Below are 461,373 nucleotides of genomic sequence, written 5' to 3'. Positions count from 1 at the left end.
GCTGGAAGGTCGACGCGCAGAGCGGCAAGGGCGATGTCTCCGTGGTCCGTTCGGACAACAAGGTGACACCGGACGCGTTCAAGGGGGGTTCGCTCGACGGTGCCTGGGTGCCGGAGCCGACGGCGTCCAAGCTGGTCGCCGAGGGCGGGAAGGTGCTGCTCGACGAGTCGTCGCTGTGGCCCGGCAACCAGTTCGTGATCACGAACATCATCGTGTCCCAGCGGTTCCTCTCCAGCCACCCGGACGTGGTCGAGGCGGTGCTGCGGGGTTCGGTCAGGACCAACGCGTGGATGAACGCCCATCCGCAGGAGGCGAAGGCTTCGGCCAACGCGGCACTGAAGGAGCTGTCGGGCAAGGCTCTGCCCGCCGAGGTCATCGACCCGGCGTGGAAGTCCATCCGGTTCACGGACGACCCGCTGGCCGCCACGCTCGACGCCCAGGCGGGCCACGCCGTGAAGGCCGGTCTCCTGGAGGAGACGGACCTCACGGGCATCTACGACCTGGGGCCGCTCAACAAGATCCTCAAGGCCGCGGGCAAGCCCGGGGTCAGCGACGCCGGTCTCGGCGTCAAGTAACCCGACCGCCCATCCGTAGCAGGATTTCCCAGGATTCCCAGGAGGTGACGACCATGGCGACCACCACCCTCACCAAGGCCGAGGACCGTGCGACGGTCGAGCACGCCGCTCGTCTCTCGCACGTCTCGAAGTCCTTCGCAGGACCCACGGGTCAGCAGCTCGTCCTGGACGACATCACCCTCGATGTCGCTCCGGGCGAGTTCGTCACGCTCCTGGGAGCCTCCGGGTGCGGGAAGTCGACGCTGCTCAACCTGGTGGCCGGACTGGACCGCCCGACCTCGGGGTCCATCGAGACCCCCGGGGGGCGGCCCGCCCTGATGTTCCAGGAGCACGCCCTCTTCCCGTGGCTGACCGCGGGCAAGAACATCGAGCTCGCCCTGCGGCTGCGCGGGGTACCGAAGCAGGAACGCCGCCCCGAGGCCGAGCGGCTGCTCGAACTCGTCCGGCTGGGCGGGTCGTTCGGCAAGCGGGTGCACGAACTGTCCGGCGGTATGCGGCAGCGGGTGGCGATGGCCCGCGCGCTCGCCCAGGACAGCCGGCTCCTGCTGATGGACGAGCCGTTCGCCGCGCTCGACGCCATCACCCGCGATGTGCTGCACGACGAGCTGACCCGGATCTGGCGCGAGACGAACGCCTCGGTCCTCTTCGTCACCCACAACGTGCGGGAGGCGGTACGCCTCGCGCAGCGCGTCGTCCTGCTGTCGTCACGGCCGGGCCGGATCGCCCGGGAGTGGTCGGTCGACATCGAGCACCCGCGCCGTATCGAGGACACCGCCGTGGCGGAGCTGTCCGTCGAGATCACCGAACAACTGCGTGGGGAGATCCGCCGACATGGCCAGCACTGACACCAGGACCGACGACCTGGCCGGTCTCGAAGCCGGTCTCGACGCGCTGGACGCCGTACAGGTGCGGCGTACCCCGGTGCGCGAGATCCTGGTCGGCAAGGTCCTGCCGCCCCTGCTCGCGGTGGTCCTGGTGGTGGTGGCCTGGCAACTGCTGGTCACCGCGCAGGTCACCGAGGAGTACAAGCTGCCGCCGCCGTCCGCCGTCTGGGACAGCGCGGTCGACATGTGGCTCCAGGGGACGCTGCTGGAGGTCGTGTGGACCAGCGTCTCGCGCGGTCTGCTCGGCTTCATGATGGCCGTCGCCCTGGGCACGCCGCTCGGTCTGCTGGTCGCCCGGGTGAAGTTCGTCCGGTCCGCGATCGGCCCGATCCTGTCCGGTCTCCAGTCCCTGCCCTCGGTGGCCTGGGTGGCACCGGCCGTGATCTGGCTCGGGCTCAACGACAGGATGATGTACGCCGTCATCCTGCTGGGCGCGGTCCCCTCGATCGCCAACGGACTGGTCTCCGGCGTCGACCAGGTGCCCCCGCTCGTCATCCGCGCGGGCCGCACCCTGGGCGCGACGGGTCTGCGCGGCACCTGGCACATCGTGCTGCCGGCCGCGCTCCCCGGTTATCTGGCGGGCCTCAAGCAGGGCTGGGCCTTCTCCTGGCGCTCGCTGATGGCGGCCGAGATCATCGCCTCGTCACCGGATCTCGGGCTCGGGCTCGGGCAGTTGCTGGAGAACGGCCGCAACAACTTCGACATGCCGGGGATCTTCCTCTCGATCCTCCTCATCCTGTTCGTCGGCATCGCGATCGACCTGCTCATCTTCAGTCCGCTGGAGCGGTGGGTCCTGCGCAGCCGCGGCCTTCTGGTGAGGAGCTGAGTCCGCCATGTCCTCCCCTGTCCTGCTCGTCGTCGCCCACGGCAGCCGCGATCCGCGGCACGCGGCGACCGTGCACGCGCTCACCGGGCGGGTACGGGCGCTGCGGCCGGGAGTGCGTGTGGAGACGGGCTTCCTGGAGTTCAACGCCCCCTCCGTGCCCCGGGTGCTGGAGCGCCTGGCCATGGAGGGCGCGCGGGACGTCGTCACACTGCCCTGCTGCTCACCCGGGCCTTCCACGCCAAGAGCGACATCCCCGCGGTGCTGCGCGAGGCCCGCGCCCGGCTGCCGGGGCTGCGGGTCCGGCAGGCGGAGGTGCTGGGCCCTTCGCCGCTGCTGAACGCGGCGCTGGAAGAGCGGCTGTACGAGGCCGGGGTCTCCCCCGGCGACAAGGGCTCGACCGGGCTCGTCCTGGCATCGGCGGGCTCCACGGACCCGGAGGCGAGCGCGGTGATCGCTGAAATCGCGCGGGAGCTGCGGCACACCGGTTGGTGCGCCGTGCGGCCTGCGTTCGCCTCCGCTGTTCTTCCCGGGGGCTTTCCCCCTCCCGGGGACGCGGTGCGGGCCCTGCGTGCCGAGGGTGTACGGAGGGTGGCGGTGGCGCCGTACGTCATCGCCCCCGGACGCCTTCCGGACCGCATCCTGGCGGGCGCCGCCGAGGCGGACGTGGTGGCCGGTGTCCTCGGCGCCTCGTCCGGGCTGGCGCGGCTGCTGGTGCGGCGGTACGACGAGGCGCGCGTCGCGGAGCGGTTCGCGGCGGCCGGCTGAACGGCCGCCGTGCGGCCCGGTGCTCAGACGTCGGCGAAAGGGTCGTCGACGTACGGCGTGGCCTGGTGGAAGTAGAGGAGCCAGCCGGTCCCGGTGCGGCGCCACAGCGAACTGCGGTGGGAGTGCAGCCCTTTGGACTCGGTGTCGAAGGTGAGGTGCACGAAGTCGGTGCACAGCTGGACGCCCCGCATCCGTGACGCCGTCAGCGGGCCGGGGCTCGGGGCGTCGGGCGCGGTGAGTGCGGCGATGATCGAGTCGCGGTTCCAGAGCCGCCCGCTGGTGCCGATCTCGCGGAACTCCGGGTGCAGGAGCGAGACGAGGAGTGCGGCGGAGGCGCGTACCACGGGGTCGAGGAGGCGCAGCTCTCCGTCGATGGCCGCGGCCACGGCGGGCGACGGTTCGGTCACGTGTTCATCTCCACAGGTCGCGCGGGGGTGTTCCGGCCACGGGTGTGCGTCGTGGTCATCGGCACACCATAGGACGATCCACCCGGGCCGGGCGACCGCCGCGCCCCGTGGAAGGGGCAGGGCGGCCCTCAGGCGGGGAGTTCGGCCTCGATGAGGTCGGCCGCCCGCTCGGTGCCGCCTTCCCGCGCCATCCGCGCCCGTACGGCAGCGGCGCTGGCCGCCACCTGCGGATCGTCGACGAGTGCGAGCACGGCCTCGCGCAGTGTCGCGGGGTTCGCCTCCTTTATCGGGAGGTGCCGGGCGACGCCGAGCGACTGGAGCATGTCCGCGTTGGCGAACTGGTCGACGGCCTGCGGAACGGCGACCATCGGTGTGCCGGTGGCGAGCCCCTCCTGGCTGCCGCCCGCGCCCGCGTGGGTGATGAAGGCGTCCGCCTCCCTGAGTACGGCGAGCTGCGGCACCCAGGAGTGCACCTCCACACCGGGGGGTACGTCGCCGAGTTCGGACGGGTCGACATGGGCGCCGATCTGGAGCACGACGTGCCAGCCGGGCAGCCCGCCGAAGGCTTCGACGCAGTCGCGGTAGAAGGCGGGCTGCTTGGTGAATGAGGAGCCGAGGGAGACCAGCAGCACCTTCTCGGCGCCGGCCGGGCGCTGCCACTCCCCCTGGTCGGCCCGGTCGCCCTGGCACGCGCCCACGAAGGTGTGGACGGTGCGGTCCACCCGGTCGGCGTGCGGCTGGAGCGCCTCGGGGATGAGGACGAGCGCGCGGCGGGGCCTGGCGACGAAGTCGTCCGGCGCCACGTCGCCCAGGCCGTTCTCCGCGAGCCAGCCCGCGAAGCGCGCGTAGTAGGCCCTTCCTCGCTCGGTCTGCCTGAGCGCGGTGGCCATGGGCTCGCCGACCTCCTTCTCGTATCCGTCCCAGGGGACCAGGTTGGGCCAGAGGGAGACGGCGGGGACGCCCCAGCGGTGGGCGAGGACGCGGGCCGGGTAGGAGGTGATGTCGTGCAGGACGAGGTCCGGTTCGTCGCCTTCGAAGGCGGAGAGGAGCTGGGGCAGTGCCTGGACGGCGTCGTTCAGGAACGGTTCGACGTGGTCGATCGGTTCGGTGCCCCAGGCGTCCGGGTCGTCGTCCAGGGGCAGCACCGAGGTGTAGAGCACCGGTTCGGCTCCGGTGGCCGCGACCTTCCCGGCGAAGGCGGCGGGGATGGCGTAGCTGACGCGGTACCCACGGGCGACGAGCTCCCAGATGACTTCGAGGCTGGGGTTCACGTGCCCGTGGGCGGCGATGGAGAACATGGCGATGTGGGCGCGCGGCGATGGGGTCATGTGCTCACCCTAAGCGAGACGAGACGTCTCGTCCATCGTTTTCGGCGGACCTCTCGCGGGACCTCTCAGCGCTGGTAGCGGGCCAGGACCCGGTTCCCGTCGTCGGCCAGGCGCCTCCTCAGGCCATCGATTCCGATCGCCCCGCTGTAGAACTCCTGGAGGGCGGGGGTGGCCACCTTGTCCTTCCACTCGGGGTAGCCGCGCACCGTCTGGGCGGGTGCCGGGCGCAGTGTCCTCGCCAGTGCGGTGCCGGTCGCCCAGCCGTGCTCGTCGGTGTGCAGGGCGGGGTCGGCGAGGGCCTCGGTGCCGGTCGGGAGCATCCAGTCGCCCTTGGCCAGGCGGACCATGTTCGGCGGGCGCAGCAGGAAGTCGATGAACCGCATCGCCTCCTCCTTGTACGGGCTGTCCTCGGCGATGGAGAGCGTCTGGGGGCTCACCCCCTGGGCGAGTCCCGCGGAGCCGGCGGGGGCGGGCAGGACCGTCCACTCGAACCCTTCGGGTGCCTGCTCCACGATCTGCTGGCGGTAGGCGAAGCCCAGCGGGACCATGGCGTAGCGGCCCCCGAAGAAGCCGGGGAGGGTGTCGGAACCGCCCATGCCCAGAGCCGTTCGGGCGGCGCTGCGGTCGGTGGTGACCTGATGGCGGATGGTCGCGGGGACCACTTGGTCGCCCTCCTCGAAGCGGATGGCGACCTTGCCGTCCGCCTCCCGGTGGAAGAGCTGCCCTCCGGCGGAGAGGCCGAGGTTGAGGGTGACGGAGACCGGTTCCCTGAGCGGCCAGGCGACCCCGTACCGCCCCTTCGCCGTCAGCTCCCTGGTGACCTGGCGGAACTCCGGCCAGCTCCACGGCTCGTCGGGGGTGGGGATGCGGACCCCGGACGCCTTGAGGATTCTGCTGTTGGCGATCAGGACCCGGGGCTCCTGGAGGAACGGGACGCCGTAGACACCGCCGTCGAAGGTGGTGGTGCGCCAGGACTCTTCCGGGATGTCCGCGGTGAGCCGCTCGGGCAGGAGGCCGCGCAGGTCGGCGAGGTAGCCCCCGTACGCGAAGTCGGCGAGGTCGTCGGACGCGTCGTGGATGACGTCCGGCGCCTCGCCGCCCTCGAAGGAGGTGAGCAGCTGGTCGTGGACGTTGTCCCAGCTTCCCTGTACGTAGTCCACCTGGATGTCCGGATGGGCCGCGTTCCACTCCTGCACCAGCTGCTTGCTCGCGTCGACCGACTCCTTCTGCCAGGCAAGCGACTGGAAGCTCAGCCGGACCGCGCCGTCCTCCTCCCGGCCGTCCCGGTCGTCGGAGCAACCGCTGAGCAGCAGGGCCAGCGCGGTGACCGCCGCGGCGGCCGCCCGGGTGAGCGCGCGCATCAGCTCTTCACCGCCCCGGCCGTCATGCCGCCGGTGATCCGGCGCTGGATGACCGCGAACAGGACGAGGGAGGGGAGGGTGGCCAGGAAGGCGGCGGCGGCGAGGGGACCGAGGTCCGCCACGCCCTCCGCGCCGAGGAAGTGGGTGAGTACGACCGGCAAGGTCTGCTTCTCCGGGGTCTTGAGCAGGACGAGCGCGAAGAAGAACTCGTTCCACGCGGTGATGAACGCGAAGAGCGCCGTGGCGACGATCCCGGGCGCCAGCAGCGGGGCGGTGACCGATACCAGGGTCCGCAGCTTTCCCGCCCCGTCGACGGCGGCCGCCTCCTCCAGTTCCGGCGGCACGGCGCGTACGTACCCCGCCAGCATCCACAGGGCGAACGGCAGCGACCAGACCACGTACACCAGGATCAGCCCCCACAGCGAGTTGATCAGATGAAGGTTCTTGAGGATCAGGAAGAGCGGAATGATCACCAGGACGAACGGGAACGCCTGGCTGACGACGACCCAGCCGGTCGCGGCGCTCGCCAGCCTGCCGCGGTGGCGGGCCGTCGCATAGGCCAGGGGTGTGGCGACCAGCACCGCGATCAGGGCGGCGGCGGAGGCCGCGACCAGCGAGTTGCCCGCGGCCTGGAGCAGGGGCTGCTCGTCGAACGCCTGACGGAAGTTGTCCAGGGTAGGCCGCTCGGGAATCCAGGTGGGGTGCAGTGAGCCGAGTTCGCGGGCGGGCTTGAAGGCGGTGGAGACCAGCCAGAGGAACGGGAACGCCAGGAACACGAGGTAGCAGAGCAGTGCGGCGTACTGCCCGGCCCGGGCCGGCCTGCCGGTACGGAGGCTCACGTGTCCTCGCCTCCCCTGAGACGGCCGACGAGATAACAGGCCAGGATCACGGAGACCACCGCGACCATCACACAGCCCATCGCGGCGGCGTAGCCGAACTGGCCGTACCGGAAAGCCTCCTCGTACGCGAAGAGCATCGGCAGGCGGGTGCGGCCGCCGGGACCGCCGCTGGTCAGGACGTAGACCAGTGCGAACGAGTTGAAGTTCCAGATGAAGTTGAGCGCGGTGATGGAGAGGGCGACCGGTCTGAGGGCCGGCCAGGTCACCGTGCGGAAGCGGCGCCAGGCGCCCGCGCCGTCCAGGGCCGCCGCTTCGTGGAGCTCCTGCGGGGTGTTCTGGAGGCCGGCGAGCAGCGCGACCGTGGTCTGGGGCATGCCGGCCCAGACGCCGACGACGATGACGGCGGGCAGCGCGGTGGCGAGGCCGGTGAGCCAGTCCCGGCCGTCACCGAGTCCGAGATCGCGGAGGGTCTCGTTGAGGATGCCCGCGTCGGGGCTGTAGACGAGCCGCCACATGATGCCGACGACCACTTCGGGCATCGCCCACGGGATGATCGCCAGCGCTCGCGCCAGCCAGCGCATCCGGAGGTTCTCGTTGAGCAGCAGGGCGAGGCCGAGCGCGAGCACGAACTGCGGGACGGTGACGCCGACCGCCCAGAGCAGGCCGATGCGGAACGAGTCCCAGAACAGGGTGTCGTGCACGAGGTCCTGGAAGTTGAGCGTGCCGATCCACTGCGTGGACCTGGTGCGGCCGGACTGCGCGTCGGTGAAGGCCAGCGCGATGCCGTAGAGCAGCGGGCCGACGCTCAGGATGAGGATCGGGATCAGGGCGGGGAGCACCAGGAACCAGGCGGCTCCGTCCCGTCCGGCCCGCTGGTCGCGGCCGGGCCGTCTCCCGCGTGGTTCCTCGCGCCCGGACCGCTCCGTCGCGGTCGCCAGTGTCACGGATTCGGCCCCTTTGCTCCACTAGGTGTGATTCGTTCCGATCTGGCCGCCCAGGTGGCCTCCGCCATGGTGCTGACGGTCCGTCCGTTCGTCAAGGCGGCGTGCACCGGCTCCATCTGCGGAGATGCGAAAATCGTGAGCATGAACGAGATGCGTGCGCGCGAGGTACTGAGCGCCGCCGGACTGTCCGGCGGCGCGGAACTGCTCGCGCTGGGCGAGAACGCGGTGTTCGCCGCCGGCGACCTGGTGGTCAAGGTCGGGCGGAACGCCGCGCTCCACCCGGAGCTGCGGGAGCGGGCCGAACGCGAACTGGCCGTCGCCCAGTGGCTCGCCGCCTGTGACGTCCCCGCCGTCCGGGCCGCCGAGCCCGCGGCGCGGCTGGTCGAGGGCCACCCCGTGACGCTGTGGCACCGGCTTCCGCCCGCCGTGCGCCCCGCCGAGCCGCGGGATCTGGCGCCACTCCTCGCCCGTGTGCACGCGCTGGGCACGCCCGAGGGGCTTGTCCTGCCGCGCCGGGAGCTGCTCGGCGGTGTCGAGCGCTGGCTGACGCTGGCGGGCGACGCCGTCGACCCCGCAGACGCCGACTTCCTGCGCGACCGCCGTGACGGATTCGCGGCGGCGGCCGCCGCCCTGGTCCCGCATCTGCCCCCGGGCCCGATCCATGGCGACGCGCTGCCACGCAACGCGCACATCGGCCCGGACGGACCGGTTCTGGTCGATCTGGAGACCTTCTCCGCGGATCTGCGGGAACACGACCTGGTGGTCCTGGCCCTCTCCCGGGACCGTTACGGCCTGCCCGCCCAGGCGTACGAGGCGTTCACGTCGGCGTACGGCTGGGATGTCCGCGAGTGGGACGGCTGTACGGTCCTGCGCGGCGCCCGGGAGACGGCGAGCTGCGCCTGGGTCGCCCAGCACGCCCCGGGCCGCCCGGCGGCGCTCGCGGAGTTCCGCCGCAGAGTGGCATCGCTGCGCGACAACGACCCCACGGTCCGCTGGCACCCGTTCTAGAGGGTCACCGCGCGTCAGGGCTCCCGTCCCGTCAGGAGGCGGCGCCCGGCCGCCGGAGCGCGGGCGGTCCGGCGCTCAGCCGGCCACGGACGCGGGCTCCCGCAGCGGCCAGCGGCCGTCGATCACCGCGTCCGCCGTGCCCTTGCCGCGCAGGAACTCCTGGAAGCCGGCCGCCCACTCGGCGTACCAGCCGATCTGGCGCTCGTGCAGTTCGGCGGGGGTCAGCTCGGCCACCGAGCCGTGCCGCCCGGCTATCGCGTACGCCACGCGCACCGCGGCGAGCGCGTCCGCGCCCGCGTCATGGGCGCCGCCGTGCACCACCCCGTACTCGACGCACACGGCTTCCAGCGTGCGCTTGCCCTTGCGGTAGCGGTCGACGGCGCGGTCGATGGTGTACGGGTCGACGACCGGGCCGATGTCCGCCCCGCCGAGCCGGTCGCTCAGCGACGGCAGTCGGTGGCGCCTCAACTCGGCTGACAGCAGCGTCAGATCGAAGGCCGCGTTGTACGCGACGACCGGCACGTCACGGCGCCAGCACGCCACGAGTGTCTCGGCGACCTCGTCCGCCACCTCGCGCACGGGCCGGCCGTGGGCCGCCGCCCGCTCGCTGCTGATGCCGTGGATCGCCGAAGCCTGTGCGGGAATCAGGACCCCCGGATTCGCCAGCCAGCTCCGCCGGCGTGTTGGTTCGCCGTCCCTGCCGTCGACCTCGACGACCGCGGCCGTGACGATCCGCGCCTCCTGCGGCTCCGTACCCGTCGTCTCCAGGTCGAAGCCGACCAGTGGTTCCCTGTGCCAGCCCATCCCGTACCTCCTACGTGGTGCTCTCCCCCGGATGACGACCACCATCGCACGCGGCACTGACAACGCTCAGGGACAGTGGCCCCGAGGTCCCGGGGGGTCAGGACACCGGCCGGGAGTCCGTCCAGACCGACTCGAACTCCTCGCGGTACGTCTCGAAGAGGCCGTGCTCGCTGTCCTGGCCCGCCCTGACCACCGCCCGGCCGCCGCCCCGCAGCACGAGCACGGGGGCCTCCATGCCGCGGGCGCGCCGCAGATAGGGCTGCACGACACCGACCGCGTCGGCCCCGTCGCCGTCCACCAGATAGGCCGTGAAGCGGGGTGTCTCGTCGAAGACCTGGATCTCGAAGGCCCCGGGGTCCCGGAGCTTGGAGCGGACCCGGCGCATGTGAAGGATGTTCATCTCCACCGAACGGCTCAGCTCGCCCTTTCTGAGCCCCAGTTCCCGCTCTCTGCGCTTGACCGCGCTGCTCGCCGGATTGATGAAGAGCAGCCGCACCCGGCAGCCCGATTCGGCGAGTCGGACCAGCCGGCGGCCGGAGAAGTTCTGCACGAGCAGATTGAGCCCTATGCCGATCGCGTCGAGGCGGCGCGCTCCGCCGAACAGGTCCTCGGCGGGCAGCTGGCGCTGGAGCCGTACCCGGTCGGGGTGGACGGAGACCACGTCGGCGTACCGGTCGCCGACCAGTTCCTCGACGGCGTCCACGGGCAGCCGGTCGGCGGACGGAACGGCTGCCCCGTTGCCCAGGATCTCCAGCAGGCGCGCGGAGGCCCGTTCGGCCTGGGCGAGGACCGCCTCGTTCAGCGCGCGGTTGCGGGAGACCACGTTGCGCGCCACCTCCAGCTCGTCGAGGGCCAGCTCGACGTCCCGGCGGTCGTCGAAGTAGGGCTCGAAGCAGGGCCAGTGCTGGACCATCAGCTCACGGAGCTGGGGAAGGGTCAGGAAGCTGAGGACGTTGTCGTCCGCCGGGTCGAGCAGATAGCCCTTGCGGCGCGAGACCTCGCGTACGGCGACCGCCCGCTGCACCCATTCCTGTCCGGCGGGGCCCGCGGCGGCCACCACCCAGTCCTCGCCGTGCACGGGTTCGTAGATGGGCCGGAGCACCGCGGCGACCACGGCACGCAGTCGCTGTTCGACGAGATTCAGCCAAATGTAGGCCCGGCCGGCCCGCTGGGCACGTGTCCGCACCTCACTCCAGGCGTCCGGTCCCCACTCCAGCTCCGCGCCTATCTCCATGGGCTGCGCGAGAGAGACCGCCCCTGGCGGCGCATCGGTCGGTTCCCCCTCGTGACCTGGGCCACCTGGGGGTAGCTCGAACCCTCCCGAGCTCACCCGCGTACCGCCTTCCACTCCCCCACCAACGATCAAGGAAGGGTACTCCGCGAGGGTGAGCCGATGCAGCCCGATGCGTAGGCTGCTTTCCCAACTGCCCCGTGAATCAAGCCTGTTCCTTACGGCAAGATCGGGCGGAGTGAGCCGATTCATAATGGTTAGGCACCCGCTCCCGGGCCCCCGGCGCGCGGTCGGGCGGACGGGGCGCGCGGATTCCTCTCCGGGGCGGTACCCGAAGGGCTCGATGTTGACAGCACCGGCCGACGTGCTAGGCGCACGCCCCACTTTCGGGGAGTATCGGACCGAAAGGCCCCGCGGCACCCGGATCAGAAGTGGAAGAGTCGATCTATGCAGGTCTGGCCGGGACAGGCGTATCCCCTCGGTGCCACCTACGACGGCGCCGGTACCAACTTCGCGGTCTTCTCGGAGGCCGCGCACCGAATCGAGTTGTGCCTGCTGCACGACGACGGTTCCGAAACGGCGGTGGAACTGCGCGAGAGTGATGCCTTCGTCCGGCATGCCTACCTGCCCGGTGTGATGCCGGGCCAGCGGTACGGCTTCCGGGTGCACGGACCGTACGAGCCGCAGCAGGGGCAGCGCTGCAACTCGGCGAAGCTGCTGCTCGACCCGTACGCGCGGGCGGTCTCCGGGAAGATCGAGTGGGGCGAGGCCGTGTACGGCTACCCGTTCGGCAGCCCCGACGCCCGCAACGACCTCGACTCCGCTCCGCACACCATGAGCTCGGTCGTGGTCAATCCGTACTTCGACTGGGGCGACGACCGCCCGCCCCGGACGGACTACCACCGCACCGTGATCTACGAGGCCCATGTCAAGGGCCTCACGATGCTGCATCCGGGGCTGCCGGAGGAGCTGCGCGGCACGTACGCCGGTCTGGCCCATCCGGAGGTCATCGCCCATCTGACGGAGCTCGGCGTGACCGCGATCGAGCTGATGCCGGTGCACCAGTTCGTCCAGGACCACCGGCTCGCCGACGCGGGTCTGGCCAACTACTGGGGCTACAACACCATCGGCTTCTTCGCCCCGCACAACGCCTACGCCTCCTGGGGCGACCGCGGCGAACAGGTGCTGGAGTTCAAGCAGGCCGTCCGGGCGCTCCACAAGGCGGGCATCGAGGTGATCCTCGACGTGGTCTACAACCACACGGCGGAGGGCAACCACCTGGGGCCGACGCTCTCCTTCCGGGGGCTGGACAACGCCTCGTACTACCGGCTGGCGGAGGACCAGCAGTACTACATGGACACCACAGGGACCGGGAACTCCCTGCTCATGCGGTCGCCGCACGTCCTACAGCTGATCATGGACTCGCTGCGGTACTGGGTGACCGAGATGCACGTCGACGGCTTCCGCTTCGATCTGGCGGCGACCCTGGCACGCCAGTTCCACGAGGTGGACCGGCTGTCGTCCTTCTTCGACCTGGTCCAGCAGGACCCGGTGGTCAGCCAGGTGAAGCTGATCGCCGAGCCGTGGGACGTCGGCGAGGGCGGCTACCAGGTGGGGAACTTCCCGCCGCTGTGGACCGAGTGGAACGGCAAGTACCGCGACACGGTACGGGACCTGTGGCGGGGCGAGCCGCGGACGCTGGCGGAGTTCGCCGGGCGGCTGACGGGCTCGTCCGACCTGTACCAGGACGACGGCCGGCGGCCGCTCGCCTCGATCAACTTCTTCACCTGCCACGACGGCTTCACCCTGCACGACCTCGTCTCCTACAACGACAAGCGCAACGACGCCAACGGTGAGGGGAACCGGGACGGCGAGAGCCACAACCGGTCCTGGAACTGCGGCGCCGAGGGCGGGACCGAGGACAAGGAGGTCCTGGAGCTGCGCAACCGCCAGATGCGCAACTTCATCGCCACCCTCATGCTGTCCCAGGGTGTGCCGATGCTGAGTCACGGGGACGAGTTCGCCCGTACGCAGCACGGCAACAACAACGCCTACTGCCAGGACAACGAGCTGGCGTGGGTGCACTGGCCCGACCCGGCCGCCCGCCCGGCGGACGGCGAGGACGACGAGGACGGCGGCGCGGGCGGCCCGGACACCGGCCTGCTGGAGTTCACCCGCTCCATGGTGTGGCTGCGCCGGGACCATCCGGTGTTCAGACGCCGGCGGTTCTTCCACGGCCGGCCGGTGGAGGGCACGCACGACGAGCTGTCCGACATCGCCTGGTTCACCCCGGAGGGCCAGGAGATGGCCCAGCGGGACTGGCAGGTCGCCCATGCCAAGGCCCTGACGGTCTTCCTGAACGGGCAGGCGATCTCGGAGCCCGGTCCGCGCGGCGAACGGATCTCCGACGACTCCTTCCTGCTGATGTTCAACGCAGGCGCCGACACCCTGGAATTCGCCGTTCCGGTGGACCACGGACGGCAGTGGCAGGTCATCGTGGACACGGCCCGCCCGGACGGTGTGCCACCCGGCTCGGGTCCGAAGGTCTCGGCGGGTGAGCGGGTCACGCTGGTCGGGCGCAGTCTGACGGTGCTGAAGCGTCTGGCGTAGCACGGGCGCGAGCCCCCTCCGGCGGGTGAATCCGATGCCGCCGGAGGGGGCCTTCCGCACGGGCCGTGACACAGATGGCTCCGTAATGGGTACTTACGTGTTCATGACGCCCACCGCCACGTACCGACTCCAGCTCCAGCCGGACTTCCCCTTCTCCGCTGCCGGTAAGGCAGTGCCGTATCTCGCCGCACTCGGTGTCTCCCATCTGCACCTGTCACCCGTCCTGGAGGCCGTTCCGGGTTCCCGGCACGGCTACGACGTCGTCGACCACAGCCGCGTACGCGCGGAGCTCGGCGGCGAGGCGGGGCTGCGGCAACTGTCCGCGACCGCCAGGGAGTACGGCCTCGGACTGGTGCTGGACATCGTGCCGAACCACATGGCGGCAGCGCCCCGCCACAACCGCCAGCTGTGGGAGGTGCTGCGCGAGGGGCGGACGTCGCCGTACGCGCGATGGTTCGACATCGACTGGACGGCGGGCGGCGGCAAGGTGCTGCTGCCCGTGCTCGCGGGCCCTCTCGCCGACGAGATCGGCCACTTCGAGGTGGGCACGGAAGACGGGCCGGGCCCTGGAGAGAGGGCGGGCGCTCCGGTGCTGCGCTACGGCGAGCAGGAGTTCCCCCTGCGCGAGGGCACGGCCGGGCTGCCCCTGCCCGAACTGCTGAACGCCCAGCACTACCGGCTCGCCTGGTGGCGCCTCGCCCGTACGGAGCTGAACTACCGGCGGTTCTTCACCATCTCCGAGCTGATCGGCGTACGGGTGGAACACCCCGAGGTCTTCGCCGCCACCCACGCCAAGATCCTCGAACTCCTGAGCGACGGTGTCGTGGACGGGCTGCGTATCGACCACCCGGACGGGCTGGCGGAGCCCGCCGCCTACCTGGAGCAGCTGAGCGAGGCGTCCGGCGGCCGGTGGACGGTGGTGGAGAAGATCCTCACCGGCTCCGAGACCCTGCCCGCCGGCTGGGCGGTCGCCGGGACCACGGGATACGACGCGCTCCACCGGATCGACGGGCTCTTCACCGACCCCACGGGCTCGGCCGAGCTGCTGGGCCGCTACCGGGACTTCGCCGGTCCGCCCGAGGACCGCGGGGGCCACTGGAAGGCGACGGTGCGCCGGGCCGCGTACCGCGTGGTCAACCACGAACTGGCCGCCGAGACCCGCTGGCTGACCCGGCTCGCCGCCGAGGTGTGCGCCCAGGACCCCGCGCTGCGCGACCACGCGCCCTGGGCCCTCCAGGCGGCCGTCACCGAACTGCTCGTCCGCGTTCCCGTCTACCGCCCCTACGTCACCGCGGGCGGCCCGGTCACCGCACTCGCGGAGTCGGCCCTGCCGCCGGAGGCGGTGCGGGACGCGAAGGCGGTGTTCTCCGTGGCCGAGGAGGCCGCGGCCGTCGACGTGGTGCGGGAACTGGCGCTGGGCCGGCTCGGCGCGGGCGACGCGCAGACGGCGTTCTGCGCGCGGTTCGCGCAGACCGCGTCGGCATTGCACGCCAAGTCGGTCGAGGACACCGCGTTCTACCGCTACGTACCGCTGATCTCGGCGACCGAGGTGGGCGGGGACCCGGGCCTGCCCGCGGTGTCACCGCAGGAGTTCCACGCGTTCTGCGCGCGCCTCGCCCGTGACTGGCCCGCCACGGGCACGGTGCTGACCACGCACGACACCAAGCGGAGCGCCGACGTGCGGGCCAGGATCGCGGCGCTCTCGGAGTGTCCTGAGCAGTGGTCGTCCCTGATGGCGCAGGTGACCCGGGCCACCGCGCCGGCCGCTCCCGACCCGCAGCTGGCCTGGCAGGCGTGGCAGTCCGCGTACGGCTGCGCGGACCTCCCGGCGGAGGAGCTGGCGGCGCGGCTGGAGCCCGCGCTGCTCAAGGCCGTGCGGGAGGCGGGCCTGTTCACCAGCTGGACCGAGCCCGATCCGGCGTACGAGCGGGCGGTGGCGGACTTCGTCGCGGCGGGGCCCGGCAGCGACGCGGGCCCCGCGCGGACGCTGCTGACGCGGTTCGCGGCCTCCCTCCGCCCCCAGGTGCGGGCCAGTGTGCTGGGCGCGGCTCTGGTGCAGCTGACGATGCCGGGCGTGCCGGATCTGTACCAGGGCACGGAGCGGGAGTATCTCGCTCTCGTCGACCCGGACAACCGCAGCCCGTTCCGGGAGCCCGACGGCGAGGCCGACGAGAAGACCGCGCTCACGGTGGCGGCGCTGGGCCTGCGGCGTGAGCGGCCCGAGTTCTTCGGGGAGCGGGGGACGTACACCGCGCTGGCGGCGCACGGCCCCGCGGCGGCCCACTGCGTGGCCTTCGCCAGGTCGGGCGAGGTCGTCACCGCGGTGACCCGGCTCTCCCTGCGCCTCGCCGATGAGGGCGGCTGGCGCGGCACGGCACTGACGCTGCCCGGCGCGGGGCCGTGGCGTGATCTGCTGTCACCGGAGAGGGAGTTCACAGGTCCGGTGGTCGAGCTCGCCGAGCTGTTCGCCGAACGGCCGGTGGCACTGCTCCGCAAGGCCGTACGAGAAGGGTCCGGGGACCCCGGGTGAGGAGGCCGGTGGCGGTGGGCCTGAATCCCTCCGCCCAGCGGATGCCGGGCATGGCGTCGAGCAGGGCGTGCAGCCCTTGTTCGGCTTCCAGCCGGCCCAGGAGGACCGCCGGGCAGTGCGCGGGCCCGGTGGTGAGGTGCCCCGGGTCGGGCCTGAACGGGTCGAAGCGGTCGGGTGCGGCGAAGCGGTCGGGGTCGCGTCCCGCCGCGCCCATCAGGCAGGCGACCGCGGCCCCCGCCGGGAGTGTGCCACCGCTGACGGGCACGTCGGTGACGGTACGGCGCAGGACGATCTGCACCGGCGGATCGCGGCGCAGGGTCTCCGTCCAGGCGCCCACGATGAGGTCCGGGTCGGTGCCGAGTACCTCCAGGAGGCAGGGCTCGTCCAGGACGTTGGCGAGGAACGAGGCGAGGGCCGTCTCGCGGAGCGCGGTGTGCGCGGCGCAGGTGGTCGCCGGGGCCCGGGCCATCCTCAGGTGGAGGTCGGCGCGGGAGAGCGGGGTGAGGCCGGGGTGCGCGAGCCCGGCAGCGGTGACGGCGCCGCCGAGCGGAAGCCAGTGGCAGAACTCCGGTACGAGGTCGGCCTGCTCCCGGCCGGCTATCCGGCGCGCCAGGACGTAGGCGGTCCGTGCCAGGGCCGCGCCGCCCGGGGCCGGCTGCACCGCGGGCCGGTGGCGGGCGCCGCCGGGCAGGGGCGCGCAGTCCAGGCTGCCCCGGCAGAGCCCGAGGGGCGCGGTGCCGCCTCGGGGAGCGCCCTCGTGCGGGTAGCCCGCGAAGCGGGGGTCGGTGAGCGCGGCGGCCACGTCGGCGTACCGGCTGAGCAGCCAGGCGCCGAGGCCGGTGTCGTACGTCAGCGGGTGGTCCTCGCGGAGCCGGCGGTAGAGGCGCAGCCGGTACGGGTCCTGGTCGGCGCCCGGCGTCAGGACGCTGAGTGCCTCCGCGAGCTCACGGCTGCGGGGGCTGTCGGTGCCTGGGCTCTCGGCGGCCGGGCCGGTCTGCATCGGTCCCCCCGGGGTCGCGTCGCCGTCCGACGCGTGTGCGCCAGGCCCTCAGCCCATCACTGCCGGGGGTGCGGCGCAGTGGAGGTGCGGCTGTTCGGGTGACGGGCCGGGCCGCGCCCGGTGCTCACGGCTTCGGACGCCGGGAGCGCACCGCCGGTGTCGGGGTGGTCAAGGACGTGGGTCCGTACGGGCCGGCGGCTCCGGGAAACGCGGCGACCGCGGGCAGCAGGTCCGATCCGTCACGGGCGGGGCGGGGCTGTCAGGCCGGTGGCCTCGGTGCGGGCGCGGTGAGGCGGAAGCTCATCCGCCCGAAGCTCACCTGGTCCCCGTCGCGCACCGGCACCGAGCCGGTGACCCGCTGGCCGTTGACACAGGTGCCGTTCGTCGAACCCAGGTCGCGCAGGACCCACCGGCTGCCGTGCGCGGTGAGTTCGGCGTGCGTCCGCGAGACCGTCTCGTGGTTGAGCCGCAGCCCGTTCCCCGGGTCGCGCCCGATGAACAGGGGCCGCGGGCCGGGTGCGGGCAGCAGGAGTCTGGGCAGCCGCTCGGACGTCCACGCCCTGCGCAGCCGTACGGAGAAGGCCGATACGCCGCCGACCGCGCGGAACAGTCCGCGCGTCCAGCGGCCACCGGATTCCAGATCGTGGGTGAGTACGTCCAGTTCCTCGGCGCGCCGGGCGACGAGGGCCAGTTCCATCCGCCGCATGAACGTGTCGTGCGAGAGCTTGCCCTGCGCCGCGCCGTCTCTGAGCACACCGAGCACACGGTCGCGCTGGGCGTCGGAGAGCCGCGCGGGATACGTCTGGAACTCGGAGGAGGACGTCACATGTCTGATTGTCGGTCCGACCGGGCCGACGTGTCCAGAAGAACTCCCCCTTCTCCCTGGGGCCGTTCACGGCGGAGAAGGGAAAAACCCGTGGACGGCCCGCCCGGGACCGCGCTACGGTCAGCCGCGACGTCAGAGGCCACGGTCGAGGAAGGAGGCGAGAACAGTGCGCACCAGCGACGGCACCACCCCGCGTACCACTTCGTTCCCGCGCTCCCGTCCCGCCCGCAGGGCGGTGTCGGACCCCGTCTGACCGGGGGCGCGCTTCGTCCCAGAGGACATTTCCATGACCGGTCTGGTCATCCGCGCGCTCACTCCGAGCGACGCTTCCCTTTTCGATTCCCTGCACGATGACGGCCTCGTCGGCCGCGCGGCTTTCGGACACCGCTACGGCACGGTCGCCGAGGGCGGGGAGTACCGCCCCGAGTGGACCTGGGTCGCCCTGCGGGACGGCACCGTCGTCGCCAGGGCCGCCTGGTGGTCGGGGCCCGGCGACACCGAGCCGGTGCTCCTCAACTGGTTCGACTTCGCCGAGGGTGAGGACGCGGCGGGCACCGAACTGCTGCGCCGCTCCCCGCTGCACGCGGAGTACGAGCTGATCCTGCCGGCGGACTGGCGGGAGGTCCCCGCCGTGCGCGCGGCGGCCGAGGCCCGCATCGCCGCCGCCACCGCGGCCGGCATGGAGCCGCTCGTCGAGCGGTTCCGCTATCTCTGGACCCCGGACTGCGGGATTCCGGAGCGGCCCGGCCGGCTGACGTTCCGTCCGGAACCCGATGACGCGGTGATCCTCGACGTCCTGCGCCGCGTCCACTCCGTCACCCTGGACGCGCACGCCCGGCGCGCCATCGAAGGGCCGGGGGGACTGGAGGCGGCGGCCCAGGAGGAGCTGGACTTCTTCCACTGGTGCCCCTCGCCCCGTTCCTGGTGGCAGCTCGCGTACACGCCGGACGGCGAGGTGGCCGGCATCCACGTGCCCGCCCGCAACCCGTCGGGTCCGTGCGTCGGCTTCATCGGCGTCGTGCCCGAGGCGCGGGGCCACGGATACGGCTACGACCTGCTCGTGGAGTGCACGCACTTCCTGGCCGCCGAGGGCGCCGAGTCCATCACGGGCGCGACGGACCGGGGGAACGTGCCGATGGCCGCCGCGTTCGCGCGGGCGGGTCACCCCGTGACGCAGGAGCGCGTCCACCTGGTCTAGGGCCTCTGTCCGGACCGGGGCGGGCGCCTCCCGCCCCGGTCCGGGTGCCAGCCGCCCGGGCGACCTTCCCCGGCCGCTCGGCCCTGCCACGTATGAGGGGAAACACGGCAGGGCAATGATCAGGGGGCAGCCGGTCGACGGACGAGGAGTGGCGCATGCAGTTCGAGGTGTGGGCACCCGACGCGGAGTCGGTCGGGCTCAGGGTTGCGGACGGCACGCGGCCGATGGAGCGGGACTCGACGCGGCCGGGCTGGTGGACCACGTCGGCGGAGGCCGTCGACGGTGACCGCTACGGTTTCTCGGTGGACGGCGGACCCGTGCTCCCCGACCCGCGCTCGCGCCGCCAGCCGGACGGGCCGGACGGCCTGAGCGCCGTGTACGACCACAACACCCACGTCTGGCGCAACGAGTGGGCGGGACGGGGGCTGCCCGGCGCCGTGCTGTACGAGCTGCACGTCGGCACGTACACCGGGGCGGGCACCTTCGACGCCGCCGCCGAACGGCTCGGGCACCTCGCCGAGCTCGGCATCACCCACGTGTCGCTGATGCCCGTCTGCCCGTTCCCGGGGACCCACGGGTGGGGATACGAGGGGGTGTCGCTGTGGGCCGTGCACGAGCCGTACGGCGGCCCGGCCGGGCTGAAACGGTTCGTCGACGCGGCGCACGGCCTGGGGCTCGGCGTCGTCCTGGACGTCGTCCACAACCATCTGGGCCCCTCCGGCAACTACCTTCCCGCCTTCGGCCCCTACTTCACCGACACGCATCACACCCCGTGGGGCGCGGCCGTGAACCTGGACGCGCCGGGCTCGGACGAGGTGCGGGCGTATCTGCTGGGGAGCGCGCTCGCCTGGCTGCGCGACTACCACCTCGACGGGCTGCGGCTGGACGCCGTCCACGCCCTCGCCGACAGCCGGGCGCTCACCTTCCTGGAGGAGCTCTCCACGGCGGTCGACGCGCTCGCGGCGGACACCGGCAGGCCCCTCTCGCTCATCGCCGAGTCCGATCTCTGCGACCCGCGCACGACCACTCCGCGCGCGTCCGGGGGCTTGGGGCTGCACGCCCAGTGGAACGACGACTTCCACCACGCCCTGCACACCGCGCTCACGGGTGAGTCCCAGGGGTATTACGCGGACTTCGCCGCCGCCCCGCTCGCGGCCCTCGCCAAGACCATGACCAGTGCCTTCTTCCACGACGGTACGTACTCCAGCTTCCGCGGCCGCACCCACGGCCGCCCCGTCGACGTCACCAGGGCCGCCGCCCACCGCTTCGTCGGCTACGCGCAGACCCATGACCAGATCGGCAACCGGGCCCTCGGTGACCGGCTCGCCGCCTCCCTCTCCCCCGGCCTCCAGGCGTGCACGGGAGCCCTGGTGCTCACCGCGCCCTTCACCCCGATGCTCTTCATGGGCGAGGAGTGGGGCGCCGGTACCCCGTGGCAGTTCTTCACCGACCACACCGACCCGGAACTCGCGGAGGCCGTCCGCAACGGGCGGCGGCGTGAGTTCGGGGCGCACGGCTGGGCGGAGGAGGAGATTCCCGATCCACAGGACCCCGCCACCCGTGACCGCTCCTGTCTCGACTGGAGCGAACAGGAGCGCGCACCGCACGCCCGGGTGCACGCCTGGTACCGCGAACTGATCGCGCTGCGCCGCGCGATGCCCGACCTGCACGACCCGGACCTGGCCACCGTGCGGACCGCGTACGACGAGGCCGCCCGCTGGCTGGCCTACCGCAGGGGTGATCTGCGGATCGCGGTCAACCTCTCCGGCACGCCGGCCGCCATCCCGCTGGGCGGCGGGCGGCACCGCGGCGGCGGTGGCCGGGTGCTGGCCGCGTGGGAGCCGGTCGAGGCACCGGGGGCGGACGGGCTGCTGCACCTGCCGCCGGAGTCGTGCGTGATCCTCGCCGACGACTGACGCCCACGGGCTGCCGACGAGCCGTCAGCCGGGGCGGGCCGGGCGCTACGAGAAGGCCGCGAGGCCCGCGTCGGCGGCGGGAGCCATGCGGGCCCGGTGGTCGTCGGCGGTGAACGGCACGGGGTGGTCCGGGTCTGGACACGCGGACCTCCTGGCGGCACGACACGGCACACAGCAGCCTGCCGGTCGGAGCACGCTCGTGCGAACGGGGGCGGGACCCGGCCGGTCAGGCGGTGTCTTCGAGCCGTACGACGAGGTCGGCGCGGGCGCGGCCCCGCTCGACCAGGCGGGCGTTCGGTTCGTCGGACCGGGAGACCCAGCGCTCGGCGTCCGGGCGGGACCTGCCGAAGCGCACATGCCGACCGACGAGCCGGCGCACCCGCCGTTCGGGGTCGACGTCCAGGTACCACGTCTCGTCGAGCAGTCCGCGCACGGGCGCCCAGGGGCCCTCGTCGTGCAGCAGGTAGTTCCCCTCGGTGACGACGAGCGGGATGCCGGGCGGTACGGGCACGGAGCCGGCGACCGGTTCCTCCAGCGCCCGGTCGAAGGCGGGGGCGTAGACGGGGCCGGGCTCACCGGGGTCACGGAGCCGCCGCAGCAATGCCGCGTACCCGGCGGCGTCGAAGGTGTCGGGGGCGCCCTTGCGGCCGGCGCGGCCGAGCCGGACCAGCTCCGCCTGCGCCAGGTGGAAGCCGTCCATCGGGACGAGGACGGCGAGCCCGTCCAGCGCGTCGACGAGCCGGGCCGCCAGGGTGGACTTCCCCGCGCCCGGCGGACCCGCGATGCCGAGGAAACGGCGGTGGCCGGGGACGGCCAGGAGCCGGGCGCGGGCCGTCAGCGCTGGGAGGTCGCTCGTGTCCATGCGGGCCATTGTGGTGGGACGGGCGGCGGCAACGTTAGTGTCACGTACCACGTCAGGAACTCCGCCCCACGTCATCACGAGGCACCCCATGTCCTACCTCGCTCTGGTCACCCTCGTCGTCGCCGACTACGACGAGGCCATCGCCTTCTACCGCGACTCCCTGGGCTTCGAGCTGGTGGAGGACTCCGACCGGGGTGACGGCTCCCGCTGGGTGGTCGTGTGCCCGCGCGGCGGCGCGGCGGGGGCGGGGCTGCTGCTGGCGCGGGCGAAGGACGAGGCGCAGCGCGCGAGCGTCGGGGCGCAGACGGGCGGCCGGGTGGGCTTCTTCCTCCATACGGAGGACTTCGCGGGCGACCACGCCCGGATGCGGGCCGCCGGGGTGCGGTTCCTGGAGGAGCCGCGGCACGAGGTCTACGGTTCGGTGGCGGTCTTCGAGGATCTCTACGGCAACCGCTGGGACCTGTTGCAGCCCGCGTAGCCCGCCGGGGGCCGCGTCACGTCCAGGTGGACCGGCGATCGGGGACGGCCGAAGAGGTGTCCTCGGCCGCCGGCCGGGCCTGATCCGCTCCCGCCGCCCGCAGCGCGTCCAGGACCGGCCGGATCAACGGGTGCCCCTCCGCGCCCTGGCGGACGGCCGCGAAGACCCGGCGGGTCGGCGCGCTGCCCTCCACGGGGCGGACGACCACCCCTGCGAGTTCCACCCCCCGCAACGCGGACCTCGGCACCAGTGCCACGCCCGCGCCCGCCCCGGCCAGCGCGACCACCGCGCGGAAGTCGTCCGACGAGTGCTCCAGCCGGGGTTCGAAGCCGGCGAACTCGCAGGCGAGGACGACCACGTCGTGGCAGGGGTTTCCCGGGTACGGCCCGATCCACGGGTCCTTCGCGAGATCCGCGACCGCCACCTGGTCCTGCCCGGCCAGCCGGTGGTCCACGGGCAGTACGGCGTCGAAGGGTTCGGAGTAGAGCGGCACCCGCGTCAGCCGCTCGTCGTCCGCGCCCGGCGCGCCCCGGTACTCGACGGCGACCGCCACATCCACCTGCCGGTCCAGCACCATCGGCACGCTCGCGTCACCCTCGGCGTCCTGCACCCGGACCCGGATGCCGGGCGCGGTGAGGTTCAGCTCGGTGATGGCGGGGGCGAGGACCAGACCGATGCCGGTGGCGAACGCGGCGACCGTCACCGTACCGGCCACTCCGGCGCTGTACGCCGCGAGCTCCGCCTCGGCCCGTTCCAGCTGGGCCAGCACCACGTTGGTGTGGGTCAGCAGGATCTCCCCCGCCGCCGTGAGCCGCGCCCCGCGCGCCCCGCGTTCGACCAGCCGGTGGCCGGTCTCCTGCTCAAGGGCGGCGAGCTGCTGGGACACGGCGGAGGGGGTCAGATACAGCGCGGCGGCCGCGGCGGTCACCGTGCGGTGATCCGCCACCGCACGGAGAATTCGCAGCCGCCGGGCATCGATCATGCGCCCTATTGTCCCAGCTCCCCGCTCCGGATCGCTCCACGTCCGGCGGGACTCCGGGGCCGCCCGGCTACTGCGCCAGCGCCGCCCGCGCGTCGACGAACGCGTCCACGGCGCGGTTCACGTCGTCGGTGGAGTGCGCGGCGGACAGCTGTACGCGGATGCGCGCCGCGCCCTGCGGGACGACCGGGTACGAGAACCCGATCACGTACACACCGCGTTCGAGCAGCAGCTCCGCCATCCGGCCCGCCTTCGCCGCGTCCCCGAACATCACGGGGGCGATGGCGTGGTCACCGGGCAGGACGTCGAAGCCCTCCTCGGTCATCCGGGACCTGAAGAGCGCGGTGTTGGCGTTGAGCCGGTCGCGCAGCTCACCGGCGGACTCCAGCAGGTCGATGACCTTGAGGGAGGCGGCGGCGATGACGGGCGCCAGCGAGTTGGAGAAGAGGTACGGGCGCGAGCGCTGACGCAGCAGGGCGACGATCTCGGCGCGGGCGGCGACGTAGCCGCCGGACGCACCGCCGAGCGCCTTGCCGAGCGTGCCGGTGATGATGTCGACGCGGTCCATGACGCCGTGCAGCTCGGGGGTGCCGCGCCCACCGGCGCCGACGAAGCCCACGGCGTGCGAGTCGTCGACCATGACCATGGCGTCGTAGCGGTCGGCCAGGTCGCAGATCTCGCGCAGCGGGGCGACGTAACCGTCCATCGAGAACACACCGTCGGTGACGATGAGCCTGCGCCGGGCCCCGGACGCCTCCTTGAGCTGCTGCTCCAGGTCGGCCATGTCCCGGTTGGCGTAACGGTGGCGCTTGGCCTTGGAGAGCCGGATGCCGTCGATGATCGACGCGTGGTTGAGGGCGTCGGAGATGACCGCGTCCTCGGCGCCGAGGAGGGTCTCGAAGACACCGCCGTTGGCGTCGAAGCAGGAGGAGTAGAGGATCGTGTCCTCCTGGCCGAGGAACGACGAGAGCCGCTGCTCCAGTTCCTTGTGGACCTCCTGGGTGCCGCAGATGAAGCGGACCGAGGCCAGTCCGTAGCCCCAGCGGTCCAGTGCCTCGTGCGCGGCGGCGACGACCTCGGGGTGGTCGGCGAGGCCGAGGTAGTTGTTGGCGCAGAAGTTGAGGACCTCGCCGGGGCGTCCGCCGGAGGTGACCGCGACGGTCGCGGACTGCGGGGTGCCGATCACGCGCTCGGGCTTGTGGAGCCCGGCGGCCTTGATCTCGTCGAGGGTGGTGCGCACGTCGTCACGTACGGAGTCGAACATAAGGGTGTCTCCCGGCTCGGTAGCTGGATACGTCGGTGGCTGGACCGCGGGCGCCTGGGCGGCGGTCGGGTGGTTCAGACGGTCCAGTCCAGGATGACCTTGCCACCGAGACCACTCGCCGCGTCGTCGAACGCCGCTTCGAAGTCGCGGTAGCCGTACCGGCCGGTGATCACGGGGGCCAGGTCCAGACCGCCTTCGAGCAGTACGGACATCGCGTACCAGGTCTCGTACATCTCGCGGCCGTAGATGCCCTTGATGGTGATCATCGAGGTGACGACGCGCGACCAGTCGACGGCGAACTCCTCGGCGGGCAGTCCGAGCATCGCGATCCGGCCGCCGTGCGTCATGTTCGCGATCATGTCCCGCATCGCCTCGGGCCTGCCGGACATCTCCAGGCCGATGTCGAACCCCTCGCGGAGACCGAGGTGCTTCTGTCCGTCCGCGATGGTCTCGTCGGCGACGTTGAGCGCGAGACTCACGCCGACCTTGCGGGCCAGTTCGAGGCGGGCCTCGCTGACGTCGGTGATCATGACATGGCGGGCTCCGGCGTGGCGGGCTACGGCCGCGGCCATGATGCCGATCGGTCCCGCGCCGGTGATCAGCACGTCCTCGCCGACGAGCGGGAAGGACAGCGCGGTGTGCACGGCGTTGCCGAAGGGGTCGAAGATCGCGGCGATGTCGAGGTCCACGGGGACGCGGTGCACCCAGACGTTGGACGCCGGCAGGGCGACGTACTCGGCGAACGCGCCGTCCCGGCCGACGCCGAGTCCGAGGGTGGAGCGGCAGAGGTGGCGGCGGCCGGCCAGGCAGTTGCGGCACTTGCCGCAGACGAGGTGGCCCTCGCCGCTGACGAGGTCCCCGACCTCGATGTCGACCACGTCGGAGCCGAGCCGGGCGACCTCGCCGACGAACTCGTGGCCCAGGACGAGCGGGGTGCGCACGGCCTGCTGGGCCCAGCCGTCGTAGGCCCTGATGTGCAGGTCGGTGCCGCAGATGCCGGTGCGGAGCACCTTGATGAGGACGTCGCCCGGCCCGGTCTCCGGCTCCGGCACGTCCATCAGCCAGAGCCCCGGCTCGGCCTTCTGCTTCACGAGTGCCTTCACGGCTGCGGCTCCCTGTGCCTGGTACGGCGTCGAGTACCCCGGGCCGGGGACCGGGGGAAGGAAGCCCGCGGCCCGGGGAAGAGGTGAGGTACGGCAGGTCGCCGGTTCGCGTCGGACGTCCGGCTCCGCGCACCACTCTCTGCCGTCAGGAAGCAATCTGCCCCACCCCGCGCCGCAGGTCCATCGAGGATTTCTTAACCGCCCCCTCAGCTCCGCTTCACGCCGCCCGGGCCCGGCCGGGGCGGCCGGACGACGACGGCGCGAACAGTGCGGCGGACGCCGTTCCTCCGGTGCCGGCCGGTGGTATGAGCCCGGTAGACCGCTGCCGCCACCCGCGGCCGCCAGGACGGGGAGAAACTCCGTTGACCAAGGCATCTCTGGGCGTCGCGGCGGGCAAGGCGGCCGTCATCGCACCCTTGGCCGTGACCGCTTCGTACGTCGACGCGTGGTGCGTGCGTGCCAGCACGGGGGAGTTGGGGTGGTTCTTCGGCGTCGAGTTCTGGGTCATGGCGCTGATAGTCGCCGGGGTGTACATCCGGATATGGACCCACGACGACGAGCCCTGGGTCGGCGGGTTCGCCCTGCTGGCCCTCGTCGCCGGGCTCGTCGCCGGGCCGTTGCTCCTCTTCCACGGTGGGCTCGCCGCCCTGGCGGGCGGGCTGGGTGTGTTCGTGTTCGGGGCGCCCGCGCCCGCCGCGGCCCGGGCGTGCGGCTTCGACGTCGGTCGCCGAGAGGTGGAAGGCCGAGAGATGGAAGGCGGCTGACCGGGTCCGCCTTCCGCCCTCTCCCTACACTGGCCGACATGGCATGCCGCATCAGTGAACTGGTCCTCGACGCCGCCGACCCCGAGCGTCTCGCCGCCTTCTGGAGCGACGTCCTCGGTTACGTCGAACTCGGCCGGGAAGAGGACGGAAGCATCGAGATCGGACCGCCCGGCGTCGGCTTCGGCGGTCCGCAGCCCACCCTCGTCCTGAGCCCCAGCAGCACCCCCGGGCCGCGAAGCTCCCCCTGCACATCGATGTCAACGCCACCGACCGCGACCAGGACGCCGAGCTGGAGCGGCTGCTCGCCCTCGGTGCCAGGCCCGCCGACATCGGCCAGACCGGCGCCGAGAGCTGGCACGTGCTGTCCGACCCGGAGGGCAACGAGTTCTGCCTCCTGCGCAGGCGACTCCAGCCCACGAAGCCGTCCCCGTCCGGCACGGACGGGTGAGGCCGGTGGAGCGCCCGTGGGGTGCGGTGTCAGGGCCGCGACCCCACGGGCTGTCGGGGAGGGGAGGCCGCTAGGCGGCGGCGGTGAGTCGTGCCATGGCCGGGCGGGTCAGCGCACGGTCGTGAGGTGCGTCGTCCAGCGCGCGCTGCAGCGCCATCCCCTCGGTCAGCGCGCCGCGAGGCTCATGGCGCGCTGCTGGAGGCGGACCACGGCCTCCGGTACGACGGGAGGGCGACGTGGTCCGTCTTCTCCGTCGTCATGCGGACGATCGTACACTCTGAGGGCGTACGGTCGTACGCTCCGGCGGGAGGTCAGTACAGGAGGTCCAGTTCCGCCCGGACCGTCTTGCCCGGCCCCCTCTCCCGGTCGAGCACCTCCCAGCGGTCCGCCAGGGCGTCGACCAGGATCAGACCCCGGCCGGTCTCCGCGTCGGGCGGGGGCAGGGCCAGCGTGCCCGGGGACGGCGGACGGGTCTCGGTGCGGGTGTCGGAGACTTCGACGCGGAGCGTGCTGAGCGCCGGGCCGCGCGGGGTGAGGGTCAGGACGAGTTCGAAGTCCCGGCCGGGTACGCGGCCGTGGGTCGCGGCGTTCGCGGCCAGTTCCGCGACCAGCAGCGCGGCGGTGTCGGAGACGTCGCCGCCGTACGGGATGCCCCACCGGTCCAGTTCGAACCGCGCGAACCGCCGGGCGAGCCGGGCACCTCTCGACGTGGCACTGAAGCGCTGGGCGAACTCACGCACGGTGAGCGGACAACGGACTGCGGGGGGAGCTTCCATAGGACGAGCGTGGCGGCCCCACCCCCTCGGCCTCCAGATCCGGAGGCCGTACGCGGAACACGCGTACGGGTGCCCGGGCCCGGCCGTGGGGGTGACGGGCCGTGACCTCGGACGACAGCGGACTGTTGGCTTCCGGCGACTTCCCCGCGTCTCGAAGCCCGCGTCCCGGATCTCGCGTCTCACGTCACTCTTTGGAGGGTACGTACGGAGGCGCGCGCACCGAAGCTCAAGCCCCGGGACCCGGGCGTCGGGACGCGAGACCCGAGCCCCGAGCTTCTTCCCAACCACCGGTTGAGAAAGGCTGGTTAAGGAAAACCAACCCCCCTCCCCCGCCCGTCGCCGCGAGCAAGTACGACTAATCCGGGACGGCTTGCGGTGGACTCTCGCGCCTGCTTACGGTGCCCGAGACACAACAAACGACCCCGACGCGGTGTTCGCAGCACCAGGCCGGGGTCTCACCGCAAGATCGAAAGAAGGTCGATCCCGTGGCTACCAAGCACCTTAGCCCTGCCCTGCCCGCCCACGCATCCTCCACGTCGCACCCGATGGCCAGGCCCGGTTACGGCAAGCGGTCCACCCCCGGTCAGGCCCCGCGCCAAACGGAGGACTTCGCCCTGCTGCCGGAGCGCGAGCGATACATCGCCTTCAGCGCCGCCGAGGACAGCAAGGGCGCACCTGCCCCGCTGCCACCCGCGCCCGTCCCCACCTCCGGCGGACCCGTCGATCCGGTCGAGCCCTCGGCCCCGCAGCCGACGCCCGTGCGCGAGGACTCCCCCTCGCCCGCCTACCGTGCCCTCGCACAACTGGGCTGCTCCGACGCCCGCCTGGCCCTCTCCGCCGACGACTGCGCGGCACTGGAGAGCCTTGCCGGGGAGTGGCTGGCGCGCGGGGTGAGCGCGGAGTACCTGACGCACGCCCTGACCGCCGGGCTCCCCGCGACGGTCGACGTGCCGCGCGGCTTCGTACGCCGTCGCCTCCGCGACAAGATGCCGCCCCGCCTGCCCGCTCCGGCCGCAACTCCCGTACGCCTGACGCTGGTGGAGTGCACCACGTGCGGGGTTCCTGGCCGCCCGGAAGCACTCCCTGACGGCCTCTGCCGCGCCTGTCGCCCTACGCTCGCGACGGCCACGGAATGTGTCACTGACAGCGGTGTCGCGCATGACGTCCACGCACTCGTGGACCGGCTCCGCCACCTCGCACGTAACGCGTGACCCCCACACGCACCAGGTAAGCGACTCGTACGCTCGGTCAGCGTACGGGTACAGACAGTGGACAGTACCTCTCACGGAGCGTGACGATGGATCAGTTGGGTTGGAGCGGACGGGGACAGGCGCGAAAGGTGACCGACCATGGCGGACATCGGGGGCAGTAGGAGTGGGGTTACGAGTGGCGGGGAGCCCGAACCCTCGGAGAGTCTCAAAGCATTCGGAGAGGTCGTCAAGGCGTTCCGGAAACGGGCCGGTCTGACACAGGAGGAGTTCGCACCGCTGGTCCGCTACTCGGTGCCGACGATCGCCTCCATCGAGCAGGGTCGGCGCTTCCCTCCGGCGGACTTCGTCGAGCGTGCCGAAGTAGTGCTGGACGCGTTCGGCGCGATCCGGGGAGCGGCGCGGCATCTGTCCCGGCGGCCAGGGCTGGCCAAGTGGTTCCGCCAGTGGGCAGATCTCGAAGCGGAGGCGGTGAGCCTCTACACATACGAATGCCGGCTGGTGCCTGGGTTGTTGCAGACGGAAGCGTACGCGCGGCGGTTGTTCGAAAACCGTCTGCCTCCGCTGGGTGACGATCAGGTCGAGGACCGATTGCTGGCACGGTTGGAACGCCAGCTTCTGTTGTGGCAGCACCCGAACACCTCGTACAGCTTCATCGTGGAAGAGCACCTGTTCCGGCGCCAGATGGGCGGACCCGACGTGACCAGGGAGCTGATCGACCAAGTGCTCGACATCGCGCGACTGCGAAATGTCGAAGTCCAGGTGATGCCTGTGGTGCGTACGGGTCATGCCGGGATGGATGGCCCCATGCAGCTGTGCGAATCTCCCAACAACCGGTGGCTCGGCTACTGCGAGGCGCAGGAAAGCGGACAGCTCATCAACGACCCCAAAGTGGTCAGCATGCTCCAGATGCGGTATGCCAGGATGCGATCACAGGCTCTCTCTTTGGAGGACTCCGTGAGCCTGCTGCGGCAGATGCGAGGAGCAGTATGAGCACCACAGAACTTTCCTGGTTCAAGAGCAGCTACAGCGGGAGCTCGGGCGACTCCTGCGTAGAAGTCGCCCTCTCCTGGCACAAGTCCAGTTACAGCAGCGGCTCCGGCGATGACTGCGTAGAAGTCGCCACCTGCCCCGACACCGTCCACATCCGCGACTCCAAGGTGACCGAGGGCCCGCAACTCGCCCTCACGCCCGGTTCCTGGACCAGTTTCGTCTCGTACGCCGCTGGAGCCTGAGCTCGCACATCAGTGCGCCCCCTCTTGATAGCGTCGCCCCCACGGCTGCGGGACTTCCCCCCACCCCCAGCCGTGGGGTGGAAACGGGGACGCTCGCGGCAGGGACGAAGAGGGCGACGCATGAGCCTGGCACAGCTGCACTACACCTCCGCCGTGCCGGGCGGCGAGGCTTCGGCAGGACGGTTCACGGCGGTCGGTCCCGGGATCTCGGCGGCGCTGCTCGACGAGATCGAGCCATTGATCGGATACGAGTTTCCGGCCGACGTCCCCTTCCTGCCCACCGACGCCGAACTGTGGTCCCTGCCCCAGGCGTTCAGCTTCTCGGAGCTGTCCGACGGCAGTCGGCTGCTCTGCCGCGCGGTGCCCGTGCGCGCGGCGGGCTCCGCGCCCGTACGGTTCCACGCCCATGCGGTGCACCTGCCCGTGGACACGCGGCTGACGGGCGGCCGGTTGCCGGTGGACGCGTGGAGGTCGCCGCAGTGGGTCTCCGTGACGCCGGGCGGCGCGATACCCGATCCGCTCAGCAGTCTGCCGCCGGGGCACGGGGCGGTGCGTGCGGGACTGGGCGACTTCGCCGTCTCCCGCAGTCCGTGGCTCGCCTCCGTCTTCGCGGATCTGCGCCGGGTGAGCGAGGAGAGCCCCGTGGTGTCACCGGTGGTGCTCGTCGAGCGGCAGAGTGCGGACGTGGCGCGGTGGATCGCACTGGCCGGGGCCGCGTTGCCCCGGGAGAGTGCGGAGCGGCTGACGTTCACGACGTACACCCGCAGGCCGGGCCTCGCGCCGCACCGGGTGGTGGGTGTACTCCCGGCGGACGCGGCCGAGTTGGACGGCGGCCTGCGCGTGCACACGTGCACCGGGGCCCGCCCGCAGGCCGCTTCGGGCGACGCCTGGGCGGAGACCGCAGCGCGGATCTGGCGGAGCCGGTCGCCCGAGCTGTTCCAGGAGGCGGGCGAGCTGCCCGGGGAGCCCTTCGCCGCGGGTCCGCTGGCTGTGACGGCCCTGTGCGCGGGGATCGCGCTCGGCGCCGACGAACGGGCGGCTGCCGCCGACTGGGCCGCCGAGCGGCCGTACGCGCTGGACGCCAAGCAGACGCGGCAACTGGTCGAGGCGCTGACGTCACCCGGTGTCGACGACCGGAGCGGGCCCGAGTTCGACGCGCTGGGGCGGCTGTTCGGGGCGCTGGAGGGGCGCTCGCCCCTCACGACGACCGTGCCGCTCGCGGCGATGCTGGTCACGGAGGCGGTGCGCGGGGGGAACGGTTCGCTGGAGCTGCCCGGCCGCTCCGCGTTCGCCGGTCCGGAAGGTGAGGCGGTCGGGTCCGTGCTCGGACCGGAGATCCGGGCGGAGCTGAGTGCGCCAGCGGCCAGTGGTGACGTGGCGCGGACGGTGCAGTTGCTACGGGTGGCGCGGCTGCTGGACGTGGACTGCGCGGAGTTCCTGCCCACCGTCGTACGGCGGCTGGCCCCCGCGCTGCTCGCCGATGACGATCCGGAGTTCGGTCCCGCGCTGCTGGAGTTGCTGGGCGAGCAGTTCGACGTGCGGACCGCGCTGCTCGGCGCGCTGGACCGGATCGCGCCGGACGATCCGGGCGCGGTGGAGGAGCTGCTGGGCCGGGTGACGCTGCCGTTCACCGGGACGCAGTCGCTTCCGCATCTGCGGATGTGCGCCGAGGCGGCCGGGGCCCGGGCCACGCTGGGGGGCGACCGGGCGGCCGTGTGGCACCGGGTGCTGCGGGCGGCCGGGCTCTCACCGTTCGCGGAGCCGATGGTGCTGCGGACCGCCGCCGGGCTGGTGTGGGGGGACCGCGCTCCGACGACCGGGGAGGCGCGGCTGCTGCTCGACGCGGCCACATCGGACGCGCACCGGACGGCCGGTACGTGGGCGCGGCTCGTCGACGCGGCGCTCGCCGCGTCCGCCGACGACGCGGAGGCGGCCGTGCTCACGCACGACCTGCTGCGCGGCTTCCCGCAGGAGATCGGGGGGCGGGTGCGCGGGGCGCTGCTGCTGTTGGACTTCGCGCGCGAGGTGGGTTCGGGGGCGGCCGGCGAGGGCTGGGTGGAGCGGGCCAGGACCTTGTGCGCCCAGGCCGAGCCGGTGGAACCGGCCGTACGGGAGCGGGCGTTCAGCGCCCTGGCCCTGCGGCTGCTGGCGCAGGACCGGCCGGAGGCCGAGCTGTACGCGTTCGTGCACAGCGAGGACACCGACCTTGTCGCGGCGTACGAGCGGGCGGCCCGTACGGAGGCCGTCGCCCAGCGGCTGCGCTCCGACGCCGGGTACGCGGCCGACTGCTTCGGCGTCTGGACCGCGTACCCGCACGCGGGCCCGGTGTGGAACACCACGGCAGACGCGCTGCTCCGTGACGTACTGCGCCCCGCCGTACGTACGTTTGCGCCCGCCCGCCTCAAGGAGGTCGAGCAGGCCGTGGAGAGTGCGGGCAGCAGCGGCCGGGCCGACGCGTTCAGGGCGTGGAACCGGCCGAGCACCCTCGGGCGGCTCGGCCGCAAGCTCTCGGGGCGGGTGCGGCGGGGCTGAGCGTTGATGAGTGCGCCGCACCTCTCGGCGCGGCCGCCGCATGGGGAATCGCGGGCCGCCGGGGCAGGTACCGTGGGGAGTAGCTATCTCGTGGGCCTCCTGGCGGGCTGCGTGAAACCCAGGAGGAACACATGACGACCAACCGTGGACGCAAGGACGTGATCCGGGACCGGATGGCCGCCACCGGCGAGTCCTACAACGTCGCCGCCCGCAACCTCAAGGCGATGAAGGACATGGGCGCCACCCGGGAAGCGGTGCTCGTCCAGCGCTGGAGCCCCGCGGACTCGCCCGACGTGCCCTGCCCGTGCGGCGGGACCTGCGAGCCCGGCGAGACGTGCGAGCGCTGCCACGCCACGTACCGGCACGTGAAGCGGTACCCGGGCAGTGTCACCGACGTCGGTGTCTGGGCCGACCGCTACGAGTGCAGGGGCTGCCCGGCCTCGTACACCCTCACCGTGCGGCTGGCCGACCGCCCCTGGGGCGTCGCCGAGACCGTCATCCAGGGCGGCTCGGCGGAGCCGGTCGTCCGGGCCCGGGTCTTCCCCGGCGTCCTGCACCCGCTGCTGCGCCCCGAGACCCCCGAAGGGGACTGAACCGGGGCTCGGGGCTTCAGCAGCCGGAGCTACGACCGGCGTCCCGCTCAGCGCTCGTCGGGCGCCAGGGTCAGCGAGATCGAGTTGATGCAGTACCGCTGGTCGGTGGGGGTCGGATAGCCCTCACCCTCGAAGACGTGCCCCAGGTGCGAGCCGCAGCGGGCGCAGCGCACCTCGGTGCGGACCATGCCCATGCTGCTGTCCCGGATCAGCTCGACCGCGTCCGTGTCCTTCGGGTCGTAGAAGGACGGCCAGCCGCAGTGCGAGTCGAACTTGGTGTCGGAGCGGAACAGCTCGGCGCCGCACGCCCGGCAGGAGTAGACGCCCTCGGTCCTGGTGTCGGTGTACTCGCCCCGGAAGGCGGGTTCGGTGCCGGCCTGGCGCAGTACGGCGTACTCCGCGGGGGACAGCTCCGCCCGCCATTGCTCGTCCGGCTTCTCGATGTCGTACGCCACAGTGGCTCCCTCAGCTCGACAGGTGGTCCAGGATGCGCGGGCCGAGGTCGGTGACGTCGCCCGCTCCCATGGTGAGAACGAGGTCACCGGGCTTGGCCATTCCCGCGATGACCTCGGGGATCGCCGCCTTGTCGTGGACGGCGACGACGTCGGCTCCGGCGGCCTTCGCCGCGTCGACGATCAGGGCGCTGGTGACGCCCGGGACCGGGTCCTCGCGGGCCGGGTAGATGTCGAGGACCACGGAGGCGTCGGCGAGCGCGAGTGCCTGGCCCATCTCGGTGGCGAGCTCCTGGGTGCGGGAGAACAGGTGGGGCTGGAAGACGACGAGCAGCCGGGCTTCGGACGCGGCGCCGCGCATGGCTTCGAGGTCGGCGCTCATCTCGGTGGGGTGGTGCGCGTAGGAGTCGATGACCTGGACACCCGCCGCCTCGCCCTTGAGCTGGAGGCGCCGCTTGACCCCGGTGTACTTGCCGAGGGCCGAGGCGAGGTTGTGCGCGGGGATGCCGAGGGCCACCCCGGCGGCGAGGGCGGCCACCGCGTTGTGCGCGTAGTGGCTGCCGGGCACGGAGACGGTGAAGGTGAGGTACTTCCCGTTCAGGACGACCGTGACCTCGCTGGTCAGGCCGCGCGGGGTGACCTTGTGGACGCGCACGTCGGCGGCCGGCCCCGAGCCGTAGGTGACGACGTTCAGGCTGGAGATGTCGCGGACCCGCTGGACCAGCTCGACGGCGCCCGGCTGGTCGGCGGAGACGACCAGGGTGCCGCCGGGGACGATCTTGCCGACGAAGGTCTCGAAGGAGTCGTAGATCTCGTCCATCGAGGCGTAGTTGGCGTGGTGGTCCAGCTCGACGTTGAGGACGATCGCGACCTCGGGGTCGTACTTCTGGAAGCTGCGGTCGCTCTCGTCGGCCTCGGCGACGAAGATCTCACCTCCGCCGTGCGTGGCGTTGGTGCCGGGGCCCTCCAGGTCGCCGCCGATGGCGTACGAGGGGTCCAGGCCCAGCTCGGACAGGGCGACGGCCAGCATCGACGTGGTGGTGGTCTTGCCGTGCGTGCCGGCGACGGCGATCGCGCGCAGGCCCACCATGAGGGAGGCGAGCGCGTCGGAGCGGTGCACGACGGGAACGGACAGCTCGGCGGCGCGGACCAGCTCCGGGTTGTCGGAGCGGATGGCGCTGGAGACGACCACACAGGTGGCGTCGTCGGCCAGATGACCGGCGGCGTGCCCGATGTGCACCGTCACCCCCAGCGCCCGCAGCGCCCCGGCGGTCTCGGACTCCTTGGCGTCGCTGCCCGCGACCTTCGCGCCCCGCTGGGCGAGGATCTTCGCGATGCCCGACATTCCGGCGCCGCCGATGCCGATGAAGTGCGGTCGTTCAAGGGCGGCAGGAATTCCGGGTGCCATGCGTGTGTCTCCCAGGGTCGAGGCTAGTAACGGTCCCCCAGCCTATTCGCTGTGCGCGAAGAGCTTGAGCACCGGTACGCCGACCTTGTGACGGGCCCGGGAGGCCCAGTCGCGGTGGAAGAACTCCTCCACGTAGTGCGGGGCCGTCAGGACGATGACCTCGTCCGCGCCCGCCTCGTCGACCACGGTCTTCAGCTTGTCCAGGGGGTGCTCCTCGACGACCTGTCCGACGGCGTCCGAGCCGGCCTCGCGCAGCGCCCGGAGCGAGTACTCGAGAGCGAGTTCGGCGGGCTCACGGGCGGCCCTGCCCTCCGGCTTCCCGCCCTCGCGGACCGCCTCCTTCAGTTCGCCGATCGCCACGTCGTCGATCGCGCGCAAAAGTACGTCGGCCTGGTCGCCCCGCGGCTGCATCAGTACGACGAACGAGGTCCGCTCCTCGCCGTGGAGGGTGGTGACGAACTCCACGTCCTCCGGGGTGAGGGGCTTCTCGATCATCAAAACGCTTGTGAACACGACAGGCGCCCTTCCGCTCTCTTCATCGACCGGGGTGGTCGCTGCTGAAACCATCCTTCCCCGTACCGGCACGGGGTCTGCAGAGGTTAGTGTGCCCACCCGAAACTAATGGGAACGGGAAATTCCGTTACTTGTCGGAACGTGCGTCGGCATGCGTCCGGTCCCGGCGGTACCGGGTGAAGAGGAAGCCCTCCTCCTCCAGCACCGAGGTGAGGGCGAAGCGTTGCGGCACACTCACCGGGGGACCCACCGCGATCCGCTGCGCGTCTCCCGAGGACAGCATCGGGGAGACGGTCAGACACAGCTCGTCCAGCACGTCGGCCGCCACGAACTGGCCCAGGAGCCGCGGCCCGCCCTCCGTCAGCAGCCGGGTCAGGCCCAGGGCCGCCAGCTCGCGTACCGCCCGCCCGGGGGCGACCGCGGAGCCCTCACCGGCGATGACGACCTGGACGCCCGCGCGCCCGGCCTCGGCGACGCGGTCGGCGGGAGCGCCCGCGCCCGTCAGGACCAGGGTCGGGACGAGGGGCGAGGCGAACAGCGGGAGCGAGAAGTCCAGGTCGAGGCCGGCGCTCACCACGGCGATCGCGGGAGCGGGACCCTGCCCGGCCGCCGCGCGCCGGGCGGCGAAGGCTTCCCGCGCCCTGGCCGGGCGGTAGCCCTCGAGGCGCACGGTCTCCGCGCCGACCACCACCGCGTCGGCCAGCCCGCGCAGCGTGCCGAAGATCCGCATGTCGGCCGCGCAGGAGATGCCCTGCGAGCGGCCGTCGTGCCGGGCGGCGCCGTCCAGGGTGGACACCATGTTGGCGCGCAGCCACGGACCGTCCACCTCGGGATAGGCGTAGGCGTCGGCCAGACGGCCGAGACCCCACTCGCCACCGGCGGACCCGGCGGTCCCGGCGGTGCTCGCCGGGGCGGTTTCCCCGGCGGCCGAAGCGGTCTCGTCGGTTGTCAGGTCCGTCACAGGGAGCAGGCGTCGCATGTGATCCAGTCTGGCATGGCGCTTAAGGTGGCGAGCTGTGTCCTCATCCACCGCCGTTCCGGGGCAGAGCCCCATACCCGACGCCGCCCCGCATTCGCTCTGCGCCCGTGAGCCGCGCGTCCCCGCCGACCGCCTGGTCGCCGAGATGGAGCCGCCACCGCGCTTCGACTCGGTGCGCTTCGAGACGTACGTCCCCGACCCGAACCAGCCGAGCCAGAGCGAAGCGGTCAGGGTACTGAGCGAGTTCGCGCACGGGCTCGGCGGTGCGCACGCCGCCGGGACCGCCAGGCGCAGGTGGTTCGGCCGCAAGGCGCCCGCGGCTCCGGCCGGGCCGCGCGGGGTCTACCTCGACGGCGGTTACGGGGTCGGCAAGACCCACCTGCTGGCCTCCCTCTGGCACGCCACGCCCGCGGCCCCCTCGCTGAAGGCGTTCGGCACCTTCGTCGAGCTGACCAATCTGGTCGGCGCGCTGGGGTTCCAGCAGACCGTGCAGACGCTCAGCGGGCACCGGCTGCTCTGCATCGACGAATTCGAACTCGACGACCCGGGCGACACGGTCCTCGTCTCCTCGCTGCTCAGCAGGCTGGTGGAGGCGGGCGTCGCGCTGGCCGCCACCTCCAACACCCTGCCGGGCAAGCTCGGTGAGGGCCGTTTCGCCGCCGCCGACTTCCTCCGTGAGATCCAGGGGCTCTCCGCGCACTTCCGGCCGCTGCGGATCGACGGCGAGGACTACCGCCACCGCGGACTGCCCGAGGCGCCCGCGCCGTACTCCGAAGGGCAGGTCACCGAGGCCGCGTACGCCACGGCCGGTGCGGCGCTCGACGACTTCCCCGGTCTCCTCGACCACCTGGCGCGGGTCCACCCGAGCCGGTACGGGGCGATGACGGAGGGCATCAGCGCGGTCTGCCTCACGGGGGTGGAGCCGGTGTCCGACCAGTCGACGGCCCTGCGGCTGGTGGTGCTCGCGGACCGGCTCTACGACCGGGAGATCCCGGTGCTCGCCTCGGGGTGCCCCTTCGACAAGCTCTTCGGCGAAGAGATGCTGAACGGGGGGTACCAGAAGAAGTACTTCCGCGCCATCTCCCGGCTGACAGCACTGGCGCGTGACGCAAAGGGGCTGGTGGCGCAGTAGGTTCGGGGATGTACCGCCGTACGGGTCGCCTTCGGCAGGCCCGTACAGCCGGTATATCCGCGCACACCGTTTGAAGGGAATCCAGCATGGCTACCACGCGTCAGGCGCACACGGTCTGGGAAGGCAACCTGGTCGAGGGCGGGGGCGTCGTCACCTTCGACTCCTCCGGCATCGGCGAGTACGCGGTCTCCTGGCCGTCGCGCGCGGAGGAGGCGAACGGCAAGACCAGCCCGGAGGAGCTCATCGCCGCCGCGCACTCCAGCTGCTTCTCGATGGCGCTCTCGGCCGGACTGTCCAAGGCCGGCACCCCGCCGACCCGGCTGAACACCCAGGCCGAGGTGACCTTCCAGCCCGGCACGGGCATCACCGGAATCCACCTCACCGTCCAGGGCGAGGTCTCCGGCTTGGACGAGGCGGCGTTCGTGAAGGCCGCCGAGGACGCCAAGCTCAACTGCCCGGTCAGCCAGGCTCTGACGGGCACGACGATCACGCTCTCCGCTTCCCTGGCCTGACCCACGGGCCCCTGGGACCACCGCTGTCCCGGGCGTCGTCATGAGGCTCAGTGACCCGCATGCTTCCCGCGCGGCAACACGCGTGGTACACACATGCGGGTCACTTCACTGTCCGCCAACAGGGAGTCGCCTCATGTCCTCATCCTCATCATCAGCACGCCCCGCGACACGCCGTCAGGTTCTGGCCGGCAGCGGCGCGGCCGCCGTCTCGGTCGCCTTCGCCGGTGCCTTCTCCGAACTCTTCGCGGGCACATCCGCCGCCGTGGGCCACCGCGGTCACGGCCCCCTCGTCCCCGATCCGGACGGCCTGCTCGATCTGCCGAAAGGATTCCGCTACCGGGTGCTCTCCCGGCAGGGCGACCCACTCCGTTCGGGTGAGGGCCTCGTCCCCGGCAACCCCGACGGAATGGCCGCCTTCCGGGGCCACCGCGGGCGGGTCCACCTCGTACGCAACCACGAGAACCGGGCCTCCGCCGCGCTCGGCGTGCCCACCGTCGACGGCCTCACCTACGACCAGGCGGCCAAGGGCGGCTGTACGGCCCTTGAGCTCGACAGCCGGGGCGCGGTCCTCGGCGAACGCGTCGCCATCGCCGGTACGGCGGTGAACTGCGCGGGCGGCCCGACCCCCTGGAACACCTGGCTGACCTGCGAGGAGACCGAGGACAAGGCCGGTACGAACGGCTACACCAAGGACCACGGCTTCGTCTTCGAGGTGGACGGCGCCGATCCGCGCCGCACCGGAGCCGTACCGCTCACCGCGATGGGCCGCTTCCAGCACGAGGCCGTCGCCGTCGATCCGCGCTCGGGGACCGTGTACGAGACGGAGGACGCGTTCCAGCGGCCGTTCGGCCTCTTCTACCGCTTTCTGCCCGAGAAGCCGCTGGGCGGTCACGGCTCGCTGAGGGCCGGTGGCGCGCTGGAGGCCATGCGGGTGCCCGGTGTGCCCGACCTCTCCGCCGTCCAGGAGACCGGGGCGAGCTTCGGCGGGGTCGAGTGGGTGCCCGTCCCCGATCCGCTGGCGGCCGGAACCCCGATCAGACTCCAGGACTTCGGCCCCAAGGGCATCACGCACGCCCAGAAGCTGGAGGGCTGCTACTGGGGCGGCTCGTCGGTCTACTTCGTCTCCAGCTTCGCGCGCCGCTCGGAGGGCTCGGCGGGCGACCACTACGGACAGGTGTGGCGGTACGAGCCGGGGCGCCGGCGCCTGACGCTGGTGGTCGTCTTCGGCCCGGACACGGACATCCAGCTGCCCGGCGAGTCCCCCGACAACATCTGCCTGTCGGCCGACGGCGGGCTGATGGTGTGCGAGGACGGCAACGGGGCCCAGTACGTGCTGGGGGTGACCCGGCGGGGCGAGGTGTACACGATGGCGCGCGGCCGGCAGAACACCGGGACCCCGCAGGAGCCGGAGTGGGGCGAGTTCGCCGGAGTGACCTTCTCGCCTGACGGCCTGACGATGTATCTCAACTGCTACACGCCCGGGACGACCTTCGCCGTGACAGGGCCCTGGCGCTGACCGGCTGAACCACGGGGCCCGCCCGGCGGTGCGGGAGCGCCACCGGCGGATCACCTCGGGGTGATCGGTTACGTTCCGAGAGTGATCAATTCTGTATGGAAAATGACGGTACTGACCGTTCTGGGGGCGGTACTCGGCAGCAGCCTCTCCGGCTGCGGAGGCCAGGAGCGTTCCCGTACCGAAAACTTCCGCCCCGGGCGCTCCTCCGCCTCTCCCTCCGCTCCGGCCGGTGCGCTCGCGTCGCTCCCGGCCGGGCGGAAGCCGCCCACCATGGCGCCGGGTCCGGCGGGACTCACCCCGGTCTTCGAGCGCCGCCCCCGCACGACCGGGAAGGGCGCCGGGTCGCGCGACAAGGTGGTGGCCCTGACCTTCGACGCGGACATGACCGCGGACCAGGGGCCGCGCGCGGCCGCGGGCGAGCGTTTCGACAACCCGGAACTGATCGCCCTGCTGCGCCGGCTCAAAGTCCCCTCGACCGTCTTCATGACGGGCCGGTGGGCGCGGGAGTATCCGGCGCAGGCGCGCTCGATCGGGACGGACCCGCTGTTCGAGATCGCCAACCACTCGTACCGGCACCACGCCTTCGCCTCCCCCTGCTACGGCCTGCCGGCCGTCCGGCAGGCGGAGATGCGCGACGACGTCCGGCGGGCGTTCGCAGCGTTCCGGGAGGCGGGGGCGCGCCATGTGGTGCCGTACTTCCGCTTCCCCGGCGGCTGCTACGACGAGGCGGCGCTGCGGACGCTGGCGTCGGAGAAGGTGACGGCCGTGCAGTGGGACGTCGTCAGCGGTGACGCCTTCGCGAAGGACGCGGACGCGGTGGCCGAGCAGGTGCTCGCGGGGGTCACCCCGGGTTCGCTGGTGGTCATGCACTGCACGCGCAGCGCGGCACCGGTGACCGACGAGGCCGTGGGACGGGTGGTGCCGGAGCTGCGCGCGCGTGGCTACCGGTTCGTGAAGGTCTCCGAGCTGATGCGGGGCTGAGTCCGCGGGTCGGCGAGGGAGCGGCACGAGGGCGATCACGCTCAGCCGGAACAGGCCGTGCGCTCCGCTTCCCGCCACTCGCACACCGGACACAGGGTGACGCCCCTGGCCGACTCCGGATACCCGGTCGGCTCGCCGCACAGCACGCACCCGGCGAACGGAGGACCCGCGTCGGTGCCCGTGGCCACCGGCTCCGGCGCGGGGGTCTCGCGGCTCACCCGGCCGACGCCTTCTCGGGCTTGGCCTCGCTCGGCCGTACGATCACGAACCCCTCGCCCTGGAGCATCAGCTGGACGGCCTCGCCCGAGCCGCCGCGCACCATCGAGCCGAAGCTCTGCGAGCGGTGCAGGGAGGTCGTCAGCCGCTCGCTCCAGCCGACGACCGCGTCCGTGTCGACGTACACCGGCTGCCCGGCGGTCACGGGGATCACCAGCGGCTGGCCCTCACAGATCAGCCCGAGCTTCCCGTAACCGCTGAAGACACTGTTGAAGAGGCCGCCACCGGTCATCCCGGCCCCCTTCACGGTCTTGATCTCGTACGCCAGGGTGGCGTCGAAGCACAGGACGTTGCGGCCGTTGACGGTCAGGACGTCGCCCTGCTCCATCTCCACGATGAAGCAGTTCGCCGCCTCGTGGGCGAACCACGCCTCGCCCTGCCCGCGGACCGCCATGAGCGCCAGCCCCTCACCGGTGACCGCGCGCTTGAGCATGCCGCCGATGCCCTGGCCCTTGCGCTCGAACTGGAGACTGCCGCGGAAGGCGATCATCGAGCCCTGGCGCGCGTGCATCTCACCGTTGACCGCGTACTTGATGGACTTGCTGTTCTGGAGGGTCATTCCGGGGACGGTGGCTGCCTGGACCATGTGCTCGCTGGAAAAGAGATCGCTCTTCATGCGGAGCATCCTCACCCGGACTCCTCCCTTCCGCCAAGAAGCACGCCATCCCCGCCTGGCAGACTTGGCGGGTGAGCAGCAACGACATCCCCGCATCCGAGTCCGCCGGCGCCTCCCCCGCAGGCCCCGGCGAGGCCCCCCAGTTCGTCCTGCCGCTGGTGGCGCACATCGAGAAGACGGCGCCTCCGGCCCGTACCGACGCCCTGCGGACCGCCGCGCGTGCCGTGCTCACGATTCTCTCCGACGAGCGCTCGCTCGGTGAGGGCGAGTGGGCCCAGCCCATGCGGGACTGGCAGGACACCCGCATCCGCAAGGTGGTGCGCCGGGCACGCGGCGCCGAGTGGCGCAAGGCGTCCGCCCTGCCCGGGATCACCGTCACCGGCGACAGCGCCGAGGTGCGGGTCTTCCCGCCGGTGCCGCTGGACGGCTGGCCGAAGGAACTGGCCAGGCTCCAGGTGTCGGGCACGGATCTCGACGACCCCGAGTCCCCGGCCGCGCCCGACCCGGCCGGTCCCGTGCTGTGGCTCAACCCCGGCCTCGACATGTCGGCGGGCAAGGCCATGGCCCAGGCCGGGCACGGCGCCCAGCTCGCCTGGTGGGAGCTGTCGGACACCGAGCGCAAGGCGTGGCGTGAGACCGGATTCCCGCTCGCCGTGGCCCCCGCGGACCCGGCGCGCTGGCGGGAGCTCACCGTCAGCGGCCTGCCGGTGGTACGGGACGCCGGGTTCACCGAGATCGCCCCGGGGTCCTGCACGGTGGTCGCCGACCACCCCGCGCTGCGCCGCTGACCGGACATCCCCGCGTCCCCGCGCACACCCACGCACTTCGGGCGGCGCCCGCCGGGAACCTCAGATCGAGCTCTGAACGTCCCCCTGTTGGGATTCAGCGCTGCCCGCCGGGGCCATCACCCCCGCACGGGAACCATCTGGGGGACACACATGAGGCTGGGAATCGGGATCGGCTGGCGGCCGGAGATCGCCGACGCGGTGGCGGCGCTGCCGGGCATCGACTGGGTCGAGGCGGTCGCGGAGAACATCTGCACCGGCCATCCCCCGGAGGCGCTGACCCGGCTGCGGGAGCGCGGCGTCACCGTCGTCCCGCACGGCGTCTCCCTCGGGCTCGGCGGCGCCGAACGGCCCGACCCGGGCCGCCTCGCGGACCTGGCGGCGCGGGCCGCGCTGCTCGGCGCTCCCCTGGTGACGGAGCACATCGCGTTCGTACGCGGCGGTGGGCCGCTCACCGCGTCGCCGAGGCTCGAAGCGGGCCACCTGCTGCCCGTACCCCGCACCTGGGAGGCCCTGGACGTCCTGTGCGAGAACGTACGGATCGCCCAGGACTCGCTGCCCGTACCCCTGGCCCTGGAGAACATCGCGGCGCTGATCTCCTGGCCGGGCGAGGAGCTGACCGAGGGACAGTTCCTCGCCGAACTCGTCGCGCGCACCGGGGTCCGGCTGCTGATCGACGTCGCCAACCTGCACACCAACCACGTCAACCGCGGCGAGGACCCGGCCACGGCGCTCGACGAGCTGCCGGTCGAGGCCATCGCGTACGTCCATGTGGCGGGCGGCGTCCAGAAGGACGGGGTCTGGCACGACACGCACGCACACCCGGTGACGCGGCCGGTGCTCGACATCCTGTCCGAGCTCCGCTCCCGGGTCGACCCGCCCGGTGTCCTGCTGGAGCGTGACGACGCCTTCCCGCCCGCCGCCGGACTCGCGGGCGAACTGGACGCGATCCGCACGACCCTGGCGGCCTCGGCTGCCTCCTCCCGGGCGGGCGCGGTACGGCCAAAGGCGCAGGAGCGCCCCCGGCGGGCCGCGGCCCCGGTGGAGGGCGCGCGGGACCGTTGCGCCGTCGCGCAGACCGCCCTGCTCTCGGCGCTGGTGGCCGGCACCCCGGCGCCGGAGGGCTTCGACCACCGGCGGCTCGGGGTGCAGAGCCGGGCCCTGGCCGCCAAGCGGGCCGACGTCGTCGCGAAGGTGGCTCCGGAACTGCCGGAGATCCTCGGCGACGGCTACCGCCGCGCGTTCGTCGACTACGCGAGGACCCATCCGATGTCCGAGGGGTACCGCCGCGACGCGGTGGACTTCGCGGAGCGGCTGCTGATCGACGGGTTTCCGGCGGACCCCGTGGCCCGGCGGCGGCTGACCCGCTGGTGGCAGGGGTGCGTCGATCCGCGTCCGCCCCGCCGCTCCGTCCGCCTGGTACGCGCGGCCCGTGCCGCTCTCGTGGGGAAGTGACCCGGTGAACGCTCTCGCCATCCTGCTGAACCTCGCCGTGCTCGCCGCGTCGGTCCTCCTCGTCACCCGCGCGGTCTCCGCCCGCCGCTCGACGGCCCGGGCCGCCTCCCCGGTGCACGACCTGTACGAGGCGGCGTTCCTCAACGGCGGTCCCGCCCGGGTGGTGGACACCGCGCTGACCGCGATGCACTCGGACGGACGGCTGGCCATCGGCGGCCCCGGCATCGTCGCCGTCCTGCGGTACGAGGCCCGCGATCCGGTGGAGCGCGCCGTGCTCCAGGAGTTCGCCGCGGCCCCGAGCGGCGCCCTGCCCACGCTGCGGGCCGCCGTGATGCGCCACCCCGCCGTGCAGGAGACCGGTGACGGGCTGGCGGGACGCGGCCTGCTGGTCGCCCCCGCGACGAACCGTCCGCTGCGCGTGTGGTCGCTCGCCCAGGGTCTCGGATGCCTGGCGGCCCTGCCGGTCTGCCTGGTGCTCACCTTCGTCCAGTACGCCGCGCACGACGGCTACTCAGACACGCCGTTCCCCTTCATCGTGAAGGTGCTGCCCGTCCTGCTCGTCGGGGCCCTGACCGGCATGCTCGTGGCCTCGTCCACCCGGCGCCGGATCACGGCGGCGGGCCGGCGGGCGGCCGAGGGCTACCGGGCCGCGTACGCCCACTGGATGACCCCGGCCCAGCTGGTGGCCACGCTGGGGCTGCGGGCGCTGCCCGACCCCGGACTCCAGGCCCAGCTGTACGCCGCCGCCCGGGTCAGGACCACCGGAGGGAGCCCCGGGTTCGCCCCGTACGCGTCCGCGGACTCCTCGGCACTCCTCGTGCCGGTGGTGTGGTGCGCAGGGGCGCATCCCGGCAGCGCGAGCTGCGGGAGTTCCGGCGGGGACGGAGGCGGCGGGTCCTCCTGCGGCTCCGGCCCCGGCGGCGGCTGCGGAGGGAGCAGCGGAGGCGGGGCCGGCTGCGGAGGCGGGGCCGGCTGCGGAGGCGGCTCCAGCAGCGGGGGCGGTTCCAGCTGCGGGGCGGGGGCGGCGGTTCCAGCTGCGGCAGCAGCTCGTGAGCACAGGTCGGAACCGGCCACGCGTACCGACGGGTGGACCACACCGTATCCACATGGTGAACACGGCATGGCGCTCACATGCCCGCCTCGCATAGAAATCCGGCATGCTCTGGGTCTTGTTCCTGCTGGTCGCGTGGGCCGCGGCGGCCTTGTCGTGCATCCGCCTGTGCCTCGCGACCGCCGCGGCGGTGCCCCGGTCCACCACCGGGCCGGAATCCGCCCACCACGCACTGAACCTGTACGAGACGGCGTTCCTGGCCGGAGGCCCGCACCGGGTCGCCGACCTGGCGCTGGTCTCCATGCATCTGCGGCGCCGACTGCTGCTCGCCCACACCGGCTGGGCGACCGTCGTCGACCCGGAGGGCCGCGACGAGGTCGAACGCACCGTCATACGGGCCATCGGGCCGCAGGGCCAGTCCCGGATAGGGCCGGTAAGGGCCGCGGCGGCCGCCGCCGAGGCGGTACTCGCCCTCGCCGACCGGCTCGTCGCCGCGGGTCTTGCCGTCCCGTCCGGGACCCGTACGGACGTCGCGTCGGCGGCGCGTTCGGTCCGCGCCTGCGCGGTGCTCGTCGTGGTGCTGGCCGGGGCCGCCGTGCTCGTTCCCGGCGAGGGGACGGACGGGGCGGGACCGGTGGCGGCCTGGTTCGGGCTGCCGCTGGTGCTCACACTCGGGTGCCTGGCGGTCGCGCGCGTCGAGAGCCATCCGTACAGCCCGTGGGCCTCCCCAGCCGGGCAGCGGTGGCTGGACTCGCTGCCCGCCCCGGTGTCGGGCGCCGACCGCGACCTGCTGGCCGCGGTGGCCGTCCAGGGGGTGCGTGCCGTGCGGGACCCGGCACTGCGGGCGGCCCTGACGGGGCGTCGTCCCGGCCGGTCGGCCCATCCGGGGCATTGGTCATGACATCGCGGCACGGTGCTTTACTTCGCTGACCGCGCGCCTGACCATCACCTTCGGCTCCACGGGCCCCCCGGCCCCACCGGCTGTACGAAGGGAACGCGCGTGAGAGCAGCAGCGCTGTACGGAACCGTCCTGTGTGTGGCCCTGTCGGCCATGGCCGCTCCCCCGGCCCCCGCCACCACCCCCGACCGCACGGCGCCCATCTCCGCGGAGGCGCGCGGCACCCGGCTCGCGGCGGCCCGCGCCGCGGCCACCGGGATCTCCTTCGGGCCGTGCCCCGAGGCGGAGATGCTCCCCGACCACCTGCGCTGCGGCACCGTCGAGGTCCCTCTGGACTACGCGGCGCCGAACGGCCGGACCCTCGCCCTCACCGTCAGCCGCGCCCGTGCCACCGGGGACCCCGGCGAGCGCCAGGGCTCGTTCGTCTACAACCCGGGCGGTCCCGGCGCTTCCAGCATCACCTTCCCGCTGGTCGGTGAGTTGCCGGAGTGGAGGAAGATCGCCCGCGCCTACGACATCGTGGGCTACGCCCCACGCGGTGTCCTCCCCTCGGCCCCGCTCTCCTGCCAGGACCCCGCCGAGTTCGCGAAGGCGCCATCCGACCTGCCGGCCCACCCCTCACCGGCGTACGAGCGGCTGCGGACCGAGCGGGCGAAGGCGTACGCGGCCGGCTGCGCGCGCCACGCGGGTGCGGCTCTTCGGCACTACACCTCGCTCGACAACGCCCGGGACCTGGACGTCCTGCGGGCGGCGCTGGGTGAGCGGAAGCTGACGTTCATGGGAGCCTCGTACGGCACCTACCTCGGGGCGGTGTACGCCACGCTCTTCCCCTCGCACGTCCGGCGCATGGTCTTCGACTCGGCCGTCGATCCGGACCCGGGCCGGATCTGGTACCGCTCGGATCTCGACCGGTCGCTGGCCTTCGAGTCCCGCTGGGAGGACTTCCGCACCTGGGTCGCCGAGCACGACGCCGTGTACCGCCTGGGGGCCGACGCCGGGGCGGTGCAGCGGAGTTACGACACCGTGCGCGAGGCCGTCGCCGAGCGGCCGGCGGGCGGGAAGGCCGGGCCGGCGCAGCTGCACTCCGCGATGCTCGGCGCCGTGTACTACGACGACTACTGGGCGATGCGGGCGACGGCGCTCTCGGAGTACGCGCACGGCGATCCGAAGCCGCTGGCCGACCAGGCGGCACCCCGCGCGGCGGCGGCCCGGGACGACGAGAACGCGTACGCGGTCCACACGGCGGTGCGGTGCAACGACGCGCCCTGGCCCACGGACCGGCGGGTGTGGCACCGCGACCACACGGCGGTCGCCCGGATCGCACCGTTCGGGACCTGGGCCAACGCCTGGTCGAATCTGCCGTGCGCCCACTGGCCTGCGCCCCGGCAGAAGCCCCTCGACGTCGGTACGGAGTGGGGCGAGCTGCCGCCGGTCCTGATCCTGGCCGCCGAACGCGACGCGGTGACCCCGTACGAGGGGGCACTCGCCCTCCAGCGGCGGCTGAGCGGCGCGGCGCTCGTGACGGAGCGGGACGCCGGCTCGCACGGTGTCGGCGGCGGCGTCAACGCCTGCGTCGACCGGCATCTGGAGACGTACCTGCTGACCGGAAGAACACCGGTGCGGCGCGCGGAGTGCGCGCCGCACCGGAAGCCGAACCCGGTGTCGCTGGAACGGCGGACGTGGCGGGGAACGCCGGTGCCCACCGTCTGATCTTCCGGGTTGGGGTGGCCGGGAATCGCTGGCTATGCGAGCCCGGCCACCAGGTCTGCGACCGACTTGCGGCGGCCCGTGTAGAACGGGACCTCCTCGCGGACGTGGAGCCGCGCCTCGGAGGCGCGCAGGTGGCGCATGAGGTCGACGATGCGGTACAGCTCGTCGGCCTCGAAGGCGAGAAGCCACTCGTAGTCGCCGAGGGAGAAGGAGGCGACGGTGTTGGCGCGGACGTCCGGGTAGCCGCGGGCCATCTTGCCGTGGTCCGCGAGCATGCGGCGGCGGTCCTCGTCCGGCAGCAGGTACCAGTCGTAGGAGCGCACGAAGGGGTAGACGCTGATGTAGTCGCGCGGCGTCTCGTCGGCCAGGAAGGCCGGGACGTGCGACTTGTTGAACTCGGCGGGGCGGTGCAGCGCCATGTTCGACCAGACCGGTTCGAGAGCGCGGCCGAGCCTGGTGCGCCGGAAGAGGTTGTACGCCTTCTGGAGCTCGTCGGACGTCTCGGCGTGCCACCAGATCATGAGGTCGGCGTCGGCCCGCAGCCCGGACACGTCGTAGGTGCCGCGCACGGTGACGTCCTCCGCGCCGAGCTGGTCGAACAGCTCCTGCACCTCGTCGGCGTAGCCGGCACGGTCCAGCGGCAGCACGTCGCGCAGCCTGAAGACCGACCAGAGGGTGTAGCGGATGACCTCGTTGAGGTCCTTGGCCTTCTTGCCGGCGTTCGGGGCCTTGCTTGATGTCGCACTCTCAGCAGCACTCATACGGCTATTGTCCCGCCTCGCCCCGAGCGCCCTCGACCAGGGGTGGGGAGTCGATGATCTCCTCCGTGATCTTCCCGGCGAGCACGCCGCCGATGTCACGGGCGATCTCGTCCGCGGCACGGTGGGCGCTCGCGACGCAGGCCGGGATGCCGACACCGTCGTACACCGCTCCGCACACCCGCAGGCCCGGCAGCCTGGCGACCTCCTCGCGGATGCGGGCGACACGGGTGAGGTGGCCGACCGGATACTGCGGGAGCCCGCCGATCCAGCGGGTGACCTCGGTGTCGACGGGTGCGGCGGCGAGTCCGGTCGCGTCGGCGAGATCCCGCAGGGACACGTCGACGAGCTCGGCGTCCTCGCGGTGGAGGTGGTCCTCATCGCCGTACCTGCCTACGGAGGTGCGCAGGACGAAGAGGCCGGGCGCGGAGTCCGCCACCCAGCGCCACTTGTTGCTGGAGAAGGTGGACGCCTTGATCGTGCGCCCGTCGACCGGCGGTACGAGGAAGCCGGAGCGCCCCTGGAGTGCCTGGGTCGCCGCGATGTCGGAGCGCCGGAACGCCATGGTGACGAGGGCCATCGAGGCGTACTCGACACCGGCCAGTTCTGCGGAGGCGGCCGGGGACTCGGCGGCCAGGAGCGTCGAGGCGGACCAGGCGGGGGTGGCGAGGACGATCCCGTCGGCGGTGAGCACGCGGGTGTCGGTGCGCACGTCCCAGCCCTCGGCGGTCCGGGTCAGGCCGAGGACGGGCGTCCGGGTGAGGATCTGTGCCCCCGCGGCCCGTACGGCGTCGGCGACGGCGCCGGGCAGGCTGCCGACGCCGCCGTCGATGCCCTGGAAGACCGGACCGGGCCGTTGCCGGGCCGCGGCCCTCTCCTGGGCACGCCGTACGCCGTCCAGCAGCGAGCCGCCCTCCTTCACCACCTCGAAGAGCTGGGGTACGGCGGCCCGCATGGAGATCCGGTAGGCGTCACCCGCGTACACACCGCCGAGCAGCGGTTCCACGAGCCGGTCGACGACCTCGCGGCCGAGCCGGTCGGCCACGTACGCGCCCACGGCCACGTCGTCGCCCACGGCGGTGGGGGTCAGGTCGCGTTCCTCGGCGATCCGGGCCAGGCCCGCCGGGGAGAGGACGCCGCTGAGCGCCGCCGGGTCACCGGGGACACCCATGAGGTGGCCCTTGGGCATGGGGCGCAGGGCGTTCCTGGTCCACACCGACGCGGTGGCGGTGGCGGGCGGCTGGAGGCGGTCGCCGAGTCCGACGGCCCTGGCCAGGGCGACCGCTTCGGGGCGGCGGGCGAGCATCGACTCCGCGCCGAGGTCGACCCGTGTCCCCGCGATCTCGCCCGTCATGAGCTTGCCGCCGACCCGGTCCGTCGCCTCCAGGAGCGTGACCCGCAGCCCGGTGCCCAGCAGCCGGTGCGCGGCCGCCAGACCGGCGATGCCACCGCCGATGACGACGACATGACCCGTGCGCGTGTTCACGCGCTGATGAGAACCCTGCATGGGTCCACTCTCTCAAACCCCTGCCGAGTCCCGACCGTGACCGCATCGAAACCGCAGGCAGGCAACCCGCGCCGGGGGCCGTACGTCGAACCGCCGACATCGGCCACCACCCCGGGGGATCAGACATGGACACCCAAGCGCACCTGGAGCGACCACTCGCACCGGCCAGGCCCGTACGCCGCGGGCGGCGGACCGGGCACACCACGGCGGCCCTGGTGGCGGGGATGCTCGCCACCCTGCTGGCCCTCGGCGGCTGCGGCTCCCCGGACACCAAGGACGCCGGCACCGGGAGCGACGGGAGCAGGGCACAGGCCGACTCGAAGGCGGGGCCCGGCGCGGGGGCGGAGAAACCGGCCGGGGGGCGGTCCGCCGACGACTCCAGGGGGGCGCCCGGAGCAGGCGAGCCGAAGGCGGCCGGCACCCACGTCATCCGCACGTCCACCCTGTTCGTCGAGGTGAGGAGCGTACCGAGGGCGGTCGCGGCGGCCAGGGCCCTGGCGGAGGGCGCCGGGGGTCTGGTGGCGAACGAGAGCACGGAGCGGGTCGACGACGAGCACACGAGCTCGCACCTCGTCCTGCGCGTGCCCGAGGACCGGTACCAGGACGTCCTGCGGAGCCTCGCGGGCTCCGGGAAGCTCCTGTCGCGTACGTCGAACGCGAAGGACGTCACCGACCAGGTCGTCGACGTCGACAGCCGGATCGCCACCCAGAAGGCGAGCGTGGCCCGGGTCCGCAAGCTGATGGACCAGGCCGAGGAGCTCTCCGACGTGGTGACGCTGGAGGGGGAGCTGAGCAGTCGTCAGGGTGCCCTGGAGTCCCTCCTCGCCCAGCAGGCGGGACTGAGGGACCGCACCACGCTGGCCACGATCACACTGGATCTCATCGAGCCGGACTCCCCTGCCGCGAAGGCGGGTGACGGCGAGCCCGGCTTCATGGACGCGCTGGGCGGCGGCTGGGACGCGTTCGTGACGATGCTGCGCTGGATCGCGATGGCGCTCGGGGCGTCGGCCCCGTTTCTGGCGGCGGCGGCGATCGTCCTGCTGGTCCTGCGGCGTCTGCGCCGCCGCGGCCGTGCGGCTCCGGCCGTCCCGGCCACCCCGGCCACTCCGGCCGCAGCTCCTCAGGCGCCGTCCGGCGGCTGAGGACCGGGCGGGGCCGCAGGCCACCCACCCCGCACGACGCCGTAGCGTGGGCCACCGGCACGCACGGCGAAGGGAGCTGGCATGGCAGCGGAGCGACTGGTCGTCATCGGGGGCGACGCGGCGGGCATGTCCGCCGCGTCGCAGGCCCGCAGGTTCAGGGGACCCGACGAGCTGGACATCGTCGCCTTCGAGCGCGGCCACTTCACCTCGTACTCCGCCTGTGGCATCCCGTACTGGGTGGGCGGGGACGTCGGGCAGCGGGACGACCTCATCGCCCGTACGCCCGAGGAGCACCGGGAACGCGCGATCGACCTGCGGATGCGCACCGAGGTGACGGAGATCGACGTCGCCGGGCAGCGGGTGCGCGCGGTGGACCGGGACAGCGGCGAGGCGTCCTGGACGGGTTACGACAAGCTGGTGATCGCGACCGGCGCCCGCCCGGTGCGCCCGGAGCTGCCGGGGATGGACGCCGCCGGTGTCCACGGGGTGCAGACCCTCGGCGACGGGCAGGCGCTGCTGGACTCGCTGGACCGGGCGCCGGGCCGGCGCGCGGTCGTCGTCGGCGCGGGGTACATCGGTGTCGAGATGGCCGAGGCGATGCTCAAGCGCGGCTTCGAGGTCACGGTCCTCAACCGCGGGCCTCAGCCGATGTCGACGCTCGACCCGGACATGGGCCGCCTGGTGCACGAGGCGATGGACGGTATGGGCATCACGACGGTGAGCGGCGCCGAGGTCACCGGAGTCCGCACCGGCCCCGACGGCCGGGTCACGGCCGTCACGACGGACGGGGAGACCTATCCGGCCGATGTGGTGGTGCTCGGCATCGGCGTCACGCCGGAGACGGCGCTTGCGGGTGCGGCGGGCCTCCCGCTCGGGAGCCACGGCGGCCTGCTGACGGACCCCTCGATGCGCGTCATGGGCCACCAGAACATCTGGGCGGGCGGCGACTGCGTCGAGGTCCTGGACCTGGTCTCGGGCCGCCTGCGCCACATCGCGCTCGGCACCCACGCCAACAAGCACGGGCAGGTGATCGGGGCGAACGTGGGCGGCGGCTACGGGACGTTCCCCGGAGTCGTAGGGACGGCGGTGAGCAAGGTCTGCGATCTGGAGATCGCCAGGACGGGGCTGCGCGAGAAGGACGCCGAGGCGGTCGGGCTGCGGTTCGTCACCGCGACGGTCAAGTCCACCGGCCGGGCGGGCTACTACCCGGGGGCGCGGCCGATGACGGTGAAGATGCTCGCGGAGTACCGCACGGGCCGGCTGCTGGGCGTGCAGATCGTGGGGCGCGAGGGGGCGGCGAAGCGGGTGGACATCGCGGCGGTGGCGCTGACCGCACGGATGACCGTGGACCAGGTGACGGCGCTCGACCTCGGCTACGCCCCGCCGTTCTCACCGGTCTGGGACCCGGTCCTGGTGGCGGCCCGCAAGGTGAACGCGGCGGTACGGGAGGCCGGCTCGGCCTGACGTGCCGCCGCGTTCACCCTGCGGACGGTCAGCGCGCCGTCCGGGTGTGGACGTACTCCACGAGGCGGGTCAGCGCGTCGGGGTCGGTCGTCGGCATGACGCCGTGGCCGAGGTTGAAGATGTGGCCCTCCAGACCGGCGGCGGCGTCGAGCACCTCGCGGGTCTTGGCCTCCACGGTCCCGGTGGGGGCGAAGAGGACGGCGGGGTCGAGGTTGCCCTGGAGCGCCTTGCCGGGGCCGACCCGGCGTGCGCCCTCGTCCATCGGGACCCGCCAGTCGACGCCGACGACGTCCGCGCCGGCCTCGCCCATCAGCCCGAGGAGTTCACCGGTGCCGACACCGAAGTGGATGCGTGGGAGGCCGTACGGGGCGACGGCGTCGAAGACCTTCGCGGAGGCCGGCATGACCGAGCGCCGGTAGTCGGCGGGGGCCAGGGCCCCCACCCAGGAGTCGAAGAGCTGGACGGCGGACGCGCCGGCCTCGATCTGCACCTGCAGGAAGGCGCCGGTGATCTCCGCGAGGCGGTCGAGCAGGTCGGCCCAGAGCTCCGGGTCGCCGTACATCATCGCCTTGGTGCGCTCGTGGTTGCGGGACGGGCCGCCCTCCACCAGGTAGCTCGCGAGAGTGAACGGCGCCCCGGCGAAACCGATGAGCGGCGTGGCCCCGAGCTCCGCGGTGAGCATGCCCATGGCCTCGGTGACGTACGGGACGTCCTCGGGCGTGAGGTCGCGCAGCCGGGCCAGATCGGCGCGGGTGCGGATCGGCTCGGCGATCACCGGGCCGACGCCCGGCTTGATGTCGAGGTCGATGCCGATGGCCTTGAGCGGGACGACGATGTCGCTGAAGAAGATCGCGGCGTCGACCTTGTGGCGGCGCACGGGCTGGAGCGTGATCTCGGTGACGAGCTCCGGCATCATGCAGGAGTCGAGCATCGCGATGCCCTCGCGGACCTTCAGGTACTCGGGGAGCGAGCGCCCCGCCTGGCGCATGAACCACACCGGGGTGTGCGGTACGGGCTCGCGACGGCACGCCTTGAGGAACGCCGACTCATGGGTGGCGGATGGCTTCGTCTGCTGGCCCGGGGGGCGATCGTTGGCACTCACAACAGGAATCTTCGCACGACACCGTAAGGAGCTTGTGCCGCCCGGGTGTCCCTCCCTGCGCGAGGCTCCGGTTCCGCCTACTCTTCCCCGCATGGCTCCGGCTCAGGGACAATATTCCGATCATTCCGATGGCGCTGACAGCAAGGACAGTAAGGACAGCAGGGAGGAGGCATCCGTCCCGCCCGCGTTCCGGTCGGCGGTCGACGCGTTGCGCTCCGCGCGGCTGCGCCCAGAACTGGAGGTCGAGCCGACGAGGCCGCCTCAGCGCCTCGCTCCGCACGCGTACGCCCTGGAGGCGGCGGTCGTGGACGGCGAGGACGATCTCGCCGACGGGCGTCTCGTACTCCTGCACGACCCGTCCGGGCACGACGCCTGGCAGGGCACCTTCCGTCTGGTGACGCTCGTACGGGCGGAGCTGGAGCCGGAGATGGCGGCGGACCCGCTGCTGCCCGAGGTGTGCTGGTCCTGGCTGACGGGGGCGCTGGACGCGCGCGGACTGTCGTACGGGGAGGCGGGCGGCACGGTGACGCGCGCCGGGTCGCACTACTTCGGCGCGCTCTCCTCGCGCCGGCCCGCGACCCAGATCGAGATCAGGGCCTCGTGGACGCCCCGTGAGGGGCGCGGCGGGGTCCCGGACGCGGCGGGGCACCTGGTGGCGTGGAGTGAGCTGCTCTGCCAGGTCGCCGGTCTGCCGCCCTCGGGGATCTCCGACGCGACGGTGGTGACACTTCCTCAGCGGCGCGGACCCCAGGTTTCGTAACACTGCGTCACATTGCTCGCACATGCACCGGCTCTCTTTTCGTACAATCGATCGCGTGTCCTATTTGCCCGAATTGTTACTCACCAAATCGTGATCTTCCTCTAAAGGAGGACGGGCCTGCTGCCGAAGAGGTCAATGACCCTTCAAGCACGGTTCGCCCCGGCTTCATCCCCGAGCCGGCCCGTCCCGCCACTCCCCAGGAGGCCTGGTGTCCGTTCTCCTTGAGCAGCCCGCAAGCCTGGTCGCCTACCGCCCGAACAAGCCGACGGCCATGGTCGTCGTCGCCGACCCCCGTGTCCGTTCCACCGTCACCCGGCACCTGTGGGCACTCGGAGTTCGTGACGTCATCGAGGCGTCGTCCATCGCGGAGGCCCGTCCCCGAATCGGCAACCCGCGCGACATCTGCGTTGCCGAGGTCCACCTGCCCGATGGTTCCGGGCTGACCCTGCTGTCCGAGACCCGAGCCGCGGGCTGGCCCAACGGCCTCGCCCTCTCCGCCGCCGACGACATCGGTGCCGTGCGCAACGCCCTCGCGGGCGGCGTGAAGGGCTACGTCGTCACCGGCACCCGTACGAACATCGGCCACCCCACCCGCCCCGGCGTCGCACCGATCGGCGCCAACGCCGCCCGTATGCACCGCCGGCCTCCCGGTTCCCCGAGCCACCCGGGCGGCTACCGCGAACTGTCAGGCCGCGAGGTGGAGGTGCTCCGCCTGGTCGCCGAAGGCCAGTCCAACAAGGCCATCGGCGTCTCGATGGGCCTCTCCGCCCTGACCGTCAAGTCCCACCTCGCCCGCATCGCCCGCAAGCTCGGCACCGGAGACCGCGCAGGAATGGTCGCCGTGGCCCTGCGGACGGGCATCATCCACTGACCGCCACTCCCCCGGCCGCCACGTGCACGGATGCGGCCCCGGCTGGAATACGCGCATCGGCGCCCGTCGACGGATCATTCCGTCGACGGGCGCCGTGCATACACAGATACCCTTGACATGTGACCGACGCCCAAGAGACCGCAGAAGACACTTCACTGCGAACCACCGGGGGCGCTCCCCCGGACGACGTCGCCCCGGCGCCGATCCCCTTGCTCGAACCGCGCGAGGGCATTCCCCCGGTGGTGGCGTCCGACGACGCCCTGGCCCAGGTGGTCTCCGCCTTCGCCGCGGGCACCGGCCCCGTGGCCGTCGACGCCGAGCGCGCCTCCGGGTACCGCTACGGCCAGCGCGCCTACCTCGTACAGCTGCGTCGCGAGGGGGCGGGCAGCGCTCTGATCGACCCGGTGGGCTGCCCCGACCTGTCCGGACTCGGCGCCGCCCTGTCGGGCAGCGAGTGGATTCTGCACGCCGCGACCCAGGACCTCCCCTGCCTGCGCGAAATAGGCATGGTCCCCACCGGGCTCTTCGACACCGAGCTCGCCGGACGGCTGGCGGGCTTCCCCCGGGTCGGCCTCGGCGCGATGGTGGAGAGCGTGCTGGGTTACGCGCTGGAGAAGGGGCACTCCGCCGTCGACTGGTCCACCCGGCCGCTTCCCGACCCCTGGCTGCGCTACGCCGCCCTCGACGTCGAGCTGCTGATCGACCTGCGCGACGCCCTGGAGGAGGAGCTCGACCAGCAGGGCAAGCTGGAGTGGGCACGGGAGGAGTTCGAAGCGATCGCCTCGGCCCCGCCCGCGCCCCCGCGCAAGGACCCGTGGCGCCGTACGTCCGGCATGCACAAGGTGCGCCGCCGCCGTCAGATGGCGGTCGTCCGGGAGCTGTGGAACACCCGGGACGAGGTGGCGCAGCGCCGGGACGTCTCGCCGGGCAAGATCCTCGGTGACGGCGCGATCGTGGAGGCGGCCCTGGCGCTCCCGCTCACCGTGCAGGCCCTCACCGCCCTGCCGGGCTTCGGCCACCGGATGGGCCGCCGTCAGCTGGAGCAGTGGCAGGCGGCCGTCGACCGGGCCAGGGCGCTGCCCGAGTCCGAGCTTCCGCAGCCGGGCCAGCAGCTCGCCGGTCCGCCGCCGCCGCGCTCCTGGGCGGACAAGGACCCGGCGGCCGCCGCGCGTCTCTCGGCGGCCCGCGCCGCGGTGTCCGAGCTGGCCGAGCGGCTGAACATGCCGCAGGAGAACCTGATCACCCCGGACACCGTGCGCCGGGTCTGCTGGGAGCCGCCCCAGAACATGACGCCCTCCTCGCTGGAGGACACGCTCGCCGGTTACGGGGCGCGACACTGGCAGATCGAACAGGTTTCGCCGCTCCTGTTCCGGGCGCTGAGCACCGACACCTGACCTGCCCCCCTCGCGAACACCCACACCCCTGGCCTCCGGCCGGGGGTGTTCCGCTGGTGGGGGCGGGGCAGGGAGCGGCCGGATCGCCGTCGCGGAGGGGCGAAATCACGCCACGTTGACGAGGTCGCGGGGACGGGCCCCGCCGGGCGGGCATCATCACTGCCCGTGACCGTGGGGCGGGGTCCCGACGTGTGACGTTCGACGCTCCGGTGGTGGGGGGTGGGCAGTCTGGTTACCCGCAAGTAGCATGAGGGCGGCGGCGCACTTCCCAGCGCGCCCCGCAGCAGTGCCACCCCGCACCCTGGAGGAGAGCCACCGTGCCTCGTACCATCCGGGATGTCGTCTTCGTCGACGGCGTCCGCACCCCGTTCGGCAAAGCGGGCCCCAAGGGCATCTACCACGAGACCCGCGCCGACGATCTCGTCGTGAAGGCCATCCGGGAGCTGCTGCGACGCAACCCGGATCTGGACCCCGCCAGGATCGACGAGGTCGCCATCGCGGCGACCACGCAGATCGGTGACCAGGGCCTGACGCTCGGCCGTACCGCCGGCATCCTGGCAGGTCTGCCGCAGTCCGTCCCCGGCTACTCGATCGACCGCATGTGCGCGGGCGCGCTGACCGCCGTCACCTCGACGGCCGGCTCCATCGCCTTCGGCGCGTACGACGTCGTCGTGGCCGGCGGTGTCGAGCACATGGGCCGCCACCCGATGGGCGAGGGTGTGGACCCGAACCCGCGCTTCGTATCGGAGAAGCTGGTCGACGAGTCCGCCCTCTTCATGGGCATGACCGCGGAGAACCTGCACGACCGCTACCCCACGATCACCAAGCGGCGCGCCGACGAGTACGCGGTGCGCTCGCAGGAGAAGGCCGCCAAGGCGTACGCCGACGGCAAGATCCAGCAGGACCTGGTGCCGGTCTCCGTGCGCCGCACCAACGCCGAGGCCGGTGAGACGGGCTGGGGCCTGGTCACCGCCGACGAGCCGATGCGCCCGGGCACCACGATGGAGTCCCTGGCCGGTCTGAAGACCCCGTTCCGCGCCCACGGCCGCGTGACCGCCGGTAACGCGGCGGGGCTCAACGACGGCGCCACCGCCTCGCTGCTCGCCGCCGAGGACGTCGCCCGCGAGCTGGGCCTCCCGGTCAAGATGCGCCTCGTCTCGTACGCCTTCGCGGGCGTCGAGCCGGAGGTCATGGGCTACGGCCCGATCCCGGCGACCGAGAAGGCCCTGTCCAAGGCGGGTCTCTCCATCTCCGACATCGGTCTCTTCGAGATCAACGAGGCGTTCGCCGTGCAGGTGCTCGCCTTCCTGGAGCACTACGGCATCGCCGACGACGACGCCCGGGTGAACCAGTACGGCGGCGCCATCGCCTACGGCCACCCGCTGGCCTCCTCCGGCGTGCGTCTGATGACGCAGCTGGCCCGCCAGTTCGAGGAGCAGCCCGAGGTCCGCTACGGCCTGACGACCATGTGCGTCGGCTTCGGCATGGGCGCGACCGTCGTCTGGGAGAACCCGAACTTCAACGGAGGCAGCAAGTGAGCACCACCACTGAGCTTCTGAAGGGCGCGGCCGAGCTGTTCCCCGGCGAGGTCGTCACCCAGGCGCACGTACGCCACCTCGACCTCCCGGCCGGTGCCGGCAGGTTCGCGCTGATCACGCTCGACAACGGCCTGGACCACACCAAGCCGACCACCTTCGGACCGCAGTCGCTCGCCAACCTGGACGCGGCGATCGACCAGGTCGAGAAGGAGGCCGCCGACGGCGCGATCACCGGTATCGGCATCACCGGCAAGCCGTTCATCTTCGCGGTCGGCGCCGACCTCAAGGGCGTCGAGCTCCTGAAGGAGCGCGAGGACGCGCTGGCCATCGGCAAGGGCGGCCACGACGTCTTCCGCCGGCTCTCCGGCCTCGCGGTCCCGACGTTCGCGTACTACAACGGCGCGGCCATGGGCGGCGGTGTCGAGGTCGGTCTGCACTGCACGTACCGCACCGTCTCCCGGGCGCTCCCGCCTTCTCGCTGCCCGAGGTCTTCCTCGGCCTGGTTCCCGGCTGGGGCGGCTGCGCACTGCTCCCCAACCTGATCGGCGCCGACCGCGCCGTCACGGTGATCATCGAGAACTCGCTCAACCAGAACCGCCAGCTCAAGGGCGAGCAGGTCTTCGGGCTCGGGATCGCAGACGCGCTCTTCGACGGCGCCGACTTCCTGGAGCAGTCGCTCATCTGGACCGCCGCCGTGCTCGGCGGCACGCTCACGGTGGAGCGCCCCGACGTCGACCGCGGTGACGCCTGGGACCAGGCCGTCGCCCGGGGCCGGGCCATCGCCGACGCCAAGGTGCACGGGGCGGCCCCGGCCGCGTACCGCGCGCTGGACATCATCGCCGCGGCCAAGGACGGCGACCTCGGTGCCGGTTTCGACGCCGAGGACCAGGCCCTCGCGGACCTGATCATGGGCGGCGAGCTGCGCTCCGGCATCTACGCCTTCAACCTGGTGCAGAAGCGCGCCAAGCGCCCGGCAGGCGCCCCGGACAAGGCGCTGGCCCGTCCGGTCACCAAGGTCGGTGTGGTGGGCGCGGGCCTGATGGCCAGCCAGCTCGCCCTGCTCTTCCTGCGCCGCCTGGAGGTCCCGGTCGTCCTCACGGACATCGACCAGGCACGGGTCGACAAGGGTGTGGGCTACGTCCACGCCGAGATCGAGAAGCTGCTCGGCAAGGGCCGCGTCAACCAGGACAAGGCCAACCGCCTCAAGGGCCTGGTCTCCGGCGTGCTGGACAAGGCGGAGGGCTTCTCCGACGCCGACTTCATCATCGAGGCCGTCTTCGAGGAGATCGGCGTCAAGCAGCAGGTGTTCGCGGAGGTCGAGGCGGTCGCCCCGGCGCACGCGATCCTCGCCACCAACACCTCATCCCTCTCGGTCACCGAGATGGCGTCGAAGCTGAAGAACCCCGAGCGGGTCGTCGGCTTCCACTTCTTCAACCCGGTCGCGGTCCTGCCGCTGCTGGAGATCGTCCGCGGCGAGCGGACCGACGACGCCTCGCTGGCCACGGCCTTCGGTGTCGCACGGAAGCTGAAGAAGACCGCGGTGCTGGTGAAGGACGCCCCGGCGTTCGTCGTCAACCGCATCCTCACCCGCTTCATGGGCGAGATCCAGAACGTCATCGACGAGGGCACCCCGGTCGCCGTCGCCGAGAAGGCCGTGGAGCCCCTCGGTCTGCCGATGTCCCCGCTGGTCCTCCTGGAGCTGGTCGGCCCCGCCATCGGCCTGCACGTCTCCGAGACCCTGCACCGCGCCTTCCCGGACCGCTTCACGGTCTCGGAGAACCTGGCCGCGGTGGTCAAGGCCGGCAAGCGCGGCTTCTACGTCTACGACTCCGGCAGGCCGGAGCTGGACCCGGAGGTCGCCGCGCTCCTGAAGCAGGGCGACGTCGTCCTGAGCGAGGAGCAGGCCCGTGACCGCGTCCTGGACGCGGTGGCGCAGGAGATCGGCCTGATGCTGGACGAGGGCGTCGTCGCCGAGGCCCAGGACATCGACCTCTGCCTGATCACCGGCGCGGGCTGGCCCTTCCACCTGGGCGGCATCACCCCGTACCTGGACCGGGCGGGCATCTCGGAGCGCGTCAACGGCAGGAAGTTCCTGGCACCGGGCGTGGCGAGCGTTCCCGCCTAGTCGGGAGCGGGTACGACGACGGGCCGGCCGAGACGTCATCGGCCGGCCCGTCGTTCTGCCCTCCGGTCACCAGGTACCGGTGAACGGCCGGTGGTCGCACGCCTCGCCGCACTCCTCGCGGGAGCTGCCCGCCGCGCGGATGCCGCTGTTCTCCGGGACGCCGACGACCTTGAACCGTACGGTGGCGGGAGCGGACTCCTGAGCGCCGAACAGCGCGATGACGTCGACGGCGTGGTGTCCCGCCCGCCAGCGGTGGGCGTGGGTGTAGTGCCACTCGCCCTTCTCGTCGGCGGCGGTCGCGCCGATCAGCCGGCCGCCCTCCATCAGCACGACCTTGGTCGCGCCCTGGGCGCGTCCGGCGAAGCGCACCTTCGGCCCCGTGAACGTGTTCTCCTTCGGCGCGGTGATGACCGTGGGCGCCACCTCGGCGATCACCTGGAAGTGCTGCTCGGCCCTGGCCGAACAGCCGTCCGCCCGGAGCCCGACGCACTGGACGACGTGGTCCCCCGGAGCCCACTCGACCGCGCGGCGCCACATCCACTGACCCGTGCCGCCCACCCCGGTTCCCCCGATGTACTGCCCCTGCTCGAAGAAGAGGAGGTAGTTGGTGCCGGGCGCGGCGGTGCCCGACAACTTGGTCATGGGGCCCACCCTGGCACCCGTCACCGGGCGGGCGAAGCTCGGTGCCCCGCCGCTGGGCCTGGCGTAGTGCAGGGCGGATTCGGGTGACTGGACCGTGAACTCGTGCGAGACCGGGGGCAGCCCCTCTGGTTCCATCAGCGCCGCTATGTCCACGTCGGCCCGGCTGAGGACCGACCGCTCGACGAGGCCGGCGACGAGCAGGCGCGCGACCTCGTAGGCCCCGGGGTGGTTCAGATGGCTGGAGTCGATGTTCCCGTCCGGGTGCAGCGGGTGCTCACCCGCGTCCAGCCAGCAGAAGTACTGGCGCAGCCGGGTCGGACCGATCCTGGACCAGAGACTCATCGTGATGCCGGTGAGGTCGATCAGGGGGACGCCTCGCTCCGCGGCGACCTCCGCCATGGCGCGCGGGTACTCACCCCGGGTGTTCTTCACCTCGCCGGAAGCGGAGAAGGCGTAGCGCGCCGTGGGAGTGACCATGACCGGTACTCCGCCCTCGCTGCGGATGTAGTCCGTGAAGAGCCCGAGGAGTTCCTGGTACTCGGGCACCGGGACGTAGCGCGAGCCGTTGTGGATCATGTGGTCCACGCCGCCGAACCCGAGGAGGACGACGTCCCCCGGGTTCATCCGGTTGAGGAGCCCCGCGAACCGTTCCGTGTAGTACTTACGCGTGGTCATCGCGCTGCGGGCGTAGTTCGCGACCTCGATCGGGCCGACGAGCAGCTCCTGGATCTTCTGCCCCCAGCCGGCCATGGGGGCCTCCTCGTCCGTGCGAGGCGCCGGAACGGAATCCCCGAGGACAAATATCGTGCGGTTCATTTTATCCCCATTCAAGGAGTTCTAGCGGTCGACGACGTTCATGGCCATGGCCCCTGAGGCGGAGCAGTACGGGCGCACCCGGACGGGCCTGGCCGGGTGGACGCACACGAACTCCGAGGTCTCGTCCCCCACGACCGGCACAGCGGGGTACACGAACGTGCCCTTGACGTCGGGGAAGTCCTCCAGGAGATGGCAGACGCGGATCTTGCGCCAGCTGTCCGGGGAGGGCTGGAGCCACCAGTCCCAGTCCTCCCAGCGGTCGAGGCGATGGTCCACCACCCTGCGGAGCGGCACTTCGGCGCGGAAGGTGTTGTCCGCGAGCACCTGCACGGGCACGGTGAAGTTGGCCGGGTACGGCCCGCGCCTGCTGACCACGAAGAGCGCACCGGGCTCGATCCGGCTCGCCCCGCAGAGGACGCCGGTGAGCGTGATCCCGTGCTCGTCGACGTCGACGGCGGTCGACTCGACGTGGTCCTGCCGCAGAACCGTACGGAGCATCAGCTTTCCGTTCGGCTGGGCGTAGGGGAGGTTCCAGCCGACCGGCGCCGGCCGGGTGCCGGCGAGGACGGCCGCCCTGGCCCCGATCAGCTTCCGCGTGTCCCGGATACCGGCCTTCATGTGGACGGTGGCCGACTTGGCCGAGGTCATGGTGACCCGCCACCTGCCGTCGCCGAGGTCCATCAGGGCGGAGGGTGTCAGCGCGGCCGTGTAGCGCGTGCCGCCGTTGCCGAGCGGTCTGCGGGTGGTGCGCAGAGCCATGTCCGGCAGCCGCTTGCCGTCCGACGGGTTGTGCCGGAGGACGAACTGCCAGCGGTGCTTGCCGTCCTGCGGGCCGACGGCGGAGAACCTCAGCCAGCCCGCGTCGTCGGCCGCGACGTCGGCCGTCGCCGCCGCGATCGAGACGGGTGGCACGGTCGGCTGCGCGGTGAGGGCAGTCGTGGGCCTGGTCGGGACGCGGTAGCCGCGGTCCAGGGTGGACCGCCGGAGCGCGGCCTCCTCGAACAGCTCGACGTAACGTGCCGCGACCGCCTCGGGGTCGTAGCGCGCGGAGTTGCGCAGGGCGGCCGCGCCCATGCCGCGGCGGAGCCCGTCGTCGGCCATCAGCGTCCGCAGCCCTTGGGCGACGGCCTCCGCGTCCTCGGTCCTGACCAGCAGGCCGTCCTCCCCGTGGCGCAGGATCTCGCGCGGTCCCACGGGGCAGTCGGTGGACACGACGGGCAGTCCGCACCGCATCGCCTCCACCAGCGTCATGCCGAAGGACTCGGCGCTGGAGGTGACGGCGGCGATCGATCCCTTGGCCCATTCCGACTCGATCGGCGAGAAACCGCCCATGAGCAGGGCGCGTCCGGCCAGCCCGAGTTCGGTGGTGAGCGCCCGCAGCCTGGCGGCCTCCCCTCCGTCGCCGTAGATCCGCAGCTGCCAGTCCGGGAACTCGTCGGCGAGCATGCCGAACGCGCGGAGCAGCAGGTCGTAGCGTTTGACCTGGTGCATGCGGCCCGCGCTCACGATCACCTTGTGTGAGCCGTCCGCGGGCGCGACGACAGGACGGGGCACGCTGTTCGGAATGCCGATGACGGGGATACCCGGAACCGGGGTGTTCTCCAGGAACGAGCGGGCGTCGGCGTCCGTCACCGTCGTCACGGCGTCGAGCCGGGGGTAGAAACGGGCCATCTCGGCCCGGACGGCCGGCGGAATCGCCAGATGTGTCATGTGTTCCTGGGCGACGCGCAGGGCGGAGTCCCGGGTGTACCGCGCGACGAACAGGTTCAGGCTCGGCCTGGTGCCCACCACCACGTCGGCGGCGGTCCGGCCGAGGTCCTGGATGATCCTCGCGTCGGTGAACCTGCTGTACTGGGCGTAGAACTCCTCCTGGCGCGGGACGACCTCGCTCGGCTCGTCACTGCCCGGCGCCTTCACGTCCGCCGATCCGGAGCGCAGGTCCACCAGGGCACGGACCTTGATGCGCGGGGAGATCTCGAACTTCGTCGCGGCGCTGCGCCGGAAGACCGAGACGATCTCGACCTCGTGCCGGACCGCCAGTGCTTCGGCGAGATTGATCACCGTACGGTTGGTGCCGCCGATGCCGTAGACGTTGTTGATCAGGAACGAGACCTTCACCGGGCCTCACGTTCCTTCCGCTCGAACGGGCTCGGCACGGGGAAATAGGCTTCCAGGAAGGCGTTCAGCATGAGCGTCTGCCGGTTCACCTCGAACGTGTCGGAGACCGTGTCGTTGATGCAGAACGCCTGCCGGTCACGCCGGTTCAGCAGGATGCCCAGCCGTCTGGAGATCTCCGGCTTCGCGAGGTCGAGGTAGGCGAAGCTGATCTCCGAGGGCACGGCTCGTCCTGTGAAGTACGCGTAGTAGTGGTAGAGCGAGGACGGTATGGAGATGTCGGTCGCGCTGCGGAACCTGCTGTGCGAGGTGCTGTGGTGCGCCCCGGCGAACTCCTTCTCCATCTCGAAGAGGACACTGCGCCGCAGGGCGTACGGGGCGTGCCGGAGCTTCTGCACGAGGGCGGACCCGAAGTTGTCGAGGATGATCTTGCGGTTGTTCTTGCCCGCGGCGTCGACCGGGCGGTCCCCGACCGTGAGCCCCCATCTGGGCACCTGTGAGGGGGAGAAGAAGGTCCGGGTCATCCCGTTCGACAGGAAGAAGTCGCCGGGCGTGGTCGGACAGCCCAGGAACATGTCGTCGTTGAAGTACAGGAAGTGCTCGGACAGGCCGTCGATGTGATGCAGCTGGCTTTCGATGGCGTGGGAGTTGTACGTCGGCAGCGCGGCCGGATCCTGGAAGATCTCCGTGTGGTCGACCACGGTGAGACGGGAACTGCGCAGGCTGAGCCAGTCGGGCCGCTGCCGGTCGGTCACCAGGTAGACATGACGGACCCAGGGCGCGTTCTGCTCCAACGCCCGCAGGGAGTAGCGGAGTTCGTCCCGGCTGATGTACCGGGCGGCGTTCGCAGACTCGGTGTGGTAGCCCCCGTCGCTGAACCGGGCACGGCGCCGCTGCCACTCCGGGGCGGCCCCGTCCACCCAGGTGTAGACGACGTCGACGGGGAAACGCACGTCCTCCGGCAGCACGTCGGCACATGCCTCGACCGTGCGCACCGACTGCGTGCGGCGCGTGTGCAGGGCGGCGAACCCGGTCAGCCGGCTGACGGGGACGCTGACACGCGGTTCGTCCAGGGCGATGTCCTCGGTGACGCGGTTCGGCCTGGGCGCGACCAGCCGGCCGTCCTCGGTACGCCAGAACTCGATGTCGCAGCCGTACCGCAGGCCCAGCACGAGCGAGTTGCCGGGATCGGCCCACACCATGCCGGTGCGCAGCACGCGGGCCCGGCTCCCGGTACGCCGGGCCCGGACGGAGCCGCAGAGCGATGAGCTCCCGACGAGCCGTTCACCGGAGCAGGCGGAGACGTATACCGGCGCGGTGAGGCGGGTCGTCGCGAGGGCGGCCACGACACGTTCCCGGTCCTGCTCCGAGACGCCGAGGACGGACCTGAAGTCGGAGTTGCCCCGGACGGCGAAGTAGTCGATGCCCGCGTCGTCGAGCAGCGAGACGATCAGCTCCAGGTTCGCCTCCCGCAGGCCCAGCGGGGAGGCGGTGGCGCGCACGAGCGCGATCATCCCTCCCCGGCCCGAGAGGACCGCCAGGCTCTCCGAGGCACGGAAGAGATGGGGCCAGCGGCGTCGCGCCGTGCGCCCCCGGGCGAACCTCGCCGCCCAGGTGATGATGTGAAGGCGCCGCAGCAGCCCCTTGAGACCGGTGCGCAGGCGCATGGGAACCAGTCGGGCCACACGACGTCGCAGGGAGCGGGGAACGAAAGTGCGGTACACCCCGACGACAGCGGATGCCTCCGGATTACTTGTGCTCACGTGTACGTGCCCGGGTCCTCTGGATAGCCGTGCTCGAACGGACTCGCCACGGGGAAGTAGCGGCGCAGGAAACCGACGACCGCCCTGCTGCCGCCGTGGCTGAGCGCCTCATCGCTCCCGAGCCCGAAGAAATGGAGTTGTTGCAGGTCACGGCGTGCGAGGAGCCGATCGAGCTGCAGCGTGATGCCGGGAAGGGCCGCGTGCACGACGGCGGTCGTCTCGCCCGAGGGATCGGCGAGTCCGTGCGCGAACGCGAAGTGGTGGGCCAGCCCGTCCGCCGGGTGGGCCCCGGGGAGCCTGGGCTGCGTCTGCCCGTCGGGAGAGGGCTCCGCCGCCGCCCCGCTCTCCGCGAGCCCGCGCAGGACCGAGCGGGTGTAGGGCTGCGGCCCCGGCGCGAAGGTCTGGGTCACGGCACGGCCGGTCGCGGAGTACGCGTGCCCGGTCCAGGGCGCGAACGACTCCGCCGCCGTCCACATACCCCGCCGCGGCCGGGTCGTGCCGTTGGGCGTGAAGTAGTCGAACGGACGGGTCGGCCGCCCGAGCAGCGCACCCGGACGGAACACGAGGAAGTGTTCCGCGATGTCGGTCAGGAGGTGGAGCCGGCCGTCCGCCCCGTGCGGGGCGGAGGTCACGGCGAGCCGGCCGTCGTCGGCCCTGAGCCACTCCGGCACCGGCGCCTGAGCCACCACATGCACGACATCGACCCAGGGGGCGTACTGGTGGAGGGAGCGCAGCGACGCCCGCAGCAGCTCCTCTCCCCAGGCGCCCGGGTGCTCCCACAGGAGTACGGCGTCCACGGGGAAGGTGATCTCTTCGAGGCGGGCGATGTCGAACTGTTCCAGGGTGACCGAGGGACCCAGGTCACCGTCGATGTCGCAGTAGCCCGAGAGCCGGTCGAAACCGATCTCGATCCCCAGGGCGTCCCTGGACACGACGCGCTGTACCCGGTTGGGGCGGGGCCCCACCAGGCGATCGTGCGACAGGTCGCTGTTGACCGTCCAGAACTCGATCTCGATGCCCTGGTCCTCGCCCACCCAGAGGTTCTCGGTGGGTTCGGTGCGCAGCCAGGTGACCCGGATGGCCTTGGCCTTGGCGTAGTTCTTCCACGCCTTGACGTGGCTCCCCGGGACCAGGCGGGTGTCGTTGTCGACGGGGGCCGCCGACACGACGTATCCGGTGTGCTCCTCCAGCAACGCGCGCAGAACTCTGCGGACCTGCCCCTTGTCCTGCTGCTCCACGGCGAGGCAGATGCGGCGGTCGTCGAGCGCGGGCACCGCGAACCACGGAATGTCGGCGGCGTCCAGCGCCGAGGTCACCAGGTCGTGGTCGAGGCGACGCGCCAGATCGACGGTGAGGCCCTGGTGCACATGCCCTACCCGGCCGTCCGGTGTGCGCGCCCTTCGGTCGGACGCACTGGCGAAGTCGCCCTTGCGGACCATCCGCAGCGCGCGCCGGTGCAGGCGCGCCTCGCGGCGGTTCAGGGTGCGCACCAGGCCGCCCTTGACCTTGCGCCTGACCCCGGGCGACACGCGGTTACCGGCCACCGCACGCACCGGTCGGGGAACGATGCGCTGGTAGACCCTGGCGGCCGAACTCGAATCGGTCATGTCACGAACCCCGATTCATCGCTCGTAGGGACTGGGAACAGGGAAGTAGGCGTTGAGGAATCCGTCGAGCAGCTCCTGCTGCGCCTCGATGTCCTCCGGTGTGGAGAACGCGTCGTTCAGACAGAAGGCGTCCTGGCTCCGGCTGTCGAGGAGCCGTTGCAGCCGGTCCGCCAGATCGGGCACCGCCAGCTGGAGGTAGGTGAACGGCATGCTCGCCGGCTGGGCCCGTCCGGTCAGCGCCGCGTAGTACAGCCCGAACGAGGAGGTCGTGGACAGGTCCGTCATCGCCCGGAAGCGGCTGGCGGCCGTACGGGCCCACGCCTGCGGGAAGTCCCGTTCCGCTTCCTCCATCGCGCTGCGGCGCAGCGCGTAGGGGATGTGCTCCATGGGCTGGGTGATCACCCGGCCGAACCGCTCCCTGAGAAGCGCGCGGTTGTTCTTGCAGGCCGCGTCGACCGGGGTGTCGGTCTCCACGACCGGCCCCTGGGGTATGCGGTTGCGCGAGGGGAAGTACCGCGCCGTCCCGCTCGGGGTGAAGAAGGCGTGCGGCGCCACGGGGCGGCCGACGAACATGTCGTCGTTGAAGTAGAGGAAGTGCTCCGAGAGCCCTTCGATGTGGTGCAACTGGCTCTCGATGGAGTGCGAGTTGAACGTCGGCAGGTCCGCGGGGTTCCGGAACACCTCCCGGTGGCTCACCACCCGTATGCCTGGCACGTCCTCGCGGAGCCACGCCGGGACCTGGTCGTCGGTGACGATGTAGATGTTGCGTATCCACGGGGCGAACATGTGGAGCGAGCGGACCGAGTAGCGCAGTTCGTCACGGCTGATGAAGCGGGCGTCGCTCGCGGACTCCGCGTGGTAGACCTCACCCTTCGCCGCGGCCTTGCGCTGCTGCCAGGCGGGGTCGTTCCCGTCCACCCAGGTGTATACGGCATCGACGGGGAAGTCGATGTCCTCCACGCAACTCACCAGGAACTCGGGCCTGGTGGCGAGCGGAGGGGCGTCGTGCCGTGAGGTTCGCTCGGCGACGAAACGGCTGAACAGCCGCGGCGCTCCGAGGACGTTCCCGCCCTCGCCCGAGACCGCCCAGGTGACCCTGTTGGCCCTGGGCGCGACGAGGTGCGTGCCGTGCCAGCGCCAGAACTCCACGGCGCAGCCGTACTCGTGACCCATCAGCAGGTGTCTGCCTGGGTCCGTGCGAAACCAGCTGACCTGTACGGCGGCGGCCGTACGGACACCACGCCACGCCTTGGGATCCCGCGAGGACCGGGGACGACGGGCACGGACGCCTGCGGGTCGATCACGCTCAGGTGACCGGCGTACTGTCCCATGCCCCTGAAGAGAGCGCCCAGGACGACTTCCCGGTCCTCCTCGGCCACCGCGAGGACGGTGCCGTGGTCGGAGGCTCCGCGTACGGCGAAGAAGGAGACTCCGGCGGACCGGAGCAGATCGGCCACGGTGGAACGGTTCGCCTCCCGGGCGCCGAGAGGGGTGAGGCCCGGTTCGACGTAGACGTCGTCCGTCGCCCGGCCGGGCGTGCTCGGCTGCTGCGGGTACGAGGGCGCCGGCGCGAGGGGGGCCGGCGCGTGACCGGAGAGCGGCTCGGCGACAGGGCGCACGATCGGCCCGGGAATGATGGTCACATCCACCACACCGCACCCGGGCCGGACAAACGCCGCCGCACGCCATCACTCCTTGATCTGCCCGCGGTCGGAGACCGGCAGAGCTCTTCGCGGATCCCCCGTGGATGCCGCCGCCGCTCTGCGCTCTTCATTCACCACAAGTAGTCATTAGTGACATGAAATAGAACTTTTAACTTTCACAGAGCGATCACATCTTCATCAGTTCGAGGCTTCGTGTCAATGTACGACCCGAAAGCCTCAAGTAGCTGAAATTACCGACAGATTAGACAAATCGACCGTGCCGCCGATGACCGACAGGTCCCAGGGGAGGTCACGGAGTCAGACGCGTTCGGCGGGCGCCATGGCAAGCCCTGGTTCAGGATTCTGACGCGCGACGTACAGCGCGCCGTCCGCGCCGATCATCGCCACCACGACCCGGCCGGCACCGTCGGTCGCCAGGGCCGGAGGCAGGCCCGTCCGCACCCCGGTCGGTGACCACCACAGCCCTCCCCCTCGTTCTCGGTACCGCAGGCGGCGACCATGACGTGGCCGTCCACATCGCGATGGGCCAGGACCGTGCAGTCGTAACCGTCGAGCGGGGCACGCAGGACGGAGACCGGGCCCTCGGCCGGGGCGCCGCCGAGCGGGATCACCCAGCCCCCGAGGCGGTAGGCCACCACTCCCCCCGTGGCCGGATCGGTCCAGTAGTACGTGCACCGGTCCGGGGCGGTCTCCAGCGAGGTCACACTGGCCGGCGCCATCTGGACGGGCATGTCCTCCTCCCGCGAGAACTTCCCGTCCCGGGCCGCCTGCCGCCAGCGCATCGCACCGCCCGGGCCCTGGACGAGCAGATCGACAGCGCCGGACGCGCCCAGCGTGACGGCCATTCCCTCCTCGGCACCGCGGGCGTTCAAGTTGTGCCACGACTCCCAGGTGCCGGCCTTGTCGTCGCGCCGGAGCATCACACCCCCCGCCGCGGTCCGCACGAAGAAGTGCACAAGCCCGGACGGACTCACGGTGCCGGCAGGCGCACCCATGCCGGACGCCTGGTCCGTGTTCTTGCGCGGATTGCCCAGGGAGTGCCACCCGTTGAGAGCACGGCCACTCTGGTACTGGATGGCGTGCACCACATCGACGACGGGCGGCCCGTCCTTCTGCGGTACGGAACGCCGCCCGAGGAGATGCACATAGCCGTCCGCGCCCTGGGCGAGGGAGAGGTGCGTCAGATGAGGGACCTCGAAGAGGTCGGGCCCTGACCAGTCCGGCCCTCCCGGCCGCGTCTCCGTCCACCGGAGCACTCCGCCGGCGTGGAGCGCGTAGGCGGTGAGTCTTCCGTCCCTGCCGCGCACCAGCCACTTCCCGTCAACAGCCGCGACAGCCGCGACAGTTGTGTTCCGGTCGGCGTTCCGGTGCTCCCGCACGGCCCGCGCGGGGGTGGCCCCCGGGCAGCGCGCCCAGACTTGACCCGCATGATGTGCGTCGCCCTTCCCGTGATTCTCCGCCCGGACCCGGCACCGGCTGCTGCACTGCGTCAGGGACGCACGACGGGTGTGGCACTGGTCATCATAGAATCTCCGTTCGACCGCCACCGACTGGCCGTCCCGCGTTCGCTTTTCCGGCGTACGGGGAGAACGTCGCGCACGGCGCCTCCGCAGAGCCCGCGCAGAATTACACACAATTCGAAAATTTGTCTATACTGCTCGGCCAGCCCCCCACATGAGTGGACCGGCCCCACCCGAGTCCTTAACTCCACACCCGGCCCTCGCGGGCCACAGACCAAGGGACTCGTGCAGGATGAGCCACGACGCCGTACCCCCGGGCCCGCGCGCCTCACGCCGGGGGAAATCCGCCTCACGGGGACGCAAGAAGGACCGTAAATCCCGTCGCGGCCTCAAGATCGTTCTCGGGATCTTCCTGGTGCTCCTGCTCGCGGGCGGCACCACCGCCTACTGGATGTACAGCAGCCTCGACGGCAACATCAAGGGCGTCGACATCGACAAGGCCCTCGGCGAGGACCGCCCGGAGAAGCTTCCGACGACGGGTCAGAACCTCCTGGTCCTCGGCTCGGACTCGCGGGCAGGCGCGGCGAACAAGGAGCTCGGCGGGGGCGGCGACGCCGGCGGGGCCCGTTCCGACACCGCCATGGTGGTGCACATACCCGAGGGCCGCACGAAGGCCGTAGCCGTCTCCATCCCGCGCGACACCCTGGTGACCCGGCCGGAGTGCACCGGGTCCGACGGTTCGGCGCTGGCGCCCAAGGACCGGGTGATGTTCAACTCGGTGTACTCGCTGGCCGGTCCGGCCTGCGTGGTCAAGACCGTCGAGAAGATGTCCGGCGTCCGGATCGACCACTACCTGGAGATCAACTTCGCCGGGTTCAAGGATCTGGTCGACGCCATCGGAGGCGTCACGGTCGACGTCCCCCAGGACATCGCCGACCAGGCGTCCGGGCTGAACCTCACCGCCGGTCCGCACAAGCTCAACGGCACCGAGTCGCTCGCCTACGTCCGTACGCGGCACGGCGTCGGAGACGGCAGCGACCTCGGACGCATAGGGCTCCAGCAGCAGTTCATGATGGCGCTGCTGAGTGAGATCAAGTCGCAGGACCTGCTGGGCAGTCCGGCGACGACGTACAAGATCGCCAGTTCCGCCACCAAGTCGCTGACGACCGACGAAGGGCTCGCCTCGCTCACGTCGCTCAGTGACTTCGCGCGTTCGATGAACGGTGTCGACCCGGCCTCGATGGAGACGATCATGCTTCCGGTCGCGTACGACAAGAGCGACCCCAACCGGGTCGTGGCCGCCGAACCGCAGGCCGGCACCCTGTGGAAGGCGATCCGCGAGGACACGACGATCCCGGAGTCCGCCAAGAAGTCCCCCGCCACCGGCGGCTGACGGGCCGTGGGCGGCGGCGTCCCATGGCATTCTGCCGGGATGCCGACCGAGGACCCGGACACCGGGAACACGCTGCCACTGGTGGTCGTCGACGCCGCCAACGTCGTGGGCTCCGTACCGGACGGCTGGTGGCGGGACCGGCGGGGGGCCGCCGAGCGGCTGCGGGACTCGCTCGTCCCGTACGCCACGGACGGCCTGCCCCCGATCCGCGGCCCCGTGGAACTGGTGCTGGTCGTCGAAGGCGCCGCGCGGGGCGTCGCCCCGGTGCCCGGGGTACGGGTGGAGTCGGCGCCCGGCAGCGGTGACGACCTGATCGCCCGGCTCGTCGCGACGGAGGCGGCCCGCGATCCGGGCCGCCTCTGTGTCGTGGTCACCGCGGACCGGGGCCTGCGCCAGCGGGTCGAGGCCCACCGGGCGCGGTGCGTGGGGCCCCGTACCGTACGCCCCACGCCTCCGTCGCGGCTCAGCTGACCGGCTTGCGCTCCCCGTCCTCGTTCACCCGGCTGTGCTTCTGCCCGTACAGGAAGTAGATGGCGATCCCGATCGCCATCCAGATGCCGAACCGCACCCAGGTCTCCGCCGGCAGGTTGAGCATCAGCCAGACGGACGCCGCGACCGAGAGGATCGGGACCAGCGGGACCCACGGGGTGCGGAAGGCGCGGTGCAGATCGGGCCGGGTGCGGCGCAGGACCAGCACGCCCAGGGCGACCACGACGAACGCGAAGAGCGTGCCGATGTTCACCAGCGTCGCCAGCTCGTTGATGCTGGTGAAGCCCGCGATGACCGCGATGACCACCCCGAGCAGGATGGTCGGCCGGTACGGCGTGCCGAAGCGCGGGTGGGTCACCGAGAAGAACCGCGGGAGCAGCCCGTCCCGGCTCATCGCGAAGAACACCCGGGTCTGGCCGAGCAGCAGGATCATGCAGACCGTGGTGAGGCCGACCGCGGCGCCGAAGCTGATGACACCCGCGTAGAAGGGGTGTCCGACGGACTTGAACGCGTCGGCGAGCGGGGCGCTCACCGACAGTTCGCTGTAGTGCTGCATGCCGGTGACGACCAGGGACACGGCCACGTAGAGCACGGTGCAGATCAGGAGCGAGCCGAGGATGCCGCGCGGCATGTCCCGCTGCGGGAACCTGGTCTCCTCGGCCGCGGTGGCCACCACGTCGAAGCCGATGAAGGCGAAGAAGACGACCGACGCGGCGGTGAAGATGCCCATGACGCCGAAGTTCGTGGGCTCGTAACCGAACATCAGCTGGACCAGCGGTGCGTCCAGGCCCGCCCCCGCCGGCTGCTTCACGGCGTCGGGGACGAACGGCTTGTAGTTGTCGGCGTCGATGAAGAAGGAACCCGCGATGATCACGATGAGGACCACCGTCACCTTGATGGCGACGACGACCGCCGTGACGCGCGCCGACAGCTTCATGCCGAACACCAGGATGACCGTCAGCAGAAGCACCAGCACGAAGGCGAGGATGTCGAAGCCGAAACCGTCCGCGACATCGGGCCCCGACAGCGCCTCGGGCATCGTCCAGCCCACGTTGTCCATCAGTGAGCGGACGTAACCGGACCAGCCGACCGCCACCACCGCCGTACCCAGCGCGAACTCCAGGATCAGGTCCCAGCCGATGGTCCAGGCGACCAGTTCACCGAGCGAGGCGTACGAGAAGGTGTACGCGGACCCCGCGACCGGGACGGTCGAGGCGAACTCCGCGTAGCAGAGCGCGGCCAGCGCGCAGACGAGGCCCGCGGCGACGAAGGCGAGCGCCGTGGCGGGGCCCGCGGTCTCCTTGGCGACCTTGCCCGTGAGGACGAAGATGCCGGTGCCGATGATGACCCCGACCCCGAAGACCGTCAGGTCCAGTGCCGAGAGGGATTTCCTGAGTTTGTGCTCCGGTTCTTCCGTGTCCCTGATCGACTGTTCGACCGTTTTCGTCCGGAACAGTGTGCTCACCGGTCTGCCTCCGTCATCGTGCTTCTCGTCCGTCGCCGGGCCCTGTCGTTACCCGAATCACGGCCATGATCGAGAGGGCGCGCGGCGCGCGGGCGGTGGAGCGGGGCGATTCACCCGATGGGGCCCGGGAGAGCGAAGAGCACTGGGCCGTACGGAGTAGAGGTGAGGCCCTGACGCCTCCGGACGGCCGGAGCGCGGGACACGGACGCGCCCCCCGGTCCGGTGGGGCCGAGGGCGCGGTGGGGCGGGGCGCAGCTGCGGTCAGTCGCGTACGGGCTCCGCCGGACGCGGCTCGGCGCCCCGGCTCTCGTACCGGCCGTCGAGCCTGGCCACCAGACCGGTGACCTGGCGGGCGATGTCGGGGGCGGTCAGACCGATCTCCGCCATGACCTCCTTGCGGGAGGCGTGGTCGAGGAAGACCGGCGGGATGCCGAAGTCCCGCAGCGGTACGTCGACCTCGGCGTCGCGCAGCGCCTGGGCGATGGCGGAGCCGACACCACCGGCGCGGCTGTTGTCCTCGACGGTGACGACGACCCGGTGCCGCTCGGCGAGCGGGGCCATGGCCTCGTCGACGGGCTTGACCCAGCGCGGGTCGACCACCGTGGTGGAGATGCCCTGGGCCTCGAGCAGCGTGGCGATCTCCAGGCACATCGGGGCGAGCGCTCCGACGGAGACCAGCAGCACGTCGGGCCGCTCGGTGCCCGCCTCGCGCAGGACGTCCATCCCGCCGGCCGTGCCCACGGCCTTGACCGCAGGGCCGACCGCGCCCTTGGAGAAGCGGACCACGGTCGGCGCGTCGTCGACGGCGACGGCCTCGCGCAGCTGGGCGCGGACCTGGTCGGCGTCGCGGGGGGCGGCGATCCGCAGGGTCGGCACGCACTGGAGGATCGACATGTCCCACATGCCGTTGTGCGAGGCGCCGTCCGTACCGGTGACTCCGGCGCGGTCCAGGACGAAGGTGACCCCGCACCTGTGCAGGGCGACATCCATCAGGACCTGGTCGAAGGCGCGGTTGAGGAAGGTCGCGTAGACCGCGAAGACCGGGTGCAGTCCGCCGGTGGCGAGGCCCGCCGCGGAGACCGCGCCGTGCTGCTCGGCGATGCCGACGTCGTAGATCCGGTCCGGGAAAGCCTCCTGAAACTTGCCGAGGCCGACCGGCTGGAGCATGGCCGCGGTGATCGCGACGATGTCCTCGCGCTCCTTGCCGAGCTTGACCATCTCCTCGCCGAAGACCGAGGTCCAGTCGAGGCCGGAGGTGGAGATCGGCAGGCCGGTGTCGGGGTGGATCTTGCCGACCGCGTGGAAGCGGTCGGCCTCGTCCTCCAGTGCCGGGGTGTAGCCGCGGCCCTTCTCCGTGAGGCAGTGGACGATGACGGGGCCGCCGAAGCGCCTGGCCCGCTGGAGCGCGGACTCCAGGGCCTCGATGTCGTGTCCGTCGATCGGTCCGACGTACTTCAGCCCGAGGTCCTCGAACATGCCCTGCGGGGCGATGAAGTCCTTGAGGCCCTTCTTGGCGCCGTGCAGGGTCCCGTACAGCGGCCTCCCGACGACGGGCGTGCGCTCCAGGAGGTCCTTGCCGCGCGCCAGGAACCGCTCGTACCCGTCCGTGGTACGCAGGGTGGCGAGGTGGTTGGCGAGGCCACCGATGGTCGGGGCGTACGAGCGCTCGTTGTCGTTGACGACGATGACCAGGGGGCGGTCCTTGGCGGCGGCGATGTTGTTCAGCGCCTCCCAGGCCATCCCGCCGGTGAGGGCGCCGTCCCCGATGACCGCGACGACGTGGTCGTCCTTCTCCAGCACCTCGTTGGCCTTGGCGAGGCCGTCAGCCCAGCCGAGCACGGTCGAGGCGTGCGAGTTCTCGATGACGTCGTGCTCGGACTCGGCCCGGGAGGGGTAGCCGGAGAGGCCGCCCTTGCTCTTGAGCTTCGAGAAGTCCTGGCGGCCGGTGAGCAGCTTGTGCACATAGCTCTGGTGGCCGGTGTCGAAGAGGACCTTGTCCCGTGGCGACTCGAACACCCGGTGCAGGGCGATGGTCAGCTCGACCACACCCAGGTTGGGGCCCAGGTGTCCGCCGGTCTTGGACACCTCCTCGACGAGGAACGTACGGATCTCCCCGGCGAGCTGCTCCAGCTGCTCAAGGCTGAGCCGGTCCAGGTCGCGCGGTCCCCCGATGCGGGTCAGCAGATCCACCCGTGTCTCCTTGCGTGTGAGCTGGTCGAGCGTGCCGATCCGATGAGTCTAATGTTCCGCCCGCGCGCACCGTCAGCGGGCGGTGTGTTCCGCTTCACCCGATCGGATGGCGGGGGGTGTCGCACGCCTGTGCGCGGCGGGGGAACGCGGACACGCACGAGCCCGGCACCTGGGAGGATGCCGGGCCCGTGCGCTGCGGGGCGGTCAGGCGCGACCGGCCGACTTCTGGGTCTTGCGTGTGACGGAGTCGATGACGACCGTGATGAGGAGCACGCCGCCGGTGATCATGTAGTTGATCGGGGTGGCGATGCCCTCGAGCGACAGTCCGTACTGGATCGAGACGATGACCATCACGCCGAGCAGCGCGTTCCAGGTCCGGCCGCGCCCGCCGAAGAGGCTGGTGCCGCCGATGACGGCCGCCGCGATGACGTTCATCAGGAGGTCGCCGGTGCCGGAGCCCTGGTTGACCGCCGCGATCTTGGAGGCCCAGAACAGACCGCCGATCGCCGCGAACGTCCCCGCGATGGCGAAGACCGACACCCGGATCGCCGTGACGTTGATGCCCGCGCGGCGGGACGCCTCGACGCTGCCGCCGAGCGCGAAGATCTTCCGGCCGTACGCCGTGCGGCGCAGGACGAAGTCCGTCCCCACCAGGACCACCAGGAAGAGCACCAGCGCCAGGGGCAGGCCCCGGTACTGGTTGAACATGACCGCGGCGGCGAAGGCGAACACCGCGAGCACGGCGGTGCGCACCACGATGTCGGTGAGCGGCCGGGCCGGGATGCCCGCTGCCTCGCGGCGGCGGCTGTCCAGGAACGCGGAGAGGAAGTAGCCCACCACGGCGATGGCGGCGAGGCCGTAGGCGGCGGCGACATCGGCGAAGTAGTACGTGGTGAGGTGGCCGACGACGCCGTCGCCGTCCAGGTTGATCGTGCCGGTGTCGCCGAGCAGCTGGAGCATGAAGCCCAGCCAGAACAGCAGGCCGGCGAGGGTGACGGCGAAGGCGGGCGCTCCTATCCGGGCGAAGAAGAAGCCGTGGATAGCGCCGATGGCCGCGCCGCTGACGATCGCGATGAAGACGGCCAGCCACTCGTTCATGCCCTGCGTGACGCTGAGCACGGCCACGAGTGCGCCGGAGACGCCGCTGACCGAGCCGACCGACAGGTCGATCTCGCCGAGCAGCAGCACGAAGATGATGCCCACGGCCATCATGCCGGTGGCGACCATGGCGACGGCGATGTCGCTGAGGTTCTTCGCGGAGAGGAACTCGGAGTTCAGGCTCTGGAAGACCACGCAGATGATGAGGAGGCCGATGACCACGGGGATCGAGCCGAGGTCACCCGCGCCCATCTTCCGCTTGAACTCGGTGAGGTATCCGCGGAGGCCCTGTTCGCGCACGAGCAGCCGGGGGTCGACCGCGGTGGCCGCGCCCTTGGCGGCGTCCGGGTTCACCACGGGAGCGCCCGCGGGGGCGGCCGTCTTGTCGGTGTTCACTTCTGGACCTCCGCGTTGCGCGCCGCACGTCGGGTCACGGCGTTTTCCGTGGCGCCGGTGATGGCGGAGATGATCTCTTCCTGCGAGGTGGTCTTCACGTCGAAGACCCCGTTGTTGCGGCCCAGCCTGAGCACCGCCACCTTGTCGGCGACGGCCTTCACATCGGCCATGTTGTGGCTGATGAGGATGACCGCGTGGCCGCGCTCGCGCAGCCGCTCGACCAGGTCGAGTACCTGGGCGGTCTGCTCGACCCCGAGGGCCGCGGTGGGCTCGTCGAGGATGACGAGCTTGGGGTCGCCGAGCATCGACCGGGCGATGGCCACGGTCTGGCGCTGACCGCCGGAGAGCGAGGCGATCGGGATGCGGACGCTGGGGATGCGGATCGACAGCGTGCTGAGGAGCTCGCGGGAGCGGCGCTCCATCTCGACCTCGTTGAGGACGCCGAACTTACGGAGCTCCCGGCCGAGGTAGAGGTTGCCCACGACATCGATGTTGTCGCACAGCGCGAGGTCCTGGTAGACGGTCGCGATGCCGAGGTTCTGGGCGTCGTGCGGCTTGTTGATCTGGACGGCGTCGCCTTCCCACTCGATGACTCCGTCATCGATGGGGTGCACACCGGCAATCGTCTTGACCAGCGTTGATTTACCGGCGCCGTTGTCGCCGACGAGGGCGACCACCTCGCCGGCGTGGACCTCAAGCTGTACATCGGTGAGCGCCTGGACGGCACCGAATCGCTTGGAGACCCCTCGCAACGCCAACACGGGCGTAGCGGACACGTGAACCATCTCCTTCGCCGCCTGACCGGCGGGGATGCCGCGCCTGGGGGAGGCGCGGTGGGTCGAGCAGAAGAGAAACAAGGGGGCGCGGCGGGAGCCGCAGGGAAGGGTTCCATCCGGTGCCCCGCCCGGCAGCGGGACAGTAGGTGGGCGGGGCACCGGACAGGCTTCGTGGGGCGCGAGCCGCTGGTACGCCGGCGGGCTCGCTGCCGTTGGCCGGCCGTCGCACCGCGGGTACGCGGTGGGCGGCCGGCCGCGGGTCCGGCCGCAGCGGCCGGACCCCGGAGGGACTACTTCAGACCGAGCTTGTCGCAGGCGGCCTTGTACTTGGCCGTGCAGATCTCGTCGACCGTGTAGATGCCGTCCTTCAGGACGGTGTCCTGGATGTTGGCCTGGGTCAGCGAGACGACCGGGACCAGCACGGTGGGAACGGCCTTCTGGGTGGGGCTGTCCACCGTGGACGTGGCGATCGAGTCGAGCTTCTCGCCCTTGGCCAGCGCGACGGCCATCTCGGCGGCGGCGGCGCCCTCGGGGGCGTACGGCTTGTAGACGCTCATGAACTGCTCACCGGCGACGATGCGCTGCACACCGGCGAGTTCGGCGTCCTGACCGGTGACCGGCGGGAGCTTGGAGAGACCGGCGGCCTTGAGGGCGGTGATGATGCCGCCCGCCATGCCGTCGTTGGCGGAGTAGACGCCGTCGATCTTGTCCTTGCCGAGGGCCGTGATCGCCGCCTCCATGTTGGCGTTGGCGTTCTCCGGCTTCCACTCCTTGGTGTCGTACTCCTTGCCGAACTTGACCTTGCCTTCGAGCTCGGCCTTGGCGCCCTTCTTGAAGAGGGCGGCGTTCGGGTCGGTGATCGCGCCGTTCATCATCACGATCGTGCCGCCGTCGGCCTTGTCGCCGAGGGCCTCAAGCAGGGCCTTGCCCTGGACGTGGCCGACCTCCTCGTTGTCGAAGGAGGTGTAGGCGTCGATCGGGCCTTCGGCGAGGCGGTCGAAGGCGACGACGGGGATGCCCGCGTCCTTGGCCTTCTTCACGCCGTTGGCGATCGCCTTGGAGTCCACCGCGTCGATGATCAGCGCGTCGACCTTGTTGGTGATCATGGTCTCGACCTGCTGCGACTGCAACGTGGCGTCCTGCTTGGCGTTGGCGTAGATGACCTTCGCCTTGCCGCCGGTGAGCTCGCTGACCTTCTCTTCGATGATCGGCTTGTCGAACTTCTCGTACCGGGCGGTCTGGTTCTCGGGAAGGAGCAGTCCGATCTTCAGATCGTCGCCCTTCTTCGCCGAGGGCTCCTGGGTCTTGTCGCCGGATTCCTTGGCACTGCCGCAAGCGGCAAGCGAGACAGCCATGGCTGTGGCGGCAACGGCAACGGCGGCACGACGCATACGCGTGTTCATTCTCGAACCTCCCTGACGAGGCCGCGACGTTGCGGCCGAGGTGGCTGGAAGTCAACTCGGCCGCGAGGCCAGCGTCAAGGAGTAAATTCTTAACGAGATGACAACGGTGCCATTCGTTATCTAAGTGAAGGCAGGAGTCGCCGGGGAGAGAGTGCTCTCCAACAGGGTCGAATCGCCCATTTCGTTCAGTACGAGGGCCAGCGCGCCGAGCACTTCCGCCCGTCCGCCGAGGGCTCCCGGAAGCACCGAGAGCTGCCGCGCCGCACTGGGAATGGCGTACCTGGAGACCGAGTCGCGGATCGGCCCGAGCACCAGCTCGCCCGCCTCCGCGAGGGACCCGCCGAGCACCACCCGGCTCGGGTTCAGCAGGTTGCACAGGTTGGCGACACCGCTGCCGATGTGCCGCCCGACGTCCCCGATCACGCGGCGGCAGCCCGGATCGCCCTCACGGGCCAGCTGGACCACGCGTTCCATGGTCAGATCGGGCCCGTGGCCCGGCTGGAGCAGGGGCAGGACGTACCGCGCGGCGGCGAAGGTCTCCAGGCAGCCCCGGTTGCCGCAGCGGCAGACAGGGCCCGACTCGTCGAGCGTGATGTGCCCGATCTCGCCGGCCGTGCCGCCGGGGCCCCGGTAGATCGATCCGTCGATCACCAGGCCGGCGCCGACACCGCTCGCCACCTTGATGTACGCCAGATCCCTGACCCCGCGCCCGCTCCCCCAGACCAGCTCGCCCAGCGCCCCGAGGTTGGCGTCGTTGTCGACGTACACCGGCACCCCCAGGCGTCCGGCCAGCTCCTCGCTGGGGTTGATGCCCGTCCAGCCAGGCAGGATCGAGGTGGAGCCCAGCGTGCCGGACACGACGTCGATCGGACCCGGCACGCCGAGCCCCACGCCGATCACCTTGTCCGGGGCGATCCCGGTGGCCTCGATCAGCCGGTTCACCACCTGTTCCGCCCGGTCGAAGCCCTGCGCGGAGGAGGCGTCGACGTCCAGCGGCTCCGACTCCTCGGCCAGCACCTGGTGGGCCAGGTTGCCCACGGCCACCCGGAGATGTGTGTGACCGAAGTCCACACCGACCACGATGCCCGCGTCACCGCTGAGCGAGACGCTGCGGGCCCGGCGGCCGCCCGCGGAGGTCGGTGTGACCTCGACCGTGCCACTGTCCTTCAGCTCACGCACGATGTTGGAGACGGTGGCCGCGGAGAGGCCGGTGCCCCTGGCGATCTCCGCCTGGGTGAGCGATCCCGCCATCCGTACGGCCCGTACGACGCGCTCAAGGTTGGCCCGATGCAGAGATGTCTGCGACCCCGGAGTCTCCATCGACTCACTCACTCCTGCCGTTTTTCTCTAACATGTGAACCCTAAGCAGAGTCTCAGGGACCACCTCCCGTCAAGACCTGAGCGCGCGGGGCCTCGGTTGAGCGGGCCGCCGGCTCACGCGGAACGCCCGGCTCCGGCTGCGCGGAGCAGCTGGAGCCGGGCGTGGCGGGGGCGGAGGCGGCGTACTACTTCATCGCGCCCGCCGTCAGGCCAGCCTGCACCTGGCGCTGGAAGATGAAGTAGACGACCAGGACGGGGAGCATGGCGATCATCATGCCCGCCATCAGGGCGCCCCAGTCGTTCTCGTACCCCTGCTGGAGGGCGATCATCGCGAGGCCCTGGGTCAGCACGTAGTCCTTCTCCTCCTGGTTCAGCACCATCGGCAGCAGGTACTGGTTCCACTGCCCGAGGAAGTTGAAGATGCCGATGCTGATCAGGCCGGGCTTGGCCATCGGCAGCATGACCTGGAAGAACGTCCGGGTGTGCGAGGCCCCGTCGATCATCGCCGCCTCAGCGACCGAGGCCGGCAGGGTCCGGAAGAACGCCGTCATGAAGAAGACGGTGAACGGCAGCGAGTAGGCGATGTAGACCAGGATCATGCCCTGGTACGTGGTGAGCAGCGATCCGGTCGGGAAGTCCCGCATGACGAAGAAGAGCGGGATCACCAGCATGAAGACCGGGAAGGACATGCCGGCCACGAACAGGTAGTAGATGAAGCGGTTGCCGGGGAAGGTGAAGCGGGCCAGAACGTACGCGGCCATCGAGCCCAGGACCATCGTGCCGATGACCGATCCGCCCACGATGATGACCGTGTTGATGAAGTACTGGCCCATGTTCGCCTTGTTCCAGGCGTTGGACCAGTTCTCCCAGTGCAGGCTGGTGGGCAGGCCCCACGGGTCGGTGAGGATGCCGTTACTCGTCTTGAAGGAGCTCCACAGCACCCAGAGGAGCGGGACCCCCACCATCAGCGCCCAGACGACCAGCATGCCGTGGGAGAAGACGTTGAGTACGCCGCCGTCCTTGCCGCCCTTGCCGCCTCTGCCGCTCCCGGGGCCCTTGGGGGAGTTCGGGCTCCCGGCGCCCGGAACGACGCCCTGCTTCGGTGTCTCGTCGGTCTTGATCGTCATCCGCCCGTACCCCTAGAACTCGATCCGCTCACGCCGCGCAAAGCGCATGGTGAGCACTGCGAACGTCATGGTCACGACGAGCATCGCGACGCCCATCGCCGAGGCGTAGCCGAACTGGCTGTCGCGGAAGGCCGTCTGGTAGAGCCTCAACGGCATGACGTCCGTGGCACCGTCCGGTCCGCCCATGTTCACCGACATGATCTGGACCAGGGCGAACGCGTCGAGGGCGATGATGCCCATGTAGACCCAGCCGGTCTGGACCGTGTCCCACAGCAGCGGCAGGGTGATCCTGAAGAAGGTGTGGATGCGGTTGGCCCCGTCGAGCAGGGACGCCTCGTAGATCTCCCGGGGGATGGAGGCCATCGCCGCGGAGAAGAGCACCACGAAGAACCCCACATTGGACCAGACCATGACGGCGCTGATGCAGATGAGCGCCAGGCTCTTCTCGCCCAGCCAGGCGTTCTGCAGACTGTCGAGGCCCACCGCTCCCAGGAGGGAGTTCAGCATGCCGTCCTGGGGGTCGGGGTTGTAGATGTTGAACCAGATGACCGCGATGATCGTGATGGAGATGACCTGCGGGAAGAAGAAGACGAGCTTGTAGAGCTTCGACCCCGTGACACCGCCGACCACTTCGTTCTTCCTGCGCCGGCCGCCGACGTTGAGCATGAAGGCGAAGAAGAGCCCCATGGCGAGCGTGACGACCGGGATCGCGGCCAGCATGTAGATGTTGTGCCGCAGCGCGTTCCAGAAGTCGTCGCTGTTCCAGAGCCGCTCGAAGTTGTCGAGGCCGACGTACTTCGACGTGCCGACCAGTCCGGACCAGTCGGTCATCGAGATCTGGAAAGCCTGGATGAACGGTGAGATCACGAAGATCGCGTAGATGATCAGAGGCAGGGCCAGGAAGCCCGCTATGAATCGGTATTTGCCGTGTTGCATAGTGCTTCCCGGCCCTTCCCCTCGTCGGATCTTCTACTGCCGGGCTTCTGCTGCCGGTCTTGCGCTGCCGACTTGTGCTGCCGGCTTGTGCTGCCGGGCGCGGAATCGGAACCGCTTTCCGGTGAACCGCGAGGTCTCAGGCAGTGCGCTTGAACTTCTTGACCGAGCTGTCCCGCGCGACGTCGTCGCAGTACTTCTGGGTCTTCTTGATCCAGTCGGAAGCCTTCAGGTCGCCCGTGAGGAGCTGGCCCGTGAGACCGCCGAGCTTCTCGTCGGTCAGCGCCGGATACCACTCCTGCAGCTGGAGGCTGATGAGGTTGGGACCGGCCTCGCCGAAGACCTTGCTGGCCGAGGCGAGACCCGGGGAGAGGGTCATGCCGTCGGTCGCGCCGGTGACACAGGTCAGGGACTTCACCTTGGTGGCGAAGTTCTGCGCGTGCTTCTTGGAGAGCATGATGCGCAGCAGCTCCATGCCGCCCGCCGGGTTCTTGCCCTTGGTCGGGACGATGAACGGCTCACTGGGCTCGGCGCGCAGCGAGGCGGTGGGCATCTTGTCCCCCGCACCCCCGTCGAAGAGCGCGCCGACGGCCATGCCGAAGCCCTCGGGCGTGGTCGTGGCGGCCTCGTTCTCCACCCACGAACCGTTCGGGATGAAGGCGGCCTTGCCCTTGGTCCAGGCGGTCTGCGACTGGATGTGGGTGAGGCCCTGGCTGCCCTCCAGGAAGTACTTCTTGGCGGCGAGCTCCTCGTAGTGCTCGATGACGACCTTGACCGCGTCGTTCTTGACCCAGGCGTTCGGTTCGAGGTTGTCGATCTCGACCCAGGCCGGCATGCCGCCGATCTTGGCGATCTGCGCGAAGAGGTTGAAGTGGACGTAGTACGGGAATTTGCCCGCGTACGTCCAGGGGGCGACGCCCGCCTTCTTGATCTCGGCGCAGGTCGCGACCATCTCGTCGAGGGTCTTGGGGTAGGCCCAGCCCTTGTCCGTGAAGAGCTTCTGGGAGTACCAGGTGCCGTAGATGGTGAAGGCGTAGTACAGGACGTCGAAGACGTCGCCGTGCATGCCCTTCTCCAGCGTGCTGGGGTGGATCGTGTCGCGGATCTTCTTGGCGGGGTCGTCCATGGACGCCGCGTCGAGAAGGACTCCGAGGTCCTGGAGCTGGCCCTGGGTGGACAGCTTGTTCATGTCCAGGTGGTCGGCACCGGAGTTGTCGATGACGTCCGGCGGGTTGCCGCCGGCGAAGCGCGGGGTCAGCTTCGGGCCGACCTGCTGCGTGCCGGTGTGCTTGACCGCGGCGCCGTAGGTCGCCTTGTAGTCGGCCTCCGCGTCGATGGCGTACTGGTCGCCCAGACCGCCCTTGAAGATGAACGCCTCCAGCGGGGCGCCCTTCTTGACGCCGAGCGGGTTCTTCGCCGACTTCTCGCCCTCGGGCTTCTTGGTGCCCTTGTTGTCGGCCTCGCCGCCACCACCGGTGGCACAGGCGGAGAGGAAGCCCATCGTCGGGACGGTGATCAGGCCGAGTGCGGCCGACCGCTTGATCAGATTACGACGGCCAAGGCCCTCATTGTTCTGGGCGGAGGTGGATCCCATGCTCAAGTCCTCGCCTTCTACAGGACTCAGGCGGTGTACCGGTCACCCGTCGATATCGCCTCAGGCGAAGGGCCCCGCCACCGCGGTCAGTTGCGCTTGGGTCATACGGAGTACCGGAACTTCGTGCAGTGGGGATGCCGGAGACCGTACAGCTTCGGACGCCCCCCATGGCGTCTGGCGCGACCGTCCCCCGTGCCCCCGTACACGGCCGTGTGAAGCGGCCGAACAGGTGCCGACAGGTATAGTCCACTTGTCGCCAACTGAGCAAGATCGAGTACGGGTTTGGACGGCAGTCTTTCCCGAGTTGAGACCTCACGGATATCTTGGCTCCCCCAGGTCCGGACCAGGCCGGACACCGCCGGACTCCGTCCGGCTCCGCCACACAGCTCCGTTTTCCCCAGGACGGTCGATTACCGGCCCGTTTCTCGCGCAACACCCTTGACACCACCAGCCCCTTACCTCCCTACTGGACCCTGCGAATCATGAATGACAACGTTGTCTATCACCTTCTCCATGGGAGGAATCGCTCGGGATGCTCCGGATGACCGGGATCAGAAGAGTCCATAAGGCCGCCACGGGAGCCCACGCCAGAGCCCAGGCGGCCGCCTTGGTGGCGGCCGCTTCGCTTCTCGTCGTGACGGCCCCGTCCGCCGCCATCGCCCTCCCCGGAGCTCCGGGCCAACCCGCGGGAGGCGAGCAGGAGTTCAGCACCTCGTTCGAAGCGGACGAAAGGCAGCCGGACTGGCGCAACACCGTCGAAGAGGGACCGGACGGTACGAAGAGGTCGTCGGGCGTCGATGGCGGATTCGCCACCGGAATACCGGGCAATGTCACCGACAAGGTGACCGACCTGCGCGCCAGCGGCGAGAACACCGGCGGCGGGGAGGTCAAGGAGAACCTGGTCGACGTCGAGTCCGGCACCAAGTGGCTGGCCTTCGCACCGTCCGGCTGGGTCGAGTTCGGCCTCGCCGAACCGGTCAGGGTCCTGACGTACGCGCTGACCTCCGCCAACGACCACGCCGAGCGCGACCCCCGCGACTGGACGCTGAAGGGCTCCACGGACGGCACCACGTGGAAGGAGCTGGACACCCGCACCGGCGAGACCTTCTCCGCGCGCTTCCAGACGAAGTCGTACGACTTCACCTCCGACACGGCCTACCGCCACTTCCGTCTGGAGATCACGAAGAACAACGGAGCCTCGGACGCCCTCCAGCTCGCCGACGTCCAGTTCTCCGACGGCGACACCTCCGCGCCCGCCCCGGACGAGATGCGCAGCCAGGCCGACCGCGGCCCGTCCGGCTCCCCCACCGCGAAGTCGGGTGCGGGCTTCAGCGGCAGGAAGGCGCTGCGTTACGCCGGTACGCACAAGCCGGCCGGCCGCGCCTACTCGTACAACAAGGTCTTCGACGTCGACACGGCCGTCACGAAGGACACCGAGCTCTCCTACCTCGTCTATCCGCAGATGGGCGAGACCGACCTCGACTACCCGGCCACACACGTCGCGGTGGACCTCGCGTTCACCGACGGCACGTACCTGAGCGGACTCGGGGCGACGGACAGCCACGGCGGCGTGCTGACGCCGCGGGGCCAGGCCGACGCCAAGCGGCTGTACGTGAACCAGTGGAACAAGGTCGCCTCGCGCATCGGCTCGGTGGCGGCGGGCAAGACCGTCGACCGCGTGCTGGTGGCGTACGACTCCCCCAAGGGCCCCTCGAAGTTCCAGGGCTGGATCGACGACGTCAAGATCGCCCCGAAGGCGCCCCCGAAGCGCGAGGCGCACCTCGCCGACTACGCGCTGACCACGCGCGGCACGAACTCCAGCGGAGGTTTCTCGCGCGGCAACAACATCCCGGCGACCGCCGTGCCCCATGGCTTCAACTTCTGGACGCCGGTGACCAACGCCGGCTCCACGAGCTGGCTGTACGACTACGCCCGGGGCAACAACGAGGACAACCTGCCCGAGATCCAGGCGTTCAGTGCCAGCCACGAGCCGAGCCCGTGGATGGGCGACCGCCAGACCTTCCAGCTGATGCCGTCGGCGGCCGAGGGCACCCCGGACGCCTCGCGCTCGGCGCGCGCGCTGCCGTTCCACCATGAGAACGAGACGGCGAAGCCGCACTACTACGGCGTGACGTTCGACAGCGGCCTCAAGGCCGAGATGACGCCCACCGACCACGCGGCGCGCATGCGGTTCACCTACCCCGGTGACGACGCGAGCATGGTCTTCGACAACGTCTCCAACGCGGGCGGGCTGACCCTCGACGCGGAGTCCGGCTCCTTCACCGGCTTCTCCGACGTGAAGAGCGGCCTCTCCACCGGGGCCACCCGGCTCTTCGTGTACGGCGTCTTCGACGCGCCGGTCACCGGCAGCGGCAGGCTGAGCGGCGGCGGCGGCGCCGATGTGACCGGCTACTTCCGCTTCGACGCCGGCAAGGACCGTACGGTCGGCCTGCGCCTGGCGACCTCGCTCATCAGCGTGGACCAGGCGAAGCAGAACCTCGCCATGGAGATCCCGGAGTCGGCCTCCTTCGAGGAGACCAGGGACCGGGCGCGGAGCGCCTGGGACCGCATCCTGGGCAAGGTCGAGGTCGAGGGGGCCGACCCCGACCAGCTGACCACGCTCTACTCCAGCCTCTACCGGCTGTACCTTTACCCGAACTCGGGCTTCGAGAAGGTCGAGGGCGAGAACAGGTACGCGAGCCCCTTCTCCCCCAAGACGGGCCCCGACACCCCCACCCGTACCGGCGCGAAGATCGTCGACGGCGAGGTGTACGTCAACAACGGCTTCTGGGACACCTACCGGACGACGTGGCCCGCCTACTCCTTCCTCACCCCGAAGAAGGCCGGCGAGATGGTGGACGGTTTCGTCCAGCAGTACAAGGACGGCGGCTGGGTCTCCCGCTGGTCGTCCCCGGGTTACGCGGACCTGATGACCGGCACCAGTTCGGACGTGGCGTTCGCCGACGCGTACGTCAAGGGCGTGGAGTTCGACGCGGAGGCGGCGTACGAGGCGGCCCTGAAGAACGCCACCGTCGTCCCGCCGTCCTCCGGTGTCGGCCGCAAGGGCATGACGACCTCGCCCTTCACCGGATACGCGAACACCGCGACGCACGAGGGGCTTTCCTGGTCGCTGGAGGGTTACCTCAACGACTACGGCATCGCCCAGATGGGCAAGGCCCTCTACAAGAAGACGAAGAACGCGCGTTACCAGGAGGAGTCCGAGTACTTCCTGAACCGCGCCCGCAACTACGTCAAGCTCTTCGACGACAAGGCCGGCTTCTTCCAGGGCAAGGACGCCAAGGGTGACTGGCGGGTCCCCTCGGGCCAGTACGACCCGCGGGTCTGGGGCTACGACTACACCGAGACGAACGGCTGGGGTTACGCCTTCACCGCCCCGCAGGACAGCCGCGGCCTGGCCAACCTCTACGGCGGGCGCGACGGCCTCGCCGAGAAGCTGGACACGTACTTCGCCACCCCGGAGACCGCGGGACCGGAGTTCGTCGGTTCGTACGGGGGCGTCATCCACGAGATGACGGAGGCCCGCGACGTGCGGATGGGCATGTACGGCCACAGCAACCAGGTCGCCCACCACGCCACCTACATGTACGACGCGGCCTCGCAGCCCTGGAAGACGCAGGAGAAGGTCCGCGAGGTCCTCGGCCGCCTCTACACGGGCAGCGAGATCGGACAGGGCTACCACGGCGACGAGGACAACGGCGAGCAGTCGGCCTGGTTCCTCTTCTCCTCGCTGGGCTTCTACCCGCTGGTGATGGGCAGTGGTGAGTACGCGATCGGCTCGCCGCTCTTCACGAAGACCACGGTGCACCTGGAGAACGGCCGCGACCTCGTCGTGAAGGCTCCGAAGAACAGCGCGAAGAACATCTACGTGCAGGGCCTGAAGGTCAACGGCAAGAAGTGGAAGTCCACTTCGCTGCCGCACGACCTGCTGGCCAGGGGCGGCGTGCTGGAGTTCGACATGGGTTCCGCGCCCTCCGCGTGGGGCACCGGCAAGAAGGCGGCGCCGGTCTCGATCACCCAGGACGACGAGGTGCCGAACCCGAGGGCCGACGCGCTGAAGGGTGAGGGCGCGCTCTTCGACGACACCTCGGCCACCAAGGCCGTCGTCGGGACGGTGGAGCTGCCGGTGGCCTCTGCCACCAAGGCGCTCCAGTACACGCTGACGTCGTCAGCGGCGAAGGAGGCCCCGGCGGGCTGGGTCCTCCAGGGCTCCTCGGACGGCACGACGTGGAAGGACCTCGACAAGCGGTCCGCCCAGTCGTTCGCCTGGGACAAGCAGACCCGGGTGTTCTCGGTCGGCCGGCCGGGCTCGTACACGGCGTACCGGCTGGTCGTGGACGGCTCGGCGACGCTGGCGGAGGTGGAGCTGCTCAGCCGCCAGTAACGGGTTGAACGCTCAACTGATGTACGGGGTGCCCCTTCCGGTGAGGTCTGCCGGAAGGGGCACCCCGTCGTTTCCGGCCCGTACGGGCCGTTTCCCCTCCCGCCCTGTCGGCCGAACAGGGCACTTCTGGCCCGTTCTCGTGTCTTATCTGACTTTTGCGGCGATTCGTGGCATCTCTTAGGCGATCAGGTGATCAGTACGACAATCATCTCGGCTTGAAGGAGCCCTTCATGCGCATGTCCACTTCCTTCCGCTCCCGCCGCGTCCGCACGGGGGCCAGGGTGGCCGCCGCGGTCGCGGTCGCCGGCGCCACCCTGGCCGGCGCCCCGGCCGCCTACGCCGTTCCCGGCGACAGCGGTGACATCGACATCCGCTCGGTCCGCTGGCACTCGCCCGGTGACCGCGAAGGCGTCTCGGTCTGCAAGTTCGTACTCGTGGCGAACAACTTCGAGTCGTTGCCCTCGGTCGCCTGGACGATCACCGAGCAGCCCCCGACCGTGCCCCCGGGCAACACCCTGCTGGCCACCCTTCCGCTCATCAACGGCAGTGCGCGCAGCCAGGCGTACCTGCTCCCCGAGGGCACGTACAAACTGGAGTTCGCCGTCCCGGCGGGTCCGAAGCAGAAGAGCTTCAAGGTCGAGTGCCCCAGGCGCGGGCACGGCGGCAGCAAGCCGATCGGCACGGTCCCCGCGGGCGGCGGCGGTGTGCCGGAGATGGAGCCCGTCAGCTCGTCGGAGAGCGACTCGGACGCCGGCACCACCGCGGCACTCGCCGCCGGCGGCGTCGGCCTCGCGGGCCTGGTCATGGTCCGCCGGTCCGCCCGCCGCCGTGCCCGTGGCGAGGCGTAACGCCCGCTGCCGACGGCGACGACGAGGACCGACCCGCGCATGCCGTCTCACCATGACGCTGTGCGTGACGTTCTCACTGGTGACCGGCATCGTCTGGGTGTCCTCGGACTCCGAGGACACCCCGTCGGGCACCGCCGCCCGCGGCAGCGACGCCGCGGGCGGCGGGCGGGAGCCGTTCCGACGGGCACCGCACACGCCGGGGGAACACGTGCCGGCCTCGCACGCCCCCCTGGTGCCCTCCCGTCCTCTGAAGGTCACCATTCCCGCCATCTTCATCGAGGCACCGGTCACCGGACTCGGTCTCGACGCGAAGGGCCGGCTCAAGGCTCCGCCGTTGAGCAAGCCGAAGCTGACGGGCTGGTACGAGAGGGGGCCCTCGCCCGGTGAGGACGGCACGGCCCTGCTCGTGGGCCACCGGGACACCAGGACCGGCCCCGCCATCTTCCTCAACCTCAACGCGCTGCGCCGGGGCGACAAGGTGAACGTGGTGCGGGCGGACCGCAGGACCGCGGTGTTCACGGTCGACGCGGTGAAGACGTACACGAAGGACAAGTTCCCCGACGACAAGGTGTACGGGGAGACCGGACGGCCCGAACTCCGGCTGCTCACCTGCGGCGGGCGTTTCGACGCGAAGGCCGGCTACTCGGCGAACGTGGTGGTCTTCGCCCACCTCACCGCACTGGGGAAGGCGGCCTGAGAGCCGCGCACGGTCCGGGCCGGTACCTCGGGGACAAGGTACCGGCCACCCGCACGACCGGGCCGGGTCGCCGCTCGCTCAGACCCGCACCGCCTCGAACAGCCGCTCCGGCAACGCCATGTTGAGTGCCTTGATGACCGGCTTGCCGTGTTCCGTACCGAGCCGGGAGACCGCCCCCGTGGCCAGCTGGAACAGCTCCCCGCTCGCGGGGGTCAGCCGCAGATAGCGGGCCGTGAGCACCCGCAGGAAGTGGGAGTGCGCCACCAGGACGATGTCCGCGTCCCCGAGCCGCGACGCCTCCTCCCCCACCCGCGCCAGCACCCGGTCCGCCCGTGCGCCCACCTCCTCGGGCGTCTCGCCGGGATGCTCCGCCGGTCCGGGCGCCACACCGTCGGTCCACAGGTTCCAGTCGGGGCGCGTACGCCGGATCTCGACCGTGGTCACACCCTCGTACGCCCCGTAGTCCCACTCGTGCAGGTCAGGCGCCTCGCGGGGCGACGGCAGCCCGGCCAGCTCGGCGGTGCGGCGGGCACGGAGGTACGGGCTGGTCAGCACGGTTCCGATCCGGCTCTCCGCGAGCAGGGGGACGAGCGCCCTCGCCTGCCGCTCCCCGAGCTCGGTCAACGGCAGATCGGTGTGACTCGTGTGCTGCCCGGACCGGGACCACTCGGTCTCCCCGTGCCGGATCAGGATCAGCTCGCCCATGGTCGCTCCGCTCTCTCGTATCGGTGACGCGGTTGTCGCGGGTGCGAACGCGCGGGCCAACGATCGCACTCGCGGATGGACGTCGCCCGACCCCCCCTGCGGCACGCCCGCGCGGCGCTGGATGATCCCCCATGCCGTCGGCGGAATCCGTGCGGGGCCTCAAGCGCCAGTCACCTACCGTAGGGGTCCTGCCTGCACCTTTTCCTGGGGGACCTCATGTCCGACAACTTTCCGCCACCGCCATCGCCGCCCCACCGGCATCAGCAGCCGCCGTGGCCGGCGCCGCCCGGCTGGGATGGGGGTCCCCCGCCGCGCAAGAGCGGTGCGGGGCTGGTCGTCGCGCTCTCCGTGGGAGGCGGGGTGCTCACTCTGGCGCTCCTGGGAACGCTGCTCTACTTCGCGGGGCAGGCCGTCATGGGCTCGTCCCCGGGGCCGGGTCCGTACTCCTCGGGAGAGGCCCTGCCCGGTCAGGAGCCCGTGCCCCCTCCGTCTCCCGCACCCACCGGCACGGAGGCGGAGGAGGACGTCCGGATCTCCGCGTGCACCGTGGACTCGCTGACCGCGTGGCCGGCCGCCGGGATGGAGATAGTGAACGGCTCCGGGAGCGCGGCGGACTACGTCGTGACCGTGGAGTTCGTGGACCAGGACGGCACCCGGGTGGCGGACGGGATCGTCGGCGTGCTCGGCCTCGCACCGGGGCAGAGCGCGAAGAAGAAGGCGCAGGGTCTCGAAGTGGCCCCGGGCGACGTGAAGTGCCGGATCACCGAGGTGCTGCGGACCGCGTCGGCCGGCTGTGTCCCGTCCCGTTCGACATTCTCGCCCCGCGCCTCGGTGACCAGGGGGTAGGCAAATCACGGTGAAGACCGCAGTGCACGAAATCCCAGGAGACGTTGTCGCCCAGAGTTATGCGTGTGCAGCCGTCCCAACCTTCGTTGTCGCTCGTTTGCGAGGCTTCGCTGATCAAGGACTCGCCCGATCCTCGATCACTCCTCGGAGGTCAACCCTTGCAGTGGACCGGAGGCCAGGACTCTGGTGGCGAAGTTCGCCAACTGTGCCCGCATTTTTTCCCGCGGAATGCGCTCTTCTCCGGCCAGGTGCTCGACGAGGTCGGCTCGTGTGGCGGCGAGCAGGGCGTGGGTGGTGAAGTCGCTGTCGGTCAGGCCGGGGATCTGCTCCAGTACGGCTCGGAGCAGGCTGTGCCACCGCTCGTAGTGCTCCGCCTGGTACGGGCTGCTGCTCCCGCCTTCCTCCAAAGCCAGCGCGAGGCGCCGGTTGTCGAGTTTGAAGCACAGGATGGCATCGAGCAGGGCGGGTACGCGATCCCGCGGTGGGGTCGCCGGCCCCAGGGGTGGTGGGCCGGTCTCAACGGCCTGCCTGATCGGTTCGAGCCGTGCCTCGTACAGCGCGCGGAGCAGCCCGGCGCGATTGCCGAAGGCCCGGAAGAGCGTGCCCTTGCCGACGCCGGCCGCTGCCGCGACGTCGGTCATGGTGACGTCCTCGGGACTCTCGCGGCGAGTGAAGAGGGCGTCGGCGGCCGCGAGCACGGCCTCTCGGTTGCGGATGGCGTCCTTGCGAGACGACTGGCGTTCGGGCATGCCGCTCCTTCCATTTGCAAAACGGACCCGTGGTCCATATCGTCTAAGCGGACCTAGGGTCCGGATTCTATGACTGGAGGATACCCATGTCCGCATCGATCTCTCCGGCGGATCTATACCGCCACAGCCTGCGACTGCTGCTCGACAAGGACATTGCCGCGTGGGTTGCCCTGTGGGCCGAGGGCGGCCTCATGGAGTTCCCCTTCGCCCCGACGGCTGGCCCCGGCGTCTGGAGGGCAAGGAGGCCATCGCCGCCTACATGCGCCACTACCCCGACCACATCGACCTGCACGACTTCCCCGACCTGCGGATCCACCAGACCACCGATCCACAGATCATCGTGGTCGAGATGCGCGGCGTCGGCCGCCTGGTGGAGAGCGACGCTCCCTTCGACATGACCTACATCGCCGTTGTGACCGTTCGAGACGGGCACATCACCTCCTACCGCGACTACTGGAACCCCCTCGCCGTCCAGGAACCCGGCACCGACTTCACCGGGAGCAGCCGATGACCACCGCCGGCACCACTCTGGTCATCGGCGCCACCGGCACGACCGGAAGCCGCACCGCCGCACAGCTGACGGCCGCGGGCCACCGCGTCAAAGCCGCCAGCCGCCGGGCCACCCCGGTCGCCGGCGCCGAGCCGGTCCCCTTCGACTGGTACGACCCCGCCACCCACGCGGCCGCCCTCGATGGCGTCGACCGCGTCTACCTCATACCGCCCCTGGGCGACTCCGACCCCGCGGCGACCATGCTGCCGTTCCTCCATCAGGCCCGCACCGCCGGCGTGCACCGCGCGGTGCTGCTGAGCTCCTCGGCCATCCCCGAGGGCGGCCCGGCGGTGGGAACGGTGCACCAGGCCCTGCCCGATCTCTTCGGACAGTGGGCGGTACTGCGCCCCTCGTGGTTCATGCAGAACTTCACCGGCACGCACGCGCACGCTCGCAGCATCCGGGACGAGGGCATCATCTGGACCGCCACTGCGAGCGGTCAAGTCGGCTTCGTCGACGCCGAGGACATCGCGGCCGTCGCCGTGCGCGCTCTAACCGACGAGCTAGCCCCCAACACCGATCTCGTCCTCACCGGACCCGAGGCACTCAGCCACGACGACATCGCCGCGGTCATCACCGAGTTCACCGGTCGGCCCGTGGTCCACCGCCGCCTGTCCTACGAGCAGATGCGCGACCGCCTCACGACGCAGGTGCCGGTGGAGTTCGCCGCAATGCTGGCCGGCATGGACCGTGCCATCGCCGAAGGGGCGGAGGACTGCATCACCGACACCGTCCAGCGCCTCACCGGTCGGCCCCCGCGCACCTTCCGAGCCCTCCTTGAGAGGGAGATGCGATCCAGCGGATGATGTTCCAGGGCGATCAGCAGTTCCGTTTGAGACCCTGCGTAATCTCGGCCTGACCTGGTCGTCTGAGGAGGCTCGGACGTCGGTGAAGTCGTCGCAACCGCCTCCCAGGTCACCTACGACGGCTGGACCACGCCTACCAGCGTGTGTCGCCTGCCTCCGTGATGCCACTGCGCACCTCACGGGTGTCACTCCCGTGGAGACGTGTTGCACGGCTACTTCTACCGGGCGGCAGGTGCCCCCCGAGGGCTTGTACCTACTGGCCCCGGATTCAAGGAACCGCTGGGCCGATCATCGAGCGTACGCACAAGCGCTGTCCATGAGAGAGCCACACCCCTCAAGATCAGCAACGGATCGCCAGGTAAACCGCCCCTGAGAGCGAAAACGAAGCGGGCCAAACGACAGCGAGCGGCAAGAAGGACTGGGACACCAAGCCCTGGTGTACGAGCGAACGACAACATGCCCCGGGACGAACTGCGAACTGAACAAGCTCAGGTGGGACAGCGGCAACATTAGGAGGGACGGGACAGGCTGACCCCGCCAGGGGCGCACCGGACACACCGAAGGGCCGCACCCCTTACGACGGGGTGCGGCCCTCAGTGGTGGTGTGCGGTGCGCTCTACTTGCGGATCAGGCTGCGGAGCACGTACTGGAGGATGCCGCCGTTGCGGTAGTAGTCCGCCTCGCCGGGGGTGTCGATGCGGACGACGCCGTCGAACTCCACCCCGGTGTCGGTGGTGACCTTCACGGTGCGCGGCGTGGTGCCGTTGTTCAGCTCGGTCACGCCGGTGAAGGAGAAGGTCTCCTCGCCGGACAGACCGAGGCTGGCGGCCGTCCGGCCCTCCGGGAACTGGAGCGGCAGGACGCCCATGCCGATGAGGTTCGAGCGGTGGATGCGCTCGTAGGACTCGGCGATGACGGCCTTGACGCCCAGGAGCGCGGTGCCCTTGGCCGCCCAGTCGCGGGAGGACCCGGAGCCGTACTCCTTGCCCGCCAGGATGACGAGCGGGGTGCCCGCGGCCTGGTAGTTCTGCGAGGCGTCGTAGATGAACGACACCGGCCCGCCGTCCTGGGTGAAGTCGCGGGTGAAGCCGCCCTCGGTGCCCGGCGCGATCTGGTTGCGCAGGCGGATGTTGGCGAACGTGCCGCGGATCATGACCTCGTGGTTGCCACGGCGCGAGCCGTAGGAGTTGAAGTCACGGCGCTCGATGCCGTGCTCCGTGAGGTACTTGCCGGCCGGGGTGTCGCCCTTGATCGCACCGGCCGGGGAGATGTGGTCGGTGGTGACCGAGTCGCCCAGCTTCGCCAGGACACGGGCGCCGGTGATGTCCTCGACCGGAGTCGTCTCCATCGTCATGCCGTCGAAGTACGGGGGCTTGCGCACGTAGGTGGACTGGGAGTCCCACTCGAAGGTGTCGCCGGTCGGGATCGACAGCGCCTGCCACTGGGCGTCGCCCGCGAAGACGTCCTGGTAGGACTTGTTGAACATGTCCTCGCCGATGGAGTTGGCGACGACGTCGTTGACCTCGGCCTCGGAGGGCCAGATGTCCTTGAGGAAGACCGGGTTGCCCTCGGTGTCCTCACCGATCGCGTCCTCGGTGATGTTGACCTTCATCGAGCCGGCGATGGCGTACGCGACGACGAGCGGCGGGGACGCCAGGTAGTTCATCTTGACGTCGGGGTTGATCCGGCCCTCGAAGTTGCGGTTGCCCGAGAGCACCGAGGTGACGGCCAGGTCGGCGTCGTTGATCGCCTTCGAGATCTCCTCGTCCAGCGGGCCGGAGTTGCCGATGCAGGTGGTGCAGCCGTAACCGACGAGGTTGAAGCCGAGCTTGTCGAGGTACGGCGTGAGGCCGGCCTTGTCGAAGTAGTCGGTGACCACCTTGGAGCCGGGGGCGAGGGTGGTCTTGACCCACGGCTTGCGGGTCAGGCCCTTCTCGGACGCCTTCTTCGCGACGAGCGCGGCGGCGACCATCACGTACGGGTTCGACGTGTTGGTGCAGGAGGTGATGGCCGCGACCGTCACCGCGCCGTGGTCGAGCTCGAAGGAGGTGCCGTCGGCCAGGGTGACCCGGGTCGGCTTCGACGGGACCGCGGAGCCGGTGCCGTTCGCGTGCTGCGGGGCGCCGGCGCCGTTGTCGTCGTGGCCGTAGGCCGGGGCGTCGCTGGCCGGGAAGGACTCCGAGCTCGCCTCGTCGACCGGGGAGGCCACGCCGTGGGGCTGCTCCTGCTGCGGCACGCCGGGCTTGCGGTCGTCGCCGCCGGTCACGTCGGCCTCGACGTAGGTGAGGACGTCCTTGGCGAACTGCTCGGCGGCGTTCGCCAGGACGATGCGGTCCTGCGGGCGCTTGGGACCGGCGATGGAGGGGACGACCGTGGAGAGGTCGAGCTCCAGCCGCTCCGAGAAGTCCGGCTCGGCGGCCGGGTCCAGCCAGAGGCCCTGCTCCTTGGCGTACGCCTCGACGAGGGCGACCTGCTGTGCGTCGCGGCCGGTCAGACGGAGGTACTTCAGCGTCTCGTCGTCGATGGGGAAGATCGCGGCGGTGGAGCCGAACTCCGGCGACATGTTGCCGATGGTGGCGCGGTTCGCCAGGGAGGTGGCGGTGACGCCCTCACCGTAGAACTCGACGAACTTGCCGACGACGCCGTGCTTGCGGAGCATCTCGGTGATGGTCAGCACGAGGTCGGTGGCGGTGGTGCCGGCCGGGAGCTCGCCGGTCAGCTTGAAGCCGACGACGCGCGGGATGAGCATGGAGACCGGCTGGCCGAGCATGGCCGCCTCGGCCTCGATGCCGCCCACGCCCCAGCCCAGTACGCCGAGGCCGTTGACCATCGTGGTGTGCGAGTCGGTGCCGACGAGGGTGTCGGGGTACGCCTGGCCGCCGCGGACCATGACCGTACGGGCCAGGTGCTCGATGTTGACCTGGTGGACGATGCCGGTGCCCGGGGGACGACCTTGAACTCGTCGAAGGCGGTCTGGCCCCAGCGCAGGAACTGGTAGCGCTCCTTGTTGCGGCCGTACTCCAGCTCGACGTTCTGCGCGAACGCCTCGCTGGTGCCGAACTTGTCGGCGATGACGGAGTGGTCGATGACCAGCTCGGCCGGGGCCAGCGGGTTGATCTTCGCCGGGTCGCCGCCCAGCTCCTTCACGGCCTCGCGCATGGTCGCGAGGTCCACGACGCAGGGCACGCCCGTGAAGTCCTGCATGATCACGCGGGCCGGCGTGAACTGGATCTCCTGGCTGGGCTGAGCCTGCGAGTCCCACCCGCCCAGCGCCCGGATGTGGTCGGCGGTGATGTTCGCGCCGTCCTCGGTGCGGAGCAGATTCTCCAGCAGCACCTTCAGGCTGTAAGGGAGGCGCGCGGAGCCCTCGACCTTGTCCAGCTTGAAGATTTCGTACGACTCGTCGCCCACGCGCAGCGTGCTGCGGGCGTCGAAGCTGTTCGCCGACACGACAGTCTCCTTCTTCAATGTGCGCGTACTACCCCGCCTCGCCTCAGGGGCGCCGGCGCCGCGTGGTGGCCGCCCAGGGCCCCCGCCATCCGCTAAGGTAAGGATTGGTTAGGTAACCCTTATCAGGCGGCGGCCGCGGTACGCCTCGGCAGATATCTCGATGTCGAGATAACTCTAGTACATCGCCGCCGCGCGGTCATGCCCGGGCGCGGTTTGTGGCAGAAGCGGACACCGGGCTCACCAGCACCGCGGAACGCCGGCCGGGGACGTGGACCGGTATCAGGCCGCTCCAGACGATACGACCGGTCCGGGCGCGGCTCCCGCGCGCACGACCGATGAGTTCTGCCCCACCACGTCGTCTGCATGTCGGGAACTTCCCCCGCCTCGCCTGCGGGGAGGCCCGAGATGAGATGACGAGGAGCATGCACACCATGGACCAGGAGAACGTGAGCGCCACCCTCACCGTCGCCGTGCCCGCCGACAGGGTGTTCGCGGTACTGGCGGACCCGGCGACCCATGCCGCGATCGACGGCACCGGCTGGGTCCAGGAACCTGTCGACCGTGCGCCGCTGACCGAGGCGGGGCAGATCTTCCGGATGGACATGTACCACGCCGACCATCCGGACGGTGACTACCAGGTGGCCAACAAGGTCCAGGTGCTCGACCCGCCGCACGCCATCGGCTGGCTCACGGGGACGGAGAAGGAGGACGGCAGCCTGGAGTTCGGCGGTTGGACCTGGCGTTACGACCTCGCGCCGTCCGGTCCGTCCGGGACACACATCACGCTCACCTACGACTGGTCGGCTGTGCCGCAGTACATCCGGGAGTACCTCCAGTTCCCGCCCTTCGGGACCGGGCATCTCGCCAACTCGCTGCACCACCTGGGCGAGCTGGTCTCCGGCAGGTGAGGTCGCCGGCCGGGACGACCATCGGCAGCGAAGACCTCGGATACGGACGATGCCGGCCGGCGTCCGCCGTGTCCCTGCCATCCGTGCCGGTCCTCGCCGGTCAGTCACCGGGGTACGTGCGGCCGACTCCACTGCCGGCGGCGGACACGCGGTGTTCCGCCCCATCCGGCCGAGGCGGTCACCCGGCGGACCCGGCGGCCGGGGCCGCCGTCCCGGGGGCCCGGCCGTCAGCGTCACATACGCCTCCAGCTCCGAGGCACCCCGCAGCATCGCCCGCCCCCTGGCGGTGAGCCGGGCGCTCCAGTCGCCCAGTGCCCCCGCCAGCGGTTCCAGCCCGCCCGCCGCGCGCACCTGGCTGATCAGCGGGGCGATCTGCTCCAGCAGGTAGCCACCCCGCCTGAGCTGATGGGCGAGCCGGACATCCCGTACGTCGGCCTCGTCGTAGACCCGGTACCCGGTCCGCGGATCGCGGCGCGGGCCGACCAGCCCGGCGCGCTCCCAGGCGCGCAGCGTCGCGGGCCGGATTCCGAGCCTGCCCGCGAGCGGCCCGATGAACGTGCCGCCGCCCTGTCCCGACGTCTCCTCGGGCTCCGCTGCGGGCTCCAGGTCGCGCAGTGCGCGCTCCACGGCGTGGAGGGTCCGCCGGTCGTCGAGGAGCTGTGCGTGGCTCTCGTCGATCATGCGGTACGCGTCGTCGGCTGCGCCCTGGTTCACGGCCCGCATGATCGACGCCGCCGTCCGGTGGCCGTGGCCGGGCAGGAGGGCGAGAAACGCGCGCAGCGCCGCCGCGTGCCGCGAGGTGTAGGTGCGGTAGCCGTGGGGGGTGCGACCGGCGGGCGGAAGGATGCCGGCCTCCTCGTAATTCCTGACCGCCTGCGTGGACAGGTCGTGTTCGCGCGCCAGATCAACCGGCCGCAGGTGTTCACCCCGTTGAAGCTTTCGTCCCATGATCCGCAGGATATCCGGCAGAAGTCTCAACCGGATCTTCAACGATAGCGTTGAGGGCATGGTCACTGACATCAAGGACGCCGCCCATGCGGTCGAGGCCGCTGCCTTCCTGAGGCTCCTGCCGGCCCGCCCCCGGCTGCTCGCCCTGGGAGAGCCCACCCACGGCGAGGAGACGCTGCTGCACCTGCGCAACGAACTCTTCCGGCAGCTCGTGGAGCAGGAGGGGTACCGGACGATCGCGATCGAGAGCGACTGCCTGAGAGGACTGCTCGTCGACGACCACGTCAGCTCGGGCGCGGGCACCCTGGACGAGGTCATGGAGCTCGGCTTCAGCCACGGCTGGGGGTCCTCCCCCGCCAACCGCGAGCTCGTATGCTGGATGCGGGCCCACAACGACGGCCGGCCCGTGTCCGAGCGCGTCCGTTTCGCCGGCTTCGACGGCCCGCTGGAGATCAGCGGCGCCGCGAGCCCCCGCCAGGCTCTCACCGCACTCCACGACTACCTCGCGGCCGAGGTGGCCGCCGACCTGCTTCCCTGCACCGCGCGCTTCCTCGACCGCCTGCTCGGCGCCGACGACCGGTGGACCGACCCCGCCGCGATGAGGGACCCGGGCAGCTCCGTGGGGCGGTCGGCCGGGGCCGGGGAGCTGCGTCTGATCGCCGACGATCTGGTGGCGCTGCTCGACGAGCAGACACCGCATCTGATCGCGGCGACCTCGCGCGACGACTGGGACCGGGCGCGCCTGTACGGACGCACCGCCACCGGCCTGCTGCGCTACCACTCCTGGATGGCCGACACCTCACCGGCGCGCATGAACCGGCTGGTGAGCCTGCGGGACGGGATGATGGCCCACAATCTCCTCGACGTCGCCGCGCGGGGCCCGGCGCTCGTATACGCCCACAACTCCCATCTCCAGCGGGAGAAGAGCACGGTGCGGATGGGCGGGGTGCCGCTGGAGTGGTGGAGCGCCGGTGCGCTGGTGAGCGCCCGGCTCGGCGAGGAGTACGCCTTCGTGGCCACGGCCCTCGGCACGATCGCGCACCGGGGCGTGGACCGACCGGCGCCGGACACCGTGGAAGGGCTCCTGTACGCGCTCCCGGCGGACCGCTGCGTCATCGACGCCCGGCGGCTGGCCAGCGCCCTCGGCGACACCCGGCCCGCCCCGCGCGTCTCGCCCTGGTTCGGGTACGCCCCCTTCCACCCGGCCCATCTGGCGGAGAGCGACGGCATCGTCTTCGTCAAGGACGTCCGGCAGGGCTGACGGCGTCTGCCAGGCGCCCCCGCCCGCGGCGCGGATCGGTCAGGAATCGAGAAGCGCGGGTCGCCGGCTCTGCCTAGCATGATCGGCATGGACATCACCATTCACATGACCGTGCTTCCGCACGAGGACCCGGACGCGTCCGTGGCCTTCTACCGCGACACCCTCGGCTTCGAGGTCCGCAGCGATGTGGGCCAGGGCACGATGCGCTGGATCACGGTCGGCCCCGCCGGCCAGCCGGGCACGTCCATCCTGCTGGCGCCGCCGGCCGCCGACCCCGGGGTCACCGACGCCGAGCGACGCACCATCGCCGAGATGATGGCCAAGGGCACCTACGGCTGGATTCTGCTGGCCACCCCGGACCTCGACGAGACCTTCGAGAAGGTGCAGTCAGGCGACGCCGAGGTGGTGCAGGAGCCGACCGAGCAACCGTACGGCGTCCGCGACTGCGCCTTCCGTGATCCCGCGGGCAACCTGATCCGCATCCAGGAACTCCGCTGACCCGTCCGCCTCACGGGACGCCGGATCGGCTCAGCTCCACGGCCGAAAGGGCGCGCAGGTGGGCACGCTGCTCCGGAAGGCCGCGCTCGACGTGCCGGGCTCCTGGGCGCGAGGAAGGATGCGGAGAGGGTGGCATGTCCTCGGCCGAGGACGAGGGCCGGCCGCCCGGGAGCTCGGCGTCGGGACATCGCCCTCCTTGGCGACACCACACCCCCACCACACCCTTCATCTCATATCCGAGATAACGTTCGGGCATGGAAGACGACTACCTCGTACGCATCGGCAAGCTCATCCGTGACGCCCGGCAGCACCGGGGCTGGACACAGACGCAGCTGGCCGACGCGCTCGGCACCAGCCAGAGCGCGGTCAACCGGATCGAGCGCGGCAACCAGAACATCAGCCTTGAGATGATCGCCCGCATCGGTGAGGCCCTCGACAGCGAGATCGTGTCCCTCGGCTACGCCGGTCCCATGCACCTCCGCGTGGTGGGCGGCCGCCGGCTCTCCGGATCCATCGACGTCAAGACGAGCAAGAACGCGTGCGTCGCGCTGCTCTGCGCCACGCTCCTCAACAAGGGCCGTACGGTACTGCGCCGGGTGGCGCGCATCGAAGAGGTCTTCCGGCTGCTGGAAGTGCTGAGCTCCATCGGCGTCCGCACCCGCTGGATCAACGACGGCGTGGACCTGGAGATCATCCCGCCCGCCGAGCTGGACCTCGCCTCCATCGACGCGGACGCGGCGCGCAGGACCCGGTCCATCATCATGTTCCTCGGCCCGCTGCTGCACCGGACCGACCAGTTCACCCTCCCGTACGCGGGCGGCTGCGACCTCGGCACGCGCACCATCGAACCCCACATGATCGCGCTGCGCCGGTTCGGTCTGGAGATCGCCGCGACGGACGGGCTCTACCACGCGCAGGTCGACCACTCGGTCACGCCCGACCGCCCCATCGTCCTGACCGAACGCGGCGACACGGTGACCGAGAACGCGCTGCTGGCCGCCGCCCGGCACGACGGCACCACGATCATCCGCAACGCCTCCTCCAACTACATGGTCCAGGACCTGTGTTTCTTCCTGGAGGCGCTGGGCGTCCAGGTCGAGGGCGTCGGAACGACGACGCTGACCGTGCACGGCGTCCCCCGGATCGACGTGGACGTCGACTACTTCCCGTCCGAGGACCCGGTCGAGGCGATGAGCCTCCTGGCCGCCGCTGTGGTGACGGAGTCGGAGCTGACGATCCGCCGGGTACCGATCGAGTTCCTGGAGATCGAGCTCGCGGTGCTGGAGGAGATGGGCGTCGACTGCGCCCGTACGCCGGAGTACGCCGCCGACAACGGCCGCACCCGGCTGGTGGACCTGACCGTCCGGCCCTCCAAACTGGAGGCGCCGATCGACAAGATCCACCCGATGCCGTTCCCCGGCCTCAACATCGACAACGTGCCGTTCTTCGCCGCCATCGCGGCCTCCGCGCACGGCCAGACCCTGATCCACGACTGGGTCTACGACAACCGGGCCATCTACCTCACCGACCTCAACCGCCTCGGCGGCAGGCTCCAACTCCTGGACCCGCACCGAGTACTGGTCGAGGGCCCGACCCGCTGGCGCGCCGCCGAGATGATGTGCCCGCCCGCACTGCGCCCCGCGGTGGTGGTCCTGCTCGCGATGATGGCGGCCGAGGGCACGTCGGTCCTGCGCAACGTCTATGTGATCAACCGCGGTTACGAGGATCTGGCGGAGCGGCTGAACTCGGTGGGCGCGCAGATCGAGATCTTCCGCGACATCTGACGGGCGGGATGTCGTGCCCCTTGGCGGCAAGGGGCACGACATCCCTAAATGCCTGACGAGCTGCGGTTATACCCTTTCTCGACCTTCCATTGATCGCCGCTGCTCTTCATCACCTTGTGCAACGCGTGTGCAAGATGATCTTGGACAGGTAACGAAGCGTCAGCAATACCTGATTGCTCGTCACCCTTCACGGAGAGTGCTCACCAGAGGGGCCTCGCAATGCCCGCACCGACGCTGCCACTGGCGTTCCTTTAAGTCGGAGTTCAGTTCGCGCCGCGCACGCGCTTCAAGCGCACCACACGACTACAACTAGTTTCGGCCCGGACCTCTACACGTACCGGGTGAACATTCGCCCAGCCGCCTCGGAACCCGGGGTGATACGCCCCAAGGTCCGTGAGTTCACGAATACCGACGCTCCGATCCCGTGAACCGAAGGGTGGTGGAGCGATGACGAGCCTAACTGAAGAATGACTTGTGGCACCCAGGGCCCGACATCGGTCGAATGTCTCGCGGGCATTCGGGACGAACTCCGGACGCCGAACATAGCGCCCGCACGCATGAGGCTCAGCGGTCGCTCGAGATCGAACACCTGCCCCCAGACCCCAAGCATGTGGGTGACTTGTCGTCAAGTCGTGTTGAGGAAGTTGCCAACGTGTGGCGTGATGCCACCGTGACCCTTGAATCGTAAGTATGCCTACGCACATGATCTGTCGACTCCGAGCGACACCCATCGGAGTGACTTGCAGCCCACTCAACCTGCCTAGGAGACATTTTGAGAGCCAAGAAGGTCATAGCTTCGACCGCGCTCCTGTTCGCCGCCTTGGCGATGACGCCCAGCACGGCTAACGCCGCCCTGAGCGAATGCAACTCGAACAACATGTGCCTGTGGGGCAACAACGACTTCGCATGGCTGATCGGCGAACGCACCCACGGCCAGAGCTCGTTCGCGAACCTGAGCGGCGAGAGGAACGACGCGATGGACTCGTGGGCGAACCGCTCTGCGAGCTACGATGGCTGCATGGCTGGCAACGCCAACGGCGGCGGGGACAAGCAGGGTATGGCCAGGAACAGCACTGACAACAACGTCTCCCCCCTGAACAGCGATGAAGTGTCGTCGTTCCGAACCTCAGGCGGTTGTTGAGTTGATTAAGGCCGTAGATGCCGCGCTGATCCGGACCAGGGGGGTCTGCAAGGCTTACCGCTCCGAAGTGGAGACTGTGTGGGCCGCGCGGGATGTGGACTTCGAGGCACGGCCGGGCGAGTTCGTGTGCATTTACGGCGCCAGCGGTTCGGGTAAGTCGACCCTGCTTAATCTGCTGGCAGGTCTGGATCTCGCCGACACCGGCGAGATCCAGGTCGGCGGCGTCGAGGTGGGGGCCGCTGGTGACAAGCAGCGAGCTGAGCTCAGGCTCCACACGGTGGGCGTCGTGTTCCAGGACCACAACCTGATCCAGGAATTCACAGCGGCCGAGAACGTCTCCCTGCCCTTGGAAGCACTCGGCCTACCGACCGCACAAGCCCGCTCGGAAGCCCTGCGGCAGCTGGCACGGGTCGGCCTTCCCGGGCTGGAAGACCGGTTTCCCTCACAGCTCTCCGGCGGGCAACGCCAGCGTGTAGGTGTGGCGCGCGCCCTGACAGGACAGCGCGCGGTGCTCTTGGCGGACGAGCCGACCGGCGCCCTGGACTCCGCAGCCACCCAGGAACTGTTCACCTTGATCCGCACATTGTGCGACGAGGGCGTACTGGCCGTGATCTGCTCACACGATCCCCGCTGCCGGGACTATGCCGACACCGTCTACGAGGTCGTGGACGGCCGACTGGAGAGTCGTTCGTGAAGCCTCGATCCGCGGAGGCCCCTGCCGGGCAGCAATTGCGGTTGGCCTTCCGGCTGGCACGGCGGCTGGGACGCTCGCGCGCTCTGATCCGTTCCACCCTGACGGTGTTCGTCGGCGCGGTCTTCGTCATGGCGATGTTCATCGTGCTGAAGACGCTGTCCCTGTCTGGTGAGCAAGTCGCCGACCGGGATATGGGCCGGTTTGATGCGTCGGTGGGCTATGGCAGTGTCCAGCTCCCGCCCGGGGACGATGCATTCGTCCCCGAGCTGCGAGAGCGCCTGCAACAGGCAGGCTTCACAGACGCGTTGGTCATGCTCAGCGCCTTCGATGTTCAGCTCGACACCACGCCGGCACGCAATGTGACCATGTTCGAGGCCGACTGGAGCTCCAACCCCTACCCGCGTCGCTACGACCTTCAGTCCGGACGTTGGCCGACCGGCCCGGGCGAGGTGGTCGTCACCGAGCCCCACGACGTGCGGACCGTACCGGGCAAAGAGCTGACCGTGCTGGGAGACGTCCGCCTCAAGGTGGTCGGCACGGCCGACGACCTAAGTGCCAGCACCACGAACCTGCTGGCAGGCCCGGGCACGTGGGCAGCGTTGGACGAGAACCTGGTCAAGGGTTTCCCTATCCTGGCTACGCAGCCCCTCCTCTTGTGGTCGGGTGCCGAACCTAAAAGCGGAATCACGGCGTTCAGCGCCGCAATCAGCAACTGGGAGAAAAAGCAGAACAGGAAGTCTGAAAGTGACATCGCCGTCGCCAACACGCTCTCCTTGCGGGCCGAAGGCAGCGGGGAGGGGTTCTGGATCGAGAAGACCCCGGCCGGCTATACGGTCCCGGCGCTCCTGGTGCCGCTGGGCGCCGTACTGCTGGTCTTCGGGCTGAATGACCGGCGTTTTCGACGCACCGCGGGCTCCCTGGCCTCCCTGGGCATATCCCGCCGTACCGCAGCGGCCGGACTCACCCTCGCCACCCTGGCCTGGTCCCTTATCGCGGCGACCGCAGGAGCCGCAGCCGGTCTCGGCGTGGGCGCGGCTGCCCGCCTCCTCGTCTCCCACCTGAGAGAGCGCCCGGCCGGTCCCATCGACGGACTCGCCGACCCCGCCCTCCGCCTGCTCATCCTGATCGTGCTCACCTCCCTGGTCGCAGGGCTGGCACTGGCACGCGACGACCGCCGCCACGCCGCGGCGCCGGCCAACCGTGACAAGAGCGGCCGCTCCACTGGCGAAGTAGCCATCAGCAAAACGTCCCGTCGCATCCGGGATACCCGTCAGGTACTGGCAGTCCTCGCCTGGTGCGCCACGGCCGTCTACGCCGTCCGTGTCGACTCCCCGGCCATGGCCATGACCCTGACCGGCATCGTGACCGTCGCTGTGCTGCTGGTCATCCCCGAGGCGTTCGCGCTGACGCTGAAGTTCATCCCCGAGAAAGGTCCCCGCTCCCGGCTCGCCCGCCGACAGCTGGCCGCCGACTCCCGCCGTGCCTCGGCCTCCCTCGCTGTACTCACGGTCCTCTTCGGAGCTTCCCTGGGGTTCCTTGCCCTCCTGGATACGCTGCTGCGCACGGCGGACACGCAGAGGCACCCCGACGTGCTGTCCGGCCAGATACTGCTGGCCGACAGCACTAGTGACCGCTTCGCCCCCACGAAGTCTGTACTGCGGGCCGCCGAGGCAACTGGCCTTTTGGATGGCCACCCTCGCTTTGAGATCACACCCGCCTACACCATGGACAGCAAGTACTCCACCCGTTCGGCCACCCGACCGGGCAGCGACACCATTTTCCTCACCGTGAAATCCCCTGCCGACGCCAAGCGCCTGCTCGGGCATTCCCTGAGCCGTGATCAGCTGGCCACCCTGACCGAGGGAGGCTTGCTCATCTGGTCCGATGCCCCGGGCGCCCCGGAAGGCACCTCCGCACGTACGAGCCTCGTCGTGCGCCAGGACGACAAGACCCTTGGTCGCACTCCCGAACTCCCGATGGTTGCGGTGGACGCGGCACCGACCCGGTGGCGAGCCGGCAGCGACGGGATCATGCTCCGATCCACTGCGAGCGAGCTTCGGCTGCCCATGCCCCCTCAGGGGCCAATCATGATCACCGGCCTTGCGGACACCCAGACCGAAGCCGTTCAGCAAGCCCTCATCACCTCCGGTCACGACGGACGTGCAGCACGAATCTACGTGCCCCCCGAGCCGGCCGTCGCGCCGGCGGCGCTGCTCGCCACCGCGGTCGCGCTGGTACTCCTCGTCCTGGCCACAGTGCTGACAGCCATACGCGGCCAAATCCGCACACTGCGCGGCTACATGGCTGGCCTCACCGCCCTGGGGCTGCCCCCTGCCTGGACTCGGCGCATCCTGCTCTACCAGCAGGCAGCCCTGGTAGCGGTCAGTACCCTGCTTGGTCTTGTGATCGCCTTGCTGCCTACCGTGATCATCGCCAACCGGATCTCCGGCTTCGTCCTGAGCGTTCCCTGGGCACAGTTGGCCACCCTGCTCGCGGCCATTTACCTCGCGGCCCTCCTGGCCGCTACTCGTTCGCTCCTCCGACTCCGCTCGCAAAGAGAAGGGTGATCGCTCGCGTATTGGCGGGAGCTGCCCCAGTGACCAACGAGGGTGCGTTGGAGGCGCAAGGAACGGTGACCGCAGGTGTGACCGTTCCGCTTCTAGTGCGAGGTCTCCGGACCGGCCGGTCTGCTGTCAGTGCGAGATAGGGGGCGCGGGAGGAGGTGGGCGGCGTGGAGGTATTTCATAGCTGTGGCGGTGAAGATCCCAAAGACGCGACGAGGTGGACGGGGCCCTCCGTATCGCCGGCCTCATCCAGGTTCCGATCGGCGTGCACAGCGCGCGAGGTGACTCCGCCGGGGCGAAGCAGATGCTGAGGTAGAAGTCGGTGGTGCCTCGGGATCACGTTCGGGTGCCTGCACTACCTCGCTCGGGACTGTAAAACGATCGGTGTAACTCCTGATCAAGGAAGATGCATCGATGACCAGCGACAACGTGACCGAGGCCGAGTCCGTCAAGGCCGCTGAGCCGCAGCCGGCGAAGAAGGTGGACGACCAGCTCATCGACGAGTTGGTCGGCCGCGCTCAGGCCGAGGGCCTGCAGCTGACCGGCGAGGGTGGGCTGCTCCAGCAGCTGACCAAGCGGCTCCTGGAGTCCGCCCTGGAAGGCGAGATCACCGACCACCTCGGCTATGACAAGCACGACCCCGCCGGGAAGAACGGAGGCAACAGCCGCAACGGGACCCGGGCCAAGACCGTGCTGACGGACGTCGGCCCGGTCGAGATAGCTGTGCCCCGCGACCGCGAGGGCAGCTTTGAGCCGAAGATCGTCAAGAAGCGGCAGAAGCGCCTGACCGGCGTGGACGAGATGGTGATCTCACTGTCCGCGAAGGGCCTGACCACCGGCGAGGTCCAGGCCCATCTGGCCGAGGTCTATGGCGCCGAGGTCTCCCGTCAGACCATCTCGACGATCACCGACAAGGTCATGGACGGCATGGCCGAGTGGCAGAACCGGCCCCTGGACGCGGTCTATCCGGTGGTCTTCATCGACGCGATCCACGTGAAGATCCGGGTTCTGTCGACGATCTTGTGATCCGGACGGTTGAGCGGCGTGTTCCAACCGTTCGCAATCATGCATCGCGTGCTCTCGTGATGTGCTTTTGGAGCTGTTTCCGTACCTGTCCGCGTTGCTCATCGAGGAGGTCGAGCGACGGCCGGACAAGGTGGTGTTGAGGACGCGGGTGCGGGCGACGTGCGGGTCCTGCCGGTGCGGTCAGAGCTCTGCTCGGGTGCACGGCCGGTACGTACGCAAGCTGCGTGATGTCGCCGTAGGCGGGCTCGGCGTGGTGATCGAGTTACGCATACGCCGGTTCCGCTGCGAGAACACTGCTTGCACGGCGGTGACGTTCGCCGAGCAGATCGTGGGACTGACGACCCCGCACAGTCGGCAGACCCCGCTATTGCGCGGGGTGCTGACGCGGATCGGACTGGCTCTGGCCGGCCGGGCAGGAGCCCGCCTGGCCTCCGCGGTCGGCATCACCGTGGGCAAGGACACGCTGCTGCGGCTGGTCAGAGCCCTGCCCGAACCGGAGGTCGGCGAGGTGGAGGTCCTCGGCGTCGACGACTTCGCTTTCCGCAAGGGCCGTCACTACGGCACGGTGCTGATCGACATGGCCACCCACCGTCCACTGCATCTCTACGACGGGCGCGAAGGGGAGGAACTCGCCGCATGGCTCCGCGACCACCCCGAAGTTAAGGTGATCTGCCGGGACCGGTCCAGCGGTTACGCGGAGGGCGCACGCATCGGGGCGCCGCAGGCCGAGCAGGTCGCTGATCGCTACCATCTGTGGGCCAATCTCGGCCAGGCGGTCGAGAAGACGGTGAACGGTCATCGCTCCCGTCTGGCCGAACCGCCTTCGGAACCGGCAGACACTCCCGACGAACCGCAGGTAGTCCAGCCGCCGACAGAGCTGAAGATCGTGACTCGGCTCCGTGAACAGCATGCTGCCGCCCACGAGCTGTGGCAGCAGGGGATGTCGAAGGCGGCGATCGGCCGGAAACTCGGACTGCACCAGGCCACCGTCCGCAAACTGGTTAACGCCCCCACCGCGGACGACATCGTCGCCAAAAGCCTGCAGCGGGCGCACGTCGTCGACCCGCATGTCAGCTACCTGCACCGGCGCTGGAACGAAGGCGTCAGAAACGCCACCAAGCTCTACCGCGAGATTCAGGAACAGGGGTACCCCGGGGGCGAGTTGGCCGTCCAACGTCATCTGGGGCAGTACCGCACCGGGCGCGGACACGCACCCGGTCCGGGACCGAAGCCTCCGTCGGTCCGCGAGGTCACCTCATGGATCATGACTCACCCCGAACACCTGCGGGACGAGGACGCCGGCAAGCTGCACCGGCTGCGTGAACGCGATCCCGAGCTGGACCGGCTCACCGGGCACGTCAGGAAATTCGCCGTCATGATGACCGCACGCCACGGCGACCGCCTCGAGGGCTGGATCACCGAGGTCGAACAAGACTCCCTCGCCCCACTCGCGGGCTTCGCCCGCAACCTCCGCCGCGACTTCGACGCCGTCCGCAACGGACTGTCCCTTCCCCACAGTTCCGGCGCCGTCGAAGGCAACATCAACCGGCTGAAGATGCTGAAACGGCAGATGTTCGGCCGGGCCAGCCTCGATCTCCTTCGCAAACGCGTCCTACTCGCGCGATGAGTCCAGCCCGTCCGGATCACAAGATCGTCGACAGAACCAAGATCCGCGACGGTGCCGTCGCGAATCGGCCGATCTACATTGCCCTGGCCGTCACCGTCGAGGGCCGACGGGACATTCTGGGGCTGTGGGCCGGCGACGGCGGCGAGGGTGCCAAGCACTGGATGCATATCCTGACCGAGATCAAGAACCGCGGCGTGAACGACGTCCTCATGCTGGTCTGCGACCGGCTGAAGGGGCTTCCCGACGCGGTGGAGACCGTCTGGCCCCGCACCGTGGTGCAGACCTGCGTGGTCCACCTGCTGCGGAATTCCTTCCGCTATGCCGCCCGCCAGGACTGGGACAAGATCGCCAAGCTCCTCAAGCCCGTCTACACCGCGGCGACCGAGGAAGCCGCACTCGAGCGGTTCGCGGAGTTCGCCGACGCGTGGGGCAAGAAGTATCCGGCGATCGTCCGGCTCTGGGAGAACGCCTGGGAGGAGTTCACTCCGTTCCTCCGGTTCGACACCGAGATCCGCCGCATCGTCTGCACGACCAACGCGATCGAATCCGTCAACGCCAGAATCCGGCGGGCGGTCAAGGCCCGCGGGCACTTCCCGAACGAGCAGGCCGCGTTGAAGTGCGTCTACATGGCGATCATGTCGCTCGACCCCACGGGCAAGGGGCAGGCCCGCTGGACCATGCGCTGGAAGACAGCCTTGAACGCCTTCGACATCACCTTCGACGGCCGGCTCTCCGCAGCCCGTCAGTAACCTCAACCACCCTCGTTACACCGTTCGATTGACAGACCCAGCCTTCGCCCAGCTCAAGTCCTGGCACATCACGCGCAGAGCACGCTGCTCGCCCCGAGGCATCAGCTGCACCGTCCAAGCCATCCACACTGCTGAGCTGCGGCTACTCAGGATGAAAGAGGCTCATTGACCATTCTAACGAGTGGTTTCAGGCAGATTAACTGTTCCTTGACTTGAAGATCGATGAGAATGTATTTGACCGATCGGGTATCTACGTCAAGAGGGAATGTGGCATGGCCAATGTGGCAGACGACCTCATCAGCGAAAAGTACGGGCGGGCCTTCGACGGCCTGGACGCCAACGGCAACGGCGCTCTGGAGTGGGATGACCTCCAGGCCCTGATCGACCGTTTTCCCAGTGTGTACAACCTGAGCAAAGACGACCGCCGAGTCCGTTCGCTGCAGGCTATCTACCAGATGCAGTGGCTCGAACTGCTGCGTCACGCGGGCGTCGAGAGTGACCGCCTCAACCGCGAGCAGTACATCACGGCCTCGCGTCTGACCGCTATCGATACCAGCAGGCTCAATATCGTCGAGGGCTCCGCCCATGCGGTCTTCGACTGCATTGATGTCGACGGGGACGACGAGATCAGTAAGGACGAGTACGCCCGCTATCTCAGGGACATCTGGCAGGTGACCGACCCCGACGCCATGGAATCCTTCACGCAGCTGGACACGGACGGAGACGGGACCATCTCTCGGCAGGAGTTCATCCGGGCCATTCGCGAGTACTACCATTCCAACGACAGCCACGCCGCCGGATCCAAGCTTTTGGGGCACGTCTAGGACGTGTTGTGAAAATGCTGGTCACAGTTACTCGTTGAGAACTGTGACCAGCACGGTCGCTTTTGGAGCAGCGAGTGGCCGGTCAGTGCACCAGCAGAAGGGTGGCTCTACACCTGTCGGTCCATCCGTAGTCGCGAGGATATAGGCGAGTTCGGTGACCCGCTGAGCACCTCCAGGAGCATGGCTTCTTAGCGGCCCATGGGCCATGCGTGGGCCACCGAAGCTCCAGTGGGCGGCTGACAGAGCGACTGAAGCCGCTGTCCGCTCTGCGATCCAGCGTCTTGCAGACGCAGGACACCTCAGGGTCATCTCTTCGACCTCCACACCGACTGGTCAGTAACGGTGCCCCGCCCCCTGAGGGCCCCTCTCGCCATCGTTTTCCCGCCCCCGACCTCCTAGCGAGCTCGTGCATGGTTGGCGGTGTGCGTCGGGTCCTTGATCGTTGATCATGGTCTGTGTGGTGGGGAACCGGGCACGTGCAGCGATCATCCGAAGCCAGCGGATCACGGGCCTGACGCCCGATGTGAGTGCTGAACTCGTCGCCGAGGTTGGCCCGTTGTGGCAGGAGCGGCACCAGGCCGTCCTGACCGCGCGGCCCAGGCGGCGAGCCGTGGGCTCCGGAGCAAAGTACAAACTGGTCTTCGTCGACCGCTTGTTGGCGACTCTCGTCCACCTCCGCCACGGCGCAACCCACGATGTACTGGCCTGTTGGTTCGGCGTAGACCGCTCCACCATCACGAGCGCAATCAGTGAAGTACGCCCCCTGCTGGCCCAGCGGGGCTGCACCGTCACCACCGATATCCGACTGCGCTCGCTCGCCGAGGTCATCGAACACCTCGGAGCGAATGGCCGGACTGGGATCATTGACGGCACCGAGATCCGGGGCCGACGCCCCGCCGTCGGGCGCAAGGACCGGGAGAAGTTCATCTCCGGCAAGAACAAGCAGAACGCCGTGAAGTCCATGGTCGTCACGGACGCCGAGGGGCGGCTGCTGTTCTGCAGTCCCGCCGAGCCCGCCAGCTGCGCGGACATCACGCATGCCCGGAAGTTGGGCCTGGTCAAGCTACTGGCAGACGCGCCTGCCGTGGAGATCCTGGCCGATGCCGGCTATCAGGGACTCGGCGCCCAGACGGGCGGGCGTGTGGTGACACCGCCGCACCGCAAGTTCAAGAAGAACCCGCCCGAATGGTACGAGGAGATGCATGAACGCCAGCGCAAGGCCCACTCCTCACGCCGCATCCGCGTCGAGCACGGCATCGGGCACCTCAAGAACTGGCGGGCCCTCGCCCGCCACCACGGCCGCCGCGAGCACATGAGCGACATCATCCAAGCCGTCGCCGGACTGCCCTCCCACCAGCAGACCGCCACCGTCGCCAGCAGCCTGCGAACGTGAACACGACGGCCAGACCTCGGCCCTCGACGCGCCACCGCCAACCATGCACGAGCTCGTAAGCCGTTGTAGAGGCTGCGGACGACGGCAAGCACATCGGAGACCGTTCTGTCGAGCCGCCGTAAGCTCGTCGCGACACTGGAGTGATCACACGTTGCGATGATCATTAGATGCTGCCCGGCGTGAAGTAGATAGGAGTAGGGGGAAATGACAGCAGTGGAAAGCTGGTCTCGCGTGATGACTCTTCTTCGGGAATATGCTCCGGCTGATCATGCTGATCTGCCTGGTCCGGCTACAGAGCACATGATTTTGGCCGCCGAAGAACGGATGGGAATCTCGCTCCATCCGGATCTCAGGGACTGGCTGCTGCAGAATAATCTGGATCTTCCTGAAGAAGAAATGGACGACGATGTCGCCTGCTGCGGTTACGCCGGGTTCCCGGACGAGGGGAGCTTCTTTCTGGGCATCCGGGCGATGGAGAAGCTCTACGCGAATCACCCCTTGTCCGGTGGGGGCGAATGGCGCGAGGAGTGGATCCCGTTCCTGTCGGATCAGGACGGCTGGATGGGGCAGTTCATCGATGCGACGGACGGGCGTATCGGCAGATGGGTCGTGGGTGAGCCCACGATCACCGGAGAGTACGCGTCACTGGCCCACTACTTCGACTCCGTGGCGGAGATGCTGACGAGAGGATCGGCGCGGGGGACTATCCGGTCTGTTCCGTTGCCGAAGGGCGACTCGTCTGGTCGTGAGGCTGTGAGGTCGTGAAACACAAGTGCCCCCCGGAACCGAAGAACGGCCGGGGGGCACTTCCCATGGTCCGGTTACGGAGTGGGTGCGGTGAATCCGTCGAGGTCGACCCAGTAGCCGTCGTCCTCCATCAAGCGCTGTTCCTTGATGAAGTCACCGAACGGCCGCATCGACTGGGTGTTCTGCCAGTTCGACATCGAGGACCGGCCACACGGCTCCTTCCACGTCGGTGGCGTGGTGTTCGGCCGCAGGTGGAGCGTCATGGTGTCATCGGCGTTGCGCCTGACATACGTCTGTATGCACTCCGCGCCGCTGTAGTTGACGGGGTTGGGGCCCGCCGAGTTTCCGGCGCTCTGGAAGGAGTTGGCGAAGGCGAACTCGTCACAGCTCCTCGCGTCGGTACGCGGCTCCCCTGCGTCCAGGGACCACATGTCACTGAACAGACCGGTGCCGCTGTAGGTCTTCCATTGCCTGGCGCAGATGAGTTGACGGTTGCGATCCGACTGGATCTTGCCTGAGCCGTCGACGGACATCTTGTTGCCCAGGTAGGTGAGCGGCTTGCCGCTGCTGCGCTGGCCCCACTTGATGTTGGTCTTGCGCCACATCATGTCGATGTGTGCCGCGGCCCCGGGGAACTTCTTGGAGTTCATGACATACGTCGGCTTGTAGCCGGCGAACACACAGCCGGTACCCGCGTTGGCGACCTCGGTGTCGCAGCGGATGTCCAGCTTGGCGCTCTCGAATTCGGACGGATTCACGACCGAAGTGCTGTTGACCCTGCCGCCGAGAGACAAGTACGGGTTGATCGTGTTGGTGGTGCCGCTGGGCGTCCACTTGAACCGCGTAGTGACGGTCCGCAGGAGCGTGTCGCCCTTGGCGAAGGTCTTCGACCCGTTCCAGTCGACGCTGGTGACGTCGCAGTAACCGCGGCACTTGGCCGCGTAGTCGAAGGTGGCGGAGTTCACCGTACCGTCCATCGACTTCAGCCGGATCGTGGTGACCTGCGAGAGATCGGCACTCTTCGGGTCGAGGTAGTACGTGATGTAGAGGTCGAAAGCCGCGCTTCCGACCGGGACGGTGTTCGAGTACTCCGTCATCGCGTAGTCGCTGTGGATACAGGCGGTGGTGCGCTTGCGGCTGAGGGAGTGGTTGACCGTCGAGCATGACGCGGTGCTCGTGGCGGCCATCGCCATCGGCGCCGCCGTGGCAGTGTTTGCCGAGGAGCTGCCGGCCGCGGAGAAGAGGCTGTCGGTGATGTCCTCCTCCGGCTCGACCGGCGCCGGGTCCGGAGCGGTCGGGTTGACCGTCATATTGCCGGTCAGCTTCAGGCCGTTGTACGTGCCCGGGACGAACGCCAGCGCGTCGAAGGCGATGTCGGCACTGCCGTTGCCGCCGTTGAAGTTGTCGAGCCGCACCTCCGGGATCTGGTCACCGAACTCGTAGGCGCCCAGGTCCACCCACTTGTTGGCCTGGTTCGCCGTCTGCGATATCGACGCCTCCTCTTCCCCCTCGGGGTCTGGATCCGGTAGACGGCGTTGGTGGTCTGCGCCCCGTGGTCGGGGATGTGCGCGAAGATCTTCGCCTGACGGGTCGTGTTGGTCAGCGGAGCGTTCAGCTTCCAGGTGCCGGTGACCTTCATACGGTCCGCGATGGCCGGGTAGGACTCCGGCGAGCGGGTGTGCGCGAACCAGAAGTGGTTGCCGTAGCCCGCGCCGATTTGGTGCGTGTCGATCTTCCCCGGATACGTGGTGACAGTGGTCGGGCTGTCCGTGCCGTCGTGGGTGAGATCCATCTGGGTGTCCCACGGCACGTAACTGAGGCTGAACGTGCCGCTCGACTTCACCGCTCCGCAGCCGCGGCTGGTGTCGACTCCCGCGGGGATGGTGCCGTCGGGCAGGTCGTCGACCACCAAGGTGGGGGCGGGCAGAGACCCGGTGGAGCAGTTCGGCGGGTATGAGCCTGCGTCCGGCTGCTCGCCGTAGGACGTGGTGAAGCGGTGCACGCCGTTTCCGCACTCGGCGAGGCGTTCGCAGTCCTTCCACTGGTCCTTGGTGATCTCCTCGTGCCACCAGCAGTGCAGCCAGTGCGGGTTGGTGTCGCTGTCGCCCGAGTCGGCGGTGCAGGCGCCCATCCCCTGGTCGTTGGAGTCGTTGTCGCCGATCTTGGACGGGTCGCAGTAGTTCGACCCGTTGCAGAACAGGTCAACCGGCGGCTTGGCGTTGGATCGGTCCGTGTTGGTGGTCCACCACGCGGCGCGGTAGCCGGCCTGGAAGTTGCCGGGCGCGAACATCGCCGAGATCGGGCGGGCCGTCCAGCCGATCACCTTCTCCTGGTACGGCCAGTCCTGCGGGTGCGCGGCGTGGCTGTAGTCGTCCCCGGCCGGGTTGGTGGCGTTCTGAAGGAAGGGGACGCGGTTGGCCTTCCACAGGGGGTTGGCCGGGTTGTTGGTCCAGCCGGCGCCCCAGTGGCCCTGGGAGTCCGCGGTGTTGTAGAAGCCGGAGTTGTACGCCCACAGGGCGAAGAACCAGTTCTCGATCCACTTGGGGTGGCCGCCGTTGATCTTCATCCCGGCGTTGTAGGTCTGGTTCCACTTCTCGGACAGGATCCGCACACCGGCGGCGATGTTCGCCGTGTAGTCGAGGGCGACGGCTTCCTGCGCGAGCGTCGACAGAGCGGTCTCGCCCGGCTTGGTCTTGCCCGCCAGGCGCATACCGTCGGTGGCCTGGGTGATGCCGTAACCGCAGTCGGCGTCCGCCCAGTTGATCCGCCAGGGGTCGAGCTGCTCGCCCGAGGCGGCGTAGTCGACACCGTAGTAGTTGCCGATCAGGGTGTTGGCGGTGACACCGGGCACGGCGAAGCGGGTGGCCTGCCACATGTTGGACTCCTGCGCGGTGATGCCGAGCATCACCTGCGCGGGAATGTGCCACTTGTCGGTGACGTCCGGGTCCTCGTTGTCGAGGGTGCCGTTGGGGTCACCGGCGAGCACGGTCGGCGGGAACAGGCCCTGGGGCTGGTAGCCGCCGGTGCCGGTGTTCTTCCAGTTCGGCGACCGGTAGAAGTCCAGCTCGCCGACGACGGCCTGGTCCACGGCCCATTCGACCTGGCGTGGAGTGGGCTGGAACGCCTGCTTCTTCACGTCGTTGCGGGCCACCGAGCAGTACCGCTCCCCGGTGCCCTCGCTCGGGTTGTCGGCCTGTGCGGTGAGAGCCTGGGTACGGACGGTCTGCGTGGACAGGCCGGTTGTGCTCTTCTTGCCCATGTCCGGGCCGGAGTCGACCGGGCCGCCGGTGGGTAGAGCGGGGGACAGGGCGTACCCCTGTGCCTCGCCGCCCACACGGTGCGCGCCGGGGCGCAGGTCGAGGGTTACGGACCTGCCCGAGTCCAGCATGCGCAGGGCCGTACGGGCGGGGCGCGGCTTGGCGGCGTCCTCCGGGTTGACCAGGGTGGTCTTCCCATCGGACCAGGTGGTGGTCAGGGCCGCCTGGGCGTGGCTGGAGATCGCCGCGCCCTTGGGGAGCTTGCCCGGGTTGTGCACCCGCTTGGGCAGGGCCTTGGACGTGGCGTCACCGGTGACGAACACCTCGCCGCGTGCCGAGCGGGTCAGGTCCCAGGCGTGCAGCCCGCCGGAGGCGACGGTGGCGGGCTGGGTCTTCTTGCCCTGCCTCACCTTCGTACGGTCCAGGTGCTTGGCCCAGGCGGCCGGCTTGTCGGACGCCTTCTTGTCCAACTCGCGGTCGATGAAGGTGATACCGCCGTCGGTGTCGGCGGTGATCTGGAACGGCACCGTGGTGGTGGACGCCAGGGTCTTCTCGGCCGTGCCGTTGATCCGTACCAGCTTGTTGCCGTGGGCGGCGACGATGCCCGCGTCGGTGGGGATCGCCGAGGTGATCTGGCCGGCGAGCGTGACCGGCTTCGACTCCTTGCCGGTGGCCGCGTCGACGGTGATCAGACGGGTCTGCTGCTTGTCGTCACCGTCGTGGGTGAGCTGGGTGAACACCGCCTGATCGCCCTGGCCGCAGCCGGGCGAGAAGTAGGCGAGCGACGACTGGAACGGCAGCTTGGTGACTTCGCCCGAGGTCAGGTTGACCACCGCGGTGAAGGCACCGCGCACCATCAGCTCGGGCTTGTTGGTGAACATCCGCGGCGCGTACGAGACGGCCGCGTACTTGCCGGACTCGGTGACGCAGTGGTTGCCGATCCAGGTGTCCGAGGCGAAACCGTCCTCGAACAGACTGGCGACCGTCTGGAGTTGGTAGCCGTCCTTCTCCTTGCCCGCAAGGAGGTGGAAGCCGGTGCCGTCACCGGTCGTGGTGACCGCGGTGTCCGCGGATTTCTCGTAGCCCTTGCCGAGCAGGCCGGCACGGTCCTTCGCGGGGATCGCGGAGGGCTCCAGGGAGAGCTTCTTCTGCTGCTGGGTGGTGTCGCTCCACCCCTGCGCCGCGCCCTTGGGCGGCTTTGGTTCCTCGGCCTGCGCGGGCAGGCTCAGCGGTATCGCCAGCGCGGTGGTCACCGCAAGGGTGACCGGCACGCGCAGACGTATTCGTATTTTTCTCAACTGCGTTCCTTGTCTAGTTACTTGGTTGCCTTTGCGGCCGCAAGGACCTCGCCCATGCGCTTCTTGATGGCGGCAAGCTGGTCCTTGTTCTCCTCGATCAGCCGCTTCTGGATGGCCGACTCCTCCTTGAACCAGACCTCGATCAGACGGGTCTGCTCCTTGCAGTCGATGTCGTCCAGCGCGAGCTCGATCGCGTTCTTGGTGGTGCCGTCGCCGTCGGCGTAGCCCTGCTCCATCGCCCGGTACGGATCGGCGGCTGCGCGGCCCTTGTCCTTCATGCAGGCCGACCAGCTCTTGAGAGCCTTCTCGACCGGCTTCAGCGGCCGGGACTCGGAGAGGCTTGTCGAGGCGAGCCCGGCGACAAAGCCCGCATCCTCTTCGTTCACCTTGAGTCGCCGCTTCGACCAGCCGGCGCAGCCGCCCTCGTGCAGCTTCTTTCCGTTGTGCTCGGCGCGCGCGGGCTCCGGGACCCTGCCGAAATGGCCGTCGCTGTCCTTGGCGCCCTTGGGCGGGGCGAACTCAGGCTTCTTCCGCCCGGTAAGGACCTCCACCTCGATGCCTGAAAGCCCCTCCTCGACGGATTCGAGGCTCCGGCTCAGCTCCTTCGGCAGCCCGTACCCGTACTTCTGTGCCTGTGCGCGGTCGCTGAGGCCGTAACGCCGCTCGATCGAGACGGCGTTGCTGTGGGGCGGCGGGTTCACGCCGGGACGCGGCAGATCGACGGTCAGCCCGTACTCGGACATGCACCGCGTCTGCAGGATGCGCAGCGCGGTGTCGACGGCGACTTGATCCGAGTACGAGACCATGTAGCTTTCAAGCGGCAATTCCAGACCTTTGACCAGGCCGGAGCTGGGAATTTCCTCTGGCCACTCGATCTGGTTGACGTGCGTCTCTTCCGTAACCGCGCCGGGGAGGGCCCGGACGGCGAACATGAACTGAGGGCTATTGCTGCGAGCATGGCAGTTGAGGCAGTGAATGCTGGCTTGAGGACGTGCACGGGTTCCTTCTCTATGTGAAGTCATGAAGCGCTGGGATGCTCGTGCAGATGTGCTTGCGTACCACTGACAAATTGGCACGGAGTGACCGACCCGGTGCGATTCGGGGGCTGGGGTTCGCGGGAATTCGGTGTGCTCAGTTACCGGCGTCGAGTACTGCGCGAGTAATAGCTCCGGCACTGGTGACGTCCTGACCGTGAGCAGAAGTTTCGGACGCCACAGCGATGTCCCCGCTGAACGCCGTGAACCACCCATGAGCCGCCTGTCCGGTTCCCTGTTCAGCGAGCCCAGGCCATGGATCCGTGGTCTCCATAGCTTCCGGCCATAGCAGAGGCTCCGGTGCCCCGAGATGAGTTGTGGCTCATCATTTCGCGCAGATTTTGGGCGATTGTGGCGGACAGTGTGCGTACGGCCCGTGCCCGTTCGGCGTCCACCATGTCGGCTGCCACGAATGTCGGCTGCTTGAAAGTGCCGCTCTTTAGCGTGGCCGTGATGGAGGCGAGGTTGAGAACATTGAGACGGACTTCCCCACGGCCGACTGCTGCCGCAGCTTTGTCCGCGCCGGTGAGCTCCGGGACCGCTCCGTCGGCAGTGGTGATGCCGGTTTGCCAGTCGAGACCGAGACCGAAGACGTCCTTCGCCTCCTGCGCCAGCGCTCCTGGCGCGAGTTCCCCGGCGAGCTTCACGAATCCGGTGTCGCAGGAAGCAGCGAAGGCATCAGCGAACGTGCTGCCGGATATGCCGCTCTTCAATCTCGGGTTGGTGAACGAGGTGCCTTCCACGCTGGCCTGGCTGGGGCATGCGACGGCGACCGTCGGTGTGACTACCTTGTGTTCCAGCAGGGCGGCGGCGGTCACGATCTCAAAGACGGAGCCTAATGCTTCGACACCTTCTAGAGCAGGGTTCATCTCGCCAGTAGCTGAGGTCGCCACCGCCAGCTCTTCTCCGGTGCTGGGCCGTAACGCTGCAAACAGCACCGAAATCCGTCTTGCCGTGATCCGGTTCTTCTTCACGTTCATGACTCTCCTCAATTGCCGAACATTGAGGGGAAGACAAACAGACGCTGCGCTCTGCAGAAATCGCAATGTTGACCGCGCAGGCACCCTACTGCCTACCGTCCGGGCATGGCGAAATGAAGAATTGATCGAAGTGGTCCCGGACGAGTGCCCTGGTAGCCCGACTTCGTCACTCTCTCGCTTCAGGCCAGACAGCTTGACGCGCTGATTCAGCGTTCCCCTCCCAAGCGCGCGTCACTACACACCGAAAGGCATGGCGTGTAGTGAGAAGCACATGCGTGCCCTGCCCATCGACTCGGTCATTAGATCATCACCACTTCTCCGCGAAGCGGACATTCCATGATCTAACAGACTGTCACAAGTTAATCTCTTTCTCATTTGCAAAATAGATCTAATGATGCCCCGTATGGGTTGACGAAATGCCTGCCGGCGCGCTGACCACTGAACTGCACTGCCAGCGTGCAGAGTTGAGGCTTCAGGTGGCTGAGCGGGGTCGGCAGGACAACGATCACAAGAGACCTGCAGGGCGATGCATCACGGCAGACTGCCGAAGCTGTTCGGCGGGGTGCGGTTCTGTCCACGCCGGGCTGGTCCCGCGAAACGGGGCAAGGTGGTGTTCCTGGAAGATCGCGAAGCCGAGGAGGTCCACGGTCCGGCCAGGCGGGGCGACTCCTTCGGCAACACCAAGGTCCGCAGTCTTTACTTCCAGATCGTCACCGCCAAGCCCGCTGACCACCCAGCCGTGCAAGGGGCAGACGGTTCGTGCAAGGGCGTCCCAAGCCTGTTGCGCGGAGCCTTCATAGCAGTAAGGGCGATGGCGGTCACCGCGCGGATCGTCGCGTGGGCGGCCTGCGCGTGGAACCGAGTGCCTGCGCACCGATCTGGACGCCACCCACCAGATGCTGGTAACCCCCACCACCGTTGACGGCCGCTACATCCTGCGCGCGCTCGGCGACCCAGTCCGCCTGCGGCTGTTCTCCGCCGTCGCCTCGCACAAGGGCGGCGAGGCGTGCGTGTGCGACATCTCCGACGTCGGCGTCTCCCAGCCCACCGTCTCCCACCACCTGAAAAAGCTGAAAGAGGCCGGGCTGCTCACCTCCGAGCGGCGCGGCACCTGGGTGTACTACCGCGTCGAGTCGTCCGTGCTGGCCGCGAGGGGCAAGCTGCTGATCCTGCCTGCTGCGGCCTGACCGGACAAAGGGGAGGGAAAGCAGTGGGCAGCAGGACATCGAGCGCGACGATCGTGCCACTCGTGCCGGAGCACGCCGAGCAGGTGCTGGCGATCTACCAGAGCGGCATCGACGAGGGGAACACCACCTTCGAGACCGTCGCACCCTCCTGGGAGGCGTTCGATGAGGCGAAGCTGGCCGAACACCGCTTCGCCGCCGTCGATGAGGACGGCACGGTGCTGGGCTGGGCCGCCGCGAGCAAGGTCTCGGCCGGTGCGCCTACGCGGGCGTGGTCGAGCACTCCGTCTACGTCGACCCCGCAGCCCGGGGCCGCGGCGTCGCCTCCGCCCTGCTCGAAGCCCTGGTCGCCTCCGCCGAGCAGGCCGGGATCTGGACCATCCAGTCCGGGATCTTCCCCGAGAACACCGCCAGCCTCGCCGTTCACCAGCGTGCCGGCTTCCGCGCCATCGGCACGCGGGAGCGCATCGGACGCCATCACGGCGTCTGGCGTGACGTCGTCCTCGTCGAGCGCCGCAGCGCCGTAATCGACTGAGGGTCGGAAACTGCCGCGCCGATCGGGCGGCAGCAGGGCTTGCAATCGGTACCCAGGTACAGGTCTACCGTCGAAGATGCCCCCACCCGCACCGCGCGGGACACCGACGACGGGAGTGGTCACCTTGACGACCTGGGTACCGCAGTCCTGCACGCTGCCCACCGCGCGGCAGCCGGTTTCCGCAAGAGCCAGAACTCACGAAGTCATGCTCCCTGCAGGTTGCCGCATGATCCGCAGCTCCGTGCGCATTGCCGACGCTCGAAGCGCAGTGAATGCGCCCGTCCGAGTTTCGGTGCGCACTGTCCGCTCGACCAGCTGGGCGTCCACGACCGGCCCGTCGACATCGGACAGTACGTCAACGGTAGGGGCCGTCGCCGATGCCTGTGCCCTCACGTCTGCCGCCGGTCGGGCGGCTTTGTCGGCGGGCGGCGTCCGTCTCGTAGTGGGCATGCGAATAACTGGCATCCGCGTTCACGCCGGTGGCATGCGGGCATGTGATCTTCGAAGACAGTTGGCCCTGGTTCCGATGAGGGCGGGGCCACGGGGTGGTACGGCGGAGGGACGGGCGTAGCGCAGTGACAATCGCCGATGCGGTGTTCGCGTGGTTGGGAGCCGGAGCGCTGCTCGCGGCAGTGCTTCCCCGGGTGGTGGCCGGACGTCCGCTCTCGATGCCCCTGTTGTTCCTGGTGGCCGGCGTCGGCGTGTACCTGCTGCCTTTGCCGCTGCCTGTGATCGATCCGGTGGAAGACCGGCAGCTGACTGAGCACATCACCGAGATCGGAGTGATCATCTCGCTGATGGGCGCCGGGCTGGCGCTCAATCGACCCGTCGGCTGGCGTAGGTGGGGCACCACGTGGCGTCTGCTGGGCGTCACGATGGTGTTGACCGTCGTGGCCACCGCCCTTGTGGCGTGGTGGCTGCTGGACTGGCCGCCCGCGGCCGCTCTGCTGCTCGCGGCCGTCCTCGCTCCGACTGATCCGGTGCTCGCCTCGGAGGTGCGGGTGGGTGAGCCCACCGAAGAGGAGGACGACGAGGACGAGGTGCGCTTCGCCCTCACCAGCGAGGCGGGCCTCAACGACGGGCTTGCCTTTCCTCTGACGTATGCGGCTGTCGCGCTGGCCGCAGCCGCGGGAAGCGGCTGGTCGACAGCGTGGGTCGGCGCTTGGGCGATGGAGGACGTCGCCTTCAAGTGCATCGTGGGTGTGTTGAGCGGGGTGCTCGTCGGCCGGCTGCTGGGCTGGTTGTTCTTCCACGCCCGCTCGCCGGTGTTGCGCATGTCCGAACACCGGGATGGCTTCGTCGCGCTGGGCGCCACCTTCCTGGCCTACGGAGTGACCGAGCTGATAGGGGGCTACGGCTTCCTCGCCGTGTTCACCGCCGCATGCGCGATCCGGGCTGCCGAACGTGCCCACGGCTTCCACAACATCCTTCACGACTTCGTGGAACAGATTGAGCGCCTTTTCACCGCAGCGTTGCTGTTTCTGCTGGGCGCATTCATCGCACTGGGCGGCCTTGCCTCTCTGACCTGGCAGGGCGCTGTCACCGGGCTGGTGCTGCTGCTGGTCATCCGGCCCTTGTCCGGATGGGCCGGGCTGCTCGGCAGCCCTATGCACGCCCGGCAACGCTGGGTTGTCGCGGGGTACGGCATCCGCGGTATCGGTTCGCTGTACTACCTTGCCTACGCTCTCGGACAGCACGACTTCCCGGTGCCGGCGCGGGAACTGTGGGCGGTGGTGACGTTCACCGTACTCACCTCAGTGGTACTGCATGGCGTCACAGCAGGTCCGGTGGTCACCCGGCTCGACCGGTTGCGCACTGCCGCCACGCACCCGCGCCGCGAGGAACCCTGAGGTTGCCCTGAGGATCGCAGGCGTCAGAAGCCGGCTGACTCCCCCGTATTCACCATGAGGCCATGGACACGCCACGCAACGTCCCGGTAGTTGCACGCCACCAAAGCGGCAGCCCCGAAGAGCAGGCGCCATGCAAGCTCTGCCCACGCCCTCATCAGTTCTCCCCGACAGACAACCGGTGCCCAGTACGCAGACTCCCGGCTCCTCAGCCCGCCCGAACTCCAGCTCGGACCGCCGGACTCCCTTGGCGAGACCCCATAGGGGCACCCCTCACGCAGAACGGCGACCCTCCCATAACGCGGCCAGGCCACTCTCGTAGAACACCACAACTGGTTACGTGATGGCGGGGAGGGACTGCGTGAGTGGTCCAGTTACGTGTAGAGGGCCCGCACGAGCCAGGCGCGATCTTGGGCGCAGCGGGCGGCGCGTTCAGCGGCGTGGAGGGCGAATTCCGCGGCGCGACGTTTTCTTGCGAGCCGCTCCGCCACCCGTCGTCGAACCGGCCCTCCAGCAGGTCAAGGTTTGCCGCAGCCATGCCGTCCTCGGTCGCACGGACTCGCCCTGGCTCTTACCCGAAAGCCGGCCCGTCCGGACTCCGGGTCGGCGTGCTGCCGGGGACGGTGCGCAGGCGCACCCCCTCCCGGTCAGGCCGGGGCGGGGAAGTCCACCCGGACGACGAGGCCGCCGGCGGGGTCGGCGGTGGCGGCGGCGACCGCCCCGTGGGCCCTGGCGATGGAGTCGACGATGGACAGGCCGAGGCCGCGCCCTCTCCCGGTGCGCGGCGGCGGGGTGTGGCGCGGTGGAACGGCTCGAAGAGGCGGGCGACCTGGCCCGGCGCGACCACCGGGCCGGTGTTGGCGACCGAGAGGCTGCGGCCGTCGACGGACACGGTCACGGTGCCGCCCCGGTGGTTGTGCTGGAGGGCGTTGGCCAGGAGGTTGCGTACGAGGTGGGCGATCAGGACGGGGTCGCCCCGGAGGGAGCCGGTCTCAGGCGCCTCGGGGCTCCGCCCGGTCGCCGGTACGACGTCCATGACGAGGCCGCGCCGCTCCGCCTCGTCGGCGAGGTCTCCGCACACGGAGGCGGTGATGTCGTCCAGGCGGAGCGGGACCTCGTGCACGAGCCCCTGGCCCGAGTGGGCGAGCAGCAGACCCTCGATCAGGCGCAGAACGAGTTCCGGAACGTCACCAGCGGCAAGTGCCTGAGCGTCACCTTCGCCGGCGCCCCCCGGATGGGAGCGTGCGGTGAGGGCCTGAACTCCGTCTGGTTCTACGCCTACCGCGCCGACGTCTCGACCGGGATGCGTCTGAGGAACGCGGCGACCGGCTACTGCCTGGACGGCAGCGGCACCAGCGTGTACATGTCCGAGTGCCACGACAGCGACCCGGGCCAGGGCTGGGAGCTGCGCTGCGGTGCCATCGAGCCCGACCTGACCGGTCTGCGCCTGACGGCCTGGGACGACGGTGGAGTCAGCATTCGCTCGACGACCGGCGTCGACTCCCGCAAGCAGCGGTGGTCGTCCACCTGCGGCGGCTGAGCAGCCCTTCTCGACGGTCCGCCGGTGATGCGGGAGGCTGGTCACGTGCCGGACGGAAGTCACGGCGACACGACACGGTTCGCGGCAGCACTCCGCGGTGCTGCCGCATAACCGCATCGCGGAGCACCCGCCCGGCTGTCGCGGCAGGCGCCTCGACAGCCGGCCATATGTACCCTCATACCAGAGATGTGCTTGACACCCAAGAGTGTGAGTGATTGAGTACTCACATGAAGACGGAGCGGCGCCAACTGTCCACAGCCGAAGAACGCAGGGAGACGGTCCTGCGTACCGCCATCGGAGCCTTCGCGGCCCGGGGGTACTTCGGGACCACCACCACGGAGGTGGCGAAGGCGGCGGGCATCTCCCAGGCGTACGTCTACCGCCTCTTCCCGAACAAGGAAGTCCTGTTCACCGCGGTCGTCGAGCACTGCTTCCTCCGGGTGCGCGCCGCACTCGAAGGCGGAGCGGCGCAAGCCGCGAGCAGCGCCCCGGAGGCGGTCCTCGCTTCGATGGGCGACGCGTACGCCCACCTGATCAGCGACAACGACCTCATGCTGGTGCAGCTGCACGCCCAGGCCGCCGCGGTCTCCGAGCCCGCGGTACGGGAGGCGGTACGGGCGGGATACGCCCGCAGCGTCGAGTACGTCCGCGGCGCCTCCGGCGGCAGCGAGGAGCAGGTACAGCAGTTCTTCGCCACCGGCATGCTCTGCCACCTGCTGGTCTCCATCGACGCCGAGGCGATCCCGGCACCGTGGACCAGGACGCTGACGGCCGGGATCATGCACTACTGACCCGGTATCCACGCGGCGGCCGCAGGTCCGCGGACCCAGCGGCCGCACTTCCTCGCCCCCTCAAAGTGAGTGTTCAAACACTCTATTCATGTATCCGTCTCGATCCCCTCGTCCCGCACAGGAGAAGCTCATGAAGAACCTCATCGGACGCCCCGCCGGCACGTCAGCCGACCGCCCGGCCGCCCGCGTACCGGCCGCAGAGGCGCCGCACACGGTGACGGAAGCCGTCCTGCCCGGGATCGTGGAACCGGAGGGGATCGAGCTGCGTACCCGGCCGGCCCGGCCGCCGGGCCCCGGCCAGGTGACCCTGGCGGCGGAGGCCGCCGGCATCTCCTTCGCCGAGCAGCAGATGCGGCGCGGCAAGTACTACGACCAGCCGCCGTTCCCGTTCGTCCCCGGCTACGACCTGGTGGGGCGAGTCATCCAGGTCGGCCAGGGTGTGCGGGCCGACCTGCTGGGCCGCCGCTTCGCGGTCCTCACCAAGACCGGGGCGTGGGCCAGTCATGTGAACGCCGACGCCGAGGACCTGACGGAGGTCCCCGAGTCGGTGGACTCCGCCGACGCCGAGACGTTCGTGGTCAACGGCATCACCGCCTGGCAGATGCTCCACCGCGTCGCCGGTGTCCACGCCGGGGACACCGTTCTCGTCCTGGGCGCCAACGGCGGCGTGGGCTCCACCCTCGTCCAGCTCGCCCGCATCGCCGGCGCACAGGTGGTGGGCACCGCCTCGCCGAAGCACCACTCCGCGGTCACGGCGCTGGGAGCCACACCCCTGGACTACCGGGCCCCCGACCTCGACGGCCAACTGCGCGCCTTGGCGCCGGGAGGCTACGCGGCGGTCTTCGACCATGTGGGAGGAGACGGCATCGTCGACTCCTACCGTCTCCTCGCCCCACGGGGCACGCTCGTGTCCTACGGCACGGCCTCCACCCGCGACGACCTCGGCTCCTCCAAGGCACCGGTCCTCAAGCTCCTGGTGCGCCTGCTGTGGTGGAACGCACTGCCCAACGGCAAAAGCGCCCACTTCTACAACATCTGGGCAGGCCGCCGCAGGCTCACGCCGTTCCGCCTCAAGCTGAGCGCCGACCTCACCCAGGTCCTCGCGCTCCTCGCCGAGGGACGCCTCACCGCCCAGGTCGCCGCACGCATCCCCCTCAGCCGGGTCGGTGAGGCCGTACGGCTCGCGGAGTCCGGCACGGTGGTGGGCAAGGTCGTCCTGGTCCCCGGCCAGGACTGACCCCGGTCCCCCGCTCCCCCAGCTCCCCGGCCGGTCGGACCCGGAACCGCCGGGCCATGATGGACGCCGCCGCACACCGCACCCCACATCATCCCGGGTGTGACGCAGGTCTCGGGAACCGCCCTGTGCGGATCGACAGCTGACTGAGGTGACCGAACCTATGCGCGCGCGTATCCGGGCGGGGGATCCGCAGGCTTTCGCGGAGCTCTTCGACGAGTACGCGAAGACCATCTACAACCACGCCTACCGGCTGACCGCCGACTGGTCGGCCGCCGAGGACATCGTGTCGGCGACCTTCATGGAAGCCTGGCGCGGCCACCAGCGGCTGGACGCCGAAGGCGGCAGTGTGCGCCCGTGGCTGCTGGGCATCGCCACCAACCTGGTGCGCGCCCAGTCACGTGGCAGCCGCCGCTACAGGGCGGCCGCCACTGCCACGGCCGCCGCGGCGGGCGCGGCGGCGGTGGCCGACCACGCCGACGAGGTCGCCGGCCGATTGGACGACCGCCGACACCTCGCCGCCACCGCCCGCGCACTGGCAGGACTGCGGCGCACCGAACGGGAGGTGCTCAGCCTGTGCCTGTGGCAGGGCCTGGACTACGCCACGGCGGCGCGGCTTCTGGACGTCCCCGTGGGGACGGTCCGCTCCCGGCTCTCCCGGGCCCGCAAGAAACTGCGGAAACTCGCCGACGCACAACTGCTCGACGCTTTTCGGGAACCGCCGGCAGTGGATCGGCAGATAAGAGGGGACCGCACGATCGCGGCCCGGCCCGCACAGGAAGGAACCTGGTGAACACGCGTCCATCACGTCTCACGCCTGATGAATGGCAGGAGAGCGCAGCACTGCTCTCCCCTGCGGAAGCCGACCTCCCCGCAGGCCGCCACGCCTTCCACAGAGAAGAACTGATGACCTTCATCCAGCAGGACACCCAGACCGCCGCTGACGCCCCGACGCCCGCCCACCCGGCCCCCGCCCGGGCCCGGCGCATGTTCCTGCGCCCCCTGATCGCCCTCCCCGTCGCCGCCTGCTCGCTGGCCCTCATCGGCACGGGTCTCCTCACCCTCACCGGCAACAGCAGCAGCACCAGTGGCGGCGAGGTCGCCGGGCCGCCGCTCACCGCGACGGTCGGCACCGGCACCAGCTCGGGCGTCCCCCGGCTGCTGGACCAGATCTCCCACGCCGCCGCCGGCGGCCCCCGGGTGACACTGCGCCCCGGCCAGTACCTGTACGTGGAGAGCAAGGTCGGCAGCACGTACGAGAAGACGGTCGACGACAAGACCACCCTGGTCGGCACCGGGGTCCACCGCCGCCAGATCTGGAACTCGGCGGACGGCACCAAGGGCTGGCTGATCGACCCGGCCGTCTTCCCGGAAGGCGGCGGAACGGTCGACCGCGTCAACGAGAAGGGCGAGCCCGAACCCCCGTCCCTGAACGGGCCCTCCCACGACTACCTCGCCACTCTCCCCACCGACCCCGACGCCCTCCTGAAGAAGATCTACAAGGAGACCGAAGGGATGGGCAACAGCCCCGACCAGCAAGCCTTCACCACCATCGGTGACATGCTCGGCGAGTCCCTGCCGCCGGCCGCACTGAACACCGCCCTGTTCGAAGCGGCGGGCAAGATCCCCGGCGTCGTTCAGGTCAAGGACGCCGTGGACGCCATCGGCCGCCCCGGCGTCGCCGTCGCCCGCCTGGACGAGACCACCGGCGCCCGCACCGAATGGGTCTTCGACGCCAGGACCTACACCTACCTCGGCGAGCGCACCATCCAGGTCCGCCCCAACGGCGGCGACTCCGGCCTGATCAAGCCCGGAACCATCCTCCACACCCAGGCCATCACCGTGCGCCAGGCCGTCGACCACATGAAGGAGGTCCCCTCCTCCGACGTGTAGGACGGGTCTCCCGGGTGTCCCGCGTGCGGGTGGACCCTCGCGCGGGAAGCCCGCGGCTCCGCCCGGCAACCGCGTGGTGGACACCGGCTCAGGAGGTGCGGCCGACGGCCAGGACACACCCGATCCGGGTACACCCGTCCGGTCAATCACCTGTGAAGGTGGTTGCTCATGGTTACCGTCCCGTACGCCCCCGGCTCCGTGCCAACGTGGTGACCCATGACCAGCGGGCGGGGTGCGGCGGTGGGGCTGTGGTGACGGGGACGTCCTTCCGGCGGGCACGCACGCTGCGCCGGGCCGGACTGGCGGTGGCGTGCGGGGCGCTGGTGACGCTGGCCGTCGTGCTCGTACGCAACAGCGGCGACGAGGGCGCCGCGTCGATGTGGGTCTCGGTGGTGTCCGCCGTCCTGTCGGTGTGCGCGTTCGCCGTGGACCTCGCACGCGGTGCGGAGTCCGAGGAGCCGGGTGCGGCCGGTGCGCCGGAGGCCGGGCGCCGGCAGGCCGCCGACGCCCTCGCCGACGCGGTGGGGGTGCAGTGGTCGGCCGAGGCCCGCAGACGCCGGCTGCACGACCCGGGTCCGCTGGATGTCCGGTGGACCCGGGTGGGCCCGCCACTCGCAAACCAGGAGCCCGGCACCCCGGTACCCCCTCCCCGGGACGGCGACCAGCGGCTGATGCGTGTCGTCGAAGCCTTCCGGGCGGTGCCCTCCGGGAGGCTGGTGGTCCTGGGCGAGCCCGGAGCGGGCAAGTCCGTCGTGGCCGTGCGGTTCGTGCTCGGGGCGCTGGACGCACGGCAGGCGGGCGACCCGGTGCCGGTGCTGTTCCCGCTGGCGGGCTGGGACCCGTGCTCCTCCTCACTGCGGGGCTGGCTGGCCGACCGGCTGGCCGAGGACTACGGCTCTCTGGCAGCCCCGGTGGCAGACGGCCGCACCCTCGCGCGGGAGCTGATCGACGCCGGTCTGGTCCTGCCCGTCCTCGACGGCTTCGACGAGATCCCGCGGGCCGCGCACGAGAGCGCGGTGCGCTCCCTCAACTCCGAACTGGACGACCGCCTGCCGGCCCTGCTCACCTGCCGCACCGCCGACTGGGCGGAAGCGGTGCGGCAGGGCGGGGTACTGACCGCCGCGGACGTCGTACAGCTGCGGCCGCTGGACCTCGCCACCACCCGCGCCTACCTGACGCGCACCGCACGGCACTCCACCGCCTGGGCACCGGTCCTGGAGGCGCCCCCGGCACAGCTGGTGGAGGCGCTGCGCTCTCCGCTGATGGTGACCCTCGCTCGTACGGTCTACGAGGACCCCTCCCGTGACCCGGCCGAGCTGACCGACGCCGACCGCTTCCCCACGGCGGACCGCGTCGAGGAACACCTGCTGGACGCGTTCGTACCTACGGCGTTCGCCGGACCCGGAACGGCCTGGCACCCGCAGGCGGCTCACCGCTGGCTCAGCCGTCTCGCCCGCGACCTGCCCGACTCCGGGGCAACCCTGGCCTGGTGGGAACTGCCCGCCGCGATGCCCCGGCCCCTGCGTGTCATCGGCCCTGCCGTGGTGGCGCTCCTCGCCACGGCCGCACTGCTGGTACCTCTCGCCGTTCACGGCGGCGGAGTGATCGCCAACTGGGACAGCACCCCGTCCGCGCTGCTCAACTTCGCGGGCATCCTGACCGGCCTGTGCTTCGGCCTCGCGTACCTGCTGCCGCCGACGCCGGAGACCCCGCAGGGACCGCGGTGGCTGGCCCGGACAGCCCTGCGGACCACGGCCGCCGCGGCGGTCGCCGGAGTGGGGATCGGACTTCTGGTGCCGCCGCTCGTCAGTTCCCGGCTCGGTGCCGTCATCACCCCGCGGGCCGCCTGGTACCTCAACGGCTGCTGCTTCGGCCTGATCCTGTCCATGATGTTCGCGGTCGCCGGCCTGTCCCGTCGCCCCGCCCCGCTCAGCCTGCCGTGGGTGGGCAGCCCGAGCGGCCCCCAGGCGGTACGCGCGCTGGGCGCTCTGGTCCTCTTCGCCGGACTGGCGGTCTACGGCTACACCGGCGAGCGGGTGACGGCGGTGACCTGTGTCGTGGCCGGCCTGGTCCTGCTCCTGGCGGGCCTGGGCCGCCGCACCGACCGCCCGAACGGAAGTTACGTCGCGCCGGCCACGGCGCTGCGCGGCTTCGCCCGGGGGCTGCTGCGGGGACTGGTCGCCTGCACGCTCATCGGGGTCTGCGCCGGGGCCGTGGTCGGGGTGATCAGCGGCGCCTTCGCCGCCGTGCAGATCCACTCGGCTCCTGACTGGGCCCCCGGCAAGGAGATCGGGGACTGGCGGCTGGCGAGGACGGCGGACGGCAGGCGCTCCGTCCAGTCGACGGCGCCCCAGGAGGTCCTGCTCGTCGAACGGTCCGCGCTGGACGCGCCCTTCGCCGTGGCGAAGGGCGCGCGGATCTCCAAGGACCAGCAGACGGGAGCCTTCAAAGGGCGGGTCACCATCCACCACGCCCCGGACGGCGGCTGGGCGACGAAGTGGCAGGGCACGCCCTCCGCCTGGCGGGGCAGGCAGGTGGACGCCCACAACCTGGTCCTGGCCCTGCCCCACCAGGTCAGGCTGTGGCTGGTGCACCGCGACGTCTCATCCGTCGTCCTGGACGCAGTCGGCCCGATGGTGGCCTTCGGGGTGCTCGTCGGCGCGATCGGCGGCTGCGCGTCCGGCGTCTACCGTGCCCTGAACACCCCCTCGGACACCATCCGTGCCCTCGGTCCCCACAGCACCCTGCGCACCGACCGCACCGCCACCCTCGTCCGCAGCGCGGTCGCCGCCCTCCTGGCGGGTGCGGTCTGTCTGCTCCTGATCGCCGTGACCGGCCGGGGCAGCACCCTCGGCACCATGCACACCGAGCTCTGGGTACCCGTCGGCACGTCCGCGCTCGCCCTCAGCGCGTGGGGCCGCACCGCAACGGCCCGCGCCTGGCTGGCGCTGACGGGCCGGGCTCCCTGGCGGTTGACGACGTTCCTGGCGGACGCCCACCGCCAGGGCGTACTACGTCAGACGGGTGCCCGCTACGAGTTCCGCCACGAGCGCCTCCGGCGCCACCTGGCCGGCACCGCGCCTGCCGGCACGGGCCATCCATCCGCACTGCGCCCAGTCGCCTGCTGGACGGCCATCGCGGTCACGGCGTACGCGCTGGCTTACGCGACCGGCCGTCCACTCCTCGACGACCCGCCCTCCACGCTCCTGGACCCCTCGGAAAGCGCCCAGGTGATCACCGCTGCCGGCGCGCTGAGCACGGCGGTCGGCATGAGCGTGGCGGCCGTGGTCAAGGCGGTGGCCCTGCTGATCCACACGGGGGCCGACAGGGAACGGGCACGGACCGGGCGGCGGCCACCTCTGCCGGAGCCGGAAGGACAGCCCGCGCCGAGTGACGACCGGGTGTGAGGCGGGGACAGGCATCGGCGCCGCTGTGACGTGGAGCTCGCCGCCGGTCCGCGGCATGCGGAGTTGCGCCCGGGTTCACGCCTCATACACGAGGCGCCTGAACACTGTGTCCCGGCCCGAGCCGAACCGTGCTCGGGCCGCACGCGGGGCAATTGCTGGAGGTCATGGATGGTCAGGCGTCGTGAACTGCTCGGGATGGTCGGCGCGAGCGTCGGGGCGGGGGTGCTGGGAGCGGGCACGGCCGGGCCGGGCCACGGAACGGCCGCGGTTCCTCTCGGCGGACTCTCAAGGTCATGCAGTTCAACATCTGGCTCGGCGGCAGCCGGGTGCCCGGCGGCCGGGCAGGTATCGCCGACACCGTCGCCGCGGTACGGCCGGACGTGGTGATGCTCAGCGAGTCCAACCCCACCCGGGTGGCCGACCTGCTGGCCGATCTCGCCGCGCGCGGACTGACCTACTTCGACGACAGGAACCCGACCGATCCCGGAGTGATATCGCGCTACCCGATCATCGAGCACGCCTCCTTCCCGTCCTGGTCGAAGGCGGTCGTCTCGGTCGGCGGCACCGAGGTCGCGGCCTACTCCGGGCACCTGGAGTACCGCTACTACGCCAACTACCTGCCGCGCGGTTACGGCGGCGGCACGCCGGCGCCGCTGGAGACCTCCGAGTACGGCTGGGGGGAGATCCCGACCGGTCCGATCACCGACGTCGGCCTGATCACGCGGCTCAACGCGGCCTCGGGGCGCACCCAGGTGACGAGGACCGTGCTCGCCGACGCCGCCGAGGAGCGCGCCAAGGGGCGGCTCACACTGCTGGCCGGTGACTTCAACGAGCCCTCGCACCGGGACTGGACCCACCGGACCCGCGATCTGTTCGACCACAACGGCACCGTCGTCGAGTGGTCGACGACCAAGGCTGTCGAGGACGCCGGTTTCCGCGACAGCTACCGCGTGATCCACCCGGACCCGGTCCGCACACCGGGCTTCACCTGGCCGAGCGACAACCCGGGCGCCGACGTGGGACAGCTCACCTGGGCGCCGAAGGCCGACGAACGGGACCGGATCGACTTCGTCTTCTACCACCCGGACCGGCGGATCCGGCTGCTGGACAGCGTGATCGTCGGACCGTCCAGCACCATCGTGCGTAACGAGCGGGTGGAGGAGTCCGGCCGGGACACCTTCCGCGAGCCCACCTGGACCTGGCCGACCGACCACAAGGCGGTACTCAGCACCTTCCGGGTGACGACGCGGTGAGGGGGAGGTGGGGACGCCCCTGACCTGAACGGGTGCGCCGCCGCGCCTTCGGCGCTCACACCACCCCGCCGCGGGGCGCCGACGCCGTTTCCGGGTCCCGACATGCGAGATCATCTCGTCATCGCCCGATCGTCCCGAACCGCCGCCCACCTGCGAGGACTGTCAGCCTGGCAGGTGACTTCCCGCACCGGCCGGAGCGTCGCTGGTGGTGCTGGCGGAGCAGACTGTGTAGCGTCGGACCCAGCTGTCGTGGTTCGAAGAAACGGCCCGTGGACGCGAGTTCGCGGGCGTTCTGCTGTCAGCGTCTCTGAGAACCATGGCGATCACCTCCGGCGCCCGTACGGTGCGGGCGCCGATTTCTGTGTCTGCTTGGAGGACAAAAATGGCCAGTGGAACCGTGAAGTGGTTCAACGCGGAAAAGGGCTTCGGTTTCATCGAGCAGGACGGCGGTGGCCCGGACGTGTTCGCTCACTACTCCAACATCGCCGCCCAGGGCTTCCGCGAGCTCCAGGAAGGCCAGAAGGTGAACTTCGACGTCACCCAGGGCCAGAAGGGCCCGCAGGCGGAGAACATCACCCCCGCCTGATCGCCCGGATACCGAGCGGGTCCCGCCTTCGTAGGCGGGGCCCGCTCGCCCGTTCCTCCGCGGTCGCGGGGCCGCGCGGTCCGGGCCGCCCGTGGTGGACTTCCGCGCCCGGCGGGGCGCGCCCCGCTCAGGCAGTCGTCGAACTGCCCGGATTCGTCTCCTCGATGGCGTCCATGAGCTGTCTGCGCCTGCGGCGGGACAGTGAGTCGCCGTCGACGCTGCTCATCGCCCAGGGGACCGCGCACGGCCCCTCATGAGAGGGATCGGCACACAGCACCTCCGCCATCCGCTCCATCAGCGCTTCGTGTTCGGCCGCCGTGGCGAAGACGGCGATGCCGACATGCCGCAGCCGGGGCCGGTCGGCGGATTCGGTGGTGCTGTCGGACATGGGGCGGTCCCGTCTCTGAGTCGCGTGGCCCGCCGACCGTAACGCGCACAGCCCGTGATGATCTCCGGGCCGCCGCGGCCGGGCGCTCCCGCCGCACCACCTGACGATACGTCCGCACGCAGCCGCCCCGGCCCGTGAGCGCCGGAGACCCCGCGGGAGCGGCCGAGAAGTCCATGCCTCGGGACCGCCGCCCCGCCGCCCCGGCCATCTCACCGGCCGCCGGCCCGGACCGGCCCTGAGACGTTTCAAGCCAATCCTCCGCGCCATTCTCCCGTGCCATTCGCTCAAAAAGAATGGGTAAGTATGTTCGACGTCCACAAGATCGAATATGCGAAAGTGCAGCAGGCTACGTCCATATGGCCCGAAATGGCTCCCGTCGCGGGTCGCGACGGGTATCAAACGAGTGTGCGCCATATGGCGCCATGAGCGAGTCTCGCGTGTTTTCTGGTCGGCAGTCTGCCAAAGTGCACTTCTGATTAAGTCACTTGATCAGACTTTGGAATCGATCCGCCCACCATCATATTTTTCGACGGCCGGACTTCCCATATGACATCCCTGCCGTCGGAGCCTTTAGGGCCCGTCCTTCGGGGGGCACGTGACAAGAGAGCCATGCGTGCGGCACATGAGCCTTTCTGAGAAACGACCCGTGACCGTTCTCCATCTGGTCCAGCCGGTGGAGGGCGGCGTCGCCCGCGTCGTCACGGACCTCGTCAGGGCCCAGGCGCTGGCGGGACTGCGGCCCGTGGTGGCCTGCCCGCCCCGGAGCCGGCTGGCGGCCGACGCCGAGGCGGCGGGCGCCGAGGTGCTCGCCTGGCCGGCCGTGCGCGACCCCGGCCCCGGGCTCGCGGCGGAGGTCGCCACCGCGGCCGGGCTCGTCCGCCGGTGCGCTCCCCGGATCGTGCACGCCCACAGCGCCAAGGCCGGCCTCGCGGGCCGGCTCGCGGTGCGGGGCCGTGTCCCCACGGTCTTCCAGCCGCACGCCTGGTCCTTCGAGGCCGTGGAGGGCAGAACCGCACGCATGGCCCTGAGGTGGGAGCGCTTCGGAGCCCGTTGGAGCGACCGCATCCTCTGCGTCAGCGAGTCCGAGCGCCGTACGGGTGAGGGGGCGGGGATCTCGGCCCGCTGGTCCGTGATCCACAACGGCATCGACCTCGACCACTTCCGTCCGGGCGGCCCGGCGGAACGCGCAGCGGCCCGTGCCGCACTCCCCCTGCCCGGCGGCATCGGCGCGGATACACCGCTGGTCGTGTGCGTCGGCAGACTCAGCCGGCAGAAGGGCCAGGACGTGCTGCTAAGCGCCTGGGACCAACTGCGCGTCACGGACGCCCGGCTGGTCCTGGTGGGAGACGGTCCGTACGAGCGGCGGCTGCGCGACACGGCACCCGCCGGCGTGGTGTTCGCGGGGGCGGCCCAGGACGTCCGCCCGTGGCTGCACGCCGCTGACGTCCTCGTCCTCCCCTCCCGCTGGGAGGGAATGGCGCTGGCACCGCTCGAAGCCATGGCCTGCGGCAGACCGGTCGTGACGTCCGACGTGAACGGGGCCAGGGAGAGCCTGCCCCCCGGCCACGACGCCCACTGCCTCGTACCCCCGAGAACCCGGCAGCCCTCGCGGCCGCCCTGACCACCCTCCTGACCGACCCGGCACTGCGGGAGGAGCTGGGCCGCAGCGCCCGGACCCACACGCGGTCCGTCTTCGACGTCCAGAAGACCGCAGGAGCCGTCCACCGCGTCTACCAGGAGCTTGTCGGCTTGTCCCGGCCCACGACGAGAGAGCGCATCGACCGATGACCACGGAGAGAGCCCCCGCACCCCGCGCGGCCCAGGCAACGGCCGAACCCCCGCCGCGTCCACCATCCATCCGCCCCGGCGGGGCACCAGCCGGAGGACCCCCCGGCGCCCCGGACGCCGCTTCGGCGGATACGGGCGGCCCGGCGGGCGGCTGCTGGCCGCCGACGTGCTCGCCCTCGGTCTCACCCAGGCCGTGCTGCCCGCCACTTCCTGGCCGGCCACCGTGATCGCGGTCCAGGTGACCGTACAACTGCTGCTCCACGCCTACCGGGGGCTGTACCGGCCCGGGCTTTCCGCGTCCTGCCTCGCCGAACTCCCCGCGCTGCTCGGCCTCGCCCTCCTCCAGTGGTTCGCGACCGCGGAAGTGCTGACCGCGCTCGACGCCCGCCACTCGATCAGCTGGCCCGCGCTCGGACTAGCCGTCCTCACCCAGACCCTGCTGTGCTGCGCCGCCCGCGCCCTGGCCCACCGCTCGCGGCTCCGCTCAGCGGCCCGCGACCCCCGGTCGGCCCTGGTGATCGGGCCGGGACCGGTGGCCCACGCGGTCACGGCCGCCCTGCACGACCACCCGGAGTACGGACTCCGACCGGTCGGCCGGGTCGATCCCGGCTTCCCCACGGCCGACTCCGCGGCCGCCTCCCCGGGCGACGCCGCCCCGCTGCCCGTCCTGGCCACCCTGGAGGACGTGGGCCGCGCCGTCATCCAGAACAGCGTGCGCGACGCCCTCTTCACCACCACTCCCGGAGCCGTCCACGACGGGGAGGCGCTCTGCACACTCCTGGCCGGACACGGCTGCCGGATGTGGCTGATCAACGGCCCGGCGGCCGGGGCCTTCACCCCGCGCCGGACCGGCGCGCGCCCCGACCACCTGTGGGGCTTCGCCGCGCAGGCACTGCACAACGGTGGCGGGGGGCCGCTGTCGTACGCGGCCAAGCGGACCATGGACGCCACCCTGGCCGCACTCGGTCTCCTCGCGGCCGCACCGCTGCTCGCGGTCTGCGCCCTGGCCGTACGGCTCTCCGACGGACCGGGCGTGATCTTCCGGCAGGAGCGTGTCGGACGCCACGAACAGCCCTTCGTCCTGCTGAAGTTCCGCACGATCAGACCGGCCGACGCCCACGAGTCGGCCACCCGGTGGAACGTTTCCGCCGACCGGAACATGAGCCGGGTGGGCCGGCTGCTGCGCCGTACCTCCCTCGACGAACTGCCGCAGCTGTGGAACGTGCTGCGGGGAGACATGAGCCTGGTCGGCCCGCGCCCCGAACGCCCGTACTTCGTCGAGCAGTTCAGCCGGCTGCACGCGGGGTACGGGGCACGCCACCGTATGCCCGTCGGCATCACCGGACTCGCCCAGGTGCACGGGCTGCGCGGCGACACCTCCATCGAGGACCGGGCCCGCTTCGACAACCGCTACATCGAGACCTGGTCGCTCTGGCAGGACGTCTGCCTCCTGGCCCGCACCGCCGGTTCCCTGTTCCGCCCGGGAGGCAGCTGACCGTGTCCGCCACCCGGACCGCCGCACCCGCCGTCGCCGCCATCCCGCACCCCCGGGCCCATCCCGGCGGGCTCACCCCGCGGGCCCCGCGGTGGACACGGCACTGGCCGTTGCTGCCGCTCATCGCGTCCGTCCTGCTGCTCGCCCTTCCGGTCACGGCAGCGGGGAACGGCGACGCGCAGGTCACGCGCCCCGCCGACCTGGCGTCCGGGCTCGCGGTGGTGGTCTGCCTGGCCCGCCTGCTGTACCTCCGGCGGCAGCCGCTGACACCGGCCGCGGCGGTGGTCCTCGGGCTGCCCGCCCTGGGCTTCGCCGTGGCGACGGTCACCGCGGCGGACCCCGCCGCCGCCCTGCCGGGGTTCGTCCGCTACCTCCAGGTCTTCGTCCTCGTACCGGCCGCCGTATGCCTGCTGGTCCGGGACGCCCAGGGATTCCGGATCATCGTCGGCGCCCTCGTACTGCTGGCGCTCGTCCAGGGGGTGACGGGCATCCACCAGTACGCCACCGGCACGGGCGCCTCCTACATGGGGGAGGACATCCGGGCCGTGGGCACCTTCGGCCCCGGCGACATCATGGGCATGGCCACCGTCGTCGCCTTCGGCCTGCTCGCCACCGCCGCGTACGCGCTCCGCGCACCCGAGGGCGCTCCCCGGTGGCTGCGCCCCTGCGCGCTCGGGGCGACCGCCGTGCTGCTGGTCGCCCTCGCGCTGTCGTTCAGCCGCGGCTCGTGGATCGCGACGGCCGTCGCCGCGCTCGCCCTCATCGCGCTCACCGGTCTGCGCCAGGCCGTTCGCGCCCTGGCGGTGCTGTGCGCCACGGCGGTCGTGCTCGTCGGCGGTTTCGGCATCGGCTCCGAGACGGTCTCGCAGCGGCTCAGCAGCATCACCCAGGTGACCGCCGCCCCCGACCGGTCGGTCACCGACCGGTACACGATGTGGGCGGCGGCGCAGAGCATGTGGCGCGAGCGGCCGGCGGCGGGCGTCGGGCTCAAGGGCTTCCCCGCGCACCGCGACGGACACGCCTCGATCGCGCTCTCCGCGGGCAGCGACACCGCGGGCGCCGGTCAGGAGTTCCGCAAGCAGCCGTTGCTCTCCCCGCACAACATGTATCTGCTGGTCCTCAGCGAACAAGGGCTGATCGGGCTCACCGCACTCGTCGGCAGCTGGCTCGCGCTGCTCGTCGGCGGGGTACGCGCCGTGGTCCACGGCCGCTCCCGCCAGGGGACGGCCGTGGACTGCGGACTCGTCGCGGTGGGCCTCATGGTCTGGCAGACCGTCGACTTCCTGTACGCGGACATCGGCGGTCCCTCGACCGTGCTCACGGGCGTCGTGCTCGGTCTGGCCGCCTGGTGGGCGCTGGCCGGGCCGGAGAGGGTACGGACCGCGTGAACGACACCGGCACCGAATCGGGTACGACGGCCGGGGCGCCCCCGGAACCGGCCCCCGCTCTCCTCCCGCAACCCGCCCCTCCGGAGACGTCCGCCGCTCCGGACTCGACCGTCCCACCGGAGACACCGGCCGCGACGGAGACACCCGGGCTCGGCCGGTTCCTGGCCAGGGCCGCCGCCGTCACCGCCGGGCTGACCGTGGCCGGGGCACTCCTGGGACTCGTACGCGACCAGGCCATAGCCCACCTCTTCGGCGCCAGTGGTGCGAGCGACGCGTTCCTCATCGCCTGGACCGTGCCCGAGATGGCCGCGACGGTGCTGATCGAGGACGGCATGGCCCTGCTGCTCGTCCCGGCGTTCAGCCACGCCCTGGCCCGCAGGGCGGCGGGCGGCGGACGGAAGGAGGCCGCCTCGGCGCCCGACGCGGACGATCCGGTACGGGAGCTGATCTCGGCCACCCTGCCCCGGCTGTTCGCCCTGCTGTCCTGCGTGGCGGTGCTGCTGGCGCTCGGTGCCCCGTGGGTCGTGGGAGTCCTGGCCCCCGGGCTGAGCGATCCGGGGCTCGCCGTCGACTGCACCCGCCTGACGTCCGTCACCGTGCTCACCTTCGGCCTCACGGGCTACCTCAGCGCGGCCCTGCGCGCCCACCGCAGCTTCCTGCCGCCCGCCGGGGTCTACGTGGCGTACAACGTCGGCATCATCGGCACGACCTTCGCACTGCACTCCCTGTGGGGCGTGCGCGCGGCCGCGGCCGGTGTCGCCGTCGGCAGCGTCCTGATGATCCTCACCCAGCTCCCCACCTTCGTACGGCTGATGCCCGGACGGAGGCGCGGCGGCGGCCGGGGTCCGCGCCCGGCCTCCCGGCGGCGCTTCGCCGGGGCGGCTCCCCCGCTGCTGGGTGCCACGGTCCTCGCCCCGGTCGTCATCTTCGTGGTGAGCCGCCAGGCGCAGGTGCTCGTCGAACGGTTCCTCGCCTCCTCCCTGCCCGCCGGTGCCATCTCGCACCTGAACTACGCGCAGAAGGTCGCGCAGATGCCGATGGTGCTCTCGCTGATGATCTGCACGGTGACGTTCCCCGTCATCGCCAGGGCCATGGCGAACGGCGACCGGGAGAAGGCCCGCGACCGGGTGGAGCGCGACCTCGCGCTGGCCGGCATGGTCGTGCTCGCCGGGACCGCGATGGTGCTCGGGTACGCGCCCCAGATCGTCGAGGTCCTCTTCCAGCGCGGCGCGTTCGACGCGCTGGACACCAAGGCGACGGCCGACGCGATGCGGGTGTACGCGTTCGGGCTGCTCGGCCACTCCCTCGTGGGAGCGCTGAGCCGCCCGTACTTCGCCGCCGGACGGCCCACCTGGTTCCCGGTCTTCGCGATGGCCACCGGGCTGCTCGTCACGACCGGCGCCGGATTCGCCCTGACCCACCGCTTCGGTGTCGACGGCATCGCGGCGGCCAACGCCATCGGGATCAGCACGGCGGCGATACTCCTGCTGATGGGCCTGGGCACGCGGGTGGTCACCGTCCGGGTCCGGGCGGTCACCCTCTCGCTGGTCAGGCTGGCCGCCGCCGCCGCGGTCGCCGGGACCGCGGGGTGGCTGACGGGGCCGCTGGTCTCCGATCCCCTCCTGGCCGTGGCCGTCGGCTGCGTCCTCGTACCGGTCCTGTTCCTCCTGGCCGGGCTTCTGTTCCGGGCCCCGGAAGTCGTTCATCTGCTGACCCTCACCCGACGGAGGTTGCTCCATGGCCGCTGACCCATCGGTACTCGCCGACTCGCGCTCCGCCAGGCTCCGGCCGCCCGCGTGCGGACAGCCGTGGATCCTGACGTACCACTCCGTCTGCGAGTGGACGAGCGACCCGTACGGCATCACCGTCTCGCCCGCGCGCCTCGACCACCAGCTGGCCTGGCTGCGGCGCCACCACTACACGGGCGTGAGCGTCGCCACGCTCCTGCGCACGCCCGCCGCCGCCCGGCGCGGTCTGGTCGGCCTGACCTTCGACGACGGTTACCGCGACTTCGTCCACGAGGCGCTGCCGGCGCTGCTCCGGCACGGCTGCTCGGCGACCGTGTTCGTGCTGCCCGGCCGGCTCGGCGGCTCGAACGAATGGGACCGGCCGGGACCGGACAAGCCGCTCCTCACCGCGGAGGAGATCCGCACCGCCGCCGACGCGGGGACGGAAATCGGCTCGCACGGTCTGCGCCACCGGGACCTGACGTCGCTCACGGACGACGAACTCCGCCTGGAGACCCAGCGGAGCAGGGAGCTGCTGCGCGACCTCACGGGCGTCACCCCCGAGGGCTTCTGCTACCCGTACGGATCGGTCGACGCGCGGGTGGTGGACGCGGTGCGGGAGGCGGGGTACGGCTACGGCTGCGCCCTCACTCCCGGCCCGCCGGCCGGACCGTACACCCTGCCCCGCACCCACATCAGCCACGCCGACCGCGCGGTACGCCTTCGGGTGAAGGACCTGCGCCACCGCCTGCGGCACCGGGCGTCCGCCGCCCCGGCCCGGCTGCCCGAGTCCGCGCAGGCGACCGCGGGGTCCGGTGAGCGCCGATGAGGGCCCTGCACATCATCACCGGCCTCGGCATCGGCGGCGCCGAGCAGCAACTCCGCCTGCTCCTGCGCCACCTGCCGGTCTCCTGCGACGTCGTCACGCTCACCAACCCCGGTGCGGTGGCGGACGGCCTCAGGGCGGACGGCGTGCACGTCACGGACCTGGGGATGAAGGGCAACCGCGACCTGGCGGCGCTGCCCCGGCTGGCCCGGCTCATCCGGCGGGGCGGGTACGACCTGGTCCACACCCATCTGTACCGGGCCTGCGTCTACGGGCGGATCGCCGCCCGGCTCGCCGGGGTACGGGCCACGCTCGCGACCGAGCACTCGCTGGGCCGGGCGGAGATCGAGGGGCGTCCTCTCACCCCCTCCACCCGGGCGCTCTACCTGCGCACGGAACGGCTCGGCTCGGCCACGGTCGCCGTCTCCGCCACCGTCGCGGGGCGGCTGCGCGACTGGGGCGTGCCCGCGGCGCGCATTCACCTCGTGCCCAACGGGATCGACGCGGAGCTCTTCCGCTACGACGCCGGCCGGCGACGGGCCACCCGGGAACTGCTGGGTATCCCCGCCGACGCCTTCGTCGTGGGGGGCGTCGGCCGGCTCGTCCCGGGCAAACGCTTCGACGTCCTGGTCAGGGCCGTCGCCGCGCTGCCCGGCGCCCGTCTCCTGCTCGCCGGGGACGGGCCGGAGCGCGGCGCGCTGACCGCGCTCGCCCAGCGGCTCGGGGCCTCCGACCGCGTTCTGCTGCTCGGCGAGTGCGAGGAGGGACGGCCGGGCGCCGGACCCGGTGTTCCGGCGCTCCTCAGTGCCATGGACACCTTCGTCTCGGCATCCCGTGAGGAGTCCTTCGGACTGGCCGTCGTCGAGGCGCTGGCAGCCGGGCTGCCCGTGCTGTACGCGGCCTGCCCGGCGGTCGAGGACCTGCCTGCCGACCGGTCGGCAGGCGCGACCCGCTTCTCCGGCGACGCCGGGGAGCTGACGGCGGCCCTGCGGCCGCGGATGCGGGCGGGGCCCCACCGGACGGCGCCGCCCCCCGCCGTCGGCCACTACGACATAAGGCGCAGCAGCGAACACCTCATGGACGTCTACGAGCGCACCCTGAGCGGGCTCCGGACCTCCTGACCGCCCGTCCCCCGCGCCGATCCCCGCCACCCCCCTTCCGACAGAGAGCACCCTCATGACCGAGTCGCCCGAGCAGCGGCCGGCCGTCCCCGGACGGTTCAGCCGGCTGCCTTCCCTTCCCCCGCTGCCCCGTTGGTGGCCGGTGCCCGCCGGTGTCCTGCTCGGCGCCGTGTGCGGCCTCTCCTACGGGCTGCTCGCAGCCCCGCAGTACACCTCCACCGGTTACGCCCTGGCCGTCACCGACAAGGCCGACTCCACGGCAGCCCTGGGCTTCGCCCAGTCCTACGGCCGCCTCGCCACCAGCGACTCGACCCTGAACTACGCGCAGGGCGCCGCAGGGGAGCCGGTGGGCGAGCTCCGTGCCCAGGTGCGTTCGGAGACCTCGCCCGACTCGCCCATGATCGCGGTCACCGGTACGTCCGGTTCACCGCGCCGGGCGGCGGAGATCGCCAACGCCGTCATCGAGGCCGTCATCGTGAGCAGCGGCCACGTGGCCAAGGAGACCGGGGTCAAACTCATCAAGTTCGGCCACGCCGTCCCGCCGCAGGAGCCGGTCTCCCCGTCCGCCCCGCTGGGGACGGCCGTGGGGGCGAGTGCGGGCGGACTGCTCGGCGGGCTGGTCCTGCTGGTCGGGCCCCGGCCGGCGAGGAGGGCCCAGGAGGCCCACGTGCCGGCCCCCGGCCAGGGTGCCGGCGCGCCGGCCGAAGAGAAGGAGCTCGTGTGATGGGTGTCGCCCAGCGGGAAGGTCTGGCCGTCACGCTCTGCCGCGACCTCGGGGAGTTCGCGGGGGTGGCCGACGAGTGGGACGCGCTGCACCGGCGCTGCCGGACGGCCACCCCGTTCCAGAGCCACGCCTGGCTCCACTCGTGGTGGCTGTCGTACGGGCGCTCCGGCCGCATGCGGGTGGTGCTGGCCCGTCGCGGCGGACGGCTGATCGGCGCCGCCGCGCTGATGCTCGTCCACCGCCCGATGCCGCTGCTCGTGCCCATGGGAGGCGCGATCTCCGACTTCTTCGACGTCCTCGTCGACGAGGAGGAGTCCGAGGACGCGCTCGTGGCCCTGGAGCGCGGCCTCGACCGGGCCGCCCGGCACGCGGTGATCGACCTGCGGGAGGTGCGGCCCGACGCCTCCGCCCAGCTCCTGTACGAGAGGTGGACGGGGGCGCGCACCCGGCTCGACGACTCGACCTGCATGGAGCTGCCCGCCGAGCCGATCACCGCCCTGCTCGGGCGGCTGCCGAGTTCGAGAGCCCAGCGGGTGCGGGCCAAGCTGCGCAAGATCGACGCGCTGGCGCCGGAATGCCGTGCCGTGTCCGCGCCGGACGTGCCGGGCGCGGTGGGCCGGATACTGCGCCTGCACGAACTCCAGTGGGCGGGCCGCGGGGTCAACCCGGAGCATCTGCGGCCGCGGTTCTCCGCGCACCTGGTGCGCGCCACCCGGCGGATGGTCCGCGACGGCGACGCCGCGCTCACCGAGTTCCTGGTGGACGGCGAGGTGGTGGCGGTGAACATGTCGCTCCAGTCGGGCCGTCTCACCGGCGGCTACCTGTACGGGGCGCACCCCTCGCTCAGGGAGCGGAAGGTGGACGTCGCGACGATGCTGCTGCGCGAGGTGTCCCGGCAGGCAGCCGACACGGGGCGGGGCGTGCTGAGCCTGCTGCGCGGCTCGGAGCAGTACAAGAACCACTGGGAGCCCGTCCCCGTCGTCAACCAGCGGCTGCTCCTGGCCCGTTCCGCGCTCGATCCCCTGCTGCGGCTGCGGGTGACGCAGCTGGGTGCGCGGGAGCTGGCGGCGAGGACGGTGAGGACCCGTTTCCCGGCCGCCCGCGACTGGCGTCACCGGCTGACGGCTCTGCCTGTCATCGGACGGTGATGGTGCAGTCGAGTTACGACTTTTACGCCAGTCCGTAACCGTCTGTCGATTTCCCCGTTGTCAGGTCACACGGGGCACAACGCTCCGTGGCACACCACACCCCACAAGGAGAACTGATGTCGCGTATCTCGAAGGCAGCCGCTGTCATGGCTGGCACGGGTACCCTGCTCGCCGGCGGTGCCGGCCTGGCTGTCGCGGACGCCGGAGCCCAGGGCGTCGCCGCCAACTCCCCCGGCGTCCTCTCGGGCAACGTCCTCCAGGTGCCGGTGCACGTCCCGATCAACTTCTGCGGCAACACGGTGAACGTCATCGCCGCGCTGAACCCGGCCTTCGGCAACACCTGCGTCAACAAGGACGACGACCACCACAAGGGTGGCCACAAGGGCCAGGGCCCGGTCGGTCACGAGAACGGTGACTACGGCCACGGCCGCTGATCCACGCACCATGAAGCGGCTGGGCCTCCTCCTGCTCCGGAGGGGAGGCCCAGCCGCTTCCGCGTACCCGGAGGCGGGTCAGACGTACCGGTAGAGGCGGGTGTGGTCGAGGAGCGCGGAGGGGGCGACGCCGAAGGGCGGCATGGGCTCGTCGAGGCCGAAGACCCGCTCGCGGTCCCCGCCTGACCCCCCGGTCCTGGCGCCCGGCCGGTACCCGGACCGCGGGTGGGCCTTCTGCCAGCGCACCCAGAGCAGGTCGATGAAGGCGTGGTGGAACCAGAAGACGGGGTCGTTCGGTGAGCCGGCTCCCGACATGGAGCCCCCGACCCAGCGGTGCACCTGGTTGTGGTTGCTCACCCCGCGCGAACCCCGGATGCCCCAGCCCTCGATCCGGTTGCGGAACCCGGTCCCGCTGACGCTGTTCCAGGGCTCGGCGTCGTAGACCGGGTCCTTCAGGGCGCGCGCCACGTCGTCCTTGCCGGGCAGCGTGACGGGGGACGAGGGGCGGCCGAAGTTCCTGGTGAGGAAGGGCTGCTCGGAGACGCCGTCGTTGATGGTCCAGCCACCCGTGGCGTAGGCGAACGGCCCCGTCATGACCTGCCGGTCGCCGGGTCTGCCGTTCCCCCCGAGCAGGTCCTCCGCCCAGAGTGACGCACCCGGGGTGTTGTCGGACGTCCAGTCCCAGTAGGGGACGGACACCGCCGGGTCGACGGCCCGCAGGGCCTTCTCGAACTCCAGGAGGTACTGGCGGTGCCACGGGAAGAACGAAGGGGTCATATGGGCGGCCCTCGGCCGGTCCTCGCCGTCGGAGACGTAGAACTCCCTGTGCAGGAGGACGAAGTCGTCGTAGCGTCCTGATCGCTTCAGTTCGAGGATCGCGCCGACCAGGCGGCGCTTCTCGGTGCGCGTGAGATTCCGCTGGTTCTTACGGTCGTACACCTGTGCCGGTCCTCCCGTTTCAGGTGCCGTGCCGCGGCGGGGCCGCGGCCAGCTGTGCGGACCCGAGCTCGTCGACCGCGGCGCGAGCCGTGGCCAGCAGCGTCGGGAACGACTCGTAGTGGTTGACATCGCTGACGTAACTGCCGTCGGCGCGCCGCATGATGTGCAGCGGCCGCCCGTCCACGCGTACGTCGAGGTGCGGCACGGCGTCCGCCGCACCGGCGGCCCGGACGGCGTCGCCGCGCCCGCCCGCGGGCACCACGACCGTCACCGCGCCCCGGATCTCCCGGCCGCGGTACGTCTCGGCGAACCGCTCGGGCTCGGTGCCGCGCGCTTTCCCCGACGCCGGCACCGGTTCGTCGGGGTCTCCCGCCAGAACGGGACCGAGCGCCGCCGCCGTGCCCGCCGTCACCCCCACGGTGAAGACGGACCGCAGCACGATCCGGCGGGAGACCCCGCGCCGTGCCGCAGCCGTGCCTGTCGCGTCCCTGGTCCGGCCCATGGTGCGCTCACCTGCCTCTCGTCCGCTCCTCGGAGGTGTCGGCGTATCCGACGTCGACAACGAGACACCCGCGGAACACTTCTCGTACGAGCGGCGCGCCGATCACATCGAATGTCGGGAATCGCGTCAGCATGGCCGTCCCGGATGTGTGGAGGTTGTGCAATGGCTGTTCCCAGACAGGGAAGCAGGGACCGCGCGCTGCGGCTGGAGGACGTGGACCTCGGCGATCCGGCGTTCTGGGCGCTGCCGCGTCCCACCAGGCTGGAGGCGTTCGCGCTGCTCCGGCAGCTCGACGCGCCGGTCCGGTTCACCGCGCGGACCGGGTCGGGCGAGGCGTTCTACGCGCTGGTGAGACACGCGGACGTGAAGGCGGCGAGCCGGCGGCCGCACCACTTCGCCAGTGCCCCGGGCGTCACCACACCGCAACCGGCCGCCTGGGCCAAGGCGGTCTTCGGTACCTCCATGGTCAACCTGGACGGCGAGGAGCACGCGGTCCTGCGGCGGATCGTCTCGCGCGCCTTCACCCCGCGGCTGCTGGCCGGGGCCGAGGAGAACATCCGGGTGCTCGCGCGCCGCCTGGTGGACGAGGCGGTCGCCGAGCGCGCCGACGACCTCATGGCCTCGGCGCCGTCCCGCCTGCCGCTGGAGGTCATCTGCGACCTGATGGGCGTTCCGGAACACCACCGGCCGCTGATCGCGCGGCAGATCGAGCACGCCTCCGCGTACGTGGGAGTGCGGCGGGAGGGGCGGGACCGCCTGCGGGTGCCGGGGCGCGGTCTGCGCTCCCTGGCCCGGATGCACCTGGTGATGGTCCGGCTGGCGCGGGAGCGGCGCCTGGAACCCGGCGACGACCTCGTCTCGGCGCTGGTCCGTGCGGACGTGGACGGCCAGGCCCTGACCTCGCGCCAGCTCGGGTCGTTCTTCTCACTGCTCCTGGTGGCCGGTGTGGAGACCACGCGTAACGCGATCGCCCACGGCATGGACCTGCTGGCCAGGCACCCGGAGCAGCGGGCCCTGCTGGAGTCGGACTTCGAGAGGTACATCGACGGCGCGGTCGACGAGATCGTCCGGCACTCGACGCCCATCATCCAGTTCCGCCGGACGGTCGGGGAGCCGTGCTCGCTGGGCGGCCGGAGCTACCGACCGGGCGAGAAGGTGGTGCTGTTCTACGCGTCGGCCAACCGGGACGAGACCGTCTTCGCCGATCCCGACGCCTTCGACATCACCCGGAGCCCCAATCCCCATCTGGGGTACGGCGGGGGCGGCCCCCACCACTGCGTCGGCGCCCATCTGGCACGGCTGGAGATGAAGGCGCTCCTCGGTGAGCTGCTGAGCCGGCTCAGCACGCCGGGAACGGTCGGAGCTCCCGAGCTGGTCGACTCCAGTTTCGACAACCGGGTGCGTGCGCTTCCCTTCTCCTTCGGCCGGGCGAAGCCCGCTCCGGCACTTCCCGAATTTCACCCCAACGGCCCGGCATAAAATGCGTTTCTCCGCGAATGGCTCACGCCTGAGCGCCTTATCCACCCGATAAAGAAAATGTCTCCCTATTGTCGAACCGGCAGGAGGAAACACCGGAGCCAAGGAGGAGCCGTGCCCGCACAGCGCCGTCTCATCAACATCTGCGTCGGGACGGCTGCGCTCAGTCTCCTCGTCGCCGGTGGCATCGCCGGAATGATCTCGTCCGGCACGGACACCACCGATGGAGCCCCGCCCGCGGGTCCCCGCGCCGACGGCGCCACCACGGCGCACGGCGCCTATGTGGGGTACGGCCCCGAAGGCGTACGGCGGACGGCGGAGCTGTCACGCTGGCTGGGCGGTACGGAGCTGCGGGCCGGGCACACGTACCTGCCGGGCGACCTCTGGTCGAACATCGAGGGCAGACCGGACTTCCTGCGGGCCTGGGCGGACTGGCGGAACGCCGGGCGTGACCGGATGTTCGTGCTGAACGTGCCCATGCTGGAGCGGAACGAGGAGCGGGTCGGGGACGCCGAGGTCCGCACGCTGCTGAGGGCGGGTGCCGCCGGAGACTACGACCACCACTTCAGGACGCTGGCCGAACGGCTGGTCCGGCTGGACGTCCCGGACACGGTGATCGTGCTGGGCTGGGAGATGAACGGCATCACCTACACGCACCGCTGCGCTCCGGACCCCGAGGCGTGGAAGGCGTACTGGAACCGCATCGTCACCGCGATGCGCGCCGTCCCCGGGCAGCGGTTCCGCTTCGACTTCGCGCCCAGCCGCGGGAGGGACGCGGTCCCGTGGACGCGGTGCTACCCCGGCGACGACGTCGTGGACATCATCGGCATGGACACCTACGACCAGCCGCCCGGCCGGAGTTTCGACGAGCAGGTCAACGGCCCGTTCGGGCTGCGCAAGCACGTCGACTTCGCGGCCGAGCACGGCAAGCCGATCTCCTTCCCGGAATGGGGGCTGTTCCGCAACGGCGACAACTCCGAGTACATGCGGCGCATGCTGGAATGGATCGAGCGGCACGACCCGCTGTACCAGACGATCACGGACTACTGCCCGCACGGTGTGTGGCAGTGCTCGGAGAACCCGGACTCCTCCCGGACGTACCGGTCGATGATGAGCGGGAAGGTCGCCCCGGTCCCGGTGCCCACACCGACGGTCCCGGCCTGGCCGCCCACCCCGAAGCCGGACAAGCCCACCCCGACCGTCCCCGCCCCGGTCCCGAACTCCCGGAAGTGGTGCGTCACCGTCCCGCTCAACGACTGGGTCGGCCGCTGGCTGTCCGACCGTCAGTTCTGTGTGCGGTACTAGGGGACCCGGCGCGGACCTCGGGGTGGGCGGAGGGATTCTCAGCGTGTGACATGCTCCACCCATCCCTTCGGGGGCCGGCCGGGCGGTTTCGGTGGAGATGCGGACCATTTGGCCACCCTGAACTTCACTGGAACTCCAGCGAAATAGCACGTGTGTGGATATCGTGCACCGAGCGAGGGCGCATCCGTCAGTCCATGGGATCGGCGGATGCGCCCCGTTTGTGGGGATGCGATGTGGGCTGGGGGGTTCATGGGGCATGTCGAGATACCTGAGACGGACATATCCGGGCACGTGGAACTGGCGGGAGCGCCACGTCCGCGTACAGCGGCTGCAAGGAACCGGAACGCTTCCCTGGGACAGCCGTGGGGCACACCGGCCAGTGGGCGTGCGCACACCGGACGGCCCAGGGCGAGGAAGCGGACCGGCCGCCGGCTTCCGCTGCTCGTGCTGGCCGACGCGCTCGGACTGGGGGGTCCGGCCTGGCTCGTCCAGGAGGCCGGGAACCAGCCCGCACCGCTGATCACCGCGGGGCTGTCCGCGCTGGTGTGGGCCGTCGTACGCTCCGCGCGCGGACGGTACGCCCCGCGCCTGCCCGGCGCCGGCTGGGGCGCACTCGGCGCCGCCGGTGACTGGCTGTTGCTCGTGGGGGTGCTCGCCGTGCTGCTCACCGTGTCAGGCGGGGCCGCCGACCCGGCGATCGCGGTGGCGGGCCTGGCGCCCGGCCTCGCGGTGGCGCTCCTGGTGTCGGGGATGCGGCGGTGGCCGGCGTCCGCCCGCCGGCGGTTCACGGTGCGCCGCGTGCTCGTGGTCGGCCAGGCGGCCGGTGTCGACCGGGCGGTGAACCTGCTCAACTCGCGCACCGACCACGCCTACAAGGTGGCAGCCGCGATACCCGTCGGCACCACCCCGCTGAGCTGCGAGGCACCGGTTCCCGGCCGGCTCGCCGCCATTCCCGCGGAGGACGACCTCTCCACCGTGCTGGGCGGGGCCTTCGCACACGACGCCGATCTCGTGCTGGTGGCTCCCGGACCGGACTTCGCGGACGAGCGGCTGCGGCGGCTGTCCTGGGGGCTGCACGACAGCGGAGTGCCCCTGTGCGTGCTCTCCGAACTCTCGGAGACCGCGGCGAACCGGGTGCGGCCCTCCTCCGCAGCCGGGCTCACCCTGCTGCACATCGCGCCGCCGCTGCGCACCGGGCCGCAGCCGGTGCTCAAGACCCTGGCCGACCGGACCGGTGCCGTGTTCGGGCTGGTGTCCCTGGCCCCGCTGCTGCTGGTGATCGCGGTGGCCGTGCGGTTCACCTCACCGGGTCCGGTGTTCCACCGCCAGACCCGCCACGGCCAGCACAGCCGGCCGTTCACCATGTGGAAGTTCCGGACGATGGTGGCGGACGCCGAGGCCCGTAAGGCTCAGCTCAGTTCGGTGAACGAGGCCGAAGGCCCGATGTTCAAGATGCGCCACGATCCGCGGGTGACCCGGGTGGGCCGGGCACTGCGCCGGTCCTCCCTCGACGAGCTCCCGCAGCTGGTCAACGTGTTGCTGGGGGACATGTCGCTGGTGGGCCCGCGCCCGCCGCTGCCGGAAGAGGTGTCGCGGTACGACGAGCGCGAGCACAGGCGGCTCGCGGTCAAGCCGGGGCTGACCGGCCTGTGGCAGGTGAGCGGGCGCTCGGACCTGTCCTGGCAGGAGACCGTCTCGCTCGACCTCTGGTACGTCGACAATTGGTCGGTGTCCACGGACGTGGGCCTCCTCGCCCGTACGGTGCGGGCCGTCAGCGACGGCCGCGGGGCCTACTGACGTGGGAGGCGTACGGATGCGAGGAGACCGCGGTGGCGGCCGGCCCGCGCCCTCAGCTCTGCGGGGGCCGCTGCCCGAGCCACCAGGCGTAGGTGCGCGCGATGCCGTCGCGCAGCGGGATCTGCGGCGTGAAGCCGAGGGAGGTGAGACGGGAGACGTCCAGGAGCTTGCGCGGGGTGCCGTCGGGCTTGGACGTGTCCCAGGCGATCCGTCCCTGATACTCCGTCACCTCACGTACGGTCTCCGCGAGTTCCCTGATCGTGAGATCGTCTCCACAGCCGATGTTGACGGGATCCTCCCCGTCGTACGACTCCAGCAACCGGACGCAGGCGGTGGCGAGGTCGTCGACGTGCAGGAACTCGCGGCGGGGGCTGCCCGAACCCCAGAGGGTCACCTCGGGGGCACCGTCCTGTTTGGCCTCGTGGAACCGGCGGATCAGGGCGGGCAGGACGTGCGAGGTCTCCAGGTCGAAGTTGTCCCCTGGCCCGTAGAGATTGGTGGGCATGGCGCTGATGTACGCGGCGCCGTACTGCCGGCGATAGGAGCGGACCTGGGTGATTCCGGCGATCTTCGCCAGCGCGTACGCCTCGTTCGTCGGCTCCAGGGGGCCGGTGAGCAGGGAGTCCTCGCGGATGGGCTGCGGGGCGTGCTTGGGGTAGATGCAGGAGGAGCCGAGGAAGAGCAGCCGCTCCGTGCCGGCCGCGTGCGCCCCCGCGATCACGCTGAGCTGGATGCGCAGGTTGTCCTCCAGGAACTGCACCGGGTAGGTGCTGTTGGCCATGATCCCGCCCACCTTGGCGGCGGCCAGGATGACGACGTCCGGGCGGGTGTCGCGCAGATACGCCTCGGTCGGCGTGGCGTCGCGCAGATCGAGGAGGTCCCGGCCGCGGGTGAGCACCTCGTGGCCGTCGTCGGCGAGGCGGCGTACCAGAGCCGAGCCGACCAGACCTCGGTGGCCCGCGACGAATATGCGGGAACCGGGTCGTAGCAGGGGCGCACGGTTTCCTGGGGAGGGCCGGGAAGATCAGTCGTCATGGCCCGGATTCTGCCAGGAGCCGTGCGGGTCGGTGACCTTTACCGCAGAACACTCAAACTCCGAAATATCGGTGAACAACCGCCTCTCAGGCGGGAAGTAAGGGGGAACCATGGCGAAGACCGCGCTCATCACCGGTGTGACCGGCCAGGACGGTTCGTATCTGGCGGAGCTGCTGCTGGAGAAGGGGTACACGGTCCACGGGCTGATCCGGCGCTCGTCGAGCTTCAACACCGAGCGGATCGACCACATCTACCAGGGCCCTGAGGAGGCGGGGCGCTCCTTCGTGCTCCATCACGCCGACCTCGCGGACGGCGTCGCCCTGGTGAACCTGTTGCGCGACATAAAGCCCGACGAGGTGTACAACCTGGGGGCGCAGTCCCACGTCAGGGTCTCCTTCGACGCTCCGCTGTACACCGGTGACGTCACGGGGCTCGGTGCCGTCCGGCTCCTGGAGGCCGTGCGTGCCAGTGGCATCGACGCCCGCGTCTACCAGGCGTCCTCGTCGGAGATGTTCGGCGCCAGCCCGCCCCCGCAGAACGAGCACACGCCGTTCCACCCGCGCAGCCCGTACAGCGTCGCCAAGCTCTACGCGTACTGGGCGACGGTGAACTACCGTGAGGCGTACGGCATGTTCGCGGTCAACGGCATCCTGTTCAACCACGAGTCCCCGCGCCGCGGCGAGACCTTCGTGACCCGCAAGATCACCCGTGGGGTGGCCCGGATCAAGGCGGGGCTCCAGGACCGGCTGTACCTGGGCAACCTCGACGCCGTACGGGACTGGGGGTACGCCCCGGAGTACGTGGACGCGATGTGGCGCATGCTCCAGTGCGACGAGCCGGACGACTACGTGGTGGCCACGGGGGAGGGCGTCAGTGTCCGGCAGTTTTTGGAGTACGCCTTCGAGCACGCCGGGCTCGACTGGCGTGAGCACGTGCGCTACGACCCGAAGTACGAGCGCCCCAGTGAGGTCGACGCGCTGATAGGCGACGCGTCCAAGGCGGAGGAACTGCTCGGCTGGAAGACCCTGGTGAAGTCGCGCGAGCTGGCCCGGATCATGGTGGACGCCGACATATGCCGGCTGGACGACCAGCTCAGCGGAGCAGCCGCCCGGGTGCACCGATGAGACGGCCGGGGCGCCCGGGCCGCGGCGCTCCCGTCGCGGTGCTCCCCTCGCCTCCGGTGTGCCGTCCGTGGGCGGGGCCGCCGAGACCGCGCCGACCGCCCGTCCCCACTCGGCCGACCCCGCTCCCCCGCCGGGCGGCGGCACGCTCGACCCCGCACCGACCGAGGACGCGTACGTCCACGGTGTCGCGGCGAACGCCACGTACGACGACAGCCGGCTCGCCTCGCGCGGCGGTACTCCGCGCGCGGGGTATCCGCGCCGCACCCCGCCCGCGGCCCCGCCCGGGCAGGGCCGCACCGGCGCCGGGACCGAGCCGGCGCTCCCCCACAGCACCCGGCCGGCGCCGTCCGCGTCCGTGCCGGGGACCATCACGGACGCGACCCCGCTCTCCACCGGCTACCCGGTGGACCCGAACGCGACCGCACGAGGCGGAGCACTTGGCTCCGCTTACTCATTCGCCCTGACCAGCAGCGCACAGGACAGCCTGCGCATCCGGTCGGGCGAGGCATCATCCGCGGCCTGCCGGCCGCAGCTCGTTCTCACCTTCGGAGCTGAATGATGAACGGAAGTACGGGGCAGAAATCCGGGCAGTCAGGTGGCAGGGTGCGAGCCGCATCCGCCACGCTCTGCCTGCTGGCCGGAGCCCTGACCGCCACCGCGGCCGGAGCCGCACCGGCTGCCGCGCTGACACCCCCGGTGTCGATCACGGCGGACGACCTCACGACCTGGCAGACCAACGGAATCGTCTGGTCGATGGCCGCGACCGAAGGAATCGTGTACACGGGAGGAACCTTCTCCACCGTCCGGCCGCCGGACGCCGCGCCCGGCACGGGCGAGCAGCCCGCGGTGAACTTCGCCGCGTTCGACGCGGGGACCGGTGTGCCCACCGGGTGCGACCTGTCCTTCACCCTCTCCTCCGGGACGGCGACCGTACGGGCGCTGGCCCTCTCCCCGGACGGCGACACCCTCTACGCCGGAGGTCAGTTCGGCTCGGTCAACGGCGTCGGGGTCAGCAACATCGCGGCGATCGACACGGCGACCTGCACCCCGCGCCAGGACTTCAAGATCAGCGTCACGGCGACGGTACGGGCCCTGGCCGTCACCGCCGACACCGTCTATCTGGGCGGTGACTTCAACAACGTCGGCGGGCAGACCCGGAACAAGTTCGCCGCCGTCACCACGGGTGCGGACCTGCTCCCGTGGACGGCGAACGCGGACGAGGTGGCCAGGGCGATCGAGGTGACGCCGGACGGGCGGAAGATCCTGCTCGGCGGCGACTTCTTCACCGTCAACGGCACCGCCTCGCACGCACTGGCCGTGGTCGACGCCACCACGGGGGCGCTCACCAAGAGCTATCCCGGCTTCATCCCCGAGACGTCCACGGTGCAGGACCTCACCACGGACGCCACCGGCTTCTACACGGCCAACGAGGGCACCGGAGGCGGTGTCTTCGACGGCAGGATCGCCATCGACCTGGACGACTTCCAGCAGCGCTGGCGCGACACCTGCCTGGGTGCCACCCAGTCCGTACTGGTCCACTCCGGAGTGCTGTACAGCGGCAGCCACGTCCACGACTGCTCCAGCATGAACTCCTTCCCCGACCAGCCGCGCAAGCACCTGCTGGCCCAGTCCGTCGACGATCCCAAGCTGCTGCCGTGGTTCCCGGACACCAACGACGGCATCGGTGAGCCGGTCGGACCCCGGGTGATGACCCAGACGGACAGCGGAGGCCGTCACTACCTGTGGGTCGGTGGGGAGTTCACCACCGTCAACGGCGCGGGCCAGCAAGGGCTGACCCGGTTCGCCGACGGCCCGGACACCGGCGCCCCGTGGGTGCCCAACGTCAGCCTCTCGACGGTCACCCCCGGCCGGATCGACGTCAACTGGCAGACCAGCTTCGACACCGACGACGGTGAGCTGACCTACCGGATCTACAAGGACGGGGCCAGTACCCCGGTCCACACCACGACGGGCTTCTCCGTCTTCTGGGACCGGCCGCAACTGCGGTGGACGGACACCGACGTGGCACCGGGCGAGAGCCACTCGTACCGGATCACCGCGAGCGACGGCATCAACACCAGCGTCAAGTCCCCGGCCCAGTCCGCGACCGTCACGGCCACGGCCCAGGCGTATCCGGCGCGGGTCATCAGCGACGGGGCCTCGCTGTACTGGCGGTACGACGAGGGGTCGTCGACCTTCGCGTCGGACACCGCTGCCGGTCTGGACAACGGCTTCCTGCGCAACGGGCCCGCCTACCGGCAGACCCCGGCCGCCGTCGCGGGCGACTCGACCGCGATCGGCTTCGACGGAACCGCCGACTACGTGTACAGCAACAAGCGGCGTCCGGCGCCCGCCCGGTACTCGGTGGAGACCTGGATCAAGACCACCACCGCCCAGGGCGGCAAGATCATCGGCTTCGGGAACCGGGTGATGCAGAACAGCTCCACGTACGACAGGCATGTGTACATGCGCAACGACGGGCGGCTGGTGTTCGGCGTCTACAGCGGCGGAGCCAGGACGATCACCTCGCCCGGTGCATACAACGACGGCAACTGGCACCACGTCGTCGCCACCCAGGGCACCGGCGGCATGGCACTGTACGTGGACGGACAGCTGCGCGCGTCCAACCGGCTGTTCACGGGCAACGGCACCAACCCGGGCTACTGGCGGGTCGGCGGGGACAACCTCGGCACCTGGCCGAACCGTCCGACCAGCAACTTCTTCGCCGGGCAGGTCGACGAGACCGCGGTGTACCCGACCGCGCTGAGCGCGTCCCAGGTCAGCGCCCACCACGCCCTGAGGACGGGCTGATGAAGCACCCGTTCCTGGCCGGCGCCGCCGTCGTCGTACTGACGGCGGCGCTGGCCGCCTGCGGCTCGTCCGCCGAGGGGAACGGGCCGGAGGCCGGGGGCGCGAAAACGCCCCCGGCCTCCGGGCCCCCCGTCGCCGGACCGTCGGCCGGGGCCACCGGAGAACCCGCTCCCGGCGCCTCCGCGAGCAGAACGGGCGGCACGGGCGGCACGGATGAAACGCCCAAGGTGCCCGCCGACCGGATCACCCCGGCGACCGGTTCGTTCACGAAGAAGCAGAAGGAGTTCCTCGTCGACCGGGTGCCCGAGGGCATGGACCCCGCCGCGGTGCTCCAGACCGGGCAGGAGACCTGCGACAAGCTCCGCTACCTCGTCAAGGTCGACCGGGACACCGCGGTCGGCTCGATCGTGACCGGCGAGATCCCGGACGCCAGGCCCGCCGTCTCCCACCTCTGCACCCGGTACCAGGAACTGGTGGACGAGGCCGCACTGGGATACGGGGACGGCACGCACACCGGCGGGAAGCTGCGCCCGGGCGGCTACCGCTCGGCCGCCCCCACCAAGGACTGCACCTGGCAGATCGAGGACGGGGCGGGCAAGGTCCTGGATGCGGGCGCGTCCGGCACGGGGAAGCCGACGCGGATCACCGTGCCCCGCACGGCGCGCGCCTTCACCTCCACAGGCTGCTACGCCTGGCTGCCCGAAGGAGACAACGGATGAGCAAACTGCCGATCGCGGTCGCGATCCCCACGAAGAACGAGGGCCTCAACATCGCCGAGGCGGTGAAGTCGGTACTCGGCCACTTCGAGGCGGTCGTCGTGGTGGACTCCCACAGCACGGACGACACGGCGAAGATCGCCCAGGAGTGCGGGGCCGAGGTCGTCCCGTACACCTGGGACGGGGGCCACCCCCGCAAGAAGCAGTGGTGCCTGGACCACGTCCGCACCGACCTGGACTGGATACTCCTGCTCGACGGTGACGAACGGCTCAGCCCCGGGCTGCTCGCGGAACTGCGGGAGATCTTCGCCGACCCGGCCGCCGAGAAGCCTGCGGCGTACGACATACCGCTGGGCTACTGGTTCTCCGGGAAGCGGCTGCGGCACGGCTACACCATCCGCAAGCGGTCGCTGACGGACCGGACGCGCTGCCACTATCCGGAGGTCGGCGATCTCGACGCCCCCGGGATCGGCGAGGTGGAGGGCCACTACCAGCCGGTCGCCCCCACCAGCGGTTCGCTGGCCAACCCGATCGAGCACCAGGATCTCGACCCCGTCACCGCCTGGTTCGAGCGGCACAACCGCTACTCGGACTGGGAGGCGTGGCTGGAGCACCACCCGGACGTCAAGGAGCAGGTGCGGAAGGTGAAGTCCCGCCAGGGACAGCTCTTCCACAAGGCGCCGTTCAAGCCCCTGGTGTCCTTCGCGTACATGTACGTCTACCGGCGTGGCTTCCTCGACGGCCGGGCGGGGCTCGACTTCGCGCTGGCGATGAGTTTCTACCGGTGGCAGATCGCGCTCAAGTCCCGGGAGGGGCGGAGCGGGTGAGTCACCGGCGGCTCCGGCGGACCACGTCCTCGTAGGTCCGCCGGAGTGTCGCGGTCACGGCCTCGATGGTGAAGTGGTCGTTGACCAGGTTCCAGGCGGCCTTGCCGGCCTGGTCGTTGGCCTCGGGCTCCAGCAGTTCGAGGACGGCCCCTGCGACCTTCCCGGCGTTGGCCGCGTCCTCGCCGGGGCGGCTGTCGACGACCCGGCCGGCGCCCGCGTCGGCCACGTCGGGCGCCAGCCCGCAGGTACGGGTGATGACGACGGGTGTGCCCACGGACATCGCTTCCAGGACCGACACACCCAACGGCTCCTCGATCGAGGGGAGTACGTACACATCGGCGTCCCGTCCGGCGGCGAGCACCTCCTCGTGACCGAGGGGGCCCACATGGTCGAGCGAACCCATGACGCCCAGCCTGCGGGCCAGTGCGAGGGTCCCGGGCAGCGCACCGGTGTCCGGGCCCGCCAGGACGAAGCGCGCGTCGGGGTGGACCGCGAGGACCGCGGGCATCGCGGCGACGAAGTCCTCGGGCCGCTTGCGCTCCTGCACGCGGGCGAGGAAGAGCACGGCAGGGGGCCGTCCTGGCTCGCGGGCGGGCTTGCGCTCCTGCGGCCGGACACCGTTGACCAGCCGTACGGCACGGGTGAGCGGGACAGGGGCGGCGACGGCGTTCACGTCGAGGCGCTCCCGCTCCGTCAGGTACAGGACGGCGTCCGCCCCGCGCAGCACCTTGCGGACCCCGAGCAGGTCGGTGAGCTGGGCGACGCGCTTCTCGGTCGGGTCCACCATGCCGTGGGTCTGGACGACCAGCGGTGTACGGGTGGCCAGGGCGAGCAGGGCCGCGGGCAGGGTCACCAGGTCGCGCATGAGATGGACGTGTACGAGGTCGGCGCCCCGCATCATCCGCCGCGCGGCGCGCAGCAGCGCGCCGGAGGTGATGCCGCTGACCTCGAACATGGGAAGCAGGTGGCGGGCCTGGAACAGGTGGACGGGAACCCCCTCGACGGTTTGCGGGAGTTCGCCGTCGAAGCCGTCGCCCAGCGCCATGATCCGGGCGTCGTCGCCCTGGGCGCGCTGCACCTTGGACAGGTTGAGCGCGACTCTCGTCGGACCACCGAACGCGTGGTCCGGGGTGTGCAACGTCACGACGTGCAGGATCTTCACCAGGGTCCCCCTCAACCTCGGCCGACTGTGCACAGAGTAGTCATCACATCCCCTCAAGTGCGGTGATTCGTTAGAGTGTTCCCAGGTCGGTCCACGGAGCGGGGAGCGCATGACGTCCGTGCAGGTCGAGTCCGTCGCGAAGCCCATGTCGTGGGCGATGCTCTCGCGGGCACTCGCGGTTCCGATGATTCTGGGCCTGGTCTGCTTCCTCCCCGCGGTGATCGTCGCCCAGCCGGGCACCGGCGTCCGGGACAACGCGTTCTGGATGCAGCTCGTCCTCACCTGCTACGCGGGGGCGCGGCTCGCCACGATGATCCTGTCCACCAGGCGGCGGCTCCTCCAGGGCGTCTTCTGGATGTTCGTCTACATCGCCATGGGTGTGGCGCCGCTCGCCCAGACGGTCATCGGCCAGACACCGACCCCGATGGTGGGCCCGCGGTCCGATCTGGTGACGGCCGTCGCGATGATCCTGCTGGGCTGCGCCGCCTTCGACCTCGGGGCGCTGCTGGCCGCCCGGCGTCCGCTGCGCCGGCGTCCGGGGGCGCAGCGCGGGAGGGGCCCGGTCGCCCACCAGGGCCGGCTGACGCTGCTGGTGGTGATCGCGTTCGCGGCGGGCGGGTACTACATCCTCAAGCTGGGCGGACCGGCGATCTTCTTCAGCAGCCGCCAGGAGATCAGTGCCTCCGTGGCGGAGAGCGGAGTCGTGTCCACCGAGTCCAACGTGGGGTCGGCGTTCCTCAAGGGGTTCGGCACCGTCCCCGCGCTCATCGCGCTGCTCTTCTGCACGCGCAGGCTCGCCACCTCGCGCCGGGCCCGGCGCTCGCCCTCCACGGTGCTGGTGTGGGTGGCGCTCGCGGGCCTGAACCTGATCGTGAACAACCCGGTGTCCAACGCCCGTTACTGGTTCTTGACGGTGCTGGTCTCCCTGCTGTTCACCGCGTTCCCGAGCAGCGCGGCGATCTACCGCTCGGTCCTGGCCATGGGCGTGGTGGGCGCGCTCGTGCTGTTCCCGTACGCGGACCGGTTCCGGTACGACGACGAGGGCTACAAGCCCGTGGAGTCGGCGTCCGTCTTCGAGCCGCTGGCCACCAAGGACTACGACCAGACGGTGATGTTCGCCAACACCATCTCCTGGGTCGAGACCCGCGGGCACACCTACGGCCGCCAGCTGGCGGGCTCCGGGCTCTTCTTCGTCCCGCGCGCGGTGTGGAGCGGCAAGCCGGAGGACACGGGGGTCCGGGTCGGCCAGTGGATGGGCATGCGGATGACGAACCTCTCGGCGCCCCTGTGGACCGAGCTCTGGGTCGACTTCGGTGCGGCCGGCATGGCCGGGGGCCTCGCGCTCGTCGGTTACGGGGCCGCGCGTACGGACCGCAGGTTCGCGGTCGCTGTGACCAGGGCGGGGCCGGGACCTGGCAGTGTGCTGGCGATCGCGGCGCCCCTCATCGCGGGGTACACGTTCATCCTGCTGCGCGGTCCGCTGCTCCAGTCCGCCGGGAAGTTCGCCATCGCCGTGCTGTGCCTGCTGCTCGTCACCAGTTTCAGGAACCGGACCGGACAGCGCTCCCGCTGAGGGTCTTCCGCGCCTCGGGTCTGCCGCCGCGCAGCCGCAGGACCCGGGTCCAGGTGGCGACCGCCTTGCAGACGGACCCCAGGCACAGGCCCCAGGCGGCGCCGGTGACACCGCCGAGGGCGTAGCCGCCGGCCAGGAAGCCCACGGCGGCGAGCGAGAACACCACCTGGATGGAGAGCGTGGTGCGGGGGTCGAGCATCCGCAGGGCGAGCAGGCCGCAGGTGGCCACGGCCATCGCCGCGTACTGGCTGCCCGTCGCGGGCAGCAGGGACGCGGCCGTGGGCCAGGTGTCGCCGAGGAGTTCGCGGCCCGCCGCGTCGGGCAGCAGCGCCAGCGCGGTCGCCCACAGGGCGGCGGTGGCCGCGAGGACGGCACCGAGCCCCGCCGCGGCCCGCACCTGCCGCCGCCGGGAGCCGAGGCGTCCCAGCAGCGGGGGGCCGAAGCTGGTGGCCGAGGTGTAGAGCACGTTCAGGGGTCCGAACAGGGTGGTCGCCCCCCGCAGCGCGCCCACCACCAGGGGGTTGCCCACGGCTCCCAGACCGAGCACGGAGAGCTGGCTCGTCGCGTTGCCGACGCCGAACTCCAGGACGAACCGCCGCCCGAGGTGGCCCCGCCGGAACTGGGCGCGAAGGAGCGGGGGCGCCCCCGCGGTCCGCCGGTGCAGCAGGACGGCGGAGAGCAGCAGGGCGGGGAGGGCGGAGAGCCCCCAGACGGTGATGAGGCGCGCCGCCCCGGCGCCGTACGGCTGAGCGGCCAGGGAGCCCAGGACGCAGACCAGGCGCAGGACGTCGCCGGCGAGCGCGAGGTGGGGCAGGCGCAGGGTGGCGAAGGCGTAACGCGTGGCGTCCTGGCCGAGGACGGCCGGCAGGACGAGCCCGAGCATCATGAGGGCGCGTGCCGTGTCCCCGGGGACGAGGAGGCAGACGACGGCGAGCAGTCCGCCGAGCGCGGTGGCGGCGAGCAGGGTGAAGGCGACGGCCGACCGGCAGGCGCCCCGGGTGCCGTCGCTCTCGCCGCGCCGCAGCACCAGCGGCTGCCCGGTGTAGGCGCCGGATGCTCCGAGCAGGACGGAGAAGACCAGATAGACGGCGGAGAACCGCGCGAAGTCGGAGACGGTGGAGAGCCGGGCCGCCGCCACCAGTACCAGGATGTTGGTGAGCGCCGTGACGCCCTGGTCCGCGACCGAGCAGACGATCGCGGTGCGTGCCCTCACCGGCGGCCCGCGGAGGCGTCGAAGGCACGCAGTCCGAGCGTCTCGGTGGGGTCGCCGGTGAGCGCGAGGTCGTCGGGGTCGTGGCCGTCCGTCCGTGCGGCCGGACCGCCGCGCCGCCTGGAGGACTTCTTGCGCTCCTTGGAGCCGATGCGCCCCCGGCCGGGGTGGAGCAGGACACCGAGCACCGAGCCGCCGGACGCGCTGATGATCTCGCGTATCCGCTCGACATCGCTGCGGTGCACCTCGCGCGGATCGCAGACGATCATCACGCCCGTCACCCGGTCGACGAGGGCGACCGCGTCGGCGTAGGCCAGCACGGGCGGGGCCAGCACGATGACGACGGTGCCCGGGCGGTCGGCCTCGGCCACGATGCGGCCGACGGGGACGGAGGTCAGTGCGCGGGGCACGTTGTCGACGCGCCTGCCCGCGACGAGGGTGAAGGCGCCGGAGCCCGGCACGTCCACGTTGGAGCGGCTGCCCGAGGGCCAGGCGCCGTCCTCGTCGGCGGCCCAGCGGGGCGGCCGGGCCTCGTGCGCGGCCGAGCCCAGCTCGCGGGCGAGCGAGGGCGTACGCAGATCGGCCTCGACCAGGAGGACGTCCCGGCCCATCTCGGCGAAGGCGGCCGCCAGGTTCGCGGCGGCCCCGGCAGCGGCGGCGTTGTCGCCGCGCGGTGCGGTGACGAGCAGCCGGCGGGTCTCCGCGAACGCGGGGTCGTAGGCGAGGCGGAAGGCCACCGCCCGGTACTCCTCGGCGAGCCTGCTGCTGCCGCGCCCGATGGCGAGCAGCCCGTCCGGGGCTCCGCGCTCGCGGGGCAGGGTGCCGAGCAGCGGGGCGCCGAGGGAGCGGACGAGCTCGCGGGGGAGCGGACGGACGGGTCGAAGACGAGGCGCACCCAGGACAGCAGCAGCCCCAGGGCGAGGCCCACCACGCCGCCGAGGCCGAGCAGCATGGGCAGGCCGGCCCCGGTGGGCTCCGTAGGGGCGACGGGCTTCTGGTTGAGGTAGCCGGGTGTGGTGTCCAGGGCGCGCAGTTCGCTGATCTTGCGGCTGAGTTCGGAGATGGAGACGATGAGGTTGGCGCGGGCGCTGCTCACGTCGTCGGCTTCGCTCACGCCGGCCTGCTCCTCCAGCAGGTCCCTTTTCTCCTCCAGCGGTTCGAGCTGGGCCCGGTAGCCCTGCTCCATGTTCTCGATGCTCTCCTCGGTGCGCTGTCTGCGGTGTTCGAGGTAGGCGTCGGCGAGGGCTTCGGCGCGGGCCCTCGCCTGCTCGGGCGTCTCCCCCGTGTAGGAGAAGCGCAGGGTCAGCGTGTTGGGCGGGTTGGTGACCTGGAGGCCGGCCAGCAGGTCCCCCGCGTCGACCCGGTCGGCGTCCTTGGCGAGGGCGCGGGCCGCCAGGTCGCCCACGGTGTCGCTGACGGCGGTCTGCCGCTCGGAGCCGATGTTGATGCCCTTGTCGGCCGAGGCCCCCGTGGCGAACGGGTCGGCGGTGGCGGAGCGGACGAGCACGGTGCCGGTGGCCGTGTAGGTCGCCTCGCCGCTGAGGGCGAGGTAGCCGCCGCCGAGGAGCCCGACGAGGACACCGGCGGCGAGGAGCTCCCGGTAGCGCAGGAGCTGGCGGAACTGGTCCCTCAGCAGCGCCGGTTCGTCCTGGTCCTCCAGGGGCGGATCGGATGCGTCATCGCTGTGGACTCCCTTGAGCGTTCCCGAGGACCTCGGTGAGCAGGGCGTCGAAGCGGGCGAGTCCCGCCTCGCGGCCCAGGTGGTGGGCGACGTAGCGCGGGCCGTGGGCGCCGAGTGCCCCGGCCGCGGTGGCGTCCTCGGTGAGCTTGCGTACGGCCGCGAGGAGTGCGGCGGGGTCCTCCGGTGCGACCAGGACTCCGGCGCCGGAGCGGCGGACCTCGTCGGCGGTGCCGCCCTCGTCGGCGACGGAGGCGACCACGGGCCGCCCGGAGACGAAGTAGGAGGTGAGCTTGGAGGGCACGCTCATGTCGAGCACGGAGGCCCGCTGCGTCACCGCGAGGACGTCGGCGGCGGCCAGGACGTCCGTGAACTCGCCCGCGTCGGCGGGCGGCAGGAAGTCGATGTTGGGCAGGGTTCCCGCGAGGGCGCGGAGCGCCTCGCGCTGGTTCCCGTCGCCCATCAGGACGACACGGACGTCCGGGGCGAGCCTGGCCGTGTCGATAAGGACGTCGAGGCCCTGTTTGAGGCCCATGTTCCCGAGTGCAGCAGCACCGGGGTGCGGTCCGGCCAGCCGAGCCGGGCGCGGGTGGCGGAGCGGTCGGCGGAAGGGGGCTCGACATGCGTCCAGTTGGGGACGACGCGGATGCGGTCCGGGTCGACGCCGAGGGCGGTGACGCCTGGGACGAACGTCTCGTGGATGACGCCCACCAGGGCGGCGCCGCGCAGCGCGTACCGCTCGGCCGCCGCGGCCGCGGCAGCCGCCCTGCCGCCGCCCCGTATGCCGCTCTGGGCCGCGGCGGCGCCCATCAGGTCCTGGACGACGGGTATGTACGGGACGCGGTGGCGGCGGGCGATCCGGGCGCCTATGACGCCGCCGGCGAGGCTCGGCATCTGGGCGATCACGGCGTCGGGGCGGCCGGGCGGCGGAGCGAGGAGACCGTGGGCCAGCACCGTCGCCTCGAACGCGGCCCGGCGCAGGGCGCTCTGACGGGGCGGTACGTAGTGCCTGCGGCGGTGGACGGTGACTCCGGCGCGGGTCTCGCGGGTCCGCCAGACCCCCGGTAGCGTTCGTCGGTACGCCAGGACGGGTAGTGCGGCATGCCGGTGAGCACCTGGACCCCGGCTCCGGACGCCGCCCAGTGCTCGGCGAGCTGGGTGGCGTACGGGCCTATGCCGGTCAGCTCAGGCGCGTAGTTGGTCGAGACCACCAGCACTCTGCGGTCCTGGAACGTTCGGTGATCTTCGGCAGCGGACATCGGTTCGGTCGCCTTCCCCCGCAACAGCCACTGCTCCCCCCATGGAACAGTCCGCGTTGTCAGCTTATCCGTTCGTGGTCTGCACAAGTGTTCTTCACAGTAAGGTCGTCGGAGATCTACACCGATACCGATATTTCCGGGGGGAGACAGCGGATGGTGCACAGAGTCGGATATGCGCCGGGTGTGTACGACCTGTTCCATGTCGGACACCTGAACATCCTGCGGCACGCGCGCAGCCAGTGCGACTACCTGGTCGCCGGGGTCGTCTCCGACGAGATGGCCGCGCTCGCCAAGGGCCACACGCCGGTGATACCCCTGCCCGAGCGGCTGGAGATCGTGCGGAGCGTACGTTACGTGGACGCCGCGTTCGTCGAGACCGTGCCGGACAAGGTCGAGACCTGGCAGCAGGTCCGGTTCGACGTGATCTTCAAGGGCGACGACTGGCGCGGCACGGAGAAGGGGCTGCGCCTGGAGCGCGACTTCGCCGAAGTCGGCGTGGAGGTCGTCTACTTCCCGTACACCGTGCACACCTCCAGCACCCAGTTGCGCCGGGTGCTCGACGTGCTGGTCAGTCCGCCCGGAGCGCTCTCAGCTCCCTGAACCACTTGGCAAGGAACGCCACGAGGAAGAGGGCGTGCACGGCGGCGAGTGCGGCGTACCCGGCGAGGAAGGCCCCTGGCGCCCCGGCCAGCAGGAACACCAGGCAGAACACCCCGTAGTCCGCGGGGAGGAGCGCCACGGCCCGCAGCCGGGAGACCGGGGCGGCGGCCCCGCCCACCGGGGCCGGGCGGGCGGCGGAAGCCGCCGCCTTGCCGAGCTGCTCGCGCAGCAGCCCGGCGCAGAAGGTGAGCACCGCGACGAACTGGAAGCCCAGCGGCAGCAGCAGCCAGCCGTCCGAGGAGACTCCGGCGAAGCGGTGGAACGAGATCAGTACGGCGGTGTGGACCAGGATCATCTTCGCGCAGTCGACGACATGGTCCAGCCATTCGCCGTCGGGGCCGCCCCTGCCGGTGAGGCGGGCGAGCTGGCCGTCCGCCGAGTCGAAGGCGAAGCCGACCGCCAGCCCCGCGTAGACGGCCGCGCCGAGCGCCCACGAGGGCTCGGCGAGCGCGACCGTCAGGATCGCGGCGAGGGTGAACGCGGCGCTGACCAGGGTGACCTGGTTCGGGGAGAGCCCCGCCCGGTAGGCCCCGGCCGCGAGCAGCCGGCCCGCGGGCCGGTTCACGTGCCGCGAGTACAGCGACACGCCCTTGGCCGACTTCTGTGCGCCGCGCAACTCGCGCAGCACCGTACCTGTGCTTCCCATACGCCCCCCAGCGTCCAGCGGTGCCCGCATCATGGCACGCGGAGATCCCCTCCGTGGCCCGGTCCCCGCGTGCGGGGCCGCCGGGCCGGTGGACGGGTGCGGACCACGGCCCGGCCGCGCCTATCCGCCGGCCGCGTTCCCCACCGGCCGGTCCGCAGGCGCCGTTTCGGTCAACAAGCCGCCACACGAACGGAGTTCGGACGGCCGAACGCCCGTGGAACCGGCTCGGTACATAGTTGACGCAGGGTGTGGACCTGGCTGCGCGAAGAGGCTGACGGACGGGGTGCGGAACACCCGTACCCCACCGGGCCGTCCCGGTGCGGGCGTCCGCCGCGCCGGGGGCTCCGGCGGGCACAGCGCGCAGACCCCGCCGTCCGGTCCCGCGTCGGCGGCCAGGACACCCAGGGCCCGGTCCAGCCGGTCCACCAGCTCCTGGGCCGCGCCGAGCAGCTCCGTCAGCCACTCCTCACCCGGCACCCCCTCCCCCGCGCCCCTTCCGCGCACTCGCCCCCGGGGTCCGGGTGGCGCGGGCCGGCCAGGAAGCCGTTGCGCACGAGCACCCGGTGCACGGTCGTCCGCGAGGGCAGCCGTTCGGTGCCGAGCCTCTCCAGGGCCGCCCTGAGGCGCTGCGCGCCCCAGTCCGGATGCTGCTCGCGCAGGGAACAGATCAGGGCCTCCACCGCCGCGTCCAGGCGCGCCGGGCTGGCGTGCGGGCGCTGCGAGCGGTCGGTGAGCCCGGCGTCGCCCGCCGCCCCGTACCTCGTGCGCCAGTTGTGGAGCGTCTGCCGCGAGACGCCGTTGCGCCGGGCGACCTCGGACACCGGGTCGCCCGACAGCACCGACAGCACCGCCCGGCGCCGCTGCTCTGGACTCGCGTGACGACTCACCGATCCGCCTCCTCCGTGTGGGGTCCCGCCACCGGTTTAGACGATCACACGTTTCAACGATGTCTCCGCCCGCAGGAACGCGCGTGAAACTTGTCCAGGAACACCCTGTAAAGAATCTCGTGGACATTCTTTCCAGCCGGTCGCCGAAGGCCAGGGAAACGAATTGGACAGGAGCCGGCGCATCGTTGACACCGGTCGTGCGGATTGAGCAATATTCGAGCCGCCCGGAGCGCTCGCTCCGGACCGCTGGATGACAGCTGATCGAAGACATAGGGAGGGAAAATGGAAGACAGCAATTCATTGCACCCGGACGAGATCGAGGTCTCGCCGTCGCCGATCGCGACGCCGGACTTCGTGATCGCCGACAACGACCCCACCGACCCGGTGCTGGTCATTTCGGACAATGACCCGTCCGACCCGGTGATCTGACCCGATGGCCGTGGAACACGGCGGGTGGAAGGCTGCGCCCACGGCGCAGCCTTCGCTCGGCCTCTCCGGTCTCCTGTCCCCTTACGATACGGCCGATTTCAAGCGGGAGTTCTGGGAGAAAAAACCTCTCGTCATCCACCGCGACGACCCTGATTACTATGCGGACCCGTTGACGTTCCGCGATGTCGACCACATTCTTTCGACGTCCAGCGTGCGCTCGTCGGAACTCAAGGTAGTGGTCAACGGGCAGGAGATTCCGCTGGTGGAAATGGCGGCATCCGGACCCGGCGGGCCCAGCAACGGTCTGGAAGTCCTCTACGACCTCTACCGCAAGGGGTCGACCGTCGTCTTCAAGTTCCTGCACGAGCGTTGGGAGCCGCTTGGCCGGCTGTGCAGGCGGCTGTCCGGCGAGTTCAGCGCCGGATTCCAGGCCAACGCCTATCTGACCCCCGCCGGTGCGCAGGGGTTGTCGAGCCATTACGACACCCATGACGTCTTCGTCCTCCAGGTGTGGGGCTCCAAGCACTGGCGGCTGTACGAATCGCCGGAGGAGCTGCCGCTGCAGAACCGGCACTACCGGCGGCCCGCCGACGGGCCCGGCGCCCCCGTGCGGGAGTTCGACCTGAAGGCCGGTGACCTGATGTACATGCCGCGGGGCACCGTGCACGACGCGACCTCCAACGAGGAGGCGTCCCTGCACATCACGCTCGGGGTGCTGCCGGTCCTGTGGTCGACGGTGCTCAAGGACGCGCTGGACCGGGCCATCGAGAGCGATCCCCGCTACCGGGCCTCGCTGCCGCCCGGCTTCGCCCTCGATCCCGGGCTGCGCGGGGAGGCCGCGGCCACACTGGCCGAGCTGCTCGCCTCGGTCGCCGCCGCCGTACACCCCCGGGACCTCGTCGAACGTGCGGCGAGCCGGGCTCTCGTGGGACGCCAGCCGGTGCTCGACGGCCATCTCCTGGACCTGGAGGGGCTGCGCACCATGGGCCCTGACACCCTGGTGCGGCGCAGGGCGGAACTGCTGTGGTCCCTGTCGCACGACGGCCCGGGAGTCAGCCTGGAGTTCCACGGCAAGGTGGTGCGGCTCCCCGCCCGGATCGAGCCGGAGTTGCGCCAGCTGCTCTCCGCCGACGCACCGTTCAGCGCGCGGCAGGTGACCGGCGCCCTGGACGTGGAGGGGCGGCTCGTCCTGATCCGCAGGCTGGTGCAGGAGGGTCTGCTCACGCTCGTCTGAGGGGTGACCGCGGGTGACCGCAGCCGGCCACCCGCGGTCAGGCCCCCTCGTACCGGCCACCGAGGTGCCGGGCGAGAAACCGTTCGGCCGCCGCGTAGAACGTCAGTCGATTCCGGGGCCGTACGAAACCGTGCCCCTCGTCGGGAAAGAGCAGGTACTCATGCGGGACGGCGTTGCGCCGCAGCGCGGCCACCAGCTGCTCGGACTCCTCGCTGCGCACCCGGGGGTCCCGCGCGCCCTGACCGATCAGGAGCGGTACGCGGATGCGGTCGGCGGCGTGCAGCGGCGACCGGGACCGCAGGAACTCGCCCTCCGTCTCGGGCGAACCGACACGGCGGCGCAGCATGGCCGCCATCGGCCCCCAGGTGACGGGCACCGACTCGATGAAGGTGGTCAGCGAGGAAGGGGCCGCCACCGCGACGGCGCACCGGTAGTCGCCGGGCGTGAACGCGGCGCCGGCGAGCGCCGCGTACCCCCCGTACGAACCGCCGTACACCGCGACGCGCTCCGGATCCGTGTGACCGAGCGCGACCGTGTGCCGGACGGCGTCCTGGAGGTCGTCCTGCATCCGGCCGCCCCACTCGCGGTCGCCCGCGTTGGTGAACCGCTTGCCGTAGCCGGTGGAGCCGCGGAAGTTCACCTGGACGCAGAGATAGCCGCGGTTGGCGAGCCACTGGGACTCCGAGCGGTATCCCCACAGGTCGCGGGTCCACGGTCCGCCGTGGACGCACAGCACGGTCGGCAGCGGCCGGGCGGCGCCGGGCGGGAAGGTGAGGTAGCCGCGCACCGGCAGGCCGTCGCGGGCGCGGAACGAGAAGGGTTCCACCCGGGCCAGCCGGTGGCCCTCCAGGGCGGGGAGGTGGCTGAACAGGAAGTCGGTGCGGCCCGTCCCGCGGTCCAGGACGCGGTAGCCCGCCGGCCGGTCGTCGGCGTTGTGCTGCACCAGCCAGTGCCGGTCCGCCAGATCCCGGCCGAGCACGGTGACATCACCGGGGCCGGCGCCCCGCAGGGCCTCGAAATCGGCGGCGAGCGTCTGGTCGAGCACCTCGATGTCGTTGCGTTCCCGCCGTACGAGGACGAACTGGGCCAGCCCGGTGACGGGATGGGCCCCGACGCCTTCGACGTCGTACTCCGGGTCCTGGTAGAGGACTTCGGTGTCTCCCGTCACGGTGTCCAGCCGCAGGAGCCTCGCGGTGTCGGAGCCGAGCGAGGAGAACAGCAGGAGGTCACGGCCCCCCGTGGTGAATCCGAACGGCCGCAGCGCCGGGGCGTCCTCGGGACCCACGCGGTGCAGCGCCCGCCAGGGAGCGTCCTCTCCGGTGCGGACGAGCAGCACGGCGGAACCGTCCTCCTCCGCCCGGACGGCGCCGCGCACCCGCAGCCGGTCGTCTCCCACCCACCGGGTGAACCCCTCGTCCAGGGCGGCGAGTTCGAGCTCCCCGGTCGCGGGGTCGAGCCGGTAGGCGTCGTGCCGGGCGCGGTCGCGGAGGTTGAGGCCGACGAGGATGTGGCCGGGGCGGCGGGGGTCGACGGCGATCAGGCGGGCCTGCACCCCCTCGTACGGCGTCAGGTCGCGCACCGGTTCCCGGCCCGCGGGATCGGCGGCGTACAGATGGGTGTTCTCGTCCCCGTCGCGGTCCTGCGCGTACAGCAGGACCCGGCCGTCACCGCTCCACGCGAACGCCCGCACCCCGCGACCCGCGTCGGCCGTCACCGGCCGGAGGTCCCGCTCCCGCCAGGGCCCGGCGTGCACGTTCAGGACACCCCGGCCGTCCGGGGCGAGATAGGCGAGGAACCGTCCGCAGGGCGAGAGCGCGGGGCTCATCCGGTCCGGGTTGCCGAAGAGCACGGCGCGCGGGATGAGCGGGGGCGGAGTCATGGTCGGGCCCGTCCTGTCCTGGTCGTGGAGGCGTCGGCGGTGGTCCGGAGTACGGTGCGCGGCGCCGGAAGGGGAGGAAGCGACTGATGGAGCAGGTGGTGTTCACGGCGCGCGGCGCCGCGTCGACGGGTGGCAGCGGTCTCACCGGGCCCGTCGACTTCCCCGAGCCGGAGCCCCCGCGCTCCCCTCGCGGCGTACGGGCGCGGCTGCGCCGGGCGGGCCGTTCGGCGGCCGACACGGTGGTGGGGCTCGGCCAGGTGATCGCGCTGGTGTGGAGGGCGAGCCCGCTGCTGACCGCAGGGCTGGGGGTGGCGACCGTACTGATCGGGCTGGTGCCGGCCGCCGTGGCGATGACCGGCCGGCTGCTGGTCAACACGGTGGTCGAGGGCGCCGCCATCCACTCCGGTGACCGGCCCGACCGCATCGCCCTCGACCTTCCGCTGCCGGGAGTCACCCTGCATCTGCCGGTGCTCAGCACGGTGGGGGCGCTGGGAGTGCTGGCGGGCATCCAGTTCGCGATCTACGCCATGAGCGCGCTGGCCACGGCCGTGCGGAGCATCGCCCAGCAACTGCTCCAGGAGAAGGCGTCCCAGAGCGTGCAGCTCCAGGTCATGGAGCACGCGGGCCGGCTGCCGCTGGCGTTCTTCGAGGACTCCCGTTCGTACGACCTGCTGCGCCAGGCCCAGCAGGAGGCGTCGACCCGCCCGGTCACCATGATCGGCGGGGCCTTCCACCTGCTCCAGATGGGGGTGACGTTCCTGAGCATGGTCGGGCTGCTCATCGGACTCGGGCCCCTCGTCGCGCTCGCCGCGCTGCTCGCCCCCGTGCCCGCGTTCGTCTCCGACTCCCGGTACAGCATGCGCGGCTTCATGGTGACGCTGTGGTCCTCGCCGATCCGGCGCCGCATGGAGTACCTGTCGCGGCTGCTGTCCACCGACGCGTACGCCAAGGAGGTCAAGGTCTACGGCCTCGGGCCGTTCCTGACGGAGCGCTTCCGGCTGCTGGGCGCGACGGCGTACCGGGGGCTGCGACGGGTCGTCGTCGCCCGCTACCTCATGGGCACCGCGTGGTCGACGCTGACCACCCTCGTCGGTTCGCTGACCTTCCTGTACGTGGCGGTGCAGGCGGCCCACGGGCGGCTCAGCCTCGGCGACCTGATCCTCTACACCTCGGCCGCGACCTCGGTGCAGGCGTCGATCCAGGGAATATTCAGCGGGATCAGCAACATGTACGAGAACAACCTCTACCTGCGCAAGCTCTACGAACTCCTCGCCGTCCCGGTGCACGCGCCGGCGGCCGCCGGGCGCGCGGACCGGCCGGCGTCCCCGATGCCGTCGCCGTTGCGCGGTCATGTGGTGCTGGAGGACGTGACGTTCAGCTATCCGGGCGCCGACCGTCCCGCCCTGTCCGGCGTCAGCCTGGACCTCCCGCCCGGCACCACCCTCGCTGTCGTCGGCCGCAACGGCGCGGGCAAGTCGACGCTGATCAAGCTGTTGTGCCGGCTGTACGAGCCCGACGCGGGGCGCATCCTGCTCGACGGCACGGACATCCGGGAGCTGGACCCGGACGAGCTGCGGCGCAACGTGGCCGCCATGTTCCAGGACTTCGTCTCCTACCAGGCGAGCTTCGCGGAGAACATCGGGCTCGGTGACATGCACCGGGCCGAGGACCGCGACCGTATCGCGGAGGCGGCCCGGCGCGGCGGGGCGGCGCCGCTCGCCGAGCGGCTGCCCCAGGGATACGACACGGCGCTCGGCAAGTGGTTCGACACGGGGGTGGAACTGTCCGGCGGGGAGTGGCAGAAGGTCGCTCTCGCGCGGGCGTTCATGCGCGACGCCCCGCTGCTGGTCCTGGACGAGCCGACCTCCGCGCTCGACGCCGAGGCGGAGCACGAACTCTTCGCGCGGCTGCGGGAGCTGGCTCACGGGCGCACCACGGTGTACATCTCGCACCGCTTCTCCACCGTGCGGCACGCCGATCTGATCCTGCTGATCGAGGACGGCCGCCCGGCCGAGCAGGGAACGCACGAGGAGCTGATGCGCCTCGGCGGCTCGTACGCCCGGCTCTTCGCGCTCCAGGCGTCGGCGTACACCTCGGACGGCGGGGCCGGCGCCGGCGGGAACTGGGCGGGCGCCGCCGCTGGCAGGCCCGGCGCCACCGGAGCCGCTGCCGCCAAGGCCGCCGCCGTCGAGGCCGCGCTCGCCGCGAAGGGCCTGGGCAACGGCCTCAGGACCCCGCCTCCCGGCCGGTGAACGGCCCGGCCGCCGGTGCCCGGCCCGGCCGCCCGCGCTCACACCCGCACCGGCCGGGCGGTGGCCCGGGCCGCCGTCGCGGTCAGCCGGACACGGACCTCCAGTCCACCGCCCGGCAGCGGGGCCAGCGCGACCGTCCCGCCGTGCGCCTGCGCGATCGAGCGGACGATGGACAGGCCGAGGCCGACGCCGGAGCCCGCGCGGCTGAGCCGGCGGAACGGTTCGAGCAGCCCCGCGACCTCCTCCGGAGGGACGCGGTCACCGGTGTTGCGGACGACGAGTCCGTCCCGCGCCGAGGTGGTGAGCGAGATCGAGCCGCCCGGCACGTTGTGGCGGACGGCGTTCTGCACCAGGTTGGAGACGAGCTGGTGCAGCAGCACCGGATCACCGAACACCGGCATGGGCCGCAGATCGAGCTCCACCCGCAGCCCGGCGTCGGCGGCGGCCTGCCGCCACTGGCCGACGGCCTCCGAGGCCGCGCGCGCCACGTCGGCCGGCTCGTGCCGGTCCAGGCCCCGGTCGCTGGTGGCCAGGGTCAGCAGCCCTTCGATCAGGCGTTCGCTGCGCCGGTTGGTCTCCAGCAGCTCCTCCTGGATACGGGGCAGGTCCGCCGGTCCCGCCCGGCCGAGCCGGATCTGGATCGCCGCCCGCTGCACCGCGAGCGGGGTGCGCAGCTCGTGCGAGGCGTTGGCGACGAAGCGGCGCTGCGCCTCGAACGCCGCGTGCAGCCGGTCCATCAGCGCGTCGAAGGTGTCGGCGAGATCCTTGAGCTCGTCGTCGGGGCCCGCCAGCGAGATCCGTTCGTGGAGATTGGCGGCGGACAACCGCTGTGCGGCGGCCGTGATCGTGTGCAGGGGGCGCAGCACCCGGCCCGCGATCCACCAGCCGAGCGCCACGGAGACGAGCAGCATGGCGACCAGGGCGATCAGCGACATCAGCAGCAGTTGTTCCAGCGCGCTGTCGCGCAGCCGGGAGGCGACGGCGGCGAGCTGGCTCGGGGTGAGCCTGGTGACGGCGCCGGAGGGCAGTTCGCTCTTGGGGACGACCAGCACGGTCGTCGCCCCGATCCGCTGCCGGAACAGGACGTAGGTGAGTCCCAGCAGCAGCAGCCCGGTCACGGAGAACAAGGCGCTGTACAGAGCGGTCAGTTGGAGCCGCACGGAACGCCGGCGGCGGCGCGGGTACGCGGTGGGTTCCGGCATCGCGGGCTCCCTCAGATCCGGTAGCCGCTGCCGGGCACGGTCTCGATCACCGGAGGCTCGCCCAGTTTCGCGCGGAGTTTGCTCATCGTGATCCGTACGGCGCTGGTGAACGGGTCGGCGTTCTCGTCCCAGGCCCGTTCCAGCAGTTCCTCGGCACTGACCACCGTGCCGTCCGCCGCCAGGAGCACTTCGAGTACCGCGAACTCCTTGGGCGAGAGGCGAAGGTAGCGGCCGTCGCGGAACGCCTGCCGCCGCGGCATGTCCAGGGTGAGTCCGGCCCGTTCCAGGACGGGCGGCACCGCACGTGTGGCGCGGCGGGCGAGCGCCTGGACCCGGGCCACCAGCTCCGGGTACTCGAACGGTTTGGCCAGGTAGTCGTCGGCGCCAAGGGCGAGGCCCTCCACCAGGTCACCGGTCTGCCCGGCCGCGGTGAGCATCAGGATGCGCGTGCGGGCGGGCGAGGCGACGACCTGACGGCAGACGTCGTCCCCGTGCGTACCGGGCATGTCGCGGTCGAGTACGAGGACGTCGTAGTCGTTGACGAAGAGCCGCTCAAGGGCCGCGTCCCCGTCCAGGGCGACATCGACGGCCATCCCGTACTGCCGCAGCCCCTCCGCGACGAGCTCGGCGAGCATCGCCTCGTCCTCCGCCACCAGTACCCGCATCCGCTGTCCCCTGTCCGCCGTGTCATTGAACAACCGTGATACCCGCCCCGGTGTTTCGCCACCGTATGCACGGTCGGAGACGGTGGCGCAACCACGCCCTCGGTAGATCTGTGGACGGCACCGGCTCCCGCCGGCGCCGAGCGGAGCCCGGTCGGGGCGAGGAAGGGACGGAGCACAGTGGCAGTCACCATGCAGGGAACGGCATCGGGACGGACGGTCCGGCGGCGCGGGCGGGGCGGGGTCCGGGCCCTGGCGCTGGCGGCGGTGCTCGCGCTGGCGTCGGCGGCGTGCGGCGAGGACTCCGGCTCGTCCGGGGTGGCGAGCGCGGGCGAGGACCGGCAGGAGACGTCGTCGGCCTCCGCCACGCCCACCGGCAGCCGGCAGGACCAGCTCGTGGGGTTCGCCCGGTGCATGCGCGAGAACGGGGTGGAGATCCCTGACCCGGCCCCGGGCGAGGAGAACGTACAGCTTCCGGCCGGCACCAAGGGGGACAGCAGGACTCAGGCCGCGCTCGCCGAGTGTCAGCGGCTGCTCGGCGGCGGGGCGAAGGACACCACCGACAGCACGGCACAGGACCGGGCCGTCGAGCTGGCGGAGTGTCTGCGCGGCAAGGGACTGGACGTCGCGGACCCGGAGCCGGGGAAGCCGCTCCAGCTGAGCGGCGCCGCGGGCAACCCGGAGGCGCGCGAGGCGATCACCGCGTGCCGGACGGCTGTCGGAGCGGGCGCGGGCACGGCCTCGCCCTCGGCCGGGGGGTGAGGCATGAGCAACGAGACGGAACAGCGGCCGGGTTCGGGCGGGTTCGCGGCCGGTGCGCCGGGTACTGACGGCGACTCCTGGTCCGCGCCGCCGGCGGACGTCCGCGGCACCGCAGGCACAGAAGGCACAGAAGGCCCTGAAGGCACCGACGACGAGCGGCCTCCGCGTCGGCGGCGGCGCTCTCTCCTCCTGCTCGCGGTCGCGCTCGTCGTGCTGGCGGCGGCCGGTGCGGCCGTAGGCGTCCTGGGCGGGGACGACGGCCCCGCTGCGGGCCCCGGCGCACCCCGGACCGCGACGGCCACCGTGACCAGGACCGACCTGGTGCAGACGCAACGCGTGGACGGCACGCTCGGCTACGACGGCCGGTACACCGTCGCGGGTACCGGCCGGTCCATGGTCACCTGGCTGCCCGACGTGGGCGACACCCTGGAACGCGGTGACCGGGCGTACGCCGTGGACGGGAACCCCGTACCGCTGTTCTACGGCGGGACGCCCCTGTTCCGTGAGCTGTCACCCGGCGTCGGGGACGGCCCCGACGTACGCGTGCTCAAGCGCAACCTCAAGAAGCTCGGCCACGGTGATCAGCTCGCCGACGACTCCCACTTCTCACCGGGCACCGCCGACGCCGTACGGCGCTGGCAGGACGCGCTCGGCCGTGAGGAGACCGGCACGGTCTCACCCGGCGACGCGCTCGTCGAGCCGGGCCCCGTGCGGGTGACCGAGACCCTCGGCATCATCGGAGCCCCCGCGGAGGGCCCCCTGCTGACGCTCTCCGGCACCGAACGGATCGTCACCGTCGACATGCCGGTCGCCCAGCAGCAGCTCGCGCGCAAGGGTGCGTCCGTGCGCATCCAGCTGCCGGGCGGGGCGACGACCGACGGCAAGGTCACCCGGGTGGGCACCGTCGCCCGCGCCCCGCAGAGCGACGCCCGCGGCGAGAACACCGACACCGGTGACACCGCCACGCGGGACGCCACGGTCGCGGTGCGGGTCAGTCTGTCCAGCCCTGAGGACGTCGGCGCGCTGGACGGTGCCCCGGTCTCCGTCGACTTCACCAGTGACCGCCGCGAGGACGTGCTGGCCGTGCCGGTCCCGGCCCTGCTGGCGCTCGCCGAGGGCGGATACGCGGTCGAGACACCGGAGGGACGGCTGGTGCCCGTACGGCTGGGGGCCTTCGCGCAGGGCAAGGTCGAGGTGTCCGGCAACGGGCTCACCGAGGGCATGCGGGTGGAGGTGCCGCGCACATGAGCGAACCAGGCGACGCCCCGGTGATCCGGCTGGAGGGGGTCTCGAAGTCCTATCCGGGCGGGGTGCGGGCGCTGCGGGAGGCGAGCCTCGACGTACGGTCCGGTGAACTCATGGCCGTGGTCGGGCGTTCCGGCTCGGGGAAGTCGACCATGCTCCATCTGATGGGCACGCTGGACCGGCCGTCCAGCGGCCGGGTGCTGCTGCGCGGCCATGACGTCGCCGGGCTGAGCGACCGGCAGCTGTCGGCCGTCCGTGCGCGCTGGATCGGTTTCGTGTTCCAGCAGTTCTTCCTCTCCCCCGGCAGGTCCGCCGTCGACAACGTCGCCGAGGGGCTGCTCTACCACGGCATCACGGCCCGCCGCCGGCGCACGCTCGCGATCGCGGCCCTGCGCCGGGTGGGGCTCGGCCACCGGCTCGGGCACCAGCCGCACGAGATGTCGGGCGGCGAACGGCAGCGGACCGCGATCGCGCGGGCCGTGGCGATCCGGCCCTCGGTGATCCTGGCCGACGAGCCCACCGGGAATCTGGACTCGGCGGCGGGTGCGGGTGTGCTGAGGCTGCTGCGGGACCTGAACAGCCAGGGCACCACCATCGTCGTGATCACGCACGACTCCGCCCTCGCGGCCCAGCTTCCGCGCCGGGTCGAGCTGCTGGACGGCCGCATCCGCGAGGACTCGGCCGCGGAGTCCCCGGTACGGGAGGTGTCCCGGTGAACCGGTCCGAACTCCCCTCGGCGGCACGGCTGCTGCCCGCCGACATCGTGCGCGTGGGCCTGGTCGGTATGCGCGGCAGGCCGACCCGGGCGGTGCTGTCCGCCCTGGGGATCGCCATCGGGATCGCGGCCATGGTCGCGGTGCTCGGGATCAGCAACGCGGGCCAGGCCGATCTGATGAACCGGATCAGCCGTCTGGGCACCAATCTGCTGACCGTGTCCCCAGGCCGCGACCTGTTCGGGCAGGACGCCCAACTCCCTTTGAACGCGGTGGAGATGGTCGAGCGGATCGGGCCGGTCGAGTCCGTCACGGCGACCGGGCAGCTGTCCGGGGTCACCGTGCGCCGAACCGACCGTATCGATCCGCTGGCCGGTGGCGGCATAGGGGTGGCCGCCGCCCGTGAGGACCTGCTGACGACGGTCGGCGGCACGGTCCGCGAGGGCCGTTTCCTCAACGCGGCGACCGGGCGCTATCCGGCGGTCGTCCTCGGATCGGTGGCCGCCGAGCGACTCGGTATCGACCGGGCGGGACGCCAGGTGTACATCGGCGAGCGCTGGTTCACCGTGACCGGGCTGCTCGAACCGGTGACCCTCGCTCCGGAGATCGACCGTTCCGCGCTCGTCGGCTGGGAGGCGGCCCGCACCCTGTTCGGCTTCGACGGGCATCCGACCACGCTCTACGAACGGTCGTCCGACGAGTCCGTGGAGGACGTCCGCGCGGTCCTCGCCGCCACGGCCAATCCGCAGAGCCCGCAGGACGTACGGGTGAGCCGGCCGTCCGACGCCCTGGAGGCGCAGCTGGCCGCCAAGTCGGCGTTCACCTCACTGTTCCTGGGACTGGGCGCGGTCGCCCTGCTCGTCGGCGGGGTCGGGGTGGCGAACACCATGGTGATCTCGGTCCTGGAGCGCCGGCCTGAGATCGGTCTGCGGCGCTCGCTGGGGGCGGCGCGCGGCCAGATCCGGGTGCAGTTCCTCGCGGAGTCGGTGGCCCTGTCGGGTGCGGGCGGCGCGGCCGGGGTACTGCTGGGTGCGGTGATCACCGCGGGCTGGTCGGTGGCGCAGGACTGGCCCGTCGTCATGCCGACCGGTGTCCTGCTGGCGGGTGTCGGGGCAGCCGCCCTGATCGGCACGGTGGCGGGCCTGTACCCGGCCTCGCGGGCGGCCCGTCTCACCCCGACGGAGGCGCTGAGCTCGGTCTGACGCCGGGGGCCCGCCCGGTCAGCGCTCGTCGGTCAGCTGCTCGTCCAGCTCGTCGAAGAGCAGCCGCTCGTGGTCGATCTGGCCGGTGCGGTAGGCCGAGCGGGCCACCAGGTGGGAGGCGACCGGGCCGGTCATCATCTGGAAGAAGACGACCAGGCCGAGCGTGGCCACGTCCATCCCGCTGCGCATCCGCAGCCCGACCCCGATCAGCACGAGCAGGATGCCGAAGGTCTGGGGTTTCGTCGCCGCGTGGCTGCGCGACAGGACGTCGCGCAGCCGCAGCATGCCGATGACCCCGAGGAGCGAGGTCGCCGCGCCCAGGAAGACGAGGACGGCGCCGGCCGTGTCGGCGGTCTGGGACCAGGCGCTCACTCGGTTCCCTCCTTGGTCTCCTGGGGTGTGGGCCGGTCGCGTACGGCGATGAAGCGGGCGATGCCCACCGAGCCGGTGAAGCCGAGGAACGCCAGGACCATCATGATCGGGAAGTAGTACGGGTCCCGCGAGAAGGCCGACTTGGCGCCGAGGCCCGCGATGATCAGGGCGGCACTGACGTCCAGCGCGATGGCCCGGTCGAGCATGGAGGGACCGCGTCTGATACGGATGAGGAGGAGCAGCCCGGCGACGACGATCATCACCACGGCGGCGGTCAGCAGGACGCGGTCGACGGTCTCGGGAGTGCTCATGCCGATCCCCTCTCCGGGCCGGACCGCGGCGTGTCAGGGGGCGGCTGGCCGACGCGGGCGATCTCCTCACGGGTGCCGAAGGCCCGTACCGTCAGCTCCTCCATGCGCCATACCGAACGCCGGGCCGCGTCCAGCGCGGCGGGGCTGTCGGCGTCGAGCACGTGCATGAAGACCGTGGCCGTCGCCCTGCGCACCTCGACGACGGAGCCGCCCGGCACGTTGGACACGGCGACGGCGGTCGCGGCCAGCATCAGGTCGCTGCGGCAGCGCAGGGGGATGCCGATGACTGCGGCCTCGTGGGCCTGGCGGTCGAAGATCTGACGGGTGACCCGGATGCCCGAGGTGTACATGTCGTAGAGCAGATACGTGACGAGGCACAGGATGCCCCAGGGGTGCAGCCGCAGTCCGAGGTCGACCTTGGGCAGCGGGAAGGCCAGGCACACGGCCACGGACACGACGACTCCGGTGATGACGTTGGCCCAGGAGAGGGTGGACCACAGCAGCACCCAGATGAGGGTGAGCCAGGCGATGAGCGGCAGGTCGATCACGTGCCGCCGCTCGCCGAACTCGCAGCTGAATGGCGGCAGTTCCTTGTTCCGGTAGGACAGGGTGAGTCTGCTCTTCACCGGCCGAGCACCTCCTCGACATAGGGGGTCCGTGCCATGAGTTCGGCCGCGGCGCGGTCGCCGTACGAGGTCAGCGGTCCGGCGAGCACGGTGAACGCCAGCCCCAGGGCGACGGCCGCGGCGGTCGCGGCCGTCATCGTGCGCGGCAGCCGGGTCGTGGTGGTGACCGCGTGGCCGTGCAGGGTGGCCGCCACGACCCGGCCGGCCGGGTGGTGGCCGCGTACTCCCTCATCCCCGGTGCCCGCCACGCGGTCGGGACCGCTGTCGGGGTCGTCGTCGGACGCGTCGTAGGACTCCAGGACCGTGCCGTCCTCGGCCTGGCCCGGCGGGGCGGCCCGCCAGAACGCCAGGTTCCACACCTTCGCCATCACGTACAGCGTCAGCAGGCTGGTGAGCGCCGACCCGGCCACCAGGGCCCAGGCCAGGACACCGCCGTCGGCGACGCCCGCCCGCATGAGGCCGAGCTTCCCGACGAAGCCGGAGAGCGGCGGGATGCCGGCGAGGTTCATCGCGGGGACGAAGAAGAGGACGGCGAGCAGCGGGGCGGCCTTGGCGAGGCCGCCGACACGGGTGAGTTCGGTGGTGCCGGTGCGCCGTTCGATGAGCCCGGCGACGAGGAAGAGCGTCGTCTGCACGGTGATGTGGTGGGCGACGTAGACGATCGCGCCGCCGAACGCCTCGCGGGTGGCGAGACCGATGCCGAACACCATGTAGCCGATGTGGCTGATGAGGGTGAAGGAGAACACCCGCTTCAGGTCGGTCTGGGCGACGGCCCCCAGGATGCCGATGACCATGGAGGCGAGTGCGGCGGCCAGCAGCACACCGCCGAGGCGGTTGCCGGGGAAGAGCAGGGTCTCCGTACGCAGCATGCAGTAGACGCCGACCTTGGTGAGGAGACCGGCGAAGACCGCGGTGACGGGGGCGGGCGCGGTGGGGTAGGAGTCGGGCAGCCAGGCGGCGAGCGGGAACACGGCCGCCTTGACGGCGAAGACGGTGAGCAGCGTGACGTGGATCAGGGTCTCCACCCCGAGGGGCAGTTCACCGAGACGGCCGGCCAGCTGGGCGAAGTTGACGGTGCCCGTGGCCGCGTACGTCGTGGCGATGGCGATGAGGAACACCATCGACGAGAACAGCGAGATGATCACGTAGGTGGAGCCCGCCCGGACACGCGGCCCGGTGCCGCCCAGGGTGAGCAGGACGAAACTGGCCACGAGCATGATCTCGAAGCCGACGTAGAGGTTGACGAGGTCCCCGGCCAGGAAGGTGCAGGAGACCCCGGCGACGAGGATGAGGTAGGCGGGGTGGAAGACGGCCACCGGGGTCTCGCCGTCGCGGTCGGACATGCCCTGGCCGAGTGAGTAGACGAGCACGCAGAGCGTGACGGCCGATGAGACCGTGAGCATCAGCCCGGAGAGCCGGTCGGCGACCAGGGTGATGCCGAGCGGCGGTGCGAAGTCGCCGAGGTGGACGGAGAGCGGGCCACCGCGGTCCGCGGCGATCATCAGGGCGACCGAGAGCGCGAGCACCGCGGTGAGCACGGCGACGCTGATGAAGCGCTGGAAGCGTTTGAGGCGGGTGCCGAAGGCGAGGCTGAGGCCGGTGGCGCAGAGCGGCAGCAGCACCGGCAGGGGGACGAGCGCGTTCATCCGGTGGCTCCTCGGTCGGGTTCTTCGGGTGCGCCGCCGGCCCGGCCGTCCGCGTAGTCCTCCGGGTCGGCGCCCAGCACGTCGTGCCAGAGGTCGCCGGAGGCGTCGCGGCCGCGGGCCTGCAGGGCGCGGTCGGCGCGCAGCTTCTCGCGCAGCCGCCGGTGCTCGTCCCGGTAACGGACGCGCTCCCCGCGGGTGGGTTCGGAGCCGGTACGGAACTCCTCGCGCAGCCGGGCCTTCTGCCTCATCACCTCGGTGCGCAGGGCGATGCGCCGGTCCTCCAGGTCGTCGTGCACCTCGTCGGTGCCGGTCAGCTGGTGGCTGCGGTAGGCCATCGCCAGGAGGAACGCGGTGGTGGCGAGGGTGATGACGATGGCGGTGACCGCGATGGCCTGCGGCAGCGGGTCCGTGACGCGGTGCAGGGGTACGCCGTAGAGCAGCGGCTCCCGCCCGGCGGACCCGCCCGCGGTCAGGACGAGCAGGTTGATGCCGTTCCCGGTGATCACGGCGCCCAGCAGGACGCGGGTGAGGGGCCGGGTGAGCATCAGGATGCCGCCGACCGCGCAGAGCACCACGGCCGGGACGAGGAGCGAGAGGCTGACCGTCATCGGCCGGCACCTCCCGCCGGGCTTTCGGCCGGGGCGAGCGCGCCCGCGGCCCGTTCGATCTGCCGGTCGATCTTGGCGCCGAGCGCGCGCACGATGTCCAGGACCACTCCCAGGACCAGCAGGTACACACCGAAGTCGAACAGGACCGTGGAGCCGAGGTGGTAGTCACCGAACACGGGCAGGTGTCCCTTGTGCGTCCAGGCCAGCAGGATCGTGCCCTTCAGGAGGCCGAGCAGGGCGACGCCGGAGCAGAGGAGCAGGCCGAGGCCGGTGAAGAGGCCGGGTTGCAGGGGCGCCGCCTCGGCCAGTTCGAACCGGCCGCCCGCCAGGTAGCGGGTGATGAGGGCGGTACCGGCGACGAGCCCGGCGACGAATCCGCCGCCCGGCATGTTCTCGGCGCAGAACAGCAGGTAGACCGAGAGGATCAGGATGGGGTGGAAGAGCAGCCGCGCCATCACTTCGAGGACGACGGAGCGGTGTTCCGGCGCGAGTGTCTCGCCCGCGGCCAGCCAGCTCCGCTCGGGCGCCGCCTCGTCGCCCTGCGGCACCCCGGTCAGTCCGGACGTGGACAGCGACCAGGCGGTGGGGCCCGCCAGGTCCGCCTGGGCCATGGAGCCCTCGCTTCGGCGGTGCCGGTAGATCAGGCTGGTCACCCCGATCGCGGCGGCGGCGAGCACGGCGGACTCCCCCAACGTGTCCCAGGCCCGCAGGTCGACCAGGATGGTGGCCACCACGTCCTTGAGTTCGTGGCGGGCGGTCTCCTCGACCATCGCGGCGCCCGCGGGTTCGGCGGTGCGCGCGGCCGCCGCGACCCACACGACCACACCGACCGTCGCCGCGGCGGCCAGGGCGAGCGGGATGCGTACGGCGCGCCGCCACGTACTGACCGACTCCTCGAAGCGCACCGGCAGCCTGCGCAGGACCAGCACGAAGACGACCATCGAGACGGTCTCGACACAGAACTGGGTGAGCGCCAGGTCGGGGGCGCCCTGGACGACGAAGAGCAGCGCGGCCCCGTAGCCGGTCAGTCCCGCCAGGACCACGGCCTTCATCCGGCGGCTGACCGTCAGGCAGAACAGGGCCGCCACACACGTCAGTACCGCCACCGCCCCTGGAGGGGGGCGTCCCACAGCCGTGGCGCCGCCGCCCCGCGCCAGGGCCGGTCGGTGGCGAGGACGGCCAGTTGCGCCGTCAGCACCACCGCCAGGACCGTGGCCAGGTAGACGGAGAGCGAGCCGCGCTGGACGAAACCGGTGACCTGGAGGGCGAGGCGCTCCAGGCCGAGGAGGAGCTGGCCGAAGACGCTGTCGGCGGTGGGCCAGGCGATCCGCCGGGAGAGCCGGGTGACGGTGGAGCGCCGGGCGAAGAGCAGCGCGCCGCCCGCCCAGGCGAGGGCGGACAGCAGCAGGGCCGTGCCGAAGCCGTGCCAGAGGGCGAGGTGGTAGGGGTGCGCGGGTGCGGGGAACGTGTCGGCGTACGCGGCGAACAGGCGGTCGGTCAGGCCGACACCCGGCCCCAGCACGAGGCCCAGGGCCGCCAGGAGGGCGGGCGGCGCGAGGAAGGCGGGGCCGACCCGGTGCACGGGGGTGTCCGCGACACCGGGTTTACGGGCGAAGGCGCCCCAGACGAACCGCACGGTGTACGCGGTGGTCAGCGCCGAGCCCACGACCGTGGCGGCGAGCGCCCACCGTTCGGTGGCGGTGCCGTGCAGCAGCGCTTCGAAGGCGGCTTCCTTGGCCGCGAAGCCCAGGAGCGGGGGGATCGCCGCCATGGAGGCGGCGGCGAGCACGGCGACCGCGCAGACGTGGGGCAGCGAGCGGCCGACGCCGGAGAGCCGGCGCAGATCCCGGGTGCCCGCGGCGTGGTCGACGATGCCGGTCACGAGGAACAGGGGGGCCTTGAACAGGGCGTGGCCCAGGATCATGGCGGCGGCGGCGAGTGCCGCGTCGCGGTGACCGGCCCCGGCCAGGACGATGAGGAAGCCGAGCTGGCTGACGGTCCCGTAGGCGAGGACGAGCTTGAGGTCGTTCAGGCGCAGTGCGCGCCAGCCGCCGAGCAGCATGGTCGCGGAGCCCAGTACGAGCACGGCGGGCCGCCAGACGGGGACGTCGGCGAAGGCGGGTGCGAGCCGGGCCACCAGGTAGATCCCGGCCTTGACCATCGCGGCGGCGTGCAGATAGGCGCTGACCGGGGTGGGCGCGGCCATCGCGTTCGGCAGCCACAGGGAGAACGGCCAGATCGCTGACTTGGACAGCGCGCCGCACAGCACGAGTACCACGGCGACCGAGACCGCGGGGGTCGGCTCGGGCGGGCCGGCCACGATGGTGGAGATCCGGTAGGTGCCGGCCGCCTCGCCGATGATCAGGAAGCCGACGAGCATCGCGAGGCCGCCGAGCGTGGTCACGGTGAGGGCCTGGAGAGCGGAGCGGCGGTTGTGCTTGCGCTCGCCGCCGTAGCCGATCAGCAGGAAGGAGAAGACCGTGGTCAGCTCCCAGAACACGTAGAGCGAGATCAGGTCGTCCGCGAGGACGAGGGCGAGCATGGCGCCCGCGAAGGCCAGCAGGTTCCCGGCGAAGCCGGCCAGGCCCGGGGCGTCGTCGTCGAAGTAGGACGCGCAGTAGAGCAGGACCAGCGTGCCGATGCCGGCGGCGAGCAGGACCATGAGTTCGGCGAGCGCGTCCAGGCGCAGGGCCACCGAGACGTCGTACGCCGGGATCCACTGCCACGACCAGGTGACCGCCTCCCCGTCCGCGGCGCCCTCCCACCGGACGGCCGCCCAGGCGGTGGTCGCTGCCGGGGGCAGCGCGAGCACGAGGAAGGCCCGCCGCCCGAGCCGGCGCACCAGCAGGGACGCGCAGGCCGCCAGCACGAAGTGGCAGAGGATGAGCGCGGTCATGAAGCGGGGTCCTGAGGGGCTTCCGGGGCGAGGGGCACTGATTACAGATATATCGCGGGGCCTCGTTCACCCGTACGCCGCGCCGCGCCCGACCCGGTTCGACGTGACCGAGGACAACATCACAGGAGCTTGTGCGGACCATGTGGGCACGGCGTGTCGTACATGTGAGCCCACTTCCTTTTCTTAGTGGATTTGACCCGTCGTGAGGCTGGCCACGTGTGGGAGGCCCGGCGGCGTCCGCGCGCGATGTGGGTGCAGAACATGTCGCGGGCCGTGCTCAGGCAGGAGACCGGCCGTACTGAGGTGAGCGGGGCGCCGCGCGCGGTGCGGTGAGCGGATTGCCGAGAGCCTGCTCGGACTGCTCGGGCAGCGTGTTCCCGTGACGGGGACGGCTTGGGGGAGCCCGGCGAGGAGGACCAGGCGGCTCCCGTGACGGGGACGGCTTCGGAGAGCCCGGCGGGGGTGACGCGGTCGGCCGGGCTCGAACGGACGGCCTCTAGAGTGATCACGTGGCCGAGCTGCACACTCCCCGTTCCCTGATCGTCAGCCTCTACTGCGCGTACGGTCGCTCCCCCGGCAACGAACCCCTGCCGGTGGCCGAGCTGATCCGTCTGCTGCGCGCCGTAGGGGTCGACGCGCCTTCCGTACGCTCCTCCGTCTCCCGGCTCAAGCACCGCCAGCTGCTCGTCCCGGCCCGCACGGCGGACGGGTCGGCCGGTTACGCGCTGTCGGCCGACGCCCGCCAGCAGCTCGACGACGGTGACCGGCGCATCTACGAGCAGCCCGAGCCGCAGGCGGCGGACGGCTGGGTGCTCGCCGTCTTCTCCGTGCCGGAGGCGGAGCGCCACAAGCGGCATCTGCTGCGCTCCCGGCTGGGCCGCCTCGGCTTCGGGACGGCCGCACCCGGCGTGTGGATCGCGCCCGCCGCGCTCTACGAGGAGACCCGGCACACCCTGGACCGGCTCGAACTCGCGCCGTACGTCGATCTGTTCCGCGGCGAGCACCTCGGTTTCGCGGCGACGAGCGAGTCCGTGGCGCGCTGGTGGGATCTGGACGCCATCGCCCGTCTGCACCTGGACTTCCTGGAGCGGCAGGAGCCGGTGCTGAAGACGTGGGAGGCGCGGCCCCCACAAGCGAGCCGGACCCGGAGGCGGCCTACCGGGACTACCTCCCGGCCCTGGACTCCTGGCGGAAGCTGCCGTACGCGGACCCCGGCCTGCCGGAGGAGCTGCTGCCGAAGGACTGGCCAGGGGGCCGCTCGGCCGAGGTGTTCGGACTGCTGCACGCGATGCTGCGCGACGCCGGGGAGCGCTTCGTACGGTCCTGAACGGCGCCCGGAACCGAGGTGACTGCCGGACCGCCCGACCGGCAGGATGAGGCATGACCTGGACTCCCGCGGACGATGTCGATGTTTCTCCGGATACGACGGATGCCTGGCCGGCCTCCCGGCCCCCGGACAGCGCCCCGGTGCTGACCGTGTCGAGCGGGGAGCGCCCGGCGGAGGCGGAGCCGCGGTGGCTGATGGCGGCGAACGTGGTGCGGTGGCGGCGGTACGGGAAGGGCGGCCAGGAGCTGCGGCCGGGTACCAGGGTGTGCCGGGGCGGCTCGAAGGTGTACGTGATCGGCTACCGCCCCGGCGGCTCCGACGTGCTGACCGCCATCGGGCGGGGGCGCCATACGGGCACCTACGTCACGCTGGAGCTGGCCACGCGCCATCTGCACACCTTCCGGGCCGCGCTGGTCCGCAGCCCGGCGGTTCTGCTTCGGGACGCGGAGAACGGCTCGGGCCGGGACTGGGACGGCCCGGAGGGCACCGCGGAGCGCGCCGCACGGTTCGAGCGGCAGGCCGCCGAGGAGCGCGGCGCCCGGTGGCCCGGTGTTCCGCACCCCGCCCCGTGCCGCTGCCACGAGTGTCTGGCGCTCGGTTCGGCGTGAACCGGGTTCCGGCGCGTCCGTGCGGCCGACGGGGTGCGGCTGCCCACCCGCCCCGGCTGCCGCCGCCACGCCGTGTACGGCGGCGATAACCGGGAAGGGGCATGGACGAAGGGCCCGTATGTCGTCCGCATCGCCAGTCCTCGGTAGCCGGGGCTGAACGGCGAAAAGGATTGATCGGGAGGTGGTTGTCTTCAGGGAGCGGATTGTTGGGCCGAGCCCCCTCGGGGCGACTCCGTCCGCCTCTGCTTCATCCCCGCGATGTGACCGCCGTCAGGATGGCGCGATAGCCCAAACCCGTGAGCGTTGTGGTGAACGTCCCTTTCGTGCCGGTCCACCGCCTCTATGACTGCGCCACCCCGCTTCGTATGGTTGAACGCAGTATCGGTCGATACCAGGAAGCCCGCCCCGGAACGGATTCAGCCGTGCCCCCCGATGTCCCCATCTCCGCGTCATGGCGTATCGCACTGCCGCACTCCACGGCCGCGGTGCCCCTCGCCCGCGCGCTCATCCGTACCGCGCTCACCGACATCGACGCTCCCGCGGACAGCTACACCGCCGAGCTCCTCACCGCGGAACTGGTCGCCAACGCCGTCGAGCACACTCACGGCGACGATCCCATCGAACTGGTCGTTGAGCTCCTGTCGACCGGCTGCCAGGTCGAGGTCCACGACCGCGACCCGTCCCCGCCGGGCGACCTCTCCCGCTCCGGGCCGGGCCGCGAACCGGACCCCTGGCAGGAGCACGGCCGCGGCCTGCTGCTGATCCGCACCCTCAGCTCCGCCTGCGGTCACCGCACGACGGAGCACGGCAAGGCGGTGTGGTTCACCCTGCCCGCGATGCCCGCCCGGCCGTCCCCGCCCGCGCGGCACGCCCGCACGGCGGAGTGAGTCAGGCCGAGGGACCCGCGGTGGCCAGCGTGGCCACGAGGACGGCCTTGATGGTGTGCATGCGGTTCTCCGCCTCGTCGAACACGACCGAGCAGGGCGACTCGAAGACCTCGTCGGTCACTTCCAGCTCGGTCAGGCCGTACTCGGCGTGGATCTCCCGGCCGACCTTCGTACCGAGGTCGTGGAAGGCCGGCAGGCAGTGCAGGAACTTCACGTCGTCGTTGCCGGTGGCCCGCAGGACGTCCATGGTCACGGCGTACGGCGCGAGCGCGGTGATGCGCTCGGCCCAGACCTCCTTCGGCTCCCCCATCGAGACCCAGACGTCCGTGGCGACGAAATCGGCCCCGCCGACGCCTTCGGCGATGTCCTCGGTGAGCGTGACCTTCGCCCCGCTGACCTCGGCGAGCTTCCGGGCCTGCGCGACGACGTCCGCCGCCGGCCAGTACGCCTCGGGAGCGACGATGCGGATGTCCATGCCGAGCAGGGCGCCGGTGACGAGATACGAGTTGCCCATGTTGAAGCGGGCGTCCCCGACGTAGGCGAAGACCATCCGGTCCAGCGGCTTCGCACTGTGCTCGGTCATCGTCAGCACGTCGGCGAGCATCTGGGTGGGGTGCCACTCGTCGGTCAGCCCGTTGAAGACGGGGACGCCGCCGTACGCGGCCAGCTCCTCCACGGCCCGCTGGCTGTCACCCCGGCACTCGATGCCGTCGAACATCCGGCCCAGCACCCGGGCGGTGTCCTTCACCGACTCCTTGTGGCCCATCTGCGAGCCGGAGGGGTCGAGGTACGTCGTCGACGCCCCCTGGTCCGCGGCGGCCACCTCGAACGCGCAGCGGGTGCGCGTCGACGTCTTCTCGAAGATCAGCGCGATGTTTTTGCCGCGCAGCCGCTGGACCTCGGTCCCCGCCTTCTTGGCGGCCTTGAGCTCGGCGGCCAGGGCGATCAGGCCGTGAAACTCCTCGGCCGTGAAGTCCAGCTCCTTGAGGAAGTGGCGGCCTGCGAGGTCTGTGGCCATGTGACTGCTCCTGGTCGGACGAGGGTCGCTTGAAACGCTGACTTTGGAAGTCTATACGAATGTTCGCATCACTATACAGGGGCCTGTACACGGACCTGTGCACGGACCTGACCTGTGCCGGGACCGCTCTAGCGGCGTCGCTGTTCAGGGCCGCCTCACACGGGATCGCGGACCACCGGGCAGCTCATGCACCGGGGGCCGCCCCGTCCCCGCCCCAGCTCACTTCCCCGGATCTCTATGACCTCGATGCCCTGCTTGCGCAGATACGTGTTGGTGGTGGCGTTGCGCTCGTACGCGACGACCACCCCGGGCTCGACGGCCAGCACGTTGCAGCCGTCGTCCCACTGCTCGCGCTGCGCCGCGTGCACGTCCTGGACAGCCGTGAGCACCCGGATGGAATCAAGTCCCAGCGCGGCGGCGATGGCCCGGTGCATGTGCTCGGGGGATGGTCGGTGACCTTGAGCTCGCGGGGACCGTCGCCGGGCTCGATGGTGTACGAACGGAGCATCCCGAGCCCCGCGTACTGGGTGAACGTGTCGCCGTCGATCATCGTCATCACCGTGTCGAGGTGCATGAACGCCCGGCGCTTGGGCATGTCCAGCGCCACGATCGTCCGCGCCGAACCCGCGTCGAAGAGCCCCTGGGCCAGCATCTCCACCGCCTGCGGGGTGGTGCGCTCGCTCATCCCGATCAGCACAGCGCCCTGGCCGATGACGAGTACGTCGCCGCCCTCGATGGTCGACGGGTAGTCGTCCTGCCCCTCCGACCAGTGGTGGAACACGCCCGCCTCCGCCCCCGTGAACAACGGGTGGTGACGGTAGATCGCCTCGAAGTGGACGGTCTCGCGCTGTCTGGCCGGCCAGCGCATCGCGTTGATGGACACCCCGTCGTAGATCCAGGCGGAAGTGTCCCGGGTGAAGAGGTGATTCGGCAGCGGCGCGAGCAGGAAGTCGTCCAGATCCATCACATGGAACCGGACCGAGGTCGGCTCACTGTGCCCCTCCAGGAACTCCCGCTTCGTCATCCCGCCGACCAGTGCCCCGGCCAGCTCGGCGGTGGGCAGCTCCTCGAACGCGGCCCGCAGGTGCTCGGTGGCCAGCGGCCCGTACTCCTTCTCGTCGAAGACCCGGTCGAGCACCAGCCGTCTGGCCACCGGGACGTCCAGCGCCTCGCGGAGCAGATCGCCGAAGAAATGCACCTCCACACCCCGCTCACGCAGCACGTCGGCGAATCCGTCGTGCTCCTCCCGGGCACGGCGCACCCACAGCACGTCGTCGAAGAGCAGCGCGTCCTTGTTGCCGGGGGTGAGCCGTTTGAGCTCCAGATCGGGGCGGTGCAGGATGACGCGGCGCAACCGCCCGGCCTCGGAGTCGACGTGGAATCCCATGCCTCCATCCTCACCACGCGGAGCGCCGTTCACCCGGCGAATCGCCGCCCCGTTCCCACAGCCTGGGATCGACCGGCTCCGACTCCAGCGCCAGCACCGCGAAGACCGCCTGGGTCCGGATCGACGGGAGCTCGTACTTCTCCAGCGTCGATGCTGACGGGCGGGCCGTTCGGAAGCCGCTTGCGGACCGGGAAGGCAGCGCGATATCGATGCCACTGCGGCCGTCGCCACCCGCAGCGTCGAGGAGTCCAAGGCCGCCGTCGATCGACTTGAAGCCGCCTTGGGTGAAGTTGCTGCGCTCAAGCTGTCCGCTCGACACCGCCGCCCGCGCCGAGGGGTCAACGCGGGTTCAGCGCACGCCTGGCCGAGGTGATGACGTTGTGGGCGTCAGCTCCGTACACCGCCGACTCACGGAGGGTGCGCCATACCTTCGAGTACAGGGCGACGTTGTCGGCGTCCTCCAACCACATCTCGGCGTGCCAGTCCTCGGCAACGACGAGGCGGTCATCAAGAATCTAGAAGCCGTTGGCGGGCACGATCTTGACGCACGCCGTGAACGGGATGACGCCCAGCTCCACCGTGTCCATCCCGATCATTCCGGTAAGACGGTCGAGCTGGGCGACCAGCACGGAGGGCGGGCAGATCAGCGACCGCAACGCGGCTTCCCACGTCAGGACGTGCAGCTTATGGCCGGGCCGGTACAGCCACTCCTGCCGTTGCGCCCGGGAGCGCACGGCGGCCTCGATGTCGCCGGCTGCGCCCAGCAGCTCCGCGTACCGCTGGACGACGTGGCGGGCGTATGCAGGGGTCTGCAACAGCCCGGGGATCACTGACTCCTCCCAGATCCACATCTGCGAGGTGCGGTCGATCTCCGCACTCAACTCCTCGTGCAGCGGCTTGAAGCCGTTCGCCAGCGCCCGACGCCATGACCTGATGTGGAACTCGAACCCGGCCAGCCGGGCGGCAAGCTCGGCGTACGCGCCCGGCTGCTCGGTCGCGTCGGCCCACGCCCTCAGGTCCTCGGGAGTGGCTGTCTGCTTGCCGTTCTCCAGTTTGCTGACCTTGGAGCCCTGCCAGCCGAGCCGCTGGGCAAGCTGCTGACCGGTGAGCCGACCACCAGGGCAGGTGAACCGGAGTTCGCGCAGTCGCGCCCCCAGGGCCACCCTGGCCTGCTGGTAGTCGGTACTCACCGGTCAGGCGTCATTCGGTCGCGGCAAACTGGTCGAACGGGGTGGCGTGGTGCATCGCCGTGTCACGGACGATGGCATACCGCACGACCTCAGCCGGTTCCGTGATCAGCTCGATGTCCGTGATGTTGTCGGCGTCGTCGAAGTGCAGCAGAGCGACGATCCGTGAATCGAAGATCCAGAAGTCTTCGGCGGGCAGGCCGGCCGCGTCCTCGCGCCACAGATAGCGGATGTTCTCACCGACCGCCGCGTTGTGCCGGGCGTAGTCGAGCAAGAACCGCTGTTCGGGGGTCATCGGGCGGTCGGCGACCCGCACCCGGCCGACCACCTTACCTGCCTCGGTCTGCGCCTTGATGTTGACGAACCAGGGCTCGTCAGGGTCGCACGGCGAGGACCCGGTGGCCAGGAACGCCCGGAAGTCGGGGTCCTGTCGGTCGGACGCGTAGCCGCGCCGGGTCTCCAGCCGCCAAGCGGTGTGCTCGAAGTTCTCGAAGAGACGCCGGAAGGTGACCCGGTCGACAAGCTCCGGCACGCGCTCCATCTCCTTCGGTCCCCAGTTCACCAGCAGTTCGCGCGGAACAACCACCGCCACATCGTCCGGCCCGAAGTGCTGGAGCTGTGCGAGGTCTGCGGGATCGGTGACGGGCGCGCCTTGAACGATGATCTCACCGGTGCCCTCGTCCGTGTGCAGGGCGGGGCAACCGTCGACCTTGCTGTCTGTCCCGGTGAAGCGCAATCGACGAGCCATGACGCTCTCCCTTCCAGGAGTGTTGATCAACAGCATGGCCGGAGCTTCAGCGCAGTTCTACGGGGTCAGGCAGGGCACACGAGAAAACACCCGCAATCTTTGTGACCGGTCGAGCAAATCCGAGAAAACAGTCTGTCGCGGGCCAACTGGACAGTCCTAGCGTCGAATGCATGGCAACCAAGGAACAGCAGGACATCGACCCCTTCGTGGCGATGGAGTCCCTGCGGGCAGCGCCGGCCGGAGCGGGGATCGTCCTCCCGTTGCTGGGGGTGGACCCCGCGCCCCCTGCGCCTCGTCTCGGTGAGCTGGGGCGAGTACGCGCCGATGTGGCCACGCCCCTGGCCGAAGCGCTTCAGCGAGGGGACCGCCGGTGATGGGATTCGAGAAACCGCCGACGATGTTGAGTCACGGAAAGCTGCCTTACCCGGCGGGCACCCTGGTTGCAGACACGACCTCGGAACGCACGGGCCACCTGGTCGGCGTGATCGAAGAGCGCACCAAGGATGGCGGGCGGGTGGTCAGCTGTCAGGCGTTCATGCGACCCCAGGGTGGCGGCCTTGAGTGGGACGTACCCTTGGATCGCATCAAGCCGGTCGAAGGCCAGAGCTGACCGGACGCCGAGCCCCACCCCAACTCGCGGCATGTCAGGCTTTTTCACGCCTTGCTTACGGGGACGCGACAGCCGCCCGACACACGCCAGGCGGCGTTGGACGGTCGTTGACATACTGCGCCAGTGCCGCGTCCCTGGGACGCTCCGGGGTGCCGGTCGTACTGATAGTCAGGAACACCCGTCCGATTATGGCTCCGGGCCCCCGCTCCTACCAGGCGATTTCATCCGGCCAGCAGCCCCGCCAGCTCCCTGATCCGTGCCGGGCCGACGCGGCAGCACCCTCCGACCAGCCGGGCCCCGGCCTCCTGCCACGCCCGCACCCGGCCGGCGTCGAAGGTGTTTTCCCCCGCCCACCTCCGACGCTCGGCGTCCCATCTCTCGCCACTGTTCGGATAGACGACGACCGGCTTCCCCGTGACCGCCGCCGCCGTGCCCACCGCACGGTCCGCGTCGGCCGGATCGCAGCAGTTGACGCCGACTGCCACCACCTGCCGGTGCCCCGCGGCCACCGCGAACGCCTCCGCGAGGGGCTGCCCGGCCCTCGTCCGGTCCCCCGCCACGCTGTAGGAGAGCCACACGGGCAGCCCGTACTCCTCGGTCACCCTCAGCAGGGCCTCCGCCTCGTCCACGTCCGGCACCGTCTCCAGCGCCAGCGCGTCGGGCCGCGCCTCGGCCAGCGCCGCCACCCGGGGCCGGTGGAAGCGCTCCAGCTCCCGCACGGAGAGCCCGTACCGGCCCCGGTACTCGCTGCCGTCCGCGAGCATCGCCCCGTAGGGGCCGACCGAGGCGGCGACCCAGACCTGCCGCCCCGCCCCCGCTCCGGCCCGCCGGGCCAGCTCGACACTGCCCCCAGCAACTCGGCGGCGCGCGCCCGCCCGGTGCCGCGCCGCTCGAACCCCTCGAACGTCGCCTGGTAGCCGGCGGTGATGAGCACCTGCGCGCCCGCCCTGACGTACGCCGTGTGCGCGGCCTCGACCTGGTGGGGAGCGTCGGCCAGCAGGCGGGCCGACCAGAGTGCGCCCGAGAGGTCGCAGCCCTGCGCCTCCAGCTGGTTGGAGAGTCCGCCGTCGAGCAGGAGGGTCCCTGCGGCGAGGGCGGCGCCGAGCGTGCGGTCCGGTGGGTCCTGTGCGGGTCCCGCCGAGCCGTGCGACGACCGGTCGGGCTGCATGTGCGCTCCTCCTCGTACTGCCGGGGGCAGCCCCGGCCGGGACGGGCCGCTCCCTGCCGTCAGGCCGGGCCGGTCAGCTGTGACTGGACCTGGGACGAGATCAGTTCCAGGTGGTCGAGGTCGTCCAGGTCCAGGACCTGGAGGTAGATCCGGGACGAGCCGATCGCCCCGTACCGGCCGATCTTGTCGACCACCTCAGCGGGCGAACCCGCCAGGCCGTTCGCCTTGAGCTCCTCGACCTCCCGGCCGATGGCGGCCGCCCGCCGTGCGACCTCCGCGTCGTCCTTGCCCACGCAGACCACCAGCGCGTTGGAGTACACCAGCTCGTCCGGGCCCCGTCCGGCGGCCTTCGCCGCCTCCCTGACGCGGCCGAACTGCTTCTCGCTGTCGTCGAGGGAGGCGAACGGGATGTTGAACTCGTCCGCGTACTGCGCGGCGAGCCTCGGGGTGCGGACCGCCCCGTGCCCGCCGATCAGGACCGGCACCTTAGCCTGGGCCGGCTTGGGCAGCGCGGGCGAGTCGGTCAGCTGGTAGTACGTACCGTCGTAGCTGAACGTCCTGCCCGGCTCGGTCGCCCACAACCCGGTGACGATCGCCAGCTGCTCCTCAAGGCGGCCGAACTTCTCCTTGGGGAACGGAATGCCGTACGCCTTGTGCTCAGCCTCGAACCAGCCGGCGCCCAGGCCCAGTTCGACGCGTCCGCCCGACATCTGGTCGACCTGGGCGACCTGGATGGCCAGCACACCCGGCAGCCGGAACGTGCCCGCCGTCATCAGCGTGCCGAGCCGGATGCGTTTGGTCTCGCGCGCCAGCCCGGCCAGGGTGATCCAGGCGTCGGTCGGGCCGGGGAGTCCGTCACCCGATCCCATGCGGAGGTAGTGGTCGGACCGGTAGAAGGCGTCGAAGCCGAGGTCCTCGGCGGCCTTGGCCACGGTGAGCAGCGTGTCGTAGGTCGCCCCTTGCTGAGGCTCGGTGAAGATTCGAAGATCCATGCATCCATCCTGCACCTTCGAACACCGGCAGTCCCAGCTCCCCCGCCCCCCGCCCGGTCGGTCGCACGCACCGCCGCCCGGGGCCGCCCCGCCTCACGGTGGGCCGGTCGCCGAGCCCGCAGGGCCGTGGAGCACACCGAACGGGCCGTCGCTCTCGCGCTCCCTCTCCGCCTCGCGCTCCGCGAGCCGTCTCAGCATGCCGTGCACCCTGTCGACCGACTCGTCGGCGGCGTCTATCGCCTCGATGCACTGCCAGTAGAGGCCCTCCTCGTCGGTGTCGCAGGCGACCCCGACCAGCGCGATGCCCACCTCGCCGAGCAGGACCACCAGCGCCGTCAACGACTTCCGTACATCGGTCACTTCGGTGAGCTGCGACGCGCGCGTGGCGCCGGCGGGCACCATCGGGTGGTCGAGCGCCGAGCCGCCGCGCCCGCCGGCCTCACTGAGGCCGCGTGCCTCGCCGCGTAACTCCACGGGCCCGCTGAGGACCAGCCTGCTGCCGACCGTCCTGGCGAGCGCCTGGGCCTGCCACGCCTCCGCCATCACACCCAACGCGCCCCGGCTCTCGGCCAGAGCACGGCGTCCGGCCTCGATCAGTCGTTCCGCTTCCATGCCACTCCCCCGTCGGTACGAGAACCCGGTCTCCTCTTTCATTACCCACAGTGAGGTGAGGAGCACCGGAAGAACAGAGGAATTCGGAAATCTGTGGACACAAAATCGATTGTGGGCAAGTCGATCACTCCGAAGAGTGACGATTTTCGGGTTGCGGGGGTGCCGGGACAGGGAAGCGTGCCTCATTACGGTCGATCTTGGCCGCGAGCGCCGCCAGTGGATCGACTCCCAGGACCGCGCAGAACTGCAGCAGATACGCGAGCACGTCGGCGACCTCGTCCGCGACGCGGTGTGCCGTGTCCGGCTCCTCCATCACCCGCGCCGACTGCTGCGGCGTCAGCCACTGGAAGATCTCGACCAGTTCGGACGCCTCCACACTCAGCGCCACCGCCAGGTTCTTCGGCGTGTGGTACTGCCCCCAGTCCCGGGCGGCGGCGAACGCGGCCAGCCGCCGCTGCAGTCCTGCTACATCCAGTTCCGTCACGGCCCCAGGTCTACCACCGGACGACAGGCCGGCCGCCCCCCGGCCCCTAGGAGTGGGGCACGCCCGCCGCGGCGACTCCCTCGACCTCCATGCCGTCCGGCGCCAGCAGGAACACGTTGCGGTCGACGCGGTGCATTCCGCTGCCCAGCCCGAAGACCACGCCGCTGCTGAAGTCGAGGATGCGCTTGGCCACATCGGCCTCCGCCGCGGTCAGGTCCAGCAGGACCGGAACCTGCGCGACCAGGTACTCGGCCACCTCACGGGCGTCCGCGAAGACCTGGACCCGCAGCACGACGAGCCGCCGCTGCTCGGCGACCGGCTCGTCCGGGACCATGCGGTGGTCGACCCGCGAAGGCCACTCGTTGCGGCCGCGCAACGGCACGACCTGGGCGAGCCCTTCCCACTGTTCGTCGGTGGCGTCGTACCTGTCGTACCTGTCGTACCTGCTCACAGGGCCACCCCGTCCGTACGCCGGTCGGCTGCGCGCCGGCTGCGCTCACTGTTCATCGGGCAAGTCTCCCGCCTCTCACCCGTTCGGCGTACCACCGACACGGGCGCGGTGCCGACTCACACCGCGATGACGGTGACTCCCGCCTCGGTGAAACGGGCCGTCGCCTCCGGGGTGATGCCGGAGTCGGTCACCAGCACGTCGATCCGGCCGAGGTCGCAGACGCGGGCGAAGGCGCGCTTGCCGATCTTGGAGGAGTCCGCGGCGACGACCACGCGCTGGGCCCGTTCGGCGAGCAGCCGGTTGATGCTGGCCTCACCCTCGTGGTGGACGTACGCGCCCCGCTCGATGTCGATCGCGTTGACGCCGAGTACGGCGACGTCCAGGGTGATCTCGCTCATCACGCCGTTGGCCAGCGGTCCCGTCAGCTCGTACGACTGCGGCCTGGCCACACCGCCGGTCACCACCAGTTTGATCTGCGGCCTGATCACCAGCTCGCTCGCGATGTTGAGGGCGTTGGTCACCACGGTCAGCGTCGGCCGTCCGTCCGCCGGCGCCCCCGCTTCGGTCCCGATGTCCGGGCGCAGGGCCAGCGCCCTCGCCACCTCCGTCACAGTGGTGCCGCCGGTCAGACCCACCACCTCGCCCTCGGCCACCAGTTCGCAGACGGCGCGGCCGATGGCCTGCTTCTCAGGTGCGTGCCGTCCGGCCTTGTGGCGCAGCGCGAGTTCGTACGCCACGCCGTGGGCCACCGCGCCGCCGCGGGTGCGGGTGAGCAGGTGCTGCCCGGCGAGCTGGTCGAGGTCGCGGCGAATGGTCGCCGCGGACACGTCCAGGGCCGCGGCGGCGTCCTCGACCTCGACCCGGCCGTTCCTGCCGACCAGTTCCAGCAATGCGTCCCACCGGGCGTCCCTGGCCACGAGCGTGCTCCTCACCTGTCCTGACCGGCACCGCGTTTCCCGGGAACGCGGTCGCCGGGCGCCGGACAGCGCAAGCGTCGCACAGCCTGTCAGCGGCCCTGCACCCCTGTCCGGCATGCTTGTTTTTGCTCATTGCGAGGCTGTAACGTGCAATTTCAAGCACGCCACCCACGAACAAGGCCACTCACGACCAGATGGAGCCGACGTGTCCTTTGCAGCGAGCGAGACCGCCAGCCAGCCCGCGTGCTGGCGCCGCGCCGCGGAGCTGGCGGGTGACCTGGCGGACGAGCTGCCCGCCTCCGGCGAACGTATCGCGGTCGTCGGCTGCGGCACCTCCTTCTACATGGCGCAGTCCTACGCATCGCTCCGCGAGGACGCCGGGCAGGGCGAGTCCCACGCCTTCGCCGCCTCGGAGTTCCCCTTCGGGCGCCGTTACGACCGGGTCGTGGCCCTCACCCGCTCGGGCACGACCACCGAGGTGCTGGAAGTGCTCACCCGGCTCAGCGGCACCACCCGTACCGTCGCGATCACGGCGGACCCCGACACTGCGGTCATGACGGCCGCCGACGACGCCGTCGTACTCGGCTTCGCCGACGAACAGTCGGTCGTCCAGACCCGGTTCGCGACCACGGTGCTCACCCTGCTCCGCGCCCACCTGGGGCTCCACACGGAGCAGGCCGTACGGGACGCGGAGACGGCGCTCGCCGAGCCGTTGCCCGAAGGGCTCCTGGAGTGCTCCCAGTTCACCTTCCTCGGCCGGGGCTGGACCGTGGGCCTGGCCAACGAGGCGGCGCTCAAGATGAAGGAGGCGTCCCTGTCCTGGACGGAGTCCTACCCGGCCATGGAGTACCGCCACGGTCCTATCAGCATCTCCACCACCGGGACCGCCACCTGGATGTTCGGTACCGCGCCCGGGGGCCTGGCGCGGCAGGTGCTCGACACCGGCGCCCGCTGGATCGACGACGGCCTCGACCCGCTGGCCGACCTGGTGCGCGTACAGCGCCTGGCGGTCGCCCGCGCGCTCGCGGCCGGGCTCGACCCGGACCTCCCCCGGCACCTGACGCGCTCGGTGGTCCTGAGTCAGGGCTGATTCGGGAGAGACCGGGCGCCGGAGCGTGCGGGAGGAGCGGGGCGGGGAGACGGATCGGCCGCCCACCCACCCCGCACCGGGCCTCGGCTCAGGACTCCTCGAAGTAGGTGTCCAGCACCGCGTCGAGCCGCGCCGGCCACTCCTTCAGCTCGCTCCGCGAGGCGGCCTCGACCTCGGCGTTGAACCAGCGGCGGCTGGACACGTGGACGGTGACGGTGAACCGGCGTCCCAGGCGGGCCGTCCTGACCTCGACCGCGCCGATCTCGTCCCAGGTGAAGTCGGCCTCCTGGTCGTCAAGTCGGAAGAGAACGCCCGCGCGGTCCACCCTGATGGAACCGCGGCGGTCACTGACCTCGAACACGGGACCTTCGTCCGCGTCCGGTCCGGCTTCGGCCGCCGGTTCGGCCTCCGGTTCCACCGCCTTTGCCGCCGCCGTTGCTGCCGGGTCGGCGGCCGGTTCGGGGACGGCGTCGCCCTCGGCAAGGGAGTCGGCCGGCTCCACGTCTTCCTCCGTCCGCGCCGTGACAGGGGCCGTGAGGCCGGGGATGTACGCCGGGTCTGTGCCCGCGGCGAACTCGGGTTGCGTCTTGGAATCTATGCGCTGCTCCACGGCGGGCAGTATGGACGACGAACCTGTACGTGGCCAGCGGCGCCCGTCGGCGGGGGTGCGGACACTACAGAACTCCCCTCCTCCACTCACGGGTCAGCAGGTAGCCGAGGTACGCGCCACCGATGGCCATCGTGTAGATGCCCACGGGAAGGTTGCCGAAGAGCGGCAGCTGCTGGGCCGCCAGGTCCGCCAGTACGAGCAGAAGGGCGCCGGTCACCGCCGACAGCAGGAGGTGGGGTCCGGACACCCGGGTGACGCGCTTGGCTATCTGGGCGGCGGTCAGCGAGATGAAGGCGATGGGGCCCGCCACACTGACGGCGCCCGCGCACAGGACGATCGCCAGGACCACGGCGAGGGTCTTGGTCCGCTGCGGCTCCGAGCCGAGCCCCGCGGCGATGTCGTCACCCATCTCGCCGATGTCGAGCCGCCTGGCGATCAGCGCGCACAGCGGGGCGGCGACCAGCAGCACCAGCCAGATCGTGCCCGCGTCGTCCCAGGCCCGCGCGGAGAGGCTGCCGTTGACGTAGGCCGAGAGGACGGCCGCCCGGTCCCGTTCCATCGCGTAGACGACGTACTGCGTGACCGCCGTGCAGATCGCCGCGACGCCGATTCCCGCGACGACCAGCCGGGCGGGGTTGCGGAAGCCGGTGCCGGTGGACACGTAGACCAGCACCATGGCGAGCACCGCTCCGGCCAGGGCCCCCACGGAGACCGGAACGGTGTCCGGCAGCATGAGCGCCACGAAGGCGGCGCCCGCGCCGGCCCCGGAGCCGAGACCGATCACGTCGGGGCTGCCGAGCGGGTTGCGGGTCACGGACTGGAACAGCGCCCCCGACAGACCGAGCGCCGCTCCCGTACCGATGGCGACGACGAGCCGCGGGCCACGCAGGCGTTCCAGTACGAACGCGTCCTTGCCCTCCGCCCCGCCCGTGAGCGCCCCGGCGAGGTCGGCGAGCGGGATACCCAGCCTGCCGAGCGACAGGGTGGCGACCGCGGCGCAGGCGGTCAGGAGCAGGAGGACGACCGCCGTGACGACGGACACCCGCCGGACGGGTACAGCGACGGTGCGGCCCAGGGTGAGATAGCCCCGTGGGGAGGCGGTACGGAGGTCCGCCCGGTCCGCCGTCATGTGGTTCCCCTCATCCTGCGTACGGCAAGGAGCAGCGCGGGCGCTCCGATGAACGCGGTCACGACGCCGACCATGAGTTCCTGCGGGCGCAGGACGATCCGGCCCACGACGTCCGCGGCGAGCAGCAGAGCGGGCCCCGCGATGGCCGAGAACACGATCTGGAGCCGGAAGTCCACGCCGACCAGGGCGCGTACGACATGGGGAACGGCCAGGCCGACGAAGGCGATCGGGCCGACCGCCGCCGTCGCCGCGGCGCTCAGCAGGGTTGCCGCGAGGAGCCCGCCGGCCCGCACCCGCGCCGGGCGGGCGCCGAGCGAGACCGCCGTGGCGTCGCCGAGAGCCAGGGTGTTGAGGCTGGGGCCCAGGACCAGGGCGATGACGAAGCCCACGGCCGCGAAGGGCAGGACCGCCGTGAAGACGTCGAAGTCCCGTCCGCCGAGCGCGCCGACGACCCAGTAGCGGTAGCTGTCGAAGACCTTGGGCCGGCCCAGGGTGACGGCCTGGATGTACGCCATCAGCACGGCGGAGAGTACGGCGCCGGCCAGGACCAGGCGTACCAGTCCCGTGCCCGCTCCGGAGGCGCCTATGACGTGGACGAGCACTCCGGCGATCAGGGCGCCTGGCAGGGCCCACCACATCGTGGCGGTGGCGCCGGTGGCTCCGAGGAAGGCCGTCGCGGTGACGATGCTCGCCGAGGCGCCCGCGTTGATGCCGAGGAGTCCGGGGTCGGCGAGCGGGTTGCGGCTGACGCCCTGCATGAGGGTTCCAGCGACGGCGAGGCAGAGACCGGCCAGCACACCGAGAGCGGTGCGCGGATAGCGGCTCTCGACGATGGTGGTGATGTTGGGGCCGGCGGTGCCGGAGAGGACGTCGACGACGTCGGCGAACGAGGTCGACCTGCTGCCGTACATGACACTCGCGCACACGGCGAGCGCCAGGACGGCCACTCCGGCGATCAGGGTCAGCGCACGCCGAGCGGCGCCGGTACGCGAGGTACCCGCGCCGCTCGGCGGTGCCTGTGCGGTGGTAGTCATTCAGATGCCCGCGGAGTCCTGCCTGTCTTCGGTTCCTACTTCTGCGCGGCGGCGACGGCCTTGTCGATGATCGGGAGGTAACGGTCGATCACCCACGGGACGGTGAGCGGGTTGATGATCGAGGAGGCGGTGACGAAGGGGTTGTCGTTGCTGGCGACGACCGCGCCCTTCTTGACGGCCGGGATCGCGGCGTACAGCGGCTGCGCCTCGATCTCCTTGCGGCTCTTCTCATCCGTGTAGAACGTGAAGACGAGGTCGCTGTCCTTCAGCTTCTCGGCGTTCTCCAGGCCGATGAGCGCCGAGTCGGTGCCCTCGGTCTCCTTGAAGGTGTCCACCACCGGGTCGACGGTCAGTCCGAGGGAGGAGACCATCTTGACGCGCTGCTCCTCGGGCTTGAAGACGCCGAGGGTGCCGGGGCCGGTGTTGTAGATGTACGAGAACTTCAGGTCCTTGTAGTTCGGCCGGGTGGCCGCGGCGTCCGCGAGCTGCTTCTCGATCTTCGCCTTCAGGCCCTTGGCGTCGTCGGCCTGGCCGAGGGCCTTGCCGATGATGTCGATCTGCTGGTCCCAGTCCGTGCTCCACGCCTGGTCCGGGTAGGCCACGGTCGGGGCGATGTCCTTGAGGATGTCGTACTGCTCCTGCGTGACACCCGACCACGGGGCGAGGATGACGTCCGGTTCGAGCTCGGTGATGGCCTCGAAGTCGATGTCCTCACCGCCGGTGAACTGCTTGGGCAGCTCCCCGCCCGACTTCTTCACGGCCTCGTTGATCCACGGCAGGTAGCCGCTCTTGTCGCTGCCCCACTCGTAGCTCTCGATGCCCACGGGGTGGTGCCGAGCGCGATCGCCGTCTCGGCGGAACCCTGGCCGAGGGTGACGACCCGTTCGGGCTTCGCGTCGATCTTCGCGGTGCCCAGGGCGCTCTTGACCGAGACGGGGAAGGCACCTTCACCCTTCGCCGAGGAGTCCGCCGTCTTCTTCTCGCCGTCACTGCCGGACGAGCAGCCGCCCAGGACGAGTGCGAGAGCGGCGGCGGTGGCCGAGGCTGCGATGGTGTGACGACGCACGCGGGTGGACCCGAGCATTGGTGTTCCTCATGATTGGCGATCGGTGATGGTTAGGCAAGCCTAAGCTAATCATGATTCGCCGCGCCGGCGGGGGTCCCGTTATCGAATAGCCACCAAGCGCGGCCGGCCCGCTCCCTCGCGTCCCGTATCCGCTGGACGGCTCAGCTGCTTCACCGTCCGCCGTCCGGGGGCGCGACGTACGCCGGGACGACGGCCCGCCCGGCACGGGAGGGCTGTTGGAGCTCCGCGAGCCGCGCCCCGCGGAACGTCTGGCGGTAGACCGATGGCGGCACCCCGACGCCCGCCACCAGATGCTGCCTCAGGGAGGCGGCGGTCCCGAAGCCCGCCTCCTCGGCGACCCGGTCCACCGGCAGATCGGTCGTCTCCAGGAGCCGCCGCGCCCGCTCGACCCTCTGCTGGGCAAGCCACTGCCCCGGCGTCATCCCCACCTCGTCGCGGAAGCGGCGCGAGAACGTCCGTACGCTCATGCGCGCGTGGCCCGCCAGCTCCGCCAGCTGGAGAGGGCGGTGGAGCTCCCCCAGCGCCCACGCGCGGGCCGCCGACGTGGTGGCCGCCGCGAGAGCGGGCACCGGCCGCTCGATGAACTGGGCCTGCCCGCCGTCCCGCCAGGGGGGTACGACACACAGCCGCGCCACCCGGTTGGCGATCTCGCTGCCGTGGTCCCGGCGCACCAGGTGCATGCACAGGTCCACCCCGGCGGCGACCCCGGCCGCGGTGAGTACGTCGCCGTCGTCGACGAACAGCACGTCGGGGTCGACCCGGACCAGGGGGAACTTCCGCTGGAACCGCTCCGCCTCGTTCCAGTGGGTGGTCGCCCGGCGGCCGTCGAGCAGCCCCGCGGCGGCCAGTACGTACGAGGCGGTGCAGATCGACACGGTCCGCGCACCGGGGCGGAGCCGGCGGAGCGCGTCGGCCAGCGGGGCGGGCAGCCAGTCGCGTTCCTGCCCGGGTCCGCAGGCGAACGGCGGGATCACCAGGGTGTCCGCCGTCGCGATCACCTCGGCCCCGTGCTCGACACCCACGGTGAAGTCGGCGCTGGAACGGACCGGCCCGCCGTCCAGACCGCAGGTGAGGACCTCGTACAGCGGCCGCCCCGCCGTATCGGCCGCGGTCCCGAAGATCCGGACCGGGATGCTCAGCTCGAACGGATAGACGCCCTCAAGGGCCAGTACGACGACGCGATGCATGGCCAGATCCTTCCACATCCTGGCCATCCGGCCACTCGAAGCGGCCGGTTGACTGCCGCAGGGTTGAACCCGCAGCCACCCCCCACCCCTTCACCCGCACAGAGGAGCAGCACATGCGCGCCATCGGCCAGGACACCCTCGGCGGACCCGGGGTACTGAAGGTCGTCGAGGTGGACCGCCCGGAACCCGGCCCCTCGGAGGTCCTCGTCCGGGTCCACGCGGCCGGCGTCAATCCGACCGACTGGTGGCACCGTTCCACGGGCGGGCTGGCGGGCGCGCCCGTCAGGCTGGGCTGGGACGTCTCGGGGACGGTCGAGGCGGTCGGCCTGGGTGTGACCATGTACCGGCCGGGCGACGAGGTCTACGGGATGCCGCGCCTCCCGCTGCCCGCCGGCGCGTACGCCGAGTACCTCACCTCACCGGCCCGGCACCTCGCCCGCAAGCCCCGCACCCTCTCCCACGTGGAGGCCGCGGCCCTCCCGGTGGCCGCCCTCACCGCCCTCCAGTCCCTCGTGGACACCGCCGCCGTACGCCCCGGTCAGCGGGTGCTCGTCCACGCGGCGGCCGGCGGGGTGGGCCACCTCGCCGTCCAGATCGCCAAGTCCCTGGGCGCCCACGTCATCGGCACCACCCGCGCGGCCAAGCACGACTTCGTACGGTCGCTGGGCGCGGACGAGGTCATCGACTACACGACGGCCGACTTCGTCCCGGCGGCCCCGGACATCGACGTGGTGATCGACACGGTGGGCGGGGAGTACGGCCCCCGATCCCTGCGCACCCTGCGCCTGGGCGGCATGCTCGTCTCCCTCGCCTCGCCCGCTGAGGCCGGACTCGCCGCCGTGGCCGCCGGGTCGGGGCTGCGGGCGGGGTTCACCATCGTGGAGCCGGACCACGCCGGGCTGAAGGAGATCGCGGACCTCGTCGACGCGGGACGGCTCCGCCCCCACATCGCGGCGGTGTTCCCCCTGGCGGACGCGGCCAGGGCCCATGAGCTGGGCGAGAGGGGACGCACGACCGGCAAGCTCGTCCTCCGCGTCGTGCAGTGAGCACGGCCTGGTCAGCGGTCCGGGCGCGAAGGCCCGGGTCGGTGGTCGTCCCGGTGTCCGTCGCGCCGTCGCCCCACTTGGTAATGACATCCATTTCCAGGTAGCGTTCGGAGCCGTTCGTCCACGAGTCACGGAGGAGACGTCATGGCTGTCCCGAAGCGGAAGATGTCCCGCAGCAACACCCGCCACCGCAGGGCCCAGTGGAAGGCCACCACCCCGCAGCTGGTGCCGGTCACCGTCGACGGCTCGGTCTACCGGGTACCGCAGCGGCTGGCCAGGGCGTACGAGCGCGGGCTGCTGCGCCCGCAGGACTGACCGCGGCAGCACGGGAGAACCACCCGTCGGGCCCGGCGCGCTCCCCCGCGCCGGGCCCGTCGCCGTTCAGACGGCCGCGGCCCGCTCCGGGACCACGGCCTGCGCGAACGGGCCTCCCTGGGAAGAGAGTTGCTCCCAGGTGCCCTCCTGCACGATGCGCCCCGCGTCCAGGACCGCGATGCGGTCGGCGCGGCGGATCGTGGCCGGGCGGTGGGCGATCCAGACCGTCGTACGGGTCGGACTCGCCGCCGCCAGCGCGGCGGCGAGTCCGGCGTCCCCGGCCGTGTCGAGATGGGCGGTGGTCTCGTCGAGGACGAGGACCCTGGGCCCGGCCAGCAGCGCGCGGGCGAGCGAGATACGGGCGCGCTGGCCGCCGGAGAGTGTCGTGCCGCGTTCCGCTATGTGCAGGTCCACGCTCTCCGCGAAGCGGTCGATGCCGCAGCGGCGTACCACCTCGGCCACCTCCGCGTCACTCGCGCCGGGCGCGCCGAGGCGGAGGTTGTCCGCGAGCGAGCCGTGGAAGAGGGGCGTCTCCTGGCCGACCACGGCGACCGCTCCGCGCAGCTCCGCCTCCGCCAGGTCCCGCAGGTCCACCGGCGCGGAGCCGTCCGCGGGGAGCAGTTCGACGGAGCCGGCGACCGGGTCCCAGAAGCGGGCGAGCAGATGGGCGCAGGTGGACTTACCCGCCCCCGAGACCCCCACCAGGGCCAGCGTCTCCCCCGGCCTCACGGTCAGGTCGACGCCGTCCAGGACGCTCCGCCCGCCGTAGTCGAAGCGGACACCGCGCAGCCGCACGCCCAGGGGGCCGCCGGGAACGGGCCTCGGCGACACGGGCTCCGCGGCGCCCGCGGGAGCGGTGACGGCAGCCCCGACCCGGGCCGCGGCCGGCCGCAGCCCGCCGGCCTGGCCCAGCGAGGCCGCCGCGTCGGCGGCGGGCGCGAGGGTGCCGAGTGCCAGGGCCATCGCGGCCGGGGCCCAGGCCCCGTCGAGCCGTCCCGCCGCGACGGCCTGTGCCGCGAAGGCCACGACTCCCGTAACCGCCACGACCACCAGCGCGTCCCGGACCGCCGCCGCGGCGGCCTCCCAGGACTGCTCGGCGCGCTGCGCGTCGGCCAGTTGGCGGCCTGAGTCGGCCAGCCGCGTACGCCTGGCGCGCAGGGCGCCGAAGCCGAGCAGTTCGCGCAGGCCGTCCACGGTCTGTACGGCCTCCGCCGACAGTTCGGCAGCCGCCGCACGCGTCCGGGCGCCCCGGCGCGTGCGCCCCCGCCCCTCCAGCAGCGGGGCAAGGACGAGGAGGATCGCGACCGGGAGCACCACGATCAGCATCCGCGGCTCGACGGCCGCCAGGGTGGCGGTGCCCGCCCCGAACACCGTCGCCGACGCCATGAGCTGGGCGATCGCGTGGGCGTAGAAGAACTCCAGGGCCTCGACGTCCCCCATCGCCGTCGCGGCCAGGTCCCCGCTGCGGCGGCCGCCGATCCGGGCCGGCGCGCTGCGGGCGAGCCCGTCGAAGATCCGTACCCGCAGCACGGCCAGCACCCGGTAGGCGAGATCGTGGCTCAGGTCCATCTCCCGCCAGGTGGCGAGCGACTTGACCAGGACGAGCGCGATCAGCGCCGCCGTGGTGGCGCCGGACGGCGGGTGGCCCTCGATGACGGCGGCGCCGACCGTGTGGGCGGCCAGCGTCACCAGGGCGACGAGCGCGGCCTGGTCGGTGAGTGCGGCGGCGCAGGTGCGCGCCACCATCAGCCGGTGCGCGCCGAGCGCGGGCAGCAGGGCGCGCAGGGCGCCGCGCTCCTCGGTGTGCGGGGTCCTCATGCCGCTCGTCCCGCTTCCTTGGTCCGTCCGGCCTCGACGAGGGCCGTGTAGAGCCCGTTCTCGGCCATGAGGGTGGTGTGGTCGCCGGTGGCCCGTACCCGTCCGCCGTCCAGGACGACGATGCGGTCCGCGTGGCGTACGGCGTCCAGGCGGTGGGCGATCACGAGGCAGGTGCGTCCGCGCGCGGCCCGGGTCAGGGCCTTGGCTATGCGTGCCTCACCGCGTTCGTCCACCGCGCTCGTCGCCTCGTCCAGCACGAGGACGCGCGCGTCGGCGAGCAGGGCGCGGGCGAGGGCCAGCCGCTGGCGCTGGCCACCGGACAGGGTGGCGCCCCGTTCGCCCAGCACGGTCAGATAGCCGTCAGGCATGGCGGTGATCTCCTCGTGGATGCCGGCGGCGCGCGTGGCGGCGCGCACGTCGTCCTCGGTGGCGTCAGGGCGGGCCAGGCGGAGGTTGTCCGCGACGGTGGCGTGGAAGAAGTACGTCTCCTGCGAGACGACGGCGATGCCCCGGCGCAGGGAGTCGAGGGCGTACCCCGCCGCCGGGACCCCGTCCAGGAGCACCTGCCCCTGCCCCGGGTCGTGGTGGCGGGTCAGCAGGGCGAGCAGGGTGGACTTGCCCGCCCCCGATGGCCCCACCACGGCGGTGGTGCGTCCTGCCGGGGCCGTGAACGTCACACCGTCCAGTGCGGGCCGCGCGGCTGCCTCGTACTGGAACGTCACGCCGTCGAACGTGATCTCGGGCCCGGTGGACCAGTCCGCCCGGTGGCGGCCCTCGTCCGGTACGCCGCCCCCGGCGGTACGCAGCGCCGCGATCCCGTCGGCGGCGGAGACCCCGAGGTAGCCGGCGTGCCACTCCCTGGAGAGGTCGCGCACCGGGCGGAAGCACTCCGAGGCGAGCATCAGCAGCAGATAGGTGCCGGTGGCCGTGGTGTTCCCGGAGACGGCGGAGGCGCAGGCCACCAGTGCGGCGGCGACCGTGCCGCCCTGGATGGCCAGATCGGTGAGTCCGGTGTCGACGAGCGAGACACGCAGTTTGGCGACGGTGGCCCGGTGCAGGGCGTCCGAGCGGTGTTCGAGCCGCGCCCGGGTCCGCCCGACCGCTCCGGCCGCGCGCAGGGCGGGCATGCCCTGGAGCGCTTCGAGGTAGTCGGCGGCCAGGGTCTCGTACGACTCCCAGTGCTCGCGCCCCCGGCGTTCCAGCAGCCGGTCCCACCAGCGGGGGGCGAGCAGGGCGAGGAGCAGGGCGGGCACGAGGGCCAGGAGTGCGTGCGGGGCGAGGACCGCGACGGCGGCCAGCAGCAGCGGCGGAACGGCGCAGGTGATGAGCAGCTGGGGCAGATAGCGCGAGACGTACGCGTCCACGCCCTCGACACCGTCGACGAGCGTGGCGCGTACGGCGCCGGCGCGGGCTCCCTGGACGTGGAAGGGGCCGAGCCGTCCGAGGTGTTCGAGCAGCGCGTCGCGCAGCCCGACGCGTACCCGCGATCCGGCGCGCACAGCGGTACGCCGCTGCCACCAGCCCAGGCCCGCCCGGGCCACGACGGCCGTGAGCACCCCGGCCAGCAGGGCGGGGAGGTGGCGGGTGTCGCCGCGGGCGATGCCGGAGAGCGCCACGGCGAGGAGCACCGCCTGCGCGAGGTGCGTCAGGGCCACCGCGCCGAGCAGCGCGGTGGCGCCGAGCAGCGCGCCGCGCGCCGTGCGGGCGGCGCGTGTCAGCTCCGGGTGAAGCATCACGGCTGATCCCCTTTCCCCAAGGCGAGTCCATGGACGATCCAGTCACGGCCCGGCGGGCCGCCGAGCGCCGCTCCGAGGTCGGCGCGCTGCCAGGAACCGACCGGACGGGACATCAGATTCCGTTCCCACGCGGCCAGTTGTGCATGGCCCACGGCGTATCCGGCGCTCAGGTGATCGCGGCGGATGCGGGGCGCGTCCGCGTCCTCGGGACATCCATACGCGAGGAGCACCGCCCCCGCTTCCGCGATCCAGCCCTGACCGGCGGCCCAGGCGGCGAGCGTCGGCCGGGCCTCCCCGGACGCGAGCGTGCGGAGCACCGGGCGGTGCGGCCGGGTGGTGGCGTCGGGTCCCAGGTGCAGCAGACCGGGGTGTGACCCTCCGGTGGCGACGCACCACCGGGGACCTTCGGGCGCCGCCCCGGCCGCACGGGCGAGGACATGGGCCAGGTCGTCGGGGGACGGGGCGCCACTCAGCGGTGGCGGGGCGCTGCGCCGGGACCTCAGGACGGCGTCACGTGTACGTACGTCCCGCCTCGCCCATCGACCGGGGCCGTCGGTCGAGGCGGCTGCCTCCAAGGCCCGCCAGGTCCGTTCCAGGACGGGTGAAGCGTCCTCGGCGCCTGGTTCCGGCGGTGGGGCGGCCCCGGGCGGACAGGCGGCCCAGCGTACGAGGGCGGCCCGGGCGTCCTCGCCGTGCGGGCCGATGGCGACGGCGGCGAGGGGGTGCCGGGGTGTGGTGCCCGGCCAGGTCCGCCGCCACCGGGCCGCTTCGGGCAGGCCGGCCGCTGCCGCCAGGAGGGCGCCGTCCGTGTCCAGGCTCATCCCGCACGCGCCGGCCGCCACCAGTGCGGCTACGGCGTGACCCGCGTCCAGGAGCAGCAGGGGCAGCGCGCGGTGCCCGTAGTGCGAGACGGTGCGCCGGGCGGTCACCGTCAGGACGACGAGGGTGTTGCCCGGCGGGGTGGCAGGGGCGGGTCCCCGCCGGTGCACCTGGTGGCGTACGGCGTCGTAGGCATAGCGTCCGGGCGGGAGTCCGCCACAGGCGCCCACCAGAAGGTGGGCCTCGACGGGGTGCAGCCCGCCCGCCGAGGGGACGGCCCGCAGCCGTCCGCCGCCCGCCCCGGTGCGGCCGGCGGCCAGCGAACGGCGCAGGACCCGGTCGAGTTCGGGTGCGGTCCGCGGGGTGAGCGGCGTGGCGGGGCCGGCCCAGCGGGGGAAGGGGCCGGCCGGGGTGTCGGGGCCGGGCGGTGCGCCGGACCTGGCGCGCGCGAGGACGGCGCGCGCCGTGTCGTCCGTGGTGGGTGGTGCGGGCACGTCGCTCCCCTACATGTGTGGTGGCGGTACGAGGGTGAAGTCCTGGGGGCCGGACGGTTCCGTCCGCCGCCACGCCCGGGACAGGGCCGCCTCGCCGAAGCGCGGGCTGCCCAGGTAGGCGAACGCCGCGGGGGCGTTGGGTATGAGGCCGGAGACGAGCACACGCGCCACCCGCAGCGGCGTCTCCCTGACGTCCTCGGTGGTCAGGTCGAAGGTGATTACCCGGTGCCCGCCGTCCGCCAGCCGGGCGTCGAGGGCTCCGCGGCTGCCCGGCGCGATGTCCGCGAGGTCCACGACGCCGTGCGCCGGTTCGGTGAACCGGGTGGCCAGTGGGGTGACCCGGTCGTCGAGCCACACCTGGACGTGCGCGCCCAGATCGCGCACGGCGGCGAAGTCGGCGCCGCAGTCGTCGAGGTAGCGCCGGTCGGCCCGGTGGTCCAGATAGAGCCCGGGGGCGAACATGCCCGCGTCGATCGCCTTGAAGACCCAGCCGTCGCGTTCGACCGCCCCCTGGGTGAAGACCCAGGTGTGCACGGCTTCGAGCACGGCCTTGCGGGCCGCGTCGGCCGGGTCGTAGCGGCAGGCGAAACCGGCGGCGTAGATGCCCCGGCGCCCGTCGTGCACGAGCGCCGCCATGCAGGGGGCGAACTCCGAGGGCATCTCGACGATCCACACGTCCAAATCGCAGCCGTCCAGGTCGGCGGTGAGTCCGGGGACACTGGCCGGGTCGATGCCGCGGGCCGGCCCGTCGAGGTGCCACCACAGCTCCAGGGCGTCGCGCTCGACGATCTCCAGCATCCCGCGTTCGACGGCGTCGTCGAAACCCTGGCCGGTGGCGATACCCGCGTAGTTGAGGTGGTGCGTACGGGGCAGTGAACGCAGCTCCCCCTGGCGCCAGTTGAGGTGGGTGAGGGCGACCGGCGCCCAGCACTCCTCCCCGCCTTCGGTGCCTGCGGCCCACAGGGCGGGGGTGTCCGCGAGAAGCGGCCGGTAGGGGAAGTTCTGGCGCGCGTACTGCCAGGGCGCGTACCGGGGGAGGTCGTCCGGGCCGTACAGCCGCTTCCCCTCGTCGATGAGCTGCCGGGCCGTCGCGCGCCGGGGCGCACCGGCATGTCCCGGGGGCGGCAGCCGGTTGCCGCAGTAGCGTTCGACCGCTTCGGCGACGGCCGCGATGCGTGCTCCCCCGGGATCGCCGAAGGTCGTGCCCAGGGACACCCGGTCCGCGGGCCAGGCGCCGAATCTCCTGGCGTCGGCCACTTCGGCGGTCATGGCGGTGTAGCGGGGCGGCGCCCCCGCCGGGTGCTCGACGGGTTCCACCGCGCGGATCAGTCCGCAGACGGGGTCCACGAGGTCGTCGAGGGAGAGGGCGGCGGCCGGAACGCTGGTGCTGGTCAACGGCAGATCTCCTGGGCGGGATGGACGCGCGCGGCACGGTGCCGGGCTGCGACGGCGGGCAGGGCGAGCACGCTGTCCTCAAGCCGCACGGAACGGCGTGAGGAGCGCAGCCGGGTCGCGGTGACCGGGTCCTCCCCGGTGTGCGGATTGCGGGCGTGGGCCGGGAAGTGGTGACCGCCGACTTCGACGCGCAGCCGGGTTCCGGCGGGCAGCCGCCGGGACAGCCGGCCGAGCGGGACCGGGAAACACGCGGGCCGGCCGGCGGGATCGGTGCGGCGTACGACACCGGTCGCCAGGTGGTCGGCGACGCCGCGGGGGTCCAGGGCGACCAGGCGTACGACCCAGTCGGCCGCGGGGGTGTCCGCGACGGCGGTCAGCCGGGCCTCGGCGGTGCCCAGCAGGTCCAGCGGCCTGGGGAGCGGGGGTGTGATCAGCAGGCAGCGGTCGGGGCGGCCGGTCGCGGACACGTCCAGGCGGTCGGAGCGCATCGGCTGTCCGGGGTCGGCCTCGAAGTCCGGCCCGCCGAGCAGGCGCAGAGCGGTGGCGAAGGGGTACGCGGTGGCCTCCGGGCCGTCCGTCATGGCGGCCCACCAGTCGCTGCCGCCGAGCGCGGTGACACCGCTCCGCCCCGCCGCCAGGTCGCCCGCGAGCGCCGCCCTGGCCCACCGGACGTACAGACGACCGAGGTTGAGCCGGTGCTGCGGCCGGGCCTCCGGGCCCGGGGACGCGGTCAGCCCGTGCCCCCAGGGGCCCATCAGCAGGCGGGCGGGACCTCCCCAGGACCGCCACAGCTCCACCGTGTCCTCACGGAAGGGGTCCCGGGTGCCGCCCACGGCGAGCAGCGGGAGGGTGGCGGACGCCGCGCGGGAGAGGAGGGCGCCGTCGCGTTCCGCCGCCCACACCTCCGGCCAGGAGGGCAGCGCCCGCCCCAGCCGGGAGGGCAGCGCGGCCACGGGGAGGTGTTCGAGCAGGCGCGGGTCCCGCGCGAGTGCGTCGCCCAGGGCGGCCTCGTCCGACGTACGGCGGTCGCCGTGCGCGGCCCACCAGCCGGCCCGGGCCGACAGCCTTTCGGGGCCGCCCGGTTCACGGGCCGTCTCGGCGGTCCCGAGTGCGGGGACGGCCGCGACGACGGCGTCCGGGCGGCCGTCCGCACAGGCTCCCAGGGCGGTCGCCAGCGCGCAGTGCGCGCCGTACGAACTCCCGTGGGCCACGACCTGCCCGTTGCTCCAGGGCTGCTCGCGCACCCGCCGCACGGTCGCGGCGCCGTCCGCCTCCTCGTTCCGGTAGGGCTGCCACCGGCCCTGTGAGCCGTACCGCCCCCGTACGTCCTGTGCGAGGGCGGCGAAGCCGGAGGCCGCCCAGGCGCGCAGCTCGGCCCGGTGACCGCGGCGGTCGTACGGGGTGCGGATCAGGACAGCGGGGAAGGGGCCGTCGCCCGCGGGGAGGCAGATGTCGGCGGTGAGGCGTGTCCCGTCGGCCGTCCCGACCTGGAGCGTGGTGGCGGTCATCGGGGTGCGCCCCGCCCGGGGACCGGGGCCACGGCGGGCACCGGCAGTACGGGGTGCTCGCTGACCGTCAGGTCGCGAAGGTCGAGCCGGCGGAGGCGGCGGCGTGCGGGCGGGCGGCCCGGTGTCCGCCGTCCGGTGGCCCAGGCGATCAGGTCGGCGGTGAGCAGTTCCGCGATCAGCGCCGCCGATGCCTCGGTGCCGCACGGCGGGGTCCCGGCGGTGCGGTGCCCGGCCCAGTACGCGGCGAGTTCGCGGTGCGCGGGAGAGGCGGCGAGCCGTCTCAGGCGTATGTCGGCGGAGGTGACGTCACCCGCTTCGGCGGCGAGGGGTTCGAGCCACACCTGGAAGCCCTCGCGGTGGCAGCGCAGCCAGCCGACGCCCTGGGCGGGGAGCCGGTCGGCCGCGTCCCACAGGCCCTCGGGGACGGGTGAGTCCAGGCACCAGACGACCACGTCCGGGCGCCCGGCACCTTCCCCGGGCACGGTGAGCCGGTGGCCGTCGCCGCGCGTGATGTCGGCGCCCGCCGCCGCCGCCCGGTTCGCCAGAGCGCCGGCCGGCAGCTCGTCGCCGAGGACGTGGACGGCCAGGCCCGCCAGCGGGCGCGCGGTGCGCTCCCCCGCGTATCCGGCGTCCTCGAACGCCGTGACGAGCTCCTCGAGTTCCGGGCTGCCCTGCGGGCCGCCTTCGAACCTCGCCACCAGTTCGTCCACCGCCACCCGCCCGGTGCCGACGCGCAGGAACTCCCCGTCCTGTGTGCGCACCGCTAGGCCCTGTCCGGGCACGGTGACGAGCTCGACGCCTGGTGCGAGTCTGCCGGCGGTCACGAGGGGGCTCCTTGCTGGGGGTCGGCTGCGAAGACGGAGCGGGCCCGCCCGACGACCGGGCGGGCCCGCCTAGGTGGTTCTACTTGTCGTCGCCTTCGGCGAACTCGGCGTCGTCGAAGGGGTTCTCGACGAGGGCGTTGGAGTGGGTCGCCGACAGGTGGGCCAGCTGACCCTGCTCGGCGATCGGGCTGAACACCTTGTTCTGCTCCATGAGGAGTCTCCTTCGCTTGTGGGACCGCGGCGCCAGGCCGGCGCCGCAGCACAGACACTAATGAATACGATTATCATTCCGCAATAGTTCTCCGGGAGGCAGAGGGTGATCTGGGTAACACACCGGCCAGCCGCCGACCGGATCGGTGCCCACCCGCCCTGCCACGCCCAGGACTTCGGCGAGCAGACGGGGTGTCACGATGCGTCCGGGCGGGCCGTCCGCCGCGACCCGGCCGCCCCGCAGGGCGACGATGCGGTCGGCGAACCGCGCCGCGTGGCCCAGGTCGTGCAGCACCATCACCACGGTCAGGGAGCGCTCCTCGCGCAGCCTCACCACCGTCTGGAGCACCTCCAGCTGGTGGCGCAGGTCGAGGTAGGTGGTGGGCTCGTCCAGGAGCAGTACGCCGGTGTCCTGCGCCAGGGACATGGCGAGCCGGACCCGCTGGCGTTCACCGCCCGAGAGGGAGTCGACCATCCTGTCCGACCAGTCGGCGACCCCGACATCGGCCAGCGCCCGCGCGCAGACCTCGTCATCGCCCTCCCGGAGCATGCCGAGAGGGCCCCGGGCCGCGTACCGGCCCTGTCTCACCAGCTGACGTACCGTCATGCCCGGCACGGAGGGCGAGGACTGGTGGAGCAGTGCGACGCGTCGGGCGGTGGCTCTGCGGGAGAGCCGCGCCACGTCCTCACCGTCCAGCAGGACGCGCCCGGCCGAGGGCCGCAGGAGTCCGGCGACGAGCCGGAGCAGGGTGCTCTTCCCGCAGCCGTTGAGGCCGACCAGGGCCACGGACTCACCCGGGGCGACCCGCAGACGGATGTCCGCGAGGACCGTACGCCCCGGATAGCCGAAGCTCACGCCGTCCACGGAGATGGCGTCCCGCGCCCGAACGGCCGCCGTGTCCGCGGGGTCCGGTGGGCCCGTCTCCCGTACTCCCGTGTCCGAAATCTGGGGCATGGTCTCTCGTCCTCCTGAATGCGCTGGGGTGTCTTCCGCCGCACCGTTCACATCTGTCCCGCCGTGTGGCGTCGGGCCACGACGAGCAGCAGCAGGGCGCCCACACACGTCGTCAGGGCGCCGGCCGGCACGGTCATCCGCTCGGCGCCGAAGCCTTCCACCAGCACCCGGGAGAGCACCTGCGCCCCCGCGTCCGCGCCGCCCACCACCACAGCGCCGATCAGCGCGGCGCCGGGCAGCGTGATCCGCAGGTCCGCCCCGAAGACGGCGAGCGCCAGATGCGGCACCAGCAGTCCTACGAAGCCGAGCGCCCCCACGGCCGACACCGCGCCGGCGGTCAGCGCGACGGCGCCCACGAGCGCCGCCCCGCGCGCCCTCGCGACGTTCAGTCCCGCCGCTGCCGCCTGCTCGTCCCCGCAGCGCAGCAGCGTCAGCGGCGCGGCCAGCGCGCAGGAGGCGGCGCCCCACACCAGGGCCCAGGGCCACAGGAGCGTCCAGTGCTCCCAGACCCGGCCCTCGGTCGAGCCGACGAGCCACTGCACGACGCTGCCGAGCTCGCCCGGCGCGACCAGGAGCACCATCGAGGTGAGTCCGGCGAGCACGGCGGAGACCAGTACCCCGTAGACCACCGTCTCCTCCGGGTCGCTCCTGCGGCGCCCGGCCAGCAACCACAGCAGCCCGGCTCCCGTGAAGCCGCCGAGGCACGCGGCGACGACCACCGCCGTGGGGGACTCCCAGCCCGCGAGCCCCAGTCCGGTCGCCGTCACGGCTCCGAGCACGGCGCCCGGGGTGACGCCGGTGACCTCCGGTCCGGCCAGCGGATTGCGCAGCGCCGACTGGAGCAGGAGACCGGCGAGTCCGAGGCTCGCCCCGGCCCCGAGGGCGACCAGCGCGCGCGGCACGCGCAGCCGCAGCACGATGTGCCGGGCGGTGGCGTCCCCCCGGCCGGCCAGTACGTCCCACACCTGGCCGGCGGACGGGCTCCTCCCGGCGAACAGGCAGGCGCAGAACGCGGCGGCCACCAGGACCGCCAGCAGAGAGAGTCTCGCGCCCGCCCCGAAGGTGAACGGCCCGCGAGTGGACCGCCCGCGCGGGGTCTCGGGCGCCCGCGCCCGTACGGCAGTCGGTACGTTCACCGGTCTCCTCCCGCCATGACGGCACGGTCTCCGGCCGTCCGGTGCGGGGCCGCGCCCCGCCGGATTCTCATCAAGGCCACGCCCGCCGGCACCCCGAGCAGCGCGGTCCACGCGCCGACCGGTGTCTCGATCGGCGCCAGGGCGAGCCGGGCCGGCTGGTCGGCGCACAGCACGACCAGCGCGCCGCACAGGGCCGACCAGGGCAGCAGGCTCAGCGCGTCCGACCCCGGGCGCATCCTCCGCGCCAACTGCGGGGCGAGGAAGCCGACCCAGGCGACCGGTCCGCAGACCGCGACGACGGGGGCGATGAGCACGATCGCGAGGGCGAGTGCGCCGAACCGGGCCCGGTGGACCCGGACGCCCAGGGCGCGGGCGTCGTCGTCGCCGAGCCGCAGCACCCCCAGGACCGGGGCGCACAGCACCAGCGCGGGCACCGCGACGAGCAGCCAGGGGCCGAGGCCCACCACGTCGTCCCAGGTACGGGCGGAGAGGCTGCCCAGCAGATAGCGGTAGATCAGCTGGAGGTCCAGCTGGTCGGCCAGCACCATCAGCACGAGCAGCCCGGCCTGGAGGGCCGCCGACACGGCCGCTCCGGTGAGCAGTACGGCGGAGGGGCTGCGGCCGAATCCGGCGGCCACCAGGGTGAGGACCCCGCCGAACACCGCTCCCCCCAGGGCGAGCAGCGGCTGGACCGCGGCGGGGACGGAGAGCGCCAGGACCAGCGGCGCCGCGACGCCCAGGGCGGCGCCCGAGGAGACGCCGATCATCTCCGGCACCGCGAGGGGGTTGCGCAGCGCCTCCTGGAGCACCAGGCCGGCGACGCCCAGACAGGCTCCGGCGGCGAGTGCGAGCACCAGCCGCGGCAGACGGAGTTCGGTGAGGATGACCGCCTCCAGACCGTCGCCGCTCAGGGCCGCGGGCAGCCGGTGCGGCGCCACGTAGGGCGTGCCCATGCAGAGCGCGACGACGGATACGGCCACCAGGAGGGTGAGCGCGCCCGCCAGTTGACGTGTCACCGCAGGGCGGCCGTTGCCTCGTCGAGGACGATGCCCAGCGAACGGGTGCCCCGCCCCTTGGCCCACACCTCGGAGTCCACCTCGACGACCTTGTCGTTCCTGACGGCCGGGATGCGGGACCAGAGCGGGTTGCCGGCCAGCTTGGCGGAGAGCTTCCCGTCCGACGCGCCGAAGGACAGCGTCTCGACGAAGAGCACGTCGACATCGCGGGCGAGGATCTCCTCCAGGCTGTAACTGCCCTCCACGCCCCGTCCCTCCCACGGGTACGAGGAGAACCTCGGGAAGAGCCCGGCGGCGACGTCGTTCTTCGGGGTCGCGACGCCGAAGTTCTCGTCGCTGCCGAAGATGATGAGAGCGGTCTTGTCGCTCTTCCTCCCCTCGGCGGCAGCGAGCTTCGTCCGCAGCCGCTTCTCGGCCGCCTCCGCCTGCTCCGTGCGCCCGGTCAGCGCGGCCAGGTCACGCAGATAGCCGACGCTGTCCTCCCAGGTGGAGGGCTGGACCGGCCAGAAGGTGGTCGCTCCCTCCAGCGCGGGGGCGAGCTTGCCGTGGGTGTCTTCGAGACCGATGACCAGATCCGGTTCGTGGGAAAGGACCGCTTCGGCCTCCGGGCTGAGGAAGCCGCCGGGAACCACCGGAATGCGGCCCGCCCGCTCGGGCCCGAGGAACGCCGGGTGGGCGAGGAGTGCGGAGTTGGTGGCCGTGGGGGTCATCCCGAGCTCCGCGAGCATGTCGTCGCACAGGGCGACGAGGCACACCACGCGCTTCGGCGGCCGCTCGGTGGTGAGGGTGACACCCCGGGCGTCGGTGATGGTGCGCGACGCCTTCACCGGGCGGACGTCCACCGCCGTCCTCGGACCGGCTCCGTCCGTTCCGGCGTCCCCGCCCTTCCCGGACGCGGGCTCCTCGGCGGCGCCGCATCCCACCAGCAACGACCCCATCACGATGGCCGCCGCCCACCGGCGGATTCCTCTCACTGCGCGCGACATGACGTGCCCTCTGTTCCTGTTGACGGCCGGGGACCACGGATCGGGTCGAGGGGCCGCCCCGGACCGGCTCTCCCCACCGAGATTTAGACATGATAATCATTATCAAAGCAAGTCCCGTCCGCCGACCATCCACCGGAGACCGCCCCATGCCCCTCGGACCGCGCCTGATCGTCGCCGACCACGTAGCCGGGCTCGTCAGGGTCGTCGACCTGCGCGACGGCCGTACGACAGCCCAGCTCGACGGCCGCCATCCCGCCGAGCACGCGGGCTTCCTCGCCCTTCCGGGCCACCGCGCCGCCTGCGTCGACGACCGGGCGGGTGAGCTGCTGGTCCTCGATCCGTACGGGCCGGACTCGGGCCGCCCGCTCGTCGAGCGGCGCATACCCGTCGCGGTGCCGGCCGAGCACCTGGCCGCCGACCCCAGCGGCCGCCGGCTCGCCGTCACCACCGGGCTCGGCCGCAACTGGTCGGCCTGGTCGGACCCGTTGACCGTCGTCGACCTGGAGGCGAAAGGAGATCCGGGCGCCGTGCGCGTACGGACGCGTACCGGCGAACCAGGTGTCACCCTGGCCGGACCGCCCGGAGATCCGCTCGTCGTGCTGCGCCACCGGGAGCCCGGCGAGCTGACGGCCTACCGGCACTCCGCCCTCATGGAAGCCGCCCCCTCGTGCCCGCCGGCCGAACCCGTGACGACCCTCCGCCTCGCCGACGACGACGGACACGGGGACGCCCACGACCCGGTGACAGGCTGGGTGTTCGCCGCGGCCGGGTCGGGGGTCCACCGGGTCCGTCCGGACGGCGACGCACTCGCCTGCGGCACGACGCTCCCGTGGGCGGCCGGCGGACGCGACGGGGGCCGGGGCTACTACCTGCGGCTCGACGCCGCGCACCGGACGCTGTGGTCCTGCGTACGGAGTGGCCCCGAGGCCGCCGAGAGCTGGCCGGACTGGTCCAACGACGCCTGGTGGCACCACCTGGACACCGGCGTGGCGGGCCGTCTCGACCTCGGACCCGGCCTGGTCTTCCGCCTCGCGGTGGCGGCGGGCCATGTCGCCTTCAGCCGCGTGCACCCCGACGGCGACGAACTCGTCCTCGTCTCCACCGGGGGCGGCGCGCCGGCCGTGACCGCACGAGTGCCGCTGCCGCCCATGGCGGGTGCGCCGCGCCGGGGCGGCACCCCCTGGGACGGGGTGCAGCGCCGGGCCGTCGCCGCGTCCCCCGGCGGATCGCTGGTCGCCGTCTCCCGCGGGGGCCACGGGGAGGTCCACGTCTTCGACGCCCTGACGGGCCATCAGGCGGCGCTCGTCACCGTACCGACCCCGCTCGACGAGGGCGGGCTGCTGGCGCTGATCGAGCCCGGCGACGAGGCCCATCGCGATCCTGTCGGCCGATGACGCGGTGGCCCGCACCCTCCTCGCGGGGGGTGCGGGCCACCTCTTCGGGCACGGGAGCGGTTCCGGAAGCGCTACCAGGACGACTTGGTGACGCCGGGCAGGAACCCGGCGTGGGCCTGCTCGCGCATCCGCACCCGGGACAGCCCGAACTTGCGCAGATGGCCGCGGGGCCTGCCGTCCACGCTGTCCCGGTTGCGCACCCGGGTGGCACTGGCGTTCCGGGGCTGAGCCCGCAACTCCGCCACCGCCGCCTGCCGTTCGGCCTGCGTGGCGGCGGGCCGGCGGATGATCTCCTTCAGCTCCGCCCGCCGGGCCGCGTAGCGGGCGACGACCACCTTGCGCTTCTCGTTCTGCGCGACCTTGCTCTTCTTGGCCATCAGACCTTCACCCCCCGGGCGCGGATCCTGGCCACTGCGGCCTCGATGCCGATTCTGTCGATGGCCTTGATGGCCCTGGCGCTGAGGGTCAGGCGCACATGGCGGCCCTCACTCGGGAGCCAGTAGCGCTTGCGCTGGATGTTCGGATCGAAGCGGCGCGAGGTGCGCCGGTGCGAGTGGGAGATGCTGTTGCCGAAGCCCGGCTCGGCTCCGGTCAACTGGCAGTGGGCGGACACGCGGTCACCTGCTCTCTGCGGACGAGGGCTTAACGATAATGGAAATCATTCCCACATAGTAACCCCCTTCCAGGAGTACCTCCGGGCGTCCCGATACGACCGAAATTGTTTCGGTCCTGACGCGCCATTGTTTCGGTGGCGTACATCACCCAGGATCTCTCTGGTAGCCGTTGTTCCGTGTGCCAGACGGAATGGACGGGCTCGTTGACCCCTGAAAGCTTTCGCGGAGCTCCCGGGAACCGCCGGGCGAACGGAAAGAAGAGGTTGTCATGATCAGTTCAACTCGACCCACTCCCGGAGATGGACGGGCGGGTGAGGGACGCACTCCGCTGCGTGCCTACGCGCGCAGGGCGCTGGCCCTCTCCGTCACGGGACTGCTCACCGCCACCGGTGTGGTCGCCCTGTCCGGCACCGCCCACGCGGCGAGCACCCTCGGCGAGGCGGCGGCGGCCAAGGGCCGCTACTTCGGTACGGCGGTCGCGGCGAACCGCCTCAGTGAGGCGCCCTACGCCGCCACGCTGAACACCGAGTTCAACTCGGCGACCCCCGAGAACGAGATGAAGTGGGACGCGCTGGAGCCGTCCCGCGGGACGTTCACCTACGGGGCGGCCGACCAGATCGTCAGCCACGCACAGAGCCGCGGGATGAAGGTGCGCGGGCACACCCTGGTGTGGCACTCCCAACTGCCCGGCTGGGTGGGCGCGCTGGGCACGGCCGACCTCCGTACGGCGATGAACAACCACATCACCCAGGTCATGCGGCACTACCAGGGCAAGATCCACTCGTGGGACGTCGTCAACGAGGCGTTCCAGGACGGCAGCAGCGGAGCCCGGCGCAGCTCGCCCTTCCAGGACAAGCTGGGCAACGGCTTCATCGAGGAGTCGTTCCGCACGGCCCGCGCCACCGACCCGGCCGCGAAGCTCTGCTACAACGACTACAACACCGACGGGATCAACGCGAAGTCCAACGCCGTGTACGCCATGGTCAAGGACTTCAAGCAGCGCGGTGTGCCCATCGACTGCGTGGGATTCCAGAGCCACTTCAACAGCAACTCCCCCGTCCCCGGCGACTTCCAGCAGAATCTGCAGCGCTTCGCCGACCTCGGCGTGGACGTGCAGATCACCGAGCTGGACATCGAGGGATCGGGCACCGCGCAGGCCACCAGCTACGGCAACGTGGTGAGGGCGTGCCTCGCGGTGACGCGCTGTACGGGCATCACCGTCTGGGGCGTCACCGACAAGTACTCCTGGCGTGCGAGCGGGACCCCGCTGCTCTTCGACGGCAACTACAACAAGAAGCCGGCCTATGACGCCGTACTGACCGCTCTGGGCGGTACCAGCGGCGGCGGGGGCGGCGGTACCCGGACCTGCACCGTCTCGTACGCCAAGCAGGAGACCTGGGGCGACCGCTACAACGGCAAGGTGACCGTGACCGCGGGGAGCGCGCCGATCAGCGGCTGGAGCGTACGGGTCACCATCGCCTCCGCGCAGCGGATCTCGACGACCTGGAACGGCACGCCCAGCTGGGACAGTACCGGGAAGGTGATGACCATGACTCCGGCCGGCAACGGCAGCCTCGCGGCCGGCGGGACGACGAGCTTCGGCTTCACCATCATGACGAACGGCAACACCGCACCGCCCGGCATCAGCGCCTGCACCGCTTCCTGACCCCGGCATCCGGGCACAGGAACGGGGGCCTTCGCGGGTGGCTGGTCCCAGCCACCCGCGAAGGCCCCCTCACCCGCTCAGGAGGCGTCGGTCACGCCCTCCGCCGCGATGTCCATGTGCAGCCGCCGGGTGTGGTCGACCGTGCGTACCGGCCCGGTCAGCGTGACCCGGGCCGTGAGGCGGGTGTCGGTGCTCGACGCGCCCAGCCGCAGTTCGAGAGCGCCCGGCTCGACGATCCGACGGCCGTCGCGGCCCGTGAAGGACGCGAGGTCCGCCGGCACCGTCGCCCGCACCCTGGCCGCCTGCCCCGGACCGAGGCCGAGGCGGAGGTAACCGATGAGGCGCACCACCGGCTGTACGACGGAGGCGACCGGGTCGTGCAGATACACCTGCACCACCTCGGTCCCCTCCCGCGCACCGGTGTTGCGGACGGTGCAGGAGAAGGCGAACTCCCCGTCCGTGGCCGCCTCCTCCCGCTCCACCACGAGCCCGCTCCACTCGAAGCTGGTGTACGTCAGCCCGTGGCCGAACCCGAACGCCGGGGTCGGGTCGATGCTGGACACGTCGCTGGCGTGGCCGAGCCGCGCCGCCAGGTAGGTGGAGGGCTGGGAGCCCGGGTCGCGCGGCACGCTGACGGGCAGCCGGCCCGAGGGTGCGGTCCGGCCGCTGAGCACCGAGGCGATGGCCGTCGTACCCTCCTCGCCGGGGAAGAACGACTGCACGACGGCGGCGGCCCGGTCCGCCGCCCGCCCGAGGGCGTAGGGCCGTCCCGCCAGCAGGGTGACGACGACGGGCGTGCCCGTGTCGAGGAGGGTGTCGAGCAGCTGCCGCTGCACACCGGGCAGTGCCAGGTCACGCGCGTCACAGCCCTCGCCGCTCGTGCCGCGGCCGAAGAGCCCGGCCCGGTCGCCGAGCGCGACGACCACGAGGTCGGCGCCCCGGGCCAGTTCGGCGGCCCGGGCGAAGCCCTCCGTGGAGGAGCCGTCGATGTCCGCGCCGCGAGCGGTGACGATCTCGCTGTGCGGGAACTCGGCCGTCAACGCCTCGCGCAGGGTGGGCAGTTCGATGCCGATAGGGGTGTCAGGGTGCTGGCCGCCGACGTGGACGGGGAAGGCGTAGCAGCCGAGGACGGCTGTCGGCGTGTCGGCGTTGGGTCCGATCAGCGCGATACGGGCGGGAGGCGCTGTCAGGGGCAGGGTCCCGTCGTTGCTCAGGAGCACGACCGCCTGCTGGGCGACACGGCGGGCGAGCGCGCGGTTCTCTTCGGTGTCGAGCCGGACGCTGCCGCGCACTCCTGCGGAGCCCCTGCCGCCCGGCGCAGTCCCGGCCAAGGCCGGCGGAACCGGGTCCCAGTCGGGGTCCAGCAGCCCCAACTGGGCCTTCTGGACGAGCACCCGGCGTACCGCACGGTCCACCAGGGCCTCGGGGACGAGTCCCTCCGCGACCGCGTCGGTGAGCGGGCGGCCGTACGTCTTGACGGTGGGCAGCTCCACGTCCACGCCCGCGGCGAGTGCCGCGCCCGCCGCCTCCCCGAAGGTCCCCACCACCGCGTGCAGCGTCTTCAGGAACGCGATGCCGAAGTAGTCCGCGACGACGGTCCCCTCGAACCCCCAGGTGTCGCGCAGCAGACCGGTCAGCAGCGGTTCGTCGGCCGCGGAGGGGATACCGTCGGTGTCGGTGTAGGCGTGCATGACGGACCGCACACCGCTTTCCCGTACGGCCATCTCGAACGGCGCCAGGATGATGTCGGCCCGCTCGCGCGCCCCCATGCCCACCGGGGCGAGGTTGCGGCCCGCCCGTGAGGCGGAGTAGCCCGCGAAGTGCTTGAGCGTGGCGACGACACCGGCCGACTCCAGGCCCCGCACATAGGCCGTGGCGACCGTTCCGACGAGATAGGGGTCCTCGCCGATCGTCTCCTCGACGCGGCCCCAGCGTGCGTCGCGTACGACGTCGAGGACCGGGGCGAGGCCCTGGTGCACCCCGACCGCGCGCATGTCGCGGCCGATCGCGGCTGCCATCTCGTGTACCAGCCCGGGGTCGAAGGTGGCGCCCCAGGACAGCGGTACGGGGTAGGCGGTCGCCCCCCAGGTGGCGAAGCCCGCGAGGCATTCCTCATGGGCCAGCGCCGGGATGCCGAAACGATTCGCCGCGGCGATGCGCTCCTGGGTGCGCGCCAGCGAGAGCGCGCCCACGGCCGCGTCGACCGGCGCCGTACCGAAGGGGCGGGTCAGCTGGCCGAGGCCGTGGGGCAGGAGGTCGTCGAGGGCGACGGCCTCCTCCATGTCGTGCTGGTACGGGGCGACCTCGGCGCCCTCGTCGGAGGCGCCCACCCAGACGCCGAAGAGCTGCGCGATCTTCTCCTGGAGGGTCATGGCGGCGATCAGGGCGTCCGCCCTGGCCTCGGGGGCGAGGGCGGGGTCGCGCCACCGCCCCGTGCGGGGATCCGCGGCGCCGGGGACCGGCGCGTGGGAGTCCGTGGCCTCGGCGGGTGTCTGCACGCCGGCGTTGTCGATGTTGGCGGTCACTTTCCTCCGACCCCCATCAGCCCCTGGACCAGGGCACGACGGGCGAACAGGTAGACGATCAGGATGGGGAGCATGGACAGGACGACGGCGGCTAGCAGGCCGGGGGTGTCGACTCCGTGTTCCGTCTGGAAGTCGTAGAGGCCCATGGTGATGACCTTGGTCTCCGCGGACTGCGTCAGGACGAGGGGGAAGAGGAAACCGTTCCACGCCTGGAGCGCCGAGAAGACGATGATCGTGGAGACCCCGCTCCTCGACAGCGGCAGCACCAGCTGGAAGAAGACCCGCCGGGGTGAGGCGCCGTCGATCGTCATCGCCTCGTACAGGTCGGGGGTGATGTCACGCATAACCCCCGTGAGGATCAGGGCGCACACCGGCATCGCGAAGGCCGCGGTCGGCAGGATGACGCCGATGAGGTTGTCGTAGAGACCGGCCTCGCTGATGACGAAGAACATCGGGACGATGACCGCCTGCGAGGGGATCGCCAGGCCCAGGAGGAACAGCCGGAACACCGTGGTGGTGGCCCGGCCCCGGCTCCTGACGATGGTGTACGCCAGGGGCGGGACGAGGAGTACGACGATGCCCACCACGCACACGGTGACGATCACCGTGTTGACGAAGTACTGGGCGAAGCCGCTGTTGAGGTCGTTGACGTAGTTGTCGAGCGTGAAGTGCTCGGGGAAGGCCAGCGGGCCGTTCGCCGCGTAGTCGGGGCGCGACTGGAACGTGGCGACGAGCATCACGTACAGCGGAAGCCCGACCACGAGGAGCCAGATCAGCGAGCCGAATCCGGCGAGGTAGTTGGGACGGCTCTTCCTCACAGTCCCTCCATGGTGCTGCGCATCTTGTCGTAGCCCGAGAGCCGCACCACGATCAGCGAGATCAGCGTGGAGACGAGGACCAGCAGGAGGGCGATGGCGGACGCCGCTCCGTAGTCGAAGCTCTTGAACGCCTTCTGGTACATGTAGTAGGCGCTGATGGTCGTGTCGCTGCCCGGTCCGCCCTGGGTCAGGATGAGGACGGTGTCGAAGGTCGTGAGACCGCCGACCACCATCAGGATCATCGAGGTGATGATCGAGTTGCGCAGCTGCGGCAGCGTGATGTGGAAGAACTGCCGTACCGTGCCCGCCCCGTCGATCTGCGCCGCCTGGTAGAGGACCTGCGGCACCGCGCGTGCCGCGCCCTGGTAGATCAGCGTGTGCAGCGGGGTGAACTGCCAGGTGCTGACGAAGACCAGGACGCCGATCGCGCTGGACTGCATCCCGAACAGGTTGCCGTCACCGAACAGCCAGGTGGCCTGGGCGGGGACGCCGAAGTTGGGGTCCAGGACCGCGCGCCACAGGACGGACACCGCCGCGATGGACAGCAGCATCGGCACGAAGTAGATGGCGGACAGGACGGCCCGGTTGCGCTGGTGCCCCGCCGCCCAGACACCCAGCAGGATGCTCAGCGGTGTCTGGACGACGACTCCGAGCAGGGTGAGCAGGACGCTCAGCCAGAGGCTCTTGATCATGACGGGGTCGTCGAGGAGCTTCTTCCAGTTGTCGAGGCCGGCGAACTCGGGGTCGCTCAGCCCGTCCCAGCTGGCGAAGGAGAGCACGGCGACCATGAGGAGGGGGACGATGGCGAAGAGGCCGAAGAAGACGGCGGCGGGAGCCGCCCAGAGGAATCCCGGGCGGCCCGCTCCAAGGGTGGATTTCATGGAGCTCACGACGTCGGCAGTGCCTGCATGGCCGCGACGAAGGCGTCCTCGTCCATCGAGCCGTTGAAGAACTGCTGGAGTGACTGGTGCATCGTCGTGGCCGCCGACTGGGGGTACGCCTGGTCCCAGGAGAGCTGGAACGTCGGGGCCGCCTTGACCAGGTCGTACTGGAACTTCGCGAAGTCGGGGCTGGCGGCGGTGTCCAGGAAGCCTTCGGTGTTCGTCGTGGTCGGCAGGTTGCCGATGCCGAGCTGCGCCTTGACGAACTGGTCCGAGTACATGAGCTTCAGGAACTCGGCCACGGCCTGCGGGTGCTTCGTCTTCTTCAGTACGGAGTAGAAGTTGTTGGTGTTGCCGACGATGTTCGCCGGGTCGCCCTTGCCGCCCTCGACGGACGGGAACGCGCTGTAGCCGAGGTCGGTCTCCGCGAACTCGGGGTGCGCGTCCTGCTGGGTCGAGTACTCCCACGAGCCCATCAGCTCGAAGGCGGCCTTGCCGGTCGCCAGGAGGGTGGGCGAACCCTGGTCGGTGAACTTCACGGAGTCGTAGTTCGTGCCGAACGCTCCCGCGTCCACCAGTTCCCTGATCTTGCCGAGCGCCTTCCTGCTGTCCGGGCTGCCCCAGGCGTCCTGGTCGCCGTCCAGGGCCTTCTGGAAGAGCTCCGGGCCGGCGACGCGGTCGTAGAGGTACTCGAACCACATCAGCGTCGGCCAGCGGTCGCCGCCGCCCAGCGCGATCGGGGTGACGCCGTCGGCCTTCAGCGCCTTGACGGCCGCGAGCAGGTCGTCCCAGGTCTTCGGCGGCTTGACGCCCGCCTTCTTGAGGACCTTGCCGTTGTTGAACAGCAGCACGGGCTGCGTACCGCGCATGGGGACGCCGTAGGACGTGCCGTCGATCACCGCGCTGTTGAACACGGACGGCAGGAACTTGGCCTTGAGGTCGGGCTCCTTGGCGATGAAGGGGTCCAGCGGGAGCAGCAGTCCGGCGTCGACGAACGGCTTGATGCTGCCGCCGCCCCAGTTGAAGAAGACGTCGGGCGCCTGCTTGCTGCTGATGATGGTCTGGAGCTTCGCCTGGTAGTCGGCGCCCGGGATCGTGTCCAGGACGACCTTCACCTTCGACGTCTTGTTGAAGGTGGCGACGAGCTCCTTCTCCACCTTGTTCGTCGCGTCGCCGTAGACCAGGACGCGGATGGTGTCGCCCCCGTCCGCCGCGTCGGACCCCCCTCCGCAAGCGGACAGGGACAGCACCATGGCCAGCGCTGCACCACCGACGACAGCGGTCCGCGGGAACCGTGCGCGTTGCTTCATCGACTCGCCTCTCGAAACACTTTCGGTACGATTACCGAAACTTCCTGAGTCGGGACGCTAGGACGCCTCATCTGGGGGGTCAACCCTCGGTCACCGCGTTATCAAAGCGTTACGCCTCAGCGGGACTCGTTTGGTGCTTTATGCTCCTCGCCATGCGCGATGACGAGGAATTGGGCCGCATCACCCTCGCCCAGGTGGCCCAGCGGGCCGGCGTCTCCATTTCGACAGTTTCGAAGGTCCTCAACGGGCGGCAGGACGTGGCGCCCCCGACGAGGATCAAGGTGGAACGCCTCCTGGAGGCCCACGCCTACCGGCGCACCACGCGGTCGGCCCGCGAGGCGCCGCTCATCGAGATCGTCTTCCACGAGCTGGAGAGCATCTGGGCGATGGAGCTGATCCGGGGCGTCGAGAACGTCGCCAAGGCCCACAACGCGGGAGTCGTCCTCACCGAGAGCGGAACCCGGCACTCGCCCAGTCCCGACTGGATGGAGGCGATGCTCCAGCGCCGGCCGCTCGGCGTCGTCCTGGTCTTCTCAGCCCTGCCCAGCGAGGTGAAACAGCAGCTCAGGGCGCGTTCGATCCCTTTCGTCATCATCGACCCGGCAGGCGACCCCGACCCCGACGTGCCCTCGGTCGGCTCGGCCAACTGGAACGGCGGCCTGGCCGCCACCCGGCACCTGATCGAGTACGGTCACCGGCGCATCGGAATCATCACGGGCCCCGAGGACATGCTCTGCTCCCGCGCCCGGCTGGACGGCTACCGGTCGGCGATGACCATGGCCGGGCTCGAGGTCGACCCCGGCCTCATCCTGTTCGGCGACTTCCACGTGGAGGGCGGGTACGACCGCGCGGCCGAGATGCTTTCCCGGCCCGAGCGGCCCACCGCGATCTTCGCGGGGAGCGACCTCCAGGCACTCGGCGTCCTGGAGGCCGCCCGGGTGCACGGGCTGCGCGTACCGCACGACCTCTCGGTGGTCGGCTACGACGACGTGTCCATCGCCCGCTGGGCCAGCCCCGCGCTCACCACCGTGCACCAGCCGCTCCGCCAGATGGCCGAGGAGGCGGCGCAGATGCTGATGCGGCTGCGGGCCCGGGAACCGGTCTCCACCCGCCTGGAACTGGCCACCAGCCTGGTCGTACGCAAGAGCACCGCGCCGCCGCCCGAGGGGGACGGAGCTCCCGGCCGATAAGGTCCTTTGACATAGGTATCTCTTCATACTTATAGTTCACCTATGTCTGCCCCCCGCGCGTCCGCACAGGACATCCGGCACATCGCGTCAGCGATGACCGCCGTCCTGCCCGCGCTGCACCGGGCACTCGACCGCCGCCTCGCCCAGGACATCCCGTACCCCAAGCTTCCCGAGGGCCAGCTGGCGCTGCTGCGGCTCGTCGGCGACCGGGAAGCCATCACCGTGCGCGCGGCAGCCGACGAACTGCTGATGAAGCCGAACAACGTGAGCGCCCTGGTCACCCAGCTGGCGGCCGAAGGGCTGCTGGAGCGCAGGCAGGACCCGGCGGACAAGCGGATCGCCCATCTGCACCTCACGGCCGAGGCCCGCCGGCGCATCGCCGCCGTCGGAGCGCTCATGGACGGGTACGTGGCCGAGGCACTGTCGGCCCTGACCGACGGCGATCTCGACGCGATCGGCTCCGCCCTCGGCGCGCTCCAGGGAGTGGCGCGGCACATCCACGCCGCTTCGCACTGACGACGACGCCCGCACGGCCGTCCGTCCTCTCCCGTCGTTCCCCTTTTTCAGGAAGCAAGGCATCCGCATGCCCTCCACTGCCGTGGACCCCTCCCCCCTGCCCGCCCACGACCGGCCCGATGCCCCGGCCGGCCGTCGTGGCAACCCGTGGCTGACCCTGACGGCCGTCGCCTTCGGCCTCTTCATGGTCGGCCTCGACGGTTCCGTCGTCGCGATCGCCAACCCGGAGATCGGCCGCGACCTGAACGCGTCCACCGCCGATCTGCAATGGGTGACCAACTCGTATCTGCTCGCGCTGGCCGCCGCGTTGATCCTCGGCGGAAAGCTCGGGGACCGCTTCGGCCGGCGGACGTACTACCTGGTCGGCGTCGCCGGCTTCACCGCGGCCTCGATCGCCATCGCGCTCGTGGGCTCGATCGAGGGCGTCATCGCCTTCCGTGCCCTGCAGGGCTTCTTCGGCGCGCTGCTGATGCCCAACACGCTCGGCCTGCTGCGCGCGGTGTTCCCGCCGGGGAAGTTCGGCATGGCCGTGGGCATCTGGGCGATGGTGTCCTCCGTGTCGACCGCGCTCGGGCCGATCGTTGGCGGACTGCTCGTCGAGCACGTCAACTGGGAGTCGGTCTTCTTCATCAACCTGCCGATCGGCATCGTGGCGCTCGCGTTCAGCGCGTCCGTCCTGCCGGAGAGCAAGAACCCCGCGGACCGGCAGCGCTTCGACGTCCCCGGCGTCGTCCTGCTCGCGCTCGGCCTGCTCGTCCTCGTCTTCGGGGTCGTCAAGGGCGAGACCTGGGGCTGGAGTTCGGGTTCGACACTGGCCACCCTCGGGGCGGGTCTGGTGCTGCTCGTGGCGTTCTGCCGGTACGAGACCCGGGTGGCGCACCCCCTGCTGCCGATGCGGCTGTTCCGCAACCCCGCGCTGGCGATCGGCACGGTCATCACCGCGGTCAACTTCTTCGTCCTGCTCGGCGTGATCTTCTTCGTGATGCTCTACCTCCAGAACGTCCGCGGCTTCACCCCCGTCGAGGCGGGCGTCCGGACCCTGCCGCTGAGCCTGGCCTCGGTCATCGCGGCGCCGCTGGGCGCCAGGATCACGGAGAGGTTCGGCGCCCGGCTGTCCATGCCGCTGGGCATGGTGCTCCAGGCCGCGGCCTCCTTCGGGCTCCTGAGCTGGGGCGTGCACTCCTCCTACGGCGTCATGTGGCCGCCCTTCATCGCGCTCGGCCTCGGTGTCGGCATGGTGATGGCCGCCTCGTCCGACGCGATCGTGGGCAGCGCCCCCGTGCGGGACGGCGGTGTGGCGGGCGGTCTGCAGGCCACCGCGCTCCAGGTCGGCGGGGCACTCGGCACCTCCGTGCTGATCTCCCTGATCAGCAGCCGGGTCGGCTCCACCCTGACCGGCGAACTCACCTCCGCCGGGGTCCCCGGTCCGTTGGCCGAAGGGCTGCACGAGGCCAGGGACGCGGTGGCGATGGGAGTCTCACCGGTCTCCGCCGACATGCCGGCGCAGCTCAGGGCCGCGGTGACCGAGGGCAGCGGGCAGGCGTTCATGAACGGCGTGCACGCCGCGGCGCTCGTCACGGGCGTCCTCTGTGTGGCCGGCGCGGTTCTCGCGGCCGTCGGTCTCCGGCGCGACCAGGGAGCTCCCGCCCCGCACTGAGACCGGTGGGCGAAAGGCCCGGCCGGTGGCGCGCGTTCACGGACGCACACCACCGGCCGGGCCTCGGCCACGGACCGGTCCGGCCGGCCGAAGGCCGTTCCCGCTCAGATCCAGCCCTGCCGCGCCGCCTTGAGGCCCGCTTCGAACCGGCTGGTGGCATGGAGGCGTTCCATGAGAGCGGACATCTGCCGTCTGACCGTTCGCAGTGACACCCCGAGACGCTTGCCTGCCGCCTCATCGGTCATGCCGGAGGCCAGGAGCTTCAACAACTCCAGCTCGACCGGACTCGGCCGTGAGCCGGTCTCCCTCGGACGGTCCGCCCCGAGCGGGACAGCGGCGTTCCACGTCTGCTCGAACAGGGTGATGAGGGAGGCGACGATTCCCGGCGCCCGGGTGCACAGCGCGCCCAGACGCGAGTGCTGGGGGTCGATGGGGACGACCGCGACCGTACGGTCGAACACCAGGAGGCGCGGCGGGAGCAGCAGACTGGTGCGCACCTGCCCGCCCTGTTCCGTCAGCCACCGGACATAGGAGAGCGTCGCCGGATCCTTACGGGCACTCTCCTGGTACACCGAACGCATCTCGATCCCCTGAGCCAACGCCCGCTCGTCGAGCGGGCGTGACGCGTCCAGACTGGCCTGCGAGAGCGCGCCGCCCGGCAGGATCGCCAGGCACTCCCGCTCCAGGCCGCGGGCGAGTTGTTCGAGCCGGTCCTGGATGGCGTCCATCCCCACCAGGCGCTCCGCGCCGTCGACCTCGGTGTTCGGGCGGAGCTCGGCGAACTCCGAGACCAGCCGCGCTGCGGCTGTCTTGCTGCGAATCATCTCCCGCTGCTGCCGGAGCAGTTCCTCCTCCTGGCGGGACAGCAGTATCTCCAGGCCCAGTTCCGGCCGCACGGCGCGCACCGCACCGGGACTGTCCCGGGAAGGTCTGAGCAGATCGAGATCGACGAGCCGGTCCAGTCCCGCGCGGACCTGCTCCTCAGTGCGGCCCAGACGTACGACCAGTTCGGCGATCCCGCCCGACGGGTCCGCCAGCACCCCCCGGTACACCGCTTCCGCGTCCGCCCCGAGTCCCAGTCCTTGCAGCATCCTTCCGCCCCCCAGCTGAAGTCCGGCCGCCCTCCACGGGCGGCTCCTGACGTGATCGTAGGCGAAGGCCGTCACCAACGTGCCAAGGCATCTTGGGGCCAGCCGGAATCCCTTCCGGCCAGGTGGCGGAGGCAGCAGCATGGTGTTCACCGGAACGGCGGGGCGGAAGTCCCGGCTCAGGCCAGAGCCGTAAGGACGGTCCGGATCAGCGCGCGAACAGCACGTCGAACGAACCGCAACCCGACCTCTGATCCTGGGGAAACCATGTCTCGCACCGTCTCCGCCACCGCGCTCACCCTGCTCTGCTGCATCGCTGTCACCCCCGCTGCGCACAGCGCCGAGGGCCATCGCGTCACCGCCTCCGCCCCCGGAAGCATCAACTGGGACACGGCGCCCGAGACGCCGCCCGCCAGCATCAACTGGGACTAGACCGCGTGCATGTCATCCGGGCCACGCTCACCGGGCCACACGATGTCGGCCACGTTATGCCGGCCGTCCTCACCGATCTCCTCTGGGCCCACACCAGCGCGGCGCACGGACTCGAACACCTGCGGGCCAGGGCATCCGAGAACGGCATGGACCTCTACCTCTTCCTGCGGGCCACCTCGGAAGCCGCCGCTCTCGGCCAGGCCCACGCGATCCTCACCAACGCCCGTACGCCGCTGCGCGCCTTCGGCTACACCGTCGCCGCCCCACCGCGCTGACGTCCGCCGGCCCAGCCATTCCGTCACTTGGGGGAACACCGTGCCCACCGCATTCCGCAGGACTGCCCGCAGAGCCACTCTCGCGACCCTGTCCGGTCTCCTCGGCGCCGGGCTGCTCACCGCCGTCGCCACCGCCCCGCCCGCACAGGCCGCCACCACATGCAGCGGAACCGCCGCGATCTACGGCGTCCTCCCCGACAACCGCCTCACCTTCAGCACCATCACGCCTGCCACGGGCGAGCTGAAGAAGGTGGTGCTCGGAGCGGACCTGGGATTCGAAGCGCGAGCGATGGCCACGCTCAACTTCAACACCGTCCTCGTCACGTCGACCGCAGGGGCGCTCTACCGTCTCGATGTCCTGACGAACAACACCTCCCTCGTCCTGGAGCGTCCGCCCGTCAAGCTCTTCGACAGTGGCTGGACCCACGACAAACTCACCTACGACGGACACGGCCACCTGTACGGCACGGCCGGAGGGCTGCTCCTCCAGTACCTGGTGTCACAGCCCAAGCCGACCGGCTCCGCCCACATCGGCCAGCGCAGGGAGATCGGCAGCGGCTTCGTCCTGAAGACCCTCGCCGCCGTGGGCGACGACCGCCTCCTCGCCACCACGTCCGCGGGCGCGCTCCTCTCCTACAAGATCGGCAGCGACGGCGGCTGGAGCCGGGACGACCTCAAGACGTCCGGCTGGTCCGCCTTCGACCAGGTCGTCTCGCCCGGCGGTGGCCTCTACTACGGCCGCATCGCAACCACGGGTGCCATGTACTGGTACAAGGACGCCAACCCGGCGGACGGTTCAGGCGCGGACATCGCATATCACAACGACACGCCTGTCAACACGGGTGGCTGGACCCAGCAGTTGCTCTCCGCCCAGCCGGAGACCTTCAGCTGCACCACCAGCGTCGACCCGCTCGACGGCACCGACATCCCCGCCGTGAAGGCGGCCGGCCGCGACTTGATGAACAAGCACGACGGCGGCGCCTGGAACAGCACCACCCAGTGGAACTGCCTGTCGCAGCTCTGGGACAGGGAGAGCGGCTGGCGCTACTGGGCCGACAATCCGAACTCCACGGCCTACGGCATCCCCCAGGCGCTACCCGGCTCCAAGATGGACGCCTTCGGTGACGACTGGCGCACCAACCCCGTCACCCAGATCAAGTGGGGCCTGTCCTACATCGACGGCAGGTACGGCACACCCTGCGCCGCCTGGACCCACTTCCTTGACAACAACTGGTACTGAGCCCGCAGTTCACGAGTCAGTCAGCGCCCCCGCCCCCGCCCCCGGGCCCGGACACGCACAGCCTCAACGAAGCCGCCGGCCATCCGGCGTCCGCCCGATACCACGCTGTTTTCCCCTCTCACTCCTCCAGCCCGACGCGCCTTCGTCAGGGCTGCCCGAAATCGGAGATCGCCATGTTTTCGACATCCTTCAAGCGCCGCCTGACCGCTGCCCTCGCCCTCGGCGCCACCACCCTCGGAATGGTCACGCTCACGGCGGCGCCCGCCCAGGCCGCCGCCATCTGCGGTGGTGATGTCTCGGTCTACGGCACGCTTCCCGACGGACGCCTCACCTACACGGCCATATCCCCCAACACGGGCGACCGGGTCAAGACCCTGATAGGCACCGACCTCGGCTTCACCCCCAAGGCGATGGCCACCCTCAACTTCAACACCGTCCTCGTGACCTCGACGACCGGTGCGCTCTACCGGGTGGACATCCAGACCAACAACACCTCCCTGGCCCTGGCCGGCGTCACCCGCATCTGGGACAGCGGCTGGACCTTCGACAAGATGACGTACGACGGCGCCGGCCACCTCTACGGCACGGTCTCGGGCCAGCTCCACCGTTACAACGTGTCCCAGGCCAAGCCCAGCGGGCCCGCCCACATCGCCAAGCACGTCGTCATCGACGAGGGCTTCGTCCTCAAGACCCTCGCGGCCGTCGGTGACGACGTCCTCCTCGCCAGCACGGCCGACGGCAGGCTCCTCTCCTACCAGATCAACGGTGTCGGTGACTGGGAGCAGTCGGTGCTGAAGAGCAGCGGCTGGTCCGCGGTCGACAGCCTGGTCTCACCCGGTGGCGGCCTCTACTACGGCCGCACGAACGGCGGGATGTACTGGTACCACGACGCCGACCCCACCGACGGCAAGGGCAGCGACATCGCCTACCACTCCGACGACCCGGTCGACGAGAGCGGCTGGACCCAGACACTGCTGTCCGCATACGCCGGCGACTGCACCTACCAGGAGCCGCTGCCCCCCACCCCCGCCCCCTCCACCCGGGGTGGTCAGATCACCCGCACCGAGATCATGAGCCGTGCCGTGAACTGGCTGAACCGCGACATCCCCTACAGCCAGAGCGCGTACGCCACCGACCCGGACGGGGACCACACCTACCGCACCGACTGCTCGGGCTTCATCTCCATGGCCTGGCACGCCAGCACCAGCTACACCACGTCCAGCCTGCCGAGCGTCAGCAGCACCGTCTCGAAGTCCGACCTCCTGCCCGGTGACGCGCTGAACACCCAGTCCGGGCACGTGGTGCTCTTCGAGAAGTGGGTCGACAAGGGAGCCGGCAAGTTCTCGTACATCCACGAGTCGAACCCCAACGACGACATGATGCGCGGTCAGGACTACCTCAACGGTGGCACCGACGGCCGCATAGCGGGCCACGCAGCCTCCGGCTATGTCGCCCTGCGCTACGACAAGGTGGTGACCGGCTAGACCTCCGGCTCCGGACGGTGCCGGACTCGCCCGAGCGCCGCACCGGAGCCCCGGATGCTCAGCCGGGAACGCTCCATCCCCGCCCGGGATGGAGCGTTCCCGGCTGTCCGGCGCGCGGGGGCGGTGCGAGGAGGTAGCGGCGGAGGTTCACCCAGACCCGGCGTCCTCCTCGACGCCGGGTGGTGACGAAGCCAGTTCGTCGTGTGCCTCCATGTTCGAGGCCGATTACCTCGCCGTCGTACGCACAAAAATCTCTCTTGGCTGGAGTAGACATTGGGTGGTGGCATGGCTATGGTTTCTCTCGTAGCCAGAGAGACAGCAGGGCCCGGCAGAGACGAACTGCCGGGGAGCAGTACCGCAGTTGTTGTGTGCAGCACGGTGCGGTGGCGGAGTTTCGAAGCCAGGGTGGTTGCAGGACGGCGACGGGGCTGGCGACCGGACCGGGGGGCCCGCAGTGATCAGGGGCCGCCGTGAGCAGTACCGCAGTTGAGGTAGTTCTCAGCAGCCAGGACTGAGCAGCACCTCGGTGAAGGCGTCGGCTGCGGACGCGCGCACCGGGAGGTTCGGCAGTGGGGTTCCAAGCCAGAGCAGACGCAGGACGGGCGACGGGGCTGGCTGCCGGAGAGTGGCGCTGACACAGGCCACAGAGCCGTACGGCTCTGAGACAGGTGAGTGTTCCCAGAGGAAGAACGGAGGAGGCAAACGCCATCAGGATCGCCCGGGCGGATGTTGTGGGCCCGGGTACCGCAGGACATCGATAGTGAGGTGGTCTCCGGTCAAGCAACCGCGATCCCCGTACCCCCGACATCATGCAGGTCGGGGCCACGGAAACAGCAGGCCGACGCAGAACCAAGGTCGGCAGATGGTGTAGCAGTTCCTTCGGGGCCCTGGTGTCATAGGACACCAGGGCCCCTCCAACGCGTTCCCCGGAGAGGTGCACGTGACAGCAGACGACCCGGTCAGCCGTCTCGACGACGACGACTACCCCGCCTACACCATGGGCCGGGCCGCCGAAATGCTCGGCACCACCCAGAGCTTCCTCCGCGCCATCGGCGAAGCCCGCCTCATCACCCCGCTCCGCTCCCCGGGCGGACACCGCCGCTACTCCCGCTACCAGCTGCGCATCGCCGCCCGCGCCCGCGAACTCGTCGACCAGGGCACCCCCATCGACGCCGCCTGCCGCATCGTCATCCTCGAGGACCAGCTCCAGGAAGCCCAGCGCATCAACGCCGAACACCACCGCCCCACCGGATCACCGAGCCCCACGATCGCGGCCGGGGACGGCTGATACGTGCCACTCCCCCGCAGGGAGCGGCTTCTGCGGTGGAACCGAGGCCACCGGCGGTGTTCGGATGGCGTCGTTTCCGGTCGGTTCAGGCGGTCGCGGGTGCGGCAGTGCCGAGGATCGCGGAGGCTCCCTGGAGCGAACCCAGGACGTCTACGGGTGCGGCCTCGGGGAGGGTGCGGCAGGTGAAGCCGAGCTTGGCCATCGCCCGGAGGACTTCGGCGGCGCTGAAGTCACGTCGGTCCTGACGTGTGAGGACCTGGCCGACCTGCTTGACGGGGTAGTGGCGGCGGCCGATGATCACCGATTCGCCGGTGCCCGGTTCGGGCTTGATGCCCTTCATCGATTCCAGCACGCCACCTCTGGTGAGGTCGAACGGGAAGCGGGCGATGACAAAGCGCATGTGGCCTCACAAGGAGAAGGGGCGGAGCGGGTCCGGCCAGGGATGAGGCGGGGCAGCGGGAGAGGGCGAGGACGCCCAGGGCGCTGCCTTGTTCGTTGCCCACCGGCAGCGTACCGAGCCGGTGGTTGCGCGTCACGTGCTCGGCCCCGGCCGCATCGGTCACGGGTGAGGTGAACGAGCCGCCGTGGCCGCCGCCAGCGTCGCGCGGACGCAGGGGTGCGTGGGGCGGAGTGGTCCCGGACTGCGGCCGGCCCGGCCTGGGTGACCAGGCCGGTGCGCGGGGTCGGCTCGCGCCGGGCGGGATCGCACCTGAAAGGGCGTCGGAAGAGCCTTCCCCCGGAGGGGGGACGGCCTCCTGATCACGACCGTTCTAGGCTGCCGTGCCGAAACGCGACTCGCGTGCCGGCGCGCGCCCGGTCACCGAAGCGGGGCGGCGCCGGCCCCGGGAGGAGCTGCTGCGCTTGGGGCGCTCGGAGACCGGTGCGGTGATGACGACCGGGATGCCGGACGGCGTCTGGGCACCGGTGATACGGCTCAGTGCCTCGTCGCCCGAGTGGACCTGGGTGGTCTGCGGCCGGATGCCGGCGTCCGACATGAGGCGGACCATGTCACGGCGCTGGTTCGGCGTGACGAGGGTGACGACACTGCCCGACTCGCCGGCGCGGGCGGTCCGGCCGCCGCGGTGGAGGTAGTCCTTGTGATCGGTCGGCGGGTCGACGTTCACGACGAGGTCGAGGTTGTCGACGTGGATGCCGCGCGCCGCGACATTGGTCGCCACCAGCACGCTGACGTGCCCGGTCTTGAACTGGGCCAGCGTGCGGGTGCGCTGCGGCTGTGACTTCCCGCCGTGCAGCGCGGCCGCCCGGACACCGCTGTTGAGCAGGTCCTGGGTGAGTCGGTCCACGGCGTGCTTGGTGTCCAGGAACATGATGACCCGGCCCTCACGGGCCGCGATCTCGGTCGTGGCGGCAAACTTGTCGGCGCCCTGGACGTGCAGGACGTGGTGTTCCATCGTGGTGACCGCACCGGCCGACGGGTCGACCGAATGCACGACGGGGTCGGTCAGGTAGCGGCGTACCAGCAGATCGACGTTGCGGTCCAGGGTGGCGGAGAACAGCATCCGCTGCCCCTCCGGACGCACCTGGTCGAGCAGCGCGGTGACCTGCGGCATGAAGCCCATGTCGGCCATCTGGTCGGCCTCGTCCAGGACGGTGATGCCCACCTGGTTCAGCCGGCAGTCCCCACGGTCGATGAGGTCCTTGAGCCGGCCGGGGGTCGCGACGACGACTTCGGTGCCGCTTCGCAGCGCGCCCGCCTGCCTGCCGATCGACATCCCGCCCACCACCGTGGCCAGCCGCAGTCCGACCGAGCGGGCGTACGGCGTGAGCGCGTCCGTCACCTGCTGGGCCAGCTCACGTGTGGGTACGAGGATCAGCCCCAGCGGCTGGCGGGGTTCGGCGCGCAGTCCCGCGGTACGGGCGAGGAGAGCGAGGCCGAAGGCGAGGGTCTTGCCGGAACCGGTGCGCCCTCGGCCCAGTACGTCCCTGCCCGCCAGGGAGTTCGGCAGCGTCGCACCCTGGATCGGGAACGGGGTGGTCATGCCCTGCTTGCCGAGTTCCGCAAGCAGCTGCTGGGGCATGCCGAGATCCGCGAAGCTCTCGACGGCGGGCAGCGCGGGGGTGATCGTCTTCGGGAGCGCGAACTCACCCTGCACTGCGGCGGGCCGGCGGCCGTAACCACCGGAGCGGGCCGGGCCGCCGGAACGGCGCGGTGCCGACGAGCCGAAACGGCTGCCAGCCTTTCCGGCGTCGGCAGAGCCGTAACGGGTGCGGGCCGAACGGTCGTTCGTACGTGTGGGGTTCATGCGGGGACCTTCCTTGATGCGGCACATATCAAGGAATTCCCCCAGCGAGAAGCAGCATGGTGAATCACGAGTATGGACCGATGGAAAAAAGAAAAAGATCTGGCCTACGGGAATACACGCGGGCACAGGTGCGTGGGACAGGTGACGCGAGGGACGTGCAATCCGGGCGCCGTCTACCGCGGTGTGCCTCGACAGGATGCGCCTGCATCCTGGAGGAGAACCGGCATGGGGCGGAACTGCGGATCACTCCGCGCCGTCCGCCCGGGAGAAAATGCTGGAGTCAACGCGTGCAGCTGGGGCCCGCACCCCGAAGGATGCGGGCCCCAGCTACATGGTGCGCGTCAGCGTCAGGCCGGAACGATGTTCTCGGCCGTCGGGCCCTTCTGGCCCTGCGCGATGTCGAAGGTGACCTTCTGGCCTTCGAGCAGCTCACGGAAACCCTGGGCGGCGATGTTCGAGTAGTGGGCGAACACGTCCGGGCCGCCACCGTCCTGCTCGATGAAGCCGAAGCCCTTTTCCGCGTTGAACCACTTCACGGTACCAGCAGCCATGTCAATCTCCTTTGGGGCAGTACAGCGGAATCCACACTGTGCGGACACCGTGTCGCCGCGATGATTACCCCGCCCGGAACATGACCGGAAATACAAAAGTGCTCCCATCGGCAGGAGCCGGTGGGGGCACTTGAAGTTTTGGGAACCACAACTGCAACTGAGATCAACAGTAGCACGCAGGGAGGGTCTGTGCCCGCCGCACAATTCCGCCTTACTCATCGCGACTCATCGCGGCAAGAACTCTCATCACCCGGTCCGTAAAACTCTCATTTCACGGGAACAGATATTGACGCGCCCGGGGTGCACAGTTTGGAGGACTCGGCCCCGTCGCCTCACTCATCTCATGTCATCTCATATCAGCGACAGCACGGCGTAGACGGCCCCGATGGCCGTGGCCAGCGCGCCGAGCAGCAGGCGCAGGGCGGTCTCCGGCAGACAGGGCTGGAGGCGGGCCCCGAGGTAGCCGCCGATCAGCCCGCCCAGACCGCAGGCCAGCCCGAGAATCCAGTCGGGGGCGACGTCACCCGAGCCGGTCAGGGACAGCAGCGCGAAGGCGGCGGCCCCGGTCACGGATGTGACGAAGGTGGAGGCGAGGGCTGCCGGGGCGACCTGGCTCACCGGCATTCCCCGGCCGACGAGAAGGGGCGCGAGGATGGAGCCGCCGCCGATTCCGTAGATCCCTCCCACGGTGCCGACGGCCAGCGCCAGGCCGGTGATGGCACGGGGCGAGGGCTCCGCCGCCGGGACGGGCCCGGCAGGCCGGAGGGTGCGGGTGATCAGCCACAGCCCCAGGGGCATCAGCAATCCGGCGACGAGCAGGCGGAAGGCGGTGGGGCCGGGGACGGCGAAGATCCGCACCACCGCTCCGACGACGACGCCGGGCAGCGTGCCGATCACCAGGCGCCGCGTCAGAGGGCTGTTCATCATGTCGGCACGGCGGTAGCGCAGCAGGGCGCCGGGCCCGGCCACCACGTTGTACAACAGGTTGGTGGGGGTGACCGCCGGACTCGGCACTGCCAGCACACTCAGCTGGACCGGCAGCAGGAACACCGCACCCGACACCCCCACGGGCGCGGTCACCGCCGCGATCATCAGGCCGATGGCCAGCCCGTACAGCTCCGCCGACCCCACCACGTCAGGTCCTTCCGGTCGTTCGGGATTTCGCACAGTACTGCCGCCGCAGACCGGCGCCGCTGTCCTGTCGACCTGTACTGCGGCAGCAGGTCCAGCAAGGACTTCAGCAACCCCGAGCAGGCGGCCTTGCGGACGGGCGTGCCGGTCACCACCCCATCGGCACGGGCGAACAGCTCGGACGCCTCGACGATCGCCGGGTGCCGGAAGTCGGCGCCGAGCAGCGGTACGCGATGTGGCGGCGGGACTTGCGGAGATGCTCCACCGAGCCGGGAGGGGCACTCGCTGTCATAGCCGCGCCCTCGGAACGCCTGGAGACGATGCAGCGACGCCAGGGAGCGGGCTGGTGTTCAGCGAGCCGGGGCGCGGGCCGATCGGTAGGAGGGCCTACTGCGCGTCAGGCGCAGCACGCCGCCGACCCCACCGGACCGAAGTCGATGTGATCGCGGGTCACCAGGCGCTGCTCGGCGTTCATGCGCCCAATTGAGCAGCACATCTCACGCCTCGTCAACCACGGCCCGGATGCCGGACCGGCTCCCGGTCCTCGCGTATCCCCGGGACCGTTCCGTGCCCCACACGTCGGCGGGTTCCTGGTCCGCGCCGCCACCGGCCCTTCGCGCCAGAGGGCGGCTCCATATTTCCCACTGAATTACTAGGGAAGTATTGACGGCCCGCCCCGCGGATGCGCAGGATGATGCGCATGGCCCACACGCAGCAACGACTCGTTCGTCGTCGGCATGTCGATTTCGGTCACGTCGTCAGTGCCGCCTGCTGTCGCGTCTGAGATACGCGGCTCACACCTCGCATCCGCCCGTGCGCTCCGCCCCTCCCCCTGACGTACTTCTGAGGGACGACCGGCCTGCGCCGCAAGCCGGTCAGGGCTCACCGGCACCACATCGTCACCGTACGGCCCGTGGGCCACACGTACCTGCCCAGCCTGCGGGAGAGCGCGGACACCACCCCTCGCCGATGACCTTGAGGAGACCCCCGCCATGGGCGTTGCCACCGCGCCGTCCGGCCCCGTACCGGAATCCGACCGGACCGGGCCCAGCCGCGCGCACTGGCTGCGCGTGGGCCGAGAGACGGCTGATGACCTGGCCACGGACGCGGTGACCAGGGAGCAGGCGGGCAAGGTCCCCTTCGACGAGGTGGAGCGCCTGCGGGAAGCGGGACTGCTGACACTCCTCGTGCCGGCCGAGCTCGGGGAGGCGGCGCGGACTGGGCCACGGCCTACTCCGTCGTCCGGGAGATCGCCGCCGCCGACAGCGCGGTCGGCCAACTGCTCGGCTGTCACTACTTCCTGTCGTGGAGTGCCCGGTCCTTCACCGAACCGCCCGTCCCCGCTCAGGCGGAGCGGATCCCCGCGGCCGATCAGGGGTGCTGGGGTGGTGGTTTCGGCTGTCAGGAGCTGCCTCCGACGCTGGCCAGGAAAGCGGGTGGCTATGTGCTCGACGGTCGGCAGAGTTACGCCACCGGGGTCCTGGTCGCCGACCACCTCGCTGTGCGGGCCGAGCTGGCCGACACCGGCGAACCGGTCGCCGTCGCCGTCCGCCCGGGCCGCCACGGCGTGCGGATCGACGGTGACACCGACACGTTCGGCCAGCGGCTGGCGGCCGGCGGCAGCGTGGAGTTCGACGCGGTACCGGTCGCCGCCGGCGACGTACTCGGTTCTCTGTCCGCGGACGAGGACGTCCTCTCGCCCCGGGCCGCGCTGGCTTCGCCGGTCGGGCGTCTTCTCTCGGTCCAGCTCCTCCTGGGCATCACTGACGGAGTGCTCGCCGAAACCCGTGAGTACAGCCGGGTGGGACACTCCCCCTGGCACCCCGCCTGGCCGGCCGGCTCGCCCCAGGACCCGCACGTGCTGACCGTCTACGGCGAACTCACCGTCCTGGCCCGCTCCGCGTCCGCACTCGCCGGCCAGGCGCTGGACGCCGTGCACGGCGGGCTGGCCCGCGGTGAAGACCTCACCTACGACGAGTACGCGGAGATCTCCGTCCTCGCGGCCATGGCCGAAGCCGCCGCTTCCAGGGCTGCCCAGGAGTCCACCGCCCGCGCCCTCGACATCATCGGCACCCGCGCCGCGTCCGCACGCCTGGGCTTCGACCGCTTCTGGCGCAATGCCAGGACCCACACCTTGTACGAGCCCGCCACCCACCGGCTCCGCGATGTCGGTGACTACTTCCTCAACGGTGCGCACCCTCCTTTCGTCCTGCCCGTCTGACCGTGCGAGGCCGCCCGAATTTCCCGGCCCGGGCAGCGCAGCGGCATGTGAACGCGAGCATGCGGGCAATTATGAACGTCGCACTTCACCCACATGACGAGTCGTTCAGACATGAGATATCCGCGCGGGCCGCATTGACTCGGCCGGATATCGCCGACGACTACGGCGACCTGCCGCGCCTGCTGCACCCGGGTGACCGTCGCGGGCGACGTCCCCGCCGGGATCGACGGCACCCTCAGCCACCTCGTCGAGGGCGACGACGCCTCGCACTACACCCCCGCCGCGGCCTGATCCCCGGGGCCGTGGGGCGGGAGCACGCCGCCCCGCGGCCCCCCGCGACGGGCACCGGTCGAGCTGTACGGGATACTGGGCGCATGCGGATCTCGGCCAGGGCGGACTACGCGGTACGTGCCGCGCTGCAGCTCGCCGCGTCCCTGGACGACGTTCCGCTGAAAGCCGAGGCCATCGCCGACGCGCAGGACATTCCGCACAAGTTCCTCGAAGGCATCCTCAACGACATGCGCAGGGGCGGCCTGGTGCTCAGCCGGCGCGGCGGCAACGGCGGTTACCGGCTGGCCAGACCCGCCGAGTCCATCAGCATCGCCGATGTCATCCGCGTGGTGGACGGCCCTCTGGTGTCGGTACGCGGGGTCCGCCCCCCGGAGTTGTCCTACACCGGCCCCGCCGAGTCACTGCTCCCCCTCTGGATCGCCGTGCGGTCCAACGTGCGCGAGATCCTCGACGGCGTCTCGCTCGCCGAGGTCGCATCGGCTCAACTGCCCCCCAGGGTATCCGCGTTGGCCGATGACCCCGAAGCCTGGGTAAACCCCTGACGCGTCGGACCAGCTGACACCCGTCCCGGATGGCGAGACAGTGGTGTCCATCATGCAAAACACTACTTGGAGCGGACGCCGCCTTCTGCCACGATCCCTGTCAACCAGGTAGGAAAACTAGGATTCGCGGGAGGTGGCCATGGAAACGTCCGACCGCGCACCCCGGTCGCTACCCCTGCTGACCCGGCGTCGTCACATCGATCTCGCCCGCACGGCCGGCGCCCTCTGTAGTCGGCCCCTCCTGACGCCGTAGAAGCTGACTCGCTTTCCACCAGCGCCGCTTCCCCGTCACCGGACCGCTTTCGTCGGACCGGACACCCTCCTCGGCCGACCCCAACCCCGCCCCCGCCCTCGCCTTAGCCATCTCCGGCATGGCTGCCGCTGATGGCCGGGAGCGAGTGCCGGTGCGTCCGGGTCACTCCGCCTCACACTTCCGTACCTCCCTGACCACCCATCCCGCCATCCCGGAGAGGACACCTTCGTGTCTGCCGTCAGACCGCTCACCCCCCTGCGCACCCTCGCCGTCATAGCCGCGCTCCCCCTCCTGCTCACCGCCTGCGGCTACGGTTCCGAGTCCACCGACGACGGCAAGCGGACCGAGGTCGCGGCAGACGCCGAGAAGCTCTCGGCCGACGAGGTGAAGATCGGCTACTTCCCCAACCTCACGCACGCCACCGCTCTGGTGGGTGTCCAGGAGGGCCTGCTCCAGAAGGAGCTGGGCGGCACCACGATCAAGACGTCCACCTTCAACGCGGGCCCTTCCGAGATCGAGGCGCTGAACGCCGGCTCCATCGACATCGGCTGGATCGGCCCCTCCCCCTCCATCAACGGCTACACCAGGTCCCAAGGCAAGAACCTGCGCATCATCAGCGGTTCCGCGTCCGGCGGTGTGAAGCTCGTCGTCAACCCGGACAGGATCACGTCCCTGGACGACGTCAAGGGCAAGAGGATCGCCACACCGCAGCTCGGCAACACCCAGGACGTCGCCTTCCTCAACTGGATCGCGGAGCAGGGCTGGAAGGTCGACGCGCAGAGCGGCAAGGGCGATGTCTCCGTGGTCCGCACGGACAACAAGACCGCCCCGGATGCCTACAAGACCGGTTCCATCGACGGCGCGTGGGTACCGGAACCCACGGCGTCCAAGCTGGTCACCCAGGGCGCGAAGGTGCTGCTCGACGAGTCCGCCCTGTGGCCCGACAAGAAGTTCGTGATCACGAACATCATCGTGTCGCAGAAGTTCCTCAAGGAGCACCCGGACGTCGTCGAGGCCGTACTGCGCGGCTCGGTGAGAACGAACGAGTGGATCAACGCCAACCCGCAGGACGCCAAGGCTTCCGCCAACGCGGCACTGAAGGAGCTGTCGGGCAAGGCGCTGCCCGCCGAGGTCATCGACCCGGCCTGGGAGTCCATCACCTTCCTCGACGACCCGCTGGCCACCACCCTCGACACCCAGGCCGAACACGCGGTGAAGGCCGGCCTGCTGGAGGAGCCCACCCTCAAGGGCATCTACGACCTCGGACCGCTCAACAAGATCCTCAAGTCCGAGACCAAGGCGGAGGTCGACGCCGCGGGCCTCGGCACCGAGTAGGGGCAACCGGGCCGACGCGCCGGCAGGAGGCGAACGCCAGGTCGGACAGGCGGAGGCCGAGGGCCTCCGCCTGTCCCGGGAGGAAGTTCACGGTCATTCCTGGCCACGGACCACGGTGACGGGGCAGTGGGCGTGGTGCAGCAGGGCCTGACTGACCGAACCGAGCAGCAGGCCGGTGAAACCACCGCGCCCCCGGGCGCCGGCCACGACCAGCTGGGCGTCGGAGCCGTCGACGGCCAGCAGCACCGCTCCGGACGGATCTGGACGGCCTCGCACCACCATCAGCGGGCAGCGGCCGTGTGCGGCCAGATGCACCGCTGTCGAGCCCAGCAACAGCCCTGAGAACCCGCTGAGTCCCCGGCTGCCGACGACTGCCAGGGACGCCGACCGCGATTCGATCTCCAGACCTCCAGCGCCTCCCCGACCACCACCGACCGGGTCACGGTCACGCCCGGTGCCGCCGCGTGTGCCCGTGCCTCGGCATCGGCCGGCACTCCCCGCGCCATCGGCTCCAGACCGTGGTCGGCCGGGCTCCACGGCGGCCCGCCGGCCGGCCGGTGTCCGGGCGCATGACCGAACGCGTGCACGATCCGCAGCGGGGCACCACGCAGGCGCGCCTCAGGGACCAACAGGCCGTCCCCAGGGCCACTCGGCCGTGGGACGTCGCGACCGAGCAGGGCTACGCCCCCGACTCACGCACGTGAATGCCCGGGCGGGCGGTCTCTCGGCCACCAGCCGTCCGGCGGTGACGAGCGGTCGCCGCACGGCGAGGTGCGGGGCAGCCCTACCTGGCCCCGGCCATGACGGCGTCCAACAGGGCTTCCTCATCGTCGAAGGACGTCAGCATCAGGCAAGCGAGGTCAGGCATGCGCGAGCGCAGTTCGCGGCAGACATCCACACCGTTGCCGTCTGGAAGCCGTACGTCGAGCACCGCCACATCCGGGCGCAGAGCGGGGACTCGTGTCAGAGCCTGTTCCGCGGTCCCCGCCTCCCCTACGACGCTGATGTCGGGTTCGTCACCGAGGAGATCACGTACACCGCGCCGGACCACTTCGTGATCGTCGAGAAGGAAGACCCGGATCGGATTCTCAGCACTGCGTGAACCGTTGTCCGGCATGGACCGCTCCCAGCGCTGTCGGTCGCGCAGTCTGCGGGACAAGTGCCTCCGCACAGTCAATAGCGCAGTACTCATGACTCCACGGCCAGGGCCGCTCGTCCCAGGCCGCGAGTTCCGGAGGCTCCGTACCCCAGTCGCAGATCCCGATCTTGAGTCATGGGCGCCCGCGCCGGGCGGGTCGTAGGGCTGCGGCAGACCGGTGCACCTCCTACGGTCCTTCCCCGCGCCCACCTGGTACCGCTGTGCGAGGAACCCCGGCCGCCGCACGGCTGGGGTTCCTCAAGGCGGTGAGTGGCGGTCAGCAGGCGGGACCGCCCACACCGTGAACCGCGCACTCACACGCCTGGAGACCGCACCACATCACGGTCACCGTGAGCCGGGAAGGTCAGCGCCGCAGGGTGAGGACACCCGGCCGCCACGGCAGTTGGTTGTAGTCACCGCCCGCGGCGGGGGACTTGCCCTGGTAGAGGAACCGCAGGTTGCAGGGGTCGATGGTCATGGTCTGGTCGGGGTTGTCGCGGACCAGGTCACCGTGGCTGATGTCGTTGGTCCAGGTGGCACCGCTGTTGGCCTTGCCCGCGAAGGGGTTGCTCTCGCCCACGGCCTGCGGCGTCCACGAGCCGCTGAGGCTGGAGGCCGTGAAGGAGCGGAAGTAGCGCCCGTTCGCACCCATCGCCTCGACGATCATGAGGTACTGGTTCCGGCCCTGAACCTTGTAGACCTGTACGCCCTCGAACAGGTTGGCCTTCGTGTCACTCATGATCGTCGTGTACGACGAACCGAAGTTGCCCGGGAAGTTCCCGATCGGCATGCTGGCCCGGTAGATCTTGCCGTTGTCACCGGCGAAGAACAGGTACATGTTCTGGCCGTCGCCGATCAGGGTCTGGTCGATCGGTCCGGTGTCGGAGCCGGAGATGCTCCCGGTGAACAGCGGCTGCGGAGAGGACCAGCCGTTGGGGTTGGTGGGGTCGCTCGACGTGCGGTAGATGAAGGGCCACGCACCCCACTGGTACGCCAGCACCCAGATGTTCTTCGGCGCGAAGTAGAACAGCGTGGGCGCCACCGCGGCCTGGCTCATCCCGGCCTGGCCGGCCGACGCCATGTCCGACCAGTTGGTGAAGGGACTGAACATCATCGAGCCGTACGACGATCCCGACACGTTCGACGCGTAGACCAGGTGCTTGCCGTTGTGCGTCACGGTGGTGAAGTCCTTCACCGCGGCCCACCCGTTCGCCGGCTGTGCCAGCACACCTGTCGACGTCCACCGGTACGTCGAGGGAAGAGAACACGTGCCGTCCGTGGGCGGCGTCCCGGCCAGGCCGGTCCACTTCTGGTTGCTGCCGCCGTTGCACGTCCAGATCTGCACCGCCGTGCCGTTGGCCGTACCGGCGCCCGCGGCCTCCAGGCACAACCCGGACTCCACGCCGACGACCGTGCCGTCGGCGTTCACCCGCCACTGCTGGTTCGCACCGCCGGAACAGGCCCAGATCTGCACCCGGGTACCGGCCGCGACGGCGTGGCCCGGAACATCCAGGCACTTGTCGCCGTACACGGTCAGCTGGTTGCCGTCCGTCGACGTCCACTGCTGGTTGGTCCCGCCGGCCCAGCAGTCGTGGATCTGCAGGTACGTGCCGTTGGTCTGGCTGGCACCCGGCACATCGAGACACCGGTTCGAACCGACACCGCGTAAGGCGCCACTGGCAGCCGCCTGAGCCGGGGTGGCGACGAGCATCGCCGCCAACGCGGCCAGGACGGCTACTGCGGCGGCGAGCATCAGGGATGTGTGGCTGCGGCTGAAACTTCCTCTGTGCATGGGGACTTCTCCAACCTTGAGTAGGTGGTTCCGGTTGGCCTCGCCCGAGGCTGTCCGGACTGTCGGTGCAGTGCGGTGTGCGGCGGTCTGTGAGCACCGCGGGGTGCCCTGCTGTGCGATGCAGCAACTCCGACGCGTTCGTAATACCGAACAAGGGTCGAAGTGTCGAGCAACCTAGATGCTAAGGAACTGGCGGGCGACGTCAATACCTCTCACACATTTCGCTCTCATCGCCGAAACGTTTCGTGGGGCCTCCGCACGGAACGGCGCACGTCACAGCTCCACTTGACGTGGGAGCGGGGCGATCGCGCGGAGGATGTCGGCACTGATCGGCCGGGTCCCCGTCATCCGCGGCCTACCGATTTTCGGACGGGGTCTTCAACTTCTCCCCTCCCTTCCGGCGATCGGGAAGGGAGTCTCCGGCGCCCGGAGGTCCAGGCGCGTGCCGCTGTTGCCGGGAACACGATGTGCTCCTCCGACGCTTTGGCGAGAGCTTCCGACGTGGGCGCGGCGTCCGTCCCCGAAGGAGGGATCTCGCTCCAGGCGTCGAATGCGGCCACCTGCCCGATCCCGCCCTTCGACACAGGCCCAGGAACTCGTTCTTCCAGGAGGCCCGGTCCTGTCGCGGGGCCTCAGCGGTGGCGGCAGCGTCTCGCGCCTGGGCGTTCCCTCCATCAGTTCGGTTCCATGTGCTCCCAGGATGGGGCGTCCTCTTCGAGCTGCCGGACACGTTTCTGCAGTGCGTCGAAAGACGCCTGGGGCGCCTCCTCACGCGAGTAGGCGGGGTGCTCCAGGCCCGAGGTCGGGCCAGACCAGCCGGGCGCCACCGCTGGACACGGCTACCTTGGCTGTCCCGACGCGGAATCCGGCACCGCACCGCGCGCAGGGGCGTCGAGACCTCGCAGCGACTCGGCCGACACCGGTGGACCATCGAACGCACCATGTCCTGGCTCGCTGGCTGCCGACGACTCCACCGGCGCTACGAACGCAAGGCCGACCACTTCCTGGCCTTCACCAGCATCGCCTGCACCCTCATCCGCTACCGCCGGCTCACCAGATGAGACAAATTCCAAACTCCAGGCGGTGTTGCAACGACCCCTGGAGCCCAAGCACGGAACCGGCTGAGCGCGCGCCGGTCCTCGGCCGCGCCGCCTGCCCCCCCTTTGTCCCTTCACTCCAGCCAGGGGCATGGGTGAAAGCGGCCGTAACTTCGCGCCGTTTGCTGGTCGGGACTGCGGGTGGAGCGTCTTCGCGGGGCGGCCTGCCCGCGAAGACGCTCCACTTTCGCATGAGGTGATCGGGTGGGTCAGCGCACGTAGACGTTGGGCTGGGGTGGCCGGGTCATGTCGGCGCCCAGGAAGTAACTGGGGTGGGGTGGCTGGTTGTAGGCGGTGTTCTGCCAGGCCAGGGCGACCCGGTACTGGGCGTTGTGGGCCAGGGTGTGGAGTTTGGTGGTGGTCGGGGTCGGGGTGGCGTAGATGCGCAGGGCGTTGTTGTCGGAGTGGCGCCAGATGACTTCTTCGCGCCAGTCGCCGAAGAGGTCCCCGGACAGGACCGGGGTGGATTTGCTGCCGTTGCTGGAGGCTACGCCGCTACCGGTGAGCAGACGGGTGTCACCGCCGATCCCGTACTTGTCGATCTGGGTGCCGTTGAGCAGTTCGCGCACAGGGTCGCCGTCCCACCAGGCGAGGAAGTTCGCCGAGGAGGGGTTGCGGCCGACATTGCCGCCGGAGGAGTTGCGCAGCTGGGTCATGTTCGGTCCCGCGCCCCAGAATTCGGCGCCCGGGTTACCGGCGTAGATGTCGGCGGCCACCCCGCGGCCTGGGCCTTCTTCGCCGCTGGTGGGGGTGCGGTGGATGACCGATCCGGTGGCGGCGTCGTGGAGGTCGGAGCCGGGCTGGTTGCCCGATTCATGGATGGTGAACACCTCCAGACCGGTGCGGGAGGGCACGAAGTCGCCGACGTGCAGAGCGTCACCATGTCCGTAGCCGGTGGCGTACATCAGGGTGCCGTTGTCGTTGATGGTCGCGGAGCCGTAGATGACCTCCTGGCGGCCGTCGGCATCGACGTCGGCGATGGACAGCTGGTGGTTGCCCTGTCCGGCCGCGCGAGAGTTCCCCGAGGCGTTGGAGTCGAACGTCCACCGGCGGGTGAGCCGGCCGTCGCGGAAGTCCCAGGCCGCGACGACAGCACGGGTGTAGTAGCCGCGCGCCATGATCAGCGAGGGCCGTTGCCCGTCGAGGTAGGCGGTGCCGGCCAGGAAGCGGTCCACCCGGTTGCCGTAGGAGTCGCCCCAGGAGGAGACGTTGCCGCGCGGCGGGTCGTAGTTCGCCGTGTCCATCGCGGCCCCGGTCAGCCCGTTGAACATGGTCAGGTACTCCGGGCCGGCCAGGACGTAGCCGTCACTGTTGCGGTGGTCCGCGCTCGCGTTACCGATCACCGTGCCCTGCCCGTCGCGCGTACCGTCGGCGGTCTTCGCGGCGAGTTCCGCCCGGCCGTCGCCGTCGTAGTCGAAGACCTGGAACTGGGTGTAGTGGGCGCCGGCCCGGATGTTGCGGCCCAGGTCGATACGCCACAGCCGCTGGCCGTTGAGCCGGTAGGCATCCAGGTAGACGTTCCCGGTGACTCCAGCCTGGGAATTGTCCTTGGCGTTGGACGGGTCCCACTTCACGATCAGCTCGTACTGCCCGTCGCCGTCCACATCACCCGGGCTGGCTTCCACCGGGGTGTAGCCGGAACCAGGATTCTGCAGCTGGACATCGAGGTAGTTGCCGCCTGTGAAACGCAGCGAGGACTCCGAGGCGGGCTGCTCAGCGCCGCCGACCACGGCTCGAACCGTGTACGTGGCGTCGGCTGGAGCGCCGCCGTCCAGGTAGTTGGTGGAGCTGGTGATCGGTGAGGCGTTCACCTTGCTGCCGTTGCGGTACACGTTGAACGCCGTGTCGTAGCCCTCGGTGCCCAGCAGTCGCCAGGACACCAGGTTGCCCGAGCCGGACCGCACCGAGACCAGGCCCCGGTTCAGATCCTCCATCTGCAGCCCGTCACCGGGCGGGTCCGGGTCGGGGCCAGGGTCTGATCCGCCCCCGACCTTCACCAACTGCCACTGCTGATTGATGCCGTCGTTGTCGGCGTACTGGGAGATCCGGGCGCCGTCCGCGGTGGACCGCTCCCAGACATCCAGTGCTTTTCCGCTGTTGCGGTTGATCAACTGGACGAAGCCGCTGTCGGTGTCGACCACGCTGAACTGCTGATTGGATCCGTCGTTGGCGGTGTACTGCTGGACATTCGCGCCGTCCGCGGTGGACTTCGCCTCGATGTCCAGGACCTTGCCGCTGTGCCGGGCCCGGAGCTGGTAGAAGCCACCGCCGACGTCGACGAACTGGAACTGCTGGTGAGTAACAGAGCCAGGGGTGCGCTGAACCAGCGCGGCCCCGTTGGCCGTGGATCCGCCATCGATCTCCATGGCCTTACCGCTGTGCCGGGAGACCAACTGATAGTGCGCCGCGGTATCGATCTCAGCGGCGCCGGCGCTGGTCGCCGGCAGACCGACGAAGAGCGCGGCGAGCAGTGTCACGAGCCCTGCCCATAACACCGCGCGGAACCGGCGAGGTCTGATCTTTTTCACGGTCTCGATGCTCCTTCTCCAGAGGACTCCACGAAACGGGGAATAGAATGGTTCATCAGTGGCGTACGCAATAGGACATGTTGCGAATGCCAGAGTGGGAGCGCTCCCACTTGGGAGCGATCCCTCACGATAGAAGCGGCAACCACCCCCTACAACCCTTCGCGTCGAACTTGTACGCGCGGGCCCTTCCCCACTCAGGTGTCGCCACCGGCGGCCGTCCGCAGCAGCTGGCTCCGGGCTCCGGGCATTCCTGCCGATGGAGGACCCGTGAGCAGCCGGGGCGTTGATCACGCTCGACCTGACCGTGTGTCGAGACCTGACCGCCTTGAGGCGGCACGGTCAACGGTCGCCTTTTCAGGAGTGTTCGTCTGCTGTTGGCGTCAGTCGTCAGTACCGTCGACGCCGCAGGCAGCTGCCATGTGCGGCCCTACGTCGCCACGAAGACATCGCGGCCAAGTGCTCGCGGTCACCGTGACGATGTTGGCCGCCGCCCTGAGGTCGCGAGGGCTCCTCCTGCACCACGCTCTGGGCGTCAGGACCACGAGGCGGTAGTCGCCATCAGCAATCGGGCAACTTCCCGCCGCTACTATCGGCCGTTTCGGAGACCCCGGAGGCCCCGCCAGGCCGCCACTGACGACGACCTCTGACCGTAGGGCAGCTGGCATCTCGCCGTCGCCGGCCCTCACAATCGGCTGAAGGCCAGCCCGATTTCGGTCCCCACGCAGTGGGCATGCCTGGATTCTGGTCCGCCTTCGTCGCCCGCATGTCCGCCCTCCAGGCACGCCTGTAGTCCACCACCCCTGGGAGTTGGCGACTGGCTGGCTCTTGATCGGACCGTCGTCGACGTGGTGGCGGCAGCCTGAACGGCCTTCGTCAAGGTGCGAGCCGCTGCGCGGCCGGTCCGAGAGGTGCGGCTCCAGTCCGTGCTCCCCGACCCTCGCCGGAGTCACGGCGCACGCTGCCACTGCCTCGACCTCGTCTTACTGTCCGTCCAGACAGCCTTCCCATGCATGTGTGCGAGACGCACCAGGGCCTGCAGAGAGCCATCTCCCACACACGCGCAGTCCAGCCAAGCCGTCGGCGTTCTCCAGTGCGTCAGAGATCATTGCCTCGCTCTGCGATGCGCCGTACAAGGAGCGCTGCTCCTCGGGCGTTACCGAGCACTCTGCGGCCTCCGCCCTCGTCCGGAACGGGAGCCGGTCGCGCCGACCGGGCGGGGGAAGGTCGGTCACCGCGATTCGGCTCTCGTGGTGGGAAAGGGGCGGGGCGAAGCCCCCTCCGGAGACGCCGTGGAGGACGGAGTTCACGGCGAGTTCGGCGACCGACGGCCGCCCGAGTGGTTGCCTGAAGGACCGCTGTCGGCAAGGCCGACCGCACCGACAGCGCATATCCGCACCCCCGGCGAAGGCCGCCGCGGACCACTCGGCCCCTGCGCTCTCGGATGAACCGCAGGTCAGGCGTCCTTCTTCGCAGGCTCCAGAATCGCCACGCACTCCACATGCGCCGTCATCGGGAAGAGGTCGAACGCCCGCAGTGTCCGCACCTTGTAGCCGCCCTCGCGGAAGTACGCCAGGTCGCGGGCCAGGGCCGCCGGGTCGCAGGCGACGTAGGCGATGCGACGGGCGCCCAGTGCGGACAGCAACTTCACCGTCTGCTTGCCCGCGCCCGCGCGCGGCGGGTCGAGGACGATGAGGTCGGCTTCCGTGATGCCCGTGCGCGGCAGGACCTGGTCGACCTTGCCGTGCTCGATGCGGACCCGCTCCAGATCCTTGAGGTTGTGGCGGGCGTCCTCGACGGCGCGCTTGCCGGACTCGATGCCGAGCACCGCGCCCTTCTCGCCGATGCGCTGGCCGATCGCACCGGCGAACAGGCCGACGCCGCAGTACAGGTCGAGGGCGGTGTCGTTCTTGCGGGGCAGCAGGCCCTGCATCACCGCGCGGACCAGGGTGTCGGCCGCCTGCGGGTGGATCTGCCAGAAGCCGCCCGAGCCGACCCGGTACGTGCGGTCGTCGGCGCGCTCGCGGACGAAGGCGCGGCCGTGCACGCGGTGGACGCCGCCGTCGTGCTCCTCGACGCGGAGTACGGAGACCGGCTTGTCCAGCTCGACGAGGGGCAGGCGGCCGCCGGCCTTCGGGGTGAGGATCACCTGACGGTCGTGGGAGCCGGTGGCCGAGATGGCCTCCACCCCGGCCAGCTGCGGCCACTCGCGCTTCTCGACGCCCAGCTCGCTGACGCCGGGAGCGGCGATCATGCAGTGGTCGATCGGCTGGATCTCGTGCGAACGGTGCTTGCGCAGCCCGGCCCGGCCCTCGTCGTCGATCGCGTACTGGACCCGGGTGCGCCACCCGGGCACCTGGCCCTGCGGGAGCTTGTCGCCCTCGGCCGGCATGACCGTGCCGTCCCAGCCGGCCTCCTCGGGGGTCAGTCCCGCAAGGCGCTTCAGCTGCTCGGTGATGACCTCGCCCTTGAGGCGGCGCTGCGCGCCTGGCTTGGCGTGCTGCCAGTCGCAGCCGCCGCACAGACCGGGACCGGCGTACGGGCAGGGGGCCTCGACGCGGTCCTTGGAGGCTTCGAGGATCTTGACGGCGTCGGCGCGCAGGAAGCGGGAGCCGGTCTCGCCGTCCGTCACCCGGGCGATGATCTTCTCGCCGGGGAGGGTGTGCCGTACGAAGAGAACCCGGCCCTCCGCCGTGCGGGCGATGCAGTGGCCCCCGTGCGCGACGGGGCCGACCTCGACCTCGTACTCCTCCCCGATCAGTGAGTCACCGCTCAGCGAGTCGCCGGCCTGCGAGTGCCCGGCCTGCGGCGGAGTGGATTCGTTCTGCATGTAGGGGTGGCTCCAGAGATCAAGGGAAAAGCGGCCGGACAACGACCCACCAGTCTACGTGGGCGTCGCACGACCGCTTACCACAATCGGTCCCGCCAGTCAGCCCTTACCGGTGGGCTCCTTGGGTTTCCGTTCCACGGGGCCTCGGCGCACCGATCCCGGAGCGTTCCATTCGGCCCGCCTTCTGGCGCGCTTCTTCGCGGCCTCGGACGACTCAAGCTGGTACGGGACGGACGTCACCATGACACCGGGGGTGAAGAGCAGCCGGCCCTTCAGACGCAGGGCGCTCTGGTTGTGCAGCAGATGCTCGTACCAGTGCCCCACCACGTACTCCGGGATGTAGACGCTGACCACGTCCCGCGGGCTCTCCCGGCGCAGGCCCTTCACGTAGTCGATGACCGGACGGGTCACCTCGCGGTAGGGCGAGTCGAGGATCTTCAGCGGTACGTTGATGCCGCGCCGCTCCCACTCCTCCTTGAGCACCTTCGTCTCCTGCGGGTCGACGCTGATGGACAGCGCCTCCAGCCGGTCGGAGCGGATGAGCTTCGCGTACGCCAGGGCGCGCAGCGTCGGCCGGTGGAGCTTGGAGACCAGGACGATCGAGTGCACCCGCGACGGCCGGCCGGCCTCGTCGGACGGCGTCTCGTCGGCGGCGATCTCCTCGGCCACGCGGTCGTAGTGCCTGCGGATCGCGGTCATCGTCCCGTAGAAGAGCACCATGCCGAGCAGGGCGACCCAGGCGCCGTGGGTGAACTTCGTGGCGAGGACGACGACGAGCACCAGGCCGGTGAAGAAGGCGCCGAAGGTGTTGATCGCACGCGAGCGGATCATGTGACGGCGCGCGGCCGGGTCCTTCTCGGTGCGCAGATGGCGGTTCCAGTGCCGCACCATGCCGGTCTGGCTGAGGGTGAAGGACACGAAGACGCCGACGATGTAGAGCTGGATCAGCTTCGTCGAGTCGGCGCCGTAGATCCAGACCAGCAGGACCGCCGCGCCCGCCAGCAGCACGATGCCGTTGGAGAAGGCGAGCCGGTCGCCGCGGGTGTGCAGCTGACGCGGCAGATAGCGGTCCTGGGCCAGGATCGAGCCGAGCAGCGGGAAGCCGTTGTACGCGGTGTTGGCTGCCAGGAAGAGGACGAGCGCGGTGGCCGCGGCGAGGAGGACGAAGAGGAAGGTCCCGTCGCCGAAGACCGCGGCCGCGACCTGGGAGATCACGGGGTCCTGGACGAAACTCCCGCCGACCGCCGCGCCGTCGCGCAGCAGGTCCTTCGCCGGGTTCTCGGCCATCTTGACATCGGTGGCCATGGCCAGCCCGATGATGCCGCAGAACATGGTGACGGCCAGCAGGCCCATCATGGCGAGGGTGGTGGCGGCGTTCTTGCTCTTCGGCTTGCGGAACGCGGGGACGCCGTTGCTGATCGCCTCGACGCCGGTGAGAGCGGCGCAGCCGGAGGAGAAGGCGCGCAGGAGAAGGAAGACCAGGGCGAAGCCGGCCAGCCCCTGGTGCTCGGGCTTGATCTCCAGGTCCGAGGTGGGCGCGTGCATGGTGTCGCCGAGGACGAGCCCCCGGTACGCGCCCCACATGATCATCAGGAAGACGCCGACCACGAAGAGGTACGTCGGGATGGCGAAGAGCTTGCCTGATTCCTTGACGCCGCGCAGGTTCATCAGCGTCAGCAGCACGATCGCCCCGATCGCGACCGGAACCTTGTGCTCCACGACGAACGGGACCGCCGAACCGAGGTTCTCCACACCGGAGGAGATCGACACGGCCACGGTCAGGACGTAGTCGACCAGCAGCGCGCTGGCGACCGTGAGTCCGGCCTTGGGCCCGAGGTTGGTGGTGGCGACCTCGTAGTCGCCGCCGCCGCTCGGGTACGCGCGGACGTTCTGCCGGTAGGAGGCGACGACCGTGAACATGAGCACCACGACGGCGAGCGCGATCCACGGGCTGAAGTGGTAGGCCGACACACCCGCGATGGACAGCACGAGGAGGACTTCTCCGGGTGCGTACGCCACCGAGGACAGCGGGTCGGATGCGAAGACGGGGAGCGCGATACGTTTCGGGAGGAGCGTTTCCCCCAGATTGTCGCTGCGCAGCGCCCGGCCGATCAGGATCCGTTTGGGCACGTCGGTCAGTTTGGACACGCAGAGGATCGTATGCGTTCCTTATGGACGCCGATGAGCAACCACCCCATCAAAGTCGGACAATCTCTCCTATTTCCCAGCTTTGGGCAGAGAACTTCGCTCAATCTTTAACGTCTTCCATGCGCTCACGCTTCCGTGAAGAGGGCGCTGTATCCGATGAGCGCGGGCTGACCTCTGACCAAGGCGTCGGCGAGGAGGGAGACGGGCGGGAGCCGCGCGGCCGGGGCCGCCTCAGCGGACCGCCGGATCGTCCGCCGGATCGACCCCCGGTTCGTCCGCCAGTTCCTCCAGCGCGCGCCAGATCTCCGCCGTGATCCGCGAGGCCCCCTCCGCGTCTCCCCCGGCGCAGGCGTCGATGAGCAGGCCGTGCAGCGCGGCCGAGCCGTGCGCCGCGCTCGCCGTGCCGAACTGCCGCCACTCCAGGCGGCGGATCAGCGGGGTGTAGCGCTCGACCGTGGCGGTGACCGCCCGGTTGCCGCAGGCGGTGACGAGCACGCCGTGCAGCTCGTCGTCGGCGTGCAGCGCGGCCGCGGTGTCACCGGCTGCCGCGGCCGCGCGCAACCGTTCGTTCGCCGCCCGCATCGCCGCGAGGTCCCCGGCCGTGAGGTGCGGCACCGCACTGCGGGCGGCGAGTTCCTGCATCGCGCGTACGACGGCTGCGGCGTCCCTGACGTCACGCGGGACGAGCCGGGTGACGCGGGTGTAGCTCTGCGGCTTGCTCTCCACCAGCCCTTCGCCCGCGAGCCGGGAGAGGGCGTCGCGGACGGGCGCCCGGGAGAGCCCGAGCCGTTCGGCGAGTTCGCCGTCGCGGACGGACGCGCCGGGTGGGATGTCGCCGCGGACGATGGCGTCGCGAATCGCCTCGTACGCGGTGTCCCGCAGCAGGGTCCGCCGCACGGGCCGGAGAGTCTCCATAGAACTGACATGTTAGATGTCGCTTCACGCGTGCTCAAGAGCCCGCAGGGGTGCGAGCGGGTTTCGGGCGGATGGGGGAAGAGGTTCCGGGGCGGGGCCGGGCGAGGGGTGCGTACCCGGGGCACACTCGGATGAGGCGGCCGATGCGCTGCGGCATAAGCTCACTCACGGGCCGCGCGGAACGTCGTTGCCCCGTTGTTTGCCCGGCAAGCTGAGAAAGAAGTGTGACCAGGGTGTTTTCGCAGGTCAGCGGGTCGACCAGGACGGCGAGGTAGGCGCAAGGTGCACATCGTCATCATGGGCTGCGGGCGAGTCGGAGCCGCGCTCGCGCAGACCCTGGAGAAGCAGGGACACACGGTCGCGGTGATCGACCGGGACCCCACGGCGTTCCGCCGCCTGGGCTCCGGGTTCGGCGGCCGCCGGGTCACCGGGGTCGGTTTCGACCAGGACACGCTCCGCGAGTCCGGGATCGAGGAAGCCGGCGCGTTCGCCGCGGTGAGCAGCGGCGACAACTCGAACATCATCGCGGCGCGCGTGGCCCGCGAGATGTTCGGCATCGAGAACGTCGCCGCACGGATCTACGACCCCCGGCGGGCCGAGGTCTACCAGCGCCTCGGCATCCCCACGGTGGCCACCGTCCGCTGGACCGCGGACCAGATGCTCCGGCGGCTGCTGCCGTCCGGCGCCGAGCCGCTGTGGCGCGACCCGAGCGGTGGTGTGCAGCTCGCCGAGGTGCACACCACGCCCTCGTGGATCGGCCACAAGATCAGCACGCTGCAGGAGCAGACGGGCGTCCGCGTGGCCTTCCTCACCCGTCTGGGTGAAGCGATCCTGCCGACGTCGCAGACCGTCCTGCAGGAGAGCGACCTGGTCCACGTGATGATGCGTACGGACGAGATCGCGAAGGTCGAGGCGGCCTTCGCCGAGGGCCCGGAAGAGGGCGGTCACTGATGCGCGTGTCGATTGCCGGAGCAGGCGCGGTGGGCCGCTCCATCGCGGCCGAACTGCTGGAGAACGGGCACGAGGTGCTGCTGATCGACAAGGCGCCGACCGCCATCTCGGTGGAGCGGGTCCCGATGGCCGAGTGGCTGCTCGCGGACGCCTGCGAGATCACCTCGCTCGACGAGGCCGCCCTCCAGCGGTGCAACGTCGTGATCGCGGCGACCGGGGACGACAAGGTCAACCTCGTCGTCTCCCTGCTCGCGAAGACCGAGTACGGCGTCCCGCGGGTCGTCGCCCGGGTGAACAACCCGAAGAACGAGTGGCTGTTCAACGAGTCCTGGGGCGTCGACGTCGCGGTCTCCACGCCGCGGCTGATGTCGGCCCTGGTCGAGGAGGCGGTGAGCGTCGGCGACCTGGTCCGGCTGCTGCGCTTCAGCCACGGCGACGCCAACCTCGTCGAGCTCACGCTGCCGCCGGAGTCGGCGCTCGCCGGTACCCGGGTCGGCGATGTGGCCTGGCCCGAGGACACCTCGCTGGTCACGATCATCCGCGGTACGCGTGTCCTCACCCCGAGCGTGGAGGAGTCGCTGGAAGCCGGTGACGAGTTGCTCTTCGTGGCGGCCCAGGCACGGGAGGAACAGCTGGAGGATCTGCTGTCGGTGCGGCGCGAGCTCACCGAGGACTGATCCCGGCACGTACGCGCGCGAGCCCGTACCCGCCGGACGACGAGAGGCCCCGCACCGTGCGAACCGGTGCGGGGCCTCTCGTCGTACGTGCATGCGGGCGCAGGCTCAGCCGTCGTGGCCGGTGGCCTGCGCGTCCCGCGCCTCGCGCTCCTTCTCGGCCTGCTCCTGCGCCTCCATCTCGGCGAAGACGTCGATCGGCGGCGGCGCCTTGGCGAGGAAGAGCCAGGTCAGATAGACCGCCAGCAGGAACGGCGGAATCTTCAGGGAGACCAGGACCCAGCCGAGCTGGGCGGTGTCGGCCCACCAGTAGAGCGGGAAGAGGATCGCGCACTTGGCGAGCAGGATCAGCCCCCAGGCCCAACTGGCCTTGGCGTAGGCGGCCTTGCGTCCCGGGTTCCTGGTGCGCCAGGAGAGGTTCTCCTTGAAGACCGGACCCAGGATCAGGCCGATCAGCGGCACGCCCGCGATCGTCGTGATGATGTAGGCGAGCGCCAGTCCGAGCGTGTAGATCATGCCCGGCAGGTAGAAGTCCTTGGCGTTGCCTGTCATCATCGCGAAGACCACGCCGAAGGCCACGCCGAAGACGCCGCTGAAGGCGTGCTTGACGGTGTCCTTGCGGATCAGCCGGACCCCGACCATGGCCACCGACACGACCAGGGCCGCGATGGCCGCGGTGTGCAGGTCCTTGTTGATGGTGAACATCGTGACGAAGAGCAGTCCGGGCAGGACTGTCTCCACCATGCCGCGGACACCGCCGAACGCCTCGGAGAGCGCGGCCTCGGTGACCGCCTTCGCGGCGGCCTCCTCCTGGGCGGTGGGGTGGGACGTGTCCGTGTCGGACGTCGGCTTGTCGAGAGACGTCACCGGCTACTCCTTGCCCAGCGGTCGGAGTTCGTATTTGGGGTTGAACAGCACCCGGCGTCCGTGGCTCATGGAGACACGGCCCGAGGCGATGAGCTTACGGCCCGGCTCGATGCCGACGATGGAGCGCCGCCCCAGCCAGACCACGTCGAGCGGCGCCGTACCGTCGAAGAGTTCCGCCTCCAGGGCGGGCACTCCGGCGCGCGGGCGCAGGGTGACGGTTCGCAACGTACCAGTCACCTTGACGATCTGGCGGTCGGAGCACTCGGCGATCCGGGTGCACCCCGACGCCTGCGTGTCCTCCCGCAGCTCTTCGGACTCCAGGTCCTGCTGGGAGGTGGACAGGCGGCCGAGCATCCGGCGGAAGCGGCCCGACGGCTTGTCCGCCTTGCCGGCCTTCTCGAATCGGGGAACAGCACTCATACCCGAAGGGTACCGGTGTCCGGGCGGGCCGACGGGTGCCCGGGGGGTTCACTCGGACGGGTGACTTCAGAGGCTCCACGACGGCCTCTCCGTACGCCGTTCCCGGCGGTCAGCCCCGCTCGAAGCGGTAGCCCATGCCTGGCTCGGTGACGAAGTGCCGGGGGTGCGAGGGATCGGCCTCCAGCTTGCGCCTCAGCTGGGCCATGTAGACCCGGAGGTAGTTGGTCTCGGTCCCGTACGAAGGGCCCCAGACCTCCTGGAGGAGCTGCCTCTGGCTGACGAGCCGGCCGCCGTTGCGGACGAGGACCTCCAGCAGATGCCACTCGGTGGGGGTGAGCCGTACGTCGCGGCCCGCCCGGTTGACCTTCTTGGCCGCGAGGTCGACGGTGAAGCTTTCGGTCTCCACGACGACGACGCCGTCCGGGCCGTCCGCGCCCACGGGCTCGGCCCGGCGCACCGCCGCGCGCAGCCGGGCCAGCAGCTCGTCCATGCCGAAGGGCTTGGTGACGTAGTCGTCGGCGCCCGCGTCCAGGGCCTCGACCTTCTCGTCCGACGTGTGGCGGGCGGAGAGCACCAGGATCGGCACCCGCGTCCAGCCGCGCAGCCCCCGGATCACCTCGACGCCGTCCATGTCGGGCAGCCCGAGGTCCAGGACGACGACATCCGGATGGCGGGCGGCGGCCAGCTGGAGGGCCGTCGCTCCGTCCGGCGCCGCGTCGACCTCGTACTCGCGCGCCTTCAGGTTGATCACGAGGGCGCGTACGATCTGCGGCTCGTCGTCGACCACAAGCACCCTGGTCATCGAGGATCTGCCTTTCTGCTGTACGGAGTGCACGGAAGCACGGGGCGTGTACGGGGTACGGGATCGAGGGTCACGGGGTGACCGGGGCGGGCAGGCCGGTGCGGGCGGGAACGGCGCCGGCCGCCGCCTTGAGGGTGAGGACCATGGTCATCCCGCCGCCGGGGGTGTCCTCCGCGTCGAGGGTCCCGCCCATGGCCTCCACGAAACCACGGGCGACCGCGAGGCCGAGGCCGACCCCGGCGCCGCGCGGGGCGTCACCGTAGCGCTGGAAGGGCTCGAAGATGCGTTCCTTGCCCTCGTCCGGGACGCCGGGTCCCCGGTCGGCGACGCGCAGCTCGACCCGCTCCCCCAGCGAGCTGGCGGCGACGACGACACGCGTTCCCCGGGGCTGTACTTCACGGCGTTCTCGACGATGTTGGCGACGGACCGTTCCAGCAGGCCGGGGTCGACGGCGACCATCGGGAGGCTCTCGGGGATGTCGAGGTCGACGCTTCCCTCGGGTACGCCTCCGAGCGCCATGGGGACGACCTCGTCGAGGTCGATCTCGCGGATCAGCGGGGTGACCGTGCCGGTCTGGAGGCGGGACATGTCCAGCAGGTTGCCCACGAGGTGGTCGAGCCGGTCGGCTCCGTCCTCGATGCCTTCGAGGAGCTCCGCCTCGTCCTCGTGGGACCAGGAGACGTCGTCGGAGCGCAGCGAGCTGACGGCGGCCTTGATGGCGGCCAGCGGGGTCCGCAGGTCGTGGCTGACGGCGGCGAGGAGCGCGGTCCTGATCCGGTTGCCCTCGGCGAGCCGCCTGGCCTCCTCCGCCTCCCCCACCAGGCGCTGCCGGTCCAGCACGACGGCGGCCTGGGCGGCGAAGGCACCGAGCACCCGCCGGTCCTCGGCGGGCAGCACCCGGCCGGAGAGCGCCAGCGCCATGTGGTCGCCGACCGGCATGTCCACGTCGGCGTCCTCCGGGCGGACGACAGGCGCCGGGCCGACCGATCCGGCGCAGGTCCACGGATCGACGTCGCTCTGCCGCTCCAGGAGGGCGACGGACTCCATCGCGAAGGTCTCGCGGACCCGCTCCAGCAGCGCGTCCAGAGCCGTCTCGCCCCGCAGGACACTGCCGGCGAGGAAGGAGAGGATCTCGGACTCGGCACGCAGCCTGGCCGCCTGGTGGGTGCGGCGGGCCGCCAGGTCCACCACCGAGGCGACCGCTACCGCCACCGAGAAGAAGACCACGATGGCGACGAAGTTCTCCGGGTCCTGCACGGTCAGGGTGTGGGTGGGCGGCGTGAAGAAGTAGTTGAGCAGCAGGGAGCCGGCGGCGGCCGAGGCGAGGGCCGGGCGCAGCCCTCCGAGCAGTGCGGCGCCGACGGTCAGGAAGAGGAAGAGCAGCACGTCGTTGGCGAGCCCGGGGCCGTCCTCCAGGCTCCTGAGGAACAGCGCGAGGAGCGCCGGCCCTCCGACGCCCACGGCCCAGCCCCACAGGATGCGGGCCCGGCCGAGCCGGTTGCCGCGGGCGAGGGGAAGGCCGCGGCCCTTGGCGACCTCCCCGTGCGTGACGATGTGGACGTCCAGGTCGGGGCCGGAGTCGCGGGCCACCGTGGCGCCGACACCGGGGCCGTATATGTACTGCCACGTCTTGCGGCGGCTTGAACCCAGGACGATCTGCGTGGCGTTGACCCCACGGGCGAACGCCAGGAGCGCCGAGGGTATGTCGTCGCCGATGACGTGGTGGAAGGTGCCGCCCAGGTCCTCGACGAGGGTGCGCTGTACGGCGAGTTCCTTGGGCGAGGCCGCGGTGAGCCCGTCGCTCCGGGCGATGTACACGGCGAGGATCTCGCTGCCCGAGCCCTTGGCGGCCATGCGGGACGCACGGCGGATGAGGGTGCGGCCCTCGGGGCCGCCGGTCAGCCCGACGACGATGCGTTCGCGGGCCTGCCAGGTGGTGCGGATGTTGTGCTCGCCCCGGTACTGCTGGAGGTACTCGTCGACCCGGTCGGCGACCCAGAGCAGGGCCAGCTCGCGCAGTGCGGTGAGGTTGCCGGGGCGGAAGTAGTTGGACAGGGCCGCGTCGAGCTTGTCGGGCTTGTAGATGTTGCCGTGGGCCATGCGCCGGCGCAGCGCCTGGGGCGACATGTCGACGAGTTCGATCTGGTCGGCGCGGCGTACGACCTCGTCCGGGACCGTCTCGCGCTGCCGTACCCCGGTGATCGACTCGACGACGTCGCCGAGCGACTCCAGGTGCTGGATGTTGACGGTCGAGATGACGTCGATGCCCGCCGCGAGCAGTTCCTCGACGTCCTGCCAGCGCTTGGCGTTGCGCGAGCCGGGCACGTTGGTGTGGGCCAGCTCGTCGACCAGGGCGACGGCGGGCGCCCGGTCGCGGACGGCCTCGACGTCCATCTCGGTGAAGACGGCGGAGCGGTACTCGATGTCACGGCGCCGTACCTCTTCGAGCCCGTGCAGCATCACCTCGGTGCGCGGCCGGTCGTGGTGTTCCACGAAGGCGACGACGCAGTCGGTGCCCCGTTCCACCCGGCGGTGGGCCTCGGAGAGCATCGCGTACGTCTTGCCGACGCCCGGTGCCGCACCCAGGTAGATCCGAAGCTTGCCGCGTCCCATGGCCCCATCGTCTTCCGGAGTCGGCTGCGGCCTGTGCGGCAGCCGATTCGAAACTACTCCGAGGATTTCCGGCATATCGGGCCGGGGGTGGCTCGCGAGTGCGTATTGACGGGATTCTGATGCCCGGCGGGCTCCGCCGTCGCGCGCGGACACGGGAAGGCGCGGGATGCGGAGAAGCCGGTGGGCCGTACCCCGGACACGCGGGTACGGCCCACCGGCCGATGCTGCGGGGAGCGGCTCAGCGCACCTCGGTGATCTCGGGTCCGCGCTGGAGCTGGCCCATTCCACCGGAGAACTTCGAGCCCTCCTGCTCCTCCTGCTGTACACCCTCCGGCACCATCTGGGCGTCGTTGGGGAGCTTGAGGACGATGGGGTCGCGGGGCGCCATCGGGCCGTCGCCACGGACGACCACGGTGTCCCGGAAGATCGTCTCCAGCAGTCCCGCGGCCTCCGGCTGCACGGCACCCTGGCCCGAGATGACTCCGCGCAGGAACCAGCGCGGCCCGTCGACCCCGACGAAACGTACGAGCTGTACGCCGTTCGTCCCGTCCGGCAGCTGTACGGGGACCTGGGCGCGCAGCTCCCAGCCCAGCGGACCCTCGACCTCGTCGATGATGCCGCCCTGCTGGGTGATGCCCGAGGCGATCTCCTCCCGGACCTCGCCCCAGATGCCCTGCTTCTTGGGGGCCGCGAACGCCTGGAGCTGCACCGCGCTGTCCCGCAGGACCACGGTGGCGGCGACGATCGCGTCACCCGCGACCTCGACCCGCAGCTCCATGCCCTCGACTCCGGGCACGAAGATGCCGCCGAGGTCGACCCGGCCCTCGCCGGGCTGGGTGACCTCGTCGAAGTCCCACGGCCCGTCCGGCCTCGGGGCCGGCGGGAGGTTCATCCGGCGCGAGCCGCTCGCGGCGCCTTCGGTGAGCTCGTCGGCGACCTGCTCGGCCTCGCGCGCTTCGTCCGCCGCGTCCTCGGCGGAACCACTCTTCTTGCGACGTCCGAACACGTCACTGTCCTTCCCGGTCGGATACGACCGAAGCGTAGCTGTTCCCACCCTGGGTGATCCCGCCCGTGACGCCGTCCACCGCGGCATGACCGCCGGTGGACCCGAAGCCACCCTCGGCCCGCGCCGAACCGGGAAGTTCCGCCACCTCGTGGAAGCGCACCTTCTCGACCTGCTGGACGACCATCTGAGCAATCCGGTCGAAACGTTCGAACCGCACGGTCTCGCGCGGATCGAGGTTGACCACGATCACCTTGATCTCCCCACGGTACCCGGCATCAACCGTCCCTGGGGCATTCACGAGAGCCACTCCGCAGCGGGCCGCGAGGCCGGAGCGCGGGTGCACGAACGCGGCGTAACCGTCCGGCAGCGCGACCGAGACCCCTGTGGGCAGCACCGCCCGTTCCCCGGGGGCGAGTTCGGCGGCCTCCGTGGTCACCAGATCGGCCCCGGCGTCGCCCGGGTGACCGTACGAGGGGATGGGCACCTCGGGGTCGAGCCGGCGGACCAGTACGTCGAGAGGAGGGTGCATCAGGGGTTCACCTCGAAGGCGCGGGCGCGCTTGACCTGGTCGGGGTCGGCCATGGCGGCCCGGATCTCGGCCGGACGGCCGTTCTCGATGAAGTGGTCGACCTTGACCTCGATGAAGAGGGCGTCGGCACGGACGGCGACGGGCCCGTCCGGGCCGCCGATCCGGCCGGTGGCCGTCGAGTAGATCTTGCGGCCGTGGACCGCGGTGATCTCGGCGTCGAGGAAGAGGACGGTGTCCACCGGAACCGGCCGCACGAAGTCGGTCTCCAGCCGTCCGGTGACCGCGATCACCCGCAGCAGCCAGTTCAGCGAGCCGAGCGTCTCGTCGAGCGCCGTGGCCAGGATGCCGCCGTGCGCGAGCCCGGGGGCACCCTGGTGGGCGGCCTTGACCGTGAACTCGGCGGTGACGCGCACGCCCTCTCCGGCGCGGGCCTGGAGGTGCAGCCCGTGCGCCTGCCCCCCGCCGCAGCCGAAACAGTGTTCGTAGTGCGCGCCGAGGAGTTCTCCCGGCGCCGGGGCTTCGGGGTGCCGCACCGGCGCGAGGGCGTCGGCCGGGGGCGTCAGGGCCCTAGATGTTCCACTCACAGGCGCAGACCTTACCCGCGCGGGCGACCGCTGGTCGCTCCGTGCCAAGCTTGGTTTCATGCAGCCTTCCGCAACGCTCTTCGACGAACGCCTCACCGCTCCCCGTTCCTGGTGGGTCATCGCCTTCGGAGCCGGCATCGCCTGCGCCCTGATGTTCCTGCCGCTCGGGACCGTACCGCTGCTCGCCGGTCTGGCCGGCGGTACGGCCGCCTCGGCGGTCGTGGTGAGTTCGTACGGCTCCGCGCGCATCCGCGTGGTGGCGGGCGCCCTCGTCGCGGGCGACGCGCGGATTCCGCTGTCGGCGCTCGGCGAGGCGGAGGCGCTGGACGCGGAGAGCGCGCGCGCCTGGCGCTCGCACAGGGCCGACCCGCGCGCGTTCATGCTGCTGCGCAGTTACATCCCCACGGCGGTGCGGGTCGAGGTGGCGGACCCGGCGGACCCGACTCCGTACGTCTTCCTGTCGACCCGTGAACCGCAGGCCCTCGTGGCGGCCCTGACGGCGGTGCGGGCGGCCTGATCCGGCCGGGCGGTGCTAGCCCTTCGGCTCCCCTGGCAGCAGCGCGGGGTTCCCGGGCTGTTCCAGCGCGGGCAGCTCGGGGAGCCGGTCCCAGGGGACCTGGGCCTCGCGCAGGTCCTTCCTGATCCGTTCGGCGAGCTTCACGGTGTCGCGCCGGTTCATCACCGCGCCGACCGCGGCGCCGACCATGAACGGGATGAGGTTCGGCAGGTCGCGCACCATGCGCTTCATGATCTGCTGGCGCAGTTCGCGTTTCATCTGGCCGCCGAGCGCCGCGTTCAGCGTGGTGGGCCGTGAGACGTCTATACCGCGCTCCTGCGTCCAGGACGTCAGGTACGCGGCGCTGCGCTGGCTGAGATTGCCGGGCGGGCGCCGGCCGTAGACCTCGTGGAGCTCGGCGACGAGCTTCAGCTCGATCGCGGCGACGCCGGTGATCTCCGCGGCCACCTCGGCGAGCATCGCCGGCGGTACGGGCATCATGGCCGCCGCGCCGATTCCCGCGCCGACTGCGGCGGTGGCCCTGCTCGCACCCGCGATGAGCTTGTCGGCGAGCTCTTCGGGGCCGAGCCCCGGGAACTGCCTGCGCAGGGTGTCGAGATCGCGCACGGGGACGCGGGGAGCCGTGTCGATGATCCGGTCGGCCAACTGGCCGACGCCGGCTCTGGCACTCTCCCCGCCCTTGCGTACGCCTCTTCTCAGTGTGCTCAGACGGCCTGCCCCGGTCGTGGGCTCCGCCGGGACCGCTTCGAGCGAGGCCGAGGGGCCCCGCCCGTCGTCAGGTGTACCGCCGGAGGGCGGCAGGGCGGCCGTACGCTCGGCAGGCGGGCTTGCGCCTGCTGCCGGGCCTGTGCCGCCCTGTTGCGCCTCCACGGCCTTCTTCTGCCACAAGCGCCGCTTCCGGAACGGCGTGTCGCCTGTCACGGCCGACCCGGCCTAGTCGCAGTCGCGGCAGATCGGCTGGCCGTTCTTCTCGCGGGCCAGCTGGCTCCTGTGGTGCACGAGGAAGCAGCTCATGCAGGTGAACTCGTCGGCCTGCTTGGGCAGGACCCGTACGGCCAGTTCCTCGTTGGACAGGTCCGCGCCGGGCAGCTCCAGTCCTTCGGCCGCGTCGAACTCGTCGACGTCGACGGCCGATGCGGCCTTGTCGCTCCGACGAGCCTTGAGCTCTTCGAGGCTGTCCTGGTCCACATCGTCGTCGGTCTTGCGCGGGGTGTCGTAATCCGTTGCCATGTCGCTCTCCCCCTCTTGGGTATCTGCGGTGTCTCCAGCGCACGTAACGCGTGAGAGGCCGGACTTGTGCCCGGCCTGAGGCGGAGATTTTGCCTCACATCAAGGTCTGTTACTCAATCGACACCCAACCGGGCCCCTCGGGAGAGGTCGGCTTGGGTGGCGATGGGGACCGTACACGGTCCTGATACCGCTGTTCACGGGTGCCACCCCGTGTACTTCCCGTGATACCGACCCCCGGAAACCCGGACGTTTCCCGGCTTTCCGACGGCGACGCGATCACGGAGAGTGGAGGAGCCGGTTTTCGTACCTGTGATCGATCACACACGGACTTACCGGGCACGGGTCCCGAAAATTCCGCTTAAAGCGAACAGCGCGATCCGTTGAACACCTCGCTCCGCGAACCCGCTCAGACGGGCAGAGTGACGCGCATCACAAGACCACCACCCTCGCGGGGCTCCGCGATGATACGGCCTCCGTGCGCCCTGGCGACGGACCGGGCGATCGACAGGCCGAGGCCGACCCCCTTGTCACTGCCCGTCCGCTCGGTACGCAGCCGCCTGAAGGGCTCGAAGAGGTTGTCGATCTCGTACGCGGGCACCACGGGGCCCGTGTTCGAGACGACGAGGAGAGCCTGCCCCGGCTGGAGCCGGGTAGTGACCTGCACCCAGCCGTTTTCGGCCACGTTGTAGCGGACAGCGTTCTGCACGAGGTTCAGCGCGATCCGCTCCAGCAGGACACCGTTGCCCTGGACCAGGGCGGGGGCCCGCTCGCCCCGGATCTCCACGCCCTTCGCCACGGCCTCCGTATGGACCTGGTCGATGGCGCGATCCGCGACCTCGGCCAGGTCCACGGGCTTGCGCTCGATGATCTGGTTGTCGCTGCGGGCCAGCAGCAGGAGCCCTTCCACCAGCTGCTCACTGCGCTCGTTGGTGGCCAGCAGGGTCTTGCCGAGCTGCTGGAGCTCCGTTGGGGCCTCCGGGTCGGAGAGGTGCACCTCCAGCAGGGTGCGGTTGATGGCGAGCGGGGTGCGCAGCTCGTGCGAGGCGTTGCCCACGAACCGCTGCTGGGCCGTGAAGGCACGCTCCAGGCGGTCCAGCATGTCGTCGAAGGTGTCGGCGAGCTCCTTCAGCTCGTCGTCCGGGCCGTCCAGCTCGATCCGGCGGGAGAGATCGGTTCCGGCCACCCTGCGGGCGGTGCGGGTGATCCGGCCCAGCGGGGAGAGCACCCGGCCCGCCATGGCGTAACCGAAGGCGAACGCGATGATGCTCAGGCCCACCAGGGCCAGCAGCGACCGGTTGAGCAGGGTGTCGAGTGCCTGCTTGCGCTGGTGGTTGACGCAGGCGTTCATGGCGGCGTTGAAGGCATCGGGCGTGGCGTTCTTGGGAAGGTCGCAGACCTCGCTGGTGACCTGGCCGGTCACGATCTGGAACGGCAGCTCGCTGCCCACGTGCAGGGCCTGGGCCGCCAGCATGTAGATGATCGAGAGCAGCAGGATGCCCGCGATCAGGAACATGCCTCCGTAGAGCAGCGTGAGGCGTATGCGGATGGTCGGGCGCAGCCAGGGGTACGAGGGCTCCTGCTGTTTGGGCTCCCAGGTCGGCTTGGGAGGCGCTGTCACGGGGGGCGCCGGGGCGGCTGGCACGGCGACCTCAGATCCGGTATCCGGAACCGGGCACCGTGACGATGACGGGCGGTTCGCCGAGCTTGCGGCGCAGGGTCATCACCGTCACGCGCACCACGTTGGTGAACGGGTCGGTGTTCTCGTCCCACGCCTTCTCCAGCAGCTGTTCGGCCGAGACGACCGCACCCTCGCTGCGCATCAGGACCTCCAGCACGGCGAACTCCTTCGGCGCGAGCTGGATCTCCTGCTCGTCCCGGAAGACCTCGCGGCGGTTGGGGTCGAGCTTGATCCCTGCGCGCTCCAGGACCGGCGGCAGCGCGACCGTCGTGCGGCGCCCCAGGGCCCGTACCCGCGCGGTCAGCTCACTGAAGGCGAAGGGCTTGGGCAGGTAGTCGTCCGCGCCGAGCTCCAGCCCTTCCACCCGGTCGCTGACGTCACCGGACGCGGTGAGCATGAGCACCCGGGTGGGCATGCCGAGCTCGACGATCCTGCGGCAGACGTCGTCGCCGTGGACCAGCGGGAGGTCCCGGTCGAGCACCACCACGTCGTAGTCGTTGACCTCGACACGCTCCAGGGCCCCGGCACCGTCGTAGACGACGTCGACGGCCATGGCCTCCCGGCGCAGGCCGGTGGCCACCGCATCGGCGAGCAGCTGCTCGTCCTCGACGACGAGTACGCGCACGGCGCTGTCCTTCCCTAGACACTTCGGATACGTCAGACACCTCGGTTCGCCCGGAAGGCGAACGACCTTGGTCGGGGCCGCACGCCGGCGACCCGACCGTGCGCGTCCATCCTGCCCGCAACGCGCATAAACCGGCGGTAAGACGACCCCGCCCGACTCCGGGTCCCAGGGGAATGCGGTCGATTACCGGGTCAGTTGAGGTTTCTGCCGGATTGGAGCTGGGGAAGACGACTGCACACCCCAGATCACACCCGCATGTGGCCCGCCACTGCCCTGTCCGTCCCCCTGGGGGAAACGTGATCATCCCGCCCTCCGGTCCACGGCCGGAGGGACCCCGGGCACACCCGTGCCACCGACCCACGATGAAGGGGCGCTCCATGGACGCTTTCACCGCAGGTCTGCTGCAACGCATCAGGAGCACCGAGTCCGATCTCACGAGGGCTCGCGAGACAGGTGACGACTTCCTCGCGGACGTCGAGCAGGGCGAGCTGGACGACCTGCGCCGCATCGCGGCCCAGCACGGCGTCGAAGTCAGCGCCACAACCGTCTGAGCCGCTACGAGAGGGCCCCGGCCGCCGGACACGGCAGCCGGGGGCCCTTTTCCTTTACGGTGCGCCCGCACGGGCCGCGAGGGGCTCCGCGCGGGGCCCCGGTCAGTCGTGCCAGGCCCCCAGCTCCTCCAGAAGTGCTTGCAGGGGCTCGAAGACGCCGGGAGTGGCGGCCACGGTCAGTCCCCCGTCGGCGGGCCGTCCGGGACGCCCGCCGGTGAGCGCTCCCGCCTCCCGGGCGATGAGGTCGCCCGCCGCGAGGTCCCACGGGTGCAGGCCGCGCTCGTAGTAGCCGTCGAGACGGCCCGCGGCGACGTCGCACAGGTCGACGGCGGCCGAACCGCCGCGCCGGATGTCACGCAGCCGAGGGATGAGCTGGGCGGCCACGGCGGCCTGGTGGGTGCGGACGTCGGTGACGTAGTTGAAGCCCGTCGACACCAGCGCCTGGTCGAGCGGGGGCGCGGGACGGCAGCGCAGGGCGGCCCCGTTCACGTACGCGCCGCCGCCGAGTACCGCGTGGTACGTCTCGCGGCGCATCGGCGCCTCGACCACGCCCACGATCCGCTCGCCGTCGCGTTCCGCCGCGATGGAGACCGCCCAGGTGGGCAGGTCGTAGAGGTAGTTCACCGTGCCGTCGAGCGGGTCGATGACCCAGCGGATGCCGGTGCTGCTCCCGGTGCTGGCGCCCTCCTCGCCGAGGAACCCGTCTCCGGGCCGGCGCTCGGCGAGGAAGCCGGTGATCAGCTTCTCGGCGGCGATGTCCATCTCGGTGACGACGTCGATGGGGCTGGACTTCGTCGCGGCCACCCCCAGGTCCGCCGGGCGGCCGTCGCGCAGCAGGGCGCCCGCGCGGCGGGCCGCTTCGAGGGCCAGGTCGAGGAGTTCGGTCAGGAAGGGGTCGGTCACAGTGCTCCCAGGAGGATTGCGGTCGGTGCGCGGGCTCTAGGCGTACGGGCTGTCCGCGCCCGCCGCGGCGGGCTTGGGGGTGCGGGCCGGGCAGCAGCCGGCCGGGCACAGGTCGTGGGCCGGGCCGAGCGCGCCGATGGCGCACCGCTCCACCGCCCGTCCCCGCTCGGCCGCCGAGCGTTCCAGCACCAGCTCGCGCACGGCGGCGGCGAACCGGGGGTCGGCGCCGACGGTCGGGGACCTGCGTACGGGCAGTCCGAGTTCGGCGGCCTTGGCGGCGGCCTCGGTGTCGAGGTCGTACAGGACCTCCATGTGGTCCGAGACGAAGCCGATGGGGACCATCACGACCGCGGGGGCGCCCTCGTCGTGGACGGCCTCCAGGTGGTCGCAGATGTCGGGCTCCAGCCACGGGATGTGCGGGGCCCCGCTCCGCGACTGGTAGACGAGCTGCCACGGGTGCTCGACACCGGTCCGCTCGCGTACGGCCTCCACGATCACGCGGGCGACGTCGAGGTGCTGCGCGACGTACGCCCCGCCTTCGCCGTGGGCCTCCTCGGGGCCCGAGGTGTCGGCGGCGGCCGTGGGGATGGAGTGGGTCGTGAATGCGAGGTGCGCGCCCGCCCCGAGCTCCTCGGGGAGACCGGCCAGCGCCGCCAGCACGCCTTCCGTCATGGGCTCGACGAAACCGGGGTGGTTGAAGTAGTGCCGCAGCTTGTCCACGCGCGGCACGGGCAGCCCTTCGGCCGCCAGGACCGAGAGGGCCTCTGCGAGGTTCTCCCGGTACTGCCGGCAGCCCGAGTACGAGGCGTAGGCGCTGGTGGCGAGCACGGCGATACGGCGGTGTCCGGCCCTGACCATCTCGCGCAGGGTGTCGGTGAGGTAGGGCGCCCAGTTGCGGTTGCCCCAGTGGACCGGGAGGTCCAGGCCGTGCTCCGCGAAGTCCTTGCGCAGGGCGTCGAGCAGGGCCCTGTTCTGCCCGTTGATGGGGCTGACGCCGCCGAAGAGGAAGTAGTGCTTGCCGACTTCCCTGAGCCGCTCCTCGGGGATGCCCCGGCCGCGGGTCACGTTCGCCAGGAACGGGACCACGTCGTCCGGGCCCTCGGGGCCCCCGAAGGAGAGCAGCAGCAGGGCGTCGTAGGGAGCGGGATCGCGCAGATCGGACATGCACCCGATCCTGCCACCCGGGTCCGACAGCCCGGCGACCGACATCCGGCATCCGTCCGGGCGCGGGGCGGCGGGGGTGTCCGGCGTGCGCCCGGTGTCGGACGCGCGGTTCCGCCCGTAAGCTGTATCGGCCATCTTCACGCGTGACAGGCTCGACCGGAGTGCCCCTTGCCCAGCCCATACCGCGCCATCTTCGCCGCCCCCGGCTCCAAGGCGTTCTCGACGGCCGGGTTCCTCGGCCGCATGCCGCTGTCCATGATGGGGATCGGCGTCGTCACCATGGTCTCCCAGATCACCGGCCGGTACGGGCTGGCCGGCGCGCTCGCGGCCACCCTGGCGATGGCCGCGGCGGTGTTCGGGCCGCAGATCTCCCGGCTGGTCGACCGCTACGGGCAGCGCAGGGTGCTCCGCCCGGCCACGCTGGTCTCGGTCGCGGCGGTCACGGGGCTGCTCGTCTGCGCCCAGCAGCGATGGCCCGACTGGACCCTCTTCGTCTTCGCGGCGGGCGTCGGCTGCGTACCCAGCGTGGGAGCGATGACCCGGGCCCGCTGGGCCGACATCTACCGCGGCTCGCCCCGCGAACTGCACACCGCGTACGCCTGGGAGTCGATCGTCGACGAGGTGTGCTTCATCTTCGGGCCGATCATCTCGATCGGGCTGTCCACCGCCTGGTTCCCGGAGGCGGGTCCGCTGATCGCCGGGGTGTTCCTCGCGACCGGTGTCTTCTGGCTGACCGCGCAGCGCGCCACCGAACCGGTCCCGCATCCCAAGTCCGCGCAGTCCCGCGGCTCGGCACTGCGCTCCCCCGGGCTCCAGGTCCTGGTGGTCACCTTCGTGGCGACCGGAACGATCTTCGGGGCTGTGGACGTGGCCACCGTGGCCTTCGCCGAGGAGCAGGGCCACAAGGCGGCGGCCAGTCTCGTCCTGGCGGTCTACGCCCTCGGCTCCTGCCTCGCCGGAGCCGTGTTCGGGCTGATGCACCTCAAGGGCAGGCCGTCCACCACCTGGCTGGTCGGGGTCTGTGTGATGGCCGTGAGTATGATCCCCCTCCAACTGGCCGGGAACCTGCCGTTTCTGGCCGTGGCGCTCTTTGTCGCGGGCCTCTCCGTCGCACCGACGATGGTGACCACCATGGCCCTCGTCGAGCAGCACGTACCGCGCGCCGAGCTGACCGAGGGCATGAGCTGGACCGGTACCGGGCTCGCGGTCGGAGTGGCGCTCGGCTCCTCGGCCGCCGGCTGGGTGGTCGACGCGTCCGGAGCGGAGGCGGCGTTCGTGGTGCCCGTCGTGGCGGGAGCGCTCGCGGCCGCTGTGGCGTTCCTGGGGTACCGCCGGCTCTCGAAGCCGGCGCCTACGGGAGGGCGCGGGGAAGATGAGCGACACCTACGCACGGACGACGACGAGCGCGTGGCGTAACTGGGCGGGGAACGTCACGGCCCGGCCGGCACGGGCGGTGACGCCCGCCTCCGTGGACGAGCTCTCCGAGGTGCTGCGCAGGGCGTCCGAGGACGGCCTCAGGGTGAAGCCGATCGGCACGGGACACTCGTTCACGGCGGCCGCCGCCACGGACGGCGTCCTGATACGGCCCGACCTGCTCACCGGCATCCGTGACATCGACCGTACGACGATGACCGTGACGGTCGAGGCCGGCACCCCGCTGAAGCGGCTCAACCTGGCGCTCGCCCGTGAGGGGCTCTCCCTCACCAACATGGGCGACATCATGGAGCAGACGGCCGCCGGGGCGGCCTCGACCGGTACACACGGCACCGGCCGCGACTCGGCGTCCATATCCGCGCAGATCCGCGCCCTCGAACTGGTCACGGCGGACGGCACGGTGCTGCGCTGCTCCGAGGCGGAGAATCCGGATGTCTTCGCCGTCGCCCGCCTGGGGCTCGGCGCGCTCGGCGTGATCAGCGCGATCACCTTCGCCATGGAACCCGTCTTCCTGCTGACGGCCCGTGAGGAGCCGATGACCTTCGACCGGGTCACCTCGGAGTTCGACCGGCTCTTCACCGAGAACGAGCACTTCGAGTTCTACTGGTTCCCGCACACCGGCAACTGCACCACCAAGCGCAACAACCGCAGCGCGGGCCCGGCCGCCCCGCCCGGAAGGGTCGGCGCCTGGGTCGACGACGAGCTGCTGGCGAACGGCGTCTTCCAGGTCGCCTGCTCGCTGGGCCGGGCGGTACCCGCCACCATCCCGTCGATCGCCAGACTCTCCAGCAGGGCCCTGTCGGCCCGTACGTACACCGACATCCCGTACAAGGTCTTCACCAGCCCGCGCCGGGTGCGCTTCATGGAGATGGAGTACGCGCTGCCACGGGAGAGCGCCGTGGAGGCGCTGCGCGAGGTCCGGGCGATGATCGACCGCTCGCCGCTGCGGATCGGCTTCCCGGTGGAGGTCAGGACCGCGCCCGCCGACGACATCCCGCTCTCGACGGCATCGGGCCGTGAGAGCGCCTACATCGCCGTGCATCTCTACCGGGGCACGCCCTACCAGGCGTACTTCACCGCGGTGGAACGGATCATGACCGCTCACGGCGGACGCCCGCACTGGGGGAAGATCCACACCCGGGACGCCGCGTACCTGGCCGGTGTCTACCCGCGGTTCGGTGAGTTCACGACCGTACGGGACCGGCTCGACCCGGACCGGCTCTTCGGCAACGACTACCTGCGCCGGGTGCTGGGCGACTGACGGGAACGGCACCGGGCCGCTTCGGGCCGGTGCCGGGGGCCGCGTGCGTTCCCTGGTGGTCAGCCGGTGGTTCCGGAGTCGTCGGCCGTCCCGTCCGTCCCGACCGGGCCCTCGGACGTGCCCGTCGGATAGGGAGCGGTCGTGGCGTCGCCCTGGGGCCCTGTGGGGGTGGAGGACGGGGTGGTCCCGCCGGAGCCGGAAGGCACGGGGGACGGCTCCGCCGTGGCGCCGTCACCCCCCTCCCGCTCCGGGCCCGGAGCGGTGCTCGCGCCGTCGCCCGGGTCCGCTTCCGGTGCCGAACGGCTGCCGGTCGACGGGTCGGCGTCCTGGCCCGTGCCCTGTTCCTGGCCGGTGCCGCCCGGGGCGCGGGTTCGTCGGGTGCCGGGCCGTGGTCCCCGCCCTGGACGACGGAGCCGAAGGTCGTTCCCCGGCCGCCGCTGAGGTCGTTGCCCGAGACGAGCTCGAACGCGGTGATCCCGAGCATCGCCAGCGCGAAGACGGCGACGGCCGCGAGGATCGGCTTCCTCCAGCCCCGCACCCGCGTGCCGTGCGTGGTGGCGCCGGAGTACGCGTCGTCCGCACCGCCGTCCGCGGGGTCCGCCCGCCCGAGCGGCCGGGTGCGGTCGAGGTCGGGCTCCTGGGTGCGGCCGGGATCGGTGCGCACCGTCCGCAGCACGGTCGTCCTGTCGTCCGCCGGCCGCTGCCGCCCGTACCTCGCAGGTGTGGTCTCCCGCGTCCGCACGGTCACCTGACGGCCCGCCGGGTGCTTCACCTGGACGGTGACCTCGCGGATCTGCTCACCCGTGCGGCGGAAGAAGTGCTGGAAGACGGAGCCTCCGCAGGTGGCGACGACGCTCATCACCCCCGCGCCGAGAATCGTTCCGTACACACCCAGCTGCGAGGCCATGACAGCCGCGGCGACCGCCGCCACCGCACTGCCGGCGACCTGCGGCACACTCAGATCTATGCGCCTTTCCTTGGTTTCTGTGTCACTTTCCGGCTTCTCGACCATTACCTGCCCCTGCTTGACACTCCCACCGTGCAACAGAAGGGACCTCTGGGCGAAGTGAATAGTTCCGCTTCTGGTGATTCTGTGAAGCAGAACACGCATTGCGTACATATGACCGATCGGTACACGCGTCAACTCCCGCGCCGCGCGAGAACTTCGGCGGCGCGCCGGTCCACCCGCATGGCCCGAATGGAGTACTGTGGCGAGCCCTGGGGCCGGACTCCCGCATGGGTTTCCGCGCTTTACGGGAGGGGGCCGAAGACGGCACTCGAACCGGCGGCGCCGCGGCATCGCACGGCGCCTGCGACGTAGAGTGGCCAAGCGGTCACCTTGTGTCGCGCACAGGTAACCGTGCCACCACGGCGTGCAAGGGCCAAGGCCCGACACGCCGGGTAACTTGGCAAGGTTGTGGCAGGCTGCACCCGGGCAGGCCACACTCGACTAGCGGAAGCAGCGACGCACGTGACGTCGGCAGGCACCACCCGGGAGGTTCCCATGCCCGAACTGCGTGTCGTGGCCGTCTCAAACGACGGCACACGACTGGTGCTCAAAGCTGCGGACAGCACGGAGTACACACTTCCGATCGATGAGCGGCTGCGCGCCGCCGTGCGCAACGACCGCGCCCGGCTCGGCCAGATCGAGATCGAGGTGGAGAGCCACCTCCGCCCCCGCGACATCCAGGCCCGGATACGCGCCGGTGCCTCCGCGGAGGAGGTCGCCCAGTTCGCCGGCATCCCCGTCGACCGGGTACGCCGCTTCGAGGGCCCCGTGCTCGCGGAGCGCGCCTTCATGGCCGAGCGGGCCAGGAAGACTCCCGTGCGCCGTCCCGGCGAGAACGCCGGCCCCCAGCTCGGCGAGGCGGTCCATGAGCGCCTCCTGATGCGGGGCGCCGACAAGGAGACCGTCCAGTGGGACTCGTGGCGCCGCGACGACGGCACCTGGGAAGTGCTGCTGGTCTACCGGGTCGCGGGCGAACCGCACTCGGCGAGCTGGACGTACGACCCGCCCAGGCGGCTCGTCCAGGCCGTGGACGACGAGGCCCGCTCGCTCATCGGCGAGACCGACGACGTCGCCGCGCCCGAGCCCAGCTTCCCCTTCGTGCCCCGGATCGCACGGCTGCCGCGCGACCGGCCGCTCGACCGCGCCCTGGACCGCCAGATGGAACGCCCCGCGCCCCCGCCGCCACCCGAGCCCGATGAGCACATCGGCGTGGTGTCGGCCGGTGAGCGCGACTCGCTGACCAGCCTGCTGGAGGCCGTGCCGAGTTTCCGTGGCGACATGGTCGTACCGGAGCGGCCCGCGCCGCCCGAGCCGCCCGCCATCGAGCCCGCGGTCCAGGAGCCCGATGCGGAGGAGCCGCCCCCGGCCGCGGCTTCGGCGGGAGCGGGTTCCGCTTACGCGGACGTGCTGATGCCGCGTGCGGTGGCCGGCCACCGCGACCGGCTCACCGGGACGACGGACCGCCAGGCCGAGGCGGACGGCGTCCGCCCGGGCCGCCGGGCAGCGGTGCCCAGCTGGGACGAGATCGTGTTCGGTACGCGCCGGAAGAAGCAGGACTGAGCCGGTGACCGCGGCATGACGAGGGCCCGTGCGCGACGGCGTACGGGCCCTTGCCCTGTCCAGCCACGGGAACCGGCCCCGCCCGCCGGGTTACCGGGGGTCCGGGCCCGTCGCGACCGGCCGGGAGGCGTCGGAGGACCACTCGGACCAGGAACCCGCGTACAGGGCCGCCCGGTGTCCCGCGAGCTCCAGCGCCAGCACCTCGTGGGCGCCGGAGACGCCCGAGCCGCAGTACACCCCGACCGCACCCTGGGCCTCATCGGCTCCGAGAGCGGCGAAACGGGCGGCCAGCACGTCGGCCGCCAGGAACCGCCCGTCCTCGCCGACGTTCTCCGTGGTGGGCGCCGAGACGGCGCCCGGGATGTGGCCCCCTACGCGGTCGATCGGCTCCACGTCACCCCGGTAGCGCTCGGCGGCCCGCGCGTCGAGCAGCAGTCCAAAGCGCGCGAGCGCGGCCGCCGCGTCGGCGTCCAGCAGCGGGAGCCCTCCGGGCTCCGGCCGGAAATCGCCCTCGGCCGACGTCGGCGTCACCGTCGACAGTTCACCGGTCCAGGCCGCGAGGCCGCCGTCCAGCACCCTGACATCGGGATGTCCGGTCCAGCGCAGCAGCCACCAGGCGCGCGCCGCCGCCCAGCCCTGACCGCCGTCGTACACCACGACGGGAGCGCTCCGGGAGACTCCGGCGCGGCGCATCACCGCCGCGAAGTCCTCCGGGTCGGGCAGCGGGTGCCGGCCGCCCTTGCCCGCCGGGCCGGCCAGCTCCGCGTCGAGGTCGACGAAGACCGCGCCGGGCAGATGCCCGGCCTCGTAGTCGGGGCGGCCGTGCGGGCCGCCCAGTCGCCAGCGGACGTCGAGGAGCACCGGCGGACGTGGCCCCGCCGACTCGCTCGCACATTCGGATGCGGTGATGATGGGCTTCATACGTGCCATCCTCGCGCAGGATTCGCCCGGCCCACAGCGAGATCGATGCGGATATTCCCGGAGAAATCTGACTCTGTGCGTCGAGAAGCCGCCATGTGGCGGCGCGGCCGGAGCATGTCACGCGTCAGGTGGTGCGAGCATCTGCACGGGCGTACATCACCTCCACCACCCCGGACCGGTGTACGCACCGGTCCTGTCCTTTCGTACGGCCACCCCAACCGTCCGAGGAGAGAGAAGACGATGACCGAGGCTGCGGAGCGGTGCACACCCGGAACGCCGTGCTGGGTAAGCCTGACGGTGCACGGCCTGACGGCCACCCAGGAGTTCTACGCGGCCCTGTTCGGCTGGGAGTTCCGGCAGGGGCCCGACCCGCTCGGGCCGTACGTCCGCGCACTCCTCGACGGCAAGGAGGTCGCGGGGCTCGGGCAGCTCGCCCCCGACCGGCATCTGCCGATCGCCTGGACGACCTATCTCGCCACCGACGACGCCGACCTCACCGCGGAGTCGATCCGCTCCTGCGGAGGCACGGTCGCGGTCGGTCCCCTCGACGCGGGCGAGGCCGGCAGGCTGGCCATCGCCTCCGATCCGGGCGGGGCGGTTTTCGGCCTCTGGCAGGCCGCCTCCCACACCGGTACGGCCGTGGCGGGCGCCCCGGGGACACCGGTCTGGAACGAGCTGGTGACCCGGGAGACCGCGACGGTCGGCAAGTTCTACCAGGCGGTCTTCGGATTCGAGGCGGAGGCGGTCGTCTCCGCCGACTTCGACTACCAGACCCTCCACCTGGAGGGCCGTCCCGTGGCCTCGCTGCACGGCGTGGGGCACGCGCTGCCGCGCGACCGGGGGCCGCACTGGATGACCCACTTCGAGGTCGCCGACACCGACGAGGCCGCGGCCCGGGTGGCCGAGCTGGGCGGGCGCGTCCTCCAGCCCCCGATGGACGGTGCGACGGGCCGGCTTGCGACCGTGTCGGACCCGGAGGGCGCGGTCTTCACGGTCGTACGGTCGACTGCCCGCTGAACGGGGCCGCCGCGCTTCAGCTCCGCCGGGCAGTCAGGTAGTACGGGCCCCTGCGTGCCGGATCATCCGCGATCAGCTGCCGCGCGAGAGAGAGCCGGTTCCGCTGTCCGGCGCGGGTGCGGACAGCTGGACCGGACCGGCTCAGGGGAGTTGACCGGGAGGACGTCCGGGGACAGGGCACCCGCGTGGGCCGCGGCGGAGGTCATGCGGCGGCGGTGGTGCCGGCGGCAGAGCACCTCGTAACCGACCATCTCCGCGGGGCGGTTGACGTCACCGACGACCACCTGCGCGCCTTCGACGACCATCTCCCCGCCCACCGTACGGGCGTTGTGGGTGGCCCGGGCGCCGCACCAGCACAGCGCCTCGACCTGGAGGGCCTCTATGCGGTCGGCCAGCTCGATCAGCCGTTGCGAACCGGGGAAGAGCCTGGTGCGGAAGTCCGTGGTGATCCCGAACGCGAACACGTCCATGCCGAGGTCGTCGACGACCCGGGCCAGCTGGTCGATCTGCTCGGGGGCGAGGAACTGCGCCTCGTCGACGATCACGTAGTCCGCCTTGCCGCCCTGGGAGAGCTGCGCGACCAGGTACGCGTACAGGTCCATGCCCTCCGGCGCCTCCACCGCCTCGGTCACCAGGCCGAGACGGGAGGACAGCTTCCCCGCCCCCGCACGGTCGTCACGGGTGAAGATCACACCCTGCAGACCCCGCGCATCGCGGTTGTGGGCGATCTGGAGCGCCAGTGTGCTCTTTCCGCAGTCCATCGTTCCGGAGAAGAACACAAGCTCGGGCATGAGGGGTCGAGCACCTTTCGGGGCGGGCGTGAAGGGCGAGGGGCAGGACGGACAGGGGCCGGTACGGGGTTACGAGCGTACTTCGAGCAGCGGGACGAGTTGTTCCACGGGGGTCATCGAACCGTGCATGCCCACCATCGCCGACTCGTGCGGCTCCTGCCGGGAAGCGGTGATCACCACGTCGTCGTGGGCTGCCGCGACCACGTCACCGATCCTGCCGTGCACCCGCTCGTCGACCCGAGGGCCGAACCAGCCCGCCGCGATGGCCTCGTCCCGGCTCGCCACCCAGAACTGCTCCCCGAGCACTTCCCTCCAGACGGTCAGCACGTCGGCCTGGGCGCCGGGGACCGCGTACACATGGCGGGCCCTGCCCTCGCCGCCGAGCAGGGCGACCCCCGCGCGCAGCTCCCAGTCCTCGTCGAAGTCGATACGCGACTGTTCGTCGAAGGGAATGTCGATCATTCCGTGGTCGGCGGTGACGTACAGCGCCGAGCGGGGCGGGAGCTGTTCCGCCAGGCGCCGGGCGAGGCCGTCGACGTACATCAGCTGGCCGCGCCAGGCGTCGGAGTCGATGCCGAAGCGGTGCCCCTTGCCGTCGACCTCGCTGTAGTACGTGTAGACCAGCGAGCGGTCGCCCGCGGCCAGCCGTTCGGCGGCGACGTCCATCCGGTCCTCACCGGTGAGCCGGCCGATGAAGGAGCCGCCGCTGAGCGCGACCTTGGTGAGCGGGGTCTGCTCGAAGGTGGGCGCGGACACCTGCGCGGTGCGCACACCCGCCGCGTCGGCGAGCTGGAAGACGGTGGGGTTGGGCTGCCAGACCTTCGGCTCCGTCCACGGGCGCCAGCGCAGCTGGTTCATCAGCTCGCCGGTCTCCGGATTACGGACCGTGTAGCCGGGAAGACCGTGCTCCCCGGGCGGCAGCCCCGTACCGACCGAGGCGAGGGAGGTGGCCGTGGTCGACGGGAAGCCCGCCGTGAGGGGGCGGCCCGTGCCGCCGCGCGAGGAGGGCAGCAGGGAGTGCAGGAAGGGGGCCTCGTCGGGGTGGGCCTTGATCTGCTCCCAGCCGAGCCCGTCGATCAGGAAGACGCAGTTCCGGTCGGCCGGGGCGAGCTCCGGGATCGTCGCCTCGAAACCGGGCACGCCCTGGCCCGCGACGAGCGTCGGCAGCAGGTCCGCGAGCGAACCGCTCCCGTACTCGGGGACGGGTGCGGTGTCGAGAGGCAGCGGAACGGGGTCCTGCCACGCGGGCTGGACCATCAGCGGCCGGTCGCCGCGGCGGTGGCTTCGGAGAGCGCCTGGGCGAAGGCGAGCGTCTCGCGCACGGTCTCCGGGCCGTCGCCCGCCTCGCTGACGCGCAGGCTCAGGTCGTCGGCGGTGGAGCTGCCGGTGTAGCCGTGGTCGGCCTCGCAGTTGGGGTCGCCGCAGGCGGCGGGCTCCAGGTCGATACGGGAGACGGCGCCCCAGCCGATGGTGAGGACGACCTCGCGGGGCAGGGTGCCGGGCACGTACTTCTCCGGGTTGGCCACGACGCGGCTGAGCACCACGGAGGAGATCCGGTCCAGCTTGACCGACTCGGTGGAGGTGGTGGCGAACGGTGTCGGTGAATCCGTGTCCGCGGTCTGCTCGTCGGTGTGGCTGACGATGAAACGGTTGTCCGTCAGGACGAGCACGGTGACATGGCGGCGCACCTCGTTGGAGTCGAAGGTGGTCTCCTGGTGGACCACGTACGAAGCGACCGGCTCCCCGCCGACGGCGGTCTCCACCGCCTCGGCCACGAGGGCCGGGTAGTAGCCGCTGCGCTCGATCGCCGCGCGTAGCCCCTGGGTCGTCGTACCGGTCTTCGCCATACGGACCATCCTACGGGGGCCTGGTGGCTGCCGGGCACGCCGTGCGGCAGGTGCCGCCGCGGGGCGCTCAGTAGCTGGGGAGGCGCCGGGGGCCGAGGTCGCCGCGGGCCGGGGGCGGGGCGAGGCGGACGCTCGCGCCGAGGACGGTCAGCCCCTGAGTGGCGACGACCACGGGTTCGAGGGCGACGGAGACCACCTCCGGGTGGTCGTCGACCAGCCGTGACACGCGCAGCAGGAGCTCTTCGAGCGCCGGGGTGTCGGCGGGGGCGGAACCGCGCCAGCCGAAGAGCACGGGGGCCGCCTTGATGGACCTGACCAGCTCGGCGGCGTCCCGGTCGGTCGCCGGGACCAGCCGGTGGGCGGTGTCGCCGAGCAGTTCGGAGGGGGCGCCCGCGAGGCCGAAGGAGAGCACCGCCCCCGCCGCCGCGTCGATCGAGGCGCGCACGACGGTGTCCACCCCGCGCGGTGCCATGGACTGGACGACCGGCTGGAGCTCGGCCGGCTTGCCGAGGAGCTCGGTCAGCTCGGCGTACGCCCGCCGCAGCTCGCCCTCGTGGGCGAGGTCGAGCCGGACGCCTCCGAGGTCGGCGCGGTGGCGCAGGTGGGGGGCGGTGGTCTTGAGCGCCACGGGGTAGCCGAGCCGCTCTGCGGCGGCGACCGCCTCCTCGGGGTGCGGCGCGGGCAGGGTGGGGCGGACGGTGATGCCGTAGGAGCCGAGCAGCTCGCCGGCCTCGTCGTGCGTGAGGGGGCGGCCGCGGGGGTCGGGGTCCGGGCCGAGCAGGGCGGCGATCAGGCGGGCGGCCCGGGCCTCTTCGACGTCGTCGAAGTCCGGCACCCTGCCGGGGGCGGCCGCCTGGCGGCGCCACTGGGCGTACCTCACCGCTTCGGCGAGCGCCCGTACGGCCCGCTCGGCGGCCGGGTAGGCGGGGATGCGCCCGACCTGGGCGGGGGTGTTCGCGGCTGTCTCGCCGGGGGGCGCGGTGACCGCGGTGTCCCGGGCGGGCCCCGGCACCGCCCTCGACGCGTCGCGGGCGGGGGCGGCGGTGCCCGCGGCAGCCGCCAGCGCGTCGGCCAGGCCGCCGAGCTCCACGTGGACCACGGCCACGGGCTTGGCGGGTCCGGTGGCCGCCGCTTCGCGCAGGGCCCCGGCCAGAACCTCGCCGTCGCCCGTCTCCGCCTCCCCGTTCTCCCCCACCCAGGGGATCGCGGTGACGATCACGGCGTCACAGGTCTGATCGCTCAGTGCCTCGGCCAGCGCGTCGCGGAAGTCCCGCGGGCCGGCCGCGGTGGTCAGGTCGCGGGGCGGGCGCGGGCGCAGCCCTTCGGCCAGGCACGCGTCGTAACTGAGCAGGCCCAGCGACTCCGAGTTGCCCAGGATCGCCACGCGCGGGCCGGCCGGGAGCGGCTGGCCCGCGAGGAGGAGGCCCGCGTCGACCATCTCCGTCACCGTGTCGACGCGGATCACGCCCGCCTGCCGCATCAGCGCGGAGACCGTCGCGTCGGGAATCCGGCTGACGGGCACCGCGTGGCCCGGCGGGTTGGAGCCGCTGTGGCGGGCGCCCTTGACCACGACGACGGGCTTCACGGCGGCGGTCCGGCGCGCGAGGCGGGTGAACTTGCGCGGGTTGCCGAGCGATTCGAGGTACAGGAGGGCGACATCGGTGTCCGGGTCCTCGTACCAGTACTGGAGGAAGTCGTTCCCGGAGACATCGGCCCGGTTGCCCGCCGAGATGAACGTGGAGAGGCCGGCACCGCGCCGGTGGAGCCCGGAGAGCAGGGCGATGCCGATGGCGCCCGACTGGGTGAAGAGCCCGATACGGCCGGGAGCGGGTGACTCGGGGGCGAGGGAGGCGTTCAGCCGGACGGCCTCGGACGTGTTGATGATGCCGAAGGCGTTCGGGCCGATGATCCGCATGCCGTACGAGCGTGCCTGGCGGACGAGTTCGCGCTGGCGCTCGCGCCCTTCGGCGCCCTGTTCGGCGTAACCGGCGGAGACGACGACCAGTCCCCGGACACCGTGCTCACCGCAGTCGGCGACGGCCTCGGGCACCCGGTCGGCGGGCACGGCGAGGACCGCGAGGTCGACCCGCTCGTCGATCTCGCCGACCGACCGGTGCGCGGGGACGCCGTCGATCTCGGCGAGGTCCGTGCCGAAGGCCCGGTTCACGGCGTACGCGCGTCCGGTGTAGCCGGAGCCGAGGAGGTTGCGCAGGACGGTGCGGCCGACCCCGCCGGGGGTGCGGCCGGTGCCGACGACGGCGACCGTCCCGGGGGCCAGGAGCCGCTGCACCGACCGCGACTCGGCGCGCTGCTCGCGGCCGCGCTGGACGGCAAGGGACTCCGCGGTCGGTTCGAGGTCGAGCGTCAGGTGGACGGAGCCGTCCTCGAAGCTGCGCTGCTGGGTGTATCCGGCGTCCGTGAACACCTTGATCATCTTGTTGTTGGCGGGCAGCACCTCGGCGGCGAACCGGCGGATGCCCCGTTCACGGGCGACCGCGGCGATGTGTTCGAGGAGCGCGGAGGCCACTCCGCGGCCCTGGTGGGCGTCCTGCACGAGGAAGGCGACCTCGGCCTCGTCGGCGGGCGCGGTGGCGGGCCTGCCACGGTCGTCGATGCGGTCGTAGCGGACGGTGGCGATGAACTCGCCGCCCGTCGTGACGGCGAGACCGACGCGGTCGACGTAGTCGTGATGGGTGAAGCGGCGCACGTCCTTGGCGGAGAGACGCGGATACGGGGCGAAGAAGCGGTAGTACTTCGACTCGTCGGAGACCTGCTCGTAGAAGCTGACCAGCCGCTCGGCGTCGTCGGTCGTGATCGGCCTGATGCGCGCGGTGCCACCGTCGCGGAGCACCACGTCCGCTTCCCAGTGGTCGGGGTACGCGTGATGCGGACTCTGCTCCGGCGTGGGCTGCATGGGCAAAGCCTACGGCGGACGCACCGGTCGCGGAGGGGTCGGGGCCGGGGCAGTCTGAGGGTGCCCGACCGGCCGCCGCGGCGGGGCCGGGACCGGGCACAGCAGTGCGCACTGCATGAGAGACTGGTCTAGACAACCACTGATTCGTGAAGGGCAGAACCATGGCTGAGCGCCGCGTCAACGTCGGTTGGGCCGAGGGCCTGCACGCCCGCCCCGCTTCCATCTTCGTCCGTGCCGCCACGGCCTCCGGCGTCCCCGTGACGATCGCCAAGGCCGACGGCAACCCGGTCAACGCCGCGTCCATGCTCGCGGTGCTCGGCCTGGGCGCGACCGGCGGCGAGGAGGTCGTGCTGGCCTCCGACGCGGACGACGCCGAGGTCGCCCTGGACCGGCTGGCCAAGCTGGTCGCCGAAGGTCTTGAGGAGCTTCCGGAGACGGTCTGATTCCGCTCGGATCAGCCCGGTATCAATTCCGCGACCGAGTCGCGGCACCCTGAACGGGTGCCGCGACTTTTTCGTTTCCGGAAAAGCCGCTCGAAAGATCGCATTCGGGCAGCACGAAGAAAGCCCCGTCCCATTACCTTCTTTGTATACGGTGCAATTGTTAATGACGGACGCCCGCGATGTTTACGCCGTGTTGCGAAGTGCTCACCCGGGAGGGCACGGTGCCCCGTGGGGCGCGGTCGGGGCGGCGCAGCCGGTGGGCGGCGATCGCGCGCTCGGCGTGCTGGACCGCCAGCACCCTCGCGCGGTCCGCGTCCCCCCGGGCTACCGCGTCCACGATCGCGCCGTGCTGCGCCCAGGACTCCGCGGGGTGTGCGGGCTGCTCGACCGCGTACATCCAGGCGATCTTGTGCCGGAGCTGGGTGAGCAGCGCGATGAGTCCCGGGCTGCCCGAAGCCTGCGCCAACGTCTCGTGGAACCAGCCGCCCAGGGAGCGCAGATCCTCCCCCTCTCCGCGCCGCACCCGCTCCTGCCCCAGCCTGACCAGGCCGCGCAACACCTTGAGGTGCGCCTCCGTGCGCCGCTGGGCGGCCCGCGCGGCGGCGAGCGGCTCCAGCAGCATCCGGACCTCCAGGAGGTCCGCCGCCTCCCGCTCGGTGGGCTCGGCCACGCACGCGCCGGCGTGCCGGCGTGTGACGACGAACCCTTCGGACTCCAGTGTGCGCAGGGCCTCACGCACCGGGACGCGCGAGACCCCGTAACGACGCGCGAGCAACTCCTCGGTGAGGCGGCTGCCGCGATCGAAGACACCCGAGACGATGTCGTCACGGATTGCCGTGCATACCGAATGCGCGGGAATGCGCATGTCCGAACCTCCGCCTTAATCCCCGCGTAACGCGGCCGATCGACGCCTGTTCTGCGACTCTATTGCAATGAGCCCGAATTTCCGACGGCGGAACGGAATCCAGGGATATCTTCTGGCCACGGAAGGGCCGGGGGCCCGGAAGGCCCCGGCGGAGAGCCGGGGCCTTCGGGGAGTGCGGGGTGCGGCGCGCGGGTCAGACGTTCACGCCGTGCGCGCGCAGGTACGCGACGGGGTCCATGTCGGAGCCGTACTCCGCGGTGGTCCTGGCCTCGAAGTGGAGGTGCGGTCCTGTGGAGTTGCCCGTGGAGCCGGAGAAGCCTATCCGCTGCCCCGAGGTGACGCTCTGGCCGACGGAGACGCCGACCGAGGAGAGGTGGCCGTACTGGGTGTACGTGCCGTCCGCCATCCGGAGCACGATGTTGTTGCCGTAGGCCCCGCCCCAGCCGGCCTCGACGACGGTACCGGCGCCGACCGCGACGACGGGGGAGCCGGACGCGGCGCGGAAGTCGACGCCCGAGTGGCTGCCGGAGGACCAGAGGGAGCCGCCGGACCGGTAGCCGGTGGTGACGTAGGAGCCGGCGACCGGCAGGTGGAACGAGGTCAGCCGCTCACGCTCGGCCGCGCGGGCGGCGCGGGCCTCAGCCTCGCGGGCCTCAGCGGCACGGGCCGCCGCCTTCCGCTCGGCCTCGGCCTTCGCCCGGGCCTTGGCCTGGGCGACGGCCTTCGCCTTCGCGACGGCCTCCGCCTGCTGCTCCTGCGCCTTCGCCTGGGCGGCGATCTGCTCGGCGAGGGTGCCGTCGATGGCGACGGCCTGGGTCAGGCCGGTGTCGCCGACGGTACGGGTCTCGTCCGCGGCGAGGGCCGGGGAGGCCGTTCCGCCGATGACGCCTGCGGTGGCCAGAGCGGCGATGCCTGCGACCCGGGCGCTCTTGCGCGTCAGGCGGCTCGGGGCACGGTGCTTCCCGGTGGCACGGGTGAACGCCATGGAGGGGCTGATCCTTTCCTTCCTTCTCGCCTACCGGGTTAGCTGACGGGTTCGGAGCAGGAAGGTCTCCTACGGACTCCTCCGCCACGAGGGCGCAGACGTCCGATTCACCCCAGGGACTTCGTGGGTCCCCGGCTCCCCAGGCTCACGCCTGACGGGGACTCGGCGATGGCTGCCCGGCGCCACGGATGCGGCATACACACGGCGGACAGCCGGACCGACGCTAAATGGGGCGCCTTTCGATCACCAAACGGACAAGCCGGTTTGTCGCACATCCCACAGAACAGACAGGTAACCACCCCATCAATTCGGACAAAATGCAGGGACCCGGGCGGGGAGTTGCCCGCCCGGGTCCCTTTCGTTCGCACGTGCGCGTGCACCCGAGACCTTCGCGCGTACGCCGGAGAACCGGCCGGCTGTCAGCCGCTGACGACCGACACCTCGCCGATGCCCAGGGCGCGGACCGGGTCCGCGATCTGGGAGGCGTCACCGACCAGCACCGTGACCAGCCTGTCCACCGGGAAGGCGTTGACCACGGCGGCCGTGGCCTCGACCGTGCCCGTCTCGGCCAGGCGCGCGTACAACTGCGCCTGGTAGTCGTCCGGGAGGTGCTGCTCGACCTGGTCGGCGAGGGTGCCCGCCACCGAGGCCGCCGTCTCGAACTTCAGCGGGGCGACCCCCACGAGGTTCTGCACGGCCGTCTCGCGCTCGGCGTCGGTGAGTCCCTCGGCCGCCAGGGTCCGCAGCACCTTCCAGAGGTCGTCGAGCGCCGGTCCCGTGGACTCCGTGTCCACCGAGCCGCTGATGGCGAGCATCGCCGCTCCGGTGCGCCCGGAGGAGGTGCCGGGAGCCGTCGAGCGGAGCACCTGCGCGAAGGCGCGTACCCCGTAGGTGTAGCCCTTCTCCTCGCGCAGCACCCGGTCCAGCCGCGAGGTGAGGGTGCCTCCCAGGCAGTACGTACCGAGGACCTGGGCGGGCCAGACGCTGTCGTGCCGGTCGGCGCCGATGCGGCCGATCAGCAGTTGCGTCTGCACGGCGCCGGGACGGTCCACGATCACCACGCGGCCGCGGTCGTCGGCGGTGACGGGTGGCGCCTGGCCGGGCTCGGCGGAGTCGCCCGACCAGTCACCGACGGTCTCGGCGAGGAGCGCGTCCACGTCGACGCCGGTCAGGTCGCCGACGACGACGGCCGTCGCGGTGGACGGGCGCACGTGCGCGTCGTAGAAGGCGCGCACGGCCGCCGCGTCGATCCGCCGCACCGTCTCCTCGGTGCCCTGGCGTGGACGCGACATGCGCGCCGTGGCGGGGAATAGCTCCTTGGCGAGCTGCTTCGCCGCACGCCGGGCGGGGTTGGCCTGCTCGTGCGGGATCTCGTCGAGGCGGTTGCCCACGAGACGCTCGATCTCGCTCCCGGAGAACGCGGGCGCCCGCAGTGCCTCAGCGACCAGCCCGAGGGCCTTGGCCAGCCGGGAGACCGGAACCTCCAGGGAGACCCGTACACCGGGGTGGTCGGCGTGCGCGTCGAGGGTCGCGCCGCAGCGCTCCAGCTCCGCGGCGAACTCCTCCGCGGAGCGCTTGTCCGTGCCCTCGGACAGGGCGCGCGCCATGATCGTGGCCACGCCGTCGAAGCCCTCGGGTTCCGCGTCAAGCGGCGCGTCGAGGAAGATCTCCACCGCGACCACCTGCTGGCCGGGGCGGTGGCAGCGCAGCACGGTGAGACCGTTGGGCAGGGCGCCGCGCTCGGGCGCGGGGAAGGCCCACGGCCTGGCCACGCCCGGGGTCGGCTGCGGGTGGTACTGCATCGCTACTCCAGTCACAGCGGCGTCGCTCACTGCTCCGCCCCCTCGTGCGTGTCGGTACCGGCTCCGGCGTCGTCAGCGTCGCCGCCGGCCGGGACCTCGATCGGTTCGTAGACCAGGACCGCCCGGTTGTCGGGGCGCAGGCACGCCCTGGCTGCCGCCTGGACCTCCTCCGCCGTGACGTCGAGGACCCGCTGCACGGCCGTCAGGGCCAGCTGGGGGTCGCCGAACAGCACCGCGTAACGGCACAGTTCGTCGGCGCGGCCCTCGACCGTGGCGAGCCGGTCGAGCCACTCGCGCTCCAACTGCGCCTGGGCCCGCTCCATCTCCTCGGGCGTGGGCCCCTCGGCGGCGAACCTGGCCAGCTCCTCGTCGACCGCGGCCTCGATCTCCGGCACCTCGACGCCGCCGGACGTCTTGACGTCCAGCCAGCCGAGCGAGGGCGCTCCGGACAGCCTCAGCAGCCCGAATCCGGCGGCCACCGCCGTACGGTCGCGGCGGACCAGCCGGTTGTGCAGCCGGGAGGACTCGCCGCCGCCGAGCACGGTCAGCGCCAGGTCGGCGGCGTCGCACTCCCGGGTGCCGTCGTGCGGCAGCCGGTAGGCGGCCATCAGCGCGCGCGCCGGGACCTCCGCGTGGACCACTTCGCGCAACTGCTCACCGATGATGCCGGGCAGCGTGCCGTCGCGCGGCGGCTGCTTGCCGTCGTGGGCCGGGATGGAGCCGAAGTACTTCTCGACCCAGGCGAGCGTCTCCTGCGGGTCGATGTCGCCGACCACCGAGAGCACCGCGTTGTTGGGCGCGTAGTACGTACGGAAGAAGGTGCGCGCGTCCTCCAGGGTCGCCGCGTCCAGATCGGCCATGGAACCGATCGGGGTGTGGTGGTACGGGTGGCCCTCCGGGTAGGCGAGGGCCGTCAGCTTCTCGAAGGCCGTGCCGTAGGGAACGTTGTCGTACCGCTGGCGGCGCTCGTTCTTGACGACGTCGCGCTGGTTCTCCATGGACTCCTCGTCGAGCGCGGCGAGGAGCGAGCCCATGCGGTCGGCCTCCAGCCAGAGCGCGAGCTCGAGCTGGTGCGTGGGCATGACCTCGAAGTAGTTGGTCCGCTCGAAGCTGGTCGTGCCGTTCAGCGAACCGCCGGCTCCCTGCACGAGCTCGAAGTGCCCGTTCCCCTTGACCTGCCCCGAACCCTGGAACATCAGGTGCTCGAAGAGGTGAGCCAGACCGGTACGCCCCTTGACCTCGTGGCGTGAACCGACGTCGTACCAGAGGCAGACAGCGGCGACCGGGGTCAGATGGTCCTCCGAGAGCACCACACGCAGGCCGTTGGCCAGGCGGTGCTCGGTCGCTGTTCTGCCGCCGGAGCCGGCCTGGGCTGTGGCCGTGTGACCCATGGGCATGTACGTCCCTTCGATCGCGATACAGGTTTTTCTGCCGGACCTGCCACTCTAGGCAAGCGCACAGGCACCTGGCGAAGTTCCCGATCCGTGGATGTTGTCGTAGATGCTGCCGTAGACGGAGCCTCCCGCGGGGCTCCGGGGGCCGCATCGGACGGGTCGAGGTCGGCGTTGTCAGTGCGGCGGTCCACAATGGTCCGCGTCAGAACCTGAGGTTGCCGAACAGAATCCGTGAAGGAGTCGCAGCAGCGATGGCCCGCCGCAGCACGAAGACCCCGCCGCCGGACGACTTCGAGGAGAGAATCCTCGATATCGACGTCGTCGACGAAATGCAGGGCTCCTTCCTCGAGTACGCCTACTCGGTGATCTACTCCCGGGCCCTGCCCGACGCCCGCGACGGCATGAAGCCGGTGCACCGCCGCATCGTGTCCCAGATGAACGAGATGGGGCTGCGCCCCGACCGCGGCTATGTGAAGTGCGCCCGCGTCGTCGGTGAAGTCATGGGCAAGCTGCACCCGCACGGCGACGCGTCGATCTACGACGCGCTCGTACGCATGGCCCAGCCGTTCTCGATGCGCCTCCCGCTCGTCGACGGACACGGGAACTTCGGCTCGCTCGGCAACGACGACCCGCCGGCCGCCATGCGGTACACCGAATGCCGTATGGCCGACGCCACCTCGCTGATGACCGAGTCGATCGACGAGGACACCGTCGACTACCAGGCGAACTACGACGGCCAGGAGCGGGAGCCGGTCGTCCTGCCCGCCGCGTACCCGAACCTCCTGGTCAACGGCACCACCGGGATCGCGGTCGGCATGGCGACCAACATGCCGCCGCACAACCTGGGCGAGGTCATCGCCGCCGCCCGCCACCTCATCAGGCACCCGGGCGCGGACCTGGAGACCCTGATGCGGTTCGTCCCGGGTCCCGACCTGCCCACCGGGGGCCGGATCGTCGGCCTGGGCGGGATCAAGGACGCGTACGCGGCAGGACGCGGCACCTTCAAGATCCGCGCCACGGTCGCCGTGGAGGACGTGACGGCCCGCCGCAAGGGGCTCGTCGTCACGGAACTGCCCTTCACCGTCGGACCGGAGAAGGTGATCGCCAAGATCAAGGATCTCGTCTCGGCGAAGAAGCTCCAGGGCATCGCCGACGTCAAGGACCTCACCGACCGTTCGCACGGTCTGCGCCTGGTCATCGAGGTCAAGAACGGCTTCGTGCCGGAGGCGGTGCTGGAGCAGCTGTACAAGCTGACGCCGATGGAGGAGTCCTTCGGCATCAACAACGTGGCGCTGGTCGACGGCCAGCCGCTCACCCTGGGGCTCAAGGAGCTCCTCGAGGTCTACCTCGACCACCGCTTCGAGGTGGTGCGCAGGCGCAGCGAGTTCCGCCGCACCAAGCGCCGCGACCGGCTGCACCTGGTGGAGGGCCTGCTCGTCGCGCTCGTCGACATCGACGAGGTCATCCGCATCATCCGGGACAGTGACAACTCGGCGCAGGCGAAGGAGCGGCTCATCGAGCGCTTCTCGCTGAGCGAGATCCAGACGCAGTACATCCTGGACACTCCGCTGCGCAGGCTCACCCGGTTCGACCGCATCGAGCTGGAGAGCGAGCGCGACCGGCTCAACACCGAGATCGACCAGCTGACCGCCATCCTCGACTCGGACGCGGAGCTGCGCAAGCTCGTCTCCTCCGAACTGGCCGCGGTCGCGAAGAAGTTCGGCACCGACCGCCGTACGGTGCTGTTGGAGTCGGCCGGTTCGCAGGTCGCCTCCGTACCGCTGGAGGTGGCGGACGACCCGTGCCGGGTGCTCCTCTCCTCCACCGGGCTGCTCGCACGTACGGCCAACGCGGACCCGATCGTGATCGGCGAGGACGCCAAGCGAGCGAAGCACGACGTGATCGTGTCCTCCGTGCCCGCGACGGCCCGCGGCGACATCGGTGCGGTCACCTCGGCCGGCCGGCTGCTGCGGCTCGCGGTGATCGACCTGCCGCGCCTTCCGGACACCCACGCCGCGCCCAACCTGTCGGGAGGGGCGCCGGTCGCGGAGTTCCTCTCGCTGGAGACGGGTGAAGAGCTGATCTGCCTCACGACGCTGGATGAGGCGTCACCCGGTCTCGCGATCGGCACCCTCCAGGGCGTGGTGAAGCGTGTGGTGCCCGACTACCCGTCCAACAAGGAGGAGTTGGAGGTCATCTCGCTCAAGGAGGGTGACCGGATCGTCGGGGCGAGCGAGCTGCGCACGGGCGAGGAGGACCTGGTCTTCATCACCTCCGACGCCCAGTTGTTGCGCTACCCCGCCGCACAGGTGCGCCCGCAGGGCCGCCCGGCGGGCGGAATGGCGGGCGTGAAACTGGCGGCCGGCGCCCAGGTGCTCTCGTTCGCCGCGGTGGACCCGGCGGCGGACGCGGTGGTGTTCACGGTGGCGGGATCGCACGGCACGCTGGACGACTCCGAGCTGACGTCGAAGCTCACGCCCTTCGACCAGTACCCGCGCAAGGGCCGGGCGACCGGCGGGGTGCGCTGCCAGCGCTTCCTCAAGGGCGAGGACGTCCTCGTCTTCGCCTGGGCCGGCCCGCTCCCCGCACGGGCGGCGCAGAAGAACGGGACGCCGGCCCAGCTGCCGGAGCCCGACCCGCGCCGGGACGGTTCCGGCACCCCGCTGACGAGCCCGGTCGCGGTGATCGCCGGACCGGTGTAGCGGGCGCCCTCCGGACGCTAGGGGGTGTCCGGTGCCTGTTCCACGTAGCGCAGGACACCCCACATGCTCCGCTCCAGGTCGGCGTCCTGCGCCATGTCCGGGCCGGGCCGGGCGCTTTCGCGGCAGCCGGAGAGCTCTTCGCGCAGGGCCTCCGCGTCGATGCCCGACCCGATCAGCACGAGCTGGGTGAGCCTCGGCTCACCCCGGCCCCACTGCTGCGGGACGAAGCGCAGGAACCGGCCGACCGCGTGCAGGGCGTACCTGTTGTCCCGGTCCCCCGCCCCGAAGTCGGCGAACCCCTTGATCCGGTACAGCCCCTCGGGCCGGGTGTCGAGGAAGCTCATGAAGCGGCGGGGGTCCAGGGGGACGTCCGAGGTGAAGGAAACGCTCTCGTACGCCGTGTGCAAATGGCCGGGGTGCTCCGCGCCGGCCTCCGCCGCCCGTTCCTCCAGGAAGAGGTCCTCGAAGGTCAGCTGACGCGCCCCCTCGTCCTCGTCGGGCCGCTGGACGGGGTCGAAGAGCAGCCCGGGATCGATGCGCCCGTACGCGGCGGAGACGACGGCCGCGCCGCTGCCCGCCGCCGTGACGGCCTCGCGCAGCCGTGCGTGTTCCGCCTCGTCGACCCGGTCGCTCTTGTTCAGTACGACGAGGTCGGCCACCGCGAGGTGGCGGTCGACCTCCGGATGGCGCTCCCGGGTGCCCTCGAACTCGGCGGCGTCGACGACCTCGACCAGTCCCCCGTACCGGATGCGCGGGTTGTCGCTGGCCAGGAGCATGCGGACGAGCTCCTGGGGCTCCGCGAGGCCGCTCGCCTCGATGACGATCACGTCGAGGCGGGCGGACGGCCTGGTCAGGGTGTCCAGATAGGTGTCCAGTTCGCTCGCGTCGACGGCGCAGCACAGGCAGCCGTTGCCCAGCGAGACCGTTGAGCCGACCTGTCCCGCGACGGTCATGGCGTCGATCTCGATGGCACCGAAGTCGTTGACGATCACGCCGATCCGGTTGCCCGCGCGGTGCTGGAGCAGGTGGTTGAGCAGCGTTGTCTTTCCTGAGCCGAGGAAGCCCGCCAGGACGATGACCGGGATCTGCGGGGTGCGGGGCGGGGTCAACGGGGGCCTTCCTCGTGGTCGGTCGGGGTGCCGGGACCGGCTGGGGCGCGGGCGGGTCGCCGGGCGGATGATCTGCGAGTCCTCCGCCTGCTCCAGGATATTGGCGCTCCAGCCGACCACACGCGCCGCACAGAAGGTGGCGGTGAACATCTCGCGCGGCGGTCCGCAGAGCTCTAAGACGACCGCCGCGCAGAACTCGACACCGGTGTGCGGCTCGCGGCCCGGCTCCAGTGCGGCGAGGACCGCCTCCACGCGCCGTTCCGCCTCGACCGCGAAGTCGACGAGAGGGCCGCCGAGGCTCTGGGCGAGGGAGCGCGGGGATCTGGACCGGCGAGATCCGGCCAGGCTCGCGGTGCTCGCCGTCGCGTGCGGTATGCGCGCCGGAGGAGTACGCGGGACGCCCCCTGCCCGTACGGCCCAGCGGGCGGTACGGGGGCCCCCGCCTCCGCCGCTGTACCCATCGCGGGCCACCGGGTAGCCGCCCTTGCCGGGGGATTTCGGAAAGGAACCGGCCGCCCCTTACCTTCGTACGGTGAACGCCCCGCCGACCACCGCCCGGGGACCCCGCCGGCTCGGCTGGCCGAAACGGGTCTTCTCCCAGGTCCTCCTGGTCCAGCTGACCATCATCACCGGAGTGACGGTGCTGGTCACCGGCCTCTTCCTGGCTCCCCTCAGCGCGCAGCTCGACGACCAGGCGATGCGGCGCGCCCTCGCCATAGCCCAGAGCACCGCCGCCCAGCCCCGGATCGCCGCGTCCCTGCTGACCACGGAGCCCACACCGTTCGGCCCCGCGCAGACCGCTGCCGAACGGATCAGGAAGGCCACCGGCGCGGAGTACGTCGTGGTCCTGGACCGGCACGGCGTGCGCTGGTCGCACCCCGAGCCCCACCAGATCGGCAGGGTCGTCTCCACCGATCCCCGCGCGGCACTCGCGGGCCGGGACGTCATGGAGATCGACAGCGGCACGCTCGGCCGCTCCGCGCGCGGGAAGGTACCGCTGCGCGACGCGTCGGACCGGATCGTGGGGGCGGTCTCCGTCGGTATCGCCTATGACAGCGTCCGCGCCCGGCTGCTGGCGGCGATCCCGGGGCTGCTCGCCTATGCGGGCGGGGCGCTGGCCGTCGGCGCGCTCGCCGCGTATCTGATCTCCCGGCGTCTCCAGCGGCAGACCCACGACCTGGCGTTCTCCGACATCTCGGCGCTGCTGACGGAGCGCGAGGCGATGCTCCACAGCATCCGCGAAGGGGTCGTCGCCCTCGACGGGAGCGGCCGCATCCGGCTGCTGAACGACGAGGCGCAGCGCCTGCTCGGTCTGGGCCCGGACGCCGCGGGCCGCCCGCTCGACGAGGCCCTGGGTGAGGGCCGGACCGCTGACGTGCTGGCGGGCCGGGTGGTCGGGGACGACCTGCTGACCGTGTGCGGCAACCGGGTGCTGCTCGCCAACCGGATGCCGACCGACGACGGCGGTGCCGTGGCCACCCTCCGCGACCGCACGGAGCTCGAACACCTCGGCCGCGAGCTCGACTCCACCCGCGGCCTGATCGACGCGCTCCGCGCCCAGGACCACGAGCACGCCAACCGGCTGCACACCCTCCTGGGCCTGCTGGAGCTGGAGATGCACGACGACGCGATGGAGTTCGTCACCGAGGTCGTCGGGGTCCACCGCGCGACCGCGGAGCAGGTCACCGAGCGGGTCGGCGATCCGCTCCTCGCCGCGCTGCTCGTCGGCAAGGCCACGGTCTCCGCCGAGCGCGGGGTCGCGCTGCGCATCGCGCCGGACACCCTGCTCCCGGACCGCCTGGTGGACCCGCGCGGCCTGGTCACGGTCCTCGGCAACCTCGTCGACAACGCGCTGGACGCGGCGGCGGGATCGGCGGACGCCCTCATCGAGGTGGGGCTCCGGGCGCAGGAGCGTACGGTGGTCATCCGGGTACGGGACAGCGGCTCGGGAGTTCCGTCCGGCCGGCGCGAATCCATCTTCACGGAGGGCTGGTCCACCAAGGAGCTCCCGGCGCACGGCAGGCGCGGCCTGGGTCTCGCCCTGGTACGCCGGCTCGCGGAGCGCCAGGGTGGAAGCGTGGCCGTCGAGACGGCAGCGGAGGGCGGGGCGGTGTTCACGGTCGTCCTGCCCGAGGCCCTGTACCAGCCCGCGCCCCCGGGCACTCCGGACGCCCCGCTCGCGACGACGGGAGAGACCCCGTGATCGAGGTGCTGATCGTCGACGACGACGTCCGGGTCGCGCAGATCAACGCGGCCTACGTCACCAGGGTGCCCGGTTTCCGGGTGGCCGCCCAGGCCCACACCGCCGCCGAGGCGCTCGCCAGGATCGCGGAGGTCCCCGTCGACCTGGTCCTGCTCGACCACTACCTGCCCGACCGCAACGGCCTCTCCGTCGTCCGGGAACTGCGTGCGCTCGGCCACCAGACCGACGTGATCATGGTGACGGCGGCGCGCGATGTCGCCACGGTCCGGGCCGCGATGCGGCACGGCGCGCTCCAGTACCTGGTGAAGCCGTTCACGTACGCGGGCCTGCGCACCAAGCTGGAGGCGTACGCGGCCCTGCACCGCACCCTCGAAGGCGGCGGGGAGGCCGAGCAGACGGAGGTGGACCGGCTCTTCGGTGCTCTGTGGACGGTCGGTGAGCCCGACCTCCCGAAGGGGCATTCGCCGACCACCGCCGAGCTCGTCCGACAGGCGTTGCGGACCGCCGGTCAGCCACTCTCGGCGCAGGAGATCGCGGAGAGTGCGGGGATGAGCCGGCAGACCGCGCAGCGCTATCTGAAGCTGCTTGAGCGGACCGGCCGGGTCCGGCTGACCCTGCGGTACGGCGAGACGGGCCGCCCGGAGCACCGCTACACCTGGGCCACCGGGAGCTGACGCGGTCCGTTCACACGGCCCCGGCCCCGGTCAGGGAGTTCGGCCACCTGCGTCAGGGGCCCGCCCCGGGGTGCGGGGGGACCCCTGACGGGACGGACGCCGAGGCGTCAGACGTCGATGCGCGACCGGTCGAGCGTGGCGGCCGAGCTGGTGATGAACTCCTTGCGCGGCGCGACCTCGTTGCCCATCAGCAGATCGAACACCTGCTCCGAGGATTCCAGGTCCCCGATGTTGATCCGCCGCAGCGTGCGGTGGCGCGGGTCCATCGTGGTCTCCGCCAGCTGGTCCGCGTCCATCTCGCCGAGGCCCTTGTAGCGCTGGATCGAGTCCTTGATCCGGACGTTCTTGCGCTGGAGCTCCAGCAGCGTCTGGCGCAGCTCGCCGTCGGAGTACGTGTAGACGTACTTGTCCTGGCCCTTCTTGGGCTGGACGAGCTCGATCCGGTGCAGCGGGGGCACGGCGGCGAAGACGCGCCCCGCCTCGACCATGGGCCGCATGTACCGCTGGAAGAGCGTCAGCAGCAGACACCGGATGTGCGCGCCGTCGACATCGGCGTCCACCAGCAGGACGATCTTGCCGTAGCGGGCGGCGTCGATGTCGAAGGTCCGCCCGGAGCCGGCTCCTATGACCTGGATGATGGCGCCGCACTCGGCGTTCTTGAGCATGTCCGACACGGAGGACTTCTGGACGTTGAGGATCTTGCCGCGGATCGGCAGCAGGGCCTGGAACTCACTGTTCCGGGCCAGCTTGGCCGTTCCGAGCGCCGAGTCGCCCTCCACGATGAAGAGCTCGCTGCGACCGACGTCGTCGCTGCGGCAGTCCGCGAGCTTCGCGGGCAGCGAGGAGGACTCCAGCGCCGTCTTGCGACGTTGCGCGTCCTTGTGCTGGCGGGCCGCGATCCGCGTGCGGGCGGCGGCCACCGCCTTCTCCAGTACGGCCCTGGCCTGCGCCTTCGAGTCGCGCCTTGTGGAGGTCAGGAACGCCTTGAGCTCCTTGGCGACCACGTTGGAGACGATCCGGTTGGCCGCGGAGGTGCCGAGCACCTCCTTGGTCTGCCCCTCGAACTGCGGCTCGGCCAGCCGTACGGTGACGACCGCCGTGAGGCCCTCCAGGGCGTCGTCCTTGACGATGTCGTCCTCGGCGACGCGCAGCATCTTGGCGGAGCGGAGCACCTCGTTGACCGTCCTGGTCACGGAGCGTTCGAACCCGCTGACGTGGGTGCCGCCCTTGGGGGTGGCGATGATGTTGACGAACGACTTGACGTTGGTGTCGTACCCGGTGCCCCAGCGCAGCGCGATGTCGACACCGAGCTCCCGGGTCACCTCGGTGGGCGTCATGTGGCCGCGTTCGTCGAGGACCGGCACGGTCTCCTTGAACGTGCCCATGCCCGTCAGACGCTGGATGTCGCAGACCGCCTTGTCCTGGGCCAGGTACTCACAGAACTCGCTGATGCCGCCGTCGAAGCGGAACGTCTCCTCCGTCTTGCCCTCACCGTCGATGCCGCGCTCGTCGCGGACGACGATGGTGAGGCCGGGGACGAGGAAGGCCGTCTGCCGGGCCCGCTGGTAGAGCGTCTCCAGGTTGAGCTTGGCGTCCTTGAGGAAGATCTGCCGGTCCGCCCAGTACCGCACCCGGGTACCTGTCCGGTTCTTCGGGACGCGCTTGGTCCTGCGCAGTCCGTTGGCCGGGTCGAACGGGCTGTCCGGGCCCTGTTCCGTGAACATCCCGGGGACACCGCGGCGGAAGCTGATCGAGTGGGTGGAGCTGTTGCGGTCGACCTCGACGTCGAGGCGGGCGGAGAGGGCGTTGACGACGGAGGCGCCCACGCCGTGCAGACCGCCCGAGGCCGCGTACGAGCCGCCGCCGAACTTTCCGCCCGCGTGCAGCTTGGTCATGACGACCTCGATGCCGGAGAGCCCGGTCTTCGGCTCGACGTCGACCGGGATGCCCCGGCCGTTGTCCCGGACCTCGACGGAGCCGTCGTCGTGGAGGATGACCTCGATGGCGTCGCAGTGACCGCCGAGTGCCTCGTCGACCGAGTTGTCGATGATCTCCCAGACGCAGTGCATGAGACCGCGGCTGTCGGTGGACCCGATGTACATCCCCGGGCGCTTGCGAACCGCCTCCAGACCCTCAAGGACCAGAAGGTGCCGCGCGGTGTAGTTGGAGCTGTCCCTGTCTACGACGCCGCCTGCTCCGGTCAGCAGCGCAGTGGACGGCACGGACGTATCGGCGGTCACGCGGTTCGCTCCTCGCTGAATTTCATTTGGGGCCCACTGGGTAACGGGCTCGACTTCGGTAGCCGCTGAGAGCCTACAGAGCCCTGGTAGAGCGGTTGTGACACCACCCGAGGGGGAATCCTCATGGTAGTGCAGCCTCGCATACACGTTCGATCATTCGTTGGAGTGACGTGCACATCACGTTCCCTTCGAGGCATGAACCATTTAGGCTCCGGGCACGTCCTCATGAACAACCCGGCAAGCCGGCCGGGCGGACGGACCGCACCCCACAAGCAACGCGAAACCGTAGCGCTACGCAATACGGCACATTCGCCGCCAACCGGCAACAGACAGCCATCCTTGGAAGAAGTTTCGAAGAAAAGCCACGAGCGGGAACGTTTTCGGCCTGGTTGGATGTTGACCCTGGTACGACAGCTCGTCGAGCTAGAGAAGAGGCGACGTGACTACTGTTCTGACCCCCGCGAGCCCGCTGACCGCAGCAGACCGCTGTGACCGTTGCGGCGCCCAGGCATATCTGCGCGTCGTACTCATCAGTGGCGGTGAACTGCTCTTCTGCGCCCACCACGGTCGCAAGTTCGAGCCGGAACTCAAGAAGATCGCCGCGGAAATACAGGATGAGACGGATCGGCTCACTGCCGTGCAGGCAAGTGCCGCCGAAGAGGAACAACACTGACACCTCGCATCCACGACGAGCCAGGGTCCGGTTCCCGAACCGGCCGACGGGCGGCGCACCCCCTGGGGTACGCCGCCCGTTCTCATGCCCTGCGCGATGCCCGCAGGCTCCCGCCCACGCCCTCGCGCGGCGCCCGTCAGCTCCGCCCGGGCAGCCGGCCGACCGCGGCCGAGATCCGGGTGTAGACCCCCGGGCTCTGTGCCTGACCGCATCCGCTCCCCCAGGAGACCAGGCCCACGAGCCGCCCACGGGCCACCAGAGGCCCTCCGCTGTCTCCCTGGCACCCGTCGTGCCCGCCCTCGGGATCGCCCGCACAGAGCATCGTCAGGGCGTCGTACGTGCCCTCGGGGCCTCCCGGGTACGCCCGCTCGCACGCGCTGTCGGCGAGCACCTTCACCGGGGCCGCGCGCAGAGCGGAGGCGTAGGTACCCCCTCCGCTCGTGTCACCCCACCCGTAGACCCGCGCGCGGGTGCCCGGCTCGTACGCCGCGTCGCCCGGCCCGGCCATCCGGATGACGGAGCTCTGCGGCAGCTTCCGGGACAGCGTGAGGACCGCGAGGTCGCCCGCGTTCGCCTCGGGGTCGTACTGGGGATTGACCCAGGTGTCCCGTACGGCGATCTCCCTGCCCCCCGACCCCAGCAGTTTGTCGCGGCCCGCGATGACCAGCAGGTCCCGGACCTCGCTCACGTCCGCGCCGAGGACCTCGCGCCCGAGGCAGTGGGCCGCCGTGAGGGCCTTGTCGCGCGCGATCAGCACGGCGCCGCAGAACTGACCGGCCCTCGTTCCCCCGAACCGGTCACGGCTGGACAGCGCCACGACCCACGGGCTGTCCGCCACGTGCGCCGGCTGTCCGCCGATGATGATGCTGTCGGCGGCGGCCGGGGACGGGGACGCGAGAGGCAGCACAGCCGCGGCAGCCGCCAGGGCGAACGCTCCGGTCACGGTACGAAGGACGGTACGGGACATGGTGACTCCTGACGCTGCGGTGGACAAGGTCCACCCAGAGTGATCCAGCCCGCCCCGGCCCGCATGCGCGAAAGGCCGAGGGCCCGGCTTCCCCCATGGGGTCCGGGCCCTCGGCCTGCCTACGTCCGCGGCTCAGTCGAGATAGTCGCGCAGCACCTGCGAACGCGACGGGTGGCGCAGCTTCGACATGGTCTTCGACTCGATCTGGCGGATGCGCTCACGCGTCACGCCGTAGACCTTGCCGATCTCGTCGAGCGTCTTGGGCTGGCCGTCGGTGAGACCGAAGCGCATCGAGACCACGCCGGCCTCGCGCTCGGAGAGCGTGTCGAGCACCGAGTGCAGCTGCTCCTGGAGCAGCGTGAAGCTGACCGCGTCGGCCGGGACGACCGCCTCGGAGTCCTCGATCAGGTCTCCGAACTCACTGTCGCCGTCCTCGCCCAGCGGGGTGTGGAGGGAGATCGGCTCACGGCCGTACTTCTGGACCTCGATGACCTTCTCAGGGGTCATGTCGAGCTCCTTGGCCAGCTCCTCCGGGGTGGGCTCGCGGCCCAGGTCCTGGAGCATCTGGCGCTGCACGCGCGCCAGCTTGTTGATGACCTCGACCATGTGCACCGGGATCCGGATGGTGCGGGCCTGGTCGGCCATGGCGCGGGTGATCGCCTGACGAATCCACCAGGTGGCGTACGTGGAGAACTTGTAGCCCTTGGTGTAGTCGAACTTCTCGACCGCGCGGATCAGACCCAGGTTGCCCTCCTGGATCAGGTCCAGGAAGAGCATGCCCCGGCCGGTGTAGCGCTTGGCCAGCGAGACCACGAGTCGGAGGTTGGCCTCCAGCAGGTGGTTCTTGGCGCGGCGGCCGTCCTCGGCGATGATCTCCAGCTCGCGCTTGAGCTTCGGCGCGAGCTTGTCGGAGTTCGCCAGCTTGTCCTCGGCGAACAGGCCCGCCTCGATGCGCTTGGCGAGCTCGACCTCCTGCTCGGCGTTGAGGAGCGGGACCTTGCCGATCTGCTTCAGGTAGTCCTTGACGGGGTCGGCCGTGGCGCCTGCGACGGCCACCTGCTGCGCGGGCGCGTCGTCCTCGTCGTCGTCGGAGAGGACGAAGCCCTTGTTCTCGCCCTCGCCCTCCTCTTCGTCACCCTTGCCGGCCTTGACGTCCTCGGCCGGCTCGTCGCCGTCGAGGATCTCGTCGTCCTGCTTGCCGGATTTCTTCGCCGCCGTCTTCTTGGCCGCCGTCTTCTTCACGGCGGCCTTCTTGGCGACCGTCTTCTTCGCTGCGGCCTTCTTGGCCGGAGCGGTCGCGGTGGCCTCGTCGGCCGCCGCTTCCGCGCTCTCGGCCGCCGGGGCGGCCGTGGCCGCGACGGTCCTCGTCACGGTCGTCTTGGCCGCGACGGTCTTGGTGGCGGTGCGCTTGACCGGGCTCTTCGCTGCGACGCTCTTGCGGGCGCGCTTCGGCGACTCCGCGGCACTGACCATCAGCGTCACACCCTCTTCCTCGAGGATCTGGTTGAGGCTGCGCAGAACATTCTTCCACTGGGTTGGCGGAATCTGGTCAGCCTCGAAGGCCCGACGCACGTCATCGCCGGCGATCTGCCCATCAGCCTTTCCCCGCTCGATGAGCGCCATCACAGACTCGGACTCGGCGATCTCCGGCGGGAGCGTACGGGATGTGCTGGCCGACACGAACAACCTCTCGGAACGATGGAAACGGCTTCCGGCCCGGCCCTCGAAGGGCTGGAACCGACGACCGTCGGCTGGGAGTGTTGCCGACGGCGCAGGTTTGGCCTCAGAACTGCACAGCGCACTGGGTAGCTGCTGTATTCCTTCCGCGACGGTCACCTCTTAAGTCATCGCACTGTTTCGAGGAGTGTTACGCCCAATCCGCGTGGCCCGAGTCACACCTCACTTGGGACGAACAGTGCCAGAGGTGAAATATCTCCACAATTGTGCCGCCGGACCACAGTGATCCGGCGACACCTGGTCCACCCACCCCCGCCGTGGCGCGCTCAGTGCTCGCGCGGCGCAGGAACCACTCGCTCCACTTCCGGGTGAACCATGAGCAACTGGCGCATCGTGGCCTCCGCGGCGCCGGAGTCCCCTGTCGCCAGGGCCTCGGCGATCCGGGCGTGGTGGCCGAGCGACGCCTCGGTCGGCCGGTCACAGCCGGTGACCGGCGCGCCGGACACCTGGAGCGCCGCCGAGACGATTCCGGAGAGGTGCTCCAGCATCCGGTTGCCCGCGGCCTGGATCAAGAGGGCATGGAACTCCGCGTCGGCACGCGAGAAGGTGATCCCGTCACCCTGCGTCATCGCGTGGCCCATGATCTCCACCATGTCGGCGAGGCGCTGCTGGAGGTCCTCGCGGCCATGGCCGGCGGCGAGCCGGGCGGCGAGCGGCTCGATGGTCCAGCGGAGTTCGGCCAGCTCCCTGCGCTGGTCGTCGCGCGAGGGGCCGTACGCGCGCCATTCGATGATGTCGGGGTCCAGGAGGTTCCAGTCACTGACCGGGCGGACCCGGGTGCCCACGTTGGGGCGGGCGCTGACCAGGCCCTTGGCCTCCAGAACGCGCAGCGACTCGCGTACGACGGTACGGGAGACCTCGAAGCGCTGGCCGATCTCCTCGGGAACGAGCGGGCGGTCGGCGCCGAGGTCCCCGGAAACGATCATCTGGCCCAGCTGCTGGACGAGTTGGCCGTGGAGCCCACGGCCACGACTGGCCGCCCCCCTCCGGCTCGCCCGTCCCAACTCGGAATCGGCACCGCCCCAGGAACGCAGCGCGGCGCGTTCGCCGGCCGGCGCCTCCGCGTAGGGATAGCGGTCGAGTTCACCCGAGCCGGCGAGGCCGGAGTCGACGGAGCGGGCGGCGGTCATCATGGTGTGCGCAAGGGTACTCACGCATCCTTTGTCGGCGTGGCTCGGCCACCCCTTGAGGTCTTTGGTGAAAAGCACACGAAAGGGTGATCGGCGCCTCCCCCGCAATTGACGACATATATGCATAAAGAGGGCATCTGCCAAGGATTTGCGGGTGGTTAACCCCCATCCGGCATCCTCTTGATCACCAACGCGCTCTTCCGCGAAGGCTGGTGATCACATACGCACAGATCAGGGCTGACAACGACAGGGAAAGCGCCGCCCCGACGGGCTGCGCCACGACCTTCACGACACCGAGCACCCACCGGTCCGCCTCGTACGGCCACTGCAGCCACGTCAGCTCGCGCAGCCTGCCGGGCAGTCCGGTGATCGAGCGCGCGGACGGACCCGCGACGACCTTCTGGACGAGCGGAACCACGAGGACGGGCACGGCCAGCACCGCGGCGATCCCGGCACCGGTCACCCGGAAGACGCCCGCCGCCAGCAGCCCCGCCCACGCGCAGCCGACGGTCAGGCCCACCCAACTGACCAGGAGCGGAAGGGTGTTCTCCGGGACCTCGACCAAGCCGCCGCCGTACACGAGGCGCAGGAGCTGCGCGTCGGCCAGCACCACCAGCGCCGCGAGCAGGAGCCCGGCTCCCGCCGTGACGGTCAGCTTGGCCAGGAGCAGGCCGATCCGCCGCGGGACGGTCCCCCGGCCCGCGGCGAGCGCGGGATAGCGGAACTCGTCCCCGAAGGAGAGCGCGCCGAGCAGCCCGGCGCCGAGAGCGGCGGGGGCAGCGGCAGCAGGGACGGCCAGGCTCCGAGAAGGCGCGGCAGGGGCGTACCGCCGGAGCGTGCGAGCAGTACGGAGATCCCGGCCGAGACCAGCAGAACGGCCGCCATGATCACGGTCGTCGTCCGCACACCGAGCATCCGCCGCAGCTCGTAGCGGAGCGGACGGAGCGGACCGCGCGCCGGGCGCACCGGGATCGGCGGAGGGAGTTCGGAGAGCGCGACGGCCGATTCGGGCCGCTGCCCGGCCAGGGTGACGGGCGGACCCGCGTCACCGACCTCGTCGGCGAGTTGGTGTACGGGGACTCCGTGCCGGAACGCCGTGTCACCGATCTCCGCACAGCTGCTCCCGTACACCGACAGCCGGCAGCTCTCCTCGGCGACGACCTCCACGGAGCGCTGCGCGACGCGCGCCTCGCGGCTGACCACCGCGGCGAGGCGCGCGGCCTGCGGTGTTCGGACGGCGACGCGTGGGCGAAGTCGCGTACGGGCGAAGTCGGCGACGTCCTGGTCCGCGACGAGGCGCCCTTCGTCGATGGTGACGACGCGGTCGGCCGTGCGCGCGGCCTCCCTGGGGTCGCTGGTGGCGTGCAGGACCGTACCGCCCTGGGCGGCGTGGGCGCGCAACAGCCCGTGCAACCAGCTGACCTCACGTGGCGAGAGACCTTCCGCCGGTTCGTCGAGGATGAGCGTGTGGGGGTCTCCGAGAAGCGCGGAGGCCAGACCGAGCCGGCGGTCCATGCCGACCGAGAGGGTCCTGATGCGCTGGTCCCCGAGCCCGGCGAGACCGACCACTTCGAGCACGTCGTCCGCACGGGACGCCGGTACGCCCGCTGCGGCGCAGAGCATCCGGAGCTGGCCGCGGGCCGTACGGGAGGGGTGGCCCGGCACGTCTCCGAGGAGCACCCCCACCTCGCGGGGCGGGTGGCCGATGCGGTGCAGCGGCCGGCCCCGGAAGTAGGTGACACCCCGCCCGGGGTCGAGTTCCAGCATCAGGCGCAGGGCGGTCGTCTTTCCCGAACCCGGGGCACCGAGCAGGGCGGTGACACGGCCGGGACCGGCTTCGAAGGTCAGATCGGCCACGGCGGGCGGCAGGTCGCGGCGGGGGCTGCTGGTGAGTCCGATGGCCTGGAGCATCGCTTCTCTCGCGTCTCTCGCGGAAGGTGAGACCGCTCGGCGGCTGAGGGGTACCACAGCAAGATAACGCGACAATTCCGACTTTTCGTGCAGCTCGGTTCTACGGGCGTTCCGCAGCCCGGACCACGGACGCGCACCGGACATCACAGAGAGCCGCCGGGCGGCCGTGAGGCCGGGCGGCGGACGGTGGTCGGGCGATAGTCGAGCGGTAGTGAAGGGAACCGCGCGTCAGACTTCGGGCCTCAGCATCGGCGGATTCAGCACGGTGGCCGCGCCCGCGCGGAACAACTGGGCGGGGCGGCCGCCCTGACGCGTCGTCGTGCCTCCGGACGGAACCAGAAAGCCGGGGGTTCCGGTGACCTTGCGATGGAAGTTACGGGGGTCGAGGACCACGCCCCACACGGCTTCGTACACCCTGCGCAGCTCACCGACCGTGAACTCCGGAGGGCAGAACGCCGTGGCCAGTGACGAGTATTCGATCTTCGAACGGGCACGCTCGACGCCGTCTGCGAGGATCCGGGCGTGGTCGAACGCCAGCGGCGCGGACTGCTCACCCTCGCGACCGAACCCGCCCTCGGGGCCGATCAGGTCCTCGACGGGCGCCCAGCGGGCACTGTGGGCGTCACCGCCCGCGCGAGGTGCGGGCAGGTCGGGAGCGAGGGCGAGGTGGGCCACGCTGACGACCCGCATACGCGGATCACGCTCGGGGTCCCCGTAGGTGGCGAGCTGTTCGAGATGCGCGCCGTTGCCCACAGCCGGTGCCGTCGGGTCGTGGGCACACAGGCCGGTCTCCTCGACGAGCTCCCGGGCGGCCGCCGCGGCGAGGTCCTCGTCCGCCCTGACGAATCCGCCGGGCAGCGCCCATCTGCCCTGGAACGGCGTCTCACCACGGCGTACGACCAGTGCGCAGAGCGCGTGACGGCGCACGGTGAGCACAACCAGGTCGACGGTGACAGCGAAGGGCGGGAAGGTCGACGGGTCGTAGGGCGGCATGCCGTGATCATAGTCGTCTGCCTGACGATAAACAGTCCCTTCACCATGCTCGCCACCATCTGTCACTTCGCTCCGTGCGACCTCCGCCGCTACGACCCCCGGTGACGGTCCCCGCTCCGTCACACGTGCAGCTGCGGCCCGTCCCCCGCCCAGCCGGAGTGCGGTCACTCGCCCCCGGCCGCCCGCCCGGCTGAAGCCCGATGACCGCCTCCTCGATCACCCCGAGGCCAACTCGGCCGACCCTCGCGGCGAACGGCACACCGGCCACGCGCACCCCGGTTGCCGGACGGCCGTCCGCCTGGCCGGGTTCGCCGCCGACCAGCAGGGACCGGAGGTCACCGAGTCCGGTCCGAGGAGCGGTTCGGGCGTGAGGTCGTCCACCTCCTTGGGGTCGTCCACCTCGACCTGTACCCCGGTCTTCGGGAGGGACGGTAGGGGCCATGGCCGCCTTCCGGTGCCATCCGTGCGCTCCGGACAACCGCTGTGTCTGCGAGGCCACGGGTCCTGCGACTCCGCCGCCCCCGTGAGCGGCTCCACGGGCCGCCCGGTCACGGCTGTCATCGCTCGCTCCCCGTTCCGCTGCCCGTCCCGCTGCCGCGCCGGCCCTGGCGCCCCGGCTCCCGCGTGCGCTGACGGGTCACTACGGGACCACGACCGGTATCGCTCGGAGTGGTCCTCCGCCGCTTCGCCGACTGCGAGGGAACCGTGCGAGGCCCCGGCCGGCTCACGCTCCTCGCCCGCCGCCCGCTCCGGCCGGCGCGGACGGCGTGGTGGTCCCGGCTTTCGAGGCCCTCGCGGCTCACGGGGCCGTCCGGGCTGTCGCCGCTGGCCTGTTGCGGGGTCTCCGCTGCCGCGGTGCGCTCGCTGCGGAGACACCGGCGCAAAGTCTCCGGGTCCAGACCCTCGTTGCATGCCTGGTGGAGCAGTTGAGCGAAGGTGTATTCGGGGTCGGCACGCAGAGCGAGCCCCAGAGCCACCCTGGCCGCCGGCTCGTCGCCCGTGGACCAGGAGACCCAGCCGGCCAGGGTGAGCGGCGCGGCCGCGTGCTCCACGTACGGGCCGACGCAACGCCGGGCGAGGGCCCGCCACAGCCGCAGCGCGGACGCGGCGCGGGGACCTTCCATCCATTCCGCCGCCTTGTCCCTCGTCTCCCGGTCCTGGAGACCGAGGATCAGGGCGGCGGCCTCGTCGTGGCTGATCAGGCGGTCGTCGTTCGTGTCCGCCGAGGAGGGCGGACCGGCGGGCGCCCGGCCGAGACGGTCCATGAGCGCGTGTGCGAGCTCCAGGGTCTCCCCCGCCACTTCGGCCCGGCCCTCACGGTCCAGGATTCTGGCCACCAGCACGGCGCCCGCCGAGTCCAGTGCCCGTAGCTGGTCACTCGCTCCGGTGTCCTCCATCGGTGCGAGCCGCGCCTCCATGTCACGCAGTGATCCGCGTACGTGAATGCCCGCGTAGGCGGCTGCGGCCGCCATGACCGTCGTACCCGGCAGGGCCAGTTGGTTGCCCTCCACCGGGCAGCACCTGCCGTCCGGACAGCAGTAGGACCAGTAGCGCCCGCCGGAGATGCAGAGCGCTTCCAGTACGGGCACGTCGAGAGTTCCGCAGGCGGTACGCAGCAGTTGCGCGAACGGCCGCAGCCGCTCCATCGTCTGGTGGCCTGTCGCCCCGGCCTCCGGGTCCTGGCAGAGGAAGACGACGATCGCGTCGGGCCTGGAGCCGCGCCGCTCGCTGCCCGAGACCAGGCACTCGGCGAGCTGGCCGGCGACGGGCTCCCACTCCTTGGGCGACTGGGGAATTCCGAGCCTGAGCCGGCCGCCGAAGCGCCCTCGGCCACCGTGCAGGGCGACCATGACCACACTGTCGTCCGGATGAAATCCCATCAGGTACGGAAGGGCGTCGGCGAGCTCGGCGGGACCGCGCAGGGTGATCTGCTGCTCGTCGGCCGGTCCGGTGGATTCGCGGTGCTTGTTCATGGCTCGACCGTCCCGCGAACGGCCAATTTCCGAAACCCCCTGTGGATAAGTTGTCCACAGAGAGTAGTCAAGCTGTTCAGGCCGATGAAGATCAAAGCTGGTCCGCTGTGGTCAGACGTCCCGTGCCCGCACCATCGCGCCGCCTGCGCCGGCCATGGGGCCGTTGTCGCGGACATCGAGGTGAAGGACTCGCCCGGCACGTCAAGCGCGAGAGCGTTGAGGGCGGCCGAGGCTCGCGCCTCTCGCCGCCGGTCCGGCGTGAAGGGGCGGAGGAAGGCGCTGAACGGGCGCTACGGCGCCCTTTGCCGCGGAGGTCAGGCCCCCGAGGCGAGGACCAGCGGCAGAACCTGGTCGCTGCCCGCCTGACGGAGCAGGCGGGCGGCGACCGCCAGGGTCCAGCCGGATTCCGTGGAGTCGTCCACGAGCAGCACGGGCCCGGGAGCCCCGGCCAGAGCGTTTGCCAGGTCCTCGGGGACGGTGAAGGCGCCGGACAGCGCGCGCAGACGCTGGGCGGAGTTGCTTCGGCGTGCCGCGTGGGCACCGCTCGGGTTGGTGTACGCCAGGGTGCCCAGAAGGGGGAGACGGCCGATGGTGGCGATGCCCTGGGCGAGAGATCCGACCAGTTGCGGGCGGGTCAGGGACGGCACGGCGACGACACCGACCGGGCGGGCGGAGGCGTCCGGGGCGTTGGATGCCCAGCCGCCCGGAGAACGCGCCCAGTCCGCCAGGACCGCCACCGCCGCGTGCAGGACGTCATCCGGCACCGACCCGTCGGGAGCGTTCTCGGCCAGCAGCGGACGCAGCCGGTTGCCCCAGCCGATGTCCGAGAGCCGGCCGAGGGCACGCCCGGTGGAGCACTGCTCCCGCGCCGGGATGCGCCCCTTGAGGTCGATGCCCAGTGCGGGCATTCCCGTCGGCCACATCCGGCGCGGCTCGATCTCCACGCCCGGGCGGTCCAGTTCCTTCGCCGCTCCTGTCAGGATCTCGGCCGAAACTTCGGAATCGGCCCAGGCTCCCACGCAGTTGTCGCAGCGCCCGCAGGGAGCCGCCCCCTCGTCGTCGAGCTGCCGGCGCAGGAACTCCATCCGGCACTCGGACGTACCGACGTAGTCGCGCATGGCCTGCTGCTCGGCCGCCCGCTGCTTGGCCACCCAGGCGTAACGCTCGGCCTCGTACACCCACTCGGCTCCGGTGGCCGCCCAGCCGCCCTTCACCCGCTTGACCGCGCCATCGACATCGAGGACCTTCAGCATCGACTCCAGCCGGCTGCGCCGGAGGTCGACCGCGGCCTCCAGAGCCGGCACGGAGAGCGGCCGCCCGGCGTCCGCGAGGGCGGAAAGGGTCTGGCGGACCTGCGTCTCGGGCGGGAACGCGCTGTCGGCGAAGTAGCGCCAGATGGCCTCGTCCTCCTGGCCCGGCAGCAGCAGGACATCGGCGTGGGCCACACCGCGTCCCGCCCGGCCCACCTGCTGGTAGTAGGCGATGGGCGAGGAGGGTGAGCCGAGGTGGACCACGAAACCCAGGTCCGGCTTGTCGTAGCCCATGCCGAGCGCCGACGTCGCCACCAGCGCCTTGACCCGGTTCTCCCGGAGGTCGGTTTCCGCCTGCAGGCGGTCGGCGTTCTCCGTCTTGCCGGTGTACGAGGCCACATCGAAACCGCGCTGACGCAGGAACGCCGTGGCCTCCTCGGCCGCGGCGACGGTGAGGGTGTAGATGATCCCGGAGCCCTGCAGCTCGTCCAGGTGCTCGGCGAGCCAGGCCAGGCGGTGCGCGGCGTCCGGCAGCCGCACCACACCGAGCCGCAGGCTCTCCCTTTCGAGGGGGCCGCGCAGCACCAGGGCCTCACCCGCGCCGGTGCCCAGTTGTTCCGCCACGTCAGCGGTGACGCGCGCGTTGGCGGTCGCGGTGGTGGCCAGCACCGGCACGCCTGCGGGCAGCTCGGTCAGCATCGCCCGCAGCCGCCGGTAGTCCGGCCGGAAGTCGTGACCCCAGTCGGAGATGCAGTGCGCCTCGTCCACCACCAGCAGACCGGTGGTGGACGCGAGCCTGGGCAGCACCTGGTCGCGGAAGTCCACGGAATTGAGCCGTTCCGGACTGACTAGGAGGACGTCGGTCTCGCCGCGCTCGACCTCCTCGTAGATCGTCTCCCACTCCTCCGGGTTGGCCGAGTTGATGGTGCGTGCCTGGATACCGGCGCGCGCGGCCGACTCGACCTGGTTGCGCATCAGGGCCAGGAGCGGCGAGATGATCACCGTGGGCCCGGAGCCACGCCGTCGCAGCAGCGCGGTGGCCACGAAGTACACCGCCGACTTCCCCCATCCCGTGCGCTGGACCACCAGGGCGCGGCGGCGTTCCCGTACCAGAGCGTCCACCGCCTGCCACTGATCCTCCCGCAGCCGCGCCGAGCCCCCGGGACCGCCGACGAGCTCGGCGAGGACGGCATCGGCTTCAGCGCGGAGTTCCAGGTTGTCCATGTCTCCATGCAACCTGATGGCACTGACAATCGGCGACTGCACCCGGCGTGACAAGGCACTCACGATCGGCACCATGGGGCCTGACTCCCCTGTTCAGGCCGGATTAAATGGCTTGTTCCCGCTGGTCGCCGCTCCTCTCGCCTGACAGGTGGAGTCGCAGGAGCACCTTCGGGGCAGGGATATCAGTGTCATTCCGGCTGATTCCCGTCAGCCGAGCCAATTGCTCGTTGCCGCCTGCCGGTACGCCAGGGAGAATTGGGTCCGCTCCCCGCACAGTCTTTTCGCGGCCCGGAAGGGCAGTGCTGCGGTGCGCCCTCACTCGACCCTGCCCGCACTGTGGGCGCGTAGCGAAGGGAGGACCGTGACCTTCGGATTCGCTCCGTCCCCAGCCTCTTCGATGCCAACGTCCTCGGCGTCCGCAGGCTCTGTCAACAGTTCTGTCAGAACTCTCGAACCAGCCGAATGGGCAACGGCGGGCATTCCCCTGCTGCGGAACCCGCGCGAGGTCGTCAGCGGCCTGCACGCACGTCACCGGCCTGTTCCGGCGACGGCCGTCGTAGCCGTTCTCGACCACGAGGAACGGCTCACGGCGAGCGCCTCCTTCGCCCGGCGGACGAGCGTCGCGGCGGACGGATGGGAGTTCCGCAACGCCGTGCTGGCCCATCTGCGCCGGGTCGTCCCGCACGACCTGCGCCGCCGTACCCCCGTCCGTACCGCGGTGCTGCTCTACTGCCGCGAGGGCGACGAGCGCTGGACCGAGGAGGACGGGGCGTGGATGTGGGGGCTGCGGGACGCCTGCACGCTCCACGGCCTGCGGTGCGGCGCGTACATCACGCTGACCCGGGGAGGCTGGCAGGTGCTCGGCGAGGGGCGGGGCGGGCGCCGGCCCAGCTCCATATCGCCCGCCTCGACACTCTCCGAGGCATGCGCGGATCTTGATCCGGCCCCGCAGAGCACAGGCGGCGGCGCTGTGGACGCCCAGCGGCGGACCGCCGCCCGCTGAGACGCGCGGGGTCCCGGCCACCCTTTCGAGCAGCCGGAACCCCGTGGCGTACGGCTCAGACCCCGGCGCCCAGCACGCTGCTGATCTTCTGCGGGTCCCCGCACACGATCAGCAGCGTGTCGGCGCGCTCGCGCGCCGCGGGAAGGGCACGAGCGGTGGCGTCGTCTACGTCACCGTTGACCGCGACCACGACCACCGGGCGGGACCTGGCACGGCCCGCCGCCGCCAGGTGGGCGAAGAAGACGTCGTCACCGGCGTCGTGCTGCGCCCAGTAGGCCGCCTCTCCGAAGGAGATCTCGTGCGCCGTCCAGGGGTGCGCCTCTCCGGTGGTCAGGACCAGGATGTCTCCCGGCGCGCGCCCCGAGTCGAGCAGTACGTCGACCGCCTCGTCGGCAGCGTCGAGCGCGCCCGCGGCCGAAGCCGTGATCAGTTGGAGCTGCGGCGCGGGGCGATTCGCCGCCTGAGCCGGACCAGGGGCCGGGGCGGCGGGAGCGGGTGTGGGCTGCGGGCGCTGCGCCGGGGGCGCGGGCCGCACGGGACCGGGGCCCGGTCGCCCGGGACGCGGTGTGGCCGCGGAACGCGGGCCGGGTACGGGACGGGGGGTCGGCGCGGTGCGGCCGGCGGCCGGAGCGACGCGGGGACCCTGGGCACTCTCGTGAATCTGAGGCTCCTCGGGGAAGAGAGGCATGGATGGGTGTCTTACGAGCGCAGACGCTTCGGGCGCCGACGGTTGGGGTGCGTACGTGATCAGAAGTCGAAGCCGAGCTGGCCCCCGCTTTCCGGTGCGGCCGCCCCGGCGGGGAATCGAACCTTCTTCAGGTGCTGCCACCTGGGCAGCGCGTCCAGGTAGGACCAGGAGAGACGGTGATGGGGCGTGGGCCCCCGCTCCTCCAGTGCGGCCCTGTGCACCGGCGACGGGTACCCCGCGTTGGCGCCGAAGGCGAAGTCCCGGTACTCCCCTGACGCCGCGCCCAGTTCGGCCATCATCGTGTCCCGGTGGACCTTGGCGATCACCGAGGCGGCCGCGACAGCGATACAGGACTGGTCCCCCTTGATCACGGTACGAACCTGCCAGGGGTCTCCCAGGTAGTCGTGCTTGCCGTCCAGGATCACGGCGTCCGGCCGCAGGGGCAGACCGTCGAGGGCCCTCACCGCCGCCAGCCGGAGCGCCGCTGTCATGCCCAGGTCGTCGATCTCCTGCGGCGAGGCGTGTCCCAGCCCGAAGGCCGTGACCCAGGTCTTCAACAGCGGAGCCAGCTGGGCGCGGCGCTTGGGGCTGATCAGCTTCGAGTCCGTGAGACCTTCCGGGGGTCGGCGAAGCCCGGTGACAGCGGCGCAGACGGTGACGGGGCCGGCCCACGCTCCGCGTCCGACCTCGTCGACACCGGCGACGGTCCTGGCACCGGTGGTAGCGCGCAGCGAGCGCTCGACGGTGTGCGTGGGTGGTTCGTACGGCATGGCGCCAGCAAGCGTACGCCGAGGGCTACGGATAGAACACCCCGGGGCACACGTGATCGAAGGGACGCCCGCCCCGTCCAGGATCGCCCCATCCGATCGCACGGCAGCGCCGCGCCGCCTGCGCGCGTCAGTGGCCGTGGTGCGCTTCCGGTCCTGCGGCCGACCGGGACGGAAGGTGCTCAGTACGGGTTGTGAGGTGTCAGCCGCGCGTCAGAGCGAGCCAGGGCGGCGGCTCTTCCGTCCGGGTCAGCCAGTCGGTGGGTGGCGCCCCCGCCGGGGAGGCCGAGACGACCCCACCGACGATGGCGCAGGTCGTGTCGACGTCACCGCCTGCCTGAGCCGTAACCCAGAACGCCTGCTCGAAGTCGCCGAGGCTCCGCGCCGCCGACCAGAGGGCGAACGGCACGGTGTCGTGCGCGCTCGTACGGCGCCCGTTGCCCAGGACGGCCGCCACCGTGCCCGCGTCCCGGTAGTCGAGCATGTCGCGTGCCCGGCGCAGCCCCGCGCCGACCGCACTGCGCGGTACGAGCGCGATGACGCCGTCGAGAAGGTCGCCGGGTGACGGCGGGCCTCCGGGGGCCGCGGCCAGCGAGGCGGCGGCGGCGACCGCCATCGCGCCGACGACCGCCTCACGGTGCTGGTGCGTCGTGTACGAGGAGATCTCGGCCTGGTGGGTCGCCTGCTCCGGATCGTCCGCGTACCAGGCACCGAGCGGTGCGATACGCATGGCCGAACCGTTGCCCCAGGAACCCTGGCCGTTGAAGAGGGCGGACGCCAGTTCGCGCCAGTCGCCACCCTCCCGGACCAGTCTGAGCAGCCGGTTCACCGCGGGTCCGTAGCCCCGGTCGAAATCATGGTGCCTGGCGAAGGAGTGGGCCAGAGCGTCCTGGTCGATACGGCCGTGCGAGGCGAGCACGGCGAGTACGGAGGAAGCCATCTCGGTGTCGTCCGTCCACTGCCAGGGACCGGGCGGCAGAGCGCGCCGTTTGAGCAGCGGATAGTTGACGGGGACGAAGAACTGGGAGCCCAGGGCGTCTCCCACGGACAGCCCACGCAGGCTGGCCAGGGCGCGTTCGAAGCGCCGGTCGGAAGCAGAGTCAGCGGTCATCGCTCTGCCACTCTATCCGGTGATGCCGTACGACTCGGGGGTGCGCCAGCGCACGAATGGCTGGTCAAGCGCGTAGCGGCCGTCCTCGCCCAGGACCAGTGACCGTGTCTCGGCGTTGCCGGGATTGGAGAGCGACTCGAACTCCGCCACCGACCAGTGGAACCAGCGCATGCAGAACAAGCGCATCGTCAGCCCGTGGGTGACCAGCAGGACGTTCTCCGGGTGGCCGGGGTCCTCGAAGCTGCGGTACAGACTCTCCAGGAAGGCCCCGACCCGGTCGTACACGTCGGCTCCGGACTCGCCCTGGGCGAAGCGGTAGAAGAAGTGACCGTACGCGTCGCGGTACGCCTTCTGCAGCCGTACGTCGTCCCGGTCCTGCCAGTTCCCCCAGTCCTGCTCGCGCAGTCTGGGCTCCTCCCGCACTCTCACCTTCTCCGGGTCGAGGCCGAAGGAGCGGAACGTCTCGTGGGTCCGGCGGTAGGGAGAGACGTACACGCTGACGCGCTGCCCATCGAACAGCTCGCGCAGCCGGACCCCCGTCTCCCTCGCCTGCCGCAAGCCGTTCGCCGTGAGCCTGAGTGCGTGGTCGGGCTCACGTTCGTACACCGTGTCGTCGGCATTGCCCTCGGACTCACCGTGCCGGACGAGAACAATGCGCTGCGGTCGTGCCATGTAACGACCCTAAGGGGTGTCCCGCGATCCATGGCGGGCGTAGGACGACAGCTGCGGCACCTCGCCGCGTTACCGGAACGCCCGACCACATCCGGTACGGGGACGTACCTCCGCCTCGCGATGCACCGGCCACCGGACTCTTCACGGCCCGCGTCCACCATGACCTGCGGGCGGCCTCAGTAATCGAGGGCAGCCGGTCACACCGTCCACAAAGGCTGAAGCTCCACGACGTCTCCGGTCAGCTCCGCGACGTCCGTCTCGGTCTGCGCCCTGTCCGTCAGCCGTTCCACGCCCTGCGGGCGGTACTTGCCGCGCTCCGCGCTCGACTGCCACATCGACAGCACCAGGAACTCATGCCCCGGCGCCTCCCCGAACATCCCGCGCAGCATCCCCGGGGACCCGGCCATCGCCGGATTCCACACCTGCTTCTGCATGAGCGCGAAATGGTCCACACGGTCCTCGTGGACCCGGCTGTGCGCCACCCTGACGACGTCCGCGTCCGTGAAGTGGGGCTCGAAACCGGTCTTCACGTCGAACCGGTACTCGAAGAGCTTCACCTGCATACCCCGGTACATACCGGACTGCGCCGTGGCCAGCCGGTCGTGGCCGCTTGCCATGAAGGAGTCGTAGAAGACGCGGCTCTCCCAGAACGCGAAGACATGAGCCACGTCGGGCCGCCCCCGGCTCCACCCTCCGCTCTGCCCCCTGAATCCCGGCTCACCCAGCAGCCCCGCCCACTTCCGCTGTCCCCGCTCGAACCCATGACGGTCCACCACGGTGCAGCGAATCCACTTGACCAGCACCGCGCCATCGTACGGCGCCCGCCGTGGCACCGGTCACGCTACGGCGGACTCCGCCCGAAGCGAATATGGGGGCCGCTCCGGGAAGAGACCGGCCAGCGGCCCCCGCGCCGTCTCCCACGGGGAGCGACCCGGTCACGACCATGGCCCGTTTGCGCCGCCCTGCGCCAAGGCGGTTGGATTCACGGACAGTTACGGCCATGATCGGGCAGTGAGAGCGGTCCGCCGGCCCGGCGCGAGAGGGGAAGTTCGATGAGCACTCCCAATAAGGACATCGACAAGGTTGAAGTGAGGCTCAAATGGGACCCCAGCGACGCGGGCGAGCCCGCGCATGACCTGGACATCATCGCCGCCCCGTACACCGCGGACGATCCGTACGGCCGCCCGGCCTATCTGGTGCACTTCGACAGCCGCTCGCCGGACGGCACGATCACGCTCAACCGGGACAGCAGGACCGGGCAGGGGCTCGGATACGACGAGATCATGACGATCGAACTGGACCGGCTGGCCGAGACGTACACCCGTGTGATCGTGGGAATCGCCATCCAGCAGCGGGACGGCCGCAAGACCTTCGGCGAGATACTGCGCACCGGCGTACAGATCCGCGAGGGGTACACCAACCTCTCGGAGAGCGACTTCTCGGAGGTCTCGGCCGCCACAGCGGCCGTCGTCGCGGAGTTCACCCGGGACAGCTCGGGTTCCTGGTCCTTCCACCCGGAGGTGCGCGGGTTCGACGGCGATCCCGACGAGTTCGCGGCGGTCATGGGAAGCCGTACCTCAGGTTCCTGAAGGGCCGGCGACCGGGTTCCCGCGCGCGGCGGGCGCACCGGGCGGACGCCGAGCCCCGGCCGCACAGCTGCTCGGGCGGTGGCGCCGAATGATCGGCCCCACCGCCCCGAGCAGGCGTTCTACGCCCGTACCGGGCTCAACGGATCAGCTGCAACCGCTGGTCGAGCCGCAGCCCTCGCAGATGTAGCAGGAACCGGCGCGCTGCATCTTCGTCCCGCAGGAGAAGCAGAGCGGCGCGTCCGCGCTGATGCCGAGCTGCATCTCGACCAGCTCGGCCGAGGTGTGCGCCGTCATCGGAGCCGGCTTCTCGGCCACCTGGTGAGCGGCGACCGCCTTCAGGGGCTCCGCCTGGAGCGGAGCGGACTGGGCGAGGCTCTCCGTCTCCACGTCCTCGTCCTCGAACGCCGGCTCGTACGAACCGGTGTCGAGGTGACGCTCACGCTCCTCGGCCGAGTGGATTCCGAGCGCGGACCGCGTCTCGAACGGCAGGAAGTCCAGCGCCAGGCGGCGGAAGATGTAGTCGACGATCGACTGCGCCATCCGCACGTCCGGGTCGTCCGTCATACCGGCCGGCTCGAAGCGCATGTTGGTGAACTTGGAGACGTACGTCTCCAGCGGCACGCCGTACTGGAGACCGACCGAGACCGCGATCGAGAAGGCGTCCATCATGCCCGCGAGGGTCGAACCCTGCTTGGACATCTTCAGGAAGACCTCACCCAGACCGTCGTCCGGGTAGGAGTTGGCGGTCATGTAACCCTCGGCGCCACCGACCGTGAACGAGGTGGTGATGCCGGGACGGCCCTTGGGCAGGCGCTTGCGGACCGGGCGGTACTCGACGACCTTCTCCACCGCGGTACGGATGGTGCCCTCGGTCTCCGCGATGATCTCGGTCTTCTTCGCCTCCCACTTCTTCGTGGAGAGGGGCTGGCCGACCTTGCAGTTGTCGCGGTAGATCGCGAGCGCCTTGACGCCCATCTTCCACGCCTCGAAGTAGACCTCTTCGACGTCCTCGACGGTGGCCGTCTCCGGCAGGTTCACCGTCTTGGAGAGCGCGCCGGAGATCCACGGCTGGATGGCCGCCATCATCCGGACGTGACCCATCGCGGAGATGGACCGCTCGCCCATCGCGCAGTCGAAGACCTCGTAGTGCTCGGTCTTCAGGCCCGGGGCACCGATCACGTTGCCGTGCTCGGCGATGTGGGCGACGACCGCCTCGATCTGCTCCGGCTGGTAGCCGAGGCGCCGGAGCGCCTGCGGGACCGTGCCGTTGACGATCTGCATGGAGCCGCCACCGACGAGCTTCTTGAACTTGACCAGGGCGAGGTCGGGCTCGAGGCCGGTGGTGTCGCAGGACATCGCGAGACCGATGGTGCCGGTGGGGGCGATGACCGACGCCTGGGCGTTGCGGAAGCCGTTCCTCGCGCCCAGCCGGATCACGTCCTGCCATGCCTCCGTGGCGGCGGCCCAGATCGGCGAGTCCAGGTCGTCCACGTGCACGGCGACGGCGTTGGCGTCGGAGTGCTGCTTCATGACGCGCTGGTGCGGCTCCGCGTTACGGGCGTAGCCGTCGTACGGGCCGACGACCGCGGCGAGCTCGGCGGAACGCTTGTACGAGGTGCCGGTCATCAGCGACGTGATGGCACCGGCGAGCGCGCGGCCGCCGTCACTGTCGTAGGCGTGGCCGGTCGCCATCAGCAGGGCGCCCAGGTTGGCGTAACCGATGCCCAGCTGCCGGTAGGCGCGGGTGTTCTCGCCGATCTTCTGCGTCGGGAAGTCCGCGAAGCAGATCGAGATGTCCATCGCGGTGATGACCAGCTCGACGACCTTGGAGAAGCGCTCGGACTCGAAGGACTGGTGGCCCTCGCCGTCGTCCTTGAGGAACTTCATCAGGTTCAGCGAGGCCAGGTTGCACGAGGTGTTGTCCAGGTGCATGTACTCGCTGCACGGGTTCGAGCCGTTGATCCGGCCGGACTCCGGGCAGGTGTGCCAGTGGTTGATGGTGTCGTCGTACTGGATGCCGGGGTCGGCACAGGCCCACGCCGCTTCGGCCATCTTGCGGAAGAGGGACTTCGCCTCGACCTCCTCGATGACCTCACCGGTCATCCGGGCCCGCAGCCCGAACTTCCCGCCGGACTCGACGGCCTTCATGAACTCGTCGTTCACGCGGACCGAGTTGTTGGCGTTCTGGTACTGGACGGACGTGATGTCGTCGCCGCCCAGGTCCATGTCGAAGCCCGCGTCGCGCAGGGCGCGGATCTTCTCCTCCTCCTTGACCTTGGTCTCGATGAAGTTCTCGATGTCCGGGTGGTCGACATCGAGAATGACCATCTTGGCCGCGCGGCGGGTGGCCCCACCGGACTTGATCGTTCCCGCGGAGGCGTCGGCACCCCGCATGAAGGAGACCGGGCCCGAGGCGTTGCCGCCGGAGGAGAGCAGCTCCTTGGAGGAGCGGATACGGGAGAGGTTCAGGCCGGCACCGGAGCCGCCCTTGAAGATCATGCCCTCTTCCTTGTACCAGTCGAGGATCGACTCCATGGAGTCGTCGACGGCCAGGATGAAGCAGGCGGAGACCTGCTGCGGCTGAGGCGTCCCGACGTTGAACCAGACCGGGGAGTTGAAGCTGAAGATCTGGTGCAGGAGGGCGTAGGCCAGCTCGTGCTCGAAGATCTCGGCGTCCGCGGGGGAGGAGAAGTAGTTGTACTCCTCACCGGCCTTCCGGTACGTCTTCACGATCCGGTCGATCAGCTGCCGCAGACCGGTCTCACGCTGCGGGGTGCCGACGGCCCCCCGGAAGTACTTGCTGGTGACGATGTTGACCGCGTTCACCGACCAGAAGTCGGGGAACTCGACGCCACGCTGCTCGAAGTTGATCGAGCCGTCGCGCCAATTGGTCATGACGACGTCCCGGCGCGCCCACTCCACCTCGTCGTACGGATGCACGCCGGGGGTGGTGTGAATGCGCTCGATACGCAGACCCTGCCGATTCGCAGTCGACTTGGTTCCCTTGGTGCGGGAACCTCGTGCCGGGCCGCTCGCCGTCTCTGTCATGCCGCCTCCCATATGTGGGCAAAAACGCCCTGAAGTGCCCAGTTCTTCCCAGGGCACAGTGTGTGTCTGATGCTCCGGACGCCGCTCGCGGCGCCGGAAGCAGGTCTTGGTACCGCTCCGCCTCCGGCCGGCAGACCTCAGCCGGCCGGCCGGTGCCGATCAGTCGGCGGCGATGGCGGGTGCGGGGACCTCAGGGGTCTCGCCGCTCCCGCGCCCTTCCGTGGGAGGCCGTTGCTCGCGGAGTTCCGCGATGGCGGCCTCGAAGTCCTCGAGTGAGTTGAACGCCCGGTACACGGACGCGAACCGCAGGTAAGCGACGAGGTCGAGTTCCTTCAGGGGCCCGAGTATGGCCAGACCCACGTCGTGGGTGGTCAGCTCGGCGCTGCCGGTGGCACGCACCGCCTCTTCGACCCGCTGGCCGAGCTTGGCGAGCGCGTCCTCGGTGACGGGCCGCCCTTGGCACGCCTTACGGACACCGGAGATGACCTTGGTACGGCTGAAGGGTTCCGTCACGCCGCTGCGCTTGACCACCATCAGCGAACAGGTCTCCACCGTGGTGAAACGGCGGGAGCAGTCGGGGCACTGGCGGCGGCGTCGGATCGACGTGCCGTCGTCGGTGGTGCGGCTGTCGACGACCCTGCTGTCGGGGTGCCTGCAGAAGGGGCAGTGCATGGTTTCCATCCCTCCTTCGCAGCACGACTGAATAGCCTCCCCAGGCCCGTCACGGACCCTTCGAAGCAGGCTCAAGCATAGGCGATCGCCGTTCCCCGACCGACCGGGGACCACAACTTCTGGGCGACTGAGGCAATCCAACCACTAGATCTAGGGTTTCGTCGCACTTGCGGCCCCAGCGCGTGTCGCGCCTGCCGGAACCGCGGCGGCGGTGCCCAGCCAGGCATGAGGGTACGGGAAACGTGTGGCTCCGCCGAGGGCGGGGCACCCCTCGCACGACGGCGCCGGACGCACGGAAAGGGCCCCCGCACGCACGCGGGGAGGCGCGGACGTTACCGTAATGGTCGGAATTGCCGCAGCCCAAAGGGCGCCCATACACCCCGCCATAAGCCACTGGCGGGCCTTTATTTGTTTTTCACTCGAACGTGTGTTTGGCGCAACCTTTCGAAAGCTACTACCGTTGTCCAACTAGGGAGAACATTCGAGAGGGGCCGACGTGACCACCACCGCAGACAGTGCCGCCATCACTGCCCAGGACCACCGCTCCCAGAGCCGACTTGAGCCGGTGCATGCAATGAATGACTCAGTCATGAACACGGAGGGGCAGGAGCCCGCGCGTCCCGCGCGCTCGTTGCCCGGCCGCCCACCAGGAATCCGGTCGGACAGCTCCGGGCTCACGGACCGGCAGCGACGGGTGATCGAGGTCATTCGCGATTCGGTTCAGCGCCGAGGGTACCCGCCCTCGATGCGGGAGATCGGCCAGGCGGTGGGACTGTCCAGCACGTCGTCCGTCGCGCATCAGCTGATGGCTCTGGAGCGCAAGGGATTCCTGCGTCGCGACCCCCACCGCCCTCGTGCGTACGAGGTCCGGGGCTCGGATCAGCCCAGTACGCAGCAGACCGACACCACGGGCAAGCCCGCCGCCTCGTACGTCCCGCTGGTCGGCCGGATCGCCGCCGGTGGCCCGATCCTCGCCGAGGAGTCGGTGGAGGACGTCTTCCCCCTCCCCCGCCAGCTCGTGGGTGACGGAGAGCTCTTCGTACTCAAGGTCGTCGGTGATTCGATGATCGAGGCCGCGATCTGTGACGGCGACTGGGTCACGGTCCGGCGCCAGCCGGTCGCGGAGAACGGGGACATCGTGGCGGCCATGCTCGACGGCGAGGCCACGGTCAAGCGGTTCAAGCGCGAGGACGGCCACGTATGGCTCCTCCCGCACAACTCCGCCTACCAGCCGATCCCCGGCGACGAGGCCACCATCCTCGGCAAGGTGGTGGCGGTGCTGCGGCGGGTCTGAGACCCCATGTGCCAGAGCGGGCCCCGGGATGCACTGCGCCGATCCCGGGGCCCCGCCCTGTCCTAGGGGCCCTCGCCCACCGACCCGTGCCACGGCCCCCGCCTGCCGGGCCATGCCCCGGTCCCTCGGCTACGGGACGCGCGGGACGCTGGACCGGGAGCGCTCGCCGCCCGGCCCGGAGGCCGCTGTGTGCCGCTACCGCCCCTCGGCCCTGGCCGACGCGTCGATGGCGGCGAGTGAGCGCCGCACCTGGCCTCGGTCCGTGGTGTACCAGAAATCGGGCAGGGAGGCGCGTAGATAGCTTCCGTACCGGGCGTTGGCCAGCCGGGGGTCGAGCACGGCGACCACTCCCTTGTCACCCGTGGCCCGCACGAGCCGTCCGGCGCCCTGGGCCATCAGCAGAGCGGCATGCGTCGCCGCCACGGCCATGAACCCGTTGCCGCCCGCCTCCTCGACCGCCTTCTGCCGAGCGCTCATCAGCGGATCGTCGGGGCGCGGGAACGGGATCCGGTCCATGATCACGAGCTGGCAGCTCGCTCCCGGGACGTCGACACCCTGCCAGAGCGAGAGCGTGCCGAAGAGGCAGGTCTCCGGGTCGGCGGCGAAGTTCTTGATCAACTCCCCGAGCGTCTCCTCCCCCTGCAGGAGGATCGGCTTCCCGAGCCGGCCCCGCAGCTCCTCGGCAGCCGCCTGAGCCGCCCGCATGGAGGAGAACAGCCCCAGGGTCCGGCCGCCCGCCGCCTCGATCAGCTCGGCGAGCTCGTCCAGCATGTCGGTCCGCGAGCCCTCGCGTCCCGGCGTCGCCAGATGGCGGGCCACGTAGAGAATCCCCTGCTTGGGATAGTCGAAGGGCGAGCCCACGTCGAGGCCCTTCCACTGCGGGATGTCATCGCCCGCGGTGCCTTCGGGGGCGAGTCCCAGGGAGGCTCCCACCCCGTTGAAATCGCCGCCGAGTTTCAGCGTCGCCGACGTCAGGACGACCGAACGATCCGCGAAGAGCTTCTCCCGGAGCAGGCCGGAGACGGAGAGCGGCGCGACCCGCACGGACGCGCCGAAACGGTCGTGCCGCTCATACCAGACGACGTCGTACTCGGAACCCTGGGTGATGCGCTCGGCGACCCCGTGAATGGTCTCGACCGACGCCATCGCCTGCTTACGGACCGCGTCCTCGTCCTGCACGGACTTGTCCCGCGTGGAACCCAGCGCGGAGATCACCGTGCGAGCGGCGTCCCGCAGCGCCATCAGCGCGTAGCCGAGATCCTCGGGGACCTCCTCCAAGCGGCCGGGCAGCGCCAGCTCCATGACTCTCTCGAAACCCTCGGACGCCGTGAGGAGCGCGTCCGCCGCCTTCTCGTTGACCAGTTTGGCCGCACGGCGCACCGCGCGGTTCACCTGGCCGGGCGTGAGCTCCCCCGTGGCCACACCCGTCACCCGGGAGACCAGCTCGTGGGCCTCGTCGACGATGAGCACCTCGTGCTGCGGGAGCACCGGGGCGCCCTCGATGGCGTCGATGGCGAGCAGGGCGTGGTTGGTGACGACCACATCGGCGAGTTTGGCCCGCTCACGGGCCATCTCGGCGAAACACTCGGCGCCGTACGCGCACTTCGAGGCCCCGAGACACTCGCGGGAGGAGACCGAGATCTGTGCCCACGCCCGGTCCGAGACGCCGGGTGTGAGGTCGTCCCGGTCCCCGGTCTCCGTCTCGCCCGCCCAGTCCCGCATGCGGAGCAGATCCTGTCCCAGCTTGCTCGACGGCGCTGCCGCCTCGAACTGGTCGAAGAGCCCGTCCTCCTCCTCCTGCGGCACCCCCTCGTGGAGCCGGTGGAGGCAGAGGTAGTTCGACCGGCCCTTGAGCATGGCGTACTGGGGCCGGCGCCGCAGTATCGGATGCAGGGCGTCGACCGTACGCGGGAGATCCCGCTCCACGAGCTGGCGCTGGAGCGCGAGGGTCGCCGTGGCCACCACGACGCGCTCCCCGTGCGCCAGCGCGGGCACCAGATAGCCGAGGGACTTGCCCGTGCCGGTACCGGCCTGGACCAGCAGATGGGAGTGGTCGTCCACGGCCCCGGCAACGGCCTCGGCCATGGTGACCTGGCCGGGCCGCTCCGTACCGCCGACTGCGGTGACGGCGGCGTGGAGGAGTTCGGTGAGGGATGGCTTCGTCATAGCGCGACCAGCCTACGGCGCGGCACTGACATCAACGGTCAGTCCCGGACCCGGGGGCTGGGGTGGAGCGGGTTGGGGACGGTGCCGTGCACGGCGGCGTGCGGGCGTTGCGCCCGGTCCCGGTAGCCGTCCAGATGCAGGCGGTTGCGGTTCAGACAGAGGCGCTCGATGCGGGGGGTCAGCAGGTCGAACATCTCGAACCGGTCCTTCAGTTCGGGGAACCGCGCGTGATACCGGACGATCTCCGCCCGTACGAGTGACCAGAATTCGTCCTCCGGCACTCCCAGCTGTTCCTCGCAGAGGGGGGACAGATAGCGGAAGACCCCGACGAACAGTCCGGAGTGGATGAACTGGGTGAGGAAGGAGGGCTCCTCCGTGAGCAGGATGCGGCGCACGGCCTCAGGCATGCCGTCGTGCTCGGGCAGCGGCTGGGCGCTGATGTTCACGTCGTCGACGAAGTCCTTGATCGCCAGGCGCACGGGGACGTCCTGGCCGTCGAAGACGACGATGGCGTTCTCACCGTGCGGGGAGAAGACCGTGCCGTAGCGGTAGAGGAAGTGCAGGAGCGGAGGGAGCAGGGCCACGAAGAGGCGCGTCAGCCAGGCGGTGGGGGTCAGCCCGGACCTGGTGACCAGCTCCGCCACGAACGCGCGGCCACGCGGGTCGGTGTGCAGCAGCGAGGCCAGGGTGCGGGCCCGCTCGCCGGGCGCGAGCCTCGGGTGCAGGGGCTCCCGCCAGATCGCACCGAGTATCTCCTTGTACTGGTACGGCGTCTGGGGAAGACGGTCGTAGAGGGGGTGCTCGACGGCCACGGAGGCGACCTCGCCGAGCAGGATGACACCGCAGGCGTCCCGGAGGAACGGGTCGGTGTCGCACCGGCCCTGGACCCAGGCGGTGACGGCCGGGGCTGCGAGCGTGCGCTCGGTGGGGAGTCCGCGCCAGACCAGGGTGTTGAGGATGGAGAGCGGCAGCTTGACCGTGTGCCGGTCCTGGCGGGTCACGTTGGTGAAGGTCCGGATGGACTGCTGCGGCAGCCGCAGATCGTCGTCGGCGTGCAGCGCGACGACGTCGCCGGCCGCGATCGCCGGGGCGAAGTGCGGGGCGATCCACTCGTCCCACTGCCACGGATGGACCGGAAGAAAGAGGTACGTACCGGGGTCGAGGCCCCGGGCGCGCAGCGTGGCGTCGAAGGAGGCCCGGACGGCCGGGTCCAGTTCCTGCGCGTAGAGGTGCTCGGGGTCGGCGAGGCGGGGGACCCCGCGGTAGCCGGCGATGCGGGTGCTGACGGCGATCCAGGGCAGCCGGACCCTTTGGCGGGCTTCCGGCGCGAAGCGGGCCGTGTCATCGGCGGAGAAGCCGAGGCGCCCCTTGTTGGCGACGAGCCAGGGATGGCCGGTCTGGTGGCCTTCGAGCTCCGCGTAGTCGAGCTCGGCCAGTCGGGCCGCGCTGACGGCGGTGTGGTCGAGTCCGGCGTCGGCGGCGAGAGTGGCGGTGAGCTCGCGGATGAGGTGGCCGAGCGTGGCGCCGTCGATACCCAGCAGGCCGTGGGCGCGGGCGAGAAATCGCAGGGGGTCGCGGAACGGCCTCGGAGCGCCGGAGGAAGCGCCGTTCAGCCCGGGCGCCGCGTCGAGGGCGCCACCGCTTCGCCCCGGGTCGCTCGCGCAGTGGTCCGTGCCGGTTTCGGTGATCGAGCCGGAGTCGACGCGCCAGCTGCCGTAGACACCACGCCGGGCCCGGAAGCGCAGGGTCGCTCCGTCGTCGAGAGGGAGCGAGTAGGTGCCGTCCGCCCCTCCCAGCGCGGTCGGCTCGATGATCTGCTCGTAGGCGAACTCTCCGAGCATCTTGGCGAGCAGCCGGGCCGCTGCCCGGTCCCAGCCCGCCCGGTTCAGTTCCGGAGTGCTGTGCGGCGCGTGGGGCTCCGCAGAGTCATGGCTCGCGGGATATTTCGGCACGGGGACTCCTCCGGGTGGAACCGATGGGGTTCGAGCGGGGTGAGCAGGTCGGTGAGTCGTTCACAGCTGGGTGCGGTGGGCTCGGTCGCGCACCATCAGAGCGGCTCGCTTGTCGGGCAGTTCGACTTCCGCCGAGAACCGGAAGCCGGCGCTCAGGAAGGCGGAGACGGAAGGGGTGTTACGCATGTCCGGTTCGGCCACGACCCGTGCGCACCGCGGAAGGTGGTCGAGTACGAGGTCGGAGACGGCGCGGAGCAGTGCGGTGCCCACGCCTCGGCCGCGGTCGGTCACGCCGCCGATCAGGAGGTGGATACCGGTGTCATGCGGCCTGGCCGGATAGTGGCGGGCCAGCGGGTCGAGATCCGCCCGGTAGATCTCCCAGTAGCTCATGGGCACTCCTGCGAGCACGCCGAGGCAGGGCACGCTCCGCCCGTCTCCCTCCAGCTGTGGTCGAAGGTGCGCGGCGGTGACGGCTTCGGCCCCGGCGAGTTCCCAGAAGGCGGCGACCGCGGGGTCGTTCATCCACCGGCTGATCAGCTGGAGGTCGCGTTCCAGGCGGACGGGTGCGAGCTGGAAGACACCGGCCGCGGTGGTGACGGGGCGCCAGGCCCCTGGGTCACCGAGCAGGGAGGAGACGGCCGGCCGGGTGGCGGGCGCCGCCGGGTCCTCGCGGAACAGAGCGAGCAGTTCCTCGGAGAACCGCAGGTCCAGTGTGTCCTCGACGCCTGTGGCGAGCTGGGGGGCGGCGTCGGTTCCGGTGTCCGTGTGCGCGTCGGCCGGAGGCACGTGACGCTCTCCTCTCGGGGGTCAGATGGTCATGGTTCGAGGGACTTTCACGGCCGGAGGGGGTTGGCGATGGAGACGTAGACGGACTGGGTGTCGACGGGACCTACCAGCTCGTCGAGGCCGTGCAGCCGGGTCAGCAGATTGGCCTTGCATCGCAGGTGCGGGGTGTCCAGCAGGTAGCCGGGCAGCGGTGAGCCGAGTTCCGAGACCCCGTCGAGGAAGCGGCGGAGGGCGGCGAGGAGCACCTGTTCGTCCGCGAGGCGCTGGGCGCCGAACGCTCCGATGAGGCCGAGGACGTTGTTGATGCCCAGGTAGTAGGCGAAGCGCTCGTCGGTGACCGGGTCCGGGACGAAGGTGTCACTGCGCGCGCCGATACCCGGAAGCCGGTGTTCGAGTGCGGCACGGCGGGACTCGCGGAAGTAGTAGCCCTGGTTGTCCCGGTAGCGCCCGCCGATGGGCCAGCCATCGGGGTCGAGCAGCACCAGCGTGTTCTGCTGGTGGGCTTCGAGGGCGACCCCCGCCGTGGCGTCGAGCCACAGGATGGGCCGTACGACCCGGTCGAGGTAGCGCAGGAACCACTCGGCGGAGACGGCGGCCCTGGTACGGCCGGTGCGGACGGCCAGCCGGGAGACGCAGACGGCCAGGCGCGAGTGTGTTCCCGTGCGGTCCGGCCACGGGCGCGGGGCCGTGAGCCCGGCGATGCAGACGGCGTCGTCCCCAGGAGCGAACGGGTTGTGCCGGAGCATCACGTCGAGCCCGGGGACAGGCGTGCCTTCGGCGGTGTCCACGGCCAGCCAGGCGGGATCCCGGACGATGTCGAAGCCGGGATGCACGGTGTGCCACTGTGCGGCGAGGCCGCTGCGGAGCAACCGGTGGACCTCCACGCCCCGGTGGAGTTCCTTGCGGAGGTTCTCCCGGCGGGAGTTGGTGATACGTACACCCAGGGACAGCTTCAGCATGAGGTCGGCACCGGACCGGTACACGGTGCGGACGGAGGACGTGGGGTGCCAGTGCCTCCCGTGGGCGCCGAGGTCGTGGAGCAGACCGGCCTCGAACAGCGCGCCGACTTCCGGGCGTCGCATCAGCTCGGCGGCCTGCCAGGGGTGGAGCGGGAGGGCGGTGGTCTTGTCGGGGACGGGCAGCCCGTCCGCGAGCGGTGCGACGAGTTCCTCCGCCGGCACCGGACGGCCCCTCCGGGTCCAGGCCGACTCGGTGGCGAGGACCGACCGGTCGACAGCCATCCAGTGGAGGGGGAAGGAGCCGTGCAACTCGGGCGAGTAGAGACGGGCTTCGGCTTCGGAGAGGCCCTCACGGCTCTTGGGGGTGGGGTGGAGGGGATGGCCGAGGAGAAGTGACTGCTCGGCGGAGAGAAACAGGTCGGCCCCGGCCGGCCCGGACGGTGTGCGCCGCCGCTCCCCGATGAACACGGCTGTGTGCCGTACGGAGTCGGCGACCCTGGCCACCAGGTCGGAGCCCGCGTTCCGGTCGGCTTCACGCCCCAGGAGAGCCGCTAGGGTGACCGCGTCGACGGGCGGGGCGGCATCGGGCGCGGTCTCCAGGAGGGGTGAACCGAAGCGGTGCCAGCCGGTGGCGGACCAGTAGAGGACCGGGACGAGAAGGGCGGCGCCGCTCTCGGGGAGCGGGATGCGCAGCGTGCCGCGGTCCGGGCGGCGGAGGCCGTTCTCCCGGGCCCAGCAGCGCAGGAGGTTCTCGGTGCCCGCCGCGTCCGCGGCCCTGAGCGGGTCCGGGTGGTCGAGGAGGTCCTGCTGCGCGGCGCCGGTGGACGCGCCGGCGGGGATGCGCCGGTCGCCGCGGGGCGGGGTCTTCTGACGCGGCACGGTCGTCGCCTCGACCGCCACCGGGCTGTTGGGTCCGTCCTGCCCGGGGTGGGGGCCGGGGGGAGGGTCGTCGGCCTCGGGCGCGGGAGTGGGGTTCACGGCGGTCTTCCTTACGGGGTGTCCGGGATCAGTGGTGCGGCCCGGCAGTGGTCCGCCGGTGCGGCGAGCGTTCCGCAGCTGACAGCGCGTCGGCGAGGCGGTCGACGACCGCTGTCGCCTGTTCGTCGGTGAGAGTCAGGGGAGGGAGCAGACGTACGACGGCGGAGTGGCGTCCGCCGAGTTCGACGATGAGGCCGCGGCTCAGGCATTCCTGCTGGACGAGGGCGGCCAGGGCCGGGTCGGGGGGCGGGGCGGTGGGGCGGTCGGACCGGCCGGCGGGCGCGGCCTCGGGGTCGACCAGTTCCACCCCGATCATCAGACCGCGTCCCCGGACGTCTCCGATGCCGGGATGGTCCCTCCGCAGCTCCTGGAGACGGGCGAGCATCCGGTCACCGAGTGCCGCGGCGCGTTCGGCGAGCCGGTTCTCGCGCACGTACTTGAGGGTGGCCGCGCCGGCGGCCATGGCCAGCTGGTTGCCGCGGAAGGTGCCGGCGTGGGCGCCGGGCTGCCAGAGGTCGAGTTCGGACCGGTACACGATCACCGCGAGGGGAAGGGAACCTCCGATGGCCTTGGAGAGGACCATCACGTCGGGCACGACGCCGCTGTGCTCGACCGCCCAGAAGGCACCGGTCCTGCCGACCCCGGTCTGCACCTCGTCGGCGATCAGCGCAATGCCGCGCTCCGCGGTGATCTCGCGCATCCGCCGCAGCCAGTTGTCGGGCGCGGGGTTCACCCCGCCCTCGCCCTGGACCGGTTCCACGATCATCCCGGCGGGAGCGGGCACCCCCGCCTTGGGATCGTCGAGCAGGTGCTCCGACCAGTGGGCGGCGATCTCGGCCCCGCGCTCCCCGCCCACACCGAAGGGGCAGCGGTACTCCTGCGGGAAGGGCAGCCGGGTCACCTGTACGTCCGTGGCGCCACCCGACGCGGCCAGCGCCCCGGCCGTCATCCCGTGGTACGCGCCCGTGAAGGCCAGGAGTCCTGTGCGGCCGGTCGCGGCGCGGACCAGGGTGAACGCCGCCTCGACGGCGTCCGTTCCCGCGGGTCCGCAGAACTGGATCCGGGCGTTGTCCGCGAACTCCCGCGGCAGGGTGGCGAAGAGTTCGGTCGTGAACGCGTCCTTGACCGGGGTGGCGAGATCGAGCACGTGCAGCGGAGCTCCGGAGTCGATGACCTTCCTGATCGCCTCCAGCACCACCGGATGGTTGTGGCCCAGGGCCAGGGTGCCCGCGCCGGAAAGGCAGTCGAGATAGCGCCGCCCGTCCGCGCCCTCGATGGTCAGCCCCCGGGCGCGTACGGGCACGATCGGCAGGGACCGCGCGTACGTACGGGCCGCCGATTCGCGCTGTGCCTGACGGCGCAGGATTCCCTCGTGCGCGGGGGACGTGGTCACCGGAGCTGGTTCGGTCACGGCCACGGCTGTTACTCCTCCTGCTGTCACAGTTGCGCGCTGCACGTCGGTACGTTGCCCCCGGGAAGGGCCGTGGCGGTGAACTCCACCCGGGTGTCCCCCGTACGTACCAACGACGCCGGTCGCGGGGGATCACGGGTAAGTCCGAAGATCCTGGCGGAGGCGGAACCGCGGCCCTGCCGGGGACCGTCCCCTTCGGCACCGGCATAGTGGGGCCCGCACTCGGGGCCGGGCCGGTCGTTCCGGTGCGCGCGGCGTGCCGGCACCGGCCGCAGTGCCTTGCCGAAGTATCGAATGACGAAGTCCCAGGGGGATCACCACATGCGACCCATCCGCCCGACCGATGCCGCACACCGTGCGAGGAGCGCACGTCGCAGGCTCTCCCCTGTGCTCGCCGCGGCCTCCCTCGCCACCGTCCTGGCGCTCACCGCCACCGCGTGCGGGCCGACCGGGGACGACGCGAGCGCCACGCCGAGCAGCTCCACCGGTCAGTCCTCCGACAGCAAGATCAAGATTCCGGACGATCTGAAGAACCGGCTCAAGGAGCACGGCATCGACCTCGACCAGTGGAAGAACGGCGAATGGAAGAACTGGGACAGGGACAAATGGCTGCGTGAGGCGAAGGACTACGTCAATCCGATCATCGAGGACCTCTGGGACCCGGACCGGATGCGGGATGCCGACAAGTCCCCCGAGAAGCCCGTCGACAACGACATCTCGGGCGACGACGGCGTGACGGACCCGACGCCGGCCCCGGTGCCGGCCACGCCCGTGGCCACGCCGTACCACGAGGACGCGCCGGAGTCGGGCAAGCTCCTGTTCGACGGGCCGGCCGGTTCGATGGTCTGCTCCGCGACGGTCGTGCAGGACCCCGCGCACCCGGGCAGGTCCAACATGGTGTGGACCGCCGGGCACTGCGTGCACGCGGGCAAGAAGGGCGGCTGGTACCGCAACATCGCCTTCGTCCCGTCGTACAACGACAGCGGCCTTTCGGTGGCCGAGCTGGAGAACGCGACCAAGGAGCAGATCGCTCCGTACGGCGTGTGGTGGGGCCAGTGGGCCCAGACCTCCGAGCAGTGGATCGCCCAGGGCGCCCCGACGGGCGGCCAGGGTGCCCCGTACGACTTCGCGGTCCTGCACGTGACCCCGGAGAAGGGGTCGACCGGCAAGTCGCTCGAGGAGACGGTCGGTTCCGCGCTTCCGGTCGAGTTCGACGCACCGCCCGTCTCCGAGATCGCCGAGATGACGGCGACCGGCTACCCGGCCGCCCCGCCGTTCGACGGCCAGAAGGCACTTCGCTGCACGGACGAACCGGGCCGTCTGTCGGTCTTCGAGGCGGACCCGACGATGTACCGCATCGGGTGCACGATGACCGGTGGGTCCTCCGGTGGCGGCTGGGTCGCCGCGGGCCAGGACGGCAAGCCCGCGCTGGTCTCCAACACGTCCATCGGCCCGGTGACGGCCGGCTGGCTGGCCGGTCCGCGCCTCGGCGCCGAGGCGAAAGGTGTCTTCGACTCGGTGAGCGAGAAGTTCGCCGGGCGGTAGAGCACGGGCGACGGGTGACGGTGACGGGTGACCCGCACCGTTCGTCCGGAACGCCGCCTCCCGGGGCCGCACGCCGAAAGCCCGGCCTCCCTTCACAGGGGAGCCGGGCCTTCGGGTCGTCCGGTGGCGTCAGCCCGTCACGGGGACGAACGCCGAGAGGTCGAAAGCCAGCTGCTCGTGCACCCGTGCCTTGAGCAGCGTGCCCTCCGGGGTGTGCTCCTCGGAGAGGACCTCGCCCTCGGCGTGCACCCGTGAGACGAGGCCGCCCTGGGTGTAGGGCACGAGCACCTCGATCTCGACGGACGGGTGCGGCAGTTGCGCATCGATCAGTGCGAGCAACTCGTCGATGCCGGCGCCGGTACGTGCCGACACAGCGATCGCGTGCTTCTCGATGCGCAGCAGCCGCTGGAGCACGACCGGGTCGGCCGCGTCCGCCTTGTTGATCACCACGATCTCGGGGACGTCGAGCGCGCCCACCTCGCGGATCACCTCGCGGACCGCGGCGAGCTGCTCCTCCGGCACCGGGTGGGAGCCGTCCACCACGTGCAGGATCAGGTCGGACTCGCCGACCTCCTCCATGGTGGAGCGGAACGCCTCGACGAGGTGGTGCGGCAGGTGCCGTACGAACCCCACGGTGTCGGCCAGGGTGTAGATCCGGCCGCTCGGCGTCTCGGCCCGGCGCACGGTCGGGTCGAGGGTGGCGAACAGCGAGTTCTCCACGAGGACGCCCGCACCGGTCAACCGGTTGAGCAGGGAGGACTTGCCCGCGTTGGTGTATCCGGCGATGGCGACGGAGGGCACCTTGTTGCGCCTGCGCTCCTGACGCTTGATCTCGCGGCCGGTCTTCATCTCCGCGATCTCCCGGCGCATCTTCGCCATCTTCTCGCGGATACGGCGCCGGTCCGTCTCGATCTTGGTCTCACCAGGACCACGCGTGGCCATCCCGCCGCCGCCACTGGAACCGGCACCGCCCATCTGCCGGGAGAGCGACTGACCCCAGCCGCGCAGACGCGGCAGCATGTACTGCATCTGTGCCAGTGACACCTGCGCCTTGCCCTCACGGGACTTGGCGTGCTGGGCGAAGATGTCCAGGATCAGGGCGGTGCGGTCGACCACCTTGACCTTGACGACGTCTTCGAGGTGGATCAGCTGGCCGGGGCTGAGCTCACCGTCGCAGACGACGGTGTCGGCCCCGGTCTCCAGAACGATGTCGCGCAGCTCCAGCGCCTTGCCCGAGCCGATGTAGGTAGCCGGGTCCGGCTTGTCACGCCTCTGGAACACGGCGTCGAGCACCTGGGCGCCCGCCGTCTCGGCGAGCGCCGCGAGCTCCGCGAGAGAGATCTCCGCGTCGTGCACGGTGCCGGAGGTCCAGACGCCGACCAGCACCACGCGCTCAAGGCGCAGCTGGCGGTACTCGACCTCGGTGACGTCCTCCAGCTCGGTGGAGAGACCCGCCACCCGCCGGAGCGCCGCACGCTCCGAGCGGTCTAGCTGCTCACCGTCGCGCTCTCCGTCGATGTCGTGGCTCCAGGTGACGTCCTCTTCCATCAGGGCGTCGGCCCGGAGGCCCTCGGTGAGGCTTTCGGTCACGTTCTCCGTAGCGCTCTGCGCCTTCTGCGCGTCCTGGGGAAAGGAAGAAGAGGAGGTCATTGGATCCTTAGGTCGATGGAATTCGCTTACGTCAGTCACAACGCGTGACCTCACCGGATGATTCCCTCGCCGGGATTCCCGGTCGGCCGCAGCGCCGACCCGTTGATAGTGGCACGGCGCCGCCGGACCCGTCACCCGGGTTTACCGGCGTCTCCCACCGCTCCCTGCCCCGCCCGCGCCGGGCTCATCCGGTCTTGGGCTTCTCGCTGCGCCAGTCCGGGTGCCCGGGCATCGGCGGTGTCTTCTCGCCATACAGCCACGCCTGGAAGAACGCACCCAGGTCGCGGCCCGCGATGTGGGAGGCGAGGCCGGTGAAGTCCGCCGTCGTCGCGGACTCGTCCTTGTGGCGCCGCACCCAGGTCCGTTCCAGCCGGTCGAACGCCGCCGTGCCGATCTCCTGCCGCAGGGCGTAGAGGACGAGCGCACTGCCGTCGTACACCACCGGCCTGAACAGACTGATCTTGTGGCCCGGCTCCGGGGCGTCCGGATATGCCGGGGGCCTCCGGCGGCCCGCCAGGCGTCGGACCGGGTGTACGCCTGGCGCATCCGGCGTTCGAGCGGCTGGTCCGCGTGCTCCTCGGCGTACCGGGCCTCGTACCAGCTGGCGTGTCCTTCGTTGAGCCACAGGTCCGACCAGGACTGCGGGGAGACACTGTTGCCGAACCACTGGTGGGCCAGCTCGTGCACCATGACCGAGTCGACGTACCACTCGGGGTAACCGGGCTCGGTGAACAGGGGCCGTTCGAAGAGCGAGAGCGTCTGGGTCTCCAGCTCGAAGCCCGTGCTCGTGTCGGCGACGAGCAGCCCGTACGTCTCGAACGGGTACCGGCCGACCTGGCGCTCCATCCAGGCCATCTGGTCCGGCGTCTTCTTCAGCCACGGCTCCAGCCTGGCCCGGTCCGCGGCGGGCACGACATCGCGCAGGGGGAGCCCGTGGGGTCCGGTGCGGTGCACGATCGCGGAGGTGCCGATGGACACCTGGGCGAGCTCCGTGGCCATCGGGTGCTCGGTGCGGTAGGTCCAGGTGGTCGTGGCCCCGCGGCGCTGGGTGCTGACGGGCAGGCCGTTGGCCACGGCTGTCAGCTTCTCGGGAGCGGTGATCCGGAAGGTGAAGTACGCCTTGTCCGCCGGGTGGTCGTTGCCCGGGAAGACGCGGTGGGCGGCGTCGGCCTGGTTGGCCATGGCGAGGCCGTCCGAGGTGCGCAGCCAACCGCCCTCCGCCCGGCTGCCGTTCGGGTCGCTGGTGTGCCGGACGGTGATGCGCAGGGGCACTCCGGCGGGGATCGCGGTGGGGGCCTGGACGACCAGGTCCTCGCGCGTCGTCGCGAAGTCGGAGGTCAGACCGTTCACTTCGACGGCGCTGACCTTGCCTCGGGCGAAGTCGAGGTTGACGCGCTCCAGAGGTTCGGTGGTCCGGGCTTCGATCGTGGTGACGGCGTCCAGGGGCTCGGTGTTGCGGCCGTCGTACGTGAAGGAGATGTCGTACGACAGGACGTCGTATCCGGGGTTTCCGAGATAGGGGAAGAGTCGGTCCCCGATGCCGAGCGGCTCGGGCGAGGGGAGGGTGGCGGCGACGAGGGTGGCCGAGGCGGTGGCCAGCAGAGCGGCGCGCAGTCGACGGGAGATGAACGGCATGGACTACGGCTACCAGCGACCGCCCGCCCCGTGGGGGTGCCGCGCGCCACACCACCCGAACGAGATCGTCCGGGGCCCGGGAGGCGTCAGCCGGTGGCCGCCTGGTGCTGGGCCCGGCTCACGTCGTACACACCGGGGACGTCCCGCATAACCCGCATGAGTCCGGGAAGCCCGGCGGCGTCCGGGATCTGCAGGGTGTAGGTGTGACGCACCCGCTGCTCGCTCGGTGGTTCCACGGTGGCCGAGACGATGGCGGCGTCCGCCGAGGCGATGGCCTCGGTGAGGTCGGCGAGGAGTCTCGGCCGTCCGAAGGATTCGGCGACCAGGGTGACCCGGCACTCCCCCGCGTCCTGCCACTCCCCTTCGTTCCAGCGGGCCGCGACCGGGGGGCGCCCCGTGGCCCGCATCCGGGCCACCGCGGGACACTCCGTACGGTGCACCGTGACGGCGCCTCCGCGCACGGTGAAGGCGGTGACCTCGTCGGGGGGCACGGGGGTGCAGCAGCCCGCGAGGCGTACCGCCGTCCCCGGTCCGTCCACGGCGACGCTCGCGACGCGCGCCCCCTCCTTGCCGGGGCCGCGCCGCGGGTCGTCCGCGGGCTGCGTGGGCTGCGGTTGCGACTGCGGCCTGGGAGCGTCGGCCCGGCCCGAGGGGGGCTGCTGATCCTCGGGATGGGCGTCGAGCCAGGCGTTGATGGCGATCCGGGCGGCGGCGGTGCGCGCGTGGTCCAGCCAGTCCGGGGAGGGGCCGGAGGCCGCGTCCTGGCTGAGCAGCGGCTGCACGGTGTCGCCGTCGCTCAGTACGGTGCTGAGCGTGGCGAGCCGGCCGTTGACACGCGCTCCGATGCAGCCGTGCGCCCCGTCGCCGTACCGCGCGTACGCGGCGTCGACACAGCTCGCGCCCGCCGGCAGGCCGAGCGTGCCTCCGTCCGCGGAGAAGACCGTGATCTCCCGGTCCTGGGCGAGGTCGGCGCGGAGTGTCGTCCAGAAGGTGTCCGGGTCGGGTGCGGACTCCTGCCAGTCGAGGAGCCGGGAGAGCCAGCCCGGCCTGGTCGGGTCGGCGCGTTCGCCGTCCGCGGGTTCGGACTGCTGGGCCGCCGTGCTGTCCGGGTTCCCGAGCGCCACGACGCCCGCTTCGGCGACCTTGTGCATCTGGTGCGTACGGATGAGGACTTCGGCGACGGCCCCGTCCCGGCCGACGACGGCGGTGTGCAGGGACTGGTAGAGGTTGAACTTGGGGCCGCGATGAAGTCCTTGAACTCGGAGATCACCGGCGTGAAGCAGGTGTGGAGTTCGCCGAGGACCGCGTAACAGTCCGCGTCGTCGGTGACCAGGACCAGCAGGCGCCCGAAGTCGGTCCCGCGCAGTTCGCCGCGTTTGACCCTCACCCGGTGCACGGAGAGGAAGTGGCGGGGCCTGATCAGGACCTCGGCGGAGATGCCGGCGTCCCGGAGCGTGGTCCTGACCCGCTCGGCGACCTCGGCGAGGGGGTCGTCCGGGCCGCCGGAGCCGGCGATCAGGGCCCTGGTGCGCTCGTACTCCTCGGGGTGCAGGATCGCGAAGGCGAGGTCTTCCAGTTCCGTCTTCAGCGCCTGCACGCCGAGACGTTCGGCGAGGGGGATGAGGACGTCACGGGTGACCTTGGCGATCCTGACCTGCTTCTCGGGGCGCATCACTCCGAGGGTGCGCATGTTGTGCAGCCGGTCGGCGAGTTTGATCGACATCACCCGGACGTCGTTCCCGGTGGCGACGAGCATCTTGCGGAAGGTCTCGGGCTCGGCCGCCGCCCCGTAGTCCACCTTCTCCAGTTTGGTGACGCCGTCGACCAGGTAGCAGACCTCCTCGCCGAACTGCTCCCGCACCTGATCGAGCGTCACCTCGGTGTCCTCGACCGTGTCGTGGAGGAGGGAGGCCGTCAGGGTCGTGGTCTCCGCGCCCAGTTCGGCGAGGATGAGGGTCACCGCGAGGGGGTGCGTGATGTACGGCTCGCCGCTCTTGCGCATCTGGCCCCGGTGCGAGGACTCCGCGAGGACGTACGCCCTGTGCAGGACGGTGAGGTCGGCGTCCGGATGGTGGGCCCGATGGGCGTCCGCGACATGGCCGATGGCATCGGGCAGACGGTCGCGGGAGACCGGGCCGAGCAGCGCCACGCGGCCGATCCTGCGCAGATCGATCCGGGCCCGCCCCCGCCTGCGAAGGGGAGCACCTGGATTGGCGGCCTCTGCACTCATGGGCACCTCCGGCGACGTCGGCCGGCGGCGAGGAGGCGCGGATGCGTCCCGGGGCCGGTGCTTGATGCTACCGACCCCACCACGTGGCGCAGTCCGGCTCTCGGTCAGCATGAAACGGATCACCCATTCGAGCGAAGTCCTATCCGTGCACGGTTTCGAGCAGGGCCGGGTCGATGAACCCCTCGGCGACGATCACGGCGGGTCCCGTCATGTCGACGGCCCCGTCCGGGTGCTCGGTGATCATCAGCGTGCCGCCGGGCAGGTCCACCCTGTACGTCACGGGGCTTCCGGTGAGCTCGGGGTCGACGCCGTCCCTGCGGGCCGCCGCGACGGCCACGGCGCAGGCTCCCGTACCGCAGGAGCGTGTCTCGCCGGAGCCGCGCTCATGCACACGCATGGCGACGTGGCGGGGCCCCCGGCCGACGACGAACTCGATGTTGACACCGTCGGGGTAGACGGCGGCGGGAGCGAACTCCGGCGCGGAGTACAGGTCGCCGGCGTGGGCCAGGTCCTCGACGAACACCACGGCGTGGGGATTGCCCATGTTCACGTTGCGGGTGGGCCGGCTGCGGCCGTCCACCGTGACCGTGACGTGCTCCTGGGGGAGCACGCGCTTCCCCATGGAGACGGTGATGTCGCCGTCACCGGCGATGTGCACCCGCTTGACGCCGCCCCGGGTGGCGACGGCGAGGTCGCCCTCTGCGACGAGTCCGGCCCGCTGGAGGTGGCGGGCGAAGACCCGGACGCCGTTGCCGCACATCTCGGCCACGGAGCCGTCCGCGTTGCGATAGTCCATGAACCACTCGGCCTCCGCCGCCATGGCCCGCGCCTCCGGGTGCGCGGCGGAGCGTACGACGTGCAGCAGACCGTCGCCACCGATGCCGGCGCGACGATCGCACAGCCGGGCCACGACGGACGCGGGCAGGTCTGTGCCGTTGTCCGGGTCGGGGATGATCACGAAGTCGTTCTCGGTGCCGTGACCCTTGAGGAAGGCGATCTGCGAAGTGCTCACGGAGCAACTGTACGAGCCGCCACCGACAGCCCGCGAAGGCGGACCGCACGGAAGGAGCGCCGGGTCAGCGCAGCCGGGCGACGCGCCAGACGGCAAGCGCGACCAGCCCGGTGCCGACGATCACGTACAGGGCCAGCACCCGCCAGTCAGGGCGCTCGCCGGAGCCCCTGGCGGGCAGGCCGGGCCAGGTGTGGCCGACGCGGCGGGCGGCCATCATGCCCCAGCCCGCGGCGCAGCAGCTGATCAGCAGGCCCAGCATCGCCACGATGGCGCCGCCGTCGCCGAACTCGAAGGCGAGCGGGAAGGCGAACATCAGCGAGCCGAGTGCGGCGAGCATGACGATCGGCGCGAGCTGCCAGATGCGCAGCCGGCGGGCGGGGCGCAGCTCGACCTCGACCTCGGGGGTCACGTCGTGCTCGTCGGGCCCGTCAGGGCTCAGACGTCCCGCCTCGTGGTGCGTACCCGGTACGTCCCGGTCTGTGTCGCGAGGGCCGGCCTCCATCGCCACGCGCCCTCCCAACTCGGACTCCACTGGTCGATCGATGCTCGATGATGGCACGCTCACGGGCGAGGGAAGGACGGGCGGAGCGTCCCGATGCCATCACGTGATCAGGCTGTAACCGCTCGTTCGACCAACGCCAGCGCCAGTTGCGGGAGTTCCGCGCGCCGGTCGGCGGCACCATTCAGCCAGTGGACGCGCGGGTCGCGGCGGAACCAGGAGTCCTGCCGGCGCGCGAACCGCTTGGTGGCGCGCACCGTCTCGGCGCGCGCCTCGTCCTCGGTGCACTCGCCCGCGAGCGCCGCGAGCACCTGCTGATAGCCGAGCGCGCGGGAGGCCGTGCGCCCCTCACGCAGCCCCAGGGCTTCCAGGGCACGCACCTCCTCGACGAGGCCGGCCTCCCACATCCGGTCGACGCGGACGGAGATCCGCTCGTCGAGTTCGGGGCGGCCGACGTCCACCCCGATCTGCACGGCGTCGTAGACCGGTTCGTCACCCGGGAGGTTGGCCGTGAAGGGCTTGCCCGTGATCTCGATCACCTCCAGGGCACGCACGATGCGGCGTCCGTTGCTCGGCAGGATGGCGCGGGCGGCCGCCGGGTCCGCGGCGGCGAGCCGGGCGTGCAGGGCGCCCGAGCCGTCCCGTTCGCACTCCCGCTCCAGCCGTGCGCGCACCTCGGGGTCCGTACCGGGGAACTCCAGGGCGTCGACGGCGCCCTTCAGGTAGAGCCCTGAACCACCCACCAGGACGGGGGTGCGGTTCTCGGCCAGCAGCCGGTCGATCTCGGCGCGGGCCAGCCGCTGGTACTCGGCGACGCTCGCCGCCTCGGTGACGTCCCAGATGTCCAGGAGCCGGTGCGGGACGCCGCCGCGCTCGGGGAGCGTCAACTTGGCCGTACCGATGTCCATCCCCCGGTAGAGCTGCATGGAGTCCGCGTTGACCACTTCGCCACCGAGCCGCTGGGCGAGGAATACCCCGAGATCGGACTTGCCGGCCGCGGTGGGGCCTACGACGGTGATGACGCGGGGGGTGGGAGCTGGTGTTCTCACCGCCCCAGTCTCCCAAAGACCGGGACACTTCCCGAACAGGACGGGCATGCGGGGCCGTGGGCGCGGAGAACGACGGGAAAGCTCTTATGGGGCGGGCGCACGCCTGGGTAAAATGTTGTACAAATATCCCGTACACGTATTGCCTCCCCGCTCTCGTCCGCACCGCCCCTCGACGAGGCGGCGGATAATGGAGCGGGAGAACACGCCCGAGCACAGTCTCCACCGCACGAAAGGCGACCCATGGGCTTCCTGGACAACCTCAAGGCCAAGCTCGCTCCGGCCAAGGACAAGGTCGGCGACCTCGCGCACCAGCACGGGGGCAAGATCGAGCAGGGTCTCGACAAGGCCGCGCGAACGGTCGATCAGAAGACCAAGGGCAAGTACAGCGACAAGATCGTGACCGGCACCCAGAAGGCGAAGGACGCCGTGGACCGGCTGGGCCACAAGGACGGGGGCGGCGCCAAGCCGCCGACCGCCTGACCTCGGCGGTCCGGGACGTGAGGGGGTCCGGAGCCGATGCGCTCCGGGCCCCCTCACGTACGGGTAGGTCACGGCGGTTCGTCAGGACCACGCGGCGACGGTGTAGCCGACGCCGTACGGGGCGTCCGCGTACAGCAGCTGTCCGGCCAGGCCCGCGCCATCCGCCGCCCCCGCGAGCACCTGCCAGGGCGCCCGGCCGGCCGCCTTGAGCGTGTACGCCAGCGCCGCGTCGAGCGAGCTCAGAGCGGGAAGGTCCGCGTCACCCAGGGCACGGGTCGCGGCCGTATCGAAGTCCGCCGCGCGCTCGTCCAGGTATCCGGGTGCCTTCACCGTGCGGCAGGCGCTTCCGTCGCCCATCACCAGCAGGGCGACCCGGTCGGCCCTGGCCGCCAGTTCCTTGCCGGTCAGGGCGCAGCTGTCGGCCGGCAGCCGCTCCCCCACGGCCAGCCCCTCGACCGCGGCGCCCGACCACCGCGCCCGGTCCACCAGCCACGCGCCCAGTGCCAGCGAGGACGGCAGCGCCCGCCCCGCCGCAGCGGTGTCGCCCGGCGGGCTGCCGAGGCGGACGGAGAGGGCGACTCCGAACCCCTCGAAGGAGCCGGTCGATCCGGCGGGATAGGGCCCCGCGTGGCCGTCGTCGGCGGGCCCGACGACGATCAGCAGATCAGGGCGGGCCGCGGCGAGGACACCCAGGGCGTCCGCGCACGCGGTCCGCGCGTCGTCGAGCTCGGACGCCGCTCCGGCGGCGACCTCGGGGACCAGGAGCGGCGGACAGGGGCAGACGGCGGCAGCGACAAGCATGCCGGTCAGCGTACTGGGGAAGATCTCCGCGCACCGTGAAGATCTCCGGAGTGCGAAGGCGTCAGTCGCGGCCGCAGCCGGGAGCGGAAGCGGCCGGCAGCGGGGCCGGCGCTCCGATGCCCGGCAGGCCCAGCATCACACCGGCGGGCTTGGCCGCGGCGGCGGTGCGTGCCCCCCAGGCGTCGCCCGAGCGCGTGCGGCGCACGCCCAGGGGGGCGCCCTCGGCGAGCAGGTGGTGCGGAGCCGCGTACGTGATGTCGACCGTCACCACGTCACCGGGGCGCACCTCCTGGGCGGGCTTGGTGAAGTGGACCAGGCGGTTGTCGGGTGCGCGGCCGGAGAGGCGGTGCGTGGAGCCGTCCTTGCGGCCCTCGCCCTCGGCCACCATGACCTCCAGGGTGCGGCCCACCTGCTTCTTGTTCTCCTCCCAGGAGATCGCCTCCTGGAGGGCCGACAGGCGCATGTACCGCTCCTGGACGACCGCCTTGGGGATCTGGCCCTCCATGTCGGCCGCGGGCGTCCCGGGGCGCTTGGAGTACTGGAAGGTGAAGGCGTTGGCGAAGCGCGCCTCGCGGACCGCGTGCATCGTCTGCTCGAAGTCCTCCTCGGTCTCGCCGGGGAAGCCCACGATGATGTCGGTCGAGATGGCGGCGTCCGGCATGGCGGCACGCACCTTCTCGATGATTCCGAGGAAACGCTCCTGCCGGTACGAGCGGCGCATGGCCTTGAGGATGGTGTCCGAGCCCGACTGCATCGGCATGTGGAGCTGCGGCATCACGTTGGGGGTCTCAGCCATGGCGGCGATCACGTCGTCCGTGAAGTCACGCGGGTGCGGGGAGGTGAAGCGGACCCGCTCCAGGCCCTCGATGGCGCCACAGGCACGCAGCAGCTTGGAGAACGCTTCCCGGTCGCCGATGTCGGAGCCGTACGCGTTGACGTTCTGGCCCAGCAGGGTCACCTCGGACACGCCCTCGGAGACGAGCGCCTCGATCTCGGCGAGGATGTCGCCTGTCCTGCGGTCCTTCTCCTTGCCGCGCAGCGCCGGGACGATGCAGAAGGTGCACGTGTTGTTGCATCCGACGGAGATCGACACCCACGCGGCGTAGGCGGACTCACGGCGGGTGGGGAGCGTGGAGGGGAAGGCTTCCAGGGACTCGGCGATCTCGATCTGCGCCTCCTCCTGGACGCGGGCGCGCTCCAGCAGTACCGGGAGCTTGCCGATGTTGTGCGTACCGAAGACGACGTCCACCCACGGGGCGCGCTTGACGATGGTGTCGCGGTCCTTCTGCGCGAGACAGCCGCCGACGGCGATCTGCATCCCGGGGCGCTTGGTCTTCATCGGAGCGAGCCGGCCGAGGTTGCCGTAGAGCTTGTTGTCGGCGTTCTCCCGCACGGCGCAGGTGTTGAAGACCACGACATCGGCGTCACCGTCCGCGCCGGCGGGCGCACGGACGTATCCGGCGTCCTCCAGGAGCCCCGACAGCCGTTCCGAGTCGTGGACGTTCATCTGGCACCCGTAAGTGCGTACCTCGTAGCTCTTCTGGACGTCCACTGCTTCGCTCCGGTTGCCGCTGCTCATGCGACAAGGGTAGGCGGTTCGCGGGACGCCCCTCGCCGCCGGACTACCGGTGCGGGCTCACGGCACCGGGTCCCGAGCCGGGGCCTGGCCATTACGGGGAGTGGCTGGCAGGATCGCGCCATGCTCTCCGTACTGTCCCGATTCGACCGACGACGCACCCTTCAGGGCGGTGCGGTGGTAACGGTCGTCCTGGGGCTGCTGCTGTGGTGGGTGCTGCCCATCGGGGAGTCCTCGCCCACGGGCTCGCTGACCTTCTCCACCGGGGTGCGCAACGGGGTCTACCAGCGGTACGGCGAGCGGCTCGAAGAAGCGCTGGGCACGGACCTGCCCGAGGTGTCCGTACGGCTGCAGACCAGTGAGGGCTCCCAGCAGAACATCGAACGGGTCGCGACGGGGAAGGCGGACTTCACCATCGCCACCGCCGACGCCGTCGCCACCTTCATGCAGAGCGGCCGTCCCGGCGCCCAGCGCCTGCGCGCCTGCGCGCGGCTGTACGACGACTACGTGCAGCTCGTCGTACCGCGCGACTCGGACGTGCAGGAGGTCGCCGACCTGCGGGGCAAGCGGGTGGGCGTGGGGCAGCCCGGCTCGGGGGTGCGCCTGGTCGCGGACCGGCTGATGGGCGCGGCGGACCTCGATCCGGCGAAGAGCGTCGTCCCGGTGCCGGTGGGCATCGACACGATGCCCACCCGGCTGGCGAACGGCACGCTCGACGCCTTCTTCTGGTCCGGCGGACTGCCCACCAACGCCGTGCAGGAGCTGTCGGAGCGGCTGCCCATCCGGCTGGTGCCGCTCGGTGACCCGCTGATCACCCGGCTCCAGGCGGTCGGCGGATCGACTCGCTACTACCGCTCCGCGGTGATGCCGGCCGACGCCTACCTCAACGCGCAGCAGGGGCAGGCCGTGCCGACGGTCGCCGTCGCCAATCTGCTGGTCACCACGGACCGTACCGACCCGGCGATGACCGAGGCGTTCACCCGGACAGTGATCGCCAGCCGCGACGGCATCGGGCGTGAGGTGCACTCGGCGCAGGTCGTGGACATGCGGACGGCCATCTACACCGATCCGCTGCCGCTGCACGAGGGGGCCAGGCGCTACTACCGGTCGGTCAAGCCGTAGCGCGGTCCGGACCGCTCACGCGTGGGGAGGGTGGCGCGGGACGGTCACCGTCACCCGGAGCCCGTGGGGCTCGTTGCGGGCGTACGCGATCGAGCCCCGGCCCGCGGTGAGCAGGGCGCGCGAGATGGAGAGGCCCAGCCCGGAGCCCTTGACGTTCTGGTGGCGGTTGCTGCGCCAGAAGCGGTCGCCGACGCGCTCCAGCTCCTCACCGGTCAGTCCGGGCCCCCGGTCGGCGACCCGTACGGTGACGCTGTCTCCCGTGGAGGCGACGGTGACCCGTACGTCCTCGTCGGACGGCGTGAACTTGAGGGCGTTGTCGATGACGGCGTCGAGCGCGCTGGAGAGCGCGATCGGGTCCGCCCAGCCCGTGACGGCCGACAGCCCGTCATGGAGGAGCCGCACCCCCTTCTCCTCGGCCAGCGGGCGCCACGACGCGACGCGCTCGGCCGTGAGGGCGCCGATGTCCGTGAGCCGGAGGTCGGCCGCCGCGTGCTCGGCGAGCGCGAGGCCGAGCAGGTCGTCGAGGACCTGGGCGAGGCGCTTGCCCTCCGTACGCACCGCGGCGATCTCCTCGTTGCCCTCGGGAAGTTCCAGGGCGAGAAGCTCGATCCGCAGCAGCAGCGCGGCCAGCGGGTTGCGCAACTGGTGCGAGGCGTCGGCGACGAAGGCGCGCTGCTGCTCCAGGACGTCTTCGACGTTGTCAGCCATCTCGTTGAACGAACGGGCCAGCCTCCGGAGTTCCGGCGGTCCGCCCGAAGCGGCGACCCGGGACCTCATCCGGCCACTGGCGATGTCGTGCGTGGCCGCGTCCAGAATGCGCACGGGCAGCAGCACCCAGCCCGTGAGCCGGAAGGCCGCGCCGACGGCGACGAGCAGGGCCAGGGCCTCACCGAGACCGATCAGCACCCAGCCCCGCAGGGTCCTGGACCGCATCTCGCCGGTGGGTGAGTCGATCACGACCACGGCGACGACGTCACCGTCCCGTACGACGGGCGAGGCCACGACGACCCGTCCGGTCTGCCAGGGCCAGACCTGGCCCGGATCGTGGGAGCGCCTCCCGAGCAGCGCCTCCCGGAACGCCTGTCGGCCCTCCCCCTCGGTCGGCACCATCCAGGAGGACGGGGCCTTGGCCAGGGCCTGGTCGTCGCGGTAGAAGACGCCCGCCCTGATTCCGTACACCGAGTCGTACGCGTCGAGCTCGGCCTGGAGGATGCGCCGGCGCTCCTCGTTGCCCGGCAGGGAGACGCTGACGAACTGGGCGAGCGCGGCGAAGCGCGCCGTGTCGTCGATCCGGTCCACCACCAGCCGCTGCTGCTCGGCGGCGGCCACCCGCCCGGCGAGCGGAACGCCCAGGGCGAGCAGTACGGCCGCCATGAGGATGATGAGCAGCGGAAGCAGACGCGTGTGCACGGGGAACGTACGCCCTTACGCGGACGGCGAGACGAGCCGGTAACCGACGCCCCGCACGGTCTCGATCAGCGCGGGCAGCCTGAGCTTGGAACGCAGGGACGCCACATGCACCTCGAGCGTGCGGCCGGTCCCCTCCCAGCTCGTACGCCACACCTCGCTGATGATCTGCTCGCGCCGGAAGACCACCCCGGGGCGCTGGGCGAGCAGCGCCAGCAGATCGAACTCCTTGCGCGTGAGCTGGACCTCCTCGCCGTCGACGCTGACGCGGCGGGTCGGCAGCTCGATCCGGACAGGGCCCAGGAGCAGGCCGTCGCCCGCTGCCGACGTGCTCTCGTCACCGGCCGTCTTGCGCCGCGCGACCGCGTGGATACGGGCGAGCAGTTCGCCGGTGTCGTACGGCTTGACCACGTAGTCGTCCGCCCCGAGGTTGAGCCCGTGGATACGCGACCGGACGTCGGCGCGTGCGGTCACCATGATCACCGGGATCGAGGAGCGCTTGCGGATCTTGCCGCACACCTCGTAACCGTCCTGGTCGGGCAGGCCGAGGTCGAGCAGCACCACGCCGAAGGGTTCCTTGTCGGCGGGGAGCAGGGCCCGCAGGGCCTCCTCGCCGTTGCGGGCGTGCACGACCTGGAAACCGTGCCGGGCGAGCACGGCGGACAGGGCCGCGGCGACATGGTCGTCGTCCTCGACGAGCAGCAGCCTCATGGACCCCTCCTTCCTGTGCCCGGCGACCCGGGACGGTTTGCCTACCAGGGCATCCACGCCGATGACGGGTGTGTGAGTCAAGGCCCTGCCGGTTACAGCAGGGTTTCCGTTACGCACCCGGTACGCCCCGGCAGCGCCGAGGACGTCCCGTTCACGCCGTGTGTCCGGTTGCGGCCGGATCGTTATGCTCAATTTCCGCTCAGATGTAATGACGCTGGTAGCGCTGCGTCACTAGTGTCCTTGCCAACCGAGGAGGACGGAGCATTAAGCCGATGAGCGGAGTTTCAGTGACCAAGGCCGCCGAGGATGCCGTGCCTGCGGCGAACGACCTTGTCGTACTGAGCAACGTCAACAAGCACTTCGGCGCGCTGCATGTGCTCCAGGACATCGACCTGACGATCGCCCGTGGCGAGGTCGTGGTCGTGATCGGGCCTTCGGGGTCGGGAAAGTCCACGCTGTGCCGCACCATCAACCGCTTGGAGACGATCGACTCGGGTGCGATCTCGATCGACGGCAAGCCCCTTCCGCAGGAGGGCAAGGAACTCGCCCGCCTGCGCGCCGACGTGGGCATGGTCTTCCAGTCGTTCAATCTCTTCGCGCACAAGACGGTGCTGGAGAACGTGATGCTGGGCCAGCTCAAGGTCCGCAAGACGGACAAGCAGGGCGCTACGGAGAAGGCCCGCTCACTGCTCGACCGGGTGGGCGTCGCCTCCCAGGCGGACAAGTACCCTTCCCAGCTCTCGGGTGGTCAGCAGCAGCGTGTGGCCATCGCACGGGCGCTGGCGATGGACCCGAAGGTCATGCTCTTCGACGAGCCCACATCGGCCCTCGACCCGGAGATGATCAACGAGGTGCTGGAGGTCATGCAGCAGCTCGCCCGGGACGGCATGACCATGGTCGTCGTCACCCATGAGATGGGTTTCGCCCGGTCGGCCGCCAACCGCGTGGTCTTCATGGCGGACGGGAAGATCGTCGAAGAGGCAGCGCCCGACCAGTTCTTCAGCAACCCGCGCAGTGACCGGGCCAAGGATTTCCTGTCGAAGATCCTTCACCACTGAGTCCCGGCTCAGCTGAGCACTCACCTCGCGCACAACGCGTCAACCTAGGGAATACCACCATGCAGCTTCGTAAGGTCACCGCCGCGTCGGCCGCCGTGCTCGCCCTCGCCCTCACCGCGACCGCCTGCGGTTCCGGGGACAAGGAAGGCGAGTCGGGTTCGGGCGGTGGCGAGAAGATCACGATCGGTATCAAGATCGACCAGCCCGGTCTCGGCCTGAAGACGCCCGACGGGAAGTTCACCGGCTTCGACGTCGACGTCGCGACGTACGTCGCGAAGGAGCTCGGCTTCGACGCCGGGAACATCAACTTCGTCGAGACGAAGAGCGCCGACCGTGAGACCGCCATCGAGCGCGGCGACGTGAAGTTCATCGCCGCCACGTACTCCATCAACGACGAGCGTCTGCAGAAGGTCGACTTCGCGGGCCCGTACCTCCTGGCGCACCAGGACGTCCTCGTCCGGGCCGACGACGACTCCATCAAGTCGCCCCAGGACCTCAACGACAAGAAGCTCTGCTCGGTCACCGGTTCGACCTCCGCGAAGAACGTCAAGGAGAAGCTGGCCCCCAAGGCGCAGCTGCAGAACTACGGCGGCTACTCCGAGTGCCTCACCGGCCTGGAGAACAAGGCCATCGACGCTCTGACCACGGACGACTCCATCCTCGCCGGGTACGCGGCGCAGGACGCCCACAAGGGCAAGTTCAAGCTGGCCGGCTTCAAGATGACCAACGAGAACTACGGCATCGGCCTGAAGAAGGGCGACGCCGACCTCAAGAAGAAGATCGACGCCGCGCTGACCAAGATGGTCTCCGACGGTGCGTGGGACAAGGCCGTCACGGACAACTTCGGTCCGGCCAACTACAAGAACGAGCCCGCGCCGAAGATCGGCAACATCGTCAAGTAGCACTCCCATCGCCGGGCGGTCCGAAGCTGGGCCGATGAGGTGCGCCGCCGCAGCGGCGGCGCACCGAGCCCTCCCCACACCTGGAAGCACGGGAGATCGTGTTCGACTTTCTTGAAGGTTACGACCTACTGGGGGCCTTCTGGGTGACGGTGAAACTCACCGTCTACTCCGCCCTCGGTTCCCTCCTATGGGGAACGCTGCTGGCCGGCATGCGGGTCGGCCCGGTCCCTCTGATGCGCGGGTTCGGTACCGCTTATGTGAACATCGTCCGCAACATCCCGCTGACCGTGATCATCGTCTTCTCGTCGCTGGGCCTCTTCCAGACCCTGCAGGTCACCCTCGGGGGCGGCGACGACTTCGAGGTCATCAACTTCCGGCTCGCGGTGCTCTCGCTCGCTCTCTACACGGCCGCCTTCGTCTGCGAGGCGCTGCGCTCGGGCATCAACACGGTGCCCACCGGCCAGGCCGAGGCGGCACGGGCGCTGGGACTGAGCTTCACCCAGGTCCTGCGGCTGGTCATCCTGCCGCAGGCATTCCGCTCGGTCGTGAACCCGCTGGCCAACGTGCTGATCGCGCTGACCAAGAACACCACCGTCGCCGCGGCGATCGGCGTGGCCGAAGCGGCTTTCCTGATGAAGGACATGATCGAAGCAGAGGCCCAACTCATCCTGATCTCGGCCATCTTCGCCTTCGGATTCATCTGCCTCACCCTTCCGACCGGGCTCCTCCTCGGCTGGGTGAGCAAGAAGGTGGCGGTGAAGCGATGACGGCATCGGTCCTCTTCGACGCACAGGGGCCCCGCGCCAAGCGGCGCAACGTCCTGTACACGGTCGTCTTCCTGGCGGCCCTCGCCGCCGTGGTCTGGTGGCTCTACGTCAGCCTCGACGAGAAGCACCAGCTCGACTGGGTCAAGTGGGAGCCGTTCTTCACGAGCTTCCAGCCGTGGGAGACCTACCTCTGGCCAGGGCTCCTGAACACACTCAAGGCCGCGTTCTTCGCCCTGCTGATCGCTCTGCCTCTCGGGGCCCTGTTCGGCATCGGCCGGCTCTCCGACCACCGGGCGGTGCGGGTGCCGTCCGGCATCCTCGTGGAGTTCTTCCGCGCCATCCCCGTGCTGATCCTGATGATCACGGCGAACGCCGCGTACTCGGAGTTCACCGACATCGCCAGCGACGTGCGGCCGCTCTACGCCGTCGTCACCGGTCTGGTGCTGTACAACGCCTCGGTCCTCGCCGAGATCGTGCGGGCCGGAATCCTGTCCCTCCCGCAGGGCCAGACCGACGCCGCCAAGGCGATCGGCATGCGCAAGGGCCAGACCATGCGATACGTGCTGCTGCCGCAGTCGGTCACCGCCATGCTGCCCGCGATCGTCAGCCAGATCGTGGTCATCCTGAAGGACACCGCTCTCGGTGGTGCGATCCTCACCTTCCCGGAGCTGCTCGCGTCGGTCCGTCCGATGAGCGCGAACTACGGTGCCAACACCATCGCGTGCTTCACCATCATCGCCCTCGTCTACATCGCGGTGAACTTCGCGCTGACGTCCTTCGCGAGCTGGCTGGAAGCGCGCCTGCGGCGTGGCAAGAAGAGCACGGGCGCGGTGGTCGGGACCGCCCCCGGGGCGGCCTCGAAGTCATCGAGGCTCCCCCGTCCAAGTCCACGGGCCCGTCCGACTCCTGACGGCCCGTCGATGATCCGACCGCGGGGGGCACCGGCGCATCTGCCGTGCCCCCCGCCACGGGTCTCCGTCACTTGACGCAAGCACCGGCAGTGGGTTGCATACGTTCTGTGATCATGTCCCGAGCCTCCGTCCCCACTTCCCCTACGACCGTACGGGCCGGAAGGTGTGCGCCGTGGACCCGGTGATCGTCGTCGGCGCCGGGCCCGTCGGTCTGGTGCTGTCGCTCGCCCTCGCGGCGCAGGGCGTCCCCTCGGTCGTCCTCGACGAAGGTCCCGGCAAGGACGAGCAGCGGCCCGCCCGCACCGTCGTCCTGCGCGAGGACACCGCCGCGCTGGTGGAACGGCTCGGCTGCACGACCTTGCACGAAGAGGGTCTGCGGTGGTCCGGATGGCGTTCGATGCGGCGCAAGCAGCTGGTACGCGAGCTGCCGCTCGGCGAGGTGCCGGAGACCGGCCCCCTGCCCGCCCCGGTCCATCTGCCGCAGCACGCCCTGACCCGCGGTCTGCGTGCCGCGGCCGCCGCGCACGCTCTGGTGCGGATGGCGCCGCTCAGCCGCGTCGACACCCTGGAACAGGACCCCGCCGGAGTCACCGTGCACACCAGGGAGCCTGATGCCACCTGGTGGCGCGGGAGCTATCTGGTCGGCTGCGACGGAGCCAGGTCCACCGTACGCAAGCTCCTGGACATCAGGTTTCCCGGGCGGACTGCGGTGGAACGGCATGCTGTCGCCGCGCTCCGCGCCGAACTGCCCTGGCCGGGCGAAGCCGTACTGCACCGGGCGCCGCCGTGGCGCGGTGGCGGCCCCGAGGTGACCGCGCGGCCCCTGCCGGACGGGGTATGGCGACTGGACTGGCTGCTTCCGCCGCGCGGTGAGCTGGTCACCCCTGAGGCGCTGATCACCCGGGTCCGCGACACACTGGCGGGCTGGTGCGGCGAGACCCCGGCGTACGAACTGCTGGACACCGGGGTGTACACCCTGCACCACAGGCTGGCCAAGCGCTGGCGGTCCGGGCGGGCCTTCCTCGCCGGCGACGCCGCCCACCTTCTGGGGGCGCTCGGTACCCAGGGCCTCGACGAGGGCGTACGGGACGCCGAGAACCTCGCGTGGAAGCTGGCACAGAGCTGGCACCACGGCGCCTCCGAACTGCTGCTCGACAGTTACCAGGCGGAGCGCAGGGCCGCGGTCGCCGCACGGCTCCGCGCCGCCGACCAGTCACTCCCGATACTGCGCGGGAGCGGCGGCCTGCGGACGCTGGTGCCTGGCAGCGCACGCGGTCACGACACGCTGCTCACCGATGGCCACCTGGGGTGCGGACCGCTGGGTGCGCCCCCTTCGTACGCGCTTTCGCCTCTTGCGCCTCCGCACGCCGAGGCGCACACGCCCGTGGGTACGCCCCCCGGTGCGCCGGCCGCCGACGTACGGGTCACCGCGCCGGACGGTACGACCGTCCGCCTGCGCGACCGGCTGGGTCTGGGGCATCTGCTGGTGGTCCTGATCGCGCCCGGTACCGGGGTGTGGGACCGGCGGCACTGGCTGACCGCGGGCGTCATGCCGCGGCTCGTCGAGGCCGTGGCCGCGCTGCCGGTGAAGGGTGAGCTACTGGTGGCGGAGAGCTACCCCGGCGCCTCGGCGCACACCGTGCTGCTGATCAGGCCGGACGGGCACCTCGTGGCGGCCTTCGGCGGGGTACGGCCCGCGGAGCTCATCGCCGCGGCCGACGCGGCGCGCGGAGGCGACACCGAACGGGCCGGCGGGAGCGGTACGGGCGCCGCGCGCGGGGCTCCGGGGGACCCGTCACCGGGCGCCGCGCACACCGCCCACGTCGATTGACCCCCCACAGGCGCACATGGTGTACTCCAGATCATGACCGACACCGACGTGCGCCTGTGGCGGAGGGTCCATATGGACCTCGTCCGCTATGCGGGCTGCGTGTGTCGACCGTCCTGCTGACTCGCCTCTCACCGCCACGCCGTGCTTCTGCGTACGACGGTGGCCCCAGCGCGAACTCCCAGGACGGTTTCTGTGTCTGCACGCCCCTTCTCGTTCTCCGTTCCCGCACACGCTTCGGCGCCCGTGCCCGTGCCGCACTCCGAGGCACGCACGGTGTCCGCGCCGGACGCCGCGGAACTCCTCGCCTTCGTGCGCCGCACCGCGAACGACGCGGCGCTCGTCGCCTCACTCCCCCTCGACCCCGAGGGCCGTACGTGGATCCGGCTCGACGGCCCCGGCGGCAGTGAAGCCTGGCTGATCGGCTGGCCGCCCGGCACGGGCACCGGCTGGCACGACCACGCCGACTCGATCGGCGCCTTCACCACCGCCGCGGGCACCCTCAAGGAGCACTCGCTGGCCGCCCGGCTGCCCACCGAGGGCTGGAAGACCCTGGAGCTGAGCGGGGACGTCGACCGCACACGGCAGTTGGCGGCCGGTCAGGGCCGGGCCTTCGGCCGGCATCACATCCACGAGGTGCTGAACGAATCCACCGGCGCGCATGCCGTCTCGGTGCACGCCTACTACCCCCCGCTGCCGCGCATCCGCCGCTACAGCCGCACGGGCGCGGTGCTGCGCCTGGAGCAGACCGAACGTCCGGAGGACTGGCAGTGAGCGACGTCCGCGAGAGCACCCCAGGTGGCGGCGGGAAACCGCTGGGCATCGACGAGCTGCTGGAACGGGTCCGCACCAAAATCGACCGGATCGGGCCCCGGCAGGCCGCCGCGGCGGCCGCCGACGGCGCACTGCTGGTGGACATCCGCTATGCGGCCCTGCGGGAGAAGGACGGGGTCATTCCGGGCGCGCTGATCATCGAGCGCAACGAACTGGAGTGGCGGCTCGACCCGCGGGGAAGCCATCGCGCCGCCGAGGCGGTGAGCCACGACCTCCAGGTGGTGGTCGTCTGCAACGAGGGGTACGCGTCGAGCCTCGCGGTCGAGTCGCTGCACCGGCTGGGACTGCACCGCGCGACCGACCTGATCGGGGGGTTCCAGGCATGGCGCGCGGCGGGGCTCCCGGTCGAGGGGTGACCAGGATTCACTGACACCGGTGGAGCTGGGCACTGCCTGGCGGTGGCCGCCTCCACCGGTCGGGGTACCAGCGCGGGCCGTCCGGGAGCGGCGGTGGCTGCCGGGGATATCCGGCCCGAGGAGCCCCTTCCGGGCCGGACAGGCGTCACGTCCGATCCGCCTGGAGGTACGTGCGCTTCCTCCGGCTTCCCGTCCTCGCCGCGCCCGATTTCGTGAGCCCTCGTCAGGGGGACCGGGCGAGGGACGCGGAGGTCGCTGGTCCGTCCGGGGCGAGGCGTGCAAGGACCGGCCGGCGCGGCGCCTGGGCGAGCGCTCCGAGGCGCCGCCAGCTCCGTCCTCCCGGTGCCGCCGGCCTTTTCCGCCGTCTCACCCTGCCGCCGACCCACCCGAACGCCACATCCAGGTGGAGCGATCACCCCGGACCCCGCACATTCGCCTCAACGCCGAGGATCGAAATGTACGGAGTTGTCGTGCCGACGAAAACCCCTCACCTCACCCCTGACCAGCTCGACGCCCAGGTCTCCCGCCTCCACGACACGGCGGTCTGGCAGGACATCATCTCGGGCTGGGGGTACACCGCCACCCGCGTGCCGCTACCGCCGGAGTCCGGCGAAAAGTCCCGGCCCGAGCCGAAGCCGGAGCCGGAGGGCCACCCCGCCCCGGATCGGGATGCGGCCGACTGGCGGGGCCTGCTGTCCGTATCCGTCGAGCAACTCATCGAGGAGTCGGTACAGGCCCTGCCCACCCCGCCGCCCCGTGAGCGGCGGCTTCCCGGGCGACTGGGCGCGGCCCTGCCTGAGCGTCTGCACGGCTGGCGGCGTATCGGTCAGCCCGATGTACGGCCGTCCACCCACCTCGGCTACGCCCGACGCATTCTCGTCGAATGGGGCTGGCAGAACGCCCCCTACCGTCTGCGCGACGCCCGGGGGGCCCGTTGCGTCTGCGGCGCGCTTCTCACCGCACACCGGCTCGGTTACGGCTCCCTCGACACGGTGGACCGGGCCGGGGCCTGGCTGATCACCGAACTCCGCTCGCAGGGGTGGACCGACCTGATCGGCCCGTGGAACCGGCACCCCGACCGCACCGCAGCGGATGCCCTGTCCCTGCTGGACGCCACCATTCGACGGGCCTCCCGCGCAGGCCACTGACCGCCCTCGCGCCTGACTCTCCGAGCCGTTCCGCGTCTCGCTCCACTCCCCTCGGGACCGGCTCCAGTCGCCCGGACCCAAGCGCCACGCCACTCTCCGCCCAGCCCAAACGTCCACGCGCGTCCTTGCCCGGCTTCCCCCCGGCCCTCAGCGCACCACCCGCGCGCGCTCAGAAAGGCTCGTCCAGGCCCTCCGTGTCCTCCCCTTCCTCGGCCAGCGCCTGCCTCACCACGCGCAGGGCCATGCCCTCCCCGTACCCCTTGCGCGCGAGCATGCCCGCCAGGCGGCGCAGCCGCTTGTCGCGGTCCAGTCCACGGGTGGAGCGGAGTCTGCGGGCGACCAGCTCTCGGGCCGTCTGCTCCTCCTGCTCCGGATCGAGCTGCTCGACCGCCTCGTCGATCAGCGCGGATTCCACGCCCTTGGTGCGCAGCTCCCGCACGAGGGCCCGGCGAGCCAGCCCTCGGCTGTGATGCCGGGACTCCACCCACGCCTCGGCGAACGCCCCGTCGTTGATCAGCCCCACATCCTCGAACCGCGACAACACCTCTTCGGCCGCCTCGTCGGGGATCTCCCGTTTGCGCAGGGCGTCCGCGAGTTGTTTGCGCGTGCGCGGTGTCCCGGTGAGCAGGCGCAGACAGATGTTGCGCGCCTGCTCGACCGGGTCCTGCGGTTCCCCCTTCTCGGCCCTCGACGAGGAGGAGGAACCGCCGCTTCTGGAGTCGCTGCGGCTACGGCGGCCGGTGCCGTCGCCCGCCCCCGGCCTCCGCCGAAGCCGCCGCGGCTTTCGCCGAAGCCACCGCCCGAACCTCTCCCCCGGCGGCCACCGGCCCGAGCGGCGGAATCGGACCGGAAGCCGGGCCCTTCCGCGGGACCGAACTCCGGCTCGGACGCCTGGCCGGGCCCTGCGGTGAATTCAGGGCCGGCGCCCGCATCCGGGCCTGCGCCGCCGACCGACCACTCCGTTCGACGTGTCACGGCCTAGCTCTTGGCCGCCGCGGTCTTGGTGGCCTTGGCCTTGGTGACCGGCGCGGACACGGACTTAGCCGCGGCGTCGGCCGCACCGTCGCCCGCCACCACCACGTCGGCCGCGGCCGGCTCGACCGCCGGAGCCTCGGGCCGCACACCGATGCCCAGCTTCTCCAGGATCTTCTTCTCGATCTCATTGGCGAGATCGGGATTGTCCTTGAGGAAGTTGCGGGCGTTTTCCTTGCCCTGGCCGAGCTGGTCACCCTCGTAGGTGTACCAGGCACCGGCCTTGCGGACGAATCCGTGATCGACACCCATGTCGATCAGGCCGCCCTCGCGGCTGATGCCGTGGCCGTAGAGGATGTCGAACTCGGCCTGCTTGAACGGCGGCGCGACCTTGTTCTTGACGACCTTGACCCTGGTGCGGTTGCCCACGGCCTCGGTGCCGTCCTTGAGCGTCTCGATCCGTCGGATGTCCAGACGCACCGAGGCGTAGAACTTCAGCGCCCGGCCACCGGTCGTGGTCTCGGGGGAGCCGAACATCACGCCGATCTTCTCGCGGAGCTGGTTGATGAAGATCGCGGTCGTCTTGGACTGGTTGAGCGCACTGGTGATCTTGCGGAGCGCCTGACTCATCAGACGGGCCTGCAGACCCACGTGCGAGTCGCCCATCTCGCCCTCGATCTCCGCACGCGGCACCAGTGCCGCGACGGAGTCGATGACGATCAGGTCGAGCGCGCCGGAGCGGATCAGCATGTCCACGATTTCCAGCGCCTGCTCACCGTTGTCCGGCTGGGACAGGATGAGGTTGTCGATGTCGACACCGAGCTTCTTCGCGTACTCGGGGTCGAGAGCGTGCTCGGCGTCGATGAAGGCCACCGTGCCGCCGAGCTTCTGCGCGTTCGCCACGGCGTGCAGCGTCAGCGTCGTCTTGCCGGAGGACTCCGGCCCGTACACCTCCACCACACGGCCGCGCGGCAGACCGCCGACGCCAAGGGCCACGTCGAGCGCGGTCGAGCCGGTGGGGATCACCTCGATGGGCTCGTTCGGCCGCTCACCGAGGCGCATCACCGCGCCCTTGCCGAATTGCCGTTCAATCTGTGCGAGTGCGGCGTCCAACGCCTTCTCGCGGTCGGTTCCTGCCATGGGTTCCACCCGATTTGCTTGAGTCGATCGCTTCACGTCAAAGACGCTAACCCCTGCCACTGACAATGGGCCTCGACGTCCTCCCGGCCTGTGGACAACTCCACGGTCGGGGCCCGGGAAAACCCGGCCGGAATCTCATGAGAATGGATGTTCGAATTCGGTGTCAAGCGCACCACGCCGAGGTGACCGAGGGCGCCACCGCGTACCACGCGGACCACTACCAGGTCCCGTTCTTCGCCTCCCCGCCGACGTCACCGGGTACCGCTGACCCCGCGCGCCCGCGTCAGCCGTGTGCCTTCGAGCCCTCCCCCGGGGTGTCCTGCGGCCGCTTCCGCACAGCGCCGGGTTTCCGCAGGGCCTTGGGCATCCGCGCCCGCACCGGCCCGCCCCGGCTGCCTCGGCGCCCGTGCATCCGCGGGTCGTCCGTCACCGCGTACCGCTTCACGTACGCGCCGAGGAACGCCTGCAGCGTGGCGATCGCCGGGATCGCGATCAGCGCGCCCACCGCGCCCATCAGCGCCGTGCCGGCGACGACCGAGCCGAAGGCGACCGCCGGATGGATGTCGACGGTCTTGGAGGTGAGTTTCGGCTGCAGCACGTAGTTCTCGAACTGCTGGTAGACCACCACGAAGCCGAGGACCCACAGGGCGTACCAGGGGTTGACGGTGAACGCGATCAGCATCGGCAGGGCGCCCGCCAGATACGTACCGATGGTGGGGATGAACTGGGAGACCAGGCCGACCCAGACAGCGAGCGCCGGCGCGTAGGGCACGCCCAGGATCAGCAGCAGCACGTAGTGCGCGACGCCGGAGATCAGCGCCATCAGTCCGCGCGAGTAGAGGTAGCCGCCCGTCTTGTCGACGGCGATCTCCCAGGCGCGCAGCACCTCCGCCTGGTGCGCGGGCGGCAGAACGGAGCACAGGGTGCGGCGCAGCCGGGGGCCGTCGGCCGCGAAGTAGAACGAGAACAGGAAGATCGTCAGCAGCCGGAACAGTCCGCCGAGCACCGTGGTGGAGACGTCGAGGACTCCGGTAGCGCTGTTCTGCACGTACCTCTGCAGCCAGTCGGAGTGCAGCAGGCTGTCCTGGACGTCGACTCGGGACAGGTCGGTGCGGAAGGTCTGGTTCACCCAGTTGATCACGGAGTCGAGGTACGCGGGGAGATCCTCGACCATGTCGAGGATCTGGCCCGCCAGCATCGACCCGAGCAGCACGACGAAGCCGGCCGCTGCGGCCAGGACACCGAGGAAGACCAGGAACGTGGCAAGGCCGCGGCGCATGCCGCGCGATGCCATCCGGCTTACGGCGGGCTCGATCGCCAGCGCCAGGAAGAAGGCGATGAGTACGTTGATCAGCAGGCCGATGAGCTGGTCGAACGCCCAGCTGCCGAGCTGGAAGCAGGCGTAGAGCGCGAGCGCGAGCACCATCGCGCGCGGCAGCCAGCCGGGCATACGGACCGGGCCGTCACCGGCGGGCGGCGCGGCCGGCGGGACGGGCGGGGAGGCGGGCGGCTGGGTCTGGGCGGTCTCGTCTGTCGGTGCCACGGGACAAGTCTCGCCCATACCTGGGCCAATCCGGCCCCCGCCCCTTCCGCGGACGGGGGTGCCGTCAACACCGCCCGCCGCCATCGCTCTTCCGGGGATGGGAGGCCGCCCGGCGGACGCTGCCGTGCGTCCCGGGGAGGCTGTCAGCGCTTCTCGGCGGGGACGCCGACGGCCGCGCAGACCCCGCGCCAGACGTCCTTCGCGTCCCATCCGGCAGCCAGTGCCTGGTGCACCGTACGGCCTCCGAGCTCGGACATCACATGATCGCGCGCGAAGGAGTCCGCATACGCCTCACCGAAGTGGTCCGCCATCCGCTCCCAGAAAATCGTCAACCGCATGCATCCATTATCCCGCCCCTGGGAGTACGGCCGGGCCGCCCGCCGGTATGGCAGCGCATTCCGCTCTACGGTCGGTCCCATGGCTGGAACCGGAGCACATCCACTCGCCCGCGCCGAGCAGTTCGTCTGGCTGACGGCCCGCGTCCTCGAACAGCGACGGTTCGCGCAGGAGTTCCTGGGCGGCAGCGCCGACGCGGTGGAGACCGCGCTCGCCGCCTATCTGAACGAGGACGGCGGATACGGACACGCGCTCGAACCCGATCTTCGCGGCCCCGTGAGCCAACCGCTGCACATCGCTCACGCGCTGAACGTCCTGGACTCGATCGGCCGGTGCACCGGGATGCGTGTGGAGCGCATCTGCCGCTATCTGACCGCCGTGTCGACCAAGGAGGGCGCGCTGCCCGCGATCCATCCCTCCCAGCGCGGTTACCCGGCCGCCCCGTTCATCCCGGTGGTCGACGACCCTCCCGCCGAACTGCTGGCCACCGGCCCCGTCGTCGGGCTGCTCCACCGCAACCAGGTGTGGCACGCCTGGCTGTTCCGGGCCACCGACTTCTGCTGGGCATCCGTCGACGCGCTCGAACAGTCCCACCCGTACGAGATCCAGGCGGCTGTGGCGTTCCTGGACGACGTACCGGACCGGGCACGCGCCGAAACCGTCGCCGACCGCCTGGGGCGCCTCGTACGCGACCAGGGGCTCGTGGTGCTGGACCCGGAAAGGCGCGAGGACTCTCCCGTCGCCCCCGGCTACGCACCGGGTGAACACCACTTCCCGTACGACTTCGCCCGTACGCCCGGATCACTCGCCCGCCGCTGGTTCACCGACGAGGAGGTGAACCGCTCCCTCGACCACCTGGCGGCCGGACAGCAGGAGGACGGCGGCTGGCCGGTCACCTGGCGCCGGTGGGCACCCGGAACGGACCTGGAAGGCCGCCCGCTCGTGACGCTCCGGGCGCTCCGGACGCTGCGCGCGTACGGCCGCAGCCTCAGCTGATCCGCTCGCGGTGCGGAGCTGGACGTAAGGGGCACGGTCCCATGGGCCGAGCCCCTTACCCGCCCACCCGAGGGCGCGCAACCCGCCTACCCGAGGGCACGCAGCCCGGCCGTCACCACCACAGCGGTCCCGACGACGACCAGGAAGGGCGCCCGGAGGGCCAGGGCGAGGGCGGCTGCCGCCAGACCCGCTCCCCGGGCGTCGAGGACGAGCTGCTGCGCGTCACCGAACGTCTGCTGCGCCGTGAGCGCTGCCAGGAGTGCGACGGGCAGGAGCGCGGCCAGACGTTGCACCAGGGGACGTTCCAGCGCTCCGGCGGGAACGAGCAGTCCCAGGAGTTTCGCGAGGTAGCAGCCGACAGCGGTGAGCCCGATGGCGATCCAGACGTTCATCGGCGGCGCTCCTCGCCCTGGGTCACCACGGTCGTCGCGATCTTGCGGCGTCCCGTCACGAACAGGACGACAGGTGCGGCGAGCGCGGAGAGCAGTACCGGCAGCCCGGCCGGCAGCACCGGCAGCAGCCCCAGGGCGAGCAGGACCGCGAGGGCGGCTGTGACGCGCTCGGTGGTGCTCTTCAGCATCGGCGCGAGCAGCGCCAGGAACACGGCCGGACTCGCCGCGTCCAGCCCCCACGCGTCGGTGTCACCGAGCGCCTCGGCACCGAGTGCCCCCACCAGGGTGGTCAGGTTCCACAGGACGTACAGGGTGAGCCCGGTGACCGTGAAGCCGATGCGGGCAGCACGCCGGGTGGGCTGGGGAAGGGTGACGGCCGTCGTCTCGTCGATGACCCAGTGTGCGGCGAACGGACGTACGGCGCGGGGCAGCGCGAGCAGCTGCGACAGCCGCAGGCCGTAGAAAGCGTTGCGTACGCCGAGGAAGAAGGCTCCGGCCGCCGCGGTGTAGGGGTTGCCTCCGGCCGCGAGCGCGCCCACCAGAGCGAACTGCGAGGCGCCGGTGAAGACCAGGAGACTGAGCGCGCAGGTCTGGAGCAGGGTCAGTCCGGCGCCGGCCGAGGTGACCCCGAAGGCGAATCCGGAGAGCCCGACGGCGATCCCGACGCCGAGCGCGTCCCGCACGACATCCGCGTCGCGCTTCGCCACCCGGGACGTCGCACTCGACGTGTCCCTGCCGGGCTCTCCGGTCACCCGCGTGCCCGGGCCGTCGCCTCCGCCGTCGTCCACGCGGTCGCTTCCTGGGGGTGCTGTCTGTTCTGCCACGTCCGGAACGCTATGCGGGGGTGTCCCCGGCGGTCTTGTACGTTCTTGCGCGGCCGCGCTGGTACGCCCCCGGCGGCACTCCCACGATCCGGGTGAAGTGACGGTTGAGGTGGGGCTGGTCCGTGAAGCCGACGGCCGCGGCGGCCGCGGCGGGCGAGGTGCCCTTGTCCAGCAGCAGGCGGGCCCGCCGCACCCGCGCATCGGTGAGCCAGGTGTGCGGCGGCATCCCGTACTGCTTCTTGAACGCGCGCAGCAGCGCGAAGGGGCTGGTCCCGAGCTCGACGGCGAGCGCCTCCAGCGTCGGCGGGTCGGCCATCCGCTCCTGGAGTGCCGACCGGGCCAGTGCCGCGTCACGGGCTCCCGCCGGGTGCGGCACGACGGAGGGCAGCGCCCCGCCGTGCCGGCCGAGGAGCCCGAGGACCAGGAGGCGGAGGAGGCTGTCCGCCGCGAGGGCGTTCCCCTCCTCGGCCGCCCGGTGTATCCCGGTGATCAGCCGGCCCGCCCGCGGGTCGAAGACGCTGCTCTCGGCGAAGCCGACGGTGCCACGCAGATTCGTCGTGTCGGCCGCGATGTCGTTGATCACCTGGGTGGAGGGGTAGAGCGTGGCGTACACCCAGCCCTCCGGGACGCCGGCGCGGGCGGTGTGCGGCACCTCCGGATTGATCATGACCACCGTGCCGGGACCTGCCCGCACGGTGCCGCCTGGCAGGCCCACGTCCTCGACCCCGCGCGTGATCGCGCCGAAGACATAGCCCTCATGGCTGTGACGCCGGAAGGTGTGCCGGACGTAGCGGGCCCGCAGGAGATCGAGTCCCGGCAGTTCGGCGTACTGCCAGTACCGGGCCCACTCCTTCTTCGCCCCCGCTGCGGTCATACCCGGATTCTCGCAGTTCCGGGCACCGGTCCGCGGGCCCGGGTCACCGCCACGGCACGCCGTCACCGGCCGTTGTCAGTGGTCGGGTGCACGATGGGGGACATGGCCGTCACCGCGCTCGACGCGTTCTCCCCCGCGACCCGCAGTTGGTTCACGGGGGCCTTCAGCGCGCCCACAGCCGCGCAGGAGGGGGCGTGGCGGGCGATCGCCGAGGGTTCGGACGTGCTGGTGGTCGCGCCGACCGGATCGGGCAAGACCCTCGCCGCGTTCCTCGCCTCGCTGGACCGGCTGGCCGCCGTCCCTCCGCCCGCCGAGGCGAAGAAGCGCTGCCGTGTGCTGTACGTGTCCCCGCTCAAGGCCCTCGCCGTGGACGTCGAGCGCAACCTCCGTTCCCCCCTGACGGGCATCCGCCAGGAGTCCGTGAGGCTGGGGCTCCCCGAACCCGAGGTCCGCGTCGGAATCCGCTCGGGCGACACCCCGCCCGCCGAACGCCGCTCCATGGCGACCAAGCCGCCGGACATCCTGATCACCACACCCGAATCGCTGTTCCTGATGCTCACCTCCTCCGCCCGGGAGGCCCTCGCGGGCGTCGAGACGGTGATCCTGGACGAGGTGCACGCCGTGGCCGGCACGAAACGCGGTGCCCACCTCGCCCTGTCGCTGGAGCGTCTCGACGAGCTGCTGCCCCGGCCCGCCCGACGGATCGGCCTGTCGGCGACGGTCCGCCCGGTCGACGAGGTGGCGCGATTCCTCTCCCCCAGCGCAGGGTCGAGATCGTCCAGCCGCCGTCCACGAAGCAGTTCGACCTGTCGGTGGTCGTGCCCGTCGAGGACCTGGGCGAGCTCGGCGGCTCCCCCGCCACGGACGGCGGAGCCGACCAGGCGGAGAAGCCGTCCATCTGGCCGCACGTCGAGGAGCGGATCGCCGATCTCGTCCAGTCCCACCGCTCCACCATCGTCTTCGCCAACTCCCGGCGTCTGGCCGAGCGTCTGTGCAACAGGCTCAACGAGATCGCTTACGAGCGGGCGACCGGCACCGCGTTCGACGAGCACGCCGCCCCCCTGGCCGGGTCCCAGCCCCCGGCCGAGGTCATGGCCCAGTCCGGTGCCGCGCAGGGTGCCCCCGCCCTGCTCGCCCGCGCCCACCACGGATCGGTCTCCAAGGAGCAGCGCTCCCAGGTCGAGGAGGACCTCAAGGCCGGCCGGCTGCCGGCCGTCGTCGCCACGTCCAGCCTGGAGCTCGGCATCGACATGGGCGCGGTCGACCTGGTGATCCAGGTCGAGTCACCGCCCTCCGTCGCCTCCGGTCTGCAACGGGTCGGCCGCGCCGGACACCAGGTGGGTGCCGTCTCGACCGGAGTGGTCTTCCCGAAGTACCGGGGCGACCTGGTCCAGGCGGCCGTCGTCACCGAGCGCATGCGCGAAGGCGCCATCGAGGCCCTGCGCATCCCGTCGAACCCGCTGGACGTCCTCGCCCAGCAGCTCGTCGCCATCGTCGCCCTGGACACCTGGCAGGCCGACGACCTGCTCGCCCTGGCCCGCCGGGCCGCCCCCTTCGCCGCCCTTCCGGAATCGGCGTTCACCGCCGTGCTCGACATGCTCGCGGGCCGCTACCCGTCCGACGCCTTCGCGGAGCTGCGCCCCCGTGTGGTGTGGGACCGCGTCGCCGGTACGGTCACGGGCCGCCCCGGTGCGCAGAGGCTCGCCGTGACCTCCGGCGGGACCATCCCCGACCGGGGACTCTTCGGGGTCTTCCTCGCCGGATCCGACCCCAGGAAGGGCGGAGGGCGCGTCGGAGAGCTCGACGAGGAAATGGTCTACGAGTCCCGGGTCGGTGACGTCTTCACCCTGGGCACCACGTCCTGGCGCATCCAGGACATCACCCGGGACCGGGTCCTGGTCACCCCCGCCCCCGGCGTCCCGGGACGCCTGCCGTTCTGGAAGGGCGACCAGCTGGGCCGCCCGCTGGAGCTGGGCCGCGCACTGGGCGCGTTCCTCCGGGAGATCGGCGGGCTGTCCGCGCAGGACGCCAGGGCCAGGCTGCTCGCCGCCGGCCTGGACGACTGGGCCGCCGACAACATCCTGGCGTATCTGGACGAGCAGGTACGGGCCTGCGGCCACGTCCCGGACGACCGGACCATCCTGGTCGAGCGGTTCCGCGACGAGCTGGGCGACTGGCGGGTGGTCGTGCACTCCCCCTTCGGCGCCCAGGTGCACGCCCCCTGGGCCCTGGCCCTCTCCGCCCGTCTCGGCGAACGGTACGGGATGGACGCCCAGGTCATGCACGCCGACGACGGCATCGTGCTCCGCCTCCCCGACGCCGACCTGATGGGCCTGGACCTGCTGGACTTCGGCCCCGTCGACCCGGCCGACCCGGCGAGGGACGGGGGCGCCGGCGGGGAGCGGGGTCTCACGCTGCCGGATGCCGCCTTCGACAGCGAGCAGGCCCCCGTCGGTGCCACCGACGTGGTCTTCGACAAGGGCGAGATCGGCCAGATCGTCACCGACCAGGTGGGCGGCTCCGCGCTGTTCGCCTCGCGGTTCCGCGAGTGCGCCGCCCGCGCCCTGCTGCTCCCCCGGCGCTCCCCCGGCAAGCGCACACCCCTCTGGCAGCAGCGCCAGCGTGCCTCGCAACTGCTCCAGGTCGCCTCCGAGTTCGGTTCGTTCCCGATCGTCCTCGAAGCGGTCCGCGAATGCCTTCAGGACGTCTTCGACGTCCCGGGCCTCACGGAACTGATGGGTGACCTCGAAGCGCGGCGCATCCGCCTCGTCGAGGTCACCACCCAGGAGCCCTCGCCCTTCGCCCGCTCCCTCCTCTTCGGCTACGTCGCCCAGTTCCTCTACGAGGGCGACTCCCCGCTCGCGGAACGACGCGCGGCCGCTCTCTCGCTCGACTCCCACCTTCTCGCCGAACTGCTGGGCCAGGCAGAGCTGCGTGAGCTCCTGGACCCCGAGGTCCTCACCGAGCTCGAGCAGGAGCTCCAGTGGCTGACCGAGGACCGGAAGATCAAGGACATCGAGGGAGTGGCGGACCTGCTGCGCGTCCTCGGCCCGCTGACCGATGCGGAGCTGGCCGAGCGCGGGGCGCGGCCGCAGTGGGCACCGGACCTGGCATCGGCCCGCCGGGCGATCCAGGTCCGCATCGCGGGAGCCCCTCACTGGGCGGCGATCGAGGACGCGGGACGGCTGCGCGACGCGCTCGGCACGGCGCTGCCCGTGGGGGTCCCCGAGGCGTTCACCGAACCGGTGAAGGACCCCCTCGGTGACCTCCTGGCCCGCCACGCCCGTACGCACGGACCGTTCACCTCCACCCAGGCCGCGGACCGATTCGGCCTGGGCCCCGCCGTCACGGACGGAGCCCTGCAACGGCTGTCCGCTTCCGGGCGGATCGTCCAGGGCGAGTTCCACCCGGCCGGCATCGGTCAGGAGTGGTGTGACGCCACTGTCCTGCGCCGGCTCCGCCGCCGCTCGCTCGCCGCGCTCCGCCACGAACTCGAACCGGTACCCCCCGCGGCGCTGGCGGCCTTCCTCCCCAGTGGCAGCACCTGGGCGACAACAGCCTCCGCGGGCTCGACGGACTGGCCCGGGCCATCGAGCAGTTGCAGGGCGCACCCGTTCCCGCGTCCGCGCTGGAGAAGCTGATCCTGCCGAGCCGGGTAACGGGCTACACCCCCGCACTCCTCGATGAACTGACCACCACGGGCGAGGTCGTGTGGGCCGGTGCGGGCGCGCTCCCCGGGAAGGACGGCTGGCTCTCCCTCTACCTCGCCGACAGCGCACCCCTGCTGCTCCCCCCCGCGCACCCGCTCGAGGAGTCCGCCCTCCACGAGGCGGTCCTCACCACCCTCTCCGGCGGATACGGGCTCTTCTTCCGCCAGATCGCCGACCAGGTCCGCGCGACCACGCACCCGGACTGCACCGATCCCCAACTGGCCGACGTCCTCTGGGACCTGGCCTGGTCGGGCCGTCTCACCAACGACACCCTCGCCCCGTTGCGCGCGCTCCTGGGCTCCGGACGCACGGCGGGCTCCACCGCCCACCGCGCCAGACGCAGCGTCCCGCGCGGCCGCTACGGCTCCCTCACCGCCGCGGCCCGCCCGGCATCCCGCACCGGCCCGCCCACCGTCTCGGGCCGCTGGTCCCTGCTCCCGGCGACCGAACCCGAACCGACCCACCGGGCGCACGCACTGGCCCGGACGCTCCTGGACCGCCACGGCGTGGTGACCCGGGGCGCGGTGCAGGCCGAGGGCGTCGAGGGGGGCTTCTCAGCGACGTACCGCATCCTCGCCGCCTTCGAGGACAACGGGCAGGCGCGCCGCGGCTATGTCGTCGAAGGGCTGGGAGCGGCCCAGTTCGCGATGGAGGGAGCCGTGGACCGGCTCAGGGCCGCGTCCACGGCCCGCGACCGTACGGATCCGGGAGCCGTCCCACGCGCGGTGGTCCTCGCCGCGGCCGACCCGGCCAACGCCTACGGGGCCGCGCTGCCCTGGCCCGAACCACCGGACGGCGCGGGGCACAAACCCGGCCGCAAGGCCGGTGCGCTCGTCGTCCTCGTCAACGGGGAGCTCACGCTGTACATGGAGCGCGGCGGAAAGACCCTGCTGGCCTGGCCGGCCGATCCCGACGACCCGGCGCTCGGAGCAGCGGCGGAGGCCCTGGCCTCGGCCGCTCGCGCCGGGGCACTCGGCACCGTCACCGTGGAACGCACCAACGGCGCCTCGTCCCTCACCTCACCGCTGGGCCGCACCCTGGAGGCAGCCGGCTTCCTCGCCACCCCGAGGGGTCTGCGCCTGCGCGCCTGACCCCGCAGCGCCCACGGGGCCCCACCGGCCCGACGCCACCGCCACCGGCAGAACCGCGCACCCTCACCACCCGCCCCGGAGAGCGCAGAATGGACCCATGCCCGAAGGAGACACCGTCCTGCAGACCGCCAGGCGTCTGCACACCGCACTCGCAGGCCAGCTCCTCACCCACTCCGACCTCCGCGTCCCCCGGCTCGCGACCGTCGACCTGACCGGCCGCGGAGTCCTCGACGTCACCCCTCGCGGCAAGCACCTCCTCACCCGCATCGAGGGTGGTCTGACCCTCCACAGCCACCTGCGCATGGACGGGGCCTGGCGCATCTACGCGGCAGGCGAGCGCCGGCGCGGCGGACCCGCCCACGAGATCCGTGCCATCCTCGCCAACGCCACCCACACAGCCGTCGGCTACCGCCTCCCCGTCCTGGACCTTCTCCGCACCCGGGACGAGGAGAAGGTCGTCGGCCACCTGGGGCCTGATCTGCTGGGCCCGGACTGGGACGCCGACACCGCCCTGCGCAATCTGCTCGCCGACCCGGACCGGCCCCTGGGAGAAGCGCTCCTGGACCAGCGCAACCTGGCGGGGATCGGCAACGTCTTCAAGTGCGAGCTCTGTTTCATGGCCCGCGTCACTCCGTGGCTCCCCGTCGGCGATCTCCCGGCCACCACCGCCGCCCGGCTGGTCAGCACCGCCAAGCAGCTCCTCGAAGCCAACCGCGACCGCCCCACGCGCACCACCACAGGGCCCACACCCGCCGTCACCGCCTCCCGCACCGGCGTACCCGCGCCCACCCGGACACCTGGCCGGCCCCGGCCGCAGGAAAACCTCTACGTGTACGGCCGGCTGCGCCGCTCCTGCCTGCGCTGCGCCACCCCCATCAGGAAGGTCGTCGAAGCCGACCGGCCCACCTACTGGTGCCCGCACTGCCAGACAGGCCCGACCCCGTAGTCGGCGCGCTCGACAGCTCCGGTCGTACGGTCCCGGCACGCCCCTCTCGTACGACCTCACCGGCCGGCGCCCGTCCGTCTCGAGCGGATCATCGGATCAGGTGACGCATCCCTCCTCCACCGCCTGGCCGTGACGAAACGTAGTCAGGACCAGGCGGACCCGCGACGTCACCTCACCGCCGCCCGCCCCCGCGCCCACGCGAAAGCCCCGGCCCACCCACGAGGGGCGGACCGGGGCTCCGGTGCACGCATGCGCTGACCGCGCGGATCAGGCGGCGACGACACCCACCGCTTCCGCGGGCACCTTGATGGTCACCCGGCCCGTCGGCACACCCGCCACCGACGAAACGGAGACGGCATTGAGCATCGGGCGTACCGGCGCGGGTACCGGATCACTGGCTGCTGCCGACTCGGCCAGTTCGGCCAGCGACAGTTCATCACTCACTTCACGCATGAGCTCGGACATCCGTACGTCAAGCGCGTCGCAAATCGCGGAGAGCAGTTCGGAGGATGCCTCCTTCTGCCCCCGCTCCACCTCGGACAGATAACCGAGCGAGACCCGGGCGGACGAGGAGACTTCGCGCAGAGTACGGCCTTGGCGCTGGCGCTGCCGACGCAGCACGTCACCAAGCAGGCGACGGAGCAGGATCATCGGTGGCTCCCTCCTCGGACCGCGTAGCCGCATCCTTCACGCCCCACCGTACCGCCTCGCGCTGCGGCCGTGCGGGGAGCGATGTCGTGTTCACTCAGGGCTGCAAACATGAATTCCCCCCGATCTGTTCCGTATCCTGTGTCCTCGCATTTTCGCCGAGTTCGCCGGACAGCAGTTCGAGCACGCTTTGTACGCTCTCTTCACGGATGTCCGCCCGATCGCCGTTCAACCGCAGCGCCGCGACTTTCTCCACGCCCCGGGCCCCGAAACCGCCACGAAGACCGTGCCGACCGGCTTGCCGTCCTGCTGCTCAGGCCCCGCGACCCCGGTCGTCGAAATGCCCCAGTCCGCCCCCAGCAGCCGCCGTACCCCGGCGGCCATCCCCAGGGCCACATCGGGATCGACGGCGCCGCGCTCGGCCAGCAGGGACCCGTCCACACCCAGCACATCCCTCTTGAGGGCCGTGGCATAGGCCGTGACGGCACCGCGGAAGGACCGCGAGGCACCTGACAGGGACGTGATCTCCGCCGCCACCAGACCGCCGGTCAGCGACTCGGCCACGGCGAGAGTCTCGCCCCGCTCCACCAGCCGCCCCAGTACCCGGGCCGCGGCGGTCACCGTTCGGCCTCCGCGGGGCCCCGCGGAGCGGCACCCGTACGGGTCACGGCCGCCCCGGCGTCGACGCCCCCGGGAGTCTCCCCGGCGCTCTCGGCGACCGACGCGTCGGCGACCGCGATGACGGCCTCCCGAGCCGCGACCCGCTCAGCTGCGATCCCCTTGCGCCGCAGCACCAGGGCCTGGCGCACGTAGTCAAGGCCGGTGAGGACCGTCAGCGCGACGGCGACCATCATCATCCAGAAACGGAGGGTCGCCAGCGGCCCCGTCAACATCAGGACGTACATGCCGACCGCCGTGCCCTGGGCCAGGGTCTTCACCTTGCCGCCGCGACTGGCCGGGATCACCGCGTGGCGGATGACCCAGAAGCGCATCAGCGTGATGCCCAGCTCGCGGAAGAGGATCACGCCCGTGATCCACCAGGGCAGATCCCCCAGAACCGACAGGCTGACCAGGGCCGCGCCCATGATCGCCTTGTCGGCGATCGGGTCGGCGATCTTCCCGAAGTCGGTGACCAGGTCGTATCTGCGTGCCAGATGACCGTCGAAGAGATCGGTGATCATGGCGACCGCGAACGCGGCCCAGGCGAAAGCGCGCCAGACAGGTTCGTCGCCGCCGTCATGGAACAGCAGCATCACGAAGCCGGGCACGAGCAGCAGCCGCACCATCGTGAGGATGTTGGCGATGTTCCACAGGCTGGCCTGGCCGACGGCCGCAGTGCCCAGCTCGCCGCCGCGGACCGGCCTGGCGCCGGACCCGCCTGCCGCGGATGCCGGGGCTCCGGTCATCTGGCCACCTCCGCGAGCTCATGGTGTTCGGCCACGAGGTCCACTCCCTCGGTGCCTACGACCTCTGCCTCGACCATAAGGCCCGGCACGAGGCCCTCGCGTGTGGTGAAGACGACCTGGCCATCCGTTTCGGGCGCCTGGTGTGCCGCACGCCCCACCGCGACCGGACCGTCCTCGTCGTCCTCGACCGATTCGACGAGCACCTGGAGCGTCTCGCCGACCCGCTCCTCGGCACGCTGGGAGGTCAGCTCCTCGGCCAGCTGCGAGATGTGGGCGAGCCTCTCGGCGATGACGTCGGCGTCCAGCTTGTTCGCGTACCCCACCGCTTCCGTGCCCTCCTCGTCGGAGTACCCGAAGACGCCGATGGCGTCGAGCCGGGCGCCGGTGAGGAAGCGTTCCAGCTCGGCGAGGTCGGCCTCGGTCTCGCCGGGGAAGCCCACGATGAAGTTCGACCTGGCACCGGCCTGCGGCGCCTTGCCCCGGATGGTGTCCAGGAGCTCCAGAAAGCGGTCCGTGTCGCCGAAGCGGCGCATGGCCCTCAGTACCTCGGGGGCGGAGTGCTGGAAGGAGAGGTCGAAGTAGGGCGCGACCTTATGCGTGGAGGTCAGGACGTCGATCAGGCCGGGCCGCATCTCGGCCGGCTGAAGGTAGCTGACCCGGATCCGCTCGATGCCCTCGACCTCCGCGAGCTCCGGCAGGAGGGTCTCCAGCAGCCGGATGTCACCGAGGTCCTTGCCGTACGAGGTGTTGTTCTCGGAGACGAGCATGACCTCCTTGACGCCCTGCTCGGCCAGCCATCGCGTCTCGCCCAGGACGTCGGAGGGACGCCGGGAGATGAAGGAGCCGCGGAAGGAGGGAATAGCGCAGAAGGAGCAGCGGCGGTCGCAGCCGGAGGCGAGCTTGACGGAGGCGACGGGGCTGGTGCCGAGCCGTCGGCGCAGAGGGGCCCGCGGGCCGGAGACCGGAGCGACGCCCTCCGGCAGGTCGTCGGGTGCCGCGGCGATCTCCTGCGCGTGCCCGGGGAGCGCCACGGAGGCGTCCTGCCGGTCCGCCGGGCTGATCGGCAGCAGCTTGCGGCGGTCACGAGGCGTGTGCGAGGCGTGGATGCCACCGTTGAGGATGGTCTGGAGCCGGTCGGAGATGTCGGCGTAGTCGTCGAAGCCGAGCACCCCGTCCGCCTCCGGCAGGGCCTCGGCGAGGTCCTTGCCGTAACGCTCGGCCATACAGCCGACGGCGACCACGGCCTGAGTCCGGCCGTGGTCCTTCAGATCATTGGCTTCGAGGAGGGCGTCGACGGAGTCCTTCTTGGCGGCCTCGACGAATCCACAGGTGTTGACGACGGCGACGTCCGCGTCGGAGGCGTTCTCGACGAGCTCCCAGCCGTCCGCTGCCAAGCGGCCTGCAAGCTCCTCCGAGTCCACCTCGTTACGGGCGCAGCCAAGAGTGACAAGGGCGACGGTACGGCGTTCGGGCATGGGCTCAAGACTACTTTGTCCCGGCACTGGCCCGCCGTGCAGGGTTGCCCCCTCACAACCGGTGAGAAAGACGGTGAGCGCCCGGCATGAATGCCGGGCGCTCACCGAGGGGACCGGAGGGCGGGGATCAGCCCGCTTCGGGGTCACCCTTCGTGTAGGAGAGCCGCTCGACCTGTCCGGATTCGAACTGGTCCTGGACCTTCTTTCCGTTCACGAAGAGCTCGATCGCCCCGGCGTCGCCGAGGACGAGGTCGATGCGCTCCGTGTCCTGGAAGGTCTTGGACTCGCCTTGAAGCAGCAGCCCGTCGTAGAGCAGCCGCCCGTTGTGGTCCTTGGCGGAGATCCAGCTCTTGCCCTGCAGGGCGGTGAGCTTGACCGTCACCTTGTCCAGCGGAGCCGCGGCGATAGCGCTCTCCGAGGGCACGGGCTTGGGATCGGATGGCTTGGTCGTGGTGGGTTTGGGAGTGGTCTTGTCGGGCGTCGACCCCTCGGCGACCGTAGCCGTCCTGGGGCGTTCGTCCTCGCCGTTGAAGAGCGTGAAGCCGACGAAGCCGACCACGACGACGATGGCCGCGACCATGGCCGCGGTCCAGTTGGGCCGCCGGGGCTCCGAACGGATGCGTTCGGCCTCGAACAGCGGCGCCGCGGGAGTGGGAACCGGACGACCGCCGTGCTCGTCGTCGTACTGGGTGACGAGCGGGTCCGGATCGAGGCCGACGGCACGGGCGAGCGTACGGATGTGGCCGCGCGCGTAGACGTCGCCGCCGCAGCGCGAGAAGTCGTCCTCCTCTATCGCGTGCACGATGGGGATGCGCACCCGGGTGGAGCTGCTGACTTGCTCGACCGTCAGACCTGCGGCGATACGAGTCTGCTGGAGCACGCGACCGATGGAAGGCCGGTCGTCTTCGGGAGAGTTGCCGATGGACACGTGGGCGCCTTTCGAGCGTGAGCCACCTGCTGGATGTTCAGTCTAGGGGGGGTAGGAAAGGGTGCGGCAACCGGGAGGGACGACTTTGTACGCCATCGGGTTCGCCGGCCGGCCCCGTGGCCGGGACGGAAAGCGGAACATCCTTCCGCCTTTCCCCCACCTTGACGTTCGACCGGGCGGGACGGTTGCCCACGGAACCCGCGCTAAGTGGTTTCCCCCGGATGATGGCCAGCACCCCGTCCAGTTCGTCCGGTTTCACCAGCACGTCACGGGCCTTCGAGCCCTCGCTCGGTCCGACGATGCTGCGTGACTCCATCAGGTCCATCAGCCGGCCCGCCTTGGCGAAACCGACCCGCAGCTTGCGCTGGAGCATCGAGGTCGACCCGAACTGCGTGGAGACGACGAGCTCCGCGGCCTGGCAGAGCAGGTCCAGGTCGTCGCCGATGTCCTCGTCGATCTCCTTCTTCTGCTTGGTACCGACGACGACGTCCTCACGGAAGACCGGTGCCATCTGGTCCTTGCAGTGCTGGACGACGGCGGCGACCTCGTCCTCGGTGACGAACGCGCCCTGCATACGGGTGGGCTTGTTCGCCCCCATCGGCAGGAACAGCCCGTCACCCTTTCCGATGAGCTTCTCGGCGCCGGGCTGGTCCAGGATGACGCGGCTGTCGGCGAGCGAGGAGGTCGCGAAGGCGAGACGGGACGGCACGTTGGCCTTGATCAGACCGGTCACGACGTCGACCGAGGGCCGCTGGGTGGCGAGCACCAGGTGGATTCCCGCGGCGCGGGCCAGTTGGGTGATGCGGACGATGGAGTCCTCCACGTCACGCGGCGCGACCATCATGAGGTCGGCGAGCTCGTCCACGATGACCAGCAGATACGGGTAAGGCGACAGCTCACGCTCGCTGCCCTCGGGCGCCTTCGCCTTGCCGTTGCGCACGGCGTGGTTGAAGTCGTCGATGTGCCGGTAGCCGTACGCCGCGAGGTCGTCGTAGCGCAGGTCCATCTCCCGTACGACCCACTGGAGCGCCTCGGCAGCCTTCTTCGGGTTGGTGATGATGGGGGTGATCAGGTGGGGAATGCCCTCGTACGCGGTCAGCTCCACCCGCTTCGGGTCGACCAGCACCATGCGGACGTCGTCCGGGGTCGCTCGTACCATGACCGAGGTGATCAGGCAGTTGATGCAGGAGGACTTGCCCGACCCGGTCGCGCCGGCGACCAGGACGTGCGGCATCTTCGCGAGGTTGGCCATCTCGTAGCCGCCCTCGACGTTCTTGCCGAGCGCCACCAGCATCGGGTGGTTGTCCTCCGCCGCGTCCGCCAGGCGCAGGACGTCGCCGAGATTGACCATCTCGCGGTCGGAGTTGGGGATCTCGATGCCGACCGCGGACTTGCCGGGGATCGGCGAGATGATCCGGACGTCCGGGCTGGCCACGGCGTACGCGATGTTCTTGGTGAGGGCGGTGATCCGCTCGACCTTGACGGCGGGGCCGAGCTCCACCTCGTACCGCGTGACCGTCGGGCCACGGGTGAACCCGGTGACGGCCGCGTCGACCTTGAACTCCGTGAACACGTTCGTCAGGGAGGCCACGACCACGTCGTTGGCGGCGCTCCGCGTCTTGCCGGGCCCGCCGCGCTCCAGCAGGTCGAGCGAGGGCAGCGAGTACGTGATGTCGCCGGACAGCTGGAGCTGCTCGGCGCGGGCGGGCAGGGGCTCCGAGCGCTCCGGGACCGGCTTCGTCAGGTCGGGTACCCCGCCGGAGGGCGAGCCCGCCTTCTCCCCGGCCCTGGGCCTCTCGGCGGCGCGCGCCCGGGGACCGGGGTGGCGGACCCCGGGCGGCCGTGGTCGCGGTCGGCCGACACGCCCTGCGTCAGGTCGGCGACGACCGGCGAGGGGGGCATGCCGTTGAGGACCGCGCCGTCGAGCGCGGCCGCGGCGGCGGCGGCGACGTCCACGGCGTCCATGGTGCGGTTCATGGCGGGCTGCACGGAGGGCCTGCGCGGTCGCCGCTGGGAGAGCGCCGCCGTCTCGGCGTGTTCCGGTCCGTGGCCGGCGTCCGCGTCGGAGCGGCGGCCCGCACGGCGCGACCGCTCGGGCAGCGCTTCGCGCCACTGGTCGTCGTAGCGGTCGTCGTCGATCCCGCCCCCGGCTCCCCGTCCGTACGCCGGCTCGACGATGCCCAGCCTCTCACCGAGCAGCCGCAGCCGCTGAGGGATGGCGTTGACGGGCGTGGCCGTGACGACCAGCAGTCCGAAGACGGTCAGGAGCAGAAGCAGGGGTACGGCGAGGACGTCGCCCATGGTGAAGACGAGCGGCTTGGAGGCGGCCCAGCCGATCAGCCCGCCGGCGTCCTGCATCGCTTCCGTACCGTCCTCGCGGCCGGGCCCGCCGCACGCGATGTGGACCTGCCCCAGCACCCCGAGCACGAGGGCGGACAGGCCGATGACGATGCGGCCGTTGGCCTCCGGCTTCTCAGGATAGAGGATCAGCCGTACGGCGACGGCGCCCAGCAGCAGCGGCGCGAGCAGATCCAGCCGGCCGAAGGCGCCGGTCACCAGCATCTCGACGAGATCGCCGACGGGCCCGCGCAGATTCGACCAGGTGCCGGCCGCAACGATCAGCGCGAGGCCGAGCAGCAGCAGCGCGAGGCCGTCCTTGCGGTGGGCGGGGTCGAGTCCCTTCGCGCCACGCCCTATCGACCGGAACATCGCTCCGACGCCGTGCGCGATCCCGAGCCATACCGCCCTGACGAGCCGGTAGATGCCACCGGTCGGGGACGGCGCGGGTCTGGGCGCCACCCTTTTTACAGGCGCTTTCCTGGGCGGCGCGGTCTTCTTCGCGGCGGTCTTCTTGGCGGGCGCGGCTTTTCTCGCCGGCCCCGGGGTACGGCCGACGCGCTTCGCGGTGCCCGCCGTGCCCTGGGAACCCTTGCCGGACGTACGTGAGGCCATGGGCCAGAGGTTACCGGTGTCGACGCCACTGGACACGTGTGCCTACCGCTTCACCCGACCGTGTCGCCGTACGCGGGCCCGAAACTGACGTGGACTCACCGCGTACGGACCCCGTACCGGCACCGGAGCCCACACGACAGCGGTGGGTCAGCTCTGCGAGGGCAGTACCGCCGTGGAGCCGCCGGTGCCCGGTTCGAGCGCGTCGAGTGCGCGGCGGAGGCCGGTGAGCTTTCGTTCGAGATGGGCCGCGGTCGCCACGGCCGCCGCGTCCGCCGACTCGTCGTCGAGCTGCTTGGAGAGCGCTTCCGCCTGCTCCTCGACGGCCGCGAGCCGCGCCGAGAGTTCGGCGAGCAGACCGGCCGGCTCCTTCTCGTGGTCCGCGCCCGCGTGGCCGCCGCCTTCGAGCTGGAGCCGCAGGAGCGCGGCCTGCTCGCGCAGCTGGCAGTTCTTCATGTACAGCTCGACGAAGACCGACACCTTGGCGCGCAGCACCCAGGGATCGAACGGTTTCGAGATGTAGTCCACCGCGCCCGCCGCGTAACCCCTGAAGGTGTGATGCGGCCCGTGGTTGATCGCCGTGAGAAAGATGATCGGGATGTCCCGGGTCCGTTCCCGGCGCTTGATGTGCGCGGCGGTCTCGAACCCGTCCATTCCCGGCATCTGTACGTCCAGCAGAATGACCGCGAAGTCGTCCGTGAGCAGCGCTTTGAGCGCTTCCTCCCCTGACGATGCCCGTACCAGTGTCTGATCGAGCGCAGAGAGGATGGCCTCAAGCGCCAGCAGATTCTCCGGCCGGTCATCGACCAGGAGGATCTTGGCCTTCTGCACCATGGCCCGTCCTCCTCGCCCGGAATCGCACCGGGTGCCGCCCCAGGGGACGACTCCCTTACGCCGTCCGTCCTTGTGCCGGTCATGGTAGCCGCACCCCGCCGGTCACCACACCCTGTCACCGCGATGTCACTGTGCACGTACCGAAAACGCGGTGCGAGACCAGAAGGTTCCCCGAATTCCCCGTACTCACACCCGTTCGGACAGAGTCGCTCAGCATCTCATCGCGTTTCCTTCACCTGACGCTCACTCTCCGCGCATCCACTGCTCCATGACGGAAAGCAAGTGATCGGGATCGACCGGCTTGGTGACATAGTCGGAAGCACCGCAGTCGATCGCCTTCTCCCGGTCGCCCTTCATCGCCTTGGCGGTGAGCGCGACGATGGGCAGCCCGGCGAACTGCGGCATCCTGCGGATCGCCGTCGTCGTCGCGTAACCGTCCATCTCGGGCATCATGATGTCCATCAGTACGACCGTCACATCGTCGTGCTGCTCCAGGACTTCGATCCCCTCGCGGCCGTTCTCCGCGTACAGCACCGACAGGCCGTGCTGCTCCAGCACACTGGTGAGGGCGAAGACGTTACGGATGTCGTCGTCGACGATCAGTACCTTCTCGCCGTGGAAGCGGAAGGTACGCCGCGGCTCCTGCTCCTCCTGGCCCGCCGGCGCCTCCTGCACCCACTCCTCGTGCGCGGCGCCGCCTCCGCTCTTCGGCCCGGCCGGCAGGGCGGCGGTCTGCCGCCCCGTCCCGCCCAGCGCCTTGCGCCGCCGCCGGAACATCCCGGCGGTGGCGGCCGGGTCCCCCAGCGGGAACTGCTCCCCCGCCCCGTGGCCCACGGGAGCCTCCGGGCGCAGACCGTTCTCGACCGCGTTGCCGTGTGCCTCGATGGGCCCGGGGCCCAACTGCGGGTACCCCTGCGGCGGGAGTTCGCTCGCGTGCAGCGGCAGATAGAGCGTGAAGGTCGAACCACGCCCCGGCTCGCTCGCCGCATGGATCTCACCGCCCAGCAGCCGGGCGATCTCCCGGCTGATGGAGAGACCCAGGCCCGTACCGCCGTACTTGCGGCTGGTCGTCCCGTCCGCCTGCTTGAACGCCTCGAAGATCACCAGCATCTTGCTGGACGCGATACCGATACCGGTGTCGGTGACCGAGAACGCGATCAGACCGGCGTCCGCGTCCCGCAGCGACCCCGCCTCGAGGAGATGCTCCCGGATGGAGTCGGGCACATCCGCGCCGGCCGGCCGGATCACCAGCTCGACGGCCCCGCTGTCGGTGAACTTCACCGCGTTGGACAGGAGGTTGCGCAGCACCTGCAGAAGTCGCTGCTCGTCCGTGTGCAGGGTGGCCGGAAGCTCCGGCGACACCCGTACGGAGAAGTCGAGCCCCTTCTCCGCGGTGAGCGGCCGGAACGTCGCCTCCACGTAGTCGACCAGCTGGACCAGAGCGATCCGGGTGGGGCTGACATCCATCTTGCCGGCCTCGACCTTCGAGAGGTCGAGGATGTCGTTGATCAGCTGGAGCAGGTCCGAACCGGCCCCGTGGATCGTCTCGGCGAACTCGACCTGCTTCGGCGAGAGATTGCCCTCGGCGTTGTCCGCGAGCAGCTTGGCCAGGATGAGCAGCGAGTTGAGGGGCGTACGCAGCTCGTGCGACATGTTCGCCAGGAACTCGGACTTGTAGCGCATGGAGACCGCGAGCTGTTCGGCGCGCTCCTCCAGCACCTGCCGGGCCTCCTCGATCTCGGTGTTCTTCACCTCGATGTCGCGGTTCTGCTGGGCCAGCAGCTCGGCCTTCTCCTCCAGTTCCGCGTTGGACGCCTGGAGGGCCTTCTGCCGGTTCTCCAACTCCTGCGAGCGGTCCCGCAACTGCTCGGTCAGCTCCTGCGACTGCTCCAGGAGCTTCTCCGTCTTGGTGTTGACGCTGATCGTGTTGACGCTCGTCGCGATCATCTCGGCGAGCTGGTTGAGGAAGTCCCGCTGGATGTGCGTGAACGGCTGGAACGACGCCAGCTCGATCACCCCGAGGACCTTCCCCTCGAAGAGCACCGGCAGCACGATCACATGCGCCGGCGGCGCCTCACCCAGCCCGGAGGAGATCTTCAGATAGCCCGGCGGAACGTTGTCCACCTGGATCGTCCGCTTCTCCTCGGCCGCCGTCCCGATGAGCGACTCACCGGGCCGGAAGGACGTCGGCATCGCACCCGCCGAGTAGCCGTAGCTGCCGCGCATGCGCAGCACGTACGCGCTCTCCCTGCCGCCGTCCGCACCGACCTCGTCGGTGTCACCGGGCGTCATGGCCAGGAAGAACGCCCCGTGCTGCGCCGAGACCACCGGCGTCAGCTCGCTCATGATCAGCGAGGCCACGTCATCCAGATCGCGGCGCCCCTGCATCAGCCCCGAGATACGGGCGAGGTTGCCCTTGAGCCAGTCCTGCTCCTTGTTGGCCAGGGTGGTGTCGCGCAGATTCGCGATCATGGTGTTGATGTTGTCCTGGAGCACCTGGATCTCGCCGGCCGCGTCCACGTCGATCTTGAGGTTCAGATCGCCGCGGGTCACCGCGGTGGCGACGGCCGCGATGGCACGCACCTGCCGGGTGAGGTTGCCGGCCATCTCGTTCACCGACTCGGTGAGGTCGCGCCAGGTGCCGTCCACGTCCCGGACCCGGGCCTGGCCGCCCAGCTGTCCCTCCGTGCCCACTTCGCGGGCCACCCGGGTCACCTGCTCGGCGAACGAGGACAGCTGGTCCACCATCGTGTTGATGGTGTTCTTCAGCTCCTGGATCTCACCCCGCGCGTCGATGTCGATCTTCTTGGTGAGATCACCCTTGGCGATGGCCGTGGTGACGGTCGCGATCTGCCGCACCTGGCCCGTCAGGTTGGACGCCATCGAGTTCACCGACTCGGTGAGGTCCTTCCACGTACCGGCGACGCCCGGGACGCGCGCCTGCCCGCCCAGCTCCCCCTCCGTGCCCACCTCACGCGCCACACGCGTCACCTCGTCGGCGAACGAGGAGAGCGTCGTCACCATGGTGTTGACGGTGTCGGCGAGCTCGGCGACCTCGCCGCGCGCCTCGACCGTGACCTTCTTCGTCAGATCGCCGTTGGCGACGGCGGACGAGACCCGGGAGATGTTGCGCACCTGACTGGTCAGGTTGTTGGCCATCAGGTTGACGTTGTCGCTGAGGTCCTTCCAGATGCCCGTCGCGCCGCGCACCCGTGCCTGGCCGCCGAGGATGCCCTCGGTGCCCACCTCACGGGCGACCCTGGTCACCTCGTCGGCGAAGTTCAGCAGCTGGTCGACCATCGTGTTGACGGTCGTCACCAGTTCGAGGATCTCGCCCTTGGCGTCGACGGTGATCTTCTTGGACAGGTCGCCCTTGGCGACCGCCGTCGTGACCTCGGCGATGTTGCGGACCTGAAGGGTCAGGTTGTTCGCCATACCGTTGACGGACTGCGTCAGGTCCTTCCACGTCCCGGACACACCCTGCACCTCGGCCTGACCGCCCAGGATGCCTTCCGTACCCACCTCACGGGCGACCCTCGTCACCTGCTCGGCGAAGTTCGACAGCTGGTCCACCATCGTGTTGAGGGTGTTCTTCAGCTCTAGGATCTCGCCCCGGGCATCCACGTCGATCTTCTGCGACAGATCACCCCGGGCCACCGCCGTGGCGACCTGGGCGATGTTACGGACCTGAGCGGTCAGGTTCCCCGCCATTCCGTTCACCGAATCGGTCAGATCACGCCACACACCTGCCACACCGGGAACCTGCGCCTGGCCACCGAGCCGCCCGTCCGTGCCCACCTCACGCGCTACCCCGGTCACCTGGTCGGCGAAGGCGGAGAGCTGGTCCACCATCGTGTTGATGGTGTTCTTCAGCTCCAGGATCTCGCCCCGGGCATCCACGTCAATCTTCTGCGACAGATCACCCCGGGCCACCGCCGTGGTCACCTGAGCGATCTGACGCACCTGGGAGGTCAGGTTCCCCGCCATGAAGTTGACGGAGTCGGTGAGCTCCTTCCACGTACCGGAGACACCGTCGACCCGGGCCTGGCCGCCGAGACGGCCCTCCGTACCCACGTCCCGCGCCATCCGGGTCACCTGGTCGGCGAACGACGACAGCTGCGCCACCATCGTGTTGACGGTGTTCTTCAGCTCCAGCATCTCCCCGGCCACATCGACCGTGACCTTCTGCGAGAGATCACCGTTCGCGACCGCCGTCGTCACCTGCGCGATGTCCCGCACCTGACCCGTCAGGTTCCGGAACGCCGTGTTCACGGAGTCCGTGAGGTCCTTCCACGTACCCGCCGCACCCGGCACCTGGGCCTGCCCGCCGAGGCGGCCCTCGACGCCGACCTCCCGGGCGACCCGGGTGACCTCCGAACCGAAGGACTGGAGCTGGTCCACCATCGTGTTGACGGTGTTCTTCAGCTCCAGCATCTCCCCGGCCACGTCGACCGTGACCTTCTGCGTCATGTCTCCACTGGCCACCGCGGTCGTCACCTGCGCGATGTCCCGCACCTGGGTCGTCAGGTTGCGGAAGACCGTGTTCACCGAGTCCGTGAGGTCCTTCCACGTACCCGCCGCACCCGGCACCTGGGCCTGCCCACCGAGCAGACCCTCGCCACCGACCTCACTGGCCACCCGCGTGACCTCGTCCGCGAAGGTCCGCAGCGTCTCGGTCATCTGGTTGATCGTCTCGGCCAGCTGCGCGACCTCGCCGCGCGCGCTCACCGTGACCTTCTGGGACAGGTCGCCGTTGGCGACCGCCGTCGTCACCTCGGCGATACCCGCACCTGGGACGTCAGGTTCCCCGCCATCGTGTTGACGGAGTCCGTGAGGTCCTTCCAGACCCCGGCCACCCCGGGCACCGTGGCCTGACCGCCCAGCTCGCCCTCCGTACCCACCTCGCGCGCTACCCGCGTCACCTCGGAGGAGAACGACGACAGCTGGTCCACCATCGTGTTCACGGTGTTCTTCAGCTGCAGCATCTCGCCGGCCACATGAACGGTGACCTTCCGGGAGAGATCACCCTTGGCGACGGCCGTCGTCACGAGAGCGATGTCCCGCACCTGCGCGGTCAGCCGGTAGGCCATCGTGTTCACGGAGTCCGTGAGGTCTTTCCACGAACCGGACATGCCACGCACCTGGGCCTGCCCGCCCAGCTTGCCCTCGGTGCCCACCTCGACGGCCACCCGCGTCACCTGCTCGGTGAACGCGGACAACTGGTCGACCAGGTTGTTGACCGTGCGCGCGACCTTCAGGAACTCACCACGCAGTGGGCGTACGGTCTCGTCGGCCGTGTGCGACCGCAGCTCCATACGCTGCTCCAGATCACCGTCGGCGACCGCCGACAGCACCCGGCCGACCTCCGACACGGGCCGGGCGAGATCGTCCACGAGCTCGTTGGACGCGTCGATGGCAGCGGCCCAGGAACCCTCACAGGCCCCTGTCTCCAGACGCTCGGTGAGCTTCCCCTCACGCCCGACCACACGGCGTACTCGCGCCAGCTCACCCGTGAGATGGAGATTGCGGTCCGCGACCTCGTTGAAGACCGCCGCGATCTCGGTCAGCACACCATCGCCCGAGACGGTCAGCCGCCGGCGGAAGTTGCCGTCCCGCATCGCCACGAGGGCAGCGAGCAGCCTGTTCAGAGCTGCCGCATCCACATCAATGGTTCCATTGCGCTGCTTTTTCACGGACTGTCCGCCTCTAGTACGCGTGCCTGAACCCCGCGCCGCCACGCCAGACTCCACCGTGTCCCTCCCGCAGGGGTTGACCGTACAGCTCGGGCCTATCCGGAAGCTTGCCCACTTCTTGTTTGGCTCACCGCCACAGGACACCGTCGGGGGGTGACCATGCGGACGTCAAATCGTTGAAACGTACCAGGCCACAAGCGTCGGGGGTGCGACCTCCGGCGGATACCTCCCATCCTCCCTCCTGAGGGCAACAGTTGTGCGCCCGCGCACGATCCCCCGGCCTCCTCGGCGCCGAAGTCGGCCCTCGTGTACCCGGGGCACCAGGCGAGCGTCTAGCCTGGCTAGGCGAATCGAAGCGGCGAGAATCGGGCACAGGACTCGGGGAAGCGACGAGACACCAATGGGGAGTGCTGTGATCACCGCGCGGGCGGCCGCCACCTTCGACCCGGTCGGGCGTTCGGTGGCAACCGCCCGCGCCTTTGTCCGTGACACCCTCCAGGGGTGGGGATACACCGACGTCGTCGACGACGCCGTCGTCCTCACCAGCGAACTCGTGACCAACGCCGTCGTACACGCCGGGACGGCCGCGGACGTGCTGTGCCTGCGCACGGAGGACGGCGTACGGATCGAGGTCTCCGACCACTATCCGGAGCGGGAGATCCCGCTGCTGGGCTCCGCCATGGACACGAGCCCGGAGCGGGAGGGCGGCCGCGGCCTGCTTCTCTGCGCCGCGCTCGCCTCCCGCTGGGGCGTGGAGTACACGCCCACGCACAAACACGTCTGGTTCCGGCTCGACCTGCCCGAGCGCTCCGTCGGCGTCCGCTCCGCCGGCCCTCTCCTGCCCACCGAGCTGCTCCCCGTCACCGACGAACGGGTACGCGTGGCCGTCGTGCAGATCGACAGCACCGGCGCGGTCACCGCGTGGAACGACGACGCCGCCTTCCTCTTCGGCCACCCCGCCGACCAGGTCACCGGCAAACAGCTCACCGACTTCGCGGCCTGGCCACAGACCCCGGGCACCAGCACCGGCATCGCCGACGCACTCCAGCTCTCCCGCTGGGAGGGCAGTTACGGCTTCCGCGGCGCCGACGGCCGCGTCATCCCGGTCTACGCCTCACACCTGCGGGTCCGCGACACCCAGGGCGAACCGTCGACGGTCTGCCTGCTCGTGCGCGACTACGAGCGGGCCGTGCTCCAGTCCCCCGTACGCACACCGGTCACCGACACGGGCACCGACAACCGGGCCACGGACCCGTTCGAGGTCTTCATCGGCTCCCCCGCCCCCGACGACCTCGACGGGCTCCTCCAGCGCACGGTGGAACGGGCGCGCGACATGCTCGACGCGGACGCCGCGTTCCTGCTGCTCGCCACCGACGACGAGACGGAACTTGAGGTACGCGCCACGACGGGCCTCCCCTCGGCCCGCCAGCGCTTCGCCCGCGTCCCCGTGGAGGCCGGGACCGGACGGTACGGCTCCGCCAGGATGCCCGCGGTCCACGAAGACCTCACGGCGGTGCCGGGCGCCGTCCCCCTCCTCAACGACACGGGCATGCGGTCCGTCGTCACGGTGCCGCTGAAGGTCGAGGGCCGCCTCACCGGCTCCCTCGGTGTCGCCGCCGAAGCACCGGGCCGCTACTCCAACGAGGAGGCACTGCGTCTCCAGTTCGCCGCCGACCGCATCGCCCTGGCCGTCGAGTCCGCCCGCCTCGGCGAGCTCGAACGCCTGCGGCGCGGTTCCCTCTCCTTCCTCGTGGAGGCGTCCGACCTCCTCGCGGGCACCCTCGACCGGGACCAGACACTGGCCCTGATGGCCCAGATGACAGTCCCCACCCTGGCCACCTGGTGCGCCGTCTACACGATCGCGGACCAGTCGGCGGAGCCGTTCCTCTCGTTCGTCCTGCACGAGGACGAGGACCGCATCGACGGCCTCAAGGCCCTCCTGTCCAAGATCGACCCACCGGACCCGGTGCCGGCCCCCGGAGCACGCTCCTGGTCGGCCCCCTCGGAGGCGGCTCAACAGGCGGCCCTCCGTACGTCCATGCGCAGCCTGGACCGCGACGCACCCCTGAGCATGGGGGTCGCGACCCGTACGATCCTGGCGACGGCCTCCGCGGTGGGCGGCGAGACGGTCGTCCTTCCCCTGGTGGCCCGCAACCGCGTCATCGGGATGCTCACGCTGGGCAAGCCGTCCGACGACCACTTCCGCCAGGAGATCCTGGAACTGGCCGAGGACCTCTCCCGCCGCGCGGCACTGGCCCTCGACAACGCCCGCCTGTACTCGGAGCGCATGGCGATCAGCCAGTCGCTCCAGCGCAGTCTGCTGCCCCCCGGCCTGCCCGACGTACCCAATGTCGAGATCGAGGTCATCTACCGGGCGGCCGGAGAGGGCAACGAGGTCGGGGGCGACTTCTACGACGTCTTCCCGATCCACGACGGCGCCTACGGCTTCGCCATCGGCGACGTCTGCGGTACGGGCCCCGAAGCGGCGGCGGTCACCGGCCTCGCCCGTCACGCGCTGCGCCTGCTGGCACGCGAGGGATTCACCGGCCCCGCCGTCCTGGAGCGCCTGAACGCGGCCATCCTGGACGAGGGCAGCCGGAGCCGCTTCCTCACCCTGCTGTACGGCGAGCTCTGGCCCCAGGAGGACGGCAGCGCACTCCTCAAGGTGGTGTGTGCGGGCCACCCCCTGCCGCTTCGTCTGCGGCAGGACGGCTCGGTCGTCGCAGCAGCGGAGCCCCAGCCCCTTCTCGGCGTCATCGAGGACCTTGAGCTGTACGAGCAGGAGGTCACGCTCGACCCGGGTGACGTCCTGCTGTGCGTCACGGACGGCGTCACCGAACGCCGCGAGGGTGCGCGCATGCTCGGCGACGACGGCCTCGCGGCCGTCCTGGCCACCTGCACGGGCCTCACGGCGGGCGCGGTGGCCGCACGTATCCTGCGGGCCGTCGAGCGCTTCGCGGCCGAGCCCGCATCCGACGACATGGCCATTCTCGCCATGCGGGTGCCGGAACAGCCCCTCGCCTGAACGGCCAGCGCGGTCGACGCAGAAAGGCCCCCGCCGATGGCGGGGGCCTTTTCATTACCGAGCCCCAATGCGGAATCGAACCGCAGACCTTCTCCTTACCATGGAGACGCTCTACCGACTGAGCTATTGGGGCCTTGCTGCCCTGCGGCAACGAAATGAAGCATACCCTGAGTCCACGGCGATGCAAAACCGGTCGAGCACCCCACTTAGGGGCCGGCCACTGCACCGCAGGGGCATGCCTGCCCGCACGTACCGTAGACGCAGAAAAGCCCCGTACCTTGCGGTACGGGGCTTTCCCGGAATGATTGTTCGGCGGCGTCCTACTCTCCCACAGGGTCCCCCCTGCAGTACCATCGGCGCTGAAAGGCTTAGCTTCCGGGTTCGGAATGTAACCGGGCGTTTCCCTAACGCAATGACCACCGAAACACTATGAAATCAACAAACACCGGACAACAACACAGCCGTTCGTTATTTCAGAACTAACACAGTGGACGCGAGCAACTGAGGACAAGCCCTCGGCCTATTAGTACCAGTCAGCTCCACCCGTTACCGGGCTTCCACATCTGGCCTATCAACCCAGTCGTCTACTGGGAGCCTTAACCCCTCAAAGGGGGTGGGAATACTCATCTCGAAGCAGGCTTCCCGCTTAGATGCTTTCAGCGGTTATCCTTTCCGAACGTAGCCAACCAGCCATGCCCTTGGCAGGACAACTGGCACACCAGAGGTTCGTCCGTCCCGGTCCTCTCGTACTAGGGACAGCCCTTCTCAATATTCCTGCGCGCGCAGCGGATAGGGACCGAACTGTCTCACGACGTTCTAAACCCAGCTCGCGTACCGCTTTAATGGGCGAACAGCCCAACCCTTGGGACCGACTCCAGCCCCAGGATGCGACGAGCCGACATCGAGGTGCCAAACCATCCCGTCGATATGGACTCTTGGGGAAGATCAGCCTGTTATCCCCGGGGTACCTTTTATCCGTTGAGCGACAGCGCTTCCACAAGCCACTGCCGGATCACTAGTCCCGACTTTCGTCCCTGCTCGACCCGTCGGTCTCACAGTCAAGCTCCCTTGTGCACTTACACTCAACACCTGATTGCCAACCAGGCTGAGGGAACCTTTGGGCGCCTCCGTTACTCTTTAGGAGGCAACCGCCCCAGTTAAACTACCCATCAGACACTGTCCCTGATCCGGATCACGGACCCAGGTTAGACATCCAGCACGACCAGAGTGGTATTTCAACGACGACTCCACAACCACTGGCGTGGCCGCTTCACAGTCTCCCACCTATCCTACACAAGCCGAACCGAACACCAATATCAAACTATAGTAAAGGTCCCGGGGTCTTTCCGTCCTGCTGCGCGAAACGAGCATCTTTACTCGTAGTGCAATTTCACCGGGCCTATGGTTGAGACAGTCGAGAAGTCGTTACGCCATTCGTGCAGGTCGGAACTTACCCGACAAGGAATTTCGCTACCTTAGGATGGTTATAGTTACCACCGCCGTTTACTGGCGCTTAAGTTCTCAGCTTCGCACACCCGAAAGTGCACTAACCGGTCCCCTTAACGTTCCAGCACCGGGCAGGCGTCAGTCCGTATACATCGCCTTACGGCTTCGCACGGACCTGTGTTTTTAGTAAACAGTCGCTTCTCGCTGGTCTCTGCGGCCACCCCAGCTCACCGAGTAAATCGGATCACCAGTGATGGCCCCCTTCTCCCGAAGTTACGGGGGCATTTTGCCGAGTTCCTTAACCATAGTTCACCCGAACGCCTCGGTATTCTCTACCTGACCACCTGAGTCGGTTTAGGGTACGGGCCGCCATGAAACTCGCTAGAGGCTTTTCTCGACAGCATAGGATCATCCACTTCACCACAATCGGCTCGGCATCAGGTCTCAGCCTCAATGTGTGACGGATTTGCCTATCACACGGCCTACACCCTTACCCCGGGACTACCACCGCCCGGGCTGGACTACCTTCCTGCGTCACCCCATCGCTTACCTACTACAAGTCTGGTTCATCGGCTCCACCACTACCCTCAACTCCGAAGAGATCAGGCCGGCTTCACGGACTTAGCATCGCCTGATTCAGTACTGGGCGTTTCAAAGCGGGTACCGGAATATCAACCGGTTGTCCATCGACTACGCCTGTCGGCCTCGCCTTAGGTCCCGACTTACCCTGGGCAGATCAGCTTGACCCAGGAACCCTTAGTCAATCGGCGCACACGTTTCTCACGTGTGTATCGCTACTCATGCCTGCATTCTCACTCGTGAACCGTCCACAACTCGCTTCCGCGGCTGCTTCACCCGGCACACGACGCTCCCCTACCCATCCACACAGGCGTTGGCCCTATATGTGCGAATGACACGACTTCGGCGGTACGCTTGAGCCCCGCTACATTGTCGGCGCGGAATCACTTGACCAGTGAGCTATTACGCACTCTTTCAAGGGTGGCTGCTTCTAAGCCAACCTCCTGGTTGTCTCTGCGACTCCACATCCTTTCCCACTTAGCGTACGCTTAGGGGCCTTAGTCGATGCTCTGGGCTGTTTCCCTCTCGACCATGGAGCTTATCCCCCACAGTCTCACTGCCGTGCTCTCACTTACCGGCATTCGGAGTTTGGCTAAGGTCAGTAACCCGGTAGGGCCCATCGCCTATCCAGTGCTCTACCTCCGGCAAGAAACACACGACGCTGCACCTAAATGCATTTCGGGGAGAACCAGCTATCACGGAGTTTGATTGGCCTTTCACCCCTAACCACAGGTCATCCCCCAGGTTTTCAACCCTGGTGGGTTCGGTCCTCCACGAAGTCTTACCTCCGCTTCAACCTGCCCATGGCTAGATCACTCCGCTTCGGGTCTAGAGCGTGCAACTCAAACGCCCTATTCGGACTCGCTTTCGCTACGGCTTCCCCACACGGGTTAACCTCGCTACACACCGCTAACTCGCAGGCTCATTCTTCAAAAGGCACGCAGTCACGACCATACGTTCCGAAGAACATACAGCGACGCTCCCACGGCTTGTAGGCACACGGTTTCAGGTACTATTTCACTCCGCTCCCGCGGTACTTTTCACCATTCCCTCACGGTACTATCCGCTATCGGTCACCAGGGAATATTTAGGCTTAGCGGGTGGTCCCGCCAGATTCACACGGGATTTCTCGGGCCCCGTGCTACTTGGGTGGTTCTTAAACGAGCCGTTAATGTTTCAGCTACGGGGGTCTTACCCTCTACGCCGGACCTTTCGCATGTCCTTCGCCTACACCAACGGTTTCTGACTCGTCTCACAGCCGGCAGACCATGAAAAAGAACTCCCACAACCCCGCATGCGCAACCCCTGCCGGGTATCACACGCATACGGTTTGGCCTCATCCAGTTTCGCTCGCCACTACTCCCGGAATCACGGTTGTTTTCTCTTCCTGCGGGTACTGAGATGTTTCACTTCCCCGCGTTCCCTCCACACTGCCTATGTGTTCAGCAGCGGGTGACAGCCCATGACGACTGCCGGGTTTCCCCATTCGGAAACCCCCGGATCAAAGCTTGGTTGACAGCTCCCCGGGGACTATCGTGGCCTCCCACGTCCTTCATCGGTTCCTGGTGCCAAGGCATCCACCGTGCGCCCTTAAAAACTTGGCCACAGATGCTCGCGTCCACTGTGCAGTTCTCAAACAACGACCAGCCACCCACCACCCCGTCCTAACGGACGAGTTCACCGGGGCCGGCAACCGAAGATCCAGACAAAAAAAATGCCCGAACCCTCAGATACCCAACAGCGTGCCCGACCCGACCGACCAATCCTTCTTTCCACGCCGAAGCAGTACTCGAAAAACCAACCTGTCGTGCCGAATAGTCAACGTTCCACCCATGAGCAACCACCGCCGAACATTCGCCGGCGAAATGGTCTCTGGATTCCCCGAAGAGAACCTAGATGCTCCTTAGAAAGGAGGTGATCCAGCCGCACCTTCCGGTACGGCTACCTTGTTACGACTTCGTCCCAATCGCCAGTCCCACCTTCGACAGCTCCCTCCCACAAGGGGTTGGGCCACCGGCTTCGGGTGTTACCGACTTTCGTGACGTGACGGGCGGTGTGTACAAGGCCCGGGAACGTATTCACCGCAGCAATGCTGATCTGCGATTACTAGCAACTCCGACTTCATGGGGTCGAGTTGCAGACCCCAATCCGAACTGAGACCGGCTTTTTGAGATTCGCTCCGCCTCGCGGCATCGCAGCTCATTGTACCGGCCATTGTAGCACGTGTGCAGCCCAAGACATAAGGGGCATGATGACTTGACGTCGTCCCCACCTTCCTCCGAGTTGACCCCGGCAGTCTCCTGTGAGTCCCCATCACCCCGAAGGGCATGCTGGCAACACAGAACAAGGGTTGCGCTCGTTGCGGGACTTAACCCAACATCTCACGACACGAGCTGACGACAGCCATGCACCACCTGTATACCGACCACAAGGGGGGCACCATCTCTGATGCTTTCCGGTATATGTCAAGCCTTGGTAAGGTTCTTCGCGTTGCGTCGAATTAAGCCACATGCTCCGCTGCTTGTGCGGGCCCCCGTCAATTCCTTTGAGTTTTAGCCTTGCGGCCGTACTCCCCAGGCGGGGAACTTAATGCGTTAGCTGCGGCACCGACGACGTGGAATGTCGCCAACACCTAGTTCCCAACGTTTACGGCGTGGACTACCAGGGTATCTAATCCTGTTCGCTCCCCACGCTTTCGCTCCTCAGCGTCAGTAATGGCCCAGAGATCCGCCTTCGCCACCGGTGTTCCTCCTGATATCTGCGCATTTCACCGCTACACCAGGAATTCCGATCTCCCCTACCACACTCTAGCTAGCCCGTATCGAATGCAGACCCGGGGTTAAGCCCCGGGCTTTCACATCCGACGTGACAAGCCGCCTACGAGCTCTTTACGCCCAATAATTCCGGACAACGCTTGCGCCCTACGTATTACCGCGGCTGCTGGCACGTAGTTAGCCGGCGCTTCTTCTGCAGGTACCGTCACTTTCGCTTCTTCCCTGCTGAAAGAGGTTTACAACCCGAAGGCCGTCATCCCTCACGCGGCGTCGCTGCATCAGGCTTTCGCCCATTGTGCAATATTCCCCACTGCTGCCTCCCGTAGGAGTCTGGGCCGTGTCTCAGTCCCAGTGTGGCCGGTCGCCCTCTCAGGCCGGCTACCCGTCGTCGCCTTGGTAGGCCATTACCCCACCAACAAGCTGATAGGCCGCGGGCTCATCCTTCACCGCCGGAGCTTTTAACCCCGTCCCATGCAGGACAGAGTGTTATCCGGTATTAGACCCCGTTTCCAGGGCTTGTCCCAGAGTGAAGGGCAGATTGCCCACGTGTTACTCACCCGTTCGCCACTAATCCACCCCGAAAGGCTTCATCGTTCGACTTGCATGTGTTAAGCACGCCGCCAGCGTTCGTCCTGAGCCAGGATCAAACTCTCCGTGAATGTTTTCCCGTAATCGGGATCACACCATGAGAGCGGAACGACCGAGTCGGAATAAGACCGGTCGTTCACAGCGTCCTCGCTAGTGTTGCCCACCCCGATACCCCAAAGGGCCGGAGCGGGACTTTTTCAAAGGAACCACCAACCTGCCGAAACAGGCCGGGGTATCAACATATCTGGCGTTGACTTTTGGCACGCTGTTGAGTTCTCAAGGAACGGACGCTTCCTTCGGTCCCGTATCACCGGGGCCCTCCGGGCGCTTCCCTTCGGTCTTGCGTCTCCGACTCTACCAGACACTTTCATGTCCGATTCCCAGTCGAAACGGGATTCGCTTTCCAGTTCCTCGCTTTCGCGATTCCCTTTCCGGCGGTTCCAACGTTACCAGATTCAATTCGTTCCGTTTCCGGTCCGTATCTGAATTCCGGTGGCCTGCTGGACGGCCTTTGCCTTTCGGCCGAACCGACTTTATCAGAGATTCTGAGTCGGAATTCTCCGCCCGTTCGGCTGCTCCCGGCGCACGAGTGCACGCGGTGCTTCCCGGTCGGGCGGAGCCGTAAACGTACTGGAGCGGGGCGCCCCGATGCAAATCGGGGTGCCCCGCTCCGTGTTCGTGCTGGTCGGGGTCAGACCTCGACCACGACGGGAAGGATCATCGGGCGCCGGCGGTAGGTGTCGGAGACCCACTTGCCCACCGTGCGGCGGACCAGCTGCTGGAGCTGGTGGGCCTCCATCACACCGTCCTGGGCGGACTTGTTGAGGGCGTCCTGCACCTTCGGGACGACGGCGCTGAACGCCGAGTCATCGATGCCGGAGCCCCGTGCCTGGATGTGGGGGCCGCCCACGATCTTGCCCGAGGAGCTGTCGACCACGATGAAGACGGAGATGATGCCCTCGTCGCCGAGAATGCGGCGGTCCTTGAGGGAAGTCTCGGTGACATCGCCGACCGAGAGACCGTCGACGTACACGTACCCCGCCTGCACCTTGCCGACAATCTTGGCCTTGCCGTCGATGAGGTCGACGACGACGCCGTCCTCGGCGATGACGATGTGGTCCTTGGGTACACCCGTGAGGGCGCCCAGTTCGGCGTTGGCCCTGAGGTGACGCCATTCGCCGTGGACCGGCATCAGGTTCTTCGGCTTGCAGATGTTGTAGAAGTACAGGAGCTCGCCGGCCGAGGCGTGGCCCGAGACGTGGACCTTGGCGTTGCCCTTGTGGACGACGTGAGCGCCCCAGCGGGTCAGGCCGTTGATCACGCGGTAGACCGCGTTCTCGTTGCCCGGGATGAGCGACGACGCCAGGATGACCGTGTCACCCGGGACGATGCGGATCTGGTGATCGCGGTTGGCCATGCGGGACAGCGCGGCCATCGGCTCGCCCTGGGAACCCGTACAGACGAGCACGACCTCGTCGTCCGGCAGGTCGTCGAGGGTCTTCACGTCCACGACGAGGCCGGCGGGGACCTTGAGGTAGCCGAGGTCCCGGGCGATGCCCATGTTGCGGACCATCGAGCGGCCGACGAAGGCGACCCTGCGGCCGTACTCGTGGGCGGCGTCCAGAATCTGCTGGATGCGGTGTACGTGGCTGGCGAAGCTCGCCACGATGATCCGCTTCTGGGCGTTCGCGAACACCGTGCGCAGGACGTTGGAGATGTCCCGCTCGGGCGGTACGAAGCCGGGGACCTCGGCGTTCGTCGAGTCCGAGAGCAGAAGGTCGATGCCTTCCTCGCTCAGTCTCGCGAACGCGTGGAGGTCGGTGAGCCGGCCGTCCAGCGGGAGCTGGTCCATCTTGAAGTCGCCGGTGGCCACGACCAGGCCGGCGGGCGTGCGGATGGCGACCGCGAGCGCGTCCGGGATGGAGTGGTTGACCGCGATGAACTCGCAGTCGAACACTCCGATGCGCTCGCGCCGGCCCTCGGTCACCTCAAGCGTGTACGGACGGATCCGGTGTTCCTGGAGCTTCGCCTCGATCAGCGCGAGGGTCAGCTTGGAGCCGATGAGCGGGATGTCCGCCTTCAGGCGCAGCAGATACGGCACACCACCGATGTGGTCTTCGTGTCCGTGCGTGAGGACGATGCCCTCGATGTCGTCCAGGCGGTCCCGCAGGATGGTGAAGTCCGGCAGGATCAGGTCGATACCCGGCTGCTCCTCCTCGGGGAAGAGGACGCCGCAGTCGACGATGAGCAGGCGGCCGTCGTACTCGAAGACCGTCATGTTGCGGCCGATCTCCCCCAGGCCGCCCAGCGGGGTTACGCGCAGGCCGCCCTTCGGAAGCTTCGGCGGGGTACCGAGTTCGGGATGCGGATGACTCAAAAGACTCTCCTTACCACGCGCGCCACGTACCGCTGAGGGCACGTGGCGCGCATGTCATTCGTGCACTTGCTGTTGTCTGGGGTGGTGCTGTCGCGAGTGTCACTCGCTTGTTCAGTTGTGAAGTCCGTGGTCAGAGCTGTACCCCGCCGGCGGTCAGATCGATCTTGAGCTGCGCCGCCTCCTGGGTGGAGAGCTCCACCAGAGGAAGGCGGAGCGGACCGGCCGGCAGCCCTTGCAGGGTGAGCGCCGCCTTGGTGGTGATCACGCCCTGGGTGCGGAACATCCCGGTGAAGACCGGCAGCAGCTTCTGGTGGATCTCCGTCGCCTTCTGGACGTCGCCCCCGGTGTGGGCCTCGATGAGGGCCCGCAGGTCGGGGGTGACGACGTGGCCGACCACCGAGACGAAACCGATGGCGCCGACCGAGAGCAGCGGGAGGTTCAGCATGTCGTCGCCGGAGTACCAGGCGAGTCCGGACTGGGCGATGGCCCAGCTGGCCCGGCCCAGGTCTCCCTTGGCGTCCTTGTTCGCGACGATGCGGGGGTGCGCGGCGAGCCGTACGAGCGTTTCCGTGTCGATCGGCACACCGCTGCGGCCCGGGATGTCGTACAGCATGACGGGGAGGCCGGTGGCGTCCGCGATGGCGGTGAAGTGCCGGAAGAGGCCCTCCTGCGGCGGCTTGCTGTAGTACGGCGTGACGGCGAGGAGGCCGTGGGCGCCGGCGCGCTCGGCGGTGCGGGCCAGCTCGATGCTGTGCCGGGTGTCGTTGGTGCCGATGCCGGCGACGACGTGCGCCCGGTCTCCTACGGCTTCCAGGACAGCCCGTACGAGCTGGTCTTTCTCCGCGTCGCTGGTGGTCGGGGACTCACCGGTGGTGCCGTTGAGGACCAGGCCGTCGTTGCCTGCGTCCACGAGGTGGGCGGCGAGCCGCTGGGCGCCTTCGAGGTCGAGTGCGCCGTCCGCCGTGAACGGCGTGACCATAGCGGTGAGGACCCGCCCGAAGGGGGTCTGCGGAGTGGAGATCGGAGCCATGGGTAACACGCTACTCGTTGCTCGGAGCGCCGTGTCCCCTCGGGGGACGGGGAAGTGGAGCCCGGCACTGCTTGCTCGGGGGTTCAAGCAGTGCCGGGTCCGTTTGATCAGCCTAGATGAACTTCACGAAACGCCGCAATACGGACACCGCTTACGGGGCTACCCGTCCATTTTTGTTGAAGGCCGCATGAGTGAGCGGCATGAGCCGCGCCCAGTGGGCTTCCATCTGCTCGCCGACCATCTCGATCTCGCGCTGCGGGAAGGACGGAACCTTCGCCAGCTCGTGCTGGGTGCGCAGGCCGAGGAAGTGCATCAGCGAGCGGGCGTTGCAGGTGGCGTACATCGTCGAGAACAGGCCGACGGGGAGAACCGCCCGCGCCACCTCACGCGCCACTCCCGCCCCGAGCATCTCCTGGTACGCGTCGTACGCCCGGCGGTAGGACTCCTCCATGACGCGGCTCGTCAGCTCGTGCTGCCCGGGGGTGCCCTCGACGAACTCGTATTTGCCGGGGCGGCCCTGCTGGATGAGCTTGCGGGACTCGCCCGGGACGTAGAAGACCGGCTCCAGCTCCCGGTAGCGGCCCGATTCCTCGTTGTAGGACCAGCCCACGCGGTGCCGCATGAACTCGCGGAACACGAAGATCGGGGCACTGATGAAGAAGGTCATCGAGTTGTGCTCGAAAGGGCTGCCGTGGCGGTCCCGCATGAGGAAGTTGACAAGACCTTTGGAACGCTCGGGGTCCTTCGTGACCTCTTCGAGGGACTGCTCGCCGGCCGTGGAGACACGGGCGGCGAAGAGTACGTCGGAGTCACTCGCCGCGTGTTTCACCAGGTCGACGGTGACGTCGCCGCGGAAGTGGGCCTTCGTGGGCTCGGGGGTCTCGCTCACCGGCGGGGGTCCTTCCAATTTGCTTCGCTCGGGCGGCGTCCACTCTACGGGCCACGGCGGGGGCCGCCGCACGGCGTCCGTACGCGGGAAATCTTCGAATGTTCCGGCGATTCGGGGCACCGATCGGGGCTCTCGTACGTCTGACTCATTAACAGCTTCCGCTACTCACTGCAAGGAGAGCTTCCTCATGTTCCGCCGGCGTGAATCCGTCCCGTTCTCGTTCGTCGCCGAGGCCGACCGGTTCCGCAGCAACGTCACTCCGCCGCCGCCCGAGCGGGCCAGCGTCTCGCAGTTGGCCGGCCGGTGTCTCGTAGGGCTGGTCGTGGTCTGCGGGCTGGCCGGTTCGCTTCTGTTCGGGCTTCCCGCGCTCGACAACCCACGGAGCCCGTCGCACCAGCAGAATTCCGAGGCCACGCAGGGCCGCTGACGGGCCGCCGACTCGGACGGACCCCCTGGGGTGGCCGGGGCGGGGGCGACCTCGGTAGCCTCACCGGGCACAGCAATCGAGCGTGCTTGTGAGTGAGGATCAGTCGTGCCCCTGCCCTTTCTGACGGCCGACCGCGCATTCGACGCGGGCGCGGAGGATGTCGCGCTGCCGTTCGACGACCACGACAGCTGGCGGCGGCCGTACCGACCGGGGCCGTGGCGGGTCGCGGCGGCGGCCACCATGCTGTTGCTCTCCTCGTTCGTCCTGCTCGCAGGGGTGATCACCGCTGCCGCCGGAGAGCTCTCCGGGGCCGCCCTGTGCCTCGGGCTCGCCGCCCTGCTGATCGGCTGCGCGCTGCGGCTGCTGCGCGTGGGCGCGTGGGTCAGCCGGCACGGAGTACGCCGGGTGGGCTTCTTCCGCACGACGACGGTGCCGTGGGAGCGGGCGGCAGCCGTCCGCACGGTCCAGCAGCCGGTGAAGTGGCTCGGGCTGCCCCGGACCGTGCAGGGCCAGGCGCTGATCGTGGTGCGTGAGGGTGGTGAGACGCTGCCGCCTCTGGTGACGGACCGCAACGCGGATTTCCTGGCGCGGAGTGAGGCGTTCGAGCGCGCTACGGACGCGGTGGAGGCTTGGGGCGACGAGTACCGGCGGGTCTGAGGGCGCCGTTGGGCAAGGCGCCCTCAGACGTCGACGGGCTCGAACGGACCGCCCTCAGACGCCGGACGGGGTGGATCTCGGCGCGGCCCGGTGCAGGGCTATGGCCCGTTGCATCGCCTTGCGGGCTCTGGGGGTGTCTCTGGCGTCCTGGTAGGCGACGGCCAGGCGGAACCAGCAGCGCCAGTCGTCAGGGGCGTCTTCCGTCTCCTCCCGGCGTCGGGTGAAGACCGCGTCTGCCGAGTCCCGGTCGATGCGGCCCGAGGGGGTGCGGAGCAGTTCGTCGACCGGAAGGCCGCCCTGGGCCTCCAGTTCCGCGGCCAGCGCGTTCGCCCGGCGGACGAACTGCGTGTTCTTCCACAGGAACCAGATGCCGATCACTGGCAGGACCAGGACCGATACACCGAAGGTGACCGTCAGCAGGGTGCCGTGCCGTATGAGCAGGACGCCACGGCTGCCGACCAGGACGAAGTAGAAGACCAGGACGGCAGCGGTGACGGCGTAGGTGATCTTTGCGCGCATGAGAGTCGGCTCAGTCAGTTCAGGTCGAGGAAGTGTTCCAGGCCGAACGTGAGGCCGGGAGTGGTCACCACGCGGCGCGTGCCGAGCAGGATGCCCGGCATGAAGCTGCTGTGGTGGAGGGAGTCGTGGCGGATCGTGAGGGTCTCGCCCTCCGCTCCGAGCAGGACCTCCTGGTGCGCGAGCAGGCCACGGAGGCGGACAGAGTGGACGGGGATGCCGTCGACGTCCGCCCCGCGGGCGCCGTCCAGGGCGGTCACCGTGGCGTCCGGCTGCGGGGCCGTGCCCGCCCGGGCGCGGGCCGCGGCGATGAGCTGGGCGGTGCGGGTGGCCGTGCCGGACGGCGCGTCGGCCTTGCCGGGGTGGTGGAGTTCCACCACCTCGACGGATTCGAAGTAGCGGGCCGCCTGCTCCGCGAACCTCATCGTCAGGACAGCGCCGATGGAGAAGTTCGGCGCGATGAGCACCCCGGTCTCCGGGGAGCCGTCGAGCCAGGCGGTGAGCCGCGCGAGCCGTTCGTCGGTCCAGCCGGTCGTACCGACGACCGCGTGGATGCCGTGCCGGACGCAGAAGTCGAGGTTGCCCATCACCGACGCGGGGGTGGTGAGCTCGACGACCGCCTGGGCGCCGGAGTCCACGAGGGTCTCCAGCCTGTCGCCGCGGCCGAGTGCGGCCACCAGCTCCATGTCGTCGGCGGCCTCGACGGCTCGTACCGCCTCGGCTCCGATCCGTCCCTTGGCGCCGAGAACGGCCACGCGCAGCTTGCTCATGTGCTCTGCCTTCTTTACGAGGAGGGTGAGGAGACCGCTTCGTGCAGGCGGCCGGCCTGCTTGTCCTTGAGCGGGCCGATGACGGAGAGCGAGGGGCGGTGGCCCAGGATCTCGGCCGCCACCGAGCGGACGTCGTCCGGCGTGACCTCCGCGATCCGGCCCAGCATGTCGTCGACCGACAGCTGCTCGCCCCAGCACAGCTCGCTCTTGCCGATGCGGTTCATCAGGGCGCCGGTGTCCTCGAGGCCGAGGACGGTGGAACCGGAGAGCTGGCCGATGGCGCGGCTGACCTCCTCGTCGTGGAGCCCGTCGGCCGCGACGCGGTCGAGCTCGTCGCGGCAGATCTTCAGGACGTCGTGGACCTGGCTGGGCCGGCAGCCCGCGTAGACGCCGAAGAGTCCGCAGTCGGCGAAGCCCGAGGTGTACGAGTACACGCTGTAGGCGAGGCCGCGCTTCTCCCGTACCTCCTGGAAGAGGCGGGAGGACATGCCGCCGCCGAGCGCCGTGTTCAGGACGCCCAGCGCCCAGCGGCGTTCGTCGGTGCGGGCCAGGCCGGGCATGCCGAGGACCACGTGGGCCTGTTCCGTCTTGCGGTTCAGGTGTTCCACCCGGCCGGCGGTGCGCAGCGTGCGGGAGCCCTCGCGCGGCGCCATCGGGACGGCGTCGGTACGGGAGAGGGCGCCGGCGCGCTCGAACGCCTCGCGGACCTGGCGTACGACCGTGGCGTGGTCGACGTTGCCCGCGGCGGCGACGACGAGGCGCGTGGGGTCGTAGTGCTTCTTGTAGAAGCGGGCGATCTGGCCGCGGCTCAGTGCGTTGACCGTGTCGACGGTGCCGAGGACCGGGCGGCCGAGCGGGGTGTCACCGAACATCGTGTGCGCGAACAGGTCGTGCACGCAGTCGCCCGGGTCGTCCTCCGTCATCGCGATCTCCTCCAGGATGACACCGCGCTCGGCGTCGACGTCCTCGGAGGTGACCAGTGAGCCGGTCAGCATGTCGCAGACCACGTCGATGGCCAGCGGCAGGTCCGTGTCGAGGACCCGCGCGTAGTAGCAGGTGTACTCCTTCGCCGTGAAGGCGTTCATCTCGCCGCCGACCGCGTCGATCGCGGACGAGATGTCGAGGGCGCTGCGCTTGGCGGTGCCCTTGAAGAGGAGGTGTTCGAGGTAGTGGGTCGCGCCGTTCAGCGCGGGCGTCTCGTCGCGCGATCCGACGTTGGCCCAGATGCCGAAGGTGGCGGAGCGTACGGAGGGCAGGGTCTCGGTGACGATCCGCAGTCCGCCGGGGAGGACCGTACGGCGGACTGTGCCGACGCCGTCTGCGCCCTTGACAAGCGTTTGGGTACGGGCGACGGCCCGCGCCTCCGAGGAGGTGCGGGCCGTCGTCACGGAACTACGGGACGTCACTTGTCGGTGTCGTCCTTCTCGTCGGCCTCTTCGCCCTCGACCACGGGGATGAGGGAGAGCTTGCCGCGGGAGTCGATCTCCGCGATCTCGACCTGGACCTTGGAGCCGACCGCGAGCACGTCCTCGACGTTCTCCACGCGCTTGCCACCGGCGAGCTTGCGGATCTGCGAGATGTGCAGCAGGCCGTCCTTGCCGGGCATGAGGGAGACGAAGGCACCGAAGGTGGTGGTCTTGACGACCGTACCCAGGTAACGCTCGCCGACCTCCGGCATGGTCGGGTTGGCGATCGCGTTGATCGTGGCGCGCGCGGCCTCGGCCTGCGAGCCCTGCTGGGCACCGATGTAGATGGTGCCGTCGTCCTCGATCGTGATGTCGGCGCCGGTGTCCTCCTGGATCTGGTTGATCATCTTGCCCTTCGGGCCGATGACCTCACCGATCTTGTCCACCGGGATCTTGACCGTGATGATCCGCGGGGCGTTCGGGGACATCTCGTCCGGGACGTCGATGGCCTCGTTCATGACGTCCAGGATGTGCAGACGCGCGTCACGGGCCTGCTTCAGCGCGGCGGCCAGGACCGAGGCGGGGATGCCGTCGAGCTTGGTGTCGAGCTGGAGCGCGGTGACGAAGGTCTTCGTACCGGCGACCTTGAAGTCCATGTCGCCGAAGGCGTCCTCCGCACCGAGGATGTCGGTGAGGGCGACGTAGTGCGTCTTGCCGTCGATCTCCTCGGAGATCAGGCCCATGGCGATACCGGCGACGGCGGCCTTGAGGGGCACACCGGCGTTCAGCAGGGACATGGTGGAGGCGCAGACCGAGCCCATGGACGTCGAGCCGTTGGAGCCCAGCGCCTCGGAGACCTGGCGGATCGCGTACGGGAAGTCCTCGCGCGACGGCAGCACCGGCATGATGGCGCGCTCGGCGAGCGCTCCGTGGCCGATCTCGCGGCGCTTGGGCGAGCCCACGCGGCCGGTCTCGCCGACGGAGTACGGCGGGAAGTTGTAGTTGTGCATGTAGCGCTTGCGGGTCACCGGGGAAAGGGTGTCCAGCTGCTGCTCCATACGGAGCATGTTGAGGGTGGTGACGCCCAGGATCTGGGTCTCGCCACGCTCGAACAGCGCCGAGCCGTGCACGCGCGGGATGGCCTCGACCTCGGCGGCCAGCGTACGGATGTCCGTGACGCCACGGCCGTCGATGCGGACCTTGTCCTTGATGACGCGCTCGCGGACCAGCTTCTTGGTCAGCGCGCGGTAGGCACCGGAGATCTCCTTCTCGCGGCCCTCGAAGGCCGGGAGGAGCTTCTCGCCGGCGATCTCCTTGATGCGGTCGAGCTCCGCCTCGCGCTCCTGCTTGCCGGCGATGGTCAGCGCCTTGGCGAGCTCGGTGCGGACGGCGCCGGAGAGCGCCTCCAGGACGTCGTCCTGGTAGTCCAGGAAGACCGGGAACTCGCCGGTGGGCTTGGCAGCCTTGGCGGCGAGGTCGGACTGGGCCTTGCAGAGACCCTTGATGAAGGGCTTCGAGGCTTCCAGACCAGCGGCGACGATCTCCTCGGTGGGAGCCTCGGCGCCGTCCTGGACGAGCTGGATGGTCTTCTCGGTGGCCTCGGCCTCGACCATCATGATCGCGACGTCGCCGTCCTCCAGGACGCGGCCCGCGACGACCATGTCGAAGACGGCGTCCTCAAGCTCGGTGTGCGTCGGGAAGGCGACCCACTGGCCCTTGATCAGGGCGACGCGGGTGGCGCCGATGGGGCCGGAGAAGGGCAGGCCCGCCAGCATCGTGGAGCAGGAGGCGGCGTTGATCGCGACCACGTCGTACAGGTGGTCGGGGTTGAGCGCCATGATCGTCTCGACGATCTGGATCTCGTTGCGCAGGCCCTTCTTGAAGGAGGGGCGCAGCGGGCGGTCGATCAGGCGGCAGGTGAGGATCGCGTCCTCGGAGGGCCGGCCCTCACGGCGGAAGAACGAGCCGGGGATCTTGCCGGCCGCGTACTGCCGCTCCTCGACGTCCACCGTGAGGGGGAAGAAGTCGAGCTGGTCCTTGGGCCTCTTGGAGGCGGTGGTGGCCGACAGCACCATGGTGTCGTCGTCCAGGTACGCCACGGCGGAGCCGGCTGCCTGCTTGGCCAGGCGGCCCGTCTCGAAGCGGATGGTGCGGGTGCCGAAAGTTCCGTTGTCGATAACGGCCTCGGCGTAGTGGGTCTCGTTCTCCACTAGTGATTTCTCCATACTCGTCGTCTTTCGTCCTTCCGCCCGTGTGGCGGAGGGACGGTACGGAGAAGCGCTCCTTGCATGCGGGCCGGTCTTCGATCGAAGCACCCGGGCGTTGTCCCGGGGGCCACTACCGAGGACCGGCGGAGGCGGGAGGGCGCTCCTCCTCGTTCTGGTGTTGTGCGTCCAGGTTACTGAGCTTGACCCCGGTCCCGCACGTACAGCAAAGGGAGCGGCTCCCTAGAAGTGGGAACCGCTCCCTCTCACAGCGTCCTTACTTGGCGCCGCCGGCCGCACCACGGCGGATGCCGAGGCGGTCGACGAGCGCACGGAAGCGCTGGATGTCCTTCTTGGCGAGGTACTGAAGGAGGCGGCGACGCTGGCCGACCAGGATCAGCAGACCGCGACGCGAGTGGTGGTCGTGCTTGTGCGTCTTCAGGTGCTCGGTCAGGTCCGAGATCCGGCGGGAGAGCATGGCGACCTGAACCTCGGGGGAACCGGTGTCGCCCTCCTTCTGCGCGAACTCGGTCATGATCTGATTCTTCGTAACGGCGTCAAGCGGCACGCGGTACTCCTCTTGGTGTTCGATGCGCCCACGAGTGCCCCTGGTCTCGTTCTCAGGGGAGCTTGTGCGACTCGGGAGCGAAGGTCCGATGAGCGCAGCCCCCAGAACGAACCGGGAACGCGTACACAAACGGCCACCAGCCAGAGTACCAGCCGTTCCGCACCGCTCCGGACGCCCCTAGCTCGTCATCGCGCGGGCCCTGCTGTAGATGTCGAGCACGGCCAGGCAGAGCGGTACGAGGGAGAGGAGCAGGGCGCTCTCGGTGAGGTCGAGGAGGCGGCCCCAGAAGGGCGAGAGGCCCTTGCGCGGGATGATCAGGCCGATCGCGGTGAGCAGGGCCGCGCCCGCGGCCACCGCCGCGGAGAGCCAGATCGTACGGATGTCGAGGGAGCCCCTGTCGTCGTACCGGGCGAGCTCGTACAGCAGGTCGGCCGGAGGGTTCAGGGAGAGGCCGAGCACCAGGAGGGCGATCGCGCCGATGCCGGCGACCAGGACACACGTCACCTGCGAGGTGTAACGGAAGAGGCGGGCGCGCAGCAGCATCGCGAGGCCGGAGGCGAGGGCGAGGATCTGCCCCCAGATGTTGTCGGAGAAGCCGAGCACGGCGGCGGAACCGACTACGAGGGCCGCGCAGCCTCCGACCAGGCCGAGGAGCATCTCGTGGCCCCGGCGGGCCTGGGCCGCGATGCGCCCGGCGTCGACGGGCTCGCCTTCGGTCCCAGGGCCGTCGTCCGCGCCGGTGAAGCCGTCGTCGTAGCCGTCGTGCGCACTTCGCGGGGAGGCGTATCCGATGGGGAGCCGGGCGAAACGGGCGGAGAGGCCGGGCAGGAAGGCGACCAGTCCGAGGGCGAGCGGGGCGCAGACGGCCGCGGTCTGCGTCGCGGACGCCTCGGTGAGGATGGCGACGAAGGTGGCGAGGGTGGCGACGGTGGCGAGGAAGGTGGCCGCGACGAACGGCGCGTCCCCGCTGGGGGTGAGTGCGACCAGGACGACCGAAGCGACCAGGACGGCGACGCAGCCGAGGAGGAACTGCAGGCGTCCCGGGCCCTGGCCGGCGTCCGGGCCGATGACGCCGGAGCCCGCGATGAGTACGAGCGGGAGGGCGCCGAGGCCCAGGGCGACGGCGGTGGCGCGGTCCGCGTAGACCCGGGCCCGTACGCCGGCGAAGGCCGTCAGCAGCAGGCCCGCGGAACCGGCGACGATGCCGGGCAGGCTGTGCATGTCGTGGCGCAGGGGGTCGGCGAACCAGAGCACGAAGCCCAGCAGTACGAGGAGCAGGACGCCGCCGAGCAGCCCGGCGCCGCGCAGCAGCTCGTCGCTCCACAGATGGCGGTCGCGGGTGACGGCCGAGGCGACGGCGTCCGAGACGTCGTCGAAGACGGCGGGCGGCAGCGACTGGGCGAAGGGCCGCAGGCTGAGGAGTTCGCCGTCCAGGATCTGCTGCGCGGCCAGGGTGCGGGCGCCGTCCAGGACGGTTCCGTCGCGGCGTACGAGGTGGTAGCCGGTGGGTGTTCCGGCCGCCTGGGTCTGGCCCGTGAGGCGCAGGATCTCCGGGTAGACGTCGGCGACGGCGATGTCCTCCGGGAGAGCCACGTCGATCCGGCTGTCGGGTGCCACGACAGTGACGCGGCAGAATCCCGTCGCTGCGGTCGTACTCACGTGTCTGGTCCCCCTGATTCGCGGTTGCGCACAGTGCGCGCGCCACCCTACCGGGAGGGGTTCCGGCGATCTGCACGTAGGATCGCGGTCGCGCGGAGCGAAGTCCGCGGACACGCAGCCACGGGGGCGTCGGTGCGGACCAGACCGGCCTTTCGCCCGTCCGTATCGAGGGATTGATGTTCCGGTGAGCCAGATCGTCGTGAAACGACCTCCGCGGTCCCTGCCGCCGGAAGTGCCCGCGGACGAGTTGACGTTGGAGGCCCCTCCCGAACTGCCGCGCGGGCAGCAGGAGGGCATGCTGATGCAGATCCTGCCGGTGCTCGGCATGGGTTCGTCCGTGGTGTTCTTCTTCTCGCCGCAGGCTCCGCCGTTCATGCGGATCATGGGCGTTCTGATGCTCGTCTCGACCGTCGGCATGGTGGTCGCCCAGCTGGTCCGCCACCGTCGCGGTACGCAGGGGCAAATGGCCGATGTGCGGCGCGACTACCTCAAGTACCTGGCGCAGACCCGGCGTACGGTCCGCAGGACGGCACGGTCCCAGCGGGACGTGCAGTTGTATCTGCACCCCGCGCCGGAGCAGCTGTGGTCGGTGGTCGCGGAGGGCAGCCGGATCTGGGAACGGCGTGTGGGCGACAAGGACTTCGCCCATGTACGGGTCGGGCTCGGCGCGCAGCAGCTCGCGACCCCGCTGATCGCGCCCGAGACCGCTCCGGTGGACGAGCTGGAGCCGATGTGCGCGGGCGCGATGCAGCGGTTCCTCGCGGTGCACAGTTCGCTGGACGGACTGCCGATGGCCGTCTCGATGCGGGCCTTCTACCACGTGACGGTGTCCGGGCAGCCGGATTCGGCGCAGTCCGCGGCGCGGGCGCTGGTGTCGCAGCTGGTGACGCTGCACTCCCCCGAGGATCTGCTGGTCGCCGTGGTGGCGGCTCCGGGGGCCGTGGCGCGCTGGGACTGGACGAAGTGGCTGCCGCACACGCAGGTGCCCGGGCAGGTCGACGGCGCCGGTACCAGGCGGCTGTTCGGCGACGACCTCGGTGAGCTGGAGCAGTTGCTCGCGAACCGCCTCGAAGGGCGGCCGCGCTTCGGCCGGGAGAGCCGGCCGGTACTGGACCAGCCGCACATCGTGGTGGTCCTGGACGGGGGGATGGTGCCGCCGGACTCGCTGTTCGCGGCGGCCGAGGGCCTTCAGGGCGTGACGATCGTCGAGGTGGTCTCCGGTGAGCTGGACGAGCCGCGCGGTGGTCTCTCCGTGGTGGTGCGGCCGGGTCTGCTGCGGCTGGAGTCCGGTGCCGGACTCGCGTACGAGGGTGTGCCGGACGGGATCTCGCTGCCGGCCGCCGAGGCGCTGGCCCGGCAGCTCGCGCCGCTGATGACGGGCGGGGGCGACGACGACGAACCGCTGCTGGCCAACCTGGACTTCACGGACCTGCTGAACCTGGGCGACGCGGCCTCGGTCGATGTGGCGCGGACCTGGCGGCCCCGGTCGGTCTCGGAGCGGCTGCGGGTGCCGATCGGCGTCGGCGAGGACGGCCAGCCCGTGATGCTGGACCTCAAGGAGGCCGCACAGGAGGGCATGGGTCCGCACGGGCTGTGTGTCGGTGCGACGGGTTCCGGGAAGTCGGAGCTGCTGCGGACGCTCGTGCTGGGTCTCGCGGTCACGCACTCATCGGAGACGCTCAACTTCGTACTCGCCGACTTCAAGGGCGGCGCGACGTTCGCCGGCATGTCGCACATGCCGCACGTGGCCGCGGTCATCACCAACCTGTCGGACGACCTGACGCTGGTGGACCGCATGGGGGACGCGATCCGCGGTGAGCTCCAGCGGCGGCAGGAGCTGCTGCGCTCGGCCGGCAACTACGCCAACATCCACGACTACGAGAAGGCGCGGGCCGCGGGCGCCGCGCTCGAACCGCTTGCCTCGCTGGTCCTCGTCATCGACGAGTTCTCCGAACTCCTCACCGCCAAGCCCGACTTCATCGACATGTTCATCCAGATCGGCCGTATCGGCCGCTCCCTGGGTGTGCACCTGCTGCTCGCCTCGCAACGTCTGGAGGAGGGCAAGCTGCGCGGTCTGGACACCTACCTCTCGTACCGCATCGGTCTGCGGACCTTCTCGGCTGCCGAGTCGCGGACCGCGCTGGGTGTGCCGGACGCCTACCACCTGCCGTCCGTGCCCGGTTCCGGCTACCTGAAGTTCGGTACGGACGAGATGACCCGCTTCAAGGCGGCGTACGTGTCGGGGGCGTACCGCACGGGCGGCCCCGGTCTCCCGGTGGGACAGCTCCCGGTCGAGCGGCGGCCCGCGGTGTTCAGTGCCACGCCGGTGCCGGTGGTGTACGCGGCTGCGGACCCGGCGCGGTCGGCCGCGGCCTCCCGGCCGGGCGCGGACGAGGACGCGCTCGCGGAGACGGTGCTCGACGTGATCGTGCGGCGCCTGGAGGGACAGGGGGTGCCGGCCCACCAGGTGTGGCTGCCGCCGCTGGACCGGGCCCCGACGCTGGACCAGTTGCTGCCCGGGCTCGCGCCGACCGCGGACCGCGGGTACTCGGCGACCGAGTACTCCCGCCCCGGCGGGCTCGCGGTCCCGCTCGGCCTGATCGACAAGCCCTTCGAGCAGCGGCGCGAGGTGCTGTACCGGGACTTCTCGGGGGCGGCGGGCCACATGATGGTGGTCGGCGGTCCGCAGTCGGGCAAGTCCACGATGGTGCGCGCGCTGATCTCGTCGTTCGCGCTCACGCACACCCCGCACGAGGTGCAGTTCTACGGGCTGGACTTCGGCGGTGGCGGGCTGGTCTCGCTCGCGGAGCTGCCGCACGTCGGCGGGATGGCCTCGCGGCTCGACCCGGAGCGGGTGCGCCGTACGGTCGCCGAGGTGGCCGGGGTGCTCAGCCGGCGCGAGGAGTTCTTCCGGGCGCACTCCATCGACTCCATCGCCACCTACCGGCGCAAGCGGGCCCGGGGCGAGCTGCCGGGTGAGGCGTGGGGCGACGTGTTCCTGGTCATCGACGGCTGGGGCGGCTTCCGCGCCGAGTACGAGATGCTGGAGCAGACCGTCACGGACATCGCCTCGCGCGGTCTCGGTTACGGCATCCACGTAATCCTCACCGCGGCCCGTTACATGGAGGTCCGGGCGGCGCTGAAGGACCAGATCCTCAGCCGGCTCGAACTGCGGCTCGGCGACGTCATGGACTCGGAGTTCGACCGCAAGGTCGCGGTGAACGTACCGCCGGGTGTGCCGGGCCGCGGGCAGGTGCCGGAGAAGCTGCACTTCATGGGTGCCCTGCCGCGTATCGACTCGGTCAGCAGCGGCGCGGACCTCTCCGAGGGGACGGCCGCGTTCGTCGCCGCCGTACGGGCGAACTGGCCGGGGCCCTCGGCGCCCGCCGTGCGGCTGCTGCCGCGCAAGCTGCCCGCGGACCAGTTGCCCAAGGGCTTCGAGTTCCCGGAGCGCGGTGTCGCCATCGGTATCGACGAGACCTCGCTGGAGCCGGTGTTCGTCGACTTCGAGACGGACCCGTTCTTCCTGGTCTTCGGGGAGAGCGAGTCCGGCAAGACGAACCTGCTGCGGCTGATCGCCAAGCAGATCGCGGAGCGCTACTCCCCGACGAGGCCAAGCTCGTCGTCGGCGACTACCGGCGGGCCCTGCTGGGCGCGCTGCCGGAGTCCCACCTGCTGGAGTACGCGCCGATGGCGAGCTCCATGCAGATGCACATGGAGGCGCTGGCGGGGGTGTTCTCCCGGCGCCAGCCGCCGACGGACGTGACACCGCGGCAGTTGCGGGACCGCAGCTGGTGGAGCGGTCCGCAGATCTTCATCATCGTCGACGACTACGACCTGGTGGCGACGAACGCGGGCAACCCGCTGGCTCCGCTGGCGGAGTACCTGCCCTTCGCCCGGGACACCGGCGTCCGCTTCATCATCGCGCGCAACTCCGCGGGGGCGTCGAGGTCGATGTACGAGGGGTTCATGCAGCGCATCAAGGAGCTGGGCGCACAGGGGGTCGTGCTCTCGGGTGATCCGTCCGAGGGTGACCTGATCGGTTCGGTACGCGGTCACGCGATGCCGCCGGGGCGTGGCTACTTCGCCTCGCGCAGGCGCGGGGCCCCGCTGGTGCAGATCGGGCGGCTGCCCGAGCAGCGCTGAACTGACGCCAGGCCCGGAAGTCAAGCCCGTCCGGTGGTTGAGGACAAGGCGGGGTCCGGGGCGGGATAATCGGGGTGCGGATCATGTACAGGGATCGCGGGAGAGGAAGGCGTCCGATGGGCAGTCAGCAGGAGAAGGACGAGCTGTACGCACTCGACATCTCGGGGGTGGAGTGGCTGGGTGCCCCCGGCACGGAGGAGGCCGAGGAGCGCGTGGAGATCGCTCATCTGCCGGGCGGGGCCGTGGCGATGCGGTCCTCGCTGGACCCCGGGACCGTGCTGCGGTACACCGAGGCCGAGTGGCGTGCCTTCGTACTGGGCGCGCGGGACGGCGAGTTCGACCTGAAGTAGCACGGCCGCCGGGAGGCGACGGCGAGGAGGGGCACGCCCGGCCGGGCGTGCCCCTCCTCGCATGCGTACGACGGGTGGGTCAGTACGACTCGGTGAACAGGCGGGACGCCTTGACGTCCGTGGAGCGGTAGCTGTCCTTGCCGGTCTCGATGATCTTCGCGACCTGCTCCAGCCGGTCCTTCATGTGGTCGGCCTTGCCCTTGTACTTGCCCTGGAGTGTGACGTACTCGGCGTGGGCGTCACCGTCCCAGGTGTCGGTGACGACCTTGAGGGCGGCGTCCATCTCGGCGAGGTCCTTGATGATGTTGCGCGACACCACACGGATGCGGTTCGCCATCTCCTGGACGCTCTCGTACCGGACCTTGGTGTTCGGATCCCCGGCCATCAGTCTTCTCCTCTGTGCGAAGCGTGTACGTGCAAGGTGCCGCGGCGCGGCTCAGACGGCGTTCAGTCCGGACGTGTTGCCCGTGGACGCCGGCGCCTTCACGGCGTTGAAGGCCGCGCGGACCTCGTCGTCGTTGGCGTTGCTGAGGTTCTTGGTCTGGCTCACGGCGTTGAGGAGCACGTTGAGCAGCCGGCGGATCTCGTCGTGGTCCTCGTTGATCACGAGCTGGGCCGACGAGAATCCCGAGGCGCCCACACCGGTCCAGCCCGCGCTCACCGTCGCGAGGATGTCGGCCAGCTCCCTGGCCTGCTTGGACACCGCCTCGGCGGTGTCGATGATCTTGTTCTTCGCCTGGACGATCGGATCGTCGGCAAGTCCGAAACCACCTGCGGGGTTGGTCATCCGGAGGTCCTATCTCTCAGTTCCCGGGCCTGTCCGCCGGTCGCGGTCAGGCTTCCTACTGCCCCCGTGTGCTCCGTAGACGGAGTGGGGTGGGCGCGGGGCACCCGGAGCGCACGGCGGCGTTCCCTTCCGCCGGCGTCGGACTCGACCACTTCTCGTTCCCCCGTCACACACGTGAAGTCCGATACCACCCTAGTCACTTCGTCATCTCGCCCCAACTGGGGTTTCCGGGGAGAGAGGCACGTCACCGGCCGGCGCTCTCCCGCAAACCGCGTCGCCGGCGGACGTCGCGGACGACGGTCGCCGTACCGGCCACGACGGAGACCAGAACGGCCGCCAGGGCCAGCGCGTAGGTGGCGTAGCGTTCGCTGCGCTCCTGCGAGGTCTCGGACATCGCCAGGTGGGCGGGCTCGGGGGCCTGCGCCCTGGGCGGCGGGGCGTCGGGGCGGGCCGCGTCCAGGGGTACGTCGTCCTTGTCGCCCGCCAGGGCGCGGACCGGGTCGACGACTCCCCAGCCGACGAAGTCGTCGTGGCCGGTGATGGAGCGAACGGCGGTCTGCTCGATGCGGGCGACGATCTGCGCGGCCGTCCAAGTGGGGTACTTGGCCTTGAGGAGGGCGGCGACCCCGGCGACGTACGGCGCGGAGAAGCTGGTGCCGTTGTCGGCGCACTGGCCGTTGCCGGGGACCGTGGAGATGATGTCGACGCCGGGGGCGGCGACGCCGACGAACGTTCCGGCCTGCGAGAACGCCGCGCGTTCGTTGTTGCGGTCGGAGGCGGCGACGGCGAGCACGCCGTCGAAGGCCGCCGGGAAGGTCGTCCTGCGTCTGCCGTCCATGCCGTCGTTGCCCGCGGAGGCGACGACGACGATGTCCCTGGCGAGCGCCCTGGCCACGGCCCGGCCCAGGGCGGAGGTGGCGGCGAGCGGCTTGGTGGTGTCCTGCGAGATGTTGATGACGTCGGCGCCCTCGGCGATCGCGTGGTCGATCGCGGTGGCCATCGTGGTGTCCTTGCCGCTGTTCTTCTCGTCGTTCTGCCGGATCGGGATGATCGTGGCCTCGGGGGCCAGTCCCACGAAGCCGGTGCCCTTGCGGGGGCGGGCGGCGATGATGCCGGCGACCTTGGTGCCGTGGCCGACCTCGTCGGCGGTGCCGTCGCCCTTGCCGGTGAGGAGATCACGGCCGGCGGAGGTGTCGACGGCTGGTCTCAGCTGCGGGTTGGCGTCGTCCACCCCGGTGTCGATGACCGCGACGCGCACGCCCCTGCCTCGGGAGTCCTGCCAGAGCTGGTCGAGCAGGACGCGCTGGAGCGGCCAGGGCCTTCCCTCGAACTGCTTCTTCATCGGGAAGGTGCATTCGCCGCTGCCGTCGAGGCCGAGGCCGCCCGGTGCCCCGGTTCCCGTGTGCGCGTACGCGGCCTGTGGCGCGGCGAGCGCGGCCAGTGCGGCGGTGGCCGCCGTCAGCAGCGCGGTCTTGCGGTACAACACCATCTTTCCTCTCCCCCGAGTCCGTGATCCACTGCGGACGAGGCGGTTACGAGCCCTGGGGCTGACGGGCGCTGTTGGTGTCGAGCCGGGGGCCCTTGGCCAGGAACTCCGACCACGCGATCGGTACGAGGGCGGGGACGGTCTTCTCGTAACCGAGCCGGATCTGCGCCTGGCTGGGCTCGGGGCGGCCGTCGCTCCCGCCCTGCTGGTCGCCGGTGCCGATGTCGGAGCGCCGGGCGTCGCTGTCGCCGTTCGCCTGGACCGCGTACCGCAGCCCGGTGTCGGTGACCAGGAAGAGCGAACCGTCCGGGCTGGTCTGGCGGCCCTGGACCTGGGTGTAGAGGAGGCCGCTGCCGGGGGTGACGTAGGTGCTGGTGCCCCCGCGGTGATCGTGGCGGGGTACTGCGTGCCGGCCCAGACGCTCAGCGTCGTACGGCCCCTGTCGTCCACCTTGCGCAGCACGCTGCAGATGGTGTCCCGACTGCCGCCGCCGGACGGCGAGTTGATCTGCTGGGCCTTGTGGGCGGGCCAGCGGGCGCCCTGGCCCGCGAAGGTCTCGCCGTCCGGCACGAAGTCCTGGAGGCCGACCGGGCGTGCCTCGCTGTCCAGGTTCAGGGGGGCGGTCTGCGGGGAGTTGATGAGCAGCCAGGCGGTGAACTCGGAGACCGGCTGGACCTTGCCCTCCAGCACCACGTAGTGCTGGGTGCCGTTGCCGGTCCTGGTCCTGAGCACCATGCCGACCCTGTTCTCCTCGGTGGAGAGCTGGCCCTTGATGTGCGCGGGCGCGCCGACCGTGCCGGGGATCCGCGGGAAGACGACCGGGCTGCCGTCGTGCAGGGTGGCGAGCCAGTCGTCGGTGACGGGCTGCGGGAGGCCGCTGCCGACCAGGGCGTTGGTCAGGTGGCCGTTGTCGGTGGTGCTCTCGTCGACGCGGTACCTGGTGCCGCTCGGGTCGACGAGGTAGCGGGTCCTGTCCTGCCCCTGTACGTAGAGCACCTGGCCGCCCCTGAGCTGCTTCCTGCCCTCGGTGAGCTTCCGGTCCCGCTCGGCGAGGACGAACGCCGCCTTCTGCACGGTGTTGCCCTTGCCGCCGGGCTGTACGCAGACCGCCCACCGCTTGGGGATGCCCGCGTCCGTCTCCTCGGGGAGCCGGTCGGGGGCGTACGGGATGCCGAGGATCGGTCCGCGCGGGGGCTTGCCCGCGTCCAGGACGTCGTCACCGACCTGGACCACGCCGAACTGCTGCGGAGTCAGCAGCAGTCTGGCCGACGCGAGGTTCAGTACGGGGTGGAGCAGCGTCTTCCTGTCCTCGCCCTTGCCGGTGCTGAGCACCACGTAACGGGTGGTGGACTTCTTGCCGACGATCACCTTCGTGCCGGGCTTGTCCCACCCCTTGGGGGCGGTCGGTTTGAACATGCCCCAGGCGCCGAACCCCGCGAGGATCAGCGCGCCGACGATCAGGCTCGGGACGACGGCCCGCAGGGGGCGGGGTGCTCCCTCCTCGGTGCCGGTGGGGGACGGCTGGAGGAAGGCCGCCACCATGCGCTTCTTCGCAAAGGTGTACGCGTTGAGCTCGTCCCGCCGTGATGCCATGAGTCTGTCTGTCTCCCGTGTCTCCCCGCGCGGCCCAGGAGCGGACGCCTCCCCGCCCCCTGTGCCGGACCCCGGATGCCGGACCCTGGTGCCGGACCGGCCCCCTACTATGCCTGCTGACCGGGTGTGCCGGTGGGCCGGGTAGGGTGATCCAGCCGCCCAAGCCCCGGCGCGACGGGGGCGTTCGGGTGGAGTCGGGCCTTATGAACGGGGGAATGCCGGAATGATGGCTTCCGCAACGCGGACGCGTCCGGCGGGGAACAACCGGGCGCCCGGAGCACCGGGGTCCGGCGGCCCACGGGCCTTCCGCCGCGGTCCGCGCACTTCCTCCCCGGGGGCTCCGGGTCGCGGTCAAGCGGCTTCTCCGCGACTGGGCGGACGGGGCGGTCAGTTCGGTTCGTTCCGACTGCAACAACTCGTGCTGATCGAGATCGCGGCCGCGCTGCTGGTGGTGGCCTGGGTCGTCGGACCACTCCTGCTCGTCCCGGCCGGAGCGGCCGCCGCGGTCCTGGTCCTGCTCGCCGTGGTGCGCAGGCACCGCCGGTCGCTGCCCGAGTGGCTGAGCACCGTCCTCGCCCTGCGCGCCCGGAGCCGCCGGGCCGCCTCCCTCGTCCTGCCCGCCGGTACGGAACCGGGCCTCGCGCCCGCCGTCGAGTGCGAACCGGCCCTGCGCACGTACTCCTTCAGCGACCGTGACCGGCGCCCCGTCGGCATGATCGGCGACGGTACGTTCCTCACGGCCGTCGTCCAGGTCGAGTCGGACTCCACGGCCCTGCGGCCGGACCGCTCGGCGATGCCTCTGCCCCTGACCCTCGTACGCGATGCGCTCGACGTGGACGGCATCCGCCTGGAATCGGCTCAGATCGTGCAGCACACCCAGCCGGCGCCGGCGCCGCACCTGCCCCCGCAGTCGGTCGCCGCACGGAACTACGCGCCCTTGCAGGCCCAGACGGGTTCGCCCGCGCTGCGGATCACCTGGATCGCGCTCAAGCTGGACCCGGAGCTCTGCCCGGAAGCGGTGCGGGCGCGCGGCGGTGGCCTCCCCGGGGCGCAGAAGTGCGCGGTGCGGGCCGCCGACCAGCTGGCCAGCCGGCTGACCGGGGCCGGGTTCCGCGCCACGGTGCTGACCGAGCAGGAGCTGACCTCCGCGATCGCCACGTCCTCGTGCGTCAGCCCGCTGGCGATGGCGCAGGCCAGCCGCTCGGAGACGCCGGGCCGCCGCACCGAGGAGACCTCGCGCACCTGGCGCTGTGACGACCGGCGCCACACGACGTACTGGGTCGGCCGCTGGCCGCAGCTGGGCAGCGGCGGTGCCTCGATGCCGCAGCTGGTCGCGCTGCTCACCTCGGTCCCGGCGCTGGCCACGACGTTCAGCCTGACGCTCGGGCACGGGGACCGCTCGGAGGTCTCGGTCACCGGGCACATCCGCATCACCGGGCGCAGCGACGAGGAACTGGTCGCCGCGCGACATGAGTTGGAGCGCACCGCGCGCGGCGTGAAGACGTCGCTGGTGCGGCTGGACCGCGAGCAGCTCCCCGGTGTGCTCGCCACGCTGCCGCTCGGGGGTACCCGCTGATGTCCACACCGCCGAGCACCCGGGCCCGGCTGGGCTTCGGCCTGATCGGGCCGCGCCGCAGCCGGCACGGGGTCTCCTTCGACGAGCTGGCGTCACTGGCCCTGCCGGTCGGCGACGACGGCACGGTGATCGGTGTGGACGCCGACGGCCGCCCCGCGGTGCTGGGTATCAACCGGCCCACTCCGTACGAGGTCACCTTGGTCGGCGGGCTCTGGACCGCGCAGGTGCTGGCGCTGCGCGCCGCGGCCACGGGCGCCCGCATCGCCGTGGAGACCGGCCGGGCAGCCGCCTGGACGGGGCTGGCCCAGGCGGCGGGCGGCGGGCAGCCGTGCGTCTCGCTGCACGAGGTGGGACGGGTGCCGCCGCAGGGCGCCTCGGCCGGCTCGCCGGTCGTCGTGGTGCGGGACTGCGGGATGCGGCCACCGCGCGGACGTGTGGTGGCGGGCCCCTGGCAGTCGGTGGTGACGCTGCTGCCGTATCTCAGCCCGGTGGCACCGCGCCTGATGGAGAAGTCGGCGCTCGTGGGTGTCCAGCGGGTCTCGCCGGACGAGGCGGCGCAGATAGGGCGCATCCTGCGGCTGTCGCCCGCCGAGTCGCAGGCGCTGTCCACTCTGGCCGACGGCGTCACCCTGTGGTGCGCGGACCGTGACCGGCAGTTCGTGATGACTCAGGCGACCGATTCCGAGACCGGATTGCTGGGCAGCGCCCGCCGGATGGACTGAGCGGTCCTGGGCGGCCCTCTGCGTACGGGAAACCCCGTGTTCCGTACGGAGATGTGCGCTTTCAGCCGCTTATGTCCTCATGCTCGGGCGGGCGGGGCGCACTTGGGGCGGTGGGTGACCGGCCGGGGCGCCTCTTGCGATCCGGTACGGCCTGCCGTAGGGGGCCCGATGGCGATTAGGGTGGGTGAGGGCGCGTCCGATGAAACCTGTGGACAGGTCATGCGCGTCGCAGGGGGAGAGCCGGGCGGATCGGTCGACGGGAACGGTCGCCCCCACCCACCACGGCACAAGGGTGCTCGACCACATCAGGAGGCAACGTGAACGGCGATCGGGACGAGAACCGTGGGGGTTGGAACACGCCCGCCGACGAGTCGTCCGACGCGGATTCCGCCGAGATGACGGGTGAGTTCACCATCGACTACACCCCTCCCGCCTGGTACACCCAGAACGCCTCGGGTGACTCGTCGGGCGGCGCCGGGTCGCAGCTGGCTCCGCCTCCGCCCAACGGGGCACCGGTCCCGGTGCCGGGACTTCCGGCGGGGAGCGGTTACGAACCCGACTGGGCGCCGTCGCCCCCGCGGCCGGCGGCTGCGGCGTCCGGTACGCAGTCCGGGGCCGGTGCCGCGGATGGTACGTCGTCGGCTTCGCCCGAGTCCACCGCTGCGCCGGGGTCGTCCGCACCATCCGCCTCTTCGGCGCCGTCCGCCGGTTCCGGTGCCGCTCCCGAGCCGTTCGGCGGAAACGACGTGGAGAGCGGCGCGACCATGCGGTTCTCCCCCGCGGCCCTGAAGCGGGAGATCGAGGAACGGGAGGCGGCGGCCGGTGCCGAGGCCGCGATCTCCCGGGCCGAGCCGGCGCCCGGTCCGAGCCCGGAGACGGGCCCCGAGGCGGCTCCGGAGACGGATGGCGGGGAGGGTTCCGGGGAAGGCCGGGAACGGCCGGCCCTCGCGGGCGCCCCGGTGGCGGACGAGACCGCCGACGCGCCGGAGTCCGGCTCCCCGGACGGACCGGGTACTGCGGACGCCCCTGCGCAGGAGCCCCTCCCGGCTGCCGCGGACGCGGCAGCCGACGTACCCCCGGACGTACCGCCCGCCCTCACGCCCCCGGACGCGGAGCCGGCCCAGGCTCCGGCGCCCTGGTCCTCCGCGCCGCCGCCGCAGGGGCCTCTGCCGCCACTGCCGCCCGCCTTCCAGCCCGCGGCCCCGCAGCCATCGGCGCCACAGGCCGCGCCGCAGTGGCCCGCCCCGGCGCCGGGCCCCCAGGCACCCGGCGGGGTCGGCTTCCCGCACCCGGCACAGGCACCGCAGCCGCCGCAGGGACCCGTTCCGCCCGCGCAGCCCAGCCTCCCGGCGCACCAGGGCGGTTATGGATTCCCCCAGCAGTCCCAGCAATCGCAGCCGCCCCAGCACCAGCCCCACCAGGGTGGTTACGGATTTCCCCAGCCGCCCGCCGCCCCCCAGCAGCCGTACGTTCCCGCGCAGAGCGCACCGCTGCCGCCCCACAACCCGCTGCCCCCGGTGCAGCCGGTGCAGCCGGTGCAGCCGGTGCAGCCGGTGCAGCCGGTGCAGCCGGTGCAGCCGGTGCAGCCGGTGCAGCCGGTGCAGCCGGTGCAGCCGGTGCAGCCGGTTCAAGGGACGCCCAACCTGCCCGCCCCCGTCGCCCCGGGCCACCAGCAGCCGGGCCACCAGCAGCCCCCTCAGTACCAGCCGCACCCTCAGCCGCAGGCGCCGTACGGAACGCCGCAGGGACCCCCGGTGGACCCGCGCACCGGAGACGCCTGGCCGACCTCGGTCACCCATGACCAGCGCGAGCGGTCCGTTCCGGGTGCCCCGCTCGGGTACACGGCTGCCGTCGAACTGTCGTCGGACCGCCTGGTCCGCGGCAAGCAGAAGGCCAGGAGCAGCCGCAACCCCTCCGCCGCCGCCCGTTTCAAGCTGGGCGGCAAGAAGGAGGAGGCCGAGCGGCAGCGCAAGCTGGAGCTGATCCGTACGCCGGTGCTGTCCTGCTACCGGATCGCGGTCATCAGCCTGAAGGGCGGCGTCGGCAAGACCACGACGACGACCGCGCTCGGCTCGACGCTGGCGACCGAGCGGCAGGACAAGATCCTCGCCATCGACGCCAACCCCGACGCCGGTACGCTCGGCCGCCGGGTGCGCCGCGAGACCGGGGCCACGATCCGCGACCTGGTCCAGGCGATCCCGTACCTCAACTCGTACATGGACATCCGCCGCTTCACCTCGCAGGCGCCCTCCGGTCTGGAGATCATCGCCAACGACGTGGACCCGGCGGTCTCCACGGCCTTCAACGACGAGGACTACCGGCGCGCGATCGACGTGCTGGGCAAGCAGTACCCGATCATCCTGACCGACTCGGGCACGGGTCTGCTGTACAGCGCGATGCGCGGAGTGCTCGACCTCGCGGACCAGCTGATCATCGTCTCGACGCCGTCCGTGGACGGTGCGTCGAGCGCGTCGACCACGCTGGACTGGCTGTCGGCGCACGGCTACGCGGACCTCGTGCAGCGTTCCGTCACGGTCATCTCCGGCGTCCGCGAGACCGGCAAGATGATCAAGGTCGACGACATCGTGCAGCACTTCGAGACGCGCTGCCGCGGCGTCGTCGTGGTGCCGTTCGACGAGCACCTCTCGGCGGGCGCCGAGGTCGACCTCGACATGATGCGGCCGAAGACCCGGGAGGCGTACTTCAGCCTCTCGGCCCTGGTCGCCGAGGACTTCACCCGCGCCCAGCAGCAGCAGGGCCTGTGGACCGCGGACGGCAGCAGTCAGCCGCCGCAGTACGCCCCGCCGATGCCCGGGCACCAGACGCCAGGTCAGCAGATGCCCGGTCAGCAGGGGCCAGGTCAGCACCAGCCCTACGTACCGCAGCAGCAGCCGGGGCAGCCGCAGCCCTACCAGCCCTACGCGCAGCCGCAGCCGCCCCACCCCCGGCAGGCGTATCCGCAGCAGCCGTACGGGGACAGCAGCCTCCCCACCAGCCGTATCCGCCCCAGCCCGGTCCCGGCGCGCAGCACAACGGCTGGCAGCAGTCACCGCCCCCGCAGGACCGGCCGGTGGCCGGCCAGGCCGGTGCTCAGCCCGCGCACCAGCAGCAGGACGGCCGGCCCGGGGAGCCGGAACGTCAGGGCCCCGTACCGCCCGCGGGGTGGCAGCAGCAGCCGCCTCAGTCCCCACCAGCCGCTCAGCAGTAGGGCCCAACAGGTCTAAACCAATGAGGGCTCGCATCGGTCACCCGATGCGGGCCCTTCTTGCATTCCCGCAGCCCACACGCCGTTTGGCACACCGTTGACGCGGCTCGACCACCGCTGATAAACCTTCGCTTCACCAGCTGGCGAACCAGAGATCTGCCCGCCTTCTCCATGCGAGTCATGACGCGAGGTCAACGTCCCATGGTCACAAGAGTTCCACCCCGCTCTCCCCGCCCACGCCGCGGCGTGCGTTTCCTCCTGACCTCCGGCGCCGCCGCACTGGCGCTCGCCGCCGGTTCGGTGGTACCCGGGAATCCACTCGCGCCCGCGCCCCAGGAGGCACAGGCCGACGACGGCGACAAGACGACCCTGACGGTCGCGGTCGCCCAGAGTGTCGACTCCCTCAGCCCGTTCCTCGCGCAGCGCCTGATCAGCACGAGCATCCACCGGCTGATGTACGACTACCTGACCAACTACGACGCCAAGGACAACCAGGCGATCCCCGCGCTCGCCACCGAGTGGAAGCCCTCCGCGGACAAGTTGACCTGGACGTACACCATCCGCTCCGACTCGAAGTGGTCGGACGGGCGGAAGGCCACCGCCGAGGACGCCGCGTGGACCTTCAACAAGATGATGACCGACGAGGCCGCCGCCACCTCGAACGGCAGCTTCGTCGGCAACTTCAAGAAAGTCACCGCGCCGACGCCCGAGCGGCTGGTCATCGAGCTGAAGGAGCCTCAGGCCACGATGGCCGCCCTGGACGTGCCGATCGTGCCCAGACACGTCTGGGAGAAGGTCGGTGACTTCTCCAAGTTCAACAACGACCAGAAGTTCCCGGTCGTGGGGAACGGTCCGTTCATCCTGACGGAGTACAAGGTCGACAGCTATGTGAAGCTCAAGGCGAACAAGGACTTCTGGCGCGGCTCGCCCAAGTTCGACGAGATCGTCTTCCGTTACTACAAGGACCAGGACGCCGCCGTAGCCGCCCTGCGCAAGGGCGAGGTCTCCTTCGTCGCGGGCAGCCCGAGCCTGACGCCCGCTCAGTCCGCCTCGCTGAAGACCGCGGAGAACATCAAGGTCAACGACGCGCCCGGGCGGCGCTTCTACGCGCTGGCGACCAACCCGGGCGCGCGCACGAAGGACGGCACCCGGTTCGGCGACGGGCACCCGGCCCTGCTCGACCAGAGGGTCCGCCAGGCGCTCTTCATGGCCGTCGACCGCAGGACCATCATCGACCGGGTCTTCCAGGGCCACGCCGTGGAGGGTGAGGGCTACATCCCGCCGCGCTTCAAGGAGTACTTCTGGACCCCCTCGGCCGGCCAGAAGCTCAGTTACGACCCGGCGAAGGCCGCGGCCCTGCTCGACGAGGCCGGCTACCGGAAGAACGGCGCGGGCAAGCGCGTCGGCAAGGACGGCAAGCCGCTCGACCTCCGCATCCTGTGCCACGCCACGGACCCGAACGACAAGGCGATCGGCAAGTACCTCCAGGAGTGGTGGGGCGACCTCGGCATCGGGCTGAAGGTCAACTGCCTCGACAACGTCTCCGACCCCTGGTACGCCGGGGAGTACGACCTCGCCTTCGACGGCTGGTCCGTCAACCCGGACCCGGACTTCGTGCTCTCGATCCACACCTGCGCCGCTCTGCCGGCCAAACCGAAGGAGTCCGCGGCCACGGACAACTTCATCTGCGACAAGCAGTACGACGAGCTGTACGCGAAGCAGCTGGCGGAGTACGACCCGGCCAAGCGGGCCGATCTGGTGAAGCAGATGGAGTCGCGGCTGTACGACACCGGGTACATGAATGTCATGGCCTATCCGAACGCCGTCGAGGCGTACCGTACCGACCAGATCAAGTCGATCACGACGATGCCGTCCGCCGCGGGCAACATCTACGGTCAGGACGGGTACTGGAGCTGGTGGTCGGCGGTTCCGGCCGCCGGGGCGTCGAGCGGTTCCTCCGACGAGGGTGGCAGTTCCACCGGAGTCCTCATCGGGATCGGTGTCGCCGTCGTCGTCCTCGCCGGTGGCGGGCTGCTGTTCGCCATGCGTCGTCGTTCCACCGCGGAAGACCGTGAGTAGTCCATGAGCACAGACAGCACACCCGCGCTGCTGAAGAGCGCGCCGGGCGTGGACAGTGCGCGGACCGACGGCCCGGCTCCGGCCGGGCCGTCGGCCCGCGGTCCGCGGTCCCGCAGCACCACCGCCTACCTCCGTTACGCGGCGGGCAAACTGGCCGGTGCGGCCATCTCCCTGTTCGCCGTGCTCGTCACCAGCTTCTTCCTCTTCCGGCTGATCCCCGGCGACCCGGTGAAACAGATGACCGGCGGCCGGCAGGTGTCCACCGAGCAGATCGCGGCCATGCGCCGCGAGTTCGGCCTGGACCTGCCGCTCTGGCAGCAGTTCACCGAGTACTGCGGCAAGGCGCTCACCGGGGACTTCGGTACCTCGTACCAGTTCCGCGCGCCGGTCATGGACAAGATCTCCGAGGCGCTGCCCGCGACCCTGCTGCTCACCGGCACCGCCTTCGTGATCTACACGGTGATCGGCATCTGGCTCGGTGCCAGGTCCGCCTGGCGCAACGGCTCCTTCGGGGACCGCTTCAACACCGCCTTCGCGCTGACGCTGTACTCGGTGCCGTCGTTCTGGCTCGGGCTCCTGCTGATCATCACGCTGTCGGTGGGCATCGGCCCGATCCCCGGGATCTTCCCGACCGGTGGCATGGAGTCCGGCGACGCGAGCGGTTTCGGGTACGTCCTGGACGTCGCCCACCACCTCGTGCTGCCGGTCGTCACCCTGGTCGCGGTCGAGTACGCCCGCACCCTCCTGGTGATGCGCTCCTCGCTGCTCGACGAGATGGGCAGCGACTACCTGACGACGGCGCGTGCGAAGGGGCTGCGCGACGATCTCGTACGCCGCCGCCACGCCGTGCCCAACGCGATGCTGCCGACCGTGACCCTGCTGTTCGTCAACCTGGGCAACACGGTGGCGGGCGCCATCCTCGTGGAGACGGTGTTCTCCTGGCCCGGTCTCGGCGGGCTGTTCTACCAGGCGTTGAGCGTGCCCGACCTGCCGTTGGTGCAGGCGTTGTTCTTCGTCTTCGCCGCCGCGGTGATCCTGATGAACACGCTCGCCGATGTGATCTATCCGCTGCTCGATCCCCGGGTGGGCCGATGACCGTCTCGACCGACGCCGTACGCGACAAGGGCCCGCGCTCCCTCGCCCGGGCCCGCCGACGCCGGGCCGTGTCCGGTTTCTGGCACCAGTACCGCACCCACCGGGCGGGCCTCGCCGGGCTCGTCGTCCTCGGACTGATCGCCCTGCTCGCGCTCACCGCCCCCGTCCTGGTGGGCGCGGAGTCGCAGAGTGTCACCGGGGCCACGGGCGGGCCCCTGGAGTCGCCCAGCGCCGAGTTCCCCCTCGGGACGGACCAGTTCGGCCGCAGTCTGCTGGCCCTGCTGCTCTGGGGTACGCGGGTCTCGCTCACCGTCGGCCTGCTCGCCGCTTTCCTCTCGGTGGCGATCGGCACGCTGGTCGGCATCACCGCCGGGCACTTCAAGGGCTGGTACGGGACCGTGATCATGCGGATCACCGACTGGTTCCTCGTCATGCCGACCCTGGTGCTCGCCATCGCGCTGGCCACCGTGCTCTCCCGGTCGGTGTGGACGACGATCCTGGCGATCGGGGTCACGACCTGGCCGACGACCGCGCGCCTGGTCCGCGCCCAGACCTTGTCCGTCGAGTCGCGCCCGTACATCGAGCGGTCCAAGGCGCTCGGCGGCGGTCACGGCCACATCATGTCCCGCCACGTCCTGCCCAACGTGATGCCGCTGGTGCTCTCGCAGACCACGCTGGTGATCTCCACCGCCATCCTCACCGAAGCGACCCTGGCCTTCCTCGGGCTGGGTGATCCCACGATCGTCTCCTGGGGCGGACTGCTCCAGGACGCCCGTGAAGCGGGTGCGGTCAGCTCCGGGAACTGGTGGTACCTCGCTCCGCCCGGACTCGCCATCGCCGTCGTCGCGCTCGCGTTCACGCTGTGCGGCCGCACGATCGAGTCCGTGCTCAACCCCAAGCTGGGGGTGACCCGTTGACCACACCTGAACCGACGACCGGGCAGCCGTTGCTCGACGTCAGAGATCTCCACGTGACCTACGGCTCGGGCGCATCGGCCGTCCCCGCCGTACGCGGCGTCGACCTGCGGGTCGAGGCGGGCCAGAAGCTCGGCATCGCCGGCGAGTCCGGCTGCGGCAAGTCCACGCTCGCGCTCGCCCTGCTGCGGCTGCTGCCCGCTTCCGCGACGCTGACCGGCCAGATCCTGCTCGACGGCGAGGACGTCCTCGCCATGAAGTGGGGCCGGCTGCGGGCGGTCCGCTGGGCGGGGGCGTCGATCGTCTTCCAGGGTGCGATGCACTCGCTGAACGCCGTGCACCGCATCGGCGACCAGATCGCGGAACCGATCCTGCTGCACGGGAGGGCGACACCCGCCGCCGCCCGGCAGCGAGCCGGTGAACTGCTGGAACAGGTCGGTCTGCCGGCCGCGCGCGCCGCCGCGTACCCGCACGAGCTCTCCGGCGGCCAGCGCCAGCGCGTGATGATCGCGATGGCCCTGGCCTGCGATCCGCGTCTCGTCATCGCCGACGAGCCGACCACCGCGCTCGACGTGATGATCCAGGCGCAGATCCTGCGGCTGATCGAACAGCTCGTCGCCGACCAGGACCTCGGCCTCCTCATGATCAGCCACGATCTGGCCGTGCTCTCCGACACCTGCGACCGGCTCGCCGTGATGTACGCGGGCCGGGTCGTCGAGGAGGGCCCCGCCAAGCAGGTGTACGAGAACGCCGCCCACCCCTACGGCAACGCCCTGTCCGCCGCCTTCCCCCGGATCGGCGACCTGTCGTCCCGGCACGCCCCGCGCGGCCTGCCGGGCGACCCGCCGGACCCCTCGGCGCTGCCGTCCGGCTGCACGTTCCATCCGCGCTGCCCGGCCGCCCTGGGCGTCTGCGCCACCGAGGACCAGCCGTTGCGGAGCGCGGGAGCCGGGCGCAGCGCGGCCTGTGTGCTGGTCGGGCCGGGCATCACCCCCGGCGCGGGACCGGTGTCCGGACAGGCCGCCGAGGAAGCAAGGAGCACCCCATGACCGCCACTCCCCTGCTCAGCGCGGAGGCCCTGCGGATCACCTTCCCGGGACGGCGCGGCGCCGGCCCGGCCCGCGCCGTCGACGGGGTCGACCTCGACATCCGGCCGGGCGAGATCGTGGCCCTGGTCGGCGAGTCGGGTTGCGGCAAGACGACCCTGGCCCGCTCGCTGCTGGGCCTGGTGCCGCCGACCGCCGGCCGGGTCACGTTCGGCGGTGAGCCGCTGAACTACTCCGGGCGCGCCCTGAAGGCGTACCGCAAGCGGGTCCAGCTGGTGCTCCAGGACCCCAGCGGCTCACTCAATCCCCGGCACACGGTGTACGACGCGGTGGCCGAGGGCCTGCGCATCCACGGGTATCCGGGCGACGAGCGCGAGGCGGTGGCCGAGGCGCTGTCGCGGGCGGGGCTCAGGCCGCCGGAGCGGTTCTTCCTGCGGTATCCGCACGAGCTGTCCGGCGGTCAGCGCCAGCGGGTCGTGATCGCCGGCGCGCTCGTGCTGAAGCCGGAACTGATCGTGGCGGACGAGCCGGTGGCCTCGCTGGACGCGTCGGTGCGCGGCGAGATCCTGGCGCTGCTGCTGCGGCTCCGCGACGAGCTGGGCCTCTCGGCCCTGGTCGTCACGCACGACCTGGGCCTGGCGTGGAACATCGCGGACCGGGTGGCCGTGATGTACCTGGGCCGGATCGTGGAGACGGGCGAGGTGGAACAGATCCTCACAGCGCCCCGGCACCCCTACACCCAGGCCCTGCTGTCCGTGCTGCCGGAGGCGGACGGGGAGCCGGTGATCCTCAGCGGCGAGCCGCCGGACCCGTCGAGGGTGCCGTCCGGCTGCCGGTTCCACGTGCGCTGCCACGTCCTGGCATCGGGTGAGGCGGAGCGGGCGGGAGTGGCCGACGCGTGTCGCACCAGGGATCTGCCGGTGCTCGCGGGGGGCGGGGCGACCCAGGTCGCCTGCCACTGGGCGGCCGCGGTGTAGTGCCCGCCGGTGCGCGCGGCCCCGGGGCCGGTCGGTCCCGGGGCCGCGCCGTCGTTCAGGACCGGTTGTCGTGGGCGGCGATCAGTTCGCTCGAGCGCTTCACATCGGCGGCCATCGCGACGAGCAGCTCGTCGATCGAGTCGAACTTCATCATGCCGCGTACGTAGGTGAGGAAGTCCACGCCCACGTACAGCCCGTAGAGTTCGAGGTCCACGCGGTCGATGGCGTACGCCTCCACGGTCCGCTCCGTGCCGTTGAACTGCGGGTTCGTGCCCACGGAGATCGCGGCGGGCATCGCCTCGCCGCTCACGTGCAGCCAGCCCGCGTACACGCCGTCCGCGGGGATCGCGGTGTGCGGCAGTGTCTCGACGTTCGCCGTGGGGAAGCCCAGCTCGCGGCCCCGCTGCGCGCCGCGCACGACCACGCCCTCGACGCGGTGCGGCCGTCCGAGGATCTCCGCCGCGCCCGTCACATCGCCCTCGGCGATCAGCCGGCGGGTGAGCGTGGAGGAGAACGGCTCGCCGCCGCCCGCCTCTCCGCTCACATAGAGGTCGATGACCTCGACCGTGTAGTCGTAGGTCCCGCCGAGCTCGGTGAGCAGCTGCACGTTCCCGGCGGCCCGGTGGCCGAACCGGAAGTTCGGGCCTTCGATGACCGCCCGCGCATGCAACTTGTCGACCAGCACCTTCACGATGAAGTCGGTCGGCGACAGCTGCGAGAACGCGGTCGTGAACGGCAGGACCAGCACCGCGTCCACGCCCAGGTCCGCCATCAGCTCGGCGCGCCTGTGGTGCGGGGCGAGCAGCGGCGGGTGGCTGCCGGGGCGTACGACCTCGCTGGGGTGGGGATCGAAGGTGACGACCACGGCGGGAACACCCAGCTCGCGCGCCCGGTCCACGGCCCGGCCGATGATCAGCTGGTGTCCGCGGTGCACACCGTCGTAGGAGCCGATGGTGACGACGCTGCGTCCCCAGTCCTGGGGGATGTCCTCCAAGCCACGCCAGCGCTGCACTGTGACCGCTCCTCGCCCGAACCCGTGTGATGCCTTCGTCCCTTACGCAGGTCTAAGACTGCCATGCTCACGTCCCACGGCCTGCATCGGCACCGTCATCGCAGGCGGTGACGTGACCAGGGCCGCCAGCGTCCGGCGGGCGCCCGGCCCGACGACGGCGGCCCACTCCTGCGGGGCGTCGGCCAGCCAGCCCGTGACGAGGCCCGCGAAACCCGGTACCTCGCGGGCGAGTTCGACGAGCCGGCGGTCGAAGCGCGCGGCGCCTTCCGGGGTACGTACCAGGAGCATGCCGGTGCGGTGCACCAGCGCCCTGGTGCGGACGGGCGAGCGTGCCGCCGAGCCGGTGGCCGCCGCGTGCAGAAGGGCGTCCAGCACCTCGGGGTCCCTGCCGGTCTCCTGCTCGAATCCCAGCAGCACTTCGAGCAGCTCGGCCCGCAGCGGACGTGAGGCGCCGCTCCCGGGTGCGGCCAGCACGCGAGCCAGCGCGCCCCGGACGGGCGGCGGCGCTGCCCCTCCCCGCAGCAGTCCGGTGACCAGGGGCAGCAGCAGGGCACGGGCGGCCGGACCGTGTTCGAGCCGGACGTCGACGTACGCGGCGGGCCGCGCGCCGTCTCGGGGGTGGGCGCGGACGTACGCGCGTACGAGGTCGGCGGCGTGCAGGGCCAGAGCGGGGGTGTCCAGCGCGGCGAGCGCGAGCAGGACGTCTCCCGCGTCGTCGTCCTGGCGGGACAGCCGCGCCCGTAGCGCGGCCAGCACGGGTCCCGGGTGGTCCGGGAACACCTCGGCGAGCAGCGCCACCGGAGGGTGCGGAGCACCGGCCGCGAACAGCCGCAGGGCGTGCGGCAGGTGGCGGTCCCTGGTCACCGGATCGTGCAGGAGGACGGTGAGCGCCGCGCCGTGCGGTGCCGGGTCGGCGGGGCGGGCGAGCAGGTGCAGGGCGGCGTCGCGCAGCAGGCCGCGGTCGGTTTCCGAGGAGGTGTGGCCGAGGAGGACGCAGGCGTACGCCGCGGCGGCGGCCCGCCGTTCGGGGCTCTCCCCGTCGCGCGTCCACCGCTCGACGGCCCGGCAGAGCGCGGTCGGCTCGTCCTGGACGAGGGCGCCCAGCAGTTCCTCCGCACGCGGGTGCGGGGTCGCGACGAGCGCGTCGGCCAGGGCGTCGGCGTCCAGGTCACGGTGGGCGTGGAGGAGGGCCTGCGCGGCGGCGGCCACGGTGGGCCACGTCGGCCGGCCCTCCCGCGGGTGCGGGGCGCGCTCGTCGGTGAACCACTGGCACAGCAGCGGCTGCACCGTGCGCGGGGCGGCGCGGAGCCGCCGGGCCACGGCGTCCAGATAGCCCGCGTCCCCGTCGGTGCGCGGGGCGCCGTCGGCGGGCAGGAGCCGCCGCAGCAGGTCGATCCGCTCCTCGTCGGGCAGCCGCAGCCGCTGCCAGAACCACGGTCCGAACTCCCCGTACGCCCCGAGCCGCGCGGGTCCGTCCTCGGTGCGGGAGCGCCGGGTGATCCGCCCCGCGAGCACCCGGAGCACACCGAGATACGGACCGGCGTCGGGGACCCTGAGCAGGCTCTCCCTGAGCAGATGGGCGGACCACCACAGGGCGTCCGGCGACTCGGTGTCCCCGTTCCCCGCCGGCCGCGCGGAGAGCCGGTCGATCGCCGCGATCAGGTCCGCCATGCGGTGTGCGAGAGCGGACGTCCCCTGGCGCCGCCCCAGCACGAGCATCGCCTGGATCACCGGGCCGGTCCGGTGGCGCGGCACGGGCAGCGTGCGGGGTTCCTCCCGCGGGGCCGGTGCCATGCGTCCGGTCCTCGCGGCCCGGCGCCTCGACGAGCCCGTGCCGCTGTCGCAGGCCGCGGCCTGTGGTTCGTGCCTGCGGTGGACCAGGGAGCGCAGCGCCGCGTCCAGGTCGAGATGGGCGCCCTGGACCCAGTCCCCAGCTCCTCGTGGGCGAAGCGGTAGCCCGCCCCCGCCGGGGACAGCAGACCCTCGGTGAGGACGGCCGACGCCCAGCCCGTGCGCCAGGGGAACAGCTCCTCGAACGCGGTCCGGTCCAGCTCCCCCTGCCCCGGGCCCAGGCAGCGGCGTGCCGCCTCGTGGACCTGGCCCGCCACCCTGGCCGCCAGCCGGCGCACCGCCGTACCCCGGAGCCGCTTCCCGTCCCCGGCCGCGATCCGGACGGCGATGCGCAGGCACATGAGGTCCAGGTGCGCGCCGAAGACGTCCTCCGTGCCGGGCCGGCCCGGAACGTCGGGAGGCAGCGCCCCGCGTACTTCGGCCAGCAGGCGCAGGGTGAGCGGGTGCCGGTCGTGGCCCGGGGCGATCGCCCCGGCCGGAATGCCGTACCGCTCCCTGGCCAGCTCCGCCTGGCCTGCGGTGAGATCACCGAGGCGTACGGCGTACGGCAGCCGGGCGGCGGGCCGCTCGGGGTGGTGCAGGACGCCGGCCGGATAGAGCTTCCCGGCGGTCTCCCAGTGCTCGGGACGGCAGGCGACGACCATCCGTACGCCGTGTGCGCCCAGCCAGCGGGCCGTTGCGGCGGTCCACTCCGCCAGTCGGTGGGCCAGCGGCGGCGGCATCTCCTCGGGCCCGTCGAGCACGACGAGCAGAGGGCGCCCGGACTCGGCGGCGAGCGCGGCCACGCGCAGGGGGCCTGCCGCCGACACGTCCCCCACCGCACCGGCGGCGGAGACGATCCGCCCCGAGCGCCGGAGGGTGCGGGCCACCGCGTCGGCGACCGAGGCGTCCCCGGCCAGCAGGTCCGCGCCCCGCAGCCACAGCGTGAGGGCGGGCACGGAGCCCTGGGCGCGGCGGGCGGCCAGGGCGGCGAGCTCGGTGGTGCGGCCGGTGCCGGGCGCCCCGACGAGCGCGAGCACCTGCCCCGTGCCCCCCTCGAAGGCGGCGAACGCGCCCGCGGCCTCCGGCCGGGCGGCTGGCTCCGTGCGGGTGCCGGAGCCAGCCGCCGACCCCACCGACGTGGCGGTCAGCTGGTGGGCGCCCGCGAGGTTGAGGTCTGGGCCGTAGGCGGGGACGGTCGCCGCGTTGCGTCGCACCAGGGCCGTCAGGAGTGCGGAGGAGGGCCCTGGCGGAAGGCCCGTGAGCGGCACAGCGAGCCCCGCCGACTCGTGTCCCACCCCCCGGGCCGTCGAGAGCACGCCGATGACCGCGCCGGTCTCCGGGTCGAGCACCGGCCCGCCCACGGCCGTCCCGCCCGAGCGCAGGGCGTCCCGCCCGTCGGTCCCGAGGGCCAGGACCGTCGCCGCGCCGATCCGGTGCTCACTCCCCGCAGCGGTGTACGTCGCGGGGGTCCGGCCCAGTACGCGCGCCTCACGCCACCCGTGGGCGGCGATCCGCACGTACGTGCCGGTCGCGATACGGTCGCGTGCGGTCACCGGCAGCGGGCGCGCGCCCAGCGCGTCGGGGCCCGGGGTACGCACGAGGGCCAGACCGAGTCCGGGCAGCGGCGTGACGTCATCCGGCTCGACGGCGAGGCCGCGTCCGTCCGGCCCGTACAGCGTCGGAGACAGGAGGCCGGCGACGGCCTCGTGGCTGGTGACGACCGTGCCGCGGTGATCCGCGACGAATCCCGTGCCCCGCGGCCGGCCGGCCCGATCGCAGATTCTCACCAGCTCCGGCCGGTCCCCGCTGCCCATGGTCCGACCGTAGGCGGGCTGACCCCGGCGTGCGTCACGGAGAGCGGAAAAGCGCCCCCGTACACCCCGGGTTCACTCCGAGCGCCCGTCCGATGGGGTGAATTCACCGGGCTCCGTGGACAGGAATCTCCCCGGGGGAGACGTGGAGCGGGCAACCGGGGGCACTGCCCGCTCCACGCGCCGGCCCGGGTTCAGGCGAAGACGGCGAGGCTCTTGGCCTTGCCGTGCTGCTCCTCGACGAGCACCAGGAACCGCCCGTCGGGGCCGAAAGCCGCGACCGGACCCGGCGGATACGCGGGCATGTCCAGGCGGACCCCGTTGAGCAGCAGCTTCGCGCGCCTCTCGTCGACGTCCCAGCGGGGGAACGCCGAGGAGGCGGCCTCCGCGACGGGCAGCACGGTCAGCTCCCGCTGGTGCTCGTCGAGCGTCTTGGCCATGTCCAGCCCGTACGGACCGACCCGGGTGCGGCGCAGGGCCGTCAGATGTCCGCCGACGCCGAGCCCGGCACCGAGGTCCCGGGCGATGGCGCGGATGTACGTACCCGAGGAGCAGACGACGGAGACGGTCAGGTCGACGACCGGGGTCCCGTCCTCCGCCACGGCCTCGCGCACGTCGTGGACGCGGAAGGACGAGATGGTCACCGGGCGCGCCGGGATCTCGAACTCCTCGCCGCCGCGTACCCGCGCGTACGACCTCTTCCCGTCGATCTTGATGGCGCTGACCTTGGAGGGCACCTGCATGATCGCGCCGGTCATGGCCGCGACACCCGCGTCGATGCCCTCGCGCGTCACGGCCGACGCGTCGGTGGACGAGGTGATCTCGCCCTCCGCGTCGTCCGTCACGGTGTCCTGGCCGAGCCGGATCGTGCCGAGGTACTCCTTCTCGGTCAGCGCGAGGTGGCCGAGCAGCTTGGTGGCCTTCTCCACGCCGAGCACCAGCACGCCCGTGGCCATCGGGTCCAGGGTGCCGGCATGGCCGACGCGGCGGGTACGGGCGATGCCGCGCATCTTGGCGACGACGTCGTGCGAAGTGAAGCCGGACGGCTTGTCGACGACGACCAGGCCGTCCGGCGTCTTGTTCTGCTGCGTCATGCGGGGGCAGGACCCTCGTTCTCGTCGGACGCTTCCGCCTCGTCGTCCTCGTCCTCGGGCTTGCGGTACGGGTCGGCCCCGCCCGCGTACGTCGCGCCGGTCGACACCTCGCGCACCTCCGCGTCCTTGGCACGCGCCTTGTCGAGGAGGTCCTCGATGGTGCGGGCGTTGTCCGGGAGGGCGTCCGGCACGAAGGCCAGGGTGGGCGTGAACCGGACCCCGACCTGCTTGCCGACCTCGGAGCGCAGGACACCCTTGGCGCTCTCCAGCGCGGCGGCGGACGCCGCGCGCTCCTCGTCGTCGCCGTAGACCGTGTAGAAGACCGTGGCCTCCCGCAGGTCGCCGGTGACGCGGGCGTCCGTGATCGTCACGAAGCCGAGCCGCGGATCCTTGATACGCCGGTCCAGGGTCTCCGCGACCACGACCTGGATGCGATCGGCCAGCTTGCGGGCCCGCGCGTTGTCGGTCACCGGTCCGTCACTCTTCCTTCTGGGTTTGCTGTGCTTGTTCAGTCTTCGTCGCTGTGGAGCCGTCGTCGAACGGACAGCAGCTCCACCTCGGGGCGGGCGGCCACCAGCCGCTCGCACCGGTCCAGTACGTCTGTGAGGTGCCCGGTGTCCCCGGAGACCACGGCGAGGCCGATCTCGGCCCTGCGATGGAGGTCCTGCTCACCCGTCTCCGCCACGCTCACCGCGTACTTCCGCTGAAGTTCGGCGACGATCGGCCGGACGACGGAGCGTTTCTCCTTCAACGAACGTACGTCGCCGAGGAGCAGATCGAAGGACAGCGTCCCCACATACATGTGTGTCCGGATGTCCCGCCGGTTCGGGTTCGCGCCCTGCCAGCGCTTGGCAGGGACACAAGAACCGTACACGGAACGGCCGGGGCCGATCGACGGAATAAGACCCGTCGACCGGCCCCGACTGTTGAGGTACGGATCAGCCGCGGGGCTTCTCGCGCATCTCGTACGTCGCGATGACGTCGTCGATCTTGATGTCGTTGAAGTTGCCGAGGTTGATACCGCCCTCGAACCCTTCGCGGATCTCGGTGACGTCGTCCTTGAAGCGGCGCAGACCGGAGATGTTGAGGCTCTCCGCGATGACCTTGCCGTCGCGGAGCAGGCGCGCCTTGGTGTTGCGCTTGACCTCGCCGGACCTGACCAGCACACCGGCGATGTTGCCCAGCTTGGACGAGCGGAAGACCTCGCGGATCTCCGCCGTACCGAGCTCGACCTCTTCGTACTCCGGCTTGAGCATGCCCTTCAGGGCCGCTTCGATCTCTTCGATCGCCTGGTAGATGACCGAGTAGTACCGGACGTCCACGCCTTCGCGCTCGGCCATCTGCGCGGCACGCCCTGCGGCGCGCACGTTGAAGCCGATCACGATGGCGTCGGAGCCGGTCGCCAGGTCGATGTCCGACTCGGTGACCGCACCCACACCGCGGTGCAGGACCCGGATGTCGACCTCTTCACCGACGTCGAGCTGGAGCAGTGAGGACTCGAGAGCCTCCACCGAACCGGACGCGTCGCCCTTGATGATGAGGTTGAGCTCCTGGACCAGACCGGCCTTGAGCGCCTCGTCCAGGTTCTCCAGGGAGAACCGGACACCCTTGCGGGCGAAGTTGGCGTTGCGCTCACGAGCGGCACGCTTCTCGGCGATCTGACGGGCCGTACGGTCCTCGTCGACGACCAGGAAGTTGTCGCCGGCACCGGGGACGTTGGTGAGACCCAGCACCAGGACGGGGGTCGCGGGACCCGCTTCCTGGACGTTGTTGCCGTTGTCGTCGAGCATCGCCCTGACCCGGCCGTACGCGTCGCCGACCACCATCGTGTCACCGATGCGCAGCGTGCCGCGCTGGACGAGGACGGTGGAGACCGCACCGCGGCCGCGGTCGAGGTGGGACTCGATCGCAATACCCTGCGCGTCCTGGTTCGGGTTGGCCCGCAGGTCGAGCGAGGCGTCGGCGGTGAGGACGACGGCCTCCAGAAGAGCCTCGATGTTGAGGCCCTGCTTGGCGGAGATGTCGACGAACATCGTGTCGCCGCCGTACTCCTCGGCCACCAGACCGAACTCGGTGAGCTGACCGCGCACCTTGACCGGGTCGGCACCCTCGACGTCGATCTTGTTGACCGCGACCACGATCGGCACGTCGGCCGCCTTGGCGTGGTTCAGCGCCTCGATCGTCTGGGGCATCACACCGTCGTTCGCCGCCACCACGAGGATCGCGATGTCGGTGGACTTCGCACCACGAGCACGCATGGCGGTGAACGCCTCGTGACCCGGGGTGTCGATGAAGGTGATGCGACGGTCCTCGCCGTTGACCTCGGCGCCGACCTGGTAGGCACCGATGTGCTGCGTGATACCGCCGGCCTCGCCCGCGACGACGTTCGTCTTGCGGATCGCGTCCAGCAGCCGGGTCTTACCGTGGTCGACGTGACCCATGACGGTCACGACCGGCGGACGGGAGACCAGGGCCTCCTCGCCGCCCTCGTCCTCACCGAACTCGATGTCGAAGGACTCCAGCAGCTCGCGGTCCTCCTCCTCGGGGCTGACGATCTCCAGGACGAAGTTCATCTCGTCCGCGAGCATCCTCAGCGTGTCGTCCGGGACGGACTGCGTCGCGGTGACCATCTCGCCGAGGTTCATCATCACGCCGACGAGCGACGCCGGGTTGGCGTTGATCTTCTCGGCGAAGTCCGTGAGGGACGCACCGCGAGACAGCCGGACAGCCTGCCCGTTGCCGCGAGGCAGCATGACGCCGCCCACCGACGGGGCCTGCATCGACTCGTACTCCTGGCGCCTCTGACGCTTGGACTTGCGACCACGACGCGCGGGACCACCGGGACGGCCGAACGCACCCTGTGTGCCACCACGGGCACCCGGGCCGCCGGGACGGCCGCCGAATCCGGGACGGCCGCCGAAGCCGCCGCCACCACCGGGGCGACCGGGGGCGCCACCGCCACCGGGACCACCGGGACGGCCGGCGAAACCGCCGCCACCGCCACCGGGACCAGCCGGACGGCCGGCGAAACCGCCGCCGGCCGGACGGCCGGCGCCGCCACCGCCGCCGGGACGACCGCCGCCACCACCGGGACCGCGGCCACCGCCGCCGCCACCGGGGCCACCGCCGGGACGCGGGCCCGCAGCGGGACGCTGCGGCATCATGCCCGGGTTCGGCCTGTTACCGGCCGGGGCACCGCCCGGACGGGGAGTCTGCGGACGGGGCATGCCACCGGGACTCGGACGGCCGCCACCAGCACTCTGGGGCGCCCCGTGGGCGCGCCGCCGGGGCCGCCCTGCGGACGCGGGGCGCCGGGGCGCTCCGGACGGTCCTGGCCGCCACCGGGACGCGGGGCGCCGCCGGGCCGGGGGGCCTGGGGGCGCGCCATGCCGGTGGAGCCGCCGGAGGTGAAGGGGTTGTTGCCCGGACGGGGACCCGCCGGACGAGCGCCCGCGGGTCGCGGGGCTCCCTGGCCTGCGGGACGCGCGGGGCGGTCGCCGCCACGCTCGCCACCACGGCCGCCGTCACGCTGGCCACCGTCACGCGGGCCGGCGGCCGGAGCCGGACGGGTCGCGGGGCGGGGGCCGGGGGTGGCACCCGCGGGACGCGGGGCCTGCTGCTGCGGCTGGACCGGCTGCTGAGCCGGGGCCGGAGCGGAGAATTCAGCCGCCGGCACCGGGGTGACCGGTGCGGGCTTCGGCGCCGGCTTGGGGCCGGGACGCGGCCCCGCTGACGGCGCGGAAGGTGCGGCGGGGGCGCTGCTCTCCGGTGCCTCGGCTGCGGCCGGCTTGGGAGCCGGGACGCCGGGCTTCGGGGCGCCGGGACGTGCCGCGGCGGCCGGGGAGGGCGCTGCGGGCTTCGAGGGCGCGGCCTTGCGGGGCGCGCCCGGCTTCGCAGCGGACTTGCCGGCGTTGCCGCCGGGCCCCTGCAGTGCGTCAGTCAACTTGCGTACAACCGGCGCCTCGATCGTCGAGGACGCCGAACGTACGAACTCACCGAGTTCTTGGAGCTTGGCCATGACGACCTTGCTCTCCACTCCGAACTCCTTGGCGAGTTCGTATACCCGGACCTTAGCCACTTCGCTCCTTTTAGGTCCGGGTTACCGCCGGACCGTCGCTACTTCATGGGCGTACTCATCGCGTACTCATCGAGTGCTCATCGCAATCTCGACCTACTTCCAACTCGCGAGGTACCTGACCGCACGGGGTCCCGTGCCGTTCACTTTTCCTGCGTTGTCACCCGCTCGACGAACCGCTCTACCGCCGCGGAACCGAACGGCCCCTTGGCCTTGAAGGCCCGGGGGAATGCCCGGCGGCGGACCGCCAGGTCGAGACAGACAGAGGCGGGGTGCAGATACGCACCCCGGCCGGGCAGCGTACCGCGCGGATCGGGCAGGCATTCACCCTCATCCGCCACGATGCGCAGCAACTCGGTCTTGGCCGCCCGCTCCCGGCATCCGATACAGGTTCGTTCGGGGCAAGCGCGGGCTAGCGTCCGGCCAGACACGGCTAAGTCTACCTCCCCGCAACGACCTCACCCCTTTGGGGCAAAAATCGAACGGATGTTGTCGTGATCTCAGCGCCAAAGCGCCCGGATCTATTCCTTCGCACCAGGCCGCCGGCCGGCCGGGCGCGCTCCGCGGGGCTGGTCAGCCCCGCTGCGACCGCTCCCGGGCGCGCTCGGCGCGCTCACGGTCCGCGATGTCCCGCTCCTCGTCCGTCTCCGTGTCCGGGCGGATGTCGATGCGCCAGCCGGTGAGACGGGCGGCCAGACGGGCGTTCTGCCCCTCCTTGCCGATCGCCAGTGACAGCTGGTAGTCGGGGACGGTGACCCGGGCGGACCGGGCACCGAGGTCCACCACCTCGACCTTGCTCACCCGTGCGGGCGAGAGCGCGTTGGCGACCATCTCGGCCGGGTCGTCCGACCAGTCCACGATGTCGATCTTCTCGCCGTGCAGCTCGGCCATGACATTGCGCACACGGCTGCCCATCGGGCCGATGCAGGCGCCCTTGGGGTTGAGGCCGGCGCGGGTGGAGCGCACCGCGATCTTGCTGCGGTGTCCGGCCTCACGGGCGATCGCCTCGATGACCACCGAGCCGTCCGCGATCTCCGGGACCTCCAGCGCGAAGAGCTTCTTCACGAGGTTGGGGTGGGTGCGCGACAGCGTCACGGACGGACCGCGGACACCCTTGGCGACCCGCACGACGTACGAGCGCAGCCGCAGGCCGTGGGTGTACTCCTCGCCCGGCACCTGCTCCTGGACCGGCAGGATGGCCTCCATCTTGCCGATGTCGACCAGGACGTTCTTGGGGTCCTTGCCCTGCTGGACGAGGCCGGTGACGACGTCGCCCTCGTGGCCGGCGTACTCACCGAACGTCCTGTCGTCCTCGGCGTCGCGCAGCCGCTGCAGGATGACCTGCTTGGCGGTGGTCGCCGCGATGCGGCCGAAACCGGACGGCGTGTCGTCGAACTCCTTGGGCTCCTGGCCCTCTTCGAGGTCGGCCGGGTCCTCCTTGGCCCACACCGTCACGTGGCCGCGGTCGGTCAGCTCGACCCGCGCCCGGCGGTGGCTGCCCTCGGTGCGGTGGTACGCGATGAGGAGGGCCGACTCGATCGCCCCGACGAGCACGTCGAAGGGGATCTCCTTGTCCTGCGCCAAGCCCTTCAGCAGCTTCACATCGATGTCCACGGCTACGCCTCCTCTTCCTTCTTGTCCTTGCGGTTGAATTCGATCTCCACGCGCGCCTTGTCGATCTCGTCGAAGGAGACCCGGCGGGACGTGGGCCTGCGGCCCTTGACGCCCGGCACCTCGAGGTCCAGTCCTTCGTCGTCGACCGCGAGGACGCGGGCCACCAGTTCGTCGCCGCCGGTCAGCCGGAAGCGGGCGAGGCGGCCGGTCGCACGTACGTAGTGGCGGTGCTCGGTCAACGGGCGGTCGGCGCCCGGAGAGCTCACTTCGAGGACGTACTCGCCCTCGCCCATCACGTCCGTCTCGTCGAGCCTCTCGGAGATCGCGCGGCTCAGACCGGCGCACGCGTCCAGCTCGACGCCCTCTTCGGAGTCCACGACGACCCGCAGCACCTGACGGCGGCCGGTCCGTGTCACCTCGATCTCCTCGAGATCGAGTTCCTCGGCGCTGACGAGCGGTTCCAGCAGTTCGCGCAGCCTCTCGCTCTGGGTGGTGCTCATCCCGGATGACTCCTCGGCCGCGTGTGCTGTTGTGGGGAACGTCGTGTGTCAGGTCAAAGGGTATCCGGTCCGGAGGGGTGTTGCCGTCCGCCCGCCCCGGGGCGCGAGTACGCTCACCAACGGTGATCACTTCAGGACAGAAGCAGTCAGTACCGAACGGGACCCGGAGGAGACACGTGCGGCGGACGGGGACGACGCGCAGGGCCGCGCTCGCGGCCACTGGAGCGCTTTCGATGGGCGCGGTGCTGGCGGGCTGCGATGACGGGCCGCAGGCCCCGGGCGCACCTCCCGCGCCGGCTCACGGGCCGGCGCGCAGGCCACGGACGCCCGCGCCCAGCGGACGCTGCGCAGGGGCGCCACCCGGGTCAGTGCCACCCTCCTGGCCCAGTACGACCAGGTCGCGGCCGCGCACCCGGCCACGGCCGCCGCGCTGGCCCCGCTGCGTTCGGCCGTACGGATGCACACGACGGCCCTGTCGAAGGGCGCGGGGCGGGCGGCGCCGGTGGCACCCGCGGCGGCTCCGGCGGTCGACGCGAAGGCCGCCCTGAGGGAACTGGCCTCGGCGGCCCGGCGCTCGGCCGACGCCCACACCACGGCCCTGCTGGAGGCGGAACCCGAGTTCGCCCGGCTGCTGGCCTCCGTCGCGGCGGCCGGCGCCGTACACGCCTACCTGCTCACCGAACTCGCCAAGGACACCGCGTCATGAGCGTCATGGACACCCGGGCCGGGGACGGCTCGCCGGAACTCGGGGCCGCCCAGGCCGCCCTGGCGGCCGAACACGCCGCGGTGTACGGATACGCGGTGCTCGGCGGCCGGCTCACCGGAAAGCGCGGCACGGAGGCCACGGCCGCGTACGACGGGCACCGGGCCCGGCGCGACGCCCTGGTGCGTACCGTCCGCGACCTGGGCGGTGCGCCCGTCGCGGCCGACGCCGCGTACGCTCTGCCGTTCGCGGTGCGGGACCCGGCGGCGGCGGAGCGCTTCGCCGCCGTGCTGGAGGACCGGGTCGCGGGCGTCTACTCCGATCTCGTACGGGCCGCCGAGGGGTCCCTGCGGCGTGAGGCCGCGGGCGCTCTGCGGGAGGCCGCCGTACGGGCGGCCCGCTGGCGGGGCACGGGCGTGGCGTTCCCCGGGCTGCCGGAGAAGGCCGCGACCGCGCAGAGCCCTGGTCCCGGAGGGACGAGCGGGACGCACTGAAGCAGCTCTGAAAGGGAACAAGGCACGTATGGGTTTCGAACCGCCGCAGCGTCTGGTGCGAGCGCTCGGCGAGATGTACGGGGACGCCGCCGCGGCCGACTGGCTCGGACAGCTCCCCGCACTGACCGAAGAGGCGCTCTCCAAAGGCCCCCTGGATCTCGCCGTCGAACGGGTCGTCGCCCCCGGCGGACGCAGCAGCCTCGCCCTGCTGGTCCAGAGGTCCGACGGCACGCCCGGCGTGCTGAAGATCGCCCCGCCGGATGCCGCGCCCGCGTGCGAGCGGGCGGCGCTGGCGCACTGGAACGGCTGGGGCGCCGTGCGGCTGCTGGAGCCCGCCGACGCGCTGCCGGGCGACGCGCTGCTCCTGGAGCGGCTGCACCACGAGGTGTCGCTGCGCTCGCTCCCGGAGGCGAAGGCCCTGCTGGAGGCGGCGGGCACGGTCCGCCGGCTGTGGGTCGACCCGCCGGCCGGGCACTCCTTCGAGACGGTGGCCGAGCGGACGGAGCGTCAGGCGGCGCCGATGCGGGCGCTCGCGGAGGCTGATCCCGAGCTGGCTCCACTCGTCTCGGCCGCGCTGGCCGCCCGTGCGGAACTGCTCGCCCACTCCCCCGAACTGCTGCTGCTGCACGGGAACTTCCGCCAGAGCAAGGTGCTGTCGGGTGAGCGTTCTCCCTGGCTCACGGTCGGCCCCGAGCCGCTGGTGGGTGAGCGCGCCTACGACCTGGCGCGGCTGGTGCGGGACCGGGTCGAGGATCTGATCGCCTCTCCAGGCGGGGCCGCGACGGCCCGGCGCCGGGTCAGGAAGCTCGCCGACTCCCTGGACGTGGACCGCGAACGGCTGCACGGCTGGACGCTGTTCCGGGCCGTGGAGTCGGGCACCCGGGCGCTGTCGGCGGGACGCAGGCAGGACGGCGAACTGACGCTGGAGTTCGCGGGCTGGCTGTAGGGCCGGCTGTGGGGCAGCGCCTCAGCACCGGAAGGCCCCCGCGCGGTGCGCGGGGGCCTTCGTGACGTATCGGTCCGGCTCAGCCCTGGGCGGTGAGGCGCGCGACCGCCTCGTCCACCGTGAGCTCCTCGCGCTCGCCCGTGCGGCGGTCCTTGAGCTCGAGGACGCCCTCGGCCGAGCGGCGGCCCGCCACCAGGATCTTGGGCACCCCGATCAGCTCGGCGTCCGTGAACTTCACGCCGGGCGAGACGCCGGCGCGGTCGTCCACCATGACCCGCAGGCCCGCGGCGCTCAGCTTCTCGGAGACGGCGAGGGCCAGCTCCGTCTGGAGCGCCTTGCCCGCGGCGACGACGTGGACGTCGGCCGGGGCGATCTCGCGGGGCCAGCACAGTCCCTGCTCGTCGGCGGTCTGCTCGGCGAGGGCGGCCACCGCGCGCGAGACCCCGATGCCGTACGAGCCCATCGTGACGCGGACGGGCTTGCCCTGCTGGCCGAGGACGTCGAGGGCGAAGATGTCGGCGTACTTGCGGCCGAGCTGGAAGATGTGGCCGATCTCGATGGCGCGGTCCACGCGGAGGCCGGTTCCGCAGTTGGGGCAGGGGTCGTCCGGCTGGACGACGACGACGTCCAGGTACTCACCGACCTCGAAGTCGCGGCCCGCGACGACGTTCCTCGCGTGCTTGCCCTCCTTGTTGGCGCCCGTGATCCAGGAGGTGCCGGGGGCGACGCGCGGGTCGGCGATGTAGCGGACCTTCCCCAGGCCCTGGGGGCCGACGTAACCGCGCACCAGGTCGGGCCGTCCCTCGAAGTCCTCGGCGGTGACGAGCTCGACGACGGCGGGGGCGAGGTGCTCGCCGAGCTTTCCGAGGTCGACCTCGCGGTCCCCGGGCACGCCCACGGCGACGATCTCGCCGTCCACCTTGACCAGGAGGTTCTTCAGGGTGGCGGATGCGGATACGCCGAGATGGGCGGCGAGCGTCTCGATGGTCGGGGTGTCGGGGGTGTCCAGCTCCTCGACGGGGCCGGCCGCGGAACCGTCGACGGGGACCGCCGTGAAGGTCACGGCCTCCGTGTTGGCGGCGTAGTCGCAGTTCGGGCAGTCGACGAAGGTGTCCTCGCCGGCCGGGGCGGGCGCCAGGAACTCCTCGGACGCCGAGCCGCCCATGGCTCCGGAGACGGCCGAGACGATGCGGTGGTCCAGGCCGAGGCGCTCGAAGATCCGGATGTAGGCGGCACGGTGCAGCTGGTACGCCTCGACGAGACCCTCGTCGGTGGTGTCGAAGGAGTACGAGTCCTTCATCTGGAACTCGCGGCCGCGCAGCACCCCGGCACGGGGGCGGGCCTCGTCGCGGTACTTGGTCTGGATCTGGTAGAGGATCACGGGCAGGTCCTTGTAGGACGAGCACATGTCCTTGACGACCTGGGTGAAGATCTCCTCGTGGGTAGGGCCCAGGAGGTATTCGGAGCCCTTGCGGTCCTGGAGCCGGAACAGCAGGTCGCCGTACTCGTCGTACCGGCCGCTCGCCTCGTACGGCTCCTTGGGGAGCAGGGCCGGCAGCAGGACCTCCTGGCCGCCGATGGCGTCCATCTCCTCGCGGACGACGCGGGTCACGTTCTCCAGGACCTTCTTGCCGAGCGGCAGCCAGCTCCAGATGCCGGCGGCCGTGCGACGTACGTATCCGGCCCGGACGAGCAGCTTGTGGTTGAGCGTCTCGGCGTCTGCCGGGTCGTCGCGCAGTGTCTTGATCATCAATCGGGACATGCGCTGGACCTGGGCCATGATGAACTCCTGCTCGGAAGGGTGATGTGGCCGAGGTTAGCCGGGCGGCAGGGGCGGGCGGAAATCGATTGCTCCCGCCCGGCGCAGCGGGAGGGGCGCGCCCATCACCGCGTACGGCTTGGGGGCACTGGGGAAGTGCACCTGCCGGGCCAGGTCCCGGTAGCCGAGGGCGCGGTACAGCCCGCGCGCCGGGCTCTCCGTGTCGATCGCGGAGAGGATGGAGCGGGGCAGGGCGACGGCGTCCGTGACGGTGGTGATCAGGGTCCGTCCGATGCCGTGCTGCTGGTGGTCCGGGTGGACGTGCAGCTCGGTGATCACGAACGAGTCGTCGAGCCAGCCCTCGGTGCCGGTGGCGCGCAGACAGGGCTCGACGACGGTGGACCACCACTGGGCGCGGTCGTTGGGCATGCCGTAGACGAAGCCGACGAGCCGGCCGTCGGCGGTGGTGGCCCCGAGAGCCCGCGCCTGCGGGTGGTCGAGGTGGCGCAGCACGATGTGGCGGCGCACCTCGATCTCCTCCGGGCCCAGGCCGAAGGCGAGGGCCTGCACCGCCAGTGCCTCGTCGACGCGTGCGGCCAGGTCGAGGGGGCCCACCACGATGCCTGGGGCGCCGGGACCGCCACCGCTCAACTCTGCTGCCATGCGGGAACCCTACTGTCCGTGCCGGGGCCGTGGGGTCAGAAGAGGACGCTCATGAAGGCTCCGGTCTCGCGGAAGCCGACTCGGGTGTACGCCTTGCGCGCGGGGGTGTTGTAGTCGTTCACGTACAGGCTGACGATGGGCGCGACGTCGGCCAGCGCGTAGCGCAGGACCGCGGCCATGCCGGTCTCGGAGAGGCCCCGGCCGCGGTGTCCGGGGGCGACCCAGACGCCCTGGATCTGGCAGGCGAGCGTGGTGGCCGCCCCGATCTCCGCCTTGAAGACGACCTTTCCGTCCTCGATGCGGGCGAAGGAGCGGCCCGAGTCGATGAGTTCGGCGACGCGTGCCTGGTAGAGGAGTCCGCCGTCGCCGGCCATCGGCGAGATGCCCACCTCCTCCGTGAACATCGCCACGCAGGCCGGCAGGAGGATCTCCGTCTCCTCCTTGCGGACGCGGCGCACGAGCGGGTCAGGCTCCACGTCGGCGGAGGGGTGTTCGGTGACCATGAGCGGCTGGTTGGCGCGGACCTCGCGGGCGGGGCCCCAGCCCGGTTCGAGCAGGCGCCACAGCTGGGCGGTGGGTTCGGCGGGGCCGACGATGGAGGAGCAGCGGCGGCCGGCCCGGCGGGCCCGGTCGGCGAAGGCCCTGATCGCTTCGGGGGTGGCGCAGATGGGGACGAGGTTGGCCCCGGAGTAGCACAGGGAGCGCAGGCGCCCGCCGGCGTACCAGCCCCACATCTCGCCGCCGAGGCGCCAGGGGTCGAGCCCCGCGACCTGTACACGGGACGTGACGAAGGCGTTGGCCACGGGCTCGCTCTCCAGGATGGCGAGCGCGGCGCCGAGGTCGCTGGGTTCGAGGACCCGGGTGGTGGTCTGCGTCAACACGAGGGGGCCTCACCATGCGGTCTGCTGATCCCCGCACTGTACCGAACGGGGGCGGCGGACGCCCCTCGCGTCGGGGAGTGGAACCGGGGGGATGCGGGCTCCGGGGGCGGGCCGGACGGCCGCGCCCCGCCGGACTCGGAGTCGGGCGGGGCGCGGTCGGGCCGGGTACGGCACAGGTCAGCTGATGGAGACCTGGGGTTCGCCGGAGGCGATGCCGTCCTTCTCCATCTGCTCGGCGAGCTTCAGGGCCTCTTCGATGAGGGTCTCGACGATCTTCGACTCGGGGACGGTCTTGATGACCTCGCCCTTCACGAAGATCTGCCCCTTGCCGTTGCCGGACGCGACACCGAGGTCGGCCTCGCGGGCCTCGCCCGGGCCGTTGACGACACAGCCCATCACCGCGACCCGCAGCGGGACCTCCATGCCCTCAAGACCCGCGCTGACCTGGTCCGCGAGCTTGTACACGTCCACCTGCGCGCGCCCGCACGACGGGCACGAGACGATCTCCAGGCGGCGCTGCTTCAGGTTGAGTGCTTCGAGGATCTGGAGCCCGACCTTGACCTCCTCGACCGGCGGAGCCGACAGCGAGACGCGGATCGTGTCCCCGATGCCCTCCGACAGCAGCGCGCCGAACGCCACCGCGGACTTGATCGTCCCCTGGAACGCCGGACCGGCCTCCGTGACGCCGAGGTGCAGCGGGTAGTCGCACTGCGCCGCGAGCTGGCGGTAGGCGTTCACCATGATCACCGGGTCGTTGTGCTTCACCGAGATCTTGATGTCACCGAAGCCGTGCTCCTCGAAGAGCGACGCCTCCCACAGCGCCGACTCGACCAGGGCCTCCGGTGTGGCCTTGCCGTACTTCCTGAGCAGCCGCGCGTCCAGCGATCCCGCGTTCACACCGATGCGGATCGGCGTCCCGGCGTCCTTCGCCGCGAGCGCGATCTCCTTGACCTTGTCGTCGAACTGCTTGATGTTGCCGGGGTTCACCCGGACCGCCGCACAGCCCGCGTCGATCGCCGCGAACACGTACTTCGGCTGGAAGTGGATGTCCGCGATCACCGGGATCTGCGACTTCCGCGCGATCGTGGCGAGCGCGTCGGCGTCGTCCTGGGTCGGACACGCCACCCGCACGATCTGGCAGCCGGACGCCGTCAGCTCCGCGATCTGCTGAAGCGTCGCCCCGATGTCCGACGTACGCGTCGTCGTCATCGACTGCACCGACACGGGTGCGTCTCCACCGACCGCGACCGACCCGACCTGGATCTGGCGGCTGACCCTTCGGTCGGCGAGCTTGGTCGGAACGGCCGGCATTCCGAGAGAAATCGCAGTCATGCGCTGAGCATCCCCAAGGTGTGGATCAAGGTCCCGAGATCGGCGGGCTCCGGTCTTCGAGGTTACGGCAACGAAGGGGGCCCGCACGCACCCCGTCCGGCGAATCCCCCTCGTGGTGGATGGCCGGCCACCTGATGTGTGACCGGCCACCGCGCGTGGGCCGGGTCAGGTGATCTTGACCGGGTTCACGATGTCGGCCACCAGGACCAGGAGCGTGAAGCAGATGAAGATCCCGGCGACCACGTAGGCGACCGGCATCAGCTTCGCCACGTCGAACGGACCGGGGTCGGGCCGGCGGAAGACGCGCGCCACCTTGCGGCGCAGGGACTCCCAGAGGGCGCCGGCGATGTGACCGCCGTCGAGCGGCAGCAGGGGCAGCATGTTGAAGAGGAACAGCGAGAGGTTGAAGCCGGCGAGCAGGAACAGCATCATCGCGATCTGGTTCTGCGCGGGGACGTCGAGGTTCATCACCTCGCCGCCGATGCGCGCCGCGCCGACCACGCCGACCGGGGAGTCGTCCGCGCGCTCCCCGTCGCTGAAGGCCGCGTTCCAGAGGTCGGGGATCTTGGACGGCAGCGCGATGATCGAGTCCACGCCGTTCTCGATCATGTCTCCGATGCGGACGACCGAGTCGCCGAAGGAGAGCGGGACGATCTCGGTGCGGGCGGCGAAGCCCAGGTAGCCGGCCTCCACGTACCTGTCGGGGACGACCTGGCCTTCGGAGTCCTTCTGCGCCACCGCGTTCTTCTGCAGGACGGCGTGCAGGGTCTGCTCCCGCCCGTCGCGTTCGACGACGATGGTGGCCGGGCCGATCGTGTCGCGGATGCGGTCCGACAGCGTCTCCCAGTCGTCGATCCGCTGCCCGTCGAAGGAGACGATCGTGTCGCCCGCCCGCAGGCCGGCTGCCTTGGCGGGGGAGACCGGGTCACCCTTCGCGCAGGTGTCGCGGGCCTCGCTCTGCGCGATCACGCACTTCTGCACGCCCGCGACCTCGGTGGTCTGGGTCTGGAAGCCGAAGGTCATGGACACGCCGAGGAAGATGGCGACGGCCAGGACCAGGTTCATGAACGGGCCGGCGAACATCACGATCACGCGCTTCCACGGCTTGCGCGTGTAGAAGAGGCGGCTCTCGTCGCCCGGTTCCAGCTCCTCGAAGGCGGCCGACCTGGCGTCCTCGATCATGCCGCGCCACGGAGAGGTGGAGCGCGCCTCCAGACGTCCGTCGGCGCCGGGCGGGAACATGCCGATCATGCGGATGTAGCCGCCCGCGGGGATCGCCTTGAGGCCGTACTCGGTGTCACCCTTCTTCCGCGACCAGATGGTCGGGCCGAAGCCGACCATGTACTGCGGTACGCGGATGCCGAAGAGCTTGGCCGTCGAGAGGTGGCCCAGCTCGTGCCAGGCGATCGAGAACAGCAGACCCACGGCGAAGATGGCGATCCCCAGGACCGTCAACAAGATCGTCGTCATACTCATGCGCGCGCCTCCGCTGTCGCTTTCGCCGAGAGCTCCTGGGCCCGGGCTCGCGCCCAGACCTCCGCTTCGAGGACGTCCGCGACCGTCAGTGAAGTTCCCGTGGCCGGGGTGCCGTGTTCGGCCACCACTGCGGTGACCGTATCCATGATTCCGTTGAAGGGCAGCCGTCCCGCCAGGAAGGCGTCCACGCACTCCTCGTTGGCGGCGTTGAACACCGCGGGAGCCGTGCCTCCGAGGGTACCGACGTGCCGGGCCAGCCCGACGGACGGGAACGCCTCGGTGTCCAGCGGGAAGAACTCCCAGCTGGACGCCTTCGACCAGTCGAAGGCGGGGGCCGCGCCGGGGACGCGCCGCGGCCAGCCGAGGCCGATGGCGATCGGTCCCCGCATGTCGGGCGGGGTGGCCTGGGCGAGCGTGGAGCCGTCCGTGAACTCGACCATGGAGTGGACGTACGACTGCGGGTGGACCACCACCTCGATCCGGTCGAACGGGATGTCGTAGAGGAGGTGCGCCTCGATGACCTCCAGGCCCTTGTTGACCAGTGTCGCGGAGTTGATGGTGATCACGGGGCCCATCGCCCAGGTCGGATGCGCGAGCGCCTGCTCCCTGGTGACGTCGGCCAGCTCACTCCTCGTACGCCCCCGGAAGGGGCCGCCGGACGCCGTGACGACGAGCTTGCGCACATCGGCACGGGTGCCGGCGGCCAGCGCCTGGAAGAGCGCGGCGTGCTCCGAGTCGACCGGGATGATCTGGCCGGGGGCGGCGAGCGCCTTCACCAGCGGGCCGCCGACGATCAGCGACTCCTTGTTGGCGAGGGCGAGCGTGCGGCCCGCCTCCAGGGCCGCGAGGGTCGGGGCGAGGCCGATCGAACCGGTGATGCCGTTGAGCACGGTGTGGCAGTCGCTCGCGGCGAGCAGGGTGGCCGCGTCGGGCCCGGCCAGGATCTCGGGAAGCGGTTCGCCCGCCCCGTACTCCGCGCGCAGCGCCTCGCGCAGGGCCGGCGCCTTGTCCTCGGCGGCGACGGCGACCGTGCGCACCCCCAGGCGCCGCGCCTGTCCGGCGAGCAGGGCGACCCGGCCGCCCGCTGCGGAGAGCGCGGTGACACGGAAGCGGTCGGGGTTGCGCAGCACCAGGTCGACGGCCTGGGTGCCGATGGAGCCGGTGGAGCCGAGGATCACGAGATCCCGGCGGCCGTCCGCGGCGTCGAAGATCAGATGCGGATCGGCGAGGGGGGCAGGGCTGTCGCTCATGCCCCCCATTGTCGCCGCTGCGGCCGTGCGCCGGGACAGGGCGTCCCGTCGCCGCCGGTTTCCCCGCCCGGCCGGTGGCGGGTTCAGCGGACCGGCCGGTGGACGTTCTCCTTCGTCGAGGGGCCCGGGGTGGCGTCGGCGATCCAGGGGCCGTCGCCGCTCGGGTCGACGACGCCCTCCTCCAGCCAGGTGTACGTACCGGAGAGGACACCGTCGACCACGCGCCGGTCCAGGTCGTCGGTGTTGGACCACAGGCGGGTGAAGAGCTCCTCGACCCGGATGCGGGACTGCCGGCAGAACACGTCCGCCAGTTGGTACGCCTCGCGGCCGTGCTCGCCGGTGGTGCGCAGGAGTTCGGCGCGTACGCAGGCGGCGCTCATCGCGAAGAGTTCGGCGCCGAGGTCGACGATCCGGCCGAGGAAACCCTGTTTGGTCTCCATACGGCCCTGCCAGCGCGACATCGCGTAGAAGGTGGAGCGGGCCAGTCTGCGGGCGGAGCGTTCGACGTGGCGCAGGTGGACGGAGAGGTCGGGGTGCCCGGCCGGGTGGAACTCGCCGTAGGCGCCTGGCAGCAGGCCGGGGCCCGTGACCAGCTTCGGGAGCCAGCGGGCGTAGAAGCCGGCGGCGTCGGCGCCCGCCCTGGCCTTGGCGGACCACGGTCTGTCCGGGTCGATGAGGTCACCGGCCACCTTGAGGTGGGCGTCGACGGCCTCCCGGGCGATGAGCAGGTGCATGATCTCCGTGGAGCCCTCGAAGATGCGGTTGATCCGCAGGTCGCGGAGCAACTGCTCGGCGGGGACGGCCCGTTCGCCGCGGGCGGCGAGGGAGTCGGCGGTCTCGAAGCCCCGGCCGCCGCGGATCTGGACCAGTTCGTCGGCGATCAGGCAGCCCATCTCGGAGCCGTACAGCTTGGCGAGCGCGGCCTCGATGCGGATGTCGTTGCGGTCCTCGTCCGCCATCTGCGAGGCGAGGTCGACCATGGCCTCCAGCGCGAAGGTGGTCGCCGCGATGAAGGAGATCTTCGCGCCGACCGCCTCGTGCCGGGCGACGGGCCTGCCCCACTGCTCCCGCGCGGCGGACCATTCGCGGGCGATCTTCAGGCTCCACTTGCCCGCTCCCACGCACATGGCGGGCAGCGAGAGGCGGCCGGTGTTGAGGGTGGTGAGGGCGATCTTGAGGCCGGCGCCCTCGGGGCCGATGCGGTGGGCGGCGGGGACCCGGACCCGGTGGAAGCGCGTGACGCCGTTCTCCAGGCCGCGCAGACCCATGAAGGCGTTGCGGTGCTCGACCGTGATGCCGGGGGCGTCCGCCTCGACGACGAAGGCGGTGATGCCTCCCCGGTGGCCATCGGACTCGGGGACACGGGCCATGACGACCAGCAGATCGGCGACGACGCCGTTGGTCGTCCACAACTTCACACCGTCGAGCACGTAGTCGTCGCCCTCGGGCACGGCGGAGGTGGCGAGCCGTGCGGGGTCGGACCCGACGTCGGGTTCGGTGAGGAGGAAGGCCGAGATGTCCGTACGGGCCAGCCGGGGCAGGAAGGTGTCCTTCTGCTCCTGGGTGCCGAAGATCTTCAGCGGCTGCGGTACGCCGATCGACTGGTGCGCGGAGAGCAGGGCGCCGATCGCGGGGCTGGCCGAGCCGATCAGGGCGAGTGCCTTGTTGTAGTACACCTGGGTGAGCCCGAGGCCGCCGTACTCGGTGGAGATCTTCATGCCGAGGGCGCCGAGTTCCTTGAGGCCGTTGATCACCTCGTCGGGAATCCTGGCCTCGCGTTCGATCAGCGCGCCGTCGATCCTCGTCTCGCAGAACACGCGCAGCCGCGCGAGGAACTCCTCGCCACGCCGTGCGTCCTGGTCGGCGGGGAGCGGGTGGGGGTGGATCAGGTCGAGCCGGAAGCGGCCGAGGAAGAGTTCCTTGGCGAAACTGGGCTTGCGCCAGTCCTGCTCGCGGGCGGCCTCGGCCACCCTGCGTGCTTCACGCTCGGTCACCTTGGGTGTCCGGGGCGGTTCGGGTGGGGCGGATGGGGCGGACATGAGCAGCTCACCTCGCCGCTGTCGGGACGGTCGGTGCCGGGCCGGTCGGGGTACCGCCGGTCAACTTTCCCCGGGTCGGTGCCACTCGTCCGTATGTACCCGATGTGACCCGCGCCCACCACCCCTGCGGCAGGGCGCACGAACGGCCGCAGCCCCCGCACAGTGGGCTGCGGCCGTTCGTCGTACCGCCTGCCGTGATCGCTGTCCGGGCGGAGGGCAGGCGGCCGTTCGGGGTGTCCTAGAGGGCGAGGCCGGTGAGGACCAGGACGCGCTCGTAGGTGTAGTCGTCCATCGCGTACCGCACGCCCTCGCGGCCGACGCCGGACTGCTTGGCGCCGCCGTACGGCATCTGGTCAGCACGGTAGGAGGGGACGTCGCCGATGATCACGCCGCCCACCTCCAGGGCGCGGTGGGCGCGGAAGGCGGTCTGCAGGTCGTGGGTGAACACGCCCGCCTGGAGGCCGTACTTGGAGGAGTTGACGGCGGCGAACGCCTCCGCCTCGCCGTTGACCTTCTGTACGGAGAGGACCGGGCCGAAGACCTCCTCGCAGGAGAGCGTGACGTCGTCCGGGAGCTCGGTGAGCACGGTCGGGGCGTACGTCGCTCCGTCGCGCCTGCCGCCGGTCAGCAGGGCGGCGCCCGCCTGGACGGCCTCGTCGACCCAGGACTCGACGCGCTTGGCGGCGTCCTCGCTGACCAGCGGGCCGACGTCGGTGGCGGCGTCGGACGGGTCACCGGTGACGAGGGCCTCGACGGCCGAGACGATCTTCGGGACGAGGCGGTCGTAGACCGAGGCGTCCGCGATGACGCGCTGCACGGAGATGCAGGACTGGCCGCCCTGGTAGTTGGAGAAGGTCGCGATACGGGTCGCGGCCCAGTCCAGGTCCTCCTCGGACGCGTAGTCGCCGAGGACGACCGCGGCCCCGTTGCCGCCCAGCTCCAGCGTGCAGTGCTTGCGCGGGACCGAGTCCATGATCGAGTAGCCGACCGGGCCGGAGCCGGTGAAGGAGATCACGGGCAGCCGCTCGTCCTGGACGAGTGCGGGCATACGGTCGTTGGGGACCGTCAGCACGGACCAGGAACCGGCCGGGAGGTCGGTCTCGGCCAGCAGCTCACCCAGGACCAGCGAGGAGATCGGGGTCGCGGGGGCGGGCTTGAGGATGATCGGGGCGCCGACGGCGATGGCCGGGGCGACCTTGTGCGCGCTCAGGTTGAGCGGGAAGTTGAAGGGCGAGATCCCGAGGACGGTGCCGCGCGGGAAACGCCGGGTCAGTCCGAGACGGCCGGTGCCGCCGGCGTCGGTGTCCAGGCGCTGCGCGTCGCCGCCGTTGAAGCGCCGGGCCTCCTCGGAGGCGAAGCGGAAGACGGAGACGGCCCGGCCGACCTCGCCGCGGGCCCACTTGACGGGCTTGCCGTTCTCGGCGGAGATCAGCTGGGCGATCTCCTCCGTGCGCTCCACCAGGCGGCGTACGACGTGGTCGAGGGCGGCGGCCCGCACGTGCGCCGGGGTCGCGGCGAACTCCTCGCGTACGGCGTGCGCGGCGGCCACTGCCTCCTCGGTCTGCGCGTCGGTCGGCACGCTGACCGTGCCGACGAGACGGCCGTCCCAGGGGTTGGTGACGTCGAAGCTGTCCTCGCCGGTGGCCTGGCGGCCGGCCAGCCAGAAGGCGTGGGTGGAAGTCATGGCGGGTCCGGCCCTTCGGAGGTCGTGACGGAGCTCGTGGGTGTCGTGCTCCCCCACCGTAGGGCGGCCGGGGGCGGATGGCGTTTGTCCGGCGTGGAGCACACCGCCCGGCGGATGCTCCGCTTCGGCGCGATCAGGTGCCCGAGGTGCCGGGGGTGGCGGAGGCGGCGGCCGTCGTGACCTTCAGCGCCAGCCACAGCTCCATGCGGACGTCCGGATCGTCCATGGAGCGGCCGAGGATCTCCTCCACCCGGCGCATCCGGTAGCGCAGGGTGTGGCGGTGCACCCCCAGATCGGCGGCGGCCGCGTCCCACTGGCCGTGCCGGGAGAGCCAGGCGCGCAGGGAGGCGACGAGGTCGCCGCGGCCCTTGGCGTCGTGCTCGTACAGGGCGCGCAGCATCCCGTCCGCGAAGGCCCGTACGGCGTCGTCGGCGAGGAGCGGGAGTACCGAGCCGGCGGCCAGTTCCTCGTGCTCGACGAGGGCCCTGCCGCGGCGGCGGGCCACGGAGAGCGCCTGTTCGGCCTGCTTGTACGCGGCGGAGACGGCGATCGGTCCGGACGGCGCGGAGAGTCCGACGACGACCTCGCCGTCCTCGGTGCCCGGCTCGCGGGCCGGGCGGTCGTCCTGGGCCTCGGCATAGGCGGCGCAGGCGGCCACCGCGGCGCCGCCGTCCGCGGCGAGCACGACGACGCGCTCGCCCTCGGGCACCGTCAGCAGCGCCTCCCCGGCGCGGGCCGCGGCGGCCTCCATGGTCTCGGCGAGGAGCTCGGGGGTGGACGCGGGAGCGGCTTCCGCGATCAGCAGCCGGAAGGGGGCGTCGAGCAGTCCGCCGTACAGGTCCCCTGCGACGGCCCGCGCGTGGTCGGGCTGTCCGGCGAGCAGCATCCGCAGTACGGCGGCGCCGAGGCGCTGCTCGGCGCCCTGGAGCGCGCGGGAGCGTGCGGTGGTGAGCGTCAGGAGGGCGACCGCGGAGTGCACGGCGTACCGCTCGGCGGTGCCCAGTGCCCCGCCCGTACCGACGGCGAGCGCGCCGCGGGCCCGGCGGCCGGTGCCGAGCGACTGTAGTTCGACCCGGTCGTCGGTGTCGCCGACGACGACACTGGCCGGGGCCGGGCGGTCCCGCAGGCGCTCCACGTCGGGGGTGAGGCGGGCGGCCCGTCTGGCCGCCCAGTCGGGCGCGGCGGCCACGACGGCGCCCGAGGTGTCGTAGAGGGCGGCCCAGCCGTCGACGTGGGCGGCCAGGCGGGTGAGGAGCTCGCCGGGTCCGTCACCCGCGACGGCGGCCCTGGTCAGCTCGCGCTGGGCCTCGAAGCCCGCGGTGACGGCCCGGTACTGATCGGCGGCGATGGCGGCGGACACGGCCTTGCTGATGGCGAGGAACGGGGTGCGGCGCGGTACTTCGAGGAGCGGCAGTCCGGCCTCGTCGGCCGCGTCCACGAGGGGCTGCGGGACGTCCTCGTAGTTGACGCCGACGGCGAACCCGAGCCCGGCGACCCCGGCGGCGGCCAGCCTGCGCACGTACCGGAGCATCGCCGCGCCGTCCTCGGCGTCGAGGTTGGTGGCGGTGACGAGCAGGAGCTCCCCGCCCTCCATGTACGGCACGGGGTCGGTGAGCTCACTTGCGTGCGCCCAGCGCACGGGCGTGTCGAGCCGGTCGGCCCCCGCGCGGACCGTGAGCTTGAGCGCCGAGTGCTGGACGAGCGAGGCGAGTGTGGGGGGCATGGGACGGCGGAACCTCTGGATCGATTTCGCCGTCCCGTACGAACGGCTGCTTCGATTCTGCCAGGGCGGCAGGGTCGGTGACGCCGACCGAGGGGTTACCGGCCGGTATGCCGACCGGGGTCAGCGGCCGAGGTCGACCAGGAGCGGGGGGCGTGTTCGCCGTCGACCGTGGTGAGGGAGAGGACGGCGTGGCCTGCGGGGAGTTCGTAGGCGAGCGCGGAGGCGGACCAGCGTTCCCGTTCCACCCGCCTCACGGTGACGGCTTCGGTGGTGACCGCCTTGCCCGTGGCCAGCTTGCGCAGCGTATGGAGCGCGCGCGTGAGCGGCTGGTCGGCGAAGACCGCGTGCTGGGCCACCTCGCGCACCTCCAGCCACTCCTTGCCCCATGCCTCCGAGAAGCGACGCCCGTCCCAGGTGGTCACGCCGGAGAAGATCATCCCGCAGCCCACAGCACCGAGCAGGGCGCCATGGAGTTCCTCGGGCACGTCCTCGACGGTGCGCAGCGCCAGCACCGCACCCGCGTTGACGGACCGCAGGTTCCTGAGGCCGCGGACGGTCTCGGCGGTCAGCGTGTGCGTCGCGTCGTCGAGCACGAGGCAGGTGAACAGGGAGCGGTCACGGCGGGCCGCGGCGATCGCGTTGAACTGTGCCAGGGCCAGTCTGGCCAGCACCCTGGACGCCCCCGCGTGCGCACGCTCCGGGAGGTCGATACGGACCCGGAGCGGGCGCTCCTGGAGAAAGTGGAGCGAGAAGGGGCTGCTCTCCCCGCCGGTGGCGAAGAACGCCGCGAACGCGGGCCGGTCAAGGAGGGCGAGCCGGTCGGCGAGAGCGGGAGCGGGGTCGCCCACCGCGCCCTCCTGCCGGGCCCGCGCCTCCAGTTCGCGCAGCATGGTGGCGTTGCCGCCCGCGTGCAGGGCCTGTCGGAGCGGACCGACCGCGGATTGGCTCCCGGCGAGGAGTTCGCGCAGTTCCGGCACGGGAGGGAAGCACCCGTGTGCGGCGAGATAAGGGCCGAGCAGCTGGCCGAGCGCCAGTGCCGCCCGGGAACTGTCGAGCTCCGGAACGTCTCCGATCAGGCCCTCGGCGAGGATGGCCGCGGCCTCATCGGGATCCCGTGTGCCGCCGTACAGATCGAAGTCGTACGCCGAAGTGGGGTCGCCCGGCCTCACCACGACGTCGAAGGCGTCGTCCGGGCCGAGGGGCGTGCCGGCCGCACAGACGGTGAGCACGGACGACTGCCCCGCGAGGGCCTGGAGCGACAGCGTTTCGACCACCGGGCGTACGAGCCGGCTCGTCTTGCCCGATCCGGACGGCCCGACGGCGAGCAGGGAGGAGCCGAGAACGGCCGGGTCCAGTGCCGCGCTCACGCCCCTGCGGCTGTAGGGGTTGCGCTCGTCGTCGGCGAAGGCACCGATGCGGACCTGGCCGGTCAGCAGGTCGTGCCGGGCCGATCGCAGGGGCAGGTCCCGGCATCCCCCGGGATGGAGGAAGGCGTCCGGGCCCTTGCGCAGCACCGTGGCCACGAAGGACGCCGTGCGATCGTGGCGGGTGCGGGCCAGCTTCCAGGCGTGGCTGACCCGGGCGCAGTCCACGTCGTTCATGCGGCCGGCCCGGACAGCGGCGGTGAGCAGTTCGGCCACGTCCGCGTGCCCGGCGGCACGCAGCACGGGCCAGCCGGCCAGGCTCACTTCCGGTGCGGCTGCCGAGGTGTTCGTCCGGGCGCCCGCACGGCGCTCCCGGACGGCACGGACGGCTTCGCTCCACCGGCCCGCCCGGGCGAACGGCCAGACGATCGCGACGGCGATCAGGGCATAGGTCCCGTACAGGAGCAGCAAGGGCCGCAAGATGCTCTCGCCGGGCTGCGGCCACTCGATCGACATCAGTTCGGACACCGCGTTCGCGAGGGGCACCTTCGCGCTCCAGACGGCCCACAGCGCGAGAAGGGCGCCGCCTCCCGATGCGAGCACCCGGGCGCGGCGCAGGTCCTGACCGGCGTAGTGGCGGAAGACCCCCGCCCAGTTCCCGGCCCTCGCGGCCCAGAGTCCGGCAGCCAGAGCCAGGGCCTGGTAGTAGAGGGTCTGGATGTAGTAGGCGATATCCGGCGCGTTCGGCCTGAGGCCGCCCACCGCGTACCAGTCCGAAGGAGCGAGCAGGGCGAGCAGGGACTTCATGTACGGGATGCGGAAGTTGGCCAGCAGCACCCAGAGCACCAGGAAGAGCGCCAGCGTGATCACCGGCGCCAGCAACGAAGGCGGCGGCGCCTTCTCGGGCGGCCGGGGGACGTGTCCGTACCGCCAGACACCGGGCCCCGCGGCCGGGCGGTCGGCGTTCAGCCACTCGGCGACGGACGGGCCGACGCGGGGCGCGGCGAGGGGTACCGGCGGAGCGCCGGGCGGAGGGCCGGCCGGACGCGGCACCGGCGGACGGGGCGCTCCCTGGGGCTCGTACTCCCCCTGCGCGCCACTCGCGCCCCTCACGCCGTGCACGTCGTCGCTCTTCATGAACCGCTGCCCCCTGACCGGCCTGCCTGGTCCGTCCGCTGCCCCGGTCAATCTAGTGCGCCCGGCCGAGGACTTCACCCAGGCCCAGGCGCCCGTCCCGTACCGGGAGGTTCCGCAGGGTGTGGGCCCTTCTGTCCGGATGGGACAAGGACACGCCCGGCACCACTCCCGATCGGCGCATGCCCGTCCGCGCCCACCGCCTCTAGCCTGCAGGAAGAGACGTGCAGGAAACACCCCCAGGAGCCCCTCATGAGCGCAGTCCCGCAGGAGCGCAGCCTCGTCACCGCCATTCCCGGCCCCAAGTCCGTCGAGCTCCAGGCTCGCCGTGTCGCGGCGGTCGCCGCGGGCGTGGGCTCCACTCTGCCGGTGTTCACGGCCCGCGCCGGCGGCGGGATCATCGAGGACGTGGACGGCAACCGTCTGATCGACTTCGGCTCCGGTATCGCCGTGACGTCGGTGGGCGCCTCCGCCGAGGCCGTCGTGCGCCGCGCCACCGCGCAGCTCGCCGACTTCACCCACACCTGTTTCATGGTCACGCCGTACGAGGGGTACGTCGAGGTCTGCGAGCGGCTGGCCGAGCTGACGCCCGGCGACCACGCGAAGAAGTCGGCGCTGTTCAACTCGGGCGCCGAGGCCGTCGAGAACGCCGTGAAGATCGCCCGCGCCTACACCAAGCGGACCGCGGTCGTCGTCTTCGACCACGGTTACCACGGCCGGACCAACCTGACGATGGCGCTGACGGCGAAGAACATGCCGTACAAGCAGAGCTTCGGCCCGTTCGCGCCCGAGGTCTACCGCGTCCCCGTGGCGTACGGCTACCGCTGGCCGACCGGCCCCGAGAACGCCGGCGCCGAGGCGTCCGCGCAGGCCATCGACGAGATCACCAAGCAGATCGGCGCGGACAACGTCGCCGCCATCATCATCGAGCCGGTCCTCGGCGAGGGCGGCTTCATCGAGCCGGCCAGGGGCTTCCTCCCGGCGATCGCCCAGTTCGCCAAGGACAACGGCATCGTCTTCGTCGCGGACGAGATCCAGTCCGGCTTCTGCCGCACCGGCCAGTGGTTCGCCTGCGAGGACGAGGGCATCGTCCCCGACCTGATCACCACCGCCAAGGGCATCGCGGGCGGCCTGCCGCTCTCCGCCGTGACGGGCCGCGCCGAGATCATGGACGCCGCCCACGCCGGCGGCCTCGGCGGTACGTACGGCGGCAACCCGGTGGCCTGCGCGGGTGCGCTCGGTTCCATCGAGACGATGCGCGAGCTGGACCTGAACGCCAAGGCCAAGCGCATCGAGGAGGTCATGAAGGGCCGCCTCGCCGAGATGCAGTCGAAGCTCCCCAACGGCGACATCATCGGTGACATCCGCGGCCGCGGCGCCATGATCGCGATCGAGCTCGTGCGGTCCGGCACGAAGGACCCGGACCCGGCGGCCGCCGCGGGCCTGGCCAGGGCCTGCCACGCCGAGGGGCTGCTGGTCCTCACCTGCGGCACGTACGGCAACGTCCTGCGCTTCCTGCCGCCGCTCGTCATCGGGGAGGACCTGCTGAACGAGGGCCTCGACATCATCGAACAGGCTTTTGCCACGGTCTGATCCGCGCGCGTTCCGCCGGACGCCGGATGACGGATGCGCGGGTTCGGACCACACCCGGTGTGGGCCTGTGAAGAACGTGTGGGGGGCCGATGGCGGGATGCGTTTCCGGCTGTCGGTCCCCCTCCGGCTGACGTACGGTTTCGGCAGATGAGAGAAACACGCCGCTCGCGGGAGACCACGGGCGGTCCCGGTCCGGCGCTTCCCCGGCGCCTTCCGGGTCGTGCCCCGGCGCACGCCCCCGGAGCCTCCGGCTCCGGAACCCCTCACCGGTCGGACGGCCGCCCGCCCCACACCCCCCGGGGCGCGCGGCGAACCGATCCCGCCGGTCGTCCAGGAACAATCCCCCCTGTTCCTGGACGACCGGCTTCTCTTCTTACCGCGGTGGCCTCACTGCTCGCGGTCTTCGCGCTCATCACCTGGCAGGTCGTGGCCGACGGCCCCCTGCTCGCTCCCGACGAACGGGCCGGCCACGCGCTGGCGGGCCGCGGGCCCGCGGCGCTCACCGAGCTCTTCACCGACCTCGGCAACATCGAGGTCGCCGTGCCGGTACTGGTCTGCGCGATCGTCTTCGCCCTGCTGCGCGGCGACCGCCGCGAGCCGCTGTACGCCGCCCTCGCGATGGCCGCCGTGCCCGCGCTCGTCGTACCGCTGAAGCTGTGGACCGACCGCCAGGGCCCGCTGACCGAAGCGACCGGCTACTACCCGTCCGGCCACACGGCCACCTCCGCGGTGGCGTACGGAGCGGCGGCCATGCTCCTGGTCCCGTACCTGAGGCGCTCATGGCCGATGCCCGCCACCGCCGTCCTGCTGACGGCGGCGACGAGCATCGGCCTGGTACTGCGCGGCTACCACTGGCCGCTCGACGTGGTCGCCAGCTGGTGCCTGAGCGGGGTGCTGCTGGCGGCCCTGTGGGTGCTCATCCGCTTCGGCGGCCGTCAGCCGCCGAAGTAGGCGTCGAAGTTCTTCGAGAACTCCCAGCTGTTGAAGCGGTCCCAGTTGATCGACCAGGTCATCAGCCCGCGCAGTGCGGGCCAGGTGCCGTGTGTCTGGTAGCCGCCGCAGTCGGTCTTCTTCGTCAGGCAGTTCAGCGCCTTGGTGACCTCCGCGGGCGAGGTGTGCCCGTTGCCCGCCTGGGTCGAGGCCGGCAGGCCGATGGCGACCTGCTCGGGGCGCAGCGCCGGGAAGACCTTCGTCCGGTCACCGGCCACCGGGAAGCCCGTCAGGAGCATGTCGGTCATGGCGATGTGGAAGTCGGCGCCGCCCATCGAGTGGTACTGGTTGTCCAGGCCCATGATCGAGCCGGAGTTGTAGTCCTGGACGTGCAGCAGGGTGAGGTCGTCGCGCAGGGCGTGGATCACCGGGAGGTAGGCCCCGGCACGCGGGTCCTGCCCGCCCCAGGGCCCCGAGCCGTAGTACTGGTAGCCGAGCTGGACGAAGAAGGTCTCCGGGGCCATGGTGAGGACGAAGCCGGCACCGTACTTCGCCTTGAGGGTCTTGAGCGCGGAGATCAGGTTGACGATCACCGGTGAGGTCGGGCTGCGGAAGTCGGTGTCGCCCGTGTTCAGCGAGAGCGAGTGGCCCTCGAAGTCGATGTCCAGGCCGTTCAGCCCGTACTCGTCGATGATCCTGCTCACCGAGGAGACGAAGGTGTCGCGGGCGGCCGTGGTCGCGAGCTGCACCTGCCCGTTCTGGCCGCCGATGGAGATGAGCACCTTCTTGCCCGCGGCCTGCTTGGCCTTGACGGCCGCCTTGAACTCGGCCGTGGATTCCACGTTCGGGCACTCGGCGACCGGGCAGAGCGAGAAGCGGATGTCGCCTGAGGTGACGGAGGTCGGCTCGCCGAAGGCGAGGTTGATGACGTCCCAGGAGTCGGGCACGTCCGCCATCCGGGTGTAGCCCGAGCCGTTGGCGAAGCTGGAGTGCAGATAGCCGACGAGGGCGTGGGCCGGGAGGTCACCGCCACCCCCGCCGCCCCCGCCGCCCGCGGCGGTGGTCGCGGAGACAGCGGCCGACTTGGCGGACTCGCCCGCGGCGTTGACCGCGCTGACCTGGAAGCTGTACGCGGTCGAGGCGGTCAGGCCCGTGACGGTGGCCGAGGCGCCGGTGACCGTGAGGACCTTGGTACCGCCGCGATGGACGTGGTAGCCGGTGGCCCCGGAGACCGCGTTCCAGGTGAGCGGCACGGAGGAGGCGGTGGCCGTGCCCGCCTTCAGTCCGGTGGGGACGGCGGGGAGGACGACCGGGTCGCCGCCCGGCCCTATGACGCTGACATCGTCGGCGTAGTACGCGGGAGTGCCGTACCAGCCGTGGGTGTAGACGGTCACCGAGGTGGTGGCGGGGCCGGTCGTGAACGTGGTGGTGAGCTGCTTCCAGGCACCGGGCGACTGCGTCCAGGTGGAGACGTCCGTGGTGCCGGTGCCGGACGCGCCCAGGTAGACGTAGCCGCCCTGCACCCAGGAACTCAGGGTGTACGTGGAGCCGGGCCTGACCGCGACGGCCTGGGAGCATCTGGCGTTGTCGCTGCCCGCCGGGGTGGCCTTCAGCGCGGCCGTGCCGCCGCGCACCGGTGTGCTGACGGTGGTGGCGCCGGCCGCGGTGCAGCTCCAGCCGCTCAGGCCGGCCTCGAAGCCGCCGTTGCGGGCGAGTTCGGCGTCGGCGGCTCCGGCGGGCTGCGCGGTCGCGACCAGGCCGGCCGCGGCGAGCAGTGCGGCCGTGAGGGCGGCCACGAGTCCGGACAATCGGGCGGGGGGTCCCGTACGTTCCACAACAGCCTCCGGGCGGGCAGAAATTGGGGGGTGGCGGGCCACAATTTGGTCCAGACCAATGAACTTGTCAAGACCTCTGGCAGAGCGGCGGCCGGTACGGCCCCCGTCACAGGCCCGCGCCGCCCCCGCCGCCCCGTGCGGCGCGAGTCCCAGCAGGGCGGGGCCGGTGGGCGTCCCGGAGCCGTCCGGCTGGGTCCGGGCACGGGGCTGCGGCGTCAGCTGTCGAAGCCGAGGCCCGCCTTGTCCATCGCCCGCAGCCAGAGATTGCGGTGGCCGCCGTTGTCGTCGGCCCTGGCAAGCGACCTCTTGGTCAGTTCGATGCCGGCCCAGGCGAGCGGCTCGGGCGGGAAGGGGACGGGCTTGGAACGGACCATCTCCAGGTCGGTGCGGGCCGTCCGCTCACCGGAGAGCAGGTCCAGCATCACGTCGGCCCCGAACCGGGTCGCGCCGACCCCGAGCCCGGTGAATCCGGCCGCGTAGGCGACCCGCCCCCGGTGCGCCGTACCGAAGAAGGCGGAGAAGCGCGAGCACGTGTCGATCGCCCCTCCCCAGGCGTGGCTGAAGCGCACCCCGGCCAGCTGCGGGAAGCAGGTGAAGAACTGGCCGGCGAGCTTGAGGAAGGTCTCGGGCCGCTGGTCGAGCTCGGCGCTCAGCCGGCCCCCGTACGGGTAGACGGCGTCGTATCCGCCCCACAGGACGCGGTTGTCGGCGGAGAGCCTGAAGTAGTGGAACTGGTTGGCGCTGTCGCCCAGTCCCCGCCGGTTCCTCCAGCCGACGGACGCGAGCTGGTCGCCGGTCAGCGGCTCGGTCATCAGCGCGTAGTCGTAGACCGGGACGGTGTACGGGCGCACCCGCCTGACCAGCGAGGGGAAGATGTTCGTCCCCAGTGCGACCTTGCGGGCGACGACCCGTCCGTACGGGGTCCTGACCGCCATGCCCGGGCCCGACCTGACGAGGCCGAGCCCGCGGGTGTGCTCGTACACCCGGACGCCGAGTTCGACGCAGGCCCGCTTCAGGCCCCAGGCGAGCTTGGCGGGGTGGAGCATGGCGACGCCTGTGCGGTCCAGGAGTCCGCCCAGGAAGGTCGGTGAGTCGACTTCCGCCCGCACCGCTTCCCGGTCCAGGAACTCCAGTCCGGTGAAGCCGAGTCCGGTGGCCTCCCGGTGCCAGGCACGCAGCTCTTCGAGCTGGTGCGGCTGGGTGGCGACGTCGATCTCGCCGGTGCGCTCGAACTCGCAGTCGATGGAGTAGCGGGCGACGGCGTCCTCGATGGCGTCGAGGTTGCGTTCGCCCAGCTCCTCCAGCTTCCTGATCTCGTCCGGCCAGCGTTCCACGCCGTTGGGCAGGCCGTGGGTGAGGGAGGCGGCGCAGAATCCGCCGTTGCGGCCCGAAGCGGCCCAGCCCGCCTCGCGCCCCTCGATCAGGACGACGTCGCGCCCCGGGTCCCGTTCCTTGGCGATCAGCGCGGTCCACAGACCGCTGTATCCGCCGCCGATGACGAGGAGGTCGCAGCGCTCCTCCCCGACGAGCGCGGGGAGTGCCTCCGGTTTCGCCGGGTCGTCCAGCCAGTAGGCGAGCGGCTTGGCACCGGCGAGTGACTGTGCGGCAGTACGCATGGCGGCTGGGGCCATGGTTTCCAACTCCTTCGGGAACTCTCTAGGGTCGCGCGTTGTTCTTCCGCCGGTTCGCGACGAGCTGGCCGACGAGGACCACTGTCACGGCGATGACGAACATCGCCGTGCCGACGACGTTGATCTGCACGGGCGTGCCGCGCTGTGCCGAACCCCAGACGAACATGGGGAAGGTCACGGTCGAGCCCGCGTTGAAGTTGGTGATGATGAAGTCGTCGAAGGAGAGCGCGAAGGCGAGCAGCGCTCCCGCGGCGATTCCCGGCGCCGCGATCGGCAGGGTCACCCGGACGAAGGTCTGCACGGGCCCCGCGTACAGGTCGCGGGCGGCCTCCTCCAGCTTCGGGTCCATCGACATCACGCGTGCCTTGACCGCGGTCACCACGAAGCTGAGGCAGAACATGATGTGGGCGATCAAAACGGTCCGGTAGCCCAGCTCGGCGCCCATGTTGAGGAAGAGCGTGAGCAGCGAGGCGGCCATGACCACCTCGGGCATCGCCATCGGCAGGAAGATCAGCGAGTTGACCGCGCCACGCGCCCGGAAGCGGTAGCGGACCAGCGCGAAGGCGATCATGGTGCCGAGCACGGTCGCGCCGATCGTCGCCCAGACCGCGATCCGGAACGAGAGCGAGAGCGAGGAGCAGAGGTCTGCGACCCCGCAGGGGTCCTTCCAGGCGTCCAGGGAGAACTGCTGCCAGGCGTAGTTGAACCGCCCGTTGGGCTTGTTGAACGAGAACACCATCACGACGACGTTCGGCACGATCATGTACGCGAGCGTCAGCAGACCGGCGATGACGATCAGGTTGCGGCGAATCCAGCGCAGTGCGGGCATCAGACCAGGTCCTCCGTCCCGGAGCGGCGGATGTAGAAGGTGACCGTCAGCAGGACGATCGCCATGAGGATGAACGAGAGCGCGGCGGCCGTCGGATAGTCCAGGACCCGCAGGAACTGTGACTGGATGACGCTGCCCACCATCTTGGTGTCGGTCGAGCCGAGCAGTTCCGCGTTGACGTAGTCACCGCTGGCGGGGATGAACGTGAGCAGCGTGCCGGAGACGACGCCCGGCATCGAGAGCGGGAACGTCACCTTGCGGAAGGTCGTGGCGGGGGTGGCGTACAGGTCGCCCGCCGCCTCGTGCAGCCTGCCGTCGATCCGCTCAAGCGAGGTGTAGAGCGGCAGGATCATGAACGGCAGGAAGTTGTACGTCAGGCCGCAGACGACCGCCATCGGGGTGGCGAGCACCCGGTTGGACTCGGTCCAGCCGAGCCAGCTGGTGACGTCCAGGACGTGCAGCGTGTTCATCAGGTCCACGACCGCGCCGCCGTCCGCGAGGATCGTCTTCCAGGCGAGCGTACGGATCAGGAAGCTGGTGAAGAACGGGGCGATGACCAGGACCAGCACCAGGTTGCGCCAGCGGCCCGCCTTGAACGCGATCAGGTACGCCAGCGGATAGCCGAGCACCAGGCACAGGACGGTCGCGGAACCCGCGTACAGCAGCGACCTGACGAACTGCGGGTAGTAGTCCCTCAGCGCGTCCCAGTACGTCCGGAAGTGCCAGGTGACCTCGAACCCCTGCTCCAGGGAGCCCGTCTGTACGGAGGTCGACGCCTGGTAGACCAGCGGCACCGCGAAGAAGACGATCAGCCACAGGATGCCGGGGAGCAGCAGCCAGTAGGGGACGAGCCGCCTGCGGGCGGAGGGCTTGCGGACCGGCGGCCCGGCGGGTTCGGCTGCGGGCGTCGGCGGGGCTTCGGTGAGGGTCACGAGACGTCCTCCACCGTCTCCACACCCGCGTCGCCCATCGTCCCCGCGAGCTTGGACTGGGAGGCGTCCAGGCCGAAGGTGTGCGCCGGGTTCCAGTGCAGGACCACTTCGGCGCCCGGCACCAGCCGCGCGTCACGCTCGATGTTCTGCTCGTACACCTGGAGCTCCCTGCCCGCCGGGCTCTCCACGACGTACTGCGTCGAGACGCCGATGAAGCTGGAGTCGACGATCCGGCCGGTGACCCGGTTTCGGCCTTCGGCGATCCGCCCGGCGGCGTCGGCGTGCGCCAGGGAGATCTTCTCGGGGCGTATGCCCAGGAGCACCCTGCCTCCGGTCACGGCCGGGGCGGAGCACCGGTCACCGGGCAGCCGGAGCTTTCCGCCGCCCGCCGATACGACGATGTCCGTGCCGCACCCGGCGATCTCGCCCTCGATGAGGTTGGAGGTGCCGAGGAAGTTGGCGACGAACGTGGTCTTCGGGTTCTCGTACAGATCTGCGGGCGCGCCGAGCTGTTCGACGCGTCCCCCGTTCATCACGGCGACGGTGTCGGCCATGGTCATGGCCTCCTCCTGGTCGTGCGTGACGTGCACGAAGGTGATGCCGACCTCGGTCTGGATGCGCTTGAGCTCCAGCTGCATCCGGCGGCGCAGTTTGAGGTCGAGGGCGCCGAGCGGCTCGTCCAGGAGCAGCACCTGCGGGTGGTTGATGAGGGCGCGGGCGACGGCGACGCGCTGCTGCTGGCCACCGGAGAGCTGGTGCGGCTTGCGCCGGGCGAAGTCGCCGAGCTGGACGAGCTCCAGCATGTCGCCGACCTGCTTCCTGACCGACTTGACGCCGCGCCGGCGCAGACCGAAGGCGATGTTCTCGGTGATGTCCAGGTGGGGGAAGAGCGCGTAGCTCTGGAAGACGGTGTTGACGGGCCGTTTGTACGCGGGCAGGCCGGTGATGTCCTTGCCGCCGAGCGAGACCGTGCCGGTCGTGGCCTCCTCCAGGCCCGCGATGATGCGGAGCGTGGTGGTCTTGCCACAGCCGGACGCCCCGAGCAGCGCGAAGAACGAACCCTGCGGGACGGTCAGATCGAGCGGGTGTACGGCGGTGAAGGAGCCGTACGTCTTGCTGATCCCGGTGAGGCGGACGTCGCCGCCGGTTGTCTGCTGCTGAGTCATGGGTCGCGGTCCCGGTGGTGGAAGGGCGGGTGAGGGAAGGGAAGGTCCGGTGTGCTCAGGCGCCGATGAGCCTGGCGAACTTCTCCTCGTACGCCGTCTCCTCCTTGGAGCTGAGCGAGCGGAAGGGGTGGGACTTCGCCGCCATCTCCTTGTCCGGGAGGATCAGCGTGTTGTCGGCCATCGACTCGTCGATCCTGGCGAGCTCCTCGCGGACGCCGTCGACCGGGCACACGTAGTTGATGTACGCGGCGAGCTGGGCGGCGACCGGCGGCTCGTAGTAGTAGTCGATGAGCTTCTCGGCGTTCGTCTTGTGCCGCGCCTTCGCGGGGACGAGCAGGTTGTCGCTGGAGGTGAGGTAACCGGCGGCGGGGATCGCGAACTTGATGTCCGGGTTGTCGGCCTGGAGCTGGATGATGTCGCCGGCCCAGCCGAGACAGGCGGCGAGGTCGCCCTTGCTCAGGTCGGCGGTGTAGTCGTTGCCGGTGAAGCGGCGGATCTGCTTCTTGTCGACGCCCTTCTGGAGGCGGCCGATCGCGGCGTCGAAGTCGGCGTCGCCGAACGACTCCGGGGTCTTGCCCATGTCGAGCAGGGTCATACCGACGGAGTCGCGCATCTCGGAGAGGAAGGCCACCCGCCCCTTCAGCCCGGGGTCGTCGAGCAGCTGCGTGACGGAGTCGACCTTGCGGCCTCCGGTCGCCTTGGAGTTGTAGGCGATGACGGTGGAGATGCCGGTCCAGGGGTACGAGTACGCGCGGCCCGGGTCCCAGTCGGGGGTGCGGAACTGGGACGAGAGGTTGGCGAAGGCGTGCGGCAGGTTCGCCGGGTCGAGCTTCTGCGCCCAGCCGAGCCGGATCATGCGGGCGGCCAGCCAGTCGGTGACGCATATGAGGTCGCGTCCGGTGTTCTGGCCGGCCGCGAGCTGCGGTTTGATCTTGCCGAAGAACTCGACGTTGTCGTTGATGTCCTCGGTGTACCTGACCTCGATCCCGGTGCGTTCCGTGAACGCCTCCAGGGTCGGACGGCCCTTCTCGTCCTCGCTGACGTCCATGTACTCGGTCCAGTTGGAGAAGCTGAGCCGCTTCTCCCTGGCCGAGTGGTCGTCAAAGGCGGCTGCCGCATCGCCCTCGCGCTTCGCGGGCGGGATGCCGCAGGCACTGAGCGCGCCCAGGCCGCCGAGCGCGAGGGCGCCCATGCCCGAGGCGCGCAGCATCGAACGGCGGGTGAGGGCA

344 protein-coding genes, 1 tRNA gene, 3 rRNA genes, 43 pseudogenes and 1 riboswitch (2 of these 392 only partly in view) are annotated in these 461,373 nt (G+C 70.9%); of the genes and pseudogenes, 165 read left to right on the top strand and 226 right to left on the bottom strand.

Going from position 1 to position 461,373, the window contains the following annotated elements; all coding sequences use genetic code 11:
* From Sfulv_RS23330 to Sfulv_RS23315, 4 genes and pseudogenes are all read left to right on the top strand, one after another.
* Positions 1-575, top strand: partial view of an aliphatic sulfonate ABC transporter substrate-binding protein gene (locus tag Sfulv_RS23330; protein WP_173316479.1) — the 3' portion only. 541 nt of this gene lie to the left of the window's left edge; the window shows 575 of its 1,116 coding nt (coding positions 542-1,116); its start codon lies beyond the left edge, outside the window; it ends in the stop codon at positions 573-575.
* A gap of 53 nt (positions 576-628) precedes the next feature.
* Entirely contained in the window at positions 629-1,420 is a 792-nt protein-coding gene (locus Sfulv_RS23325; protein ID WP_173316478.1) for an ABC transporter ATP-binding protein, read from the top strand.
* A complete protein-coding gene (locus Sfulv_RS23320) occupies positions 1,407-2,285 on the top strand; it encodes an ABC transporter permease (protein ID WP_173316477.1) in 879 nt (292 codons plus the stop codon). Before Sfulv_RS23325 ends, Sfulv_RS23320 begins: the two co-directional genes overlap by 14 nt.
* A 7-nt stretch (positions 2,286-2,292) precedes the next feature.
* Positions 2,293-3,050: pseudogene (locus Sfulv_RS23315) on the top strand (sirohydrochlorin chelatase).
* A gap of 23 nt (positions 3,051-3,073) precedes the next feature.
* Here Sfulv_RS23315 and Sfulv_RS23310 read toward each other — a convergent pair.
* The 5 genes from Sfulv_RS23310 to Sfulv_RS23290 form a co-directional block, all read right to left on the bottom strand.
* Positions 3,074-3,457: a nuclear transport factor 2 family protein gene (locus tag Sfulv_RS23310; RefSeq protein WP_173316476.1), complete on the bottom strand. Its 384-nt coding sequence runs from the start codon at positions 3,455-3,457 to the stop codon at positions 3,074-3,076.
* 128 nt (positions 3,458-3,585) lie between these two features.
* The gene (gene mgt, locus Sfulv_RS23305) at positions 3,586-4,785 is read right to left on the bottom strand and encodes a macrolide-inactivating glycosyltransferase (RefSeq protein ID WP_173316475.1); all 1,200 of its coding nucleotides are present in this window, start codon (positions 4,783-4,785) and stop codon (positions 3,586-3,588) included.
* A 65-nt stretch (positions 4,786-4,850) separates the two neighbouring features.
* Complete coding sequence (locus tag Sfulv_RS23300; protein WP_173316474.1) at positions 4,851-6,146, bottom strand: ABC transporter substrate-binding protein; 1,296 nt, start codon at positions 6,144-6,146, stop codon at positions 4,851-4,853.
* Positions 6,146-6,985 carry a carbohydrate ABC transporter permease gene (locus Sfulv_RS23295; RefSeq protein ID WP_173316473.1) on the bottom strand — a complete coding sequence of 280 codons (840 nt, stop codon included), beginning with the start codon at positions 6,983-6,985 and terminating at the stop codon, positions 6,146-6,148. The genes Sfulv_RS23300 and Sfulv_RS23295 overlap by 1 nt, the downstream gene beginning before the upstream one ends.
* A complete protein-coding gene (locus tag Sfulv_RS23290; protein WP_173316472.1) occupies positions 6,982-7,929 on the bottom strand; it encodes a carbohydrate ABC transporter permease in 948 nt (315 codons plus the stop codon). Before Sfulv_RS23290 ends, Sfulv_RS23295 begins: the two co-directional genes overlap by 4 nt.
* A gap of 141 nt (positions 7,930-8,070) precedes the next feature.
* On the opposite strand from Sfulv_RS23290, the gene Sfulv_RS23285 reads away from it, so the two are divergent.
* Complete coding sequence (locus Sfulv_RS23285) at positions 8,071-8,937, top strand: phosphotransferase enzyme family protein (protein ID WP_173316471.1); 867 nt, start codon at positions 8,071-8,073, stop codon at positions 8,935-8,937.
* A gap of 75 nt (positions 8,938-9,012) precedes the next feature.
* Here Sfulv_RS23285 and Sfulv_RS23280 read toward each other — a convergent pair whose 3' ends face one another.
* Both Sfulv_RS23280 and Sfulv_RS23275 read right to left on the bottom strand, forming a co-directional pair.
* Complete coding sequence (locus Sfulv_RS23280; RefSeq protein WP_173316470.1) at positions 9,013-9,741, bottom strand: 3'-5' exonuclease; 729 nt, start codon at positions 9,739-9,741, stop codon at positions 9,013-9,015.
* A gap of 97 nt (positions 9,742-9,838) precedes the next feature.
* Positions 9,839-11,071 (bottom strand): DUF5919 domain-containing protein, encoded by a 1,233-nt coding sequence (locus tag Sfulv_RS23275; RefSeq protein ID WP_173316469.1) that lies wholly within the window; start codon positions 11,069-11,071, stop codon positions 9,839-9,841.
* 348 nt (positions 11,072-11,419) lie between these two features.
* Between Sfulv_RS23275 and glgX the strand changes: the two genes are divergently transcribed.
* Positions 11,420-13,582, top strand: a complete 2,163-nt coding sequence (gene glgX, locus Sfulv_RS23270) for a glycogen debranching protein GlgX (protein ID WP_173316468.1) — start codon at positions 11,420-11,422, stop codon at positions 13,580-13,582.
* 103 nt (positions 13,583-13,685) lie between these two features.
* Positions 13,686-16,112, top strand: coding sequence for a malto-oligosyltrehalose synthase (treY, locus tag Sfulv_RS23265; RefSeq protein ID WP_173316467.1), 2,427 nt, complete (start codon positions 13,686-13,688; stop codon positions 16,110-16,112).
* On the opposite strand, the gene Sfulv_RS23260 is transcribed toward treY, so the two are convergent.
* From Sfulv_RS23260 to Sfulv_RS23250, 3 genes are all read right to left on the bottom strand, one after another.
* A complete protein-coding gene (locus Sfulv_RS23260) occupies positions 16,015-17,112 on the bottom strand; it encodes a cytochrome P450 (protein ID WP_173316466.1) in 1,098 nt (365 codons plus the stop codon). The genes treY and Sfulv_RS23260 overlap by 98 nt on opposite strands.
* Before the next feature lie 259 nt (positions 17,113-17,371).
* Positions 17,372-17,938, bottom strand: a complete 567-nt coding sequence (locus Sfulv_RS23255) for a DUF1707 and FHA domain-containing protein (protein WP_173316465.1) — start codon at positions 17,936-17,938, stop codon at positions 17,372-17,374.
* 132 nt (positions 17,939-18,070) lie between these two features.
* Complete coding sequence (locus Sfulv_RS23250; RefSeq protein ID WP_173316464.1) at positions 18,071-18,226, bottom strand: hypothetical protein; 156 nt, start codon at positions 18,224-18,226, stop codon at positions 18,071-18,073.
* On the opposite strand from Sfulv_RS23250, the gene Sfulv_RS23245 reads away from it, so the two are divergent.
* Both Sfulv_RS23245 and treZ read left to right on the top strand, forming a co-directional pair.
* Positions 18,225-19,136 (top strand): GNAT family N-acetyltransferase, encoded by a 912-nt coding sequence (locus Sfulv_RS23245; protein WP_173316463.1) that lies wholly within the window; start codon positions 18,225-18,227, stop codon positions 19,134-19,136. The genes Sfulv_RS23250 and Sfulv_RS23245 overlap by 2 nt on opposite strands.
* Positions 19,137-19,291: 155 nt before the next feature.
* On the top strand, positions 19,292-21,052 hold the full coding sequence (gene treZ, locus Sfulv_RS23240) for a malto-oligosyltrehalose trehalohydrolase (RefSeq protein ID WP_173316462.1): 1,761 nt from the start codon (positions 19,292-19,294) through the stop codon (positions 21,050-21,052).
* Between the two features lie 226 nt (positions 21,053-21,278).
* On the opposite strand, the gene Sfulv_RS23235 is transcribed toward treZ, so the two are convergent.
* On the bottom strand, positions 21,279-21,914 hold the full coding sequence (locus Sfulv_RS23235; RefSeq protein WP_173316461.1) for a nucleoside/nucleotide kinase family protein: 636 nt from the start codon (positions 21,912-21,914) through the stop codon (positions 21,279-21,281).
* Between the two features lie 88 nt (positions 21,915-22,002).
* Between Sfulv_RS23235 and Sfulv_RS23230 the strand changes: the two genes are divergently transcribed.
* Complete coding sequence (locus tag Sfulv_RS23230; protein ID WP_173316460.1) at positions 22,003-22,392, top strand: VOC family protein; 390 nt, start codon at positions 22,003-22,005, stop codon at positions 22,390-22,392.
* A 16-nt stretch (positions 22,393-22,408) separates the two neighbouring features.
* On the opposite strand, the gene Sfulv_RS23225 is transcribed toward Sfulv_RS23230, so the two are convergent.
* The 3 genes from Sfulv_RS23225 to tdh form a co-directional block, all read right to left on the bottom strand.
* On the bottom strand, positions 22,409-23,374 hold the full coding sequence (locus Sfulv_RS23225) for a LysR family transcriptional regulator (RefSeq protein ID WP_246353200.1): 966 nt from the start codon (positions 23,372-23,374) through the stop codon (positions 22,409-22,411).
* A 67-nt stretch (positions 23,375-23,441) separates the two neighbouring features.
* Entirely contained in the window at positions 23,442-24,635 is a 1,194-nt protein-coding gene (locus Sfulv_RS23220) for a glycine C-acetyltransferase (protein ID WP_173316459.1), read from the bottom strand.
* A 74-nt stretch (positions 24,636-24,709) separates the two neighbouring features.
* Positions 24,710-25,738, bottom strand: a complete 1,029-nt coding sequence (gene tdh, locus Sfulv_RS23215; RefSeq protein WP_173316458.1) for an L-threonine 3-dehydrogenase — start codon at positions 25,736-25,738, stop codon at positions 24,710-24,712.
* Between the two features lie 362 nt (positions 25,739-26,100).
* On the opposite strand from tdh, the gene Sfulv_RS23210 reads away from it, so the two are divergent.
* Positions 26,101-26,502 carry a hypothetical protein gene (locus tag Sfulv_RS23210; RefSeq protein ID WP_173316457.1) on the top strand — a complete coding sequence of 134 codons (402 nt, stop codon included), beginning with the start codon at positions 26,101-26,103 and terminating at the stop codon, positions 26,500-26,502.
* Positions 26,503-26,540: 38 nt separating this feature from the next.
* A pseudogene (locus tag Sfulv_RS23205) lies at positions 26,541-26,950 on the top strand (VOC family protein).
* A gap of 311 nt (positions 26,951-27,261) precedes the next feature.
* Here Sfulv_RS23205 and Sfulv_RS23200 read toward each other — a convergent pair.
* Positions 27,262-27,726, bottom strand: a complete 465-nt coding sequence (locus Sfulv_RS23200; RefSeq protein WP_173316456.1) for an ATP-binding protein — start codon at positions 27,724-27,726, stop codon at positions 27,262-27,264.
* Between the two features lie 545 nt (positions 27,727-28,271).
* Between Sfulv_RS23200 and Sfulv_RS23195 the strand changes: the two genes are divergently transcribed.
* The 5 genes from Sfulv_RS23195 to Sfulv_RS23175 all read left to right on the top strand — a co-directional run bounded on the left by Sfulv_RS23195 (position 28,272) and on the right by Sfulv_RS23175 (position 33,294).
* Positions 28,272-28,937: a hypothetical protein gene (locus Sfulv_RS23195; RefSeq protein ID WP_173318145.1), complete on the top strand. Its 666-nt coding sequence runs from the start codon at positions 28,272-28,274 to the stop codon at positions 28,935-28,937.
* A gap of 138 nt (positions 28,938-29,075) precedes the next feature.
* Positions 29,076-29,927, top strand: a complete 852-nt coding sequence (locus Sfulv_RS23190; protein ID WP_173316455.1) for a helix-turn-helix domain-containing protein — start codon at positions 29,076-29,078, stop codon at positions 29,925-29,927.
* Positions 29,924-30,169 carry a DUF397 domain-containing protein gene (locus Sfulv_RS23185; RefSeq protein ID WP_173316454.1) on the top strand — a complete coding sequence of 82 codons (246 nt, stop codon included), beginning with the start codon at positions 29,924-29,926 and terminating at the stop codon, positions 30,167-30,169. The genes Sfulv_RS23190 and Sfulv_RS23185 overlap by 4 nt, the downstream gene beginning before the upstream one ends.
* 120 nt (positions 30,170-30,289) lie before the next feature.
* Complete coding sequence (locus Sfulv_RS23180) at positions 30,290-32,701, top strand: GTPase-associated protein 1-related protein (RefSeq protein ID WP_173316453.1); 2,412 nt, start codon at positions 30,290-30,292, stop codon at positions 32,699-32,701.
* A gap of 131 nt (positions 32,702-32,832) precedes the next feature.
* Positions 32,833-33,294 carry a hypothetical protein gene (locus Sfulv_RS23175; protein ID WP_173316452.1) on the top strand — a complete coding sequence of 154 codons (462 nt, stop codon included), beginning with the start codon at positions 32,833-32,835 and terminating at the stop codon, positions 33,292-33,294.
* Between the two features lie 47 nt (positions 33,295-33,341).
* Here Sfulv_RS23175 and msrB read toward each other — a convergent pair whose 3' ends face one another.
* The 4 genes from msrB to Sfulv_RS23155 all read right to left on the bottom strand — a co-directional run bounded on the left by msrB (position 33,342) and on the right by Sfulv_RS23155 (position 36,646).
* Positions 33,342-33,749: a peptide-methionine (R)-S-oxide reductase MsrB gene (msrB, locus tag Sfulv_RS23170; RefSeq protein WP_173316451.1), complete on the bottom strand. Its 408-nt coding sequence runs from the start codon at positions 33,747-33,749 to the stop codon at positions 33,342-33,344.
* Positions 33,750-33,759: 10 nt separating this feature from the next.
* Positions 33,760-35,154 carry a UDP-N-acetylmuramate--L-alanine ligase gene (gene murC / locus Sfulv_RS23165; protein WP_173316450.1) on the bottom strand — a complete coding sequence of 465 codons (1,395 nt, stop codon included), beginning with the start codon at positions 35,152-35,154 and terminating at the stop codon, positions 33,760-33,762.
* A 42-nt stretch (positions 35,155-35,196) separates the two neighbouring features.
* A complete protein-coding gene (locus tag Sfulv_RS23160) occupies positions 35,197-35,649 on the bottom strand; it encodes an indole-3-glycerol phosphate synthase (RefSeq protein WP_173316449.1) in 453 nt (150 codons plus the stop codon).
* Positions 35,650-35,794: 145 nt separating this feature from the next.
* Complete coding sequence (locus Sfulv_RS23155; protein WP_173316448.1) at positions 35,795-36,646, bottom strand: pyrimidine reductase family protein; 852 nt, start codon at positions 36,644-36,646, stop codon at positions 35,795-35,797.
* 37 nt (positions 36,647-36,683) lie between these two features.
* On the opposite strand from Sfulv_RS23155, the gene zapE reads away from it, so the two are divergent.
* The 4 genes from zapE (at position 36,684) to Sfulv_RS23135 (ending at position 40,787) form a co-directional block, all read left to right on the top strand.
* Positions 36,684-37,778 carry a cell division protein ZapE gene (zapE, locus tag Sfulv_RS23150; RefSeq protein WP_173316447.1) on the top strand — a complete coding sequence of 365 codons (1,095 nt, stop codon included), beginning with the start codon at positions 36,684-36,686 and terminating at the stop codon, positions 37,776-37,778.
* Between the two features lie 86 nt (positions 37,779-37,864).
* Positions 37,865-38,290, top strand: coding sequence for an OsmC family protein (locus tag Sfulv_RS23145; RefSeq protein ID WP_173316446.1), 426 nt, complete (start codon positions 37,865-37,867; stop codon positions 38,288-38,290).
* A gap of 133 nt (positions 38,291-38,423) precedes the next feature.
* Positions 38,424-39,806, top strand: a complete 1,383-nt coding sequence (locus Sfulv_RS23140; protein ID WP_173316445.1) for an alkaline phosphatase PhoX — start codon at positions 38,424-38,426, stop codon at positions 39,804-39,806.
* 102 nt (positions 39,807-39,908) lie between these two features.
* A complete protein-coding gene (locus Sfulv_RS23135) occupies positions 39,909-40,787 on the top strand; it encodes a polysaccharide deacetylase family protein (RefSeq protein WP_173316444.1) in 879 nt (292 codons plus the stop codon).
* A gap of 41 nt (positions 40,788-40,828) precedes the next feature.
* On the opposite strand, the gene Sfulv_RS23130 is transcribed toward Sfulv_RS23135, so the two are convergent.
* On the bottom strand, positions 40,829-41,005 hold the full coding sequence (locus Sfulv_RS23130) for a hypothetical protein (RefSeq protein ID WP_173316443.1): 177 nt from the start codon (positions 41,003-41,005) through the stop codon (positions 40,829-40,831).
* Positions 41,002-41,679 (bottom strand): AIM24 family protein, encoded by a 678-nt coding sequence (locus tag Sfulv_RS23125; RefSeq protein WP_173316442.1) that lies wholly within the window; start codon positions 41,677-41,679, stop codon positions 41,002-41,004. Before Sfulv_RS23125 ends, Sfulv_RS23130 begins: the two co-directional genes overlap by 4 nt.
* A 71-nt stretch (positions 41,680-41,750) precedes the next feature.
* On the opposite strand from Sfulv_RS23125, the gene Sfulv_RS23120 reads away from it, so the two are divergent.
* From Sfulv_RS23120 to Sfulv_RS31255, 3 genes and pseudogenes are all read left to right on the top strand, one after another.
* Positions 41,751-42,467 (top strand): peptidyl-tRNA hydrolase, encoded by a 717-nt coding sequence (locus Sfulv_RS23120; RefSeq protein WP_173316441.1) that lies wholly within the window; start codon positions 41,751-41,753, stop codon positions 42,465-42,467.
* 150 nt (positions 42,468-42,617) lie between these two features.
* Positions 42,618-43,919, top strand: a complete 1,302-nt coding sequence (locus Sfulv_RS23115) for an MbnB/TglH/ChrH family RiPP precursor modification enzyme (RefSeq protein WP_173316440.1) — start codon at positions 42,618-42,620, stop codon at positions 43,917-43,919.
* Positions 43,897-44,571: pseudogene (locus Sfulv_RS31255) on the top strand (TIGR04222 domain-containing membrane protein); the annotation flags it as partial. The gene Sfulv_RS23115 and the pseudogene Sfulv_RS31255, both read left to right, overlap by 23 nt.
* Here Sfulv_RS31255 and Sfulv_RS31250 read toward each other — a convergent pair.
* Complete coding sequence (locus Sfulv_RS31250; RefSeq protein WP_305961381.1) at positions 44,559-45,014, bottom strand: hypothetical protein; 456 nt, start codon at positions 45,012-45,014, stop codon at positions 44,559-44,561. The pseudogene Sfulv_RS31255 and the gene Sfulv_RS31250 sit on opposite strands and share 13 nt — an antisense overlap.
* Before the next feature lie 62 nt (positions 45,015-45,076).
* Between Sfulv_RS31250 and Sfulv_RS23105 the strand changes: the two genes are divergently transcribed.
* Both Sfulv_RS23105 and Sfulv_RS23100 read left to right on the top strand, forming a co-directional pair.
* A complete protein-coding gene (locus tag Sfulv_RS23105) occupies positions 45,077-45,871 on the top strand; it encodes a TIGR04222 domain-containing membrane protein (RefSeq protein WP_173316439.1) in 795 nt (264 codons plus the stop codon).
* A 99-nt stretch (positions 45,872-45,970) separates the two neighbouring features.
* Entirely contained in the window at positions 45,971-47,578 is a 1,608-nt protein-coding gene (locus Sfulv_RS23100; protein ID WP_173316438.1) for an alpha/beta hydrolase, read from the top strand.
* Positions 47,579-47,610: 32 nt separating this feature from the next.
* Here the strand turns inward: Sfulv_RS23100 and hemQ are convergent, their stop codons facing one another.
* Both hemQ and hemG read right to left on the bottom strand, forming a co-directional pair.
* Complete coding sequence (gene hemQ, locus Sfulv_RS23095; RefSeq protein WP_173316437.1) at positions 47,611-48,339, bottom strand: hydrogen peroxide-dependent heme synthase; 729 nt, start codon at positions 48,337-48,339, stop codon at positions 47,611-47,613.
* A 4-nt stretch (positions 48,340-48,343) separates the two neighbouring features.
* Positions 48,344-49,843: a protoporphyrinogen oxidase gene (gene hemG / locus Sfulv_RS23090; RefSeq protein WP_173316436.1), complete on the bottom strand. Its 1,500-nt coding sequence runs from the start codon at positions 49,841-49,843 to the stop codon at positions 48,344-48,346.
* 125 nt (positions 49,844-49,968) lie between these two features.
* Between hemG and Sfulv_RS23085 the strand changes: the two genes are divergently transcribed.
* Positions 49,969-50,985: a DUF4349 domain-containing protein gene (locus Sfulv_RS23085; RefSeq protein ID WP_173316435.1), complete on the top strand. Its 1,017-nt coding sequence runs from the start codon at positions 49,969-49,971 to the stop codon at positions 50,983-50,985.
* An 81-nt stretch (positions 50,986-51,066) separates the two neighbouring features.
* The gene (locus tag Sfulv_RS23080; RefSeq protein ID WP_173316434.1) at positions 51,067-52,449 is read left to right on the top strand and encodes an FAD-dependent oxidoreductase; all 1,383 of its coding nucleotides are present in this window, start codon (positions 51,067-51,069) and stop codon (positions 52,447-52,449) included.
* Between the two features lie 28 nt (positions 52,450-52,477).
* Here Sfulv_RS23080 and hemE read toward each other — a convergent pair whose 3' ends face one another.
* On the bottom strand, positions 52,478-53,551 hold the full coding sequence (gene hemE / locus Sfulv_RS23075; RefSeq protein ID WP_173316433.1) for a uroporphyrinogen decarboxylase: 1,074 nt from the start codon (positions 53,549-53,551) through the stop codon (positions 52,478-52,480).
* Between the two features lie 91 nt (positions 53,552-53,642).
* On the opposite strand from hemE, the gene Sfulv_RS23070 reads away from it, so the two are divergent.
* From Sfulv_RS23070 to Sfulv_RS23050, 5 genes and pseudogenes are all read left to right on the top strand, one after another.
* Positions 53,643-54,311 (top strand): DUF3000 domain-containing protein, encoded by a 669-nt coding sequence (locus Sfulv_RS23070; protein WP_173316432.1) that lies wholly within the window; start codon positions 53,643-53,645, stop codon positions 54,309-54,311.
* A 208-nt stretch (positions 54,312-54,519) separates the two neighbouring features.
* The gene (locus Sfulv_RS23065; RefSeq protein ID WP_173316431.1) at positions 54,520-55,182 is read left to right on the top strand and encodes a helix-turn-helix transcriptional regulator; all 663 of its coding nucleotides are present in this window, start codon (positions 54,520-54,522) and stop codon (positions 55,180-55,182) included.
* 119 nt (positions 55,183-55,301) lie between these two features.
* Positions 55,302-56,576 carry an HRDC domain-containing protein gene (locus Sfulv_RS23060; RefSeq protein ID WP_173316430.1) on the top strand — a complete coding sequence of 425 codons (1,275 nt, stop codon included), beginning with the start codon at positions 55,302-55,304 and terminating at the stop codon, positions 56,574-56,576.
* Positions 56,577-56,893: 317 nt separating this feature from the next.
* The gene (locus Sfulv_RS23055; RefSeq protein ID WP_173316429.1) at positions 56,894-58,114 is read left to right on the top strand and encodes a thiolase family protein; all 1,221 of its coding nucleotides are present in this window, start codon (positions 56,894-56,896) and stop codon (positions 58,112-58,114) included.
* Positions 58,111-60,239 (top strand): annotated as a pseudogene (locus Sfulv_RS23050) (3-hydroxyacyl-CoA dehydrogenase NAD-binding domain-containing protein). Before Sfulv_RS23055 ends, Sfulv_RS23050 begins: the two are co-directional and overlap by 4 nt.
* A 66-nt stretch (positions 60,240-60,305) precedes the next feature.
* On the opposite strand, the gene Sfulv_RS23045 reads toward Sfulv_RS23050, so the two are convergent.
* The 7 genes from Sfulv_RS23045 to Sfulv_RS23020 all read right to left on the bottom strand — a co-directional run bounded on the left by Sfulv_RS23045 (position 60,306) and on the right by Sfulv_RS23020 (position 70,153).
* Positions 60,306-61,697 (bottom strand): GDSL-type esterase/lipase family protein, encoded by a 1,392-nt coding sequence (locus Sfulv_RS23045; protein ID WP_173316428.1) that lies wholly within the window; start codon positions 61,695-61,697, stop codon positions 60,306-60,308.
* A 21-nt stretch (positions 61,698-61,718) separates the two neighbouring features.
* Positions 61,719-63,815 carry a glycosyltransferase family 4 protein gene (locus Sfulv_RS23040; protein ID WP_173316427.1) on the bottom strand — a complete coding sequence of 699 codons (2,097 nt, stop codon included), beginning with the start codon at positions 63,813-63,815 and terminating at the stop codon, positions 61,719-61,721.
* A complete protein-coding gene (locus Sfulv_RS23035; RefSeq protein ID WP_246353196.1) occupies positions 63,812-65,479 on the bottom strand; it encodes a stealth family protein in 1,668 nt (555 codons plus the stop codon). Before Sfulv_RS23035 ends, Sfulv_RS23040 begins: the two co-directional genes overlap by 4 nt.
* Before the next feature lie 92 nt (positions 65,480-65,571).
* The gene (locus tag Sfulv_RS23030) at positions 65,572-67,182 is read right to left on the bottom strand and encodes a sugar phosphotransferase (RefSeq protein ID WP_173316425.1); all 1,611 of its coding nucleotides are present in this window, start codon (positions 67,180-67,182) and stop codon (positions 65,572-65,574) included.
* 15 nt (positions 67,183-67,197) lie between these two features.
* Entirely contained in the window at positions 67,198-68,355 is a 1,158-nt protein-coding gene (locus Sfulv_RS23025; protein WP_246353809.1) for a stealth family protein, read from the bottom strand.
* Entirely contained in the window at positions 68,355-68,825 is a 471-nt protein-coding gene (locus Sfulv_RS30685; protein ID WP_256669068.1) for a hypothetical protein, read from the bottom strand. The genes Sfulv_RS23025 and Sfulv_RS30685 overlap by 1 nt, the downstream gene beginning before the upstream one ends.
* 398 nt (positions 68,826-69,223) lie before the next feature.
* On the bottom strand, positions 69,224-70,153 hold the full coding sequence (locus Sfulv_RS23020) for a hypothetical protein (RefSeq protein WP_256669066.1): 930 nt from the start codon (positions 70,151-70,153) through the stop codon (positions 69,224-69,226).
* A 445-nt stretch (positions 70,154-70,598) separates the two neighbouring features.
* Here Sfulv_RS23020 and Sfulv_RS23015 point away from each other — a divergent pair, with 445 nt between their 5' ends.
* Positions 70,599-71,699, top strand: a complete 1,101-nt coding sequence (locus Sfulv_RS23015) for an LCP family protein (protein ID WP_173316424.1) — start codon at positions 70,599-70,601, stop codon at positions 71,697-71,699.
* Between the two features lie 39 nt (positions 71,700-71,738).
* The gene (locus tag Sfulv_RS23010) at positions 71,739-72,170 is read left to right on the top strand and encodes an NTP pyrophosphohydrolase (RefSeq protein WP_173316423.1); all 432 of its coding nucleotides are present in this window, start codon (positions 71,739-71,741) and stop codon (positions 72,168-72,170) included.
* Here the strand turns inward: Sfulv_RS23010 and Sfulv_RS23005 are convergent.
* The 9 genes from Sfulv_RS23005 to ngcE form a co-directional block, all read right to left on the bottom strand.
* Positions 72,163-73,644 carry an amino acid permease gene (locus tag Sfulv_RS23005; RefSeq protein ID WP_173318143.1) on the bottom strand — a complete coding sequence of 494 codons (1,482 nt, stop codon included), beginning with the start codon at positions 73,642-73,644 and terminating at the stop codon, positions 72,163-72,165. The genes Sfulv_RS23010 and Sfulv_RS23005 overlap by 8 nt on opposite strands.
* 270 nt (positions 73,645-73,914) lie before the next feature.
* Positions 73,915-75,843 (bottom strand): 1-deoxy-D-xylulose-5-phosphate synthase, encoded by a 1,929-nt coding sequence (gene dxs, locus Sfulv_RS23000; RefSeq protein ID WP_173316422.1) that lies wholly within the window; start codon positions 75,841-75,843, stop codon positions 73,915-73,917.
* Positions 75,844-76,047: 204 nt separating this feature from the next.
* Positions 76,048-77,337 carry a sugar ABC transporter permease gene (locus tag Sfulv_RS22995; RefSeq protein ID WP_173316421.1) on the bottom strand — a complete coding sequence of 430 codons (1,290 nt, stop codon included), beginning with the start codon at positions 77,335-77,337 and terminating at the stop codon, positions 76,048-76,050.
* Positions 77,334-78,122: an ATP-binding cassette domain-containing protein gene (locus Sfulv_RS22990; RefSeq protein WP_173316420.1), complete on the bottom strand. Its 789-nt coding sequence runs from the start codon at positions 78,120-78,122 to the stop codon at positions 77,334-77,336. Before Sfulv_RS22990 ends, Sfulv_RS22995 begins: the two co-directional genes overlap by 4 nt.
* Positions 78,123-78,403: 281 nt before the next feature.
* Entirely contained in the window at positions 78,404-79,516 is a 1,113-nt protein-coding gene (locus Sfulv_RS22985) for a sugar ABC transporter substrate-binding protein (RefSeq protein WP_173316419.1), read from the bottom strand.
* 120 nt (positions 79,517-79,636) lie between these two features.
* Entirely contained in the window at positions 79,637-80,836 is a 1,200-nt protein-coding gene (locus tag Sfulv_RS22980; RefSeq protein ID WP_173316418.1) for an ROK family transcriptional regulator, read from the bottom strand.
* A 185-nt stretch (positions 80,837-81,021) separates the two neighbouring features.
* The gene (locus tag Sfulv_RS22975; RefSeq protein WP_173318141.1) at positions 81,022-81,957 is read right to left on the bottom strand and encodes a carbohydrate ABC transporter permease; all 936 of its coding nucleotides are present in this window, start codon (positions 81,955-81,957) and stop codon (positions 81,022-81,024) included.
* Positions 81,958-81,975: 18 nt separating this feature from the next.
* Positions 81,976-82,899 (bottom strand): carbohydrate ABC transporter permease, encoded by a 924-nt coding sequence (locus Sfulv_RS22970; protein WP_173316417.1) that lies wholly within the window; start codon positions 82,897-82,899, stop codon positions 81,976-81,978.
* A gap of 136 nt (positions 82,900-83,035) precedes the next feature.
* Positions 83,036-84,490, bottom strand: a complete 1,455-nt coding sequence (ngcE, locus tag Sfulv_RS22965; protein WP_173316416.1) for an N-acetylglucosamine/diacetylchitobiose ABC transporter substrate-binding protein — start codon at positions 84,488-84,490, stop codon at positions 83,036-83,038.
* A 541-nt stretch (positions 84,491-85,031) separates the two neighbouring features.
* On the opposite strand from ngcE, the gene Sfulv_RS22960 reads away from it, so the two are divergent.
* The 3 genes from Sfulv_RS22960 (at position 85,032) to Sfulv_RS22950 (ending at position 90,437) form a co-directional block, all read left to right on the top strand.
* Positions 85,032-88,892 (top strand): GH92 family glycosyl hydrolase, encoded by a 3,861-nt coding sequence (locus Sfulv_RS22960; RefSeq protein ID WP_173316415.1) that lies wholly within the window; start codon positions 85,032-85,034, stop codon positions 88,890-88,892.
* Positions 88,893-89,122: 230 nt separating this feature from the next.
* Entirely contained in the window at positions 89,123-89,740 is a 618-nt protein-coding gene (locus Sfulv_RS22955) for a hypothetical protein (protein WP_173316414.1), read from the top strand.
* 52 nt (positions 89,741-89,792) lie between these two features.
* Positions 89,793-90,437, top strand: a complete 645-nt coding sequence (locus Sfulv_RS22950) for a class F sortase (RefSeq protein WP_173316413.1) — start codon at positions 89,793-89,795, stop codon at positions 90,435-90,437.
* A 78-nt stretch (positions 90,438-90,515) separates the two neighbouring features.
* Here the strand turns inward: Sfulv_RS22950 and Sfulv_RS22945 are convergent, their stop codons facing one another.
* Entirely contained in the window at positions 90,516-91,142 is a 627-nt protein-coding gene (locus Sfulv_RS22945) for a histidine phosphatase family protein (protein WP_173316412.1), read from the bottom strand.
* Positions 91,143-91,358: 216 nt separating this feature from the next.
* Here Sfulv_RS22945 and Sfulv_RS22940 point away from each other — a divergent pair, with 216 nt between their 5' ends.
* A complete protein-coding gene (locus tag Sfulv_RS22940; protein ID WP_173316411.1) occupies positions 91,359-91,988 on the top strand; it encodes a hypothetical protein in 630 nt (209 codons plus the stop codon).
* A gap of 137 nt (positions 91,989-92,125) precedes the next feature.
* On the opposite strand, the gene Sfulv_RS22935 is transcribed toward Sfulv_RS22940, so the two are convergent.
* Entirely contained in the window at positions 92,126-92,737 is a 612-nt protein-coding gene (locus Sfulv_RS22935; RefSeq protein ID WP_173316410.1) for a TetR/AcrR family transcriptional regulator, read from the bottom strand.
* Between the two features lie 86 nt (positions 92,738-92,823).
* Between Sfulv_RS22935 and Sfulv_RS22930 the strand changes: the two are divergent.
* Positions 92,824-93,248, top strand: a pseudogene (locus Sfulv_RS22930) (nuclear transport factor 2 family protein).
* The gene (locus tag Sfulv_RS22925) at positions 93,245-94,093 is read left to right on the top strand and encodes an NmrA family NAD(P)-binding protein (RefSeq protein WP_173316409.1); all 849 of its coding nucleotides are present in this window, start codon (positions 93,245-93,247) and stop codon (positions 94,091-94,093) included. The pseudogene Sfulv_RS22930 and the gene Sfulv_RS22925 overlap by 4 nt, the downstream one beginning before the upstream one ends.
* Positions 94,094-94,709: 616 nt before the next feature.
* On the opposite strand, the pseudogene Sfulv_RS22920 reads toward Sfulv_RS22925, so the two are convergent.
* Positions 94,710-97,543: pseudogene (locus tag Sfulv_RS22920) on the bottom strand (aconitate hydratase).
* 431 nt (positions 97,544-97,974) lie between these two features.
* On the opposite strand from Sfulv_RS22920, the gene Sfulv_RS22915 reads away from it, so the two are divergent.
* Positions 97,975-98,451, top strand: coding sequence for an SRPBCC domain-containing protein (locus Sfulv_RS22915; protein WP_218578058.1), 477 nt, complete (start codon positions 97,975-97,977; stop codon positions 98,449-98,451).
* A 234-nt stretch (positions 98,452-98,685) separates the two neighbouring features.
* On the opposite strand, the pseudogene Sfulv_RS22910 reads toward Sfulv_RS22915, so the two are convergent.
* A pseudogene (locus Sfulv_RS22910) lies at positions 98,686-99,399 on the bottom strand (TioE family transcriptional regulator); the annotation flags it as partial.
* A gap of 58 nt (positions 99,400-99,457) precedes the next feature.
* On the opposite strand from Sfulv_RS22910, the gene Sfulv_RS22905 reads away from it, so the two are divergent.
* From Sfulv_RS22905 to Sfulv_RS22850, 12 genes and pseudogenes are all read left to right on the top strand, one after another.
* Entirely contained in the window at positions 99,458-100,660 is a 1,203-nt protein-coding gene (locus Sfulv_RS22905; RefSeq protein WP_173316408.1) for an erythromycin esterase family protein, read from the top strand.
* Positions 100,661-100,747: 87 nt separating this feature from the next.
* Positions 100,748-101,158, top strand: coding sequence for a VOC family protein (locus tag Sfulv_RS22900; protein ID WP_173316407.1), 411 nt, complete (start codon positions 100,748-100,750; stop codon positions 101,156-101,158).
* 254 nt (positions 101,159-101,412) lie between these two features.
* Positions 101,413-102,942, top strand: coding sequence for a helix-turn-helix domain-containing protein (locus tag Sfulv_RS22895; RefSeq protein WP_173316406.1), 1,530 nt, complete (start codon positions 101,413-101,415; stop codon positions 102,940-102,942).
* Between the two features lie 772 nt (positions 102,943-103,714).
* The gene (locus Sfulv_RS22890; protein WP_173316405.1) at positions 103,715-104,083 is read left to right on the top strand and encodes a peptidase inhibitor family I36 protein; all 369 of its coding nucleotides are present in this window, start codon (positions 103,715-103,717) and stop codon (positions 104,081-104,083) included.
* A gap of 67 nt (positions 104,084-104,150) precedes the next feature.
* Positions 104,151-104,777 carry an ABC transporter ATP-binding protein gene (locus tag Sfulv_RS22885; protein ID WP_218578057.1) on the top strand — a complete coding sequence of 209 codons (627 nt, stop codon included), beginning with the start codon at positions 104,151-104,153 and terminating at the stop codon, positions 104,775-104,777.
* The gene (locus Sfulv_RS22880) at positions 104,774-107,344 is read left to right on the top strand and encodes a hypothetical protein (RefSeq protein WP_173316403.1); all 2,571 of its coding nucleotides are present in this window, start codon (positions 104,774-104,776) and stop codon (positions 107,342-107,344) included. Before Sfulv_RS22885 ends, Sfulv_RS22880 begins: the two co-directional genes overlap by 4 nt.
* 411 nt (positions 107,345-107,755) lie before the next feature.
* Positions 107,756-108,346: pseudogene (locus tag Sfulv_RS22875) on the top strand (IS256 family transposase); the annotation flags it as partial.
* A gap of 88 nt (positions 108,347-108,434) precedes the next feature.
* Positions 108,435-109,994, top strand: coding sequence for an ISL3 family transposase (locus tag Sfulv_RS22870; RefSeq protein WP_218578056.1), 1,560 nt, complete (start codon positions 108,435-108,437; stop codon positions 109,992-109,994).
* A gap of 38 nt (positions 109,995-110,032) precedes the next feature.
* A pseudogene (locus Sfulv_RS22865) lies at positions 110,033-110,743 on the top strand (IS256 family transposase); the annotation flags it as partial.
* 272 nt (positions 110,744-111,015) lie between these two features.
* A complete protein-coding gene (locus Sfulv_RS22860) occupies positions 111,016-111,567 on the top strand; it encodes an EF-hand domain-containing protein (protein WP_173316402.1) in 552 nt (183 codons plus the stop codon).
* A 523-nt stretch (positions 111,568-112,090) separates the two neighbouring features.
* Positions 112,091-112,960, top strand: coding sequence for a transposase family protein (locus Sfulv_RS22855; RefSeq protein ID WP_256669064.1), 870 nt, complete (start codon positions 112,091-112,093; stop codon positions 112,958-112,960).
* 204 nt (positions 112,961-113,164) lie between these two features.
* A complete protein-coding gene (locus tag Sfulv_RS22850) occupies positions 113,165-113,725 on the top strand; it encodes an SMI1/KNR4 family protein (protein WP_246353192.1) in 561 nt (186 codons plus the stop codon).
* Positions 113,726-113,781: 56 nt separating this feature from the next.
* Here Sfulv_RS22850 and Sfulv_RS22845 read toward each other — a convergent pair.
* The 3 genes and pseudogenes from Sfulv_RS22845 to Sfulv_RS22835 form a co-directional block, all read right to left on the bottom strand.
* A pseudogene (locus Sfulv_RS22845) lies at positions 113,782-118,235 on the bottom strand (golvesin C-terminal-like domain-containing protein).
* 44 nt (positions 118,236-118,279) lie between these two features.
* The gene (locus tag Sfulv_RS22840) at positions 118,280-119,194 is read right to left on the bottom strand and encodes a hypothetical protein (RefSeq protein ID WP_173316400.1); all 915 of its coding nucleotides are present in this window, start codon (positions 119,192-119,194) and stop codon (positions 118,280-118,282) included.
* Between the two features lie 341 nt (positions 119,195-119,535).
* Positions 119,536-120,276 carry a penicillin-binding transpeptidase domain-containing protein gene (locus tag Sfulv_RS22835; RefSeq protein ID WP_173316399.1) on the bottom strand — a complete coding sequence of 247 codons (741 nt, stop codon included), beginning with the start codon at positions 120,274-120,276 and terminating at the stop codon, positions 119,536-119,538.
* 896 nt (positions 120,277-121,172) lie between these two features.
* Here Sfulv_RS22835 and Sfulv_RS22830 point away from each other — a divergent pair.
* From Sfulv_RS22830 to Sfulv_RS22820, 3 genes and pseudogenes are all read left to right on the top strand, one after another.
* Complete coding sequence (locus Sfulv_RS22830; protein WP_173316398.1) at positions 121,173-121,463, top strand: ArsR/SmtB family transcription factor; 291 nt, start codon at positions 121,173-121,175, stop codon at positions 121,461-121,463.
* Between the two features lie 23 nt (positions 121,464-121,486).
* Positions 121,487-121,995: pseudogene (locus Sfulv_RS22825) on the top strand (GNAT family N-acetyltransferase).
* A gap of 575 nt (positions 121,996-122,570) precedes the next feature.
* The gene (locus Sfulv_RS22820; protein WP_173316397.1) at positions 122,571-123,845 is read left to right on the top strand and encodes a cation:proton antiporter; all 1,275 of its coding nucleotides are present in this window, start codon (positions 122,571-122,573) and stop codon (positions 123,843-123,845) included.
* 568 nt (positions 123,846-124,413) lie between these two features.
* Here the strand turns inward: Sfulv_RS22820 and Sfulv_RS22815 are convergent.
* Entirely contained in the window at positions 124,414-124,965 is a 552-nt protein-coding gene (locus tag Sfulv_RS22815) for a sensor histidine kinase (protein ID WP_173316396.1), read from the bottom strand.
* On the opposite strand from Sfulv_RS22815, the gene Sfulv_RS22810 reads away from it, so the two are divergent.
* From Sfulv_RS22810 to Sfulv_RS22775, 8 genes are all read left to right on the top strand, one after another.
* On the top strand, positions 124,960-125,382 hold the full coding sequence (locus Sfulv_RS22810) for an RICIN domain-containing protein (RefSeq protein ID WP_173316395.1): 423 nt from the start codon (positions 124,960-124,962) through the stop codon (positions 125,380-125,382). The two genes, Sfulv_RS22815 and Sfulv_RS22810, sit on opposite strands and share 6 nt — an antisense overlap.
* A gap of 227 nt (positions 125,383-125,609) precedes the next feature.
* Entirely contained in the window at positions 125,610-126,173 is a 564-nt protein-coding gene (locus Sfulv_RS22805; RefSeq protein WP_173316394.1) for a TetR/AcrR family transcriptional regulator, read from the top strand.
* A gap of 130 nt (positions 126,174-126,303) precedes the next feature.
* Positions 126,304-127,410, top strand: coding sequence for a medium chain dehydrogenase/reductase family protein (locus Sfulv_RS22800; RefSeq protein WP_173316393.1), 1,107 nt, complete (start codon positions 126,304-126,306; stop codon positions 127,408-127,410).
* 160 nt (positions 127,411-127,570) lie between these two features.
* Positions 127,571-128,200 (top strand): RNA polymerase sigma factor, encoded by a 630-nt coding sequence (locus Sfulv_RS22795; protein ID WP_173316392.1) that lies wholly within the window; start codon positions 127,571-127,573, stop codon positions 128,198-128,200.
* Complete coding sequence (locus tag Sfulv_RS22790) at positions 128,197-129,300, top strand: CU044_5270 family protein (RefSeq protein WP_173316391.1); 1,104 nt, start codon at positions 128,197-128,199, stop codon at positions 129,298-129,300. The genes Sfulv_RS22795 and Sfulv_RS22790 overlap by 4 nt, the downstream gene beginning before the upstream one ends.
* 206 nt (positions 129,301-129,506) lie before the next feature.
* Complete coding sequence (locus Sfulv_RS22785; RefSeq protein WP_173316390.1) at positions 129,507-132,707, top strand: NACHT domain-containing protein; 3,201 nt, start codon at positions 129,507-129,509, stop codon at positions 132,705-132,707.
* Positions 132,708-133,000: 293 nt separating this feature from the next.
* On the top strand, positions 133,001-133,960 hold the full coding sequence (locus tag Sfulv_RS22780) for an endonuclease/exonuclease/phosphatase family protein (protein WP_256669062.1): 960 nt from the start codon (positions 133,001-133,003) through the stop codon (positions 133,958-133,960).
* 382 nt (positions 133,961-134,342) lie between these two features.
* Complete coding sequence (locus Sfulv_RS22775) at positions 134,343-134,546, top strand: cold-shock protein (RefSeq protein ID WP_037908938.1); 204 nt, start codon at positions 134,343-134,345, stop codon at positions 134,544-134,546.
* Positions 134,547-134,673: 127 nt separating this feature from the next.
* Here Sfulv_RS22775 and Sfulv_RS22770 read toward each other — a convergent pair whose 3' ends face one another.
* Positions 134,674-134,934, bottom strand: a complete 261-nt coding sequence (locus Sfulv_RS22770) for a hypothetical protein (RefSeq protein WP_173316389.1) — start codon at positions 134,932-134,934, stop codon at positions 134,674-134,676.
* Positions 134,935-135,556: 622 nt separating this feature from the next.
* Here Sfulv_RS22770 and Sfulv_RS22765 point away from each other — a divergent pair.
* From Sfulv_RS22765 to Sfulv_RS22725, 9 genes and pseudogenes are all read left to right on the top strand, one after another.
* Positions 135,557-136,722: pseudogene (locus tag Sfulv_RS22765) on the top strand (glycosyltransferase family 4 protein).
* Positions 136,723-136,888: 166 nt separating this feature from the next.
* Positions 136,889-138,217: an exopolysaccharide biosynthesis polyprenyl glycosylphosphotransferase gene (locus Sfulv_RS22760; RefSeq protein WP_371874724.1), complete on the top strand. Its 1,329-nt coding sequence runs from the start codon at positions 136,889-136,891 to the stop codon at positions 138,215-138,217.
* A 2-nt stretch (positions 138,218-138,219) separates the two neighbouring features.
* Positions 138,220-139,605, top strand: a complete 1,386-nt coding sequence (locus Sfulv_RS22755; RefSeq protein WP_173316388.1) for an O-antigen ligase family protein — start codon at positions 138,220-138,222, stop codon at positions 139,603-139,605.
* On the top strand, positions 139,602-141,353 hold the full coding sequence (murJ, locus tag Sfulv_RS22750; RefSeq protein WP_173316387.1) for a murein biosynthesis integral membrane protein MurJ: 1,752 nt from the start codon (positions 139,602-139,604) through the stop codon (positions 141,351-141,353). Before Sfulv_RS22755 ends, murJ begins: the two co-directional genes overlap by 4 nt.
* Entirely contained in the window at positions 141,343-142,161 is an 819-nt protein-coding gene (locus tag Sfulv_RS22745) for a polysaccharide deacetylase family protein (protein WP_173316386.1), read from the top strand. The genes murJ and Sfulv_RS22745 overlap by 11 nt, the downstream gene beginning before the upstream one ends.
* Complete coding sequence (locus Sfulv_RS22740) at positions 142,158-143,279, top strand: glycosyltransferase (RefSeq protein WP_173316385.1); 1,122 nt, start codon at positions 142,158-142,160, stop codon at positions 143,277-143,279. Before Sfulv_RS22745 ends, Sfulv_RS22740 begins: the two co-directional genes overlap by 4 nt.
* 55 nt (positions 143,280-143,334) lie before the next feature.
* Positions 143,335-144,003 (top strand): YveK family protein, encoded by a 669-nt coding sequence (locus tag Sfulv_RS22735; protein WP_173316384.1) that lies wholly within the window; start codon positions 143,335-143,337, stop codon positions 144,001-144,003.
* Positions 144,003-145,151, top strand: coding sequence for a GNAT family N-acetyltransferase (locus Sfulv_RS22730; RefSeq protein ID WP_173316383.1), 1,149 nt, complete (start codon positions 144,003-144,005; stop codon positions 145,149-145,151). The genes Sfulv_RS22735 and Sfulv_RS22730 overlap by 1 nt, the downstream gene beginning before the upstream one ends.
* Positions 145,152-145,267: 116 nt before the next feature.
* Complete coding sequence (locus Sfulv_RS22725; RefSeq protein ID WP_173316382.1) at positions 145,268-145,585, top strand: chaplin; 318 nt, start codon at positions 145,268-145,270, stop codon at positions 145,583-145,585.
* Between the two features lie 78 nt (positions 145,586-145,663).
* Here the strand turns inward: Sfulv_RS22725 and Sfulv_RS22720 are convergent, their stop codons facing one another.
* Positions 145,664-146,524 (bottom strand): tyrosinase family protein, encoded by an 861-nt coding sequence (locus Sfulv_RS22720; RefSeq protein WP_173316381.1) that lies wholly within the window; start codon positions 146,522-146,524, stop codon positions 145,664-145,666.
* A gap of 19 nt (positions 146,525-146,543) precedes the next feature.
* A complete protein-coding gene (locus tag Sfulv_RS22715) occupies positions 146,544-147,026 on the bottom strand; it encodes a tyrosinase family oxidase copper chaperone (protein WP_173316380.1) in 483 nt (160 codons plus the stop codon).
* Positions 147,027-147,188: 162 nt separating this feature from the next.
* Between Sfulv_RS22715 and Sfulv_RS22710 the strand changes: the two genes are divergently transcribed.
* From Sfulv_RS22710 to Sfulv_RS22700, 3 genes are all read left to right on the top strand, one after another.
* Positions 147,189-148,505 carry a cytochrome P450 gene (locus tag Sfulv_RS22710; protein WP_173316379.1) on the top strand — a complete coding sequence of 439 codons (1,317 nt, stop codon included), beginning with the start codon at positions 147,189-147,191 and terminating at the stop codon, positions 148,503-148,505.
* A gap of 111 nt (positions 148,506-148,616) precedes the next feature.
* Entirely contained in the window at positions 148,617-149,807 is a 1,191-nt protein-coding gene (locus tag Sfulv_RS22705) for a glycoside hydrolase family 26 protein (protein ID WP_173316378.1), read from the top strand.
* A gap of 249 nt (positions 149,808-150,056) precedes the next feature.
* A complete protein-coding gene (locus tag Sfulv_RS22700; RefSeq protein WP_173316377.1) occupies positions 150,057-151,604 on the top strand; it encodes a sugar transferase in 1,548 nt (515 codons plus the stop codon).
* A gap of 52 nt (positions 151,605-151,656) precedes the next feature.
* On the opposite strand, the pseudogene Sfulv_RS22695 reads toward Sfulv_RS22700, so the two are convergent.
* Positions 151,657-152,639 (bottom strand): annotated as a pseudogene (locus tag Sfulv_RS22695) (GDP-L-fucose synthase family protein).
* Positions 152,640-152,749: 110 nt separating this feature from the next.
* On the opposite strand from Sfulv_RS22695, the gene gmd reads away from it, so the two are divergent.
* The 5 genes from gmd to Sfulv_RS22670 all read left to right on the top strand — a co-directional run bounded on the left by gmd (position 152,750) and on the right by Sfulv_RS22670 (position 158,117).
* Entirely contained in the window at positions 152,750-153,763 is a 1,014-nt protein-coding gene (gene gmd, locus Sfulv_RS22690) for a GDP-mannose 4,6-dehydratase (protein ID WP_173316376.1), read from the top strand.
* Positions 153,764-153,830: 67 nt separating this feature from the next.
* Positions 153,831-154,322, top strand: coding sequence for a hypothetical protein (locus Sfulv_RS22685; protein WP_173316375.1), 492 nt, complete (start codon positions 153,831-153,833; stop codon positions 154,320-154,322).
* Positions 154,319-156,574: a LamG domain-containing protein gene (locus tag Sfulv_RS22680; protein ID WP_173316374.1), complete on the top strand. Its 2,256-nt coding sequence runs from the start codon at positions 154,319-154,321 to the stop codon at positions 156,572-156,574. Before Sfulv_RS22685 ends, Sfulv_RS22680 begins: the two co-directional genes overlap by 4 nt.
* Positions 156,574-157,293, top strand: coding sequence for an Rv1352/Rv1906c domain-containing protein (locus Sfulv_RS22675; RefSeq protein WP_173316373.1), 720 nt, complete (start codon positions 156,574-156,576; stop codon positions 157,291-157,293). The genes Sfulv_RS22680 and Sfulv_RS22675 overlap by 1 nt, the downstream gene beginning before the upstream one ends.
* The gene (locus Sfulv_RS22670) at positions 157,290-158,117 is read left to right on the top strand and encodes a glycosyltransferase family 2 protein (RefSeq protein ID WP_173316372.1); all 828 of its coding nucleotides are present in this window, start codon (positions 157,290-157,292) and stop codon (positions 158,115-158,117) included. Before Sfulv_RS22675 ends, Sfulv_RS22670 begins: the two co-directional genes overlap by 4 nt.
* Before the next feature lies 1 nt (position 158,118).
* Here the strand turns inward: Sfulv_RS22670 and Sfulv_RS22665 are convergent, their stop codons facing one another.
* Positions 158,119-159,279, bottom strand: a complete 1,161-nt coding sequence (locus tag Sfulv_RS22665; protein WP_173316371.1) for a glycosyltransferase — start codon at positions 159,277-159,279, stop codon at positions 158,119-158,121.
* A 109-nt stretch (positions 159,280-159,388) separates the two neighbouring features.
* Between Sfulv_RS22665 and Sfulv_RS22660 the strand changes: the two genes are divergently transcribed.
* Positions 159,389-160,852 (top strand): hypothetical protein, encoded by a 1,464-nt coding sequence (locus Sfulv_RS22660; RefSeq protein WP_246353188.1) that lies wholly within the window; start codon positions 159,389-159,391, stop codon positions 160,850-160,852.
* On the opposite strand, the gene Sfulv_RS22655 is transcribed toward Sfulv_RS22660, so the two are convergent.
* The 3 genes and pseudogenes from Sfulv_RS22655 to Sfulv_RS22645 form a co-directional block, all read right to left on the bottom strand.
* Positions 160,821-162,065, bottom strand: coding sequence for an MATE family efflux transporter (locus Sfulv_RS22655; RefSeq protein WP_173316370.1), 1,245 nt, complete (start codon positions 162,063-162,065; stop codon positions 160,821-160,823). The genes Sfulv_RS22660 and Sfulv_RS22655 overlap by 32 nt on opposite strands.
* Positions 162,062-163,742, bottom strand: a pseudogene (locus Sfulv_RS22650) (P-loop NTPase family protein). Before Sfulv_RS22650 ends, Sfulv_RS22655 begins: the two are co-directional and overlap by 4 nt.
* Positions 163,739-164,999: pseudogene (locus Sfulv_RS22645) on the bottom strand (glycosyltransferase). Before Sfulv_RS22645 ends, Sfulv_RS22650 begins: the two co-directional pseudogenes overlap by 4 nt.
* Before the next feature lie 153 nt (positions 165,000-165,152).
* On the opposite strand from Sfulv_RS22645, the gene Sfulv_RS22640 reads away from it, so the two are divergent.
* Positions 165,153-165,599, top strand: coding sequence for an FAD synthase family protein (locus Sfulv_RS22640; RefSeq protein WP_173316369.1), 447 nt, complete (start codon positions 165,153-165,155; stop codon positions 165,597-165,599).
* Here Sfulv_RS22640 and Sfulv_RS22635 read toward each other — a convergent pair.
* Positions 165,568-166,305: a CDP-alcohol phosphatidyltransferase family protein gene (locus Sfulv_RS22635; protein WP_173316368.1), complete on the bottom strand. Its 738-nt coding sequence runs from the start codon at positions 166,303-166,305 to the stop codon at positions 165,568-165,570. The genes Sfulv_RS22640 and Sfulv_RS22635 overlap by 32 nt on opposite strands.
* A gap of 455 nt (positions 166,306-166,760) precedes the next feature.
* Positions 166,761-167,192, bottom strand: coding sequence for a helix-turn-helix domain-containing protein (locus tag Sfulv_RS22630; protein ID WP_173316367.1), 432 nt, complete (start codon positions 167,190-167,192; stop codon positions 166,761-166,763).
* Between the two features lie 282 nt (positions 167,193-167,474).
* On the opposite strand from Sfulv_RS22630, the gene Sfulv_RS22625 reads away from it, so the two are divergent.
* Together Sfulv_RS22625 and Sfulv_RS22620 are read left to right on the top strand one after the other, a co-directional pair.
* A complete protein-coding gene (locus Sfulv_RS22625; RefSeq protein ID WP_173316366.1) occupies positions 167,475-167,621 on the top strand; it encodes a hypothetical protein in 147 nt (48 codons plus the stop codon).
* 169 nt (positions 167,622-167,790) lie between these two features.
* Complete coding sequence (locus Sfulv_RS22620; RefSeq protein ID WP_308694261.1) at positions 167,791-168,855, top strand: cupin domain-containing protein; 1,065 nt, start codon at positions 167,791-167,793, stop codon at positions 168,853-168,855.
* A 37-nt stretch (positions 168,856-168,892) separates the two neighbouring features.
* Here Sfulv_RS22620 and Sfulv_RS22615 read toward each other — a convergent pair whose 3' ends face one another.
* The gene (locus tag Sfulv_RS22615; protein WP_173316364.1) at positions 168,893-170,734 is read right to left on the bottom strand and encodes a S9 family peptidase; all 1,842 of its coding nucleotides are present in this window, start codon (positions 170,732-170,734) and stop codon (positions 168,893-168,895) included.
* Positions 170,735-170,820: 86 nt separating this feature from the next.
* Between Sfulv_RS22615 and Sfulv_RS22610 the strand changes: the two genes are divergently transcribed.
* A complete protein-coding gene (locus Sfulv_RS22610; protein WP_173316363.1) occupies positions 170,821-172,986 on the top strand; it encodes an ABC transporter ATP-binding protein in 2,166 nt (721 codons plus the stop codon).
* A gap of 38 nt (positions 172,987-173,024) precedes the next feature.
* On the opposite strand, the gene Sfulv_RS22605 is transcribed toward Sfulv_RS22610, so the two are convergent.
* The gene (locus Sfulv_RS22605) at positions 173,025-174,188 is read right to left on the bottom strand and encodes a sensor histidine kinase (protein WP_173316362.1); all 1,164 of its coding nucleotides are present in this window, start codon (positions 174,186-174,188) and stop codon (positions 173,025-173,027) included.
* An 11-nt stretch (positions 174,189-174,199) separates the two neighbouring features.
* Positions 174,200-174,853 carry a response regulator transcription factor gene (locus Sfulv_RS22600; RefSeq protein WP_173316361.1) on the bottom strand — a complete coding sequence of 218 codons (654 nt, stop codon included), beginning with the start codon at positions 174,851-174,853 and terminating at the stop codon, positions 174,200-174,202.
* A gap of 177 nt (positions 174,854-175,030) precedes the next feature.
* Between Sfulv_RS22600 and Sfulv_RS22595 the strand changes: the two genes are divergently transcribed.
* Genes Sfulv_RS22595 through Sfulv_RS22580 form a run of 4 tightly spaced genes read left to right on the top strand, consistent with a single transcriptional unit; the run spans position 175,031 to position 178,772 of the window.
* Positions 175,031-175,612 carry a hypothetical protein gene (locus Sfulv_RS22595; RefSeq protein WP_179764242.1) on the top strand — a complete coding sequence of 194 codons (582 nt, stop codon included), beginning with the start codon at positions 175,031-175,033 and terminating at the stop codon, positions 175,610-175,612.
* 3 nt (positions 175,613-175,615) lie between these two features.
* A complete protein-coding gene (locus tag Sfulv_RS22590; RefSeq protein WP_218578055.1) occupies positions 175,616-176,860 on the top strand; it encodes a peptidoglycan-binding protein in 1,245 nt (414 codons plus the stop codon).
* Positions 176,857-177,573, top strand: a complete 717-nt coding sequence (locus Sfulv_RS22585; RefSeq protein ID WP_173316359.1) for an ABC transporter ATP-binding protein — start codon at positions 176,857-176,859, stop codon at positions 177,571-177,573. The genes Sfulv_RS22590 and Sfulv_RS22585 overlap by 4 nt, the downstream gene beginning before the upstream one ends.
* Positions 177,570-178,772, top strand: coding sequence for an ABC transporter permease (locus Sfulv_RS22580; protein WP_256669053.1), 1,203 nt, complete (start codon positions 177,570-177,572; stop codon positions 178,770-178,772). Before Sfulv_RS22585 ends, Sfulv_RS22580 begins: the two co-directional genes overlap by 4 nt.
* An 18-nt stretch (positions 178,773-178,790) precedes the next feature.
* Here Sfulv_RS22580 and mnhG read toward each other — a convergent pair whose 3' ends face one another.
* The 6 genes and pseudogenes from mnhG to Sfulv_RS22550 form a co-directional block, all read right to left on the bottom strand.
* Complete coding sequence (gene mnhG / locus Sfulv_RS22575) at positions 178,791-179,144, bottom strand: monovalent cation/H(+) antiporter subunit G (RefSeq protein ID WP_173316358.1); 354 nt, start codon at positions 179,142-179,144, stop codon at positions 178,791-178,793.
* Positions 179,141-179,455, bottom strand: coding sequence for an MrpF/PhaF family protein (locus Sfulv_RS22570; protein WP_173316357.1), 315 nt, complete (start codon positions 179,453-179,455; stop codon positions 179,141-179,143). The genes mnhG and Sfulv_RS22570 overlap by 4 nt, the downstream gene beginning before the upstream one ends.
* Positions 179,452-180,081, bottom strand: coding sequence for a Na+/H+ antiporter subunit E (locus Sfulv_RS22565; RefSeq protein WP_173316356.1), 630 nt, complete (start codon positions 180,079-180,081; stop codon positions 179,452-179,454). The genes Sfulv_RS22570 and Sfulv_RS22565 overlap by 4 nt, the downstream gene beginning before the upstream one ends.
* Positions 180,078-181,727 (bottom strand): Na+/H+ antiporter subunit D, encoded by a 1,650-nt coding sequence (locus Sfulv_RS22560; protein ID WP_173316355.1) that lies wholly within the window; start codon positions 181,725-181,727, stop codon positions 180,078-180,080. Before Sfulv_RS22560 ends, Sfulv_RS22565 begins: the two co-directional genes overlap by 4 nt.
* Positions 181,724-182,335, bottom strand: a complete 612-nt coding sequence (locus tag Sfulv_RS22555; protein WP_173316354.1) for a Na(+)/H(+) antiporter subunit C — start codon at positions 182,333-182,335, stop codon at positions 181,724-181,726. Before Sfulv_RS22555 ends, Sfulv_RS22560 begins: the two co-directional genes overlap by 4 nt.
* A pseudogene (locus Sfulv_RS22550) lies at positions 182,332-185,231 on the bottom strand (Na+/H+ antiporter subunit A). Before Sfulv_RS22550 ends, Sfulv_RS22555 begins: the two are co-directional and overlap by 4 nt.
* A gap of 509 nt (positions 185,232-185,740) precedes the next feature.
* On the opposite strand from Sfulv_RS22550, the pseudogene Sfulv_RS22545 reads away from it, so the two are divergent.
* The 3 genes and pseudogenes from Sfulv_RS22545 (at position 185,741) to Sfulv_RS22535 (ending at position 188,053) form a co-directional block, all read left to right on the top strand.
* Positions 185,741-186,558, top strand: a pseudogene (locus tag Sfulv_RS22545) (PaaX family transcriptional regulator).
* Positions 186,559-186,611: 53 nt separating this feature from the next.
* A complete protein-coding gene (locus tag Sfulv_RS22540) occupies positions 186,612-187,166 on the top strand; it encodes a hypothetical protein (RefSeq protein ID WP_246353186.1) in 555 nt (184 codons plus the stop codon).
* Between the two features lie 422 nt (positions 187,167-187,588).
* Positions 187,589-188,053 (top strand): ATP-binding protein, encoded by a 465-nt coding sequence (locus Sfulv_RS22535; protein ID WP_173316353.1) that lies wholly within the window; start codon positions 187,589-187,591, stop codon positions 188,051-188,053.
* Between the two features lies 1 nt (position 188,054).
* Here the strand turns inward: Sfulv_RS22535 and argF are convergent, their stop codons facing one another.
* From argF to Sfulv_RS22510, 5 genes and pseudogenes are all read right to left on the bottom strand, one after another.
* Entirely contained in the window at positions 188,055-189,071 is a 1,017-nt protein-coding gene (argF, locus tag Sfulv_RS22530; protein WP_173316352.1) for an ornithine carbamoyltransferase, read from the bottom strand.
* A 155-nt stretch (positions 189,072-189,226) separates the two neighbouring features.
* Positions 189,227-190,458 (bottom strand): annotated as a pseudogene (locus Sfulv_RS22525) (arginine deiminase).
* A 10-nt stretch (positions 190,459-190,468) separates the two neighbouring features.
* Positions 190,469-190,777, bottom strand: a complete 309-nt coding sequence (locus Sfulv_RS22520) for a hypothetical protein (RefSeq protein WP_173316351.1) — start codon at positions 190,775-190,777, stop codon at positions 190,469-190,471.
* Between the two features lie 19 nt (positions 190,778-190,796).
* Positions 190,797-191,648: pseudogene (locus Sfulv_RS22515) on the bottom strand (helix-turn-helix domain-containing protein).
* Between the two features lie 10 nt (positions 191,649-191,658).
* Positions 191,659-192,393, bottom strand: a complete 735-nt coding sequence (locus tag Sfulv_RS22510; RefSeq protein ID WP_173316350.1) for a DUF6879 family protein — start codon at positions 192,391-192,393, stop codon at positions 191,659-191,661.
* A gap of 170 nt (positions 192,394-192,563) precedes the next feature.
* Between Sfulv_RS22510 and Sfulv_RS22505 the strand changes: the two genes are divergently transcribed.
* Positions 192,564-192,767, top strand: a complete 204-nt coding sequence (locus tag Sfulv_RS22505) for a hypothetical protein (protein ID WP_173316349.1) — start codon at positions 192,564-192,566, stop codon at positions 192,765-192,767.
* Positions 192,767-193,003: a hypothetical protein gene (locus tag Sfulv_RS22500; RefSeq protein ID WP_173318115.1), complete on the top strand. Its 237-nt coding sequence runs from the start codon at positions 192,767-192,769 to the stop codon at positions 193,001-193,003. The genes Sfulv_RS22505 and Sfulv_RS22500 overlap by 1 nt, the downstream gene beginning before the upstream one ends.
* A gap of 221 nt (positions 193,004-193,224) precedes the next feature.
* On the opposite strand, the pseudogene mmuM reads toward Sfulv_RS22500, so the two are convergent.
* The 6 genes and pseudogenes from mmuM to Sfulv_RS22470 all read right to left on the bottom strand — a co-directional run bounded on the left by mmuM (position 193,225) and on the right by Sfulv_RS22470 (position 197,627).
* Positions 193,225-194,171: pseudogene (gene mmuM / locus Sfulv_RS22495) on the bottom strand (homocysteine S-methyltransferase).
* Between the two features lie 59 nt (positions 194,172-194,230).
* Positions 194,231-195,163: an LLM class F420-dependent oxidoreductase gene (locus Sfulv_RS22490; protein ID WP_173316348.1), complete on the bottom strand. Its 933-nt coding sequence runs from the start codon at positions 195,161-195,163 to the stop codon at positions 194,231-194,233.
* Positions 195,164-195,256: 93 nt separating this feature from the next.
* Entirely contained in the window at positions 195,257-195,775 is a 519-nt protein-coding gene (locus tag Sfulv_RS22485) for a DUF6099 family protein (RefSeq protein WP_173316347.1), read from the bottom strand.
* Between the two features lie 124 nt (positions 195,776-195,899).
* A complete protein-coding gene (locus Sfulv_RS22480) occupies positions 195,900-196,259 on the bottom strand; it encodes a nucleotide pyrophosphohydrolase (RefSeq protein WP_173316346.1) in 360 nt (119 codons plus the stop codon).
* Between the two features lie 46 nt (positions 196,260-196,305).
* Complete coding sequence (locus tag Sfulv_RS22475) at positions 196,306-196,710, bottom strand: cell division protein SepF (RefSeq protein WP_173316345.1); 405 nt, start codon at positions 196,708-196,710, stop codon at positions 196,306-196,308.
* Positions 196,711-196,826: 116 nt separating this feature from the next.
* Positions 196,827-197,627, bottom strand: a complete 801-nt coding sequence (locus Sfulv_RS22470) for a DeoR/GlpR family DNA-binding transcription regulator (RefSeq protein WP_173316344.1) — start codon at positions 197,625-197,627, stop codon at positions 196,827-196,829.
* 205 nt (positions 197,628-197,832) lie between these two features.
* Between Sfulv_RS22470 and Sfulv_RS22465 the strand changes: the two genes are divergently transcribed.
* Positions 197,833-198,717 (top strand): SIS domain-containing protein, encoded by an 885-nt coding sequence (locus Sfulv_RS22465; RefSeq protein WP_173316343.1) that lies wholly within the window; start codon positions 197,833-197,835, stop codon positions 198,715-198,717.
* Positions 198,718-198,805: 88 nt separating this feature from the next.
* On the opposite strand, the gene Sfulv_RS22460 is transcribed toward Sfulv_RS22465, so the two are convergent.
* The 5 genes and pseudogenes from Sfulv_RS22460 to Sfulv_RS22440 all read right to left on the bottom strand — a co-directional run bounded on the left by Sfulv_RS22460 (position 198,806) and on the right by Sfulv_RS22440 (position 203,764).
* The gene (locus Sfulv_RS22460) at positions 198,806-199,327 is read right to left on the bottom strand and encodes a hypothetical protein (RefSeq protein WP_173316342.1); all 522 of its coding nucleotides are present in this window, start codon (positions 199,325-199,327) and stop codon (positions 198,806-198,808) included.
* 64 nt (positions 199,328-199,391) lie between these two features.
* Positions 199,392-200,456 (bottom strand): FecCD family ABC transporter permease, encoded by a 1,065-nt coding sequence (locus tag Sfulv_RS22455; RefSeq protein ID WP_173316341.1) that lies wholly within the window; start codon positions 200,454-200,456, stop codon positions 199,392-199,394.
* Complete coding sequence (locus Sfulv_RS22450; RefSeq protein ID WP_173316340.1) at positions 200,453-201,490, bottom strand: FecCD family ABC transporter permease; 1,038 nt, start codon at positions 201,488-201,490, stop codon at positions 200,453-200,455. Before Sfulv_RS22450 ends, Sfulv_RS22455 begins: the two co-directional genes overlap by 4 nt.
* A gap of 35 nt (positions 201,491-201,525) precedes the next feature.
* A pseudogene (locus Sfulv_RS22445) lies at positions 201,526-202,574 on the bottom strand (iron-siderophore ABC transporter substrate-binding protein).
* Positions 202,575-202,726: 152 nt separating this feature from the next.
* The gene (locus Sfulv_RS22440; protein ID WP_173318113.1) at positions 202,727-203,764 is read right to left on the bottom strand and encodes a GlxA family transcriptional regulator; all 1,038 of its coding nucleotides are present in this window, start codon (positions 203,762-203,764) and stop codon (positions 202,727-202,729) included.
* 113 nt (positions 203,765-203,877) lie between these two features.
* Here Sfulv_RS22440 and Sfulv_RS22435 point away from each other — a divergent pair, with 113 nt between their 5' ends.
* Together Sfulv_RS22435 and rpmF are read left to right on the top strand one after the other, a co-directional pair.
* Positions 203,878-204,810: an NADP-dependent oxidoreductase gene (locus Sfulv_RS22435; RefSeq protein ID WP_173316339.1), complete on the top strand. Its 933-nt coding sequence runs from the start codon at positions 203,878-203,880 to the stop codon at positions 204,808-204,810.
* Positions 204,811-204,954: 144 nt separating this feature from the next.
* A complete protein-coding gene (rpmF, locus tag Sfulv_RS22430; RefSeq protein WP_173316338.1) occupies positions 204,955-205,125 on the top strand; it encodes a 50S ribosomal protein L32 in 171 nt (56 codons plus the stop codon).
* A gap of 66 nt (positions 205,126-205,191) precedes the next feature.
* Here rpmF and Sfulv_RS22425 read toward each other — a convergent pair whose 3' ends face one another.
* The 11 genes from Sfulv_RS22425 to Sfulv_RS22380 form a co-directional block, all read right to left on the bottom strand.
* Positions 205,192-206,943: an ABC transporter ATP-binding protein gene (locus Sfulv_RS22425; RefSeq protein ID WP_173316337.1), complete on the bottom strand. Its 1,752-nt coding sequence runs from the start codon at positions 206,941-206,943 to the stop codon at positions 205,192-205,194.
* Entirely contained in the window at positions 206,940-208,679 is a 1,740-nt protein-coding gene (locus Sfulv_RS22420; RefSeq protein ID WP_173316336.1) for an ABC transporter ATP-binding protein/permease, read from the bottom strand. The genes Sfulv_RS22425 and Sfulv_RS22420 overlap by 4 nt, the downstream gene beginning before the upstream one ends.
* Positions 208,676-209,992 (bottom strand): nitroreductase family protein, encoded by a 1,317-nt coding sequence (locus tag Sfulv_RS22415; RefSeq protein WP_173316335.1) that lies wholly within the window; start codon positions 209,990-209,992, stop codon positions 208,676-208,678. Before Sfulv_RS22415 ends, Sfulv_RS22420 begins: the two co-directional genes overlap by 4 nt.
* 9 nt (positions 209,993-210,001) lie before the next feature.
* Positions 210,002-211,393, bottom strand: a complete 1,392-nt coding sequence (locus Sfulv_RS22410) for a YcaO-like family protein (RefSeq protein WP_173318111.1) — start codon at positions 211,391-211,393, stop codon at positions 210,002-210,004.
* Positions 211,384-212,895, bottom strand: a complete 1,512-nt coding sequence (locus tag Sfulv_RS22405; protein WP_173316334.1) for a CocE/NonD family hydrolase — start codon at positions 212,893-212,895, stop codon at positions 211,384-211,386. Before Sfulv_RS22405 ends, Sfulv_RS22410 begins: the two co-directional genes overlap by 10 nt.
* Positions 212,892-213,719 carry a hypothetical protein gene (locus Sfulv_RS22400; protein ID WP_173316333.1) on the bottom strand — a complete coding sequence of 276 codons (828 nt, stop codon included), beginning with the start codon at positions 213,717-213,719 and terminating at the stop codon, positions 212,892-212,894. Before Sfulv_RS22400 ends, Sfulv_RS22405 begins: the two co-directional genes overlap by 4 nt.
* A 79-nt stretch (positions 213,720-213,798) precedes the next feature.
* Positions 213,799-213,930 carry a streptamidine family RiPP gene (gene amiA, locus Sfulv_RS30675; protein ID WP_246353185.1) on the bottom strand — a complete coding sequence of 44 codons (132 nt, stop codon included), beginning with the start codon at positions 213,928-213,930 and terminating at the stop codon, positions 213,799-213,801.
* A gap of 57 nt (positions 213,931-213,987) precedes the next feature.
* Positions 213,988-214,884, bottom strand: coding sequence for an ABC transporter ATP-binding protein (locus Sfulv_RS22395; protein WP_173316332.1), 897 nt, complete (start codon positions 214,882-214,884; stop codon positions 213,988-213,990).
* Positions 214,885-214,931: 47 nt separating this feature from the next.
* Positions 214,932-215,921 carry a FecCD family ABC transporter permease gene (locus Sfulv_RS22390; protein WP_218901652.1) on the bottom strand — a complete coding sequence of 330 codons (990 nt, stop codon included), beginning with the start codon at positions 215,919-215,921 and terminating at the stop codon, positions 214,932-214,934.
* Positions 215,922-216,016: 95 nt separating this feature from the next.
* On the bottom strand, positions 216,017-217,036 hold the full coding sequence (locus tag Sfulv_RS22385) for a FecCD family ABC transporter permease (protein WP_305961380.1): 1,020 nt from the start codon (positions 217,034-217,036) through the stop codon (positions 216,017-216,019).
* Positions 217,033-218,022, bottom strand: a complete 990-nt coding sequence (locus Sfulv_RS22380; RefSeq protein ID WP_173316329.1) for an ABC transporter substrate-binding protein — start codon at positions 218,020-218,022, stop codon at positions 217,033-217,035. Before Sfulv_RS22380 ends, Sfulv_RS22385 begins: the two co-directional genes overlap by 4 nt.
* A gap of 146 nt (positions 218,023-218,168) precedes the next feature.
* Here Sfulv_RS22380 and Sfulv_RS22375 point away from each other — a divergent pair, with 146 nt between their 5' ends.
* On the top strand, positions 218,169-219,416 hold the full coding sequence (locus tag Sfulv_RS22375) for a YncE family protein (RefSeq protein WP_173316328.1): 1,248 nt from the start codon (positions 218,169-218,171) through the stop codon (positions 219,414-219,416).
* A gap of 71 nt (positions 219,417-219,487) precedes the next feature.
* Here Sfulv_RS22375 and rpsN read toward each other — a convergent pair whose 3' ends face one another.
* Positions 219,488-219,793: a 30S ribosomal protein S14 gene (gene rpsN / locus Sfulv_RS22370; protein WP_173316327.1), complete on the bottom strand. Its 306-nt coding sequence runs from the start codon at positions 219,791-219,793 to the stop codon at positions 219,488-219,490.
* On the bottom strand, positions 219,793-220,029 hold the full coding sequence (gene rpmB, locus Sfulv_RS22365; RefSeq protein ID WP_173316326.1) for a 50S ribosomal protein L28: 237 nt from the start codon (positions 220,027-220,029) through the stop codon (positions 219,793-219,795). Before rpmB ends, rpsN begins: the two co-directional genes overlap by 1 nt.
* A gap of 269 nt (positions 220,030-220,298) precedes the next feature.
* On the opposite strand from rpmB, the gene Sfulv_RS22360 reads away from it, so the two are divergent.
* On the top strand, positions 220,299-221,696 hold the full coding sequence (locus tag Sfulv_RS22360; RefSeq protein WP_173316325.1) for a glycoside hydrolase family 10 protein: 1,398 nt from the start codon (positions 220,299-220,301) through the stop codon (positions 221,694-221,696).
* Positions 221,697-221,773: 77 nt separating this feature from the next.
* Here the strand turns inward: Sfulv_RS22360 and Sfulv_RS22355 are convergent, their stop codons facing one another.
* Genes Sfulv_RS22355 through Sfulv_RS22340 form a run of 4 tightly spaced genes read right to left on the bottom strand, consistent with a single transcriptional unit; the run spans position 221,774 to position 227,230 of the window.
* Positions 221,774-224,221 (bottom strand): beta-xylosidase/alpha-l-arabinosidase, encoded by a 2,448-nt coding sequence (locus tag Sfulv_RS22355; protein WP_371874698.1) that lies wholly within the window; start codon positions 224,219-224,221, stop codon positions 221,774-221,776.
* On the bottom strand, positions 224,218-225,039 hold the full coding sequence (locus tag Sfulv_RS22350; RefSeq protein WP_173316324.1) for a carbohydrate ABC transporter permease: 822 nt from the start codon (positions 225,037-225,039) through the stop codon (positions 224,218-224,220). The genes Sfulv_RS22355 and Sfulv_RS22350 overlap by 4 nt, the downstream gene beginning before the upstream one ends.
* Complete coding sequence (locus Sfulv_RS22345; RefSeq protein WP_173316323.1) at positions 225,036-225,920, bottom strand: carbohydrate ABC transporter permease; 885 nt, start codon at positions 225,918-225,920, stop codon at positions 225,036-225,038. The genes Sfulv_RS22350 and Sfulv_RS22345 overlap by 4 nt, the downstream gene beginning before the upstream one ends.
* Before the next feature lie 5 nt (positions 225,921-225,925).
* Positions 225,926-227,230 (bottom strand): ABC transporter substrate-binding protein, encoded by a 1,305-nt coding sequence (locus tag Sfulv_RS22340; RefSeq protein WP_173316322.1) that lies wholly within the window; start codon positions 227,228-227,230, stop codon positions 225,926-225,928.
* A 140-nt stretch (positions 227,231-227,370) separates the two neighbouring features.
* Here Sfulv_RS22340 and Sfulv_RS22335 point away from each other — a divergent pair, with 140 nt between their 5' ends.
* The 3 genes from Sfulv_RS22335 to Sfulv_RS22325 all read left to right on the top strand — a co-directional run bounded on the left by Sfulv_RS22335 (position 227,371) and on the right by Sfulv_RS22325 (position 230,593).
* A complete protein-coding gene (locus Sfulv_RS22335; RefSeq protein WP_344571377.1) occupies positions 227,371-228,420 on the top strand; it encodes a LacI family DNA-binding transcriptional regulator in 1,050 nt (349 codons plus the stop codon).
* A 42-nt stretch (positions 228,421-228,462) separates the two neighbouring features.
* Positions 228,463-228,936 (top strand): MarR family winged helix-turn-helix transcriptional regulator, encoded by a 474-nt coding sequence (locus Sfulv_RS22330; protein WP_173316320.1) that lies wholly within the window; start codon positions 228,463-228,465, stop codon positions 228,934-228,936.
* Between the two features lie 67 nt (positions 228,937-229,003).
* Complete coding sequence (locus tag Sfulv_RS22325) at positions 229,004-230,593, top strand: MFS transporter (RefSeq protein WP_173316319.1); 1,590 nt, start codon at positions 229,004-229,006, stop codon at positions 230,591-230,593.
* A gap of 104 nt (positions 230,594-230,697) precedes the next feature.
* Here Sfulv_RS22325 and Sfulv_RS22320 read toward each other — a convergent pair whose 3' ends face one another.
* The gene (locus Sfulv_RS22320; RefSeq protein ID WP_173316318.1) at positions 230,698-231,684 is read right to left on the bottom strand and encodes a helix-turn-helix transcriptional regulator; all 987 of its coding nucleotides are present in this window, start codon (positions 231,682-231,684) and stop codon (positions 230,698-230,700) included.
* A gap of 264 nt (positions 231,685-231,948) precedes the next feature.
* On the opposite strand from Sfulv_RS22320, the gene Sfulv_RS22315 reads away from it, so the two are divergent.
* From Sfulv_RS22315 to Sfulv_RS22295, 5 genes are all read left to right on the top strand, one after another.
* Positions 231,949-232,113, top strand: a complete 165-nt coding sequence (locus Sfulv_RS22315; protein ID WP_173316317.1) for a hypothetical protein — start codon at positions 231,949-231,951, stop codon at positions 232,111-232,113.
* A gap of 5 nt (positions 232,114-232,118) precedes the next feature.
* Positions 232,119-232,388 carry a hypothetical protein gene (locus tag Sfulv_RS22310; RefSeq protein ID WP_173316316.1) on the top strand — a complete coding sequence of 90 codons (270 nt, stop codon included), beginning with the start codon at positions 232,119-232,121 and terminating at the stop codon, positions 232,386-232,388.
* Positions 232,389-232,428: 40 nt separating this feature from the next.
* Entirely contained in the window at positions 232,429-233,628 is a 1,200-nt protein-coding gene (locus Sfulv_RS22305) for an aggregation-promoting factor C-terminal-like domain-containing protein (RefSeq protein WP_173316315.1), read from the top strand.
* Between the two features lie 173 nt (positions 233,629-233,801).
* On the top strand, positions 233,802-235,112 hold the full coding sequence (locus Sfulv_RS22300) for an NlpC/P60 family protein (protein ID WP_173316314.1): 1,311 nt from the start codon (positions 233,802-233,804) through the stop codon (positions 235,110-235,112).
* A 940-nt stretch (positions 235,113-236,052) separates the two neighbouring features.
* Positions 236,053-236,400 carry a helix-turn-helix domain-containing protein gene (locus Sfulv_RS22295; RefSeq protein ID WP_173316313.1) on the top strand — a complete coding sequence of 116 codons (348 nt, stop codon included), beginning with the start codon at positions 236,053-236,055 and terminating at the stop codon, positions 236,398-236,400.
* An 85-nt stretch (positions 236,401-236,485) separates the two neighbouring features.
* On the opposite strand, the gene Sfulv_RS22290 is transcribed toward Sfulv_RS22295, so the two are convergent.
* The 5 genes and pseudogenes from Sfulv_RS22290 to Sfulv_RS31555 form a co-directional block, all read right to left on the bottom strand.
* Complete coding sequence (locus Sfulv_RS22290; RefSeq protein WP_173316312.1) at positions 236,486-236,800, bottom strand: SCO5918 family protein; 315 nt, start codon at positions 236,798-236,800, stop codon at positions 236,486-236,488.
* A gap of 370 nt (positions 236,801-237,170) precedes the next feature.
* Positions 237,171-238,664, bottom strand: a complete 1,494-nt coding sequence (locus tag Sfulv_RS22285) for a DEAD/DEAH box helicase (protein ID WP_173316311.1) — start codon at positions 238,662-238,664, stop codon at positions 237,171-237,173.
* 347 nt (positions 238,665-239,011) lie between these two features.
* Positions 239,012-239,215, bottom strand: coding sequence for a cold-shock protein (locus Sfulv_RS22280; protein ID WP_045556499.1), 204 nt, complete (start codon positions 239,213-239,215; stop codon positions 239,012-239,014).
* Between the two features lie 351 nt (positions 239,216-239,566).
* Positions 239,567-240,349 (bottom strand): sulfite exporter TauE/SafE family protein, encoded by a 783-nt coding sequence (locus tag Sfulv_RS22275; RefSeq protein ID WP_256669052.1) that lies wholly within the window; start codon positions 240,347-240,349, stop codon positions 239,567-239,569.
* Positions 240,307-240,570, bottom strand: a pseudogene (locus Sfulv_RS31555) (NAD(P)H-dependent oxidoreductase); the annotation flags it as partial. The gene Sfulv_RS22275 and the pseudogene Sfulv_RS31555, both read right to left, overlap by 43 nt.
* 768 nt (positions 240,571-241,338) lie before the next feature.
* Here Sfulv_RS31555 and Sfulv_RS22265 point away from each other — a divergent pair.
* The 5 genes and pseudogenes from Sfulv_RS22265 to Sfulv_RS22250 all read left to right on the top strand — a co-directional run bounded on the left by Sfulv_RS22265 (position 241,339) and on the right by Sfulv_RS22250 (position 244,988).
* Positions 241,339-242,567 (top strand): annotated as a pseudogene (locus Sfulv_RS22265) (acyl-CoA dehydrogenase family protein).
* 161 nt (positions 242,568-242,728) lie between these two features.
* Positions 242,729-242,858, top strand: a pseudogene (locus tag Sfulv_RS22260) (TauD/TfdA family dioxygenase); the annotation flags it as partial.
* Between the two features lie 83 nt (positions 242,859-242,941).
* Positions 242,942-243,400, top strand: a complete 459-nt coding sequence (locus Sfulv_RS22255; protein ID WP_173316310.1) for an RrF2 family transcriptional regulator — start codon at positions 242,942-242,944, stop codon at positions 243,398-243,400.
* A 139-nt stretch (positions 243,401-243,539) separates the two neighbouring features.
* Positions 243,540-243,653, top strand: coding sequence for a putative leader peptide (locus Sfulv_RS31550; RefSeq protein ID WP_371874697.1), 114 nt, complete (start codon positions 243,540-243,542; stop codon positions 243,651-243,653).
* Positions 243,654-243,881: 228 nt separating this feature from the next.
* On the top strand, positions 243,882-244,988 hold the full coding sequence (locus tag Sfulv_RS22250) for an ABC transporter substrate-binding protein (protein WP_173316309.1): 1,107 nt from the start codon (positions 243,882-243,884) through the stop codon (positions 244,986-244,988).
* Positions 244,989-245,081: 93 nt separating this feature from the next.
* Here the strand turns inward: Sfulv_RS22250 and Sfulv_RS22245 are convergent.
* A pseudogene (locus Sfulv_RS22245) lies at positions 245,082-245,494 on the bottom strand (universal stress protein).
* Between the two features lie 63 nt (positions 245,495-245,557).
* Here Sfulv_RS22245 and Sfulv_RS30665 point away from each other — a divergent pair.
* Positions 245,558-245,692 carry a hypothetical protein gene (locus Sfulv_RS30665; RefSeq protein ID WP_256669322.1) on the top strand — a complete coding sequence of 45 codons (135 nt, stop codon included), beginning with the start codon at positions 245,558-245,560 and terminating at the stop codon, positions 245,690-245,692.
* Between the two features lie 86 nt (positions 245,693-245,778).
* Here the strand turns inward: Sfulv_RS30665 and Sfulv_RS22240 are convergent.
* Together Sfulv_RS22240 and Sfulv_RS22235 are read right to left on the bottom strand one after the other, a co-directional pair.
* Positions 245,779-246,105: pseudogene (locus Sfulv_RS22240) on the bottom strand (response regulator); the annotation flags it as partial.
* 385 nt (positions 246,106-246,490) lie between these two features.
* Positions 246,491-247,918, bottom strand: coding sequence for a non-reducing end alpha-L-arabinofuranosidase family hydrolase (locus Sfulv_RS22235; RefSeq protein ID WP_173316308.1), 1,428 nt, complete (start codon positions 247,916-247,918; stop codon positions 246,491-246,493).
* 863 nt (positions 247,919-248,781) lie between these two features.
* Here Sfulv_RS22235 and Sfulv_RS22230 point away from each other — a divergent pair.
* Positions 248,782-248,979: pseudogene (locus Sfulv_RS22230) on the top strand (transposase); the annotation flags it as partial.
* Positions 248,980-249,224: 245 nt separating this feature from the next.
* Here Sfulv_RS22230 and Sfulv_RS22225 read toward each other — a convergent pair.
* The 4 genes from Sfulv_RS22225 to Sfulv_RS22210 form a co-directional block, all read right to left on the bottom strand.
* Positions 249,225-251,543 (bottom strand): rhamnogalacturonan lyase family protein, encoded by a 2,319-nt coding sequence (locus Sfulv_RS22225; RefSeq protein ID WP_178134761.1) that lies wholly within the window; start codon positions 251,541-251,543, stop codon positions 249,225-249,227.
* 1,453 nt (positions 251,544-252,996) lie between these two features.
* Complete coding sequence (locus Sfulv_RS22220) at positions 252,997-254,370, bottom strand: class I SAM-dependent RNA methyltransferase (protein ID WP_173316307.1); 1,374 nt, start codon at positions 254,368-254,370, stop codon at positions 252,997-252,999.
* 99 nt (positions 254,371-254,469) lie between these two features.
* Positions 254,470-256,518 (bottom strand): APC family permease, encoded by a 2,049-nt coding sequence (locus tag Sfulv_RS22215; RefSeq protein ID WP_173316306.1) that lies wholly within the window; start codon positions 256,516-256,518, stop codon positions 254,470-254,472.
* Between the two features lie 231 nt (positions 256,519-256,749).
* Positions 256,750-257,433 carry a GntR family transcriptional regulator gene (locus tag Sfulv_RS22210; RefSeq protein ID WP_173316305.1) on the bottom strand — a complete coding sequence of 228 codons (684 nt, stop codon included), beginning with the start codon at positions 257,431-257,433 and terminating at the stop codon, positions 256,750-256,752.
* A gap of 282 nt (positions 257,434-257,715) precedes the next feature.
* On the opposite strand from Sfulv_RS22210, the gene Sfulv_RS22205 reads away from it, so the two are divergent.
* Entirely contained in the window at positions 257,716-258,384 is a 669-nt protein-coding gene (locus tag Sfulv_RS22205; RefSeq protein ID WP_173316304.1) for a potassium channel family protein, read from the top strand.
* On the top strand, positions 258,384-259,061 hold the full coding sequence (locus Sfulv_RS22200) for a potassium channel family protein (RefSeq protein ID WP_173316303.1): 678 nt from the start codon (positions 258,384-258,386) through the stop codon (positions 259,059-259,061). Before Sfulv_RS22205 ends, Sfulv_RS22200 begins: the two co-directional genes overlap by 1 nt.
* Before the next feature lie 105 nt (positions 259,062-259,166).
* On the opposite strand, the gene Sfulv_RS22195 is transcribed toward Sfulv_RS22200, so the two are convergent.
* The 7 genes and pseudogenes from Sfulv_RS22195 to Sfulv_RS22165 form a co-directional block, all read right to left on the bottom strand.
* Positions 259,167-259,925, bottom strand: a complete 759-nt coding sequence (locus Sfulv_RS22195) for a DUF3159 domain-containing protein (protein WP_173316302.1) — start codon at positions 259,923-259,925, stop codon at positions 259,167-259,169.
* Positions 259,926-259,928: 3 nt separating this feature from the next.
* Positions 259,929-260,345, bottom strand: coding sequence for an OB-fold nucleic acid binding domain-containing protein (locus Sfulv_RS22190; RefSeq protein ID WP_173316301.1), 417 nt, complete (start codon positions 260,343-260,345; stop codon positions 259,929-259,931).
* 109 nt (positions 260,346-260,454) lie between these two features.
* On the bottom strand, positions 260,455-261,147 hold the full coding sequence (locus tag Sfulv_RS22185; protein ID WP_173316300.1) for a response regulator: 693 nt from the start codon (positions 261,145-261,147) through the stop codon (positions 260,455-260,457).
* A gap of 70 nt (positions 261,148-261,217) precedes the next feature.
* Positions 261,218-263,760 (bottom strand): annotated as a pseudogene (locus Sfulv_RS22180) (DUF4118 domain-containing protein).
* Between the two features lie 238 nt (positions 263,761-263,998).
* A complete protein-coding gene (locus Sfulv_RS22175) occupies positions 263,999-264,766 on the bottom strand; it encodes a DUF3710 domain-containing protein (protein ID WP_173316299.1) in 768 nt (255 codons plus the stop codon).
* A 1-nt stretch (position 264,767) separates the two neighbouring features.
* The gene (gene dut / locus Sfulv_RS22170; protein ID WP_173316298.1) at positions 264,768-265,295 is read right to left on the bottom strand and encodes a dUTP diphosphatase; all 528 of its coding nucleotides are present in this window, start codon (positions 265,293-265,295) and stop codon (positions 264,768-264,770) included.
* Positions 265,295-265,879, bottom strand: a complete 585-nt coding sequence (locus Sfulv_RS22165) for a PaaI family thioesterase (RefSeq protein ID WP_173316297.1) — start codon at positions 265,877-265,879, stop codon at positions 265,295-265,297. Before Sfulv_RS22165 ends, dut begins: the two co-directional genes overlap by 1 nt.
* Positions 265,880-265,937: 58 nt before the next feature.
* Here Sfulv_RS22165 and Sfulv_RS22160 point away from each other — a divergent pair, with 58 nt between their 5' ends.
* Complete coding sequence (locus tag Sfulv_RS22160; RefSeq protein WP_173316296.1) at positions 265,938-266,396, top strand: DUF3093 domain-containing protein; 459 nt, start codon at positions 265,938-265,940, stop codon at positions 266,394-266,396.
* A 15-nt stretch (positions 266,397-266,411) separates the two neighbouring features.
* Here Sfulv_RS22160 and Sfulv_RS22155 read toward each other — a convergent pair whose 3' ends face one another.
* The 4 genes from Sfulv_RS22155 to Sfulv_RS22140 form a co-directional block, all read right to left on the bottom strand.
* Positions 266,412-267,317, bottom strand: coding sequence for a hypothetical protein (locus Sfulv_RS22155; protein ID WP_173316295.1), 906 nt, complete (start codon positions 267,315-267,317; stop codon positions 266,412-266,414).
* 12 nt (positions 267,318-267,329) lie between these two features.
* Entirely contained in the window at positions 267,330-267,626 is a 297-nt protein-coding gene (locus Sfulv_RS22150; RefSeq protein ID WP_030577297.1) for a DUF4193 domain-containing protein, read from the bottom strand.
* 406 nt (positions 267,627-268,032) lie between these two features.
* Positions 268,033-269,268 carry a sensor histidine kinase gene (locus Sfulv_RS22145; RefSeq protein WP_173316294.1) on the bottom strand — a complete coding sequence of 412 codons (1,236 nt, stop codon included), beginning with the start codon at positions 269,266-269,268 and terminating at the stop codon, positions 268,033-268,035.
* 7 nt (positions 269,269-269,275) lie between these two features.
* Complete coding sequence (locus Sfulv_RS22140) at positions 269,276-269,929, bottom strand: response regulator transcription factor (RefSeq protein ID WP_173316293.1); 654 nt, start codon at positions 269,927-269,929, stop codon at positions 269,276-269,278.
* Positions 269,930-270,306: 377 nt separating this feature from the next.
* On the opposite strand from Sfulv_RS22140, the gene Sfulv_RS22135 reads away from it, so the two are divergent.
* Positions 270,307-270,480, top strand: a complete 174-nt coding sequence (locus Sfulv_RS22135; protein ID WP_173316292.1) for a hypothetical protein — start codon at positions 270,307-270,309, stop codon at positions 270,478-270,480.
* A 102-nt stretch (positions 270,481-270,582) separates the two neighbouring features.
* Here the strand turns inward: Sfulv_RS22135 and Sfulv_RS22130 are convergent, their stop codons facing one another.
* Together Sfulv_RS22130 and Sfulv_RS22125 are read right to left on the bottom strand one after the other, a co-directional pair.
* Complete coding sequence (locus Sfulv_RS22130) at positions 270,583-271,383, bottom strand: inositol monophosphatase family protein (RefSeq protein ID WP_173316291.1); 801 nt, start codon at positions 271,381-271,383, stop codon at positions 270,583-270,585.
* Positions 271,384-271,419: 36 nt separating this feature from the next.
* A complete protein-coding gene (locus Sfulv_RS22125; protein WP_173316290.1) occupies positions 271,420-272,547 on the bottom strand; it encodes a ferrochelatase in 1,128 nt (375 codons plus the stop codon).
* A gap of 168 nt (positions 272,548-272,715) precedes the next feature.
* On the opposite strand from Sfulv_RS22125, the gene Sfulv_RS22120 reads away from it, so the two are divergent.
* Positions 272,716-273,963, top strand: a complete 1,248-nt coding sequence (locus Sfulv_RS22120) for an MFS transporter (protein WP_173316289.1) — start codon at positions 272,716-272,718, stop codon at positions 273,961-273,963.
* A complete protein-coding gene (locus Sfulv_RS22115) occupies positions 273,920-275,242 on the top strand; it encodes a D-arabinono-1,4-lactone oxidase (protein WP_173316288.1) in 1,323 nt (440 codons plus the stop codon). Before Sfulv_RS22120 ends, Sfulv_RS22115 begins: the two co-directional genes overlap by 44 nt.
* A gap of 59 nt (positions 275,243-275,301) precedes the next feature.
* Here the strand turns inward: Sfulv_RS22115 and Sfulv_RS31730 are convergent, their stop codons facing one another.
* Together Sfulv_RS31730 and Sfulv_RS31545 are read right to left on the bottom strand one after the other, a co-directional pair.
* Positions 275,302-275,448, bottom strand: coding sequence for a hypothetical protein (locus Sfulv_RS31730; RefSeq protein ID WP_256669321.1), 147 nt, complete (start codon positions 275,446-275,448; stop codon positions 275,302-275,304).
* 42 nt (positions 275,449-275,490) lie between these two features.
* Positions 275,491-276,254 (bottom strand): annotated as a pseudogene (locus tag Sfulv_RS31545) (hypothetical protein); the annotation flags it as partial.
* 492 nt (positions 276,255-276,746) lie between these two features.
* Here Sfulv_RS31545 and sepH point away from each other — a divergent pair.
* Positions 276,747-277,811, top strand: coding sequence for a septation protein SepH (sepH, locus tag Sfulv_RS22105; protein WP_173316287.1), 1,065 nt, complete (start codon positions 276,747-276,749; stop codon positions 277,809-277,811).
* Between the two features lie 90 nt (positions 277,812-277,901).
* Here the strand turns inward: sepH and Sfulv_RS22100 are convergent, their stop codons facing one another.
* A complete protein-coding gene (locus Sfulv_RS22100) occupies positions 277,902-278,732 on the bottom strand; it encodes a sulfurtransferase (RefSeq protein WP_173316286.1) in 831 nt (276 codons plus the stop codon).
* Between the two features lie 240 nt (positions 278,733-278,972).
* Here Sfulv_RS22100 and Sfulv_RS22095 point away from each other — a divergent pair, with 240 nt between their 5' ends.
* Complete coding sequence (locus Sfulv_RS22095) at positions 278,973-279,749, top strand: VOC family protein (protein ID WP_173316285.1); 777 nt, start codon at positions 278,973-278,975, stop codon at positions 279,747-279,749.
* A 146-nt stretch (positions 279,750-279,895) separates the two neighbouring features.
* On the opposite strand, the pseudogene Sfulv_RS22090 reads toward Sfulv_RS22095, so the two are convergent.
* The 4 genes and pseudogenes from Sfulv_RS22090 to Sfulv_RS22075 form a co-directional block, all read right to left on the bottom strand.
* Positions 279,896-280,540 (bottom strand): annotated as a pseudogene (locus tag Sfulv_RS22090) (thymidine kinase); the annotation flags it as partial.
* A 69-nt stretch (positions 280,541-280,609) separates the two neighbouring features.
* Positions 280,610-281,797 (bottom strand): alkaline phosphatase family protein, encoded by a 1,188-nt coding sequence (locus Sfulv_RS22085; RefSeq protein WP_173316284.1) that lies wholly within the window; start codon positions 281,795-281,797, stop codon positions 280,610-280,612.
* Complete coding sequence (locus Sfulv_RS22080; RefSeq protein ID WP_173316283.1) at positions 281,797-282,387, bottom strand: DUF5998 family protein; 591 nt, start codon at positions 282,385-282,387, stop codon at positions 281,797-281,799. The genes Sfulv_RS22085 and Sfulv_RS22080 overlap by 1 nt, the downstream gene beginning before the upstream one ends.
* Before the next feature lie 67 nt (positions 282,388-282,454).
* The gene (locus tag Sfulv_RS22075; protein WP_173316282.1) at positions 282,455-285,301 is read right to left on the bottom strand and encodes a bifunctional acetate--CoA ligase family protein/GNAT family N-acetyltransferase; all 2,847 of its coding nucleotides are present in this window, start codon (positions 285,299-285,301) and stop codon (positions 282,455-282,457) included.
* Between the two features lie 161 nt (positions 285,302-285,462).
* Here Sfulv_RS22075 and Sfulv_RS22070 point away from each other — a divergent pair, with 161 nt between their 5' ends.
* Positions 285,463-285,744: an HPr family phosphocarrier protein gene (locus Sfulv_RS22070; protein ID WP_173316281.1), complete on the top strand. Its 282-nt coding sequence runs from the start codon at positions 285,463-285,465 to the stop codon at positions 285,742-285,744.
* Positions 285,745-285,904: 160 nt separating this feature from the next.
* Here Sfulv_RS22070 and Sfulv_RS22065 read toward each other — a convergent pair whose 3' ends face one another.
* The 4 genes from Sfulv_RS22065 to Sfulv_RS22050 form a co-directional block, all read right to left on the bottom strand.
* Positions 285,905-286,609 carry a GntR family transcriptional regulator gene (locus Sfulv_RS22065; protein ID WP_173316280.1) on the bottom strand — a complete coding sequence of 235 codons (705 nt, stop codon included), beginning with the start codon at positions 286,607-286,609 and terminating at the stop codon, positions 285,905-285,907.
* A 193-nt stretch (positions 286,610-286,802) separates the two neighbouring features.
* A complete protein-coding gene (locus tag Sfulv_RS22060) occupies positions 286,803-287,594 on the bottom strand; it encodes a M23 family metallopeptidase (protein WP_173316279.1) in 792 nt (263 codons plus the stop codon).
* 13 nt (positions 287,595-287,607) lie between these two features.
* Positions 287,608-287,772, bottom strand: a riboswitch (cyclic di-AMP (ydaO/yuaA leader).
* A gap of 241 nt (positions 287,773-288,013) precedes the next feature.
* On the bottom strand, positions 288,014-289,396 hold the full coding sequence (locus Sfulv_RS22055) for a M16 family metallopeptidase (RefSeq protein WP_173316278.1): 1,383 nt from the start codon (positions 289,394-289,396) through the stop codon (positions 288,014-288,016).
* Between the two features lie 26 nt (positions 289,397-289,422).
* Positions 289,423-290,793 (bottom strand): M16 family metallopeptidase, encoded by a 1,371-nt coding sequence (locus Sfulv_RS22050; RefSeq protein ID WP_173316277.1) that lies wholly within the window; start codon positions 290,791-290,793, stop codon positions 289,423-289,425.
* A gap of 248 nt (positions 290,794-291,041) precedes the next feature.
* Between Sfulv_RS22050 and Sfulv_RS22045 the strand changes: the two genes are divergently transcribed.
* Complete coding sequence (locus tag Sfulv_RS22045; protein WP_173316276.1) at positions 291,042-293,492, top strand: DNA gyrase/topoisomerase IV subunit A; 2,451 nt, start codon at positions 291,042-291,044, stop codon at positions 293,490-293,492.
* Between the two features lie 17 nt (positions 293,493-293,509).
* Here Sfulv_RS22045 and Sfulv_RS22040 read toward each other — a convergent pair whose 3' ends face one another.
* Positions 293,510-295,072 (bottom strand): GTP-binding protein, encoded by a 1,563-nt coding sequence (locus Sfulv_RS22040; RefSeq protein ID WP_178134760.1) that lies wholly within the window; start codon positions 295,070-295,072, stop codon positions 293,510-293,512.
* Between the two features lie 61 nt (positions 295,073-295,133).
* Here Sfulv_RS22040 and Sfulv_RS22030 point away from each other — a divergent pair, with 61 nt between their 5' ends.
* Together Sfulv_RS22030 and Sfulv_RS22025 are read left to right on the top strand one after the other, a co-directional pair.
* Entirely contained in the window at positions 295,134-296,804 is a 1,671-nt protein-coding gene (locus tag Sfulv_RS22030) for an ATP-binding protein (RefSeq protein ID WP_173316274.1), read from the top strand.
* Positions 296,801-297,478: a DUF7342 family protein gene (locus Sfulv_RS22025; protein ID WP_173316273.1), complete on the top strand. Its 678-nt coding sequence runs from the start codon at positions 296,801-296,803 to the stop codon at positions 297,476-297,478. The genes Sfulv_RS22030 and Sfulv_RS22025 overlap by 4 nt, the downstream gene beginning before the upstream one ends.
* A gap of 107 nt (positions 297,479-297,585) precedes the next feature.
* On the opposite strand, the gene Sfulv_RS22020 is transcribed toward Sfulv_RS22025, so the two are convergent.
* Entirely contained in the window at positions 297,586-299,718 is a 2,133-nt protein-coding gene (locus tag Sfulv_RS22020) for a DNA gyrase/topoisomerase IV subunit B (RefSeq protein WP_173316272.1), read from the bottom strand.
* 439 nt (positions 299,719-300,157) lie between these two features.
* On the opposite strand from Sfulv_RS22020, the gene Sfulv_RS22015 reads away from it, so the two are divergent.
* Complete coding sequence (locus Sfulv_RS22015; RefSeq protein ID WP_073721947.1) at positions 300,158-300,391, top strand: DUF7455 domain-containing protein; 234 nt, start codon at positions 300,158-300,160, stop codon at positions 300,389-300,391.
* 136 nt (positions 300,392-300,527) lie between these two features.
* On the opposite strand, the gene Sfulv_RS22010 is transcribed toward Sfulv_RS22015, so the two are convergent.
* The 7 genes and pseudogenes from Sfulv_RS22010 to Sfulv_RS21980 all read right to left on the bottom strand — a co-directional run bounded on the left by Sfulv_RS22010 (position 300,528) and on the right by Sfulv_RS21980 (position 311,576).
* Positions 300,528-301,358 (bottom strand): S1 family peptidase, encoded by an 831-nt coding sequence (locus Sfulv_RS22010; protein WP_173316271.1) that lies wholly within the window; start codon positions 301,356-301,358, stop codon positions 300,528-300,530.
* Positions 301,359-301,490: 132 nt separating this feature from the next.
* Positions 301,491-303,038, bottom strand: a complete 1,548-nt coding sequence (locus Sfulv_RS22005) for an RNA polymerase sigma factor (protein ID WP_173316270.1) — start codon at positions 303,036-303,038, stop codon at positions 301,491-301,493.
* Positions 303,039-303,361: 323 nt separating this feature from the next.
* Positions 303,362-304,228: a FadR/GntR family transcriptional regulator gene (locus Sfulv_RS22000; RefSeq protein WP_218901618.1), complete on the bottom strand. Its 867-nt coding sequence runs from the start codon at positions 304,226-304,228 to the stop codon at positions 303,362-303,364.
* A gap of 181 nt (positions 304,229-304,409) precedes the next feature.
* A pseudogene (locus Sfulv_RS21995) lies at positions 304,410-306,136 on the bottom strand (ABC transporter ATP-binding protein).
* A 228-nt stretch (positions 306,137-306,364) separates the two neighbouring features.
* Complete coding sequence (locus Sfulv_RS21990) at positions 306,365-307,129, bottom strand: NUDIX hydrolase (RefSeq protein WP_173316268.1); 765 nt, start codon at positions 307,127-307,129, stop codon at positions 306,365-306,367.
* Positions 307,130-307,686: 557 nt separating this feature from the next.
* On the bottom strand, positions 307,687-309,102 hold the full coding sequence (locus Sfulv_RS21985; protein WP_173316267.1) for a DUF4192 domain-containing protein: 1,416 nt from the start codon (positions 309,100-309,102) through the stop codon (positions 307,687-307,689).
* Positions 309,103-309,416: 314 nt separating this feature from the next.
* A complete protein-coding gene (locus Sfulv_RS21980) occupies positions 309,417-311,576 on the bottom strand; it encodes a RecQ family ATP-dependent DNA helicase (protein WP_173316266.1) in 2,160 nt (719 codons plus the stop codon).
* 361 nt (positions 311,577-311,937) lie between these two features.
* Between Sfulv_RS21980 and Sfulv_RS21975 the strand changes: the two genes are divergently transcribed.
* Complete coding sequence (locus Sfulv_RS21975; RefSeq protein ID WP_173316265.1) at positions 311,938-312,579, top strand: hypothetical protein; 642 nt, start codon at positions 311,938-311,940, stop codon at positions 312,577-312,579.
* 55 nt (positions 312,580-312,634) lie between these two features.
* On the opposite strand, the gene Sfulv_RS21970 is transcribed toward Sfulv_RS21975, so the two are convergent.
* From Sfulv_RS21970 to Sfulv_RS21950, 5 genes are all read right to left on the bottom strand, one after another.
* The gene (locus Sfulv_RS21970) at positions 312,635-313,267 is read right to left on the bottom strand and encodes a hypothetical protein (RefSeq protein ID WP_173316264.1); all 633 of its coding nucleotides are present in this window, start codon (positions 313,265-313,267) and stop codon (positions 312,635-312,637) included.
* A gap of 59 nt (positions 313,268-313,326) precedes the next feature.
* The gene (gene rnhB, locus Sfulv_RS21965; protein WP_173316263.1) at positions 313,327-314,037 is read right to left on the bottom strand and encodes a ribonuclease HII; all 711 of its coding nucleotides are present in this window, start codon (positions 314,035-314,037) and stop codon (positions 313,327-313,329) included.
* Between the two features lie 199 nt (positions 314,038-314,236).
* Entirely contained in the window at positions 314,237-315,145 is a 909-nt protein-coding gene (locus Sfulv_RS21960) for an ADP-ribosylglycohydrolase family protein (protein WP_173316262.1), read from the bottom strand.
* Between the two features lie 12 nt (positions 315,146-315,157).
* Positions 315,158-315,817 (bottom strand): histidine phosphatase family protein, encoded by a 660-nt coding sequence (locus Sfulv_RS21955; protein WP_173316261.1) that lies wholly within the window; start codon positions 315,815-315,817, stop codon positions 315,158-315,160.
* Positions 315,818-316,014: 197 nt separating this feature from the next.
* Positions 316,015-316,620: a YdbC family protein gene (locus Sfulv_RS21950; protein WP_173316260.1), complete on the bottom strand. Its 606-nt coding sequence runs from the start codon at positions 316,618-316,620 to the stop codon at positions 316,015-316,017.
* A 249-nt stretch (positions 316,621-316,869) separates the two neighbouring features.
* Between Sfulv_RS21950 and Sfulv_RS21945 the strand changes: the two genes are divergently transcribed.
* On the top strand, positions 316,870-317,406 hold the full coding sequence (locus tag Sfulv_RS21945; protein ID WP_173316259.1) for a TerD family protein: 537 nt from the start codon (positions 316,870-316,872) through the stop codon (positions 317,404-317,406).
* Positions 317,407-317,550: 144 nt separating this feature from the next.
* Here Sfulv_RS21945 and Sfulv_RS21940 read toward each other — a convergent pair whose 3' ends face one another.
* Positions 317,551-320,454, bottom strand: a complete 2,904-nt coding sequence (locus Sfulv_RS21940; RefSeq protein WP_173316258.1) for a vitamin B12-dependent ribonucleotide reductase — start codon at positions 320,452-320,454, stop codon at positions 317,551-317,553.
* Positions 320,455-320,613: 159 nt separating this feature from the next.
* A complete protein-coding gene (nrdR, locus tag Sfulv_RS21935) occupies positions 320,614-321,126 on the bottom strand; it encodes a transcriptional regulator NrdR (RefSeq protein WP_173316257.1) in 513 nt (170 codons plus the stop codon).
* Positions 321,127-321,622: 496 nt separating this feature from the next.
* Here nrdR and lexA point away from each other — a divergent pair, with 496 nt between their 5' ends.
* Positions 321,623-322,420 (top strand): transcriptional repressor LexA, encoded by a 798-nt coding sequence (gene lexA / locus Sfulv_RS21930; protein WP_173316256.1) that lies wholly within the window; start codon positions 321,623-321,625, stop codon positions 322,418-322,420.
* A gap of 195 nt (positions 322,421-322,615) precedes the next feature.
* Here lexA and Sfulv_RS21925 read toward each other — a convergent pair whose 3' ends face one another.
* The 5 genes from Sfulv_RS21925 to Sfulv_RS21905 are packed head-to-tail and all read right to left on the bottom strand — an operon-like array spanning position 322,616 to position 330,678.
* On the bottom strand, positions 322,616-324,586 hold the full coding sequence (locus tag Sfulv_RS21925) for an ATP-dependent DNA helicase (protein WP_173316255.1): 1,971 nt from the start codon (positions 324,584-324,586) through the stop codon (positions 322,616-322,618).
* A 38-nt stretch (positions 324,587-324,624) separates the two neighbouring features.
* Complete coding sequence (locus Sfulv_RS21920; RefSeq protein ID WP_173316254.1) at positions 324,625-326,538, bottom strand: IucA/IucC family protein; 1,914 nt, start codon at positions 326,536-326,538, stop codon at positions 324,625-324,627.
* A gap of 60 nt (positions 326,539-326,598) precedes the next feature.
* A complete protein-coding gene (locus tag Sfulv_RS21915) occupies positions 326,599-327,324 on the bottom strand; it encodes a GNAT family N-acetyltransferase (protein WP_173316253.1) in 726 nt (241 codons plus the stop codon).
* Positions 327,325-327,371: 47 nt separating this feature from the next.
* Entirely contained in the window at positions 327,372-329,261 is a 1,890-nt protein-coding gene (locus Sfulv_RS21910) for an IucA/IucC family protein (RefSeq protein ID WP_173316252.1), read from the bottom strand.
* 28 nt (positions 329,262-329,289) lie between these two features.
* Entirely contained in the window at positions 329,290-330,678 is a 1,389-nt protein-coding gene (locus Sfulv_RS21905) for a diaminobutyrate--2-oxoglutarate transaminase family protein (RefSeq protein WP_173316251.1), read from the bottom strand.
* Between the two features lie 315 nt (positions 330,679-330,993).
* On the opposite strand from Sfulv_RS21905, the gene Sfulv_RS21900 reads away from it, so the two are divergent.
* Positions 330,994-332,217, top strand: a complete 1,224-nt coding sequence (locus Sfulv_RS21900; protein ID WP_173316250.1) for a trypsin-like serine peptidase — start codon at positions 330,994-330,996, stop codon at positions 332,215-332,217.
* 129 nt (positions 332,218-332,346) lie between these two features.
* On the opposite strand, the gene hflX is transcribed toward Sfulv_RS21900, so the two are convergent.
* The 6 genes and pseudogenes from hflX to miaA form a co-directional block, all read right to left on the bottom strand.
* Positions 332,347-333,867 (bottom strand): GTPase HflX, encoded by a 1,521-nt coding sequence (gene hflX / locus Sfulv_RS21895; RefSeq protein WP_173316249.1) that lies wholly within the window; start codon positions 333,865-333,867, stop codon positions 332,347-332,349.
* Positions 333,868-334,051: 184 nt separating this feature from the next.
* Positions 334,052-335,502, bottom strand: a pseudogene (locus Sfulv_RS21890) (M1 family metallopeptidase).
* A gap of 86 nt (positions 335,503-335,588) precedes the next feature.
* A pseudogene (locus Sfulv_RS21885) lies at positions 335,589-337,732 on the bottom strand (RelA/SpoT family protein).
* Between the two features lie 139 nt (positions 337,733-337,871).
* Positions 337,872-338,744, bottom strand: coding sequence for a diaminopimelate epimerase (gene dapF / locus Sfulv_RS21880; RefSeq protein ID WP_173316248.1), 873 nt, complete (start codon positions 338,742-338,744; stop codon positions 337,872-337,874).
* A 64-nt stretch (positions 338,745-338,808) separates the two neighbouring features.
* On the bottom strand, positions 338,809-339,246 hold the full coding sequence (locus tag Sfulv_RS21875; RefSeq protein ID WP_173318100.1) for a hypothetical protein: 438 nt from the start codon (positions 339,244-339,246) through the stop codon (positions 338,809-338,811).
* 107 nt (positions 339,247-339,353) lie between these two features.
* Positions 339,354-340,292 carry a tRNA (adenosine(37)-N6)-dimethylallyltransferase MiaA gene (miaA, locus tag Sfulv_RS21870; protein WP_173316247.1) on the bottom strand — a complete coding sequence of 313 codons (939 nt, stop codon included), beginning with the start codon at positions 340,290-340,292 and terminating at the stop codon, positions 339,354-339,356.
* A 240-nt stretch (positions 340,293-340,532) separates the two neighbouring features.
* Between miaA and Sfulv_RS21865 the strand changes: the two genes are divergently transcribed.
* Positions 340,533-340,772 (top strand): antitoxin, encoded by a 240-nt coding sequence (locus Sfulv_RS21865; RefSeq protein WP_173316246.1) that lies wholly within the window; start codon positions 340,533-340,535, stop codon positions 340,770-340,772.
* 81 nt (positions 340,773-340,853) lie between these two features.
* On the opposite strand, the gene Sfulv_RS21860 is transcribed toward Sfulv_RS21865, so the two are convergent.
* The gene (locus Sfulv_RS21860) at positions 340,854-341,573 is read right to left on the bottom strand and encodes a class III extradiol dioxygenase subunit B-like domain-containing protein (RefSeq protein ID WP_173316245.1); all 720 of its coding nucleotides are present in this window, start codon (positions 341,571-341,573) and stop codon (positions 340,854-340,856) included.
* 61 nt (positions 341,574-341,634) lie between these two features.
* On the bottom strand, positions 341,635-343,152 hold the full coding sequence (miaB, locus tag Sfulv_RS21855; protein WP_173316244.1) for a tRNA (N6-isopentenyl adenosine(37)-C2)-methylthiotransferase MiaB: 1,518 nt from the start codon (positions 343,150-343,152) through the stop codon (positions 341,635-341,637).
* Positions 343,153-343,272: 120 nt separating this feature from the next.
* Between miaB and Sfulv_RS21850 the strand changes: the two genes are divergently transcribed.
* The gene (locus Sfulv_RS21850; protein WP_173316243.1) at positions 343,273-344,271 is read left to right on the top strand and encodes a TAXI family TRAP transporter solute-binding subunit; all 999 of its coding nucleotides are present in this window, start codon (positions 343,273-343,275) and stop codon (positions 344,269-344,271) included.
* 15 nt (positions 344,272-344,286) lie between these two features.
* On the opposite strand, the gene Sfulv_RS21845 is transcribed toward Sfulv_RS21850, so the two are convergent.
* Both Sfulv_RS21845 and Sfulv_RS21840 read right to left on the bottom strand, forming a co-directional pair.
* The gene (locus tag Sfulv_RS21845; protein ID WP_173316242.1) at positions 344,287-345,681 is read right to left on the bottom strand and encodes a sensor histidine kinase; all 1,395 of its coding nucleotides are present in this window, start codon (positions 345,679-345,681) and stop codon (positions 344,287-344,289) included.
* Positions 345,682-345,696: 15 nt separating this feature from the next.
* A complete protein-coding gene (locus Sfulv_RS21840; RefSeq protein WP_173316241.1) occupies positions 345,697-346,389 on the bottom strand; it encodes a response regulator transcription factor in 693 nt (230 codons plus the stop codon).
* Between the two features lie 272 nt (positions 346,390-346,661).
* On the opposite strand from Sfulv_RS21840, the gene Sfulv_RS21835 reads away from it, so the two are divergent.
* The 9 genes from Sfulv_RS21835 (at position 346,662) to Sfulv_RS21800 (ending at position 354,193) form a co-directional block, all read left to right on the top strand.
* The gene (locus tag Sfulv_RS21835; RefSeq protein ID WP_173316240.1) at positions 346,662-347,447 is read left to right on the top strand and encodes an amino acid ABC transporter ATP-binding protein; all 786 of its coding nucleotides are present in this window, start codon (positions 346,662-346,664) and stop codon (positions 347,445-347,447) included.
* Between the two features lie 59 nt (positions 347,448-347,506).
* Complete coding sequence (locus Sfulv_RS21830; RefSeq protein ID WP_173316239.1) at positions 347,507-348,349, top strand: glutamate ABC transporter substrate-binding protein; 843 nt, start codon at positions 347,507-347,509, stop codon at positions 348,347-348,349.
* 98 nt (positions 348,350-348,447) lie between these two features.
* The gene (locus Sfulv_RS21825; RefSeq protein ID WP_173316238.1) at positions 348,448-349,116 is read left to right on the top strand and encodes an amino acid ABC transporter permease; all 669 of its coding nucleotides are present in this window, start codon (positions 348,448-348,450) and stop codon (positions 349,114-349,116) included.
* A complete protein-coding gene (locus Sfulv_RS21820) occupies positions 349,113-350,102 on the top strand; it encodes an amino acid ABC transporter permease (RefSeq protein WP_173316237.1) in 990 nt (329 codons plus the stop codon). Before Sfulv_RS21825 ends, Sfulv_RS21820 begins: the two co-directional genes overlap by 4 nt.
* A gap of 97 nt (positions 350,103-350,199) precedes the next feature.
* Complete coding sequence (locus tag Sfulv_RS21815) at positions 350,200-351,858, top strand: FAD-dependent monooxygenase (RefSeq protein ID WP_173316236.1); 1,659 nt, start codon at positions 350,200-350,202, stop codon at positions 351,856-351,858.
* A 33-nt stretch (positions 351,859-351,891) separates the two neighbouring features.
* Positions 351,892-351,978 carry a putative leader peptide gene (locus Sfulv_RS31540; protein ID WP_311605579.1) on the top strand — a complete coding sequence of 29 codons (87 nt, stop codon included), beginning with the start codon at positions 351,892-351,894 and terminating at the stop codon, positions 351,976-351,978.
* A gap of 72 nt (positions 351,979-352,050) precedes the next feature.
* Positions 352,051-352,629 carry a cupin domain-containing protein gene (locus tag Sfulv_RS21810; RefSeq protein WP_173316235.1) on the top strand — a complete coding sequence of 193 codons (579 nt, stop codon included), beginning with the start codon at positions 352,051-352,053 and terminating at the stop codon, positions 352,627-352,629.
* Positions 352,620-353,045, top strand: a complete 426-nt coding sequence (locus tag Sfulv_RS21805) for a rhodanese-like domain-containing protein (RefSeq protein ID WP_173318098.1) — start codon at positions 352,620-352,622, stop codon at positions 353,043-353,045. The genes Sfulv_RS21810 and Sfulv_RS21805 overlap by 10 nt, the downstream gene beginning before the upstream one ends.
* Before the next feature lie 455 nt (positions 353,046-353,500).
* A complete protein-coding gene (locus Sfulv_RS21800; RefSeq protein ID WP_173316234.1) occupies positions 353,501-354,193 on the top strand; it encodes a DUF6197 family protein in 693 nt (230 codons plus the stop codon).
* A gap of 169 nt (positions 354,194-354,362) precedes the next feature.
* Here Sfulv_RS21800 and recX read toward each other — a convergent pair.
* The 4 genes and pseudogenes from recX to Sfulv_RS21780 all read right to left on the bottom strand — a co-directional run bounded on the left by recX (position 354,363) and on the right by Sfulv_RS21780 (position 358,186).
* A pseudogene (gene recX / locus Sfulv_RS21795) lies at positions 354,363-355,168 on the bottom strand (recombination regulator RecX).
* A gap of 3 nt (positions 355,169-355,171) precedes the next feature.
* Positions 355,172-356,305, bottom strand: coding sequence for a recombinase RecA (gene recA, locus Sfulv_RS21790; protein WP_173316233.1), 1,134 nt, complete (start codon positions 356,303-356,305; stop codon positions 355,172-355,174).
* Between the two features lie 283 nt (positions 356,306-356,588).
* Positions 356,589-357,755, bottom strand: a complete 1,167-nt coding sequence (locus Sfulv_RS21785; protein WP_173318096.1) for an AI-2E family transporter — start codon at positions 357,753-357,755, stop codon at positions 356,589-356,591.
* A gap of 236 nt (positions 357,756-357,991) precedes the next feature.
* Positions 357,992-358,186, bottom strand: a complete 195-nt coding sequence (locus Sfulv_RS21780; protein WP_173316232.1) for a DUF3046 domain-containing protein — start codon at positions 358,184-358,186, stop codon at positions 357,992-357,994.
* Between the two features lie 79 nt (positions 358,187-358,265).
* Here Sfulv_RS21780 and Sfulv_RS21775 point away from each other — a divergent pair, with 79 nt between their 5' ends.
* Positions 358,266-359,180, top strand: a complete 915-nt coding sequence (locus Sfulv_RS21775; RefSeq protein WP_173316231.1) for a hypothetical protein — start codon at positions 358,266-358,268, stop codon at positions 359,178-359,180.
* Between the two features lie 86 nt (positions 359,181-359,266).
* Here Sfulv_RS21775 and Sfulv_RS21770 read toward each other — a convergent pair whose 3' ends face one another.
* Genes Sfulv_RS21770 through Sfulv_RS21760 form a run of 3 tightly spaced genes read right to left on the bottom strand, consistent with a single transcriptional unit; the run spans position 359,267 to position 361,270 of the window.
* Positions 359,267-359,572, bottom strand: a complete 306-nt coding sequence (locus tag Sfulv_RS21770; RefSeq protein WP_173316230.1) for an AzlD domain-containing protein — start codon at positions 359,570-359,572, stop codon at positions 359,267-359,269.
* Positions 359,569-360,396 carry an AzlC family ABC transporter permease gene (locus tag Sfulv_RS21765; protein ID WP_371874695.1) on the bottom strand — a complete coding sequence of 276 codons (828 nt, stop codon included), beginning with the start codon at positions 360,394-360,396 and terminating at the stop codon, positions 359,569-359,571. Before Sfulv_RS21765 ends, Sfulv_RS21770 begins: the two co-directional genes overlap by 4 nt.
* A 10-nt stretch (positions 360,397-360,406) precedes the next feature.
* On the bottom strand, positions 360,407-361,270 hold the full coding sequence (locus Sfulv_RS21760; RefSeq protein ID WP_173316229.1) for an AraC family transcriptional regulator: 864 nt from the start codon (positions 361,268-361,270) through the stop codon (positions 360,407-360,409).
* 102 nt (positions 361,271-361,372) lie between these two features.
* On the opposite strand from Sfulv_RS21760, the pseudogene Sfulv_RS21755 reads away from it, so the two are divergent.
* Both Sfulv_RS21755 and Sfulv_RS21750 read left to right on the top strand, forming a co-directional pair.
* A pseudogene (locus tag Sfulv_RS21755) lies at positions 361,373-366,071 on the top strand (DEAD/DEAH box helicase).
* Positions 366,072-366,168: 97 nt separating this feature from the next.
* Positions 366,169-367,017, top strand: a complete 849-nt coding sequence (locus Sfulv_RS21750; protein WP_173316228.1) for an Fpg/Nei family DNA glycosylase — start codon at positions 366,169-366,171, stop codon at positions 367,015-367,017.
* 267 nt (positions 367,018-367,284) lie between these two features.
* Here the strand turns inward: Sfulv_RS21750 and Sfulv_RS21745 are convergent, their stop codons facing one another.
* From Sfulv_RS21745 to Sfulv_RS21710, 8 genes and pseudogenes are all read right to left on the bottom strand, one after another.
* Positions 367,285-367,668, bottom strand: coding sequence for a helix-turn-helix domain-containing protein (locus Sfulv_RS21745; RefSeq protein ID WP_173316227.1), 384 nt, complete (start codon positions 367,666-367,668; stop codon positions 367,285-367,287).
* 94 nt (positions 367,669-367,762) lie between these two features.
* Positions 367,763-368,286, bottom strand: a pseudogene (locus tag Sfulv_RS21740) (CinA family protein).
* On the bottom strand, positions 368,283-369,071 hold the full coding sequence (pgsA, locus tag Sfulv_RS21735) for a CDP-diacylglycerol--glycerol-3-phosphate 3-phosphatidyltransferase (protein WP_173316226.1): 789 nt from the start codon (positions 369,069-369,071) through the stop codon (positions 368,283-368,285). The pseudogene Sfulv_RS21740 and the gene pgsA overlap by 4 nt, the downstream one beginning before the upstream one ends.
* Positions 369,068-370,546: a 30S ribosomal protein S12 methylthiotransferase RimO gene (rimO, locus tag Sfulv_RS21730; protein ID WP_173316225.1), complete on the bottom strand. Its 1,479-nt coding sequence runs from the start codon at positions 370,544-370,546 to the stop codon at positions 369,068-369,070. The genes pgsA and rimO overlap by 4 nt, the downstream gene beginning before the upstream one ends.
* A 127-nt stretch (positions 370,547-370,673) precedes the next feature.
* Complete coding sequence (locus Sfulv_RS21725) at positions 370,674-371,474, bottom strand: helix-turn-helix domain-containing protein (RefSeq protein ID WP_173316224.1); 801 nt, start codon at positions 371,472-371,474, stop codon at positions 370,674-370,676.
* Positions 371,475-371,676: 202 nt separating this feature from the next.
* Positions 371,677-374,426: pseudogene (locus Sfulv_RS21720) on the bottom strand (DNA translocase FtsK); the annotation flags it as partial.
* Positions 374,427-374,573: 147 nt separating this feature from the next.
* On the bottom strand, positions 374,574-375,257 hold the full coding sequence (locus Sfulv_RS21715) for a response regulator (protein WP_173316223.1): 684 nt from the start codon (positions 375,255-375,257) through the stop codon (positions 374,574-374,576).
* A gap of 243 nt (positions 375,258-375,500) precedes the next feature.
* Positions 375,501-380,950: pseudogene (locus Sfulv_RS21710) on the bottom strand (HAMP domain-containing protein).
* Positions 380,951-381,350: 400 nt separating this feature from the next.
* Between Sfulv_RS21710 and Sfulv_RS21705 the strand changes: the two are divergent.
* Complete coding sequence (locus Sfulv_RS21705) at positions 381,351-383,975, top strand: SpoIIE family protein phosphatase (RefSeq protein WP_173316222.1); 2,625 nt, start codon at positions 381,351-381,353, stop codon at positions 383,973-383,975.
* 60 nt (positions 383,976-384,035) lie between these two features.
* Here the strand turns inward: Sfulv_RS21705 and Sfulv_RS21700 are convergent.
* The 7 genes from Sfulv_RS21700 to thyX form a co-directional block, all read right to left on the bottom strand.
* A tRNA-Thr gene (locus Sfulv_RS21700) sits at positions 384,036-384,108 on the bottom strand.
* 174 nt (positions 384,109-384,282) lie between these two features.
* Positions 384,283-384,399 (bottom strand): 5S ribosomal RNA (gene rrf, locus Sfulv_RS21695).
* A gap of 79 nt (positions 384,400-384,478) precedes the next feature.
* A 23S ribosomal RNA gene (locus Sfulv_RS21690) occupies positions 384,479-387,604 on the bottom strand.
* A 303-nt stretch (positions 387,605-387,907) separates the two neighbouring features.
* Positions 387,908-389,433 (bottom strand): 16S ribosomal RNA (locus tag Sfulv_RS21685).
* Together the 16S, 23S and 5S rRNA genes with 1 tRNA gene alongside form the textbook arrangement of a ribosomal RNA operon.
* Before the next feature lie 620 nt (positions 389,434-390,053).
* Positions 390,054-391,739: a ribonuclease J gene (locus Sfulv_RS21680; RefSeq protein WP_173316221.1), complete on the bottom strand. Its 1,686-nt coding sequence runs from the start codon at positions 391,737-391,739 to the stop codon at positions 390,054-390,056.
* Between the two features lie 130 nt (positions 391,740-391,869).
* Positions 391,870-392,769, bottom strand: coding sequence for a 4-hydroxy-tetrahydrodipicolinate synthase (dapA, locus tag Sfulv_RS21675; RefSeq protein WP_173316220.1), 900 nt, complete (start codon positions 392,767-392,769; stop codon positions 391,870-391,872).
* Positions 392,770-392,920: 151 nt separating this feature from the next.
* Positions 392,921-393,658 (bottom strand): FAD-dependent thymidylate synthase, encoded by a 738-nt coding sequence (gene thyX, locus Sfulv_RS21670; RefSeq protein ID WP_173316219.1) that lies wholly within the window; start codon positions 393,656-393,658, stop codon positions 392,921-392,923.
* Positions 393,659-393,845: 187 nt separating this feature from the next.
* Between thyX and Sfulv_RS21665 the strand changes: the two genes are divergently transcribed.
* Together Sfulv_RS21665 and Sfulv_RS21660 are read left to right on the top strand one after the other, a co-directional pair.
* Positions 393,846-394,085 (top strand): hypothetical protein, encoded by a 240-nt coding sequence (locus Sfulv_RS21665; RefSeq protein WP_173316218.1) that lies wholly within the window; start codon positions 393,846-393,848, stop codon positions 394,083-394,085.
* 105 nt (positions 394,086-394,190) lie between these two features.
* Complete coding sequence (locus Sfulv_RS21660; protein ID WP_173316217.1) at positions 394,191-394,742, top strand: SCO5741 family PH domain-containing membrane protein; 552 nt, start codon at positions 394,191-394,193, stop codon at positions 394,740-394,742.
* A gap of 54 nt (positions 394,743-394,796) precedes the next feature.
* On the opposite strand, the gene Sfulv_RS21655 is transcribed toward Sfulv_RS21660, so the two are convergent.
* The 6 genes from Sfulv_RS21655 to eccD all read right to left on the bottom strand — a co-directional run bounded on the left by Sfulv_RS21655 (position 394,797) and on the right by eccD (position 401,865).
* Positions 394,797-395,261 (bottom strand): tetratricopeptide repeat protein, encoded by a 465-nt coding sequence (locus tag Sfulv_RS21655; protein WP_173316216.1) that lies wholly within the window; start codon positions 395,259-395,261, stop codon positions 394,797-394,799.
* A gap of 14 nt (positions 395,262-395,275) precedes the next feature.
* On the bottom strand, positions 395,276-396,028 hold the full coding sequence (dapB, locus tag Sfulv_RS21650) for a 4-hydroxy-tetrahydrodipicolinate reductase (RefSeq protein ID WP_173316215.1): 753 nt from the start codon (positions 396,026-396,028) through the stop codon (positions 395,276-395,278).
* Positions 396,029-396,042: 14 nt separating this feature from the next.
* A complete protein-coding gene (locus Sfulv_RS21645; RefSeq protein ID WP_173316214.1) occupies positions 396,043-397,434 on the bottom strand; it encodes a M16 family metallopeptidase in 1,392 nt (463 codons plus the stop codon).
* Complete coding sequence (locus Sfulv_RS21640; RefSeq protein WP_173318094.1) at positions 397,431-399,644, bottom strand: polyribonucleotide nucleotidyltransferase; 2,214 nt, start codon at positions 399,642-399,644, stop codon at positions 397,431-397,433. The genes Sfulv_RS21645 and Sfulv_RS21640 overlap by 4 nt, the downstream gene beginning before the upstream one ends.
* Positions 399,645-399,915: 271 nt before the next feature.
* Complete coding sequence (gene rpsO, locus Sfulv_RS21635) at positions 399,916-400,206, bottom strand: 30S ribosomal protein S15 (RefSeq protein WP_173316213.1); 291 nt, start codon at positions 400,204-400,206, stop codon at positions 399,916-399,918.
* A 177-nt stretch (positions 400,207-400,383) separates the two neighbouring features.
* The gene (gene eccD / locus Sfulv_RS21630; protein ID WP_173316212.1) at positions 400,384-401,865 is read right to left on the bottom strand and encodes a type VII secretion integral membrane protein EccD; all 1,482 of its coding nucleotides are present in this window, start codon (positions 401,863-401,865) and stop codon (positions 400,384-400,386) included.
* Between the two features lie 184 nt (positions 401,866-402,049).
* Here eccD and eccCa point away from each other — a divergent pair.
* Both eccCa and Sfulv_RS21620 read left to right on the top strand, forming a co-directional pair.
* Positions 402,050-406,011: pseudogene (eccCa, locus tag Sfulv_RS21625) on the top strand (type VII secretion protein EccCa).
* A 116-nt stretch (positions 406,012-406,127) separates the two neighbouring features.
* A complete protein-coding gene (locus tag Sfulv_RS21620; protein ID WP_173316211.1) occupies positions 406,128-406,361 on the top strand; it encodes a DUF397 domain-containing protein in 234 nt (77 codons plus the stop codon).
* Between the two features lie 79 nt (positions 406,362-406,440).
* Here the strand turns inward: Sfulv_RS21620 and Sfulv_RS21615 are convergent, their stop codons facing one another.
* The 4 genes and pseudogenes from Sfulv_RS21615 to eccB form a co-directional block, all read right to left on the bottom strand.
* Positions 406,441-406,746 (bottom strand): WXG100 family type VII secretion target, encoded by a 306-nt coding sequence (locus tag Sfulv_RS21615; protein ID WP_173316210.1) that lies wholly within the window; start codon positions 406,744-406,746, stop codon positions 406,441-406,443.
* A 51-nt stretch (positions 406,747-406,797) separates the two neighbouring features.
* Positions 406,798-407,148 carry a hypothetical protein gene (locus tag Sfulv_RS21610; protein WP_173316209.1) on the bottom strand — a complete coding sequence of 117 codons (351 nt, stop codon included), beginning with the start codon at positions 407,146-407,148 and terminating at the stop codon, positions 406,798-406,800.
* Between the two features lie 244 nt (positions 407,149-407,392).
* A complete protein-coding gene (gene mycP / locus Sfulv_RS21605) occupies positions 407,393-408,637 on the bottom strand; it encodes a type VII secretion-associated serine protease mycosin (protein WP_173316208.1) in 1,245 nt (414 codons plus the stop codon).
* A 43-nt stretch (positions 408,638-408,680) separates the two neighbouring features.
* Positions 408,681-410,227 (bottom strand): annotated as a pseudogene (eccB, locus tag Sfulv_RS21600) (type VII secretion protein EccB).
* A 223-nt stretch (positions 410,228-410,450) separates the two neighbouring features.
* On the opposite strand from eccB, the gene eccE reads away from it, so the two are divergent.
* The 8 genes from eccE (at position 410,451) to Sfulv_RS21560 (ending at position 421,841) form a co-directional block, all read left to right on the top strand.
* Entirely contained in the window at positions 410,451-411,803 is a 1,353-nt protein-coding gene (gene eccE, locus Sfulv_RS21595; RefSeq protein ID WP_246353183.1) for a type VII secretion protein EccE, read from the top strand.
* Positions 411,803-412,525 (top strand): hypothetical protein, encoded by a 723-nt coding sequence (locus tag Sfulv_RS21590; protein WP_173316207.1) that lies wholly within the window; start codon positions 411,803-411,805, stop codon positions 412,523-412,525. Before eccE ends, Sfulv_RS21590 begins: the two co-directional genes overlap by 1 nt.
* 317 nt (positions 412,526-412,842) lie before the next feature.
* The gene (locus Sfulv_RS21585) at positions 412,843-415,749 is read left to right on the top strand and encodes an SCO5717 family growth-regulating ATPase (protein ID WP_443098573.1); all 2,907 of its coding nucleotides are present in this window, start codon (positions 412,843-412,845) and stop codon (positions 415,747-415,749) included.
* 182 nt (positions 415,750-415,931) lie between these two features.
* Positions 415,932-417,809, top strand: coding sequence for an ABC transporter substrate-binding protein (locus tag Sfulv_RS21580; RefSeq protein ID WP_173316206.1), 1,878 nt, complete (start codon positions 415,932-415,934; stop codon positions 417,807-417,809).
* Between the two features lie 3 nt (positions 417,810-417,812).
* Positions 417,813-418,904 (top strand): ABC transporter permease, encoded by a 1,092-nt coding sequence (locus tag Sfulv_RS21575; protein ID WP_173316205.1) that lies wholly within the window; start codon positions 417,813-417,815, stop codon positions 418,902-418,904.
* A complete protein-coding gene (locus Sfulv_RS21570; protein ID WP_173316204.1) occupies positions 418,901-419,821 on the top strand; it encodes an ABC transporter permease in 921 nt (306 codons plus the stop codon). The genes Sfulv_RS21575 and Sfulv_RS21570 overlap by 4 nt, the downstream gene beginning before the upstream one ends.
* Entirely contained in the window at positions 419,818-420,867 is a 1,050-nt protein-coding gene (locus Sfulv_RS21565) for an ABC transporter ATP-binding protein (RefSeq protein ID WP_173316203.1), read from the top strand. Before Sfulv_RS21570 ends, Sfulv_RS21565 begins: the two co-directional genes overlap by 4 nt.
* Positions 420,864-421,841 carry an oligopeptide/dipeptide ABC transporter ATP-binding protein gene (locus Sfulv_RS21560; RefSeq protein WP_173316202.1) on the top strand — a complete coding sequence of 326 codons (978 nt, stop codon included), beginning with the start codon at positions 420,864-420,866 and terminating at the stop codon, positions 421,839-421,841. Before Sfulv_RS21565 ends, Sfulv_RS21560 begins: the two co-directional genes overlap by 4 nt.
* A 55-nt stretch (positions 421,842-421,896) precedes the next feature.
* Here Sfulv_RS21560 and Sfulv_RS21555 read toward each other — a convergent pair whose 3' ends face one another.
* The 9 genes and pseudogenes from Sfulv_RS21555 to rimP form a co-directional block, all read right to left on the bottom strand.
* Positions 421,897-422,853: a bifunctional riboflavin kinase/FAD synthetase gene (locus Sfulv_RS21555; protein WP_173316201.1), complete on the bottom strand. Its 957-nt coding sequence runs from the start codon at positions 422,851-422,853 to the stop codon at positions 421,897-421,899.
* A gap of 42 nt (positions 422,854-422,895) precedes the next feature.
* A pseudogene (locus Sfulv_RS21550) lies at positions 422,896-426,500 on the bottom strand (trypsin-like peptidase domain-containing protein).
* A 191-nt stretch (positions 426,501-426,691) separates the two neighbouring features.
* Positions 426,692-427,591, bottom strand: coding sequence for a tRNA pseudouridine(55) synthase TruB (gene truB, locus Sfulv_RS21545; protein ID WP_173316200.1), 900 nt, complete (start codon positions 427,589-427,591; stop codon positions 426,692-426,694).
* Complete coding sequence (gene rbfA, locus Sfulv_RS21540; protein WP_173316199.1) at positions 427,588-428,061, bottom strand: 30S ribosome-binding factor RbfA; 474 nt, start codon at positions 428,059-428,061, stop codon at positions 427,588-427,590. Before rbfA ends, truB begins: the two co-directional genes overlap by 4 nt.
* Positions 428,062-428,099: 38 nt before the next feature.
* Complete coding sequence (locus tag Sfulv_RS21535) at positions 428,100-428,393, bottom strand: DUF503 domain-containing protein (protein ID WP_173316198.1); 294 nt, start codon at positions 428,391-428,393, stop codon at positions 428,100-428,102.
* Between the two features lie 136 nt (positions 428,394-428,529).
* A pseudogene (infB, locus tag Sfulv_RS31245) lies at positions 428,530-431,669 on the bottom strand (translation initiation factor IF-2).
* A gap of 140 nt (positions 431,670-431,809) precedes the next feature.
* Complete coding sequence (locus tag Sfulv_RS21525) at positions 431,810-432,097, bottom strand: YlxR family protein (RefSeq protein ID WP_173316197.1); 288 nt, start codon at positions 432,095-432,097, stop codon at positions 431,810-431,812.
* A gap of 142 nt (positions 432,098-432,239) precedes the next feature.
* Entirely contained in the window at positions 432,240-433,280 is a 1,041-nt protein-coding gene (gene nusA / locus Sfulv_RS21520; protein WP_173316196.1) for a transcription termination factor NusA, read from the bottom strand.
* Positions 433,281-433,282: 2 nt separating this feature from the next.
* Positions 433,283-433,780, bottom strand: coding sequence for a ribosome maturation factor RimP (gene rimP, locus Sfulv_RS21515; protein ID WP_173316195.1), 498 nt, complete (start codon positions 433,778-433,780; stop codon positions 433,283-433,285).
* 176 nt (positions 433,781-433,956) lie between these two features.
* Here rimP and Sfulv_RS31535 point away from each other — a divergent pair.
* From Sfulv_RS31535 to Sfulv_RS21500, 3 genes and pseudogenes are all read left to right on the top strand, one after another.
* Positions 433,957-434,486: pseudogene (locus Sfulv_RS31535) on the top strand (hypothetical protein).
* A 5-nt stretch (positions 434,487-434,491) separates the two neighbouring features.
* Entirely contained in the window at positions 434,492-434,977 is a 486-nt protein-coding gene (locus Sfulv_RS21505) for a ferritin-like domain-containing protein (protein ID WP_173318090.1), read from the top strand.
* Between the two features lie 28 nt (positions 434,978-435,005).
* Positions 435,006-435,923 (top strand): aminoglycoside phosphotransferase family protein, encoded by a 918-nt coding sequence (locus Sfulv_RS21500; protein ID WP_173316194.1) that lies wholly within the window; start codon positions 435,006-435,008, stop codon positions 435,921-435,923.
* Between the two features lie 79 nt (positions 435,924-436,002).
* On the opposite strand, the gene Sfulv_RS21495 is transcribed toward Sfulv_RS21500, so the two are convergent.
* The 10 genes from Sfulv_RS21495 to Sfulv_RS21450 form a co-directional block, all read right to left on the bottom strand.
* Positions 436,003-437,703 carry a proline--tRNA ligase gene (locus Sfulv_RS21495; RefSeq protein WP_173316193.1) on the bottom strand — a complete coding sequence of 567 codons (1,701 nt, stop codon included), beginning with the start codon at positions 437,701-437,703 and terminating at the stop codon, positions 436,003-436,005.
* Between the two features lie 36 nt (positions 437,704-437,739).
* Positions 437,740-438,345 carry a GNAT family N-acetyltransferase gene (locus Sfulv_RS21490; protein ID WP_173316192.1) on the bottom strand — a complete coding sequence of 202 codons (606 nt, stop codon included), beginning with the start codon at positions 438,343-438,345 and terminating at the stop codon, positions 437,740-437,742.
* 35 nt (positions 438,346-438,380) lie between these two features.
* Positions 438,381-439,226, bottom strand: coding sequence for a GNAT family N-acetyltransferase (locus Sfulv_RS21485; protein ID WP_173316191.1), 846 nt, complete (start codon positions 439,224-439,226; stop codon positions 438,381-438,383).
* Between the two features lie 177 nt (positions 439,227-439,403).
* Positions 439,404-440,558, bottom strand: a complete 1,155-nt coding sequence (ispG, locus tag Sfulv_RS21480; RefSeq protein ID WP_173316190.1) for a flavodoxin-dependent (E)-4-hydroxy-3-methylbut-2-enyl-diphosphate synthase — start codon at positions 440,556-440,558, stop codon at positions 439,404-439,406.
* A gap of 165 nt (positions 440,559-440,723) precedes the next feature.
* Positions 440,724-442,034 (bottom strand): M50 family metallopeptidase, encoded by a 1,311-nt coding sequence (locus Sfulv_RS21475; protein ID WP_173316189.1) that lies wholly within the window; start codon positions 442,032-442,034, stop codon positions 440,724-440,726.
* Positions 442,031-443,284 (bottom strand): 1-deoxy-D-xylulose-5-phosphate reductoisomerase, encoded by a 1,254-nt coding sequence (gene dxr, locus Sfulv_RS21470; RefSeq protein ID WP_173316188.1) that lies wholly within the window; start codon positions 443,282-443,284, stop codon positions 442,031-442,033. Before dxr ends, Sfulv_RS21475 begins: the two co-directional genes overlap by 4 nt.
* A gap of 83 nt (positions 443,285-443,367) precedes the next feature.
* Positions 443,368-445,323: an acyl-CoA dehydrogenase family protein gene (locus Sfulv_RS21465; RefSeq protein ID WP_173316187.1), complete on the bottom strand. Its 1,956-nt coding sequence runs from the start codon at positions 445,321-445,323 to the stop codon at positions 443,368-443,370.
* Between the two features lie 238 nt (positions 445,324-445,561).
* On the bottom strand, positions 445,562-447,007 hold the full coding sequence (locus Sfulv_RS21460) for an aldehyde dehydrogenase family protein (protein ID WP_173316186.1): 1,446 nt from the start codon (positions 447,005-447,007) through the stop codon (positions 445,562-445,564).
* Between the two features lie 133 nt (positions 447,008-447,140).
* Positions 447,141-448,730 carry a PucR family transcriptional regulator gene (locus Sfulv_RS21455; RefSeq protein WP_173316185.1) on the bottom strand — a complete coding sequence of 530 codons (1,590 nt, stop codon included), beginning with the start codon at positions 448,728-448,730 and terminating at the stop codon, positions 447,141-447,143.
* A gap of 95 nt (positions 448,731-448,825) precedes the next feature.
* Positions 448,826-451,231, bottom strand: a complete 2,406-nt coding sequence (locus Sfulv_RS21450) for a type IV secretory system conjugative DNA transfer family protein (RefSeq protein ID WP_173316184.1) — start codon at positions 451,229-451,231, stop codon at positions 448,826-448,828.
* 249 nt (positions 451,232-451,480) lie between these two features.
* Here Sfulv_RS21450 and gabT point away from each other — a divergent pair, with 249 nt between their 5' ends.
* Both gabT and Sfulv_RS21440 read left to right on the top strand, forming a co-directional pair.
* Positions 451,481-452,821, top strand: a complete 1,341-nt coding sequence (gene gabT / locus Sfulv_RS21445; protein ID WP_173316183.1) for a 4-aminobutyrate--2-oxoglutarate transaminase — start codon at positions 451,481-451,483, stop codon at positions 452,819-452,821.
* Between the two features lie 381 nt (positions 452,822-453,202).
* Entirely contained in the window at positions 453,203-453,772 is a 570-nt protein-coding gene (locus Sfulv_RS21440) for a phosphatase PAP2 family protein (protein WP_305961379.1), read from the top strand.
* On the opposite strand, the gene Sfulv_RS21435 is transcribed toward Sfulv_RS21440, so the two are convergent.
* The 6 genes from Sfulv_RS21435 to Sfulv_RS21410 form a co-directional block, all read right to left on the bottom strand.
* On the bottom strand, positions 453,757-455,586 hold the full coding sequence (locus tag Sfulv_RS21435; RefSeq protein ID WP_173316181.1) for a chitinase: 1,830 nt from the start codon (positions 455,584-455,586) through the stop codon (positions 453,757-453,759). The two genes, Sfulv_RS21440 and Sfulv_RS21435, sit on opposite strands and share 16 nt — an antisense overlap.
* Positions 455,587-455,801: 215 nt before the next feature.
* On the bottom strand, positions 455,802-457,217 hold the full coding sequence (locus tag Sfulv_RS21430; RefSeq protein ID WP_173316180.1) for an NAD(P)/FAD-dependent oxidoreductase: 1,416 nt from the start codon (positions 457,215-457,217) through the stop codon (positions 455,802-455,804).
* Between the two features lie 25 nt (positions 457,218-457,242).
* Positions 457,243-458,046, bottom strand: a complete 804-nt coding sequence (locus tag Sfulv_RS21425) for an ABC transporter permease (RefSeq protein ID WP_173316179.1) — start codon at positions 458,044-458,046, stop codon at positions 457,243-457,245.
* Complete coding sequence (locus Sfulv_RS21420) at positions 458,046-458,978, bottom strand: ABC transporter permease (protein ID WP_173316178.1); 933 nt, start codon at positions 458,976-458,978, stop codon at positions 458,046-458,048. The genes Sfulv_RS21425 and Sfulv_RS21420 overlap by 1 nt, the downstream gene beginning before the upstream one ends.
* Positions 458,975-460,144 (bottom strand): ABC transporter ATP-binding protein, encoded by a 1,170-nt coding sequence (locus tag Sfulv_RS21415; protein ID WP_173316177.1) that lies wholly within the window; start codon positions 460,142-460,144, stop codon positions 458,975-458,977. Before Sfulv_RS21415 ends, Sfulv_RS21420 begins: the two co-directional genes overlap by 4 nt.
* Before the next feature lie 55 nt (positions 460,145-460,199).
* Positions 460,200-461,373: the 3' portion of a polyamine ABC transporter substrate-binding protein gene (locus Sfulv_RS21410; protein ID WP_173316176.1), read on the bottom strand. Its footprint extends 77 nt past the window's final position; only the last 1,174 of its 1,251 coding nucleotides appear in the window; its start codon lies off the right edge, out of view; it ends in the stop codon at positions 460,200-460,202.

Origin of the sequence: Streptomyces fulvorobeus, assembly GCF_013167895.1 — a bacterium.
Taxonomy (GTDB): Bacteria; Actinomycetota; Actinomycetes; order Streptomycetales; family Streptomycetaceae; genus Streptomyces; species Streptomyces fulvorobeus.
The sequence above is the reverse complement of the archived record's forward strand: the minus strand, read 5'-3'. Positions and strand labels throughout refer to the sequence as shown.

Excerpts from the sequence above, each read along its gene's own strand:
- Sfulv_RS22735 (WP_173316384.1), top strand. The coding sequence starts at position 143,335 with ATGACCGAGTCGCCCGAGCAGCGGCCGGCCGTCCCCGGACGGTTCAGC.
- Sfulv_RS22440 (WP_173318113.1), bottom strand. The coding sequence starts at position 203,764 with ATGCATCGCGTCGTCGTACTGGCCCTTGAGGGCGTCTATCCGTTCGAG.
- ngcE (WP_173316416.1), bottom strand. The coding sequence starts at position 84,490 with ATGGGATCCACCTCCGCCCAGAACAATGAGGGCCTTGGCCGTCGTAAT.
- Sfulv_RS22710 (WP_173316379.1), top strand. The coding sequence starts at position 147,189 with ATGGCTGTTCCCAGACAGGGAAGCAGGGACCGCGCGCTGCGGCTGGAG.
- recA (WP_173316233.1), bottom strand. The coding sequence starts at position 356,305 with ATGGCAGGAACCGACCGCGAGAAGGCGTTGGACGCCGCACTCGCACAG.
- Sfulv_RS22730 (WP_173316383.1), top strand. The coding sequence starts at position 144,003 with ATGGGTGTCGCCCAGCGGGAAGGTCTGGCCGTCACGCTCTGCCGCGAC.
- Sfulv_RS22590 (WP_218578055.1), top strand. The coding sequence starts at position 175,616 with ATGAGCAACGAGACGGAACAGCGGCCGGGTTCGGGCGGGTTCGCGGCC.
- Sfulv_RS21475 (WP_173316189.1), bottom strand. The coding sequence starts at position 442,034 with ATGAGTATGACGACGATCTTGTTGACGGTCCTGGGGATCGCCATCTTC.
- Sfulv_RS21785 (WP_173318096.1), bottom strand. The coding sequence starts at position 357,755 with ATGCCCGGCTGGCTGCCGCGCGCGATGGTGCTCGCGCTCGCGCTCTAC.
- Sfulv_RS22100 (WP_173316286.1), bottom strand. The coding sequence starts at position 278,732 with ATGAAGCCCATCATCACCGCATCCGAATGTGCGAGCGAGTCGGCGGGG.
- Sfulv_RS23115 (WP_173316440.1), top strand. The coding sequence starts at position 42,618 with ATGAGGCTGGGAATCGGGATCGGCTGGCGGCCGGAGATCGCCGACGCG.
- Sfulv_RS23195 (WP_173318145.1), top strand. The coding sequence starts at position 28,272 with ATGGCCAGGCCCGGTTACGGCAAGCGGTCCACCCCCGGTCAGGCCCCG.
- Sfulv_RS22915 (WP_218578058.1), top strand. The coding sequence starts at position 97,975 with ATGGACCAGGAGAACGTGAGCGCCACCCTCACCGTCGCCGTGCCCGCC.
- Sfulv_RS22850 (WP_246353192.1), top strand. The coding sequence starts at position 113,165 with ATGACAGCAGTGGAAAGCTGGTCTCGCGTGATGACTCTTCTTCGGGAA.
- miaB (WP_173316244.1), bottom strand. The coding sequence starts at position 343,152 with ATGAGCAGCGGCAACCGGAGCGAAGCAGTGGACGTCCAGAAGAGCTAC.
- Sfulv_RS21960 (WP_173316262.1), bottom strand. The coding sequence starts at position 315,145 with ATGACCGCTGACTCTGCTTCCGACCGGCGCTTCGAACGCGCCCTGGCC.
- Sfulv_RS22700 (WP_173316377.1), top strand. The coding sequence starts at position 150,057 with ATGGGGCATGTCGAGATACCTGAGACGGACATATCCGGGCACGTGGAA.
- Sfulv_RS31550 (WP_371874697.1), top strand. The coding sequence starts at position 243,540 with ATGGAAACGTCCGACCGCGCACCCCGGTCGCTACCCCTGCTGACCCGG.
- Sfulv_RS22540 (WP_246353186.1), top strand. The coding sequence starts at position 186,612 with ATGACCTGGACTCCCGCGGACGATGTCGATGTTTCTCCGGATACGACG.
- Sfulv_RS22160 (WP_173316296.1), top strand. The coding sequence starts at position 265,938 with ATGCAGCCTTCCGCAACGCTCTTCGACGAACGCCTCACCGCTCCCCGT.
- Sfulv_RS21505 (WP_173318090.1), top strand. The coding sequence starts at position 434,492 with ATGGACACCCGGGCCGGGGACGGCTCGCCGGAACTCGGGGCCGCCCAG.
- Sfulv_RS23200 (WP_173316456.1), bottom strand. The coding sequence starts at position 27,726 with ATGGAAGCTCCCCCCGCAGTCCGTTGTCCGCTCACCGTGCGTGAGTTC.
- rnhB (WP_173316263.1), bottom strand. The coding sequence starts at position 314,037 with ATGCCGTACGAACCACCCACGCACACCGTCGAGCGCTCGCTGCGCGCT.
- Sfulv_RS22395 (WP_173316332.1), bottom strand. The coding sequence starts at position 214,884 with ATGCCCCAGATTTCGGACACGGGAGTACGGGAGACGGGCCCACCGGAC.
- Sfulv_RS22375 (WP_173316328.1), top strand. The coding sequence starts at position 218,169 with ATGCCCCTCGGACCGCGCCTGATCGTCGCCGACCACGTAGCCGGGCTC.
- Sfulv_RS23280 (WP_173316470.1), bottom strand. The coding sequence starts at position 9,741 with ATGGGCTGGCACAGGGAACCACTGGTCGGCTTCGACCTGGAGACGACG.
- Sfulv_RS22745 (WP_173316386.1), top strand. The coding sequence starts at position 141,343 with ATGGCCGCTGACCCATCGGTACTCGCCGACTCGCGCTCCGCCAGGCTC.
- Sfulv_RS22990 (WP_173316420.1), bottom strand. The coding sequence starts at position 78,122 with ATGGTTCACGTGTCCGCTACGCCCGTGTTGGCGTTGCGAGGGGTCTCC.
- Sfulv_RS21780 (WP_173316232.1), bottom strand. The coding sequence starts at position 358,186 with ATGCGGTTGACGATTTTCTGGGAGCGGATGGCGGACCACTTCGGTGAG.
- eccE (WP_246353183.1), top strand. The coding sequence starts at position 410,451 with ATGATGGCTTCCGCAACGCGGACGCGTCCGGCGGGGAACAACCGGGCG.
- Sfulv_RS22285 (WP_173316311.1), bottom strand. The coding sequence starts at position 238,664 with ATGAACCCCACACGTACGAACGACCGTTCGGCCCGCACCCGTTACGGC.
- Sfulv_RS23105 (WP_173316439.1), top strand. The coding sequence starts at position 45,077 with ATGCTCTGGGTCTTGTTCCTGCTGGTCGCGTGGGCCGCGGCGGCCTTG.
- Sfulv_RS22320 (WP_173316318.1), bottom strand. The coding sequence starts at position 231,684 with ATGCTGCAAGGACTGGGACTCGGGGCGGACGCGGAAGCGGTGTACCGG.
- Sfulv_RS22775 (WP_037908938.1), top strand. The coding sequence starts at position 134,343 with ATGGCCAGTGGAACCGTGAAGTGGTTCAACGCGGAAAAGGGCTTCGGT.
- Sfulv_RS23235 (WP_173316461.1), bottom strand. The coding sequence starts at position 21,914 with ATGGACACGAGCGACCTCCCAGCGCTGACGGCCCGCGCCCGGCTCCTG.
- Sfulv_RS23010 (WP_173316423.1), top strand. The coding sequence starts at position 71,739 with ATGCCGACCGAGGACCCGGACACCGGGAACACGCTGCCACTGGTGGTC.
- Sfulv_RS22610 (WP_173316363.1), top strand. The coding sequence starts at position 170,821 with ATGGAGCAGGTGGTGTTCACGGCGCGCGGCGCCGCGTCGACGGGTGGC.
- Sfulv_RS21455 (WP_173316185.1), bottom strand. The coding sequence starts at position 448,730 with ATGCCCCCCACACTCGCCTCGCTCGTCCAGCACTCGGCGCTCAAGCTC.
- Sfulv_RS22185 (WP_173316300.1), bottom strand. The coding sequence starts at position 261,147 with ATGACCAGGGTGCTTGTGGTCGACGACGAGCCGCAGATCGTACGCGCC.
- Sfulv_RS22125 (WP_173316290.1), bottom strand. The coding sequence starts at position 272,547 with ATGTCCGATCTGCGCGATCCCGCTCCCTACGACGCCCTGCTGCTGCTC.
- Sfulv_RS23185 (WP_173316454.1), top strand. The coding sequence starts at position 29,924 with ATGAGCACCACAGAACTTTCCTGGTTCAAGAGCAGCTACAGCGGGAGC.
- Sfulv_RS23025 (WP_246353809.1), bottom strand. The coding sequence starts at position 68,355 with ATGGGTCACGAGTACGGCTGCGCCGTGGAGTTCTGGCGCTGGCACGGC.
- Sfulv_RS22805 (WP_173316394.1), top strand. The coding sequence starts at position 125,610 with ATGAAGACGGAGCGGCGCCAACTGTCCACAGCCGAAGAACGCAGGGAG.
- gabT (WP_173316183.1), top strand. The coding sequence starts at position 451,481 with ATGAGCGCAGTCCCGCAGGAGCGCAGCCTCGTCACCGCCATTCCCGGC.
- Sfulv_RS23220 (WP_173316459.1), bottom strand. The coding sequence starts at position 24,635 with ATGTTCGACTCCGTACGTGACGACGTGCGCACCACCCTCGACGAGATC.
- Sfulv_RS21465 (WP_173316187.1), bottom strand. The coding sequence starts at position 445,323 with ATGTCCGCCCCATCCGCCCCACCCGAACCGCCCCGGACACCCAAGGTG.
- hemQ (WP_173316437.1), bottom strand. The coding sequence starts at position 48,339 with ATGAGTGCTGCTGAGAGTGCGACATCAAGCAAGGCCCCGAACGCCGGC.
- truB (WP_173316200.1), bottom strand. The coding sequence starts at position 427,591 with ATGACGCAGCAGAACAAGACGCCGGACGGCCTGGTCGTCGTCGACAAG.
- dut (WP_173316298.1), bottom strand. The coding sequence starts at position 265,295 with ATGCACCCTCCTCTCGACGTACTGGTCCGCCGGCTCGACCCCGAGGTG.
- Sfulv_RS23140 (WP_173316445.1), top strand. The coding sequence starts at position 38,424 with ATGTCCTCATCCTCATCATCAGCACGCCCCGCGACACGCCGTCAGGTT.
- Sfulv_RS21835 (WP_173316240.1), top strand. The coding sequence starts at position 346,662 with ATGAGCGGAGTTTCAGTGACCAAGGCCGCCGAGGATGCCGTGCCTGCG.
- Sfulv_RS23015 (WP_173316424.1), top strand. The coding sequence starts at position 70,599 with ATGAGCCACGACGCCGTACCCCCGGGCCCGCGCGCCTCACGCCGGGGG.
- Sfulv_RS23145 (WP_173316446.1), top strand. The coding sequence starts at position 37,865 with ATGGCTACCACGCGTCAGGCGCACACGGTCTGGGAAGGCAACCTGGTC.
- Sfulv_RS31540 (WP_311605579.1), top strand. The coding sequence starts at position 351,892 with ATGACCGACACCGACGTGCGCCTGTGGCGGAGGGTCCATATGGACCTC.
- Sfulv_RS23045 (WP_173316428.1), bottom strand. The coding sequence starts at position 61,697 with ATGAACCGCACGATATTTGTCCTCGGGGATTCCGTTCCGGCGCCTCGC.
- Sfulv_RS22560 (WP_173316355.1), bottom strand. The coding sequence starts at position 181,727 with ATGAACGCGCTCGTCCCCCTGCCGGTGCTGCTGCCGCTCTGCGCCACC.
- Sfulv_RS21715 (WP_173316223.1), bottom strand. The coding sequence starts at position 375,257 with ATGGTGCAGAAGGCCAAGATCCTCCTGGTCGATGACCGGCCGGAGAAT.
- rimO (WP_173316225.1), bottom strand. The coding sequence starts at position 370,546 with ATGCCCGAACGCCGTACCGTCGCCCTTGTCACTCTTGGCTGCGCCCGT.
- Sfulv_RS22345 (WP_173316323.1), bottom strand. The coding sequence starts at position 225,920 with ATGAAATCCACCCTTGGAGCGGGCCGCCCGGGATTCCTCTGGGCGGCT.
- Sfulv_RS21415 (WP_173316177.1), bottom strand. The coding sequence starts at position 460,144 with ATGACTCAGCAGCAGACAACCGGCGGCGACGTCCGCCTCACCGGGATC.
- hflX (WP_173316249.1), bottom strand. The coding sequence starts at position 333,867 with ATGACCTCCTCTTCTTCCTTTCCCCAGGACGCGCAGAAGGCGCAGAGC.
- Sfulv_RS22660 (WP_246353188.1), top strand. The coding sequence starts at position 159,389 with ATGACGTCCGTGCAGGTCGAGTCCGTCGCGAAGCCCATGTCGTGGGCG.
- Sfulv_RS22425 (WP_173316337.1), bottom strand. The coding sequence starts at position 206,943 with ATGAGGACCCCGCACACCGAGGAGCGCGGCGCCCTGCGCGCCCTGCTG.
- Sfulv_RS22940 (WP_173316411.1), top strand. The coding sequence starts at position 91,359 with ATGTCCGACAACTTTCCGCCACCGCCATCGCCGCCCCACCGGCATCAG.
- treZ (WP_173316462.1), top strand. The coding sequence starts at position 19,292 with ATGCAGTTCGAGGTGTGGGCACCCGACGCGGAGTCGGTCGGGCTCAGG.
- Sfulv_RS21430 (WP_173316180.1), bottom strand. The coding sequence starts at position 457,217 with ATGGCCCCAGCCGCCATGCGTACTGCCGCACAGTCACTCGCCGGTGCC.
- treY (WP_173316467.1), top strand. The coding sequence starts at position 13,686 with ATGACGCCCACCGCCACGTACCGACTCCAGCTCCAGCCGGACTTCCCC.
- Sfulv_RS22325 (WP_173316319.1), top strand. The coding sequence starts at position 229,004 with ATGCCCTCCACTGCCGTGGACCCCTCCCCCCTGCCCGCCCACGACCGG.
- Sfulv_RS21900 (WP_173316250.1), top strand. The coding sequence starts at position 330,994 with ATGCGACCCATCCGCCCGACCGATGCCGCACACCGTGCGAGGAGCGCA.
- Sfulv_RS21610 (WP_173316209.1), bottom strand. The coding sequence starts at position 407,148 with ATGACCAACCCCGCAGGTGGTTTCGGACTTGCCGACGATCCGATCGTC.
- Sfulv_RS21760 (WP_173316229.1), bottom strand. The coding sequence starts at position 361,270 with ATGACCGCAGCGGGGGCGAAGAAGGAGTGGGCCCGGTACTGGCAGTAC.
- Sfulv_RS22500 (WP_173318115.1), top strand. The coding sequence starts at position 192,767 with ATGGGATTCGAGAAACCGCCGACGATGTTGAGTCACGGAAAGCTGCCT.
- Sfulv_RS22925 (WP_173316409.1), top strand. The coding sequence starts at position 93,245 with ATGACCACCGCCGGCACCACTCTGGTCATCGGCGCCACCGGCACGACC.
- dapA (WP_173316220.1), bottom strand. The coding sequence starts at position 392,769 with ATGGCTCCGATCTCCACTCCGCAGACCCCCTTCGGGCGGGTCCTCACC.
- Sfulv_RS23260 (WP_173316466.1), bottom strand. The coding sequence starts at position 17,112 with ATGCAGACCGGCCCGGCCGCCGAGAGCCCAGGCACCGACAGCCCCCGC.
- Sfulv_RS22405 (WP_173316334.1), bottom strand. The coding sequence starts at position 212,895 with ATGACCGCCACCACGCTCCAGGTCGGGACGGCCGACGGGACACGCCTC.
- Sfulv_RS21970 (WP_173316264.1), bottom strand. The coding sequence starts at position 313,267 with ATGCCTCTCTTCCCCGAGGAGCCTCAGATTCACGAGAGTGCCCAGGGT.
- murC (WP_173316450.1), bottom strand. The coding sequence starts at position 35,154 with ATGGCACCCGGAATTCCTGCCGCCCTTGAACGACCGCACTTCATCGGC.
- Sfulv_RS23180 (WP_173316453.1), top strand. The coding sequence starts at position 30,290 with ATGAGCCTGGCACAGCTGCACTACACCTCCGCCGTGCCGGGCGGCGAG.
- Sfulv_RS22800 (WP_173316393.1), top strand. The coding sequence starts at position 126,304 with ATGAAGAACCTCATCGGACGCCCCGCCGGCACGTCAGCCGACCGCCCG.
- amiA (WP_246353185.1), bottom strand. The coding sequence starts at position 213,930 with ATGGAGCAGAACAAGGTGTTCAGCCCGATCGCCGAGCAGGGTCAGCTG.
- Sfulv_RS22670 (WP_173316372.1), top strand. The coding sequence starts at position 157,290 with ATGAGCAAACTGCCGATCGCGGTCGCGATCCCCACGAAGAACGAGGGC.
- Sfulv_RS21980 (WP_173316266.1), bottom strand. The coding sequence starts at position 311,576 with ATGGACAACCTGGAACTCCGCGCTGAAGCCGATGCCGTCCTCGCCGAG.
- Sfulv_RS22715 (WP_173316380.1), bottom strand. The coding sequence starts at position 147,026 with ATGGGCCGGACCAGGGACGCGACAGGCACGGCTGCGGCACGGCGCGGG.
- Sfulv_RS22605 (WP_173316362.1), bottom strand. The coding sequence starts at position 174,188 with ATGCCGGAACCCACCGCGTACCCGCGCCGCCGCCGGCGTTCCGTGCGG.
- Sfulv_RS22960 (WP_173316415.1), top strand. The coding sequence starts at position 85,032 with ATGACCGGGATCAGAAGAGTCCATAAGGCCGCCACGGGAGCCCACGCC.
- Sfulv_RS22300 (WP_173316314.1), top strand. The coding sequence starts at position 233,802 with ATGTTTTCGACATCCTTCAAGCGCCGCCTGACCGCTGCCCTCGCCCTC.
- Sfulv_RS23245 (WP_173316463.1), top strand. The coding sequence starts at position 18,225 with ATGACCGGTCTGGTCATCCGCGCGCTCACTCCGAGCGACGCTTCCCTT.
- Sfulv_RS21425 (WP_173316179.1), bottom strand. The coding sequence starts at position 458,046 with ATGCCCGCACTGCGCTGGATTCGCCGCAACCTGATCGTCATCGCCGGT.
- Sfulv_RS22970 (WP_173316417.1), bottom strand. The coding sequence starts at position 82,899 with ATGCAACACGGCAAATACCGATTCATAGCGGGCTTCCTGGCCCTGCCT.
- Sfulv_RS22255 (WP_173316310.1), top strand. The coding sequence starts at position 242,942 with ATGCGGATCTCGGCCAGGGCGGACTACGCGGTACGTGCCGCGCTGCAG.
- Sfulv_RS21655 (WP_173316216.1), bottom strand. The coding sequence starts at position 395,261 with ATGCGCGCAAAGATCACCTACGCCGTCACCGCTGCCGTCCTGGTCTTC.
- Sfulv_RS23070 (WP_173316432.1), top strand. The coding sequence starts at position 53,643 with ATGGCTCCGGCTCAGGGACAATATTCCGATCATTCCGATGGCGCTGAC.
- Sfulv_RS21450 (WP_173316184.1), bottom strand. The coding sequence starts at position 451,231 with ATGAAGAGCGACGACGTGCACGGCGTGAGGGGCGCGAGTGGCGCGCAG.
- Sfulv_RS23285 (WP_173316471.1), top strand. The coding sequence starts at position 8,071 with ATGAACGAGATGCGTGCGCGCGAGGTACTGAGCGCCGCCGGACTGTCC.
- Sfulv_RS21490 (WP_173316192.1), bottom strand. The coding sequence starts at position 438,345 with ATGGCAGCAGAGTTGAGCGGTGGCGGTCCCGGCGCCCCAGGCATCGTG.
- Sfulv_RS22615 (WP_173316364.1), bottom strand. The coding sequence starts at position 170,734 with ATGACTCCGCCCCCGCTCATCCCGCGCGCCGTGCTCTTCGGCAACCCG.
- Sfulv_RS22290 (WP_173316312.1), bottom strand. The coding sequence starts at position 236,800 with ATGCGCTTTGTCATCGCCCGCTTCCCGTTCGACCTCACCAGAGGTGGC.
- Sfulv_RS23135 (WP_173316444.1), top strand. The coding sequence starts at position 39,909 with ATGACGGTACTGACCGTTCTGGGGGCGGTACTCGGCAGCAGCCTCTCC.
- Sfulv_RS21620 (WP_173316211.1), top strand. The coding sequence starts at position 406,128 with ATGGGCAGTCAGCAGGAGAAGGACGAGCTGTACGCACTCGACATCTCG.
- Sfulv_RS22450 (WP_173316340.1), bottom strand. The coding sequence starts at position 201,490 with ATGACTACCACCGCACAGGCACCGCCGAGCGGCGCGGGTACCTCGCGT.
- Sfulv_RS21575 (WP_173316205.1), top strand. The coding sequence starts at position 417,813 with ATGAGCACAGACAGCACACCCGCGCTGCTGAAGAGCGCGCCGGGCGTG.
- Sfulv_RS23300 (WP_173316474.1), bottom strand. The coding sequence starts at position 6,146 with ATGCGCGCGCTCACCCGGGCGGCCGCCGCGGCGGTCACCGCGCTGGCC.
- Sfulv_RS22835 (WP_173316399.1), bottom strand. The coding sequence starts at position 120,276 with ATGAACGTGAAGAAGAACCGGATCACGGCAAGACGGATTTCGGTGCTG.
- Sfulv_RS21745 (WP_173316227.1), bottom strand. The coding sequence starts at position 367,668 with ATGATCCTGCTCCGTCGCCTGCTTGGTGACGTGCTGCGTCGGCAGCGC.
- Sfulv_RS22190 (WP_173316301.1), bottom strand. The coding sequence starts at position 260,345 with ATGAGTGCTGTTCCCCGATTCGAGAAGGCCGGCAAGGCGGACAAGCCG.
- Sfulv_RS21460 (WP_173316186.1), bottom strand. The coding sequence starts at position 447,007 with ATGACTTCCACCCACGCCTTCTGGCTGGCCGGCCGCCAGGCCACCGGC.
- Sfulv_RS22955 (WP_173316414.1), top strand. The coding sequence starts at position 89,123 with ATGCGCATGTCCACTTCCTTCCGCTCCCGCCGCGTCCGCACGGGGGCC.
- Sfulv_RS21570 (WP_173316204.1), top strand. The coding sequence starts at position 418,901 with ATGACCGTCTCGACCGACGCCGTACGCGACAAGGGCCCGCGCTCCCTC.
- Sfulv_RS22280 (WP_045556499.1), bottom strand. The coding sequence starts at position 239,215 with ATGGCTGCTGGTACCGTGAAGTGGTTCAACGCGGAAAAGGGCTTCGGC.
- Sfulv_RS21945 (WP_173316259.1), top strand. The coding sequence starts at position 316,870 with ATGAGCACTCCCAATAAGGACATCGACAAGGTTGAAGTGAGGCTCAAA.
- rpmF (WP_173316338.1), top strand. The coding sequence starts at position 204,955 with ATGGCTGTCCCGAAGCGGAAGATGTCCCGCAGCAACACCCGCCACCGC.
- pgsA (WP_173316226.1), bottom strand. The coding sequence starts at position 369,071 with ATGACCGGAGCCCCGGCATCCGCGGCAGGCGGGTCCGGCGCCAGGCCG.
- Sfulv_RS21615 (WP_173316210.1), bottom strand. The coding sequence starts at position 406,746 with ATGGCCGGGGATCCGAACACCAAGGTCCGGTACGAGAGCGTCCAGGAG.
- dapB (WP_173316215.1), bottom strand. The coding sequence starts at position 396,028 with ATGAGCAAGCTGCGCGTGGCCGTTCTCGGCGCCAAGGGACGGATCGGA.
- Sfulv_RS22625 (WP_173316366.1), top strand. The coding sequence starts at position 167,475 with ATGGAAGACAGCAATTCATTGCACCCGGACGAGATCGAGGTCTCGCCG.
- Sfulv_RS23320 (WP_173316477.1), top strand. The coding sequence starts at position 1,407 with ATGGCCAGCACTGACACCAGGACCGACGACCTGGCCGGTCTCGAAGCC.
- Sfulv_RS21875 (WP_173318100.1), bottom strand. The coding sequence starts at position 339,246 with ATGGAGGCCGGCCCTCGCGACACAGACCGGGACGTACCGGGTACGCAC.
- Sfulv_RS21850 (WP_173316243.1), top strand. The coding sequence starts at position 343,273 with ATGCTCTCCGTACTGTCCCGATTCGACCGACGACGCACCCTTCAGGGC.
- Sfulv_RS22115 (WP_173316288.1), top strand. The coding sequence starts at position 273,920 with ATGAGCGACACCTACGCACGGACGACGACGAGCGCGTGGCGTAACTGG.
- Sfulv_RS23125 (WP_173316442.1), bottom strand. The coding sequence starts at position 41,679 with ATGAAGAGCGATCTCTTTTCCAGCGAGCACATGGTCCAGGCAGCCACC.
- Sfulv_RS22330 (WP_173316320.1), top strand. The coding sequence starts at position 228,463 with ATGTCTGCCCCCCGCGCGTCCGCACAGGACATCCGGCACATCGCGTCA.
- Sfulv_RS22340 (WP_173316322.1), bottom strand. The coding sequence starts at position 227,230 with ATGAAGCAACGCGCACGGTTCCCGCGGACCGCTGTCGTCGGTGGTGCA.
- Sfulv_RS23190 (WP_173316455.1), top strand. The coding sequence starts at position 29,076 with ATGGCGGACATCGGGGGCAGTAGGAGTGGGGTTACGAGTGGCGGGGAG.
- Sfulv_RS30665 (WP_256669322.1), top strand. The coding sequence starts at position 245,558 with ATGACCGAACGCGTGCACGATCCGCAGCGGGGCACCACGCAGGCGCGC.
- Sfulv_RS23080 (WP_173316434.1), top strand. The coding sequence starts at position 51,067 with ATGGCAGCGGAGCGACTGGTCGTCATCGGGGGCGACGCGGCGGGCATG.
- Sfulv_RS22830 (WP_173316398.1), top strand. The coding sequence starts at position 121,173 with ATGCTGGTAACCCCCACCACCGTTGACGGCCGCTACATCCTGCGCGCG.
- Sfulv_RS21985 (WP_173316267.1), bottom strand. The coding sequence starts at position 309,102 with ATGAACAAGCACCGCGAATCCACCGGACCGGCCGACGAGCAGCAGATC.
- Sfulv_RS22780 (WP_256669062.1), top strand. The coding sequence starts at position 133,001 with ATGCAGTTCAACATCTGGCTCGGCGGCAGCCGGGTGCCCGGCGGCCGG.
- Sfulv_RS22060 (WP_173316279.1), bottom strand. The coding sequence starts at position 287,594 with ATGGCGTTCACCCGTGCCACCGGGAAGCACCGTGCCCCGAGCCGCCTG.
- Sfulv_RS21830 (WP_173316239.1), top strand. The coding sequence starts at position 347,507 with ATGCAGCTTCGTAAGGTCACCGCCGCGTCGGCCGCCGTGCTCGCCCTC.
- Sfulv_RS22945 (WP_173316412.1), bottom strand. The coding sequence starts at position 91,142 with ATGGGCGAGCTGATCCTGATCCGGCACGGGGAGACCGAGTGGTCCCGG.
- Sfulv_RS22075 (WP_173316282.1), bottom strand. The coding sequence starts at position 285,301 with ATGCAGCCCACGCCGGAGCAGAGTCCGCATCACGCGTACCCCGACCAC.
- Sfulv_RS22985 (WP_173316419.1), bottom strand. The coding sequence starts at position 79,516 with ATGAACACGCGTATGCGTCGTGCCGCCGTTGCCGTTGCCGCCACAGCC.
- Sfulv_RS22505 (WP_173316349.1), top strand. The coding sequence starts at position 192,564 with ATGGCAACCAAGGAACAGCAGGACATCGACCCCTTCGTGGCGATGGAG.
- Sfulv_RS23230 (WP_173316460.1), top strand. The coding sequence starts at position 22,003 with ATGTCCTACCTCGCTCTGGTCACCCTCGTCGTCGCCGACTACGACGAG.
- Sfulv_RS23155 (WP_173316448.1), bottom strand. The coding sequence starts at position 36,646 with ATGCGACGCCTGCTCCCTGTGACGGACCTGACAACCGACGAGACCGCT.
- Sfulv_RS21865 (WP_173316246.1), top strand. The coding sequence starts at position 340,533 with ATGGGCTTCCTGGACAACCTCAAGGCCAAGCTCGCTCCGGCCAAGGAC.
- Sfulv_RS23030 (WP_173316425.1), bottom strand. The coding sequence starts at position 67,182 with ATGACCGATTCGAGTTCGGCCGCCAGGGTCTACCAGCGCATCGTTCCC.
- Sfulv_RS21500 (WP_173316194.1), top strand. The coding sequence starts at position 435,006 with ATGGGTTTCGAACCGCCGCAGCGTCTGGTGCGAGCGCTCGGCGAGATG.
- Sfulv_RS22000 (WP_218901618.1), bottom strand. The coding sequence starts at position 304,228 with ATGATGACCGCCGCCCGCTCCGTCGACTCCGGCCTCGCCGGCTCGGGT.
- Sfulv_RS21750 (WP_173316228.1), top strand. The coding sequence starts at position 366,169 with ATGCCCGAAGGAGACACCGTCCTGCAGACCGCCAGGCGTCTGCACACC.
- Sfulv_RS22935 (WP_173316410.1), bottom strand. The coding sequence starts at position 92,737 with ATGCCCGAACGCCAGTCGTCTCGCAAGGACGCCATCCGCAACCGAGAG.
- Sfulv_RS21925 (WP_173316255.1), bottom strand. The coding sequence starts at position 324,586 with ATGACGAAGCCATCCCTCACCGAACTCCTCCACGCCGCCGTCACCGCA.
- Sfulv_RS22380 (WP_173316329.1), bottom strand. The coding sequence starts at position 218,022 with ATGTCGCGCGCAGTGAGAGGAATCCGCCGGTGGGCGGCGGCCATCGTG.
- Sfulv_RS21955 (WP_173316261.1), bottom strand. The coding sequence starts at position 315,817 with ATGGCACGACCGCAGCGCATTGTTCTCGTCCGGCACGGTGAGTCCGAG.
- Sfulv_RS23225 (WP_246353200.1), bottom strand. The coding sequence starts at position 23,374 with ATGATCGATGCCCGGCGGCTGCGAATTCTCCGTGCGGTGGCGGATCAC.
- Sfulv_RS21535 (WP_173316198.1), bottom strand. The coding sequence starts at position 428,393 with ATGTATGTGGGGACGCTGTCCTTCGATCTGCTCCTCGGCGACGTACGT.
- Sfulv_RS22795 (WP_173316392.1), top strand. The coding sequence starts at position 127,571 with ATGCGCGCGCGTATCCGGGCGGGGGATCCGCAGGCTTTCGCGGAGCTC.
- Sfulv_RS22080 (WP_173316283.1), bottom strand. The coding sequence starts at position 282,387 with ATGGCGAAGACCGGTACGACGACCCAGGGGCTACGCGCGGCGATCGAG.
- dxr (WP_173316188.1), bottom strand. The coding sequence starts at position 443,284 with ATGAGCGACAGCCCTGCCCCCCTCGCCGATCCGCATCTGATCTTCGAC.
- Sfulv_RS22510 (WP_173316350.1), bottom strand. The coding sequence starts at position 192,393 with ATGGCTCGTCGATTGCGCTTCACCGGGACAGACAGCAAGGTCGACGGT.
- Sfulv_RS22640 (WP_173316369.1), top strand. The coding sequence starts at position 165,153 with ATGGTGCACAGAGTCGGATATGCGCCGGGTGTGTACGACCTGTTCCAT.
- Sfulv_RS22200 (WP_173316303.1), top strand. The coding sequence starts at position 258,384 with ATGCGCGTGTCGATTGCCGGAGCAGGCGCGGTGGGCCGCTCCATCGCG.
- Sfulv_RS22895 (WP_173316406.1), top strand. The coding sequence starts at position 101,413 with ATGGAAGACGACTACCTCGTACGCATCGGCAAGCTCATCCGTGACGCC.
- Sfulv_RS22095 (WP_173316285.1), top strand. The coding sequence starts at position 278,973 with ATGACCGAGGCTGCGGAGCGGTGCACACCCGGAACGCCGTGCTGGGTA.
- Sfulv_RS23085 (WP_173316435.1), top strand. The coding sequence starts at position 49,969 with ATGGACACCCAAGCGCACCTGGAGCGACCACTCGCACCGGCCAGGCCC.
- Sfulv_RS22150 (WP_030577297.1), bottom strand. The coding sequence starts at position 267,626 with ATGGCAACGGATTACGACACCCCGCGCAAGACCGACGACGATGTGGAC.
- Sfulv_RS21495 (WP_173316193.1), bottom strand. The coding sequence starts at position 437,703 with ATGGCCCAGGTCCAGCGCATGTCCCGATTGATGATCAAGACACTGCGC.
- Sfulv_RS22435 (WP_173316339.1), top strand. The coding sequence starts at position 203,878 with ATGCGCGCCATCGGCCAGGACACCCTCGGCGGACCCGGGGTACTGAAG.
- Sfulv_RS22905 (WP_173316408.1), top strand. The coding sequence starts at position 99,458 with ATGGTCACTGACATCAAGGACGCCGCCCATGCGGTCGAGGCCGCTGCC.
- Sfulv_RS21665 (WP_173316218.1), top strand. The coding sequence starts at position 393,846 with ATGTTCCGCCGGCGTGAATCCGTCCCGTTCTCGTTCGTCGCCGAGGCC.
- Sfulv_RS22555 (WP_173316354.1), bottom strand. The coding sequence starts at position 182,335 with ATGACGGTCAGCCTCTCGCTCCTCGTCCCGGCCGTGGTGCTCTGCGCG.
- Sfulv_RS21860 (WP_173316245.1), bottom strand. The coding sequence starts at position 341,573 with ATGCTTGTCGCTGCCGCCGTCTGCCCCTGTCCGCCGCTCCTGGTCCCC.
- Sfulv_RS22360 (WP_173316325.1), top strand. The coding sequence starts at position 220,299 with ATGATCAGTTCAACTCGACCCACTCCCGGAGATGGACGGGCGGGTGAG.
- glgX (WP_173316468.1), top strand. The coding sequence starts at position 11,420 with ATGCAGGTCTGGCCGGGACAGGCGTATCCCCTCGGTGCCACCTACGAC.
- gmd (WP_173316376.1), top strand. The coding sequence starts at position 152,750 with ATGGCGAAGACCGCGCTCATCACCGGTGTGACCGGCCAGGACGGTTCG.
- Sfulv_RS21775 (WP_173316231.1), top strand. The coding sequence starts at position 358,266 with ATGGCTGGAACCGGAGCACATCCACTCGCCCGCGCCGAGCAGTTCGTC.
- Sfulv_RS21840 (WP_173316241.1), bottom strand. The coding sequence starts at position 346,389 with ATGAGGCTGCTGCTCGTCGAGGACGACGACCATGTCGCCGCGGCCCTG.
- Sfulv_RS22335 (WP_344571377.1), top strand. The coding sequence starts at position 227,371 with ATGCTCCTCGCCATGCGCGATGACGAGGAATTGGGCCGCATCACCCTC.
- rpsN (WP_173316327.1), bottom strand. The coding sequence starts at position 219,793 with ATGGCCAAGAAGAGCAAGGTCGCGCAGAACGAGAAGCGCAAGGTGGTC.
- Sfulv_RS22980 (WP_173316418.1), bottom strand. The coding sequence starts at position 80,836 with ATGGAGACTCCGGGGTCGCAGACATCTCTGCATCGGGCCAACCTTGAG.
- Sfulv_RS22455 (WP_173316341.1), bottom strand. The coding sequence starts at position 200,456 with ATGACGGCGGACCGGGCGGACCTCCGTACCGCCTCCCCACGGGGCTAT.
- Sfulv_RS21580 (WP_173316206.1), top strand. The coding sequence starts at position 415,932 with ATGGTCACAAGAGTTCCACCCCGCTCTCCCCGCCCACGCCGCGGCGTG.
- Sfulv_RS22585 (WP_173316359.1), top strand. The coding sequence starts at position 176,857 with ATGAGCGAACCAGGCGACGCCCCGGTGATCCGGCTGGAGGGGGTCTCG.
- Sfulv_RS22070 (WP_173316281.1), top strand. The coding sequence starts at position 285,463 with ATGGCTGAGCGCCGCGTCAACGTCGGTTGGGCCGAGGGCCTGCACGCC.
- Sfulv_RS23325 (WP_173316478.1), top strand. The coding sequence starts at position 629 with ATGGCGACCACCACCCTCACCAAGGCCGAGGACCGTGCGACGGTCGAG.
- Sfulv_RS22220 (WP_173316307.1), bottom strand. The coding sequence starts at position 254,370 with ATGCAGAACGAATCCACTCCGCCGCAGGCCGGGCACTCGCAGGCCGGC.
- sepH (WP_173316287.1), top strand. The coding sequence starts at position 276,747 with ATGCCCGAACTGCGTGTCGTGGCCGTCTCAAACGACGGCACACGACTG.
- Sfulv_RS22210 (WP_173316305.1), bottom strand. The coding sequence starts at position 257,433 with ATGGAGACTCTCCGGCCCGTGCGGCGGACCCTGCTGCGGGACACCGCG.
- Sfulv_RS21590 (WP_173316207.1), top strand. The coding sequence starts at position 411,803 with ATGTCCACACCGCCGAGCACCCGGGCCCGGCTGGGCTTCGGCCTGATC.
- Sfulv_RS22045 (WP_173316276.1), top strand. The coding sequence starts at position 291,042 with ATGGCCCGCCGCAGCACGAAGACCCCGCCGCCGGACGACTTCGAGGAG.
- Sfulv_RS22055 (WP_173316278.1), bottom strand. The coding sequence starts at position 289,396 with ATGCAGTACCACCCGCAGCCGACCCCGGGCGTGGCCAGGCCGTGGGCC.
- Sfulv_RS22485 (WP_173316347.1), bottom strand. The coding sequence starts at position 195,775 with ATGGAAGCGGAACGACTGATCGAGGCCGGACGCCGTGCTCTGGCCGAG.
- Sfulv_RS21990 (WP_173316268.1), bottom strand. The coding sequence starts at position 307,129 with ATGCCGCCCTACGACCCGTCGACCTTCCCGCCCTTCGCTGTCACCGTC.
- Sfulv_RS22900 (WP_173316407.1), top strand. The coding sequence starts at position 100,748 with ATGGACATCACCATTCACATGACCGTGCTTCCGCACGAGGACCCGGAC.
- Sfulv_RS21940 (WP_173316258.1), bottom strand. The coding sequence starts at position 320,454 with ATGACAGAGACGGCGAGCGGCCCGGCACGAGGTTCCCGCACCAAGGGA.
- nrdR (WP_173316257.1), bottom strand. The coding sequence starts at position 321,126 with ATGCACTGCCCCTTCTGCAGGCACCCCGACAGCAGGGTCGTCGACAGC.
- Sfulv_RS22635 (WP_173316368.1), bottom strand. The coding sequence starts at position 166,305 with ATGGGAAGCACAGGTACGGTGCTGCGCGAGTTGCGCGGCGCACAGAAG.
- Sfulv_RS23035 (WP_246353196.1), bottom strand. The coding sequence starts at position 65,479 with ATGCGCCTGCGCACCGGTCTCAAGGGGCTGCTGCGGCGCCTTCACATC.
- Sfulv_RS21560 (WP_173316202.1), top strand. The coding sequence starts at position 420,864 with ATGACCGCCACTCCCCTGCTCAGCGCGGAGGCCCTGCGGATCACCTTC.
- Sfulv_RS22050 (WP_173316277.1), bottom strand. The coding sequence starts at position 290,793 with ATGCCCATGGGTCACACGGCCACAGCCCAGGCCGGCTCCGGCGGCAGA.
- Sfulv_RS21800 (WP_173316234.1), top strand. The coding sequence starts at position 353,501 with ATGTACGGAGTTGTCGTGCCGACGAAAACCCCTCACCTCACCCCTGAC.
- Sfulv_RS22010 (WP_173316271.1), bottom strand. The coding sequence starts at position 301,358 with ATGTCCCGTACCGTCCTTCGTACCGTGACCGGAGCGTTCGCCCTGGCG.
- Sfulv_RS23175 (WP_173316452.1), top strand. The coding sequence starts at position 32,833 with ATGACGACCAACCGTGGACGCAAGGACGTGATCCGGGACCGGATGGCC.
- hemG (WP_173316436.1), bottom strand. The coding sequence starts at position 49,843 with ATGCAGGGTTCTCATCAGCGCGTGAACACGCGCACGGGTCATGTCGTC.
- Sfulv_RS22860 (WP_173316402.1), top strand. The coding sequence starts at position 111,016 with ATGGCCAATGTGGCAGACGACCTCATCAGCGAAAAGTACGGGCGGGCC.
- Sfulv_RS22315 (WP_173316317.1), top strand. The coding sequence starts at position 231,949 with ATGTCTCGCACCGTCTCCGCCACCGCGCTCACCCTGCTCTGCTGCATC.
- Sfulv_RS21820 (WP_173316237.1), top strand. The coding sequence starts at position 349,113 with ATGACGGCATCGGTCCTCTTCGACGCACAGGGGCCCCGCGCCAAGCGG.
- Sfulv_RS23250 (WP_173316464.1), bottom strand. The coding sequence starts at position 18,226 with ATGGAAATGTCCTCTGGGACGAAGCGCGCCCCCGGTCAGACGGGGTCC.
- Sfulv_RS21705 (WP_173316222.1), top strand. The coding sequence starts at position 381,351 with ATGGGGAGTGCTGTGATCACCGCGCGGGCGGCCGCCACCTTCGACCCG.
- Sfulv_RS22135 (WP_173316292.1), top strand. The coding sequence starts at position 270,307 with ATGGACGCTTTCACCGCAGGTCTGCTGCAACGCATCAGGAGCACCGAG.
- Sfulv_RS22740 (WP_173316385.1), top strand. The coding sequence starts at position 142,158 with ATGAGGGCCCTGCACATCATCACCGGCCTCGGCATCGGCGGCGCCGAG.
- Sfulv_RS22840 (WP_173316400.1), bottom strand. The coding sequence starts at position 119,194 with ATGTTCGCCGTCCGGGCCCTCCCCGGCGCGGTTACGGAAGAGACGCAC.
- Sfulv_RS23160 (WP_173316449.1), bottom strand. The coding sequence starts at position 35,649 with ATGATCGAGAAGCCCCTCACCCCGGAGGACGTGGAGTTCGTCACCACC.
- argF (WP_173316352.1), bottom strand. The coding sequence starts at position 189,071 with ATGGCCACAGACCTCGCAGGCCGCCACTTCCTCAAGGAGCTGGACTTC.
- Sfulv_RS22490 (WP_173316348.1), bottom strand. The coding sequence starts at position 195,163 with ATGGATCTTCGAATCTTCACCGAGCCTCAGCAAGGGGCGACCTACGAC.
- Sfulv_RS22600 (WP_173316361.1), bottom strand. The coding sequence starts at position 174,853 with ATGCGGGTACTGGTGGCGGAGGACGAGGCGATGCTCGCCGAGCTCGTC.
- Sfulv_RS22950 (WP_173316413.1), top strand. The coding sequence starts at position 89,793 with ATGACGCTGTGCGTGACGTTCTCACTGGTGACCGGCATCGTCTGGGTG.
- ispG (WP_173316190.1), bottom strand. The coding sequence starts at position 440,558 with ATGACTGCGATTTCTCTCGGAATGCCGGCCGTTCCGACCAAGCTCGCC.
- Sfulv_RS22770 (WP_173316389.1), bottom strand. The coding sequence starts at position 134,934 with ATGTCCGACAGCACCACCGAATCCGCCGACCGGCCCCGGCTGCGGCAT.
- Sfulv_RS21770 (WP_173316230.1), bottom strand. The coding sequence starts at position 359,572 with ATGAACGTCTGGATCGCCATCGGGCTCACCGCTGTCGGCTGCTACCTC.
- Sfulv_RS22725 (WP_173316382.1), top strand. The coding sequence starts at position 145,268 with ATGTCGCGTATCTCGAAGGCAGCCGCTGTCATGGCTGGCACGGGTACC.
- rimP (WP_173316195.1), bottom strand. The coding sequence starts at position 433,780 with ATGAGCACCACCCAGAGCGAGAGGCTGCGCGAACTGCTGGAACCGCTC.
- Sfulv_RS22570 (WP_173316357.1), bottom strand. The coding sequence starts at position 179,455 with ATGAGCACTCCCGAGACCGTCGACCGCGTCCTGCTGACCGCCGCCGTG.
- Sfulv_RS22675 (WP_173316373.1), top strand. The coding sequence starts at position 156,574 with ATGAAGCACCCGTTCCTGGCCGGCGCCGCCGTCGTCGTACTGACGGCG.
- Sfulv_RS22235 (WP_173316308.1), bottom strand. The coding sequence starts at position 247,918 with ATGCACAGAGGAAGTTTCAGCCGCAGCCACACATCCCTGATGCTCGCC.
- Sfulv_RS22680 (WP_173316374.1), top strand. The coding sequence starts at position 154,319 with ATGATGAACGGAAGTACGGGGCAGAAATCCGGGCAGTCAGGTGGCAGG.
- Sfulv_RS22065 (WP_173316280.1), bottom strand. The coding sequence starts at position 286,609 with ATGCGCATTCCCGCGCATTCGGTATGCACGGCAATCCGTGACGACATC.
- mgt (WP_173316475.1), bottom strand. The coding sequence starts at position 4,785 with ATGACCCCATCGCCGCGCGCCCACATCGCCATGTTCTCCATCGCCGCC.
- mycP (WP_173316208.1), bottom strand. The coding sequence starts at position 408,637 with ATGGTGTTGTACCGCAAGACCGCGCTGCTGACGGCGGCCACCGCCGCA.
- Sfulv_RS22085 (WP_173316284.1), bottom strand. The coding sequence starts at position 281,797 with ATGGTCCAGCCCGCGTGGCAGGACCCCGTTCCGCTGCCTCTCGACACC.